The organism is Burkholderia sp. B21-005, assembly GCF_020843965.1.
Taxonomy (GTDB): Bacteria; Pseudomonadota; Gammaproteobacteria; order Burkholderiales; family Burkholderiaceae; genus Burkholderia; species Burkholderia ambifaria.
Genome location: NZ_CP086303.1, coordinates 113563 through 572514 on the forward strand (window position 1 = coordinate 113563; position 458952 = coordinate 572514).

General features: G+C 66.5%; 409 protein-coding genes and 19 pseudogenes (1 of these 428 only partly in view). 236 read left to right on the plus strand and 192 right to left on the minus strand.

Going from position 1 to position 458952, the window contains the following annotated elements:
- The first annotated feature begins 210 nt into the window (after positions 1-210).
- Positions 211-930, plus strand: a complete 720-nt coding sequence (locus LMA02_RS31060; protein WP_228910525.1) for a response regulator transcription factor — start codon at positions 211-213, stop codon at positions 928-930.
- Positions 930-2423 carry a sensor histidine kinase gene (locus LMA02_RS31065; RefSeq protein WP_228910877.1) on the plus strand — a complete coding sequence of 498 codons (1494 nt, stop codon included), beginning with the start codon at positions 930-932 and terminating at the stop codon, positions 2421-2423. The genes LMA02_RS31060 and LMA02_RS31065 overlap by 1 nt, the downstream gene beginning before the upstream one ends.
- A gap of 41 nt (positions 2424-2464) precedes the next feature.
- On the opposite strand, the gene LMA02_RS31070 is transcribed toward LMA02_RS31065, so the two are convergent.
- A complete protein-coding gene (locus tag LMA02_RS31070) occupies positions 2465-3565 on the minus strand; it encodes an AraC family transcriptional regulator (RefSeq protein WP_228910526.1) in 1101 nt (366 codons plus the stop codon).
- Positions 3566-3884: 319 nt separating this feature from the next.
- Here LMA02_RS31070 and LMA02_RS31075 point away from each other — a divergent pair, with 319 nt between their 5' ends.
- Positions 3885-5519 carry an AMP-binding protein gene (locus LMA02_RS31075; RefSeq protein WP_228910527.1) on the plus strand — a complete coding sequence of 545 codons (1635 nt, stop codon included), beginning with the start codon at positions 3885-3887 and terminating at the stop codon, positions 5517-5519.
- Complete coding sequence (locus LMA02_RS31080) at positions 5519-6682, plus strand: AraC family transcriptional regulator (RefSeq protein WP_168736142.1); 1164 nt, start codon at positions 5519-5521, stop codon at positions 6680-6682. Before LMA02_RS31075 ends, LMA02_RS31080 begins: the two co-directional genes overlap by 1 nt.
- Positions 6683-6865: 183 nt before the next feature.
- Here the strand turns inward: LMA02_RS31080 and LMA02_RS31085 are convergent, their stop codons facing one another.
- From LMA02_RS31085 to LMA02_RS31105, 5 genes are all read right to left on the minus strand, one after another.
- Positions 6866-7936 (minus strand): NAD-dependent epimerase/dehydratase family protein, encoded by a 1071-nt coding sequence (locus LMA02_RS31085; protein ID WP_324251333.1) that lies wholly within the window; start codon positions 7934-7936, stop codon positions 6866-6868.
- Between the two features lie 112 nt (positions 7937-8048).
- A complete protein-coding gene (pntB, locus tag LMA02_RS31090; RefSeq protein WP_012371937.1) occupies positions 8049-9461 on the minus strand; it encodes a Re/Si-specific NAD(P)(+) transhydrogenase subunit beta in 1413 nt (470 codons plus the stop codon).
- 13 nt (positions 9462-9474) lie between these two features.
- Positions 9475-11076: a Re/Si-specific NAD(P)(+) transhydrogenase subunit alpha gene (locus LMA02_RS31095; protein ID WP_228910529.1), complete on the minus strand. Its 1602-nt coding sequence runs from the start codon at positions 11074-11076 to the stop codon at positions 9475-9477.
- A 554-nt stretch (positions 11077-11630) separates the two neighbouring features.
- Positions 11631-12221 carry a dimethylsulfoniopropionate lyase gene (locus LMA02_RS31100; RefSeq protein WP_228910530.1) on the minus strand — a complete coding sequence of 197 codons (591 nt, stop codon included), beginning with the start codon at positions 12219-12221 and terminating at the stop codon, positions 11631-11633.
- Between the two features lie 380 nt (positions 12222-12601).
- Positions 12602-13543: a LysR family transcriptional regulator gene (locus tag LMA02_RS31105; protein ID WP_228910531.1), complete on the minus strand. Its 942-nt coding sequence runs from the start codon at positions 13541-13543 to the stop codon at positions 12602-12604.
- Between the two features lie 106 nt (positions 13544-13649).
- Here LMA02_RS31105 and LMA02_RS31110 point away from each other — a divergent pair, with 106 nt between their 5' ends.
- The 3 genes from LMA02_RS31110 to LMA02_RS31120 are packed head-to-tail and all read left to right on the plus strand — an operon-like array spanning position 13650 to position 15789.
- Entirely contained in the window at positions 13650-14384 is a 735-nt protein-coding gene (locus LMA02_RS31110; RefSeq protein ID WP_228910532.1) for an SDR family NAD(P)-dependent oxidoreductase, read from the plus strand.
- A 13-nt stretch (positions 14385-14397) separates the two neighbouring features.
- A complete protein-coding gene (locus tag LMA02_RS31115; protein ID WP_228910533.1) occupies positions 14398-15165 on the plus strand; it encodes an SDR family NAD(P)-dependent oxidoreductase in 768 nt (255 codons plus the stop codon).
- 27 nt (positions 15166-15192) lie between these two features.
- A complete protein-coding gene (locus LMA02_RS31120) occupies positions 15193-15789 on the plus strand; it encodes an NADPH-dependent F420 reductase (protein WP_228910534.1) in 597 nt (198 codons plus the stop codon).
- Positions 15790-15867: 78 nt separating this feature from the next.
- On the opposite strand, the gene LMA02_RS31125 is transcribed toward LMA02_RS31120, so the two are convergent.
- Both LMA02_RS31125 and LMA02_RS31130 read right to left on the minus strand, forming a co-directional pair.
- The gene (locus LMA02_RS31125) at positions 15868-16575 is read right to left on the minus strand and encodes a pirin family protein (RefSeq protein ID WP_228910535.1); all 708 of its coding nucleotides are present in this window, start codon (positions 16573-16575) and stop codon (positions 15868-15870) included.
- A gap of 74 nt (positions 16576-16649) precedes the next feature.
- A complete protein-coding gene (locus LMA02_RS31130) occupies positions 16650-17414 on the minus strand; it encodes an SDR family NAD(P)-dependent oxidoreductase (protein ID WP_175764041.1) in 765 nt (254 codons plus the stop codon).
- A 139-nt stretch (positions 17415-17553) separates the two neighbouring features.
- Between LMA02_RS31130 and LMA02_RS31135 the strand changes: the two genes are divergently transcribed.
- From LMA02_RS31135 to LMA02_RS31215, 16 genes are all read left to right on the plus strand, one after another.
- Positions 17554-18471, plus strand: coding sequence for a LysR family transcriptional regulator (locus LMA02_RS31135; RefSeq protein WP_228910536.1), 918 nt, complete (start codon positions 17554-17556; stop codon positions 18469-18471).
- Positions 18472-18945: 474 nt separating this feature from the next.
- Positions 18946-20736: an acyl-CoA dehydrogenase gene (locus tag LMA02_RS31140; protein ID WP_228910537.1), complete on the plus strand. Its 1791-nt coding sequence runs from the start codon at positions 18946-18948 to the stop codon at positions 20734-20736.
- 79 nt (positions 20737-20815) lie between these two features.
- The gene (locus LMA02_RS31145; protein WP_416378708.1) at positions 20816-22444 is read left to right on the plus strand and encodes an electron transfer flavoprotein-ubiquinone oxidoreductase; all 1629 of its coding nucleotides are present in this window, start codon (positions 20816-20818) and stop codon (positions 22442-22444) included.
- A gap of 48 nt (positions 22445-22492) precedes the next feature.
- Complete coding sequence (bktB, locus tag LMA02_RS31150; protein WP_228910539.1) at positions 22493-23686, plus strand: beta-ketothiolase BktB; 1194 nt, start codon at positions 22493-22495, stop codon at positions 23684-23686.
- A gap of 38 nt (positions 23687-23724) precedes the next feature.
- Positions 23725-24576, plus strand: coding sequence for a 3-hydroxybutyryl-CoA dehydrogenase (locus LMA02_RS31155; RefSeq protein WP_228910540.1), 852 nt, complete (start codon positions 23725-23727; stop codon positions 24574-24576).
- 475 nt (positions 24577-25051) lie between these two features.
- Positions 25052-25903 carry a hypothetical protein gene (locus LMA02_RS31160; protein WP_228910541.1) on the plus strand — a complete coding sequence of 284 codons (852 nt, stop codon included), beginning with the start codon at positions 25052-25054 and terminating at the stop codon, positions 25901-25903.
- Between the two features lie 750 nt (positions 25904-26653).
- Positions 26654-27943: a quaternary amine ABC transporter ATP-binding protein gene (locus LMA02_RS31170; RefSeq protein ID WP_228910542.1), complete on the plus strand. Its 1290-nt coding sequence runs from the start codon at positions 26654-26656 to the stop codon at positions 27941-27943.
- On the plus strand, positions 27940-28827 hold the full coding sequence (locus tag LMA02_RS31175) for an ABC transporter permease (protein ID WP_228910543.1): 888 nt from the start codon (positions 27940-27942) through the stop codon (positions 28825-28827). The genes LMA02_RS31170 and LMA02_RS31175 overlap by 4 nt, the downstream gene beginning before the upstream one ends.
- A 152-nt stretch (positions 28828-28979) precedes the next feature.
- Positions 28980-29858: a glycine betaine ABC transporter substrate-binding protein gene (locus LMA02_RS31180; RefSeq protein ID WP_228910544.1), complete on the plus strand. Its 879-nt coding sequence runs from the start codon at positions 28980-28982 to the stop codon at positions 29856-29858.
- Positions 29859-29995: 137 nt separating this feature from the next.
- Positions 29996-31291: a serine hydroxymethyltransferase gene (glyA, locus tag LMA02_RS31185; RefSeq protein WP_324251327.1), complete on the plus strand. Its 1296-nt coding sequence runs from the start codon at positions 29996-29998 to the stop codon at positions 31289-31291.
- 160 nt (positions 31292-31451) lie between these two features.
- Complete coding sequence (locus LMA02_RS31190) at positions 31452-32339, plus strand: dihydrodipicolinate synthase family protein (protein ID WP_228910545.1); 888 nt, start codon at positions 31452-31454, stop codon at positions 32337-32339.
- 6 nt (positions 32340-32345) lie between these two features.
- A complete protein-coding gene (locus LMA02_RS31195; protein WP_228910546.1) occupies positions 32346-33677 on the plus strand; it encodes an NAD(P)/FAD-dependent oxidoreductase in 1332 nt (443 codons plus the stop codon).
- A 16-nt stretch (positions 33678-33693) separates the two neighbouring features.
- Positions 33694-35187, plus strand: a complete 1494-nt coding sequence (locus tag LMA02_RS31200; RefSeq protein WP_228910547.1) for an aldehyde dehydrogenase — start codon at positions 33694-33696, stop codon at positions 35185-35187.
- A gap of 432 nt (positions 35188-35619) precedes the next feature.
- Positions 35620-36621: a LysR substrate-binding domain-containing protein gene (locus LMA02_RS31205; RefSeq protein ID WP_228910548.1), complete on the plus strand. Its 1002-nt coding sequence runs from the start codon at positions 35620-35622 to the stop codon at positions 36619-36621.
- Positions 36622-36957: 336 nt separating this feature from the next.
- The gene (locus tag LMA02_RS31210) at positions 36958-40479 is read left to right on the plus strand and encodes a pyruvate carboxylase (RefSeq protein WP_324251328.1); all 3522 of its coding nucleotides are present in this window, start codon (positions 36958-36960) and stop codon (positions 40477-40479) included.
- Positions 40480-40638: 159 nt separating this feature from the next.
- Positions 40639-41418 (plus strand): GNAT family N-acetyltransferase, encoded by a 780-nt coding sequence (locus tag LMA02_RS31215; protein ID WP_228910549.1) that lies wholly within the window; start codon positions 40639-40641, stop codon positions 41416-41418.
- Positions 41419-41516: 98 nt separating this feature from the next.
- Here LMA02_RS31215 and LMA02_RS31220 read toward each other — a convergent pair whose 3' ends face one another.
- From LMA02_RS31220 to LMA02_RS31235, 4 genes are read right to left on the minus strand one after another with little or no spacing between them, the layout of a single operon-like run.
- Entirely contained in the window at positions 41517-42794 is a 1278-nt protein-coding gene (locus LMA02_RS31220; protein ID WP_175669578.1) for an MFS transporter, read from the minus strand.
- A gap of 27 nt (positions 42795-42821) precedes the next feature.
- Positions 42822-45644, minus strand: coding sequence for a molybdopterin-dependent oxidoreductase (locus LMA02_RS31225; RefSeq protein ID WP_228910550.1), 2823 nt, complete (start codon positions 45642-45644; stop codon positions 42822-42824).
- Positions 45625-46479, minus strand: a complete 855-nt coding sequence (locus LMA02_RS31230) for an FAD binding domain-containing protein (protein WP_228910551.1) — start codon at positions 46477-46479, stop codon at positions 45625-45627. The genes LMA02_RS31225 and LMA02_RS31230 overlap by 20 nt, the downstream gene beginning before the upstream one ends.
- Before the next feature lie 57 nt (positions 46480-46536).
- Complete coding sequence (locus LMA02_RS31235) at positions 46537-47214, minus strand: TetR family transcriptional regulator (RefSeq protein ID WP_228910552.1); 678 nt, start codon at positions 47212-47214, stop codon at positions 46537-46539.
- A gap of 330 nt (positions 47215-47544) precedes the next feature.
- On the opposite strand from LMA02_RS31235, the gene LMA02_RS31240 reads away from it, so the two are divergent.
- The 3 genes from LMA02_RS31240 to LMA02_RS31250 all read left to right on the plus strand — a co-directional run bounded on the left by LMA02_RS31240 (position 47545) and on the right by LMA02_RS31250 (position 50170).
- A complete protein-coding gene (locus tag LMA02_RS31240; protein WP_228910553.1) occupies positions 47545-48966 on the plus strand; it encodes an ATP-binding protein in 1422 nt (473 codons plus the stop codon).
- A gap of 276 nt (positions 48967-49242) precedes the next feature.
- Positions 49243-49632 (plus strand): BON domain-containing protein, encoded by a 390-nt coding sequence (locus LMA02_RS31245; RefSeq protein ID WP_228910554.1) that lies wholly within the window; start codon positions 49243-49245, stop codon positions 49630-49632.
- 97 nt (positions 49633-49729) lie between these two features.
- Positions 49730-50170 carry a DUF3331 domain-containing protein gene (locus tag LMA02_RS31250; RefSeq protein WP_228910555.1) on the plus strand — a complete coding sequence of 147 codons (441 nt, stop codon included), beginning with the start codon at positions 49730-49732 and terminating at the stop codon, positions 50168-50170.
- Positions 50171-50244: 74 nt separating this feature from the next.
- On the opposite strand, the gene LMA02_RS31255 is transcribed toward LMA02_RS31250, so the two are convergent.
- From LMA02_RS31255 to LMA02_RS31265, 3 genes are all read right to left on the minus strand, one after another.
- The gene (locus LMA02_RS31255; protein ID WP_228910556.1) at positions 50245-50676 is read right to left on the minus strand and encodes a universal stress protein; all 432 of its coding nucleotides are present in this window, start codon (positions 50674-50676) and stop codon (positions 50245-50247) included.
- 273 nt (positions 50677-50949) lie between these two features.
- On the minus strand, positions 50950-51441 hold the full coding sequence (locus LMA02_RS31260) for an RNA polymerase sigma factor (RefSeq protein ID WP_228910557.1): 492 nt from the start codon (positions 51439-51441) through the stop codon (positions 50950-50952).
- A gap of 178 nt (positions 51442-51619) precedes the next feature.
- Entirely contained in the window at positions 51620-51856 is a 237-nt protein-coding gene (locus LMA02_RS31265) for a DUF4148 domain-containing protein (RefSeq protein WP_228910558.1), read from the minus strand.
- A 547-nt stretch (positions 51857-52403) separates the two neighbouring features.
- Between LMA02_RS31265 and LMA02_RS31270 the strand changes: the two genes are divergently transcribed.
- The 4 genes from LMA02_RS31270 to LMA02_RS31285 all read left to right on the plus strand — a co-directional run bounded on the left by LMA02_RS31270 (position 52404) and on the right by LMA02_RS31285 (position 60044).
- Positions 52404-57461, plus strand: coding sequence for a trifunctional serine/threonine-protein kinase/ATP-binding protein/sensor histidine kinase (locus tag LMA02_RS31270; protein WP_228910559.1), 5058 nt, complete (start codon positions 52404-52406; stop codon positions 57459-57461).
- Positions 57462-57581: 120 nt separating this feature from the next.
- Positions 57582-58226: a response regulator transcription factor gene (locus tag LMA02_RS31275; RefSeq protein ID WP_373422143.1), complete on the plus strand. Its 645-nt coding sequence runs from the start codon at positions 57582-57584 to the stop codon at positions 58224-58226.
- Between the two features lie 228 nt (positions 58227-58454).
- Positions 58455-58838, plus strand: coding sequence for a response regulator transcription factor (locus LMA02_RS31280; RefSeq protein WP_324251329.1), 384 nt, complete (start codon positions 58455-58457; stop codon positions 58836-58838).
- Positions 58839-58973: 135 nt separating this feature from the next.
- Complete coding sequence (locus LMA02_RS31285) at positions 58974-60044, plus strand: sensor histidine kinase (protein ID WP_228910561.1); 1071 nt, start codon at positions 58974-58976, stop codon at positions 60042-60044.
- 97 nt (positions 60045-60141) lie between these two features.
- On the opposite strand, the gene LMA02_RS31290 is transcribed toward LMA02_RS31285, so the two are convergent.
- Entirely contained in the window at positions 60142-60879 is a 738-nt protein-coding gene (locus tag LMA02_RS31290; protein WP_228910885.1) for a response regulator transcription factor, read from the minus strand.
- A gap of 387 nt (positions 60880-61266) precedes the next feature.
- Here LMA02_RS31290 and LMA02_RS31295 point away from each other — a divergent pair, with 387 nt between their 5' ends.
- Positions 61267-61485 carry a hypothetical protein gene (locus LMA02_RS31295; protein WP_228910562.1) on the plus strand — a complete coding sequence of 73 codons (219 nt, stop codon included), beginning with the start codon at positions 61267-61269 and terminating at the stop codon, positions 61483-61485.
- A 53-nt stretch (positions 61486-61538) separates the two neighbouring features.
- Here LMA02_RS31295 and LMA02_RS31300 read toward each other — a convergent pair whose 3' ends face one another.
- Complete coding sequence (locus tag LMA02_RS31300) at positions 61539-62327, minus strand: DUF3455 domain-containing protein (protein WP_228910563.1); 789 nt, start codon at positions 62325-62327, stop codon at positions 61539-61541.
- Positions 62328-62645: 318 nt separating this feature from the next.
- Between LMA02_RS31300 and LMA02_RS31305 the strand changes: the two are divergent.
- A pseudogene (locus LMA02_RS31305) lies at positions 62646-63086 on the plus strand (lytic transglycosylase domain-containing protein); the annotation flags it as partial.
- Positions 63087-63337: 251 nt separating this feature from the next.
- Here LMA02_RS31305 and LMA02_RS31310 read toward each other — a convergent pair.
- Entirely contained in the window at positions 63338-65203 is a 1866-nt protein-coding gene (locus tag LMA02_RS31310; protein ID WP_228910564.1) for a hypothetical protein, read from the minus strand.
- 740 nt (positions 65204-65943) lie between these two features.
- On the opposite strand from LMA02_RS31310, the gene LMA02_RS31315 reads away from it, so the two are divergent.
- From LMA02_RS31315 to LMA02_RS31325, 3 genes are all read left to right on the plus strand, one after another.
- The gene (locus LMA02_RS31315; RefSeq protein WP_228910565.1) at positions 65944-66792 is read left to right on the plus strand and encodes an SDR family NAD(P)-dependent oxidoreductase; all 849 of its coding nucleotides are present in this window, start codon (positions 65944-65946) and stop codon (positions 66790-66792) included.
- Between the two features lie 22 nt (positions 66793-66814).
- Entirely contained in the window at positions 66815-67237 is a 423-nt protein-coding gene (locus tag LMA02_RS31320; RefSeq protein WP_228910566.1) for a DUF3331 domain-containing protein, read from the plus strand.
- Between the two features lie 185 nt (positions 67238-67422).
- Positions 67423-68616 carry an MFS transporter gene (locus tag LMA02_RS31325; RefSeq protein ID WP_228910567.1) on the plus strand — a complete coding sequence of 398 codons (1194 nt, stop codon included), beginning with the start codon at positions 67423-67425 and terminating at the stop codon, positions 68614-68616.
- A gap of 92 nt (positions 68617-68708) precedes the next feature.
- Here LMA02_RS31325 and LMA02_RS31330 read toward each other — a convergent pair whose 3' ends face one another.
- Positions 68709-69851: a phthiocerol/phthiodiolone dimycocerosyl transferase family protein gene (locus LMA02_RS31330; protein WP_228910887.1), complete on the minus strand. Its 1143-nt coding sequence runs from the start codon at positions 69849-69851 to the stop codon at positions 68709-68711.
- Here LMA02_RS31330 and LMA02_RS31335 point away from each other — a divergent pair.
- The gene (locus LMA02_RS31335) at positions 69777-70082 is read left to right on the plus strand and encodes a hypothetical protein (RefSeq protein WP_228910971.1); all 306 of its coding nucleotides are present in this window, start codon (positions 69777-69779) and stop codon (positions 70080-70082) included. The genes LMA02_RS31330 and LMA02_RS31335 overlap by 75 nt on opposite strands.
- Here the strand turns inward: LMA02_RS31335 and LMA02_RS31340 are convergent.
- Positions 70055-70501, minus strand: a complete 447-nt coding sequence (locus LMA02_RS31340; protein WP_228910568.1) for a cupin domain-containing protein — start codon at positions 70499-70501, stop codon at positions 70055-70057. The two genes, LMA02_RS31335 and LMA02_RS31340, sit on opposite strands and share 28 nt — an antisense overlap.
- A gap of 325 nt (positions 70502-70826) precedes the next feature.
- On the opposite strand from LMA02_RS31340, the gene LMA02_RS31345 reads away from it, so the two are divergent.
- From LMA02_RS31345 to LMA02_RS31365, 5 genes are all read left to right on the plus strand, one after another.
- A complete protein-coding gene (locus LMA02_RS31345; RefSeq protein WP_228910569.1) occupies positions 70827-71072 on the plus strand; it encodes a DUF4148 domain-containing protein in 246 nt (81 codons plus the stop codon).
- Between the two features lie 45 nt (positions 71073-71117).
- Positions 71118-71534, plus strand: a complete 417-nt coding sequence (locus LMA02_RS31350) for an organic hydroperoxide resistance protein (RefSeq protein WP_228910570.1) — start codon at positions 71118-71120, stop codon at positions 71532-71534.
- A 57-nt stretch (positions 71535-71591) separates the two neighbouring features.
- Complete coding sequence (locus LMA02_RS31355) at positions 71592-72437, plus strand: CPBP family intramembrane glutamic endopeptidase (RefSeq protein WP_228910571.1); 846 nt, start codon at positions 71592-71594, stop codon at positions 72435-72437.
- A gap of 202 nt (positions 72438-72639) precedes the next feature.
- Positions 72640-73188, plus strand: a complete 549-nt coding sequence (locus tag LMA02_RS31360; protein WP_006751176.1) for an RNA polymerase sigma factor — start codon at positions 72640-72642, stop codon at positions 73186-73188.
- Complete coding sequence (locus LMA02_RS31365; RefSeq protein WP_228910572.1) at positions 73185-74096, plus strand: anti-sigma factor; 912 nt, start codon at positions 73185-73187, stop codon at positions 74094-74096. The genes LMA02_RS31360 and LMA02_RS31365 overlap by 4 nt, the downstream gene beginning before the upstream one ends.
- A gap of 46 nt (positions 74097-74142) precedes the next feature.
- On the opposite strand, the gene LMA02_RS31370 is transcribed toward LMA02_RS31365, so the two are convergent.
- Positions 74143-76362: a hypothetical protein gene (locus tag LMA02_RS31370; RefSeq protein WP_228910573.1), complete on the minus strand. Its 2220-nt coding sequence runs from the start codon at positions 76360-76362 to the stop codon at positions 74143-74145.
- A gap of 132 nt (positions 76363-76494) precedes the next feature.
- Here LMA02_RS31370 and LMA02_RS31375 point away from each other — a divergent pair, with 132 nt between their 5' ends.
- Positions 76495-78525, plus strand: a complete 2031-nt coding sequence (locus LMA02_RS31375) for a hypothetical protein (RefSeq protein WP_228910574.1) — start codon at positions 76495-76497, stop codon at positions 78523-78525.
- Positions 78526-78619: 94 nt separating this feature from the next.
- Here the strand turns inward: LMA02_RS31375 and LMA02_RS31380 are convergent, their stop codons facing one another.
- On the minus strand, positions 78620-79720 hold the full coding sequence (locus tag LMA02_RS31380; RefSeq protein ID WP_228910575.1) for a type IV pilus twitching motility protein PilT: 1101 nt from the start codon (positions 79718-79720) through the stop codon (positions 78620-78622).
- 153 nt (positions 79721-79873) lie between these two features.
- On the opposite strand from LMA02_RS31380, the gene LMA02_RS31385 reads away from it, so the two are divergent.
- From LMA02_RS31385 to LMA02_RS31445, 13 genes are all read left to right on the plus strand, one after another.
- Positions 79874-80356, plus strand: a complete 483-nt coding sequence (locus LMA02_RS31385; RefSeq protein WP_228910576.1) for a toxin co-regulated pilus biosynthesis Q family protein — start codon at positions 79874-79876, stop codon at positions 80354-80356.
- The gene (locus LMA02_RS31390; protein WP_228910577.1) at positions 80356-82059 is read left to right on the plus strand and encodes a PilN family type IVB pilus formation outer membrane protein; all 1704 of its coding nucleotides are present in this window, start codon (positions 80356-80358) and stop codon (positions 82057-82059) included. Before LMA02_RS31385 ends, LMA02_RS31390 begins: the two co-directional genes overlap by 1 nt.
- A gap of 27 nt (positions 82060-82086) precedes the next feature.
- Positions 82087-83385 carry a type 4b pilus protein PilO2 gene (gene pilO2, locus LMA02_RS31395; RefSeq protein WP_228910578.1) on the plus strand — a complete coding sequence of 433 codons (1299 nt, stop codon included), beginning with the start codon at positions 82087-82089 and terminating at the stop codon, positions 83383-83385.
- Between the two features lie 10 nt (positions 83386-83395).
- On the plus strand, positions 83396-83965 hold the full coding sequence (gene pilP, locus LMA02_RS31400; RefSeq protein WP_228910579.1) for a type IV pilus biogenesis protein PilP: 570 nt from the start codon (positions 83396-83398) through the stop codon (positions 83963-83965).
- A gap of 4 nt (positions 83966-83969) precedes the next feature.
- A complete protein-coding gene (locus tag LMA02_RS31405) occupies positions 83970-85568 on the plus strand; it encodes a GspE/PulE family protein (RefSeq protein ID WP_228910580.1) in 1599 nt (532 codons plus the stop codon).
- Positions 85558-86634: a type II secretion system F family protein gene (locus LMA02_RS31410; protein WP_228910581.1), complete on the plus strand. Its 1077-nt coding sequence runs from the start codon at positions 85558-85560 to the stop codon at positions 86632-86634. Before LMA02_RS31405 ends, LMA02_RS31410 begins: the two co-directional genes overlap by 11 nt.
- Before the next feature lie 29 nt (positions 86635-86663).
- Positions 86664-87227, plus strand: a complete 564-nt coding sequence (locus tag LMA02_RS31415) for a type 4 pilus major pilin (RefSeq protein WP_166724432.1) — start codon at positions 86664-86666, stop codon at positions 87225-87227.
- A gap of 125 nt (positions 87228-87352) precedes the next feature.
- Complete coding sequence (gene pilM, locus LMA02_RS31420; RefSeq protein WP_228910582.1) at positions 87353-87829, plus strand: type IV pilus biogenesis protein PilM; 477 nt, start codon at positions 87353-87355, stop codon at positions 87827-87829.
- A 2-nt stretch (positions 87830-87831) separates the two neighbouring features.
- Positions 87832-89457: a shufflon system plasmid conjugative transfer pilus tip adhesin PilV gene (pilV, locus tag LMA02_RS31425; protein ID WP_228910583.1), complete on the plus strand. Its 1626-nt coding sequence runs from the start codon at positions 87832-87834 to the stop codon at positions 89455-89457.
- Between the two features lie 151 nt (positions 89458-89608).
- Complete coding sequence (gene sctC, locus LMA02_RS31430; protein WP_228910584.1) at positions 89609-91390, plus strand: type III secretion system outer membrane ring subunit SctC; 1782 nt, start codon at positions 89609-89611, stop codon at positions 91388-91390.
- Positions 91391-91424: 34 nt separating this feature from the next.
- Positions 91425-92663, plus strand: a complete 1239-nt coding sequence (locus tag LMA02_RS31435) for a sensor histidine kinase (protein WP_228910585.1) — start codon at positions 91425-91427, stop codon at positions 92661-92663.
- A 1-nt stretch (position 92664) separates the two neighbouring features.
- A complete protein-coding gene (locus LMA02_RS31440) occupies positions 92665-94101 on the plus strand; it encodes a hypothetical protein (RefSeq protein ID WP_228910586.1) in 1437 nt (478 codons plus the stop codon).
- Positions 94102-94685: 584 nt separating this feature from the next.
- Positions 94686-95567 carry a hypothetical protein gene (locus tag LMA02_RS31445; protein WP_228910587.1) on the plus strand — a complete coding sequence of 294 codons (882 nt, stop codon included), beginning with the start codon at positions 94686-94688 and terminating at the stop codon, positions 95565-95567.
- A gap of 197 nt (positions 95568-95764) precedes the next feature.
- Here the strand turns inward: LMA02_RS31445 and LMA02_RS31450 are convergent, their stop codons facing one another.
- On the minus strand, positions 95765-97264 hold the full coding sequence (locus LMA02_RS31450; protein ID WP_228910588.1) for a hypothetical protein: 1500 nt from the start codon (positions 97262-97264) through the stop codon (positions 95765-95767).
- 339 nt (positions 97265-97603) lie between these two features.
- Here LMA02_RS31450 and LMA02_RS31455 point away from each other — a divergent pair, with 339 nt between their 5' ends.
- A complete protein-coding gene (locus tag LMA02_RS31455) occupies positions 97604-99067 on the plus strand; it encodes a catalase (protein ID WP_228910589.1) in 1464 nt (487 codons plus the stop codon).
- A gap of 9 nt (positions 99068-99076) precedes the next feature.
- On the opposite strand, the gene LMA02_RS31460 is transcribed toward LMA02_RS31455, so the two are convergent.
- The 13 genes from LMA02_RS31460 to sctU form a co-directional block, all read right to left on the minus strand.
- Positions 99077-100291, minus strand: a complete 1215-nt coding sequence (locus LMA02_RS31460; RefSeq protein ID WP_228910590.1) for a cytochrome P450 — start codon at positions 100289-100291, stop codon at positions 99077-99079.
- A gap of 23 nt (positions 100292-100314) precedes the next feature.
- On the minus strand, positions 100315-101310 hold the full coding sequence (locus LMA02_RS31465; RefSeq protein ID WP_228910591.1) for an alpha/beta hydrolase: 996 nt from the start codon (positions 101308-101310) through the stop codon (positions 100315-100317).
- A 92-nt stretch (positions 101311-101402) separates the two neighbouring features.
- Positions 101403-101858 carry a molecular chaperone Tir gene (locus LMA02_RS31470; protein ID WP_228910592.1) on the minus strand — a complete coding sequence of 152 codons (456 nt, stop codon included), beginning with the start codon at positions 101856-101858 and terminating at the stop codon, positions 101403-101405.
- A 96-nt stretch (positions 101859-101954) separates the two neighbouring features.
- A complete protein-coding gene (locus LMA02_RS31475; RefSeq protein ID WP_228910593.1) occupies positions 101955-102134 on the minus strand; it encodes a hypothetical protein in 180 nt (59 codons plus the stop codon).
- Between the two features lie 173 nt (positions 102135-102307).
- Positions 102308-102562, minus strand: coding sequence for a type III secretion system protein (locus LMA02_RS31480; protein ID WP_228910594.1), 255 nt, complete (start codon positions 102560-102562; stop codon positions 102308-102310).
- A 51-nt stretch (positions 102563-102613) separates the two neighbouring features.
- A complete protein-coding gene (hrpD5, locus tag LMA02_RS31485; RefSeq protein WP_228910595.1) occupies positions 102614-103678 on the minus strand; it encodes an HrpD5 family protein in 1065 nt (354 codons plus the stop codon).
- Between the two features lie 108 nt (positions 103679-103786).
- On the minus strand, positions 103787-104755 hold the full coding sequence (locus LMA02_RS31490; protein ID WP_228910596.1) for a hypothetical protein: 969 nt from the start codon (positions 104753-104755) through the stop codon (positions 103787-103789).
- Entirely contained in the window at positions 104752-105015 is a 264-nt protein-coding gene (sctS, locus tag LMA02_RS31495) for a type III secretion system export apparatus subunit SctS (RefSeq protein WP_043188506.1), read from the minus strand. The genes LMA02_RS31490 and sctS overlap by 4 nt, the downstream gene beginning before the upstream one ends.
- A gap of 10 nt (positions 105016-105025) precedes the next feature.
- Positions 105026-105676: a type III secretion system export apparatus subunit SctR gene (gene sctR, locus LMA02_RS31500; protein ID WP_228910597.1), complete on the minus strand. Its 651-nt coding sequence runs from the start codon at positions 105674-105676 to the stop codon at positions 105026-105028.
- Positions 105660-106763, minus strand: coding sequence for a type III secretion system cytoplasmic ring protein SctQ (gene sctQ / locus LMA02_RS31505; RefSeq protein ID WP_228910598.1), 1104 nt, complete (start codon positions 106761-106763; stop codon positions 105660-105662). The genes sctR and sctQ overlap by 17 nt, the downstream gene beginning before the upstream one ends.
- A gap of 77 nt (positions 106764-106840) precedes the next feature.
- Entirely contained in the window at positions 106841-107491 is a 651-nt protein-coding gene (sctP, locus tag LMA02_RS31510; protein WP_228910599.1) for a type III secretion system protein SctP, read from the minus strand.
- Between the two features lie 10 nt (positions 107492-107501).
- Positions 107502-109553 carry a type III secretion system export apparatus subunit SctV gene (sctV, locus tag LMA02_RS31515; RefSeq protein ID WP_228910600.1) on the minus strand — a complete coding sequence of 684 codons (2052 nt, stop codon included), beginning with the start codon at positions 109551-109553 and terminating at the stop codon, positions 107502-107504.
- Positions 109554-109573: 20 nt separating this feature from the next.
- Positions 109574-110662 (minus strand): type III secretion system export apparatus subunit SctU, encoded by a 1089-nt coding sequence (sctU, locus tag LMA02_RS31520; RefSeq protein WP_228910601.1) that lies wholly within the window; start codon positions 110660-110662, stop codon positions 109574-109576.
- Between the two features lie 312 nt (positions 110663-110974).
- On the opposite strand from sctU, the gene LMA02_RS31525 reads away from it, so the two are divergent.
- The 8 genes from LMA02_RS31525 to sctT are packed head-to-tail and all read left to right on the plus strand — an operon-like array spanning position 110975 to position 117187.
- Complete coding sequence (locus tag LMA02_RS31525) at positions 110975-111547, plus strand: HrpB1 family type III secretion system apparatus protein (RefSeq protein WP_228910602.1); 573 nt, start codon at positions 110975-110977, stop codon at positions 111545-111547.
- Between the two features lie 21 nt (positions 111548-111568).
- A complete protein-coding gene (locus LMA02_RS31530; RefSeq protein WP_228910603.1) occupies positions 111569-111973 on the plus strand; it encodes a hypothetical protein in 405 nt (134 codons plus the stop codon).
- Position 111974: 1 nt separating this feature from the next.
- Positions 111975-112847: a type III secretion system inner membrane ring lipoprotein SctJ gene (sctJ, locus tag LMA02_RS31535; protein ID WP_228910604.1), complete on the plus strand. Its 873-nt coding sequence runs from the start codon at positions 111975-111977 to the stop codon at positions 112845-112847.
- A 40-nt stretch (positions 112848-112887) separates the two neighbouring features.
- The gene (locus tag LMA02_RS31540; RefSeq protein ID WP_228910605.1) at positions 112888-113583 is read left to right on the plus strand and encodes a type III secretion protein HrpB4; all 696 of its coding nucleotides are present in this window, start codon (positions 112888-112890) and stop codon (positions 113581-113583) included.
- Positions 113568-114443 (plus strand): type III secretion system stator protein SctL, encoded by an 876-nt coding sequence (gene sctL / locus LMA02_RS31545; protein ID WP_228910606.1) that lies wholly within the window; start codon positions 113568-113570, stop codon positions 114441-114443. The genes LMA02_RS31540 and sctL overlap by 16 nt, the downstream gene beginning before the upstream one ends.
- Positions 114440-115807 (plus strand): type III secretion system ATPase SctN, encoded by a 1368-nt coding sequence (sctN, locus tag LMA02_RS31550; protein WP_228910607.1) that lies wholly within the window; start codon positions 114440-114442, stop codon positions 115805-115807. The genes sctL and sctN overlap by 4 nt, the downstream gene beginning before the upstream one ends.
- 37 nt (positions 115808-115844) lie before the next feature.
- The gene (locus LMA02_RS31555) at positions 115845-116375 is read left to right on the plus strand and encodes a hypothetical protein (protein WP_228910608.1); all 531 of its coding nucleotides are present in this window, start codon (positions 115845-115847) and stop codon (positions 116373-116375) included.
- Positions 116372-117187, plus strand: a complete 816-nt coding sequence (gene sctT, locus LMA02_RS31560) for a type III secretion system export apparatus subunit SctT (protein WP_228910609.1) — start codon at positions 116372-116374, stop codon at positions 117185-117187. The genes LMA02_RS31555 and sctT overlap by 4 nt, the downstream gene beginning before the upstream one ends.
- Positions 117188-117251: 64 nt before the next feature.
- Here the strand turns inward: sctT and LMA02_RS31565 are convergent, their stop codons facing one another.
- The 4 genes from LMA02_RS31565 to LMA02_RS31580 form a co-directional block, all read right to left on the minus strand.
- Positions 117252-120233, minus strand: coding sequence for a hypothetical protein (locus tag LMA02_RS31565; RefSeq protein ID WP_228910610.1), 2982 nt, complete (start codon positions 120231-120233; stop codon positions 117252-117254).
- A 63-nt stretch (positions 120234-120296) separates the two neighbouring features.
- Entirely contained in the window at positions 120297-120929 is a 633-nt protein-coding gene (locus LMA02_RS31570; protein WP_228910611.1) for a GNAT family N-acetyltransferase, read from the minus strand.
- Positions 120930-120943: 14 nt separating this feature from the next.
- Positions 120944-122383, minus strand: coding sequence for a helix-turn-helix transcriptional regulator (locus tag LMA02_RS31575; RefSeq protein WP_228910612.1), 1440 nt, complete (start codon positions 122381-122383; stop codon positions 120944-120946).
- A 249-nt stretch (positions 122384-122632) separates the two neighbouring features.
- Complete coding sequence (locus LMA02_RS31580) at positions 122633-122827, minus strand: hypothetical protein (protein WP_228910613.1); 195 nt, start codon at positions 122825-122827, stop codon at positions 122633-122635.
- 370 nt (positions 122828-123197) lie between these two features.
- Between LMA02_RS31580 and LMA02_RS31585 the strand changes: the two genes are divergently transcribed.
- The 3 genes from LMA02_RS31585 (at position 123198) to LMA02_RS31595 (ending at position 125491) form a co-directional block, all read left to right on the plus strand.
- On the plus strand, positions 123198-123392 hold the full coding sequence (locus LMA02_RS31585) for a hypothetical protein (protein WP_228910614.1): 195 nt from the start codon (positions 123198-123200) through the stop codon (positions 123390-123392).
- A gap of 492 nt (positions 123393-123884) precedes the next feature.
- Positions 123885-124385, plus strand: coding sequence for a lytic transglycosylase domain-containing protein (locus LMA02_RS31590; RefSeq protein ID WP_416378707.1), 501 nt, complete (start codon positions 123885-123887; stop codon positions 124383-124385).
- A gap of 65 nt (positions 124386-124450) precedes the next feature.
- The gene (locus LMA02_RS31595; RefSeq protein ID WP_228910615.1) at positions 124451-125491 is read left to right on the plus strand and encodes an aromatic ring-hydroxylating dioxygenase subunit alpha; all 1041 of its coding nucleotides are present in this window, start codon (positions 124451-124453) and stop codon (positions 125489-125491) included.
- Between the two features lie 120 nt (positions 125492-125611).
- On the opposite strand, the gene LMA02_RS31600 is transcribed toward LMA02_RS31595, so the two are convergent.
- A complete protein-coding gene (locus LMA02_RS31600) occupies positions 125612-126259 on the minus strand; it encodes a hypothetical protein (protein ID WP_228910616.1) in 648 nt (215 codons plus the stop codon).
- On the opposite strand from LMA02_RS31600, the gene LMA02_RS31605 reads away from it, so the two are divergent.
- From LMA02_RS31605 to LMA02_RS31615, 3 genes are all read left to right on the plus strand, one after another.
- Positions 126258-126692 carry a hypothetical protein gene (locus LMA02_RS31605; RefSeq protein WP_228910617.1) on the plus strand — a complete coding sequence of 145 codons (435 nt, stop codon included), beginning with the start codon at positions 126258-126260 and terminating at the stop codon, positions 126690-126692. The genes LMA02_RS31600 and LMA02_RS31605 overlap by 2 nt on opposite strands.
- A gap of 181 nt (positions 126693-126873) precedes the next feature.
- A complete protein-coding gene (locus LMA02_RS31610) occupies positions 126874-128652 on the plus strand; it encodes a hypothetical protein (RefSeq protein WP_228910618.1) in 1779 nt (592 codons plus the stop codon).
- A 190-nt stretch (positions 128653-128842) separates the two neighbouring features.
- The gene (locus LMA02_RS31615) at positions 128843-130393 is read left to right on the plus strand and encodes a hypothetical protein (RefSeq protein WP_228910619.1); all 1551 of its coding nucleotides are present in this window, start codon (positions 128843-128845) and stop codon (positions 130391-130393) included.
- 37 nt (positions 130394-130430) lie between these two features.
- On the opposite strand, the gene LMA02_RS31620 is transcribed toward LMA02_RS31615, so the two are convergent.
- Positions 130431-131336 carry a ketopantoate reductase family protein gene (locus tag LMA02_RS31620; RefSeq protein ID WP_228910620.1) on the minus strand — a complete coding sequence of 302 codons (906 nt, stop codon included), beginning with the start codon at positions 131334-131336 and terminating at the stop codon, positions 130431-130433.
- A gap of 243 nt (positions 131337-131579) precedes the next feature.
- Here LMA02_RS31620 and LMA02_RS31625 point away from each other — a divergent pair, with 243 nt between their 5' ends.
- The 3 genes and pseudogenes from LMA02_RS31625 to LMA02_RS31635 all read left to right on the plus strand — a co-directional run.
- On the plus strand, positions 131580-132863 hold the full coding sequence (locus LMA02_RS31625) for an MFS transporter (RefSeq protein WP_228910621.1): 1284 nt from the start codon (positions 131580-131582) through the stop codon (positions 132861-132863).
- Between the two features lie 312 nt (positions 132864-133175).
- A complete protein-coding gene (locus LMA02_RS31630) occupies positions 133176-134285 on the plus strand; it encodes a hypothetical protein (protein ID WP_228910622.1) in 1110 nt (369 codons plus the stop codon).
- Positions 134286-134485: 200 nt separating this feature from the next.
- Positions 134486-134644: pseudogene (locus tag LMA02_RS31635) on the plus strand (galactose-1-epimerase); the annotation flags it as partial.
- 30 nt (positions 134645-134674) lie between these two features.
- Here the strand turns inward: LMA02_RS31635 and LMA02_RS31640 are convergent.
- On the minus strand, positions 134675-135646 hold the full coding sequence (locus tag LMA02_RS31640; protein WP_228910623.1) for an AraC family transcriptional regulator: 972 nt from the start codon (positions 135644-135646) through the stop codon (positions 134675-134677).
- Positions 135647-135740: 94 nt separating this feature from the next.
- On the opposite strand from LMA02_RS31640, the gene LMA02_RS31645 reads away from it, so the two are divergent.
- On the plus strand, positions 135741-136574 hold the full coding sequence (locus LMA02_RS31645) for an oxidoreductase (protein ID WP_228910624.1): 834 nt from the start codon (positions 135741-135743) through the stop codon (positions 136572-136574).
- A gap of 80 nt (positions 136575-136654) precedes the next feature.
- On the opposite strand, the gene LMA02_RS31650 is transcribed toward LMA02_RS31645, so the two are convergent.
- A complete protein-coding gene (locus LMA02_RS31650) occupies positions 136655-137029 on the minus strand; it encodes a VOC family protein (protein WP_228910625.1) in 375 nt (124 codons plus the stop codon).
- 245 nt (positions 137030-137274) lie between these two features.
- Here LMA02_RS31650 and LMA02_RS31655 point away from each other — a divergent pair, with 245 nt between their 5' ends.
- Complete coding sequence (locus LMA02_RS31655; protein WP_228910626.1) at positions 137275-138111, plus strand: alpha/beta fold hydrolase; 837 nt, start codon at positions 137275-137277, stop codon at positions 138109-138111.
- Between the two features lie 95 nt (positions 138112-138206).
- Here LMA02_RS31655 and LMA02_RS31660 read toward each other — a convergent pair whose 3' ends face one another.
- Both LMA02_RS31660 and LMA02_RS31665 read right to left on the minus strand, forming a co-directional pair.
- Positions 138207-138914 carry a DUF3142 domain-containing protein gene (locus LMA02_RS31660; protein WP_228910627.1) on the minus strand — a complete coding sequence of 236 codons (708 nt, stop codon included), beginning with the start codon at positions 138912-138914 and terminating at the stop codon, positions 138207-138209.
- Between the two features lie 7 nt (positions 138915-138921).
- Positions 138922-141093, minus strand: coding sequence for a hypothetical protein (locus tag LMA02_RS31665; RefSeq protein WP_228910628.1), 2172 nt, complete (start codon positions 141091-141093; stop codon positions 138922-138924).
- 450 nt (positions 141094-141543) lie between these two features.
- On the opposite strand from LMA02_RS31665, the gene LMA02_RS31670 reads away from it, so the two are divergent.
- From LMA02_RS31670 to LMA02_RS31680, 3 genes are all read left to right on the plus strand, one after another.
- On the plus strand, positions 141544-143049 hold the full coding sequence (locus LMA02_RS31670; RefSeq protein ID WP_228910629.1) for a hypothetical protein: 1506 nt from the start codon (positions 141544-141546) through the stop codon (positions 143047-143049).
- A 32-nt stretch (positions 143050-143081) separates the two neighbouring features.
- A complete protein-coding gene (locus LMA02_RS31675; protein WP_228910630.1) occupies positions 143082-143408 on the plus strand; it encodes a hypothetical protein in 327 nt (108 codons plus the stop codon).
- A gap of 148 nt (positions 143409-143556) precedes the next feature.
- The gene (locus LMA02_RS31680) at positions 143557-144609 is read left to right on the plus strand and encodes an AraC family transcriptional regulator (RefSeq protein WP_228910631.1); all 1053 of its coding nucleotides are present in this window, start codon (positions 143557-143559) and stop codon (positions 144607-144609) included.
- A 42-nt stretch (positions 144610-144651) separates the two neighbouring features.
- Here LMA02_RS31680 and LMA02_RS31685 read toward each other — a convergent pair whose 3' ends face one another.
- Positions 144652-146064 (minus strand): 3-deoxy-D-arabino-heptulosonate 7-phosphate synthase, encoded by a 1413-nt coding sequence (locus tag LMA02_RS31685; protein ID WP_228910632.1) that lies wholly within the window; start codon positions 146062-146064, stop codon positions 144652-144654.
- 296 nt (positions 146065-146360) lie between these two features.
- Entirely contained in the window at positions 146361-147122 is a 762-nt protein-coding gene (locus LMA02_RS31690; RefSeq protein WP_166722952.1) for a 2-keto-4-pentenoate hydratase, read from the minus strand.
- Between the two features lie 374 nt (positions 147123-147496).
- Here LMA02_RS31690 and LMA02_RS31695 point away from each other — a divergent pair, with 374 nt between their 5' ends.
- Complete coding sequence (locus LMA02_RS31695) at positions 147497-147976, plus strand: universal stress protein (RefSeq protein ID WP_228910633.1); 480 nt, start codon at positions 147497-147499, stop codon at positions 147974-147976.
- Positions 147977-147991: 15 nt separating this feature from the next.
- On the plus strand, positions 147992-148183 hold the full coding sequence (locus LMA02_RS31700; RefSeq protein WP_228910634.1) for a DUF2964 family protein: 192 nt from the start codon (positions 147992-147994) through the stop codon (positions 148181-148183).
- Positions 148184-148288: 105 nt separating this feature from the next.
- On the opposite strand, the gene LMA02_RS31705 is transcribed toward LMA02_RS31700, so the two are convergent.
- Entirely contained in the window at positions 148289-149479 is a 1191-nt protein-coding gene (locus tag LMA02_RS31705) for a tetratricopeptide repeat protein (RefSeq protein ID WP_228910635.1), read from the minus strand.
- 327 nt (positions 149480-149806) lie between these two features.
- Between LMA02_RS31705 and LMA02_RS35640 the strand changes: the two are divergent.
- From LMA02_RS35640 to LMA02_RS31725, 5 genes and pseudogenes are all read left to right on the plus strand, one after another.
- A pseudogene (locus LMA02_RS35640) lies at positions 149807-150008 on the plus strand (hypothetical protein); the annotation flags it as partial.
- Positions 149991-150126 (plus strand): annotated as a pseudogene (locus LMA02_RS31710) (MFS transporter); the annotation flags it as partial. The pseudogenes LMA02_RS35640 and LMA02_RS31710, both read left to right, overlap by 18 nt.
- A 98-nt stretch (positions 150127-150224) precedes the next feature.
- Positions 150225-151961 carry a site-specific integrase gene (locus LMA02_RS31715; protein WP_228910636.1) on the plus strand — a complete coding sequence of 579 codons (1737 nt, stop codon included), beginning with the start codon at positions 150225-150227 and terminating at the stop codon, positions 151959-151961.
- A gap of 78 nt (positions 151962-152039) precedes the next feature.
- Entirely contained in the window at positions 152040-152363 is a 324-nt protein-coding gene (locus tag LMA02_RS31720) for a TfoX/Sxy family protein (protein ID WP_228910889.1), read from the plus strand.
- A 59-nt stretch (positions 152364-152422) separates the two neighbouring features.
- Entirely contained in the window at positions 152423-153334 is a 912-nt protein-coding gene (locus tag LMA02_RS31725; protein WP_228910637.1) for a hypothetical protein, read from the plus strand.
- A gap of 39 nt (positions 153335-153373) precedes the next feature.
- On the opposite strand, the gene LMA02_RS31730 is transcribed toward LMA02_RS31725, so the two are convergent.
- Complete coding sequence (locus tag LMA02_RS31730; RefSeq protein WP_228910638.1) at positions 153374-154525, minus strand: branched-chain amino acid ABC transporter substrate-binding protein; 1152 nt, start codon at positions 154523-154525, stop codon at positions 153374-153376.
- Positions 154526-154561: 36 nt separating this feature from the next.
- The gene (locus tag LMA02_RS31735) at positions 154562-155791 is read right to left on the minus strand and encodes an NAD(P)/FAD-dependent oxidoreductase (RefSeq protein ID WP_228910639.1); all 1230 of its coding nucleotides are present in this window, start codon (positions 155789-155791) and stop codon (positions 154562-154564) included.
- A gap of 231 nt (positions 155792-156022) precedes the next feature.
- Between LMA02_RS31735 and LMA02_RS31740 the strand changes: the two genes are divergently transcribed.
- Positions 156023-157435: a PLP-dependent aminotransferase family protein gene (locus LMA02_RS31740; RefSeq protein WP_228910640.1), complete on the plus strand. Its 1413-nt coding sequence runs from the start codon at positions 156023-156025 to the stop codon at positions 157433-157435.
- Positions 157436-157445: 10 nt separating this feature from the next.
- Here LMA02_RS31740 and LMA02_RS31745 read toward each other — a convergent pair whose 3' ends face one another.
- A complete protein-coding gene (locus LMA02_RS31745) occupies positions 157446-159620 on the minus strand; it encodes a DUF4132 domain-containing protein (protein ID WP_228910641.1) in 2175 nt (724 codons plus the stop codon).
- Between the two features lie 547 nt (positions 159621-160167).
- Between LMA02_RS31745 and LMA02_RS31750 the strand changes: the two genes are divergently transcribed.
- On the plus strand, positions 160168-161595 hold the full coding sequence (locus LMA02_RS31750; RefSeq protein WP_228910642.1) for a PLP-dependent aminotransferase family protein: 1428 nt from the start codon (positions 160168-160170) through the stop codon (positions 161593-161595).
- 58 nt (positions 161596-161653) lie between these two features.
- Here LMA02_RS31750 and LMA02_RS31755 read toward each other — a convergent pair whose 3' ends face one another.
- Entirely contained in the window at positions 161654-162778 is a 1125-nt protein-coding gene (locus tag LMA02_RS31755; protein WP_228910643.1) for an aminotransferase, read from the minus strand.
- Positions 162779-162858: 80 nt separating this feature from the next.
- Complete coding sequence (locus LMA02_RS31760) at positions 162859-163641, minus strand: ABC transporter substrate-binding protein (protein ID WP_228910644.1); 783 nt, start codon at positions 163639-163641, stop codon at positions 162859-162861.
- Between the two features lie 283 nt (positions 163642-163924).
- Between LMA02_RS31760 and LMA02_RS31765 the strand changes: the two genes are divergently transcribed.
- On the plus strand, positions 163925-165073 hold the full coding sequence (locus tag LMA02_RS31765) for a succinylglutamate desuccinylase/aspartoacylase family protein (RefSeq protein WP_228910645.1): 1149 nt from the start codon (positions 163925-163927) through the stop codon (positions 165071-165073).
- A 44-nt stretch (positions 165074-165117) separates the two neighbouring features.
- Complete coding sequence (locus LMA02_RS31770; RefSeq protein WP_228910646.1) at positions 165118-166254, plus strand: succinylglutamate desuccinylase/aspartoacylase family protein; 1137 nt, start codon at positions 165118-165120, stop codon at positions 166252-166254.
- A gap of 22 nt (positions 166255-166276) precedes the next feature.
- Here LMA02_RS31770 and LMA02_RS31775 read toward each other — a convergent pair whose 3' ends face one another.
- Positions 166277-166894 (minus strand): LysE family translocator, encoded by a 618-nt coding sequence (locus tag LMA02_RS31775; RefSeq protein WP_228910647.1) that lies wholly within the window; start codon positions 166892-166894, stop codon positions 166277-166279.
- 67 nt (positions 166895-166961) lie between these two features.
- On the opposite strand from LMA02_RS31775, the gene LMA02_RS31780 reads away from it, so the two are divergent.
- Positions 166962-167885: a LysR family transcriptional regulator gene (locus tag LMA02_RS31780; RefSeq protein ID WP_228910648.1), complete on the plus strand. Its 924-nt coding sequence runs from the start codon at positions 166962-166964 to the stop codon at positions 167883-167885.
- Positions 167886-168010: 125 nt separating this feature from the next.
- On the opposite strand, the gene acnB is transcribed toward LMA02_RS31780, so the two are convergent.
- From acnB to LMA02_RS31805, 5 genes are all read right to left on the minus strand, one after another.
- Entirely contained in the window at positions 168011-170596 is a 2586-nt protein-coding gene (gene acnB / locus LMA02_RS31785; protein WP_228910649.1) for a bifunctional aconitate hydratase 2/2-methylisocitrate dehydratase, read from the minus strand.
- 224 nt (positions 170597-170820) lie between these two features.
- Positions 170821-171279 (minus strand): MarR family winged helix-turn-helix transcriptional regulator, encoded by a 459-nt coding sequence (locus LMA02_RS31790; RefSeq protein ID WP_228910650.1) that lies wholly within the window; start codon positions 171277-171279, stop codon positions 170821-170823.
- A gap of 44 nt (positions 171280-171323) precedes the next feature.
- Positions 171324-172205: an NmrA family NAD(P)-binding protein gene (locus tag LMA02_RS31795; RefSeq protein ID WP_228910651.1), complete on the minus strand. Its 882-nt coding sequence runs from the start codon at positions 172203-172205 to the stop codon at positions 171324-171326.
- A gap of 152 nt (positions 172206-172357) precedes the next feature.
- A complete protein-coding gene (locus LMA02_RS31800) occupies positions 172358-172966 on the minus strand; it encodes a glutathione S-transferase family protein (protein ID WP_228910652.1) in 609 nt (202 codons plus the stop codon).
- A gap of 76 nt (positions 172967-173042) precedes the next feature.
- Entirely contained in the window at positions 173043-173531 is a 489-nt protein-coding gene (locus LMA02_RS31805) for a hypothetical protein (RefSeq protein ID WP_228910653.1), read from the minus strand.
- Here LMA02_RS31805 and LMA02_RS31810 point away from each other — a divergent pair.
- The gene (locus LMA02_RS31810) at positions 173521-174183 is read left to right on the plus strand and encodes a glutathione S-transferase family protein (RefSeq protein WP_228910654.1); all 663 of its coding nucleotides are present in this window, start codon (positions 173521-173523) and stop codon (positions 174181-174183) included. The two genes, LMA02_RS31805 and LMA02_RS31810, sit on opposite strands and share 11 nt — an antisense overlap.
- A 53-nt stretch (positions 174184-174236) precedes the next feature.
- Here the strand turns inward: LMA02_RS31810 and moaD are convergent, their stop codons facing one another.
- From moaD to fdhD, 5 genes are all read right to left on the minus strand, one after another.
- Positions 174237-174494, minus strand: coding sequence for a molybdopterin converting factor subunit 1 (moaD, locus tag LMA02_RS31815; RefSeq protein WP_228910891.1), 258 nt, complete (start codon positions 174492-174494; stop codon positions 174237-174239).
- Between the two features lie 61 nt (positions 174495-174555).
- Positions 174556-175119 (minus strand): molybdenum cofactor biosynthesis protein MoaE, encoded by a 564-nt coding sequence (locus tag LMA02_RS31820; RefSeq protein ID WP_228910655.1) that lies wholly within the window; start codon positions 175117-175119, stop codon positions 174556-174558.
- 47 nt (positions 175120-175166) lie between these two features.
- Positions 175167-176285 (minus strand): GTP 3',8-cyclase MoaA, encoded by a 1119-nt coding sequence (moaA, locus tag LMA02_RS31825; protein WP_228910656.1) that lies wholly within the window; start codon positions 176283-176285, stop codon positions 175167-175169.
- A gap of 190 nt (positions 176286-176475) precedes the next feature.
- The gene (glp, locus tag LMA02_RS31830) at positions 176476-177690 is read right to left on the minus strand and encodes a gephyrin-like molybdotransferase Glp (RefSeq protein ID WP_228910657.1); all 1215 of its coding nucleotides are present in this window, start codon (positions 177688-177690) and stop codon (positions 176476-176478) included.
- A complete protein-coding gene (fdhD, locus tag LMA02_RS31835; RefSeq protein ID WP_228910658.1) occupies positions 177687-178559 on the minus strand; it encodes a formate dehydrogenase accessory sulfurtransferase FdhD in 873 nt (290 codons plus the stop codon). The genes glp and fdhD overlap by 4 nt, the downstream gene beginning before the upstream one ends.
- 416 nt (positions 178560-178975) lie before the next feature.
- Between fdhD and LMA02_RS31840 the strand changes: the two genes are divergently transcribed.
- From LMA02_RS31840 to LMA02_RS31855, 4 genes are all read left to right on the plus strand, one after another.
- Entirely contained in the window at positions 178976-180376 is a 1401-nt protein-coding gene (locus LMA02_RS31840) for a cytochrome ubiquinol oxidase subunit I (protein WP_105785309.1), read from the plus strand.
- Between the two features lie 3 nt (positions 180377-180379).
- Positions 180380-181387, plus strand: coding sequence for a cytochrome d ubiquinol oxidase subunit II (gene cydB, locus LMA02_RS31845; protein ID WP_228910659.1), 1008 nt, complete (start codon positions 180380-180382; stop codon positions 181385-181387).
- A 106-nt stretch (positions 181388-181493) separates the two neighbouring features.
- Positions 181494-182414, plus strand: a complete 921-nt coding sequence (locus tag LMA02_RS31850; protein WP_175723608.1) for a bestrophin family protein — start codon at positions 181494-181496, stop codon at positions 182412-182414.
- Positions 182415-182462: 48 nt separating this feature from the next.
- Positions 182463-182849 carry a VOC family protein gene (locus LMA02_RS31855; protein WP_228910660.1) on the plus strand — a complete coding sequence of 129 codons (387 nt, stop codon included), beginning with the start codon at positions 182463-182465 and terminating at the stop codon, positions 182847-182849.
- Between the two features lie 289 nt (positions 182850-183138).
- On the opposite strand, the gene LMA02_RS31860 is transcribed toward LMA02_RS31855, so the two are convergent.
- The 4 genes from LMA02_RS31860 to LMA02_RS31875 all read right to left on the minus strand — a co-directional run bounded on the left by LMA02_RS31860 (position 183139) and on the right by LMA02_RS31875 (position 185642).
- A complete protein-coding gene (locus LMA02_RS31860; protein ID WP_138850560.1) occupies positions 183139-183489 on the minus strand; it encodes a DUF1493 family protein in 351 nt (116 codons plus the stop codon).
- Entirely contained in the window at positions 183489-183917 is a 429-nt protein-coding gene (locus LMA02_RS31865) for an STM2901 family protein (RefSeq protein WP_228910661.1), read from the minus strand. Before LMA02_RS31865 ends, LMA02_RS31860 begins: the two co-directional genes overlap by 1 nt.
- Before the next feature lie 348 nt (positions 183918-184265).
- On the minus strand, positions 184266-185279 hold the full coding sequence (gene trpS, locus LMA02_RS31870) for a tryptophan--tRNA ligase (protein ID WP_228910662.1): 1014 nt from the start codon (positions 185277-185279) through the stop codon (positions 184266-184268).
- Between the two features lie 207 nt (positions 185280-185486).
- Positions 185487-185642, minus strand: coding sequence for a hypothetical protein (locus tag LMA02_RS31875; protein ID WP_228910663.1), 156 nt, complete (start codon positions 185640-185642; stop codon positions 185487-185489).
- A 532-nt stretch (positions 185643-186174) separates the two neighbouring features.
- Here LMA02_RS31875 and LMA02_RS35455 point away from each other — a divergent pair.
- The 6 genes from LMA02_RS35455 (at position 186175) to LMA02_RS31900 (ending at position 193634) form a co-directional block, all read left to right on the plus strand.
- Positions 186175-187500 carry a type VI secretion system Vgr family protein gene (locus tag LMA02_RS35455; RefSeq protein ID WP_324251334.1) on the plus strand — a complete coding sequence of 442 codons (1326 nt, stop codon included), beginning with the start codon at positions 186175-186177 and terminating at the stop codon, positions 187498-187500.
- 144 nt (positions 187501-187644) lie between these two features.
- Positions 187645-189042 carry a type VI secretion system Vgr family protein gene (locus tag LMA02_RS35460; protein ID WP_416378700.1) on the plus strand — a complete coding sequence of 466 codons (1398 nt, stop codon included), beginning with the start codon at positions 187645-187647 and terminating at the stop codon, positions 189040-189042.
- 35 nt (positions 189043-189077) lie between these two features.
- A complete protein-coding gene (locus LMA02_RS31885; protein WP_228910664.1) occupies positions 189078-191153 on the plus strand; it encodes a phospholipase D-like domain-containing protein in 2076 nt (691 codons plus the stop codon).
- Between the two features lie 107 nt (positions 191154-191260).
- Positions 191261-192823: a tetratricopeptide repeat protein gene (locus LMA02_RS31890; protein WP_228910665.1), complete on the plus strand. Its 1563-nt coding sequence runs from the start codon at positions 191261-191263 to the stop codon at positions 192821-192823.
- Positions 192824-192834: 11 nt separating this feature from the next.
- Positions 192835-193134: a hypothetical protein gene (locus LMA02_RS31895; RefSeq protein ID WP_228910666.1), complete on the plus strand. Its 300-nt coding sequence runs from the start codon at positions 192835-192837 to the stop codon at positions 193132-193134.
- Entirely contained in the window at positions 193131-193634 is a 504-nt protein-coding gene (locus LMA02_RS31900) for a pentapeptide repeat-containing protein (RefSeq protein ID WP_228910667.1), read from the plus strand. Before LMA02_RS31895 ends, LMA02_RS31900 begins: the two co-directional genes overlap by 4 nt.
- Positions 193635-193871: 237 nt before the next feature.
- Here the strand turns inward: LMA02_RS31900 and LMA02_RS31905 are convergent, their stop codons facing one another.
- Positions 193872-194027, minus strand: a complete 156-nt coding sequence (locus tag LMA02_RS31905; protein ID WP_228910668.1) for a hypothetical protein — start codon at positions 194025-194027, stop codon at positions 193872-193874.
- 329 nt (positions 194028-194356) lie between these two features.
- Here LMA02_RS31905 and LMA02_RS31910 point away from each other — a divergent pair, with 329 nt between their 5' ends.
- From LMA02_RS31910 to argE, 6 genes are all read left to right on the plus strand, one after another.
- Positions 194357-194602: an AbrB/MazE/SpoVT family DNA-binding domain-containing protein gene (locus tag LMA02_RS31910; protein WP_006753129.1), complete on the plus strand. Its 246-nt coding sequence runs from the start codon at positions 194357-194359 to the stop codon at positions 194600-194602.
- On the plus strand, positions 194599-194997 hold the full coding sequence (locus LMA02_RS31915; RefSeq protein ID WP_228910669.1) for a PIN domain-containing protein: 399 nt from the start codon (positions 194599-194601) through the stop codon (positions 194995-194997). The genes LMA02_RS31910 and LMA02_RS31915 overlap by 4 nt, the downstream gene beginning before the upstream one ends.
- A 227-nt stretch (positions 194998-195224) precedes the next feature.
- Positions 195225-196571, plus strand: coding sequence for a flavin-containing monooxygenase (locus tag LMA02_RS31920; RefSeq protein WP_228910670.1), 1347 nt, complete (start codon positions 195225-195227; stop codon positions 196569-196571).
- 141 nt (positions 196572-196712) lie between these two features.
- Complete coding sequence (locus tag LMA02_RS31925; RefSeq protein WP_228910671.1) at positions 196713-197150, plus strand: RidA family protein; 438 nt, start codon at positions 196713-196715, stop codon at positions 197148-197150.
- Positions 197151-197158: 8 nt separating this feature from the next.
- Positions 197159-197836 carry a DUF1028 domain-containing protein gene (locus LMA02_RS31930; RefSeq protein WP_228910672.1) on the plus strand — a complete coding sequence of 226 codons (678 nt, stop codon included), beginning with the start codon at positions 197159-197161 and terminating at the stop codon, positions 197834-197836.
- Positions 197829-198992: an acetylornithine deacetylase gene (argE, locus tag LMA02_RS31935; RefSeq protein WP_228910673.1), complete on the plus strand. Its 1164-nt coding sequence runs from the start codon at positions 197829-197831 to the stop codon at positions 198990-198992. Before LMA02_RS31930 ends, argE begins: the two co-directional genes overlap by 8 nt.
- A 70-nt stretch (positions 198993-199062) precedes the next feature.
- Here the strand turns inward: argE and LMA02_RS31940 are convergent, their stop codons facing one another.
- Positions 199063-199986, minus strand: coding sequence for a LysR family transcriptional regulator (locus LMA02_RS31940; RefSeq protein WP_228910674.1), 924 nt, complete (start codon positions 199984-199986; stop codon positions 199063-199065).
- A gap of 352 nt (positions 199987-200338) precedes the next feature.
- Here LMA02_RS31940 and LMA02_RS31945 point away from each other — a divergent pair, with 352 nt between their 5' ends.
- Entirely contained in the window at positions 200339-201760 is a 1422-nt protein-coding gene (locus LMA02_RS31945) for a purine-cytosine permease family protein (RefSeq protein ID WP_228910675.1), read from the plus strand.
- A 139-nt stretch (positions 201761-201899) separates the two neighbouring features.
- On the opposite strand, the gene LMA02_RS31950 is transcribed toward LMA02_RS31945, so the two are convergent.
- The 5 genes from LMA02_RS31950 to LMA02_RS31970 all read right to left on the minus strand — a co-directional run bounded on the left by LMA02_RS31950 (position 201900) and on the right by LMA02_RS31970 (position 209979).
- Positions 201900-204179 (minus strand): FdhF/YdeP family oxidoreductase, encoded by a 2280-nt coding sequence (locus LMA02_RS31950; RefSeq protein WP_228910676.1) that lies wholly within the window; start codon positions 204177-204179, stop codon positions 201900-201902.
- Positions 204180-204279: 100 nt separating this feature from the next.
- Positions 204280-207120 (minus strand): ATP-dependent Clp protease ATP-binding subunit, encoded by a 2841-nt coding sequence (locus tag LMA02_RS31955; protein ID WP_228910677.1) that lies wholly within the window; start codon positions 207118-207120, stop codon positions 204280-204282.
- Positions 207121-207727: 607 nt separating this feature from the next.
- Positions 207728-207997, minus strand: a complete 270-nt coding sequence (locus LMA02_RS31960; protein ID WP_228910678.1) for a hypothetical protein — start codon at positions 207995-207997, stop codon at positions 207728-207730.
- Between the two features lie 100 nt (positions 207998-208097).
- Complete coding sequence (locus LMA02_RS31965; RefSeq protein WP_006755574.1) at positions 208098-208913, minus strand: family 1 encapsulin nanocompartment shell protein; 816 nt, start codon at positions 208911-208913, stop codon at positions 208098-208100.
- Positions 208906-209979 (minus strand): Dyp-type peroxidase, encoded by a 1074-nt coding sequence (locus LMA02_RS31970; protein ID WP_228910679.1) that lies wholly within the window; start codon positions 209977-209979, stop codon positions 208906-208908. The genes LMA02_RS31965 and LMA02_RS31970 overlap by 8 nt, the downstream gene beginning before the upstream one ends.
- 520 nt (positions 209980-210499) lie before the next feature.
- Here LMA02_RS31970 and LMA02_RS31975 point away from each other — a divergent pair.
- From LMA02_RS31975 to LMA02_RS32000, 6 genes are all read left to right on the plus strand, one after another.
- On the plus strand, positions 210500-210952 hold the full coding sequence (locus LMA02_RS31975) for a phosphate-starvation-inducible protein PsiE (protein ID WP_228910680.1): 453 nt from the start codon (positions 210500-210502) through the stop codon (positions 210950-210952).
- A 154-nt stretch (positions 210953-211106) separates the two neighbouring features.
- Positions 211107-211562, plus strand: a complete 456-nt coding sequence (locus LMA02_RS31980; protein WP_228910681.1) for a DUF1269 domain-containing protein — start codon at positions 211107-211109, stop codon at positions 211560-211562.
- A gap of 529 nt (positions 211563-212091) precedes the next feature.
- On the plus strand, positions 212092-213516 hold the full coding sequence (locus LMA02_RS31985; protein ID WP_228910682.1) for a PLP-dependent aminotransferase family protein: 1425 nt from the start codon (positions 212092-212094) through the stop codon (positions 213514-213516).
- 313 nt (positions 213517-213829) lie between these two features.
- Complete coding sequence (locus LMA02_RS31990) at positions 213830-215368, plus strand: FAD-dependent oxidoreductase (protein WP_228910683.1); 1539 nt, start codon at positions 213830-213832, stop codon at positions 215366-215368.
- Between the two features lie 248 nt (positions 215369-215616).
- On the plus strand, positions 215617-215808 hold the full coding sequence (locus LMA02_RS35465; RefSeq protein ID WP_324251338.1) for a hypothetical protein: 192 nt from the start codon (positions 215617-215619) through the stop codon (positions 215806-215808).
- A gap of 29 nt (positions 215809-215837) precedes the next feature.
- A complete protein-coding gene (locus LMA02_RS32000) occupies positions 215838-216170 on the plus strand; it encodes a four-helix bundle copper-binding protein (protein WP_228910684.1) in 333 nt (110 codons plus the stop codon).
- Between the two features lie 40 nt (positions 216171-216210).
- Here the strand turns inward: LMA02_RS32000 and LMA02_RS32005 are convergent, their stop codons facing one another.
- The gene (locus tag LMA02_RS32005; RefSeq protein ID WP_228910685.1) at positions 216211-217797 is read right to left on the minus strand and encodes an ATP-binding protein; all 1587 of its coding nucleotides are present in this window, start codon (positions 217795-217797) and stop codon (positions 216211-216213) included.
- Between the two features lie 293 nt (positions 217798-218090).
- Here LMA02_RS32005 and LMA02_RS32010 point away from each other — a divergent pair, with 293 nt between their 5' ends.
- The 11 genes and pseudogenes from LMA02_RS32010 (at position 218091) to LMA02_RS32060 (ending at position 227868) form a co-directional block, all read left to right on the plus strand.
- A complete protein-coding gene (locus tag LMA02_RS32010) occupies positions 218091-218465 on the plus strand; it encodes a chemotaxis protein (RefSeq protein WP_228910686.1) in 375 nt (124 codons plus the stop codon).
- 286 nt (positions 218466-218751) lie between these two features.
- Positions 218752-219570 carry a BON domain-containing protein gene (locus LMA02_RS32015; RefSeq protein WP_228910687.1) on the plus strand — a complete coding sequence of 273 codons (819 nt, stop codon included), beginning with the start codon at positions 218752-218754 and terminating at the stop codon, positions 219568-219570.
- Between the two features lie 78 nt (positions 219571-219648).
- Positions 219649-219901: pseudogene (locus LMA02_RS32020) on the plus strand (hypothetical protein); the annotation flags it as partial.
- Positions 219843-220376 (plus strand): annotated as a pseudogene (locus tag LMA02_RS32025) (hypothetical protein). The pseudogenes LMA02_RS32020 and LMA02_RS32025, both read left to right, overlap by 59 nt.
- A gap of 175 nt (positions 220377-220551) precedes the next feature.
- Positions 220552-221307 carry an SDR family oxidoreductase gene (locus tag LMA02_RS32030; protein ID WP_228910688.1) on the plus strand — a complete coding sequence of 252 codons (756 nt, stop codon included), beginning with the start codon at positions 220552-220554 and terminating at the stop codon, positions 221305-221307.
- Entirely contained in the window at positions 221298-221909 is a 612-nt protein-coding gene (locus LMA02_RS32035) for a D-glycero-alpha-D-manno-heptose-1,7-bisphosphate 7-phosphatase (protein ID WP_228910689.1), read from the plus strand. Before LMA02_RS32030 ends, LMA02_RS32035 begins: the two co-directional genes overlap by 10 nt.
- On the plus strand, positions 221906-223108 hold the full coding sequence (locus LMA02_RS32040) for a glycosyltransferase family 9 protein (RefSeq protein ID WP_228910690.1): 1203 nt from the start codon (positions 221906-221908) through the stop codon (positions 223106-223108). The genes LMA02_RS32035 and LMA02_RS32040 overlap by 4 nt, the downstream gene beginning before the upstream one ends.
- Before the next feature lie 3 nt (positions 223109-223111).
- Positions 223112-224857, plus strand: a complete 1746-nt coding sequence (locus LMA02_RS32045; RefSeq protein ID WP_228910691.1) for a carbamoyltransferase — start codon at positions 223112-223114, stop codon at positions 224855-224857.
- Complete coding sequence (locus LMA02_RS32050; RefSeq protein WP_228910692.1) at positions 224854-225855, plus strand: glycosyltransferase family 2 protein; 1002 nt, start codon at positions 224854-224856, stop codon at positions 225853-225855. Before LMA02_RS32045 ends, LMA02_RS32050 begins: the two co-directional genes overlap by 4 nt.
- Positions 225852-226928 carry a glycosyltransferase family 9 protein gene (locus LMA02_RS32055; RefSeq protein WP_228910693.1) on the plus strand — a complete coding sequence of 359 codons (1077 nt, stop codon included), beginning with the start codon at positions 225852-225854 and terminating at the stop codon, positions 226926-226928. The genes LMA02_RS32050 and LMA02_RS32055 overlap by 4 nt, the downstream gene beginning before the upstream one ends.
- A complete protein-coding gene (locus tag LMA02_RS32060) occupies positions 226918-227868 on the plus strand; it encodes a glycosyltransferase (RefSeq protein ID WP_228910694.1) in 951 nt (316 codons plus the stop codon). Before LMA02_RS32055 ends, LMA02_RS32060 begins: the two co-directional genes overlap by 11 nt.
- A gap of 43 nt (positions 227869-227911) precedes the next feature.
- On the opposite strand, the gene LMA02_RS32065 is transcribed toward LMA02_RS32060, so the two are convergent.
- Entirely contained in the window at positions 227912-228982 is a 1071-nt protein-coding gene (locus LMA02_RS32065) for a sigma-54 interaction domain-containing protein (RefSeq protein WP_228910893.1), read from the minus strand.
- Positions 228983-229331: 349 nt separating this feature from the next.
- Here LMA02_RS32065 and LMA02_RS32070 point away from each other — a divergent pair, with 349 nt between their 5' ends.
- Entirely contained in the window at positions 229332-230699 is a 1368-nt protein-coding gene (locus LMA02_RS32070; RefSeq protein ID WP_228910695.1) for a sigma-54-dependent transcriptional regulator, read from the plus strand.
- 17 nt (positions 230700-230716) lie between these two features.
- Here LMA02_RS32070 and LMA02_RS32075 read toward each other — a convergent pair.
- Positions 230717-231148, minus strand: a pseudogene (locus LMA02_RS32075) (glycosyltransferase family 2 protein); the annotation flags it as partial.
- Between the two features lie 80 nt (positions 231149-231228).
- Between LMA02_RS32075 and LMA02_RS32080 the strand changes: the two are divergent.
- On the plus strand, positions 231229-233535 hold the full coding sequence (locus LMA02_RS32080) for an ATP-binding protein (protein ID WP_228910696.1): 2307 nt from the start codon (positions 231229-231231) through the stop codon (positions 233533-233535).
- 68 nt (positions 233536-233603) lie between these two features.
- On the opposite strand, the gene LMA02_RS32085 is transcribed toward LMA02_RS32080, so the two are convergent.
- A complete protein-coding gene (locus LMA02_RS32085; protein ID WP_228910895.1) occupies positions 233604-234650 on the minus strand; it encodes a UDP-glucuronic acid decarboxylase family protein in 1047 nt (348 codons plus the stop codon).
- Positions 234650-235966 (minus strand): glycosyltransferase family 4 protein, encoded by a 1317-nt coding sequence (locus LMA02_RS32090; RefSeq protein WP_228910697.1) that lies wholly within the window; start codon positions 235964-235966, stop codon positions 234650-234652. The genes LMA02_RS32085 and LMA02_RS32090 overlap by 1 nt, the downstream gene beginning before the upstream one ends.
- Positions 235967-236209: 243 nt before the next feature.
- Between LMA02_RS32090 and LMA02_RS32095 the strand changes: the two genes are divergently transcribed.
- The 7 genes from LMA02_RS32095 (at position 236210) to LMA02_RS32125 (ending at position 240957) form a co-directional block, all read left to right on the plus strand.
- Entirely contained in the window at positions 236210-236617 is a 408-nt protein-coding gene (locus LMA02_RS32095) for a BON domain-containing protein (protein ID WP_228910698.1), read from the plus strand.
- Between the two features lie 26 nt (positions 236618-236643).
- Complete coding sequence (locus LMA02_RS32100) at positions 236644-237672, plus strand: SDR family oxidoreductase (RefSeq protein WP_228910699.1); 1029 nt, start codon at positions 236644-236646, stop codon at positions 237670-237672.
- Between the two features lie 39 nt (positions 237673-237711).
- Positions 237712-238011 carry a DUF2795 domain-containing protein gene (locus LMA02_RS32105; RefSeq protein WP_228910700.1) on the plus strand — a complete coding sequence of 100 codons (300 nt, stop codon included), beginning with the start codon at positions 237712-237714 and terminating at the stop codon, positions 238009-238011.
- Positions 238012-238093: 82 nt separating this feature from the next.
- A complete protein-coding gene (locus LMA02_RS32110) occupies positions 238094-238660 on the plus strand; it encodes a hypothetical protein (protein ID WP_228910701.1) in 567 nt (188 codons plus the stop codon).
- 128 nt (positions 238661-238788) lie between these two features.
- On the plus strand, positions 238789-239646 hold the full coding sequence (locus tag LMA02_RS32115; RefSeq protein ID WP_228910702.1) for an SDR family oxidoreductase: 858 nt from the start codon (positions 238789-238791) through the stop codon (positions 239644-239646).
- Between the two features lie 28 nt (positions 239647-239674).
- The gene (locus tag LMA02_RS32120) at positions 239675-240286 is read left to right on the plus strand and encodes a DUF4142 domain-containing protein (protein ID WP_228910703.1); all 612 of its coding nucleotides are present in this window, start codon (positions 239675-239677) and stop codon (positions 240284-240286) included.
- A gap of 59 nt (positions 240287-240345) precedes the next feature.
- Positions 240346-240957 (plus strand): DUF892 family protein, encoded by a 612-nt coding sequence (locus LMA02_RS32125; RefSeq protein ID WP_166726246.1) that lies wholly within the window; start codon positions 240346-240348, stop codon positions 240955-240957.
- 129 nt (positions 240958-241086) lie between these two features.
- Here the strand turns inward: LMA02_RS32125 and LMA02_RS32130 are convergent.
- Both LMA02_RS32130 and LMA02_RS32135 read right to left on the minus strand, forming a co-directional pair.
- Positions 241087-241323, minus strand: a pseudogene (locus LMA02_RS32130) (divalent metal cation transporter); the annotation flags it as partial.
- Positions 241320-241967, minus strand: a complete 648-nt coding sequence (locus tag LMA02_RS32135; RefSeq protein ID WP_228910704.1) for a UdgX family uracil-DNA binding protein — start codon at positions 241965-241967, stop codon at positions 241320-241322. The gene LMA02_RS32135 and the pseudogene LMA02_RS32130, both read right to left, overlap by 4 nt.
- 238 nt (positions 241968-242205) lie before the next feature.
- On the opposite strand from LMA02_RS32135, the pseudogene LMA02_RS32140 reads away from it, so the two are divergent.
- Positions 242206-242687: pseudogene (locus LMA02_RS32140) on the plus strand (response regulator).
- Positions 242688-242714: 27 nt separating this feature from the next.
- On the opposite strand, the gene LMA02_RS32145 reads toward LMA02_RS32140, so the two are convergent.
- Both LMA02_RS32145 and LMA02_RS32150 read right to left on the minus strand, forming a co-directional pair.
- The gene (locus LMA02_RS32145; protein WP_228910705.1) at positions 242715-243929 is read right to left on the minus strand and encodes an MFS transporter; all 1215 of its coding nucleotides are present in this window, start codon (positions 243927-243929) and stop codon (positions 242715-242717) included.
- 47 nt (positions 243930-243976) lie between these two features.
- Positions 243977-244240 carry a DUF4148 domain-containing protein gene (locus LMA02_RS32150; RefSeq protein ID WP_228910706.1) on the minus strand — a complete coding sequence of 88 codons (264 nt, stop codon included), beginning with the start codon at positions 244238-244240 and terminating at the stop codon, positions 243977-243979.
- A 222-nt stretch (positions 244241-244462) separates the two neighbouring features.
- Here LMA02_RS32150 and LMA02_RS32155 point away from each other — a divergent pair, with 222 nt between their 5' ends.
- The 3 genes from LMA02_RS32155 to dctA all read left to right on the plus strand — a co-directional run bounded on the left by LMA02_RS32155 (position 244463) and on the right by dctA (position 247766).
- Positions 244463-245356, plus strand: a complete 894-nt coding sequence (locus tag LMA02_RS32155) for a LysR family transcriptional regulator (RefSeq protein ID WP_228910707.1) — start codon at positions 244463-244465, stop codon at positions 245354-245356.
- A 96-nt stretch (positions 245357-245452) separates the two neighbouring features.
- Positions 245453-246382: a LysR family transcriptional regulator gene (locus LMA02_RS32160; RefSeq protein ID WP_175698862.1), complete on the plus strand. Its 930-nt coding sequence runs from the start codon at positions 245453-245455 to the stop codon at positions 246380-246382.
- A 52-nt stretch (positions 246383-246434) separates the two neighbouring features.
- Complete coding sequence (dctA, locus tag LMA02_RS32165; RefSeq protein WP_228910708.1) at positions 246435-247766, plus strand: C4-dicarboxylate transporter DctA; 1332 nt, start codon at positions 246435-246437, stop codon at positions 247764-247766.
- 24 nt (positions 247767-247790) lie between these two features.
- On the opposite strand, the gene LMA02_RS32170 is transcribed toward dctA, so the two are convergent.
- The 10 genes from LMA02_RS32170 to LMA02_RS32215 form a co-directional block, all read right to left on the minus strand.
- Positions 247791-248573, minus strand: a complete 783-nt coding sequence (locus LMA02_RS32170; protein ID WP_228910709.1) for a substrate-binding domain-containing protein — start codon at positions 248571-248573, stop codon at positions 247791-247793.
- Positions 248574-248636: 63 nt separating this feature from the next.
- The gene (locus tag LMA02_RS32175) at positions 248637-249932 is read right to left on the minus strand and encodes an MFS transporter (protein WP_228910710.1); all 1296 of its coding nucleotides are present in this window, start codon (positions 249930-249932) and stop codon (positions 248637-248639) included.
- A 321-nt stretch (positions 249933-250253) separates the two neighbouring features.
- Positions 250254-251267, minus strand: coding sequence for a hypothetical protein (locus LMA02_RS32180; RefSeq protein ID WP_228910711.1), 1014 nt, complete (start codon positions 251265-251267; stop codon positions 250254-250256).
- Entirely contained in the window at positions 251264-253087 is a 1824-nt protein-coding gene (locus LMA02_RS32185; RefSeq protein WP_228910712.1) for a tetratricopeptide repeat protein, read from the minus strand. Before LMA02_RS32185 ends, LMA02_RS32180 begins: the two co-directional genes overlap by 4 nt.
- Positions 253084-253875 carry a peptidyl-prolyl cis-trans isomerase gene (locus LMA02_RS32190; protein ID WP_228910713.1) on the minus strand — a complete coding sequence of 264 codons (792 nt, stop codon included), beginning with the start codon at positions 253873-253875 and terminating at the stop codon, positions 253084-253086. Before LMA02_RS32190 ends, LMA02_RS32185 begins: the two co-directional genes overlap by 4 nt.
- A gap of 74 nt (positions 253876-253949) precedes the next feature.
- Entirely contained in the window at positions 253950-255098 is a 1149-nt protein-coding gene (locus LMA02_RS32195) for a DUF2827 domain-containing protein (RefSeq protein WP_228910897.1), read from the minus strand.
- Between the two features lie 41 nt (positions 255099-255139).
- Positions 255140-256243: a DUF2827 domain-containing protein gene (locus LMA02_RS32200; protein WP_228910714.1), complete on the minus strand. Its 1104-nt coding sequence runs from the start codon at positions 256241-256243 to the stop codon at positions 255140-255142.
- Positions 256240-257400: a DUF2827 family protein gene (locus LMA02_RS32205; protein WP_228910715.1), complete on the minus strand. Its 1161-nt coding sequence runs from the start codon at positions 257398-257400 to the stop codon at positions 256240-256242. The genes LMA02_RS32200 and LMA02_RS32205 overlap by 4 nt, the downstream gene beginning before the upstream one ends.
- 147 nt (positions 257401-257547) lie before the next feature.
- Entirely contained in the window at positions 257548-258243 is a 696-nt protein-coding gene (locus tag LMA02_RS32210; protein WP_228910716.1) for an OmpA family protein, read from the minus strand.
- A 108-nt stretch (positions 258244-258351) separates the two neighbouring features.
- On the minus strand, positions 258352-259185 hold the full coding sequence (locus tag LMA02_RS32215) for a YadA family autotransporter adhesin (protein ID WP_228910717.1): 834 nt from the start codon (positions 259183-259185) through the stop codon (positions 258352-258354).
- Here LMA02_RS32215 and LMA02_RS32220 point away from each other — a divergent pair.
- Positions 259169-260464 carry a hypothetical protein gene (locus tag LMA02_RS32220; RefSeq protein ID WP_228910718.1) on the plus strand — a complete coding sequence of 432 codons (1296 nt, stop codon included), beginning with the start codon at positions 259169-259171 and terminating at the stop codon, positions 260462-260464. The two genes, LMA02_RS32215 and LMA02_RS32220, sit on opposite strands and share 17 nt — an antisense overlap.
- On the opposite strand, the pseudogene LMA02_RS35645 reads toward LMA02_RS32220, so the two are convergent.
- Positions 260413-266979: pseudogene (locus LMA02_RS35645) on the minus strand (ESPR-type extended signal peptide-containing protein); the annotation flags it as partial. The gene LMA02_RS32220 and the pseudogene LMA02_RS35645 overlap by 52 nt on opposite strands.
- A 429-nt stretch (positions 266980-267408) precedes the next feature.
- On the minus strand, positions 267409-267741 hold the full coding sequence (locus LMA02_RS32265; RefSeq protein ID WP_228910727.1) for a hypothetical protein: 333 nt from the start codon (positions 267739-267741) through the stop codon (positions 267409-267411).
- Between the two features lie 957 nt (positions 267742-268698).
- Here LMA02_RS32265 and LMA02_RS32270 point away from each other — a divergent pair.
- Together LMA02_RS32270 and LMA02_RS32275 are read left to right on the plus strand one after the other, a co-directional pair.
- On the plus strand, positions 268699-268965 hold the full coding sequence (locus LMA02_RS32270) for a hypothetical protein (RefSeq protein ID WP_012372664.1): 267 nt from the start codon (positions 268699-268701) through the stop codon (positions 268963-268965).
- 648 nt (positions 268966-269613) lie between these two features.
- Positions 269614-270009, plus strand: a complete 396-nt coding sequence (locus LMA02_RS32275) for a hypothetical protein (protein ID WP_138850518.1) — start codon at positions 269614-269616, stop codon at positions 270007-270009.
- Between the two features lie 279 nt (positions 270010-270288).
- Here the strand turns inward: LMA02_RS32275 and LMA02_RS32280 are convergent, their stop codons facing one another.
- The 3 genes from LMA02_RS32280 to LMA02_RS32290 all read right to left on the minus strand — a co-directional run bounded on the left by LMA02_RS32280 (position 270289) and on the right by LMA02_RS32290 (position 271632).
- Positions 270289-270771 (minus strand): PRC-barrel domain-containing protein, encoded by a 483-nt coding sequence (locus tag LMA02_RS32280; RefSeq protein ID WP_228910728.1) that lies wholly within the window; start codon positions 270769-270771, stop codon positions 270289-270291.
- A gap of 90 nt (positions 270772-270861) precedes the next feature.
- Positions 270862-271293 carry a CBS domain-containing protein gene (locus LMA02_RS32285; RefSeq protein WP_228910729.1) on the minus strand — a complete coding sequence of 144 codons (432 nt, stop codon included), beginning with the start codon at positions 271291-271293 and terminating at the stop codon, positions 270862-270864.
- Between the two features lie 87 nt (positions 271294-271380).
- Complete coding sequence (locus LMA02_RS32290) at positions 271381-271632, minus strand: hypothetical protein (protein WP_006753981.1); 252 nt, start codon at positions 271630-271632, stop codon at positions 271381-271383.
- Positions 271633-271789: 157 nt separating this feature from the next.
- Between LMA02_RS32290 and LMA02_RS32295 the strand changes: the two genes are divergently transcribed.
- The 11 genes from LMA02_RS32295 (at position 271790) to ligD (ending at position 282076) form a co-directional block, all read left to right on the plus strand.
- Positions 271790-272095 (plus strand): hypothetical protein, encoded by a 306-nt coding sequence (locus LMA02_RS32295; RefSeq protein ID WP_228910730.1) that lies wholly within the window; start codon positions 271790-271792, stop codon positions 272093-272095.
- A gap of 272 nt (positions 272096-272367) precedes the next feature.
- Positions 272368-272625: a hypothetical protein gene (locus tag LMA02_RS32300; protein WP_228910731.1), complete on the plus strand. Its 258-nt coding sequence runs from the start codon at positions 272368-272370 to the stop codon at positions 272623-272625.
- Positions 272622-272933: a hypothetical protein gene (locus LMA02_RS32305; RefSeq protein ID WP_228910732.1), complete on the plus strand. Its 312-nt coding sequence runs from the start codon at positions 272622-272624 to the stop codon at positions 272931-272933. The genes LMA02_RS32300 and LMA02_RS32305 overlap by 4 nt, the downstream gene beginning before the upstream one ends.
- Positions 272934-272982: 49 nt before the next feature.
- Entirely contained in the window at positions 272983-273294 is a 312-nt protein-coding gene (locus LMA02_RS32310) for a hypothetical protein (protein WP_228910733.1), read from the plus strand.
- 296 nt (positions 273295-273590) lie between these two features.
- Positions 273591-275030: an RNA polymerase factor sigma-54 gene (locus tag LMA02_RS32315; RefSeq protein WP_228910734.1), complete on the plus strand. Its 1440-nt coding sequence runs from the start codon at positions 273591-273593 to the stop codon at positions 275028-275030.
- Between the two features lie 68 nt (positions 275031-275098).
- Complete coding sequence (locus LMA02_RS32320; protein WP_006753987.1) at positions 275099-275281, plus strand: DUF3008 family protein; 183 nt, start codon at positions 275099-275101, stop codon at positions 275279-275281.
- 54 nt (positions 275282-275335) lie between these two features.
- Positions 275336-275497 (plus strand): DUF1328 family protein, encoded by a 162-nt coding sequence (locus LMA02_RS32325; RefSeq protein ID WP_006767422.1) that lies wholly within the window; start codon positions 275336-275338, stop codon positions 275495-275497.
- Positions 275494-275880 (plus strand): DUF3022 domain-containing protein, encoded by a 387-nt coding sequence (locus tag LMA02_RS32330; RefSeq protein ID WP_228910735.1) that lies wholly within the window; start codon positions 275494-275496, stop codon positions 275878-275880. Before LMA02_RS32325 ends, LMA02_RS32330 begins: the two co-directional genes overlap by 4 nt.
- Positions 275881-276040: 160 nt before the next feature.
- Entirely contained in the window at positions 276041-278149 is a 2109-nt protein-coding gene (gene katE, locus LMA02_RS32335; RefSeq protein WP_228910736.1) for a catalase HPII, read from the plus strand.
- 57 nt (positions 278150-278206) lie between these two features.
- Entirely contained in the window at positions 278207-279214 is a 1008-nt protein-coding gene (locus LMA02_RS32340; RefSeq protein ID WP_228910737.1) for a Ku protein, read from the plus strand.
- A gap of 24 nt (positions 279215-279238) precedes the next feature.
- Positions 279239-282076: a DNA ligase D gene (gene ligD, locus LMA02_RS32345; RefSeq protein WP_228910738.1), complete on the plus strand. Its 2838-nt coding sequence runs from the start codon at positions 279239-279241 to the stop codon at positions 282074-282076.
- Between the two features lie 11 nt (positions 282077-282087).
- On the opposite strand, the gene LMA02_RS32350 is transcribed toward ligD, so the two are convergent.
- Together LMA02_RS32350 and LMA02_RS32355 are read right to left on the minus strand one after the other, a co-directional pair.
- Positions 282088-283407, minus strand: coding sequence for a cation:proton antiporter (locus LMA02_RS32350; RefSeq protein ID WP_228910739.1), 1320 nt, complete (start codon positions 283405-283407; stop codon positions 282088-282090).
- A 42-nt stretch (positions 283408-283449) separates the two neighbouring features.
- The gene (locus LMA02_RS32355) at positions 283450-283806 is read right to left on the minus strand and encodes a DUF3175 domain-containing protein (protein ID WP_228910740.1); all 357 of its coding nucleotides are present in this window, start codon (positions 283804-283806) and stop codon (positions 283450-283452) included.
- A gap of 140 nt (positions 283807-283946) precedes the next feature.
- Between LMA02_RS32355 and LMA02_RS32360 the strand changes: the two genes are divergently transcribed.
- The 5 genes from LMA02_RS32360 to LMA02_RS32380 all read left to right on the plus strand — a co-directional run bounded on the left by LMA02_RS32360 (position 283947) and on the right by LMA02_RS32380 (position 286439).
- Complete coding sequence (locus LMA02_RS32360; RefSeq protein WP_228910741.1) at positions 283947-284318, plus strand: hypothetical protein; 372 nt, start codon at positions 283947-283949, stop codon at positions 284316-284318.
- A gap of 90 nt (positions 284319-284408) precedes the next feature.
- Positions 284409-284774 (plus strand): hypothetical protein, encoded by a 366-nt coding sequence (locus LMA02_RS32365; RefSeq protein WP_228910742.1) that lies wholly within the window; start codon positions 284409-284411, stop codon positions 284772-284774.
- A 279-nt stretch (positions 284775-285053) separates the two neighbouring features.
- Positions 285054-285602: a type 1 glutamine amidotransferase domain-containing protein gene (locus tag LMA02_RS32370; RefSeq protein ID WP_228910743.1), complete on the plus strand. Its 549-nt coding sequence runs from the start codon at positions 285054-285056 to the stop codon at positions 285600-285602.
- A 3-nt stretch (positions 285603-285605) separates the two neighbouring features.
- A complete protein-coding gene (locus LMA02_RS32375; protein WP_228910744.1) occupies positions 285606-285947 on the plus strand; it encodes a DUF1488 domain-containing protein in 342 nt (113 codons plus the stop codon).
- Positions 285948-286229: 282 nt separating this feature from the next.
- Positions 286230-286439, plus strand: coding sequence for a hypothetical protein (locus tag LMA02_RS32380; RefSeq protein ID WP_324251335.1), 210 nt, complete (start codon positions 286230-286232; stop codon positions 286437-286439).
- Positions 286440-286486: 47 nt separating this feature from the next.
- Here LMA02_RS32380 and LMA02_RS32385 read toward each other — a convergent pair whose 3' ends face one another.
- Entirely contained in the window at positions 286487-287737 is a 1251-nt protein-coding gene (locus tag LMA02_RS32385; RefSeq protein WP_228910746.1) for a phosphatidylserine decarboxylase family protein, read from the minus strand.
- A 128-nt stretch (positions 287738-287865) separates the two neighbouring features.
- On the opposite strand from LMA02_RS32385, the gene LMA02_RS32390 reads away from it, so the two are divergent.
- The 6 genes from LMA02_RS32390 to arsN2 all read left to right on the plus strand — a co-directional run bounded on the left by LMA02_RS32390 (position 287866) and on the right by arsN2 (position 291616).
- Positions 287866-288117: a hypothetical protein gene (locus LMA02_RS32390; RefSeq protein ID WP_228910747.1), complete on the plus strand. Its 252-nt coding sequence runs from the start codon at positions 287866-287868 to the stop codon at positions 288115-288117.
- Between the two features lie 300 nt (positions 288118-288417).
- A complete protein-coding gene (locus LMA02_RS32395; RefSeq protein WP_175757805.1) occupies positions 288418-288753 on the plus strand; it encodes an ArsR/SmtB family transcription factor in 336 nt (111 codons plus the stop codon).
- A 21-nt stretch (positions 288754-288774) separates the two neighbouring features.
- Positions 288775-289269 carry an arsenate reductase ArsC gene (locus LMA02_RS32400; protein WP_228910748.1) on the plus strand — a complete coding sequence of 165 codons (495 nt, stop codon included), beginning with the start codon at positions 288775-288777 and terminating at the stop codon, positions 289267-289269.
- 66 nt (positions 289270-289335) lie between these two features.
- Positions 289336-290406, plus strand: coding sequence for an ACR3 family arsenite efflux transporter (gene arsB, locus LMA02_RS32405; protein WP_228910749.1), 1071 nt, complete (start codon positions 289336-289338; stop codon positions 290404-290406).
- A 20-nt stretch (positions 290407-290426) separates the two neighbouring features.
- On the plus strand, positions 290427-291149 hold the full coding sequence (gene arsH / locus LMA02_RS32410) for an arsenical resistance protein ArsH (RefSeq protein WP_228910750.1): 723 nt from the start codon (positions 290427-290429) through the stop codon (positions 291147-291149).
- A 38-nt stretch (positions 291150-291187) separates the two neighbouring features.
- On the plus strand, positions 291188-291616 hold the full coding sequence (gene arsN2, locus LMA02_RS32415; RefSeq protein ID WP_228910751.1) for an arsenic resistance N-acetyltransferase ArsN2: 429 nt from the start codon (positions 291188-291190) through the stop codon (positions 291614-291616).
- Positions 291617-291680: 64 nt separating this feature from the next.
- Here the strand turns inward: arsN2 and treY are convergent, their stop codons facing one another.
- From treY to LMA02_RS32475, 12 genes are all read right to left on the minus strand, one after another.
- On the minus strand, positions 291681-294455 hold the full coding sequence (gene treY / locus LMA02_RS32420) for a malto-oligosyltrehalose synthase (protein ID WP_228910752.1): 2775 nt from the start codon (positions 294453-294455) through the stop codon (positions 291681-291683).
- A complete protein-coding gene (gene malQ / locus LMA02_RS32425) occupies positions 294452-296683 on the minus strand; it encodes a 4-alpha-glucanotransferase (RefSeq protein ID WP_228910753.1) in 2232 nt (743 codons plus the stop codon). The genes treY and malQ overlap by 4 nt, the downstream gene beginning before the upstream one ends.
- Entirely contained in the window at positions 296680-298563 is a 1884-nt protein-coding gene (gene treZ / locus LMA02_RS32430; RefSeq protein ID WP_228910754.1) for a malto-oligosyltrehalose trehalohydrolase, read from the minus strand. Before treZ ends, malQ begins: the two co-directional genes overlap by 4 nt.
- 9 nt (positions 298564-298572) lie before the next feature.
- Complete coding sequence (gene glgX / locus LMA02_RS32435) at positions 298573-300687, minus strand: glycogen debranching protein GlgX (protein WP_228910755.1); 2115 nt, start codon at positions 300685-300687, stop codon at positions 298573-298575.
- Positions 300688-300721: 34 nt separating this feature from the next.
- Positions 300722-302923, minus strand: coding sequence for a 1,4-alpha-glucan branching protein GlgB (glgB, locus tag LMA02_RS32440; protein WP_228910756.1), 2202 nt, complete (start codon positions 302921-302923; stop codon positions 300722-300724).
- Positions 302920-306330 (minus strand): maltose alpha-D-glucosyltransferase, encoded by a 3411-nt coding sequence (treS, locus tag LMA02_RS32445; protein ID WP_228910899.1) that lies wholly within the window; start codon positions 306328-306330, stop codon positions 302920-302922. The genes glgB and treS overlap by 4 nt, the downstream gene beginning before the upstream one ends.
- Positions 306330-309722: a maltotransferase domain-containing protein gene (locus tag LMA02_RS32450; protein ID WP_228910757.1), complete on the minus strand. Its 3393-nt coding sequence runs from the start codon at positions 309720-309722 to the stop codon at positions 306330-306332. Before LMA02_RS32450 ends, treS begins: the two co-directional genes overlap by 1 nt.
- 300 nt (positions 309723-310022) lie before the next feature.
- Positions 310023-310511 (minus strand): phage protein NinX family protein, encoded by a 489-nt coding sequence (locus tag LMA02_RS32455; protein WP_228910758.1) that lies wholly within the window; start codon positions 310509-310511, stop codon positions 310023-310025.
- A 12-nt stretch (positions 310512-310523) separates the two neighbouring features.
- The gene (locus LMA02_RS32460; RefSeq protein ID WP_228910759.1) at positions 310524-311333 is read right to left on the minus strand and encodes an endonuclease/exonuclease/phosphatase family protein; all 810 of its coding nucleotides are present in this window, start codon (positions 311331-311333) and stop codon (positions 310524-310526) included.
- Positions 311324-313549, minus strand: coding sequence for a VTT domain-containing protein (locus tag LMA02_RS32465; protein WP_228910760.1), 2226 nt, complete (start codon positions 313547-313549; stop codon positions 311324-311326). The genes LMA02_RS32460 and LMA02_RS32465 overlap by 10 nt, the downstream gene beginning before the upstream one ends.
- Positions 313546-313884 (minus strand): hypothetical protein, encoded by a 339-nt coding sequence (locus tag LMA02_RS32470; protein WP_228910761.1) that lies wholly within the window; start codon positions 313882-313884, stop codon positions 313546-313548. Before LMA02_RS32470 ends, LMA02_RS32465 begins: the two co-directional genes overlap by 4 nt.
- Positions 313881-314096, minus strand: coding sequence for a hypothetical protein (locus tag LMA02_RS32475; RefSeq protein WP_228910762.1), 216 nt, complete (start codon positions 314094-314096; stop codon positions 313881-313883). The genes LMA02_RS32470 and LMA02_RS32475 overlap by 4 nt, the downstream gene beginning before the upstream one ends.
- Positions 314097-314309: 213 nt before the next feature.
- On the opposite strand from LMA02_RS32475, the gene LMA02_RS32480 reads away from it, so the two are divergent.
- Positions 314310-314552 carry a DUF6566 family protein gene (locus LMA02_RS32480; RefSeq protein ID WP_228910763.1) on the plus strand — a complete coding sequence of 81 codons (243 nt, stop codon included), beginning with the start codon at positions 314310-314312 and terminating at the stop codon, positions 314550-314552.
- 118 nt (positions 314553-314670) lie between these two features.
- Here LMA02_RS32480 and LMA02_RS32485 read toward each other — a convergent pair whose 3' ends face one another.
- A complete protein-coding gene (locus LMA02_RS32485) occupies positions 314671-315345 on the minus strand; it encodes an HAD family hydrolase (protein WP_228910764.1) in 675 nt (224 codons plus the stop codon).
- Between the two features lie 193 nt (positions 315346-315538).
- Here LMA02_RS32485 and LMA02_RS32490 point away from each other — a divergent pair, with 193 nt between their 5' ends.
- On the plus strand, positions 315539-316723 hold the full coding sequence (locus LMA02_RS32490) for a sugar transporter (protein ID WP_126223715.1): 1185 nt from the start codon (positions 315539-315541) through the stop codon (positions 316721-316723).
- 53 nt (positions 316724-316776) lie between these two features.
- On the opposite strand, the gene LMA02_RS32495 is transcribed toward LMA02_RS32490, so the two are convergent.
- Positions 316777-317898 (minus strand): AraC family transcriptional regulator, encoded by a 1122-nt coding sequence (locus LMA02_RS32495; protein WP_228910765.1) that lies wholly within the window; start codon positions 317896-317898, stop codon positions 316777-316779.
- Between the two features lie 260 nt (positions 317899-318158).
- On the opposite strand from LMA02_RS32495, the gene LMA02_RS32500 reads away from it, so the two are divergent.
- The gene (locus LMA02_RS32500; RefSeq protein ID WP_228910766.1) at positions 318159-318881 is read left to right on the plus strand and encodes an OmpW/AlkL family protein; all 723 of its coding nucleotides are present in this window, start codon (positions 318159-318161) and stop codon (positions 318879-318881) included.
- A 129-nt stretch (positions 318882-319010) separates the two neighbouring features.
- Here LMA02_RS32500 and LMA02_RS32505 read toward each other — a convergent pair whose 3' ends face one another.
- The 3 genes from LMA02_RS32505 to LMA02_RS32515 are packed head-to-tail and all read right to left on the minus strand — an operon-like array spanning position 319011 to position 322975.
- Positions 319011-320321: a helix-turn-helix domain-containing protein gene (locus LMA02_RS32505; RefSeq protein WP_228910767.1), complete on the minus strand. Its 1311-nt coding sequence runs from the start codon at positions 320319-320321 to the stop codon at positions 319011-319013.
- A 27-nt stretch (positions 320322-320348) separates the two neighbouring features.
- Positions 320349-321476 (minus strand): NAD(P)-dependent alcohol dehydrogenase, encoded by a 1128-nt coding sequence (locus LMA02_RS32510; protein WP_228910768.1) that lies wholly within the window; start codon positions 321474-321476, stop codon positions 320349-320351.
- 14 nt (positions 321477-321490) lie between these two features.
- A complete protein-coding gene (locus tag LMA02_RS32515) occupies positions 321491-322975 on the minus strand; it encodes a benzaldehyde dehydrogenase (protein ID WP_228910769.1) in 1485 nt (494 codons plus the stop codon).
- Between the two features lie 1357 nt (positions 322976-324332).
- On the opposite strand from LMA02_RS32515, the gene LMA02_RS32520 reads away from it, so the two are divergent.
- The 9 genes from LMA02_RS32520 (at position 324333) to LMA02_RS32560 (ending at position 332626) form a co-directional block, all read left to right on the plus strand.
- Positions 324333-325325, plus strand: coding sequence for a hypothetical protein (locus LMA02_RS32520; protein WP_228910770.1), 993 nt, complete (start codon positions 324333-324335; stop codon positions 325323-325325).
- A 517-nt stretch (positions 325326-325842) separates the two neighbouring features.
- The gene (locus LMA02_RS32525; protein ID WP_212119717.1) at positions 325843-326979 is read left to right on the plus strand and encodes a muconate/chloromuconate family cycloisomerase; all 1137 of its coding nucleotides are present in this window, start codon (positions 325843-325845) and stop codon (positions 326977-326979) included.
- 34 nt (positions 326980-327013) lie between these two features.
- The gene (catC, locus tag LMA02_RS32530) at positions 327014-327304 is read left to right on the plus strand and encodes a muconolactone Delta-isomerase (protein ID WP_105830632.1); all 291 of its coding nucleotides are present in this window, start codon (positions 327014-327016) and stop codon (positions 327302-327304) included.
- Positions 327305-327378: 74 nt separating this feature from the next.
- Positions 327379-328323 carry a catechol 1,2-dioxygenase gene (catA, locus tag LMA02_RS32535; protein ID WP_228910771.1) on the plus strand — a complete coding sequence of 315 codons (945 nt, stop codon included), beginning with the start codon at positions 327379-327381 and terminating at the stop codon, positions 328321-328323.
- 116 nt (positions 328324-328439) lie between these two features.
- On the plus strand, positions 328440-329798 hold the full coding sequence (locus LMA02_RS32540) for a Rieske 2Fe-2S domain-containing protein (protein ID WP_228910772.1): 1359 nt from the start codon (positions 328440-328442) through the stop codon (positions 329796-329798).
- Positions 329795-330283: a benzoate 1,2-dioxygenase small subunit gene (benB, locus tag LMA02_RS32545; protein ID WP_105786849.1), complete on the plus strand. Its 489-nt coding sequence runs from the start codon at positions 329795-329797 to the stop codon at positions 330281-330283. The genes LMA02_RS32540 and benB overlap by 4 nt, the downstream gene beginning before the upstream one ends.
- Before the next feature lie 38 nt (positions 330284-330321).
- A complete protein-coding gene (gene benC, locus LMA02_RS32550; protein WP_228910773.1) occupies positions 330322-331344 on the plus strand; it encodes a benzoate 1,2-dioxygenase electron transfer component BenC in 1023 nt (340 codons plus the stop codon).
- Positions 331341-332117 carry a benzoate diol dehydrogenase BenD gene (gene benD, locus LMA02_RS32555; protein ID WP_166723857.1) on the plus strand — a complete coding sequence of 259 codons (777 nt, stop codon included), beginning with the start codon at positions 331341-331343 and terminating at the stop codon, positions 332115-332117. The genes benC and benD overlap by 4 nt, the downstream gene beginning before the upstream one ends.
- Before the next feature lie 116 nt (positions 332118-332233).
- A complete protein-coding gene (locus LMA02_RS32560) occupies positions 332234-332626 on the plus strand; it encodes a RidA family protein (protein WP_228910774.1) in 393 nt (130 codons plus the stop codon).
- Here the strand turns inward: LMA02_RS32560 and LMA02_RS32565 are convergent.
- The 4 genes and pseudogenes from LMA02_RS32565 to LMA02_RS32580 all read right to left on the minus strand — a co-directional run.
- Positions 332626-332724: pseudogene (locus LMA02_RS32565) on the minus strand (SDR family NAD(P)-dependent oxidoreductase); the annotation flags it as partial. The gene LMA02_RS32560 and the pseudogene LMA02_RS32565 overlap by 1 nt on opposite strands.
- Before the next feature lie 34 nt (positions 332725-332758).
- A complete protein-coding gene (locus LMA02_RS32570; RefSeq protein WP_228910775.1) occupies positions 332759-335896 on the minus strand; it encodes an efflux RND transporter permease subunit in 3138 nt (1045 codons plus the stop codon).
- Positions 335893-337002, minus strand: coding sequence for an efflux RND transporter periplasmic adaptor subunit (locus tag LMA02_RS32575; protein WP_228910776.1), 1110 nt, complete (start codon positions 337000-337002; stop codon positions 335893-335895). Before LMA02_RS32575 ends, LMA02_RS32570 begins: the two co-directional genes overlap by 4 nt.
- 82 nt (positions 337003-337084) lie before the next feature.
- A complete protein-coding gene (locus tag LMA02_RS32580) occupies positions 337085-337702 on the minus strand; it encodes a TetR/AcrR family transcriptional regulator (protein WP_228910777.1) in 618 nt (205 codons plus the stop codon).
- Between the two features lie 77 nt (positions 337703-337779).
- Here LMA02_RS32580 and LMA02_RS32585 point away from each other — a divergent pair, with 77 nt between their 5' ends.
- The gene (locus LMA02_RS32585) at positions 337780-339246 is read left to right on the plus strand and encodes an efflux transporter outer membrane subunit (protein WP_228910778.1); all 1467 of its coding nucleotides are present in this window, start codon (positions 337780-337782) and stop codon (positions 339244-339246) included.
- Positions 339247-339268: 22 nt separating this feature from the next.
- Positions 339269-339460: a hypothetical protein gene (locus LMA02_RS32590; RefSeq protein ID WP_228910779.1), complete on the plus strand. Its 192-nt coding sequence runs from the start codon at positions 339269-339271 to the stop codon at positions 339458-339460.
- A 104-nt stretch (positions 339461-339564) separates the two neighbouring features.
- Here the strand turns inward: LMA02_RS32590 and LMA02_RS32595 are convergent, their stop codons facing one another.
- The 4 genes from LMA02_RS32595 to coxB are packed head-to-tail and all read right to left on the minus strand — an operon-like array spanning position 339565 to position 345240.
- Positions 339565-341139: a c-type cytochrome gene (locus LMA02_RS32595; protein ID WP_228910780.1), complete on the minus strand. Its 1575-nt coding sequence runs from the start codon at positions 341137-341139 to the stop codon at positions 339565-339567.
- On the minus strand, positions 341130-341531 hold the full coding sequence (locus LMA02_RS32600) for a cytochrome C oxidase subunit I (RefSeq protein WP_228910781.1): 402 nt from the start codon (positions 341529-341531) through the stop codon (positions 341130-341132). The genes LMA02_RS32595 and LMA02_RS32600 overlap by 10 nt, the downstream gene beginning before the upstream one ends.
- Positions 341528-344170, minus strand: a complete 2643-nt coding sequence (ctaD, locus tag LMA02_RS32605) for a cytochrome c oxidase subunit I (RefSeq protein WP_228910782.1) — start codon at positions 344168-344170, stop codon at positions 341528-341530. Before ctaD ends, LMA02_RS32600 begins: the two co-directional genes overlap by 4 nt.
- Positions 344171-344184: 14 nt before the next feature.
- Entirely contained in the window at positions 344185-345240 is a 1056-nt protein-coding gene (gene coxB / locus LMA02_RS32610; protein ID WP_228910783.1) for a cytochrome c oxidase subunit II, read from the minus strand.
- Positions 345241-345523: 283 nt separating this feature from the next.
- Between coxB and LMA02_RS32615 the strand changes: the two are divergent.
- The 6 genes and pseudogenes from LMA02_RS32615 to LMA02_RS32640 all read left to right on the plus strand — a co-directional run.
- Positions 345524-345679: pseudogene (locus LMA02_RS32615) on the plus strand (SDR family NAD(P)-dependent oxidoreductase); the annotation flags it as partial.
- 116 nt (positions 345680-345795) lie between these two features.
- Positions 345796-347574, plus strand: a complete 1779-nt coding sequence (locus tag LMA02_RS32620) for a glycoside hydrolase family 15 protein (protein WP_228910784.1) — start codon at positions 345796-345798, stop codon at positions 347572-347574.
- A gap of 240 nt (positions 347575-347814) precedes the next feature.
- A pseudogene (locus LMA02_RS32625) lies at positions 347815-348000 on the plus strand (mandelate racemase); the annotation flags it as partial.
- Positions 348001-348167: 167 nt separating this feature from the next.
- Positions 348168-348560 (plus strand): DUF305 domain-containing protein, encoded by a 393-nt coding sequence (locus LMA02_RS32630; protein WP_228910785.1) that lies wholly within the window; start codon positions 348168-348170, stop codon positions 348558-348560.
- A gap of 587 nt (positions 348561-349147) precedes the next feature.
- Positions 349148-349630 carry a BON domain-containing protein gene (locus LMA02_RS32635; protein ID WP_324251336.1) on the plus strand — a complete coding sequence of 161 codons (483 nt, stop codon included), beginning with the start codon at positions 349148-349150 and terminating at the stop codon, positions 349628-349630.
- A gap of 113 nt (positions 349631-349743) precedes the next feature.
- Positions 349744-350229 carry a DUF1641 domain-containing protein gene (locus tag LMA02_RS32640; RefSeq protein WP_228910787.1) on the plus strand — a complete coding sequence of 162 codons (486 nt, stop codon included), beginning with the start codon at positions 349744-349746 and terminating at the stop codon, positions 350227-350229.
- A 194-nt stretch (positions 350230-350423) separates the two neighbouring features.
- On the opposite strand, the gene LMA02_RS32645 is transcribed toward LMA02_RS32640, so the two are convergent.
- From LMA02_RS32645 to LMA02_RS32655, 3 genes are all read right to left on the minus strand, one after another.
- Positions 350424-350978, minus strand: a complete 555-nt coding sequence (locus LMA02_RS32645) for a GNAT family N-acetyltransferase (RefSeq protein ID WP_228910788.1) — start codon at positions 350976-350978, stop codon at positions 350424-350426.
- Positions 350979-351326: 348 nt separating this feature from the next.
- Entirely contained in the window at positions 351327-351548 is a 222-nt protein-coding gene (locus LMA02_RS32650) for a hypothetical protein (RefSeq protein ID WP_228910789.1), read from the minus strand.
- A gap of 65 nt (positions 351549-351613) precedes the next feature.
- Entirely contained in the window at positions 351614-351877 is a 264-nt protein-coding gene (locus LMA02_RS32655) for an HPr family phosphocarrier protein (RefSeq protein WP_228910790.1), read from the minus strand.
- A gap of 353 nt (positions 351878-352230) precedes the next feature.
- Between LMA02_RS32655 and LMA02_RS32660 the strand changes: the two genes are divergently transcribed.
- Together LMA02_RS32660 and LMA02_RS32665 are read left to right on the plus strand one after the other, a co-directional pair.
- Positions 352231-352575, plus strand: a complete 345-nt coding sequence (locus LMA02_RS32660; protein WP_228910791.1) for a zinc ribbon domain-containing protein YjdM — start codon at positions 352231-352233, stop codon at positions 352573-352575.
- A 45-nt stretch (positions 352576-352620) separates the two neighbouring features.
- Positions 352621-353457: a spermidine synthase gene (locus LMA02_RS32665; RefSeq protein ID WP_228910792.1), complete on the plus strand. Its 837-nt coding sequence runs from the start codon at positions 352621-352623 to the stop codon at positions 353455-353457.
- Between the two features lie 24 nt (positions 353458-353481).
- Here the strand turns inward: LMA02_RS32665 and LMA02_RS32670 are convergent, their stop codons facing one another.
- Positions 353482-353667: a ribbon-helix-helix protein, CopG family gene (locus LMA02_RS32670; RefSeq protein WP_006752901.1), complete on the minus strand. Its 186-nt coding sequence runs from the start codon at positions 353665-353667 to the stop codon at positions 353482-353484.
- Positions 353668-353756: 89 nt separating this feature from the next.
- The gene (locus tag LMA02_RS32675; protein ID WP_228910793.1) at positions 353757-354515 is read right to left on the minus strand and encodes a YoaK family protein; all 759 of its coding nucleotides are present in this window, start codon (positions 354513-354515) and stop codon (positions 353757-353759) included.
- Positions 354516-354813: 298 nt separating this feature from the next.
- Between LMA02_RS32675 and LMA02_RS32680 the strand changes: the two genes are divergently transcribed.
- Positions 354814-355164, plus strand: coding sequence for a hypothetical protein (locus LMA02_RS32680; RefSeq protein ID WP_228910794.1), 351 nt, complete (start codon positions 354814-354816; stop codon positions 355162-355164).
- Positions 355161-355373, plus strand: coding sequence for a twin transmembrane helix small protein (locus tag LMA02_RS32685; RefSeq protein WP_006752898.1), 213 nt, complete (start codon positions 355161-355163; stop codon positions 355371-355373). Before LMA02_RS32680 ends, LMA02_RS32685 begins: the two co-directional genes overlap by 4 nt.
- 197 nt (positions 355374-355570) lie before the next feature.
- On the opposite strand, the gene LMA02_RS32690 is transcribed toward LMA02_RS32685, so the two are convergent.
- The 4 genes from LMA02_RS32690 to LMA02_RS32705 all read right to left on the minus strand — a co-directional run bounded on the left by LMA02_RS32690 (position 355571) and on the right by LMA02_RS32705 (position 360379).
- Positions 355571-356614 carry a helix-turn-helix domain-containing protein gene (locus LMA02_RS32690; RefSeq protein ID WP_228910795.1) on the minus strand — a complete coding sequence of 348 codons (1044 nt, stop codon included), beginning with the start codon at positions 356612-356614 and terminating at the stop codon, positions 355571-355573.
- A 133-nt stretch (positions 356615-356747) separates the two neighbouring features.
- The gene (locus tag LMA02_RS32695) at positions 356748-358274 is read right to left on the minus strand and encodes an amidase (protein WP_228910796.1); all 1527 of its coding nucleotides are present in this window, start codon (positions 358272-358274) and stop codon (positions 356748-356750) included.
- Between the two features lie 57 nt (positions 358275-358331).
- Positions 358332-359384, minus strand: a complete 1053-nt coding sequence (locus LMA02_RS32700) for a phenylacetaldoxime dehydratase family protein (RefSeq protein ID WP_228910797.1) — start codon at positions 359382-359384, stop codon at positions 358332-358334.
- Between the two features lie 98 nt (positions 359385-359482).
- Positions 359483-360379 carry a transporter gene (locus tag LMA02_RS32705; protein ID WP_324251331.1) on the minus strand — a complete coding sequence of 299 codons (897 nt, stop codon included), beginning with the start codon at positions 360377-360379 and terminating at the stop codon, positions 359483-359485.
- 424 nt (positions 360380-360803) lie between these two features.
- Between LMA02_RS32705 and nthA the strand changes: the two genes are divergently transcribed.
- Genes nthA through LMA02_RS32720 form a run of 3 tightly spaced genes read left to right on the plus strand, consistent with a single transcriptional unit; the run spans position 360804 to position 363351 of the window.
- The gene (gene nthA / locus LMA02_RS32710) at positions 360804-361403 is read left to right on the plus strand and encodes a nitrile hydratase subunit alpha (RefSeq protein WP_228910799.1); all 600 of its coding nucleotides are present in this window, start codon (positions 360804-360806) and stop codon (positions 361401-361403) included.
- Positions 361404-361447: 44 nt separating this feature from the next.
- Entirely contained in the window at positions 361448-362101 is a 654-nt protein-coding gene (gene nthB, locus LMA02_RS32715) for a nitrile hydratase subunit beta (protein WP_166722647.1), read from the plus strand.
- Positions 362098-363351: a GTP-binding protein gene (locus tag LMA02_RS32720; protein WP_228910800.1), complete on the plus strand. Its 1254-nt coding sequence runs from the start codon at positions 362098-362100 to the stop codon at positions 363349-363351. The genes nthB and LMA02_RS32720 overlap by 4 nt, the downstream gene beginning before the upstream one ends.
- 83 nt (positions 363352-363434) lie before the next feature.
- On the opposite strand, the gene LMA02_RS32725 is transcribed toward LMA02_RS32720, so the two are convergent.
- A complete protein-coding gene (locus LMA02_RS32725) occupies positions 363435-364739 on the minus strand; it encodes a HipA domain-containing protein (RefSeq protein ID WP_228910801.1) in 1305 nt (434 codons plus the stop codon).
- Positions 364729-365013 carry a helix-turn-helix domain-containing protein gene (locus LMA02_RS32730; RefSeq protein WP_006752887.1) on the minus strand — a complete coding sequence of 95 codons (285 nt, stop codon included), beginning with the start codon at positions 365011-365013 and terminating at the stop codon, positions 364729-364731. The genes LMA02_RS32725 and LMA02_RS32730 overlap by 11 nt, the downstream gene beginning before the upstream one ends.
- 308 nt (positions 365014-365321) lie before the next feature.
- On the opposite strand from LMA02_RS32730, the gene LMA02_RS32735 reads away from it, so the two are divergent.
- Positions 365322-366032 (plus strand): MgtC/SapB family protein, encoded by a 711-nt coding sequence (locus LMA02_RS32735; RefSeq protein WP_228910901.1) that lies wholly within the window; start codon positions 365322-365324, stop codon positions 366030-366032.
- 62 nt (positions 366033-366094) lie between these two features.
- Here LMA02_RS32735 and LMA02_RS32740 read toward each other — a convergent pair whose 3' ends face one another.
- Positions 366095-368329 (minus strand): ATP-binding protein, encoded by a 2235-nt coding sequence (locus LMA02_RS32740; RefSeq protein WP_228910802.1) that lies wholly within the window; start codon positions 368327-368329, stop codon positions 366095-366097.
- 411 nt (positions 368330-368740) lie between these two features.
- On the opposite strand from LMA02_RS32740, the gene LMA02_RS32745 reads away from it, so the two are divergent.
- The 4 genes from LMA02_RS32745 (at position 368741) to LMA02_RS32760 (ending at position 372720) form a co-directional block, all read left to right on the plus strand.
- The gene (locus LMA02_RS32745) at positions 368741-369667 is read left to right on the plus strand and encodes a TauD/TfdA dioxygenase family protein (protein ID WP_228910803.1); all 927 of its coding nucleotides are present in this window, start codon (positions 368741-368743) and stop codon (positions 369665-369667) included.
- Positions 369668-369714: 47 nt separating this feature from the next.
- Positions 369715-370770, plus strand: a complete 1056-nt coding sequence (locus LMA02_RS32750; RefSeq protein WP_228910804.1) for an ABC transporter substrate-binding protein — start codon at positions 369715-369717, stop codon at positions 370768-370770.
- 124 nt (positions 370771-370894) lie between these two features.
- A complete protein-coding gene (locus LMA02_RS32755; protein WP_416378699.1) occupies positions 370895-371836 on the plus strand; it encodes an ABC transporter ATP-binding protein in 942 nt (313 codons plus the stop codon).
- A complete protein-coding gene (locus LMA02_RS32760) occupies positions 371833-372720 on the plus strand; it encodes an ABC transporter permease (RefSeq protein ID WP_228910806.1) in 888 nt (295 codons plus the stop codon). The genes LMA02_RS32755 and LMA02_RS32760 overlap by 4 nt, the downstream gene beginning before the upstream one ends.
- A 48-nt stretch (positions 372721-372768) precedes the next feature.
- Here the strand turns inward: LMA02_RS32760 and aroE are convergent, their stop codons facing one another.
- From aroE to LMA02_RS32785, 5 genes are read right to left on the minus strand one after another with little or no spacing between them, the layout of a single operon-like run.
- Positions 372769-373602 carry a shikimate dehydrogenase gene (aroE, locus tag LMA02_RS32765; protein ID WP_228910807.1) on the minus strand — a complete coding sequence of 278 codons (834 nt, stop codon included), beginning with the start codon at positions 373600-373602 and terminating at the stop codon, positions 372769-372771.
- Positions 373599-374822, minus strand: a complete 1224-nt coding sequence (locus LMA02_RS32770; RefSeq protein ID WP_166722658.1) for a CaiB/BaiF CoA transferase family protein — start codon at positions 374820-374822, stop codon at positions 373599-373601. Before LMA02_RS32770 ends, aroE begins: the two co-directional genes overlap by 4 nt.
- Positions 374822-375280 (minus strand): MaoC family dehydratase, encoded by a 459-nt coding sequence (locus tag LMA02_RS32775; RefSeq protein ID WP_006752563.1) that lies wholly within the window; start codon positions 375278-375280, stop codon positions 374822-374824. The genes LMA02_RS32770 and LMA02_RS32775 overlap by 1 nt, the downstream gene beginning before the upstream one ends.
- Before the next feature lie 2 nt (positions 375281-375282).
- Entirely contained in the window at positions 375283-375675 is a 393-nt protein-coding gene (locus tag LMA02_RS32780; RefSeq protein ID WP_175698792.1) for a VOC family protein, read from the minus strand.
- Positions 375672-376622 carry a ketopantoate reductase family protein gene (locus LMA02_RS32785; RefSeq protein ID WP_228910808.1) on the minus strand — a complete coding sequence of 317 codons (951 nt, stop codon included), beginning with the start codon at positions 376620-376622 and terminating at the stop codon, positions 375672-375674. The genes LMA02_RS32780 and LMA02_RS32785 overlap by 4 nt, the downstream gene beginning before the upstream one ends.
- Before the next feature lie 95 nt (positions 376623-376717).
- On the opposite strand from LMA02_RS32785, the gene LMA02_RS32790 reads away from it, so the two are divergent.
- On the plus strand, positions 376718-377638 hold the full coding sequence (locus LMA02_RS32790; RefSeq protein ID WP_034177017.1) for a LysR family transcriptional regulator: 921 nt from the start codon (positions 376718-376720) through the stop codon (positions 377636-377638).
- 137 nt (positions 377639-377775) lie between these two features.
- On the opposite strand, the gene LMA02_RS32795 is transcribed toward LMA02_RS32790, so the two are convergent.
- Both LMA02_RS32795 and LMA02_RS32800 read right to left on the minus strand, forming a co-directional pair.
- Positions 377776-379179, minus strand: a complete 1404-nt coding sequence (locus LMA02_RS32795; protein WP_228910810.1) for an MBL fold metallo-hydrolase RNA specificity domain-containing protein — start codon at positions 379177-379179, stop codon at positions 377776-377778.
- Positions 379180-379264: 85 nt separating this feature from the next.
- A pseudogene (locus LMA02_RS32800) lies at positions 379265-379404 on the minus strand (IS256 family transposase); the annotation flags it as partial.
- Positions 379405-379698: 294 nt separating this feature from the next.
- On the opposite strand from LMA02_RS32800, the gene LMA02_RS32805 reads away from it, so the two are divergent.
- Entirely contained in the window at positions 379699-380961 is a 1263-nt protein-coding gene (locus LMA02_RS32805) for an MFS transporter (RefSeq protein WP_228910812.1), read from the plus strand.
- Between the two features lie 114 nt (positions 380962-381075).
- Here LMA02_RS32805 and LMA02_RS32810 read toward each other — a convergent pair whose 3' ends face one another.
- The 3 genes from LMA02_RS32810 to LMA02_RS32820 all read right to left on the minus strand — a co-directional run bounded on the left by LMA02_RS32810 (position 381076) and on the right by LMA02_RS32820 (position 383838).
- Entirely contained in the window at positions 381076-381999 is a 924-nt protein-coding gene (locus tag LMA02_RS32810; RefSeq protein ID WP_228910814.1) for a LysR family transcriptional regulator, read from the minus strand.
- Positions 382000-382186: 187 nt separating this feature from the next.
- Entirely contained in the window at positions 382187-383002 is an 816-nt protein-coding gene (locus tag LMA02_RS32815; protein ID WP_228910903.1) for a DUF817 domain-containing protein, read from the minus strand.
- A gap of 428 nt (positions 383003-383430) precedes the next feature.
- Positions 383431-383838 carry a transcriptional regulator gene (locus LMA02_RS32820; RefSeq protein WP_228910816.1) on the minus strand — a complete coding sequence of 136 codons (408 nt, stop codon included), beginning with the start codon at positions 383836-383838 and terminating at the stop codon, positions 383431-383433.
- Between the two features lie 437 nt (positions 383839-384275).
- Between LMA02_RS32820 and LMA02_RS32825 the strand changes: the two genes are divergently transcribed.
- The 8 genes from LMA02_RS32825 to LMA02_RS32860 all read left to right on the plus strand — a co-directional run bounded on the left by LMA02_RS32825 (position 384276) and on the right by LMA02_RS32860 (position 390835).
- The gene (locus LMA02_RS32825) at positions 384276-384623 is read left to right on the plus strand and encodes a hypothetical protein (RefSeq protein WP_209821029.1); all 348 of its coding nucleotides are present in this window, start codon (positions 384276-384278) and stop codon (positions 384621-384623) included.
- The gene (locus LMA02_RS32830; RefSeq protein ID WP_228910818.1) at positions 384620-384895 is read left to right on the plus strand and encodes a hypothetical protein; all 276 of its coding nucleotides are present in this window, start codon (positions 384620-384622) and stop codon (positions 384893-384895) included. Before LMA02_RS32825 ends, LMA02_RS32830 begins: the two co-directional genes overlap by 4 nt.
- A gap of 46 nt (positions 384896-384941) precedes the next feature.
- Complete coding sequence (locus tag LMA02_RS32835; RefSeq protein ID WP_228910820.1) at positions 384942-385184, plus strand: hypothetical protein; 243 nt, start codon at positions 384942-384944, stop codon at positions 385182-385184.
- A 165-nt stretch (positions 385185-385349) separates the two neighbouring features.
- Complete coding sequence (locus tag LMA02_RS32840) at positions 385350-386717, plus strand: hypothetical protein (RefSeq protein ID WP_228910822.1); 1368 nt, start codon at positions 385350-385352, stop codon at positions 386715-386717.
- Positions 386718-386727: 10 nt separating this feature from the next.
- Positions 386728-387021, plus strand: a complete 294-nt coding sequence (locus LMA02_RS32845) for a DUF2523 family protein (protein ID WP_228910824.1) — start codon at positions 386728-386730, stop codon at positions 387019-387021.
- Positions 387022-387025: 4 nt separating this feature from the next.
- Positions 387026-388096, plus strand: coding sequence for a zonular occludens toxin domain-containing protein (locus LMA02_RS32850; RefSeq protein WP_228910826.1), 1071 nt, complete (start codon positions 387026-387028; stop codon positions 388094-388096).
- On the plus strand, positions 388045-389436 hold the full coding sequence (locus LMA02_RS32855; RefSeq protein ID WP_228910828.1) for a type II secretion system protein GspD: 1392 nt from the start codon (positions 388045-388047) through the stop codon (positions 389434-389436). The genes LMA02_RS32850 and LMA02_RS32855 overlap by 52 nt, the downstream gene beginning before the upstream one ends.
- A gap of 505 nt (positions 389437-389941) precedes the next feature.
- Positions 389942-390835 carry a hypothetical protein gene (locus tag LMA02_RS32860; RefSeq protein ID WP_228910905.1) on the plus strand — a complete coding sequence of 298 codons (894 nt, stop codon included), beginning with the start codon at positions 389942-389944 and terminating at the stop codon, positions 390833-390835.
- A gap of 151 nt (positions 390836-390986) precedes the next feature.
- Here the strand turns inward: LMA02_RS32860 and LMA02_RS32865 are convergent, their stop codons facing one another.
- Positions 390987-391856 (minus strand): hypothetical protein, encoded by an 870-nt coding sequence (locus LMA02_RS32865; RefSeq protein WP_228910830.1) that lies wholly within the window; start codon positions 391854-391856, stop codon positions 390987-390989.
- 745 nt (positions 391857-392601) lie between these two features.
- Between LMA02_RS32865 and LMA02_RS32870 the strand changes: the two genes are divergently transcribed.
- Both LMA02_RS32870 and LMA02_RS32875 read left to right on the plus strand, forming a co-directional pair.
- Entirely contained in the window at positions 392602-394002 is a 1401-nt protein-coding gene (locus LMA02_RS32870; RefSeq protein ID WP_416378663.1) for an ISNCY family transposase, read from the plus strand.
- A 268-nt stretch (positions 394003-394270) separates the two neighbouring features.
- Positions 394271-395282 (plus strand): annotated as a pseudogene (locus tag LMA02_RS32875) (IS110 family transposase).
- Between the two features lie 118 nt (positions 395283-395400).
- Here LMA02_RS32875 and LMA02_RS32880 read toward each other — a convergent pair.
- Positions 395401-395841: a hypothetical protein gene (locus tag LMA02_RS32880; RefSeq protein WP_228910832.1), complete on the minus strand. Its 441-nt coding sequence runs from the start codon at positions 395839-395841 to the stop codon at positions 395401-395403.
- Between the two features lie 302 nt (positions 395842-396143).
- Here LMA02_RS32880 and LMA02_RS32885 point away from each other — a divergent pair, with 302 nt between their 5' ends.
- Complete coding sequence (locus tag LMA02_RS32885) at positions 396144-397514, plus strand: MFS transporter (RefSeq protein ID WP_228910834.1); 1371 nt, start codon at positions 396144-396146, stop codon at positions 397512-397514.
- Positions 397515-397670: 156 nt separating this feature from the next.
- Here LMA02_RS32885 and LMA02_RS32890 read toward each other — a convergent pair whose 3' ends face one another.
- The 4 genes and pseudogenes from LMA02_RS32890 to LMA02_RS32905 form a co-directional block, all read right to left on the minus strand.
- Entirely contained in the window at positions 397671-397859 is a 189-nt protein-coding gene (locus tag LMA02_RS32890) for a hypothetical protein (RefSeq protein WP_105786888.1), read from the minus strand.
- Between the two features lie 453 nt (positions 397860-398312).
- Positions 398313-398447: pseudogene (locus LMA02_RS32895) on the minus strand (GNAT family N-acetyltransferase); the annotation flags it as partial.
- Between the two features lie 93 nt (positions 398448-398540).
- Entirely contained in the window at positions 398541-399479 is a 939-nt protein-coding gene (locus tag LMA02_RS32900) for an ABC transporter substrate-binding protein (protein WP_228910836.1), read from the minus strand.
- A 104-nt stretch (positions 399480-399583) separates the two neighbouring features.
- Positions 399584-400702, minus strand: a complete 1119-nt coding sequence (locus tag LMA02_RS32905; RefSeq protein ID WP_228910838.1) for a TauD/TfdA family dioxygenase — start codon at positions 400700-400702, stop codon at positions 399584-399586.
- Between the two features lie 434 nt (positions 400703-401136).
- Here LMA02_RS32905 and LMA02_RS32910 point away from each other — a divergent pair, with 434 nt between their 5' ends.
- The gene (locus LMA02_RS32910; protein WP_228910840.1) at positions 401137-402570 is read left to right on the plus strand and encodes an MFS transporter; all 1434 of its coding nucleotides are present in this window, start codon (positions 401137-401139) and stop codon (positions 402568-402570) included.
- A gap of 52 nt (positions 402571-402622) precedes the next feature.
- Positions 402623-403891 carry an ATP-grasp domain-containing protein gene (locus LMA02_RS32915; protein ID WP_228910842.1) on the plus strand — a complete coding sequence of 423 codons (1269 nt, stop codon included), beginning with the start codon at positions 402623-402625 and terminating at the stop codon, positions 403889-403891.
- Positions 403892-403923: 32 nt separating this feature from the next.
- Here the strand turns inward: LMA02_RS32915 and LMA02_RS32920 are convergent, their stop codons facing one another.
- On the minus strand, positions 403924-404799 hold the full coding sequence (locus tag LMA02_RS32920; protein WP_228910844.1) for a LysR family transcriptional regulator: 876 nt from the start codon (positions 404797-404799) through the stop codon (positions 403924-403926).
- Positions 404800-404965: 166 nt separating this feature from the next.
- Here LMA02_RS32920 and LMA02_RS32925 point away from each other — a divergent pair, with 166 nt between their 5' ends.
- The 3 genes from LMA02_RS32925 to LMA02_RS32935 all read left to right on the plus strand — a co-directional run bounded on the left by LMA02_RS32925 (position 404966) and on the right by LMA02_RS32935 (position 408949).
- On the plus strand, positions 404966-405910 hold the full coding sequence (locus LMA02_RS32925) for a hypothetical protein (protein ID WP_228910846.1): 945 nt from the start codon (positions 404966-404968) through the stop codon (positions 405908-405910).
- 30 nt (positions 405911-405940) lie between these two features.
- Positions 405941-407158: an ATP-grasp domain-containing protein gene (locus tag LMA02_RS32930; protein WP_228910848.1), complete on the plus strand. Its 1218-nt coding sequence runs from the start codon at positions 405941-405943 to the stop codon at positions 407156-407158.
- A gap of 81 nt (positions 407159-407239) precedes the next feature.
- Positions 407240-408949 carry a hypothetical protein gene (locus LMA02_RS32935; RefSeq protein WP_228910850.1) on the plus strand — a complete coding sequence of 570 codons (1710 nt, stop codon included), beginning with the start codon at positions 407240-407242 and terminating at the stop codon, positions 408947-408949.
- Positions 408950-409200: 251 nt separating this feature from the next.
- Here LMA02_RS32935 and LMA02_RS32940 read toward each other — a convergent pair whose 3' ends face one another.
- Positions 409201-410199, minus strand: coding sequence for an ABC transporter substrate-binding protein (locus LMA02_RS32940; RefSeq protein ID WP_228910852.1), 999 nt, complete (start codon positions 410197-410199; stop codon positions 409201-409203).
- A gap of 64 nt (positions 410200-410263) precedes the next feature.
- Positions 410264-410608, minus strand: coding sequence for a DUF3088 domain-containing protein (locus LMA02_RS32945; protein WP_228910854.1), 345 nt, complete (start codon positions 410606-410608; stop codon positions 410264-410266).
- Positions 410609-411091: 483 nt separating this feature from the next.
- On the opposite strand from LMA02_RS32945, the gene LMA02_RS32950 reads away from it, so the two are divergent.
- From LMA02_RS32950 to LMA02_RS32965, 4 genes are all read left to right on the plus strand, one after another.
- Positions 411092-412276, plus strand: coding sequence for a porin (locus LMA02_RS32950; RefSeq protein WP_228910856.1), 1185 nt, complete (start codon positions 411092-411094; stop codon positions 412274-412276).
- A gap of 120 nt (positions 412277-412396) precedes the next feature.
- On the plus strand, positions 412397-413668 hold the full coding sequence (soxC, locus tag LMA02_RS32955) for a sulfite dehydrogenase (protein ID WP_416378698.1): 1272 nt from the start codon (positions 412397-412399) through the stop codon (positions 413666-413668).
- Positions 413661-414209 carry a c-type cytochrome gene (locus LMA02_RS32960; RefSeq protein ID WP_228910858.1) on the plus strand — a complete coding sequence of 183 codons (549 nt, stop codon included), beginning with the start codon at positions 413661-413663 and terminating at the stop codon, positions 414207-414209. The genes soxC and LMA02_RS32960 overlap by 8 nt, the downstream gene beginning before the upstream one ends.
- Before the next feature lie 107 nt (positions 414210-414316).
- Positions 414317-415516: an LLM class flavin-dependent oxidoreductase gene (locus LMA02_RS32965; protein ID WP_416378697.1), complete on the plus strand. Its 1200-nt coding sequence runs from the start codon at positions 414317-414319 to the stop codon at positions 415514-415516.
- 2 nt (positions 415517-415518) lie between these two features.
- Here the strand turns inward: LMA02_RS32965 and LMA02_RS32970 are convergent.
- The 8 genes and pseudogenes from LMA02_RS32970 to LMA02_RS33005 form a co-directional block, all read right to left on the minus strand.
- A pseudogene (locus tag LMA02_RS32970) lies at positions 415519-415830 on the minus strand (nitrilotriacetate monooxygenase); the annotation flags it as partial.
- 119 nt (positions 415831-415949) lie between these two features.
- Complete coding sequence (locus LMA02_RS32975) at positions 415950-417167, minus strand: acyl-CoA dehydrogenase family protein (protein WP_228910861.1); 1218 nt, start codon at positions 417165-417167, stop codon at positions 415950-415952.
- A gap of 160 nt (positions 417168-417327) precedes the next feature.
- Positions 417328-417421 (minus strand): annotated as a pseudogene (locus LMA02_RS32980) (TauD/TfdA family dioxygenase); the annotation flags it as partial.
- A gap of 273 nt (positions 417422-417694) precedes the next feature.
- Positions 417695-419077: an NtaA/DmoA family FMN-dependent monooxygenase gene (locus LMA02_RS32985; RefSeq protein ID WP_228910863.1), complete on the minus strand. Its 1383-nt coding sequence runs from the start codon at positions 419075-419077 to the stop codon at positions 417695-417697.
- A gap of 26 nt (positions 419078-419103) precedes the next feature.
- The gene (locus LMA02_RS32990) at positions 419104-419871 is read right to left on the minus strand and encodes an ABC transporter permease subunit (protein WP_228910099.1); all 768 of its coding nucleotides are present in this window, start codon (positions 419869-419871) and stop codon (positions 419104-419106) included.
- Positions 419868-420602 (minus strand): ABC transporter permease, encoded by a 735-nt coding sequence (locus tag LMA02_RS32995; protein WP_228910100.1) that lies wholly within the window; start codon positions 420600-420602, stop codon positions 419868-419870. Before LMA02_RS32995 ends, LMA02_RS32990 begins: the two co-directional genes overlap by 4 nt.
- A 4-nt stretch (positions 420603-420606) precedes the next feature.
- A complete protein-coding gene (locus LMA02_RS33000) occupies positions 420607-421410 on the minus strand; it encodes a transporter substrate-binding domain-containing protein (protein WP_324251321.1) in 804 nt (267 codons plus the stop codon).
- A gap of 199 nt (positions 421411-421609) precedes the next feature.
- Positions 421610-422023: an AEC family transporter gene (locus LMA02_RS33005; protein WP_228910909.1), complete on the minus strand. Its 414-nt coding sequence runs from the start codon at positions 422021-422023 to the stop codon at positions 421610-421612.
- A 104-nt stretch (positions 422024-422127) separates the two neighbouring features.
- On the opposite strand from LMA02_RS33005, the gene LMA02_RS33010 reads away from it, so the two are divergent.
- Both LMA02_RS33010 and LMA02_RS35650 read left to right on the plus strand, forming a co-directional pair.
- Complete coding sequence (locus tag LMA02_RS33010; RefSeq protein WP_416378715.1) at positions 422128-422337, plus strand: helix-turn-helix domain-containing protein; 210 nt, start codon at positions 422128-422130, stop codon at positions 422335-422337.
- 8 nt (positions 422338-422345) lie between these two features.
- Positions 422346-422567, plus strand: coding sequence for a zinc-ribbon domain-containing protein (locus LMA02_RS35650; protein WP_416378714.1), 222 nt, complete (start codon positions 422346-422348; stop codon positions 422565-422567).
- Positions 422568-422596: 29 nt separating this feature from the next.
- Here LMA02_RS35650 and LMA02_RS33015 read toward each other — a convergent pair whose 3' ends face one another.
- From LMA02_RS33015 to argH, 7 genes are all read right to left on the minus strand, one after another.
- Complete coding sequence (locus tag LMA02_RS33015; RefSeq protein WP_228910102.1) at positions 422597-423976, minus strand: MmgE/PrpD family protein; 1380 nt, start codon at positions 423974-423976, stop codon at positions 422597-422599.
- Positions 423973-424881 carry a polysaccharide deacetylase family protein gene (locus tag LMA02_RS33020; RefSeq protein ID WP_228910103.1) on the minus strand — a complete coding sequence of 303 codons (909 nt, stop codon included), beginning with the start codon at positions 424879-424881 and terminating at the stop codon, positions 423973-423975. The genes LMA02_RS33015 and LMA02_RS33020 overlap by 4 nt, the downstream gene beginning before the upstream one ends.
- Positions 424878-425750: a polysaccharide deacetylase family protein gene (locus LMA02_RS33025; protein ID WP_228910104.1), complete on the minus strand. Its 873-nt coding sequence runs from the start codon at positions 425748-425750 to the stop codon at positions 424878-424880. The genes LMA02_RS33020 and LMA02_RS33025 overlap by 4 nt, the downstream gene beginning before the upstream one ends.
- A 7-nt stretch (positions 425751-425757) precedes the next feature.
- Positions 425758-426591, minus strand: a complete 834-nt coding sequence (locus LMA02_RS33030; protein ID WP_228910105.1) for an ABC transporter substrate-binding protein — start codon at positions 426589-426591, stop codon at positions 425758-425760.
- Positions 426592-426685: 94 nt separating this feature from the next.
- On the minus strand, positions 426686-427489 hold the full coding sequence (locus LMA02_RS33035; RefSeq protein WP_279607122.1) for an amino acid ABC transporter ATP-binding protein: 804 nt from the start codon (positions 427487-427489) through the stop codon (positions 426686-426688).
- Positions 427486-428379, minus strand: coding sequence for an amino acid ABC transporter permease (locus tag LMA02_RS33040; RefSeq protein ID WP_228910106.1), 894 nt, complete (start codon positions 428377-428379; stop codon positions 427486-427488). Before LMA02_RS33040 ends, LMA02_RS33035 begins: the two co-directional genes overlap by 4 nt.
- On the minus strand, positions 428373-429806 hold the full coding sequence (gene argH, locus LMA02_RS33045) for an argininosuccinate lyase (protein ID WP_228910107.1): 1434 nt from the start codon (positions 429804-429806) through the stop codon (positions 428373-428375). The genes LMA02_RS33040 and argH overlap by 7 nt, the downstream gene beginning before the upstream one ends.
- A gap of 126 nt (positions 429807-429932) precedes the next feature.
- On the opposite strand from argH, the gene LMA02_RS33050 reads away from it, so the two are divergent.
- Complete coding sequence (locus LMA02_RS33050; RefSeq protein ID WP_006751123.1) at positions 429933-430811, plus strand: LysR substrate-binding domain-containing protein; 879 nt, start codon at positions 429933-429935, stop codon at positions 430809-430811.
- Between the two features lie 27 nt (positions 430812-430838).
- Here LMA02_RS33050 and LMA02_RS33055 read toward each other — a convergent pair whose 3' ends face one another.
- The gene (locus LMA02_RS33055) at positions 430839-431519 is read right to left on the minus strand and encodes a GNAT family N-acetyltransferase (RefSeq protein ID WP_228910108.1); all 681 of its coding nucleotides are present in this window, start codon (positions 431517-431519) and stop codon (positions 430839-430841) included.
- Between the two features lie 353 nt (positions 431520-431872).
- Here LMA02_RS33055 and LMA02_RS33060 point away from each other — a divergent pair, with 353 nt between their 5' ends.
- Positions 431873-432424, plus strand: coding sequence for a hypothetical protein (locus LMA02_RS33060; protein WP_228910109.1), 552 nt, complete (start codon positions 431873-431875; stop codon positions 432422-432424).
- 47 nt (positions 432425-432471) lie between these two features.
- Here the strand turns inward: LMA02_RS33060 and LMA02_RS33065 are convergent, their stop codons facing one another.
- Together LMA02_RS33065 and LMA02_RS33070 are read right to left on the minus strand one after the other, a co-directional pair.
- Positions 432472-433368, minus strand: coding sequence for an oxidoreductase (locus LMA02_RS33065; protein ID WP_228910110.1), 897 nt, complete (start codon positions 433366-433368; stop codon positions 432472-432474).
- On the minus strand, positions 433355-434584 hold the full coding sequence (locus LMA02_RS33070; protein ID WP_228910111.1) for an MFS transporter: 1230 nt from the start codon (positions 434582-434584) through the stop codon (positions 433355-433357). Before LMA02_RS33070 ends, LMA02_RS33065 begins: the two co-directional genes overlap by 14 nt.
- 137 nt (positions 434585-434721) lie before the next feature.
- Between LMA02_RS33070 and gcvA the strand changes: the two genes are divergently transcribed.
- On the plus strand, positions 434722-435654 hold the full coding sequence (gcvA, locus tag LMA02_RS33075) for a transcriptional regulator GcvA (RefSeq protein ID WP_228910112.1): 933 nt from the start codon (positions 434722-434724) through the stop codon (positions 435652-435654).
- 824 nt (positions 435655-436478) lie between these two features.
- Here gcvA and LMA02_RS35470 read toward each other — a convergent pair.
- Positions 436479-436577, minus strand: a pseudogene (locus tag LMA02_RS35470) (short-chain dehydrogenase); the annotation flags it as partial.
- Positions 436577-436903 (minus strand): nuclear transport factor 2 family protein, encoded by a 327-nt coding sequence (locus LMA02_RS33085; RefSeq protein ID WP_228910114.1) that lies wholly within the window; start codon positions 436901-436903, stop codon positions 436577-436579. The pseudogene LMA02_RS35470 and the gene LMA02_RS33085, both read right to left, overlap by 1 nt.
- Positions 436904-436994: 91 nt before the next feature.
- Here LMA02_RS33085 and LMA02_RS33090 point away from each other — a divergent pair, with 91 nt between their 5' ends.
- Together LMA02_RS33090 and LMA02_RS33095 are read left to right on the plus strand one after the other, a co-directional pair.
- A complete protein-coding gene (locus tag LMA02_RS33090) occupies positions 436995-437360 on the plus strand; it encodes a winged helix-turn-helix transcriptional regulator (protein WP_228910115.1) in 366 nt (121 codons plus the stop codon).
- Positions 437361-437761: 401 nt separating this feature from the next.
- Positions 437762-438076, plus strand: coding sequence for a hypothetical protein (locus tag LMA02_RS33095; RefSeq protein WP_011661271.1), 315 nt, complete (start codon positions 437762-437764; stop codon positions 438074-438076).
- Positions 438077-438334: 258 nt separating this feature from the next.
- On the opposite strand, the gene LMA02_RS33100 is transcribed toward LMA02_RS33095, so the two are convergent.
- Complete coding sequence (locus LMA02_RS33100; RefSeq protein WP_228910116.1) at positions 438335-439603, minus strand: hypothetical protein; 1269 nt, start codon at positions 439601-439603, stop codon at positions 438335-438337.
- A 332-nt stretch (positions 439604-439935) separates the two neighbouring features.
- On the opposite strand from LMA02_RS33100, the gene LMA02_RS35355 reads away from it, so the two are divergent.
- Entirely contained in the window at positions 439936-440061 is a 126-nt protein-coding gene (locus LMA02_RS35355; protein ID WP_267478999.1) for a hypothetical protein, read from the plus strand.
- Positions 440062-440786: 725 nt separating this feature from the next.
- Here the strand turns inward: LMA02_RS35355 and LMA02_RS35655 are convergent.
- Positions 440787-441011, minus strand: coding sequence for a hypothetical protein (locus tag LMA02_RS35655; RefSeq protein ID WP_228910117.1), 225 nt, complete (start codon positions 441009-441011; stop codon positions 440787-440789).
- A 24-nt stretch (positions 441012-441035) separates the two neighbouring features.
- Between LMA02_RS35655 and LMA02_RS33110 the strand changes: the two genes are divergently transcribed.
- Positions 441036-441347, plus strand: a complete 312-nt coding sequence (locus tag LMA02_RS33110; protein ID WP_228910118.1) for a hypothetical protein — start codon at positions 441036-441038, stop codon at positions 441345-441347.
- A gap of 49 nt (positions 441348-441396) precedes the next feature.
- Here LMA02_RS33110 and LMA02_RS33115 read toward each other — a convergent pair whose 3' ends face one another.
- From LMA02_RS33115 to LMA02_RS33135, 5 genes are all read right to left on the minus strand, one after another.
- Positions 441397-441612, minus strand: coding sequence for a hypothetical protein (locus LMA02_RS33115; protein ID WP_228910911.1), 216 nt, complete (start codon positions 441610-441612; stop codon positions 441397-441399).
- 185 nt (positions 441613-441797) lie between these two features.
- On the minus strand, positions 441798-442037 hold the full coding sequence (locus LMA02_RS33120; RefSeq protein WP_228910119.1) for a hypothetical protein: 240 nt from the start codon (positions 442035-442037) through the stop codon (positions 441798-441800).
- 211 nt (positions 442038-442248) lie between these two features.
- The gene (locus LMA02_RS33125; protein ID WP_228910120.1) at positions 442249-442491 is read right to left on the minus strand and encodes a hypothetical protein; all 243 of its coding nucleotides are present in this window, start codon (positions 442489-442491) and stop codon (positions 442249-442251) included.
- 208 nt (positions 442492-442699) lie between these two features.
- Entirely contained in the window at positions 442700-442936 is a 237-nt protein-coding gene (locus LMA02_RS33130) for a hypothetical protein (protein WP_166723120.1), read from the minus strand.
- A 189-nt stretch (positions 442937-443125) separates the two neighbouring features.
- The gene (locus tag LMA02_RS33135) at positions 443126-443347 is read right to left on the minus strand and encodes a hypothetical protein (protein WP_228910121.1); all 222 of its coding nucleotides are present in this window, start codon (positions 443345-443347) and stop codon (positions 443126-443128) included.
- 197 nt (positions 443348-443544) lie between these two features.
- Between LMA02_RS33135 and LMA02_RS33140 the strand changes: the two genes are divergently transcribed.
- The 3 genes from LMA02_RS33140 (at position 443545) to groL (ending at position 446373) form a co-directional block, all read left to right on the plus strand.
- Entirely contained in the window at positions 443545-444183 is a 639-nt protein-coding gene (locus LMA02_RS33140) for a diguanylate cyclase (RefSeq protein WP_228910122.1), read from the plus strand.
- A 172-nt stretch (positions 444184-444355) separates the two neighbouring features.
- Positions 444356-444673 (plus strand): co-chaperone GroES, encoded by a 318-nt coding sequence (locus LMA02_RS33145; RefSeq protein WP_228910123.1) that lies wholly within the window; start codon positions 444356-444358, stop codon positions 444671-444673.
- A gap of 77 nt (positions 444674-444750) precedes the next feature.
- The gene (gene groL, locus LMA02_RS33150) at positions 444751-446373 is read left to right on the plus strand and encodes a chaperonin GroEL (protein WP_228910124.1); all 1623 of its coding nucleotides are present in this window, start codon (positions 444751-444753) and stop codon (positions 446371-446373) included.
- Positions 446374-446495: 122 nt separating this feature from the next.
- On the opposite strand, the gene LMA02_RS33155 is transcribed toward groL, so the two are convergent.
- A complete protein-coding gene (locus LMA02_RS33155; RefSeq protein WP_228910125.1) occupies positions 446496-447548 on the minus strand; it encodes an RNA-guided endonuclease InsQ/TnpB family protein in 1053 nt (350 codons plus the stop codon).
- Positions 447549-447640: 92 nt separating this feature from the next.
- Here LMA02_RS33155 and LMA02_RS33160 point away from each other — a divergent pair, with 92 nt between their 5' ends.
- Complete coding sequence (locus tag LMA02_RS33160) at positions 447641-447895, plus strand: hypothetical protein (RefSeq protein ID WP_228910126.1); 255 nt, start codon at positions 447641-447643, stop codon at positions 447893-447895.
- Between the two features lie 36 nt (positions 447896-447931).
- On the opposite strand, the gene LMA02_RS33165 is transcribed toward LMA02_RS33160, so the two are convergent.
- The 3 genes from LMA02_RS33165 to LMA02_RS33175 all read right to left on the minus strand — a co-directional run bounded on the left by LMA02_RS33165 (position 447932) and on the right by LMA02_RS33175 (position 449494).
- Positions 447932-448495, minus strand: a complete 564-nt coding sequence (locus tag LMA02_RS33165; RefSeq protein ID WP_228910127.1) for an Hsp20/alpha crystallin family protein — start codon at positions 448493-448495, stop codon at positions 447932-447934.
- A 135-nt stretch (positions 448496-448630) separates the two neighbouring features.
- On the minus strand, positions 448631-449038 hold the full coding sequence (locus LMA02_RS33170) for an Hsp20/alpha crystallin family protein (protein WP_228910128.1): 408 nt from the start codon (positions 449036-449038) through the stop codon (positions 448631-448633).
- A gap of 15 nt (positions 449039-449053) precedes the next feature.
- Positions 449054-449494, minus strand: coding sequence for an Hsp20/alpha crystallin family protein (locus tag LMA02_RS33175; protein ID WP_228910129.1), 441 nt, complete (start codon positions 449492-449494; stop codon positions 449054-449056).
- Between the two features lie 479 nt (positions 449495-449973).
- Here LMA02_RS33175 and LMA02_RS35480 point away from each other — a divergent pair, with 479 nt between their 5' ends.
- Complete coding sequence (locus LMA02_RS35480; protein WP_324251322.1) at positions 449974-450489, plus strand: hypothetical protein; 516 nt, start codon at positions 449974-449976, stop codon at positions 450487-450489.
- A gap of 34 nt (positions 450490-450523) precedes the next feature.
- Here LMA02_RS35480 and LMA02_RS33185 read toward each other — a convergent pair whose 3' ends face one another.
- On the minus strand, positions 450524-450823 hold the full coding sequence (locus LMA02_RS33185; protein ID WP_166723131.1) for an H-NS family nucleoid-associated regulatory protein: 300 nt from the start codon (positions 450821-450823) through the stop codon (positions 450524-450526).
- Between the two features lie 616 nt (positions 450824-451439).
- Positions 451440-452402, minus strand: coding sequence for a 2-hydroxyacid dehydrogenase (locus LMA02_RS33190; protein ID WP_228910130.1), 963 nt, complete (start codon positions 452400-452402; stop codon positions 451440-451442).
- A 313-nt stretch (positions 452403-452715) separates the two neighbouring features.
- Between LMA02_RS33190 and LMA02_RS33195 the strand changes: the two genes are divergently transcribed.
- The 5 genes from LMA02_RS33195 to LMA02_RS33215 form a co-directional block, all read left to right on the plus strand.
- Positions 452716-453474 (plus strand): SDR family oxidoreductase, encoded by a 759-nt coding sequence (locus LMA02_RS33195; protein WP_228910915.1) that lies wholly within the window; start codon positions 452716-452718, stop codon positions 453472-453474.
- Positions 453475-453572: 98 nt separating this feature from the next.
- A complete protein-coding gene (locus tag LMA02_RS33200; protein WP_228910917.1) occupies positions 453573-454859 on the plus strand; it encodes an MFS transporter in 1287 nt (428 codons plus the stop codon).
- Positions 454860-454918: 59 nt separating this feature from the next.
- The gene (locus LMA02_RS33205) at positions 454919-455311 is read left to right on the plus strand and encodes a VOC family protein (RefSeq protein ID WP_228910131.1); all 393 of its coding nucleotides are present in this window, start codon (positions 454919-454921) and stop codon (positions 455309-455311) included.
- Between the two features lie 60 nt (positions 455312-455371).
- Positions 455372-456613, plus strand: coding sequence for a citrate synthase family protein (locus LMA02_RS33210; RefSeq protein WP_228910132.1), 1242 nt, complete (start codon positions 455372-455374; stop codon positions 456611-456613).
- Between the two features lie 618 nt (positions 456614-457231).
- Positions 457232-458952, plus strand: the 5' portion of a protein-coding gene (locus LMA02_RS33215) for a type I secretion system permease/ATPase (RefSeq protein WP_228910133.1). 481 nt of this gene lie beyond the right edge of the window; only the first 1721 of its 2202 coding nucleotides appear in the window; it begins with the start codon at positions 457232-457234; the stop codon falls past the right edge of the window.

The following is a 458952-nucleotide window of genomic DNA, read 5'->3' on the forward strand; positions in this document are numbered from 1 at the left end:
CGGGAAACCTGGCGGGCGTTGGCTCACGGCACGGGCGCGATTCAAACTTAAACGAATTGTGACCCCTGCCACCGGCAAAATTTTGCACAATGGCGACAGCGCGGCGTTGCGCCGCGATTCGCCCCGGGCAGGCCGGCTTTCCGGACCCTGGCCGGCCTGAACCGCCGTTCGAGACCGAAGACCGCCGCCGACGTGCCGCCGCCGACCGCCATGGACCACTCCAAACGCATCCTCATCGTCGAAGACGACGCCGACATCGCCGACGTGCTGAGCCTGCACCTGCGCGACGAGCGCTACGAAGTCGTGCACAGCGCGGACGGCACGGAAGGCCTGCGCCTGCTCGAGCAGGGCAACTGGGACGCGCTGATCCTCGACCTGATGCTGCCCGGCGTCGACGGCCTGGAAATCTGCCGGCGCGCCCGCGCGATGGCGCGCTACACGCCGATCATCATCACCAGCGCGCGCTCGAGCGAGGTTCACCGGATCCTCGGCCTCGAGCTCGGCGCCGACGACTATCTGGCGAAACCGTTCTCGGTGCTGGAGCTCGTTGCGCGGGTCAAGGCGCTGCTGCGGCGCGTCGACGCGCTCGCGCGCGATTCGCGGATCGACGCCGGTACGCTCGACGTGGCCGGGCTGTCGATCGACCCGATCGCGCGGGAAGCGAGCGTCGACGGCACGCGCATCGACCTCACGCCGCGCGAATTCGACCTGCTGTATTTCTTCGCGCGGCATCCGGGCAAGGTGTTCTCGCGAATGGACCTGCTGAACGCGGTGTGGGGCTACCAGCACGAAGGCTACGAACACACGGTCAACACCCACATCAACCGGCTGCGCGCGAAGGTCGAGGCCGATCCGGCCGAGCCCGTGCGGATCCTCACCGTGTGGGGACGCGGCTACAAGCTCGCCGCGCCGGACCAGCGGGACACATGATGAAACTCACCCTCACCCAGCGGCTGTCGTGCGTGTTCGCGGTGTTGCTGCTCGCGTGCTCGGGCGCGTCGGCCTGGCTGCAGATCCGTGCGAACGACATGCGCGAGAAGGAAGTCGTGCAGGGCTTGTCGCGCGATCTCGCCGCGCACATCGCGAGCAGCACGCCGCTGATGGACGCGAACGGGCTGCGCCCGGACGCCGTGCGCACGCTGTTCGGCCAGCTGATGGGCGTGAACCCGAGCGTCGAGGTGTACCTGCTCGACAACGCGGGGCGCATCGAGGGCGACGACGCGCCGCCGGGCCACGTGAAGCGCGACCGTGTCGATCTCGCGCCGGTGCAGCGCTTCATCGCGGGCGACCCGCTGCCGATCCTCGGCGACGATCCGCGCAGCCCCGACGCGCGCAAGGTGTTCAGCGCCGCGCCGCTACAGCGCCCGGGACAGCCGCCGTCCGGCTACATCTACGTGGTGCTGCTCGGTGAAGCGCACGACCGGCTGGCCGCGCGCGTCGACGCGGGCAACGTGCTGCGCACGACGCTGTGGTCGATGGCGGTCGTCGCGCTGCTCGGCCTGCTCGCGGGCCTCACCGCGTTCAGCTTCATCACGCGACCGCTGCGCCGGCTGACCGACGCGATGCGCCGCTTCGACGCGAACGGCGCGCCCGATACGCAGCCGCCGGTGCCGCACTCGCCGCCGGGGCGGCGCGGCGACGACATCGCGGTGCTCGAATCCGCGTTCGCGCAGATGGCCGACCGGATCGGCGACCAGTGGCGCGCGCTGACGCGCCAGGACCAGCAGCGGCGCGAACTGATCACGAACATCTCGCACGACCTGCGCACGCCGCTGACGTCGCTGCACGGCTATCTGGAGACGCTGTCGCTGAAGTCCGACACGCTCGCCGAGACCGAGCGCCGCCGCTACCTGTCGATCGCGCTCGCGCAGAGCACGAAGGTCGGCCGGCTCGCGCAGGCGCTGTTCGAACTCGCGCGGCTCGAATCGGGCGGCGTGCAGGCCGAGCGCGAGCCGTTCTCGCTCGTCGATCTCGTGCAGGACGTCTTCCAGAAATTCGAGCTGGCCGCGCAGTCGCGCGGCATCGCGCTGCATGCGCGGATCCCGCCGCGCGTGCCGGTCGTCTCGGCCGATCTCGGGATGATCGAGCGCGTGCTGACCAACCTGCTCGACAACGCATTGCGGCACACGCCGCAGCACGGCGAAGTCGAAGTGGCGCTGACGCCGCAGGACGATCGCGTGGTGGTGACCGTGTCGGATACCGGAGAAGGGATTCCGCAGGCGCGGCGCGAGGGCCTGTTCCAGCGGCCGCAGCGGCCGATGAGCGGCGGCGCGGCGACGAGCGGCGGGCTCGGGCTGCTGATCGTGCACCGGATGCTGGTGCTCAACGGCAGCGGGATCCGGCTCGTCGATCGGGATGGACGCGGCGCGGTGTTCGAGTTCGCGCTGCCGGTCGCGCATCCGGCGCCCGGTGAAACGCGTTGAACCCGCCGGTGCTGAAACCCGGCGGCGATCTGCCCGCGCGTTTACCGGCCGCGCTTGCGCCGCACGTCGCTCGGCGTCGTGCCGGTCCAGCGCTTGAACGCGTGACGGAACCCGACCGCATCGCTGAAGCCGAGCGTCAGCGCGATGTCCTCGGTGCTGAGCGTCGTGGTGCTCAGGTAGTCGATCGCGAGCGCCTTGCGCACGCTCGTCAGCAGCTCGCTGTACGACGTGCCCTCGGCGTCGAGCTTGCGGCGCAGCGTGCGCGACGTCATGCACAGCGTGTCGGCGATCGCGTCGATGTCCGGGAACTGCCCGGGCGTGCGCGTGAGTTCCTGGTACACGCGCCGCGTGACGCCGGCCTGGCTGCGCAGTTCGTCGAGCAGGCGCGCGCAGTGCGACGACACCTGCGCGGCGGTGATCGGGTTCGCGAGCTGCGGCGCGCGTGCGAGCCACGTGGCCGGGTAGCTCAACACATGGTGCGGCTGGTCGAACGCGATCGGGCATTCGAGCGCGTCGGCGAGCTGCGCGGCGTGCGCCGGCCGCGGCTGCGCGAACTGCGCGCGGGCCGGCACGCACCACGCACCCATCACGTCCTTGATGACCGTCACGTGCAGCGCGAACTGCATGTCGATCAGGAAGCGGTACAGCGGCAGGTCCGGCTCGGGCAGCGCGGCTTCGTGCGGATCCGGGAACAGCCACGACGCGGTGTCGCCCTGTTCGACCCAGCGGATCGCGAGCATCCCGTTCGCGAGCTGGTGATATTTGACGGCCGAATCGAACGCATGCGCGAGCGATTCCGAGCACAGCATCGCGTAGCCGTACATCCCGTAGCTCGACGCATGCAGCCGGCGGCCGACGCGCACGCCGAGATCGGTGCCGTCGTAGCGGCCGAGCGCATTGCGCGCGGCGGTCAGGAACTGCCGCGACGATGTGAGCGTGAACGGATCGGTGACGGCGTCCGGCGACAGGCCGGTGCCGTCCAGCACGGCGGCCGGATCGAGGCCGAGTTCCTGGGCGACGCCGACGAGCACGGCCAGCTTGGCCGGCGAGAAGCGCTTCTCGCGCGACGCCTGGGCGGGCGGGGCGTCCGGCAGCGAGGCGGGGCCGGTGGCTGTCGGTTTCAAGAGCGCGCTGCGCGGCATGGCGGGTTGTGCGTCCGATTCGATATCGTTCCGGTTCGCGATTCTGCGCCGGAACGCGCGCGGGTGCCATAGGGTTCACCCTGACGCGCAGGGGTATGCACCGACGGACACGGCATGACCGATGCACGGGCGCAAGCGGCGACAGGCGGGCCGCCGCGCGCCCGCGTGTCCGTTTCGATCATCTTTTCGACCGCCCGGATCATTTTCAAAGCCGTGTCGGCAGGCGATAGTCGCCGGTCAGGCGGCGGCTTTGGCCCATACGGTGCGCGGGCCGCTGTGCGAACGGCGCTGCCCGGCGCCGTCCCCCGAGGAGCAGAACATGACGAAGAGACACTGGATCGGCTCGTATGGCTCGATCCCCGCCGAGATCGATGCCGATCGCCATCCTTCCGTAACCGCGCTGCTGGACGACGCGATGCGCCGCTTCGCGGAGCGCCCCGCGTTCCGCGGGTTCGGCCGCACGCTCAGCTACGCCGACATCGACCGCCTGTCGACCGCGCTGGCCGCGTACCTGCAGCAGGTCGCGGGCGTACGCAAGGGCGACCGCGTGGCCGTGATGCTGCCCAACGTGCTCGCCTTTCCGGTGGTGTTCGTCGCGCTCGCGCGGATCGGCGCGATCCAGGTCAACGTGAATCCGCTCTACACCGCGCACGAGCTCGAACATCAGCTCAACGACGCGGGCGTCGAAGTGGCCGTGGTATGCGGCGGATCGATGGGCACGTTCGCCGACGTGGTCGGCAGGACGCGCATACGAACCGTGCTGAGCGTGGGCCGCGGCGATCTCGGCGTCGTCGATGCGCCGGCCGGCGCGTGCGACGCGCTGCCGCCCGGCTCGATCGCACTCGCGCATGCGCTTGCCGCGGGCGAATCGCTCGCGGTCGAGCCGGTCGCGCTTGGCGGCGACGATCTGCTGCTGCTGCAGTACACGGGCGGCACGACCGGGCTGTCGAAGGGCGCCGCGCTGTCGCATCGCAATCTGGTCGCGAACATCGAGCAGTTCGGCGCGATCGTGCCGGATTCGCGGCGGCCGGGCGAGGAGGTCATCGTCACGGCGATCCCGCTGTATCACATCTTCGCGCTGACGGTGAACTTCCTGTCCTACTTCGCGATCGGCGCGGAGAACTGGCTCGTCGCGAATCCGCGCGACATGGACGGCTTCATCGACGTGCTGAAGGCCGCGCGACCGTCGGTGTTCGTCGGCGTCAATACGCTGTATGCGGGGCTCGCCGGCCATCCGCGGCTGAACGAAGTCGACTGGTCGCGGCTGAAGCTGTCGGCCGGCGGCGGCGCGGCGGTGATCGACGTGATCTCCGCGCGCTGGAAGGCGGTCACAGGCAACTTCATTCGCGAAGGGTACGGGCTGTCGGAGACGTCGCCGGTGGTCACGTTCAACCCGCAGTCGATCGACGTGTTCACGGGCACGACGGGCCTGCCGCTGCCGTCGACCGACGTGAAGCTGCTGGACGACCAGGATCGCGAGGTGGCGATCGGCGAAGCGGGCGAGATCTGCGTGCAGGGGCCGCAGGTGATGGGCGGCTACTGGCAGAAGCCGGAGGCGAACGCGGCCGCGTTTACCGCGGACGGCTACTTCCGCACCGGCGACATTGGCGTGTTCGATGCGGCCGGCTTCCTGAAGATCGTCGACCGCAAGAAGGACATGATCATCGTGTCGGGCTTCAACGTGTACCCGAACGAGGTGGAAGCGGTGGCGACCGCGCTGGCGGGCGTCGCCGAATGCGCGTGCATCGGCGTGCCGGACGAGCGCACCGGCGAGGCCGTCAAGCTGTTCGTGGTGCCCGCGCCGGACGCGGCCTTGACCGACGCGCAGATCGTCGCGCATTGCCGCGCGAACCTCGCCGCCTACAAGGTGCCGAAGCTGATCCGCCTGGTCGACCGGCTGCCGAAGTCGACAGTCGGCAAGATCCTGCGCCGGGAACTCAGCCGCGCGGACTGATGGCGCCGACGCGCCGCGCGGCTGCCGACGTGCGGGCCGGCGTGCCGGCGAAAGCCCCGACAGTCCGGTCCGGGCCGCTCAAGTACAATGCGGGCGGTTCGACCGACGGGGACGCGATGACCGGTTCAGACTCACCTTCCGCCCAGCCCGGGCGTGCGCTGCCGTCGCCGAGCGCGACGGTGCCGATCTCGCTCGTCAACGGTTTTCTGGCGAGCGCGGGTGCGCAGCGCGACGTGGTCGAGCGCTACCTGCGCGGGGCCGGCATCCCGCTCGAGCTGCTCGGCGAGCCGCATGCGCGCGTGACGGAAGAGCAGTTCTCGACGCTGTACCGCACGCTCGCGATCGACCTCGACGACGAGATGCCGGGCATCTTCTCGCGCCCGTTGCGCGGCGGCACGCTGAAGTACCTGTGCCTGAGCCTGCTCGATGCGCGCAACCTCGAAACGGCGCTGCATCGTTTCGGCCAGTTCTTCCATATCCTGCTCGACGACTTCTTCGTCGAATCGAAGCGCGATGGCCTCGTCGCGCAGGTGCTGCTGCGGCCGAACCCGGCCGTCGGCCCGATCGGTGCGCTCGGCCAGGAGCTGATGCTCAAGCTCGTGCACGGCGTGTGTTCCTGGTTGATCGGGCAGAAGATCCCGCTGCTGCAGATCGAGCTCGCGTGTCCGCGGCCGCGCCATGCGGTCGAACACCTGTACTTCTTCTCCGGCTCCGTGCAGTTCGACTGCGAACGCACGCTGATGCGCTTCAGCGCCGACTACCTTGACGCGCCGATCCGGCAGAGCAAGCGCAACCTGCGCAAGTTCCTCGCGCGCGCGCCGGGCGACTGGATCTTCGAATCGTTCAGCGAACAGCTCGTGTGCCATCGCGTGCGGCAATACCTGTCGGCGGCGCTGCCCGACCTGCCGGTGATCGACGAGGCGGCCGAGCATCTGCATTGCTCGGTGCGCACGCTGAGCCGCCATCTGGCCGCCGAAGGCACGACGTTCCAGGCGCTCAAGGATGAACTGCGGCGCGACATCGCGATCCAGCGGCTCACCGACACGCTCGACACGATCGCGGCGATCGGCGCCGATATCGGCTTCGACGATCCGAGCGCGTTTCATCGCGCATTCCGGCACTGGACGGGGAGTACGCCGGGGACTTACCGGCGCCGCGCGTAGCGCGGTTTTTTCAAACCCGCTCCCATAACCGGCATCCTTCGTGCGATCCCATGGACGGCTCCCGTTGGCGCGCGAGTCTAGGTGCCTCCGGCGTGCGCCACATGCGGAAATACCCGGCGCGCGGCAGCCGTTCGTCGATGCGCACGCCAAGGCCGACCGGCATGACCTGTCGGCCCGGTGAAATCACGAAGCGCTTCCTCGCCGCAGCTGTCCTGTTTCGATCAGCTGCTGAAAGAAGTCGTTCATCGACTCGGCGAGCGGGCGGTAGTGGATCCCGAGTTCGTGGCGGCTGCGGGCATTGTCGGCGCGCCACGGCAGTCCGACGTTGCGGGCGACGACGCGGCGCGTCACGCCCTTGTTCACCAGCGGGCCGATCGACCACACGAGCCATTTGGGCAGGATGCGCCGCGGGATCGGGTAGTCGGCGCCATACCGTTCAAGCAGCGTCGCCGCCATCGCCGGCAGGCTCGTGTTGTGACCCGACACGATGTAGCGGCCGTTCGCGTCCGGCAGGAACGCGGCCCGCAGGTGCGCGTCGGCGACATCGCGGACGTCGACCGCGCCCATGCCGAGATCCGGCACGCCCATTTTCATCGTGCCGTCGCCCATCTGCCGGACGATCTCGAAGCTCTCCGACGTCGCGTACGGATTGATGCCCGGCCCGATGACGAGCGACGGATTGATGGTCACGAGACGCCAGCGCTGCTGCGCGCCGGCGATCTGCCACGCTTCGCGCTCGGCCACCGTCTTCGAATACGAATACGGCTGGTGCGTCAGCGACGAACTGGTATTCCAGTTCGCCTCGGTGAACACGCCGTTCGGCACCGCGTCGAGGTCGGCGTTGTCGCCGTAGATCGCGGCGCAGCTGCTGGTCAGCACGACGCGCTGGACCGACGGCGTGCGGTTCACCGTGTCGAGCACGTTGCGCGTGCCGAGCAGCGCCGGGTCGACCAGTTCTTTCTGAGGATCACGAACCGAGATGGTGAACGGCGACGCGGTATGGAACACGGTCCCGCAACCGGCCATCGCGTCCGCATACGAGCCCGGTTCGAGCAGGTCGGCGCGGAAATAGCGGATCGTGCCGGGCTGGCCGGCCGCGATGCGCTGCAGATACTTGAGCTTGTCGGGATCGTCGGGATTGCGAACGGCCGCATGCACCGTCACGCCGGCTTCGAGCAACCGTTGCACGAGCCAGCCCGCGACGTAGCCGGTTGCGCCGGTCACCATCACCGGCAGGTCGGTATCGATATTCATCATCTTGGGTTCCGTGACGGACGATGTCGAACATGATGCCGCCTTGTTGCCGCCTGGGGAGGCGGCGCGGCGCGGGAGCGGCTGGCTGCCCGCTCCGCGCGCGAGGCCGCACTCAGGCTTTCAGTGCGCCGAAGATTTCAGTGAGCATCGACTTCGCGTCCCCGAACAACATGCGGTTGTTGTCCTTGTAGAACAGCGGATTGTCGACGCCCGCATAGCCGGACGCCATGCTGCGCTTCATCACGATCGACGTCTTCGCCTTCCACACTTCCAGCACCGGCATGCCGGCGATCGGGCTCGACGGGTCGTCCTGCGCGGCGGGGTTCACGATGTCGTTCGCGCCGATCACCATCGACACGTCGGCCTCGGGGAAGTCGCCGTTGATCTCGTCCATTTCGAGCACGATGTCGTACGGCACCTTCGCTTCGGCCAGCAGCACGTTCATGTGTCCCGGCATGCGGCCCGCGACCGGATGAATCGCGAAACGCACGTCCACACCCTTTTCGCGCAGCAGCTTCGTCAGTTCGAACACCGTGTGCTGGGCTTGCGCGACAGCCATCCCGTAGCCCGGCACGATGATCACGCGCTTCGCTTCGCGCAGCAGCTCGGCCGTTTCCATCGCGCTCACCGCGACCGCCTCGCCGGCCGGCTGCGCGGCGCCGCCGGCGGCCGCCGGTGCGCCCGCGCCGCTGCCGAAGCCGCCCGCGATCACGCTGATGAAGTTGCGGTTCATCGCGCGGCACATGATGTACGACAGGATCGCACCGGACGAGCCGACCAGCGCGCCGATCACGATCAGCAGGTCGTTGCCGAGCATGAAGCCGGTGGCTGCCGCGGCCCACCCCGAGTAGCTGTTGAGCATCGACACCACGACCGGCATGTCCGCGCCGCCGATCGCCATCACCATGTGCACGCCGAACAGCAGCGAGAGCACCGTCATCACGAGGAGCGGCAGCATGCCGTCCTGGATGGTTTCCGCATGCAGGAACGCGCGGCCGTAGTAGATCACGATCAGCAGCGCGGCCAGGTTCAGCCAGTGCCGTGCCGGCAGCAGCAGTGGCTTGCCGCCGATCTTGCCGGACAGCTTGCCGAACGCGATGATCGAGCCCGCGAAGGTGACCGCGCCGATCAGGATGCCGACGTAGATCTCCACTTCATGGATCGCCTTCTCGGCGCCGGTGAGCTGCAGCGACGTATCGATATAGCTCGCGAAACCGACCAGGCAGGCCGCGAGACCGACCAGGCTGTGCATCAGCGCGACCAGTTCCGGCATCTGCGTCATCTGCACCTTCTTCGCGGCGTACAGGCCGACGGCACCGCCGACGACCAGCGCGGCGATCACGTACGGAATGCCCGCGGCCGACACGCGCGGGCCGGCCACGGTGGCCAGCACGGCGATCAGCATGCCGATCATGCCGAGCAGGTTGCCGCGCCGCGCGGTCTCGGGATTGGCCAGGCCGCCGAGGCTGAGGATGAACAGGATCGCGGCGCCGATATAGGAGACGGTAGTCAGGTTGGAAGTCATTGTTGTCGTCCCCTTATTTGCGGAACATCGCCAGCATGCGACGCGTCACCGCGAAGCCGCCGAACATGTTGACGGCCGTGAGCGTCAGCGCGCCCACCGCGAGACCCAGGATCAGCCCGGACGGACGGTCGCCGGCATTGGCCAGCTCGCCCAGCGGCGGCGCGACCTGCACGAGCGCGCCGATCGCGATGATCGATGAGATCGCGTTGGTCACGCTCATCAGCGGCGTGTGCAGCGACGGCGTGACGTTCCAGATCACCATGTAGCCGACGAAGCACGCGAGCACGAACACCGTGAAGTGCGACAGGAAGCTGGCCGGCGCGAACTGGCCGACCAGCAGGAACGCCAGTGCGCCGATCGCGAACACGATCGCGAGCGCCTTGGCCGACATCGGCTCGCCGCTGTGGCCGTGGCCCTTGGACTTCGCCGGTGCGGCCGCGGCAGGGGCGGCCGCCGGGGGCTTGGGTGCGACGACCGCCTGCTTGATCGGCGGCGGCGGCCAGGTGATGTTGCCTTCCTTGATGACGGTGAGGCCGCGGATCGCGTCGTCGTCGAAGTCGACGTTGATCGTGCCGTCCTTGGCCTTGCACAGCTCCTCGATCACGCGCAGCAGGTTGGTGCCGTACAGCGTGGACGCCTGCCGCGACAGGCGCGATGCGAGATCCGTATAGCCGACGATGGTCACGCCGTGGCGCACGACCGCCTCGCCGGGCACCGTGAGTTCGCAGTTGCCGCCCTGTTCGGCGGCCATGTCGACGATCACGCTGCCGGGCTTCATCGACTGCACCATCTCGGCGGTGATCAGCTTCGGCGCCGGCTTGCCGGGGATCAGCGCGGTCGTGATGATGATGTCGGCGTCCTTGGCCTGCTGCGCGTACATCGCGCGCTGCGCCTGCTGGAAGCCTTCGCTCATCACCTTCGCGTAACCGCCGCCGCCCGAGCCTTCCTCTTCATAGTCGACCTTGACGAACTCGCCGCCCAGCGACTTGACCTGATCGGCCACCTCGGCGCGCGTGTCGTTCGCGCGCACGATCGCGCCGAGACTCGCGGCCGTGCCGATCGCGGCGAGGCCCGCGACGCCGGCACCGGCGATGAAGACCTTGGCCGGCGGGACCTTGCCGGCCGCCGTGACCTGGCCGTTCAGGAAGCGGCCGAACGCATGCGCGGCCTCGATCACCGCGCGGTAGCCGCTGATGCCGGCCATCGACGTGAGCGCGTCCATCTTCTGCGCGCGCGACAGCGTGCGCGGCAGCGAATCGATCGCGAGCACCGTCGCGCGTTTCGCGGCCAGCTGCTGCATCAGTTCGGGATTCTGCGCCGGCCACACGAAGCCGATCAGCGTGCCGCCCTCGCGCATCAGCGCGACTTCGTCGGCACTCGGCGGGCGCACCTTGAACACGATGTCGCTGCCGGACCAGAGCTCGGCCGCCGAGGCGGCGATGCTCGCGCCGGCCGCGCGGTACGCATCGTCGTCAAAATTCGCGCCGGCGCCGGCGCCGCTTTGCACGGCCACCGAAAACCCCAGCTTGATCAGTTTCTCGACCACTTCGGGTACGGTCGCAACGCGCCGTTCGCCAGTGGCTGTCTCCAGAGGAATCCCAATCTGTAGTGTCATAGTGTGAAAGATGGGTGATGGCCATTGCATTGCGCGCGGGCCGGTGCGTCAAGGTAACAGAATCATGTGCTTGTTTAGTGGCGCGCGCGACGGCTTGCGTTTAAAAAAGAACGATCGTTCGCTGAGCGCGAATAGAGTATGCCTCATAACGACGGCGCGATCGAGGCGGAGCGCATCGAGCGCGCGTTCCGTTCTACTGTTGCGTTTTATCCACGCGCGAGCAATATCGCGTCGGCCGAACGGGTGTTGACGAGCCAGGCTCGCTGCCGCTTTCGCGGTGCGGCGTGGTGGCTCGAGCCGGCCTGTGTGCGGCGGCACCGGACGGGTTTTTCCCATAACCGGGTTCCTTTGCCGGTTCCCATGGCCGGCTCCCCTCGGCGGTCCTCGGCGTGGAATCGTTCACATGTTCGCCGGAGAAAATCTGGTCGACCCCGAAACGCATATGCGCCTTTCAATAGCGGCCTGAAGCGATCCCGACCGGCCGGTAGGCCAATGGCTGACCGCTGACCGCTGACCGCAGGCGGCGCCGTCGGCACATCGCGTCGCTCGTCAGATCAATTCAGCAGGCACCAGATCGCGAGGAACGGCGCGTCGCCGGAGCGCATCGCATGCAGCGCTCCCGGCGGGTTGTGGATGCCGCCGCCTATGCCGGGATCGAACCACGCGCCGTTTTGCTGCCGGAATTCGCCTGCGGTCATCAGCACGTACGCTTCCTCCGGCGCGTGACCATGATCCGGATATCTGACATTGGGCATCATCAACGAGAAGCCGAGCTGGATGTCGTCGCGGCTCTCCGCGCCGCCGGGCCCGCAGATCATCCCGTTCACGTGCCCGTCGATATAGTTCGGACTGCCGTCCTTTCCCGACGTGCGACGCGACCATCCGATCACGGGCTCGAGCGACTTGATCAGCTGCGCGACGGTGACGAACGTCGGGTCGACGCGCGCGACCGACTCGAGCGCTGGGTCGAGCCATTCGCATGCGGGGTATCGCACCGCGAGCCGTTTGCCGTCATCCGACGGCTGCTGCAACCGGGCGAATACTCGCGGCGCGAACGCGCGCGCGGCAGGGGGAAGCTTGTCCGACTGGAACAGTCCGGCGGCGATCCGGACGAAATCCGCGATGGGCTTCGGGCGTTCATTCATCTTCGTCGCTGCTCCCGGTCATGTGGCCTGATCAGATGAAAGTCTACGCAGAAACGCGCGGGCCCGGACGGCGAAAAAGGTCGACCGATTTGGCGCCGGCCGCCATGCAGTGGGTTCTTTGCGGATTTCCGTGGGGCGGCCCGGTGAACCATGTTGATGCCAATGGTCGCATTCCGGATTCAAGCAGCCCACTGCTCAGACCGCGATCATTGTGTCACCGCCTCTGTTCCTGAAACACGCGTCGAGATGCGATCGCGAGGAACCTGCGACGAATGGCAGCGTGGTTGATGCCGGTTTGCCAGGCAGTAGAAGCAGCCGCAACATGACGGATTCGGCCGGTGCACACGTCGCGGTTCGCGCAGCGTCGCCGGGCAAATCCGTCAGCGACCGCGCGTCACGCCGACCTTGGCCTTGCCACCCTTCGGGACGGGATGACGATGGCCAAGGAGTTCGACCAGCCGTGTCTCGCTTTCGGAAAACGAGTAGCCGCGCCGCTGGGAGATCATGAACGTGAGGGCGCGCATGTGCCACGCGCGCCGTTGGAGTTCGACAAGTAATCCCTTCGCGAGGTCTTCCTCGACCAGATGGCGCGGCATGTGCCCCCAGCACAAGCCTCCCCTGAGCAGATCGTGCTTCGCGCCGAGATCATTCACCCACCACTGGCGTTCACCGGCGACCCCCTGTTGGGTCTTTTCCGCATCGGGCTGATTGTCCGTCACGACGAGCTGGATGTGCCGGCCAAATTCCTCCCGCGGAATCGGCCCCATGATTGCGGCCAGCGGATGCGACGGCGCACAGACGGTCACCATTTGCGCGTCACATAAATGCTGCCGCTCGATGGAGCCTTGGCTCAGCTCGGGCACATCCGTGATCGTTACCGCCAATGCGCACGTGCCGTCGAGCACCAGGCGCTCGCCGCCCTGCATGGTCGTCATGCGCAGATTGATCGCGACCGTCGGAAAGTCCGCTTGCAGGGTGCGCAGGCATTCGATCAGGTGCGCACGCGGAAAATAGGTATCCACGGCGACCGAGACCTGCGGAACACCGGCTTCAGCAATCGCCACCGCGCGCATCTTCATTTCCTCGGTGCGCGCAATCACCCCCCGCGCATCCGGCAGGAGGCTGCGGCCTGCTGCCGTGAGCGTCGCTTTGCGCGTGTTTCGCTCGAACAGCATCACGTCAAAGGCATTCTCGAGCGCGTTGATCGCGTGACTGATCGCCGACTGCGCCCGCCTCAGTTCTCTTGCCGCCCCGGAAAAGCTTCCCTGGTCACACACGGCGACGAAGGCCCGAAGTTGATTGATGGTGACGTTGTCCAGCATATCTATCTAGAAAGTAGATGGTATTTATAGATATTCAGTCAATTGGCTTCATGAATCAAGAGCCCCAGAATCAAGTTTCTCGCTTTTGTTTCGAAGGGTGCATGACATGAACAGACTGAATGGAAAGACCGCCGTGATCACCGGTGGCGCTACCGGCATCGGCCGCGCCGCGGCACGACGCTTCATTGAAGAGGGCGCCTTCGTCTTCATCTTCGGCCGCCGGCAGGAAGCGCTCGACGCTGCGGTGGCCGAGCTTGGGCCCCATGCCCGCGCGGTGAAGGGCTCGGTGTGCGATCCGACCGACCTCGACCGACTCTACGCGGCGGTCAAGGCGGAGCGCGGAACCCTCGACGTCGTCTTCGCCAACGCCGGGGCGGGAAGCCCGCTGCCTCTCGGCCAGATCACCGCCGAGCACATTGACGACACCTTCGACACCAATGTGAAGGGGACGATCTTTACGGTCCAGAAGGCGCTGCCGCTGATGGGCGCGGGCGGTTCGATCATCCTGACCGGATCGAGCGCCGGCACCACGGGAGCGCCGGGGTTCACGGCCTACAGCGCGAGCAAGGCAGCAGTGCGCAACCTCGCGCGGACTTGGGCGGAGGACCTGAAGGGCACCGGCATCCGGGTAAACGTACTGTCGCCCGGGGCGACGGCGACCGAACTGGCCAAGGAAGCGCTGGGCGAAGAGGGGCAGAAGGCCTACGGGGCGATGACCCCGCTCCAGCGTATGGCCGATCCGGCCGAGATCGGCGCGGTGGCGGCCTTTCTTGCGTCGTCGGACAGCAGCTTCATGACCGCCAGCGAGGTCGCCGTTGACGGTGGCCTGGCACAACTCTGAGGAGAAGGATCAAATGACTCAATCCCTGAAGGGCAAAACAGCACTCGTGACCGGGGCATCGCGGGGCATTGGCCGCGCCATCGCCGAACGCCTTGCAAAGGACGGTGCGACCGTCGCGCTCACCTACAACGCCAGCAAATCCGGCGCGGACGAAGCAATTGCAGCCATCGAGAAAGCGGGAGGCACCGCGTTCGCGATCCACGCGGATCTCGTTGAGCCGGCGACCGTCCCGGCTTTGTTCGAGAGACTCGACGACGAGTTTACCCAGCGGAACGGCAGCCGAGCGCTCGACATTCTGGTCAACAACGCCGGCAATACCGGCTGGCTTGGCTTCAAGGACGCAACGCCGGAAAGCTGGGACACGCTGATGGCCGTCTACGCCCGCGCGCCGTTCTTCATCATTCAGGCCGCGCTGGATCGTCTCGCCGATGGTGCATGCATCATCAACATTTCTTCCGCTGCCGCCACGAAGCCCGTGACCGCAGCGCCCGTCTACTCAATGGCGAAAGCCGCCATCAATACGCTGACCCATACGCTCGCCATCGAGCTGGGGCCGCGTGGCATCACCGCGAACGCCGTTGCGCCGGGCTTCACGCGAACGGATGCGAACGCCGCCTTTCGGGAGAATCCCGAACTCGTCAAGGCGGCCGAGGCCCAAATCGCGTTGGGCCGCTTTGGCGAACCTTCGGAAATCGCCGCCGTCGTGGCGTTCCTGGCCTCCGATGATGGCCATTGGGTGACCGGCCAGACGATTGAAGCGAGCGGCGGTTACAAGCTCTGACTGCGCCGAGAAACGAAGGAGAAGCATATGCGTTACGCAATCATTGGCTTCGGCAAGATCGGCCACGCACTTGCCAGGGCGTTCGCCCGCAACGGCATCGAAGTGGCCGTTGCAACCACGCGCGACCCGGAACGCTTTGCGGCCGATGCGGCCGCGATCGGCCCCACGATCATTCCCAAAACCCTGGCGGAAGCCGTCAAGGCGGACATCATCTTTCTGGCTGTCCGTTTCGAGTCGCACCCGGAGGTCGCAAAAGCGCTGCCCGACTGGAAGGGGAAGACCGTGATCGACGCGATGAACACGCAGGCCCCGCTCGAGGAACTGCGCGGTCTTCCGTCCTCTGCTTTCGTCGCGAACGCGTTCAGCGGAGCCAGGCTGGTGAAAGGCTTCAATCATCTGGTTGCCGCCGTCCTCGGCCAGGACCCGGCCATACATGGGGGCAGGAGGGTCGTGTTCCTGGCGAGCGACGATGACGGCGCCGCAGCGGAGATTGGCGCGCTTGCGGAAAAACTCGGTTTCGCGCCGATCAAACTCGGTGGGCTTTCGGACGGTGGACTGCTTGTGCACGCGCGCGGAAATAACTGGGGACAACTGATCTTCAAGGACTTGATCACGTTCGACTGAGGACCAACCGTTTTCCGGATATTTCCGCCGGAAATGACACTGAACGCTGGCGCGGCGCGCGCTGATGAAGCACCTGTCCTAGCACAAGAGTTCGACAATCACGACATCCGTGTCGTCTTTCGCTCTCAACGTAACGCACGTTTCATCGCGTATGGTGATGCCGTCGCGTCGCGCCAGCGTGATGTGCCCCACGTCCACTCGCCCATGTTCCACAACCAGATAGGCAGAACCGGACAGCGGCAAAACGTGCTGCATCGCCGTGCCTGCGCGCAGCGTCGCGATACGCATCCGTGCGTCGGCGTGAATGGGTAATGCGCCGGCGCGGACATCCTCCGGATCGCCACTCGCCAGCGTAACGAATCGGCTCTCGCGACATCCGAGCGAACAGACGCGCGTCGCGCAGCGCGACGTACTGGCCTGTGTGCGCGGATGTAGCCGTATCTGGAATTGCCGCGCGGGTACATTTTCCTCGTTGCGCTCTGCGCAATGGATCGCCGCGCCGGCACTCATCACATGGACGGAATTGGCGACCAGGCGCGCGCGATTGCCCGCGTCGTCTTCGTGCGTGATTGCGCCGGAACGTACCCACGTGACGATCTCGACGTCGCGGTGAGCACGCAGACCGAAGCCCGAGTGCGGCGCGAACTCGACGTCGTTCCACACGAGGAGCGGGCCGAGCGGCGCTTCTCCGGCGTGCCCGGATTCGCTCACGCGGAAATGCTGGCGGACGTCGACACCGCCGCGCCGGATCGCGGCAAGCGCAAGAAAAGCGCGTCGTTCAATCATGACGGGACTCGGTACGCGTAGGCCGGGCGCGGCGTGCGATCGTCGAAGACGCGTCCACCGCACCCGAGCCACGCTCAGATCTGTTGCTGGCCGCCATCGACAAACAATTCGATGCCGTTCACGAAGCTCGCGTCGTCCGAGGCCAGGAACAGCGCCGCGCTCGCGATCTCGCCCGGCTCGCCAAGGCGCCCCATCGGGATCTGGGCAGCCAGGTAATCGGCAAGCCCCTGGCGCTGAGTCGCATCGTCACCGGCGAGATCGAGCAGGCCGGGCGTGCGCGTCGCGCCCGGGCTGATCGTGTTCACGCGGACATGGCGCTCCTTGAGGTCGAGAATCCAGCTGCGTGCAAAGGCACGCACTGCCGCCTTCGAAGCCGAATACACGCTGAACGCAGCGGTACCCGCGCTGCCCGCGGTCGAGCCGGTCAAAATCACCGAGGCGCCATCGGCGAGCAGCGGCAGTGCCTTCTGCACCGTGAACAGCACGCCCTTCACGTTGCGGTCGAAGGTTTCGTCGTAGTGCACCTCGGTAATGCTGCCAAGCGGGAGCATCGAACCGCCGCCGGCGTTCACGAACAGCACGTCCAGGCGCCCGTGCTCTTTCTTGATTTGCTCATACAGCGCGTCAAGCTCATCGAGCCGGGTGGAATCAGACCGTACGCCGGTCGCCTTTCCGCCAGCTTCGAGAATGCCCGTCACGGCGGCATCGAGTTCGACCTGGCGCCGGCCCGTGAGATAAACGTGCGCACCTTCGGCCGCGAAACGTTGGGCGGTGGCAAGACCGATGCCGCTGGTTGCGCCGGTGACGAGTGCGATCTTGTTGTCGAGTTTGCGTGCCATGGTATTGCTCCTTTCGTTAGGTCAGGGGTGTTCGCGACGCTGTTGCGTGCTGCGATGTGAGGAGAATATCGACGGCTCGATCATTTCGAAATAGAATTAATCGCAATCAAACGTTGCAGATATGCAAAGATGAGGAGAAATGGCGCAACTGCCTGATTTCGAGGGGCTCGCGATGTTCGCGAAGGTGGCCGAGCACGGGTCGTTTGCGGCTGCCGCGCGCGCGACCGGGGTGTCCGTCGCCACCGTTTCGCGCGGTGTGGCCCGTCTGGAGGACCGGCTAGGCGCGCGACTTTTCAATCGCACGTCGCGCCAGCTCTCTCTCACCGAGTTCGGTCGGACGATCAGCGAGCAAGCCGGCGAGATCTATCGCCAGGCCGAGGAGGCGGAAAGCTCGGCGCGCGAGATGTCGGTGCAGCCCCGTGGGCTGGTGCGTCTGGCTGTGCCGATGTCGTTCGGGCTGCGCTGGGTCGCGCCGTTGCTGCCGGGCTTCTTTCGCGCCTATCCGGAGGTGTCGATCGACCTGCATTTATCGGATGCGTCGGTCGATCTGATCGCCGATGGATTTGACGCCGCGTTGCGTATCGCCGCGCTGCCGGATTCGTCGCTGGTTGCGCGGCGGCTGTGCGCCGTCACGCAATTCGTGGTGGCGTCGCCGGAATATTTGCGGCGCGAAGGGCGGCCCACGCATCCGCGCGAGCTGGCGGATCGTCCTTGCCTCTCGTACGCGTATCGCGCGCGCAGCGCCGTATGGCGCTTCACGAACGACGTGGGCGACGAGGAGCCGATCATGCCGACGGGCCCGCTGCGGGTAACGAACGCCGATGCGCTGTTGCCCACGCTGCTCGATGGCCTGGCGATCGCCGAGCTGCCTGAGTTCATCGCGGGCGAATATCTGGCCGACGGCCGTCTGGAGGCGATCCTCACCGACTGGTCGCTGACGAAGGGCGGTCTTTATTTCGTTACGCCGTCGGCGCGGGCGCGCGCCGCGAAGGTGACGGCGCTGTCCGACTACTTCGCCGAACATCTGAGCGATCCAGTCTGGCGATGGCCGAAGTGACGTTGCGGCAGGCGGTCTGGTCAAGCGCTTCATTGCATTCATGCAACGATAGCGAAGCCGACACAATCGATCGCGCAACCGACAGTCGACAGCCGACTTCCGGTTCGCCGATCAGGTCGACCGGGGAGGGGGCTCCCTCCGCGCGAGTTCGCGTTTCTCCGGACGGTCGGTACCGAACGGAGCCGGAATCGGCCGGTTCGAGCACTCCGACCCCGCTAGCGCGCGCTGCGGCGGCACGCCAATTGGCCGCTATCTCTCCGAAAATCGACACCCGCCAAGCCGCTCCGGGCCGGCCGCTTCCGGCATCGCCCCGCGCATCCCGTGGCCGGTTTTGTCACCATGTGGGCCGGATATGACAATGGGAAACCGCCGGTGCGGCAGTACGATGGGTCACGACGTCGCCTGGCGCTGGCCGGTTTTGCCGCAGCCGCCCGGGCCGCGCGCCTCATTCAACGCCTGATTGGAACATCGACCATGAGCTATAACGCCCCTGTCAAGGACATGCTGTTCGTGCTGAAGGAACTCGCGGGCATCGACACCGTTGCGCAGTTGCCCGGCTTCGAGGAAGCCGGCTACGACACGGCGCAGGCCGTGCTCGAAGAATCCGCGAAATTCTGCGGCGAGGTGCTGGCGCCGCTGAACGTCGAGGGCGACCGCAACCCGAGCAGCTGGAAGGACGGCGTCGTGACGGCGACGCCCGGCTTCGGCGCGGCGTTCCGCCAGTTCGTCGAAGGCGGCTGGCAGGGCCTGCAGCATCCGACCGAATACGACGGCCAGGGGCTGCCGAAGCTGATCGCGACGCCGTGCATCGAGATGCTGAACGCATCGAACCTGTCGTTCGCGCTGTGTCCGCTGCTCACCGACGGCGCGATCGAGGCGCTGCTGACGGCCGGCACCGACGAACAGAAGCAGCGCTACGTGCCGAAGCTGATCTCGGGTGAATGGACGGGTACGATGAACCTGACCGAACCGCAGGCCGGTTCGGACCTGGCGCTGGTACGCTCGCGCGCGGAGCCGCAGGGCGACGGCACGTACAAGGTGTTCGGCACGAAGATCTTCATCACGTGGGGCGAGCACGACATGGCGGACAACATCGTCCACCTGGTGCTCGCGCGCACGCCGAACGCGCCGGAAGGCGTGAAGGGCATCTCGCTGTTCATCGTGCCGAAGTTCATGGTCAACGACGACGGTTCGCTGGGCGCACGCAACGACGTGCACTGCGTGTCGATCGAGCACAAGCTCGGGATCAAGGCGAGCCCGACGGCGGTGCTGCAATACGGCGACCACGGCGGCGCGATCGGCTACCTGGTCGGCGAGGAGAACCGCGGCCTCGAATACATGTTCATCATGATGAACGCCGCGCGCTTCGGCGTCGGGATGCAGGGGATCGGCGTGGCCGACCGCGCATACCAGAAGGCCGCGGAATTCGCGAAGGAGCGCGTGCAGAGCCGCCCGGTCGACGGCTCGGCGAAGCAGTCGGTGACGATCATCCATCACCCGGACGTGCGCCGGATGCTCGGCACGATGCGTGCGCTGACCGAAGGCGCTCGCGCGCTCGCGTATGTGGCTGCCGCGCACAGCGACATTGCCCACCGCCATTCGGACGAGGCGACGCGGGCGCGTCATCAGGCAATCTACGAATATCTGGTGCCGGTCGTGAAGGGCTGGAGCACCGAGATGGTGAACGACGTGGCGAGCCTGGGCGTGCAGGTGCACGGCGGGATGGGCTTCATCGAGGAAACCGGCGCGGCGCAGTACTACCGCGATGCGCGGATCCTGGCGATCTACGAAGGCACGACCGCGATCCAGGCGAACGACCTCGTCGGCCGCAAGACGCTGCGCGACGGCGGCGCGGTCGCGAAGGCGCTGATCGCGGAGATCGGCGACACTGTCGCGGCGCTCGGCAAGCTCGACGGCGCGGCGGCCGCGTCGATGAAGGCGCAGCTGGAGAAGGGCGCGCGCGCGCTGTCGTCGGTGGTGGACTACGTGGTCGCGAACGCGAAGCAGGACCCGAACGCGGTGTTCGCCGGCAGCGTGCCGTACCTGAAGCTGGCGGGCGTGGTGCTGTGCGGATGGCAGATGGCGCGCGCGCTGCTGGCGGCGCACGCGAACCGCGCGCACGACACGGCGTTCTACGATGCGAAGATCGCGATCGCACAATGCTATGCGGAACACGTCCTCGTGCAGGCCGGCGCGCTCGAAGCGTCGATCGTCGGCGCGAAGGGCAACGAGAGCGTGCTCGCGTTGACGGAAGACCAGTTCTGACCGTAACGGTCGGGGCGCAGGAGGAGACAGGATTTTGACCACACAGGACTTGCTCGCGCAGTACGGCCCGCGCGAATCGATGGAATACGACGTCGTGATCGTCGGCGGCGGCCCCGCCGGGCTGTCGGCGGCGATCCGGCTCAAGCAGCTGGCCGCCGAGAAAGGCACCGAGATCGGCGTGTGCGTGCTCGAGAAGGGTTCCGAGATCGGCGCGCACATCCTGTCGGGCGCGGTGATGGATCCGCGCGCGATCAACGAACTGTTCCCCGACTGGAAGGAACGCGGCGCACCGCTCGACGTCGAGGTGACGGAAGACCGCTTCCTGTTCCTGTCCGAGAACAGCGCGGTCACGACGCCGAACTGGGCGCTGCCCGCCAACTTCCAGAACCACGGCAACTACGTGATCTCGCTGGGCAACGTCACGCGCTGGCTGGGGGCACAGGCGGAAGCGCTGGGCGTCGAAATCTTCCCGGGCTTCCCGGCTGCCGAGATTCTCTACAACGAAGACGGCTCGGTGAAGGGCGTCGCCACCGGCAACATGGGCGTGGGCAAGGACGGCGAGCCGACCGAGAACTTCCAGCTCGGCATGGAGCTGCACGCGAAGTACACGCTGTTCGCCGAAGGCTGCCGCGGCCACCTGGGCCGCCAGCTGATCTCGAAGTTCAAGCTCGACGCGAACGCCGATCCGCAGGCCTACGGGATCGGCATCAAGGAGCTGTGGGAAATCGATCCGGCCAAGCACAAGCCGGGCCTCGTGATCCACACGGCCGGCTGGCCGCTGAAGTCCGATACGTACGGCGGCTCGTTCCTGTATCACATGGACAACAACCAGGTGGTGGTCGGCTTCGTGGTGGGCCTGGGCTATACGAACCCGTACCTGTCGCCGTTCGAGGAATTCCAGCGCTACAAGACGCACCCGTCGATCCGAGCGTTCCTGGAAGGCGGCAAGCGCGTGTCGTACGGCGCGCGTGCGATCACCGCGGGCGGCCTGCTGTCGCTGCCGAAGACGGTGTTCCCCGGCGGCGCGCTGATCGGCGACGACGCTGGCTTCCTGAACGCATCGCGGATCAAGGGCAGCCACGCGGCGATCAAGACCGGCATGCTGGCAGCGGACGCCGCGTTCGACGCGGTGCAGGCCGGCCGTCAGAGCGACGAACTCAACGCGTACCCGGACGCCTTCAAGCAGTCGTGGCTGTACACGGAGCTGTACCGCGCGCGCAACTTCAAGCAATGGATGGCCAAGGGGCTGTACCTCGGCACGCTGATGGTCGGGCTCGAGCAGAAGGTGATGGGCGGCAACGTGCCGTGGACGCTGCACCACAAGCATGCGGACCACGAGATGCTGAAGCCCGCGTCGCAATGCACGCCGATCGAGTATCCGAAGCCGGACGGCAAGCTGACGTTCGACCGGCTGTCGTCGGTGTTTATCTCGAACACGAATCACGAGGAAAACCAGCCGGCGCACCTGACGCTGAAGGATGCGAACGTGCCGGTGAACGTGAACCTGCGCACGTACGCGGGGCCGGAGGCCCGCTTCTGCCCGGCGGCGGTGTACGAGTTCATGAAGAACGATGACGGCGGCGATCGCCTCGTGATCAACGCGCAGAACTGCGTGCACTGCAAGACCTGCGACATCAAGGACCCGACGCAGAACATCGTGTGGGTCACGCCGGAAGGCGGTGGCGGGCCGAATTACCCGAACATGTAACGCAACGCATCCCCGCGCCCGCGGGCGCGAACGAACCGGAGTGAGACGATGAGCAATGCAGCGAAGGAAGTCGTGGTGGTGAGCGGTGTCCGTACCGCGATCGGCGATTTCGGCGGAAGCCTGAAGGATTTCTCGCCGACCGATCTCGGTGCCAATGTCGTGAGCGAAGTGCTGTCGCGCGCGAACGTGCCGGGCGACGCGGTCGGGCATGTCGTGTTCGGCCACGTCGTGAACACCGAGCCGAAGGACATGTATCTCGCGCGTGTCGCGGCGATCAACGGCGGCGTCGCGCAGCACACGCCGGCGCTGACCGTGAACCGTCTGTGCGGCTCGGGCCTGCAGGCGATCGTGTCGGCCGCGCAGACGATCATGCTCGGCGATGCCGACGTCGCGATCGGCGGCGGCTCGGAGAACATGAGCCGCGCACCGTATACCGTGCCGGCCGCGCGCTTCGGCCAGCGCATGGGCGACGCCAAGCTCGTCGACATGATGCTCGGCGCGCTGCACGACCCGTTCCAGACGATCCACATGGGCGTGACGGCCGAGAACGTCGCACGCAAGTACGGCATTTCGCGCGATGCGCAGGATGCGCTCGCGCTCGAATCGCATCGTCGCGCGGCGCGCGCGATCGCCGAAGGCCGCTTCAAGGATCAGATCCTGCCGATCTCGATCCGCACGAAGAAGGGCGAGGTCGCGTTCGACACCGACGAGCACGTGCGTCACGATGCGGGCCCGGACGATTTCTCGAAGCTGAAGCCGGTGTTCGTGAAGGAAGACGGCACGGTGACGGCCGGCAACGCGTCGGGGATCAACGATGCGGCCGCCGCGGTGCTGATGATGAGCGCGGATGCCGCGCGTGCGCAGGGCGTGAAGCCGCTCGCGCGTCTGGTCGCGTATGCGCATGCGGGCGTCGATCCGGCGTACATGGGCATCGGCCCCGTGCCGGCCACGCAGAAGGCGCTCGAGCGCGCGGGCCTGAAGATCAGCGATCTCGACGTGATCGAGGCGAACGAGGCGTTCGCGGCCCAGGCGTGCGCGGTCACGCAGGAGCTCGGTCTCGATCCGGCCAAGGTCAACCCGAACGGTTCGGGCATTTCGCTCGGCCACCCGATCGGCGCGACGGGCGCATTGATCACGGTCAAGGCGCTGTACGAGCTGAAGCGCATCGGCGGGCGTTATGCGCTCGTGACGATGTGTATCGGCGGCGGCCAGGGCATTGCGGCGATCTTCGAGAACATCTGATAATCGAACGCTCAGCACCCGAACATACAGGAATCGTCATGGCCATCGAAACCGTCGGCGTCGTGGGCGCCGGAACCATGGGCAACGGCATTGCGCAAACCGCCGCCGTTGCAGGACTCAACGTCGTGATGATCGACGTCAGCGATGCGGCGCTCGACAAGGGCGTCGCCGCGCTGAAGGGCAGCCTCGAGCGGCTCGTGTCGAAGGAGAAGCTCACCGCAGGCGCACGCGACGCGGCGCTCGCGCGCATCACGACGTCGACCGATTACGCGAAGCTCGCCGCGGTCGACATCGTGATCGAAGCCGCGACCGAAAACGTCGAGCTGAAGAGCCGCATCCTGAAGCAGATCGAGTCGGTCGCGCGGCCCGATGCGATCATCGCGACCAACACGTCGTCGATCTCGATCACCGCGCTCGCGGCACTACTGGCCGAGCCGTCGCGCTTCGTCGGCATGCACTTCTTCAATCCGGTGCCGCTGATGCCGCTCGTCGAGATCATCCGCGGGCTGCAGACGAGCGACGCGACCGCGTCGGCGGTGCGCGCGCTCACCGAGCGTTTCGACAAGTCGCCGATCGGCGTGCGCAACGCGCCGGGCTTCGTCGTGAACCGGATCCTCGTGCCGATGATCAACGAAGCGTTCTTCGTGCTGGCCGAAGGCATCGCGTCGGCCGAGGAGATCGACGCGGGGATGAAGCTCGGTGCGAACCATCCGATCGGGCCGCTCGCGCTGGCCGATCTCGTCGGGCTCGACGTGTGCCTCGCGGTGATGGACGTGTTCCTGAAGGACTTCGGCGACACGAAGTATCGTGCGTGCCCGCTGCTGCGCGAGATGGTGTCGGCCGGGCGGCTGGGGCGCAAGACGGGGCGTGGGGTGTACGACTACAGCTGACGTACTGCAAGGTAGGTCAGAGGATCAACGCGGATGACGAGCCGCGCCGGAGATTGTGTCCGGTGTCGGCGGGTCATCCGCGTTTTCTATTTGGAGCGTGGGGAACGCGTATGCGCGGTGTTGACGGAAAGGCACGCGCGGATGCGGCGACGCGCGTGAGTTATCCCGTTCGTCTCCCGTTCATGTCGAATTGAAGGATCGATAAAGCGGGACGATTGACGCCTTATCGTGGTTTGCCGGGCATGCCCTCTCTGCTATTTTTTCGCCCGCGGAAGGCCAATTGCATGCCGTGACAATTCTTGACCGTCTCACGGTTTCGTCCGTGCAATGATCTGCTGCAAATACCCGATAGAGATTTCAGTCCGGCCGTGCTTCTGACGGCGGTCTCTGCGTTGCGCCGCGATGCCATCGGCGATCACGCGGCGGCAGAGCGTTGTGGGCTTCAACATCGAATGAAGAACCGGTGAGTATTCAAATGAAAAAGAAAATTCAGGGGCGCTGTTCAGTTGCGATCATTGTGTCGAGCTTGATGCTCGGTGCATGTGCATCGAAACCTTTCGAACTCGACACGCAACAAATGTCGTCGATCAAGACCATTGCGGTCGATGTGTCGAGGCCAACCACGTATTTTGCTGTGTCGGCCGGGGGGCCGGTGATCGTTCCGCTTCCTGGGGTAGGTCTGTTGGCGGCCGCCATCGGCGGCGCGATCAGCGGGGCGACGGCGATGTCGGCTCGTACCAACAAGGATTTCAACAGTCTCGTCAAGAGCGAGCTTGGCGATACCGGGCTGAACCGCAAGTACACCGACGCGCTGGAAGGCGAACTCCGGGCGCAAGGCTACCAGGTGAAGGAAATCGATCTCGGTCAGGCCGGCATGCCCAAGCTTGCGGGCGACTGGCTGCATCCGACGCTGAAGGGCGACGCCTATACGGGAGCGGATGCCATACTCATTGCACCGGCCAATACGGGTTATGGCGCCAACGGACTGGGTTGGCCGTATGTCCGATCGGTCAATACCCAGATCCGGATTTTTTCGGCGAAGACGCTTGAACCTGTTTTTTCACAAAATATCTTCTATCCGATTCCCACTCATCTCAGCCCGACTTCGGGTGGTGGCGGCGTGAACAAAAATGCAGGCATCAGCTCCGCTCACGACGCAAAGGCGGATGGCCCTTATGTCTATCCGTTCTATACCGATCTGGTAAAGGATTTGCCCAACGCGATCAAGGGCATCGATGAGGCGCTCATGAGCTTCGTGCCCCAGTTCCGCAACGCGTTGCTGACCGGTCGGGGCGTCTCTCAATCGGCCAGTGCCAGCCAGAAGTAAGAAAACGCCGGAGTGGCTCGTGCAGAGCCGATGAAATCGAGCGGGTCGTGCGCGCGTCTTTCAATGCTGCCAATGAAGCGCGCACGATCGTCAACCGGTTCACGAGCAAAACGAAGCCGTCGCTGATTCGGGGCAATATCGTCAGCGTCCGCTTGAACATCGCAAGAATCTGTCGCGCCGCCTTCGGCGGTAACGTGATCACATGCGGCGAGGCCGCGGCGATCCGGATCATCATCAGCGCCGCGAATGCACTGCGCTGCGCACGCGTCGTGTCGGGCGCCAATTCTCCCGACGCATCCGCGAGCAGGCCGGCCAGGAACGCCCCGTCCGCCCGGTCGGGCGCCTGCCGCGCGCAATCAGCCTGCGTCGCGCGCCGCTTTTATCGGTAGTTTCCCTTACGCACCCCCCGTCGGGATTTTCCCCTAGCGCACCCTCCCCCGCACCGCGTGCACCACCGTGCCGCAGTCACCGCGAAACCCCGCGCAGCCGCGCCGGCATTGCCCGCCCGTGTCGTTCGCACCATTCCGCTCCATTCCCGCTTTTCCGCACGTTTTCGATGCATTACCAAAGGTATGGAAAAGCGCACAGAAAATGTATCGGGACCGATCTGGTTGGATTGATACGCTGCATTCACTGAATCAGCGCCGTCAACCAACGCAGGAGCGCATCGAGCCCACGCGGCAGGCGGGCAATCGAAGGCGACTCGTCTGAAGTTCGCGGTTTCCATCACCAGCTAGTCGGGATGACAGAATGGCCCCAAATCTGACGTTTGCGCCGGGCGACGTACTTCCCCCCGGAGCAATCCATACCGACGGTGCGCCGTCGATCGCCCGGTCGAGCATCGCGACCGGAACCGACATCCTGACCGTCAAGCACCTGTCGAAGATCTTCGGTCCGAAGCCCGAGCGGGCGATCGAGCTGCTCGAGCGCGGTGTCGGACGCAACGAGATCTTCGCGGAAACCGGCAACATGGTGGCGGTCAACGACGTGAGCCTGAGCGTCCGGGCCGGCGAGATCTTCGTGATCATGGGGCTGTCGGGCTCCGGTAAATCGACGCTGGTTCGACTGCTCAACCGACTGATCGAGCCGACGTCCGGGCAGGTCGTGCTCGAAGGCCGCGACATCGCACCGATGTCGACGCCGGAACTGCGCGACGTGCGGCGCCAGAAGATGGCGATGGTGTTCCAGTCGTTCGCACTGCTGCCGAACCGGACCGTGATCGACAACATCGCATACGGGCTCGAGGTCGCGGGGATCAAGAAGGCGCAGCGCTACGAGGTGGCGCGTGCCGCGCTGGAGCGCGTCGGCCTCGGGTCGTACGAGAAGCTGCTGCCGAGCGAGTTGTCCGGCGGCATGCAGCAGCGCGTGGGGCTGGCTCGCGCGCTGGCGGTGAATCCGTCGGTCCTGCTGATGGACGAGGCGTTCTCGGCGCTCGATCCGCTGATCCGCTTCGAAATGCAGAACGAGCTGTTGCGCCTGCAGAAGGAAGAGCAGCGCACGATCGTGTTCATTTCCCATGATATCGAGGAGGCGGTGAAGATCGGCGGCCGCATCGGCATCATGAAGGACGGCTGCCTGATCCAGGTCGGCACGCCGGCCGAACTGATCCAGACGCCGGCGGACGCATACGTGCAGGACTTCTTCCGCAATGTCGACGTGTCGCGCTTCCTGAAGGCATCCAGCCTGATGACGACGATCGAGCGCGGGCTGCTTCGGTGCGATGCGGGGACGCCGTCCGAGCGCTACCTGAACCAGTTGATCGACAGCGGCGCGGAATGCGGCTACGTGTGCGACGAGGCCGGCCATTACCTGGGCTGCGTCACGCCCGCCACGCTGCACCGCTCCGGTGCGCGACCGATACGCGAAGCCTTCCTGCACGACTTCAACGCGGTTTCGATCGATACGGATCTTCACCGGCTCGCGTCGATCGCGCTGACCCAGGAACACGACGTGCCGGTGACGGACGCGGCGGGACAACTGGCGGGCGTCGTGTCCTGCCGGACGATACTCAAGCAGATGATGCAACGGAGGGCAGCATGAATTCGTCGGTGATCGGGAAGTTTGCGGAAAATGTCGTCAACTTTCTGTTTCTGCATTTCCGCGTCGGCTTCGACACGTTCTCGGCGGGGCTCGGCGCGGTCGTGAAGCTGCTCGAGGACGGCCTGGCCGCGGTGCCGTTCATCGCGATGGTCGTGATCCTGGTCGGACTCGCGCTCTGGCGTCGCGGCATCGCGTTCTCGATTTTCGTCGGCCTCGCGCTGCTCGTCATTCATTACATGGGCCTGTGGGCGCAGACGGTCTCGACCCTCGCGCTCGTGACCGCGGCGACGTTCTTCAGCCTGGTGATCGGCGTGCCGCTCGGGATCTGGGGGGCGCGCAACAACCGGATCGGCATGATCCTGCGCTCGCTGCTCGACTTCATGCAGACGATGCCCGCGTTCGTGTACCTGATCCCGGCCGTGATCCTGTTCGGGCTCGGACGCGTGCCGGCGGTGATCGCGACGATCGTATTCGCGATGCCGCCCGTCGTGCGGCTGACGACGCTCGGCATCCGGCAGGTCCGCGAAGAACTGATCGAAGCCGGCCGCTCGTTCGGCAGCACCGACTGGCAGCTGCTGTGGAAGATCCAGCTGCCGAACGCGCTGCCGTCGATCATGGCCGGCGTGAACCAGACGATCATGATGGCGCTGTCGATGGTGGTGGTCGCGTCGATGATCGGCGCCGGTGGCCTTGGCGAATACGTGCTGAGCGGGATCCAGCGCCTCGACATCGGGATCGGCTTCGAAGGCGGGCTGGGCGTCGTGCTGCTCGCGATCGTGCTGGACCGGCTGACGGAGAGCTTCGGCGTGAAGGCGAAGAAAAAGAAGGCGCGACCGGCCGCGCGTGCAGGCAAGACCGGCCCGCAGGGCGCGGCTCGCACCTGAGCGAAACAGCAGTCGAAGGCAGTTGACGGACGATGAAGCGCCGCGGCCACGGTGCCGCGGCGGAACCGGTGTAGCAGTGCGTGGAGACCAGAAACGCCGATCGAGGCGTTCCTCATCCTTGAAAGACTCGCGTGATTAACAAGGAGTACTAGATGAATACCCATACGTTCAAATCGCTTCTGGCGAAACTTGCGTTGTCGACGGTGGTGGCCTGCAGCGCCGGTGTGGGCGTGGCGGCGGCCGAGCCGGTCAAGATCGCGGTGACCAACTGGGCCGACGTGCTCGCGGTGGCCAACGTCGCGAAGTACGTGCTGGAGACGAACCTCAAGCAGCCGGTGCAGTTCGTCCAGGCCGACATCGGCATCCAGTACCAGGGCGTCGCCCGCGGCGATCTCGACATCATGGTTGGCGGCTGGCTGCCGGTCACGCACGCGACGTACTACGCGAAGTACAAGAACGACCTGGATGACGTCGGCATCATCTACACCGGCGGCAGGAACGGCTGGGCGGTACCGACCTACATTCCGGAATCGCAGCTGTCGTCGATCGCCGACCTGAGCAAGCCCGAGGTCAAGAGCAAGCTGAACGGCACGATCCAGGGCATCGAGCCGGGCGGCGGCCTGATGCAGGCATCCGAGAAGACCATCAAGGCCTACAACCTGGACGGCTACAACCTGCAGGCGTCGAGCGAGGCCGGCATGCTGGCGAGCGTGTCGCGTGCGTACCAGTCGAAGCAGTGGATCGTCGCGACGGTCTGGAGCCCGCACTGGCTGTTCCAGAAGTGGCAGATGCGTTACCTGAAGGATCCGAAGGGCACGCTGGGCGGCGAAGAGCAGATCCACGCGTTCGCGTCGAAGAAGTTCGCAGGCAAGTTCCCGCGCGCCGACGTGTTCTTCAAGCACCTGAAGCTGACGCTGGCCGACGTCGAGGCGATCGAGTTCGAAGGGAACAGCACGAATGACTACGCGACGGCCGCGAAGAAGTTCGTCGAGGCCCATCCGGAGAAGCTGAAGGCCTGGCTGCAACAGTAAAGCCGCGCCGCCGGCGACGCACATCGCCCGATGCCGACGGCCGGGGCCGCAACGCGGACACCGGCCTTGCGGTGTGCGGTACACGCAGTTCATGCAGTCCATGCAGCACATCACGAATCGCGCCGCGGAGTCACCAAGTGAACGAGAACGCCCGCTTTTTTTCCGAAACGCTCCAGAGCCGGGATCCGGTGATCGCATCGGAGATCGCACTGGAGCTGCGTCGCCAGCAGAGCCAGATCGAACTGATCGCGTCCGAAAACATCGCGTCGGCGGCGGTGCTGGAAGCCCAGGGCACCGTGCTGACGAACAAGTACGCGGAAGGCTATCCGTCCCGGCGGTACTACGGCGGCTGCGACCATGTCGACCGGATCGAGTCGCTCGCGATCGACCGCGCGTGCGCACTGTTCGACGCCGCGCACGCGAACGTCCAGCCGCACTCGGGCGCGCAGGCCAACGGCGCGGTGATGCTCGCGCTCGTCAAACCCGGCGACACGGTGATGGGCATGTCGCTCGACGCGGGCGGCCATCTCACGCACGGCGCGCGACCCGCGCTGTCGGGGAAGTGGTTCAACGCGGTGCAATACGGCGTGAGCCCGGACACGCTGCGCATCGATTACGACGACGTGCGCCGGCTCGCCGAGCGGCATCGCCCGAAACTGATCATCGCCGGTTACTCCGCGTATCCGCGCGCGCTCGACTTCGCCGCGTTCCGCGCGATCGCGGACAGCGTCGATGCGAAGCTGATGGTCGACATCGCGCATTTCGCCGGCATCGTCGCGGCCGGCCGGCATCAGAACCCGGTGCCGTTCGCCGACGTCGTGACGTCCACCACGCACAAGACGCTGCGCGGCCCGCGCGGCGGCTTCATCCTGACGAACCATGCCGAGGTCGCGAAGCAGATCGATTCGGCGGTATTTCCGGGGCTGCAGGGCGGCCCGCTGATGCATGTCGTCGCCGGCAAGGCCGTGGCGTTCGCCGAGGCGCTGCGCCCGGAGTTCGCCCGCCATATCGACCGGGTGCTGCGCAACGCGCAGACGCTCGCCAGCGTGCTGACGACCGCTGGCCTCTCGCTCGTCACGGGCGGCACCGACAACCACCTGCTGCTGGTCGACCTGCGTTCGCAGCGCATGACCGGCGCGCAAGCCGAGAAGGCGCTGGAGCGCGCCGGTATCACCTGCAACAAGAACGGGATTCCGTTCGATACGGAAAACCCGATGGTCACGTCCGGCATCCGGCTCGGCACGCCGGCCGGCACCACGCGCGGCTTCGGTTCCGCGCAGTTCGAGCAGATCGGCGAAATGATCGTCGAGGTGCTGGCGGCGCTCAAGCGCGATCCGAGCGGCGATCAGGCGGTCGAGCGGTCGGTGCGGACCCGCGTGCGCGATCTGTGCAGCCAGTTCCCCATTTACGCGCAAGCGGAGGCGTTCGCCTGACACCGCATCGGTCCGGGCCCGCAACATCGTTCGGATCACGTAGCGAATCGGTCGGCGTGGCTGCACGAATGCCGCGACGCGCCGACGACGTTTTTGTCGAATTGCCGGTTTCCCGCTCGACGGCGGGAACCTGGCGCATCCACCTGAGTGAGGAATCGAAATGAGCTTTGAGGGCGTACACACACCGCTGGTCACCCCGTTCGACGCGGACGGCGAAATCGATCATCAATTGCTGGGCCGTCATGCGGCCGATCTTGCGGGCCGGGTGTCGGGCCTCGGTATCGGCGGGACGACCGGTGAATACTACGCATTGAGCTTCGACGAGCGCGCGCGCACGTTCGACACGGTCGCCGCTGCGGCCGGCGGCAAGACGTTCCTGACCGCGGGCATCAACGCGACGACGACGAAGGAAGTGCTGCGGCTCGGGCGCGAGGCGAAACGCGCGGGACTGAACGCGTTGCTGGTGGCCGCGCCGTACTACGCGCAGCCGACCCAGCAGGAATTGCTCGCGCACCTGCTCGCGGTCGACGACGCGCTCGACATGCCGATCATGCTGTACAACTTCCCGGCACGCACCGGCACCGAAATCGGCGACGACATTCTCGCGACGCTGCTCGAGCGCAAGAACTTCATCGCGATGAAGGAAAGCACCGGCGATATCGCGCATCTGCATCATCTGTCGACGCATTTCGGCGACCGGCTCGTGCTGAGCTGCGGGATGGACGATCAGGCGCTCGAGTTCTTCGCATGGGGCGCGCGCAGCTGGGTCGGCGGCGCGTCGAACTTCCTGCCGGAAGCGCACACCGACCTGTTCGACGCCTGCGTGAAGCGCGGCGATTTCGCGACCGGCCGCAAGCTGATGGCGCAACTGCTGCCGGTGCTCGAACTGCTCGAGCGCAGCGGCAAGTTCGTTCAGTACGTGCGTTACGGCTGCGAGCTGGCCGGCCTGCCGGTCGGTGTGGCCCGCGCACCGCTCGGCGCGCTGTCGAGCGATGAGCGTGACGCATTCGCGAAGCTCGTGAAGCCGCTGCTGCGCGACGGCCGGTAATCCATCATGGGCTCGAATCTGGAATTCGCGCGGTTTCCGGCGCCGGACGGGGTGAACGGATGGTGGGAGAGCCTGCCGCCCGCGCAGGACGCCCGCACCGTCACGTCCGACTGCCGGTTCGACTGGGTGGTGGTCGGCGGGGGCATCACCGGGCTTTGCGCGGCGCGCCGGCTCGCGGAGCTGGCGCCCGGTGCGTCCGTCGCGCTCGTGGAGGCCGACCGGATCGGCCGCACGACGGCCGGGCGCAATTCCGGATTCTTCGTCGACCTGCCGCACGACATCAGCAGCGAAAGCTACTCGCGCAGCATCGACGAGGATCGCGCCGATGTGCGGTTTCAGCGGCACGGGATCGACTATGTGCGCGAGATCGTGCGGCGCTTCGGCATCGATTGCGACTGGCGCGACGACGGTAAATTCCATGCGTCGGTCAACCCGAAGGGCGCGGCCGCGCTCGCGCATTTCGCCGATGGGCTGTCGCGCATCGGCGAAGCGTTCGAATGGCTCGACCAGGCCGGGATCCGGGCCGTGACCGGCACGAACTTCTACACGGGCGCGCTGTTCACGCCGGGTTGCAGCACGGCGCAGCCGGCCGCGCTGATGCGCGGCCTGGCGGCGACGCAACCGGACAACGTGACGGTGTTCGAGCTCAGCGCGGTGACGCGCATCGAGCATCGCGGCGACACGCGCGTGCTGCATTTCGCCGGCGGCAAGATCGTCGCGAAGCAGGTGATTCTGTGCACCAACGCGTACGCGGCGACCTTCGGCATGCATTCGAACGGCTTGCTGCCGGTCTATACGTTCGCATCGCTCACGCGCGCGATGAATCCTGACGAAGTGGCGAAACTCGGCGGCACGCGTTCGTGGTCGCTGATTCCGGCCGACCCGATGGGCACGACGGTGCGGCGCCTGGGCACCGATCGCATTTGCGTGCGCAACCATTTCGCGTTCCGGCCGGACGTGAAGGTGTCGCAGGCCGATCTCGCGAAGTCGCGGCATCTGCATCAGCGCTCGTTCGAGCGCCGCTTTCCGATGCTCGGCGGCGTCGAGCTGGAATATACGTGGGGCGGGCCGCTGTGCCTGTCCGCCAACAACGGCGCGCTGTTCGGCAAGCGCGACGACGGCCTCTACGAGGCGATCGGCTGCAACGGCCTCGGCCTGAGCCGTGGGTCGTCCGCCGGCAAGCTGATCGCCGAGTACGCGCTCGGCGAATCGAACAGTCTCGTGCAGCAGTTGCTGAAGCAGCCGCATCCGCGTCCGCTGCCGGTTCGACCGATCGTCGACCTGGCCGTGTCGGCGACGATCTGGGCCAAGGAGTTCTCGGCCGGTGCCGAGCTTTGATTATTGAGGAAACGACATGACGAACCATCAGGGCTGGAAACAGAAGGCGAGCGCGTTGTCGCTCGACGGTCGCGCGTTCATCGCGGGGCAACGCAGCGCGGCGGCGTCGGGCGAGACGTTTGCCACGCTCAATCCCGCATCGGGCAAGGTGCTCGCCGAGGTGGCGCGATGCAACGAGCGGGACGTCGACCGGGCGGTCGCGGCCGCGCGCGACGCGTTCGAATCGGGTGTCTGGTCGAAGGCCGCGCCCGCGCACCGCAAGGCGGTACTGCTGCGCGTCGCACAACTGATCGACGAGCATGCGGAGGAACTCGCGCTGCTGGAGGCGCTGGAAGCCGGCAAGCCGATCGGCGAATGCCTGGGCCTCGATATTCCCGAGTCGGCCGCGTGCATTCGCTGGCACGCGGAAGTGACCGACAAGCGCTACGACGCGTTGTCGCCGTCCGGCGCGGGCGTCGTGAGCATGATCACGCGCGAGCCGATCGGCGTCGTCGGCGCCGTGCTGCCGTGGAATTTCCCGGCGCTGATGCTCGCATGGAAAATCGGCCCCGCGCTGTCGGTCGGCAACAGCGTGGTCGTGAAGCCGGCCGAACAGACGTCGCTGTCGACGCTGCGGATCGCCGATCTCGCGCGGGAGGCCGGCGTGCCGCCGGGCGTGTTCAGCGTCGTCACCGGGTTCGGCAGCGAAGCCGGCGAGGCGATCGGCCGCCATCCGGACGTCGATCTCGTCGCGTTCACCGGCTCGACCGCGACCGGCAAGCGGTTCCTGCACTACTCGGCCGACACCAACCTGAAGCGCGTCGTGCTCGAGTGCGGCGGCAAGAATCCGCAGGTCATCCTGCCGGACGTCGCGAACCTCGATGCGGTGGCGGAACAGGCCGTCGCAGCCGCGTTCTGGAACATGGGCGAGAACTGCAGCGCCGGCTCGCGGATCCTCGTTGCGTCGAGCCGGAAGGCGGAACTGCTGGAGAAGGTCCAGGCCGTGCTCGCCGGGTGGAAGACCGGCGATCCGCTCGATCCGGATGTGAAGCTCGGCGCGCTGATCGAGCAGAAGCACTACGAGAAGGTGCTCGGCCATATCGAGAAGGCGAAGGCGGAAGGCGCACGCGTGGTATGCGGCGGACGCGCGATCCTCGCCGAGACGGGCGGCTGGTTCGTCGAACCGACGATCTTCGATCAGGTGACGCCGGAGATGAGCATCGCGCGCGACGAGGTGTTCGGGCCGGTCGTCTGCTTCATCGAATACGACGACGTCGACGATGCGGTGCGGATCGCGAACGATACGTGCTACGGGCTGGCCGCGTCGCTGTGGACCGACAACGTGAACAGCGCGCACAAGGTCGCCGCGCGGATTCGCGCGGGCACGGTCACGGTGAACTGCTTCGGCGAGGGCGACCTGTCGACGCCGTTCGGCGGCTTCAAGCAGTCGGGGTTCGGCGGGCGCGACAAGTCCGTCTACGCGCACGATCAATATTGCGAGCTGAAGACCACCTGGCTGAAGCTCGACTGAGCGCGCGCGCCGCGCCAGCGTGGCACGCCGGACCCGCGCGGCCCGGCCGGCGCAACACGCGCAAGCTGCGCGCGCCGACGAACGGCGGTACGCCCGGCGACCTGCCATGACGGGCCGGCCTGGCATGTGGTGCGCCGCGCAAATGCGCGGTGCGAGGGGGCGCCGCGGCCGACGGGGTATGCCGGTCCGCCGTTCGCCTTGCACTGCCCCTCATCGCTTCCGATAATGGCGATGCGGTGCACAATCGATCGACAATAGCGTCATCGTGACGCCGCTTCGGCGGTGTCATCGTTGCCAGCCGCCCGGCTGACTCGCAAGCTGCACTATTCTGATAATTGAAAGGTTTGCGATGACACGGCCCGCAGGCAACGCGGGCTGCGGACGACGGGTTCGTCGGCGCCGCGTCCGACCTCCGTTTTGAGAGTGAAAGCCATGTTGAAGAAGCAATTGTTTGCAGACCGACTCCTCGCGCAGATGCCGTCGCTTCGGGCGCTGCGGTGTTTCGTGACGGCGGCGCGCTACGAGAGCTTCACGCAGGCGGCCGAGGTGCTGTGCGTGACGCAGGCCGCGGTCAGCCGACAGATCAAGGAACTCGAGGATTCGCTCGACGTCGCGCTGTTCGAGCGGACCGGCCGGCATATCGCGCTGACGGATGCCGGGCGGATTCTCTACAACGCGTCGTACCTGTCGATCATGAACATCGCCGAGGCGGCGGAGGCGGTGCGCCGCACCGACAAGCACGCGCTGATGATCTGCGTGTCGCACACGTTCTCGGCGCTCTGGCTGTCGTCGCGGTTGCCGGCATTTCGCGAGCAGTTTCCGGATATCCGGCTGCACCTGATCGTCACCGAGCACTTCATGGAACTCGACGGGCTCATCGAGCCCGACGTGATCATCACGAAGAACCCGCCGCGCGAGCCCGAGTTCGAAGTCGAGCCGCTGTTTCACGACATCGTGTATCCGGTGTGCAGCCCCGCGTTTCACGAACGTCACTTTCATGGCCGGTCGCTGAAGCCGCTGGACCTGCTGTCGCGTCCGACCCTGAACCTGTCGATGCTCGGCCGCGCGCAGGTGTGCGAGCACGTCGACTGGCGCGTGTGGCGCAACTGGTTCCAGCAGAGCGACGGCACCGACACGCTGATCGAGAACAAGTATCTGGAAAGCAACGACTACCGGCTGCTCGTCGCGCAGGCCGAGGCCGGCGAGGGCACGCTGCTGGGCTGGCATCACCTCGTGCACCGGCAGATCGACCAGGGCATCCTGATGCGGCCGGTACAGGACGTGCTGGTGTTTCGCGATCGCCATCACTATCTGATCACGCACCGGAATGCGCAGCCGCGCCCGGAATATCAGCAGTTCCGGCAGTGGCTGAACGACGAGGTCGGCGTGATGATGCGCGGCTGGCTCGATGCCGGCGTCGAGATCGAGCAATAACCGACTGGCCCGTCGGGTATTCGATGTGGCGTGCTTTTTGCATCAACGAGCGACGTTCTCGATCGATGTCCATGAGTTGACCGGCCGTTCCGAGTGAAATGAACCGGCTGGACGACCGGCCCGCGAGCCGGTCCCTTATTTCCTGCTGGTCGGCTGGATGCTATTCGCCGTCGCGATGTCGATAGCGGCTGTCGCGCGATATGGCGAACATGTTGGCTGGCGAGAGCCGGGACGATGCCACCGCGAATGACCGATGCGAGGATCTGCAAGCCGCCCAGTGAGGCGAGCGCGTGGCGGACGGCACATCGGCAAGTTCAATTCAACCATTCACTATCCATGGCTGCCGTGATGCTTACCCCCATCCAGTCCATCCTGATCGCGAACCGCTCGGAAATCTCGATCCGCGTGATGCGTGCCGCCGCCGAGCTGAACATCCGCACGGTCGCGATCTATTCGAAGGAAGACCGCCTGGCGCTGCATCGCTTCAAGGCGGACGAGAGCTACCTGATCGGCGAGGGCAAGAAGCCGCTCGCCGCGTATCTCGACATCGACGACATCCTGCGCGTCGCGCGGCAGGCAAAGGTCGATGCGATCCACCCCGGCTACGGCTTCCTGTCCGAGAACCCCGATTTCGCGCAGGCCGTGATCGACGCCGGCATTCGCTGGATCGGCCCGTCGCCCGACGTGATGCGCACGCTCGGCAACAAGGTGGCCGCGCGCAATGCGGCGATCGCCGCCGGCGTGCCGGTGATGCCCGCGACCGCGCCGCTGCCGGACGATCTCGATGCGTGCAAGGCGCTGGCCGCGGAAGTCGGCTATCCGCTGATGCTGAAGGCGAGCTGGGGCGGCGGTGGACGCGGGATGCGCGTGCTCGAGAACGAACGCGACCTGGAGACGCTGCTGCCCGTGGCGCGCCGCGAGGCGCTGGCTGCGTTCGGCAATGACGAGGTGTACGTCGAGAAACTGGTGCGCAATGCGCGGCACGTCGAGGTGCAGGTGCTCGGCGATCTGCACGGCACGGTCGTGCATCTGTACGAGCGCGACTGCACGGTGCAGCGACGCAACCAGAAGGTCGTCGAACGCGCGCCGGCGCCGTATCTCGATCACGACGGCCGGCAGGCGCTGTGCGAATCGGCGCTGCGCCTGATGCGCGCGGTCGGCTATACGCATGCGGGCACCGTCGAATTCCTGATGGACGCCGACACGGGCCAGTTCTACTTCATCGAGGTGAACCCGCGCATCCAGGTCGAGCACACGGTGACCGAGATGGTCACCGGGATCGACATCGTGAAGGCGCAGATCCGCATCACCGAAGGCGGCCGGATCGGCCTGGCGGAGGACGCGACGGACGCCGACGGCGCGCTCGTCGCGCGCGCGGCCGGCGTGCCGGAACAGCAGGCGATTCCGCTGAACGGCAACGCACTGCAATGCCGGATCACGACCGAGGATCCGGAGAACGACTTCCTGCCCGACTACGGGCGGCTCACCGCCTATCGCAGCGCGGCGGGCTTCGGCGTGCGGCTCGATGCCGGCACGGCCTACGGCGGCGCGGTGATCACGCCGTACTACGACTCGCTGCTCGTGAAGGTCACGACGTGGGCGCCGACGGCCGCGGAATCGATTCACCGGATGGATCGCGCGCTGCGCGAGTTCCGGATTCGCGGCGTCACGTCGAACCTGCAGTTCCTCGAGAACGTGATCAACCATCCGGCCTTCATCGCGGGCGAAGTGACGACGCGCTTCATCGACAAGACGCCGGAGCTGCTCGCATTCGCGAAGCGCGGCGATCGCGCGACGAAGCTGCTGCGCTATCTCGGCGAGCTGAACGTGAACGGCAACGCCGAGATGAACGGTCGCGCGCTGCCGGCGCTGCCGTTGCCCAAACCGGTGCTGCCGAAGCTCGATACGGCCGTGGCGATTCCGGCCGGCACGCGCGATCGCCTGCGCGAGCTCGGCCCCGAGAAATTCGCACGCTGGATGCTCGACCAGAAGCAGGTGCTGCTGACCGACACGACGATGCGCGACGCGCACCAGTCGCTGTTCGCGACGCGCATGCGCACGGCCGACATGCTGCCGATCGCGCCGTTCTACGCGCGCGAGCTGTCGCAACTGTTCTCGCTCGAATGCTGGGGCGGCGCGACCTTCGACGTCGCGCTGCGGTTCCTGAAGGAAGACCCGTGGGAGCGCCTCGCGCTGCTGCGCGAGCGCGTGCCGAACATCCTGTTCCAGATGCTGCTGCGCGGCTCGAACGCGGTCGGCTACACGAACTACGCGGACAACGTCGTGCGCTTCTTCGTGCAGCAGGCCGCAAGCGCCGGCGTCGACGTGTTCCGCGTGTTCGACTCGCTGAACTGGGTGCGCAACATGCGCGTGGCGATCGACGCGGTTGGCGAAAGCGGGATGCTGTGCGAAGGCGCGATCTGCTACACCGGCGACCTGTTCGACACGTCGCGTTCGAAATACGACCTCAAGTATTACGTCGGCATCGCACGCGAGTTGCAGCAGGCCGGCGTGCACGTGCTCGGCATCAAGGACATGGCCGGCATCTGCCGCCCGAAGGCGGTCGCGACGCTCGTGAAGGCGCTCAAGGAGGAAACCGGGCTGCCCGTGCATTTCCATACGCACGACACGAGCGGGATCGCCGCGGCATCGGTGCTCGCGGCGGTCGAAGCAGGCTGCGACGCAGTGGACGGCGCGCTCGACGCGATGAGCGGCCTCACGTCGCAGCCGAACCTGTCGAGCATCGCGGCCGCGCTGGCCGGCAGCGAGCTCGATCCTGGGCTTGATGCCGATCGCCTGCACGAAGCGTCGATGTACTGGGAAGGTGTGCGCCGCTACTACGCGCCGTTCGAATCGGAGATCCGCGCGGGCACGGCCGACGTCTATCGTCACGAGATGCCCGGCGGCCAGTACACGAACCTGCGCGAGCAGGCGCGCTCGCTCGGCATCGATCATCGCTGGACCGAGGTGTCGCGCGCGTATGCGGACGTGAACCGCCTGTTCGGCGACATCGTGAAGGTCACGCCGACGTCGAAAGTGGTCGGCGACATGGCGCTGATGATGGTCGCGAACGACCTGAGCGTGGACGACGTGCGCAACCCGGACAAGGACCTCGCGTTCCCCGAGTCGGTCGTGTCGCTGTTCAAGGGCGAGCTCGGCTTCCCGCCCGACGGCTTCCCGGCGGAGCTGTCGCGCAAGGTGCTCAAGGGCGAGCCGCCGTCGCCGTATCGTCCCGGCGACCAGATTCCGCCGGTCGATCTCGACGCGGTACGCAAGCAGGCCGAGGCCGCCTGCGAGCAGCCGCTCGACGACCGGCAACTGGCGTCGTACCTGATGTACCCGAAGCAGACGGTCGACTACTACGCGCACGTTCGCGCGTACAGCGACACGTCGGTCGTGCCGACGCCGGCGTTCCTGTATGGGCTGCAGCCGCAGGAGGAAGTGGCGATCGACATCGAGCCGGGCAAGACGCTGCTTGTGTCGCTGCAGGGCCAGCACGCCGATGCGCAGGACGGCATCGTGAAGGTGCTGTTCGAGCTGAACGGCCAGTCGCGTTCCGCGCTGGTCGAGCAGAAGACGGTCGTGCAGGCGGGCAAGGAGCGCCATGGCTTGCAGCGCGCCGATCCGGGCAATCCGCTGCACATCGCCGCGCCGATGCCGGGTTCCGTGGTGACGGTCGCCGTGCAGCCGGGGCAGCGCGTGACGGCCGGCACGACGCTGCTCGCGCTCGAGGCGATGAAGATGGAAACGCATATCGCGGCGGAGCGTGACTGCGAGATCGCGGCGGTGCATGTGAAGCCGGGCGAACGGGTCGCGGCGAAGGATCTGCTGATCGAGTTGAAAGATCCGACGCAATGAGTGTTGCCGTGAGGCTGACCGTGCCGGGGATCGAGACGCCGGGCTCGCGGCACGTCTCGCACACGCGCAGTCGGTGGAATCCGCGCGCCGGCACGGAATGAATCGGTTTGCTCAAGTGTTGTCGATAGATATCCGCTACCGACCTTGTTCAGGACCGAAATGACCTCTCCGACCGAACTGCTGGATGCTTCCGTGGCCGCGTGGCACGAGTCGATCGACGCGTTTTGCCGCTTGCAGGATGTGGGCTTCGTGGAACGCGGCGCGCATGGAACGAAGGCGATCTACAGTGGCGCGCCCGTGTCCGTGCTGAACGCGGTCATCAGCATGACGCGTCATCCCGATGTCGACGAAATCCGGCTGCTTTCCGGCGCGTTCAGCACGTGCGAAGTGCCGTGGAGCATTCAGACCCGCGACGCGAGCACGCAGGCCGACGAGATCCGGCGGATCGCGGACGATCATGGCCTGACGCAGTGCGTCGCGTTGCCGTTCATGACGAAGCGGCTGGCGCGCGCCACCGCCCCGGCGAACAGCGACGGGCACGTGGTCGTGCGGCGCGTCACGGCAGCGGACAGCGAACGGTACAACGGCGCGCTTGCCGCGGGCTATGAGGCGCCGGAACGCGTCTTTCGAAGACTGAGCGCGCCGGCCGTGCTGGAAGCCGACGGCATGATGGGCTTTTGGGTGGAGGTCGACGGGATGCCGGTCGCGACTTCGTTCGGCGTCGTGCGCAACGCTCAGGTCGGCGTATTCAATGTGTCGACACTACCGGCCTATCGGCGACGAGGCTACGCGCGGGCCGCGACTCAGGCGGTACTGGATGCCGCGTTCGAGACCGGCGCGCATACCGCGTTTCTGCATTGCACGCCGGCAGGGCGTCACGTGTACGAGTCGATGGGCTTTACCACCGGCGAGGAGTGGCAGGTGTACGTCGGTCGCTGAGTGACGCGGGCGGGCGCACGCGGGAATCGCTTGCGTCGTCCGGGCGGCGCCCGGCGAATTCGCCGGGCGTTGAACGACGCTCATTCCATCGCCGACCGTCAAAGCGAGCGGGCTTTCGTCTCCGGCAACAGGAGCACCGCCAACAGCACCACGCCATAGGCCGCGCCCGAAAAGATCGCGATGGCCAGCGCCAGGCCGAGCGAATGGCTCAGCATCCCGACGAGGCTCGGGAACAGTGCGCCGATGCCGCGGCCGAAGTTGTACGTGAAGCTTTGCGCATTCGCGCGGAAGTTCGACGGATACAGTTCCGTCAGGTAGGCGCCGACCCCGCTGAAGATCCCGCATGAAGAAAAACCCAGCGGAAAGCCCAGCCACAGCATCTGCGCATTCGACAGTGGCAGCGTCAGGTACAGACACACCGACACGAGGGACAGCGCGGAGAACAGCATGAAGTTGCGCCGGCGTCCCCAGAAGTCGGAAAGGTACGCGCCGACGACATATCCGCAGAACGACCCCACGATGATCACGAACAGATAAGCGCTCGTGTTGAGCACGGACAAGTGTCGCTCGATCTTGAGGAAGGCCGGCAGCCAGGTGGACATCGCATAGAAGCCACCCTGGATGCCCGTGCACAGCAGCGCGGCCAGGACCGTGCGGCGCACCTGCGAACGCGAGAAGATGGCCCACACCGATGGCTGGCTCGCGCCTTGTTTCCGGGCGGCGTCCGCCTGCACGAACACGTCGGGCTCCGGCACGTGCTTGCGGATGTAGAGCACGAGCAGGGCGGGCACGATGCCAACCCAGAACAGGCTGCGCCACGCCAGCGACTCGGGCAGGACGGAAAACGCAATGCTGTAGAGAATCGCCGCGCAACCCCAGCCGATCGCCCAGCCGCTTTGTACCAGCCCGACCGCCTTGCCGCGATGTGCCGGCGCGACGATCTCGCCGATCAGCACGGCGCCCACGGCCCATTCGCCGCCGAAGCCGAGCCCTTGCAGCGCGCGAAGCACGAAGATCTGCTCGAAGTTCTGCGCGAAGCCGATCGCCAGCGTGCAGACCGAGAACCACAGGATGGTCCCTTGCAGTACCTTGACCCGTCCATATCGATCCGCCAGGATGCCGGCAATCCAGCCGCCCACCGACGAGAAAATCAGTGTCACGGTGCTCAGCAGGCCGGCCTTGCCGCGATCGAGGCCCCACAGGTCGATCAGCGAAGCCAGCACGAAGCTGAACACCATGAAGTCGAACGCATCGGTCGCCCAGCCGGCGAACGACGCCTTGAACGCCCGCTTGCCGGCGGGGTCGAGTTCCGCGTACCAGGACGAGCCGGATCCGGCTCGCAGTGAGACTTCCTCGGCATTTCTTGTTGGCGTCATCGTGTTGTTCACTGGGTGGGAACGGCGCTATCGAAGCGTGGAAGGCGCTTTACGGGCCGCGAGCGCGAGACGCACGACATCCGGCGTGGCCGGGGCTTCGCGGATGCGTACGCCGGTTGCGTGATGGATGGCATTCAGGATGGCCGCAGCCGTGGGGACCAGCGCCGGCTCGCCGATGCCTTTTGCCCCATACGGGCCGACGGCCGTCGGCGCTTCGATGAAAATCGACTGCACGTCGGGCATGTCATGCACCGTCGGAATCAGGTAGTCGTGCAGATTGTTGTATCGGCCGGGGTGGTACTTCTCCATCAGCGCCATGCCGATACCTTGCGCCACCGCGCCTTCGATCTGTCCTTCGAGCAGCGTCGGATTGACCATTCTGCCGACGTCGTGCGCGGCCACGACCTTGAGTACGCGGACGCGGCCGCTGTCGCAGTCCACCGCGACTTCGGCCATCTGCGCGCCGAACGCGTAGGTGGCGTAAGGCGAGCCTTGCCCCGACGCATCGAGCGACGTGGTGGGCGGATCGAAGCTCTCTTCGGCCGCGATCACGTAGCTGTGTGCATCGACTGGTAGCGTCCGGAGATCGAGTACCTCGCCATTGACGGCAACACCGCGCGCATCGGCCGAAATCCGCGCGTCGGGTGCCGCGTCGGCGAAGGCGAGCAGCCGGTGGCGCAGCGTCGTGCCGGCGAGGAACGCCGCTCGACCGGTAATGAACGTCTGGCGCGAAGCGGACGTGCGACCGCAATCCGGTGTCACCGACGTGTCCGGGCCGACGATGTGCAGCCGATCGACCGGTACACCCAGCGCATCGGCCGCGATTTGCGGAATCACGGTGTTCGCGCCCTGACCGGCGTCCACCGCACCCTGGTGCAGGACGATCGTGCCGTCGGGCCGGATGCCGAAGCGCACGGTCGACGGGTTCGGCAACGCGGTATTGCCGCACCCGTAGAAGAACGCCGCCATCCCGACGCCATGACGCAGGTGGCCCGGCGCCGCCGCATTCAGCGTGGCGATCCGGGCGTGTGCGTCACGCCACGCCGGTCGCAGCGCATCGAGGCAGGCGACGAGCCCCACGCTGTCGTCCAGGACTTGCCCGGTCGGCAGGGTGTCGCCCGGCCGCAGCGCGTTCATCGCCCGGAATTCGAGCGGATCGATGCCGGTGGTGAACGCCAGCTCGTCGATGAGCTGTTCCTGGGACATCGTCGTTTGCGGGACGCCAAAGCCCCGGAATGCGCCCGCGGCCGTGACGTGCGTATGAATTGCACGTGCCCGCGCCGCATAGTGAGGAATGACGTACGGGCCGCCGGCATGCACCGGTACGCGGTTGGCGACGGCCGTGCCCCACGACGCGAACGCGCCGGTATTGAAGTCGCCGTCGAACGTCACGGCATGCAGCCGGCCATCGGCATCGGCGGCCATGCTGGACGTCATTCGGCCGGGATGGCGCTTGGTCGACGTGGCCATCGATTCCTCGCGCGACAACACCATCGCGACGGGCTGGTCGAGATGCCAGGCCGCAATCGCGAGCAGCGGCTGGACCGTCATGTCGAGCTTGCCGCCGAAACCGCCGCCGACCGCGGTCGCCACGACGCGCACCTGCTCCGGCGCGACCGCAAGAATGCGGGCGAGATCGGCGCGATGCGGATGCGGCGCCTGCGTGGACGAATGGATTTCGACGGTGTCGCCCACGCGTCGCGCCCAGCCGGCCTCGGGCTCGAGGTATGCGTGCTCGACGAAACTGGATTCGAACGTTGCGCTCACGACGTGACGGGCGCCTTGCATCGCGCGCTCCGGGTCGCCGCGGCGCACGTGCCCCTCGATCAGCACGTTGCCGGGACGATCGGCGTGCAGCTGCGGACTGTCGTCCAGCACCGCATCGGCGATCGCGAGCACCGGCGTCAGCGGTTCCCAGCTCACCGGAAAGTGGTCGAGGTCGAGCGCCGCGATGGCGGCGCGCTCGCCGACCACCAGCGCCACCGCCTCGAGATGGTGGCGCGCCTCCGTCTCAGGGAGGACGGGCTGATCCATGTACGGTGTCGCGACACCGTGCAGATTCATGCCGGGCACATCGGCGTGGGTGAGGACGCGGTGCACGCCCGGATGGGCGCGGACGAATGCGTCGAGGTCGCCGAACGCGAAACGCGCGCGGTGATGCGGACTGCGGACCGCGCGCAGGAACAGGCTGTCGGCCGGATAGCCGTCGGCGCCGAAGCGCTGGCTTCCATCGACCTTTTCCGGGCCGTCGAGGCGCGTCAGCGGTACGCCGACGGACGGCCCTTCGGACGGAGGAGGCGTGACGCATCGCGCGGCGGCGCCGCATCCCGCCTCGGTCACCGCGTCGACGATCTTCTGGTAGCCGGTGCAGCGGCACAGCACGCCGTCGATGGCGGCCCGCGCACTGGCGCGGTCGCTCACCTCGCCGGCGTCGATTGCGGCCGCCGCTGCCGTCAGCATGCCGGGCGTGCAGAAGCCGCATTGCACCGCCTGATGGGCGAGAAACGCGTGCTGCAGGCGGCCGCCGCAGCGGGTGCCGTCGGCGAGGCCTTCGACGGTGACGACACGGCGCCCCGCGACCTGTCCGACCGGAATCAGGCACGCGTAGCGCGCGTCGCCATCGACGATCACCGTGCAGCTGCCGCAATCGCCCTGGCGGCAACCTTCCTTGGTGCCGAACTGGCGCAGGTCCGCGCGCAGATGGTCGATGAGCCGCTGCGAGTGGTCCGCCGGCAGGCTTTGCCGCGTGCCGTTGAGCTCGAACCAGTCCGGTTCCGGCGAAACCGGCGTGCTGCCACTCGCGATGGTTTCGCGAACCTCGGCTAGCTGATCAGGCAGTGGATGCGCCACGTGCGTTCTCCTCGATGCAGCATGTGAAAGCGCGCGTGACCGCCAGCCGCGCGAGATGAATGCGATGCGACGCGGTCGCCCGGCAGTCGTCGACCGGAGACAGCTCGGCAAGCGGCGCCGCCGCGATCACGCCGGCCAGTTCGTCGAGCCGCCGGCCTGCCAGTGCCGCCTCGAGCGTGGGCATCCGGCGCGCCACGTCGGATGCGCCGCCGATCGCAACGGCGACCGCGTCGACCGTGCCATCCGTGCCCACACGCAGCTGCGCGGCGGCCGAAACGACGGCGATCGCCGTGCCGTCGCGATTCGTGCATTTGATGAACGATGTCCGGTCGTGCGCGCGGGGTGGTGCAAACAGCACGGCGACCAGCAGTTCGTCCGCGTGCAGCGCGGTCCGGCCGTAGCCGAGCAGGAATTCGGCCAACGGCAAGCGGCGCACGCCCCGCAGGCTCGCCAGCTCGACGCGGGCGTCGAGCGCCAGCAGCGCGGGGATGCCGTCCGCCACCGGCGACGCGTGGCACACGTTTCCGCCGATCGTGCCCTGGACGCGAATCTGCCGGGGGCCGACGCAAGCGGCGGCCGCCGTCAGCGCCACGGGCAACCATGTCGTCCGGGCGATGGCTTCCCAGGTGCTCGCCGCGCCGATGCGGATCATGCCGTCGTGCTGCTCGATGGCGCGCAATGCGTCGACGCGGCTGATATCCACCCATGCCGAGCGGGCGGGCACGAGGCCGATATCGGCGAAGGCGTCGGTGGCCCCGCAAACGATGCGCGGCCGCGGCTGTGCCGCCAGCCGGCCGAGCACTTCGTCGATGGTGTTGGCGCGAAGATAGTTCATCGCAACGGGGCCTGCATCTTGATGGTCACGAGGGTCGACATGGGCGCCGGCACGCGCTCAATCATCGATCGACGCATCCTTGCGGACCACCCGCAGCACGCTGTCGATCACGAACGTCTCCCAATGGCGCACGGCATCCGGCGCGTTCAGCTCCTCTCCGAGGAACGCGGACAACGTGTACAGGTTCGACGTATAAAAATACGCGGTCGAGATGATCAGCAGGAAAACGTCGCGCGCCCTGAGCCCCTTGCGAAACAGGCCTTGTTCGACGCCGTTCTCGAGAATCTTCGCGATGATCTCTACCGCATGCGACGAGTACTCGCCCCGGCGCTCGAGCTTGGACAAGTGCTTGCCCTTGTGCAGGTTCTCCGTGTTGAGAAGCGTGATGAAATCCGGATTGCGCCAATAATAGTCCAGCTTGAAGCGAATCACGGATTTGAGCGCTTCCACGGGGTTCGAAGCATCGGGCGCCATTTTGAGTTCCGCCTCGTCCATCCGTCGATAGATGCCTTCGAGCACCGCAACGAACAGCCCCTCCTTGCTCCCGTAGTAGTAATAGATCATGCGGTCATACGACTTCGCCAGCCGCGAAATCCTTTCGACGCTGCCGCCTTCGTAGCCGTAGCGCGCGAAGACCTTGGTCGCCGCGTGCAGGATCTTGTCGCGGGTTTCCTGCGCCGCCGCCTCGCGGACACCGGTTCCACGCACAGTCTTGCCTTTTGCTGCTTGAGCCATACCGTTCCTATGGCGGCCGCCAACCCGGCCATGCCGCCTGAAAAAACTTGCACTAGCGCCGTTCTCTGACTTTCGTACAGGGAACGCTACATGAACTCCGGATTCTACGGAACTCTTCTCGCGTTCGCAACCCGACATAAATTTCTATAAGATTCAATGGCTTGCATCCATATTGCGCGGCCGATCCCGCAGCGTCGCGAACGAATATCGCTATCTTCACATTTTTATTTCGAGAAAGTGCTGCTAACATTCGTTTGTGGAGTACTCACTACATGAAACGTTAATTTCAGGTTGGCAGAGGCCGCAACCCGGTACGCAGGAGATAGACGAATGAACAACGAACTCGACGATTCCTGCAGCGCTTTCGCTGCGCGGACTACCTGGAAATCGCTCTCCGGCCCGAGCGGCCCTGAAATGACCCCGGTCATCGAGGAACTCATGTCTCAATCGCTTCTCGCACTGGACGTGCAGGTGTTGCGCCAGCTTTCCCACACGATGGCGGACGAGGTCGCGCCTGAGACGCGCGTCGGGACATTGCTCGAGGCTGCGATACACGGCACGGCGGCGACGTGGGGCGTGATTGCGGTCATGCGCGACGGCGCCTGGGAGGGGGCCGCCAGCGCGACAGCGGCGCCTGCGCCGCCTGCGCCGCACGGGGAGCGGCTGCCGGCCGACCGGTTGCCGGTGCCGATCATTGCCGCCGCCGTGCATCTGCGCGACGGGCTGGTGCTGCGCGACGCCTGCGCCGCCGACCATTGGCGGACCGACGACTATGTGCGCCGTCGCAAGCCCCGCTCGGTGATGTGCGTGCCGATACGCTGCAATGGCGCATTGATGGGTGCGCTTTATCTGGAACACGGGGATTTGCCGGGCATTTTCACGTTGGCGAAAGCCGCGTTGGTCGAGATCCTTGCGCTGCATGCCGGGTTCGTCCTGGACAACCAGCGTCTGCACGACGCGCTTGCCGCTCGGCAGGCACGCGCGGACAGCATCGCGGCAAGGATCGGCGACACGCCTTCCGACGCGGATTGTGCCGAGCGGCTGAAGGCCTACGGCGAGCTGGCGGCTTCGATCGTGCATGAAGTCGCGCAACCGATCACGGCAATCGATACTTCCGCGCGCGCGGGGCTGAAGTGGCTCGATCGCGGCACGCCGAACCTCGACGCCGCGCGCGCGATGTTCGCCCACATCTGCGCGTGCGCCGAGCGCGCGCGCACCATCATCCGCGCGCTGCGCGCCAACGCACGGCACGAAACTCCCGCCTTCGCGACGTTCGATCTCGCCGACGCGCTTTCCGAGGCGGCCGAGATCATGGCAAGCACGCTGGATGCGATGAAGGTGAGCTTGCGCGTCGACGGACTCGCGTCCCCGCTGCCGATGCGCGGCGAGCGCATTCAGCTGCAGCAGGCCGTCATCGGCCTGCTGATGAACGGCGCGGAATCGATGCTGTGCATCCCTGAGGAGCGCCGCGTCCTCGTACTGGCGTGTGAAGCCGCTCAGGATGGCTTGCGGATTCGGATCGACGACAACGGCGACGGCATCGATCCGCGATTGGCGCAACGTATCTTCGACCCGCTGTTCACCACCAAGCCGCATGGGATGGGCATGGGCCTTTCCATCTGCAAGTCGATCGTGGATGCGCACGATGGTCAATTGGTACTGACGCCGCGCGTGGAAGGCGGCACGCGCGCAATGATGACGCTCCCGCGTTTTCCGGTTAGCGGTACAGCGGCCGCACATCAGGCGGCGTGACGCGCAGCGACGCGTGCAGCCATGTCCGCAGCCTATACGAACGTATGCGGCCATCTATCCTGACGGGTTGTGCAGCTAGCTACAGATGCTATGGATGCCGTTGACGCAGCGCCTTATTCTGGTTCCACCGGTACACGAATCGCATCGGTGACGACTCGGGCGACAGGTGATCGAGTCGGCTTCGCGATGTGGCGATGATGCGATTCGCGTGCGTCGCGACGATGCACACGACCGGAACCTGCGTGCCATTCGATACAGCAACCCAAGGAACCCATCATGAAAATTCGACAAGTCATCCTGAATGGCGGCCTGGCGGCCGTCCTGCTCGCTGGCCTGCAACTGCAGGCATTTGCCGACGAAAGTGCCAATGCGGCGGGCACGGATGTCGCGGTGACGTCCACCCAGACATCCGCCCAGACGAAGAAGGCCACGCGTGCGGCCAATCGCGCGTTCTCGCGGTCGATTCAGAGGACGCTGTCGCGAACGAAGGGGCTGCAAGGGCAAGCGATCACGGTTTTCGGCAATGCCGCGACCGGACAGGTGACGCTGGCCGGCCAGGTGCAAACCGAACACGAAGACCATCTCGCGGTCGAGTCGGCCAGGAAGATCAACGGCGTCAAATCGGTGAAAAGCGAGCTGATGCTGCGTGAGAAAGGCGGCGCCTGAGCGAGGGCGCGCGCATACGCGGGGCCGAATGACGGGGTGTCGGTGATTCGTGCGTCCGCTTTCACATGATCGATCCGATTGATTGGGAGAAGAGGTGATGGGGATGCTGCATGAAGCGGACATCGTGGCTCGCACGTTGATCAATGTCCTGGATCCTTCGCAGGAACAGCGCAGCGTGTGCTTGCGAGCGCAGCGCACGCGATACAAGGCGCGACGCGTCGGGTCGCGTCAATGGAACGAGGACGATGCGCGTGCGCGCACCGAACCGCCTACCAGGATAGCCGTGATGGAACGCCTGTCGTTGTCCATGATCACCGTTTCGTGGAGCGACTCGTGTTCAGGACGGTATGCCGAGCAAATCTGGTGCAGGAGCCGCGCGCGTGTCTCGTCGATATGTGCGCTGACGGGGCGTGCGATACAACGCGGGGACCCGGTGTTTCGTCCGCGGGGAAGCGATGTCTGTCTGCCCGGGAACCAGCAGCGGATGATTCTTGCCGCGACCGTCCAGTCATGCATCGATGCGGCCGACGCGATTTAGGCGGGCGTCGAACGGCGGCGAACCGCGGACGAACGCGATGGCGCGTCGTCCGCGCGCGTCGATGCACGCCGGCGCTAGGTCGACGGGATCGTGACGACGACAAGCGCGGCGCCAGGAACACGCTCGGCCAGATCGAAGTGAACGGGAGGCTCGCGCCACCAGCGAGCGAACCCGGTGGGAGCGCGATATCCGACGACGATCATGTCCACGCAGGTTGTCGACGCATGCGCGGCGATAGCATCGGCCGCGCGTCCGAAGCGGAGATAGCCGCGCGCGGCGATGCCGTCGTCCGTCAGTGTGTCGACCGCCCGTTGAAGATCGTGATGGGCGGATTCCGCCAGACGCTGATGGGCGAGCTCGCTGAGCAGTCCGGCCGACCGTGCGTTGGCGGTGACATTGTCGACGATGGCGACGACGTCGACCGGGGCCGACAATGCGCGGGAAAGCGACGCACATCGTGCGAGTGCGGCGTTTGCTTCGTGGGATCCGTCATAGACGAGCAGCATTCTGGACAGCGATGACATCTTCGGCATGAGTGGCGGGGGAATAGGAACGCCCGTGACGGGCACCGGCACAAGCGGTCGGCGTTCGGTCACGTGCGCGGAAGCGGGCGCGACTGCTAACACTGAACACGCGATGGCGATCGTTTATTCCCGTGCGATCGCCCTGCGCCGGCGATCGTGTCGCGCCGGTTCGCATCGGCAGGCGCGCGACGTCGCGCGTCGACGTCAGCGCTGCGCGTCGATGCGATGTCCCGTCTCCATGCGTGATTCGCCGGATTAGTCGAACACCAACCGAATCGCTTTGCGCGCACGGGAGATCCGGCTCATGATGGTGCCGATGGGTATGTCGAGCGTATCGGCTGCCTGCTGATAGCTGAGCCCATCGACGCTGACGAGCAGCAATGCGGTGCGTTGCGATTCCGGCAGCCGCTCGACGGCGTCGATGATTTGGCGGATGGCCAGTCCGGTTTCAGGCGCGGAGCCGGGATCGGAGACCGTCTCCAGCAATGCGTCGCTCAGTTCGAGCACGAGGCCGTTGCGATGATTGCGTTGCCGCAAGTCATTGAGCCATATCGACTGGATGATCGAGAACATCCAGCTCAGCGGCGACGTATCGGAGCGCAACTGATGCGCCCGCTCGAGTGCGCGCATGCAGGCTCGCTGCACGAGTTCTTCGGCATCGTAGCGATTCCCGGAAATGCGCATCGCGAACGACCACAGACGCGGCAGGATATCGGGAAGCATCGTTGAAAGTTCGGTTCGCTCCATGACGACTCGAGTCCGGCATGGGATCCCCGCTGCACATCGACCGCACGTGCGGCCTCGAGGAATCCCGGCATCTTCGTGGCTTCGCCCGGACGCGGATGCGCGGCCGCCGATGAAGCGCGCGCACGAGCCGGCGAGCATTGCGCCTGCCCGTGCCGGACCTCCGGAAAACGTCGTTGCTTCAATGGCCGGAATAGAGTTTCCTGAGCGCGTCGAGCTCGCCGCTCTGGCGCGCGCGCGCGAGCTCCTGACGCACTTCGGTACGTGTCTTTCCCATCGGCATCGCGACGGCCGGCGCCCATTGGGTCGTGGCCACGGCATCTTGATTCCCTGTCAACGAGTCGACAGGGGCCGCTGCATGGGCGCAGGCTGCGGTAGCAAACGCGACGAGCGCGAAGGTGATCCTTGAGGTCTTCATGTCGGAATCCGGAAGGTGGGTCGATCGAACGGAATGCACGGTATCTGGCGAACGCGGGGGCCGGATGCGCCGGCCGCGTCGCGAATGTCGTCAGAATTCGTCACATCTGTATTGAGCGCCGCAAAGGTATCCCGCATGTGTCCGCGGCGCGGCATTTTGCAATGTCATGTATCGATGCGGACACGCGATACATCCGGATACGAAAGCGCCGATCACGACGCGACGCGAGTGCGCTTCGGCAATTCGCATGCATTGGCCGGCGCGCGTTGTTGCATTGACGATATCGTGCTGGAATAATCGGCGGGTTCGCGTGTTATCACGGGTACCTGGAAGAAGGGCGAGGCGGCCGGTGAGGTGCGACACCGCACGAGCGAAATCGAGTGCGCCCCGCGGCCTGCGTCACGACCGCGGGTTCGAACGAACGGATACAACCCGGCATCCCGCCGCAACACGTGGCCGGTGGCACGGGTGTCGCATGCCGTGCTCCACGTCGCCGTGCCAGCGGCGTTCGAGCTGATGAACGCCACCGTTTCCTTACTGCATTCGCATGATCGAACTTTCGACACGCCGCTTTATCGAATTGAGCCCCGGCCCGCCACGGCTGCACCGTGCGATCGACGACCATGCGCCGTCTGTTCTGGTCGCCGGGCGCGGCGTCGCGGCACCGTCCGCGGTCGCGGCGCTGCAACGCGAATATGTGTTGCGCTCGGCACTGCACGAACGCTGGTCCGCTGTGCCGCAAGCCATCGTGTCGCACGGTGGCGGCGCCGTGCTCATCCTGGCCGATCCGGGCGGGATGCCGCTCTCCGTTGAAGCTGTCCCGCAGCAGCGGTTGTCCGCATTTCTGCGGCGCGCGATTTCGCTCGCGACCGCGCTGGGCGAGATGCATGCGGCCGGTATCGTGCATCGCGCGCTTGCGCCGCATCGCTTCCTCGTGGATGACGATGATCGTGCGTTCCTGACGGGCTTCGGCTATGCGATCGGCCCCGATGCGACCGACCCGTTGCGCGATACCAGTCTCGAATGGGACGACACGGACTTCGTCTATACGGCGCCCGAACTCGGCACGCGCATGAACCTGCGTGTCGATGCGCGAGCCGATCTTTATTCGCTCGGTTGCATCCTCTATGAGCAGTTGACCGGCGTGCCGCCGTTCGATGCGACCGATGCCGCCGGGCTCGTGCACGCACACGCCACGCATTCGGCACGCGCCCCTCACGAACTCGTTCCCCATGTACCCGAGCAGATTTCGCAGATCGTCGTGAAGTTGCTCGAAAAGGCGCCGGAGCAGCGTTACGGCACGGCCGCGGGGCTCGTCGCCGACCTGCAGCGATGCGAGCAGTGCCTTCGCCGCGACGGTCGCATTCCGATGTTCGCGCTCGATGTTCACGCGGCGCTGCAGCGTCTGCAGCAAGCCGATCACGTGGTGGGCCGCGAACAGGAGATCGACGCGTTGCGCGCGCAGTACCGTGCCGTCGCCGCCGGTGGAGAGATGCGCGTCGCATGGGTTTCCGGCCACTCGGGCATCGGCAAGTCGACGCTGCTGCTGGAGGCCGTCGCGCGAATCAGGCACGACGGGGCGCTGCTCGTGGCTACCAGCAAGGGCGAGGAAGGGCGCCGCGGCACACCGTATGCGATGCTTGCCCAGGCGCTGGAGCCGCTGCTGCAGTTCGTGCTGGGTTGCGCGGACGACGAATTCGACATGTGGCGCGCGCGAATCGGAACGGCCGTGGCGCCTGTCGGACGCACGCTCGCGAGATTCCTGCCGGCGCTCTCGGCGGTGCTGGGCCCGCAGGCGGGGCCGCCGGAGCAATCCGAACTGGCGCCCGGGCTGGAGCGCGAGCGCGTGCTGCAAGCGATCGCCCGGCTGATCGCATGTTTCGCGGCACCGGAGCGCCCGCTCGCGCTGCTGCTCGACGATCTGCAATGGGCCGATGCGGGCACGATACAGGTGCTGGAGCGGCTGGTGCAGCAACACCGCGACACGGCATTGCTGCTCGTTGGCGCCTATCGCGGCAACGAGATCGATGCGGGTCACCCGTTGCGGGCCGGCCCGCTGGCCGACGTTCCCGATGCATTGACGGTGGAACTCGGGCCGCTGAACGAGCGCGCGACGACCGAGCTGATCGCCCACGCGCTGCATCAGGACACCGATGCGCTTCGCCCGTTGTCCGACCTGATCGGGCAGCGAACCGGCCGCAATCCGTTCTTCGTGCATCATCTGCTGCGCCTGCTGGCCGACGAAGGCATGCTCGACTACGATGCGGGCGCCGGCCTGTGGCGCTGGAACATGGCGCGCATCGCCGCGCATCGCGGCGGCGATGACGTCGCGATGATGCTGGCGCGGCAGTTCGAGCTGTTGCCGGACGCCGCACGATTCATGTTGCGCCTGCTGGCCTGCATCGGCCAGCGTGCGTCGACGCGCCTGCTGGCCACGGCGGCCGGCCTGAGCGAGCCCGATGCGATCGAGGGGCTGCAGGCGGCGCTCGATGCCGGCAGTCTCCAGCGCGACGGCGACGACTGGACGTTCTGGCACGATCGCATTCGCGAGGCGGCGTATGCGTCGATCCCGGAGGACGAGCGGGCGGCGCTGCATCATGCAATCGCCTGCCGTTTGCTGACGGCCGGCGAGGCCTGCGCCGACACCTTCGTGCTGGCCGCGCAGGCGAACCTCGCCGGCACGATGGTCGCGACACCCGCGCAGCGCCGCGCGTTCGCGCGCGTGAATCTGGAGGCCGGGCAGCAAGCCCGTGCTGCCACCGCGCATCATTCCGCGCTCGGCTTCTTTCGCGCAGCCGTCGATTTCCTCGGCGAACGGGACACCAGCGGCGACGGGCTCGAGGCACGCATGCTGTGCGGCGAGGCCGAGTTCATGACCGGTGCGCTCGAAGCCGCCGAAGCGCGCCTGGCCGAGCTGGAGCGGGTAGCCGGCGACGGCACGTTCGGCGCGGATCTGACGCGCCTGCGCGCGGCGTTGTACACGGCGCTGGGCCGTTTCGATCTGGCGCTCGGCGTCGGCCTTGCGTTCCTGAAGCGCGCCGGCATCGATATCCCACCCCATCCGGACAGCGCAGACGTGCATCGCGAATACCTTCGCCTGCGCGGCTGGCTGGACCGCAACGGGATCGACGCGCTGCGTGAGCTGCCGATCATCGCCGATCCGCTGCAGCGCGCGATTGTCGACATCTTTGCCGACCTGATCCCGCCGGCACTCTATTCCGACCAGGATCTGGTCGACATGATTCTGCTGCGCGCGGTGAATCTGGCGATCGAGCATGGCCATTCCGATGCATCGGCCGACGTCTATGTCTGCATGAACCAGATCTTCGGCGTACGTTACGGCGATTACGCCGCGTCGCTGGCATTTGGCGAACTCGCGCTGCATCTGGTCGACGAGCGCGGGCTCGATCGGTATCGCGGCCGCGTATACATGGCGCACGGCACGATCGTGGTGCCGTGGGTGTTGCCGGCGCGCTCGGCCCGCGCGTATATCTCGCGGGCATTCGAGATCACCGTCGAGTGCTGCGATCATACGTTCGCGCTCTATTGCAAGCGCAATGAGGCCACCGGCATGCTGTTCGCCGGCGAATTTCTCGGTGACGTGCGCGATACGGTGACGCACGGGCTTGCGATTGCGCGTGATGCGAATTTCCAGCTCGTGATTGATGCGCTGCTCGCGCAGCAGATGCTGCTGAGACGGCTACAGGAAGGCGAGAGCGACGATCGCGACCTGTTGGCGCCGCCGGAGGGCAGGCCGCCGACCCTGGTTGATCTCGCCTACTGGGTGTACAGGCTGCAGGCCGCACTGTTGTTCGGCGATCTTCCGGACGCGCTCGACGCGCGTCGGCACGCGGAAGCTTGCGAGCATGCGGCGCGTTCGTTTGCCGAGCGGGCCGATTTGCCGTTCTACGGCGCGCTCGCACTGCTTGCGCTGCCCGGCCGCGATGCGTCCGAGGAGGTTGCGCTGCAGCGCCATGTCGAGCAGCTCGACGTCTGGGCGCGCGCATGCCCGGAGAACTTCGTCGCGCGACGCGAGCTGGTGCGCGCCGAGCACGCGCGCGTGAACGGGCAGCCGCTGGATGCCGCGGAAGCCTATGCGCGCGCCGTGGTGCACGCGGGCAGGCATGGCTTCACGCAGGTCGAGGCGCTGGCGGCCGAGTATGCGGCGCGATTCCATGCGGGGCGCGACACGATTGCCGCGCACGCGTATTTGCGCCATGCGGTGAGCGCATGGCAGCGTTGGGGGGCGCTCGCGAAGGTGCGCCAGTTGCAGGCCGCGCATCCCGATGTATTCGATGCCGGCGCCGGCAATCCCGTCGGGAGCCGGATGCACGCGCTGGACGTGAACGCGGTGCTGCGCGTGTCGAACGCGCTGGCGAGCGACATCGTGCCGGCGCGTCTCGTGGAAACGCTGTTGCGCACGACGCTCGAAAGCGCCGGCGCCGAGCATGGCGCGCTCGCGGTGCTGCGCGAGGGCGTCTGGCATGTACCGGCGCGCGCGGACGTGATCGACGGCACGATCGTCGTGACGCAGGAGGCCGTGTCGTTGACGGCGAGCGTGCTGCCTGTCTCCGTCGTGCAGGCGGTCGCGCGGACGCAGGAGGGCGTGGTGATCGACGATGCATCGGAGTCGCCGGTTCATGGTCAGGATGCTTATGTTCGCCGTCGGCGCCCGCGTTCGGTGATGTGCGTGCCGCTGATGCGTTATGCGACGCTCGTCGGCGTGCTGTATATGGAAAACAATCTGGCGGCGCGGATGTTTACCGCGGCCAAGGCGGCGCTGGTGGAGGTGATCGCCTCGCAGGCCGCTTTCGCGCTCGAGAATGCGCGGCTCTATGAGGAGCTGGTCGAGCAGAACCGTCAGCGCGCGCATGCCGAGGAACAATTGCGTGCCGCACTGGCCGGCCTCGAGCGCGCCAGTCGGCTGACCGCGATGGGCGAGCTCGTCGCGTCCATCGTCCATGAGATCGGACAGCCGATCGCCGCCGTCGACACATCGGCAAGCGCCGCGTTGCGTTGGCTGAACCGGGAACCGCCGGACGTCGGCGAAGCGCGGGAGATGCTCGCGCACATCAACCGGAGCGCGGCGCGGGCCAAGAGCATCATCCAGGCGCTGCGCGCGAAGGCACGCAAGGCCGCGCCGCAGTTTGCGACGGTCGACCTCGCCGAGGCCGTGCGCGAGGCCGCGGCGCTCGTCGCGCGGCAGCTCGACACGCTGGACGTGGTGCTGGAGCTGCGCAGTCACGAGGGGCCCGTTTACGTATACGGCGACCGGATCCAGCTCCAGCAGGTCGTGATCAACCTGCTGACGAACGGTGCCGAATCGATGGCCGAGCTCGAGACGGCGCGTCGTCTTTCGCTTGCGTGCGAAGCGCACGGCGTTGACAGTGTGCGTGTGAGCGTGGAGGATTCGGGCAGCGGCATTGCACCCGATATCGCGGACCGGCTGCTCGAACCGCTTTTCACGACCAAGGAGAACGGGATGGGCATGGGCCTCGCCATCTCGCATTCGATCGTGGACGCTCACGGCGGAACGTTGACGCTGTTGCCGCGAGAAGGTGCCGGTACGCGAGCAACCGTGATGCTGCCGCGCGTCGATCCATGATGTGTGGTCCGTCGGCGGGCGACGCGCTGCGGGCCGACAGGTTCTTCGAGTTGTTGTGTTTGAGCCGCTGCGCGGCCACTCCTGAAAATTCATCAGCGAATATCGATGCCGGAAACCAGAATGCCCCACGCGACACCTGATCGGAACAGCCGCATCGTCTACGTCGTCGATGACGACGAATTCGTGCGTGCCGCGCTGATCAGCCTGTTGCGATCGATCGACCTGGAGGTTCGCGCCTTTGCGTCGACGGAAGAGTTTCTCGCGGCACCGAAGGGCGCGGGACCGTCGTGCCTCGTACTGGACGTCAGGCTGCGCGGGCAGAGCGGCATCGCGTTTCAGACGTCGCTGGCGGAGAGCGGCGGTCCGCAGATGCCGATCATCTTCATCACGGCGCACGGCGATATCGCGATGACGGTGAAGGCGATGAAAGCCGGCGCGATGGATTTCCTGACGAAGCCGTTCCGCGACCAGGACATGATCGATGCGGTGATCGCGGCGCTCGAGCGCGATGCGAAACGGCTGCAGGACGATCACTCGCTGCTCGATCTGCGCGCGTGTTGGGAGTCGCTCACGCCGCGCGAATGCGAGGTGCTGCAACACGTCGCGACGGGCCTGATGAACAAGCAGGTCGCGGGCAACATGGGCATCGCGGAGATCACGGCCAAGATTCATCGCAGCCAGGCGATGCGAAAAATGAAGTGCCGCTCGGTGGCCGAACTGGTGCGCAAGATGACTGCGCTCGGCATCAACGTGCCGTCGCGCTAGCGGCGGCCCGGGCGCGGAAAGCCATCGGCGGTGGTGCATCGCGCCCCCCGCTTCGGAAAGCGCGAGCGTCACTCGTTTACCCGGATCCTTCATCGACCGGCCCATGCACGCACGCCGAGCCTACCCATACGTAGGTATGATGACGATGCCGCGGCGTGACGGTATGCTGGCAACTTGGGTAACAGTGCTCGGGACGGCCCGGTCCGTCCCCCTCGTCATTAAGCAGGGATGCCTTTTTCACTCTCAGCCTCCGATCTCGTGTCCATTGTCGACGACGATCCCTTCGTGCGCGCCGCCGCGGGAAGTTTCGTGCGTTCGCTGGGCGGGGAGGCGCGCGAATTCGCGTCGGGGCCGGCATTCCTGGCGTCCGACGTGGTGTCGCGCACGGGTTGCCTGATCTGCGATCTCCAGATGCCCGAGATGGATGGCCTCGAAGTGCTGGCCCGGATGGAAGCACGCGGCCTGCGCATTCCGACCGTGCTGGTCACGGCGTTCGTCAGCGTCCGCACGTCCGAGCGAGTGCGGGCCAGCACGGCGCTGTGTCTCCTCGAGAAACCGATCGACGCACAGGAGCTCGAAGGCTGGCTCGCCCGTGCGCTCGGATACGGCTGATCGCCGGCCTGCGCCGCAACGGCAACCTAAACCTTCGTAGGGGGTAGATGGCCGCTTGTTTGATGGTGCGAACCCCCGCACGCATGTTTTCATCTTCCCTGTACCGTCCGCCGCGACGGCGACAGGAGAACGAAGATGGCCAACATTCCTACCTTATCGTCCGGAGCCTGGTTTGAGGCTCGGCTCACGCGCTCCATACGCAACTTCAGCCGCGCATGCCGCGAGCATGCACGCGGTCTCGTCGCGTGTCCGGCCCGGCTGTTCGTCGTGGCTGGCGTGCTGTTCGTCGCGGCGGCGCTGTACGACGCTCGCGACCTGCTCGCGAATGCATTGCTCCCCGCCGTCGACCGCGATCTTCTGATGGCGAGCGTGACGGGCGCGATGCTTGCGCTGGTGGCGGCGGTGCTGTGGCTGCGTGCGCTGCGACTGGACGCGGCAATCCGGCAACTCGCCGCGGCACTCGAGGACCATGGGCTGGAAGAGCTGCCCCGTTCGCTGGTCGAGCGCGGCACGCCGTCGATCGCGAGACTGGCCGCCGCGATCAACGACGCGCATCACCAGCATGCGGATCGCGTAACGGAACTGCTGCATGTGCTCGCGGCCTATGCGCATGATCTGCGCACGCCGCTGACGCGCGTGATGCTGCGTAGCGGCATGCTGGAAGATCGCGCGTTGCGCGATGCGATGGAGCGCGACCTGGCCGAGATGGGCGAGCTGATCAACGCGAGCCTTGCCTGCGCACGGCTTCAGTGCAGCGTGGCGGAGCCGCCGCGCAGCGTCGACGTGGACGCGTTGCTCGGCTCGCTGGTCGACAACTATCGCGACGCGGGGCTCGCCGTCGCGCTGGACGGGCGGTTGGACTGTCCGCTCGTGACGTTTCCGCATGCGCTGCGGCGCGTGCTCGTCAACCTGATCGACAACGCACTGCGTTACGGACGCGATGTCCGCCTGTGCGTTCGCGTCGATGCCCGGCGCGTGATGCTTGCGGTGGTGGATTCCGGGCCGGGCATCGTGCCGGCGGAGATGGAAGCGGTCTTCACGCCGTGGTACCGGGCGCCGCAGACAGCGGCGCGTGCGCCGGGATCCGGATTGGGGCTTGCGATCGCACGGCGGCTGACGCAAGCGATGCAGGGCGAGCTGCAGCTGAACAATCGCAGCACCGGCGGCCTCGAAGCGCGCGTGACGTTGCCGCTTGCTGTCGCATGACGGCGGGCAGGCGATGTCGGCGGCGCGGCGTACCGGTATTGCCTCGACTTCCGTTTTCCGACCCGTGCGTGCGGCCGATGCGTTCGGCCGCGCTTGCCTAGACGCTCTCGTCGGTGAGTTCGTCGGCGACATCCTGCCGGCATTCACTCACATGGAGCCGATAGCCTTTCGCGTAGACCGACTGGATCGACCATTCCATGCCGATCGATCGCAGGCTCGCACGCAGCCGGCTGACATACATGTCGACCGACCGGCTCGTGGCCCCGCCGTCCCAGCCCCACACCACCGAATGCAGATCCTGCCGTTGGACGACGGTTCCCAGATGCGATGCCAGATGCCACAGGAGTTCGAATTCCTTGGTGCCGAGCGGGTGCGCGATGCCGTCCGCGACGATGCTGAGGTTCGTGCGGTCGAGCAAATGGCGCCCGACGATCATCTGCCTGCTTTCATTGGCCGACGCGCGAGAACGGCGCAAGAGCGCGCGGATCCGCGCGAGCAGCACCCTTCGGTCGAACGGCTTGACGAGGAAATCGTCAGCGCCAGTGTCGAGAATCCGGACGATATCCTCTTCATTCGAATGGATCGTCTGGAAGATCACCGGCACCGACGGGCTCGCCCGTCCACGGACCCACGCCAACAGCCTGTCGCCGCCGATGCCGGGCAGATCCCAGTCGAAAATCATCAGGTCGGCCCAGTGATCCGACAAGTAGTTTCGCGCATCGAGACCGTTGCCGAAGGCGCTCACATGATAGCCCTCGGTCTTCAGCCACGACGCCAGCAACGATCGCTGGATCACGTCGTCTTCCACGAGAACGATTCGTACTTGCTTGCCCATCATGACTCTCTTTTGACCAGCACAGCCTCTGACGGCCGCGCTTGCTCCATTTCCGGCTGCGCGAAAGCAGCGTCGGCCGCGGTGAGGAGGCGCCTGCCAGCAATCGCCGCGCTCAAGTCCCATCGACTTGAAGTCGGCGCCTCGACACCCGTCTCGCCATCGCACAGAGGGAGAACAATCGTCCTGACGCAAAAATTCCATCGCGGCAGCGTCGCTCCGTGGCGGCTGCCGGACAGGCTGCCGCGTGCGAGCCGGCACGAGCCGGTCGTTGCGGACGCTACCTTTCCTGACGTACAGCGGTTGCCCGTTTGCCGCGAATTCCGTCGCATGCGCGATGCCGCCCGATGTGAGTGATGTCGTTGAGGCATCCTACAACAGGATCAGATCGTGAAAATTGCCCGACGGGCTTTCAATGTATCCAATCCTTTCCGTATCCGTCACGGATACAGAGCGATACAAAAAACCTGTCGATTCACAGGCTATCGTTCGCTTGTTTTGCGTATTACGTGGAAATGGCGTTGGTGCATGTATCGCCGTCGTGCGGCGAAATATTCACAAAAAATGCATGGCGAAATTATTTATATTTATTCAATTCGCATAGGCTGACCACTATGTGCTTTCCGCACGCAGCCGACATCGGTCGAGCACCCGCCCGCGATTCAGTGATCGGGCAGCGGCAGTGCGCCGTCGGGCAGTGCCGCGTTCCTGGGCAGCTTGACGAAATCGCCGGGCTGCGGATTCAGACTGCCCGGAATCACGGCGCGCTCGGGTGCGCCAGCCACGCTCGCTGACGGTAGCGGCATCGCAGGCGCCGGCACGGACGGCGACCGATACATCAAGTACGTGGCCGAATAGGGGACATTCAACACCGAGCCCGCGAGCACGCAGGGCCGGTCGGGCGGCAAGCCGCCTTTCGTCTGCACCCGCAGGATGAGCCCGGTTCGTGCGAACCGGGTCTCGAAAACCTTGTCTCCGCCGTTGAATCGGGCGACGAGACGGGCCCATGGCAAGCTGTCCGGACTCACCGTCGCCTCGGCGTCCGGACGACTCACGACATAGCTGCCGTCGTAACTCGAAAAGTAGCCGCCCGGCAACGCGGTGCCGACACTCTCCCCGGTTGAATCGACGAGCGTCGACTGAACACCGCGATACACCCAGTTCAAGCCATTGTCGCCACGATCGCACCGATACACGACCTCTCCGCCGGCCGTCAGGATGTCTTCCAGCACGTCGTCGGGCGGTACCCTCAGCGACTCGGGCAAGTCGCGATTCATCGGCGGAAGCGGCGGCGCGGCGCACGCGGCGAGCGTGACGATCCACGCCGACAGCATGCGCCATCTTAGTGCGCGCCACCTCACGCGGCCGGTGGCCGCGTCGCTATTCAGGAAAAGCGCGCGTAATTGCTGCATGACTGCCGTTTGCCGACTGGCCGCGATATTACGCACCATAACGAACGCCTCGCGATGAATTGGATGAGGAGCGCAAATCATATTCGACGGAAAAATCGCGGCACGGCCGAGCGCGCCAAATAACCGTGGACGGTTCGCTTGCCGGCAACGCGCTTCGGCTCCAATGTGAATTCGCCTCTGTCGATTTGCCGTGCCCGGTTTGCGGATTCGCCGGTCGATGCATTGCTTCGGGAAGCCGCGTCTCGTGTTGGCGCGCCGGACGTACGATGCGACTCCAGGGCGATCGCGACCGGCCGCGCACGGCTGCCGGATTCGTGGATCGCATCTCACTCGTCGATGGTTTTACGTTACTCGTCCATGAAAGTATCGAGCATCGGGCTGCGTTGCCTTGTATTGATTTGCAGTGCAGGTGCGGTGCAGTTCGCGCGCGCCGACTGCTTCGATCATGCCGCTGCGTATCAGCATGTCAATCCGCTCATCCTGCGCGCCATTGCCTGGCAGGAGTCGCACAACCGTGCCGATGCGATGCACGTCAACGCAAACGGGTCGGTCGACTATGGAATGATGCAGATCAATTCGATTCATCTTTCGCCGCTTTCGCGCTTCGGCGTCGGGCGAGAGGCACTCATGTCTCCGTGCAAGAGCGTGTACGTCGCGGCCTGGCTGTTGCGCCGTCAGGTCGACAAATATGGCAATACCTGGGCCGCCGTCGGCGCGTATCACTCGGCGACGCCGTCCCTGCGCGACGATTATGCGCGCCGGATAAGTGGCATTTTGCGGCGCTGGAAGATGCTTCCCGACGATCGGTCGGGCATCCGCACCGCGCAGCGGCCGGAGGCCCGTCCGATCGACGCTTCCACCACGGAACCGGAGCAGTCGACGGTCGTTGCCCGTCGCGTCAACGATCGGCATCGACCGGCCGTCGATGCCCGTTCGGAACTCGAACTGCTGGCGATGCAGGCCGATCTCGAGTTGGGGCAGTCGCGCAGATAGCGGCGGGGACGCGCCACGCCGCTGCATGTTGCTGTCGTGCGCGACCTGCCGATGCACTAGCCGTTGCCGGGCGAAAGCGCCGGGCCGCTGCGCGCCCCGGTACCGGCATACTCGATCGCAGTCGGTACGATTGCCCCGAGCGCGGCGATGCCGAGCCCCAGATAGTGATTCCAGTTCGCTTTCTCGCCAAGCGCCAACGCGGTGAAGGCGAGACTGAAGATGGCCCGAAAGGCCTCCTGCACGTTGCGGATCGTATAGGCGGACGGGGTGCCTTGCACGGGCGCCTGAGGCAACTTGCCCGCTTCTTTATTGGCCATTTCGGAAAACGTGGTGGAAAGCTGAAGCAAGGGGAATTCGCCCAGCAGAAACCTCACCGATCGCAGCCAGTTTTTGGTCCACGCCCGGTAGGGATTTTGATCGTTCTCCATGCCGATCTTCAGGAAACGTGCGAGGCGCCCGTCGCCCGGTTTGGCGCCGCCGAGAAATTGCCCGAGATTGGCGAACGCTTGCAATACCGAAGACGTCACGCCGAAGATCGCGGCGCGGTGGTTGATGTCCGAGAGCCACGCATTTTGAACGGAAGGGCCGATGGCGCCGAGCACGGACCCGACCGTGCTCAGGATCGCCATCGCAGCAAAGAACGCCGTTCTTCTCGGCGTGGCGCTGTCACGCAATTCCGCTATCGTGCGCTCCGCGTCCTGCGCATGCGCGAGTGCCGCGTCGATTCGGGTGAGGCGTTCGTCATCGTCGGGGAGATCGTTGCGGAACTGACGAACGGAGCTCTGTATCGCCGCGAGATTGCCACTGAACCGCTCGACGTGCGTTCCATAATCGGCTGTGGGCGACGCGGGAAGCATGTCGCCTGGAAGCACTTCATGTTCGCGAGGAAAGATGACCTCGTGCAATCGGGCGATGGAAGTACAGGCATTGTCCAGATCGGCCCTCATCTCGACGAAATCCTGGGCAGGGACGGTGTCGAGCCAGGTATTCAGAGACGATTCTGGAATCCGTATTCCCGCCTGCTCCGCCGATGCAGGATTCGCTCGCGAAGTGTGGGTGGGGAGGAATGACGATCGATCGTCGCCGTGCCGTGCCGATTTCTTCGACAGCGTGTCGAAAACGGGCCGAAGCATGCGAATGATCAAGCCGTTCAACGCACCGGTTTGAAACGCAGCGCCTGCGGCGCTCAGTGCAAATCCGGCAACCTGATAGCCAGGAGGGGGCGCCTGCCCGGTCGCCTTGTTGATGCCGAACAGGATCGCGAGCGCGAACGCCTGGTCGAGCGCCTGCGCAAATCCCTGCAACTGGTTTATCTGACCGCCGGCATCCTTGAATCGTCGTTGCCCGTCGGTCGCAAGTGGATATTCCGTTAGTGCAGCGAAGAGCAGCGCAAGTGCCGATCGGGATGTCACCAGCTTCGTCATTTCCCCGACGTTGTCGAAGCGCACATGGGTCGCCGGAATGAGTCCGGGCAGCGCGTACCATGCCGCGTTCTTGGCCGCGATCGCCCCGACTATTTCCGCGAGTGCAATGCCGCGCTGGGTTCTGCTGACCTTCGACGACGCACCGGAGTCGATCTCCGGCGATGCGGCGGCCAACTGTGATTCGAGGTCGCCAACCAGACGTTCGAGCAATGCCTTCACCGGCCCCGCAGCCGCGATGAAATTCTGCGCGTCATCGATCTTTCGACGGTTCTCCTCCGTCAGGCAATCGCGTTCCAGGCCGCGCAGTTCATTGGTGACCCTGCTGTGAAAATTGGCGGCTTTGGACAGCGAGGCGGTGAGCCGGTGCGTCACCTTTTCCAGTCCCTCGAGCATCGCCCGCGCGTCGCGCACGCCGATTGCCGCAGGCGGATGAGCCTCGACGGCCCGCAGCTCGACGGCATTCGGTTCAAGCGCGATCGCTTCGTGGGAGATGTGCATCGAGGACGCCGTCGATGCCGTGCTATTCGATGACGGTGCCCGACTTCTCCGGCGATTCTCCGGCGGTCTGGCTGCCGGGGAGTGGTCGCTCCGGCTTATCGCTTGAAGTGCGATCAGGCCAGGGGAGGCGGTCGTTCGAGATCGCGCCGTTTCCGTCGAGTTCGCCGGTGCACCCGCGTCGATCGGGTCGGCCGGGTCCGCCGAAGAGTCTGGCACGCCGGTATTACATAGGCTCGTGGTTCGCATGAGTATCTGCTTTCGTTGTCGATAACGCGCGGAAGCTCAATGATCGGCGGTACATCGTTCGATTGCTCGCGCAGCACGATGTGCGCATCGAAATTGCGAAAGCATTCGCGAGGTGAATGGCGAGCGGTCTAGCGTCGAAGGCATTGTCTGACCTTGGCCGATGATCGTGCGGATTTTGCGCGGCGTTTTTTTAGAGCGGATGGGGAATAGCCGAACGCCTCGGGTGTTATAGATAGCGGAAACCGTCGCTCCCGCGCGTGAAATCCTGTACTTATCCGGATGATCGATTCATTTTTGAAGGCCTCTCATCGACTGTGGAACGTCGCCAGATACATTCCGATACGCGACAGACATACGCGAGATACATGGCGGGCTCCCAATGACGCATGACGTCGAGTTCGGCGAGTCCGCGATCCCGCGGACGCACGGCAAACCCCCGTTTTCACGACGTGTGCGGAACCGGACGTCGATCGCAATTGACCGGGAGTACGACAATGCATGACAGCAAGGTTTGGTTCATCACGGGCTGCTCCGGCGGCCTGGGTCTTCAGCTTGCCGAGGCGGTGCTTTCCGCTGGCCACAAACTGGCGGCAACGGCGAGGGACGTGACGCGTCTGGCCAGCCTGACGGACGCCTATGGCGATCGGATTCTAGCGATCCCGCTGGACATCACCGATCCGGACGCGGCGCGCGGCGCCGTCAGCCTGGCGGTCGAGCAATTCGGTCGTCTCGACGTGCTGGTGAACAACGCGGGCTACGCCGATCTGGCGTCGATCGAAGACATCACCGACAGCGCGCTGCACGAGCAGATCGAGGTCAACTTCTTCGGCGTGTGCAATGTCACGCGTGCGGCACTGCCGTTCATGCGTCGGCAACGGGCCGGCCACATCATTCAGATCTCGTCGGTGGGCGGAAGAGTCGGCGGCCCCGGGCTCGCCGCCTATCAGGCAGCCAAATGGGCGGTGGGCGGGTTCTCGGAAGTGCTGGCGAAGGAGGTCCGCGATTTCGGCATCCAGGTCACGATCGTCGAGCCGGGATCGATGCGGACCCGTTGGGCCGGTTCGTCGATGACCATTCCGCCGATCAGCGACGCGTACAAGCCGATCATCGAGCCGGTAGCGGCACGCTTGCGCAGCATCGACGGCATGCAACCCGGCGATCCCGCGCGGATTGCCCGGGCGCTGCTCGGCATTGCCGGATCGCCGACCGCGCCTTTGCGATTGCTGATGGGCGGCGACGCGGTCGCGGTAGCCGGCGCGGCGGCAAGGTTCCGTGCGGAAGAGGACGCGCAATGGCGCGAATTGAGCGAATCGGTTTCGTTTCCGCCGGCGCAGCCCGAATGAAGCCGGCTGCCGGAGACCGCCGATGACCACGCCGTCCGAAGACAATATCGTCGCGCGGGTGCTGCTGAACGTGCTCGATCCGTCCGCCGAGCAGCTCCACGCGTGCACGAAGAAGTGGCGCGTCGGGTACCGGCCGCGCCGTGCAAGCACGGGTTCGCGCACGGCGAGGCGGCCCGTCAACGTCGTGATCGTCAGGCGGATTTCGGCCAGCGCGATCAGTGTCTCGTGGAGCGACGCGTGCCTGGGCAAGTCTACCGAGCAGATTTGGAGCAGAGGTTTCGCCGACGGCGCGGCGGTCTGTGCGCTGACCGGGCGTTGCATCGGCCGCGGCGATCCGGTGTTTCGCCCTCACGCCGGCGAGGCGCGCGTTCCGGTCAGTCGAGAACTCACGATCCTCGCCGCAACCGTCGCGCAGCGTCCCGATCTGCCGCTCGCCGATACCTGAGCGCGTCGCGCGCGCGTGCGGGGACGTGGGCGGTCGTCTGCGCCTATACGAACGTATGCGGCGCATCATCGGAACAGTTCATTTCCTCGATTGCGGATTGTGCGGATCATGTTGCGACGGCCCCGAGCGGCGACCTTTTCGCGCCGCCGCCCGAATCGACCGGAAACTTTGAAACAAGGGGAAGCATGATGGCCGATCCACGCACGATGTCGCCACGCGTCGCCTCGTTCGTGCTGCTCGGCGCGCTGCTGACGGCATGCGGCTACGGCGCGACATTTCTGCTGTCGATGCATTTCCGTGTAGCGGGCGGAAGCGACATCGACACGGGAGCCGCACTGGCCGAAGCGATGATCGGTGCGCTGATCGGCCTGCCGCTGGTCGCGTGGTGCGCGCACCGGATCGGCGCCGCGCGGGCGACCGCGCTGGCGGCGCTGGTCGTCGGCGCAGGCGTCGTCGGCTTCGCGCTGATCGGGCGCACCGGCTCGCTGAGCGTCGTGCCCGGCTTGCTGGTCGGCGTCGGTTGGGGCGGGTTCTGCCTCGCGGCGCCGATGATGATCGCGGAGCGAACGGCGGATATCGAACGTGAGCGCTGGTTCCTGCGGTTCGGGTCGTTTCAGATGGCAGGCGTCGGCGGTGGTCCGGCCGTTGCGGCACTTGCGATTCGCAATTGGCACTGGACGACGGGCGCGGTGTTCTGCACGGTCGGCGCGCTGTGCGCGACGGCTGCGGTGATGCTGGAATGTTTCGGCCGCCTCTCGCCTGCGTCGCACGCGGTTGCGCCGCCGAGGCGGGATCGGTGGGTACGCGAGATGGGCGCGATCGCCCGCACGCCTGCGATCTATCCGATCGCGATCATCGCGCTCGGCTCGAGCGTCTTCTCGGGGCTGATGACGTTCCAGATGTCGATGGCGCAGGGCCCGGGCGTGAAGGCCGGAACGTTTTTCGGTCTGTATTCGGCCACGGTAGTCGTCATCCGCGGGCTGCTCGGTGCGGTCGTGATTCAGATCCGCGTCAGCGCGACGACGCAGATCCTGCTCGGCTTCATGATCCTGAGCGTCGCCGTGACATTCGCCGTGCCGCACAACGCGCTGCTTCATTCGGCCAGCGCCGTGCTGCTCGGCACCGGGTATGGCCTCATCTATCCAATCGTGCAGGCGCAGGCCGTCAACAGTGCCGATGCGCGGCACCGGCACGCCGTGCTGACGTGGTTCGTGGCGTCGTATTTCGTCGGCGCATTCGGATTCCCCGCGCTCGGCAGCATGGTGCTGGTCAGCATGGGCAAGACGATGCTGTTGATACTGATCGCGGCATGCGGGCTGGCGGCGCTGCTTCTGTCGATCGTCGAGCACCGCAAGCGGGTATTGCCGGTGGCGTGCTGAACGCACGCGCCGGGGTTCCGGAATCCGTCTGCCGCTGCGACGCGCGACGATGGTCGGCGTCGAGCGCACACGAGGCGAGCAGCCTCCGACGGTCAGCTCACGGCTTCCTGGAGAATCGCGCGGACCTCTTCGAGCAGTCCGCGAATCGCGCCATGGCTCGTATGCGTGAGACGCAGCACGCCATCGATCGTGCACGCGCCGATGATCTGGTCGTCGGCGAAGCCCGACGTCACGATGGGGCCCCACAGCGCCTTGAGCGACACGCCCTCGTACTCGGAAGCAATCGGCTGATTGCCCAGATTCGACACCATGACGTCGAAGGCCAGCACGGCCGATAGAAACCCGGCCGCATGCTCGACGCTCGGCCGCGTGGACATCACGGCCTCCAGTGCCTTCAGTTCCGCCGCCACGCTCGCGCGCGCTTGCGACGGTGCAAGATCCTGTTTGATCTTGCGAGCGGCGGTCCATATATCCGTACCGCGCGGGTGATCGTCGACCGTGATGGTCTGCGTGATGTAGACGCCGGCGGCGGCACGCGCGTCGTCGGAAAGACCGCGCAGGTCGATCGGCGTGACGGTTCTCAATGCGCGTTCGGTCCACGCGCTGGACAGACGCCGGCCGGCTTCGTGAACGGCTGCGGCAATCGCGCCGTGCACGGTGGTTTGCTCGGCACGTGCGCGGACCACGAGCCGGCGGGTGTCGTCGGCGGAAAGCGCAATGGCGTCGACATGCGGCGCTTGCGCGGCGTCCGGACGAAATGGTTTGGGTGCGGGCGCCGGCGCGGGGGGCGGCAAGACGGCGGCGTGGCTCAGATCGGTATCAAGCATGGTCTCCAGCGACGGCACCAGCGGCAACGGCGCCAGTCGCTCGCCCGACAGGGTGCACAACAGATCGTCGATCAGCGATGCACTGCCCATGCCGTCGACCACGGAATGATGCGCAATCAGAATCAGCGTCGAGCTGCGTTCGCCTTGCAGCAAGGTCGCGCGCAGCAGCGGCGCCGCGGATCCGACGAAGCGCGTGGCGATTTCGTGGGCCGCTTCCGCCTGCCACGCAGTCGGGTCTTGCTCGAGCACGCGCAACGGCACCGCGGCGTCAGTCACGCGATAGAAGCCTGAATGCTGTTGCGCGTCGATGGCGATGCAGGTCGATAGCAGCGGATGCCTGTGCTGCAGCGCCTGAAACGCCGCATGCCATGCGTCCGGCGAAAAGCGCCGATCGATCTCCGCAACCATCGCGAAATGCGTCGGCCGATTCTGGTCGAGCAGCCAGAACAGATGTTCCGTGCTCCCGAGCGCCCGCACGAGCCGCTGATTGTCGTCGATTTCCTGCGATTGATTCCGCACCGCCTGACTCCCGAAGTGATGGTCTGCCTCAACAGAACAATCGAGGAGGGTGCGCTATTCCGCCGTGGCCGAATTGCTCGACATGTGCCGGACTATTTTTTCCTGTCGTCGGGGTTGTAGGTCACATAGAGCTTCGTATATCCGGGCGTGTCGAAATGTCCCGTCCATCCCTTCGGAAGCGTGACGGCTTCGCCGGTCTTCACGAGCATCACCGAACCGTCCGACGACGTGAGCTTCACGCTGCCCGCAAGAAAGTACAGGAACTCGTTGTACGGCAGCCCGTGCGGCCCCTTGATTTCCTCATGCGACGGCCCGGATCGATACACGCCGGTCTGGTACGCGTTGTCGGTCGACGTGAACGTCGCGACGTCCGCGCTCGTTTCGCCGCCTTCGTCTTTTTTCACGGCGTCGGCGCGATTGAATATCGCACCGGCAAGGTCGGACCTCGACGCCTTGATCGGCTTGATCGTTTCGGCGTGCGCGTCGACGGAGGTCATCACGCTGAACAACAGCAGCGCTCCGAGGGCGTATCTGGACATCGGCTATCTCTCCTTTGGTTTTTTCGTGGCAGCGACGTTAAGCGTGAACGCGCTGTCGTGGCGCCATTGTGTCGGAAAAACCCGCCTTCGTTTGGCGATCGACCGAAAACGAGACGGCAGTTTTGTTTCTCAATGTGTATGAAACCGGTCTGGATACATGGCCTTGCAAAAGCCATTTGTCGAGACACACGTCAGATACGTGGTCTGGATTTAATGCATCTCATCGATCGAATCCGATCAGGGCGCTCGAGACGGCATCGCGAGATCAGCGACCGGCGAGGGACCCGACAGATTCGCGACAGCCGAATTTATCCAGGAGAACGACATGAAAGTAAAGACGATCGCTTTGGTTTTCGCGGCGTGCGCCGCCGTTGCCGCCACCACTTCCGCTTTTGCGAGCAGCGCCGTCGACACGAGCATCAACGACCATGCCGTCGGGCAAGCGAGCCAATGGGCGCCGAGCGGCAAGGTGCCGAAGGGCAAGACGCGCGCCCAGGTTCGCGCGGAACTGGTGCAGGCGGAGAAGGACGGCCAGCTCGCGGCGCTCGAGCAGCTCTACCGCGGCAGTTGATCGCGGGCCTCGCTATTCATCCCCCCATTCAACACGACACCGACCATGAACCACGAAACGAAAATTCTGTACACCGGCGAAGTTCGCACCACCGGTGGGCGCGATGGCGCCGCGCACAGCGCGGATGGCCGCCTGGATGTGAAGCTCTCCGCGCCCGGCTCGGCCGCGCCCGGCACGAATCCCGAGCAGCTGCTGGCCGCGGGCTGGTCGGCATGCTTCATCGGCGCGATGGGCCTGGCCGCGCAAAAGCTGAAGGTTTCGCTGCCGCGCGACACGCATGTCGATGCGCAGATCGATCTGGCCACGAACGACGGCGCGTACTTCCTGCAGGCACGGCTGAACGTCAGCGTGCCGGGCGTCGACGCCGACGTCGCGCAGGCGCTGGTCGACGCGGCCCACCAGACGTGTCCGTATTCGAAGGCAACGCGCGGCAACATCGACGTGGTCGTCACGGTGATCTGATACGCGTGCGGCGCTCGACGCGATCGACGCGCCGTTGGCAACTCTCCGGAAGGTGCAATGACCGCATTGACGTGGTGTGCGATTTTTCTTGCCGCGCTGACGGCGATCTCGAGGATGCCGCGCGGGCTCACGCTGAGCCTGCTCGCCATCGGCTATGCGATCGCGTTCGCGTCGCGGCAGTTGCAGCCGATCGCGCTCGTGCCGATCGCGCTGCTGGTCAGCACCGGCGTGCTGTTGCAGCGGAATCTGCCGGTCGCCGGCAAGGTCGTGTGCAACGTCGTCTTCTGCGTCATTGCGGTCGGTCTGTTTCAGCATTGGCTGCCGGGTTTCGACAATCTCAGGGTGATTCATGCGGCACGCCTGACGCCGGATGCGGCGCCCTACACGATGTATCTGAACTTCGACAAGCCGCTGATCGCGTTCTGGCTGGTGCTGGCCTACCCGTGGGTTCTGCCGGAGAAGCCGCTGTCGATACGGGCGATCGCGGCGGTCGTCGCGTGCGCGGCGACCTCGGTGGTCTGCTTCTCGATTGCGTGGTGGGCCGGGGCGATTGCGTGGGCGCCGAAGTGGCCGAATTTCGCGTGGCTGTGGGTGCTCGACAACCTGCTGCTGGTCGCGTTCGCGGAAGAAGCGTTTTTCCGCGGCTATATCCAGGCGGGCGCGACACGGTTGATGCGTGCGCAACCGAATGCCGGCTGGCTGGCGCTGGTGGCAGGCGCCGTGTTGTTCGGCCTTGCTCATTATCAGGGCGGCGCGCTGCTGGCTCTGCTGGCCGGCCTGTCCGGCATCGGTTACGGGCTTGCCTGTCGCGTCGGCGGTCTGCAATCGGCCGTGCTCGCGCACTTCGGCGTCAACCTGGTGCAGTTCGGGTTGCTGACCTATCCATTCATCGCCCGGGCCTGAGCGAACGCACGCTCTGGTACGAGGACCTGTGATCCGGCAGTTCGGGTAATACGCGACGGCGGATGGAATATCTGCGCCGTCCAGCTGTTTACGTGGACTGCAGGGGTGTTGCCCGCTTAATTTCGCCTAAACCCATGGATACACGTCAGATACTGCAGTTCGTCGACGTCGGCTTGGTTGCACCGCGGGAGGATCGACGTAGATGACCGCAGCCGAACTGTCCGCCATGCTCCCCGCGATGCTGCCGCGTCTCTGGACCTTCGCGCTGCGAATCTCCGGTGACCGCCACGACGCCGAGGATCTCGTGCAGGGCGCGTGCGTTCGTGCGCTCGAACGAGCGCATCAGCTACGACCGGGAACCGCGCCGCTCAGCTGGATGTTCTCGATCGTGCAATCCACCTGGCTCAACGAACTCCGCGCACGCAGCGTGCGTCGGCGCTCGGGCATGGACTGGGACGACGACCTGCTCGAAACCATCGCCGATCCCACCGCGCCGACCCTCGAACAGCAGGCGCTGGATGCGCAGATCGTCAGGGCGGTGCAGCAGCTGCCCGAAGCGCAGCGCGTGGTCATGTTGCTGGTCGCCGTGGAGGGGCTCAGCTATGGCGAAGCGGCCGAGGCGCTCGGCGTACCCATCGGGACGATCATGAGCCGGCTTTCGCGTGCCCGCCAGACGATCGGCGCCCTGTTCAGCGATGGAAAGGAACGACCCATGAAAGGCGCAGCGAAGAGTGAGGATCAGGGGGCATGAAAATGGACGACATCCTGCTCATGGCATACGTGGATGGCGAACTCACGTCGCACGAGCGAGAGGAAGTCGACAGGGCGATCGACACGTCGGCCGATATCGCCAGGCGGGTTGCCCTGTTCGAAGCATCGGTGTTGCCCTATCAGTATGCGTTCCAGCGCCAGGAATGGCCGCCGCTGCCGCAGAGCCTGGTCAGCAAGGTCGCTGAAATCGCGCGGGCGTACACCGGGCCTTCGGCGCCGTCCGCGGTCGGCGGCGCGCGTCGCGCGGATGCGCCGGCGTCGCGGCCCGACGCGCGCGCGCCGTCGTCCGCGCCGGTTCGCTCGCGCGTTCGCACGATGGTGCCGTGGCTCGCGGTTGCCTTCGTCGCGGGCGCGTTCTGCTGCGGCGTCGTCCTGCACTTCGCGCCGCAGGATGCGCTGACGACCGCGCGGACGCAGATGTCCCCGTGGATCATGGCGGCCGTGAACTATCAGCGGCTCTATACGCGCGACACCGTTGCTTTCGATTCGTCGAATCTCGCTGCCGCGGCGCATATGGTTGAAAACATTCGCCGCGACGACGGGCTGCGGATCCGCATTCCGGACCTGCGCTCGGTCGGGCTGACATTCAAGCGCATACAGCGGCTGAATTTCAATCACAAGCCGCTGGTGCAGATCGTCTATCTCCCCGAAAAAGGCTTGCCCGTGGCGCTGTGCGTGATGAAGGACGAACGGCCCGACACGGCGCTCGCCCGACAACAGGTCGGCAGCATGGAGGTCGTGACGTGGCGCCGTGCCAGGATGACCTATGCGCTGATCGCCGCGCCCGGCGACACCGACCTCGGCGCGATCGGCAAGCGGATCGCCGACAACGGCATGGAAGAAATGCTCGGTCAGCTGCAGCGGGCCGGCCCGGCGATCGCGAGCTGAGGGTTCGCGGCGACACCGTGCGGGCGCCGCGACCGGTGCGGATACGTCACGGTTCGCGGGGGCCGTCAGCGGTCGGCGTGATCAGCCGGTTGATGCTGACGCCCATTTGCTGCGCCTGTGGCTGAAGTTCCGCGATGACCTGGCTGGCATCCGCGATCGCACGCCGGCTCGCGACGGAATTGCTGATCCATTCGATCGGCGCCCCCACGCCGCGTAGCGTCTGCTCGCCGAAACGCATTGCGCCCTCGTCCGGATTGGCCTCGCGTCGGCGATTCTTGATATTGGTCACCATCCCCTGGGTCGACGCCGCGATGAACCCGATCAGCGCGCTCGCAAGCGCAAGAACCAACTGAAGGTGGAGCGGGATATGGTCGCTGCCCTTCAGCGCCGCGGAGACGACGCGCCCGCCCGCCAGCGCGCCCGCGCTTCCCAGCACGCCGAGGGTGAAGGTCTGGCCGAGGCGCTGCGACACTTGCGACGTGAACTCGAGGGGTTTCGTGAGCTTGGCGACCGCTTCTTCCCAAGCGAACGCATGCGAGCCATTCAGCGCGTCGTCCAGGAGTGCGCGCGTGTCCTCGTGCAGGTTGTCCGTCACGATCAGGCGACGAAGATTGCCGACGTCCCGCTCGTAGGCGGCGATGGTGGCGTCGAGCTCGTGGGTGCGCGTGCTTCGCCCCTCCTCGAGTTCCTCGGGCGTGACCGGGCGCGTCTGCTGCATCTGCGGTTCGTTTCGACGTTCGTTCTTCAGCTTCGACAGTCTGGCGTCGAGGCGGTCGGCCACGCGCTGCACGATGTTCGCTTCCGCCGACACGACCATGTTCCGGCATTTCTCGATGCTGAGATCGGCCGCCGTGATGGTTCCGCGTCGATGGAGACTATCCGCCTTCCCCTCCTCGAAGAGATCGGCGTGCAGCATGTTGAGCTTGTGCTCGAGCTTCAGCCCGTTGACTTCGTCCTTCGCGGCAGCGAAGTGCTGGGCAATCAGCGCCGTCGCGGCGATGAACACCGACACGCCCGTCACGCCGTACCGTGAAGCCTTGTAAGGAAAGACCTTGCCGACCCAGGAGTCCGCCACGTCGGCAGCGGGCTTGCGGATGAACGGCGCGACGATGCCGCTGCCGGAGCGAACGGTGCGGGGAGCGATCTGCCAGTAGGTGGATTCGCGCTGACGTTCGTGCGCGCCGTCGAGCGCCTGCATTTGATCCGTCAGCGTACAGAGTGCGACGAGATGCGCGAGGTGCTCCTTGCACGTGTTCGAGAGCGCATCCTTTTCGGCATTCGACAGGCTGCACGCGTCGATTTTCGCCGGATCGATCGTCCCGTCCGCCGCGACCAGACCATGACGGGCGAAGAGGTCGGCCACGGTGGCTTCGCTCTCTCGCACGGCCCTTATGCCGGCATCGATCTTCTGCTTGATCTTCGCCTGGGTCGTGCTCGAGTTGACGGTGGTCTTGTCCAGCTTGATTTCGCCGTGGTTCAGCCGCCGGCGATAGTCGATCGATCCAATGACGAGCGATTGGACCGGAGCGGTAACGAGCGGCTGAAACGCGGCCAGCAAAAGACTGGCGATCACGGAATGCCACGGGTTGCGCGCCTGAGCGAACGCCAGCGGCGTCGCGATATAGCTGACGATGTTGAAGATCGTGCTGCTGGAAGGGATCTGCAATCCGGCCCGGAATGCGGCGCTTTCCATTCCACGAACCTGATCGGGCGTGACGGACAACGCGGTGTACCACTCCTGAAGCGTTTCATCGGAGATATGGCGGACGAGTTCCTTGTGACTGGATGGCGAGTTCGGGTCGCTTCGGTGAAGCGGGTTGAATCGAACCGTCTGCAGGACGCGCGCGAGCGCTTCCCGATCGACGTCGCGATTCTTCTGCCGGTCGAGCGCCAACTGCAACCGCGGCAGATCGACCGGCGTCGTCGCGCGAGCGGTCGCGGGGCTGTCGATCTCGTCGATGTCGTCGGCGTGCGTGCCGGGCATCGACACGCTTTCGCCCGACGCGCGGGTATGCACTGCATCGACATTGCCGGATGCGTGGGGCGCGTCGGAAGCCGGCGAAGCGGGCACGCTCGTTCGCCGGCTCGATTTCGCAGAGGGTGGCGGCGACGACGCGCGTCGCGACAACCCCGCGAGAGGCGTGGCGACACGCGAGCCGGTCGGCGAACTTTTGGCGGGCCCGGCGCCGTTATCGGTGTGCGTGTCTGTGGGCGAGGCGAGACGATCGAGCTCGATCGACGAATGGGCGGGCGATATGGCGGTCATGGTCGGGTTGGATCACTTCGATATGCGTAGCGAATGTGCGAACGATTCGAATCGATCGTATTGATCGAATGTGACGCCCGGAAAAAACGCGACGGAAGTTGCGTTCGACGATCCGAACTGTGATGGCCGCGATTGCACAGGTATCGACCAGACCGCGGGCGATCACGACGTCGACGCGCTTCGCCTGATGCCCGCGGGTTTCGCAATCCGGCGTATCTAATTCATCGCGATGCGCAACGATTCGGCTGGCGTTTCGCAGGACCTGCCACCGGCAAGCGGTCGGGGCATCGACCGATCGCCGTCTCGCCCCGCGATCCATTAGCCGCGCGAGCTGCCGTCGTGCGCCGGCTCGATGGAGCGGCTTCCATTTCCTCGCCTCGACCATTCGCCACGATGAACCCGATCCTTCCGACCCTCCCTCACGTTGACGCCGCGGATGCAGCAGACCACGCGGCACCTGCCGGATCGAAGAGCGTGCGGCCGCGAGCCCGTTCGCTTGCGACCGGTGCGGCAGCGTTCCGTGATCTTGCGTCGGCCAGGCGCTCGAAAAGCGAGCCGCCGCCCACGGTTCGACGGGCCATCGAGCCGGACCGGCAAGATCGTCCGGCCGCAGATGTCGTGCCGCGCGATGGTCGGGACGACGGCGCGTCGCTCAGGGACGCCAGCGCACCTATTCGACACAGCGCGATGGCGAATATCTGGCGGAAACTGGATTTTGCTTCGCTGTTGAAGCTGCCCGGCACGCACGACGACCAAGGCTTTCTCGACCGCGTACGCAATGCGGAAACGGGCGACGGAAGCATCCCGAAACTGCTGGGCAAGCTTGGCGCCATCGAGCAGATGATCGAAGGCGCCGGATTCCCGGCCGAATTGAGCCGCACGCTGAAGGCGCAAGTGAGGCTGACGAGACGATCGCTGCAGGAAATCGAAACCGACAAGCACCCGGCCAAACGCGCGGCGATGGCGCTCCTGCCGAGTCTGATCCTGGGCGCCGCGGCGCTGGCGGTCCCGTTGAAGTCGAATCCGCGCCAGCAACTGTTCGCGTCGGAGCTCGTCGCGCTCACGTTCAAGACGGTGCTCGAAGGGATCGGCATGGCGCTCACGCGGACGACTGGCGCCGGTCTCGTGAAAGAGCGCGTGATGGCGCGCAACTACGCGAACACGCTTCAGGCGCTGGAATTCGTGCTGCCGACCTTCGTCAAGCCGTCGGCGCATCTGAACCGGAAGACCTGGGTCGACCTGCTCGCGACGGTCGTGAGCACCACGGGGCTGTTCGCGGGATTCATGGGAACGGACATCAAGAATCAATTCGACAAGCGCTTCAGGAACGGCGTCGATCCCGCGTTGGCGAAGCTGGGCGCGGCGCTCCGCGGCGAACGACGCACCACGCTGGCCACCGTGGACGGCGAGGCGAAAGCGCTCCATCGCGCGGCGCTCGGCATGCGGGACGCGTCCATCGCGGGAGACACAAGCCAGGTGAGTCCGCACCTCGGCAAGCAGATACAGCTCGTGCTGCGCGCTTGCGGCAGGCTCGCGGAGATGACGTCGCATACGTTGGGCGAAGGCCGCGCAGCCGCCGGGAGCGGGGGCGAGCCGCCCGATGCGCGCGCGAATCCCGACCGGAATGCCAAGATCGCGCTCGCGCTGTTCACGGCCGCCGTCACGGCCAGCACCGCGCTGCTCACGTTCCCCGACACGATCGGGGTTGTCGATCTCGCGTCGGATGCGGTGTTTACCTCGATCCTGATGACGGTGCTGGCGAACAATCCCGACGTGAGCCGCCACGATGCACTCGAGGAATTCAAGACGTTCGCCGGACTGAGCGTGGTGCTGCTCGTCGTGCTGGCCGGGAACAAACTGGGACACGACTTCATCGATCGAGGCGATCGCGGTCTGGCCGTGGGTGCGTCGGTGCTCGCGTTGCTGAACGCGACCGTGCCGGGAATCGTCGGCGAGAAGGCGGCGAACGCCGTGGAGCGAGCGCTCGCCGGCGCATCATCGATGCGTGTCGCGGATCTCACCGAACCGCTGCGCGCGCTCGGCGATCTGCTGCATCGGTCCGTATTTGTCAACGGCCGCCGCACGCCGGCGGCGAGCGTCGTGGGTGCCAGCCCGGACGAAGCGGGCACCGACGCGCTCGAGCGTCACCGCGGGCGCGTCTAGCATCGCGGCCCGCGACGGCTGTCGGGCATCGCGCCAGAATGTAACAGATTGTCAAACAATAAAAATTCGGCGCGCGCGAAAGGCGAGAATCGCGTCACCGATTCATGGACGACTGAAGTTGTTCGTGCAGCTCCATACGCTGATAGGCGGCGCGTAGCGCGTCGCGAACCGAGATCGCATCTTTCGCGACGAGTTGCGCGAGATGATCGTTGAGCGAGCGCGACATGTTGTCTTCCTTGCGTCGGAGGAAGTCGGCGAGAAACGCCATCTTCGCCGGATCGACGAGCAATGCGCTGATCTGCTGGTTGTGATTGAACAGCAGCTCGCTCGCCAGCACGAACTGGCTGCCGTCTTCGCTCGGTATCAGGCATTGGCAGATCACGCCGATCAGCGAGCCGGCGAGCGATGCGGCATAACGCTCGCGTTGCTCCGGCGGGAAGAAGGACAGCAGGCGCGTCAGCGTATTGAGCGCGCTGCTGGTATGCATGGTGGCGAAGACGAGGTGCCCCGATTCACCGGCTTGCAGAACGGCTTCGGCCGTCTCGCTGTCGCGGATCTCGCCGACCATGATCACGTCGGGCCGCTGCCGCATCACTTCGCGCATGCCGGACGAGAAGCTCGGTGTGTCGGTCGGAACTTCGCGCTGCGAAATGATTGCCTGATTGCCTTCGAGTCCGTATTCGATCGGCTGTTCGATCGTGACGATATGGCAGTTGCGCGTGCGGTTCAGATGGTCGAGCAGCGACGCAATGGTCGTGGTCTTGCCCGAACCGGTGGGGCCCGTGATCAACACGATTCCCCGGGTGCTGTCGAGCATGGTGCGGATATAGGCCGGCAGGCCGAGCTTGTCGAGCGGCAGCGGTTCGAGCGGCAGGCGGCGGATCGAAATGACGGTCTTGCGTCCGGACGACGTGCGAAACACGTGGCAACGAAGCCGGCAGCGGGTCAGTACGAACGGCCGGTCGAGCGCGCCCTGTGCCAAGCGTGTGTCCCATTGTTCGTCGATCGACGCGAGCAGCGGCGCCATCTCGTCGATCAGCACCGGGCCGCCGGGCGCCTCTTCCCAGCCGCGCGGCGTCTTGATCATGATCGGACGATCCTGTTCGATGTGGAGGTCGGTGAATACCTGGTTCTCGTCCACGAGACGAAGAATTTCGCGAATCAGGTCGCGCAGCTCGTTGGGAAGCGATGTCATGGCAAGAGTCGGATCGGCAGGGTAACGAGGGTGTCATCGTGTCAGCCCGCCGGCCGGATGTCCAGTGTCATGCCGATGCGGGCGCAGGGCAGGCAAGCGGCGACGCATGCGAATGCGCATCGCCATCGTGATGAGGTCAGGAACGCAATGCGCATGGTCGTGGCTCGTATGGTGTTGCTGTCGGCGCTCGGCGCCGCGTGGTCGCTCTGCGCATGCGCGGCGCACGCCGCGCTGCCTGATGCAGGTGATGCACGTGACGCGCAAGGGACGCCCGCGCCCATGTCGGCCGTGACGGTTCCGGACGCACAGGCCGGCGCATCGCCGACGCTCGCGAGTGAGCCGGATGCGCCGCGCGCCGCGCAGCCGGAGCGGGACACGCGGCGGACGTGGCGGATCGAGCTGTCGGACCGCACGATGCGTTCCGCGCTCGCGCGATGGGCTCGCGCGGCCGGCTGGCAACTCGTCTGGGAAGCGCCCGGGGATTTCGGCATCGACGCGGAGGCGAGCGTGACGGGCACGTTCGACGATGCGTTGCGCTCGGTCGTCGGCGCGCTCGCGCACTCGAACGCGCCGATCCAGGCGATTCTCTATCGCGGCAACAAGGTTCTTCGGATCGTTTCAAAAGGAGCGGGTTGATGCGGGGTTCGGTGCTGGCATACGCGTTCGCAGCAGTCCTTCTGACCGGTTGTACGGGGCTATCGCAACATCTTGCGAGCGTGATCGATCGCGATCACGCCCGGACCCAACGCGTGCTCGCCGATACACGCGATGGCCATGCGCAGGTCGCGGAGTCGTCGGACGGCGTGATCGTCAGCGACGGGATCTGGCTGTCCGGCACGCCGATGCAACTGGAGCGCGAAGGCACCTTGCCGGCCGTGTTCTCGCAACCGGCGACCTTCGATCGGGAGGTCGGCTCGTTGCGCGAATTCGCGGAGCACGTGTCGCGTCTTTCGCATATCGCGACGCGAGTCGCACCCGACGCGGCGGCCGGCCCGCAGCTCGCGCCCGCAACCGCGCCGTCGGTGCCGGTGCCGGTGCTCGGGGCATCGCCGCCGCCGTTGCCGACCGTGCCGGGCCTGTCGGGAGATACCGGCGCGCACCCGTGGGGCGCATCGCAGCGCACGCGCATCGTGTATCGCGACGGCGATCTGCGCGGCTTGCTCGACACGGCGACGACGCGCTTCGGCGTGTCGTGGAAATACGCGGATGGCGCGATCGAATTTTTCGTGACCGATACGAGGACGTTCCAGGTCAGCGCGATTCCGGGCGATGCCACCGTGAATGCCAACGTGGTGAGCGGTGCAAGCAGCGACGGGTCGAGTGCGCAGGCAGGCGGCTACGGGCAGGCGGGAACGGCCGGGGCCGGCGCGGGTGCGGGTGGCGGCACGGGCAACGGGACGGCGACCGTCACGTCGAACAACACGGCGAACACCGTCGTGAACTCGCAGCTGTCCGTGTTCAACAGCCTGCGTGCGTCGATCCAGGCGATGCTGTCGCATTACGGTCACGTCGTGTCGTCGCCGGCGACGGGCTCGATCACCGTGACGGACACGCCGGACGTGCTGGATCGCGTCGCCGCGTTCATGCGCGCCCAGAATGCGTCGCTGTCGAAGCAGGTGCTGATCAACGTGACGGTGCTGTCCGTCGCGCAGTCCGCGCAGGACAGCTACGGAATCAACTGGACGGCGGTGTACCAAGCGCTCGGGACGGCCTTCACGATCACCAGCGTGTTTCCCACCACGGCCACCAATCCGGTGTCGCTCGCCGCGCAGGTGATCACGCCGAACAGCCGCGCGGCGGGCACGCAGGCGATCATCTCGGCGCTGTCGAGCCAGGGCAGGGTGCGGCGCAAGACGTCCGCGTCGATCACGACGCTGAACAACCAGCCCGTGCCATTGCAGGTCGCGACGCAGCAGGGTTATCTCGCATCGGTGTCGACGACCAACACCGCGAACGTCGGCTCGTCCACGGCGCTGGTGCCCGGCACCGTCACGACGGGCTTCAACATGACGCTGTTGCCGCACATCCTTGAAAACAGCACGGTGCTGCTCCAGTTCTACACGAACATTTCGTCGCTGATCCAGCTGCGGACGGTGCCGGCGGGCAACGGCCAGTCGATTCAGGTGCCGGAGGTGGACACGCGCAACTTCCTGCAACGCGTGTCGATGAAGTCGGGCGAGACACTGATCCTGAGCGGCTACGAGGGCGTCAACGACGATCTGGCGCAACGGGGCGTCGGTGCGCCGCAGAACTATCTGCTGGGCGGCGGCTTCGACGGTTCGCGGCAGCGCGAAGCCATCGTGATCCTGATCACGCCCGTCGCGATGAACGGCTCCTGAGCGGCGTCGCGCACACGGGAACCGGCAATGGCTACGCAAATCGTTCAGATCGGCCGGCAGCGCTTCGTATGCGGTCTGTTCTGGCAGTCGCTTTCGCGCCGCAGCGAACTGCGCAAGGAAGGCCACGAGCTCGCGAAGAAGCTCGACTTCGCGTTGATGGTGTTGCGCATCGACCGCGGCGTGGCGGCCGCCGGCTTTGCCAATCCGCACGAAGGGGTGCAGGCCGGCGTCGCGTCGCTCGGCGTGATCGTGTCGAGAACGATCGCGCTGCAGGGCGCGTTCTATGACGGGCGCCAGCAAAGCGCACCCAACTGGCTCGGCGCATTTCGCTTGCCGGATGACCGCTGGGCGTACTTCGCCGTGCGTGACGGTTCGTTTCTTCCGAACGGCGACTGGGTCGGCAGCCGCGACGAGGTGTTCGAGCGCCTGACGTCCGATTACTCGCTCGGCGGATGGAACGTCGTGATCGGCGACGATGAAATCGATGCGATGGGGTTTCACAACGTCTACCCGCGCCGCATCGAGGACCTGCTCGGCAAACGTCGCGGCGAGCGCGTTCATGTGCCCGGCTGGGCCCGCCTGCGGCCCGTCGCGCATCGCGTGTCGCCGCGCACGGTGGGTGTCGCGGCGGCCGTGCTGGCGTGCGCCGGCGCCGCCGCATACGGCTGGCTCGCGCATCGGCAACACATGCTCGAAGCCGAGCGCGCGCGTGCGTTTGCCGCCGAGCGTGCCAGGCTCGAGCGGGCCGGCGCGCAGGCGACCGACGCGGCTGCGCAGGCGCGTCCGTGGGCCGGCATGCCGGCGCCTTCGCAATTCGCGCGCACCTGCCTCGATCACTTCACCGAACTGGCGCCGGGCGGCTGGGACCTCGAGCGATTCGTTTGCCAGGCGGGCAGCGTCACCTATCTGTGGTCGCGCAACGGCTCGACGGTTGCGCTGCTGCTGGCCGGAGAACCGCAGGCCCGCATCGACGGCACGGGCGAACACGCGTCGCTCGTGCGGAACGTGCCGGTAGCGGCCGCGGCCGGCGACGATCCGCTGCTGACCCGCACGGATATCGATGCGCGGCTGATCGCCCGGTTTCAGCAATTCGACCTGCCGCTGTCGCTCGCGCCCCTTCCCGACGAACCGCCGGGCGCGCTTTCGACATTCTCCCGGCCCGACCGGCCGCGGCGTGCGTGGCATGCGTCGCGGCTGCAGGCGAACCTCGGCGTGATGCCGCCCGTCGTGCTCGCCGGCTATCTCGACGAACCGGGCGTGCGGCTCGACAAACTGACTTATCAGGCGGGCGCTTGGTCCGCGCAAGGAACCGTCTATGCCAGGTGACTTCAGGATCGTGCTCGGCGCCGCGGCGTTCGCCGGATGTCTCGTGCATGCCGCCGGCTGCCGCGCGGCCGCGGATGCGCCGCCATCGGCACCGCCGGTGCGCGAGGCGCCCGCATCCGATCGACGCACCGCCGACGAACTGATCCGTCTGCAGGAGCAAACCATGTTGCTGAAAGCCGAACTCAGGAAGCTCGACGTGCAGGCCCAGGTGGCCGAGCGTGCCGCGGCGTTGTCGCGCATCGGCAGCAACGGCCGTTTCCGGCCGGGGGACGATGGCGGCGCCGACGTGCCGCGCGTGATCGCGATCGAAGGGCTCGGACGGAATCTGTCGGCCACGCTGCAAGGCGCGGATGGCCAGCAGTTCGATGCCCGCGCCGGCGACATCCTGCCCGACGGGCTGCGGATCGTGTCCGTCAATGCCGGCGAGGTGATCGGCCGCAGGCGGGACCGGGTCGTGCATTTGCGGCCCGGCACGGCAGCGGGCATGTCGGCCGGCCCGTTGCCGCCGGCGAATGGTGGCCCGGGTGGCCCGGGCGTGCCGGGCCTGCCGCCCGGCAATCCGGCACTGGCGAGGGAGTGACGCGATGCAACCCACGAACATCGGAACCGCGGCCGGCCCGGGCGACGTGCCGGCCGGGCGCCACGTCCGCGCCGCCTGCCCGTTGTCCGACGTCGGGCCGTGGGCGGCGAGCGCCGAGGAGCGCAAGCTGCTGTGCCTGCTGGACGACGGCCGCCTGCTCGTCGCGGAGGGCCACGAGATGAGTCCGTTCGTGCTGTCGTACCGCGCGCGTCTCGACCGCCTGAACTTCGCGTATCGCGCTCACGCGGTCAGTCTCGACGAGGTGCGCCGGGCATACGAAGGCATGCGCCGAGACGGCACGGCTGAACGGCTGGACCATACCGCCATGCAGGTCGTCGCGAAGGACCTCATCGCGCAGGCCTGCCGGGAACGTGCGTCCGACATTCATATACGCGTGAAGCAGTTCAGCACCGAGATCCTGTTCCGGATCCACAACGAGCTGGTGCGGGTCAGCGAGCAGCCCCGCGAGCACGGCACGCGCCTGCTCGCCACGTTGTATTCGGCGATGGCGAGCGTGTCGGACAACACGTACAAGCCGAGCGAGCGACAGGACGCCAGCATCGGCGAGCGCGACAAGCTTCCGGAGCAGCTGTTCGGCGTGCGCATCGCCACCGCGCCGACCAGCACCGGCAGCATCATGGTGCTGCGCCTGCTGTACAACGATGCCGGCGAATCGGCTGACCTCGAGCGGCTCGGCTTCACCGCGCTGCAAGCCGGACAGATCCTGGCACTGAGCCGATTGCCGCACGGCCTGACGATCTTCAGCGGACCGACCGGATCCGGCAAATCGACGACGCTGCAGCGCGTGCTGGCCGGCCTGATCAGCGAGAACAACGGCAGCACGCACGTGATCACGGTGGAGGACCCGGTCGAGTATCCGATCAACGGCGCGGTCCAGACGCCGGTCGTCAATGCGCCGACCGAGGAGTCGCGCTCGCTCGCGTTCGCCGCCGCGATCGCCAACGCGATGCGGCTCGACCCGGACACGATCATGATCGGTGAGGTGCGCGATCGCGCGTCGGCGCAAGGCGTGCTGCGCGCGTCGATGACCGGCCACCAGGTATGGACCACGGTGCATGCGAGCGGGGTGCTCGCGATCGTCGATCGCCTCGTCGATCTCGGCCTGCCGCTGCGCATGGTGACCGACGAAACGCTGGTCACGGGGCTGGTGAGCCAGCGTCTCGTGAAGGTCACGTGTCCGCATTGCCGCGTGCGGTTTCGCGATAGCGCGGCCGCGCGCGATGCGGCGCTTGCCGCGCGCGTGCTGCGTGCGGTCGGGAGTGCGTATGACCAGGTCTGCGTGCAGGGCGGCGGTTGCGTGCAGTGCGCCGGGCGCGGCACCGTCGGCCGTACCGTGGTCGCCGAAGTGGTGTGCACGGACGCGCGCTTCTTCGCGCTCCTGCGCGAAGGCGACAAGTCCGGCGCAACCGATTACTGGCTCAGGGAGTTGGGCGGTCAAACGCTCGTCGACCACGCGCTGACCAAGGTCGCGGCCGGCCTGGTCGATCCGCGGGTGGCCGAGCGCGTGGTCGGTCCGCTCGTGCCGCGCGTCGAACCGGCACGGCTGCACGCGGCGACCGGCGGAGGGAACCATGCGCGTTGACTTGAATCGCCGTTGGGCGCGCTTGCAGGCAGGCCCCGACGCGCGCCTCAGGGTGTACCGGAAGATCGAGAAGATGCTGTCGAACGGGCTGCCGCTGCTGAAGGTCCTGGAGGAGCTCGAACTGCGCGCGGCGCATGAAGGGCGCAAGCCGAACGAGCCGGCCGCGATCATGCTCGGCGAATGGCGCAAGGCGGTGCAGAACGGCGGCACGCTCGCGGAAGGGATGGAAGGCTGGGTGCCGCAGGCGGAGCAACTGGTTGTGATGGCCGGCGAGCAGTCCGGCCGCGTGGAAGCCGCGCTGCGTTCGCTGGTCGCGATCGTGGTGTCGCAGCGCCGCATCCGCGCGGCGATCGTGGGCGGCATCGCCTATCCCGTCGCGCTGTTCGGCATCACGCTCGTTTATCTGTATCTGTTCGGCGCGCACGTGATTCCGCAATTCGCCGCGATCGTGCCGCCGCAGCGCTGGCACGGCCCGGCCCATCTGCTGTACCTGTTGTCGAGCTTCACCACGCAGTGGCTGGGCTATGGCGTCGCCGGCCTGCTGGCCGGCATCGCGCTGCTGATCCATTCGATGCCGCGCTGGTCGGGCCGGTTGCGCACCGCGCTCGATCGCTATCCGCCTTACTCCGTCTATCGGTTGATGGTCGGCATCAGTTTTCTCACGGCGTTCGCGTCGTTGCAGGCGGCCGGCCTCACGGTCGAGAAATCGTTGATGCGGCTCTCGTCGCTCGCGAAGCCGTGGCTGCGCGACCGGATCGACGACACGTTGTTCGGCGTCAAGTCAGGCCTGAATGTCGGCGAGGCGATGAAGCATACCGGCTATCGCTTTCCGTCCGCGGAGATCGTCGACGACCTCTGCGTCTATGCGGAGTACAAGGGCTTCGCCGAAGCGCTGAAGACGATGGCGGACGAATGGATGGAAGCCGGCGTGGAGCGGATCGCCGCGCAGATGCGCGTGCTGAACGGCGCGGCCATCGTCTTGCTGGCGCTGCTGCTGAGCGTACTGATCACCGGCTTTTTCGGCATTCAGCAGGAGATTGCTGCGATGACGAGATCGCTGCATTGAAGCTTGTTTCAACACGAGGCGAGGACGATATGAACCCATTCACGAACTCGAACACGACGGCCGCACCGAACGCGCGGGCCGGGCGCTCCCGCGCATCGCAGCGCGGCGCGTCGCTGCTGGAGGCGATTTCGTATCTCGGGGTCGCGGCGATCGTGGTGATCGGTGCGATCGCGCTGCTGAACGGCGCATTCAACAGCGCGAGCACCAATGCGGTGAATGAGCAGGTGAGCGCGATCCAGAGCGGCGTCAAGAAGCTCTACATGGGGCAACCCGGCGGATACGGAAATCTCGGCAACTCGGTGCTGGCGAGCGCGGGCGTGTTTCCGTCGACGCTCACGCCGTCCGGCGACCAGAACACCGTGACGAACACCTGGAACGGCGCCGTGGCCGTCGCCGGCGCCGGCAGCACCTTCACGATCACCTACGACAACGTGCCGCGCAGCGTGTGCGTGAATGCCGTCACCGCAGGCGGTAACTGGGTATCGATCGCCATCAACGGCAAGACGGAAACCGCGATGCCCGTGTCGCCGGATCTCGCGGCCACGGATTGCAGCTCGGATACGGCGAACACGATCGTATGGACGTCGACCTGACCGATGGCCTGCCCATGCTCGCGCGGCGCCGCTCGTGGCCGGCGGTCCTGGGTGGACCGCCCGGGCGCGGCTCGCCGTGGCTTCGCGCCGCTGAAGCTTGCGCGCGCAGGCGGAGGGGCGCGAACGTGATCGCGATCTGGGTCGCGCTTGTCTTCGGCGTGCTGGGCGGCATGTACGCGCTGATCGACGCCGATTACCAACCGGCGACGATGTCGGTATCCGGCTTCGCGCTGGCGCAGAGCATGAGCACGTACCGCGACGCGGTGGTGCGCTACGCGCTCGATCATCCGGAATTCGAAGGCAGCGTGACAGACGCGGCATTGCGACCGCTGCTGGCGCCGCAAACCCTCGATCCGTTGTGGCACAACTACGTGGCGCCGAACGCGGACGCGCCGGGCAGCCTCGTCGTGATCTACGCGACGTCGGCGAGCGCGACCGCCGCGGTCAGCGCGATCGAGCGATTGTCGCGCGGTTCCGCGCTGGCCGGCGTCGCGCTCGATGGCAGGGTGGTGTCGCGCGGCAACCCGGCCGTGCCGCTGCCTGTCGCGCTGTCCCGGGCCGTGCCCAATGGCATGCCGGTGTGGATGGCACAGGCGTGGTGATCTTGACCCGACACGACATGAAGCGCGCGGCGAATCGACAACGCGGGTTCACGATCATCGAATTGCTGGCGACGCTCGCGATCGTGTCGGCGGTGACCGCCGGCATCGTCGCGATGATCGGAACGTCGCTCGAGGATGCACGCGGCCAGCAGACGGCCCACTACCAGTCGCAGCTTGCGCAGGCCGCCGCGCAGCTCATCGAGCAGAATGCGGTCGCGCTGGCGGCTGCCGCGACGCCCGACAAGCCCGTGGTGATCAAGCTGCGCGGCGCACCCTATCAGCTGGCGAGCTTTCTGCCCGACGGGGTGGGAGAGCAGAACGCATACGGACAGACGCCGTGCCTGCTGGTCTATGCATCGGCCGGCGGACAGCTGCAAGGCTTGCTCGTCACCGAAGGCGGTACGCCGGTTCCCGATGCGCAACTGGGCTACATCGCCGCGAACGCGGGGGCCGGCGGCGGCTCCATTCCGGCTGCCAACAACGGCACGGGGGCGGCGATCGGCGCGTATGGGTCCTGGCGCATCGCCGTGCCGAATCCCGCCAACGCGGCGTGTTCGTCGACGAAGACGGGCACCGGTCACCTGGCCAGCGAAATCTTTCCCGATACCGGAAACGGGCAGACCGCGGACTTCCTCTATCGCGTCGGCGTGCCCGGCAATCCGGCGGCGAATGCGATGCAGGTGCCGATCGTGCTCGCGCAACAGATCGACTACGCGCCGTGCACGGCGGCGGCGGGGGCGATTGCCGCCGACGCGGGCAGCAACGTGGTGACCTGCCGTAACGGTCAATGGGTGCCCGTCGGCTCACGGCACTGGCGCGATCCCGTGGCGTCCGCGAGCGACCTCGGCGATACGTCGAAGGTGCCCGATCCGCGCATCGGCGACGTCGCGATGACGACCAACACCGGGCGCGCCTACACGTTCAACGGCACCGCGTGGCAGGCGCTGGCGGTCGACGAGCAAGGCAATCTCGCTCTCGGCAACCAGCAGGCGCAGGGCAATGCGTGCACGCCGGACACGGCGAACACGACACCCGTCACCACCGACGCCCAGGGCCGCGTGCTGTCCTGTCAGAACGGCATCTGGCAGACGCAGTCCGAAATCCTGCCGGGCACGACCATGACGGAATGCCAGATCATGATGGCGTCGCCCGGCGCGACCGACTACGCGAACTGCGCGGGCCCGCCGTCGGCCAACTATTACGCGCCGCCGTTCTCGTTCAATGGCACGAACGGCACGTTCACCTATTCGCGGCTCATTCCCGTTCGATTGACGAAACCCGGCATCGTTTCGGTTTCCTCATGGGCCCATCTGAACGACAGCCTGTGCGGCCCCGCGCGAGGCGCCCGCGCGCAGGTGTCGCAGGACGTCGACGTGCTCGATGCGTCGAATCGCTCCGTCGCGCATACCGAAGCGCAGGGGCCGACGCTGGTGGACGATTCGGGCGGCATCAGCACGACCCTGAATCACGCGTTGCCGGCCGGCGATTACCAGATTGCGATCCTGACCAACTGGGCAACCTACAACGCGCTGACGACCCCATGGACGAGTTCCTACTGCGGCGAACAGAATCAGACGATTCCGAACACGCCGGTCGTGGGTGGATGGAACGTGAACACGTATTACTGAGCGTGCGATGCGTGTCGATGCCAACCGCGTACCGCGAATTTCCCTCCACGGATCGGAACCTGCGCGGCGACGATGGCGATCGCGCGTTGACGCTGTGACGGCTGCCGCCAATCATGTGGTCAGAGTGATGCCACCCCTTACGACGCCGACCATGAAACGATTTCTCCATGTGATGCTGTTCGCCCTGTCGACACTGGCTTGCCTTGCGGCGTCGGCCGCGCCGGTGCGCTGGCAGACCGCGCAGATCGACTACTCCGCCGACGCCAAGGACATCAAGGAAGTCCTGCGCGACTTCTCCGCGAGCCAGAACATTCCCGCCGATATCTCGAAGGACATCACGGGCAGCGTGACCGGCAAGTTCCACATGTCGCCGCAGCGCTTCCTGGACACGCTGGCGTCATCGTTTGGCTTCGTCTGGTATTTCGACGGCCAGGTGCTCGACATCGTGTTGCCGGAGGAGATGAAGAGCACGCTCGTCAAGCTCGATCACGCGGGCACGGCCGAACTGCGCGACACGCTCGCGGCGATGCAGGTCGCGGATGCGCGCTTCAAGATCACCTACGACGACGCGCACGGCGCGGCGATCGTCAACGGTCCGCCGAACTACGTGAAGCTCGTGTCCGACGTCGCGGCACGGCTGGATTCGCGTACCTCGCATCGCGCCGGCACCGTCGTGCGCGTGTTCCGTCTCAAGCATGCGTGGTCGATGGACCGCTCGTTCAACGCGGACGGCGCGTCCTACACGTTGCCGGGCGTGTCGACGGTCCTGAACAACATCTATCACCCGAATCAGGGGGCGGTCACGTCTCCGGCCGACCCGACCCGCAACGCCACGAACGTGTCGAACGTGCAGCGCCCGAACGCGCTGAACGACGTATCGGGCGGCGGCGCGGGCCAGGCGTTGATGCCGCCGCTGCCGGCCGGCGGGCAGGGGGGCGCCTATAACGGCGGGGCCGGCGGCAACGCGGCGGGCTTGCTGGCGGGCCTGACCGGCCGGCCGTCCGCGCCGCTCGCCGGTGCGGCCGGCAAGGGCGGGTTGCCCGCGGTCGGCGGGATCGGACAGAAGGACGAGGATCTGCCGGTGATCCAGGCGGATCAGCGCACCAACTCCGTGTTGATCCGCGATACGCCCGATCGCATGTATCAGTATCCGGACCTGATCTCGCTGCTCGACGTGAAGCCGCGGCTGGTCGAGATCGAGGCGCACATCTTCGAGGTCGACGAAGGCGCGCTCGCGCAACTCGGCGTGAACTGGACCGCGCACAACAGCCATGTCGATCTGCAGACCGGTAGCGGGCTCGGCACGCAGAACACCTACAACGGCACGCTCGCGCCGAACTTCGGCAATACGACGCTGGCCGGCGGCGTGACGGCGGCGGCCGCGCCGGCGGGCGCGGTCCTGACCACCGTGATCGGCAACGCGGGCCGCTATCTGCTGGCCAACGTGTCGGCACTCGAGGCCGACAAGAAGGCCAGGATCGAGGCGAGCCCGAAGGTCGCGACGCTCGACAACATCGAGGCCGACATGAACAACGAAACGCAGTTCTTCGTGCGCGTGTCCGGATACACGTCGGCCAGCCTGTTCAGCGTGTCGACCGGCGTGTCGCTGCGCGTGCTGCCGATGGTGGTCGAAGAGAACGGCCGCCGGCAGATCAAGCTCGATGTCGCGATCCAGGACGGCCAGCTGAGCGGTCAGTCGGTCGACAACATCCCGGTGATCACCAGCAGCAACATCAACACGTCCGCATTCGTCAACGAAGGCGAGGCACTGCTCGTGGCCGGCTACAAGACCGACAGTCGCACGCACGGCCGGACCGGCGTGCCGCTGCTGTCGAAGATCCCGCTCATCGGCGGCCTGTTCCGCTATACCGATCGCGACGACAGCCACATGGAACGACTGTTCCTGCTGACGCCGCGGATCATCGACCTGTGACGCGGCCGCGGCGCATGAACCCGACGAGCACGACATGACGGCACCTTCGCATCCGCGCGCGGCGGCGGTGGACACGGACGCGCCCGGCATCGCCGGCGACGAGCTGGCGGCGCTGCTGGACAGCCAGCCGTGGGGAACGATCGCCGTCGATGGCGAGCGCCGCGTGCTGTTCGCGAGCACCGGCGCGGCGCGCCTGCTGCAACGGGAGATCGTGGTCGGCTCGTCGCTCGATGCGCTGCTGCGGGCCTGCGGGATCGCCGACGTCGCGGAGCCGGCGCAGACGGAGGACGCGAGCCCGTCGGAAGACGGGGGCGGCCAGGGTGTCGAATTCCAGGTCGGCGACACCTGGATCTGGCTGGCGCGCAATCAGGCCAGCGGCGGCGGACGGATTGCGACGACCTTCGTCCTGGTGGACGTCACCGGGATGCGCCGCACGCTCGACCAGCGCATGGAGTCGCTGCGCTTCATGTCGCACGATCTGCGTTCGCCGCAGAACTCGATTCTCGCGATGACCCAGCTCCACGAGACCGATCCCGCCGCGTTCGACGCGTGTGGCGGGATGGCGCGGATCGGCGAGCTGGCGCGCTACGCGTTGTCGCTCGGCGATCAATTCATCTTCACGTCGGTGGAAAGCGGATTGCAGCGTCGCGACCTCGCGCGCTTCGACTTGTGCGAAACCGTTCGCAGCGTGATCGCGCAACAGGATGTCGCGGCCGTCTATCGCGGCGTGCCGTTGCAGCTGTGGATGGTGGAAGACGCGCGTATCTGGATGACGGGCGTGCGCACCTTCGTCGCGCGCGCGCTGCAAAATCTCGTGGACAACGCGATCCGGGCTTCCACGCCGGGCAACGCCGTGACCGTGTCGGTGAATGCGGAGGACGGTTTCGCGGTCGTCACGATCAGCGACGCGGCGGGCGGCTTGCCGGGAATCGCCGCGCAGCGCGTGATGAGCGACTTCGAAGCGCTGGCGGATCGCTCGTCGTCGGGCTCGGGGCTGGGTCTGAAGCTGACCTCCAGGATCGTGAATCTGCATGGCGGCACGCTGCTGGCCCGCGCCAACCCGCGCGCCGGGACGGATTTCGTCATGCGGCTGCCGTGCCTGTCCGCACGACGCAATACCGGCCCGCTTCCCGGCGGGCTGTCGACCGGCAGCGGCCTGACCGCGCTCGAGCGCGCGGACGCGCTCGGATACGCCGCGGCGCAGGCCGGCTCGCGAGAGGACCGCCGCGCTCAGGAACCGCACGAGCGCCTCGAGCACGGCGATGGTGACTGACATGGCCCGCTTGCGGGAATGCGTGCGTCGATGGCGCGGCGATTTTCGACCGTCATGGGCTGCGTTCCTTCGGCGTGTCGCGCGAGCGACGGCGGTCACGGCGATCTTCGCGCTGCTCTGCGTGTCGCTGCCCGGCACGCCGGCCTACGCGGGAAGCGCGGCGGCCGCTCCGTCTCGATCGGTATGTGCACGCCAGGCGCGACCCTCATGGCATCTCGCCCGGTTTCACTACGAGACGCCGGGGGCGAGCGTCGCCGATGCGCTGAGCGCGCTGTCCGACGCGACCGGCGTACCGATTGTCGTCGACGGCCGCGTGTCGGGTCGCCTGGATGGACGTTTCGATGCGTCGCCGCAGGACTTCGTCGAACGGCTCGCGCGCAACCATGAACTGGACACGTACTTCGACGGCACTGTGCTTTACGTCAGCCCGCTGGGCGCGCGGCGCACGCTGACGCTGCGCCTGAACTTCGCGCGGCCCGCCGTGCTGCGCGCGTTGCTCGCGAAGAGCGGTGCGGCCAGCCCGTGCTTTCCGCTCGTCAATGGGGCGGGCGGCGCGATCGTGACGGTCAACGGGCCGCCCGCGTACCTCGAGCGCGTCGAGCACGCCGCGCGGCAGGTCGACGGCAGCGCGAGACGGCGCGTGACGACGGCGGTGCGTGCCGTCGCGCTGCGTGTCGGGACGGCCGCCGATCGCGTCACCGTGGTCGATGGCCGGCAAATCACGGTGGAGGGGGTGGCGGCACGCGCGCGATCGCAACTGGCGCCGGTCGATGCCGCCGCGCTGGGCGCGGTCGAATACGAGGCGCCGCTGCCCGTGGTGAGCGCCGATGCACGCACGAACACCGTGCTCGTGCGCGATCACCCCGAGCGGCTTGCCCGTGACCTGCGGGTGCTCGCCAGGCTGGATGTGCGACCGAAGCCGATCGTCATCGACACGCTGATGGCCGATGTCGCGGCGCTCGATCTGGCGCGTCTGCCGCTCGGGAAGTCGCTCAGTGCGATCGGCATCGCGTCGAACAGTGCGGCCATGCTCGTTGCCGACGGCGACGCGCTGCGGCGTGGCATTGGCCAGTTGAGCGCCGCGCAGCGCGCGCGCATCGAACTGGATCAGGCGCTTGCGACCTACGACGGCGCGGCCGTTGCGTTCCGGGAGCGCGCCGGTACGCCGTTCGTGGCGGCAAACGCGGTGCCCACGCACGATGATTCGTTGCGCGCCGCGCGAGCGGCGGCGGATCTGTCGCTCGTCGTCGTGCCGTCGTCGGGCGCGAATGCCGCGCGCCGTGAAACGACGCTCGCCGTCGAATGGCGGGTGCGCGACGACGTTCAGGCCGCCCGAATGACGCTGGCCCCCACGCAAGGCATCGTCATGCTCGAGCCGATGGACGCGCAGCGCACGCGGATCGTGTTGTTGGTGCCGCGGCAAGTCGATCAGCATTAGGCCGTCGACGACACTGATGGGGCGAACGGCAGATCGAGCATCCGGTGCGCCCAGGCTACCGACGCGCGGAGCATCGGTGGATCGGCTGTTCGGCGGTGGGTCGGGTTCAGCAGCATGGTCGCGTCCGCCACGTCCGTGTCACACGCTGTTTCGCGTATCGAGCCGCCACATCGCTTTGGACGTACCGCATGCGCGCCACATTGGCCATCGTTGCAATCGACTCGTCACCCACATCAAGTCGAGGAAAGCGTCAAATGAACACTCATCCGATACTTGCGGACGCAACCACGATCGCGCTGCGCAACAACCTGCCTATTGGACGCACGCTGCCGGCGACCGAATATCGGCATGACCCCGTCTGATTGTTCCGATACCCATTGGAAGCCGTTATGCCCATCACCCCATACGACGCCTCATCCATCAACGCTTCGCCGTCGCTTTCGACGCTCGAGCCACTGTTTCCAAGTCAATCCGCAGCCCATGCGGGGATATTGCAAGATTCGCGACGGCCAGGCGGCAACAGTCACGGCCCGCTGTCGGGACTGACCTCGCGTGGAAGCGCTTCGAGACTCGAGGAGGCGCGCTTGGCGCCCATTCTCGAGCAGATCGTCGCGCCTCAGCCGGGGATGTCCTTTCCGATCGTGCAGGCGGCAGGCAAGACGCCGTCGCGCAGGGCGGCCGAGCTTTTTCAAGAGAAATTTCAGGCAACGGTGCTCAGGCAGCCGGGAAGCGTCAAGGCGAGCCGCGATGACCTGGGTATTGCCGGGCATCAACTCGCGATGGTTGACATTGGCGGAGAAGGCCAGAAGACGGAACAAGGTGCGAAATTGATGAAGAGCGGCAACGTGCACGCGATCAACGTCAATGCGCAATCGGTTGCGTCGCCCGGCACATTTGTTTTGCAGACCGACCCATCGGCGGCGCCGGTGGCGCGAAGCCGCTACCCGATTCCGAATCTCGTCAGACCTGCGAATCGTTGGCCCGGACAGAACGACGCGGCTGACGGCTTTTTGCCATTCGAAGACGGTTTCTCCAATCTGACGATGACGGAAGGTGCGCCGGTATTCGATTACCACGTCAAGGAATTTGCGAGGGTAACCGCCCCGCACGGCTGGATGATATTAGCGGTCGACGATAGCTTCGCTGGCCGGCTCGATCGTCTGGCGCAAGCCCACAACGGAGGGACAGTATGGAAGTTTCCCCCCAGAGACGGTGAGATGAACCGTTACGTCATTCCGCCGCGCACGGCGCTTGATCACCGCGAAGTGGCGAGCCAGTACAAGGCAATGTGGCGGGACGCGAACGCGCACGATGTATTCGATGTGGCGCAGACTATCGCGTTGCATCGAGTGAACGGCCTCTCGCTCGACGAAGCCCGGAAGGCGGCCGCCGGCCTGCGCGACGTCAATGGCGTCATCGATCTATCGAGAGCGGCACAGCCCGTCCGGCAGCACGACGAGCTTTGAAGTGTTGCGCGTACTCGTGGGTCTGCGACCGAATGCATGACCGGACGCAGGATGATTGTAACGAGCGTGAATCCGCACGCGACCGACTGCCGGCCCGGGCCGGCCTATTTCTCCAAGCTCGACGAGCCGACTGGAAGGCTGCTGAAACCCCCATCGAAGCACGCCATTGGATGGCGTGATGTCGCAAGGGCGCCTGTTCAATTCGATGGCCGAGGGGGGTGATCGGCGCTGTTGGCAGCGAACGGTTCGTCGGTCACCGGTGTCGGCTCGGGCGTGCCCCCCGGGGCGCCATCAATCGGTTGCAGCCAACTGCGCGGCAGGGCGGAAGGGCGACGGCCTTCGCGAGGATATGAATCGGGAGCGTTGCCGTGCGCCGGGTTCTGAATTGAACCGTGCGGGACTGTAGGAAACGTAAACGTATGGTCGGGAAGAGGTGCGAGCGACGGGCGCCGAGACGTGGACGGATTGCCGCCGGCAGGCACAAGCGACGGGCGGCGAGACATGGACGGAATACTGCCGGTCGGTGCAAGCGACGAGCGGCGAGACATGGACGGACTGCCGGCAAGACTCGAAAGTGATGGACGTCGAGAGTCGCCGTCGGCCGAAGCCCAGTCGCTTTTAGGCGTAATACCCAGATATTTGTAAAACCTGGCCAGTTGGTCTTCGGAATCGATAATCTGCCACGTGCCCCGATCACACATCGCGACCGGAAGCGACGACGTTGCCACGCGTTCGTTGATTGGCTGGTCGCGCTCGTGGTTTTTCATGTGGGCCACATAGTTGTATTGTGAACCGTGCTGCACGACGTGTCGCGCCTGATCGTCATAAGGACGCTCGCGATCGATCGCCCCGATTGCACAGTTGAGCGCCTGTAGGGCTGACGTGTCTTGTCCCTCGCTATGGGGGGCCCGGCGGCCGCCCAGATTCAGCGAATCGTGGATATCGTAGTCGCCGGTGTATAGGGCTACCTCACATCCTTGTAGCCGAAAAAGCGGCTCGAGACTCTCCCTCAGTTTGTTGTCATCCAAGGGGAAGACCGTCCGCCCATTATCTAAAGACTGCAGACTCACGTCCGACGCACCCAGCCTCGACGGGTCCACGTAAAGACCGCTGAGCCGACGCGGCTCGGTCCCGTAATGGCCGACGAGTCCGGCTATGCCATGCGCCTGCATCTCGGAGAAACGGCGCTGGCCTTCCTCCTGGTCTCCATATACGTCGATCATCGACTGCACCTTGATGGTTTTTTCAAGGATGTCATGCGGCTTCGGGAGCGCGCCGGCTTTCAACCACTTCAACGTCTCGGGCCCCGCGGGCCTGAAACTGACGGCGATATTCATGATGCGTGCCGCCTCGGTGATCGCGCGCAGATGATCGGGAAGTACGTAAGTTTTCGTGATCTCCGTTTCCACGTCGGTCAGTTCACGGTCCTTTCTGGCTAGCACAGCCGTCTGGATCGTTTGCGCTTTCGATTCCGACAGTGCGAAGGACTGTCGTCGCTCGATCGATGTGGTCGACCCCCGCCGATTGGGTGTAACGGCCGAGTGGACGGCGCTTCCTTTCCGCGGGCGCAGGGCCGACAGAGGACCTGCCTGCAGGGGGCTGACCGCCGGGTTATCGCGATTCACCGGGTCGGGTGGAGCATTCACCGGGTCAAATGGGTTGGAAAAGGAAATGGGTTCGATATTCGTATTCGACATGGCGTGAAACGCGAACGTGAGTGAACAGGCTTCGATAATGAGTCGTCCGCCGTGTTGAAGATGACCAGCAAACTAAGGTTTCGCGCGAAATGCGAAGTGCGCTGGATTCGCGACGGCCGTCGTTGGCGAATATGCTCGACAGGCCGTGATGCGAGCGACAGGCTCCCCACCGATTCGATACAAACCGATACAAGCCAGACAAACCCCCGATACATCGTCACTTTCTAATTCCCCCTAGGACCGGCCGACGGCCGTCCGCACGACGTGCGATCCCCGAACCCGAGACGGGAGCGCGCGACCGACGAATTGAAGGTACACAAGGTGTGGGGGAAATCGGACATGTCAGAGAATTCGGTTCCGCGTGAAATTGCTCACGCGAACGGTGCACCGGTCAGCGACAACGTCAACATCCAGACGGCCGGCCCGCGCGGGCCCGCGCTGCTGCAGGACGTCTGGCTGCTTGAAAAGCTCGCGCATTTCGATCGCGAGGTCATCCCGGAGCGCCGCATGCACGCGAAGGGCGCCGGCGCATACGGCACCTTCACCGTGACGCACGACATCTCGCGCTACACGAAGGCGAAACTCTTCTCCGACATCGGCAAGCAGACGCCGATGTTCGTGCGCTTCTCGACGGTGGCCGGCGAGCGCGGCGCAGCCGATGCGGAGCGCGACATCCGCGGCTTCGCGTTGAAGTTCTACACCGAGGAAGGGAACTGGGATCTGGTCGGCAACAATACGCCGGTGTTCTTCTTCCGCGATCCGCTGCGCTTTCCCGATCTCAATCATGCCGTCAAGCGCGACCCGCGCACGGGGATGCGCAGCGCGGAAAACAACTGGGATTTCTGGTCGCTGCTGCCCGAGGCGCTGCACCAGGTGACGATCGTCATGAGCGAGCGCGGCATTCCGCGCTCGTACCGTCACATGCACGGCTTCGGCAGTCACACCTACAGCATGATCAACGCGGCGAACGAACGGACGTGGGTGAAGTTCCACTACCGCTCGCAGCAGGGCATCGAGAACCTGACCGACGCGCAGGCCGAAGCCCTGATCGCCACGGATCGCGAAACTCATCAGCGCGACCTGTTCGACAGCATCGAAGCCGGCAATTTCCCGCGCTGGACGCTGTATATCCAGGTGATGACCGACGCGCAGGCGAAGGCATTCCGGTTCAACCCGTTCGATCTGACCAAGGTATGGCCGAAGGCCGAGTTTCCGCTGATCGAGGTCGGCGAATTCGAGCTCGATCGCAATCCCGACAACTTCTTCGCCGAGACGGAGCAGGCCGCGTTCTCGCCCGCGAACGTCGTGCCGGGCATCGGCTATTCGCCGGACCGGATGTTGCAGGCGCGCCTGTTTTCCTATGGCGATGCGCAGCGATATCGACTCGGCGTCAACTTCGGTCACATTCCGGTGAATGCGCCGAAGTGCCCGTTCCACAGCTATCACCGCGACGGCGCGATGCGCACCGACGGCAATCTCGGCGGCGCGCCGTCGTACTGGCCCAACAGCAAGGGCGCATGGTCGGACCGGCCGCAGTACAACGAACCGCCGCTCGAACTCGACGGGGCGGCCGCGCATTGGGACCATCGCGCCGATGACGACCATTATCAGCAGCCGGGCGATCTGTTCCGGCTGATGGATGCCCGGCAGCGTCAGCGCCTGTTCGATACCACCGCGCGGCAGATCGCCGGCGTGTCGAAGGAGATCCGGCAGCGTCACATCGACAATTGCTCGCGGGCCGATCCGGCCTATGGTGCGGGCATTGTCGCGGCGCTCGCGCGGCTCGCCGCCGAACGGGCGTAGCACGCATCGTCAGCCGGCCGGGCGCTCGACGCCGAGTCGCGCATAGCCGTGGAACGCGCCCAGTTGAATGCGCCGCGCATCGTCCTTCGCTAGCTGGAGGTCGGGGATGTGCGTCAGCAGGCCGCGCAACACGGCTTCGAGCTGCATGCGCGAGAGCGCGACGCCGATGCAGCCGTGCGGCCCGGCACCGAAGGTCAGGCTGCGTCCGTCGGCGCGATGAAAGTCGACCGTGTTGGGCGCGGCGAACTCGGCCGGATCGCGATTGGCGGACCCGAGCAGCAGGATGAGCTGATCGCCGCGCCGGATCCGGCAGCCGCCGAGTTCGGCGTCGGCCTGCGCGTAACGGAACAGCGCCTGCGCCGCCGGATCGTAGCGCAGCAGTTCGCGAACCGCGCGCGGCACCAGGCCGACATCGTCGCGCAGCGCTTGCCATTGATCGGGGGCCTGGAGTGCCGCGGCGATACTGTTGCCGATCGACAGCAGTGTCGTGCCGTATCCGGCGATGAACAGCAGCAGAACGTTCATCGCGATCTCGCGGCGGCTGATTTCCCCACGCCGTTCGAGCGCGAGGAAATCGGCAAGCGGATGGGCAGGGTCGCCGCCGTCGCGGCAAGCGTCGATGCACGCGTCGATGTCGAGCAGGAAGCGTTCCGTGTCCGCGACGGCCTGTCGGTGTTCCGTGGCGTTCAGCCGCATGAAGCTGATCAGTTGCCACGCCCCCCGCGACGCGCGACGGTACGCATCGGCCGCGCTTTCCGGAAAGCCGAGCAGAAAGCAGACCGTTCGCACGGGCAACTCGCGGGCCAGTTCGGCGACCAGGTCGAAGCGCGACCGGCGATGCAGCGGCGCCAGCAGGGCGGCCACCTGCGCGTCGATGTAGTGCTGCACGGCGATCAGGCGTGTCTTCGAGAACATCGGCGCCAGCAATCGCTTCAGGCGTTCGTGGTCATTGCCGTCGCTGAACAGGATCGTGTCCTTGAACCCGAGCGGGTCGGCGGACGGGTTGTCGATCGCCGGCGGCAGGCAGGCGAAGGTGCGATCGCCCAGCACGTCGAGCACGTGCCGATGCGACGAGACGAGCCAGCTGCCGCTCGCATCGCGATAGACGGGTGCCGATCGCCGCAGCCGCGCATAGACCGAATAGGGATCGGCGTCGCCGTTGCCCAGAATCGAAGGCAGCAAGCTGGCCGCATCGCGATGCGCGTGATCGATCGGGTCGGTCATGGGCGTCGTGCCGGTGAAGCCGGTCATTCGTCGGACAACGCCGCGCGCAACGCGTCGGCGGCATCGCGATGCGCGTCGCAGGCTTCCGGCACCAGCGTTCCCATCGAGAAGAAGCCGTGGATCATGCCCGGATACACGCGCAGCGCCGCCGTATTGCCATGGGACGCGAGCCGGCGAACGTAAGCTTCATGCTCGTCGCGCAGCGGATCGAATTCGGCCGACACGATCCAGGCTGGTGCGAGGCCGCGCCAGTTGGTGGGCGCGTTGCGCTCGCCGTCCAGCGGCGCGAAACGCCAGTCGTTTCGGTCGTCGGGCGTGACGAGGTACTGCTCGCGTAGCCAGCGAATCAGGTCGAGCGACAGAAAATACCCGTCGCCGTAGCGTCGATGGGCGTCCGTGTCCAGCCCGGCCGCGAGCGCGGGATAGATCAGCAGTTGCTGCGCGAGCGTGATGCCCGCATCGCGGGCTTCGACCGCGCAAATCGCGGCCAGCGTGCCGCCGGCGCTTTCGCCGCCGATCGCGAGCCGCGCCGGATCGATCCCGAACGTGATCGCGGCGCGTTTCAGCCAGTGCAGCGCGTCGACCGCGTCCTCGACCGCGCACGGAAACTTGTGCTCGGGTGCGAGCCGATATCCGGCGGACACGACGGCGCACTGCGCGTCGGCGGCGAGCATGCGGCACACGGCGTCCGCCGTGTCCAGCCCGCCGACGACGTAGCCGCCCGAGTGGAAATAGAGCAGGGCGGGGAGGAGCGCGCCGAGGCTGGGCTCGGTTGGATAGTAGATGCGCGCCGGAAGCTGTCGGCCGCCGCGCGCGTCGAACCGGACGTCTTCGATGCGATGGACGGGGCGCGCCTGGATGTCGCCGAGCCGCGTGTAGTAATCGAACCACTGGCGTGCGCTGGGCACGTCGAAATCGCTGAGGCGCTTCGCGCCGGCGGCGCTCCGGCGCGCGAGAAACTGCCGGATGCTCGCGGGCGCGGATGCGAGGGCGGCGTCGTCAGGCTCGATGATGGTCATGAAAGAACCTCGCTAGGACTCGTCAGGATGGGTGGGGCGAAACGCCGTGTACTGAATGCCGTGTCGTCACGGCGCGGCCCGCGTGCGCGGCGTCACGCGCGCAGCCAGAAGTAGTCGCCGGCGACGATGCCTTCGAACATCTCGTCGGTGGATTCGATGATGTTGCTGCGCCAGTAGCGCCCGTGTTCCGCGTAATGCGACAACAGATCCGCGACGACCTGGCCGTCGACGTCGTGTTCCAGCGGCAGACGAACGATCAGGACGATGCCGCCCGTGTCGGTGTCGATGCCGAGCTGCGCCTGGTCCTGCGCGTAGATCACGAGGTTCGCTTCCAGCATCAGCCGGAACACGACGAGCGTGCGCCCCGCGCTGACGGTGCCGTAGTGGAAGTTGACGTACATCGCCTGCGGATCGTTCTCGAAGTGATCCAGCTGGACCTCGAATCCTTCGACCTCGATCGTGCGGGTGCTCAGCACGTGATCCGGGTCGGGCAGGCCGACGACGCTGCACACGTCGCGAACGACTTCCGCGTATAGCTCGATGCTCATGCCGGGTGTCGATGGAAGATCGATCTTGCGGACGGAAACGCGATGCCGAAGCAGCCGGCGCCGTGCACGCGGCACGGACGCCGGCCGCGTCGGCCGTCAGCCTTTCTTCGCCGCGTTTTCGACGTCATCCGCGGCAGTTTTGGCGAGGTTCAAGACCGACATGACGAGTGACATCGTCACTTGCATCATGGCCATCTGAATCATCGCCGGAATCATTGCGCTCGTGGCGCCCTCTGCCGCACCGGTTGCCGCGCCGGCCATCGGTCCAAAAGACATGGTAGTACTCCTCTATTTCAAGAAATGATCAAGATCGCGCGGACGGCGTGGATTCGCCAACCGCTTCGTTGCCGGCATGCACCGGCTGCTTCCTGCCTGCTGCCTTCCCTGCTTCCTGCTTGCTACATTCGTTGCCCGGCGCGTGCCGGACGATTGCAGTCACGCGACGCCGTTCAGTGGAACGACGCGTGACCTTCGGGCGGAAGCTCGCGCAGTTGCTGCACGATGCTGCGCGCGGCGACCATGCCCCGATAGATTTTCTGAAGGGCGGCGCGATCCTGCATGTCGGTGCAGGCGCTCGTCGCATCGCTGACGCGCTTCGCGCAGCTGTCGAATGCCTTCTCGATGCGCGCCGCGCCGTCGGTCGATTCGAGCGTGCGCTGCAACTGCTTGAGATCGTCGCGAACGGCTTCGAGGTCTTGGTACATGATCGGACTCCTGTGGGGTGACAAACGTGGACGAGCTGAGCGGGCGACGCGTCAGCGGCTCTGCGCACGGATCGGCGTGACCGATTCGCGCATGACAGTCGCGCCATCGCCGAGGTCGGGCGGCGCGCCCGGAAACAGATGCTTGACGCCATCCGGCGTCTGCACGTAACGGGTGTCGCCGACGGCCATCATCGACGTATAGACCAGCGACGGGATCGCGGACGGGGCTTCCGTCACGTCGACATCGATGCGTCTGACGTTGCCGTCGAGATCGGCGCGCAGGCGGTTCAAACCGTCACGGAACTGCGTGAGCGACGGAACCGCGCCATTGATCGAGAAGACGCCGCCGCCGGCGTACGACACGCGCAGCCCGTCGATGCCGAGCGAATCCTGGATGCTCGCGACATCCGACTGTGCGACGTCGTACGCACGCGCCACGTTGCCGCCGAGCCGCGCCAGCAGCGTGCGCACGGCGACGTCGTCGGCGGAAGTCGACACGATGCCGTCGACGACGACCGTGGCGCCGTGATCCTGCGCATGCAGGTCGGCCAGCTTCGCGTCGTGCAGCGCGGCGTTGATCTGTTGCGCGAGCGCGGCTGCGGTGCGCGGCCCGGTCGCGCCGGGCGACGGCCACAGGCGGGCATAGACGAGTGTTGCGCCCGCTGTCAGGAACGCGACGAGCATCGCGCCCGCGCCGATCACGCGCACCGTTCGGCGCGCCGAATTCGGCGCGACCTGGCCTGACGCTGTCGGTCGCGACGCGGCCGCGTCGCCGTTGTACATGCTCGCGAGCAGCTGGATGTCGGGCGGCCACGCGGCGTCTTCGTTGCCGAAGCACAGCACCGTCATGCCGAACGGAAACGGCACGAAGTCCGGAATCAGCACCACGACCGGGTTGGTGTCCGGCGCGTCGGCATCGTCCGGCGAAGCCGGCGCTTCCGGCGTGTGTTGCGCGCGAACGATACCGGCATCGTCGATGTCGACGACGATTTCGTCGTCGTCCCAGTCGGTAATGCAGATGTCGGTGTCGTCGTCCTTGCCGATCCGGTATCGGCCCGGCGTGAGCCGCGCCTGGATGCCTGCATGCGTGCCGGTCAGGATGCGCAGGATTTTCATGCCGATGGGGTCCGGGTTCGTTGAGCGTTGAGATCGAATCGCGTGGTGCCGAGCAAGCCTGACGTCAGTCTAGACATGCGCTCGGGCGCCGGCGGCGTGCGCGCGAAGTCATTGCGTGGGGTCCGAAGCGTTGCCGGGCGCGCGCGGCGCCGGCGTGCGCAGCAGCACCTGCACGTGACGCATCGAGCGCTCCGCGAGCGTGCCGCTGAGCGGGCGCCGGGCGCTCAGCACCATGAGCGGCAGCAACGCGTTGAAGCTCGCCTGCCGGTCGCCCGGTCGCGCGCCGGACCGGGCGCCGCCCAGGCGCGCCTGCGAGTCGATCAGGTCCTGACGCACGGCCGCGAGGTTGTCGTCGAACGACCCGGTGAGAAAATTCGCGTCGCGTCGCGCGTGCAACAGGTCGAGCGTGGTCGACAGCGCCTGCCGCGACGGGTGCGCGATGGTGCCCTGGCGCAGCGATTCGCCGATCGAGAAGAAGCGGTCTGCCGAGGCGGTCCGCAACGCATCGTCGCGCAACATCGGCAGGCCGAGCGCCGCCGTATCCGGTGCGTGCATGGCCGTATGCGTGGCGTCCGATACGGAATCGCCGCCGCCCGACGCAGGGGCGCCGCTCACGGCACTCCGGCGCCGGACGGCAAACGCGTCCGGCGCCTTCGCCGCGCGCGGTGGCGGGCCCGGTCGCCCGTCGCGCTGTCGCTGACGTCGCTGCTGCTGTTGCTGCTGCTGTTGTTCCCGGCCCTGCTGTTGCCGGCGCTCCTTGTCGCGGCCTTGCTGCTGCTTGCCTTGCTGGTGGGAGCCGCCGTCGCGTCCTCGCTTGCCGTCCGAATCGCGGTGCAACGCGGCGACCCGCCGGTGCGTGACGCCCGACGCGCTCATGCGCGCCAGCAGGTGCTGGGCCTTGCTGGCGCCGTGCAGGGTCTTCGAGCGCGTGCCGTGACGAAAGGTGCTGTGACGGTACTGCCGCGCCTTGCGGCGCGCGTGATGCGCATGCAGCACATGCTGCTGCGCGTCGTCGATGCGCGCCTGCTCGTCGAGCGCGGCCGGATTCGGCCGCGACGGGATCCGGGAGACGCTCACGACGGCACCGCGGTGGTCATCAGCTGCGTGGCGAAGCGCAGGATCGCGGCGCCGCCCCATGCACCGGTCAGCGCCAGCACGGCCAGCACCGCCACGAGCTTGAAGCAGTGGGAAATCGACTGATCCTGCAGCGACGTGATCGCCTGCACGAACGAGATCAGCAAGCCTGCCAGCGCCGACACGGCGATCGTCGGCAACGACACATAAAGGCAGAGCAACATGCCCTGGGTGGTCAGGCCAATCAGGTCGTCGGTATTCATCGGCGCCGCCTTATCGGTAGGTGAGGATCAAGCCGTGGATCAGCGTCGACCATCCGCTCATCGCGACGAACAGCAGCAGCTTGAACGGGATGGCGATGTTGGTCGGCTGAAGCTGGTTCATGCCCATCGCGAGCAGGATGTTGGCAATCACCAGATCGACCACGATGAACGCGATGTACAGCAGGAAGCCGATCTTGAAGGCGTCGGCCAGCTCGGACAGCGTGAACGCCGGTGCGAGCACGATCAGATCGTCCTCGTGCAGCTGGTTGGCCATCGCCTGCGGCCACACGACATGCGCGGAGCGCAGGAAGAACAGTTTCTCGCGCTCGCGCGCGTGCTGCTTGAGGAACGCGCGAAACGGCTCGCGCGCCGCGCCGAACGCCTGAATCATCGCCTGGGACGGTTCGGGCGCAACCTGCTCGTGACTGAGCGTCTGCATCGCGCTCATGCCGATCGGCGCCATCACGTAGAGCGACACCAGGATCGCGATGCCGTTCAAAACCATGTTGGGCGGCACCTGCTGCACGCCGAGCGCGTTGCGCAACAGGCCCAGCACCACGACGATCTTCGCGTACGAAGTCACGACCATCGCGATGAAGGGCACCAGGCTGATCGCCAGCACGGCGATCAGCAGGCCGGTGAAGTCACTGAACTGAATCATGACCGTTCGCCATGTGAACGATGCGCACGCCGAGGTGCTCGCCGACGGTCACGAGCTCGCCGGTGCCGATCACCTGGCCGTAGGCGAGCAGCCGCACGCGCGCGTCGCGCACCGTGCCGGGGAGTTCGAGCACGTAACCGGAGCGCAACGCCGACAATTGAACGAGCGGCAGCGTGATGGTCTCGATCTCGAAGCGAACGGGTAGCTCCAGATCGTCGATCGACGCGGCGACGGGGAGGTCGCCACCATCGAGCGTGGCGTCGGTGCGGGAATTTTCCTGGGTCATTTGAGGGTCCGTGTTGATGACAAGTCGTGAACCGTCGAGCGTCGCGCGAACGTGAAACCTGCGCGCGCCGGGGGCGCCGAGATACACGTCTACGTGGTCCGCCTGCTGCGGCATGTCGAGCAGCGTGCGCAGCGCCGCGGGCGCGACGCGCAGGACGACATCGCCGGGGCGCAGCCCGTTCAACGTCTGCACGCTCAGCGTCCGCTCGCCGATACCGAGCGACGCCGGTATTCCGATCCGGCTGATGCAGCTGGCGAACGGCACGCGTTGCGGCGCGATACGCCGTTCCATCGTGTCGATCCACGCGGGGGCAATCCGGTCGAGCACGCATTCGAAACGGTGGCCGTCGAGCGTGAAGCGCAGCGCGAGCGCCGCGCGGACGGCCGGGGCCGTGCGCAGCTCGGTCACGTGCGCATCGGCGAGGCCGACCGTCTTCAACGCGTCGAGCAACGGCTCGGAGATGATCGCGGCGACGGCATTCCTGAGTGACGCGGCGAGCGCGGCGTCCTCGGACATCGTCGAGCCGGTCGCGATACTCGCGAGCGCCGGGTAGCACGCGAGATCGATCGCGATCGCGGCGGCGGTGCCGTTGGACTGCAGCTCGAGCGAGCCGGGCATCTGCCAGTTCGCGGGCGCGGCTTCGGTGATGTCCCAATCCTGCAGGTCGAACTCATGCGCGAGCAGCGCGGCGATCCGGGCATCGCACAACAGCCGGCGCAGGCGGGCCGTGTGCGAATCGAACTGCGGCAACACGCCGACCGAATCGGCGAGGCTTTTGACCATTGCATCTGGCTGAGGCATTTTGTTTCCGGTTCTGTTGTGTCGCGGCGCGGGATGTCCGTTGCGATGCGTGTCGGTCTTCCGCGTCGCGCGGCGGATCATCGGGTTTCGATCGCGACTTCCCGCGGCATCCTCAAATGCGCGAGGAGCGATACGAGGCGCTGCTTCAAGGTGTCTTCGTGGCGGCAGATTAATGCCCGGACCGGCTCCGACGACGTTTCGAAACGAAGCACGAGGTCGAAATGCGAAAGCGTCAGATGCAACGCGCATTCCGGCAGCAGCGACGGATCGATGCGCAGGTGAATCGACCAGTTGCCGTGCGCGGCCACGGCCTCGTCGGTGCAGAAATCGGCGATCCTGTCGGCGAGGAAATGCATCAGGCCGGCGATGCGCGCCTCTTGCCGGGACAGCGCCGTGAGGAACGGCCTGGCCAATTCGTCGAGATGACGTTCGCGCAGTGCGTCGGCCTGTGCGTCGACCGGTGACGGCGCCGCGCGATCCTGCGGCGCGGCGTCGTCGACGTCGCGCGCCTGGCGTTCGGCCGGCGCTTCGCGGGCCGGATCCGGCAGCACGTCGTGCGGCATGCGGGCGCCGCGGCCCGCACGGTCGTCGCCGCGCAGCCGCGCGCGGCGCACCAGCGCGGCATAGTCGATACCGGGGCGCTGCCCGTTCGGCGCGGGCCGGCGCGCCGGCATCTCGTCGGCGTCGGGCGCCGGAATGATGCGCGGATTGACGATCGGAGGGGTCACCGCGCCTCCGTCACAGCGTGATCCGTCCGAGCGGACGCAGTTCGACGTGTTCGGCCAGCTCCTGATACGAGTAGACCGGCAGCCACGCGAGGCGGGTGGTGATCATGCGGCGCACGTAGCGGCGTATGTCCATCGACGTGACGAGCGCGATGCCGTCGCGCGGCAGCTCGCCCGCGTATTCGGCGATGCTCGTGCAGAGCTGCTGGATCTGGTCGGGCGACAGCGCGAGGAAATTGCCGGTCGGCGTCTGCTTGATCGACTGGCGAATGAACTGTTCGACGTCGTTGCCGAACAGCACCGCATCGAGCGCCGGCGCGCCGCGACTCGCCCGGTACGCGATGTAACGCGAGAGGTCGCCGCGGACGTATTCCACCAGCATCAGCGCGTCCTTTTCCTTCGGTCCCCACACGATCAGGCTTTCCATGATGCCGCGCGCGTTGCGGATCGACAGCTGCTCCTCGAGCAGGCGACGCAGGACGTCCGCGATGCGTTGCAGCGGCAGCGCCTTCTGGACTTCGGCGACGAGGCCCGGGTAGTCGGCGCCGAGCTGGTCGAGCACCCATTGGGTTTCCTGGATGCCGACGAAGAGATGCGCGTGCGTGCGCAGCAGCTCGACGGTCTCGTTGGCGACGATTTCCTCGGTGCGCCAGATCGTCGTGTTCGGCGGCACGTCGCGTTCTGCGAGCCAGTGGCTTTGTGCGTGCCCGCCGGCCGGCCCGGCCGTTTCGCAGCGCGACGCGAGCGCGGAATCCGCGGGCGCCTGCGCGAGCATCACCTTGCCGGCCGGCATCTGCACGCGCGCGTAGGGCACGTCCTGCAACAGGATTTCATACGTATGCGCGGCAAGCGCGTCGCTGGTCCACATCGTGATGCCGGGAAACGGCAGGCCGATTTCCTCCTGCAGGCGCGCGCGCCGCGCCTCGAACGCGAGGTTGAGGGCGGCGGGCGACAACCGGGCGACCAGGTCGGGCGCGAGCCGCACGCCGATCGCGCTCGCGAACTGGGGGGCGCGCGGCAGGATGCTCGGCGCATCGCCTTTCGCTCCCGCACGTTGCAGCGCGGCGACCTTCTCGCCTCTCTGCTCGTCGTGCGCGCCCTTGCGATGAATCCGGTATCCGGTGAACGCCAGGATTGCCGACAGCAGCAGGAACAGCGGCCACGGGAAGCCGGGCACGATCGCGAAGCCGAGCAGGAGCACGCTGGCGAACCACATCGCGTGGGCGTTGCCGGCCATCTGGCGAATCAGCTCGTCGCCGAGCGAGCGGCCGCCGCCCTCCGAGGTTTCGTCGGACACGCGCGTGATCATGATGCCGGCCGCGACCGAGATGAGCAGCGATGCGATCTGCGACACCATCGCATCGCCGACCGACAGAATCGAAAAGCGGTTGGCGGCGTCGGCGGCGCTCATCGAGTGATAGGCCACGCCCACCGCGATGCCGGCGACCATGTTGACGAGCGTGATGATGAGGCCCGCGATCGCGTCGCCCTTCACGAACTTCATCGCGCCGTCCATGCCGCCGTAGAGCTGGCTTTCGACCGCGAGCCGCGCGCGTTTGCGGCGCGCCTCCTCGGGCGTCAGGAGGTTCGCCCGCAGGTCCGCGTCGATGCTCATCTGCTTGCCGGGCAGCGCATCGAGCGTGAAGCGCGCGCCGACTTCGGCCACGCGTTCCGAGCCTTTCGCGATGACGATGAACTGAACCGTCGTGATGATCACGAACACGACCAGCCCGACGATCAGGTTGCCGCCCACCACCAGCTCGCCGAAGCTGTCGATGATGTGACCGGCGTCGGCATGCAGCAGGATCGACTTGGTCGACGCGATGTTGAGCGACAGCCGGAACAGCGTCGTGAACAGCAAGGCCGACGGAAACGACGACAGCGACGTGATGGTCGGCACGTACATCGTCACCATCAACAGCGTCACGCTCAGGCCGATGTTGATGGAGAGCAGCACGTCGATGATGTCGGGCGGCAGCGGCAGGATCATCAGCGAGATGATCGCGACGATCAGCGCGGCAATGCCGATTTCGCCGCTGGCGGGAAGTTTGAGCGATTTCAGCATGGAAGACCTCCGTGGCAGGATCAGGAACGGGAACGGGTGCCGGACGATGCGCCGTCATCCGGCGGGTGCGCGGCGCCCACGGAGCCGACCCAGCGCAGAACGGCCGCGACCACCTCGAACAGCTCCTCGGGAATCGCATGATTCACGCCGACGCGGTGCAGCGTGCGTGCGAGAGGCGGATTCGCGACGATCGGCACGCCGTACAGGCTGGCGAGCCGGCGCAGTTCGCCGGCGTCGGCATCGACGCCGCTCGCGACGATCACCGGCAACGGATGTTCGGCGGGCGCGTAACGCAGCGCGACCGCATAGTGGGTCGGGTTGACCACCATCACGTTCGCGCCCGCGACGGCCGCTGGTCGCGGATCGCCATTGATCATCCGCTTCGCGAGCTTGCGGCGCTCCTGCTTGATCTTCGGATCGCCGTCCTGGTTCTTGTGCTCGCGCTTGACCTCGTCCTTGGTCATGCGCTGCGAGAGCAGGAACAGCACGTGCTGAAGTTTCCAGTCGCCGATGCCGATCACGAGATACGTCACGCACGCGACCGACAGCACCGTCAGGAGCGCCGACCACAACACGGCCGACAGCCGGTAGAGCGGCTCGTAAAAGGCCGCGGCGGCGAGCGGCAGGATGCCGGCGATGGTTTTCCACAGCACCGCGCCGAGCACCACGGCCTTGAGCGTCATCTTCAGCAGGTCGATCAGCGAACGCTTCGAGAAGATCCGCTTGAGGCCGGCCGCCGGGCTGATCGCATCGAGCTTGGGCATCACCGGCTCCAGCGACACCTTCAGACCCACCTGCATCGCGGAAGCCAGCGCGGTGGCCAGCATGCCGAGGGCGGCAAGCGGGACGCAGATCGACACGCCGATGCCGAACAAGTGGAACAGCGCGGAGTCGAGCGCTTGCGGCGAGCGATCGGTCGCGGTGAAGTCGAGCGCCGCGTGAACGGCCTCGCGCAGCGAATCGAACAGCCAGAAGCCGGCGGTGTGGAATGCGACGAGCATGGCCAGCAGCGACGCGGCGCCGACCAGATCGGTGCTCTTCGACACCGAACCCTTGGCGCGTGCATCTTTCAGTCGCTTGGCTGTCGGTTTTTCCGTCTTGTTGCTCATCGTCGCTTCGATTCGTGCGGCCCATGCAGGCAATGGCACGCACGATAGTCGTCGCCGCTCGGCGAGCGAACCGCGAAAGCGAAGCCGCGCCGGCAGCCGCGAAGCGGCCCGCCGAATGCACGGCGCGGTGCGGCACGGGCCGCGCTTCATCCGCGCACGCGCCGCGGCGGCCGATCGATCTCGCCGCCGCCGCGCTTCGCATGCGTTCCGCTCGCTTCGCCTCCGGCACCGGGCAAACCCTGCCGCGTTTGCTACTTTTGTCTCCACCGGCCCAGGCCGCGATCCAGACCGCTCATTCACCGGAACGCCAACATGAACCAGATACATCAGTACCCGACATGCACGCACGAACTGTTCGGTGCACTCGTCGAGATCGTCAGGATGTCGGTCGTCGACCAGTTCCCGACCACGCGTATCGACGTCGACGACGTCGAGCATCTTCTCGAGGCGTTGCACGTGATGCGCCCGAATCTGCCGGAACTCCATCTGTTCGACGGCTTCGTGCACGTCGTGCGGGGCAACTGGCGGGAGGCGACCGCGATCTTCCGCGCGCTGGTCGACCAGTCGGTGGGCTTGCCCGGCAGCAAGGCGATGCTGATCTACTGCCTCAGTTCGAGCGGCGACGGCGACTGGCGCATCGTCGCGAACCAGCTGCTGGACGATGACGGCGTGACGCCGCAAGCGCGCATGCTCGTCCACGCGGTGATGGCCCGCAACGATGTCGAGCAGGCGGGCGAGTACGCGCTCGCCAGCGGCGAATTCGTCGAACCCGAATCGCTGAAGCAGTTGCGGGCAGAGTCGGTGTCGGGTGAAGCGGGAAACGGGGCATCGGGCTCGGCTGTGACCGAGCCGCCGATGTTCGACGGGCAGTATCTGCGCCTTTGATGGCCTGCACAGGAGAATGCGATGAATCAGGCTTTATCGTCGTTGACGCTCGACATGATGCGGATCCAGCCGACTTCGATCCCGCATCAGCCCGACGTCCACGTTGCGCCCGTGTCGGCGCATGTTGCCGACAGCTTCGAGGCGATGATGCAGCGGGGCGTGATGGGGCCGTCGTCGGGCACCGGCGACAGCGCGGGCACGATGATCTCGGAGATCGTGCGCGGCGAGGACGCGGCGTTCCAGACCGTGTCGAACGACATGCTGTACATGATCCACAACGTCGATGCGATGTCGCCCGGGGAACTGACGGCATCGGTGGTTCAGCTGCAGATCGAGGCCGCGAGCCTGCAGGTCGACATGCAGATGAAGATGAGTGTGGTCACGTCCTCGAAGGATGCGATCGAAACCCTGATGAAGAATCAATGACATGAACCTGGGTGCCGAACCGAAACGCCGGTCGATGCGTGGCGCCGCGCTGTGCGCGATGCTGGTCCTGTCGATGTCGCTTGCCGGATGCGAGAAGGAGCTGTACGGCAATCTTTCCGAACGCGATTGCAACGAGATCGTCGCGACGCTCATGCAGGCCGGAATCGGGGCGCACAAGGCGAGCGCCGACGGCGGCAAGACCTGGAGCGCGAAGGTGGAAGAGAGCGACATCGTGCACGCGATGGACGTGCTGCGCGAGCACGGTCTGCCGTCGCGACGTTACGACGATCTCGGCGCGCTGTTCAAGAAGGACGGCCTCGTGTCGACGCCGATCGAGGAGCGCGTGCGCTTCATTTACGGGGTGTCGCAGGAGCTGTCCGACACGCTGTCGCGGATCGACGGCGTCGTGATCGCGCGCGTGCATATCGTGCTGCCGGACAACGATCCGCTGTCGAACAAGGTCAAGCCGTCGTCCGCGTCGGTCTTCATCAAGTATCGGCCCGACGCCAACCTCGCGACGCTCACGCCGCAGATCAAGAACCTCGTCGTGCACAGCGTGGAGGGACTGTCGTACGAGCAGGTGAGCGTCACGTCGGTGCCGGCCGATCCGATGGAGACGGTGGCCGTCGACAAGACGTCGGGCAACCTGGCGATGATCGCGCTCGCCGCCGGCCTGTTCGTGACGGGCGGGGTGGTGCTCGTCGTGACGAAGCGGCGCCGCGGGTCGGCGGCCGAGGCCGGGCATGGCGCGACCGGCACGACCGGCACGACCGGCGCGACCGGCGCGAGCCGCGATGCGCCGTCGAAGGCGGGGCCGCTCTCCGCGATCGGCGGGCTGCTCAGGCAGGCCATGCCGGGCAGGACGTCGCGTTGACGCGGCGAGCGCCATGCCACTTTCCCCGCGAGATCAGACCATGCGCGACATCGAACGGTACGGCAGCGTCGCGACGACGCTCGCGGCGCGGCTGACGGGCTACGAGCGCAATCGCGGCGCGCTGTTCGCGTGGATGGACCCGGGCTGGCTGCCCGATGCGCTGGCGATGCTGGGCGACGCGCGCGGCGCATCGAGTCCGCACACGTCGCGGATCGCGCATGCGTGGCTCGCGGCGGCCGGTTGCCCGCCGCCGCCGCTCGATGCGTTTCGCTGCGAGAGCGCCGCGCTCGCCGCGTTGCCGATCGAGGACGCGCTGGGCGCACTATGCTTGCGAGCGCTGCATTTTCGCCGCGCGGAATTGCGCTACTGGGTCGATCGCGACAGCCGCGAGCAGATCGCCGGCTGGCTGGGGCGCCGCGGCTTCGCCGCATTGCGATGGTTGATCGAAGCCGGCAACCCGCCCGGCATCGACCGGCTGATGCGCGACCACGGCATGGCGCCGCTCGGTGAACTCGACATGCCGACCCTTGCGTGGGAAGGATTCTGCCTGTTCGCGCACGCCGGCTGGTGCGATGCGTCGTCGCCGCTTGCGTTGCTTCGCTTCGTATGGCACCGGGATGCGCAGCCGCCGGCGTGGCTGGGCGCAAGCGACGCGGCCGGCCACCGTGACGACGCGATGCAGGTCATTGCCCGTCTTCCGGACTTCTATCAGGAGCAGACATGGTCATCTGGTTGAGAAATGCGCATGACGAACGGGCTGCCGAGGCCGCGCCGCAGGCGATCGGCGTGGACGGCGACATCGTGCGGCGCGAGGCGTTCGCGCAGCTGGTCGATCTCGACGACGGCCATGCCAGGCTGCGCGAACGGCAGCGCGACGTGCTGGCGATCGCGCGTGACGAAGCCGCGCGGATCGTCGCGGCGGCGCGGGCCGAGGCGGACGCGATCCGCGCCCGCGCGCAGGACGAATTCGATACCGGCCAGCGGCGCGGTTACGAAGCCGGCCGTCAGGACGCGCTGGCGCAGTGGTATCGGGAGACGGCCGAATCGCTCGCGCGGCGCCGCGATCTCGAGATGTCGCTGCGCCGGCGCATGGCGGACATCGTCGTGCTGGCCGTCGAAAATATCGTCGCGAGCGAGCGGCCGGAGGCGCTGTTCGCGCGGGCGGCCGATTCCGTCGATCGCATCGTCGACGCGAGCTGCCATCTGCGCGTGCGCGTCCATCCGGACCAGCGCGAGCTCGCGGCCGCCGCGTTCGAACGGGCGGCGGCCGGATGGCACGAACGCGGCCGGCCGGTGCCGATCACCGTGCTGGCCGACCGCGCGCTCGAGCCCGGCGCGTGCGTGTGCGAAACCGACATCGGCCTGATCGACGCGAGTCTGGGCGCGCAGATCGATGCGGTGCGCCTCGCGGTCACGCGCGCGTTGCAGCGCACGGAAGACGCCGGCGCACCGGCGCACGAGGCCGCCGCCGTTCCCGAACCGCTGGAGGAGCGTACCGATGCCGGGTCCGACATAGAGGCCGACGACCCGATGCGCGACGATCCCTCGTACGGCGCGGGCGAACTGCAGCCGGACGCCGAACGGGAGTTCGCATGAAGCCGGACGGCGCGTACACGGCGTTCGGGCACGACGCTGACGAGTTCGCGCGGCTGCACACGTTCGCCGATTCGCTCGCGCAGGAGCTGGGCGAGGGCGCCGCGCGGCCGAGCGGCAAGGTGCTCGAGGCGATCGGCACGCTGATCCGGGTCGGCGGCATCGACGTGCGGCTCGGCGAGCTGTGCGAGTTGCAGACCCCGCGCGGCGCGTTGATGCAACTCGCCGAAGTGGTGGGCTTCTCACGCGATACGGCGCTGCTGTCGCCGTTCGGGCAGCTTGCGGACCTGTCGCGCGAGACGCGCGTCGTGGCGCTGCGTCGCCCGCTCGAGGTACCGGTGGGCGACGCGCTGCTCGGTCGCGTGATCGACAGCCTCGGGGCGCCGCTCGATCACCGCGGGCCGATCGATGCGAAGGCGTTCCGGCCGATCTACGCGCCCCCGCCCAATGCAATGAGCCGGCCGCTGATCGAGCGCGCGCTCGCCACCGGCGTGCGCGCGGTCGACGGCATGATGACGCTCGGGGAAGGGCAGCGCATGGGCATCTTCGCGCCGGCCGGCGTCGGCAAGAGCACGCTGATGGGCATGTTCGCGCGCGGCACCGACTGCGACGTGAACGTGATCGCGTTGATCGGCGAGCGCGGGCGCGAGGTGCGCGAGTTCGTCGAGCAGATTCTCGGCACGGCCGGCATGGCCCGTTCGATCGTCGTCTGCGCGACGTCGGACCGATCGTCGATCGAACGCGTCAAGGCCGCGTACGCGGCGACCGCGATAGCGGAGCATTTCCGCGACGCGGGCAAGCGCGTGCTGCTGATGATGGACTCGCTGACGCGGTTCGCGCGCGCGCAGCGCGAGATCGGCCTGGCCGCCGGCGAACCGCCGGCGCGTCGCGGCTTCCCGCCGTCGATCTTCGCCGAATTGCCGCGTCTGCTGGAGCGCGCGGGCCTGTCGGAGCGCGGCTCGATCACGGCGCTCTACACGGTGCTGGCCGAAGACGAATCCGCCAGCGATCCAATCGCCGAGGAGGTGCGCGGCATCCTGGACGGACATATGGTGCTGTCGCGGGACATCGCCGCGCGCAACCAGTATCCGGCGATCGACGTCGGCGCCAGCCTGTCGCGCGTCATGCCGCAGGTGACCGACCCGGCGCATCGCGAGGCGGCGGGCCACGTGCGCAAGCTGATGGCGAAATACCGGGACATCGAAACGCTGCTGCAGCTCGGCGAGTATCGCGAGGGCGGCGATCCGCTGGCCGACGAGGCCGTGCGCAAGCGCGACGCGATCCACGCGTTCCTGTGCCAGCGGACCGACGAGCCGAGCCGGCAGGCGGACACACTGGATGCGCTCCGTCAACTGTACATGGACTGACCCGGCCGACGGCCGGCCATCGAATGGAGCACTGACGATGCAGGATCGGAGCAGCAAGGCCTTTCGGATCGTGGTGGGGCGTCTCGAGCGCCTCGACGCAACCTTGCGCGAAACACTGCGCGCACGCATCGACCTGCTCGATGACGCGCAGGCGCGCCTCGACGAGCATCAGAACGCCATGGCGCGCGTGCGCGACGAACTGGCGCGTCAGGACGAGCGGATCGAGCGCCTGGTCGGCGGCGGCGGGCCCGTGCGCATCGACGAGTTGCTCGGCTGGCAGGCGCAGCGTTCGCGCGTCGCCGCAGAGCATGATTCGATGCGGGCGGCGCTGAACGCGTTGCACGACGAGATTGCACGCATCGAGGAAGAGGTCGCAGAGGCGCGTGCGGCGATCGTCCGCAACGACGCCCGCATCACGCTTTGCAAGCAGCGTCTTGCCGCGCTGCACGCGCAAGCCCAGCGGGACCTGGACGACATGCTGGACGAGGAAACCGAAGAGGGCGTGGTGGCACGCATGCTGTCGCGGCGGCGCGCGCGGCCCGATGCATTGACGCGGAGACAGGGATGAACGTATTCGAGAGCGGTATTCCGCAATTCGGCGGCGTGCTGCTGCAGTTCTTCACGCTGGTCGGGCTGTGCGGCGTGCGCCTGCTGGTCATCATGATCGTCTTTCCGCCGACGTCCGATCAGGTCCTGCAAGGGACGACGCGCAATGCGATCGTGATGCTCTGGGGCGCGTACATCGCGTTCGGCCAGCAGGCGCTGATGCCCGCGCTGAGCGGCTGGCATCTCGTGCTGCTCGGCGCGAAGGAGGCGCTGATCGGGCTCGTGATGGCGTTCGTCGCATCGCCCGTGTTCTGGGTCGCGGAATCGGTCGGCACCTACATCGACGACCTGACCGGTTACAACAACGTGCAGATGTCGAACCCGAGCCAGGGACAGCAAAGCTCGTTGATGGCGACGCTGATGAGCCAGTGCGCGTCCGTCGCGTTCTGGACGCTCGGCGGGATGACCTTGCTGCTCGGTGCGCTGTTCGAGTCGTATCGGCTGTGGCCGCTCGACAGCATGACGCCCGTGCCCGCCGCGATGGTGCAGATGTTCGTGATGCAGCAGACCGATTCGCTGATGGAAACGGTCGCGAAGGTCGCCGCGCCCGCGTTGCTGCTGTTGCTGCTCGTCGACGTGGGCATCAATCTCGTCAGCAAGACCGCGCAGAAGCTCGATCTCGTGTCGCTCGCGCAGCCGGTCAAGGGCGGGATTGCGGTGCTCACGATCGCGCTGCTGATCGGCACGTTCATCGGCGAGGTGCGCGATCAGGTGGCGCTCGTGCACATCGGCGAGCAGATTCGCGGGCTGGCGACGCCTCACGCGCGGCATTGACGGCAACGGGGCGCACCCGCCCCGAACGCGCCGCCGGGCATCGGATGCCCGGCGCGACGGTTCACTAGAATGCGCCCGCGACCCGTGCGGCGCCCAGGCCCGTTCCGACCAGAACCGACGCGATTCGCACGGCGGAGTCGATCTGATGCCGGATGATCGCCTTCTTCCGGCTGCGATCGTGTTCCAGCCTGTTGGCCAGGTCGATGTGGAGATCCGCCATCTCCTTGATGAACCTCGGCTTGCTGAGACGCCCCTGAACGAACAGGCGCACCTGTTCTTCCACCTTGCGTTCGAAATCCGGCACCACGTTCTGCATGTAACCGCTGTCCTTGCCGCTGTAGGGCAGCCGGGTCAGGGCCAGTTCGTCGTCGCGCGATTCGACCAGTTTGCGGATCTCGTCGAGTGCCGCGACCGTGGCGGCCGTCAGGTCGATCGACCGTTGCTCGAACGACTGCCATTTGCCGGTCACGCCGTTGTACGCGACGACGGCCTTGGCGCGCGCCGCGGTATCGTCGGCGGACGCGCCGTGCGGTTGGATGGTGACCTCGCCGTAGAGCTGGTTGGCATTGGCCGACCATTCGAAATTCGTCCAGTAGTTTCCTCGCTCCCCGGTCACCTCGATGATGTAGGTAGTGGTGTTCAATCCGGATTCCGAACGGAACCCCGAATCGCTGACCTGCCTGATCCTTGCGTGGTTCCACTCGTGGACCGGGTCGGCCTGGTGCGCACCGAGCGTCGACTCGACCGCCTCGTAGTGTGCCGGGAAGGTGGGCCGTGCGACAGCAGGCCCGGGTAGTGCCGGAGGCAAATCGATCACGCGATAGAGTGCATCGTTGCCGGCCGGCTGGGTCGACGGAAGCGGCCCGGGTTGCGTGACGGCGCTGCCCATCAGCAAGGCCGCCGTGTTGGCGTCGTTGCCGTGCTCGCCGAGAAAGGCGGCTGCGGCACTCGCCGCCAGCGTCCAGGCCGGCCGTGTGCCGGGGGCGGGGATGCCTGCGCTCGCCACTTGCGCGTAGGCGAGCTGCCGCGCCAGGGCAACGGCCGGTTCGCCGGATCCGGCACCCCAGCGGGCCGCCAACAGATGCGCGGCGACCAGCGAATCGTGATCCGTTGCGCCGCCCAGCGCGGCAAGGTGCGCGGTCGCGGCCGCGCGGCGAGCCATCGCCTGGTCGCCATCCGCGCCGAACGTTTCGCATGCCGCGCGCGCCGCGACCATTGCGGCGCCGTGCCGGTTCGGCGCGGCGGTGCGGGCATGGGTCAGTGCTTGCACGATGACGTCGCGACGCAGCCGTTGCTCGTCGTCATCGCCGACGAGCACGACCTGAGTCGCGGCGTTGTCGCGGCTTTTTCGGGCCTTTTCGTAAGCTTCCTGCACGTCCAGAAGCTGGATACGTTCGTGGATGAGACGCGCCTCGTACGCAACGCGCTCACGATCCTGCTGCTCCGCCGACATCGTGGGCGCGTGCCAGCCTGCCAGCGAAAGCGGCAGCCAGCTCGAGCGGGACACGGGCTGCTCCGGCGGCTGCTCGGCCACCACGGCTGCCACTCGTGCGTGCGCGTGAGCGAGCGCGGCTTCCGCTTGTCTGAGCGATGCCTCGGTCCGGCTCTTATCGGCTTGCAGCGTCTCGATCGCGCGTCGTGCTGCCGCATCCGCGGTCTGCGCGATGTTCGCGGCGGGCGTTTTCTCGATGAACAGTTCCCGGGCTGCCGTGTTGATCGCCGTGAGGTCTGGCCCCAGTGCGCGTCTGTCCATGGCCTTGACGGCTTCACGCATGCTCGCGAGACCCTGCGTTGCGTCGTCGTAAGCCTGCGCGATCGCGCCGAGTCGTCCGGTCGTCGCATGATCTGGACGGGGGGAATGCATCGATTCGGCGGTGCGCACGACTGCCTGCGCGACGCGCGCCGCCGTGGCCGGGTCGTACCCGGCTCGTCGCGTCAATCCGGCGCTTGCGCCGGCCGCGGCATAGCTGGCCGGGCCGTTCGCGCCGAGGTCGGTCCGCGCGTCCGACGCGAGCTGCTCGGCGAGCACGATCGCTTCTTGCGCGGGCATGCCGGCACGGAACGCGTGGATCGCGGCGGCCTTCATGGAATCGACGCGGTGCGAGCCGCCCCAGCGATGTTCGAGTTGCGCGACGATCGCCGTTTCGAACGGATCGGCGGAGATGGCATGGCCGGCAAGCTGAATCGTCCGGCCCGCGCTCAGATCGGCGCCCAACAGGCGATACCGATCCGCGGCCGCCTTCGTGCCGACGACCCGCTCGACCACGACCGGCGCGCACGGGCCGTCGATGGCGGGTACGGTCATCAGCCGGGCCTGGCAGAACTCGCGCGTCCCGATCCGTACGATCCCGGAGGAGCGGGCCGGTTGATTCAGCGCATCGAATGCGTCCGCGGCGAGCCAGTTGGCCGACGCCTTGGCGGGTTGCTGACCGAACACGGCCCATTCGCCGTTCGGCGTGCTGAAAAGCTCGATCGTCGTATCGGGCGTGAGATTCGCGGTGACGGGATGAAACCCGCTGAATGTGCCCGATTTTCCGGTTTCGGCGGCACGCTCGGCGATCACCCGAATACGATCCACTTTCCCGTCGGCGGACTGAAGCGCCATCGTCCGGACGAAAAAATGTCGCTTGCCGACGGTGATCGTCGTCGCGTCGTCATTCCCTCGACCGTTGCTGATTTTCGGTTGCAGCGTCGCGAAGTCGACGCAATCCCCGATGGCGCGCTTCACCGACGACACGCTGACCCGTTCGGCGATCCGGCTCGGCAATTCGGCGAGCTTCTGTGTCGCATTGGCGAATCGATTGATTCCTGCGGGCCGCGCGAATGCGGCAGCCGCGCTCGAGCGCGGTGCCGGCGCGGCATGCGCGTCGTCAGCCGGCGAAACAGGCGACGACGTCTCGCGTCGTTGTCGCTGAAGACCTCCGAGGTGTGGGGGGAAATCGGCGCGAGACGGCCGAGAAACGGATCGGGACGCGCGCTGCTCCGCGTCGGCGGCCGGTTCGCCGATCTCGGTCGTATCGGCTTGGGTGGGCGGGGATGTTCTCATGTGCGATGGGATAGGCGACGAACGAGCCGGTGAGCACGCCGCTTCGCCGACACGCGATGCCGCTCATGGTTCGGTGTGGTCCTGAACGGCCGGGAACGGCGCGTGCCGCGACGCCAGTCGCCGCGCGATGCGCGACGACGTGTCGTTGGCGCCACGGGTGATGGCGAACAGCAGCGCGTCGCCGGCGGCGAGGTTGCGATTCGGGCGCGGCTCCCAGTTGGTCAGCCTCGCCTCGAGGGTGAATCCGAGCCGCGACATCGTGCTGGCCGCGGGGCCTTCGGGCGCGCAATACGCGTGGATACGGTACAGCTGCGGCTGCGTGAGCAGCCAGTCGATCAGCATCAACAGCGCGGCCAGCCCCGCGCGTCGTCGCCGATGGCCTTCGCAGCGGCTCGTGACGACGCCGATCTCGGCGCGCGGCGGCGCGGGCGCGAGATCGATGGCCGCCACGAGGCGGCCGGTCTGCAAGTCCTCCATCGCCCAGGTGAAGCGCGTCTTGCTGGACCAGCCGAGCTGGCAATGGCGGATGAACGCGCGCGTTTGCGCGACGTTGCGATGCGTCGGGAACGGCAGCCATTCGGTGACGGCGGGGTCGCCGAGCAACGCGTGAAAGAGTGCGTCGGCATCGGCATCGACAAACGGGCGCAAGCGCAGCGCGTCGGTTTCGATGATCGTCGGCGGACAGAAGGTATTCATCGCTGTTCCCCGCGTCAGCGCGCCAAGGTTTCGGAAGGCGTTTCCTTGAACATCTTCCGATAGCCGTTCAGGAGCGTCGAACGATGCTGCACGCCCCAGCGGTTGGCGATTTGCAGCACGCTGGGGGCCAGCGTGTCGTCCGCCATCAGTTCGTCGCGAATGTGTTCCATCCGTTGGCGGCGGATCAGCTCGCTCGGCGTGATGCCGAGATGGGTCTTGAACGCGAGCTGCAGCGCGCGTTCGGTGATGCCGATATGCGTGGCGACTTCGCGCACGGACAGATCCGGGCGGTCGAGACATTCGGTCAGGTAGCGGTACGCGCGGCGATATTTTCCCGGCAACCGTGCGCTGATGTCGTCCGCGACGGGTTCGGCGCGCTCGGCGGATGCGGATGACAGCAGCGAGCCGTCCTCGCGCACGTGCTTGATCGAGAGCAGCGCATAGCGGCCATACAGCTGCGAATAGTCCTGCAGACGCCCCTGCTGTTGACGAACCTTCGACTGGCAATAGAGATACTCGAGATACCAGCGCGCATGCTGGTTGCCGGGCATCGACGTGTCGTTGAACATGCGCAGCATCGTTTCGGCGACCCGGGTCGCGTTGCCGGCCAGCGCGGCGAGCGCGACTTCCAGGCGCAGCGCGCGATGGTAGTCGTGCAGTCCGGCGCCGACGCTCCAGCGCAGATACACCTCGATGCGCTCCAGCACCGCCTCGCTGCCGCGCGCGAGCGATTGCAGCTGCTGAAGATAGTCGGCGCGCTGCGCGAGCACGGCGATCATCGGCGTTTGTTCGTCGGACAACGTGGACATGCCGCCGCCGACCTCGTTCGCCGCCGGTTCGAGGACGACCGGGTGCCCCGAGTGCCAGTAGATGTGGTCGGCGATCGGCTCGCAGGCGCGCAGGTGGTATTGCGCGAGCAGATCCCGGCGCAATGCATCCACCAGCCGGCGCCAACGCTTGTCCGGCGCGGCGACGGCCAGCTCCGACATCATGTCGAGGCGCGTGCGTGCGCCGTCGAGGCGGCCGAGATGGAACAGCACGAGCGTCGCGCCGACGAGGCTTTCGAGACGTTGCGTCGGCGACGCTTCATCGTCGTCGGCAATGCGCTTGAAGCACATCAGCGCGGTGCCGAACCGGTTGCGAAACAGTGCCTGCCAGGCTGCATTGCGGCTCAGTGCCGCCCGGATCGCGACGCGCTCGCCAGTCAGCGCCTTCTGCACGCGACGATACGTTTCTTCCGCGTCTTCATGGCGCCCCAGCACGAGCTGGACGTCCGCATACGCCTGCAATGCTTCGACGTCCGGCGCGCCCGCCGGTCGTTTCGTGTCGGCGCGATGGGCGGCGAGGTTCGCTGCGTCCAGGAACTGGCCCGCGAACATCTTGGTACAGAACGTCGACGACGTATCTGCCGACGACAAGGCCGATGCGATAGCGAAATAGAGGGTGGACAGCATGGCGTGCTCCTGTCGGAAAAGCGGTTGAGGTGCGAACGGGTGACAGTCATTTGTCGAGTACATCGTTGCACCCGGGGTCCGGGTGTTCTGCGATCTTTGACGTTCTGTTACCGTTGGCTGGCCGCTCCAATGCCGCTCCAATGCCGCTCCAATGCCGCTCCGATGCCGCTCCGATGCCGCGAACGAGCGCGGCGGGTGGCCGTGGCGCCGCGCGCCGCCCGTCATGCATCCGTGACGCGTCGCGCATGCTTACTTCCTTGAAAGTTCCTCAAGCTTGTGCGCGGCCTTCACCAGGATTTGCAGGAATGCGTTGAGCGTCGACAGGACGATGTCGGCGATCTGGCCTCCCATGTTCGCGAGTTGCGGTAACCGCCGCTCCAGCCAATGCGGTTCGGCCGGTTGCCCGTGGGGCATTACCTCGGGATGTTGCGGCATTTCCTGCATCAGCGGCTCGGGATGCGCGCCCGGATGATGTGCATGAAACCCGGGCGGCGGCCCGGGCGGTGGATCGTAGCGCTGAACGCCATCGGACTCGGGCTTCCACCCTGGCGGTGGACCGGGCGGCGGAGCGTAGCGCTGAACGCCATCGGACTCGGGCTTCCACCCCGGCGGTGGACCGGGCGGCGGGGCGTAGCGCTGAGCACCATCGGACTCGGGCTTCCACCCGGGCGGCGGCCCCGGCGGCGGAGCGTAGCGCGTCGCGGTTTCCCCGGCCGGGTGCGGCGAGGCCGGCGTGTAGGGTGGCGGCGGATCGGGCGCAATCGATGACGATTCCGCGTCCATCCTCGGAGGTGCCGACGCCGGTCGCAGACGCATGGGCGAAGGCGCACGCTGGCGCCCGAGGCCCTGCAAGGAAATCGCGTCGCTGGCCCTCACGGGGCGCGGCGCGAAGATCGAAGGTGCGTCGTTCGCCGGCGTCGATGGGCCGGTTGATCTTGCCCGGGCTGCCGGAAACGGGCTGACCGATATCCTGCCGCGCGAATGGAGGCTGTCCGCTCCTGCATGTTGAAGGTTCAGCAGCGCTGACGAGACGCTTTGCGATCGCGATCGTGGAGACAGCGATCCGCCGTCCGGATGATCGGCACTGCCCGGTCTGGAATGCTCTCCGATGGATTCGGCGTTACTGGGCGACGGCGATACGGTTCTGATGGATGCCACGTGATTCTCCCAGCACAGGAAAGGGGTGTCGCGGTTATAGCCCCGCGTGGCTGCTCGTCGTGTCGGCGGGACGAAGTCTCGTGGCGCCACCCGAACGGCGGGCCATCGAGTCGCGGCGAGCACCGCTCGCGGCTTCGGGTGCGCGAAGCGACACGTGCCGATCCGAACCGAACGGCACGTTGCGGCGGTGGCGCGATGGACGTCGATCACGGCCGTGGTTACTTTTCATCCGGCACGGCGACGGCGTACGGTGCGTGTTTTGTCCATGCGCGCCGACCGGACATGGACCGGACTGTGCGCGCGCCGTGCATCCATGCCGACCATTCGACCCATCGGATCCAACATGACTCGTCGATATTTCCGGCCGTCGCGGCCATGGACACGCGGCGGCCGTTACACCATTGCACGCGGCATGGCCGCCGTCGTGCTGTCCTGTTGCCTGACCCCGTGCGCGTTCGCGGATTGCTTCGACGCGGCGGCGAACTATCAGGGCGTCAGTGCTTACGTGTTGCGCGCGATCGCCTGGGTCGAATCGCGCGGCAACCCGGCGGCCGAGCATCGCAACGGCAACGGCTCGATCGATATCGGGGAACTGCAGATCAATTCGATTCATCTGCGCGAGCTGGCCGGCTTCGGCATCGATGCGCAGTCGCTGCGCGACGAGTGCGTGAACATCTACGTGGCCGCCTGGCAGCTGAAGAAGCAGATGCTGAAACACGGCAACACCTGGGAAGCCGTGGGCGCCTACCACTCCGAAACGCCGAAGCTGCGCGATGCCTATGTGCGCCGGATTCAGCAGACGTTGACGCGATGGGGTAGCGGACCGGCGCAGTTCGAACCGTGAGCCGGAAACGGCGCGCGGCGCTTGCGGCGGGACGCGCCGCGCTTCGCGACAAGAGGACCAAAATCATGACATTCATTCGAAATGCCTGGTATATCGCCGCATGGAGCCACGAGCTGTCGACGGAAAAAGGGCTCGGCCGCACGCTGCTGGGTGAACCCGTGATGCTGTTCCGCGACGCGCAACATGGTGCGCGCGCGCTGTCGGACCGTTGTCCGCACCGCTTCGCGCCGCTGCACAAGGGCGATGTCCGCGACGGGACGGTGGGCTGTCCCTATCATGGCCTGCGCTTCGACGGCACGGGCCGTTGCACGCACAATCCGCACGGCGACGGTCGCATTCCGGCTGCCGCGCACGTGCGCAGCTTTCCGGTGATCGAGCGTCATGGCGCGGTGTGGATCTGGATGGGCGACGCCGCGCTGGCCGACGCGGGCGCGTCCTTGCCGGACTTCTCGTTCGTCGATCCAGAGGATAACGAAGTGAGCACCGGTTATTTGCTGACGCGCGCGCATTATCAGTTGAGCGTGGACAACCTGCTCGACCTCAGCCATTTCCAGTATCTGCATCCGGACACGCTCGGCAGCGACGCGATCGCACGCGATCCCGGCCGCGTCGAGCAGGACGGCGACACGGTGCGCTCGTCGAGGCGAACGCAGGCGGAACGGTTGCCGGCGTTCGTGGCGCGTGCGTTCGGCGTGCCCGACGGCGTGCGCGCGGATCGCCATCTGGAAGTGCGCTGGGATCCGCCGTCGCTGCTCGCGATCGACGTCGCGGTGTGCCCGAGCGGCGCGACCCACGGGCGGGTATCGCGCTCGGCGCATCTGCTGACGCCCGAGACGGCCGCGAGCACGCACTATTTCTTCGCGTTCGGTTTGCCGAAGGCGCTTGGTCCCGCGGCGCGCGTGCTGGTCGATTACGCGGTCGCCGGGCTGATGGTGCCGTTCCGCGATGAAGATCTGCCGATGCTCGAGGCGCAACAAGCGGCGCTGGGCGCAACGGATTTCTGGGCGCAGCGGCCGGTGCTGCTCGCCAGCGACGCAGGCGCGATTCGCGCACGCCGGATCGTCGAGCGTCGGATAGCGGAAGAGGCGCGCTGCGCGAGCGCGTGAGATTCCGGTTCGTGCGGGCGCGTGAGCGGAATAGAGAGGGGCCGGCGTGGAGCATGCCGGCCCCTGTCGTGCGTTCGGGGAGGCGCGCTCGCGCGCACCGCGCGCGAGCGGCAGCCGGCGTCAGCCGAGTTGGCCCAGCCATTGCCCCCCGATGCTCATCGGACTGATCAACGGGCTCAAGATGTTCTGGGCCGAATGGCTCTCGGTCGGATCGAGCGCAATACTGAGCGGGTTCCGGATCGTGCCGCCGAGCGAGAAGACTTGCGACGCAATATATTCGCGGCCCGCCTTCTTCGGATCGGAGGAGTCTCCGTCCAGTGCACCGCCGGTTTCGTGCGCGATCGAGTAAGCGCCGGCGGACGTACCGTTGTGGCCTTTCGACGAGAAATCGTACTCGTGCGCCGCCGGTCCTTGCGTCAACAGTTTGGATGCCTGGTCTTTCGTGATCTCGCCCTTGTTGATCGCCATCTGCAGTTGATTGATCACCTGCTTCTTCTGCTTCGGATCGTTGGCGCTCTTGTCGAAGTTTTTGGCGGCGTCCGGATTCTTGCTGCTCCAGTCCTTCAGCGCCGACTGGTACTGCGGGTTGTTTTCACCCGGCGTCATCGCGTTCTTCATGTCATCGGTGAATTGCTTCGAGTATTTCTTGACATTGTCGTCAATGAACTTCCGAATATCGTCGCCGTACTTGTTGGCGTCGTTCGCGATGGATTTGTTCCAGTCATCGACGTTCGGAGTATTGGTGGTATTGGGCATTTCGACGGACATGGCATTCTCACTGGAGTTGGAAAGGTGCGAACCTGCCGTGTTTCAGGCGGATGTACGCACCGAGCAATCTAGCCAAGATCGCCGCGATTCGATAACCGCTTGCGAAGCGGGTGAGTTCCATGCGAACGAGATGCCGGCGAATGCCGGCAGCGCGCGCCACGCGCTGATCGGTCGTCGAACCGGGGTGGTGGCGGCATCGGCTGGATGCCTGCGCGCATGCCGCGTTCTGCCGATTCGCGTTGGCGAAGGTTCGCGCATCGATATCCCGCTTCGTCTGCTCGACGTGAAGCCGACGGCAGTGCACGTAGCATCCGCACCATCGATTCCGATCCTTCCATCAAGGTACATTCGCCATGCCATCGTCGATTCGCTCTGCCTCGACCCTTCCCGAGTTCGTACAAGACGATGGCGTATCGCACGCACCGTCGCATAAGCCTGATCCAAGGGGCTCCACGGACAAGAGCCCGGGGATTGCGTCGTCGCCGTTGTCGAAACTGTCGTCGCGAGGCCCGCAACTCGCCTCGTCGACCAACGCCGCCGGCCGCCGAAGCGCGTCGCCCGCCAGGCGTCGCTCGACGTCGCCGGGGCGGCCTGGCGCTGCCGATACCACGAGCGTGCCCGACGTCGAACCGCCCATCGAAATGAGCAGCCTCTCTCGCACGACCTCTGCCGCTCGTTCTCATTCGAGCACCGAATCGAGCGGCGACGAGATCACACTCAAGATGCCGCCGCCGTGCGGCGGCACGCTGAGCATCGGTGCGGACGAGCACTTGCGCTGCGATGACGACCAGGGCGTGCAGGCCATGCTTGAGCTCATCGCGCACCTGGATCCCGCTGCCGTCAAGATGTCGACGCTTCCGCCCGGGTCACGCATCCAGGTCGAATGGGACGAGAACCTGATGGGCAAGATGGGCATGTTCATGAAATTTGCGGGCGGCAACTTGCTGTTGGCCACGGATCTGTTGCGCGATGCCATTGCCAAGCCGGAGCACGCATTTACGCCCGGAGCCCGCGTGCCGGAGGCGAACCAGCGCCCGAGCGAATTCCTGCGCAATATCGGCCTGCGTATTCAAGTGACGCCGGATAGCACGCTGGGCGCCCGTCTGCAATCCGTGCTGACGGCGCCACCCGACGATCCGGAGCGGAACACGCGGTTAGCGAAATTCCGCCACGATTTCGGCGCGATGTCGCTGCTGTCGCTCGCGACCAACAAGGACTTCAACAAGGAATTGACGTATGGCCTGGGCGCCAGCCTGGTCGGCACCGGCGCGATCGGCGCGGCCTTCGACTACGGCATCTGGGGCAGCGTCAAGAAGGCCATAGGCCGCGAACCCGCGGCACGAGGGGGCCCCTACCTCGATTCGCTGACACCGCTGGTCGCCGAAACGTTCGATTCGATGGTCATCAAGCGGCTGATGGAGGTGATGAAGGGCGGCCGCTTCGTGCCGGAAGACTTGGCCACGGCGTTGGACGACCTGAAGGGCGCGGCCTATTCCGGCTCGATCGCGGCCCTCGGTTCGATTCCGAACAATCTCGTGCGCCAGGCGGCTATCGAGGCGAGAGACAGCGGCAATCATGGTCTTGCCGTCGCTCTGCTGGCGGTGAAACAAGGTACCAACCTGCTCGCGACATGGACGTCCGGCGCGATGGTCCCGCTGGAAATCAAGGAGGACCACGAGAAACTGGTCGAGGCCAAGATGGCCATGATCGCGGCCGGGACGATTCCGCCGCCGGCCGCGAACGATGTGCGCAAGCACGTCCAAGCCGAAGCGCTCAATACCTTGCGCGCGGCCCGGGGAACCGGATCGTCGATCCGTTCGATGGCCACCGGCGGCGAGATTGCCGCAACGCTCGGGTTGTTCCTGTCCGTGTTCGAACACCTGGGCTACATCCCGAACTCGGTCGAACAGCTCATTACGCTGATGTACTCGACGCCGACCGAGGTCATCAGCATGCTGTCCACGATGCTGACCGAAAGGTGGGTGGGCAGCGGGGCGAACCATGTGGACGCCAAAATTACCACCGACCGCGGCAAGCAAAGCAGCGTGCTGCGCCAGATTTCGCAATCGGAGAGCACGTCGCTCGCCGATCTCGACCGGATCGCCCGGCCCCCTGGCGAGATCAATGCCCAAATTGGTTATGCCGTCACGTTGGTGCTCGGCGGCGCGATGGGGCTGCTGGAATCGGGCGCCGGGCGCGGCGCGCAATATTTGCGCACGCTCGGACAGGCCGCGCAGGCATTGCCCGGCGCAGCACAGGCCCATGTGCTACAGCCGATCAGCGATGGCGTCGCGATGGCAGTCGACGTTGCTACACGTATACCTCGCGCCATCGCCGACGTTGCAGGCGGACAGCCGCGACGCGCGGTGCCGACCGGTGGCGACATGGTTTGACGGTTCCGGCGCCGATCGAGTGGTTCGTTGAATCGTATGACAACGCGGCAATTTTTGGGGCATTGCAATGAGATCTGGTGATGTGACGCAGTCGTTCCCGGCTTCTGTCGATGCACACCCGGACGAGGCGACCTCTCCGAGTCGGTCCGGCAAAAGTTCGGTGAGACGTGACAGTCGTGTCTCGTCCGCCTTGGCTGAACTGTCGCAAAGCCATCCGCAGATATCGAGCGCTGGCGGCGAGCGTGATCGAAGTACGCCTTTGGCGCCGAGGACCCTCGAACTTCACCCGAAACGCCTTGCGCAATTGCCGAACAACCCGGTCGCAGACCTGCGTAACCAGCGCAGGAAGTGGGGCAAGCGTGGGTCCGGTACGGCGGTACTGCAACCGGCCGGCTCGCCGGACCGGCGCGATCTTTCCGGCATCCCGGTCCCCATCGTGCCGGAATGGGCGAAAGCGGCGGGCGACCCGGCCGGGACGGTTGCTCCCCAACACGCTCCCGAGTCCGTGTCGGAACCGACGATCGCAGGATCACCGCCGGCCCAAGCGCACACCCCGCGGCCGTCATCGACCCGGCAGCTATCTTCGTCAACCGAGTCGGCGATGACGAGGTCCGAGGCTGCGCCGTCGCTGCCGCTGTCACCCGCGGAACATGCGCTGTCGGCAGCACGTCATCCGGCGCTTCGGCGCGTGGCCGCCAACATCGGCACCGCAATTGCGCGTGAAGGGGCCATTACCCTGGCTACGACCTATATCCGTGAAGTCTGCGGGCATGAGGTGGCGAGATGGCTGGAACATTCGCCTCAGTCCACCAGGATCGCGGTATCCGGCACGATTCTCGGCGCCACTGCGTTGCTTAACGCACTGGTGTTTTTGAAACAACGTAGAGACGGGCGGGCGAATACCTGGACGAAGTTTGGCCAGGCGAGCAACGTTCTGTGGCTATCGGGCGCCGGCGTCGCTGCCGCCACCACGGGCGGATTCGGCGACGCGGCCGCACTGTTGGCGAAGGCGACGGTGTATCCGATCACTCGCGATATGCTGAATGTGTTCGTCCGTCTCGGCGACAATCGGGACCCCGGAAAAACCGCGCCGAACAGAAACGCCGTGCTGGCGGACGCGGCCATCTATTGCATCAATCAGCTCGTGGTCAATACATTGCAGGGCGTGGGCACATCGCACTCCGGCACAAGCGCGGCGACGGCATCCGGATCGGTCGCGCACGCGACGCCTTCCGTGCTTGCCTTTTCGGGCGCCAACGCATTCGGCGAGACGATGGACGCGCTGTGCTATCCCGCGCTCACCGCATTTTTCGACAAGTTCGATGTCGCCCCGACGCTGATGAGCGGCGTGCGGGAGGGGATGCGGGCTATCGGGAACCTCGAGCTGACGGCCAGCCTGCACCTCCCCTTTGTCGCGAACGCCGGCGACCATCAACCGAACGGTCGCAGGATCGGCCGCGCGAGCCGGGAAGATTTCGCGGACAAGGCGATGGGGGCCATGCTCGGGCGCCAATCGCTTTTCGTCGCGTTGTTCGGTCTGATCGGCGCGATCAGCCAGGTCGGGCCGGCTGCGAAGCTCGGTCCGAAAGACGCCGCGCTGGTGACGAATGTGTTGGCCGCGCTGGCCATCGCGTTCATGCTGCCGGCTTTCGTCGGTGCGGCGAGCGCGTCGCCGTGGCGGCAGCGGCCGACCGACGATATCGAGGCCGGGGTCACGGATCGGGCGTCCGACGCGACCTGACTGCCTGCCCGGGTCGACCCCACGCGATCGTCACCCGTCACGAGCGCGCCGCGGCCTTGGCTTCCAGCATCTTCACGAGCAGATGGAGTGTCCGATTGACCGGCGTGCCGATGCGGGCGGCCAGACCGCGCCGAACGACCGCGCCGTTCAGATGGTCGATTTCGCCGGGTTTGCCGCGCGCCAGATCCTGCGCGGTCGACGAATACTGGCCCGGGGGAATCGTCGCCTCGATGTGCGCGACGATATCGGCCGGCTCGTCGTCGACATGCACGCCTTCGGCCGCGGCGACGGCGATGCATTCAGCGACGATCGCGCACATCGTTTCGCGCAATGCGTCGCGATGCGGCATCTCGCCCAGCGGCAGGTGCACGATCGCGGAAATCGCGTTGTATGCGCAGTTGAGCATGAACTTGCGCCAGAGTACCGCGCCCACGTCGTCGGCGATCCGGGTGGGAATGTCGGCTGCGCGCAGTACTTGCGCGAGCCGTTCGCTGGACGGCGACGCTTCGATCGCGAGATCGCCGCGGCCATGGTGGAGCAGATGCCCGGGGCCGGCCATCTCGCTCGCCACATAGACGGCCGCGCAAATGACCGGCTGCGCTATCTCCGCCCGCAACAGCGCCGCGTTGTCGACGCCATTTTGCAGGCTGACCACGATGGCGTCCGGCGCCAGGACATGACGCAACCCGCGCGCGGCCTCGGCGGTATCGCCCGCTTTCACGCAGACGAAGACCACATCGGCCGAGCCGGCCGCGGCGATGTCGGTCGACGCATGGGCGGACACGTGCGTGTCGAACGTGCGCGTCTGAATGCGCAAGCCGTGGTCGCGGATCGCGTCGACATGCAGCGGACGGCCAATGAACCCGACCTCGTGGCCGTGCAGCGCCAGCATGCCGCCGAAGTAGCAGCCGACCGCGCCGGCGCCGAGGACTGCAAACCGCATGATGTCTCCGAGGGAATCAATGAACATGTCATGCGCGACCAGGCCGCATGGCTGAAACAGGCACGTCGGCCCATCCATCCACATCAAACACGCGAGACCGTCGGTTTATTCCCGGCACCGCTGTGACGCCGATAAATCGATGCGCGACGGAATGACGCGAACGCGTCGCGTGTTCTCGGGAGGTGGCACGTCATCGGATCGGCATGCCGATCCGAAACCCAACCTCTTCCAGGAACGAATTCATTGAACGCGTCTCAGATTCCGCTTGCGCCGCCCCGTCCGCTGACAGGCAGCGACCACCGAACGCTGGTGCTCGCCGCGCTGGGCGGCGCACTAGAGTTTTACGACTTCGTGATTTACGTGTTTTTCGCGACGGTCATCGGTCAATTGTTCTTCCCGCAGTCGATTCCCGACTGGCTGCGCCAGGTGCAGACGTTCGGGGTTTTCGCGGCCGGCTATCTCGCGCGCCCCCTCGGCGGCGTGATCATGGCGCATTTCGGCGATCTCGTCGGCCGCAAGCGCATGTTCACGATGAGCGTGATGCTGATGGCACTACCGACGTTGATGATGGGGTTGCTGCCGACCTATGCATCGATCGGCGTCGCCGCGCCCGTGCTACTCCTGCTGTGCCGTGTATTGCAAGGCGCGGCGGTGGGCGGCGAGGTGCCCGGCGCGTGGGTGTTCGTGTCCGAGCACGTGCCGCCGCGCCATGTCGGCTATGCGTGCGGCCTGCTGACGGGCGGCCTCACGCTCGGCATCCTGCTCGGCTCGCTGATCGCGGCAGGGATCAACCAGCACTACTCGCATGCCGCCATCGGCGCGTATGCGTGGCGGATTCCGTTCGTGGTCGGCGGACTGTTCGGAATCCTGTCCGCATTTCTGCGACGCTGGCTCAATGAAACGCCCGTGTTCATCGACATGAAGCGAAGCCGGGCGCTGACCCGCGAAGTGCCGTTGAAGGCGGTGCTGCGCGATCACGGCAGGGCCGTGCTGGTTTCGATGATGCTCACATGGACACTGACCGCCGCGATCGTCGTCGTGATCCTGATGACGCCGACGCTCGTCGCCAAGCGTTTTCATATCGAGCCGGCGCTCGCGCTGCAGGCCAATTCGGCCGCGACGCTCTGCCTGACCATCGGATGTATCGTCGCCGGTACGGTGGCCGGACGCATCGGCACCGCCCGCACGATCTTCTGCGGCTGCCTGCTGCTCGGCGCGTCGTATTTTTTCATGCTCCGGCAGCTCGCCGTCGCCCCGTCATTGCTGCTGCCGCTGTACGCGGTATCCGGTTTCTTCGTCGGTGCGGTGGCGGCGATCCCGGTCGCCATGGTCAAGGCGTTTCCGCCAATCGTGCGTTTTTCGGGGATCTCGTTCTCGTATAACGTCGCGTATGCGCTGTTCGGCGGCCTGACGCCGGTGTTCGTGTCCGTGATGCTGAAATCGAACCCGCAGGCGCCGGAGATTTATGTGGGCGCGCTGTGCATCGTCGGCGCGCTGGCAGGCTTCGCGTTGCGCCCGGCGCGCTAGGCCGCGGCTGACAGGGATGGCGACCTGGCCGCGCGTCATGCGCATCGGCGGCCGGGCCGCACGTGTGTGCGAGCCGCACCGCCGGTGCCGGCATCCGCGCGGCGGGGTTCCGACCGAACGCGGTTCGGGGCGCTCACCGGGCACATGGCAATCTCGGCGAAGCAATGTTTTGGGTTGCGAAGCAAGCCGATCCGGCGTCGCGGTTTGCGTTGTATCGGCACGCGCTCTTGCTTACCTTTCGTATCGAGCGGCTCGATACTGTTTTGAAGACGGGAACCGGTCGGCCTGAAAATCTTGAGGTGGGGAGCGTCGATGGTCAACAGAATCACCAGTGCATTGGTGCCGGTCTTGGAGGCCATGCACGAGGCGCACGCCATTGCGCGTACCGTCCGTACGACGCACCGGCCGGCCGGCCCGCTTGCCGACCTCGCTGCGCTAGCGCCCCGCGCTGCCACCGATGCCGTTGCGCGGCAGCGCAGCGCGCTGTCCGCGCCAATGCTGCGTCCTGGGCGTCCGGGCGCCGCGACACCGGCGATTGACGCGGTTTCGATTCGACGCCCTCCAGCCGAAGCGACCGCCGCGAGTCGGATGTTTGCGGCCGCGGGCTCGGCGTCGCCATCTGCGCCGATGCCGCCAACCCGTGATTCGGTCCTCGCACAGCTGCACATCGACCGGCCCCGGCCGGCGGTCCACGTGCCGCGGCCAACTGCCACTGCGTCATCGCACGCAGCGCGGTCGCGAACCTTTACCGACTTGCGGCCGCCCGCCACGCTCGCGGAAGAACAGGCGCAGCTGCGCCTCGCGCTGGAGCAGAGCCGCACGGAAGCCTTTCTCAAGGACCTGCCTGCAATCGACGAGCATTTCGACGCCGGCGCGACGGCTCACGGCGGCCGCATCACCGATTGGGACGACTTGCCGGCCGACAAACGACAACTCTATTCGAGCAAGCTCGAGTACTTACAGGAAGCGGTCGCTGCGAACATGACCTCGCCTCGCATCGAACGGGCACTGACACAGGCAGGGATGCGCGCCGTACCGAATGACGGCATCACCCCCGGTGGCACCAACAACTGTTTCCTGATTTCGGTGCTCCAGCATGCGACCGGCAACTTCGATTCGTCGCATCCTGAGCTGGTCGATCAGTATCGCGAGATTCTCAAGAATGTTCCGGGCGAGCGTCTCCGCGACGGCGAAAAGCTCTCTGCCGATAGCGCACCCGCACGGAGGCTGGTCAATCTGATCAACGCCGATCCCGGCGTGCAGCCGAAATTGAAGGTCGAAGTCATATCGGAACTGAACGGCGTCGTCCACCGGGACAGTCTCGGGTCCACCGAGCCGGACGCGCGTAAGGTCGTCATCTGGGATCGAGGCGGCCATTTCGAAGCCGTGACCGGGCCGCGCGACGATCGGGACCTGCGTTGACGCGAAGCGGCGCGTGTCGACCGTCGTCGACGTTCGTGCGCGATGGCCGGCGGCGCTGCCTGAGCGCGTCGATCGGCATATCGCCGGGCGCCGCGCGGGCACGCGATTTGCGTCGCGAAGAAACCGGCTTCGGAGACATTCCATGAAACGACGTTGGCCGCTCCGCCCGCTACTCGCGATCTGTGCGTTCGCAACGTTCGGCGGGCAAGGGCGGAACGGCCTACCGGCAGACCGACGCGTTCGCGCTGGAAGCCGAGCACTTTCCCGATTCGCCGAACCATCCGTCGTTCCCGACGACCGTGCTCAAGCCGGGGCAGACGCTGCATGAGGTGACGGTATGGAAGGTGAGCGCGCGATGACCGCGTGCAGGCGCAGCGGGATGCGGTACGTCAATGCGACGACACATACACCGCATCGTCGAACGCCGCCGGAATCGCGAACTGCGCGCGCATGCGCTTCGTCTCCTGCGCGGGCGTGAGCCCGAACAGCCGCTTGAATTCCCGACTGAACTGCGACGGGCTCGTATAGCCGACTGCGTAACCGGCCGCCTCCGCCGTCAGGTCCTGGCGCACCATCAACAGGCGTGCCTGATGCAGTCGCGTCGACTTCAGGTACTGCATCGGCGACACCTGCGTGATCGCCTTGAAGTGGCTGTGGAAGCTCGGCACGCTCATCCCAGCCTCGCCGGCCAGTCGCGACACGTCGAGCGCCTGCGCGTAGTCGGCGTGGATCACGCGCAGCGAACGGCCGATCCGGCCGAACTGGCCTCGCATCGCCAGCGCGTTTCTCATCGCGCTGCCCTGCGCGCCGGTGAGCACGCGGAAATACAGTTCGCGCAGCAGCCCCGGGCCGAGCACAGCCGCTTCGAGCGGCCGATGCATCGCCTCGACGAAACGCAGCACGCTCGCCTGCATCGCTTCGTCCATCGGCGTCGACATCATGCTCCGCGGCGCCTGCACGGGCTCCGCGATCCCCGCGCGGTCGATCTGCGCGGCCAGTTCGGCGGCCATCGGGAAATCGAGGTGCAGATACAGCGCGAGCAGCGGGTGCGCCGCCGTCGCGTCGGTTTCCATGCTGAACGGCACGGGCACCGATACGGCCAGATAGTGATCCTCGTCGTACAGATAGCGTTCGCCGCCGAAATAGCCGCGCTTGCGACCCTGGCACACGATCACGATGCCCGGGTCGTACAGGACCGGCGTGCGCGACAGCGCGCGGTTCGAACGCAGGATGCGCACGCTCGGCAGCGCGGTCAGGTTGTAGCCTTCGTTGGGCGCCAACGCGTGCAGCAACGCGATCAGGCGTTGGCGGCCGCGCGCGGGCAGCGACGGCGATCGGGGCGAGGAGGGTGCGGCGCTCATAGTTTTATGCAAGAAAATCAGCAGAATCGGGCTTATTCGGCTTAGATCGTCAGACTAGTATGCATGCTTCGATCAACATTTGGGAGAAGCTCACATGGCATCCGGTAACGTCATGTTCATCACCGGCGTCAGCAGCGGTTTCGGCCGCGCGCTCGCGCAGGAGGCGCTGGCAGTGGGTCATACGGTGGTCGGCACCGTGAGAAGTGAAGCGGCAAGGCAGGCGTTCGAAGCGCTGTCCCCACAGGCGGCCATCGGGCGCGTGCTCGACGTGAGCGACTTCGAGCGCATCGACGGCGTCGTCGCGGACATCGAGGCCAGCGTCGGCCCCATCGACGTGCTGGTGAACAACGCCGGCTACGGGCACGAAGGCATCCTGGAGGAGTCGCCGCTGTCGGAGATGCGCCGACAGTTCGACGTGAACGTGTTCGGCGCCGTCGCGATGATGAAGGCCGTCGTGCCGTTCATGCGCGAACGCCGGCGCGGGCGCATTCTGAACATCACGTCGATGGGCGGCCACATCACGATGCCGGGCATCGCGTATTACTGCGGCAGCAAGTTCGCGCTGGAAGGGATTTCGGAAACGCTCGGCCAGGAGCTCGCGCCGTTCGGCATCGCGGTGACCGCCGTCGCGCCGGGCTCGTTCCGCACCGACTGGGCCGGCCGCTCGATGACACGCACGCCGCGCTCCATCGCCGATTACGACGCGATCTTCGATCCAATCCGCCAGGCGCGCGAGGAAAAAAGCGGCCGGCAACTGGGCGATCCCGCGAAGGCCGCGCGCGCGATGCTCGCGGTCATTGCGGCGGACCGTCCGCCGGCCCATCTGCTGCTCGGCAGCGATGCGCTGCGGCTCGTGCGCGCCAAATGGTCGGCGCTGGAAGACGAGATGCGCGCATGGGAGGCGGTGACCGTGTCGACGGACGGTTGACGCGCAATGGCTCGCGTGTGACGAATCCGCGGTTGGTTGCGTGACGCGCGGATGCAGTCAATCGTGGCCCGATCGAACGATCAGGCCTCGGCGCGCGAGCAAACGGCTTCGATGTTGTGCCCGTCCGGACCGATGACGAACGCCGCATAGTAGTTCGCGTGATACTGCGGGCGCAGGCCGGGTGCGCCGTTGTCCTTGCCGCCCGCAGCCAGCGCCGCACGGTGGAACGCGTCGACCTGAGCGCGCGTGTCGGCCGCGAATGCGAGGTGAAGATGGGCCGGCTTCTCGGCGGTCTGGAACAGGCACAGCGTCGGCTTGCCCGGCATGCCGAGTTCGACGCCGTAGGTTGGGACGCCTTCGTCGAGGACCGCTACGCCGAGCGGTTCGAGTGCGCCGAGGAAGAAGGCCTTGCTGGCTGCGTAGTCGCTGACACCGAATTTGACGTGATCGAACATGAGTGTCCCTGAAGTGAGTGGGGCTGCACGGCGGATCCGACGCGATATTGCCATACGGCGCGGCGGCCCGCCGGGCCTCGTTCATGCCGGATGCAATCCGCTTCATGACAGGGTCGCAGTTTTCCGCTACAACGTGAAAGTGCCGCGTCGATCGGCGCGGTGTGCCGCCGCGCCGCGATTCGTGCCGACACCCGCCCGGGTGCTCGGCCGGCACGCGTTCATCTACCCCAAAGGAGCCTGCAGCCATGCCTTACATCACCACGAAGGACAACGTCGAGATCTTCTACAAGGACTGGGGCGCGAAGGATGCACAGCCGATCGTGTTCCACCATGGCTGGCCGCTGTCGTCCGACGATTGGGATGCCCAGATGCTGTTCTTCGTCCAGAAAGGCTATCGCGTGATCGCGCACGATCGCCGCGGGCACGGCCGCTCGGCGCAGGTGTCCGACGGCCATGACATGGATCACTACGCGGCGGATGCGTTCGCGGTGGCCGAGGCGCTCGACCTGCGCAACGCGGTGCACATCGGTCACTCGACCGGCGGCGGCGAAGTCGCGCGCTACGTGGCCCGGCACGGCGAGCCGGCCGGCCGCGTCGCGAAGGCGGTGCTGGTCAGTGCGGTGCCGCCGCTGATGCTGAAGACGGACGCGAACCCGGAAGGCCTGCCGCTCGACGTGTTCGACGGCTTCCGCAAGGCGCTCGCCGACAATCGCGCGCAGTTCTTCGTGGATGTGCCGAGCGGCCCGTTCTACGGCTTCAACCGGCCCGGTGCGACGGTGCACCAGGGCGTGATCCAGAACTGGTGGCGCCAGGGCATGATCGGCAGCGCGAAGGCGCACTACGAAGGGATCAAGGCCTTTTCGGAAACGGACCAGACCGAGGACCTGAAGGCGATCACCGTGCCGACGCTCGTGCTGCACGGCGAGGACGACCAGATCGTGCCGATCGCGGATGCCGCGCTGAAGTCGATCAAGCTGCTGAAGAACGGCTCGCTGAAAACCTATCCGGGCTACTCGCACGGCATGCTGACGATCAACGCGGACGTCCTCAACGCCGACCTGCTTGCTTTCGTGCAGTCGTAACGGTGTAAACGGTGTAACGGGTAGCGACGCATGCCTGCTTCGGCGGGCTGCGTCGCCATTGTGCGGGCGGGATGCGGTCGCCGCGTTTGTGCCCGCTAGTCGTTGCGCAGGAATACGACGTAGCCGCGAAACCACGGATTCGCCGCGAGGTGCGGCGGGGCGTCCCACTCGCCGCCCTGGATCACGCCGATGCGAAACGGCAACTGCAGCCGTGCGACGCGCGGCAGGTAGGCCGCATGGTCGGGGATCGTGCTGCGCCCCTGGTAGGTCTGCACGACCACTTCATCGACGATCCCCCTGAGCTGGTTGACCTGGTCGGTATCGATGCGGCTGCTCCAGTCGAGCAGCCCCGTGATGCTCAGCCGGCAATCGGCGGGCAGCGTCTCGCGCAGCGTCCGCAGGAATTCGAGGTAATCCTGCAGGTGGCGCGTGCGTGCGTCGAAGTCGATCTGGATACCGGTGATCGTGCGGCCCGACGCGCGCCAGCGCTCGAGCTGCGCGAGCATGATCCGCGTCACGCGCGGCGTCCAGCGCAGCGTATGCGCACGATAGACGAGCCACACCCGGGCGTTCGGCGCGGGCGGCAGCGCGACGCCCTGCGCGATGACGCGTACCTGCGACTCGTCGCGTGGCGACGCTTCGATCTGCCCTTGCAGCACGTACAGGGTGCGCGCGCCGCTGACGACCGACTGCGGCTTCACACCGGCCCACAGCCAGAACGCGTCGTACCGCGCGGCATCGACGGTGCCGGCCAGCGCGATGCGGCCGGCGAGCAGCAGCGCGACACACGCGATGCGCATCACGCGGCGCTCACCAGTAGTAGCGGAGCTTCTGCGCCCACGGGGTGCCCGGATAGGCGGTTTTCAGCGTGTCGAACCAGCGCTTGCGCACGTTCTTCGGCACGTCCTTGCCGCCGCATTCGTTGGAGCCGCCCGGCGCATAGCACTTGATCGAGCGGTAGAGCGCGTACGCACGGTCGTTCGGGCTGGCCTGCGCATCGGCGATCACAGTCACGTAGCTCGACATCCGCTCGTACGGCTTGCCCGCGAACTGCGACGGCGCGCCGCCGAGCGTCGGCGGCACGCGCGTGGCGGCCGCCGCCGACGCATTGCGCATCCACGGCGGCACCGGGTCGCCTTCGAGGCCGGCCGCGGGCGGATGAAGGCGCACGAAATCGGCCAGGCAGTTCAGCCCTTTCGCATCGGCGGGATTCTGCTGCAGCGCCGCGGCGATCTCGCGCGCGGACGGGCACACGTAGCCGTCTTCATTCCGGGCGCCGGATGCGATGAACGGTTTCAACGGATCGGCGGGCGCGCCGGACACCAGCGCGGTATCGGCGATGAAATCGGCGTAGTGCGAGCGCGTGAGTTCCTTGTAGAGCAGCGTGTATAGCGCGGTGTCGCGCAGCGCGCCGCCGGCCGCGTGGTTCTGCGCCTGCGTGCGCAGCAGGTCCGCATTGGCCGAGCGCTGCAGCAGGACGGCCCGGATCGCGGCGTTTTGCACGAACGAATCGTCGGCGAACACGTCGTTGACGAGCCCGGCCTGCTCCAGGTTGATCGCGAGCGCGAGTTCCAGCGCCTCGCGCTGGAAGCGCAATTTCGCGAGCGGAATCAGGTCGCGCCACAGCTGGCGCGCCTTGTCACCCTGGCCGCTATCCTCCAGCGCGAACGCGCGCAGCGCCTGCTGGCTCAGGCCGAAGTAGTCGAGCGGCACGGCGGGCGTGGGCGGCAGCAACTCAAGCGCGGCATCGGGCTTGCGCCCGATCTGCACATACCAGGTGGCGAGCAGGTAGTCGTACAGCGCGGGCGCGTTCGCGAAGCGCGGTTTCTGCGCCTGCAGGTCGTCCAGTGTCAGCGGCTTGCCGCGGCTCGAATCGCTGCTGTCCGACGTACGCATGCGCAGCAGGTCGACGGTCGCGAGCACGGTCGGCGACTGGATCTGGCGCGCATCGAGTTCCGACCCGAACAGCAGCTTGCTGTCGAGTTCGTTCGCCAGCTGCATCAGCGGCACGTTCGACGTCGCCGGCGACCAGCGCGCGAGCGCGTGACCGTAGAGGTCGGCCTGCTGCACGACGTCCCCGCCGAGCCATGCGACGCGCCGCAGCAGCCCCGTCGCGGAGACCGCATAGCGCCCCTGCGGATACACCTTCAGGTAGGTGCGAAACACGGTGTTCGCGGCGTCGAGCGACACCTTCGTGACGCGCGCGCGTGACGGCGTCGGGCTGTCGTTGTCGAATGCGTTGGCCTGCGCGGCGTTCAGTTGCGCGCGCCCGGCCATATAGAGGCCGGTTTCCTTCAGCCACGGGTTCGCGCTGTGCGATGCGCTCGCGAAGGCCCGGGTCGCGGTGAGGAAGTCGGCGCGGTAGAACGCGTTCGTGCCGTCGAGGTACGCGGCGAACTGCTGGCCGAGCGGCGACTTGACCGGCGGCTTCGTCCACGCGGCGCTCGCGCCGCCCGCGGCACATGTTTTCTGCGCGATGTCGGCGCGCGCCGCGCGCAGGCGGGCGGCTTCGTCGGCGGGAAGGCCGCCGGCACCGCCCAGTGCGTCGTTGAACGCGTCCGCGCCCGATTCCATGCTGCGACAGATGCTGCCTTCGCCGTCGGCGTACCGGTTCGACGGCGCATCGGCGTCCGCTGCGCCGCCGGTCGGGTCGGACGCCTTCTGGCCGATATCGATCCACCCGGAAAAATCCATCGGGAACGGCACGATCATCTGGCTGATCCGGTCTTTCGGCGGAATGGTCTTCGGGTCCGGAAACACCCGCGCGACCTTGGCGCCGTCGACCATCATCAGCATCGCGTTGATGCGCGTGTCGTTCGCGGGGCTCAGCATCGGCACGTTGCCGCACGAGTACGTATTTTGCCGGAGCGTGGGCGGCACGTTGCAGCTGTCGTCCGAGCTGGCGTGGGCGGCGGGCAGGCAAAGGAGGCTGGCCGCCAGCGCGGCGAGCAGGTTTCGGTTCAGCGTCGGGTTTCTCGGCATTTTTCTTGTACTGGGTGGGGCCGCGAGGGCCGGGTCTCTCAGCGGGCATTTCGGCCCGGCGCGTATCGTACCTCACGCGCCGCTTCGGTCGCCCGCGTGTGCAGGGCGACCCGGCGCGCCGCTCGCCGGCCCGGCGAGATGGAAGTCCACTCACTGTAGACGCAACGCCACCTTGAATCCGGAGCGCATGAATTAAGATGCAGCCGGCAGTGACGGACATCCGACGATAGACGACATGCGGTCGTCTTCGCCGTCCGACGGGGGTGGTCTGCAGAAGGCGGCGTTCGGGGCGATCCGCGCGACGGAATCGATCCTGACGGGGACATGAAACGGCGCCGCCTTGCGTGCCTGTTCAATAGTATTGCTAACTGATCGGCCGACCGACGCGATGCGGCGTTTCGGCCAACGGCAGACGAGAGCATGCCGGAAAACGAAAACAAGAGGATTCCGATGAAACCCATTACATGGTTGGTCATGTCAGCCGTTCTCGCGCTGAGCGCATGCGGTGGCGACGACGTTGCCACGAACGGCGGCGCGTCGTCGGCGGCGCCGGGCAATCCCGGTTCGCCGTCCGGGACGACACCGCCCGGCGGCGGTTCGAGCGGCGGCCCGACGGGCGGCGGCACCGCGCAGCCGCAGGCCGGCTGGTCGACGGCCGTCGTGGTGGACGGCAAGGGACCGGAAGGCGACCCCAGCGTGACGATCGACGCGAGCGGCAATGCGCTCGCCACTTGGATGACCCTTGGCCCGGCCGGCGCGAACGGCGACGAAATGTGGGGTGCGCGCTATGTCCCGGGCTCGGGCTGGGCAAGCGCGACGCGGCTCGACACGAGCGACGGGTCGCATTCGATGAACGGGCTGACCGGGGTTCCGCCGCAACTGGTCGGCAACGCGAGCGGACAGGCGGTCGCGTTCTGGACGGAATGGATGCCGGGCCCCAACACGTACGCACTGTGGGCGCGCCCGTACAGCCCGGGTACCGGATGGGGCGTGCCGCTCGAGTTGGCGGCGGACATGGCCGGTTCGTCCTATACGGCCGGGATCGACAGCCAGGGCAACGCGCTCGTCGCCTGGACGCAATCGATCAGCCTGCTCGATACGCGCATCGCATGGACGCGCTATACGCAGGCGGGACAGTGGTCGCCGACGGCGCTGATCCAGATGCCGGTGCAGACCGGGCCCGGTGCGGTGACCGGCGATACCGACAACGTGAGGCCGATGATGTCGGTGCTGCCGTCCGGCCGCGCGGTGCTCGCGTGGCGGCAGACCAACCATACGCAGTCGGCGCTGTGGACGGCCACGTACGACGCGACCAACGGCTGGACCGACGTCAACCAGGCCGTATCGAACTCGAGCCTGTTCACGACCATCATCTCGCCGGTGGCCGGCATGGACGCGAAGGGCAACATCACGCTGCTCTGGGGGCAGCTCGACGTGACGGGCGGGCAGATCCTCACGGCGACGATGTCGCAACGCTACGTAGCCGGTACGGGTTGGCAGCCCTCGCAGCCCGTGGCGCCAGCGATCGCGGAGCCGACGGGGTTCATCGCGACGCCGATGCTGACCGTCAACGAAAACGGCGTGGCCGCCGCGATGTGGGCCGAAGGGGGCGCCGTCCTGCAGGCGAGCGTGTCCGATGCCAGCGGCAACTGGGGGCCGCTGCAGCGGCTGACGGAGCACCTGAACGGGGCGGCCCCCCAGTATCCGCCGCTGGTGATCGACGCGGGCGGCAACGTGACGGTTGCATGGCAGGACACGGGCTTGCCGGGCGCGTCGGCCGTCATCGCGGCCACCTACCGGAAAGGGGCGTGGAGCGCGTCGACGGTGGCGGCGCAGAGCGCATCGTGGCCGGCGCTGGCCGTCAACGGCACGGGGTCGATGGCGCTCATCTGGCAGTCGTATGTCGCGAGTATCGGCAGCCAGCTGCAGTCCAGTTTCTATACCCCGGGCACGTAAATCGCGTTGCGCGGGAAACCGAAGGAGAAGTGATGAAGAAAACCTTGCATTGCACCGTCCGGACCGCGCTGGGTGCCGCGGTCGCGGGCCTCGTGCTGTCCGCGTGCGGCACGACGCAGATGAACATGGTCGACGTGCAGACGTCGACCGCAAAGACGCTCGGGCTCGCGTCGTCCGACGAGATCACCATCGCCAACGTGCAGTACGGGAAGAAGGACGGGCTGGGCGGCCAGAAGGTGAGTTACGCCGCGACGACGGGCAAGGGGCGGCGTTTCGGCTGTACGGTGTTCATGATTCCGGGGCTCACGCCGATCGATCGGCCGACGTACAACAACTGGGAGTGCCATCCGCAACGCTGATGGCCGCGATCACGACGACGCCCGCCGCAGGGCGTCGGTCGACCGCTTGGGTGGACGATATGCCGCGCCGGCCTTGCGCCGGCGCAATTTGGTCCGATAATCAACGAACCGATTCATTCCTTCCCGTCGGCTCGATAAAAAAACCGTCATGGATCAAGCGGCATTCGTCCCTGTTTTCAAGTTTCGCACGACCGATTACCCCGAGCCGGACCGGTTCCACGTCTGGGTGAAGGACATGCTGTGCGACTACCGGCTGGATGACGCCGGCGGCCACGGCCCGTTCGACGCGCAAGCGAGCGGCGCCGCGCTCGGCCCGCTGATCCTGTCGGGCCGGCAATGGCGCTCGCGCGCGCCGACCTATACGGTTCACCGGACCACCCGGCGGATCCGGCTCGACGGGCAGGATTCGATCCGCTTCACGCTGCTGCTCGGCGGGCGGCTCGCGAGCCATACCGGCGGCCCCGCGCTGATCAAGCGCGCCGGCGACGTGTTCGTGTACGACGTCGCGCAGATCAACGACTGCCGGGTCGACGCCGGCGACGTGATCAGCCTGGTCGTGCCCAGATACCTGCTGCCGAGCCATGCGGCGCGGGCGCACGGGCAGACGCTGACGAGCGGCGTGGGCCGCCTGGTCGGCGACCAGATGCTGTCGCTGTTCCGCAACCTGCCGGACCTGCGCATGCACGAGGTGCCGAGCGTCGTGCAATCGTTGTTGCTGCTGCTGGCGGCGGCGGTGGCGCCGAGCGCACAGGCACTCGACGACGCGCGCGGCCCGATCGACAACGCGCTGGTCGAGCGCGTGCGGCGCTACATCGACATGCACCTGCTGGAACCCGACCTGACACCCGACCGGATCTGCCGGGACATCGGCGTGTCGCGGGCACGGCTCTATCAGCTGTTCAAGGAGGACGGCGGCGTGATGCGGCAGATCACGCGCAGGCGCTTGCGTCACGCATACCACGTGCTGGGCGATCCGCAGCGCCGGCATCGGCGCATCGCGGAAATCGCGTGGGCGCACGGTTTTCCCGACGAGAAGTATTTCCACCGGCTGTTCAAGGCCGAGTTCGGCCATACGCCGAAGGAAACGCTCGAGTGTGCGGCCGCGCCGGTGCTGCTGCCGTGCGATGCGGCCGACGATCGATGGGGCGACGGCGGCCGGCTGGCGGGATGGACGCTGCCGTTCGGCGTGCTCACCAACTGAGCGGGCCGCGCGGTGCCGTCGCGCGGCGACCCGCTTCGGGCATCACGCGCACGCGCTGCTCGCGACGCCGCCTTCGTCTGCGTCGTCGATCGCGGCGCGCAAGTCGTCGATTGCCACCATCAATTCGCGCACCTGCCGCAACGACGGGTATTGATGCAGCACCGCATGCCATTGCGGCTGCGACAGCAGCGCCTGCCAGATCACACCGAGGCCGGACGAATCGGCGTCGGGCTGCCGCGCGAGCGCGCTGGCGTATTCGAGGCTCGCCTGCGCCGACAGCAATTGCATCCGGCTCGCGGCGCCCAGCAAGCGCGGCGTCGCGTCCGCGGACGCATCGCAGCAATAGAGTACTTCCCGCTGCAGCGCCGCGTCGTCGGTCGTCAACGCGCGCAGCGACGCGCCGTGCACGCGCACCGTGCCCTGGTGCGTCTCGAACGAATAGATCGTGTCCGCGTCGGCCTGCGCGAGCAGGTTCAGGCCGCGCAGCAGTCGCGGCAAATCGGTCGTCGCGGCATCCGCCGACGCCTTCGCCTCGACGAGGAAGCGCACGTTCCACACGGGCGCCGCTTCGTCGCCGCGCGTGCGTTCGAGCAGGATCGCGTCCCATTCGGTCTTCGCGCGGTCGTGGCGGCCCGGTATCGCTGACGGCACGCGCATCGACGTGACCACGCGGTACGTGCGCCGCTCGTCCAGCGCGTCGAGCCGGCGGGCCAGTGCGTCGAGCGCCTGCGCGGCCAGCGCTTCGACGGCCGCGCCGCGCTGCTGGGACGCAACGCCCTGCGCGACCGCGACCGTGCTGCCTTCGAGCGGCCCTTGCCGGACCCACAGCGCGCGGTATCGACGGACGTGCTCGTCCGATGCCAGCGCGTCGAGACGCAGCAGGCGTTCGAGTGCGGCACCGTCCTTCAACTTCACGAAGTCCTGCTCGAAAGCGGTGTCGGTCGCCATGCCGGGCAGCGCGAGCAGCTGCTCCAGCGTGGCATGGAGCTCGCCCCACGAGGCGGACGTTGCGGCCGCATGCAACCGCGCGAGCCCGTCGCGTTGCCACGCCTGGGCGCTGCGCTCGAGCTTGGCCGGGTGCGCGATCGCGTTGACGGCCGAGTGCAGCGCGCGCCGGTCCTGCTCGGCGTGCGCGTGCAGCGATGCGTATTCGCGCACGCTCGGCGCGTCGTGCCGCAGGACCGACGCCTGAAACGCGTGATCGCCGGAATGCGCATCCATCGCAGCGCGGATCATGTGCGCAAGGGCATCGATGAAGCGCTGCCGCAGAGCCGTGCCGGGAGACCGGCCGTCGGTCAGCATCCGGCGTGCGTCCTCGATCACGCGTGCAAGGGTCGCCGCCGGGTGCGCGGCATCGGCTGGCGTCGACGCACCGTCGAACGGCGGCAGCCGGTAGCGGCGCGTGACGGTGAGCAGGATTTCGTCGAGCAGGGCGGGCAGCGGTGTCAGCGACATGGCGGGTATGGGCGTGAAAGCGGTTCGCGTGCCCGCGGTTCGAACCGCGGGCGACGATGTGCAACGTTATCACGCCGGACCGGACGAAACCGGCCAGCGGACCGCGAAACGCGAGCGGCCCGGCATGCAGCCAGCGATGGCTCGCCGCCAACCCGCCGTCGTGGATCTGCTTCAACGCGTGACGCCGTCGACGTCGTGCGGAGCGTGCTGCACGTTCATCAGGATCGCCGTCCGCATCGGCGTGGCCGCATCGACGCGGCCAGCCCGCCAGCCCGGGCAGCGTTGCCCGCGACCGGTTACGCCGTCAGCGTCACCGACAGGCTGCCGAGCTCGCCGAAGCGCACGGTCAGCGCGTCGCCGAGCGGCACGTCGATCGCGCCTGCATACGAGCCGGTCGTCACGATCTGGCCGGCGCGTGCGCCGTCACCGCGCGACGCCAGGAAATTCACCAGCCATACGAGCGGCTTGAGCGGATCGCCGTCCGGATGGCGGCCGTCGATCGTGCGATTCAGTGCGCCCTCGAACGACAGCGCGAGCGTCTCGAGCGGCACGTTCAGCCCGTCCGGCACGACCGGGCCCACGCACAGCCCCTGGTTGAACTGCCCGTCGGCGAGCAGTTCGAACTTCGACGCGCGCGCAGGCTCCGCATAGCGGCAGCCCAATACCTCCAGCACGATGCGCACTTCGCGGATCGCGCCGCGCACGTCGTTCTCGTCGTACGGCTGCGCGCGGGCGGGCAGGTCGCGCTCGAGCACGAACGCGATTTCCGGCTCGATCCGCACGATCGGGCCGCCGACGACGCGGTACGGCGCATCGGCTTCGCGAATCGTCGACGCGAAGATCGGCGCGACGATCACGCGGTCGGGCGGGGGCAATGCGCATTTCCATCCGCCGATCGTTTCGCCGAGCAGATCGGCGACGCGATGCTGGATCGCGAGCGCGGTGTCGACGTTCTCGGGGCGGAAGGCGTCGGGCAGCAGCGGGCCGGGCACGCCGGCATGGCGGGCGGCGACGAGATGCTGGGCGGCGCCGTCCACGCGTTCGGTAGTCGTTGTCATGTCGGTTGAGCGAGTTGAAAGTGAACCGGCAAAAAGGGGCCGGACGAAGATCGCAGCTCTGATGATAGCGCCTTCGGCGGCATGGCTGCTCGGTCGCGTGGCGCGGCTGAATGCATCCCCGCGGCAGGGAGGCGGGCGCGCCGGCAACGTCGCGGCGCATGTACTCAAAGCATCCCCCTCGTTGCGCCGGCCGGAAGCTGGTCCGCGCGGCCGTGGCCGCCATCGCTTGCATCACCGGAACCACGTGGCGCTTTGCCGCACGACCGGCGTCGGGCGGACCTTGATCGCCGTCAACCTTCGAGCCCGCCGTCGGCCGATGATGGGGACATGGCCGCGTGCCACCGCGCGCGGCAACTCACCCCAGCGAGGTTCGTATGTACAAGAAGATCATGGTGGCCATCGACGGCAGCGCTTCGTCGAAACAAGCGCTTGCCGAGGCCGTGAAGGTGGCGCTGGCGGGCGATACGCACGTCAGCGTCGTGTACGTGGTCGACAAGTCGGTGCTGTTTACGTACGCGGGCCGCTTCGATCCGCACGCGCTCGTCGAGGAAATCCGCGACGACGGGCGCAAGGTGCTGCGTGAAGCCGAACAGATCGTCGCGCTGGCCGGTGCGAAGGGCGAGGCCGAGCTCGTCGAGACCGAGAGCATCGGCGAGGACATCTCGGAACGCCTGCAGCGTTACGTGAAGGAGCATGGCATCGATCTCGCGGTGGTCGGCACGCACGGGCGGCGCGGCATCCGGCGCGTGCTGCTCGGGAGCGTCGCCGAGCGCTTCGTGCGCGGTGCGACGTGCCCGGTGCTGCTGGTTCGCGGCGACGACGGCGACGTGCCGGCGTCCGCCACGGCGGCCTGACGCGAGGGGCGCGCGATGATACGTCGCCAGTACCGGATCGTCGTCGCGGCGATCGCCGTGTTCGTGTCGCTCGCGGGGATGATGGCCGTCGTGACCGGGCTGCTGTTCGACGAAGCGATCGCGCTCCGCGGCGGTGCGATCGCGATGATCGTCGGCGTCGCCGGTTTCGTCGTGATGCTCAACCCGGGGCCCAAGGGCGAAGGGTGATGCGGGAAGGCGCCGGTCTTCCTGAAAGGGCGCGTGCCGGCGCCCGGCAGTGACCGGCGGTGTCCGACGATCACTGCCTGCCGCGTGTGGCGGGCCCGTGACGTGTCAGGTGCCGGTCGTACCGGACGCTGACGCACCGGCCTCGGCAGGCTTTTCCTGCACATTCAGCCGCTTCAACGTTTCCGCCAGCTCCGCGTTCTTCGGCTGAATCTTGCGCGCCTGCGCGAACGCATCGCGCGCTTCATCCTGGCGGCCCAGCTTCCACAGCACCTCGCCCTTGTGCGTCAGGCCGGTCGCCCAGGCTTCGTGTGTGTCGCTGTCCGCTTTACCATTCTTCTCGAAGATCGCGATCGAGCGGTCGAACCACGTGAGCGCTTCGTCGTTGCGGCCGAGCCGATACAGCGCCCAACCCTTGCTGTCGAGCGCATACGCATCGTCGGGCGCTTTCGCGAGATGCGCGTCGATCATCGCGAGCCCGCGATCGACTGCGACGCCCGCGTCGACGAGCCGATAGCCGGTGTCGTTCAGGCGGTCGTCGGGGATCTCGCCGAGGTCGAGCACGGCGGCCACGCGGCCGGCGTCGCGTTCTTCGGTCGCGAGCGACAGCAGCTTGATGACGATCTGTTGGCGCAACTCGCTGCCGATCCGGTCACCGTTGGCGACCAGGCTGCCGAGGTATTGCGTGTACAGGTCCGGCGCGCCCGGTTCGTTCGCGCTGTTCGCAATCGCCGCACCGGGGCCCGCGCACCAGTCGGTGTCGGCCGAATCACCCAGCATCCCGGTGTACAGATTGACGGTGCGCGGCGTGCGTGACTGCGCGTAGTACGTGTAGCCGTTCGCGTCCGAGTGGCCGCACGCCAGATATTCGTGCTCCACGTCCAGCAGGTAAGGGAAGCCGCCGAGCGGCGCGTCGCCGCCCGCATCGACCAGCCGGAACGATTCGCCCAGGTCGCCGTCGCCGATCACCGGGTTGAACACCCACTGCTTCTGCGGATGCGATTTCGGCAGCCGGATCCGCACGGTGCGGCCGGCGTCGTCGGTCGTGCCGAAGACCACGCTGTCGTGCTGGCCTGGCTTGACCGGCAGGCCCGCGATGACCTGGCCCGGCAGGAACAGCCGGTAGCGCGCATTCGGCAGCGGCTGGTGCGTGACCGGGTCGCGCAGCACGAACTGATGGACGTAAGCGCCTTTGCCGAGCGACGTCGTCGGCGCGATATAGGTGCGGGCGTGAGCGGCGGGCAGCGTGGCGCAGCCGATCACGGCGGCAATGCATGCGGTGAAAAAGCGTGATGTCATGAAAATGCGGTTCTTATAGGTAAAAGTGTTATTGACCGACGGCCGGTAAACCTTCGAATGCATTGCGCAGTCTTCTATAAACAGCGTGCTGCGGGCCGGCGATTACCCGACGGGAATCGCCGTTCATTCAATGCCATTCGAGGCGGATCGCGCCCGACCGATCCATGGGGAAACGGACGGGCAGGTGCAGCGGAGCACCCGCGCGCAGCATAACAGGTGGTACTGCTCAATCGGCGGCGATTGAAATCCGATGGTCCTTTACAACCGGTATTTCATTTCCTTGAATAATCAGGGTTTGCGAAAAGACCGGAAAAAAGCGGGCTTCTCGGCTTCTCGCGCAGTGCTTCGTACTCCTGCTATTTTTATAGCGCGAACCGTCTGAAGCATCCGATGGTGCGCAGCGCGCTGGTGAAGCTGTGGCGCGCACGCCGCCGCACGCTCGCACCGGTCGACGCCTTGCGCTCGATCGTCGAGGATGACCACGTGCGGCGTTCGTACCAAAGCCGGGCGCGGGCTCGGCGGCTTCCTGCTGCCGAGCCTGTTCGGCATGCTGCACGACCTGCTTCATGTTCCTGTCCGGGATCGTGCGGGTGTCGCTGATCCTCATCCACCTGTCGGAAGTGCGGCGCACGCCTGCGGCGGGCTGAGCGCTGTTGAGCGATACCGGCAGCGTCCGGCATCGCGCGGGGCGCGTACCGCGCTTCGGCCGTTTGCGACCGTGCGCAGTTCTGTCAAACTTGCGCCCATGACACCGCGCCTCACCCTGCCGCCTTCCTCCGATTCCGCGCCCGCGCTCGCGGGTTTTCCCGACGCCGACGAACTGGCCGCGCTACGTGCGTGGTACGCGGGCATGACCGTGCGCCAGGCCGTCGAGCGCTACCTGCCCGGTCGGCTCGGTGAAGGGCGCTCGGCGCGCGGCGTGATCGGCGCCATTCGGCGTCGCCTCGTGCGTGTCGCGCGGCAGGCCGGACGGCCCGATCTCGCCGAGCAGCTCGGTCATGCCGACAGCGAGCGCATGCAGATGGCGAAGGCCGCGGCCGATGCGATCGGCGTGCTGCGCCATGCGCGCGCGCCGGTGCCGCAGATTAGCGACGACGTCGGCCTGTGGCTGCCGGCGCGTGCGGTCGTCGCGCTGCGTGCGCACGGGATCGCGACGCTGGCCGACCTGACCGTGCGAATTCCGCGCCGACGTCAGTGGTGGCGCGCGATCGCGGGGCTCGGTGTGGCGAGCGCGCGGCATATCGAAGCGTTCTTTTCCGCGCATCCCGATCTGACCGAGCGGGCGCGCGCGCTGATCGCCGCGACGCCGCGCGGCAGCATCGTGCCGTGGGAGCAACTGAAGCTGCCGCACGAGGTCGACGGATCGGCCGGCACGTTCCGTGCGCCGCGCGCCACCAGCACGCTCGATGCGGACAACGATTACGCGGCCGTGCACGCGTGGCTGTCGCTGCACGAATCGGCCGCGACGCGGCGCGCGTACCGGAAGGAGGCCGAGCGGCTGATCCTGTGGGCGATCGTCGAGCGCGGCCGGGCGCTGTCGTCGCTGACGACCGAGGATGCGGTCGCGTATCGCGCGTTCATCCGGCGCCCGACGCCGCACGAACGCTGGGTCGGCCCCGTGCGGCCGCGCGGCGCGCCGGACTGGCGGCCGTTTTCGGGCGGGCTGTCCGCGCGCTCGGCCGCGTACACGCTGTCGGTCCTCGGCGCGCTGTTCCGCTGGCTGATCGAGCAGCGCTATCTGCTCGCGAATCCGTTCGCGGGCGTCAAGGTGCGCGACACGCGCGGCGCGAATGCGCTCGACACGTCGCATGCGTTCACCGAAGGCGAGTGGCTGCTCGTGCGCACGATCGCGGACGGGCTCGAGTTTCGCAAGGACAAGCCGTCGGGCGCGCCGGGATCCGGCTGGACGCCCGCCGCCGCGCAACGGCTGCGCTTCATCCTCGATTTCGGCTATGCGACCGGACTGCGCGCGAGCGAGCTGGTCGGCGCGACGCTCGGCGACATCGATACGGACGCGCACGGCGACGCGTGGCTGAAGGTGATCGGCAAAGGCAGCAAGGCCGCGCGCGTCGCGCTGCCGCCGCTCGCGCGCACGGCGCTCGATCGCTATCTGGTCGCGCGCCGGCTGCCGGTCACGCCGGTGCGCTGGCGGCCCGATACGCCGCTGATTCCGAGCCTCACGGAAGACGGCGCGGCCGCGATCACGAGCGTGCGGCTGTGGAAGGTGATGCAGCGGTTCTTCGCGCAGACGGCCGCGCTCGTCGATGCCGACAACCCGGCGCTCGCGCAGAAGCTGCGGCAGGCGAGCCCGCACTGGATGCGGCATACGCACGCGACGCACGCGCTCGCGCGGGGCGCAGAGTTGACGACGGTGCGCGACAATCTGCGGCATGCGTCGATCTCGACGACGTCGATCTATCTGCACGGAGATGACGTGAAGCGGGCGCGGCAGATGTCGAGTGCGTTTTCGGCTGACAAATAAGCGGGACGCGAACGGATTGAACGGAACGACACGGCATCGATGACGGTCAGAACGGTTATTCGGTCACGGAGCGGGTGGATGGCATCGAGTCAGGGAACCGTCGATTTCATCGTCGAGCAGATGGCCTTGGCCGGCACGGTGTCGGCCCGCAAGATGTTCGGCGAATACGGGATCTACTGTGACGGCAAGATGGTCGCGCTGGTGTGCGACGACCGGTTGTTCGTCAAGCCGACGTCCGACGGGCGTGCGTTTGTCGGTGCCTGCGACGAAGCTTCACCGTATCCGGCAGCGAAGCCGCATCTCGTCATTGACGGCGACCGCTGGGACGACCGCGAATGGCTGTCGACGCTGATCCGGATCACCGCCGCGCAATTGCCGGTCCCGGTGAAGCGAGGCCGATAGCGGTCAGCATCTTCCGTGAAACAGGCGTGCCAACCCGCACGCCGCACTGGAGCACAAGAATGGAGACAACCCGACACTCGCAAGCCCCGCGATATGCTCGCCGCGCATGGCACGCGCTCGTCGCGGCGCTATGCGTCGGCTGGAGTGCGCTGTCGTTCGGCGCGGATGGTGCGGCGGCGCTGCTCGACCGCTATCACAGCCTCGGCGAGCAACTGAAGAACAACCCGTTCCACCGCCCGCTGTACCTCGAATCGTCCGAGGCGTCGTCATCGCTGAAGGGCGACATCTACGCGGTCGTCGACTATCCGTTCGCCGTCGTGAACGGCAAGCTCAACGATTCCGCGCAGGGCCCCGCCAACTGGTGCGCGGTGCTGATCCTGCATCTGAACACGAAGTATTGCCATGCATCGACCGGCAGCAACGGCCCGGTGCTCGACGTGAACCTCGGCCGCAAGATCGAGCAGAAGCTGTCGGATACCTATCGCGTGCAGTTCCGCTACGGCGTGGCCGCCGCGACGCCCGACTACTTCCAGGTCGACCTGACCGCCGACAGCGGCCCGATGGGCACGAAGGACTACCGGATCGCGCTGGAGGCCGTGCCGATCGGCGCATCGCGCACGTTCCTGCACCTCACGTATTCGTACGGCTTCGGCACGGTCGGCCGCATGGCGATGAAGACCTACCTCGCGACGGCCGGCAGCGACAAGGTCGGGTTCACGGTCGCGAGCGGCGCATCGACGGCGCAGCCGCAATACATCGGCGGCGTGCGCGGATTGCTGGAGCGCAACACGATGCGCTACTACCTCGCGATCGACACGTATCTGGCGACGCTCGACAAACCGCTCGACCAGCGCCTCGCGCGCTGGTTCGACGCCACCGAGCAGTACCCGCAGCAGCTGCACGAAGTCGAGCGGGGCGCGTATCTGCAGATGAAAGCGCAGGAGGTGCAGCGGCAGCAGGCGGCGCGATGACGCCGCCTGCCGCCGGGCTGCCCGGTGTCGATCAGTCGATCAGTTCGACGCGCCGCCGACCGTGCGAATGCTGTGCCACTGTCCCTGTTCGACGCGGAACAGCGTGTACGGCGGCTTGATCAGGTCGCCGCGCTCGTCGAACGAGATCTTCCCGGTCACGCCGGTGACCGACACCCCCGGCAGGCTCGCGACGATCTTGGCGCGGTCGACCGAACCGGCCTTGTGGACCGCCGCGATCATCGCGAGCGCCGCGTCGTACGCGAACGGCGCATAGAGCTCGACGTCCTGGTTGAAGCGCGCCTTGTAGCGCTGCGCGAACGCGATCGCGGACGGCAGCTTGTCGAGCGCCGGCCCCGGTTCTAGATCCTGCGTGCCTTCGCCCGCGGTGCCGGCGATCTTCAGGAACGCATTGCTCTTGAGCGCGCCGGCGCCGAACAGCTGCGCGCGGATGCCGAGCGAGCGCATCTGCTTGACGAGCATCGCACCCTGTTCGTCGAGGCCGCCGAAGAACAGTAGGTCGACGTTGTTGCTCTTCATCGTCGTCAGGATGCCGCGGAAATCGACGGCCTTGTCGTTCGTGTATTCGCGACCGACGACGCTGCCGTGCGCGTCCTTCACGCCTTTCTCGAATGCGTCGGCGAGCCCCTGGCCGAACGCGGTGCGGTCGTCGATGATGCCGATCCGCTTCGCCTTCAGCTGTTCGACCGCGAAGCGGCCGGCCACCACGCCGCCTACACCGTCGTGCCCCATCGTGCGGAACACGTTCTTGAAGCCTTGCATCGTCAGCTGAGGATTGGTCGAGCCTGGCGTGATCATCGCGATGTTCGCCTGCTTGTAGACAGCCGACGCGGGAATGCTGCAGCCCGAGTTGTAGTGGCCGATCACGCCGACCACGCCGTCGTCGACGAGCTTCTGCCCGACCTGGATCGCGATGCGCGGGTCGGCCTGGTCGTCCTGCACGTCGAGCACGAAGCGCACGGGCTTGCCGCCGACGGTCGGATGTTTCGCGTTCTCCTCGTCGAGCGCGAGTTGCGCGCCGTATTGGAGATCCTTGCCGACGCGCGCGACCGGCCCCGTCAGCGGGCCGGCGAAGCCGATCTTGATGGGTTCCGGGTCCGCGGCATGCGCGGACGCAGCGACCGTGCCGATCGAGCAGACGGCCAGCCATGCCAGCCAGTTACGACGATTCATGATGCCTCCTTGCAGGGGTGAAGGTTGCGGCGCGCGTCAGAATCGCGCGGCCCGGTAAGGTGCGAGGTCCAGCGGTGGCGCGCGTTGCGCGACGAGATCGGCGACGATCCGCCCGGTGATGCCGGCGAGCGTGACGCCGAGATGCTGGTGGCCGAATGCGTGGATCACGCGCTCGCTGCGCCGCGCGCGGCCGATCACGGGTACGCCGTCCGGCAGCGTCGGCCGAAAGCCGAGCCAGCTGCGCGTCGGCGTGCCGAGCGACGGCAGCGCTTCGCGCGCCGAACGCGTGAGCAGCGCGACCAGCGAGCGGTTCATACGGGCATCGAAGCCGCCCAGTTCAACCGTGCCGGCCGCGCGCAACCCTTCGTCGAGCGGCGTCATGTAGAACCCGCGCTCGGCCCAGCCGACCGGCCGCGTGACGATCCGCTCATGCGCGGCGAACTGCACGTGGTAGCCGCGCTCGGTATCGAGCGGCACGGTGTCGCCGCACGCGGCGGCGAACGCGCGCGAGCGGGCGCCGGCGGCAATCACCACATGATCGAAGATGTCCGCCGTACCGCCCGCATGCACGGCCACGCCGTCGCCGACGGGCTCGATCCGTTCGACCTGCGCGCGTTCGAGCGTCGCGCCGCCGCTTGCGAGGTGCGCGAACAGCGCGTCGAGAAATCCGCACGGATCGGAGAAATGCCAGCTTCCATGGAACAACACGCCGCGCGTGAAGATCGGCGCGAGTGCGGGCTCGAGCCGACGGATCGCGTCCGCGTCGAGCGTATCGAACGGCACGCCGAGCCGGCGTCGCAGCGCCAGCGACGGCTGCGCGGCGTCGAACGACGCCTGCCGTGCGTACAGATACAGGCATTCGCGCGGCCGCACGAATGCCGCAAGTCGCGTGGAAGCGAGCAGCGGCGCATAGCCGTCGGCGGCGCGCGACAGCAGCGCGGCCAGCGCGCCGGCGCTGCGTGCGTGACGCGCGGGCGTCGACGCGGCGAGGAATCGCGCGAGCCACGGCGCGCCGCGCAGCAGGTACGGCCAGCGGATGCGCAACGGGCTGTCGGCGGCGAACAGGAAGTGCGGCATGTCGCGGAACACGGACGGGCCGTTGACGGGCACGCAGCCATACGGCGCGAACGTCGCGGCGTTGCCGAACGATGCGCCGTGGCCGACCCCGGCCGGATCGAACAGCGTGACGCGATGCCCGTCGCGCTGCAGCCATGCCGCCGCGCCGAGCCCGATGAAACCTGCACCCACGATGGCGATGTTCGCCATGACGCCTCTCCTCCGGCACACCTGGTTCACACAAAGATGGGATTAAGAATCACACAGTAATTTTTTGTGTGCAATCAAAAATCGATTGTGTGGCGCTAGCGTTTACCCGATTCCAACCCGCTGATTCAACGACCTTTTCGGCAGATGTTTGATCGGAAGGGGATGTCGGATACAATCGCCGGACCGGTTTAAACGGCAGACAAACGCTTTTTGTGTGGGCACGGGCGATACATGGCAGCAGACAAAATTTCCGGAGAGCGAGACGACGGCGCGCCGGCGCAGGCGAAGCGGCCGACCTATGTCGAGGTATCGAGCTCGATCGAGGCGGAAATCCGCAACGGCATGTACCCGCCGGGTAGCCGCCTGCCGCCGCAGCGCCAGCTCGCGACCGAGCTCGGCATCAACGTGTCGACCGTGTCGCGTGCGTACAAGGAGTTGCAGCTGCGTGGCCTCGTGATCGGCAGCAAGCGGCGCGGCTCGCTCGTCACCGGCGGCGCGATGCCGAGCATCGAGCCGGCCCGGGCGTCGCTCGCGGCGGGCAACGGCGTGATCGACCTGACGGTGAACCGTCCGGCGACGGGCGAGTTCCTCGCGAACCTCGCACGGACGTTCGGTGAGCTGCCGGACGATCCGCGTTTCGCGTCGCTGCAGGAATACCAGCCGCCGCAGGGGCCCGACTGGGCACGCGCGGCCGGCGCGCAGTGGCTCGCCGCACCGGGCTTCGCGCCGTCGCGCGACCAGGTGGTCGTCACGAGCGGCGCGCAGCACGGGCTCTATGCGGTGCTGAACAGCCTGATCGGCACCGAGGGCGTGATCGTCGCCGACCGCCTCACGTATTACGGCCTGAAGGCGCTCGCGCCGGTGTTCCAGTTCGAGATCGTCAGCGCGCCGGCCGACGACGACGGCCTGCTGCCCGACGAGATCGAACGGATCTGCCAGCGCATGCCCGTCAAGGCGATCTTCGTCGTGCCGAACCTGCAGAACCCGACCGTGACGACGATGAGCCTCGCGCGCCGGATGGCGCTCGTCGATATCGCGCGGCGCCATCACGTGACGATCATCGAAGACGACGTATACGGGCCGCTCGTGCGCGACCGGCTGCCGGCGATCGCGGGGCTGTGCCCCGAGCTGACGTTTCATATCGGCGCGACGTCGAAGATTCTCGCGCCGGGGCTGCGCCTCGGCTACCTGAGCTGCCCGCGCGACAGCGTCGCGCTGTGCGCGGAAGCGGTGCGCACCACCGCATGGATGCCGGCGCCCACGTCGATGCTGATCGCCACGGTGTGGATCGAGGACGGCACCGCCGAGCGGATCATGGCCGCGCAACTCGCGGAGATTCGCGCGCGCGTCGATCTCGCGCGGGAGTTGCTGCCGGCCGGGCAACTGAAGTCCGATCCCGCCTGCATGTTCGTGTGGCTGCGGCTGCCGCCGCCATGGCGGGCCGACGACTTCGCCGCGAACGCGAAGGCGCGCGGCGTGATCGTGATGCCGTCGTCGACGTTCGCGGTCGATCGCGCGGAACTCGAGCACGGCGTGCGCATCAACCTCGCGTGCCCGGCCACGCGCGACGAACTCGTCAACGGGCTGCGAATCCTGTCCGGCACGCTGAAGGACCGGCCGCGCGCGCTGTTCGGTTCGATCTGACGGCACCCACTCAGTCGAGCAACCCCGCGACGACGTCGACGATCCGCTGCAGCAGCGCTTCGTCGTAAGGCAGCCACGGCACCGCGCGCAGCGGCGCCGGCGGCGGCGCGATCGCGGGTTCGACGGGCTCGCCGTCGCGCGTCACGCGTCCGGTCGCGCAATGCACCGCCCACGCGCCGACGCGCACATGGCGTTCATCGATCGTGATCCTCCCTTGCGCAACCGGTTTGGCGAACACGAGCGACAGCACGTGCCTGCGATGGCGTGCCATCACGCCCAATGGAAGATCCGACAACCGGTTCAGGCGGTGCCGGCGTTCCGTGTCGAGCGCGTGTTGGCGGACCGGGTCTGTCGTGAGCGCCGCGGCGGCCGCGCGCGTTGCGTCGTCGTCGAGCGCGAACGCGGCCACGCTGATGAGCAGGTCGACCGCGCGCGCCATTTCGGAGAAGACGACGCGATCGATCTCGCCGATCGGCACGGGCGCCCAGCGCCGTTCGTGCCGGCGCTCGACGTACAGCCGGCGCGACGTGCCGTGGCTTTCCGAACCGGGATAGAGCCGCGCGTCGACGAGGAAGGTGGCGCGCACGTCGCCGAATTCGCGGACTAGCCCGTCGTCGTATGCGCGGATCGACCAGCCTTCGCGGCGCGCGACGCCGAGCAGCGGCCGGCTCGACAGCACGTGACCTTCGAACATCGCGCAATCGCTGGCCGACGCGTCGTCATCGGCCGGCACGTAATACTCGCGGAAGGCCTGCCGGACCGGTTGCCGCAGCGAGCGGCCGACGATCGCGCGCTGCCACGCGAGCCGCTCGTCCGCGTCGGCCAGCAGCGGGTGCCAGAGCCGGATGTCGCTGTCGGCCGCGATGTCGCAGGCGTGGCCGGCCGCGTCGCGCGGCACGACCTTGCCCTCAGCGATCTCAGGCATGAACGACTGCGTCGCGCCATCGCGGCCGCGTGCCTGCCAGATCATCCGCGCGGAGAACGCGGCGCCGGCCGGCGCATTGATGAGCCGCTCGCGCCATTCGGCGTGGCCGAGCGACATCGGCTGCCAGAAGCCGGCTTCCATGCACGCGGCGAGCATCGCGAGCTGCTTCTTGTCGGGCTTCGCGTCGAGCGTCATCCGCAGCGCGGTGTGCGGCCGCTCGCCAAGCGCGCGTTCGGCCGGTTTCAGGTTGCGCGCGAGCTTCTTCTGCACGCCCGCATGACGCACGGCGGCGAGCGCGTCGCGCAGCGCACGCACGCTCTCGGGCGTCGGGATCGTCTCGACCGCGTGGCCGAGTGCGATCGCGAGCGACTGCGACGGCGCGGTCTTCGCGGCAGTCGGTGCGACGCACACGCCCGTCAGCAGCGGCCCGATCAGCGGGCGCAGCCAGGCTTCATCGCGATAGGCGGCCACGCGCGCGGCGCGCGCGACGACCTGCGCGTCGTCGGTCGTGAACGCGCGGTCGGCTTCGTAGGGCACGGTGCCGGCATGAAGCGCCGCGACCTGTCGCGCGGCTTCGGTCAGCGTGTCGCGCGCGAATGCGACGTACGCGGCGTCTTCCGCGAGCGTGACGGCCGGATCGCTGAAGTCGATCCACAGCCGCTTCGGCGCGAAATAGCCGTCGTGCGTCGCGGCCAGCGCGAGCAGCGCGGCCGCGCCGAGCTCGGGCAGCACGTCGAGTTCGCGCACGCGAAACGGCGAGCCGGCCAGCGCTGGCGCATACGCATCGCGTCGCGCCGAGAAGTCGCGGCGGCCGGCGAACCAGTCGAGCGCATACGCGCCATACGCGGACGCCGCGCGCATCCCGCCTTCCTCCGGTTCGGCGGCGATGCGGGCGAGTTCGGCCTGCAGCGCGGGCGACGGCAGCGCGTCCAGGCAGGGCAGATCCTCCAGCGCACGCTTCCATCCGCCGGCCGGAACGTCGCGGAACAGCTCGAGTGCCGCATCGGCGTCGACGAGCGGCGCGAGGCCGAGCGCATCGATCTGCTGGCGCAGCCAGCGCGCGAATTCGGCGCGCGGGTCGTCGTACGCGTGGTCGCGCTGCAGGATCTCGTGCTCGACGCGACGCAATGCCGGCCAGACCGCGCCGAGCGCACGCGCATCGAGCGCCGACAGGTCGATCGGCGTGCCGGTGAAGCGCGGATGGTCGGCCGTGCCGGTCAGCCGTGCGACCAGCAGCGCAACGAGGGCGCGATCAGTCATGCGCTTTCCCTGTCGATTGAGCCGTTCTGGCGCCATTTCCGTACTTGCCGGGCGGCGGGGGCTGCGTGGCCCGACCCGACTGCCTATTCGATCTGTATTGCATGGTCTGACTCCGGCAATGAAAACCGTGCGGGCGCATAGTATTGCACCCCAATTGCGGTAGCCGACAAAGGCCCGCGCGGCGGGCGTGCCGGGTGATCCGGCCGCGCTGCGCAAGCCGTCCGGCCGTTCGGCCATTTCATAAGATGTACAGTTTCCCCGCCATGCGCGATGCGCGCCGAACTGTACTCTTGTTCGCGTGATCGATGTGTGTACCCGTCGCCAACTGTTCTTCTCTTAACATTCGTCCATCAAGTGCACAGTGCCGCGGATCCCGTTGTAACGGAATCCTCCCGGCGCATCTTCAAAAGCGAGCCACTGCGATGGAAAAGGCAAAACCGGAGGGAGCAATCAGGCAGAACGGCAGCCCGGTCGGCGGGCAGAACACGCGCGTATCGGACGCGCACGGGACGGCGGCGCGCATGCGCAGGCCGGCGGGGAGCGCGCGATGAAGCTCTACGAAAAACTCGCGGACGACATCGAGCGTCTGATTCGCCAGGGCGTGTACCGGCACGGCGACCGGATTCCGTCGGTGCGGCAGGCGAGCCAGCAGCACCGGATCAGCATCACGACCGTGCTGCACGCATATCTGCTGCTCGAAAGCCGCGGGCTGCTGGAAAGCCGGCCGCAGTCGGGTTACTTCGTGAACCTGCGCCGCGACGACAACCACGCGCCGGTGCGTGAGCTGCGGCCGTCGAAGCCGATCGCGATCTCGTCGTCCGTCGACATGAGCCGGCTCGTCCTGTCGACGCTGCGCTCGATCGGCACCGACGACGCGGTGCCGCTCGGCTCGCCGTATCCGGACCCGAGCCTGTTTCCGTTCGAGAAGCTGAACCGTTATGCGTATGCAGCCGGCCGCGACAAGTCTCTGTGGGGCGTGACGGACGGGCTGCCGCCGGGCCATCCGCGCCTGATCCGGCAGATCGCACGGCGCTATCTGGAAAACGGGATGTCGGTCGATCCGAACGAGATCATCGTGACGGTCGGCGCGACGGAGGCGATCAATCTGTGCCTGCAGGCAGTCGCGAAACCGGGTGACACGATTGCGGTGGAGTCGCCAACGTTCTACGCGATGCTGCACGCGATCGAGCGGATGGGGATGAAGGCGATCGAGGTCGCGACGCACCCGGAATACGGAATCGACATCGCGGCGCTGGCGGCGATCGCGAAGTCGCAGCCGATCGCCGCGTGCATGGTGATGCCGAATTTCCAGAACCCGCTCGGCTTCCAGATGCCCGACGAGCGCAAGCGCGAACTGGTTGAATACGCAACGAAAACCGACATGCCGATCATCGAGAACGGCGTGTACAACGAACTGTATTTCGGCGAGTCGCATCCGAGCGCGCTGAAGTCCTATGACCGCACCGGGATCGTGCTGCACTGCTCATCGTTCTCGAAGAGCCTGACGGCCGCCTACCGGATCGGCTGGGCGTTGCCGGGGCGCTATCGGGATCAGGTCGAGAAGCTGAAGTTTCTGAACACGCTGGCGACGCCGTCGCTGCCGCAGCTCGCGATCGCCGAGTTTCTCGAACGCGACGGCTACGAGCATCACCTGCGGCGGATTCGCAAGGCGTATGCGCAGCAGGCGAACCTGATGCGTGCGATGGTGTCGCGGTTCTTCCCGGAAGGCACGCGCATCTCGAGCCCGGCGGGCGGATACGTGCTGTGGGTCGAGTTGCCGGCACAGGTCGACGCGATGCGCCTGTACCAGCTCGCGCTGGAGCAGGGCATCACGATCGGACCCGGCTACATGTTCTCGATCACGGACAACTACCGGAACTTCATCCGGCTGAACTACAGCAGCCCGTGGTCGCCGGAGATCGAGCAGGCGGTGATCGCGGTCGGGAAGCTCGCGGCATCGTGCATGCAGTCGTGAAGCGAAGGCCGGTGCGCGTCGCACGCACCGGCCTGTCCGATGCCGGCGCGCGCCGCGCTCAGCCGGCCTTCGCACGCAAATACTCCGACACGCGCGCGAGCCCTTGTTCGAGCACCGTCCGGTTGTTGGCGTAACCGATCCGCACATAGCCTTCCATGTCGAGTGCGCTGCCCGGCGTGAACATCACGCCGGTTGCCTCGATCAGCTCCGTGCAGAACGCGCGCGACGGCATGTCGAACGCATACTTGAGCAGCGCCGTCGTGCCCGACTTCGGCTTGACCCAGGAAATCGCCGGCTCGCGTTCGACCCATGCTTCGAGAATCGCGAGGTTGGTGCGCGTGATGTCGTGACTGCGCTTCAGGATCACGTCGCGGTGCTCGAGCGCGAGCGTCGCGAGATAGTCGTCGATCATCCCGACGCTGATCGTGTTGTAGTCGCGATGGACGCTCACCGCGTGGATCAGCTCGACCGGCCCGGCGATCCAGCCGAGACGCAGCCCGGCGAGCGAGTACGTCTTCGACATGCTCGCCGTGCTGATCCCGCGTTCGTACAGGTCGGCAATCGATGCGCTGTAGCCGCTGCCGGCCTGGTCGGTGCCGCGATAGACCTCGTCGCACAGCACGTACGCGCCGCAGCGTTTCGCGATCTCGACGATCTTGCCGAGCAGCGCTTCGTCCATCAGCGAGCCGGTCGGGTTGTTCGGGTTGTTGATCGCGATCAGGCGCGTCTTGTCGTCGACGAGGGACGCGAGTGCGTCGAGATCGGGCAGGAACCCGTTTTCCTCGCGCAGCTTCAGCACTTTCACGTTCGCGCCGTAGCTTTCCGGAATCGAGTAGTGCTGCTGGTAGGTCGGCAACACCGACACGACCGTATCGCCCGGTTCGACCAGCGTTTCATAGATGAGCGCGTTGCCGCCGATCGCGCCGTGCGTGACGATCACGTTGGCGGCCGACTGGCGCGCGTAGGTCGACGCGATCGCTTCGCGCAGGCGCGGCGTGCCTTCGATCGCGCCATACGTGAGCTTCATCGGCCGCAGCTCGTCGAGCAGCGTGTCCTGCCTGCCGGTCATCGTCAGCAGCTGATCGACGGTCAGCGATTCGACGCACGTTTCCGCGAGGTTGTACGTACAGCGGTTCTCGTATAGATCCATCCAGCGTTCGACGCCGAATTCCTTGATCTTCATGGTCGTTCCTTTCTCGGTTGGGGTGGCGCGGCAGGCGGCCGCGTACAGATTGAAACGGGCAGGCTCGTCGCGATCGCGGGCTACCTGACGATGATGTCGCGCTTGAAATAGTGGACCGACAGGCGGCTCAGCGTACCGTCCTTCTTCAATGCGTCGAGTGCGGCGGACACCTTGCCGCGCAGTTCGGCGTCCTGCTTGCGGAACGCCATCCCGACACCTTCGCCGAGCGTCGCGGGGTCGCGGATCGGCTCGCCGAGGATCGCGAACGCGCGGCCTTCAGGCTTGTCGAGGAAACCTTCCTGCGCGGTTTGCGATTCCTGCACGGCGGCGTCGAGGCGCCCGGATGCGAGATCGGCGTAGACGAGATTCTGATCCGAATACGACGTGATCGTGACGCCGCGCGGCTCCCAGTTGTGCTTCAGAAAATCCTCCTGCGCGGATGCCTGCAGCACGCCGATGTGCTTGCCCTTCAGGCGCGCGGGATCCGGCAACAATCCGGAGTCCTTGCGGGCGACGAACACCATCGGCACCGCATAGACCGGCGACGTGAAGTCGACGATCTGCTTGCGCTTCTGCGTGATGTTCATCGCCGAATTGACCATGTCGAACTTGCGTGCGTGCAGCGCCGGCAACAGGCCGTCATAGACGTTCTCGACCCACACGCACCGGACCTTCATCTTCGCGCAAATGGCGTTGCCGATGTCGATGTCGAAGCCCTGGAGCTGCCCGGACGCGGTCTTGCTTTCGAACGGCGGATACGCGGCTTCGATGCCGATCCTGAGCGTTGCGGCGTTATCCGCGAACGCTAGTCCGGACAGGCCCGTGGACAACGCGACTGCGACGACCAGATGCTTGAGGTTCATGCGAACTCCAATAAGGGTGAAAGGAGGACCGTCGCCCGTGGCCGGCCGGGGGCCGTGAAATCTGCTGCGGCGCACCGTAAAGCGGGACAGGTCGTCCATGACGGACGGTGCTGCCAAGTATCTTCTTTCAGAAACATATTGTCCATAGTAGACTAAAAATCTAGGTAATTTGGACGGTGTGACGAGGGCATCGACGCGCATCAAGCCGGTCGGCGGCGAGCCGCGAAGCGCGCGTTCGGGCCTCTCGTGACTGCGCACCGGAATCCGTTCGAGGAGACAGCAGGTGACCTATCAACGTATCGAACTGCCTTTGCCGTCGCCGGCACCGGGTGTCGCGCTTCATCTGAGCGCACACCGTTTCGGCAATCCCGACGCCGGGCGCAACCTGTATCTGCAGGCCGGGTTGCACGCGGACGAACATCCGGGGCTGCTCGTGCTCCAGCACCTGCTCGACGCATTGCACGAGCTCGATCGCGCGGGACGCATCGCCGGGGCCGTCACGGTCGTGCCGTATGCGAACCCGATCGGGCTGTCGCAGCGCCTGTTCGGGCCGGTCGTCGGGCGCTTCAATTTCGAGAACGGCGAGAACTTCAATCGCAATTTCCCGTTGCTGGACCGCGCGGTCGCGCAGCGTCTCGACGCGCCGGAGGCACGCGACATGACGCGGCAGGACTGGAAGCGGTTGTTCCGCGAGCTGCTCGGCGCGCGCAGCGAACTGACGCCGGCGGCCGCGATGAAGCTCGCGTTGGCGAGACTGGCGGTCGATCACGACATCGTTCTCGACCTGCATTGCGACACCGACGCGATCGCGCACGTCTACGCATCGACGTTGCAGCGCACGCGGGCCGAGACGGTTGCACGGATGATCGGCGCGCCGGTGGTCATGCTGGAGCCGCACGGCACCGGCGGCGGCGCGTTTGACCAGACGCATTCGAGCGCGTGGGGCGCGCTGCAACAGGCCGGCATCTTCGACGAAGCGCAGGGCGGCTTCTCGGCGACGATCGAGCTGCGCGGCCAGACCGACGTCGACGATGCGCTGGCGCGGCGCGACGCGCGCAACCTGTTGCGCTTCGCGCACGCCGAAGGAATCCTGTCGCTGCCGGAAACCGGTGATGGCGAAGAGGGGCCGGACGTCGTGCCTGCCGTGTTGCCGCTGCAGGGTGCCGCCCATGTGCGGTGTCCGTGTGCGGGCGTGATCGCCTATCGGCGCGCACCGGGCGAGCGCATCGCCGCGGGCGAGACGTTCGCGGAAGTCGTGCGTCTCGACGGCGACGGGATCAACGCGCGCATGCCGGTGGTCAGCCCGATCGACGGTGTGATGGTCGTGCGGCAACTGCAGAAGCTGGTGCGGCCCGGGCAGCGCGCGGCGCTGATCGCCGGCGACACCGCGCTCGCGGAACGGGATCCCGGGCATCTGCTGCTCGATTTCTGAGATCGGCCACACGTATCGTATCGATCCGACGACAGGAGTGCCGGATGGAACAGCTGGAAATCCCGCTGCCGGGAACGGCGCCGGGCATGCGCATCGCGTTGCGCGAATACACGTTCGGCCCCGCGGGCGCCGCGCGCTCGCTCTACGTTCAGGCCGCGCTGCACGCCGGGGAGGTGCCGGGGCTGCTGGTCATCCAGCATCTGCTTGAACGGCTCGCTGCGCTCGAGCGTACCGGCATGCTGGGCGGGCGCGTGGCCGTCATGACGTGGGCCAATCCGATCGGCATGCAGCAGTGCATCGGCGGCGCGCTGACCGGGCGTTTCGATTGTGCGGGCAGCGGCAATTTCGATCGGCGCTTTCCGGACATGCGGGCCGCGGTCGCGCGGCGGATCGCGGCGGGCGACGTGCCGCGCAGCGTGCGGGACGCGAAGGCATGGCTGACGGCGTTATCGGCGCCGCCGGCTGACGCCGCTGATCCGGTCGCCTATCTGAAGGCGATGCTGCTGCATCGCGCATTCGCGCACGACATCGCGCTCGACCTGCATTGCGACAAGACGGCGGTGATGCACGTGTACGGCAACTGGGCGCACGAGGCGCGCGCGACGGCGTTGGCGCGCTGCCTGGATGCGCCGATACTGCTGCTCGAGGAACATGCGGGTGGCGGTACGTTCGACCAGGCGTTTCACGATGCGTGGGCGCAATTGCGCAAGCGCGGCGTGCCGGGTTGGCGCGACGATGAAGCGGGGCCGGGTTTTTCGGCGGTCGTCGAACTGCGCGGGCAGCGCGACGTATCCGATGCGCTCGCTCGCGGCGATGCGGACGGGTTGATCGAGTTCCTGCGAACCGAGGCGATCGTCGCCGATCGCAGTGCGACGCTTGCGCATGCCGCGCCGGCCGTGGCCGCGCTGGAGGCGGTTGATCACGTGAAGGCCGATCGTACCGGCATCGTGTGCTGGAAGGTGCCCGTGGGCGGGCACGTCGACGCCGATGCGGTGATCGCGGAAATCGTCGATGCGGCAGCGGACGGCGCGCAGCATCGCGTGGCGGTGCGCTCACGCACATCGGGGATGCTGGTGGCGAGGATGCATGTGCCCTTCGTGCTGGCCGGGCAGCGCATCGCTATGATTGCCGGCCGCGATGCGATACCGGGGCGGGTGAGCGGGGCGCTGTTGCCGGATTGACGTTGGGTCGGCAGCTCGCCGCTCAGCGACTGCCGCGCGCGACGGCCAGCATCACCCCGAAGCCGACGAGCAAGACACCGAAGGTGCGATCGATCCAGTGACGTAACGACAACAAGCGATCGCGGACGGCGTCGGCGGAGAAACAGACCGCGACCAGACTGAACCACCCTGCATGCGCCAGCGCGATGAACAGGCCATAGCCGATCTGCACGTGCAACGGCGTGTCCGGGCTGACGGCCTGCATGAACAGGCTGACGATGAACACGGTGGTTTTCGGATTCAATGCGTTGGTCAGAAAGCCGGTGCGCAGCGCCGCGAGATCGGACAGCGGTGCGACATGCATCGCGGGCCGGCCATCGGCTGGCCTGGCCGCGAGCATCTTCGCGCCGAGATAGATCAGGTAGATCGCGCCGACGAGCTTGACGGCATTGAAAAGCCACAGCGATTGACGGATCAGCAGGCCCACGCCGAGCAGCGTGTAGCTGACGTGAACCGTCACGCCGAGTCCGATCCCGCATGCCGTGAGCAAGCCCGATCGGCGCGACAGCATCAGGCTGTTGCGCGTGACCATCGCGAAATCCGGCCCCGGGCTGATGACGGCCAGCATAGTGATGGTGACTACGACTATCCATTCCGTCATTGCATCGTCCTTTCGGTTTTCTTCGTGATGCGCCAATATTACGAATCACGGTGCATCAGGAAAAACGATGATTTCTGACCACGATGGTGAGTATGACTCACATAGTTTTCGATCCAACCTGCCGTCGTTGATAGCCCTGCGCTGCTTCGAAGCGGCGGCGCGCCACGAGCATTTCAGCCGTGCGGCCGACGAACTGCACCTGACGCACGGCGCCGTCAGTCGCGCGGTGCGTCTGCTCGAGGACGATCTGGGCGTAGCGTTGTTCGAGCGGCGCAGTCGCCGCGTCTTTCTGACCGATGCGGGCCGCAAGCTGGCGCAGGCCGTCCATGACGGTCTGCACTTGATGAGGCAGGCTGCAAACGAGCTAAGGACCGACGCGGCCCGTGCGCAGCGTTGGGTGCTGTCGTGCGAGCCGACGCTGTTGATGCGCTGGCTGATGCCGCGCTGGCCGGATTTCCAGGCGGCATACCCGGGCGTCGAGATTCATCTCGCGGCGGCGGGCGGCCCGTTCTCGTTCGACAACGGCATCGACATGGCGATTCGGCGGGATGACTTTACGTGGCCCGCCGGCTATCACGCGGCGAGACTGTTCGCGGAGAAGGTCGGTCCGGTATGCCGGCCCGACAAGGTAGATCCGTGGTTTTCCGACAGTCGCGATGGCCACGCGTTGAAGCGGGGCGCGCCGCGACTGCATACGCGCACGCGGCCGGACGCATGGAAGGAATGGGCGGCGGCCGCGCATCAACCGGCGGGCAGCGGACGCGGGCAGATGTTCGACCATTTCTATTTCAGCCTTCAGGCGGCCGTCGCGGGGCTGGGTGTCGCGATCGGCCCGTGGCACCTCGTTCGCGACGACCTCGCAAGCGGGGTCCTGGTCGCGCCGATGGGTTTCGTCGAAGACGGCTCGCACTATTGCCTGCTGACGCCGGAGCCGGTAAAGGACGGAAGCGCGCAGTCGGCTCTGCTCGACTGGCTGAGGACGATGGCCTGACGCGTGCGCCGGGTCGCTGCGCGACGTCGGCGACATCCAAAAAAAATGGCGCCGCAGGCATTCAGCCCGCGGCGCCATTGCGTGTCGCTGCGGCGGGTGCGACCCGCCGCAGCTCGACCGCATGCTTAGATCTGCACGGTGTCGGCGACTTCCTTGAAGTCTTCGATCTGGTCGAAGTTCATGTACTTGTAGATCTTGTCGCCGTCCGCGGTGAGCACGCCCATGTCGGCCATGTACTCTTCCTTGGTCGGGATCCGGCCCAGACGCGAGCAGATCGCCGCCAGTTCCGCCGAGCCGAGGTACACGTTCGTGTTCTTGCCCAGGCGGTTCGGGAAGTTGCGGGTCGACGTCGACATCACCGTCGCGCCTTCGCGCACCTGTGCCTGGTTGCCCATGCACAGCGAGCAGCCCGGCATTTCGGTGCGGGCGCCGGCCGTGCCGAACACGCCGTAGTGACCTTCTTCCGTCAACTGCTTCTGGTCCATCTTGGTCGGCGGGGCGACCCACAGCTTGACCGGGATGTCGCGCTTGCCTTCCAGCAGCTTCGACGCGGCACGGAAGTGACCGATGTTGGTCATGCACGAGCCGATGAACACTTCGTCGATCGTGGCGCCGGCGACGTCGGACAGCGTCTTCACGTCGTCCGGGTCGTTCGGGCACGCAACGATCGGCTCGTGGATGTCGGCCAGGTCGATCTCGATGACGGCCGCGTATTCGGCGTCGGCATCCGGCGACAGCAGTTGCGGGTCGGCCAGCCACTGCTCCATCGCCGCGATACGGCGCTGCAGGCTGCGCGGATCCTGATAGCCCTGCGCGATCATCCACTTGAGCAGCGTGATGTTGCTGTTCAGGTACTCGATGATCGGTTCCTTGTTCAGGTGCACCGAGCAACCGGCGGCCGAACGCTCGGCCGACGCATCCGACAGCTCGAACGCTTGCTCGACCTTCAGGTCGGGCAGGCCTTCGATTTCGAGAATGCGGCCCGAGAAGATGTTCTTCTTGCCTTGCTTGGCGACCGTCAGCATGCCCTGCTTGATCGCGTACAGCGGAATCGCGTTGACCAGGTCACGCAGCGTGACGCCCGGCTGCATCTTGCCCTTGAAGCGGACCAGCACCGATTCCGGCATGTCCAGCGGCATCGTGCCGGTGGCGGCCGCGAACGCGACCAGGCCCGAGCCTGCCGGGAAGCTGATGCCGATCGGGAAGCGCGTGTGCGAGTCGCCGCCGGTGCCGACGGTGTCGGGCAGCAGCATGCGGTTCAGCCACGAGTGGATCACGCCGTCGCCCGGGCGCAGCGCGATGCCGCCACGCGTGCTGATGAAGTTCGGCAGCGTCTGGTGCGTCTTCACGTCCACCGGCTTCGGATAGGCGGCGGTGTGGCAGAACGACTGCATCACGAGGTCGGCCGAGAAGCCGAGGCACGCCAGATCCTTCAGTTCGTCGCGGGTCATCGGGCCCGTGGTGTCCTGCGAGCCGACCGAGGTCATCTTCGGTTCGCAGTACGTGCCCGGACGCACGCCCTGGCCTTCCGGCAGACCGCATGCGCGGCCGACCATCTTCTGCGCGAGCGAGAAGCCCTTGCCGCTGTCGGCCGGCTGGTGCGGCAGGCGGAACAGCGTCGACGGTGCGAGGCCCAGCGCTTCACGCGCCTTCGCGGTCAGGCCGCGGCCGATGATCAGCGGAATGCGGCCGCCGGCGCGCACTTCGTCGAACAGCACGTCGGACTTGACCTGGAATTCGGCGATCACGTTGCCGTCCTTCAGTGCCTTGCCTTCGTACGGGCGCAGTTCGACCACGTCGCCCATTTCCATCTGCGACACGTCGAGTTCGATCGGCAGCGCGCCGGCGTCTTCCATCGTGTTGTAGAAGATCGGGGCGATCTTGCCGCCGAGGCACACGCCGCCGAAGCGCTTGTTCGGGACGAACGGGATGTCTTCGCCGGTGAACCACAGCACCGAGTTGGTGGCCGACTTGCGCGAGGAGCCGGTGCCGACCACGTCGCCGACGTAGGCGACCAGGTGACCCTTTTCCTTCAGCGATTCGATGAACTTGACCGGGCCGCGCTTGCCGTCTTCTTCCGGCGTGATGCCGGGGCGGGCGTTCTTCAGCATCGCGAGCGCGTGCATCGGGATGTCCGGGCGGGTGGTGGCGTCCGGCGCCGGCGACAGGTCGTCGGTGTTGGTTTCGCCCGTGACCTTGAACACCGTGATGGTCAGGCTTTCCGGCACTTCCGGACGGCTCGTGAACCATTCGGCGTCGGCCCAGCTCTGCAGCACGGCCTTCGCGTGGGCGTTGCCCTTGTCGGCGAGTTCCTTCACGTCATGGAACTGGTCGAACATCAGCAGGGTTTTCTTCAGCGCGTCGGCCGCGACGGCCGCGACGGCGTCGTCCGACAGCAGCTCGATCAGCGGCTGGATGTTGTAGCCGCCGAGCATCGTGCCGAGCAGTTCGGTCGCGCGCTCGCGCGAGATCAGCGGGCAGGCCGTCTCGCCCTTCGCGACGGCGCCCAGGAAGCCGGCCTTCACGCGGGCGGCTTCGTCGACGCCGGCGGGGACGCGGTGGGTGATCAGGTCGACTAGCGTCTGCTCTTCGCCTGCGGGCGGGTTCGCCAGCAGTTCCACCAGCTCGGCGGTTTGCTGAGCCGTCAGCGGCAGGGGGGGAATACCGAGCGCGGCGCGGGCGGCCACGTGAGCACGAAAGTTTTCAAGCATGGGGGGACCTGCTGAGATTGCGTTTCAGGGGAAGGGCTTTCCAGGCACGCCGAGGCTGCTGTTCCGGACACTGCTTCACTGCTTTCGACCGGATTCTAATCGCAATCGGGTCAGGCGTCAAATGTCTTATGTCTTATATAAGAGTTGGATTTTAAGACTTCCCCCTTGCGGGCGCGGCGCGGCGGTTGAGCGGCAGCCGACCGCGTCGCGAACCGCGAAGGCATTCATTCCGGGGCGGACGCGGAATCGGTCCCCACTTGCATCTGCGTGAGACTGCGGCGCAATACTTCCACGTTTTGCGCGCCGTTCAGTGCACTGAACTGGTGCTGCGCTTCGCGCCACAGTGGTGTCGCGCGCTCGAAGAGCTTCGTGCCTTCCGGCGTGAGCTCGACGATGCGGATACGACCGTCCTCCGGCGACGGTCGCATCGTGACGAAGCCGTCCCGCTCCAGAACGCCCACCATTTTTCCCATCGCCGTGCGCTCGATGTCGAGGCGCTCGGCCAGCGCATTGACCGACGCGTTCTCGCGCTCGTTCAACGTGGCGAGGATCAGGAACTGCGTGATACGCAGGCCCGACGGCTGGAGATGCGCATCGTAGAGACGCGAGATCTGACGGGCGGCCTTCCTCACCGTAAAGCAGTTGCATTGATCCACCCCGACGGGTTGGTCGTTCGCCCGCATTTCTCTTCTCCTTGATGTTGGCAAATTGCCGGATTCACGCGATGTCACGCAAAAGCGCCGCGGTACTTCTCGATGAAGGCCGGCACCGACAGCGCCGGGGTGCCCGTGATTTTCTCGACCACATCGTTGGTACCCTGGAAGATGCCCTCACGATAATGCTGGGCGACTTCCACGAGGTGCTGCACGAGGAACGGAGGGAACTTGTACAGTTGCTCCATCTTTTGCTTGAACGCCTCGATCGAAGCCGGAGCATATTCGATCTTGATGTCGAGCACGTCGCTCATCAGCGCCGCGATCTCCGTGTGATTCAGTTCCACCGGGCCATGCAGCGTGTAGGTCTGGCCTCCGTGGCCGGCCGGCTTCGCCAGCAGATGCGCGATGACCCGACCCTGATCGTCCGTGCTGATCGGCGCGTGGCGGCCGTCCTCGAAAGGAAACTCGATCTTCTTCGTGGCCCGGATTTCCTTCGCGAAGTGCGGATAGACGAGCCAGTCCGCGAAGAAGGTGGGGCGCAGGTGCGTCGTCGGTACGCCCGACCAGTCGAACACGCGTTCGGAAACCCAGTGGTCCTGGGCCGCGTGGCTCGTCGATTCGCGTCGCGCCGAAATTTGCGACATGTTGACGATCGCGCCGACGCCGGCTTCCTTCGCGGCCTGCGCGAAATACGCCGCGGCCCCGACGATGCCCGGTGCGATCGGATGCAGGAAGTAGGCGGCGCTCACGCCTTCCATCGCGGCGCGGATCGTATCGATGCCGGTGAAATCGCCGACGGCGATGTCGACGCCGCGTGCGCGCAGCGCGGCGGCGCGCTCGTCGTCCGACCGCACGTAGGCGCGCACGCGCTTGCCCATCTGCAGCAGTTCGTCGATGGCGGCACCGCCGGTGCGGCCGGTCGCGCCGCTGACAAGAATCGATGTTTCGTTCATGACTGTATCCCTCCAGGAAAGTAAGAGCATATGCTCCTATGTGTCAATATAGGAGCATATGCTCTCATGTACAAGTCTTTAATTTGGGGCGGCAACGGCACGGCGATGGTCGAAACGTTTCGGGCCGCTGTGCAGCCCGGAGCGGTATGCCGCTAGAACGCCGCCATGCCCTGGACGACGCCGGGCCGCGCGCCGATCCGCGCGTACCACGCATGGAGCAGGGGCAAGGCGGACCAGTCGAGGTCCTGGGTCATGGCGAAGGCGCTCGTATAGGCGGCGATGTCCACGAGCGTGAACGTATCGCCGGCGAGATACGGGCTGTCGGCCAGGAATCGCTCGGCGTGAACGAGCGCGTCGAGCGAGCGCCCGGCCAGCCATCGGGCGCCCGGTTCGTCGCCTTGCTGCGCCAGCGCGAAAGCACTGCCGTTCGGTGCGATCACTTCGGTGATGAAATAGAACCAGCGATCGAGGAACAACGCAGCTTCCCGGCCTTGATCGGGCGCCAGGGGCTCGGGGGATCGGCTCGCCGCATGGAGCATGATCGCGTTCGACTGGGTGAGGACGAGGTCGGCGCCTGCATTGCCGTCCTCGACCATGACCGGCACGAGACCGCGCGGGTTGAGCGCGCGAAACGCGGCGGATTTGTGCGCGCCCGCCTTCAGGTCCACCTGGCTCACGGAATACGGAATACCGGCCTCCGCCAGCGCAATGGCGGCCCTGCGGCAGTTGCCTGTTCGTGCTCCATAAAGACGGATTGCCATGAGCGGGTCTCTGGTTGATGTCCACGGGAGGCCGTGGCGCCGAGCGAATCGCGCGAATGTCGAGCGGCGCGGGCCCTCATGCGACGGGCAGGAAAGGCCGCATCGCCGCGGCGGAGGTGTCCTGAGGCGTCAGTCGACGATTCGTCGTCGAGCCGCCGATGTAGCGCTCCGCGATTCGCCAGCCGCCGTCGGTCTGGCGAAGGCGGTCGAGCATCGGCGAATACATCCAGATCATCGGCAGGTCGCAGCTTTCGGTCAACTCGCCGTCACTCATCTTGGGCGCGTGTTCCGGCGCCGCGTAGCGCACGAGGAGGTTGTGATAACGTTCCGCTCGACCAGAGCGGCAGCCTGGACGGCAACCCGTAATCGTCGTCGGCGTGACTGTGCCGGACACCGCGAGCGTGAGTCCCACCGAATATGCACGGCGCTTCGGCAGGCGCGCCGAGACGAGTGTCTGAGCGGCGCGCGCCGGCCTCTCGCTGAATGAATGGCGCCGACCCGCAGGAAGCGTCACCGTGAACGTCACGACGTGAAAACCCATGGAGGAGCGACAGATGAAAATCATCACCGGTCCGCTGAGCATGTTCGGCGCGAAGGTCGAGATCGCGGCGCACGAGAAGGGCATCGCTTTCGAGCGCGTGCTGGCGCCGTTCAGCCAGCAGCGCGGCTACGACCCGAAGCATCCGGACGTCCTGCGCATCAACCCGAAGCGTCAGGTGCCGGTGCTGATCGACGGCGAACTGGAGATTTTCGATTCCACGCAGATCTTCGAATATCTCGAGGACGTGAAGCCCGATCCCGCGTTATGGCCGGCGCAGCCGAAGGCGCGCGCCGTTGCGCGTCAGCTCGAGCACTGCAGCGACGAGATCTATTTTCCGCACGTCGTCCGGCTGATGGGCCTCGAAGCGACGCCGGAGCATCCCGACGCGCAGGCCGCGCGCGACGCAGCGCGGCAATACTATCGACGCATGGAAGGCGTGCTGGCAGACCGGGAATATCTGGCGGAAACCTATTCCTACGCGGACATCGCGTTCTACATGGCGCAGTTGTTCGGCGCGCGCAAGGGCGCGCCGATGACGGCCGAGACGCCGAACCTGCTCGCGTGGCGTGAACGAATGACCGCGCGTCCTGCCGTGCGGAAAGTGGCCGGCGCGATGGCGGGCTATCTCGCGTCGATCGATCATCCGGTTCCGGACTTTCTTCGCGGGCTCGACTAGCCATCGGTTTCGCATCTCGCGGCGATCGCCGCTCGCCGCGAGATGCGAACGGATCACCCGCCCGTCACCGGCGGAAAGAACGCCACCTCGCTATCCTCGCGCACGACGAACCCGCCCGTCACCATCTCGAGATTCACGGCCGCCCGCACCGGCCGATCCATTCGCAGCGCTTCTGCGCTACGCGCGTCGCGTGCGGCGAGCGTGCCGCGCAGCGCGTCGACAGTGACCTCATCTGCATCGATCTCGACGACTTCCTCGTCGGTGTGCAGCTGTTCGCGAATGCTCGCAAAGTATTTGATCGTCAGTTTCATCGCGATGTCCCGGGCGAAATCGGAGGAAGCGGCGGAAGCGGAAAAGGCATGACCGGCACGTTCATCCCCATCGCCGCATCGCCTGGTCGTCATGTGCCTTCGGCTCGACCCAGCCGGACACGCCGTCGTGCCGGATCTCCTTCTTCCAGAACGGCGCGTGCGTCTTCACGAAGTCCATGATGAACTCGCACGCATCGAACGCCGATGCGCGATGCGCGGCGGCGACCACGACGATCACGACCGGCTGGCCGAGCGGAATCCGCCCGACGCGATGCACGATCCTGACCGCTTCGAGCTGCCAGCGCGCGCCGGCTTCCTCGACGATGCTCCAGAGCGCCTGCTCGGTCATCGTCGGATAGTGCTCGACTTCGAGCGCGATCACGTCGTCGACGTCGCCTTCGTTGCGCACGACGCCGAGGAAATTCACGACCGCGCCGACATTCGGATTGCGAACGATCGGCGCGATCTCGGCGCCGGCGTCGATCGCCGCGTATTGCACCCGCACCTCGAAGCCGGCGGCAATCGCCGGCGGCGGTTCGCTGTACAGGGCGGATGGCTCGGGATGGCTGCCGTCACGCGACGGATCGTCGGGTGGCGCGCCACGGGATTCGGTGAAACTCGTCATGACGGGGTTCTCCTGTAAGCGGTGCGCGCCGCTTCGCGCGGCAGCCGTCAGCCGCCGACGAGCGACATGCGCACGGTCGGATAGGTCTTGCCCGACGGCCGCGCCGCACGCGTCGCCCGCCGCTCGGAATAGCGGTCGTCGCGCTGCATCCAGCGCGCGCGCACGGCGTCGGCGAGCTGGCCGGTCGATGCGTTGTCGTCGAGCCACGGCCGCAGGTCGGTGCCCTGCGTGGCGAACAGGCACGTATAGAGCTGGCCGTCGGCCGACACGCGGGCGCGCGAGCACGTGCCGCAGAACGGATGCGACACGCTCGCGATGAAGCCGACTTCGCCCGCGCCGTCGATGTGCCGGCAGCGGATCGCGGTGGCGTCGTGCCCCGGTTCGCCGACGAGCACGAGCGGATAGCTTGCTTCGATCAACTCGCGCATCCGCGTGGCCGGCACGACCTTGTCGCCGGACCACGCGCTCGCGCCGCCGACGTCCATGTATTCGATGAAGCGCACGGCCACGCCGCTATGCCGGAAGTGACGCACGAGCGGCAGGATCTGGTCGTCGTTCGCGCCGCGCTCGATCACCGCGTTGACCTTCACGGGCGCGAGCCCGGCCGCCTGCGCGGCCTCGATGCCGGCCAGCACGCGCGCGACGGGCACATCGGCATCGCTCATCCGGCGGAACACGGCATCGTCGATCGCGTCGAGGCTCACCGTCACGCGCGACAGGCCCGCATCGCGCAGCGAGCGTGCCTTGGCGGCGAGCAGCGAACCGTTGGTCGTCAGCGCGATTTCGAGGGGCTTGCCGTCGACCGTCGTCAGGGTCGCGAGCCGTTCGATCAGCGCTTCGAGGTTGCGGCGCAACAGCGGTTCGCCGCCGGTGAGTCGGATCTTTTCGACGCCGAGCGAGATGAACGCGCGGGCGATCTTCTCGAGTTGCGCGAACGACAGCCGCTCGGATGACGGCATGAACGCATAGTCGGGCCCGAAGCTGTCGCGCGGCATGCAGTAGCCGCAGCGGAAATTGCACTGGTCGATGACGGACAGCCGCAGATCGCGCAGCGGCCGCGCGAGCGTGTCGAGCGGGCGGGAGAAGGCGCCGGGCGATGCGCCGCCGGAGGCGGCGGCGGCCGGCGCGGAAACGATGGCATTCACGATCGGTTCGTCGGCCTGCATGAAGTGAGCGGAACGGCGTCGCCGAGCGGCCGCGTATGCGCCGACGTATCGGCGCACAGGTCGTGACGAGCCTCATCGTGAGGATAGTCCGCCGGACTTTTCCGGCAGAGGCACAATCCCGCCCGAAATGCAGGAATACAGTTCGCGATCCTGCATGCTCGAAAGGCGGGCATCGCGCGCATGCGCATGCTCACGCGAGCCAATGCGCGAAATCGTAGTACGGCACCGCGTCGCCGCGTGCGATGCGTCGACCGGCCGGCAGCCGTGCGAGCCCGCTCGCCTGCACGAGCGATTGCAGCGTGCCGGCGCCTTGCTGCCGCAGCGTATCGAGTACGGGTGCGCCGTGGGCGTCGATGCTGCGGCGCACGCGCACGAAGCGTTCGCGCTGCGCATCCGGCTCGACGTCGATATCGATCGGCAGCGACGGCACGGCCGGCACGCAGTCGTCGCGCCCCTGCAGGCGGCGGATCAGCGGCGCGACGAACAGCGCGAACGCGGTCATCGCGGCGCCCGGATTGCCGGGCAGCAGCACGACGGGCCGTTCGTCGAGCCGCGCGAGCGCGACGGGCTTGCCGGGTTTCATCCGCACCCCGGAGACCACGAACGACGCGCCGAGCGCGGTTAGCGCGGGGCGCAGCAGGTCCTTGTCGCCGACCGATGCGCCGCCGACGCAGACGACCAGATCGCAGCGCGCGGCCATCGTGCGCAGCGCCTGATCGACGGCGGCCGCGGTGTCGGCGGCATGCTCGCTCGCGGCGACGATGGCACCGGTTCCCGCCACCAGCGCGGCGAGCATCGGCGCGTTGCTGTTGTAGATCTGCTGCGGCGCACGCGGCTGGCCGCACGGGACGAGCTCGTCGCCGGTCGTGAGGATGCCGACCCGCAGCGGCGGCCGCACATCGATGTGCGCGCAACCCTGCGCGGCGGCGACGCCGACGTGCATCGCGGCTAGCCGCACGCCGGCCGGCATCAGCAGGTCGCCCGCGCGCACTTCCTCGCCGCGGCGGCGGATATGCGATCCGGCGCGCTGCGGCGCGTCGAACGCGACCCAGCCGTCCTGCTCGTGCGCGTGCTCCTGCATCACGACGGTGTCGGCGCCGGCCGGAATCAGGCTGCCGGTGAAGATCCGCGCGGCCGTGCGTGGGGTCAGCGGCGACGGCGCGTCGCCCGCGTAGCAGCGCTGCGCGACGCGCAACGGCTCGCCGTGCGCGAGGTCCGCGTGCCGGACCGCGTAGCCGTCCATCGCGCTCTGGTCGGCGGGCGGCTGGTCGAGCACGGCGGCGAGCGGCGTGGCGAGCACCTGGCCGGCCGCTTGCGCGACCGGAATGGAGACGGCCGCAGGCGGCGGTGCGAACGCGCCGGCGAAATGCCGTTGGGCGGTATCGAAATCGGTCAGGGGTGTCATCGAGCAGTGAGCGCATGCGGTTGCGCACGCGTGGGTTCGGGTAACGGGAGCACGTCGGGCGACACGTATTCGACGAAGCCGTCGTTGCGGCAGAAGCCGAGCAGCCGCACGCCGGCTTCGCGGGCGACGTCGATCGCGAGCGACGTCGGCGCGGAGATCGTCGCGATCATCGGGATGCCGACGCGTGCCGCCTTGCGCACGAGCTCGTAGCTCGCGCGGCTCGACAGGAACACGAAGCCGGCGTGCAGGTCGGCGCGGCGCCGCGCGAGGCGGCCGATCAGCTTGTCGAGCGCATTGTGGCGGCCGACGTCCTCGAAGACTTCCAGCACGGTGCCGTCGCGCTCGCACCAGGCGGCCGCATGGATGCCGCCGGTCGCGCGCATCAGCGGCTGCCGCGCCGGCAACGCGCGGGCGGCGCGCGCGACGGCGTCGGCGCCGATGCCGGCCGCCGCACCCGCAGCGGCGATGCGGGGCGGGTGCAGGTCGAGCTGCGCGATGCTTTCGATTCCGCAGACGCCGCAGCCGGTGCGGCCGGCCAGCGCGCGCCGGTGCGCCTTCAGCGCCATGAACGCCTGCTGCGACACGGTGAGCCGCACTTCGGCGCTGCCGGGCCGGCATTCGGTTTCGATGTCGAAGACGTCGGACGCGCGCTCGACGATCCCTTCGCTCAGCGCGAAGCCGAGGCCGAACGCGTCGAGGTCGATCGGCGTCGCCATCATCACCGTGTGCGCGATGCCGTTGAACACGAGGGCAACCGGCGTCTCGTCGACGACGCGGTCGACGGCGCCCAGCGCGTCGCCGGCACGATGGCGCGTCACATGACACGCGCGGCTGCCGGCCGGATCGTCGGGGCGGTCGCTGGGCTCCATGCGGTTTTCTCCAGGGGGAATCGGGAATCGGCCGGCGCGGGCGCCGGGCGACGGAAACGGATGCTGCGAAGGGCGGTGCGCGGCGTCGCGCCGGCTCGCCACGGGCAGGCTTCCAGCCGATGGTACGGGCGTTTGGCCGGGTCGCGGATGCACAGCGTCGCGGTGCGGAAAGCAGTACAGCTGACGGCCTCCCGGGCCCGAAACGGGTTTTCCGTACACACATCTTCCGACCGGGGGAAAGCACAGTTTCAGCGCACGTTCGCGCGATTGCGAGTATCGTCCAAAACGCGATATCGTCATTCACGCTTCGTTGCCGTGCACCGCGATCCGTCCAGGTTGGCGCGTGCCGTCGCGAAGCCGTCGCGCGATTTCCTGCTTCGAGCTGACGTCCTCACAACCACGAGCAAATTACGGTCATGGAAATCTTCGATGCGTTCCATCTCGCACGATTGCAATTCGCGTTCACGGTGTCGTTCCACATCGTGTTTCCGGCGATCAGCATCGGCATGGCGAGCTTTCTGGCGGTGCTGGAATGGCGCTATCTCGTCACCGGCGACGCCGCCTATAAATCGATGTTCCAGTTCTGGTCGAAGATCTTCGCGATCGGCTTCGGGATGGGCGTCGTCTCCGGCGTCGTGATGGCCTACGAGTTCGGCACGAACTGGGCGGGCTTCTCGCGCGTCGCGGGCAACATCACCGGCCCGCTGCTCACTTACGAAGTCCTGACGGCCTTCTTCCTCGAAGCCGGCTTCCTCGGCGTGATGCTGTTCGGCTGGCAGCGCGTCAGCCCGCGTGCGCACTTCTTCGCGACGCTGATGGTCGCGGTCGGCACGCTGATCTCGACGTTCTGGATTCTCGCGTCGAACAGCTTCATGCAGACGCCGCAGGGCTACAAGATCGAGAACGGCCTCGTCGTGCCGGTCGACTGGTTCAAGATCATCTTCAACCCGTCGTTCCCGTATCGCCTCGTGCACATGACGATCGCGGCGTTCATCGTCGCGGGCTTCATCGTCGCCGCGTGCGGCGCGTGGCACCTGCTCAAGGGGCGTCGCGACGAGCCGGTGAAGCGCAGCTTCTCGATGGCGCTGTGGATGCTGCTGCTGCTCGCGCCGATCCAGATCGTGGTCGGCGATGCGCACGGGCTGAACACGCGCGAATACCAGCCGGCGAAGATCGCGGCGATCGAGGGGCTGTGGGAAACGGAGAAGGGCGGCACCGCGCTGAACCTCGTCGGACTGCCCGACATGCAGGCCGAAACGACGCGCTATGCGATCCAGGTGCCGCACCTCGGCAGCCTGATCCTCACGCACAGCTGGGACGGCGAGATTCGCGGGCTGAAGGAATTCCCGCCGCAGGACCGTCCGTATTCGCCAATCGTGTTCTGGACCTTCCGGATCATGGCCGGCCTCGGGATGCTGATGCTGCTCACCGCGGTGCTCGGCTTGCTGCTGCGCAAGGGCGGGCGCCTGTATGAAACGCGCTGGTTCCAGTGGTTCGTCGTGTGCATGGGGCCGTCGGGCATCGTCGCGCTGCTGGCCGGCTGGATCACGACCGAGGTCGGGCGGCAGCCGTGGACCGTGTACGGCGTGCTGCGCACCATCGATTCGGTCGCGCCGCTCAGCGCGCAGCAGGTCGGCGTGTCGCTGCTGATCTTCGTGGTCGTGTATTTCCTGGTGTTCGGAACGGGTATCTATTACATGTTGAACCTGATGAAGCGCGGGCCGGCCGCACACGCCGGGTATATCGAGCTGCACCGGCATCCGGGGCTGCGCAAGAGCGCGCTGTCCACGCCGCTGAACGTCACCGAAGCGGAGTAAGCCATGCAAATCGATCTTCCTGTCGTGTGGGCCGCGATCATCGGCCTCGGCGTGTTCATCTACGTGATGCTGGACGGCTTCGACCTCGGCATCGGCCTGCTGTTTCCGTTCTTCGACGCGAAGGCCGAGCGGCAGGTGATGCTCGACACCGTCGCGCCGGTGTGGGACGGCAACGAGACCTTTCTCGTGCTCGGCGGCGCGGGCCTGTACGGCGCCTTCCCGGTCGTCTACTCGACGCTGTTGCCGGCGAACTACCTGCCGCTAGTGCTGATGCTGGTCGGGCTGATCTTTCGCGGCGCCGCGTTCGAACTGCGCGCGAAGGCTACCCGCACACAACACCTGTGGGATCTCGCGTTCATCGGCGGCTCCGCGCTCGCGGCGTTCTGCCAGGGGATCGTGCTCGGTTCGCTGCTGCAGGGCATCAAGATCGAGAACCACCAGTTCGCGGGCGGGCCGTTCGACTGGCTGTCGCCGTTCAGCCTGCTGTGCGGGATCGGCGTGCTCGTCACGTATGCGACGCTCGGCTGCGGCTGGCTGATCCTGAAAGTCGACGGCGAACTGCAGCGCAAGATGCGCGTGCTGATGAAGCCGCTCGCGGGCGTGCTGCTCGCCGTGATGGGCGTGGTCAGCCTGTGGACCGTGATCGGGCTGCCGGCGGTCGCGCACCGCTGGTTCGGCAGCGGCAACCTCGGCTGGTTCCTGCCGGTGCCGATCCTCGTCGCCGCGTGCGTGTGGGGCATCTTCCACACGGTGAAGCGCCAGCATGAGGCGACGCCGTTCCTGCTGACGCTCGCGCTCGTGTTCCTCGGCTACACCGGGCTCGTGATCAGCATCTGGCCGAACATCGTGCCGCCGTCGCTGACGATCTGGGAGGCATCGTCGAGCCATTCGAGCCAGTTGTTCGCGCTCGTCGGCACGGTGATCGTGCTGCCGGTCATTCTCGTGTACAACGCGATGCAGTACCGCGTGTTCCGCGGCAAGGTGCGCGAGGGCGACATCGGCTATCACTGAGCGGTGCGCCCGGTATCGTTCCGACAGCGGCCCGCCACGTGCGGGCCGTCGCACATCGGGCGCCGGCGCAGGCATTACGTATTTCCTTGGCAGTCGAGACCACACCATGATCGTCAGACCACGACAAAACTGGCTCAGGATGCTGTTCGTATGGAACGGCTCCGTGCTGCAGTCGATCATTCCGCAACTTGTGTTCATGGCGATCGTCAGCACGCTGGCGGTCTTCACGAACGGGCGCATCTTCGGCGAGAAGATTCCGCTGAACACCGCGCCGTTCACGCTGTTCGGGCTCGCGCTCGCGATCTTCCTCGCATTTCGCAACAACGCGAGCTTCGAGCGCTTCAAGGAGGCGCGGCTTCTGTGGGGCAACCTGCTGATCGCGGCGCGCACCGTCACGTCGCAATTGCACCGCTACCTGCCCGACAGCGTCGGCGACGCGGAGCGCAATCGGCTCGCCGATCTGCTGATCGCGTTCACCTATGCGCTGAAACATCAGCTGCGTCATACCGATGCAACGCAAGACCTGCAACGCATCCTCGGCGCCGAGCGTGCCGCCGCGTTCGCGCACAAGTGCTACCAGCCTGTCGCGATTCTCGATGAACTGCGGGGCGGGATCGTCCGGGCGCTGGGCCGTGCGCCCGGCCACGACGCGACGTGCTGGATGTTCGATGCGCAACTGGTCGAGCTGGGCAGGGCGGTGGGCGGCTGCGAGCGGATCCTCACCACGCCGATTCCGTTTTCGTACAGCGTGCTGCTGCACCGCACCGTCTATGCTTATTGTGTGCTGCTGCCGTTCGGTCTCGTCGATTCGACGGAGTTCTTCACGCCGCTGATCTGCGTATTCATTTCGTACACGCTGATCGCGCTCGAAGCGATCGCGAACGAGGTGGCCGAGCCGTTCGGCCTCGCACCGAACGCGCTGGCGCTCGACGCGATGGCGCGCACGATCGAACGGTCGGTGCTGGAGCTTGGCGATCGCGCGATGCCGGAGGAATTCGTGCCGGCGTCGACGTACCAGATCACGTAAGCGCCACCGCGCGGCGCGCGGCGGCACGCACGATCAGGAGAACATCTCATGCGTATTTACGTGACGAGCATCTTTGTCGACGATCAGGACAAGGCACTCGCGTTTTACACCGACACCCTCGGCTTCCGGCTGAAGAACAACGTGCCGGTGGGCGAGTATCGCTGGCTTACGGTCGTGTCGAAGAACCAGCCCGACGGCACCGAGCTGATGCTCGAGCCGAGCCATCATCGCGCGGTCGCGCCTTACCGTCAGGCGCTTTACGAGGACGGCATTCCGGCGGCGTCGTTCCAGGTCGACGATCTCGACGCGGAGTTCGCGCGGCTCGACGCGCTCGGCGTGCGCTTCACGCTGGCGCCGATGGACGCGGGGCCCGTGCGGGTCGCGGTGCTCGACGATACGTGCGGGAACCTCGTTCAGCTCATGCAGATGAAGTGACACGCGGAAGGCGCGCGGTTCGACGCGTCTTTCAAAGCGCCGCGACCGGCGGTTGCCGACGGGGCCGCCGAATGCCGCATAGTCGAGCATCGGGTTGTCCGTGAAAGTCGCTCGAATTCGTTCCAGTCTCGCCGGTCGATCGTTTCCAGTGGCGTCATGATGGCGTGAGAATGCGTGGGTGACGCGGAAACGATAGCGGGCGGGTAGGTGGGCGACATCGGCGGATTGGACCAACGCGCGCGCACGAATCGAGATCGCTCGTGCATGTGTCGATGACGGTGCGGGCGGATCAGCTTTTGATCGCCGCCGAGTCCCACACGCCTAGCGATACCGCCTTGCACAGCATGCCGACGGTCAATGCGTCCCGTTTGAACGTATGGGGTTTCCTGAGGATGAACTTGCGGACCACGTGATACAGGAACCCCTCGCCTTCCATCAGGAAGTAACGCCCGAAATCGTAGTCGCCGCGTTCAACCTCGAAACGGGCGAAGAATCGCTCCATGAAGATGTCGGCGTCGTCTCCGGTTTGTCCGAGATCGTCGGTGAGCGACGTGTCCGCGGTAATCTGGCGTTTGCTCGATACCGCAGCTTCCTGGCGCACGAATGCTTCCAGCGCTTCCCAAATGTGGCGGTCGTCCATTACAGAATCCTGTCCTCCGGTTTCGCGATCTGGTTGTACTGGTAAACGGTGTTCCGGACAATATGGAAGGCGTCCTTGGCAAGCAACACCCAACCGACCCCGGGTATTGTCCGTCCCACAAACACTGCAAGTCGGTGTGTCAGAATTACCCGCAATCGCTTGATGCTCTTCAATGTGACGGTCGGTAATACCTTGCGCCTGAATTCATACCGAAATATCGACCGGGACATGACCGATGCAACGGATGTACCTTGAGTCGCGCCGAGCGGCTTGGCTCGGGTGGGGAGAATCGGTAGACCAGACAGAATCAGGATAATTGCTTCCAGGTCGTCTATGCCTGCTTGTTTGCTGGTTTCGTCTACGGCAATCAGGAAGAACAGTTCGATCGGACTCAGGTTGTGCCGGTCCTGGTAGCGATAGGTATTCACTTGGCGCCCTCGGAATGCCGGCGAAGCGAATCGCACGTGCTGTACGCCTCCGTTCGCCGTCGTTATCGATGGCCGCTCAAGTTAATGAAGTCCTCTTTGCGGGTCAATTTCGCAGGAACGCTCCCTGTGGCGTGGACGCCGGGACACGAGCCGCCCGAGAGCGACAGGATCGCTGTCGCGTGCTGCATGGTGGCGGGCGAACGGCACTGTGGTGCCAGCGAAATCGGCCATTCTCGTTGAAAGGACGGACAGCGCAAAATGTTTCCGATTGTCGCCGGTCGCGTCCCGTGCCGGCGCTCGTTTTGGAAGCGCATGTCGCACGACGGCGATGCTCTCCGCCCGCACCACTCAATCGAAATACGTGAGCCCCATCGCGCCTTTCACCTCCGCCAGCGTCGCGCCGGCCACCTCGCGCGCATGCAGCGTGCCGCGCTTCAGGATCGCCATCACCTCGGCCTTGTCCGCCTCGAATTCGCGGCGGCGCGCACGGATCGGCTCGATCAGCGCCTGCAGCCGCTCGTTCAGCACGCGCTTCACGACGCTGTCGCCGAGGCCGCCGCGGCGATAGTGCGCCTTCAGTTCGTCGACCTTCGGCACATCGGGTTCGAATGCGTCGAGGAACGTGAACACGACGTTGCCCTCGACCTGACCGGGATCGCTGACGCGCAGGTGGTTCGGGTCCGTGTACATGTCCTTGACGGCCTGCGTGATCTCGTCGGGCGTCGAGCCGAGCGTGATCGCGTTGCCGAGCGACTTGCTCATCTTCGCCTTGCCGTCGATGCCGGGCAGCCGCGTGACCGCCGACAACACGGCCTCGCATTCGACCAGCACCGGCTTGTCGACCGTCGCGTTGAAGCGGCGCACGAGTTCGTTGGTTTGCTCGATCATCGGCAACTGGTCGTCGCCGACGGGCACGTGCGTCGCCTTGAACGCGCTGATGTCGGCCGCCTGGCTGACGGGATAGGTCAGGAAGCCGGCCGGGATGTCGCGCTCGAATCCGCGCAGACGGATCTCTTCCTTGATGGTCGGGTTGCGCTCGAGGCGCGCGACCGTGACGAGGTTGAGCAGGTATTGGGACAGCTCGGCGAGCTCGGGCACCTGCGACTGGATGACGATCGTCGAGATCGCCGGGTCGATGCCGACGGCCAGGTAGTCCAGCGCGACCTCGATCACGTTCTCGGTGACGCGCTGGCGGCGGCCCATGTTGTCGGTCAACGCCTGCGTGTCGGCGAGCAGCAGGAACTGCGTCGCCTCGTGCTGCATCTGCACGCGCGCGCGCAGCGAGCCGATGTAGTGGCCGAGATGCAGCGGGCCGGTCGTGCGGTCGCCGGTGAGGATGGTCGGTCGAGTCGGGTGCGTCATGGTACGGGTTGGCTCCGGGTTATCGAAGCCACCAGCCATGACGTAGGCGCAGAAACGACAATGCCGCCATGGCTGGCGGCATCACGTTCGGGACATGCAAAAGGAAACGGGCCGCCTGGGTCAGGCGCGCCACCAGCGATGCACGTTCGGCGAGGCAGGTTTGATTTCCATGGCGCGAGTATAGCGCGGGGCGCGGTTGGCCGTGCGTCAGCGGATCACCGACTCCATCGCGAGGTAGGCGGTTTCGGCGGATGGCCACAGCAGGTACAGCAGGGCGGCCATCAACAGCAGCGCGCCTGCGCGTACCATCGGCGTACGGTCTTTCCCGCTCAGGGTCACGATGTGCTGCTTCAGTTTCTTCATGCTTGCAGGCGCGACATGCGCCACTCCAACGGTTGCTGCAACGGCGCCGGGTAGGACGGCGCCGAGATGCTACGGGGTTCAACGAGGGGCCGGGCCGGAGGCTCGGCGCGGCGAGAGGCGCGGCGGGGGATCGAAAAAGGGAACGATCAGGCGTCCTGTGGGCGCATCGCGTAGGACGAGACGACGCGCATCGTACCAGTTCGGGCGCGTGCGCACAGTCAAGAATTGTCGGATCCCAGGAAAGTGCTGGCACGGCGGGGCCGATTGCAATCGTGTGTTGGGAAATGTGAGAATTTAATAAAATCAACGACTTGAAGTGATTTTGTACCGAAATCCCTCGTGGACGATGCGTCGATTCAGGTGTATTCGGCGCGCCATCACGTCACTGCATCGCGATTATCATAACGAGATTGTTTTTGTGTGAACTTTGCATTTAAAATCAAAAGCTAAACAATTAAGATAAGCATGCAGGTGACGTGGCGATCTGAGAGCGCCGTTGCCGAATACCCCTCGACAAGTGAACGTGACCGAAATGCTGCGCGCCTTCGTTAGCGCGCTCGATCAGAACAATCGTGCGATCAGGTTTCACTGGGGCCGTCATCAAGACGCGCTCGCGCATGTCCTCGTGCCACAGAACATCGATTTGACGGAGGGCCTGTGCACCGGCATCGAAGGGCACTTAACCTGTCTGTCTTCACGTCCGGATCTTCCACTCGCTACTTTTTTGGGGCTACCGCTATCAGTTCAACTGATAACGGATAGAGGCGAGCCGTATCCGATCAACGGGATCATTACCGACGTACGCGCCGGCCAATCGGACGGCTCTCTCACATGTGTCCAGCTAACGTTGCGAGATGCGCTCAGCATCCTTGAGCAGCGCGTCAACAGCAGAACGTTCCGTTCGATGAGTGTCCCGGACATCCTGGAAACGCTGCTGCAGGAATGGCAGCAACGCAGTTCAGCGTTGGCGCAGGCGTTCGATTTCGAGCTCATCCTCGATCGCAAGCAATATCCGAAGCGCGAGCAGTCCCGCCAGGCGGATGAGTCGGATGCGGCCTTTATCCGCCGACTATGTCGGCGCGACGGCATTTTCTGGTACGCCCGGGCCGGCAAACATGATGGCGCGGCAACCGATACGCCGGTCCATACAATCGTGTTCTGTGACGATCCGACGAAATTGCCGCAGGCCCTCGCGGGCAGCGTTTCCTACCATCGAGGTGCGCAGTCGAGGGAGCGTGATTCGGTCTCGCTGTGGTCCACTGCTCGTGTGCTGACGCCTGGAAGCGTCCGACGCGCCAGTTGGGATTACAAGACCGGCAGGATGCTTCAGTCCGAGCAGGAGACGATCGTCGATCAGGGCGAGGCCGGAAACGATCTTGCGAAGTTGCTGGCCGATTCGGTCATCGACGTCCCGCATGTGGGCGATTCCGATGCCGATCAGGAGCGCTTGGCGAAGGCACGCATTCTCGCGCACGAACATCGCGCCGAATGCGTATATGCGTCCAGCGATGTCCGCGATGTGTCGCCAGGTTGCTGGTTCACGCTGCAGGGGCATCCAGAGGTCGACACACGGCCGGAGGAACAGCGCCAATTCGTCGTTACCAGCCTTCACCATCGGGCCACCAACAATTTCTCCAAGGCGCTGGACGAGCGGGCTCAGGCATTGTTCGCGGCGAGCCGCTGGAGCTTCGATGCGTTGCCGGCTCAGGACGGGGTCGGCGTCCGCTACGAGAATACGTTCATATGCGTTCGCCGCGGCGTGCCGCTGACGCCAGCCTACGATCCGCGTGTCGATCTGCCGCCCGTGCATCCATTTACCGCCAAGGTGGTCGGCCAGGACGGTGAAGAAGTCCATTGAGATGAACTCGGCCGCATCAAGGTGCAGATTCTTGGTTTGCGAGCCGATGACCATGCACATGCGCACGGTGCCGGCGCTAGCGGAACCGAGCGTGACAGCGCGTGGGTAAGATGGGTCAGTCCATGGGCGGGCCCGAACTACGGGATGGACATGTTGCCGCGCGCCGGCATGGAAGTGCTGGTCGACCATTTGCACGGCGATCCGGACAAGATGATCGTGACGGGCGTGCTGCACAGCGGTCCCAACATGCCGACCACCTTCAGCCACACGGGCTCGCTTCCGGGCAATCGATATCTGTCCGGCATCAAGACCAAGGAAGTCAAGGCGGATCGATATAACCAGTTGCGCTTCGACGATACGCCCGGCCAGATCAGCAGCCAGCTTGCCAGCGAGCACACCTATACGCAGTTGAACCTCGGCTACCTGACGGAGCCTCGCGATGGTGGTCAGGGCGCACCTCGCGGTGACGGCCTGGAGGCAAGAACCGACGCCCAGGCCGTCGTTCGTGCCGCGAAAGGCGTGTACGTGACGGCTCAACAGCAGGGGCGTGCCGAAGGCAAGATGCTCGAGCGTACGGCGTTGCAGACGTTGATCGAGCAATTGCAGGAGCTGGTTCAGAACCTTGGCGACGCGTCCGCCGCTCATGATGCAGACAATACCGACCTCGCGCGTATCGAGAAGATCGCGTCGCAGATCAAGAGTTGGGATGCAGGTAGCAACGTCAACCAGGGCGGTGGCACGGGTGGCGCACCAATGGTTGCCATCGAGGGGCCGGCCGGCGTGACCGTGGTCAGTCAGGACGCGATGGTGCTCGGTGCGCAGACGACCATCGATGCCGTGAGCTCGGGCAATACGCAGATCAGTGCGGGACGTCGGTTGCTGATACGGGTCGGGGACTGGATGAGCGCCTTCGCGGCCAAGGGCATGAAACTGGTCACGGCGGATGGCAAGCTTCGGATCGAGGCGCACAAGGAAGACGTCATCGTCAAAGCTGCCAAGCGCATCATTCTCGAGGCCGGTGAAGAGATCGTGTTCCGCTCGCCGAAAGTCAGTACGCAGGCGAGCGACGAAGCGTCGATCAATGGCGGATCCAGCTACAGCCAGTGGAACGGAAGCGGCGTGGTACATGGAACGAGCGGCGTTTGGCGCGAGCACGCGGCGTCGCATAGCCTCGTCGGGCCGGACAACAAGCCGGTGAAGGCGCCCGATCCCGTTTCGTTCAAGGAACTGGAGCAAAAGGAAAGTCTTGCCGTGGTCCTTCGTTCGCATCCCGATGGCGGTCGGCCGCTTGCCTATGAGCCGTATACCCTTTACAAAGGAACAGCCAAGATTGCGGACGGTGTAACGGACGAGCACGGTCAGTTGATCATTGCCAATCACCAGAAGGGCACGTCTTCGTATAGGGTCAAGCTTCACAACGGCCACGAAATCGATGTGCCGGTGATGGAGGGGGCGTTGACCGACGATGATCAATTGGCTGCCGAGGGATGGCGGGCCGTTGATGATGATCCTGAATCGCGCCAGCGCCACGCACAGGGCTGACGCCTGATTCTCCGCGGTTTTCGACGAGAAATTTGATGTCCGATACCAATACCCAAAACAAATCGAAGGCGCCGGTCGACGTTTCTACACGTCAATCGGTCGCCAGTGCGCAGTGGTTTCTGGAGAAGAATGAGACCTACTATGCACCGCCGTATGAGAAGAACAATCTCGACGTGTTCATTTGCGGCGAGGATGCGTTCAAACAGATCGCAGCCGATTTGAAGGCGGCCAAGCACAGCGTGGAAATCATCTGTTGGGGTTTCGATCCGGGCATGGAACTGATCCGGAATGGATCGGTGTGGCCGCGAGGAGATACCTGGGGCGGGTTGCTGCGCGATGTGGCCGCGGGAAAATTCAACAATGGCAAACCGGTTCAGGTTCGCTTGCTGTCGTGGTACGGGTTTATCGGAAGTCTTGGTTCGAACAACATGCCGGGACACAGCAGTGGTCGTTTGAACTACGAAGAAAAGATGGCCATGATGGTCGGTGCGGGCGGCGGCATCTATTTACAGACCGGCAAGCCACCTCAACCGCAGACACCGCAGGAGCGGCGCGAGGATTTCAATGCGCGCTGGTACGACGACGCGTTTGCGGGTCGGCTGGCCAATCTGTCGATTCGGACGCGGGATGGCAGCAGCAAGGCGGTTCATGACAGTCTCGCAGGCGAGCCTGGGAAGCGCGACTTCACCGAAGTGCTGGGGCTGGAGAAAGTGGCCACCGACCATCAGAAGACCATCCTGATCGACTACGAATACGAAGGTGGTGCGCACGCAGTCGGTTATGTGATGGGGCTGAACAGCGTGACGGACTACTGGGATACGCAGCAGCACCTCTTCAACGATCCACGCCGAGGAGAGTCATGGGAGGGTGCCAATGACGTGCAGCCTGGCCTGAAGCCATATCAGGATTACGCGAGCCGTATTCGAGGCGAAGCGCTGGTGGCGGTCAGCAAGAACTTCATCGATGCGTGGAACCGCGCCAAGGGCAAAGGTGCGAACGTATCGCGAACGCACGATTTCAAAAAGGTACCGCCGGGATTGACGCAAAATCTCGGCACACCGTGCCAGCGGGCGCAGGTCGTGCGCACTCAGCCCGAAGAAAAGGACAAATCCATCAAGGCCTTGTATGAGCAGGCCACGTCCTTTGCACGCAGCTATATCTACGTCGAGAACCAGTATTTCCAATATACCGAGTGGCCGAAGAAGCTGAAGGAATTGCGAACACAGTTTCTGTCGTGCAGTCAGGCAGCTGGCAAGAGTCCGAACGACATACCTAACTTGCACGTGATGGTTGTCATTCCCACGCCTGAGCGAACACAAATGGTGCCGCGTACGCACGACACGGTGAAGGTTCTGGGTCATGGCACGTCGATGCCCAATCAAGACAAGGCAGTAGAAGACGAACTCGCGCGCAACCGCCAGCAACAGGTGACCTGGGATGCCTATGTCAAGCGGCAGAAGGCGAGCGGTGCGAGCCTCGACTACGATCTTTATCCGGCACCGCTCTCACCGGCGGCGCAAAGTGCCAAGGATCTCGGCGACAAGGCGTCACTTGCGCAATCGCTGGACCAAATGGGTATCCGCGCGCTGGTAGGGAGCCTTTGGACCTTTGATCGCGACTGGCGCAATTCCAAGTTGAGCACCGAGACGGTGAAGCAGCAGGCTCGTTGGGACGAATATGTCAAAAAGCAGCAAGCAAAGGGCGAGTTGCCAGACCCGGATCTGGCGCCGATGCTGCCGTTGCCGACGCAAGCGATTGCAGCGCGGTACCGCGAGATTTACATCCACAGCAAACTGCTGCTGATCGACGATAGTTTCTTCACGCTGGGCAGTGCCAACCTGAATTTGCGAAGTATGGCGGTGGACGCGGAGATCAACGTAGGCAGCGATGATCGTGCCAAGAGCACCGATTTGCGGAAGCGAGTCTGGAAGCTGCATACCGGAGGCAAGCATGACGGTAGCGACGGCAGTCCTATCGCCATCAAGGAAACGTTCCTGAAGTGGCAAAAGCTCATGGATACCAACGCAATTCAGAGGAAGCGTGGTCTCGAACCGGTGGGCTTTCTAATGCCATTTCACGACGAACGCACATCAAGCGTTCGGCTGGCCTAGTGCGCTTTCAGATCATGCGAGTTCCGATGACTTCGACAATATCCAAACGTATGCGCCTGGCAGGTGTGTTTTCTCTCTTTCTGTTCTTTGCTTGTACCGCTTGCTCAATGAACGATTCCCTTCCGCGAAACATGTCGCTCGACGCTTTCAATCCGCATCGCGAGATGTTTGTTTGCGTGCATGAAGCATCCGTGGTTCCGGCAGTTGATCCAGAGGCGGACCGCTGGAATCAGCAGGCGCTGACGATGACAAGCGCATCGTTATGGCCGAACCAGCGTGACTACGCCGGTGCTGTTGCGCTGTGGAGCAAGGCCGCCGAACGCAAGCACTGGAAGGCAATGCTGAACCTCGCGAATGCCTATGCCCAGGGGTCGGGCGTGGATCGCAATACCGAGCGCGCCGTGCAAATCACCGAGCAAGCCATGAAGTTGGGCATCCCGGCTGCGTACGATTTGATGGGGACGTACTACATGAACGGGACTGGGGTAAAGCAGGATGCCAGTCGTGCGTACGCATTCTGGCAACTCGCGGCTGACAAGGGAAGCCCGAGCGCCATGGCTTATTTGGGCAGCAAGCTCGATGCGGTCTATGATGATCCGAAAGCCGGTTTTTGGGGCAACCGCAAGATTGCACTCAAAATGCTCGAGTGTGGATTTGCCCAAGGTAATGGCGATGCCGCATATGCACTCGGAACGACACTTGTTGGTTCCGACAAGTCGCTTGGCGAAGACAACGAGCGAGCCCTCAAAATCTTGCATGAAGGTGTGAAGTACGGCAGCGCCAAAAGTGCGGGTTATTTGTTCGGCGCGTTCGATGACGGCGATCCAGTAGCAGGCAATGCAAAGGATCGGGCGCGTGCCGAGCGTTACAGCGTTCTCGCCGACCGCCTCGAGCGCGATCCGGACCTTCGTCTGCCCAACCTGGACAAGGTGTTGCCGTTGCCACCGTCCAGATTGCCCAAGTGGGACGGCAACAAGGAAACGCTGATCAATGCGGCGAAGGCCGTGATGTCGGTGCCCGCGTCGCCTTCGAAACCCGCCATGCATCCGGTCTCGCTGCGTACCGGTCGTGCGCATGTGCCCGATGGCTACATGTTGCCGGAGAAGCCGCCCATCACCGTGCCTCCGCAGGCGGAAACCACCGCTGCTCCGGTCGGTGGCTACTGGCTTGCGCAGCTCAAGTATCCGACTGCCGAACGTCATTTCGCCTGGAATCTGGCGCAGGCGCCGATGCACTACAGCAAGGACGAACTATTCGATCGGAGCCGCCCCGGTCTTGTTCTGGAGGACGGCCGTATCTTCTTTCATTACATCGGCGACGCGATTCCGATGGCAGTACAACAAGCGGGATCGGAACCCCGCGTGACGCAGGGCATCGCGCGCGCCGCGGAATATCCCGATCCCGTGGTCCAGTGTCGGGGCACGCGCGCGTGCCCGGTGACGGGCATCTGGCAGGCCAGTGTGACAGAGAACCATCCTCGGGCCGCGACGTTCAATCAGTGGTACCGCCAGGCCTATGTCGCACAGGGTGATGCGTTCCCTGATCCGCGGGACATGCATCTGGATATATCGCCGACGGATGTCACCTGGACGTGGTGGAACGAAGCCAATCGCCTCGGATTCGCGAAACTGCCGGAAGTCAGTGTCGGCAACGCGTCCGGCAACGCCTGACGGAGAGAAGGATGCGCAAGTCGACAATGGCCATGATCGTAGTGGCGGGGGGCTTGATACTGGTTGCCTGGGCTGTCATCGCGTCCCTGGGGGCGGTGTCTCAGGTCAGCGGAGGCAGCTATGGTTCGCATGATGTCAGCGATTTTGCGATCGAGAATTTTCTGTTCCTCGGTTCGCTGATTGCATTGGGCGGCCTGGTCGCCTGGTACGCCAGCCGCGACTCCGCGGCGTCCGACGACGATGACGAGCAGGCGGAGGACAAGGGCGAAGGCGAATCGTCTGCTTCCGCGCATCGAGATGCAGACTCATGAGCAGTTCTGAAATCATCTACAAGCACGACCTGTGGCGCAAGGGTGCGGGCGGTATGCCGGCAGGACTGTCTGGTCAGACGGACAGTTCGGCCTATGCCGGCCTGGATCTCGGTCTTGCGCAATTCGCCGGCAGTCACTTCAGCGGCAGCAGTTTCACCGGCACTTCATTCCAGCAGGCCGGCTGGACCGGTTGTCGGTTCTCTGCCTGCACGTTTGCCAGTTGCGATTTTTCGGGGATTGCAATTTCCGGATGCACGTTTGTCAATTGCAGCTTCGACGAAGCTGCCTTTCAGGGCAGCACTTTCAATGGCGTGAAATTCCTCGGATGCAAGTGGAACGGCGTCCGGTTCGACGACAACACCTGGCATTCGGTGCAAGTGCTGGACTGTACGGGAAGCACGGTCGAAGCCCATGGACTCAAGGGGCTGGATGTGGATTTCACGGGCAGCTATTTCGAGCATCTGGCATTCGAGGATACGGAAATCAACGGCGGGCATTGAGTCGAGAGCCTGTCCGGTACCGGTGCGTCGCGGCACCCGTCAACGTGTGCGCGCCATCCAAAGCGTCGTGTGCTCATCCAGTGTTTGACGCGGACCCTGAGCCAGCAGGGATTGGGCGCGACGCACATCCGGCATGAACATGTCGTGCAACGCGACACACCGTGTGTCCACGGAATCGGACGATGCGGCCATTCCCGTGTCGCTTATCGGTCAACGCCTGCGTGTCGGCCGTGCGCGTCAGCGGATCACCGACTCCATCGCGAGGTAGGCGGTTTCGGTGGATGGCCACAGCAGGTACAGCAGGCCGGCCATCAACAGCAGCGCGCCTGCGCGTACCATCGGCGTACGGTCTTTCCCGCTCAGGGTCACGATGTGCTGCTTCAGTTTCTTCATGCTTGCAGGCGCGACGTGCGCCACTCCAACGGTTGCTGCAACGGCGCCGGATGGGGCGACGCCGAGATGCTACGGGGTTCAACGAGGGGCCGGGCCGGCGGCCCGGCGCGGCAAGAGGCTCGCGCGGGGGATCGAAAAAGGGAACGATCAGGCGTCTCTGTGCGCATCGCATAGGCGACGCGCATCGCCGACGGCCTGCGGCGTTGCGTCGCCAGCTTGTATCGAGCCGCAGGTTCAGGGCTGGCCAATGCCAGCGGTCGTTGCCGTGCGGTCCAACCTTGCTTTTCGGTTTGCCTTACCTTAAAGTAAGGAATATCGGAGGTATCACCATGACAGCAGCAACTATCACTTCCAAGGGCCAGGTCACGATCCCTGTGGACGTGCGCAATCAGCTTGGCCTTGCGTCGGGAGACCGGATTGAATTCAGTTTCAACGAGACGACCGGCCGGTATGAGATCTACCCGGCCACGCGTTCGCTCGCGTCGCTCAAGGGCATCGTGAAGAAGCCCGCCAAACCGGTGTCGATCGAAGACATGAATCGGGCCATCGCCGAGCAGGGAGCATCCGCACGATGATCGGACTGGATACGAACGTGCTGGTCCGCTACTTTGCCCAGGACGACGTCGTTCAGTCGAAGAAGGCGACGGTATTGATGGAGTCCCTGTCGGCCGAATCGCCGGGGTACGTTTCGCAGGTCGCAATGGTCGAGGTCGTGTGGGTACTCGGGCGCTGCTACGGCGTTGAGCGAGAGCAGATGAAGGACATCATCGACTCGATGATCGGCACCAAGGAATTGATGGTTGAAGGTGCTGATACGGTGCGAAAGGCACTTCGCGTTTTCGCTGCATCCGCAAAGGCGGATTTCGCGGACTGCCTGATCGAGCGTTCAGGGCATGTAGCCGGCAGCGAGTACACGGCTACTTTCGATGTGACAGCGTCGAAGGTCGCAGGGATGCAGTTGATCAAGTAATCATTCAGTTGCACAAGATCATAAAGGCGCGCGGCCGCTTCGGACACACGCGCCCCGGAGGCTGTTCGCTCGCAATTTCAACCCCGCCTCACCACCCCCAGCTTTTTTCTCGTCAACAACGACAAAAATGATCGTTTCGCCCTAGCCTGCCTGTCAGCAGAATGTCTCCATTCCCCCTCGCGCGACGACACGAGCATCGCCGCGAGCCGCACTTCAAGGAGACAGCCGTGGCAGTGGAAACAACCTCAATCGATACGCTGGTCGTCGGTGCCGGCCAGGCCGGCGTGGCCATGAGTGAGCATCTTGGCAAGCTCGGCGTGCCGCATCTCGTGCTGGAGCGCGACCGCATTGCCGAGCGCTGGCGCACCGGGCGCTGGGATTCGCTGGTCGCGAACGGCCCCGTGTGGCACGACCGCTTTCCGGGGCTCGAATTCGACGGCCTCCATCCCGATGCGTTCGCAACGAAAGACCAGGTCGCCGACTACTTCGAAGCCTACGCACGCAAGTTCGGCGCGCCGATCCGCACCGGCGTCGAAGTGAAACAGGTCGTGCGCAACGCAGGCAAGCCGGGCTTCATCGTCGAAACCTCGGACGGCACGATCGAGGCGAACCGCGTGGTCGTCGCGACGGGGCCGTTCCAGCGTCCGGTCATCCCGCCGATCGCGCCGGACGACGCCGGCTTCGTGCAGCTCCATTCCGCCGACTATCGCAACCCGGCGCAATTGTCGGACGGCGCGGTGCTGGTGGTCGGCGCGGGTTCGTCGGGCGTGCAGATCGCCGACGAACTGCAGCGCGCGGGCCGGCAGGTTTACCTGTCGGTCGGCCCGCACGATCGCCCGCCGCGCGCCTATCGCGGCCGCGACTTCTGCTGGTGGCTCGGCGTGCTCGGCGAATGGGACAAGGAAATCGCGACGCCGGGCCGCGAACACGTGACGATCGCTGTGAGCGGCGCGCGCGGCGGCCATACGGTCGATTTCCGCGCACTCGCGCACCAAGGCGTGACGCTCGTGGGGCTGACGAAGTCGTTCGACGGCGGCGTCGCGACGTTCGAAAGCGATCTCGCGAGCAATCTCGCTCGCGGCGACGAGAACTACCTGTCGCTGCTCGACGCGGCCGACGCCTATGCGGCGCGCAACGGCCTCGACCTGCCCGCGGAACCCGAAGCGCGCCGCATCCTGCCGAATCCGGACTGCGTCACGCAGCCGATCCTCGCGCTCGACCTGGCCGGCGCCGGTGTCACATCGATCGTCTGGGCGACGGGCTACGCGCTCGACTACAGCTGGCTGAACGTCGACGCGTTTGCCGCGAACGGCAAGCCGCAGCATCAGCGCGGCGTGTCGAAAGAGCCGGGCATCTATTTCCTCGGCCTGCCGTGGCTGTCGCGACGCGGCTCCAGCTTCATCTGGGGCGTGTGGCACGACGCGAAACACATCGCCGACCACATCGTCACGCAGCGCAAGTACCTCGACTATCACGACGCGTCGCAACGCCGCGCGCAAACGCGCACCGGGCACGGCGACACGGCACGCACGGCGCAGGCCGACGCGCGAGCGCTGATCGACGCGATCGGCTGATACGGATTCGGCATTCGCGTCGCGACCCGCACCCACGAGCACCCACGAGCACCCACCAGTACCCGCCGCACCGCGACCGCGACCGCGTCCGCGTCCGCGTCCGGCGCGACGGGTGCACACACCGACCTTCGAAGGACCTCGATGAGCCAGCCTACCCATACCCGTATCCGCATGTTCAACACGAAGGATACCTACCCGAACCAGACACTCGACAACGACCTGTGCCAGGCCGTGCGCGCCGGCAACACCGTCTACGTGCGCGGCCAGGTCGGCACCGATTTCGACGGCAAGCTGGTCGGCCTCGGCGATCCGCGCGCCCAGGCCGAGCAGGCGATGAAGAACGTGAAGCAGCTGCTCGAGGAAGCCGGCAGCGATATCACGCACATCGTGAAGACGACGACCTACCTTATCGACCCGCGCTATCGCGAGCCGGTGTACCAGGAAGTCGGCAAGTGGCTGAAGGGTGTCTATCCGATCTCGACGGGGCTCGTCGTCTCGGCGCTCGGCCAGCCGCAGTGGCTGATGGAGATCGATGTGATCGCGGTGATCCCGGACAACTGGCAGCCGAACCACGCCTAGGAGGCGACATGACTTTCTCCATCGTCGGGCGCTGCCCGGAAACGGGTCAGCTCGGGATCGCGATCAGCTCGTCGAGCATCGCGGTGGGCGCGCGCTGCCCGTGGGTGCGGGCGGGCGTCGGCGCGGTCGCGACGCAGAACATCACGCTGCCGGCGCTTGGCCAGCAGATCCTCGACCTGATCGAGCACCAGCAGCTCGCGCCGGCCGCCGCGCTCGACCGCGCGCTCAGCGCGAACGGCTGGAGCCAGTACCGGCAGGTCACGGTGATCGATGGGCAGGGACAGACGGCGTGCTTCACCGGCAAGGAGGCGCTCGGCACGCACCATGCGGTGCAGGGCGAGCAATGCGTGGCAGCCGGCAATCTGTTGGCCGCGCCGGCCGTGATCGATGCGATGGCGCGCGCGTTCGAGCAGGCGCCCGGGCTGCTGGCCGATCGCCTGCTGGCCGCGATGCACGCGGCGATGGCGGCGGGCGGCGAGGCGGGGCCGGTGCATTCGGCCGCGCTGAAGGTGGCCGGCGACGTGACCTGGCCGATCGTCGACCTGCGCGTCGACTGGGCCGATGCCGATCCGATCGGGCAGCTGGACGCGCTGTGGCAGGCCTATCGCCCGCAGATGCAGGATTACCAGACGCGCGCGCTGAACCCGACCGCCGCGCCGAGCTACGGAGTGCCGGGCGATGAGTGACACGTCGAGCCGCGCATTGCTCGCGCGGCTGATCGGCTTCGCGACGGTCAGCCGTGATTCGAACCTCGCGATGATCGACTTCATCCGCGACTATCTCGACGGCTTCGGCGTGTCGAGCGAGCTGTTCTACAACGCGGAGCGCACGAAGGCGAGCCTGTACGCGACGATCGGGCCGCGCGATCGCGGCGGCATCGCGCTGTCGGGCCATACCGACGTGGTGCCGGTCGACGGACAGGCGTGGACGGTCGAGCCGTTCCGGCTGACCGAGCGCGACGGCCGGCTGTACGGGCGCGGCACGGCCGACATGAAAGGCTTCATCGCGTCGGTGCTCGCGGCCGTGCCGGCATTCGTCTCACGGCCGTTGAGCCTGCCCGTGCACCTCGCGTTCTCGTACGACGAGGAAGTCGGCTGTCTCGGCGTGCGGCCGATGCTCGACGCACTGGCGACGCGCGAGCACCGGCCGCGCCTGTGCCTGATCGGCGAGCCGACCGAACTGAAGCCGGTGCTCGGTCACAAGGGCAAGCTCGCGATGCGCTGCCACGTGAAGGGCGCCGCGTGCCACTCGGCGTACGCGCCGCTCGGCGTCAACGCGATCGACTACGCGGCGAAGCTGATCGGCCGCCTCGGCGAGATCGGCGCGTCGCTCGCGCGGCCGGAGCATCACGACAGCCGCTTCGATCCGCCGTTCTCGACCGTGCAGACCGGATTGATCAAGGGCGGCCGCGCGCTGAACATCGTGCCGGCTGAATGCGAGTTCGATTTCGAGGTGCGGGCGCTGCCCGCGTTCGATGCGCACGACGTGCCGAGGAAGCTGCAGGATTATGCGGAATCCGAACTGTTGCCGACGATGCGCGCGGTGCAGCCCGATACCGACATCCGTCTGCAGCCGCTCGGCGCGTATCCGGGGCTCGCCACTTCGCCGGACAGCGAAGCCGCGCGCCTGCTCGCGATGCTGAGCGGTTCCGACGCGTTCGGCACCGTCGCATTCGGCACCGAGGGCGGGCTGTTCGGGCAGGCCGGCATTCCAACGGTGGTGTGCGGGCCGGGCAGCATGGACCAGGGGCACAAGCCCGACGAGTTCGTCACGCTCGAACAGCTGCACGGCTGCGACGCGATGCTCGGCCGTCTCGCGACGTATCTCGCTTCGGCCGGTTAATCCGGCTGATCCTGCCGTCCAACCGCATGCCGCACGCGGCCGTTCGGTGGCGCGTGCGGTTCGTTCATTGCTATCGCGCCGATTCCGCGACGATCTGCGCCAGCCGTTCGCGGCAGAACTCGACGAACGACTGCGCCTGCTTCGTGAGCTGTCCGCGCTTCAGCCGCGCGCTCACGAGCCCCGACGGGCTCACCGTTTCGCTCAGGCCGATCGTCACGACGCGCCGGCCGTCGTACGTGTATTCGGAATGCGGCCGCGTGACGAGCAGCGAGAAGCCGAACCCCTGGCCGACCATCCCGCGCACCATCTCGATCGACGGCGAAGCGAACACGATGTTCGGCGTGAGCCCGAGCGCGTGAAACAGGCTGACGAAATACGTGCGGCTCGGCAGCACGTCGAGCAGGATCATCGGCTCGACGCTGAGCTCGTGCAGCGATACGTGCGACTGGCCCGCGAACCGGTGGTTCTCCGGCAGCAGCACATACGGCTGCTGCGCCGGCATCAGCGGCTCGGTCTCGATCGTGCCGTCGAGGTCGTGGTCGTAGAGGAACGCCAGATCGAAGGTGCCGGCCGTCAGGCCTTGCACGAGCTCCTGCTGGTCGCCGTCGCGCAGCCGGATGTTGACGCCCGGATAGCGTTCGCGAAAACCCGCGATCAACTGCGGCAGATAGAGCGGCGCGACGGTCTCGAAGCAGCCGATGTCGATCTGCCCGGTGATCACGTCGTTGTCGGCGAGCGCGTTCTGCTCGAACTCGTGCGCGATGCGCAGCAGCTCCTGCGCCTTGCGGTAGAAACGCGTGCCGCTCGGCGTCAGCGACACGCCCTGCGCGTGGTGACGGATGAACAGCTTCACGCCGAAGCTTTCCTCGAGCCCCTTGATCGCGCTGGAGATCGACGGCTGCGCGATGAAGAGCTGGCGCGACGCCTCGGCGACGCTGCCGGATTCCACCGTCGTCACGAAATATTTCAGTTGCCGCAAAGTGTAGTGAGCCACGAGCACCTCTGATGCCGGCCCCGCGCGCGTGCCGCCGCGGGGCGCGTTCTGTCCGCCATTTTGCGTAGCACCTTACCCGAAGAAGCCCGGCGCCGGAATTTCCGCTGCAGAGCTTTTTCGTATGTCCCGAAAATATTTTTAGTATTTTCCGGTCGCCGCATGCGTGGCGCACCATCGTCTGCAATCCGGATCGCGACAAAAGCGCGCATGCGCCGGCGGGGCACGGCCTCCGCCTCCGCCCGCATGCGGCAATCCGTTGCCCGCGTATCCGGACCCGATTGCAGGCGCGCGCATCGTCGCGCGCCGGCGGAAACGGCACGCGCGCCTCGCCGCGCAGACAGGAGACTTAGCCATGACGACCGCGGATCGCAACGCGTCCCCCATGATAGAGAAACACACGATCGGCTACGTGCCGCCCGCAGACCGCCACGGCAAGGTGCGCGACCTGTTCACGCTCTGGTTCGGCGGCAACATCGCGCCGCTACCGATCGTGACCGGCGCGCTCGGCGTGCAGATCTTTCACCTGAACCTGATGTGGGGGATCGTCGCGATCGTCGTCGGCCAGGCGGTCGGCGGCGTGCTGATGGCGCTGCATTCGGCGCAGGGGCCGCAGATGGGCATCCCGCAGATGATCCAGAGTCGCGCGCAGTTCGGCTCGTGGGGCGCGCTGCTGGTCACGGTGATCGCGGCGGTGATGTACGTCGGCTTCTTCGCATCGAACATCGTGCTGGCCGGCAAGTCGGTGCACGGCATCGCGTCGTCGGTGCCGGTGCCGGTGGGCATCGTGATCGGCGCGGTGGGCTCGGGGCTGATCGGGATCGTCGGCTACCGGTTCATCCATATCCTGAACCGGATCGGCACGTGGGTGCTCGGCATCGGCATTCTCGTCGGCTTCTGGATGATCCTGTCGCACGTGAGCACCGCCGATTTCCTCACGCGCGGCGGTTTCGACTTCGCGGGCTGGCTCGCGACGGTATCGCTGTCCGCGCTGTGGCAGATCGCGTTCGCGCCGTACGTGTCGGACTATTCGCGCTACCTGCCGGAAGACGTCGGCGTCGCGTCGACGTTCTGGGCGACCTATCTCGGCTGCACGATCGGCTCGACGCTCGCGTTCACCTTCGGGGCGGTCGCGGTGCTCGCGGTGCCGGCCGGCGCGGACACGATGGACGCGGTCAAGCAGGCGACGGGCCCGCTCGGCCTGCTGATGCTGGTGCTGTTCCTGTTGAGCGTGATCAGCCACAACGCGCTGAACCTGTACGGCGCGGTGCTCGCGGTCATCACGTCGGTGCAGACCTTCGCCTACCGGTGGATTCCGACCGCGAAGACGCGCGCGGTGGTGTCGGTGGTGATCTTCGTCGCGTGCTGCTATGCGGCGATCGGCGCGTCGACCAACTTCGTCGGCAATCTCATCGATCTCGTGCTCGCGCTGCTGGTCGTGCTGGTGCCTTGGACGGCGATCAACCTGATCGACTTCTACGTGATCCACAAGGGCAAGTACGACATCCAGTCGATCTTCATGGCGGACGGCGGCGTGTACGGCCGTTTCAATCCGCAGGCGTTGCTCGCGTATGCGATCGGGATCGCCGTGCAGATTCCGTTCATGAACACGCCGATGTATGCGGGGCCGATTCCCGCGCATCTCGGCGGCGCCGACCTGTCGTGGCTCGTCGGGCTGGTGCTGACGTCGCCGCTGTACTACTGGCTCGCGACGCGCGACAGCGCGTACCGGCGCCGGCAGACGGGCGCGCAGCTGCCGTCGTCGGCGGCGCGATAAGCGGATGGTCGTTCGACGCGATCAAGGAAAGCGGCCGCCGCATCGGTAGCGATGCGGCGGCCGCGAGAGGGAACGCAGGAGGGATCAAGGCGCGGCGTATCGTGCCGTGCCTTGGGTCGCCAGCCTGCTTACCCGCGGATCAGACGACCGCCGAGCGCGCGACGCGCACCGGCACCGACTTGTACGACGGCGTGCCGCTTTCCTTGTCGATGTAGTCGAGCGGCACGAGCACGTTCGCTTCCGGGTAATACGCGCCGACCGATCCCGGCGCGATGTCGTACTCGATCGCGGTGATCTTCTCGAGGCGCAGCGTGCGGCCCGACGCGGTGGCCGTCTCGATGTCGACGAGGTCGCCGTGTTCGAGCCCGTACTTCGCGAGGTCCGCCGCGTTCATGAACAGCACGTCGCGTCGTCCGAACACGCCGCGATAGCGGTCGTCGAGCCCATAGATCGTCGTGTTGTACTGATCGTGGCTGCGCAGCGTGATCAGCCGCAGCACCTGCTCGGCGCCGAGCACGTCCGCATCTTCCTTCACGCCCTTGTAGATCGAGAACATCGCCTTGCCGGTGGCCGTGGGCCATACGCGCTCGGTGGGCGGCAGCGGCAGGCGGAAGCCGCCCGGCGTGCGGATGCGCTCGTTGAACGCCTCGAAGCCGGCCACCGTGCGGTCGATCAGGTCGCGGATGCGGTCGTAGTCGGCGATCAGGTCGAGCCACGCGACCTTGCTGGCCGGCAGCGTCGCGTGGGCGATTCCGGCGACGATCGCGGGCTCGGAGCGCAGCTGGTCGGACGCGGGCTTGAGCTTGCCGGCCGACGCATGGACCATCGACATCGAATCCTCGACGGTGATCGACTGCCGGCCGCTCGCCTGCATGTCGAGCTCGGTGCGACCGAGCACGGGCAGGATGTAGGTTTCCTTCGCGACGAGCAGGTGCGAGCGGTTCAGCTTCGTGCCCAGATGCACGCTGAGATCGAGCTTCGCCATCGCGGGGAACGACTGCTCGGGATCGGGCAGCGCGACCGCGAAGTTGCCGCCGAGGCACAGCAGCGCCTTGGCCTGGCCGTCGATCATCGCCTGCATCGCCTGCACGGCATCGTGCCCGTGCTGCGCGGGCGGCTTGAAGCCGCACACGTCCTCGATCTTCTGCAGGAACTCGGCCGACGGCTTCTCGGTGATGCCGACCGTGCGGTTGCCCTGCACGTTCGAGTGGCCGCGCAGCGGGCACACGCCGGCGCCGGGCTTGCCGATGTTGCCGCGCATCAGCAGCAGGTCGGCGATCAGGCGCACGGTGGCGGTGCCCTTGTTGTGCTGCGTGACGCCCATCCCGTACGTGATGATCGTCGCGTTCGACTTCGCATACGCGAGCGCGACCTGTTCGAGCTGCGCCTGGCTCAAGCCGCTCGCGCGCTCGATGTCGTCCCACGACGTGGCCTCCAGGTCGGCGCTGAACGCGTCGAAGCCGCTCGTGTGCTGCGCGATGAAATCCTTGTCGAGCACGTCGCCGCGCTCGGCCTCGAGCTGCAACAGCGCTTTCATGATGCCCTTCAGCGCGGCCGCGTCGCCGCCCGCGTCGAGCTGGTAGTACGTCGACGCGATGCGCGTCGAGCCGAACGACGCCATCTCGATCATGTCCTGCGGATCCGCGAAGCGTTCGAGCGCGCGCTCGCGCAGCGGATTGAACACGATGATCGGCACGTTGCGGCGCGAGCACTCGTGCAGCGTGCCCATCATCCGCGGATGGTTGGTACCGGGGTTGTGGCCGATCGAGATGATCAGCTCGCAGTGGTCGAAATCCTCGAGCGACACCGTGCCCTTGCCGATCCCGATCGACTGCGGCAGGCCGACGCTGGTCGGCTCGTGGCACATGTTCGAGCAGTCGGGGAAGTTGTTGGTGCCGAGCTCGCGCGCGAAGAGTTGATACAGGTAGGCGGCTTCGTTCGACGCGCGGCCCGACGTGTAGAACTCGACCTGCTCGGGCGGCAGCGCGCGCAGCACCTCGCCGATGCGCGCGAACGCATCGTCCCATTCGACCGCGCGAAACGTGTCGGTCGCGCGATCGTAGACGAGCGGATGCGTGAGCCGGCCCATGTTCTCCAGCTCGTAGTCGGACATCCGCAGCAGCGACGACACCGGGTTCGCCGCGAAGAACTCGGGCGTCACGCGCTTGGTGGTCGCTTCCCACGTGACGGCCTTCGCGCCGTTCTCGCAGAACTGGAACGTCGACTTGTGTTCCTTGTCGGGCCACGCGCAGCCGGGACAGTCGAAGCCGTCGGGCTGGTTGGTCCGCATCAGCACGATCGGCGCCTCGATGGTTTCCATCTGCGTGCGCACGGCCTCGGCTGTCGCGCGAAGCGCGCCCCAACCGCCGGCGGGCCCATCGTACTTCCTGATGCCTGGCACTTCGCGTCGATTTGTCATGTGAATCTCCATCAGCCGGGCCCGCTACGGGCCGGCTCGGGTTGCGCCGCGTCGCGGCGTTGGGGGGCATGCGGGCCCGTGCATCCGGGCCCGCCTGGTATTACTGCGCGTCCTTCTTCGCACCGGACGACTTCTTGCCGGATGGCTTGGCTGCCGGTGCAGGCGTCTCGGTCTTCGCTTCGTCGTCCTTTACATCGGACGCTGCCTTCGCCGCCTTGCCGTTCGGCTTTGCCTTGCCGTCGGCGGTCCTGGTCGCGTCCTTGGCGTCCTTGGCGTCGGGCCGCGCGAGCTTGTTGAACGTCACCGCGTCGCTCGCCTTGTCGTAATCGACTTCGACGTGATCGCCGGACTGCAGCTTGTCCGCGAGGATCTCCTTCGCGAGCTTCGTCTCGATGATCTGGCGAACCTGCCGCTTCAGCTCGCGCGCGCCGAATTCCGGTTGATAGCCGGCTTCGGTCAGGTGTTCGACGAGCGCGTCGCCCATCACGAGCGTGATGTCCTGCGCGGCGGCGGTGCGCACCACGCGGTCGAGCTGGATCTGCACGATCGAGCGGATGTTCTCCTTCGACAGCGCATGGAACACGATCACCTCGTCGATCCGGTTCAGGAACTCGGGGCGGAAATGGCCCTTCAGCACCTGCATCAGCTGCTCGCGGATCGCCTTGTCGGTCTTGCGCGCGGCTTCCGGCTGCGTGAGGTTGTCCATGATGATCGCGGCGCCGAGGTTGCTCGTCGCGATGATGATCGTGTTGCTGAAGTCGACCACGCGGCCCTTGCCGTCGGTCAGGCGGCCGTCGTCGAACACCTGCAGCAGCACGTTGTAGACGTCCGGATGCGCCTTCTCGATCTCGTCGAGCAGGATCACGCTGTACGGGCGGCGCCGCACGCGCTCGGTGAGCTGGCCGCCTTCGTCGTAGCCGACGTAGCCGGGCGGCGCGCCGATCAGCCGCGCGACCGCGTGCCGTTCCATATACTCGGACATGTCGATGCGGATGATCGACTGCTCGTCGCCGAACACGGTCTCGGCCAGCGCCTTCGCGAGCTCGGTCTTGCCGACGCCGGTCGGCCCGAGGAACAGGAACGTCGCGATCGGCCGGTGCGACTGGCCGAGCCCGGCGCGCGACAGCCGCACGGCGTCGCTGACGGCGACCACGGCATCGCTCTGGCCGATCACGCGCTCGCGCAGCTGCTCTTCCATCTTCAGCAGCTTCTGGCGCTCTTCCTGCGTGAGCTCGGACACCGGAATGCCCGTCAGCCGCGACACGACCTCGGCGACCGATTCGACGGTCACTTCCAGCGTCTCGGAACCGGTCTTGCGCTGCCACGCCTCCATCTTTTCGTCGAGCGACTTCTGCTTCGCGTTGATCTGCTCCTCGAACTGCTTCGCCTGGTCGAAGCGCTTGCGCGACGTTGCGTAGTCCTGCTCGCGCTTGAGCTGCACGATCTGCGCTTCGTCTTCCTGGATGTCGGCGGGGCGCGAGGTCGCGCCGATCCGTACGCGCGCGGCGGCCTGGTCGATCAGGTCGATCGCCTTGTCGGGCAGGAAGCGCGCGGTGATGTAGCGGTCGGCGAACTCGGCGGCCGCGACGAACGCGTCGTCGGCGAACGTGACCTGGTGGTGCGCCTCGAGGCTGTCGCGCAGCCCGCGCAGGATCACGATCGTCTGCTCGACGCTCGGCTCCGGCACGAACACCGGCTGGAAGCGCCGTTCGAGCGCCGCGTCCTTCTCGATGTGCTTCTGGTATTCGTTGAGCGTGGTCGCGCCGATCAGGCTCAGCTCGCCGCGCGCGAGCGCCGGCTTCAGCACGTTCGCGATGTCGAGCCCGCCTTCGCCGCCGCCCTGGCCCGCGCCGACGATCGTATGCAGCTCGTCGATGAAGAGGATCAACTCGTCATGCTTGGCCGTGACTTCGTCGATCAGCTGCTTCGCGCGTTCCTCGAATTCGCCGCGATACTTCGCGCCGGCCACCATCGAGTTGATGTTGACTTCGACGAGCCGCTTGCCGCGCAGCACTTCGGGCACGTCGCCGTTGACGATCCGCTGCGCGAGGCCTTCGACGATCGCGGTCTTGCCGACTCCGGGCTCGCCGATCAGCACCGGGTTGTTCTTCTTGCGGCGCGCGAGCACTTCGATCGTGCTCTCGATTTCCTGCGCGCGGCCGAGCACCGGGTCGAGCTTGCCCTGGCGCGCGATCGCGGTTAGGTCGCGGCCGAACTTGTCGAGATTCGGCGTGCCGGTCGGCGCGTCGACGCGGCCGTCTTCCGCGCCCTTGCCGACGACCTTCACGACCTTCTGGCGCAGCGCTTCCGGCGTTACGCCGTATTTCTTCAGCAGCGTGCCGGCGATGCTGTCCGGCACCGCCGCGAGACCGATCAGCAGGTGCTCGGGGCCGATGTACGAGTGGCCGAGATCGCGCGACGCCTGGAATGCGTACTGCACGGCCTTCTTCACGCGTGGCGAGATCGACAGCTTGTCGAGCGACGCGTCCGCGGCAGCCGTGCCGGTGTGCGCATGCTCGTCGATGTAGGACTTCAAGTCCTGCGGCGACAGCTTCAGTTCCTTCAGCAGCGCCGCGCACACGTCGGTATCGGCGAGCGCGTACAGCAGGTGTTCGGTGTCGAGTTCGCTGCGGCGCAGTTCGTGGGCCTTCTCGGCCGCGCGCTGCAGCAGTTCGAGCGTCTGCTCGCTGAACGCGTCGGTCGGGTCGACCGATTCGCGCGGAATCTCGGCGGCCAGCGGCGACGCGTCGCCGTCCTCGCCGAACAGCGAGGACCCACCGCCACCCAGCAGCGAATCGAACGGGTTCAGCATGCTCTGATGCCGCATCAGCTGACGGAAGTGGTAGTCGCAGATCGAGATCGTCTTGCGCTCGCCGTCCTGCATCACGGTGGCGCGCGCGACGGCGGGCCGGGCGTGACAGATATCGCAAAGTGCGGGCATGGTGGTCTGACTCCTGTCAATGAACGTGGATCGAAAGGGAAGTCCCGATGCGCGACGGCGCCGGGGTGTGCCCGCCGCACGACTCGACCGGCGGCGCGCGCGCCGCACCGGCGCCATCGCACGGCGCGCGCCGGCACGGCAGCCGGCCGCGATCGACACCGGCAACACCGGTGCGTCGCTCAGTCCGCGGCATCACTTCGACTGCGTTCAAAATAGCGAATTGGCCGAAGGCCTCCAAGACACAGTTCCGCACCGGCCCGGCCGGGAATTGCACCCTCACATGCACGCTTGCGCCCGGTGCAGGGAGTACAGACGAGCGCGCATGCGGGTGCGGCGTGCGGGATCCGGAAACAGCGCGGCGCGCAACGCGCGCGAAGCGCGGTGCGACATCGGCGCGCAGGGCGCCGGCAGGCGGCAAACGGGAAGGGCCGCGCGCGGTGAAGCGCGGCGCACGCGCGGCGGCGCGATCGCGCGGGGCGGTGAGGGTCGCGGGCGGGTTACGCCGGGCCGCGCACGCCCCGCAATCAGTGCGTGGCGTGGGGCCGAGGGCGAAGCGGGCGGGTTGCACGGTGCGGGCCGGATCAGGCGCAACCGTGGCGAACCGGCGTCAGTCGGAGAGTTTCATCGCGAGGCGCTGCCGGGCAATCTGCTTCACGTCGGTCGACAGTGCCGCATTTTGCAGACCATTGGCCCAGACGGTGAACGAATCCTCGATCAGGTTGCGGGTGTCGGGCGGCAGTTCAGCCAGCATCAGCGACACCACGGTGAACAGGACGGCGGTATCGCCGGTCTGGCGGCTCGCGTTCGCGTCGACGGCCTGCTTCAGGCTGTCGACCGACGCTTGCAGTGACTGCAATGCTTCATTCGAATCGCTCATGTCACGCTCCATGCAGGAGGGTTCAGCCGGCGACGAACGTGCGGCCGGCAACGCGGCCGGGGTGCGCGACGCCCGGCGGGCATCGCGCGCGGGCAGGCCGTCAGGCCGCCGTGCTGGCCTGCGGCGCCACGGCCACCGATGCCTCGCTCGTCAGCATCAGGAACGTGAACGTTTCGCGCAGGTACAGGCGGACGACCTTGTCAGTATGGCTCGTATAGCCGATCGACACGTCTTCGCCGAGGTGCAGCTCGTAGTCTCCGCCGCGGGTGGACAGCACGCAACCGCCGCTGATCGCCGGCGCCCAGATGATCTCGCCGCTGACGATGCGCTTGATGTGGCCGAGCACCGGGTAGCCCTGGTCGCGCGCTTCGCTGAGCGCCGTGTAGGCGTCCGAGCCGAGCACGACCGTGTACGGGCCGTCGACGCCGGCGAGTCGCAGCGCTTCCAGCGCGTCGCTGATCGCGTCCGGGTACGCGCTGACATCGGTCGGCAGCGTGAGCTTGCGGTTCGACGTGCCTTCGCGGATGCCGACGATGTCCGCGGCCAGATAGCCGTCGAAGATCGCGCCGTCTTCCGCGAATGCCAGGCGCTGCGCGGCGTCCTTCGCCGGCTGCCAGTCGGCATCGCGCGCGCCGCGCTCGACGCTGTCGATCGCGTCGCGGCTCAGCTCGAACGGCACCGTCAGCTCGACGACGTTGCGGACCTCGCGCAGCCGTGCGCTCACCTGCTCGCGCGGCGCGGTGACGTCGCGCAGATGCCCGGTGCCGACGGCCGACAGCTCGGGGCCGGCCGGCCCTTCGACGTCGACCACGCGGCGTCCGGCCACCGAGCGCTTGAAGGTGCGGGCGACTTCTTCCTCGATCTGCTCCCACGCGGACGAGGCAATCGGCGCGAGTTCGCGGTGCAGGTTATTCATAGGCTTTGGCTCCTTTCAGCGATCCGATATTCAGCGAGCCGTCACGACGCGACTCGGGCGATGAGGGGGCCGGCTGCGCGGCGGCGGCAGCGTCGGCCGGTGCGGCGCGATCGGCGAGCGCTTCGAGCAGGTCGGCCGACGGCACGAAGAACAGTGAGCCGGTGACCGCGCGGCTGTAGTCGAGCAGCCGGTCGTAGTTGCCGGGCGGGCGGCCGACGAACATGTTTTCGAGCATCTGTTCGATCGGCGCCGGCGAACGCGCGTAGCCGATGAAATAGGTGCCGAATTCGCCGGAACCGGGGCGCCCGAACGGCATGTTGTCGCGCAGGATCTTCACTTCCTGGCCGTTTTCGTCGAGCGTGGTCAGCGAGCTGTGCGAGCACGACGGCTTCACGTCCGGCGCGAGCTCGATGTCGGACAGCTTGGTGCGGCCGATGATGCGCTCCTGCGTCTCGACCGCGAGCGCGTTCCAGCCGGCCATGTCGTGCAGGTACTTCTGCACGAGCACGTAGCTGCCGCCCGCGAATTCGGCGTCCTCGTCGCCGATCACCGTGAAGTCGACCGCGTCGCGGCCTTCCGGGTTCTCGGTGCCGTCGACGAAGCCGATCATCGCGCGCTGGTCGAAGTTGCGGAAGCCGTGCACCTCGTCGACGACCGTGACCGCGTCGCCGAGCGCGGCGAGCAACTGGGTCGCGAGTTCGAAGCACAGGTCCATCGCGTCGGCGCGAATGTGCAGCAGGATGTCGCCCGGCGTCGCGACCGCGACGCGCTGGCCGGCGCCGAATTCGCGGAACGGATGCAGCGACGCGGGACGCGGATCGCCGAACAGCGCATCCCATGCGTCGGAGCCGAAGCCGCATACGCAGGACAGGTTGCCGCCCGGCACGCGCTTGCCGACCGAGCGCACGAGCGCGGCGATGTCGCCGCACCACGCGCGGATCGTGTCGGCACGCTCGGCGCCGGGGTTGACGGTTGCGACGAGGAAGATCGCGCTGCGCGTGATCGGGTTGTGAACGGCCTGGGAAAGCGGGGGACGGGTTTGCATCGCGGCCTGCCGGTCAGCCATGTCGGGACGGACGGGCCGCGGATGCCGCGGCGCGCGAAGACGAACGGGTGGACTGTGTCATGCGACTGTTCTCTTTGTGACATGCGGATGAAGGACGTTGCGCGGGCATCGCGCAACGGGCCGCAGCGGCGGCGGCCTGCCGTCCGGGCGCGAAAGGGAAGGCAGGCAGGATGGCCGCGCGTTCGCCCGGCGCGTGACCTCTCCGCACCGCGTAACGTCGTCGAGCCTGCAATCTAGCAGCTTCGGCGGGTCTTTGGAACACGTATCGACGATCTGTCATTCGAATGGGTTGATCAGGGTTCGATTTTGCGTCGCGTGCGTGCAGCTGTACTCCTGAAGCCCGCGGCGCTGTGCTCTTGAGCGGGCGCGACGCGTGCAGTAGATTGGGTTCGCTCCACCCGCCGACGAGGACCATCATGACGAACCTGCTGGAAGCGATGCGAATTTTTGTCGCGGGGGGCGAGCACGGCGTCGACGGAACGTCGAGCGCGGCATCGACTTCTTTGCACCGGTCATCGCCTTGAACACGTCCACTGCTTCCGCCGATACGGCCGCCGAGCGCATCCGCCGCCGCTTCGGCCACTTCCTCCATGCGGCCGAGCTGGCCGGCCTGGTCGTGATCGGTCTGGCGACCGCGTTCGCGATGGCGCAGGAAGCGTGGAAGGTCGTGCTCGCGGGCGAGGTGTCGCTCACCGACCTGCTGCTGATGTTCCTGTATCTGGAGGTGCTCGCGATGAACGTGCGCTATTTGCGGCTCGGCCGGCTGCCGGTGCGCTTTCCGTTATTCATCGCGATGACGTCGCTCGCGCGTGACCTGATCCTGCGCGGCGCGACCGACAGCCCCGAGCGGATGCTGATGACCACGTTCGGGATCGTGCTGCTCGCGGTGGGCGTGCTGATCCTGAGCTTCGGCCAGCATCGCTTTCCGGCGGAAGTCGACGATGTCGAGGAGGACGCGCATACGCGCCGGTGACGTGCGGCCCGCATCACTCGTGCTCGTGACGCAGCGGCAGGCGCGCGTATCGCACCCACGGATCCCGGCACGCAACGCGCGCCCGGTCCGACCCATCCGCGGATGACCGTCGACTGGCGGCGCTCGCGTGGCTCATCAACCGGAGAGGTGTCGCATGACCAAGCAACTGATCGTCGCCGTATTCGGCAGCGTCGAGACGGCCCGTCAGGCCGCGAACGATTTCGAGGCGCTGTCGGACAAGCATGAAGGATTCCACGTCGACAACGGCGTCGTCGTCGAAAAGGACGCGAACGGCAAGCTCGCCGTGCTCGACGTCGAGTCGCGGCCGTTCAAGGGCGGCCTGATCGGCGCGATCGCGGGCGGCCTGCTCGGGATGCTCGCCGGGCCGCTCGGCGCGATCACCGGCATGGCGGCCGGCGCGGGGGCCGGCATCGTCGCGGACGCAGCCGGCAATGCGCTGCTCGACGGCCAGTTCGTCGAATCGGTCGCGACACGGCTCGTGCCCGGCAGCGTCGCGGTCATCGTCGAGGCGCAGGAGGCGACGCCGTTCTCGGTCGACAACATCGTGACGGGATTCGGCGGCAAGATCGTGCGCCACATACTGGGCTAGGCCCGGCTTGCCGCGTTCGAGCCGGACGCAGGCCGGCGTTCGGCCCGGCGCGGATCGCGGCGACGACACGTGCGCATTCGTGCGACGCCGCGCATCGTGAAGCACGACCCGGCATTGCGCGTGCGCGGGACCTGGACAATCAGCTATACCGAGCGTCGGTACGCACGCCGTCACGCTCGAGCGTCGCCACGCGAATCGCGTCGTGCCGTTTCGCGTCACGACCGCATGCGCGCGGCGGTACGGATGACACGAGACGCGGCCGCGTGCCAGGGTCTTCCCATCTGTTCACCACACCCGCGCGATTTGACGTTTGGCCGCCAAACTGTCACTTACATTCGCCGAATTGACGCAGTAGGATGCCGATCCTCGTCATGATGGATTTCGCATTGCTATCCGCCTTCAATTTCGGTAACGGCCGACGCTCGCACCAGAACGCCCGCCAGCGGGCACGGCTATCCGGCTTCGCGCATCGGCGCGGCACGCGCGCACACGCGTCGCGGGCCGGTTCACCGCTGGCGGGGCGAGGCGGATGAAGCTCTACGAGAAATTCGCGAACGACATAGAGAGACTCATCCGGCAAAGCGTGTATCGACATGGCGATCGTGTGCCGTCGGTACGGCAGGCGAGCCAGCAGCACCGGATCAGCATTACGACCGTGCTGCATGCGTATCTGCTGCTCGAAAGCCGCGGGCTGCTGGAAAGCCGGCCGCAGTCGGGCTACTTCGTGAACCTGCGCCGCGACGACAACCGCGCGCCGGTGCGCGAGCTGCGGCCGTCGAAGCCGATCGCGATCTCGTCGTCGGTCGACGTGAGCCGGCTCGTGCTGTCGACGCTGCGCGCAATCGGCACCAATGACGCGGTGCCGCTCGGTTCGCCGTATCCGGACCCGAGCCTGTTTCCGTTCGAGAAGCTGAACCGCTATGCGTATGCAGCGGGCCGCGACAAGTCGCTGTGGGGCGTGACGGACGGGCTGCCGCCGGGCCATCCGCGCCTGATCCGGCAGATCGCACGGCGCTATCTGGAAAACGGGATGTCGGTCGATCCGAACGAGATCATCGTGACGGTCGGTGCGACGGAGGCAATCAATCTGTGCCTGCAGGCAGTCGCGAAACCGGGTGACACGATCGCGGTGGAGTCGCCGACGTTCTACGCGATGCTGCACGCGATCGAGCGGATGGGGATGAAGGCGATCGAGGTCGCGACGCACCCGGAATACGGAATCGACATCGCGGCGCTGGCGGCTATTGCGAAGTCGCAGCCGATCGCCGCGTGCATGGTGATGCCGAATTTCCAGAACCCGCTCGGCTTCCAGATGCCCGACGAGCGCAAGCGCGAACTGGTTGAATTCGCAACCAAAGCCGACATGCCGATCATCGAGAACGGCGTGTACAACGAACTGTATTTCGGCCATGCACACCCGAGTGCGCTGAAGGCGTTCGACCGCAACGGCATCGTGCTGCACTGCTCATCGTTCTCGAAGAGCCTGACGGCCGCCTACCGGATCGGTTGGGCATTGCCGGGCCGCTATCGCGAACAGGTCGAGAAGCTGAAGTTCCTGAACACGCTGGCGACGCCGTCGCTGCCGCAGCTCGCGATCGCCGAGTTTCTCGAACGCGACGGCTACGAGCATCACCTGCGGCGGATTCGCAAGGCGTATGCGCAGCAGGCGAACGTGATGCGCGCGATGGTGTCGCGGTTCTTCCCGGAAGGCACGCGCATCTCGAGCCCGGCAGGCGGTTACGTGCTGTGGGTCGAGCTGCCGGCCCAGGTTGACGCAATGCGCCTGTACCAGCTCGCGCTGGAGCAGGGCATCACGATCGGCCCCGGCTACATGTTCTCGATCGCGGACACCTACCGCAATTTCATCCGGCTGAACTACAGCAGCCCGTGGTCGCCGGAGATCGAGCGGGCGCTCGTCACGGTCGGCAAGCTCGCGGCGACCTGCATGGATTGAGGGTGCCGCGGCGCATCACGCGAAGTCACGTCGGGTCGCATCACACATCGCCGCCGGAGCCGGCGAGTTCGCCATCGCGTCGCTCCGCGTGTGACGCGATGAAGGCGGCGGCATGCCGATTGCGCCGGTCGTCGGACCCCGCATATGTTCATCCGGCGTGTTGCGCCGCAACGTGGATGACGTTGTACGCCGGTCGCGGATCGCATACGAGCCACGTTCCGCGTTTGCATGCGCCGCGGGGTCGTCTGTACCTGTTCTTTTCAGGAAGGACGCCGATAATGGGACCGTTACCCCACCTCCCGGGAGCCATGCCATGTCCGCAAGTGACGCCTCGTCTTCACGTCCCGATCTCGCGCAGGGCATCGCGCTCGACGACATCGCCGACGGCGCGATGATCGAAGGCCGGGTCGGCGATGCACCGGTGCTGCTGGTGCGCCGCGCCGACGAACTGTTTGCCGTGGGCGCGCAATGCCCGCACTACGGCGCACCGCTGGCCGACGGGCTGCTCGTCGGCGACACGATCCGCTGCCCGTGGCATCACGCGGCGTTCTGTTTGCGCACCGGCGCACTGCTGCGTGCGCCGGCGCTCGACGGCCTGACGTGCTGGCGCGTCGAGCGCCGCGATGGCCTCGCGGTCGTGCTCGATGCACGGCCCGCCGAGTCGCCGCCCGTCCTGAAAGCGGCCGGGCTGCCCGAATCGGTGGTGATCGTCGGCGGCGGCGCGGCCGCGATCGCGGCGGCCGTGACGCTGCGGCAGGAAGGCTATCCGCACGCGATCACGCTGCTGAGCGCGGACAGCGAGCCGCCGTACGACCGGCCGAACCTGTCGAAGGATTATCTGGCCGGCACGGCCGAAGCCGACTGGCTGCCGCTGCGCGGCGCGTCGTTCTATACCGAGCAGCGCATCGACGTGCGCTGCGGCACGCGCGTCGCGCGGATCGATCCTGCGGGGCACGCGGTCGAACTTGCGGACGGCAGCCGCGTCGGCTACGGCGCGCTGTTGCTCGCGACTGGCGCCGAGCCGAACCGGCTGACCGTGCCGGGCGCCGAGCTGCCGCACGTGCGTGTGCTGCGCTCGCGCGCCGATTGCGATGCGCTGATCGGCACGCTGAAGAATGCGCAGCGCTGCGTCGTGGTCGGCGCGAGCTTCATCGGCCTTGAGGCGGCCGCCGCGCTGCGCACGCGCGGGCTCGACGTGCAGGTGGTCGCGCCCGATGCGCAGCCGATGGCGCGCGTGCTCGGCGAGGCGCTCGGCGACACGATTCGCGCGCTGCACGAGTCGCACGGCGTGACGTTCCATCTCGGCGTGACGCCCGCGCAGATCACGCCGGACCGCGTGACGCTATCGAACGGCGACGTGCTGCCGGCCGACGTCGTGGTGGTCGGCATCGGCGTGCACCCGGACGTCGCGCTCGCGCAGGACGCGGGGCTGGCTGTCGATCGCGGCGTGACGGTCGACCGCTTCCTGCAGACGAGCGCACCGGACATCTACGCGGCCGGCGACATCGCGCGCTGGCCCGATCCGTTGACGGGCGAACGCATTCGCGTCGAGCACTGGGTCGTCGCGGAGCGGCAGGGCATCGCGGCGGCGCGCAACATGCTCGGCCAGCAGCGGCCATTCGACGCGGTGCCGTTCTTCTGGAGCCAGCATTACGATCTGACCGTCCGCTATGTGGGACATGCGGAGCAATGGGACCGCGTCGAGATCGACGGCGACCTGCGCGCGCACGACGGTTCGGTGACGTACTGGCGCGGCGACAAGCGGCTCGCGGTCGCGACGATTGGCCGTGATCTCGACTGCCTGCGGGCGGAAGAGGCGCTCGAGCAGCAGGGCGCAGCAAAGTCGTGCTGACGGCCGCGTTCGGGTGGCATTGACCGCGTCGCGCGGCGGTTGAACCCGCGACGCCGGGGCCGACCGACCGCGCACACGCACATGCACACGCACACACGCACGCGCACACGCGGCAAGCACGCCAAGCACGCCAAGCACGACAAGCACGACAAGCACGACATGCGTGGCACACCCCGACGGGCGCGCACCTTGCTAGCACAGCGCGACGGTACCTGCACCGGTGCCGCCTTCGACAAAGAGGGCCCGACATGAAAGCAGTGGTATTTCATGGCATCGGCGACATTCGCATCGATACGGTACCCGACCCGGAAGTCGCGCAAGCGACCGACGCGGTCGTGTCCGTGCTCACGTGCCGCGAGCCGCTGACGAACGCGATCGACGCGTACCGCGCGTTCGACGTGCGCGAGCCCGGCTGGAGGAAAGTGAAGCCGATGCCATGACGATCCGAACTGGAACGAGGAGCGCTGCGATGAGCGAAACGAATGCTTGCTATGACAACTGCATGGCCGCGTGCGACGCGTGCGCGCAGGCCTGCGACGCCTGCGCGGCCGGATGCCTGGCGGAGCCCGACGCACACAAACTGGCCGACTGCATTGCGCTGGACATCGAATGCGCGCAGCTGTGCCGCTTCGCGTCGGGCGTGATGGCGCGCCGCAGCGTGCTCGCGCCGCGTGTGTGTGCGCTGTGCGCGCAGGTATGCGAGCTGTGCGCGGTCGAATGCCTGCGCCATCTGCACGAACATTGCCGCCGCTGCGCACTGGCGTGCGACGCGTGCGCGGCAATGTGCCGCGCGATGGCTTGAGTGAGCACCTACGTGAGGGCTTGAGCGATAGCGTAAACGTTCATGGCGCGCCATGCACCGTGCGCGCGACACGCTGCAGCAGGGCGTCGAGCACCGCCATCTCGAGCGGTTTCACGAGGTGATCGTCGAAGCCTTCGCGCGCCGTGCGCGCGAGATCCGATGAGCTGGCATTACCGGACAGCGCGACACAGGTCATGCCGCCCACCGTGTCGATCGCGCGCAGTTCGTGCAGCAGCGTGTAGCCGTCGACGTCGGGCATCGACAGGTCGATGAGCATCAGATGCGGAACGGTATCGCGCACGAGCGCCAGCGCGTCGTTCGCGTTGTACGCGACGCGCGGCGCGTGCCCCTTCAGCTGCAGCAGCACGGCGAGCGTGTCGGCCGAGTCGCGGTTGTCGTCGACGACGATGATGTTCAGCGGCGCGGCGGCCGGCTTCCCGGCGCGCGGCGCGGGCGCTTCGACCCGTGCCGTTTGCGCATGGTGCTCGACGGGCAACCGTACCGTAAATGTCGCACCCTGGTCGGGACCCTCGCTTTCGGCGGAGATCCTGCCGCCATGCAGCTCGACGAACGACCGGCAGATCGCAAGGCCGAGCCCGAAGCCGTCGACCGGACGCCGGCCCGGCACGCCGTCCTGGTCGAACAGGTCGAAGATCGTTTCGAGCGAATCCGCCGCGATGCCGACGCCGTGATCGGTCACGCGGATCGCGACGGTGGAACCCTCGCGGTCGGCGGCGACGTCGATCCGCCCGCCGGGCGGCGAGAACTTGGACGCGTTGTCGAGCAGGTTGTGCAGCACCTGCACGAGCCGCGCGGCGTCGCCACGCACCACCACCGGTTCGGACGGCAGTTCGACGCGAAGATGCTGCTGGCGTGTGGCCAGCTTCGGCTGGATGCTCTCCACGCCGCGGCACACGACGTCGCGCACCGTCACCGGCGCGTTGTCGAGTTCGACCTTGCCGGCCGTGATACGCCCGACGTCGAGCAGATCGTCGACGAGCCGCGTCAGCTGTCCGACCTGACGGTGCACGGCGTCGCGGCATTGCGCGAGCATCGGCACCGGATCGGGCAGCGTTTGCAGCACGCTGACGGAGTGGCGCAGCGGCGCGAGATGGTTGCGCAGTTCGTGCGCGAGCATCGCGATGAATACGCTGAGCCGGTGCGTCGACATTTCCAGTTCGGCGAGCCGCTTGCGCTCGGTCATGTCGCGCGTGATCTTGATGAAGCCGGCCAGCTGGCCCCCATGATCGCGAACGGCCGTGATCGTCACGCTGGCCCAGAACAGCGAACCATCCTTGCGCACGCGCCAGCCTTCGTCCTCGAAGCGGCCGCGCACGGTCGCTTCGTGGAGCCCGAACGCGGGCCGGCCCGCGGCGATCGCGTCGGGCGGATAGAAGCGCGAGAAATGGTGGCCGATGATCTCGGCGGTGCGATAGCCCTTGATGCGCTCCGCGCCCGCGTTCCACGTCGCGACGTTGCCTTGCGGGTCGAGCATGAATACCGCGTAGTCGGTGATCGCCCCGACGACGGTTTCGAAGCGGAACTCGGCGAAGCGGTGCACCAGATCGCGTGCATCGTCGGGGCCAAGCGGCGGATGTAACTCGGATATGGCGTCGTCTGTCTTCATTGAACGGTAAGTCAAATGAGGGTAGCCTCAGGCCGCCCGGCCGCGCCTGGCGGAGCCGGTTGCGGCGATTCGAACCGGATTGAGTCGCTCGAAAGCATACGGGAACCCGATTCACCAGATCAATGGGTGCGCATTGTGCGTGCCGCGTGTCGCCTGATCCGGCCGATCGGGCTGCCGGCGGCCCGATCGCCGTCGGCGCGGCATGCCGATTGCGCTGTCGTCCGACCCGCGCTACACGGGCACATCGGGCACGCCAGCGGTCCTGCGGCCCCGCGGAACACGAGGACATCGATATGAACAGTACACTGAATCCCGACAACGAATCGGCCGGCCCGGACGACGAGAACGCGCGGCGCGGCCGCGACGGCCGCGCGCTGGGGCCGAGCGACTCGTCCGACAGCGGCAGCGACACGGCCGGCGCGCGGCGCTATCCGTTCGACGTCGATTCACCGCTCGACGAGCACGCGCTGGAACGCGGCGACGCGGCGCTCGACAGCGATACGGACCGCGCTGGCACCGGCGAGCGCGCGTCCGCGGACGGCGATGCGGGGCTCGAGGACGCCGCCGATATCGAGCCGGATCGCACCGAACGGCTCGACGAGGCCGGCCTCATTGACGACCCCGACGATCCGGACGAGCCGACCGGCTCGGGCATGGGCGGCGCATAGGGCCCGATACGGCGCCGTTCCGCGCAAAAACTGCAATCGCGTTGCAGATAGGGGCGGCGGCCGGCGCCGGCCACCGGTGCCGGCGACTGACGCTCGACAGGAGCTTCCCAAAGAGAACCAGGAAGGGGCGACAGCGCGAATCGATGAACCGCGCCGCGTCGCCCGCCCGTCTCGCGGTGTCGGCCCCGGCTGCGAACGCGGCACGCGATTTGCAACCGTCCGAACGACGCGCGCCGCGATGCGGCATGGAGCCGTGCGCGGCACTGGGGCGCGCAAGGAGGACACGATGCAACGACGATATCCGGGACGGCAAGCCGAACGCAGCGGGCCGCCCGACTGGCAGGAACGCGGCGAGCGCGCGTATCGGGGCGGCGAGCGCGACTTTCGCGGCGGCGAATCCGAGCGGCACGACGCCGACTATGAATCCGCATACCGGCGCTTCGCGAGCGAGAACGTCGGCCCGGAAGACTGGGGCAGCGAGTGGAGCGAACGCTCGGCGCGCACGTCGGCCGAGCAGCGTCCGGACTGGCGCGACGCGCCGGGCGGTTCGCGCGAACCGGACTGGGAAGCCGAGCGCGGTTACGGCAACCGCGGTCGTCGCGCGGAAGGCGGCGAGGGCCGTGAAGGCCGGTATGGCGGCGATCAGCCGGGATTCCGCGGTCATCACCGGATGGGCTGGTACGGCGGCGAGCGCGACTATGATCCACGCGATCCGCGCCGTACCGATGCGCAACGCGAGGCCATGCGCCAGCGCCGTGGCCCGAAAGGCTATACGCGCTCGGACGAGCGCATTCGCGAGGACGTCTGCGAGCGGCTCACGCATGCGCTCGACATCGACGTGAGCGACGTCACCGTGCAGGTGCGCGACGGCCGCGTCGAGCTGGACGGCACCGTGCCGTCGCGCTGGATGAAGCACGACATCGAGGACATCGCCGACGGCTGCATGTGCGTGCGCGACGTCGAGAACCGCGTGCGGGTGCGCCGCGACGACGAACACGAACCGGGCACGGTGCTGCATCCGTCCCAACGCACCGTCACGCCGACGCAGCCCGCCGTGCGCGACCCTGAACCGGGCAGCGGCACCGGCCGCGAATCGCATCATTGACGGCGCGATGCGCGGGATGACCCGACCACGGACCCAGGCATCGCGCGCATGACGGCCGGCACCGACGAGCTGGCGCGCGACGGCCGCGCGCCGCTCGACGCGCTCACGTTGTCCGGCCATACGCGCGAGCGCGACCGCGACCGCGAGCGCGACCGCGAGCGCGACCGCGAGCGCGCGCTCGAAGGATTTCCCTGCCTACCTGACCCAGCCCGCCCTAGCGGACGACCTGATCGCGGCGCTGCGCGCGCTCGCGTTTTCCTCCGGAGACCTCCATGCCGAACCTTCTGCATCCGACGCCACCCGCCACCCTGACCGAGCGTCGCGGCGGTAGCGCGTTCGCCGATCGCCAGGCCGCGGTCGCGGCCGTCGAGCTGCTGCTGCCGACGTTGTCGGCCGCGTTGCAGAGCGACTTCGTCGGCGACAGCGGCTGTCTGCACATCGTGATCATGGATCCGGCGCTCGGGCCGCGCGATGCCGCGTTCGAGGACGCCATTCTTTACGAGTTCTCGCTGCCCGACCCGAAGGACTGGGATGCCGACTAGCGCGCCTACGCACGCGCGAAGGCGCGGCTGTCGTGGGAAACCGGCCGCGACGGCCATGTCGTGCAGGCGCTGGAGCCGTACCGGCTGCGCGCGGGCGATACGAACCTGTGGGGCGGTGTCGCGCAGCACGGGATCATGGTCGGCGTATCGGGCGCGCAACCGTGGTTCGACGAGGCGTTCGCGGGCTGCATCGCACACTGCCTGCGCGCGCTCGCGAAGCACCGCGCGCAGGCGACGCCGGACGCGCTCGCGATCGGAACGTAGGCGAGCGGGCACGTTTTTACAGCCTGTTATAAAAAAGCCAGCGACCCCGAGCCGGCCCCCGGCACGGCGCGGGCGCGCGCAGACGGGCATGGTTCTCGCTGTACCCCTGTACCGACGCTTGTCGCGACAAGTGTCACGGCCACGAATCCGACGATTCTTCGGACGCATACAGGAGATGCAGGTGAACGCGACTCACGATCCCGCTGGCCCGTCGCTCGCCGGCCGCGCCGCGCTCGTGACGGGCGGCGGCCGCGGCCTTGGCGAAGCCATCTGCGAGGAGCTTGCACAACACGGCGCGAATGTGATCGTCGCCGATCTCGATGGCGATCGCGCGGCGGCCGTCGCGCGACGCCTCGAGCGGCATGGCGGCCACGCGGTCGGACGGCCGCTCGACGTGCGCGACGAAGCGTCGGTGCTGCAGGTCGTGCACGACGCGCGCGAGGCGCTCGGCGATCTCGACGTGATCGTCAATAACGCGGCGATCGACGTGACCGCGCCGATCGACGACGTCAGCGTCGCGGCGTGGCGGCAGGTGTTGATGACCAACTTGTTCGGCCCGTACCTGATGTGCCACGCGGCCGTGCCGATGATGAAGGCGCGCGGCAGCGGCCATATCGTCAACATCGCGTCGACGGCGTCCAAGCGCGCGTGGCCGAATGCCTCCGCGTATCACGCGACGAAGTGGGGGCTGCTCGGGCTGTCGCATGCGCTGCATGCGGAGTTGCGGCCGGCCGGCGTGAGCGTGTCGGCGATCGTCGCAGGCGGGATGCGCACGCCGTTCCTGCTCGACCGTTTCCCCGACATCGACGAGGACACGCTGCAGCCGCCGGAGCATGTCGCGGCCGCCGTGCGTTTCGTGCTGACGCAGCCGCCGGGCACCGTCGTGCCGGAGCTGATGGTGTTGCCGATGAAGGAGACGTCATGGCCCTGAAGCGCGAACGGCGGCTGCCCGGCGCCGTGCTGCTCGACAAGGACGGCACGCTGCTCGAGAACGTGCCGTACAACGTCGACCCCACGCGGATGAAACTCGCGCCGGGCGCGAAGCGCGCGTTGCGCACGCTCGGCGCGACAGGCATACCGATCGTGGTTGTGTCGAACCAGCCGGGCGTCGCGCTCGGCCGCTTTACCGAACCCGAGCTTGGCGCGGTCCGCCAGCGTCTCGCCGAACTGTTTGAAGCGAACGGCGCGGCGCTGGCGGGCTTTTTTTACTGCCCGCATCACCCGGCGGGCAGCGTGCCGCGCTATAGCTGCGACTGCATCTGCCGCAAGCCACGCCCCGGCATGCTACGCCGCGCGCTCGCTACGCTCGGCGCGGTCGCCGAATGGAGCTGGATGATCGGCGACATTCTCGATGATGTCGAGGCCGGCCGCGCCGCACGCTGCGGCACGATCCTCGTCGACCGCGGCAACGAGACCGAATGGCGGCTCGATGCCAGGCGCACGCCGCACCACGTGGTGCCCCGACTCGATCTCGCCGCCGACCTCCTCGTGCGCGACGCCGTGCGCCGTCACGGTTCGTGGGTGCGGCGATGAGCGCGGCATGGGATCGTGCACGCCGGATCCTGTGCGTGCGGCTCGACAGCCTCGGCGACGTGCTGATGACGACGCCCGCGCTGCGCGCGCTGAAGGAGAGCGGGCACGGCCGCCGGCTCATCCTGCTGACGTCGCGCAGTGGCGCCGCGCTGTCAAAGCATCTGCCGATGGTCGACGACGTGTGGGCGTATGACGCGCCATGGGTCAAGCATCCCGGCGCGCGCGGCGATCCGGTCGTCGATCTCGACATGATCGGCCGGCTGCTGGCCGGCCACTTCGACGCGGCCGTGATCTTCACCGTGTACAGCCAGAGTCCGCTGCCGGCCGCGATGATGTGCTGGCTCGCGGGCATCCCGCTGCGGCTCGCGCATTGTCGCGAGAATCCGTATGAACTATTGACCGACCGCGTGCCGGAACTCGAGCCGGAATCGTACGTGCGCCACGAGGTCGCGCGCCAGCTTGCGCTGGTGCGCTCGATCGGCGCGAAGACGTCCGACTGGCGGATGGCATTCGAGCCCGGCGACGTGGCGCGGCACGCGCTGCACGCACGGCTGCGTGCCGCGTTGCAGCGGATCGGCGGCCCGCGCCGGCCCGGGGCGGCGCGTGCGCGCTGGCTCGTCGTGCATCCGGGCGCGAGCGCGGCGTCGCGGCGCTGGCCGGCCGAGCGCTTCGGCGCCGCGGCCGCGCGGCTCGCGCCGCTGTTCGACGGGATCGCGGTGACGGGCAGCGCCGACGAGCGCGCGCTGGTCGAGGCGGTGTGTGAACACGCGGGGCCGCGCGCGGTGCCGCTCGCCGGTGTGCTGGCGCTCGGCGAACTCGGCGCGCTGATCGAGACGGCCGATCTGCTGCTGTCGAACAACAGCGGCCCCGTGCATCTCGCGGCCGCGCTCGGCACGCCGGTCGTCGACCTGTACGCACTGACCAATCCGCAGCACACGCCGTGGCGTGTGCCGCATCGCGCGTTGAACGTCGATGTGCCGTGTCGCAACTGCTATCGGAGCGTATGCAACCAGCCGGGGCATCCGTGCCTGCTCGGTGTGAGCGTCGACGACGTCGTCGCGGCGACGCACGCGCTGCTGCGCGGCAACGAGCGCGATGCGCAACGCGCGGCCGCGCGGGCCGCCGTGCGCGGCGTGGAGCCGGTCGCCGCGAACGCATCGAACGTGATTCCCTTCGCGCACGTCATCACCAGGAGCTGACGTATGCCCGACTCCACTTACACGCTCGGCATCAACGCCGCGTTCCACGACAGCGCCGCGTGCCTCGTGCGCGACGGTGTCGTGCTCGCCGCGGCCGAGGAGGAACGCTTCACGCACGTGAAGCACGCGAAGCGGCCGGTGCCGTTTTCGACCTGGGAGCTGCCGTATCACGCGATCGACTACTGTCTCGCGGAAGCGGACCTCGTGCTGGCGGAGGTCGACCATGTCGCGTATTCGTACGATCCGTGGCTCGAACTCGATCGGCACGGCAACGCGCCCGAGCTGACGCTGCCGCTGGCGCCGTCCGTGCACGCGCCGCGCGCCGGCAGCGCGTCGCCGTGGCATCCGCTGTTCCTGTCGTCGATCGTGAACGCGCCGCGCCAGCTCGCGGGCGGCGCGCCGCATCACCTGCAGCGGCGCTTTCGCGGCGTCGCGCACGACGGGCCGTTCCGCTGGCACTTCATCGAGCACCATCTCGCGCACGAGGCGAGCGCGTTTCTCGCGGCGCCGTTCGACCACTGCGCGGTGATGACGCTGGACGGGCACGGCGAACGCGCGACGACGAGCTACGGCGTGTTCGACGGCCAGACTTACCGGCGGCTCGGGCAGGTCAACCTGCCGCATTCGCTCGGCCTGCTGTACGAGCACGTGACGCACTACCTCGGCTTCCTGCATTCGTCCGACGAGTACAAGGTGATGGCGCTCGCGGCGTACGGCAAGCCGGGGCTCGCCGACGAGATGCGCAAGCTGGTGAGCTACAACGGCGAGGGCCGCTACGAGGTCGTCGAAGCCGATCTCGCCGCGCGGTTCGGCGCGCCGCGCGAGCGCGGCGGCCCGATCGAGCCGCATCACTGCGACATCGCGCATGCGCTGCAGGTGGTGCTCGAGGAAACGGTGTTGCAGGCAGTCGACTGGCTCGCTGCCGAGAGCGGCGAGAAGCAGCTCGCGATGGCGGGCGGCGTCGCGCTGAACTGCGTGATGAACGCGAAGATCCGCGATCGTGGGCCGTTCGACGATGTGTGGGTGCAGCCGGCCGCCGGCGACGCGGGCACCGCGCTCGGCGCCGCGTTGTGGACCGACTTCCGGATGCGCGGGATGCGCGGCGACTGGCGGATGGACCATGCGTATCTCGGGCCGTCGTACAGCGACGACGCGATCGAGGCGTTCCTGAAGGAGGCGCAGTTGCCGTACCGGCGGCTGGCCGACGTCGCCGCGCAGACGGCCGCGCTGCTCGCGGCGAACCGCGTGATCGGCTGGTTCCAGGGCCGCATGGAGTTCGGGCCGCGCGCGCTCGGCGCCCGCTCGATCCTCGCGTCGCCGATCGATCCGGACATGCAGCGCAAGCTGAACAGGATCAAGAATCGCGAGGACTTCCGGCCGGTCGCGCCGGTCGTGCTCGAAAGCCGCGCGCATCAGTGGTTCAACGGCGGCCGGCGCACACCGCTGCGCGCGCCGTTCATGCTGTTCGCGTACGACGTCGCGCCCGGTGCGGAAGCGAAGATTCCGGCGGTGCGCCACATCGACGGCACCGCGCGCGTGCAGACCGTCGACGAAGCGCAGCATCCGCTGCTGCATGCGCTGTTGTCCGAGTTCGACGCGCTCACCGGCGTGCCAGTGCTCGTCAATACGTCGTTCAACACGCGCGGCGAGCCGATCGTCTGTTCGCCGCGCGACGCGATCGAATGCTTCTGGACGTCGCCGCTCGACGCGCTCGTGATCGGGTCGTTCCTGCTGGAGAAGCCGAGATGAACATGCGCGCCACGCAACTGCCGCCGGTCGTGTCGGTCGTCGTGCCGACCTACCGGCGGCCCGACCTGCTCGAGCGCTGCCTCGACGCGCTGTGCGCGCAGGTGTTCGATCCGACGACCTACGAGATCGTCGTCGTCGACGACGACCCGGCCGGCAGCGCGTGGCCCGCCGTCGACGCGTGCCGTGCACGCATGGCCGACATACCGGTGATCCGCTACATGACCGCGCCCGATACCCAGGGGCCGGCCGGCGCGCGCAACGTCGGCTGGCGCAGCGCGCGCGGCGCGCTGATCGCGTTCACCGACGACGACACGATTCCCGATCCGACCTGGCTGCGCTACGGCGCGGCCGCGCTGCTGGCCGAACCGTCGGCAGCGGCGGCGGCCGGGCGCATCGACGTGCCGCTGCGGCCGCGCCCGACCGACTACGAACGCGACGTGGCCGGCCTTGCGCGGGCGGAGTTCGCGACTGCGAACTGCTTCGTGCGGCGCACGGCGCTCGAACGCGTCGGCGGTTTCGACGAACGCTTCACGCGCGCGTGGCGCGAGGACGCCGACCTGATGTTCGCGCTGCGCGAGCATGCGGGGCCGATCGTCGAGGTCGACGCCGCGCGGATCGTGCATCCGGTGCGCCCCGCGCGCTGGGGTGCGAGCATCGGCCAGCAATCGAAGGTGTATTTCGACGCGCTGCTGTACAAGAAGCATCGCGCGACCTACCGGCGTCATATCCGGCCGATGCCGCCGTGGAATTACTACGCGGCCGTGCTGTTCGCGCTCGGCGCGCTCGGTTGTTTCGCGGCCGGCTGGCGCGCGGCGGGCATCGCGTGCGCGCTCGCCTGGGCCGTGATCACCGCCGCGTTCTGCGCGAAGCGGCTGCGCGGCACGCGGCTCACGCCGTCGCATGTCGCCGAGATGATCGTCACGTCGATCGCGATTCCGCCCGTGTCGCTGTACTGGCGCATGCGCGGCGCGCTTCACTTCCGGGTGTTCTTCCTATGAGTTTCGATTCCGCTTCATCGTCCGGTCCGAGCCGCATCGCGGTATTTCGCGCGCTGCAGCTCGGCGACATGCTGTGCGCGGTGCCGGCGCTGCGCGCGCTGCGACGCGGCGAACCGGATGCGCGCATCACGCTGATCGGGCTGCCGTGGGCACGCGAATTCGCGTCGCGCTTTTCCGACTACATCGACAACTTCATCGCGTTTCCCGGCGCGCCGGGCCTCGGCGAGCAGCCGGACGCCGAGCCGTCCGCGCGCGAGGCGTTCGTCGCGGAATGCCGGGCGCGCGACTTCGATCTCGCGATCCAGCTGCACGGCAGCGGCGCGCAGACCAACGCGATCGTCGCGTCGCTCGGCGCGACGCGCACCGCCGGCTTCGTGCCGCCCGACGGCGGCACGACCGCGCTCGATTGTCAGGTCGCCTGGCGTGACGGCGAACCCGAGGTCACGCGCTGCCTGTCGCTCACGCGCACGCTCGGCTATCCGGACTGGGGCGACTACCTCGAATTCCCGCTCGGCGGCCTCGACTACGCGCTCTGGCATGTGCTGTGCGAAGAATACGCGCTCGATCCGGGCCGCTACGTGATCGTCCATCCGGGCGCGCGGATGGCATCGCGGCGCTGGCCGGTCGAGCGTTTCGCGAGCGCCGCGCGGCAGCTCGCGGCCGACGGCTGGCAGATCGTGCTGACCGGCACGCGCGCGGAAATCGCGCTGGCCGCCGCATTCGCCGAGCAGCTCGCGCGGCCGTGCGTGAACCTGTGCGGGCGCACGCCGCTCGGCGCGCTGGCCGCGCTGATCGGTCGCGCACGGCTGCTGCTGTGCAACGACACGGGCGTGTCGCATGTCGCGGCGGCGCTCGGTACGCCGAGCATCGTCATCGCCTGCGGCAGCGACACGGCCCGCTGGGCGCCGCTCGACGCCGAACGTCATCGCGTGATCGCGAACTACCCGGCGTGCCGGCCGTGCATGTTCGACACCTGCCCGTACGGGCACGAATGCGCGAGCGCGATCAGCGTCGACGACGTGATGGATCGGGCGGGCGAACTGCTCGCGGAGGAGAGGCGTCATGTCACGTAAGCGGTTGCGCGTGCTCACCTGGCACGTGCATGGCAACTATTTGTATTACCTGTCGCAGGCGCCGCACGATTTCTACCTCGTGACGAAGCCGCAGCATCCGCCCGGCTATGCGGGGCGGGTCGGGCATCTGCCCTGGGGTGACAACGTGCACGAGGTGAGCGTCGAATGCGTGCGCGACACCGAGTTCGATTGCGTGCTGTACCAGCATCACCGTCACTACGAGCAAGACCGGATGCGACTGCTGAGCGACGCGCAGCGTGCGTTGCCCGCGCTGTTCGTCGAGCACGATCCGCCGCGCGAGCATCCGACCGACACGCTGCATCCGGTGCAGGATCCGAACATGTTGCTGGTGCACGTGACGCCGTTCAACGCGCTGATGTGGGACAACGGCGTCACGCCGACGCGCGTGATCGAGCACGGTGTGCTGCTACCCGACGGCATCGAGTATCGCGGCACGCTGCCCAAGGGCGTGACGGTCGTGAACAACCTCGCGCGGCGCGGGCGGCGTCTCGGCGCGGACCTGTTCGAGGTGGTGCGCCACAGCGTGCCGCTCGATCTGGTCGGAATGGGCTCGGCCGAACTCGGCGGCATCGGTGAAGTGCCGAACCCGGCGCTGCCGCAGTTCCTGTCGCACTACCGGTTCTTCTTCAATCCGATCCGCTACACGAGCCTCGGGCTCGCGGTGATCGAGGCGATGATGATCGGGCTGCCGATCGTCGCGCTCGCGACGACCGAGATGGCGCAGCTCGTGAGGAGCGGTTACAACGGTGTCGCCGATACGCGGCCCGACGCGTTGATCGACGCGATGCGCATGCTGATTCGCGATCCGGAACGCGCGCGCGAGTGGGGCGCGGCGGCGAAGCGCGACGCGTGCGAGCGGTTCGGCATCGAGCGCTTCGCGCGCGACTGGGACAACGCATTGCGCGACGTTGCGTGCTAGCGTGAACGGGCCCTGATCGACGCGGCGCTTGAAGCGGGCGCGCTTACGCGCTCGGCGGGCTCGCCGGCGTGGGCGCGCTCGCGGCAGCGCCGGTGCTCGTGCTGCTGGTGCCATTGGCGCCACTGGTGCTCGACGTCGGCGCGGCGGCGCCGTTCATCGCGTTGCGCTCGTGTTCGGGCAGCAGCGCGAGGCGGTTGTAGAGTGTCTTCAGGCTGATGCCGAGCGCCTTCGCGGTGCGCGGCTTGTCGCCGTTGAAGTGGCGCAGCGACGCGACGATGAAGCGCTGCTGCGTATGCGCGAGCGTCGTGCCGATATGCAGCGTCATCGCGTTGTGACGCACTTCCTCGCGCGGCGGCAGGCGGCGCGGCAGCTGCAGTTCGATCTGCTCGTCCGCGAGGATGAACGCACGCTCCAGCGCGTTGCGCAACTCGCGCACGTTGCCGGGCCACGTGTAGGTGCGCAGCGCCTTCATCGCCTGCATCGACAGACGCTTGCGCGTGCGGTGCCGCGCGTTCAGCCGCTCGACGATCTGCAGCGCGATGTCGCCGACATCGTCCTCGCGCTGCCGCAGCGCGGGCACGTGCAGCGCGATCGTCGCGATCCGGTAGAACAGGTCTTCGCGCAGCCGGCCGCTGCGCACGGCCTCGACCGGATCGTGATGGGTGGCCGCGACGATCCGCACATCGAGCGGAATCGCTTCGTGGCCGCCGACCCGCACGATCGTGTTCGATTCGAGCGTGCGCAGCAGTTTCACCTGCAATTCCGCGGGCATTTCCGCGATTTCGTCGAGAAACAGCGTGCCGCCGCGCGCGGCTTCGAACATGCCCACATGTTGTGCAACGGCGCCGGTGAAGCTGCCTTTTTCATGTCCGAACAAATGGGACTCCGCGATGTCCTTCGGAATCGCACCGCAGTTGACGGGCACGAACGGGCCGCGCCGGCGCGGGCTCATGTCGTGGATGAGCCGCGCGACGATGTCCTTGCCGGCACCGCTTTCACCGACCACGAGCACACTCACGCGCGTTGCGGCCACGCGCGAAATTTTCAACATCAAGTCCTGGATTGTTCGCGAACGGCCGAACAGCCGCGTGCCGTCATCGTCGGATTTCGACATGAGTGATATCGCATTTGGGAAGTTTTGACCGAAGCCGTCGGGACAAGATGAAAAAATGACGTGGCATGCGCCGTTTTTCACGTAGAAAGCATACCTCTTATACCGAAGGCCGCAGATTGAATCTGGCAATGCCACCGTCGCGGGCGGATAGATTTATTCGATGAGCGGCGAATGCACAGCGCGCCTCTTCTATACTGCTAGACAGTCGTTTGTCATGGCAGGACTACTTGTCTGCTCGTTCGTATGTGGTGCGATCGTATTTGCCGGATGCCCGGCGTCGTACCCCGCATCGCATGCCCGCCGCGGTTTCGGCCGATGCTCCAGCCGGGCCGCATCACAAGGAGCTTCGATGCCTTACGTCCTGATCGTCGAAGACGATGCCGATACGCGAGCGATGCTCGCGGCACTCGCGCAGGCGCAGCAGCTTGCGTGCGACACGGCCGCGACGCTCGAAGAAGCGCGCACGCTCGTCTCGACGAATACCCCCGATCTCGTGCTGTGCGACCTCGTGCTGCCGGACGGCAACGGAATGGATCTGTTCGATGCATTGCCCAAGCGCGCGCATTGCGAAATGGTGCTGACCACCGGTCACGCGAGCCTTGAAACCGCGATCGACGCATTGCGGCGCGGCGCGACCGACTACCTGGTGAAGCCGCTCAACATGCAGCGGCTGAACAGCATCTTCGCGCGCGTGCCGCGCACCACCGCGCTGCACGAGGAAATCGCCGAGCTGCGCTCCGAACTGCAGCGCCTCGGCCGCTTCGGCCGGATGCTCGGCAGCTCGCCCGCGATGCAGGCCGTCTACGATGCGATCGGTCGCGTCGCGCGTACCGAAGCGTCGGTGCTGCTCACCGGCGAATCGGGCACCGGCAAGGAGCTCGCCGCGCAAACCGTGCACGACCTGAGCCTGCGCCGCCGTGGCCCATTCCTCGCGGTGAACTGCGGCGCGATTGCCGCGAACCTCGTCGAAAGCGAGATGTTCGGCCACGACCGCGGCAGCTTCACCGGCGCGGAGCGGCAGCACAAGGGCTTCTTCGAGCGCGCGGACGGCGGCACGCTGTTCCTCGACGAAATCACCGAGATGCCGGTCGAATCGCAGGTCAAGCTGCTGCGCGTGCTCGAAACCGGGCGGCTCACGCGGCTCGGCTCGACGCGCGAGATCGACGTCGACGTGCGCATCGTCGCCGCGACCAACCGCGATCCGGAAGCCGCGATGGCGGACGGCAAGCTGCGGCCCGACCTGTTTCATCGGATCAACGTGTTTCCGATCCCGCTGCCGTCGCTCAGGGAGCGTGGCGACGATATCCCGATGCTCGCCGACGCGTTCCTGCAACGCTACAACGAGGAAAGCGGCCGCAACCTGCGCTTCGCGCCGGCCGCGCGCGACGCACTGAAGACCTACGCATGGCCCGGCAACGTGCGCGAGCTGCGCAACTTCGTGCAGCGCGCGAGCATCTTCAGCGACACCGACGTGATCGACACGTTGCCGCCGCCGATCATGGACGAGTTGTCGAGCATGGTCGAGTCGCACGAAGATCGCGTGACGGTGCCGTTCGGCACGCCGCTCGAGGAGGTCGACCGCAAGCTGATCCTCGGCACGATCGCGCAATGCGGCGGCGTGAAGGCCCAGGCCGCCGAGGTGCTCGACGTCAGCCTGAAAACGATTTACAACCGGCTCGCCCAATTGGAAGACGAAACGGAAAAGCCGGACTCCTGATGCGCCGACCGCCGCGGTCATGCGCGCGCACGTATGCGCCGACGCGCAGCGTCGTCGACCCGGCGACGCAGGCGCTCGACCTTCGGCGGAATCGCATGCTCGCGCAGGATCCACGGCAGCCCGGCGAGCGCATGCGTGACGCCGCGTTCACACCACCGGCGCGGCAGCATGCGCAGCGTATGCGCGAGCGCGGCGCCGGCCGGCCATCCGAGGCATGCGGTCCACACCGCATTGCGGGTCGACACACTCACGCGCGTGTGCACGTCGCGCTGCATCGAAGGGTAATGATGAACCGTCAGGTGCGGTGCATACACGAGCCATGCGCCCGAGCGATACAGGTCGAGCGCGAGCAGCGCTGCCTCGCCGCCGAGGAAGTCGCGCGGGTAATAGCCGCCCGCTTTCACGAACACGTCGCGCCGGAATACCGTCGCGCCGGCGAGCAGCCCGAGGGCATGCGGGCAAGCATGCGGCATGCCTGTCCGTTCACCCGTTGCCGGCCGCCGCCGACCTTCCGGCAGGAGCGTGTCCGATGAGTGAACGTGCACGGCCGCAGGCCGGAAATTACGCAACCGCCGTGATGCTCGTCGCGACCGCGACCGTGCTGCAAACGCTGGCGATCCGGTTCGGCGGTGTGAACCTGCCGCTGATCCTGTACTACCCGCTGCTCGCCGGCGCCGCGTGGGCGACGTCGTTCCTGTTCGGAATCCTGTCGACCGTGATCAGCGGGCTCTTGGTCTGGACGCTGTTCCTGTCCGATGCGGCCGCGTATACCGGGCCGCTGCCCGACCGCCTCGTGCGGCTCGGCACCTTCATGCTGGTCGGCGTGCTGGTGTGCGCGGTCGCGGCGATGCTGCGGCATGCGCGGCTCACGAACGAGCGCGCGCACCGGCGCGAGGCCGCCGCGCGGCGGCAGCTCGACGCCGTGCTGCAGGCGTTGCCGCATGGCGTGATCGCGACCGATGCGAAAGGCCGCGTGACCTACGTGAACGCGGTGGCGGCCGCGCTGGCGGGCGGCGGCCTCGATGACGCGACGGGCCGTCCCGTGCGCGACGTGCTGCACGTGTTCGATCGCGACGACCAGCGCGTGCACACGACGCCGCTCGAGCGCGCGCTCGGCGGCGCGCATGCGCTGTCCGACCGGCACTGGCTGCACGGCGCCGATGGCAGCCCGCCGGTACCGATCGTCGAGGCGGCGTCGCCGATCGTCGACGCGCACGGCAACCTCGACGGCGCGGTGCTGTTGCTGCGTGATGCCGGCACGGAGCGCGCGTCGGCGGACGTGTCGCGCCTGCAGCGCGCGGTGGTCGATGCGTCGCCGGACGCGATCGTCGGGATCGACCGGCAGGGCCGTATCGTCAGCTGGAACCCGGCCGCGCAGCGGATCTTCGGGTATGACGAAGCCGACGCGCGCGGGCGTCCGCTCGAAACGCTGGTCGCGATGCGCTGGCTGCGGCGCAACCCGCTCGCCGATTCGTTTGACGCAATGCGCGAAGCGGTCGGCCCGCTCGAATTGCTGTGCGTGCGCCGCGATGGCCGGCGCTTTCGCGCAACGGTGTCCGCTGGCCCGGTGCGCGGCGATGCGCGCAGCTGCGTCGCGCTGTCGCTCACGCTGCGCGAGACGGGCGCGCAGCGCCGGCACGACCTGCGCACGCAGCGCTCGCTGCAGGGCGCGCGCGACGCGCGCGACCGGGCCGATACGTCGAATCGTCTGAAGGACGAATTGCTCGCGACCGTGTCGCACGAACTGCGCACCCCGCTGAACGTGATCTACGGCTGGATCGAGGTGTTGCGCAATACGCGCGACGACGCGCTGGAGCAGCAGGCGATCGATGCGATCGACCGCAGCGCGCGTTCGCTGACGCGTATGGTGGGCGACATCCTCGATGCGTCGTCGCTCGCGACCGGCAAGCTGCGGATCGACCCGATGCCGGTCGACGTGGTGCGGCTCTTCTCCGATGCGGTAGGCGCCTTCCAGACGGCTGCGTCGTCGGCCGGCATCGTGCTCGAATTCGAGTGCACGGCGAACGCATGCGTGGTGTCGGGCGACGCGGAACGCCTGCGGCAGATGCTGGCGAACCTCGTGTCGAACGCGCTGAAATTCACGCCGGGCGGCGGTGCGGTGACGGTCGCGCTGTCGCGCGACGACGCGCATGCGGTGCTGGTCGTGACGGACACCGGGCAAGGCATTCCGCCCGCGTTCATTCCCCATGTATTCGACATGTTCCGCCGCGCGGACGGTTCGCCCGCGTCGCCGCGGCGCGGGCTCGGGCTCGGCCTGTCGATCGTGCGCCACATCGCCGAGCTGCACGGCGGCCAGGTGCATGTCGAGAGCGCGGGCCGCAATCGCGGCGCGACCTTCACGGTGACGCTGCCGGCCGGCTGGCAGCCGACGGGCGTGATGGCATGGGGCATCGCGCAGGTCGATGGCCGGCGCGATCCGCTGATGCTCGATGCGCAGCGTATCCTGATCGTCGACGATGATGCGACCACGCGCGCGAGCCTGACGGCCGCGCTGACGACGCTCGGCGCGGCCGTCGCGATCGCCTCCTCGGGCCGCGAAGCGCTCGCGGTCATCGCCGACCTGCAGCCGACCGTCGTGCTGTCTGATCTCGCGATGCCCGACGGCGACGGCTTCTGGCTGCTCGACGCGTTGCGGCACGGCGGTGCGAACGGCGCGACGCCGCGCGACCTGCGCGTGCTGGCCGTGACGGCGCACGCGGGCCCCGCCGACGAGCGGCGCGCGCTCGAAGCGGGTTTCGACGCCTTTCTGTGCAAGCCGGTCGACGTGCGCGAGCTGGCGCACAAGATCGCGCACGCGACGCAGCGCGACGGCTGACGCGTGACGCGCATCGGCCGTCGCGGCAGCGCGGGCCGTGACGCCGGGTCAAGTCATCGCGTTCCTCCTCATGTCGCCGCCGCCGGCCGGTTCCGCGTGTTGATCTGCGCGAGCATGTGCGACGCGATCCGCGTGCTGCGCACCAGGTCGCCCGGCTCATGATGCACCGCCTGCCGATGGATGAAATACCGCGCGGTATGCGCGATCCCGGTCGAGAGCGGTGTCGTCGCGCGCCAGCCGAGGCGCCGGTGCGCGACGTCGAGATCGGGCCGCCGCTGGCGCGGATCGTCGGACGGCAGCGGGTGGAACTCGATCGCGACCGTCGCGCCGACGATCCTCACGACCTCGCGCGCGATATCGATCATCGCGATCTCGTCGTCGCTGCCGAGGTTCACCGGCTCGCACGCGTCGCCGGGTTCGTCCATCAGCCGGATCAGCGCGTCGACCATGTCGTCGACATAGCAGAACGAGCGCGTTTGCCGGCCGTCGCCGTAGACGGTCAGCGGCTCGCCGGCCAGCGCCTGCGTGATGAAGTTCGACACGACGCGCCCGTCGGCCGGATGCATGCGCGGTCCGTACGTATTGAAGATGCGCGCGATCCGCACGTCGACGCCGTACTGCCGGTGATAGTCCATGAACAGCGTTTCCGCGCAGCGCTTGCCTTCGTCGTAGCACGCGCGCAGGCCGATCGGGTTCACGCGGCCGCAGTAGTGCTCGTCCTGCGGGTGCACGTCGGGGTCGCCGTACACCTCGCTGGTCGACGCCTGCAGGATGCGCGCCTTCACGCGCTTCGCGAGGCCGAGCAGGTTGATCGCGCCGTGCACGCTGGTCTTGGTCGTCTGCACCGGGTCGCGCTGGTAATGCACCGGCGACGCGGGGCAAGCCAGGTTGTAGATCTCGTCGACCTCGACGTACAGCGGAAACGTCACGTCGTGCCGCATCAGCTCGAAGTTCGGCACGTCGAGCAGGTGAGCGATGTTGTCCTTCGTCCCCGTGTAGAAATTGTCGACGCACAGCACGTCGTGCCCGGCCGTCACGAGGCGTTCGCACAGATGCGAGCCGAGAAAGCCGGCGCCGCCGGTGACGAGGACGCGTTTGCGATCGCAGCCCTTCATCATGCATTCTCCTTGCGGTGCGCGAGGAGCCCCGGCGTGGCGGCGACGGGCGTGCGCCGGCCGCTGGCCGCCGTGCCGGCGCGCTGCGGATGCGCGACGTCGCGATAGATGTCGACGAGGCGGTCGGTCACGCCGCGCCACGTATAGAAGCGGTGCGCGCGCAGATAGCCGGCGCGGCCGAGCGCGTCGCACAGGTCGGGCCGCGCACGCAGCTGCATAAGCCGCCGGGCGAGCGCGGCCGGATCGCGCGGCGGCACCAGGTAGCCGGTGACGCCGTCGTCCACCGTGGTGCGGATGCCGCCGACGTCGCTGCCGATCACCGGCGTCGCGCATGCCATCGCCTCGACCGGCGTGATGCCGAACGGCTCGTACCACGGCGTCGTCACGAACACGTCGGCCGCGCTGTAGTACAGGTGCAGCACCTCGCGCTCGCGCCGGCCGACGAAGATCACGCGTTCCGCGATGCCGGTGTCGTGCGCGAGCGCGGCGAGCCGCGCGAGTTCCGGGTCGCGTGCCGGATCCGGCGTTGCCTGGCTGCCGCCGACGATGTAGAGCCGCGTCGGCCGCTGCGGGTCGCGCGGCATCCGCGCCAGTGCGTCGATCACGGTGTCGACTCCCTTGCGCGGCACGAGCCGCCCGAGCTGCAGCACGGCGAACGCATTCTGCGGCCAGCCGAGCTGCGCACGCGCGTCGGCACGCGGCACCGGCCGGAATTCGCGCGCATCGAACCCGCACGGCACGATCTCGATGCGCGCGGCGTCCGCGTGGTAGTGCGTGGTCAGGTCCAGCGCGTCCTGCGGGGATTCGGCGATCAACCGGTCGGAGCGGCGCGCGAGCGTGTCCTCGATCGCGAAGCGTTCATCGGGAAAGCCGTCGGCCGCGCCCTGATGCAGCCGCCGCACGCGCCCGAGCGCATGGAACGTCGTGACGAGCGGAATGCCGAGACGCTTCTTCACGCGCAGCGCGGCCTCGCCCGACATGAAGAAGTTCGCGTGCATCACGTCGACCGGATCGGGTTCGCGCCGCATGCGCGCGATCATGTGGTCCGCGAACGCACCCATGTACGGCAGCAGCCGCTCCTTCGGCACGTCGACGGGCGGGCCGGCCGGCACGTGGATCACGCGCATGCGCGAGCCGATCTCCACGACTTCGGGCAGGTGCGGATGGTCGCAACGCGTGTAGACGTCGACATCGAGGCCGCGCTCGGCCAGCTGCTTCGCGACGTTCGCGACGTAGACGTTCTGCCCGCCCGCATCCACGCCGCCGATCACCCCCAGCGGCGACGCATGTTCACTGATCAACGCAATTCTCTGCATGGTGTTGCTCCGGTGGTCGAGGCCCGCGCCGGCGGGTCCCGTTGCGCCCCGATTCGGCAATCGGCATGCCCGGGGTTTTGCGCGTGAAGCCGCCCGCCGGTGCGCCGAAAAAATTACAACGCGTTGGATGAAAGGGCGTCCGATCGGCGTGCCGCGCGCCCATGGGGCGTACTGCGCGCGGCACGCGATTTGCGCCATGCGGCTACCCGCCGGCCATGCCGGCCCCCACGAAAGGAGGTCACGATGAAGGTATTCCCGCTGCAAGCCCGCGCACCGCGCTTGCGCCGTCATCCCGCGACGCGCCTCGGCATGGCGGTCGCGATCGCCGCGGCTGCCGCCTGCACGGCCGTCGCGCCGAACGTGTTCGCCGCCGGCGACGACGGCGCGTCATCGTCATCCATGTCGTCGTCGACGCATACGAGCACCGGCGCGAAGATCCGCGACGCGACCATCACGACCAAGGCCAAGGCCGAGCTGGTCGGCACGAGCGGCCTGTCGGCCGGCGACATTCACGTGAAGACGCGTCGCGGCGTCGTGATGCTCACCGGCAGCGTGCCGGACGAACAGCAGCGCACGCAGGCGGTGAGTGTCGTCAGGCGGATCGAAGGCGTGCAGGACGTGCGCGACCAGCTGACCATCCGCCCGAAATAACCGCGTCCCGTGAAAGGAGTCCCCTGATGAAGTGCATGCTCAAACCGGTCGGCGAGCAGACGATCGTGATCACGGGCGCCACGAGCGGCATCGGCCTCGTCACCGCGCGCAAGGCGGCACGGCGCGGCGCGAAGCTGGTGCTGTTCGCGCGCAACGAGGCCGCGCTGAACACGCTGTGCGACGAAATTCGCCAGCATGGCGGCCTCGCGGTGCCGGTCGCCGGTGACGTCGGCAATGTCGAGGACCTGCAGCGCGCGGCCGCGAAGGCGGCCGATACCTATGGCGGCTTCGACACGTGGGTCAACAACGCGGGCGTGTCGATCTTCGGCACGGCGGCCGCGGTGCCGCTCGACGATCAGCGCCGGCTGTTCGACACCAACTACTGGGGCGTCGTGCATGGCTCGCTCGTCGCATCGGACCATTTCCGGCGCAAGAGCGATTTCCACGGCGGCGCGATCATCAACATGGGCAGCGAGGCGTCCGACGCACCGGTGCCGCTGCAAAGCGCGTACGCCGCATCGAAGCACGCGGTGAAGGGCTTCACCGATTCGCTGCGGCTCGAGCTGGAGTCGGATCACCTGCCGGTGTCCGTCACGCTGATCAAGCCGGCCGCGATCGACACGATGTTCGTGATGCACGCGAAGAACTACATGAACGTCGAGGCGAAGCTGGCGCCGCCGATCTACGACCCCGACCTCGTCGCGGACGCGATCCTGTTCGCGGCCGCGCATCCGCGCCGCACGCTGTTCGTCGGCGGCGCCGCGAAGTTCACGTCGGCCAGCGCGTACCACGCGCCGCGGCTGTTCGATCGCGTCGCGGCCACGCTGTTCTCGCGCGGCCAGCGCACGGTGCGCCCCGCGCGGCCGCGCGACGACAACGCGCTGTACGAGTCGCGTCACGCGTTGCACGAGCGCGAAGGGATGGAGGGGCACGTGCTGCGCGGGTGCGCGTACAACGCGGTGGTGCAGCGGCCGAAGGTCGCCGGTGCGATCGCGCTGGGCGCGGCCGCGCTGGCGGTCGCCGCATTCGCGCGCGCGCGCCGCGCGCCGACGTGATCGCGCGCCTTTCCGTTATTTCATTCGAAGGAGGTTTCCATGTCATCCCGACAACATACGGGCCATGAATACAGCCACTCGCGCGCGAACGAAGGCGAGCGGGTGCAGCAGGACCACGACAAGGGCGGCCACCAGACAGGGCACGGCAAGGCGCCCAGCCCCGTCGACGTGCAGAAGGCGCTGAAGGGGATGGACTATCCGGCCAGCAAGGCGGACATCGTCGAGTGCGCGGAACGCTCGCATGCGGATCCGGGTGTGCTCGATATGCTGCGGAAGATCCCCGATCGCGAATACGGCACGCCCGCATCGATATCGAAGGAACTCGGGCGGTTGATGTGAGCGCCGCCGCGTCGCGCCGTGCGTGCCGTCGCGTGCACGGCGCCTCATCATCACCGTCACCGTCACGAGGAGGAGCATGAGCATGGCGATGATCGTCGCAGGCCGCTTCACGACCTTCGATGAAGCGGAAGGTGGGGCGCGCCACCTTTACGAGCGCGCGTTCGGCCCGGACGACGTGTCGATCTTCTTCCTGAACCCGGGCGGTCAGCACGCGCGCTTTCCGATCGGCGGCGACGTGTATGCCGATACGGCCGCGAAGCCGGGCGGCCGCGGCGCGATGATCGGCGCACTGCGCGGGCTGCTGATCGGCGCGGTCGTCGGGATGATCGTCTATGCGGTCGGCGTGCGCTACTGGTTCGTGCCGGCCGCCGGCGCACTCGCCGGCGCGTATCTCGGCGCATTCGGCGGCGCGCTCGGCCGGATGCGCGGCCAGCAGGCCGAAGGCAAGGGCACGCTCGCGCACACCGAGACCGGCGTGATCCTGGCCGCGCGCGTGACGGCGACGACGGCGGCCGCCGCGGAAGACGTGCTGCGCGCGACCGGCGCGCAATCGATCGAGCGCGTCGAAGGCGACTGGCAGGACGGCCAGTGGCGCGACTTCGATCCCGTGCGCCGGCCGGACGGCACCACCCAGGGCAGCCCGCGTTGAGCGCGCCGTTTCTGCACACGCTTGCAATGCGGTGCGCGGCTCGGGCCGTATCACCCTGCGCGGGCCGGTGCGCCGTGCGCGGCACGCGGTTTGCGACGTGTCGCCGGCACCCGTTCAAGGAGGAACTCATGACCACGGCAAAGACCCCGCCGCCCCAGAAGCAGACGCAGCAGCCGGGCCGCGAGCGGGACATGCATCCGAAGCCGCGCGACGAGGCGGCCGATTACGTCGGCAGCGGCAAGCTCGCCGGCAAGGTCGCGCTCGTGACGGGCGGCGACAGCGGGATCGGCCGCGCGGTCGCGATCGGCTTCGCGAAGGAGGGTGCGGACGTCGCGATCGTCTACCTGAACGAATCGGACGATGCCGCGCATACGAAGCGCCTGATCGAACAGGCCGGCCGGCGCTGCGAGGCGATCGCGTGCGACATCGGCGAACGCCGCCAGGCGCGCGATGCCGTGGCGCGCACCGTCGACAAGCTCGGGCGGCTCGACGTGCTCGTGAACAACGCGGGCGAACAGCATCCGCAACCCGGCATCGAGGACGTGACCGAGGAACAGCTCGAGCGCACGTTCCGCACCAACGTGTACGGGATGATCTTCTGCACGCAGGCGGCGCTGCCGCACATGAAGCACGGCGGACGCATCGTCAACACCGCGTCGGTCACTGCGTATCACGGCAGCCCGAAGCTGCTCGATTACTCGGCGACCAAGGGGGCGATCGTCGCGTTCACGCGCTCGCTGTCGATCGAGCTGGCCGAGCGCGATATCCGCGTGAACGCCGTCGCCCCGGGGCCGATCTGGACGCCGCTGATCCCGTCGACCTTCAGCGCCGACGAGGTGGCGAAGTTCGGCTCGAACGTGCCGCTGAAGCGGCCGGGGCAGCCGGACGAGCTGATCGGCTGCTACGTGCTGCTCGCGTCGGAAGGCGCGAGCTACATGACGGGACAGACATTGCATCCGAACGGCGGCTCGATCGTCGGCGGCTGACGGCTCCCCCCACGCAAGGAGAAAGCGCATGAAGCAACCCAACTGGACGATCGCGGCGCTCGCCGCGGGCGTGCTCGCCGTGTCGGCACTCGCGCACGCCCAGATGCCGAGCGAGCCGCCCGCATCGAATTCGCATGTGCCGGGCGGCGTGATCAACCCGTCGTCGGGCGGCGCCATGGGCGACGCCGGCATCGCGAAGGCGCCGCAGGGCGGCGACGCGGAATTCATCGACAAGGCCGCGATGGCCGGCAAGGCCGAGGTGCAGGCGAGCCAGCTCGCATTGAAGCAGGCGCGCTCGCCGGACGTGCGCGCGTTCGCGAAACGCATGGTGGCCGATCACGGCAACGCGAATGCGAAGCTGACCGAGATCGCCGCGCGCAAGGGCATGAAGCCGCAGGTCGAGCAGATCACGGATCCGGATGTCGAGGCGCTGCGCGGCAAGAGCGGCCGCGACTTCGACACCGCGTATGTCGCGGCGGCCGGCCCTGACGCGCACCGCAAGGCGGTCGCGCTGTTCGAAGGCGAGGCGCGCGACGGCAAGGACCCGCAGCTGCGCGCGTTCGCTCAATCCACGCTGCCGACGCTCAAGCATCACCTGAGCATGGCGGAGACGCTCCAACGCAAGGTGGGCGCGCAGTAACGCGCGCCCGGTTCAACCCCAGGGCCGCGTGGGCGGCCCGCTTTTTCGGAGAAGCAGTCATGGCCCAACGGCAATCGAAGCACGAAGGCATCCTCGAACTGCTCTGCCAGGCATACGAGACCGAGCTTGGCGGGGCGAAGATCTATGAGGCCGCGATCAAGTGCGCGACCGACGCGGACCTGCACAAGGAATGGGAGAAGTACCACCGCGAGACGATGCATCACCAGGAGGTGCTGCGCAAGGTATTCAAAACGCTTGGTCTCGATCCGGACACGCAGTCACCGGGGCGTGCCGCGGTGGCGGCGACCGGCAAGTCGCTGGTGCAGGTGATCGAGCAGGCGAAGAAGCAGGCCGACCCGGCGGTCGCGCAGGTCGTCGCGGCCGAATGCGTGGTGCTCGCCGAAACCAAGGATCACCTGAACTGGGAGCTGATCGGCTATGCGGCCGACCAGTTGCGCGACAGCGACGCGGCGAAGGCGCTGAAGGCCGCGCACGATGAGGTCGAGGCCGACGAGGACCATCACCTGTATCACACCCGCGGCTGGGCGCGCGAGATGTGGATCGAGTCGATGGGCTTCAAGGCCGTGCTGCCGCCGCCGGAGGAAGTGAAGAAGGTCGAATCGGCGGCCGATGCGGCGCGTGCCGAACGTTCGCGCGGCAAGATGATGTAACCGCGCCGGGCCGGCAACCGGGACGTGCCGCATGCGCGGCCGCCCGGTCGGCCGGCTTTTCTATTCCGCGCTCTTGCTTTTCGCTTGAATGGTTGCGCATGCAACCGCATCGTCACGATGAGGTTGGGCGCGTCCGATGAACGCCGACGCGAGCTGCACGGCCACCATCATCGGCAGCGCGACGACGGGCATCCACAGCATGTGGAAGCCGAACTGGCTGCCGGCCCGCGCATAGACCGCGACGTTGCTCGGGTCGGCGTCCGACGCGCCCGCGAGCAGGCCGGGGCCGAGCCGTCGGTACCACGGCTTCGCGGCACCGGCGGCACCGGTGTCGCGCGACGCGTCGTCGCGGCGCAGGTCGCTCATTCGGCGTCGCCCCGTGCACCGTGCGTGCTGCCGCGCGCGAGGCGCGACGCGGTGCGCAGCGCGTCGACGAGCGTCCGGTACGCGTGCTCGCGCGAATCGGCGCCGCGTGTGCGCAGCACGTAGGACGGGTGATAGGTCGCGACGACGAGACAGCCGTCAGGCGAGCGCACGGGCTTGCGCGTGCGCTCCAGCGTCGCGTCGTTGTCCTGCAGCACGGCACGCAGCGCCGTCGCGCCGAGCGCGACGATCACGCGCGGGCCCAGCGCGGCGAGCTCGCGTTCGAGCCAGTAATGGCACGCGGCGACCTCGCGCTGCGCGGGCGTCTTGTGCAGCCGCCGCTTGCCGCGCGGTTCCCACTTGAAGTGCTTGACCGCGTTGGTCACGTAGACGCTCGCGCGCTCGATGCCGGCTTCGTCAAGCGCGCGGTCGAGCATGCGGCCCGCCGCGCCGACGAACGGGATGCCGGTGCGGTCTTCCTGATCGCCCGGCTGCTCGCCGACCAGCATGATGCGCGCGTCGGCGGGCCCCGCGCCGGGCACCGGCTGCGTCGCGTGTTCCCACAGCCCGCAGCGGCGGCAGGCGTCGAGCGTGGCCGGCGCGTCGTCGTCGGCCGTGGCGGGCTTCGCGGGCGCGTGGCGCGTCATGCGGGGCCTCCCGCGCAGGCTGGCGCCGCGCCTGTGTCACGGTGCGTTCGCCAGCGGGCTGCAGGCGAATCGAAGTCCTTGCCGGGTCGGAACATTGGCGGTGCGCGCATCGACGGCTCCCCTATCGAATCGACGATATCGACGACCTGCAGCAACCGGCATGCCGCATGCAGGCGATATCTGCGATATGGGCGCGCGGTTTGCGCCGCGGCCATCTCCGATTACAGGGAGAAACGCGATGCAAACCACTCCCGGCGACGATCCGGCGGCCGACGACGTGCTGCTATGGCGCACGCCCGATAGCGTGCCGCGACGGCCGTGCCGCGTGCTGGTCGTCGACGACTATCGCGACGCGGCCGATGCGCTGCGGTTGCTGCTCCGGGCGCGCGGCTTCGAATGCCGCGTCGCGGACGATCCGTTCGCCGTCTGCGATCTCGCGCGCGACTGGCAGCCGTTCGCGATCGTGCTGGACATCGCGATGCCGGGCCTCGACGGCCTGCAGCTCGCGACGCGGCTGCGCGGCGACCCGCGCACCGCACCGCCGACATGCTGCTTATCGCGTGCAGCGCATTCGCGTCGCAGAACGATCGCGACCGTGCGCGGCAAGCCGGCTTCGACGCGCACTGCGCGAAGCCGCTGACGCCGCACCGGCTGCTGCGTTATCTGGACGCCGCATTCGGCGGTGCGCGGCCGGGCGCGGGCGTTACACGGCGCGTGTAAAAAAACCGCGTCGGCGGGCGGGGCCCGTCACGCGCGCGCGGGGGCCTCGGCGCGTAATGCGGCTCGCGCCGCCAGCGCCGCCAACCCGCCGGCAACGACGAGCAGGCCCGCGCTCAGCCCGAACGTCGCGCGATAGCCGTACAGGTCGAACAGCACGCCGCCGCCTGTCGCGCCGAGCGCGATCGCGAGCTGCACGACCGCCACCATCAGACCGCCGCCGGCTTCCGCGTCACGCGGCAGCGCACGGGCCAGCCACGTCCACCAGCCGACCGGCGCCGCGGTGCCGAGCAGCCCCCAGACGGCAAGCAGCGCGGCGGTCGCGCCGATCGAGTGGCCGAACGCGATCAGCGCGACGGCGACCGCCGCCATCAGGCCGGGGATCACGATCAACGTCCGGTAGAGCCCGCGTTGCAGGAACGCGCCGATCAGGATCGTCCCCGCGAACCCCGCGACGCCGATCACGAGCAGCAGTACCGACAACCCGGCGGCCCCCGCGTGCGTCACGGCTTCGAGGAAGGGCCGCAAGTACGTGAACAGCGTGAACTGCCCCATGAAAAAGACGCTGACCGCCGTCATGCCGAGCGCGACCGGCGCGCTCGCCAGCAGTGCGAACGCGCGCCCGGGCGTGGCGCTGCCGTGCGCGGCGTGCATGCGCGGCAGGCTCGCGAGCTTCCAGCCGAACGCGATCGCGGCGACCGGCACGACGCAGAAGAACGCCCATCGCCAGCCGACGATGCCGCCGAGGAAACTGCCCAGCGGCGCGGCGACGACGGTGGCCAGCGCGTTGCCGCCGTTGACGATCGCCAGCGCGCGCGGAACCTGCCGGTCCGGCACGAGGCGCATCGCGGTGGCCGCCGACATCGACCAGAACCCGCCGATGGCGACGCCGATCAGCGCGCGCCCCGCGATGAACACCAGATAGTTCGGCGCAAATGCGACGACCGTGCCGGACACGATCATCAGCAGCGTGAGCGACAGCAGGACCCGCTTGCGGTCGCGCCGCCCGGCCAGCGACGAGATGAACAGGCTCGTCAGCAGCGCGAACGCGCCCGACACGGAGATCGCCTGGCCCGCCTGCCCTTCGCTGATCCGCAGATCGTGCGCGATCGGCGTCAGCAGGCTGACCGGCATGAATTCGGACGCGACGAGCGCGAACGCGCCGAGCGCCATCGCGAGGACGGCGCCCCATGCGGCGGTGTGAACGGGCGCGGGCCCGCGATCGGAAGGGGAAACGGCTTGCATCGTTGAATCGGGAAGAATGCGGAGCGGTGGCGTCGGGGATGGGCTCGTCAGTCGCAATGCGCGACGACGGCCGTGCCGCGATCGGCCAACGACGTGCGGCCGTCGGTATCGCGCGCCGCCGTCACGCGGGTGGACGCCACCCGCGCATCGTCGACCCACGTGCGCGGATTGGCGCGCGCCGGATTGAAGCCGGCGGCTTGGTAGCGAATCATGTCCTCGCGCACCTGCTCGCGCGTCAGGCCCTGCGCATGGACGAGCAACGGAGCGGAAACGGCAAGCGCGGCGACAAAAAGGCGAAGAAGGGATTTCACGAGACGGACTCCGGGAAGAATGCGTGGGCGGTTCCCGAGGCCGGCTGCGGGCGCACGGGAGCCTGAACGTTTCGCAGTCTATCGGCCCGCGCTCGATCGATTAAGTAGCGCGGCGCGCTTGGACTTATAAGCTGCACCGATTAATCGGCCGAGCGGGCGGCGGGCGGCACGGGGCGGTGTCGGTGCTAGGATGGGCGTCCGTTTCGACAGGAGCCGCCCGACATGCCGCGCGAAAACCTCAACGATCTGCTCGTGTTTCTGGCGGTGGCGCGCGACCGGAGCTTCACGCGCGCGGCGGCGCGGCTCGGCGTGTCGCAATCGGCGCTGAGCCAGACGGTCCGCGATCTCGAGACGCGCCTCGGCGTGCGACTGCTGACGCGCACGACGCGCAGCGTGTCGACGACCGAAGCGGGCGAGGAACTGTTTCAGGCCGTCGCGCCGCGCATCGACGAGATCGAGATGAAGCTCGCCGCGGTGGCCGATTTCCGGGACAAGCCGGCCGGCGTCGTGCGGATCACGGCCACCGAGCATCCGATCGACACGATCATCTGGCCGAAGCTCAGGCGGGTGCTGCCTGATTACCCCGACATTCGCGTCGAGCTGTCGGTCGACTACGGGCTGTCGAACATCGTCGAGGAGCGCTACGACATCGGTGTGCGCTACGGCGACCAGGTCGCGAAGGACATGATCGCCGTGCGCATCAGCCCGGACATCCGGATGGTGATGGTCGCGTCGCCGGCCTATCTCGACGGCCGCAAGCCGCCGAAGACACCTCAGGACCTGCTCGATCACGACTGCGTGACGCTGCGGCTCGCGACCGCGAAGGGCATCTATGCGTGGGAGCTGAAGAAGGGCAGGAACGAGATCCAGGCGCGCGTGAGCGGCCGGATCACCTGCAATACGCAACCGCATCTGGTGCAGGCGGCGCTCGACGGCTTCGGCATTGCGTTCGTCACCGAGGACATCGTGCTCGACCACGTGCGCAGCGGGCAACTGCGGATCGTGATGCCGGACTGGTGCCCGGCGTTTCCCGGCTATCACGCGTACTACCCTAGCCGCCGCCAGGCATCGCGCGCGTTCTCGATCGTGATCGACGCGTTGCGGCATCGGGCATAGCAGGACGGCGGGACGGCGGAGCCGGGCATCCCCCGGCTGGGTGGGCTTGCCCGGATCATGCACAATACGCGGCATCTGAGATGGGGAGACTGGCCCGTGGGAATCAACTTCGATTTGACCGACTTGCAGGCGTTTCGCGCGGTGGTGGAGCTGGGCAGCTTCCGGAAGGCCGCCGACGCGATCAGCATTTCGCAACCCGCGTTGAGTCGGCGGATCGACAAACTGGAGGAAGCGCTCGGCGTGCGTCTGTTCGAGCGCACCACGCGCAGCGTCACGCTGACCACCGTCGGGCGCGTATTCGCGCCGAGTGCCGAGCAACTGCTGGACGATCTCGACGTCGCGCTGCTCGGCATCCGCGACGTGTCATCGAGCCGTCTCGGTCATGTGACGATCGCGTGCGTGCCGTCGGTGGCCTACTACTTCTTGCCCAACGTGATCGCGAGCTATCATCGCCGCTTTCCGCGCATCCGGGTCAAGCTGCTGGATGCCGGCGCGAACGAGGTGCTGAGCGCCGTGATCAGCGGCGAGGCCGATTTCGGCGTGAGCTTCATGGGGAGCCAGGAACCCGAGATCGACTTCAAGCTGCTGCTGCAGGAGCGGTTCGTTGCCGCGTGCCGGCGCGACCATCCGCTCGCGCGCAAGAAGCGCGTGACCTGGAACGAGCTTTACGAGTACGAGTATGTGTCGGTGGACAAGACTTCCGGCAACCGCCTGTTGCTCGACCAGGCGCTGACGACCGTCGCGCCGCGTGCGCCGAGCGTGTGCGAGACGCGCCACGTGACGACCCTGCTGGGGTTGATCGAAGCCGGGCTCGGCGTCGCCGCGGTGCCGTCGATGGCGATGCCCGGACACGACCATCCGCTGCTCACGAGCGTGCCGCTCGTCGAACCGGTGGTCAAGCGCCGGGTAGGCATCGTGAAACGGCGCGGGCGCCCGCTGACGCCGGCCGCGGAGGAGTTTCACCGCGCCATCGTCGACGCCAAACGTGCCGGCACCGGCGCCGCACGCAGCGACGGATCGACGTGACGAATACAAAATATCCGGTGAATACGACCGGAACATCGAGGAAGACAGCATCGTGAGGTTGGCAAGGCCGCTTCGTTCGCTCTACGTGCAGGTTCTGCTGGCGATGGTGCTCGGCGTGAGCGTCGGGCACTTCTGGCCGTCGGCTGGCGCGATGCTCAAGCCGCTCAGCGATGCATTCGTCGGTCTCGTGCGGATGATGATCGCGCCGATCGTGTTCTGCACGATCGTCTCCGGCATCACGTCGCTGGCGAACGGCAAGGCCATCGGGCGCACGATCGTCCGCGCGCTGGTGCTGTTCTATCTGCTGACTGCCGTCGCGCTCGCGTTCGGCCTCGTCACCGCGTTCGTGCTGCGGCCCGGCGCCGGCATGCACGTCGACGTCCACCATCTCGACGCGAGCATCCTCGCGCAATATGCACCGCACGCGCAACCGCACGGGCTCGTCGAGTTCGCGTTGAGCGTGATCCCCGATACGATGCTCGGTGCATTTCAGAAGGGCGAGGTGCTGCCCGTGCTGCTGCTGTCCCTGCTGTTCGGTTTTTCGCTGAATGCGTATCCGCAGGCCGGTCGGCCCGTGCTGGCGCTGATCGACGGCGTCGCGCAGATCGTGTTTCGCGTGCTCGCGATGGTGATGCGGCTCGCGCCGCTCGGCGCATTCGGCGCGATGGCGTTCACGGTGGGACGCTTCGGCATCGGCTCGGTCGGCTCGCTCGCGCGGCTGATGGTGGCGTTCTACGTCGCCTGCGTGCTGTTCGTCGCGTTGGTGCTCGCGCCGCTCGCCCGGCTGCACGGCTTCGCGTTGTGGCGGCTGTTGCGCTACCTGCGCGAGGAACTGCTGATCGTGCTCGCGACGTCGTCGACGGAGCCGGTGTTGCCGCGGCTGATCGTCAAGCTGGAGTCGCTCGGTTGCGACAAGGGTGTGGTCGGCCTCGTGCTGCCGGCCGGCTACTCGTTCAACCTGGACGGCACCGCGATCTACCTGACGCTCGCGGCGTTGTTCATCGCGCAGGCGTGCGACGTACCGCTGTCCGCGCCGCAAATCGCGGCGATGCTGGCCGTGATGCTGTTGACGTCGAAGGGCGCGGCAGGCGTGTCCGGCAGCGGACTCGTCGCGCTCGTCGCCACGCTCGCCGTGATGCCCGATCTGCCGGTGGCCGGCGTCGCGCTGCTGGTCGGGATCGATCGCTTCATGTCGGAGGCGCGTGCGCTGACGAGCGTGGTCAGCAACGCGTGTGCGGTGATCTTCGTGTCGACGTGGGAAGGGGCGTGCGATCGCGCGCGTCTTGCGTGGATGCTGACCGCGGCCGGGCCCGTGGGCCCGAACGGCGCCGACGATGCCGACGATGCCGACGCCGACGCCGCGCGCGACGGGAAGGCGATCTGACGCACGCCTTCCCTCGGTGCTGGCTCAGTGTGCGGAGACGGGATCCAGTCCGGTCGATTTCACTTCCGATTGCACGTCGGGCGACGCGAGATAGTCGAGCAGCGCCTTCGCTTCCTTCGGATGTTGCGCGCCGACGGGGATGCCGGCGGCGAAACGCGTGACCGACTGCAGCGATTCGGGAATCTTGCCGACGAAGGTCGCGCCTTTAACGGGCAGCAGTTCGCTAACCTGCTGGAAGCCGATTTCGTAGTCGCCGTTTGCAACCACCGACGCCACCGGAATCCGCGGGACCATCTTCGCCTTCGATTTCACCTGGTCCTCGATGCCGAGCTTCTTGAACAATTCCCGCTCGATGTACACGCCGCTCGCGCTGTCCGAATAGGCGATCGACTTCGCGTGCAGCAGCACCTGCTTCAGCGCGTCGGGCGAGCTGATGTCGGGTTTCGCCGCGCCGTCGCGCACGACCATGCCAATGCGCGAATCGGCCAGCTCGACGCGCGATCCGGGGATCACCTTGCCTTGCTTGATCAGATCGTCGAGCGCGTAGCCGACCATGATCACCGCGTCGGCAGGCTCGCCGCGCGCGAGCCGGTTCGGAATCGCTTCGGGCGACTTGCCCATCGACGGGCCGAGCGCGGTGGCGAGCGTGTTGCCCGTGCTGGACGCGAACTGCGGGCCGAGCAGCTTGTAGGCGGCGGTAAAGCCGCCCGAGCTCATCACGTGCAGGTCGGCGGCCTGCACGTTCGCGCTGACCGCGCTGGTAGCGACGAGCGCGGTCGCGCACAGTTTCAGAAGCAGGTTTTTCATCGTCAGGGTCGTTGTCATGGTCCGGGTCGTGCGGAGTCGGGGCAGGTCGTTCGGCATCGCGCGTCAGTGCGCCGGCGTGAGCGTCGCCGGGTGGCGACGATAGAGCGCGAACGTCGCGAGCAGCGCGCACGCCGCGGCGAGGCTCATCCAGTAGCCCGGTGCGGCCTTGTCGCCGGTCATGTGAATGAGCGCGGTCGAGACGGCGGGCGTGAAGCCGCCGAACACGGCCGTCGCGAGGCTGTAGGCGAGCGAGAAGCCTGCGACACGCACCTCCACCGGCATCACTTCCGTGAGCGCGACGACCATCGCGCCGTTGTAGATCCCGTACATGAACGACAGCCACAGCAGCACGAGCAGCATGTTGACGAACGACGGCGCATGAGCGAGCAGCGACAGCGCGGGATAGGCGGTCGCGATCGCGAGCACCGTCATGCCGACGAGCAGCGGCCGGCGGCCGACACGATCGGACAGCGCGCCGCCGATCGGCAGCCAGACGAAGTTCGACAGGCCGACGCACAGCGTCACGAGCAGGCTGTCGGCGGTGCTCAGGTGCAGGACGGTCTTGCCGAAGGTCGGCGCATAGACGGTGATCAGGTAGAAGCTCGTCGTGGTCATCGCGACCAGCATCATGCCGGCGAGCACGACGCGCCAGTTATGCATCAGCGTGGTGAAGACTTCCTTCATGCTCGGACGATGCCGGCGTGCCTTGAACTCCTGCGTTTCCTCCAGGTTGCGGCGCAGCATGAAGATGAACGGCACGATCATGCAGCCGACGAAGAACGGCACGCGCCAGCCCCACGCGGCGATCGCCGATGCGCTGAGCCAGTGATTGAGCGCGAAGCCGAGGGCCGCCGCGACGACGATCGCGACCTGCTGGCTGGCGGACTGCCAGCTCGTGAAGAAGCCCTTGCGGCCGGGCGTGGCCATTTCGGCCAGATAGACCGACACGCCGCCCAGCTCGGCTCCCGCCGAAAAGCCCTGCAGCAGGCGCCCGAGCAGCACGAGCACCGGCGCGAGCAGGCCGATCGTCGCGTAGCCCGGCACGAACGCGATCAGGATGGTGCCGCTCGCCATGATCGCCAGCGTGACGATGAGGCCCTTGCGGCGGCCGACGTCGTCGATATACGCGCCCAGCACGATCGCACCGAGCGGCCGCATCAGGAAGCCGGCGCCGAACACGGCGAACGTCATCATCAGGGACGCGAACTCGCTCGCGGCGGGAAAGAACACGGCGGCGATCTGTGTTGCGTAGAAGCCGAACAGGAAGAAGTCGAACTGCTCGAGGAAGTTGCCGGCCGTCACGCGGAATACCGCGGCGGCCTTCGAACGTCCGGTCGGAAGGCTGGGCGAGGGGTGCATCTGGGTGTCTCCAGTAAATCGGGAAAATGCGCGGGGAGCGGTTGATTGTCGTTTTCGCCATGTTCGCCCGGAGACGGGGAAACGATAAGTGCGATTTTTGGAAGGATTGATGTTTTTTGGTTATCAATGCGTGTCGGGGATTTGATCCGACAAAAGCTTGGCTGCGCCCCAGGCAGGCAACGAACGCGCCCCGGACGATCAAAAAGAACCGGCGAGGCAGGGGAAGCCTCGCCGGCTGAAATGTCCCGGCTCAGGAGGGGGGTGCCGGGACATGAACGCACGACTCAATTGAGTGGGTACGGGCGACAAGACGTCCGGGAATTACTTCACGCTGGCAGTCTTCAGGTCGGGCGAAGAAATGGCACCCGATACCACGCTGATCGACTTGGCTGCTGGACGCGTCACCTGCGCAAGTGCCGACTGCATGTCCGGCCAGTGAAAGACCTTGCCCCATGCGAGAACCGCCACCAGGACGGTTGCCGTCGTCAGCGCGAACACTTTCCACGTGCGGCGGGATGTCGGCTTGCCACGCTTCGCCGCGGACCCCACCGGCCCCATTTGTGACGGCTGCATCGCGCTGGTGAAGCGGATGTCGTTGACGAACACCTTGCCGATTTCGTAGCGGTTGTGCGCCGGAATCGGCGGCTGCGGCTGCGACTGCGGCTGCGATCGCACGGGTGCATCGATCACTGTCGTCCCTTCGCCGATACGAGGTCGCACCGGTTCGAAATCGGCGGTGACTGACGTGAGCCGCGTGGACACCTGATCGAGGAACGCATTCACATCCGCGTGCAAATAACCCAGCACATCGATCGAATCGTCGTTCAGATGCTCGGCAATCGTCGCGAGTTGTCCGGCGAACAGTCCCGGCAAGTCGGACACGTCAGCTTGTTCGATGAGCATGTGATGCTTGATGAGCCCGCCGACGATGGCCGCGCACACGCAAGTGAGGGCGCATGTCGCCTGCGCCGGCACCGCAACCCGCGGGGCCACGTGATCGCTCAATTCCGTTGCATCGATGCCGGTTGCGTGTGCGACGAGCGTGAAGCCCGCATGCTCGAGCTCTTTCAATTTTCCGGTCGACTCGACCCATGTCGCGCACTCGTCGCGAATACGCGGATTGATCGTGCGCGACATGAGCGCGCCGAACACAGCGATCGTTTCATCGCGGCCTTCCGCTGCGCGGGCTGCCAATGCCGCAATCAGGATCGCCGCGGACGATGCAAACACCTGTTCGATGGCGTGCGGCGGCAATCCGACTTGTTGCGCGAGTTTCTGACGAACGACATCGTCGGCGCATGCGCGAAGCGCGGCTGAAAGATTGATCCGTTTCAATGGAGGCTCCCCGTTGGGTTCGTTGTGATGGGTTCGCGCGTGTCCCGCTTCGACGCGAGCACGGTCAGATCGCGCGCCAACGCTTCGAACACCGGCGCCCATTCCCCGTATGCGGGCTGCCGATAAAGGCGGGTGTTCGGATACCACGGACTGTCGGCCCGCTCGGTCATCCAGATCCAGTGCGGATTCACGTCGAGCAGTACCCAGGTTGGAACGCCGAGCCCGCCTGCCAGATGTGCGATCGACGTGCAGACGGTGATGACCAGATCGAGGCTCGCGACGAGCGCCGCCGTATCGTCGAACGACGACAGACCGGATGTCGGATCGAGCAGCGGCAGCCCCGCGTTTTGCAGACGCAGCACATCGCCATGCGCATCCATCTGCAAATTGACGAACGTCACGTCGCTCATGCCCGCGAGCGCATGGACGTAATCCATCGGATCCACCGAGCGAAGCGGATTGCGCTGATGGGTCTTGCTGCCGCTCCACGCAATGCCGACACGCAATTTCCGCTCGCCGGACAGGGCAGAACGCCAGTTGGCCACGTTCGCGCGATCGGCCTTCAGGTACGGTGTGCCGGGCAGGTCGGCCAGCCGCGCATCGAGCACGCAAGGCAGACTGCCGACCGGCAAATGAAAGTCGAACGGCGGCAGAGGGCGCTGATTGTGCGCGATGACCGTTTCGACCGCATCGCCAAGACTGCGTGCAAAAAGCGCATGCAGCGGTTCGAAACAGCAGTACACGAGCTTTCCGTGTTGCTGCCTGACGTATTGGGCAAATGCCGGGACGAAACGCATGAATTGCAATGCGTCGCCGTGGCCTTGTTCTCCCCATACAAAAATCGTTTTGCCGGCGAGCGGTTCACCGTTCCAAAGCGGAGCCGGGATGTTCGGTGAAATGTCGCGCAGTTCGGGCGATCCGGCCCACCGTGCTTCGTGATTGCGCCAGCCGTTCTCATAGTCGCCGCGCAGCAATTGCAGCATCGCGACGGTCCACACGATCGACGGGTTGTTCGGCTCGAGGCTCAGCGCACGCTGCGCGATGTCGAGCGCCGCGTCGAATCGGCCACATTCACGCAGCACGTAGGAATACGTCTGCAATGCCGTGACGTAGTTCGGCGCAAGGGCGCAAGCACGCTCCGCTGCCACGAGGCTATCGGCGATGTTGCCGGTTTTCAGCAGCACGGACGCGAGGTTCGTCCATGCCAACGCATGGTTGGGTTCTTCCTCGATCGTCGTTTCGAGCAGCTTGCGCGCCTCGTCATGCCGGCCCAATTCCAGGTAAGCCGCGCCCCAATTGTTGCGCAGCATCGGCAAGCGGGGATTCATGTCAGCCGCCTTCTCATAGGCGGCGAGTGCTTGCGCGTAGTGGCGCGCCGCGTGATTCGCGAGCCCGAGGCGGAACCAGTTGTGAGCGTCGGCAGCGAAATGCCGACACAGCACGAGCGCGATATGGGTGGCATCTTCGACGCGACTGCAACGCAGCGACGCATCGAACCAATCGATCAGCCAGCTATCACCGAGGTTTTCCTTTAACCCCACGCGATGAAACCACTCGCATGCGTCGACATCGTTTCCCATGCGAATGGAAAGGCGCCCGTGTTCGATCAGCGCGTCGACACTGTCCGGTTCGATGTGCAGCGCGCGATCGAGCATATCTTGCGCGTCATGAAGCCGGCCGCGCAGCAGCATCAACCGGCTGCAAGCAATGAAGGCGCGCGGGTTGCCCGACTCGATTGCACGATCGATATCGAGCAGGCGCGATGCGCCGATCAAATCGCTGCGCGTGATGCGGGTTTCTACGTCCGAGAGCCATTTCATTGCGATGCACTCCGCAGAATTTGAGCCGGCCGGATCTCGGCCTTTCGGGCAAGCTGGCCGATGAACGTGACGAAGGCGTCATCGTTGCGTTTGCTTTCCATCGCCTTGCGCATTGCGGCGCTGGCCTGCGTATACGACGGGATGACCGTATCGCGCCGCTCGTCGAGCCGCGCAACGATGAATCGGTCACCGACGTGCAATGGCGCGTTCGTGAACTGGCCGGGCTGCATCGTCGCGAGTGCCTGCGCGAGCGGCAACGGCAAACCGAGCGTCTGGCCTTCTTTCACCGGCTGCTTGAAGCTGATCCAAGCGGTTTGCGCGTCGCTTGCGTGGCTGCGCGTCGCGACATTCGCGAACGATTCCCCCTTTTCGAGCAACGCCAGCGCAAAGCGAGCGGTCGGTTCGTCGGCGAACGACATTTGACTGACCTTGTATTGGGTCGGTCCGAGCTGGCCGACGATTTCGTTGTAGCGCTGGCGAACTTCGTCGTCCGTAACCGGCTGCACCGGCAAATGCCGGGCGACGTACAGGCGATTTTCCGTATCGACTTTCGCTTTTTGCATGGCGGCGCGCACGGGTTGTGCGTTACCCAAACCGTCGCGCTCCGCTGCCTGACGAAGCAGCTCGCGCGCGACGAGCCCCTGCAACACTTCGCCGCGCGCCGATTCGGGGCGCCCGGTCATCGCTTCGTCCAGTTCGACGCGATGCAGCGCGACGCCGTTGACCGTCGCGACCACATCATCGGAAGCCGCCGACGCGGCGGGAGCGTGCAATGTCGCCGCCATCATTGCGAGTGCCGCCCAGCCTGGCACGCGCGGCGTTCGAATGCTTCGCATGGTTGTTTTCCTCCTGTGTTTTTTTGTCAGGCCGCAATCGATTCGAATCCGGGCTTCACGAGCTGACCGAGCAGTTCGTCGTAACGGGCAATGAGCGGTTGGTGGGTGGCAAGGAACGGCGCAATGGCGGCACGCTGACGCTCGCGGTATGCGTCGAAATCGTCGTCGTGATGCTTGATCGCGTGAATGAGCTGCTTCGCCCCCGCATCGATATCGCTTTCCGTGTAGTAGTACCCGACGTCCTTGCAAAGGTGCGCGTTGTGCACGAGCGCATAGCCGTTCCATGCCACATCGAAATAGAAGTAGTTGAGCGCCAGGCCCCACTGATGCGACACGACGATATCCGTGTGATCGGCGAGAAACTGCGGTGTATCGTGCCTGCCGACGAAGCTGACCTTGCTGTCGCGCACGAGGTCGAGGTAATGGGCGATACCGATGAATTCCGGGCACGAGCGCGCCAGATGCTCGGCATTGGTCACGTGGACGAACCCCATTCGCTCGCCGATTTCCCGGTAGGCGTGCTCCGCGATCAAGAGCGGGTTGAGGCAGAACTTCAGCACGTCGATATTGGGCTCCATGACGGAGACGCGCATCGCCGCTGCTCGTCCCGGTCGATACTCGCCTTTGAACGGCAACTGGTTCGTGCGCATGTCGAGGCACATCGGATCCCACACGAAAGGCACCGGCACCACCTCCTGGCGGCGAAGTACCCCCAGAAAACCGGCCGTCGTCTCCATCACCTGCGGGATGACCCAAACCTGGTCATAGTTCTGATTGATGAACACGTGATCGGTCAGGCGGCGGCCGAAGATCATCGCTTCGGTCATCTGTACGTACTCGGGCCCGCAGCAGTAGCTGACGATCTTCGTGTGCTGCGATTTCAGGTACGCGGTCTGCTCGTTGCTGATCTGGCCGCCCAGCTCGATCAGCACGTCGAGCGTGTCTTTTTCTTCTTCGAACGTGCACGTGGGAAACTGTTCGAGATCCCAGGGCAGGGCGGAAGTGATCGGCACGTCCGTGGTGTTGACGAGCACGACATCGTGACCCAGCGGCGAATGCTGAAAGAGCTTCGCGAGATACAGCGCGTTCTGCTTGATGCCGTTGACCCACAGGCTTTCGTTCGCATGGCGAAGCCCGATGGTGATGCCGATGCGTAATCCGCATGGAAACTTCATCATTACCCTCCGTCGTTTTCTCTGATGAACCAGCGAGTCACTCAACCACTTACCGCCGCCGCGATCGCGGCGCTGTACTGCTCGACATTCGCGGGCGCCAGCGGATCGAGCGTCGCGAGAAAGCGCCGCGCTTTCGCCTTGTAGTCGTTGAGACTCGCGTCGTGCACCGCGAACGCTTCGCGAAGCGCCAACGCACCGTCTTCGCAATCGAATCCTTCGTATCGATACCCGCAATCGCGCAACAAATCGGAGTTGTGGATCAGCGGGTAGCCGCCGTGCAGCGCTTCGTAATAGATGTAGTTCTGCGTGTTCTCCCACGTGTGCGACACGATCGCATCGGCTTCGCGCGTGAGAATTTCGTGGACGGGCAAACGCGGCTCGAACGTCGCGCGACCCTGCACAACCAGGTCGAGACTGCGTGCGAAGCCCACGAATTGCGCATCGCTTTTCAGTTGAATCGTGTTGAACACGCGCAGGTATTCGATGAGATCCGGCTGTTGACGGTGTGCGAGGTCGGCCACCAGCATCGGAATATGCGACGTCTTGACCATGCATATATTCGGTTCGAGCACGGCGATACGCCAGCGCGAGCGGCCTGCCTGATATCCGAATCCGCCGTCGGTCGCGCGCTCCACGAATGCCGGGCTCCACAGGTGCTGCATCGCCGTGACGGGCGCGCGCAAAGCCGTTTCGTAGTAGCTGGCGCACGTCTTCTCGAATGCCGGCAGCGTCCAGATTGCGCTGTACGGCGTGCCCGAGACGAGCATCCCGTGAGGCAGCGCGAACATCATTCGCTCGATATCGATCACGTAATCGTTCGCGACGCGCATACCGATGACGCGACCGCCTTTCTCACGGAAAGCACGTGCCCAGTCGGGATTGAGTTGCGCGCTCAGTTCGATAATCACGTCGAGCTTCTGTCGCGCGGTGTCGAGATCGATCACCGGGACCGGTGCAAACTCGAGAAATTGCGCGGCGGATGCGGGATCTCCGTCGCCGCCGTTCACGAGATGCACGGATTCGATGTTCGGCGCATGCTTGAGCAGCATCGCGAGGAAGTAGCAGTTCTGGAAGATGCCGTTTTCCCAGATCGATTGTTGCCCCTTGCGCAGGTAGATCGTCACACCGACGTTCAGCTTGTTCATGCGACGACTCCCGGTGCAACGCAATTCCGCGCATTTTTGCCGGTCAGCGCGAGCAGGCGGCGCGCGTACACGGAGCAGTTCGCGGTTGCGCGGGGCGCGAGCGACACGAGAAAGCTGCGCGCACGCTGTGTGTAGTATTTGTGCTCGGTGTCGTGGCGCTGAACGGCGCGCAGCAGTTGCACTGCGCCCGCCTCGATATCGGATTCCGGGTAAAAATAACCGAGGCTCGACAGCCACGGCGAGTTATGGATGAGCGGATAACCCCCGTACAGCGCGTCGAGATACAGGATGTTCTGATCGTTCTGCCATTGGTGCGCTATCAGAGCGTCCGCGTTCTGGCTCATGAACCCGGCGAAATCGTGACGGCCATCCAGCCGCACCCGCTCGGCGCGGCTCAAATCCATCGAATTCAGGAGAAACGAGAACGACGCGTGCTCGCGCATTTGGATGCTGTTGAGCACGTGTAACCCGCGAACCGCGTGCTGGTCTGCGCGAAACGCCGCCTCACCGATGAGCATCGGTATCACGCAGCATTTCACGACCGAAATATTGGGCTCGAAGACGGCGAAGCGCAGCCCACGCGGGCCGGTTTCGCCGCGAGTCGAGCGGGATTCGTATCCGAAGCGCAGTCCGGCCTGTTCGATGGCCTGAATGCGCTGTTCGATAAACGTGCTGTCCCATAGAAACGGCACTTCGTACACGGGGCAACGATGCAGGGTGCGCAGCATCGGCATCAGCGTGCGATCCTTGCCCAAAATCCAGATTTCATCGCAGCGATTCGCGCGCGAGAAATATCCGCTGCGTTGGAATACGCTTGGCTCGACAAGACCGACGTAAGGCTGACCACAGCAGAAGAAGACGACTTTCTTGCCTTGCGCTCGCGCATAGTCGAGCCACTCCACGTCGAGCCCGCCGCCCATTTCGAAGATCACGTCGGGCGGCTCCGGAAGATCGCGTGGCGCGACGAGCGGGATGTCGCCGGCGAGTGCGATGGCTTCCGGCGACAAGGATGGCTGGTCGCCGCAGTTCAGAAGCACGATATCCGCCACGAAAGGCAACTCGCGCAGCAGCTGCACAAAATAGAAGATGTTCTGACCTAGCCCGTTTTCCCATATGGATTGACCCGCGTGCGTGAGTACGGAAATTCCAATCTTCATGTTCTGGTTCTCAGGGTTTTCGTTGTGTTGAGTAACGACTCAACCAATCCGGTTATCGGCAGGGCGGAACGATGAAATACGGGAAATTTTCCGGGCCAAGTCAGATACTCAAAGCGTCGACTCATGCGTTACTCATTGACTCACGCATCACTCGAGCGTGATGTCCACGCGGCGATTCTTCGCACGTCCGGCCGGTGTTGCATTGCTCGCAACCGGGTTGTTCTCGCCGTAGCCGCGCACGTCGAATTTCTGTGCCGCCAGGCCGTGTTCACGCAGATATTGCGCAACGGATTGAGCGCGCCGCTGCGACAACTGTTGATTATGTTCGGCGGTGCCGGTCGAGTCGGTATAGCCGCTGATCGTCACGGTTTTGAATGGCGTACCGTGTGCCGCTTCGATCAGCGCATCGAGCTTGTCGCGAGCATCCGCCTTCAGCGTCGATTTGTCGGTGTCGAAGTTGGCGTCACTGTCGAGTGTGATGTGCTTCGCGGTAACAGGGGCAGCCGCGACGGGCGCCGGGACCGGCGCAGGTTTTACCGCGGCCGGCGGCGCGGGCTGAGCCGGCGTCGCGCACTGGAACGTCAGGATCCGCACGTCCCGCGGATTCTGCTCGTCACCCAGCGGTGCGACTGATTCGAGCGGCTGCACCTGCTTTTTGCCGCAGATTTCCACCGCTTCGGAATAGCACGCTTCCTGCCCTTCGAAAAGACCATGGCAATCGACGCGGTATGCCTGTTGCCCGTTCGGCATGCTGACGCGATACGCATTCCACGTCGGGCCTTGTGAAGCGCAAGCCGCCAGCAGCACGGTTACACCGATAACAAGAAGGGATTTCGCTGACATTTTTTGGTTTCCTTGTTTGATTTGCCTGATCGGTTGCGCGGAACGGACCTGAGAGAGCGTCCGTTCCGCGCGTCACAACGTCATCGCATTACGGCTTCGTTGGAATCCTTACCACTGGTAGGACGCGCCGACGCCGTAGGACTGACCGCCGCTGCTGATACCGACACCGCCGCGCACCTTCAGGTTGTTGGTAATGCGCGCGGTGAAGCCGATGGCCGTCGCGCCGTAACCCTGGAAGCTCGCACCGCCGATGCCGACCGAAATCGTCTTGCCTTGGTCGACATCGGGGATCATCGTCAACGCAGTCGCGGCAGCGACGCCGCCGTATGCCTTGCGGGCAACCGAATTGATGGAGTTGCTCAGGTCGTTCCGCACGTTCTGCAGTTGCGACATGTTCACGCCATCGGTCGGGTTGATGCCCCGCCCGACGTTGGTCAAACGGCGTTCGTTGCCGGCCGAGCCGATGGACACGGTGTTTTCCTCGTCCGCGACGGAATCCTTGCCCAGCGCAACGGAATTGCGTCCGCTCGCGATCGCACCGGCGCCCAACGCGGTCGCGTTGTCGCCCGATGCAGTCGAGTCGACGCCCATCGCGCTCGATTTCGCGCCGGTCGCGTTCGCGTTGTAGCCGATCGCCGTTGCAGCATTTCCAGCGGCGTTTGCCTTGTTGCCGAATGCGGAAGCATTGACGCCCCCGGCGGTCGCGTTCACGCCAACCGCGACAGCATCGGTACCCGTTGCGCCATCGTTGTTGTAGTTCCCGCCTTGCGTGCCGTTGTCGTTGATGCTGACGTAGTGCGGCTTGGCAGTGCCGATCGCGCCAATTGCAGTCGACAGCGACGTGATGCCGGTGCTCGTGCTCGTGCTGAGCGAATCAAGCCCGCTCGTGACGGTGGAAAGACCCGTCGAAAGCGAACTCATTCCGGTGGACAGCGACGACATACCGGTGCTCGTGGACGTGCTCAGGCTCGACACGGCAGTGCTGGTCGAAGTGGACAACGAGCTGACGCCCGTGCTCAGGCTCGATACCGAGGTCGACGTCGAAGTCGAAAGCGACGTGACCGAACTCGTCACGGTCGACAGACCCGTCGACAACGACGACACGCCGGTGCTCAGCGAAGAAATGCCGGTGCTGGCCGACGTGCTCAACGAAGACATCCCGGTGCTCAGGCTGGAAATTCCCGTCGAAGTCGACGTCGAAAGCGACGACAGGCCGGTACTCAAGCTCGAGACGCCCGTGCTCAGCGAAGATATGCCGGTGCTCGTCGACGTCGAGAGCGAATCGATTCCGCTCGTCACCGTCGAAAGTCCGGTCGAGAGCGAACTGACGCCGGTCGAAAGCGAGCTGATACCGGTGCTGGTCGAGGTCGACAGCGAGTCGACCGAACTCGTCACCGTGGAGAGGCCCGTGCTGAGCGACGAAACACCGGTGCTCAGGCTGGACACCGCCGTGCTCGTGCTCGTGGACAGCGACGACACGCCGGTGCTGAGCGAAGAGATACCCGTGGAAGTCGACGTCGACAGCGACGAAAGGCCGGTGCTCAGGCTGCTCACGCCCGTCGACAACGACGACACTCCCGTGCTCAGCGAAGAAACCGCCGTGCTCGTGGAAGTCGAGAGCGAATCGACACTGCTCGTCACCGTCGACAGGCCGGTGCTCAGGCTCGACACCGCGGTTGACGTGGACGTGGACAGCGACGAAACACCGGTGCTCAACGACGAAACCGCCGTGGAAGTCGACGTGCTCAACGACGAAACGCCCGTGCTCAGGCTGGAAACCGCCGTCGAAGTCGACGTGCTCAGCGAATCGACGCTGCTCGTCACGGTCGACAGGCCGGTCGACAGCGAGCTGATGCCCGTGCTCAGGCTGGAGATGCCGGTACTCGTGGAAGTCGAGAGCGACGACACGCCGGTAGACAGCGAGGAAATGCCCGTGCTGGTCGAGGTCGACAGCGAGCCGATCGCGGTGGACGTGGACGTGCTCAACGAATCCACGTTGCTCACGACCGTGGACAGCCCCGTGCTCAACGAAGAAATTCCCGTCGACGTCGAGGTCGAGAGCGACGAAACACCCGTGCTCAGGCTCGAAACGGCGGTCGAAGTCGAAGTCGACAGCGACGAGATTCCCGTGCTCGTGGACGTGCTGAGCGATTCGATCGACTGGTTGGTCGAATCCAGCTGCGAACCATTGATTGCGTCCGTGCTGTCCTTCGAAATCTGACCGGCCGCCACGTTCGTCACCTGGCGTTCCTGGCCCGGTGCGCCGACGCTCACCACGCCGACCGGATTCGCACCCGCGAACGAGTACGTCGTGCCGCCGATCACCGCACTCGGCGTCGGGTGTGCGACATCGGTGATCGAGCCTGCACCCAATGCGACCGAATTGTCGTTCTTCGCATTGGCGCCGTCGCCGATCGCGACCGCGCCCGCGCCGCTGGCGGTGGCGTTCGTCCCCGCCGCCAACGCATTCAGGCCGGTTGCACCGTCGTTGTTGTAGTTGCCTTCCTGCACGCCGTTGTCGTTGACGGAATAGTAGTGAGTCTTGCTTGCAGAAATAGCGGTGGACAACGAAGAAATGCCGGTGCTGGTCGAAGTCGACAGTGACGATACGCCGGTCGAAAGCGAATCGATCCCGCTCGTGACCGTCGAAAGGGCGGTGCTGGTGGACGTGCTCAAGCTGGAAATGCCGGTCGACGCACTCGTGCTGAGCGAAGAAACACCGGTGCTCAGCGAGCTTGCCACCGTCGACGTCGACGTGCTCAGTGACGAAATGCCCGTCGATGCCGAGGTCGACAACGACGAAATCCCGGTGCTGAGCGACGACACGCCGGTACTCAACGACGAAATGCCGCTGCTCGTGGACGTGCTGAGCGAATCAACGGCGCTCGTCACCGTGGACAGGCTTGCGCTGACGCTCGAGATCCCGGTCGAAGCAGATGTGGAAAGTGACGAAATGCCCGTGCTTGCCGACGTCGACAGCGAACCGATGCTGCTCGTGACGCCCGAAATGCCGGTGCTCAGGCTCGAAACTGCCGTGCTGGTCGACGTCGACAGCGAATTGATTCCGCTGGTGATCGTGGACAGGCCCGTCGAAGCCGACGTACTCAGCGAAGAAATGCCCGTGCTGAGTGAGTCAATGCCGCTCGTCACCGTCGACAAACCGGTGCTGGTCGACGTCGACAGCGACGACATGCCGGTCGACAGCGACGAAATGCCCGTGCTCGTGGACGTGGACAGGGTTTCGATCGCCGTGTTGGTCGCGTAAAGTTGCGAGCCGTTGATCGCGTCGGTGCTGTCCTGCGTGATCTGGCCCGCGGCCACGTTGGTGATCTGGCGTTCGGCATCCTTCGCGCCGACGCTCACGACGCTTTGCGGATTTGCCCCTGCGAACGTGTACGCATTTCCCCCGATCGTCGCACCCGCAGTCGGCGTTGCGGCGCCGGTAACGGAACCGGGACCGAGTGCTACGTCGCCGGCATTCGTGGCCGCTGCGCCCGAGCCAATCGCAACCGACGTTGCGCCGGTCGCGTTCGCGTTGTTGCCCACTGCGACGCTTGCCGCGCCGCCCGCCGTTGCACCGACACCTGCTGCCAGCGCGTTGATACCGGTTGCGCCGTCGTTGTCGTAGTTCGCGCCTTGTACGCCGTTGTCGTTCACGGAGTAGTAGTGCGTCTTGCTCGCTGAAATCGCGGTAGACAGCGAACTGGTCGCGCTCGACAAACCGGTCGACAGAGAACCAATCCCGCTCACGACGGTGGAAAGACCCGTCGATGTCGACGAAGAAACGGAGCTGATGCCGCTTGCGATCGTGGACAGGCTGGCCGACGTTGCCGTGCTGAGCGACGACATACCGGTCGACAGTGACGACACGCCCGTGCTCAACGATCCGATATTGCTGGAGACCGTGGACAAGGCGGTGCTGGTCGACGTGCTCAACGACGAAATGCCGGTCGAAGCCGAAGTCGACAGCGACGACAAACCGGTGCTCAGCGAGCTGACGCCCGTGCTCAGGGACGAAACGCCCGTCGAAAGCGAGGACACGCCCGTGCTGAGGCTGGAGACCGCCGTGGAAGTGGACGTGCTCAGGCTCGACACACCGGTGCTCAAGCTCGACATTCCGGTCGATGCGGATGTGCTCAACGACGAAATGCCGGTGCTGGCGGACGTGGACAGCGACGCGACGTTGCTGTCGGTGGTCGAAAGCCCGGTCGACAGCGAATTGACGCCGCTGGTGACGGTCGACAGGCCCGTACTGGTCGAGGCGCTCAGCGACGAGATCCCCGTCGAAGCCGACGTGCTGAGCGAAGACACGCCGGTGCTCAACGACGAAACACCGGTGCTGAGGCTCGACACCGCCGTGCTCGTGCTCGTGGACAGCGACGACACGCCCGTGCTCAGGCTGGAAACGGCCGTCGACGTGGAAGTCGAAAGCGTGTCGATTGCGGTATTGGTGGCGAAGAGTTGCGAGCCGTTGATCGCGTCCGTGCTGTCCTGCGTGACCTGTCCGGCGGCGACGTTCGTGATCTGACGTTCGCTGCCCGGCGCGCCAACGCTGACGACGCCCGCAGGCGCAGCGCCCGCGTATTGATACGTCGTGCCGCCGACCATGCCGCTCGCGGTCGGAACAGCCGCGGCGGTCACGGAACCGTTGCCCAGCGCAACCGAATTCGCGGTCGAGGCGCTGGCGCCCTGGCCGATCGCGACAGCGTTCGTCGCGGTGGCCTGTGCGCCGTCACCCACGGCCACGGCGCTTTGTCCGGCAGCATTCGCGGCATAGCCGACGGCCGCCGCATTGCTTCCGGCTGCGGTGGCGCCGACACCTGCCGCGATGGCATTGATGCCGGACGCCCCGTCGTTGTTGTAATTCCCGCCCTGGACGCCGTTGTCGTTGACGGAATAGTAGTGCGTCTTGCTGGCGGAAATGGCCGTCGAAAGCGAGCTTGCAATCGTGGAAGTCGACGTGCTCAACGAGGAAACGCCGGTGCTGAGGCTGCCGATACCGGTGCTCGCGCTCGTGGACAGCGACGAAATATTGCTGATCGCGCCGGACAGGCCGGTGGACAGCGAGCTGGCGGTCGTACTGGTGCTGGTGGACAGCGACGAAAGACCGGTACTCAGGCTGGAAATGCCCGTCGAAGCGGACGTGCTGAGCGAGCTGACGCCCGTGCTCAACGAGGATATGCCGGTCGAAGCCGACGTCGACAACGACGACAGGCCGGTGCTCAGGCTCGATACGCCGGTCGACAGCGAGGACACGCCCGTGCTCAGGCTGGATACGGCCGTCGATGTGGAAGTGGAAAGCGACGACACCGCCGTGCTTGCGGACGTGGACAGCGACGACAAACCGGTGGACAGCGAGCTCACACCCGTGCTGAGCGACGACACGCCCGTGCTCAAGCTGGAAATCCCCGTGCTCGCACTCGTGGACAGCGAATCGACCGCGAGGTTCGTTGCATTGAGTTGCGAACCGTTGACCGCGTCGGTGCTATCCGGGCTCAACTGACCGGCCGCTACATTCGTGATTTGTCGTTCCGAGCCTTTCGCGCCGACACTGACGACGCTTTGCGGGCTGGTGCCGGCAAACGCGTATTGCGTGCCGCCAATCGTCGCGTTCGGCGTCGGATTGGGCGTGCCGGTCACGGAGCCGCTGCCCAGCGCGACATCGTTCGCGTTCGTCGCCGTGGCGCCCGAACCGAATGCGATGCCACCGCTGGCCGCTGCGGCGGAAGCGTTACCCAATGCGATCGAACCGGTGCCCGTGGCGCTGTTCGAATTGCCCATCGCGAGTGCGCCCGTGCCGTTCGCCGTATTGTTCATACCGACCGCGATGGCCCCGTCGCCGATCGCCGAATTCGGATCGCCGATCGCAACCGCGCCGTTACCGCTTGCGGTCTGCTGGTTGCCGATCGCGACGGCGCTGCCGCTCAGCACGGCCGACTTCGAACCAATGGCCACCGAGCCGGGGCCGGCCGTTGCCGCGACGCTGTTACTGTCGCCCATGGCGACGCTGGAAGCAGCCAGTGCCTGCGAGTCGTAGCCCACCGCGGCGGCATTCGCGCCGCCCGCCGACGCCCCTACGCCTGCGGCAATTGCGTTGACGCCGGTTGCCCCCTTGTTATCGTAATTGGCGCCCTGTGTTCCACCGTCATTGACGCTGTAGTAGTGCGTTTTGTTCGCATCGACCGCGGTGCTGAGCGATGCGACGTTGCTGTTCGTCGTGGACAGGCCCGTGGACAGGCTGCCGATACCGGTCGATGCCGAAGTCGACAGCGAGTTGACCGCGCTGGTCACACCGGAAATGCCTGTGCTCAGCGACGAAATCCCGGTGGATGCGGAAGTCGACAACGATGAAAGCCCCGTACTCAACGACGAAACACCGGTGCTCAACGAGCTGGCGACCGTGGACAGCGACGACACGCCCGTGCTCAAGCTGGAAACAGCGGTCGATGTGGACGTGCTCAACGAATCGACGGCCTGGTTCGTTGCGTTGAGCTGCGAGCCGTTCACGGCATCGGTGCTGTCCGGCGTAAGCTGCCCGGCCGCGACGTTCGTGATTTGACGTTCTGCGTCTTTCGCGCCGACGCTCACCACGCTTGCCGGTTTCGCGCCTGCAAACGTGTACGCATTGCCACCGATCGTTGCACCCGCGGTCGGGTTTGCCGCTGCCGTTACCGAACCGGAGCCCAACGCCACATCACCGGCATTCGTCGTTGCTGCATTCTGGCCGATCGCGACGGAACCGGCCGCCGCGCCGGTTGCCGAATCGCCGAACGCCACGGCGCTCGTGCCGCCTGCGGTCGCGTTCGTGCCGACGGCAATCGCATTTACGCCGGTCGCGCCTTTGTTGTCGTAGTTTCCTTGCTGCGTGCCGTTGTCGTTGATGCTGACGTAATGCGTGCGCGTCGTGGAGACGACCGTGCTCAGCGACGACACGTTGCTGTTCGTCGTGGACAGTCCCGTCGAAAGGGAAGACACGCCCGTGCTCAGGCTCGATACACCGGTCGAAAGCGAGCTGACACCCGTGGACAGACTGGAAACCCCGGTCGACAGGGAGCTAACGGCTGTCGATGCGGAAGTGGACAGCGACGCGACGTTGCTGTTCGTCGTCGAAAGGCCGGTGCTGAGCGAACTGACGCCCGTGCTCAAGCTCGAGATTCCTGTCGATGTGGAGGTCGACAGCGAATCGAGGTTGCTGTCCGTGGTGGAAAGGCCGGTGCTCAGGCTCGAAATAGCCGTGGAAGTCGACGTCGACAGCGAGTCGATCGCGGTGTCGGTCGCGAAGAGCTGCGAACCGTTGATTGCGTCGGTGCTGGTGCCCGTGACACGACCCGCGGCGACGTTCGTGACTTGCCGTTCCGCGCCGACCTTGCCCACACTCACGACGCTCGATGGCGTGCCGCCGGCATACGTGTACGACTTGCCGCCGATGGTGCCGGTCGCCGTCGGATTGGCCGCAGCCGTCACCGAACCGGTTCCCAACGCGAGACTGTTCGCGTTGGCAGCGGTTGCGTCCTGACCGATCGCCATGGCGCCGGCGAGTGAAGCAGTCGCCCCCTGACCGATCGCGGTTGCGCCGGCGGCCGATGCAAGCGCCGCTCCGCCCAGCGCAAGCGAATTTCCACCGACAGCCGAAGCGGCATTGCCGAGCGCCACATCGTTGCTGGTCGACGCGGTGCCGGCCGCACCCGCAACTGCATTGGTGCCCGCCGCGAATGAATCGGTCCCGTTTGCCTTGCTTCCAGAGCCGATGGTAATGGCGCGAAGTCCTGACGCGACTGCCGATACACCGATCGCCGTGGCATTCGTATTCGATGATGTGGAATTGATACCGATGACCGTCGCGTTGACGCCGGACGACTCCGCGCCGTTACCGATCACGAGCGAATTCGTGTTGCTGCCGATCGCGGAACTGCCGATCGCCATCGAGCCCGTGCCGCTTGCGGTTGCCAACGAGCCGATGGCAGTGTTGTTCGTGCCCGTCGCGATTGCGCCGGCGCCTACCGCAGTCGAGTTTCCTCCGCTTGCGGTCGCTGTTGCGCCGAGCGCCATGCTTGCAATTCCGGAGGCTGACGCCGAATGTCCAAGCGTGACGGAGTCTGTTGCTGAAGCGATCGAAGCAGCGCCAAGGGAAAGGCCGTAGTCACCGGTTGCCTGCGATCCCGCACCGATCGCCGCGCTACTCGCTCCGACGGATTGCGCGGAAATCCCGATCGCCGCGCTTGCTTCTCCGCTGGCGCGTGAACCAGAGCCGAACGCAACTGCGTTCAGGCCGGTTGCGCGCGCCGAAGTACCGAAGGCGGCCGAACCTTGTGTCGAGGCGACCGCGAAGATCCCCATCGCCGTGGCGTTGATGCCCGTTGCTTGCGTGTCCGCACCTACCGCGGTCGTCCCTGATGCACCCGCCGTGGCGCCGCAACCCACGGCAACGCTTTTGAACGCCGCGGTGACCGTCGACTCCGAACATCCGGTCCCGGGGATATTGACGACCTGCGCATACGCTTCGTCGGGAGCGCTCAGCCCGGCAACCACCGCGACCGCTGCGACCGTCAGCACACTCAGTGCCGGCATCCCATCCAGGAAGCCATCCACGATGCCGACACCCATGGCGCCGATGCTCGAGCCCGGTGAGGTAGTGACGACACTGCTGGCGCTTTTGCCGCACGCCGAGTCCAGTTCGGACACAGCGACCCACGCGCCGAGAGCATCGTTCCATATGGATCGATAGTTCTTGTTCATTCTCTGATTCCTGTTGACGAAGGTTTGCGCGCCTACAGCAATGCGCCCCGTTCTCTCCCGCGACAGCCACCGCGTTCACGCACCGGGAGGTTCGTGCGTGTTAAATGCGCCATCCTTTATTACTCAAAAACTCTGCGGCGATCCTAACGTAAACAACACGAAAAAAGTATATGAGTGGATGAGTAAAGGAGTTAATCAGGAGTAGAATTGAGTTATTCAAAAACCCAATTGAATTAAGGTGTTACGGGCGTGCAATATTTTCCGAAGCCTTATGCTGCGGGGCGGGGCGGTGTGTTATTCCGCGAAGCCGGGCGTGAATCGAAGATATAAAAGAGCTGATTTAATGCGCGGCAAGTGGTGAAAGTTCCAAGCATGCAAAATACGGTCGTGTCTTTCTCGCTACACATGATTAAGAATATTTAAGGATTTTTAAAGTGTGGCGGCGACCTGTTCTCGATATCTATCCGGCAAATGCATCGGGCGGGTGATTTCCGTGCGCGTGATCGCGGTGCCGGCTGCAGTGCCGGCGGCTATGGCAGCAAGCGGCGCGTTGTGCGATTCCAGATACACGTGCGGCTGTTTTGCTGTCACTCGGTACGCCACGCCGCTGACCGGTACGCCCGACGTTGCCAGAGCAAACGGGTCCTCGTTGGTGTCGCCGCTTTCGTGTGCAGGCGTGGGTTCCGGTTCGATGCGCGTCGGCTGCCGTCGCGGTTGCGATAGGCGTAATCGCGACGCGCGACGCGCGATGCTTACGCCCAAGGCCCGAATCGCGGCGCCGATGCGCGCAAACGATCACGTCGAGCTGAATACGTTCGCCGAACGCGCAAAGGGAGGGTGATTAGAAACTGCTGCGACTCACTCGCGGCGCATCCGGCCTCACTATCAACTGTCAAGCATGGTTAAGTCAGGGGCATGCGATGCCGTGGAGCCGTGCGCACGAACACAAAACTCGATACACTCGCGCTCACTTATCAGTTGTCTGTTGACATCGTCGGCAAGCCGACAGTCGGGCGACAGCTCATCAAGCAAATTCAACAAGTGGCTGCCTCCGACAGGACGGTAGACTCAAGTACAACGAACGGGGAATTTTGCGGCTTATGGAATGCTCTACGAGGCGCAAACCGCTAACGCATATGTTCGGGGCGCGCCGTCTTTACGGCGGCGATCATCATCCTGGATTGCACGTGCGGTCCTTCCTGATTTCAGTGCGCGTGAACCTGCGATCGGCTGTCGCAATCACATTGTCCGCCGCTGAATCGCGTAACAACGAGAGTACGACTCCGCGCTCGTCGCGCTGGTTTTCTGCCAGTTCCACGCCATGTATTCGCGGGCGCGCGATGCGGCCGGAATTCAATCACGTTGTGACGTATTGCGGGTTCTGGGCCACGTTTGCATGCGAAATGCATGATCGCGCCCACGGGTTTGCTACAAGACAGAAAAATTATTCGCTACATTGTTGACGTTGTATCTATTAACCACGCATACTTAACTCAACGACTCAATGGCATATATTGATGCGTTGAGTTGAGTAATCGAAATTGGCGGGGAATATATGATTGTGCAAGGGGGCGATGAAAAGAGCTGCGTTGGAAAATCCAAGAGCGCCGTCAACCCTCGCGAGGTATCTGTCTAGCGGATCCGCACGCATCGCGGGTTAATTCTCCGCGAGCGCATGAGTTAATACACGGATGAGTGTTTGATTAAAACAGGAATGAAATGAACAAATTTCAGTTGAATCCGCGTTATGCGGCGGATGAGAGTGCGCCGAGCAAACCCATCGACCTCATCGCGGGCGCAACGTTCGTGCAGTCACAGGCGGCGAAGAGCCGCCCGGAGAAGCCGATCAGGCTCAACCTCGATATCGCTCCGGCGGTACACCGACTGCTCAAGCTGTACGCGCTCGAAAACGGGATGAGTGTGTCGGAAGTCGTCCGTTCGCTGATTGACGGGCTCGTGCGGCCCGAGCACCAGCAGCGACGCTAAGCAGGCAGAGCGGTGAAGGCCATTGCAGTGATCGGGAGATTCACACACCCGATCATTCGCGAACCGCAATGTTTTCGTTCGGCGATGTGCGCGGGGCACCTTGTCGACCGACGTAGCCACGTCCGTTTCGATCCGAAGGCAGGAAGATGCACCACACTCTTTCCCGGTGCGGAGCACGAGGATGGTTATATGCGGATCTTCCCGAGCGACGCAGCCCGCCTTCGCTATAGCATGGTTTTTGAGTGCTGCGACGGACATGCGCCGGCCGCCCCGGGGTGCGATGTGACGCCATATCGCAACCCGTGAGCGCGGCATAACGCGATCAGGGACTCCCGTCGAGCCGCCCACGAGGCGGCTTTTTTGTTTGTTATACGGGATATAGTTCGCGTGATAATGCCTGACGCAAAATCGTTGTAAGGCGCCATTGCGCCCGCACTGAGCGCCGCCCCGTAAACTCTTGAATTTCCGCACTAAAAAGTCGACCGATTATCAACCAGGAAGCGTTTTACTCGACTGTGTTGAAAGCATTACAGAAAAATCAGAATTACCAGATCGGCCAACGTTTGCGAGAAGGACTTTCCCCTGTGTCAGCTGGCGTGGGTTTTCGGTTACGATGCGAGCTTCGTGGAAATCAAGTGAGTAACGTAAATGAGTAAAGTAAAAACTCAAAAGCTCAGTGACACTCCGGCGCCGGCAAAGCGCGCGAAAGGTCCGGCATCGAAGACCGCCACGGCAAATCGGGATCTGTTCGGGGACGACAAAACGAGCGCAGCAGCCGCACCTGCCAAGCGCACGCGCGCCGGGTCCGCTGTCAAACGGCCCACGGCATCACGGCCCGCTACCACGCAGCCGACGGCGAAAGCCTCTCCCAAGAGGGCCGCGCCCGTGGGTTCCGTACGGATCAATTTCGACCTTGAAAGGGTGATTCACAAGCGGTTGAAGATGTTGGCAGTCGAGGCCGATTTGACCATCGCGGACTGGATGCGGGCCTTGATTCAAAAAGAACTCGAACATATCGAGAAGACGGCGCGGCGCGCGCGATAAACGCGTGAACCGTTGTTCAGATTGTGGGCAATTGCTTGTTGTTTCGCATATATGCTCGCCCGGCGAGTCGATGTTCGCATCGCCATCGTTCGCAATCAACGTTGCGCACTACCAACCAAGGCCGGGCCGGAGCGTCGCGTCATGGTGTTCCGGCTCGATGTCTTCGCAATACGTGTCCAACGCTGTCGACCGGGGCAGGCGCGGCGCTTGTCCGGAGACAAAAAAAGCCCCGCATCGAGCGGGGCCCGTCGGCTAACTCACCGGCAAATCGTAAGCGGTTTAATGCGGCCCGCGCGTACGCGGGTCGTTGAGGTCTTCGGTCGGATCGGTCAGCCCGAGCTCATCGCCCGCGCTCCAGTACGGCGTGCTGCCGTAGTACTCGTGCAGCGGCTCGGCCCATTGCGGGTCGGCCATCGCCGGCCAGTGATCCTTGTCGAAGCCCGGTGCGTTCTTGATCCGCTCTGACGATACCGACAGCAGGAAACATTTGCGTTCGGTATCGAGCGTCAGCGCGCTCCATGGAATCGCGAGCAGCTTGTCGCCGATGCCGAGCAGGCCGCCGCTCGAGAGCACCGCATACGCGATGCGGCCCGAGCGCACGTCGAGCATGATGTCCTTGATCTTGCCGACGTCGTCGCCATCGGTCGTATAGACCTTGTCGCCTTCCAGCGTGTCGGCCGCCATCACGTCGGGGCCGGGGCCCGCCGCCGTCGCGGCGCCCTTGCCGATGATGCGGGTCCGTCCTTGATCGGGAGTCTGCATGGTTGTCCTCCTGGCTGCATGGGGCGCGACCGTGCCCGGGATGGGCCCTCCGGGTCGCGCGGGTTATCGGGCGAGGCGAGGATCGCCCCGTCACGTCCGCTTCGGTTGCGACACGCCTTCAAGCGTGTTCGCGACTTCGTCACGTATCGGGCCGGCCGTGCGCGTCGCGATGTCCGCGAGCGACAGCATGCCGACCAGACGCTGGTCGTGATCCACGACCGGCAGGCGGCGCAACTGCGCGTCCGCCATGTAATGCTGGATCTCGTCCAGCGGATCGTCCTCGAAACACCATTCGATCGGGCCCGACGCAACTTCGTGAATCCGCGTTTCCGGCGGCTTGCCGGCCGAGATCGCGCGCACCGTGAGGTCGCGGTCCGTGACCATGCCGATCAGCCGGTTGTTGTCGCACACGGGCAGCGCGCCGATGTCGTAGCGCTCCATCAGTTGCGCGGCATGACGGATCGAGTCGGTCGGCGCGATATGCACGATGTCCTGCGACATGATTTCGTTCACGCGATGCATCAGGTTCTCCTTCCGGGTTGAAGCGGGGCCATTCGATTCAGCAAGCGGCGTGCCGCGACGCACGCGGCGGCCGCTCCGCGTCGGCCGTCATTTATCGCGACGTTTGGCCGGATCCTGCCACGGGCCGTCGTCGTGCGTGCCCGGCGGCGTGTCGGGCTCGATGCGCGTGACGCCGCCGGTCGCGGGCGGATCGCTCGCCGGGAACGTGTCCTCGAGCTGCTTGTCGATATGCCGCTCCGAGTGGCGCGTCTTCGTCTGATCCTGGTGCTTCAGCGGCGGCGACGTATCGGGTTGCTCGTGCGCCGGCGCGTCGCGGCCGGACCGGGTCGAATCCTTCATGGCAAGCCTCCGTGTCGGTGACGATGATGCGCTGAGCGCGCAACGGCCGTGCCCGCTGCGTGCGGGCGGCACGCGACTTGCCGCTTCGGCGGCCGACGACGACGTGCGGCGCAATCCGCCGCGCATGCACACACATGCACATCAACCAGGAGGCACGATGACGAGTCCCAAACAGCGGCCAGGGGTGCGCTATGAAGTCAACGTATGCGGCGGCGGGTTCGATTCGGTGAAGAGCCATTTCAGCACGTGGAAACACGAGCCGCTGATCTACCGGCCCGATCGCCGGATGTTCGAAGGCAAGGCCGACGTGCGGCCGCTCGGCGACGAGACGTTCGGCTCGACCGAGCCGGCGCGCTTGGCGCTGCAGCGCGCGTGCGAGCCGGCCGATCCGTATGCGCTCGCCGCGCGGGTGCGCGACGACGGCCGCGAGCTGTGGCTCGTGATGGCCGCCTACGAAGGGTAGCGCGGCGCACTTGAAAGAATTGCAGCGCGCGGTGTAGCGAAGGCACGACGCGCTGTCCGGCGGCATGCGCGGCCGTGCGGACGGCGCCGCATACGGACGGCATACGGACGGCACGCGGACGGCACGCGGACGGCACGCGGACGGCAAGCAGACGGCAAGCAGACGGCAAGCAGACGGCACGCGACGGCACGCGGCTTGCGGCGTGCGTAGACCCTCGAGCGGCGCGCGCACGCGCGCCACCGGGCCGATCCCTTGAGGAGCGACATGATCGAATGCCCATGAACCGAGACCCCGCCCAGTCGTTGCACCGGCCCGAGCCGCCGCCGCCCGGCATCACACCGGAGCCCGAGCCGCCCGAGCCGGACATCGTCCCGCCCGGCACGCCGCAACCGTTTCAGGATCCGGAAGGCGACCCGCCGGTGCACCCGCCGCCGGAACGCGAGCCGCCGACCCGGGAGCCGCCGATTCACGCGCTGCCGACGGGCATGCCGCCGGCGGCGTTCATCCCATCCACGGAGGGCCCACGATGAGCATCAGCGTGAAACCCGGCATGCTGCGCGACGTGGCCGAGACGCTCGGCCGCCATTTCGAGGCGCGCGCAATGCCGTTCCATGTCGAGGAGCAGCCGGCCGGCGCGCTGCATTTCGGCTTTCGCGTCGACGGCCATCAGGCGTCACTGACCATCACCTTCGACGCCGACGCATTCGCGGCGCTCGAACAGGCCGGTACCGAGCGGCAACGCGGCGCACTGACGCGCGTCGCGGCCGAATTCGACACGATGATGGCGCGCCGCGCGCCGACCGCGTTTGCGGGCGATTTTCATTTCAACCGGCTCTGAGCCGGGCCGCGATGGCCGGCCAGCGCCGCCGATTCCACGGAGGATTCCGATGAAGCCGATCCAGACGATACGCGTGGGCGCCTGTGCGTTTGCCGCCGCGTGCGCGCTGGGCGCATGCACGCAACCGCAGGGCACCTATGGCACGCGCGGCGCACCGCCGGCGCCGCCGGGCGCTCAGGGCGCGTCGCCGACCACGACCATGCCGGACGCGAATACGCGCTACGACACGCGTCCGTCGCCGCACAACACGATGCCCCCGGGCGCGACCGGCGGCGCGGCGGTCGACGTGCCGCAGCCGGGGCCGAACGGCGTGGCGGGCGACCGGCCGCTGCCGGGCACGCCGCCGCCGATGCAGTACTGACTCGACGGACTCGCCGCGGCTCGCATCGCCGGGTATGGACCGGTGGCGAACGGGAGGCTGGCGAGCGACGAAGCGGTGAAGGACGCGATGGCCGTCCATGCATTCCGGCCTGCGCGTGCCCGGCGCGAATTTCGTGCCCCCTAACTTCCCGGCGCTTGTAAAAAAGCGGCTTCGAGGCTCCCGGATCGAGGGGTGCGCAGCGACGAAAGCCGCGCCGGATGGCGGTTCTCCGTCCTGGCATGAAAGCTGCATGGATCCCTGCACGTGAATTTCGCACACAGTCAGGAGGGGCATCGATGTCCGTCACGCTTGCGCTCCAGATGCGACAGCATCTGGCACTCACCCCGAGGCTGCAGCAATCACTGCGTCTGCTGCAGCTGTCTTCGCTCGAATTCCAGCAGGAATTGCGGCAGGCGCTCGACTCGAATCCGTTTCTCGAAGATGGCCAGGGCGACGACGAAGCCGCCGCCGAGGCCGACGCGCCCGAACATCCGACCGAAGCCGCCGCACCCGAGCCCGTGCCCGAGGGCGATGACGTGCGTCCGCCCGACAGCGACGTGTCGTACACGGCCGCCCCGGCGCCGCGCACCACGAGCCGGCAGGGCGACGACGTGAGCGACCTGTCGCCCGGCGAATGGATGGCCGCCGAGCCGTCGCTGCACCAGCAGCTGCACGACGCGCTGCGTCTCTATCCGCTGAATCGGCGCGACCGCGAGGCCGCGCGCATCGTGATCGACGCGCTCGACGAGGACGGCTATCTGCGTCAGGAGCTGTCCGAGCTGCTGGTGGCGGCCGATCCCGCGCTGCTGCTGTCGGAACAGGATCTCGGGGTCGCGCTGCGGCTCGTGCAGATGCTCGACCGGCCGGGGATCGCCGCACGCTCGCTGTCCGAATGCCTGCTGCTGCAGCTCGACGCGATTCCCGCCGGCACGCCGGCGCTCGCGGAAGCGAAGGTGATCGCGCGCGAACATCTCGAACGGCTCGCCCGGCGCGAGACCGCCGAGATCCAGCGGCGCGTCGGCTGCAACCAGGCGACGATGCAGGCCGCGTGCGCACTGGTACGCGGGCTCGATCCGCGCCCGGGCAACCACTATGGCAGCACGCGCGGCGACTATGTGGTGCCCGACGTGATCGTGCGCCAGGTGCGCGACGAATGGATCGTGACGATCAACCCGGCCGTGCTGCCGCGCGCGCGGCTGCACGAACGCTATGCGACGCTGTTCGCGCAGTCGAGCGGCGAGCGCGATTCGCCGCTCGGCCAGCAGTTGCAGGAAGCCCGCTGGCTGATCCGCAACGTGCAGAAGCGCTTCGACACGATCCAGCGCGTCGGCGAATGCATCGTCGCGCGGCAGCGCGACTTCTTCCGCTACGGCGAGATCGCGATGAAGCCGCTCGTGCTGCGCGACATCGCGGAAGAGCTCGACCTGCACGAATCGACCGTGTCGCGCGCGACGGGCAACAAGTACATGGCCACGCCGCACGGCACGTTCGAGTTCAAGCACTTCTTCCCGCGCAAGCTGGAAGCGGCCGGCAAGGGCGTGTGCTCGGCGTCGGCCGCGAAGGTGCTGATTCGCGACATGATCGCGGCCGAGCGCCATACCGACCCGCTGTCCGATGTCGCGCTCGCGCAGAACCTCGCGGGCCGCGGCATCCTTCTTGCGCGTCGTACGGTGACCAAGTATCGCCAGGCCATGAAGATCCCGCCGGCCGAACTGCGTCGGCGCGACGCCGCCTGACGATACCGTCCGAACTGCACGCGGCCCGCGATGCGACCGCCGCGCGCGCCACCGAAAGGAGGAAAGCCATGCCAGCCAAGTCCCAAGCACAGCAGCGCGCGGCGGGGGCCGCCCTGTCGGCCAAGCGCGGTGACACGAAAATGAAGGACCTGAAGGCGCCGTCAAAGTCGATGGCCAAGTCGATGAGCGAGAAGGAGCTCGAAAAAATGGCGTCGACGCCGGTCCACGGCAAACCCAAGCACAAGCATTGATCGGCGACGACGCGCGCCGACGATCGTCGTTCTTCAGGACTCCAGGAGGAATTCATGCTGAGATATGCCATCATCTTCTTCATCATCGCGATCATCGCGGCCGTGTTCGGCTTCGGCGGCATCGCGGCCGGTGCGGCCGAGATCGCGAAGATCCTGTTCTACATCTTCGTCGTGATCTTCCTGGTCACGTTGTTGCTGGGTGTCGTACGCCGATGACGGCCACCCCCGACCGTTCGCAGCGCATCGCGGAACTCGAGAATGCGCTCGCGAACGGCTTTCCATCGGAGTCGACCCTCGTCGTGCATACGGACGACGCCTCGGGCCGACTGACGATTCAGGTGTCATGGGTGCGGCTGCCGGCCGATGAAAGCGCGCGTCAGTGGCGCTGCGTGGTCGACCTGCGCTTCGATCCGGACGTGCTCACGCGCTATGCGTCGCTCGGCGCGGATGACCGGTTGCGCGTGCGCACCCGGCTGTGCGACCTCGCGCGGCGCGCGGTGGACGAACAAAAGCCGCGTGTCGAGGACGCCGAGATCGAATGCAACGTCGAACTCGACTTGACGCGCGACGAACTCGATAGCGCGTTGCGCGCGCCCTGACGCAGGCGCCGCAGCCTGCAGTGACACCGCAGGCGGGCCGCCGCGGCATACGCCGCGCGGCTCGCCCGTTTTCCGTGCCGGCAGCCGTGTGCGCCGCTACGCGGTCGTGCACGTCGCCGCCCTTCATCGAACCGAACCGAACCGAGACGAGGACGCGCGCATGACGAATCCCCCGCAATCCGGCAATCCGACGCCCAACCCGCCGCAACCCGACAGCGCGAAGTCGCGCCAGCTCGACGAGAATCGGCTGCGGCCCGACGGCGAGGCGCTGCGCACCAACCAGGGCGTGCGCATCGCCGACAACCAGAACACGCTGCGCGCCGGTGCGCGCGGCCCGTCGCTGCTCGAAGACTTCATCATGCGCGAGAAGATCACGCACTTCGACCACGAACGGATTCCCGAACGGGTCGTGCACGCGCGCGGCTCGGCCGCGCACGGCGTGTTTCGCGTCTACGAGCCGATGGCCGACTACACGAAGGCCGCGTTCCTGCAGGATCCGGCCGCCGAAACGCCGGTGTACGTGCGCTTTTCCACCGTGCAGGGCCCGCGCGGCTCGGCCGACACGGTGCGCGACGTGCGCGGCTTCGCGGTGAAGTTCTATACCGAAGAAGGCAACTACGACCTGGTCGGCAACAACATGCCGGTGTTCTTCATCCAGGACGCGATCAAGTTTCCCGACTTCGTGCATGCGGTGAAGCCCGAGGCGCCGAACGAGATGCCGACCGGCGCGTCCGCGCACGACACGTTCTGGGACTTCGTGTCGCTCGTGCCCGAAACCACGCATACGGTGCTGTGGCTGATGTCCGATCGCGCGTTGCCCGCAAGCTTTCGTGCAATGGACGGCTTCGGCGTGCACACGTTCCGCTTCGTGAACGCGGCCGGCGCCGAGCATTTCGTGAAATTCCACTGGCGGCCGGTGAGCGGCGCATATTCGCTGCTGTGGGATGAAGCGCAGCGCATCGCCGGCCACGACCCCGACTTCAACCGGCGCGACCTGTGGATGGCGATCGAGCGCGGCGACTATCCGGAGTTCGAGCTCGGCGTGCAGCTGATCGATCCCGCCGACGCGCATACGTTCGGCTTCGACCTGCTCGACCCGACCAAGCTGGTGCCGGAGGAACTCGTGCCGGTGCGGCCGATCGGCCGGATGACGCTGAACCGCAACCCGGACAACTTCTTCGCGGAGACCGAACAGGTCGCGTTTCATCCGGGGCACGTGGTGCCCGGGATCGACTTCACGAACGATCCGCTGCTGCAGGGGCGCCTGTTCTCGTACACCGACACGCAGCTGAGCCGGCTCGGCGGCCCGAACTTTCACGAGATTCCGATCAACCGGCCGCTGTGCCCGTTCGCCAACAACCAGCGCGATGCGCTGCACCGGCAGACGATTGCGGTCGGGCAGGCGTCGTACGAGCCGAATTCGCTGAACGGCGGCTGGCCGCGCGAGACGCCGCCCGCGCCGTCCGGCGGCGGCTTCGAGACCGTGCACGAACCGCTCCAAGGCGACAAGGTGCGCGTGCGCAGCGAAACGTTCGCCGACCATTTCTCGCAGGCGGCGCTGTTCTACCAGAGCATGACCGAGATCGAGCAGCGGCATATCCGCGACGCGTACTGCTTCGAGCTCGGCAAGGTGACGAAGCCGGAGATTCGCGAACGCGTGGTCAACGAGATCATCGCGCGGTTCGACGCGGGGCTGGCCGCGCAGGTCGCCGAACGGCTCGGGCTGCCGGTCCCGCAAACGGCCACGACGCCGGTCGTCAAGCAGCGTGCGCCGTCGTTGAGCCTGATCGGCCGGTCGAAGCCCGATATCCGCTCGCGCAAGATCGCGCTGATCGCGACGCCCGGCGTGAGCCAGACGCTGGTCGAGCAGGTGCGCGGCGCGCTGACGGCCGCGGGTGCGGTGCCGACCATCGTCGCGCCGACCCTCGCGCCGATCGGCAGCGTCGTGCCGCAGGCGACGCTCGCCGGGATGCCGTCGGTGATGTTCGACGCGGTGTTCGTGTGCGGCGGTGACGGCGACGGTCGAAATCTCGCGCACAGTGCCGACGCGCGGCACTTCGTGCGCGAGGCGTTCAAGCACCTGAAGCCGATCGCGGCGGTCGGCTCCGGGCGACAGTTGCTGAGCGCCGCGCATCTGCCGGATCCGGCCGAAGGCGTGTGCGTCGCGCAAGCGGCCGATCTCGACGCGCTGCTGCGGACGTTTTCGGACGAGATCGGCCGGCATCGGGTCTGGTCGCGCGAGCAGCAGGCGGCCGAGCTGCCGGCATAGCGTCGCACGGCGCCTGCCCCTTCTGGGGCGGGCGCGGGTGCGGCAAGGAGGACAGGCATGGCACCGCGGATGATATGGAAAGGCGCGATCAGTTTCGGGCTGGTTCACGTGCCCGTGCAGCTGTTCCCGGCGACACGCACCGTGAAGCCGTCGTTCCGGCTGCTCGACAAGCGCTCGATGGATCCAGTCGGCTATCGGCAGATCAACAAGCGCACCGGCAAGGAGGTCACGCGCGAGGACATCGTGCGCGGCTACGAGTACGAGAAGGAGCGCTACGTTGTACTGACCGACGACGAGATTCGCGCGGCGAACCCCGAATCGACGCAAACGGTCGACATTCTGACGTTCGTCGACGCGGACGCGGTGTCGTTCCTGTATCTCGACACGCCGTACTACCTCGTGCCGGACCGCAAGGGCGAGAAGGTCTATGCGCTGCTGCGCGACGCGCTGAAGGACAGCGGCAAGATCGGCATCGCGCTCGTCGTGATGCGCGACCGCCAGCATCTCGGCGCGCTGATCCCGGTCGGGCCGCTGCTCGCGCTCGACACGTTGCGCTGGCAGGAGGAACTGCGCCCGCTCGACGAACTGTCGGTGCCGACGGACGACGCGAAGCACGCGGGCGTGACCGCGCGCGAGCTGGCGATGGCGAAGAAGCTGATCGACGACATGGCGGGCAAGTGGACGCCCGACGAGTATCACGACACGTTTCGCGACGACATCCTCGAACTGGTCGAGCGCAAGGTGCGCTCGGGCAAGATCGAGGAGATCGAGGAGCGGCCGCCACAGACGGGCCGCGCCGCGACCAACGTGGTCGACCTGACCGAGCTGCTCAAGCGCAGCCTGAAGGGAGGCGGCGGCGCGCGTGCGGCCGACCTGCGCGACGAACGCGAGGAACAGGAGGCCGAGACGTCGCCGCCGACGGGCGCACGTCGCAAGCCGGTGGCGAAAACCGCGTCGAAAGGCGCGACCGCGAAGACCGCGGCGAAGCGGCCGGCCGCGAAACGCGCCGCGACGGGCGAGCCTGCGGCGAAGAAATCCGCCGCGCGCCGCAAGCACGCCGCATGATGCCGCACGACGCGAGGTGATGCGATGGCCGGCAAGCTCGATCCGTATCGGCGCAAGCGCCACTTCGGCGCGACACCGGAACCCGAAGGCGCGCACGGGCGGCGGCGTGCGAAGGTGGACGCGAAGCCGGCCGCGCGCACGGCCGCGCGGCCCCGTCACCCGCTGCGCTTCGTGATCCAGGAGCACCACGCGCGGCGGCTGCACTACGACTTCCGGCTCGAACTCGACGGCACGCTGAAGTCGTGGGCCGTGCCGAAGGGGCCGAGCTTCGATCCGTCGGTGAAGCGCCTCGCCGTGCACGTCGAGGACCATCCGCTCGAATACGCATCCTTCGAAGGCGAGATTCCGGAGGGGCACTACGGTGCGGGCTCGGTCGTCGTCTGGGACGAAGGCACGTGGACGCCCGATGGCGGGCTCGCGCAGGCCCGCGACGGCTATCGCGCGGGCAAGCTGACGTTCCGGCTCGACGGTGAAAAGCTGCACGGCGGCTGGGCGCTCGTGCGCAGCGGGCGGCAGCAGGGGCGGCAGGAGCAGTGGCTGCTGATCAAGGAGCGCGACGACGACGCGCGCAGCATGGATGAATTCGACGTCGTCGGCGAGCGGCCGGGGAGTGTGCACGACGGCGCGGCTGCGGCGCGTGCGGCCGCGAAGGAGGGCTCGGCGCACGGGTCGCGGCGAGGGCAGCGCGAGAAGCCCGGCGCACGCGCCGCGCGGCATGACGACCGCGGCCACGATGATCACGCTGGCGCGCCTGTCGACCCGTCCCGGATCGAAGGCGCGGTGCGCGCGCCGCTGCCCGAGCACGTCGCGCCGCAACTCGCGACGCTGGTCGACGGTCCGCCGACGCAGGGCGACTGGTGCTATGAACTGAAGTTCGACGGCTACCGGATCCTTGCCCGCATTTCCGGCAAGGGCGCGCGCCGGCATGTGAAGCTGATGACGCGCGAAGGCCGCGACTGGACCGCGAAGCTGCGCGCGCAACGCGATGCGCTCGCGGCGCTCGACGTCGACGCCGCGTGGCTCGACGGCGAGGCCGTCGTGCTCGGCAAGAACGGCCTGCCCGATTTCCAGGCGCTGCAGAACGCGTTCGGCGGCGGGCATTCGGACGAGATCACGCTGTTCGTGTTCGACCTGCCTTATCTCGACGGTTACGACCTGCGCGACGCGCCGCTCACCGCGCGCCGCGCGTTGCTCGAACCCTTGTTCGCCGACAGCGACCCCACGCGGCTGCGCTTTTCTCCCGATCTCGGCGACGACGTCGCATCGCTGATCGCGAGCGCATGTGAGACCGGCCTCGAAGGGCTGATCGGCAAGCGCGCCGAGTCGCGCTATCGCGCCGGACGCTCGCCCGCGTGGATCAAGCTCAAGTGCCGGCGCCGGCAGGAGTTCGTGATCGGCGGCTATACCGAGCCGTCGGGCAGCCGGCAGGGGTTCGGCGCGCTGCTGCTCGGCGTGCACGAACCGGGCGCGGACGGCAAGCGGCGGCGCGGGCCGGGGCCGCTGCGCTATGTCGGGCGCGTCGGCACCGGCTTCGACACGCGGATGCTCGACCGGCTTACCCCCATCCTGCGCAAGCACGAGCGCGACACGATGCCGTTCGATCCGCCGCCGCGCGAACGCTCGCGCACGCCCGTGCACTGGATCGACCCGGTGCTCGTCGCCGAATGCGAATTCGCGGAATGGACCGGCGACGGCATCGTGCGGCAGGCCGCGTTCATCGCGCTGCGCGACGACAAGCCGGCGGCAAAGATCGTCCGCGAAGTGCCGAAGCATACGGAAACAGAGGTGCAGATGGATCAGCGTCAAACCACGCAGCACGAAAGGCACAAGCCTGGCCGCGCGTCGCACGACGGGCGCGACACGAATGACACCCGCGGCACGAGCGACACGAACGACACCCGCGACACGAGTGACAGCAAGCACCCCGCGCGCTCACGCGGCTCCCGTCGCGCCGAGGCCGACGATACCGGCCCCGACCAGCTCGGCCGCGTGCGCATCAGCCATCCGGAGCGCGTGATCGATTCGCACAGCGGCACGCGCAAGATCGATCTGGCGCGCTACTGGCAATGGGTCGCGCCGTGGCTGCTGCCGGACCTGAAGGGCCGGCCCGTATCGCTCGTGCGCGCACCGGGCGACATCTCGGGCGAGCTGTTCTTCCAGAAGCACGCGGAGCGCCGCGAGATTCCGTTCGTCACGCAGCACGACGGACTCGATCCGGGCCATGGCCCGCTGCTGTCGCTCGACAGCGTCGATGCGCTGCTCGGCGCCGCGCAGATGGGCACGATCGAGCTGCATACGTGGAATGCGCACGCGTCGAACATCGAGCGGCCCGACCGGATCGTGTTCGACCTCGATCCCGATCCGGCGCTGCCGTGGAGTGCGATGATCGAGGCCGCGCAGCTCGTGCGCGGGCTGCTCGACGAACTCGGCCTCATCTCGTTCTGCAAGACGAGCGGCGGCAAGGGGCTGCACGTCGTCGTGCCGATCACGCGGCACATGGGATGGGACGAGGTGAAGGATTTCTCGCGCGCGGTCGCGCAGCATGTCGCGGCTGCGTTGCCCGATCGCTTCACCGCGACGATGGGTCCGAAGCACCGGCGCGGCAAGATCTTCATCGACTATCTGCGCAACGGCCGCGGTGCGAGCACGATCGCCGCGTATTCGGTGCGCGCGCGGCCCGGCCTCGGCGTGTCGGTGCCGCTGCGCTGGGACGAGGTGCCCGACACGACGGGCGGCGCGCAATGGACGATCGACACGCTGCACGAACGCCTCGATCGACTGAAGCGCGATCCGTGGGACGGCTATGACGACACGCGCCAGCGGATCACCGCACAAATGCGCGCGCGGCTCGGCACGTCGTGACGCCGTCGGCGTCAGCGCCGGTGTTGCAGACGGTAGTACCAGTCCATCAGCGGCGTCGCGGAGATCCCGTGCGCGATCACCGACGCCACCACGACGGCGAGCACCGGCGCCGCGAGCGGCCGCACGGTGCTGGATGGCCCGTGTTCGAGCGCGAACAGCAGGTAGTAGAACGAACCGATTCCGCGGATCCCGAACCAGGCCATCAGCCGCCGCTGGGCCAGCGTCGCGTGTGAGCCGGTGAGCGTCAGCAGCACCGCGAACGGCCGCACGGCGACGAACAGCACGAGCGCCAGCGCAATCGCGCCCCACGTGACGAGCAGGGCCGACAGCGTGCCGAGCACGCTGCCGATCATCGTCATCACGAGCGCCTCGGCGATCCGCTCGAGCTCGATCGTGAAATCGAGCACCGATTCGGCCATGAACGCATGGACTTTCTCCGGATGTTTCTCGGTCGCGATCACGTCCTCCGAATCGATCTGGCCGATCACTTCGCGCGGCGGACGGTCGCCGCTCGCGCGGTGTTCGATGCGGCGCATCGCGACGCCCGCGGCGAACGTCGCGATGAAGCCGAACGTATGCGCGAACTGCGCGGCGCCGAACGACAGCACGATCAGCGCGAGCGCGAAGAAGCCTTCGAAGCCCAGGGCCTGCGCATAGCGGGTGCGCAGCCGGCCGATCGCCTTGGTCGTTGCCGCGCCGAGCAGTCCGCCGATCGCGGCGGCGCCCGCGATGCCCCACAGCACGGCCAGCGCGAACGTGCCGGACAACGGCGGCGGCCCATGCGGCGTATCGGGCACGCCGCACAGCGCAAGGCCCGCGAGCGCGAACGGTAGCGCGATCCCGTCGTTCATCCCGCCTTCGCCGGACAGCGCGAAGCGCACCAGATCGCGGTCGCCGGGATCGTGCACCTGCACGTCGTGCGCGAGCACCGGGTCGGTCGGCGCGAGAATCGCCGCGAGCAGCAGCGCGGGGCCCCAGCCGAGGCCGAGCGTCAGCACCGCGCAGCCCGCGAGCAGCGGCACGGTGACGAGCATCGCGAGCAGGCCGAGCCGGCACGGCACGAGCCACAGCTTGTCGGACAGCGGCACGCGCAGCCGCAGCCCGATCGCGAACAGCGACACCAGCAGCGCGGCCTCGACGATCTCGCGCAGCAGCCGCGCGTCGCGCGCGATGTCGAGGTGGAGAAGCCCGACGCCGGACGGACCGAGCGCGACCCCGAGCACGAGATAGATCATCGCGGTGCTGCACGGCAGACGGCGCAGCGCCGACGTCGCGACGCCCATGCCCATCAGCACCGCGCCGATGATCAGATACCACAGCGTTTCATGCATGCGAGAAAGCGGAACAGGTCGATACGAGGCAGGCGGGGGCCGTCACGGCTTGCGCCCGAACGCCTCGCGCAATTTGCGCTTCGCGCGTTCGAGCGTCGTGCGGCGCGTTTTCGGCAGCGTGCGGCCGGCGCGATTCACGTAGAAGTTCAGCATCGACATCGCCGACTGGAACGGCGTCGCTTTGCGACGGCGGCTATGTTCGGCCGAGCGCTTGAGCGAAGCGGCGATCTCGCCCGGATCGTCTGACTTGAAGATCTCGGGCTCGATGTCGAGCGCGTCGCTCTTTTGCATGACGTCCGCGGACCAGCGCTTGCGCGGATGCGCAGCGTGGCCGCGGGTGCGTCCCGGACGGCGGGTCGCGCGTTTGCCGTGCGGATGGGAAGCGGAAGCTGAAGGCATGGCGGGGCTCCGTACGGGTTCGGGATGACGGGTGACGGGGCCGCAAGCCGCGTGCCGCGCCCGCTGACCGGCACGGGCCTTGCTGAATCGGATGCATAGGACATTCCACGACCAGCGATTCCATTGACGGAGAACGCTCCATGAAACCAGCATCCGAATCGAAAGCCGCCGCGCGCCGGATCGCCGCCTGCGCGGCCGTCGCGCTCTTGGGCGTGGCGCCGGCCGCATGGGCACAGAATTCGCAGCGTCCGGGTGAGGGCACCGGCGCGCCCATCCTGTCGCCGCCGGACGACACGTCGGCCCAGGGAACGAGCGGCATGTCGAACGGCAATACCGCGGCGCCGGCGACCCGCATGCAGGCGCCGCGCGGCGCCTCGCCCGTCCACCCGCCCGTGCGGACCAAACCGGGCGGCCCGAGCGGGGCCGGGACCGGCGGCAGCGGCAGCACGGGCGGCGGCGGCACGGCTGGCGGCAGCGTAGGCAGCGGCGGCGCGGGTTCCAGCGGTTACTGACGATCACGGTGTCGCGCCGGCACGGCCGGCGCGGCGCGTGGCGGCCCGCGGGCACGCGGCCGTCACGCCGCCAACACGCAGGAGGACATCATGCAATCGAATTACCGAACTTCGTTCGACGCAAACGACCTCGACCCCGACGAGGCCGATACCGACGGTCTCGATACGGCGGTGAATCTCGACGTCGAGACCGGCAGGATCACGTTTCATGCGGCGTGGGCGCTCGCCCCCCATGCGCCGCAGGGCATCGTGCGGCACTCGGTCGTGCTCGCGCTCGACTGCGACACGATGGCGCGATACGCGGACCTCGACGACGGCGCCCGGATGCGCGTGCACGCGATGCTGCACGACAGCGTGCAGGCCGCGCTCGAGTCGCTGCCGGAGGACACCGAGGACCTGACGGTGACGGTCGAGCTGACCGACGCGATGCTCGACGCCGCGCGCCATCTGCAATGAGCGCGGCGCGTGCCGCCTCGCACGAAAACACCGGCGATCCCGCCCCACGCGGTCGCGTTACATGTTCCGTTGAAATCTTTGCAGACGCCGCGTCGCCCGACGTGCCGCGAACCGCGCGCACCACGCGGCGGCATACCCGCGCGGTGTCGTTTGCCGATACGGGGGTCGTGCCCTGCCGGAACCGGGCCGTCCGGTCTGCCCCCACAGGGGCGCGGCACGCCGCTTGCTCCGCGACGGGCATCGGCACGACCGGTGCCGCAACACAACAGGGAGCATTCCATGACCGGCAAGCTGGATCATTGCAAGGTAGCGATACTCGCGGTCGACGGCTTCGAGGAAGCCGAGCTCGTCGAACCGCAGCGCGCGCTGGAGGCGGAAGGCGCCCAGGTCGACGTGATCTCGCAGAAGCCCGGCGAGATCCAGGGGCTCAGGCACGTCGACAAGGGCGATCGCGTGAAGGTCGACCGCACGTTCGACGATGCGCGCATAGGCGATTACGACGCGGTCGTGCTGCCCGGCGGCGTCGTCAACGGCGACGCGATCCGGATGCTGCCGGCCGCGCGCGAATTCGTGACCGCGGCCGTCGGCGCGGGCAAGCCGATCGCGGCGATCTGCCATGGCGGCTGGCTGCTCGTGTCGTCCGGGCTGGTCGACGGCCGCACGATGACGAGCTGGCCGAGCCTGCAGGACGACATCCGCAACGCGGGCGGCAAGTGGGTCGACCAGGAGGTCGTGCGTGACGGCAACCTCATCACGAGCCGCAAGCCCGACGACCTGCCTGCATTCAACGGCGCGCTGGTGCAGTCCCTCGCGTCGCGAGGAGGGTGAACGATGCCGACCGAATCCGTGCACAGCGTGAAACTGACCGACGCGCCACCGGAGTTCGACGGCGCGGTGCTGCAGATGCGCTTCGTCGTCGAGGTCGACGGGAAGCCGCAAATCTGCGCCATCACGGTCGAAGCGCTCGAAGATCATTTTGGGGCCAGCTCTGCGCTCGAAGCCGACCTGCGCGACGCGTTCGAACGCGGCCGTGCGCGCATCGAAGCCGCGTGCGCGGACGTGCTCGCCGACGGCAAGGGCGGCGCCGAGCTGCACAGCGGGTACTTCCGCGTGCAAGACAAGGCGGCGGGCGTTACGGCCCGCGCCGGGCTGGCCCGCTCGCGGAAATCGTGAGCCGCACGGCGCACGTCGGGCGCGCCGTAGCGAGCGACCCGTCGCGCCGCCGTTGGCGCTCCCGCCGTTGCCGCTCCGTTACACGCGGTTGAAAACTTTGCAGCGGCCGTCACGCGGTTCGCGGGGACACATCGCGCCGCGTGCCGGCCGCGCGCGGGGCGGCTGCGTCCCACATACTGGCACGCTCCCTGCATGTAGCTTCTGTTGTGGGCGCCCGATGCGCGCCCGCGCAGACGCGATGCGCCGCCGCATCGCACGAAGCTGGACACGGGGGAGACGAACATGCTGACAGCCCATGAATTTGCCGCGCTGTTCCTGGTGCACCGCGCGCCGGAACAGATTCAGAGCGACCGCGACGACGTCGTCGCGCTGGTCGAACAACAATTGATCGAGATACGTCGCGACGCGTCGGGCGTGAGCCGTCCCGCGCTGACCGCCGACGGATTGTCGATCGTGCAGTGCATGCAACGGCACGGCGGCACCGATGTGTGATGCAATCGCGTAACGCGATCGCGCTGCGGCGCCGGCCGGCAGGCGGCTCAGCGCGTGATCGCGACCGACGCGTTGACCTGTACGACCGGCGTATCGTCATCGAACGGCGGCGCGTACAGGAAGTGGTCGATCACGCCGGGTTCGAACAGCAGGCAGTAGGTCGAGCCGCCGTACTGGAAATAGCCGATCTCGTCGCCCTTGTCGATGCGCTGCCCCGGCACGACCTCGATCACGCACGATGACACGTCGCCCATCCCGACGAACACGCCCACCACGGTGCCGATCCCCGGATCGTCGCAGTCGATCGCGATCACCGCGCGCGCGGCGACCGCCGTCATGTAGCCCTGCGAGTCGTTGAGCCCGGCCGGATCCGGGCCTTCGGCTTCCGCGACCGAATAGTAGGTGCCGTCGACCCGGTACGCATGCGTGACGGTGCCGCGCACCGGCGCGTGCCAGCGGTGATAGTTGTACGCGCTTAGATACGCCTGATAGAGGTCGCCGCCGACGAAGCGTTCGGCGAGCGGCAGCCGCGCCGGCGTGAAGATGTCGCGCAGCGAATACGGCTGCCCCTTGATCCAGAACGTGTCGCGGATCTTCAGGCTGGACGCGGTGTGATACGGCGCGGCCTCGCACGCGCTGACGATCACGTGCGGATCGCCCGGCGCCGCGACGGGCCGCGCATCCGCGCGAAACCGGCGCGTGAAGAAGTCGTTCCACGAAGCGAAGCCCCAGTGCGGCTGATCTTCCTGGTACTGGAACTGCGACAGGCCCAGCCGCTCGCGCGCTTCGTCGCAGAACCAGCCGTCGGGTGCCGACGTGTCGAGATGCGCGCACGAATGCGGGCCGCCGAGGAAGTCGCACCACACGTTCAATACCTGCTTGAGGTGCGCATTGACCGCCGCGTCGCGAAACACCGCGTGGCCCGACGGCATGCACATCGGCCAGTCGAGGAACGCGTTCAGCGGACACACGATCAGGCTCGATTCGCTGAACGGCGGCGTGTAGGTCATCAGGTGGTCGATCACGGTCATCAATTCGCCGATCGACGCGTACCCGAGCTTGCGACCCGATTCGAGCGCCTCGTCGATCGCGCGCGTGAGGCTCATGCGCAGCACGGCATTGTCGTCGAACAGTCGCGCGAGTTCCTGCACGGCAGGCGTGCGCAACCGTTCGCCGGCATGCGCGCGCGCTTCGCCCGCAATTTTTTCGCGATACGCGGCCATGTGCGCTTCCTCGCGGGTCATCCATCCGCCCAGGCGATGGCGTGTGGCCGGTGGCGTGCTGCGGTCTGTCGGCATGGTCAACTCCGGCGCGGGTTGGGGTATGAAACGGATAGCAACGAATAGCAAGGCGCTTGCCCGATGCGCGGCACCGAAATTGCGGCGCTCGGCCGACGGTTTCTTTCGATGCCAATAGGAGGGCAAACATGAGCGCGGATTCGAATGGACGACAGACCAACGACGCGGCTTCGACCGGCGAGCGCCGCGACGGCGAGCAGCGGACCGTGGCGCCGACCCGCACGCGGGCGCGGGTGCGCGCGGCGACGTCGCGTGACGTCAAGCGGCGCAGCGAGCGCGGCGGCGGAAACGGGCCGATAGCGACGAGCGGGAATGACGCGACGGCCAAGCCGCTTTGGGAAGACGACCGCGGAGAGATGCCGCCGGAAGAATGGTCGTGATGATGTAACGGGCGCCGGGCGGGCCGGCGCGGTGCCGCCCGATTCAACCGCTCGGTTCCGGCACGCCCCATGTTTTTTGCGATGCATGGGTGTGTGCCTTTCCCGCGCATGCAAGGAATCACGAGCGGTATGTCTTCGTCCCGACGCGCCCGACGCGCCCGACACGCCCGACACGCCCGACACGCCCGACACGCCCGACACGCCCGACACGCCCGACACGCCCGACACGCCCGACACGCCCGACGCGATTAGCCCTCGACGGAAGTTCCATCATTTCCATATTTCGAGTATTATCGAAACATGGAAACGAACCAGACCATCGCCGCGCTCTCGGCGCTCGCGCACGAATCCCGCCTCGCCATCTTCCGCGCGCTCGTGCAGGCCGGCCCGTCGGGCTTGGCGGCCGGACAAATCGCGACGCTGCTCGACGTGCCGCCGTCGTCGCTGTCGTTTCATCTGAAGGAACTCGCCCACGCGCAACTCGTCACGAGCCGCCAGGAAGGCCGCTTCGTGTTCTATTGCGCGAACTTCGCGACGATGAACGGCCTCGTCGGCTACCTCACCGAGAACTGCTGCGGCGGCAATCCGTGCTCGCCGGTTTCCGCCTGTTCGCCCGCCTGCCCCGACCCAACGTAAGCCCACCTTCACGCCCCGCCGATGACCACCAACGTCCTGATCCTCTGTACCCACAACTCCGCGCGCAGCGTGCTCGCGGAGGGCATGCTCAATCACTGGGCCGCGAAGCTCGGCCGCGACGTGCGCGCCTACAGCGCCGGCAGTGCGCCGAGCGGCCGCCTCAATCCGTTCGCGCTGGACGCGCTGACGGGCGCCGGCGTCGACGTCAGCGGATACCGGAGCAAGAGCTGGGACGAATTCGTCGGCGACGGCGCGCCGGAAATGCGCATCGTCGTCACGGTATGCGACAGCGCGGCCGCGGAGGCTTGCCCGTACTGGCCGGGCAGCCCCGTGAAAGTGCATTGGGGCTACGCCGATCCGTCGAACGCGGCGGGCGGCGATGCGGGCAAGCAGCTCGCGTTCGAACTGACGCGCGAGGCGCTCGGCTACCGGATGCTGCAACTGCTGGCGCTTCCGCTCGAACGCATGAGCAACGCCGAACTCCAGGCGGCATTGACCGCCATTGCGCAAAACTGAGCGGTCGTCCGGCGGCATGCGCGAACCTGCATGCCGCACGCCTTTCTCCATCCCGAGCCACGTCCGATGAACACGTCCAACGTCGTCCCGCCTCGCAATGCCGCCGTCAGGCCCGCGATCAACTTCTTCGAACGCTACCTGACGCTCTGGGTCGCGCTGTGCATCGTCGCCGGCATCGCGCTCGGCCAGCTGCTGCCGGGCCTGTTCCAGCGGATCGGCCGCATCGAATATGCGCAGGTCAACCTGCCGGTCGGGCTGCTGATCTGGGTGATGATCGTGCCGATGCTTGTGAAGGTGGACTTCGGCGCGCTGCATGAGGTGCGCCGGCATGTGAAGGGAATCGGCGTCACGCTCGCGGTGAACTGGCTCGTCAAGCCGTTCTCGATGGCTTTCCTCGGCTGGCTGTTCGTGCGGCAACTGTTCGCGCCGATGCTGCCGGCGGACCAGCTCGACAGCTACATCGCCGGCCTGATCCTGCTGGCCGCCGCGCCGTGCACGGCGATGGTGTTCGTGTGGAGCCGGCTCACGGGCGGCGATCCGCTGTTCACGCTGTCGCAGGTCGCGCTCAACGACAGCATCATGGTGATCGCGTTCGCGCCGCTGGTCGGGCTGCTGCTGGGGATGTCCGCGATTACCGTGCCGTGGGCGACGCTGCTCACGTCGGTGGTGCTCTATATCGTGATTCCGGTGATCCTCGCGCAGCTTTGGCGCAGGCGGCTGCTGAGGAACGGGCAGGCCGCGTTCGATGCCGCGATGGCGAGGATCGGCCCGTGGTCGATCGCCGCGCTGCTCGCGACGCTCGTGCTGCTGTTCGCGTTCCAGGGCGAAGCGATCCTCAAGCAGCCGCTGGTGATCGCGTTGCTCGCGGTGCCGATCCTGATCCAGGTGTTCTTCAATGCGGCGCTCGCGTACTGGCTCAACCGCGCGGTGGGCGAGAAGCACAACGTCGCGTGCCCGTCCGCGCTGATCGGCGCATCCAATTTCTTCGAGCTCGCCGTCGCGGCCGCGATCAGCCTGTTCGGTTTTCACTCCGGGGCGGCGCTCGCGACCGTCGTCGGCGTGTTGATCGAGGTGCCGGTCATGCTGCTGGTGGTGCGCATCGTGAACCGGTCGAAGGGCTGGTACGAGCGCGTTTGAGCCAACCCGGGAATCCATCCATGACCGACCGACTGACCGACCTGCCGCAACTCGATCCCGCTTTGTTCCAGGTACCGGACGCGAGCCGCTTGCGGCCGGCGTCGCCGTCCACCCATCCGCCGCGTTTCCTGCTGCTGTACGGTTCGCTGCGCGAGCGTTCGTTCAGCCGCCTGCTGGTCGAGGAAGCCGAGCGCCTGCTCACCGCGATGGGCGCGGAGGTGCGCGTGTTCAATCCGAGCGGCCTGCCGCTGCCCGACGATGCGCCGGAGAGCCATCCGAAAGTCGTCGAACTTCGCGAACTTGTGATGTGGTCGGAAGGGATGGTGTGGTGCTCGCCGGAACGACACGGCGCGATGACGGGCATCATGAAGTCGCAGATCGACTGGATTCCGCTGTCGATCGGCGCCGTGCGGCCGACGCAGGGCAAGACGCTCGCGGTGATGCAGGTCAGCGGCGGCTCGCAGTCGTTCAACGCGGTGAACCAGATGCGCGTGCTGGGGCGCTGGATGCGCATGCTGACGATCCCGAACCAGTCGTCGGTGGCCAAGGCGTTCATGGAATTCGACGAAGCGGGGCGGATGAAGCCGTCGGCCTATTACGATCGGGTCGTCGACGTGCTGGAGGAGCTGGTCAAGTTCACGCTGCTGACGCGCGACATCGGCCCGTATCTGGTCGACCGGTACAGCGAGCGGAAGGAAAGCGCGGAGGAATTGTCGAAGCGGGTGAATCAGCGCGGGATCTGAGCGGCAAGGTGCCGTCAATTCAATCGGGAGTCGATGTCATGCAACTTCGCTCGGCAGCGTTATCCGACCTGGCCTCGATCGAGGCATTGCTGCGCGCTTCGAACCTGCCGACTGCCGGTGTCGCGGAGCATCTGGGAAACTTCGTCGTGCTTGCCAATCCGCCCGACTTGATGGGATGCGGCGGTATTGAATACCACGAAGACTGCGCGTTGATCCGGTCGGTTGCCATCGTATCGCACGCGCACGGAAACGGCCTCGGTAGCGCGATCGTGGAGCGGCTGATCGCGGCGTGTCGAGCACGCTCCGTCCGGTCCATCGGACTGCTGACGACGACCGCGGAGGACTATTTCGCCGGCTTTGGTTTCGTGCCCGTTGCGCGTCAGGATGTACCGGGGCCGCTGCTGGCGTCCAGCCAGTTTCGCGGTGTGTGTCCGGACGCGGCCACGGCGATGTTGTTGGCGTGTTGAGCGGGTAGGTGGGGCGCCGTGTGAAGGTTGACCTCGGGCGCCGGCCGTCTTTGCACGGAACAGATTACGGCTCGCGGCGCTTCGTATCGACTGCCACCAGCACCGCAACCGGCAACGCCGCCAGACAGCGAGCGAGCCGCATCGTGCCGTCCGGCGCCTCGACTTCGCTTCCGTCATTCAGCCAGTCGATCCACCGCTCGCTGGCGCCGCGCGGCAGCACCACGACCGTCTCTCCCCATTCATGAGGGTCGACGCGCGGCAATTCCGGCGCTTCGCCCAGCCATCCGCACGCGAGTCGCGTGGCGATCACCACGATCGTCGCGCTTTCGTCGCATCGGGCGAACGCCACCGCATGCCGTCCGAGCCTGCCGCGCACGCGCAGCGGCACATAGGCGCCCTCCGCGAACGTCGCGGGCCAGCGCGTGCGCAGCGCGAGCATCCGCTCGACGAGCGCGCGCTTCACGCGCGCATCGGGCCAGTGCCGCAGATACGCGGCAACCGGTTCGTCGACCCGTTCGGCCGCGAGCGCGGCAAACGGCACGTCGCGCCGGTTGTCCGGATCGACGAGCGAGTGATCCCATGACTCGGTCCCCTGGTACAGATCGGGCACGCCCGGCGACGCCATTCGCAGCGCCGCCTGCGCGAGACTGTTGACGACGCCGGCCGGCGCGATCCGCGCGACGAACGCATGCAGCCGATGCACGAAATCGCCGGCGCCGTGCGGCGTCAGGATCGCGCGCACGAACTGCTCGCAATCGCGTTCGTAGTCGGCGTCCGGCGCGAGCCAGTCCGTATGCTGTTTCGCTTCGCGCAATGCCTTGGTCTGCCAGCGCACCACGCGTTCCGCCAGCGCGGCAAGCGCGGTCGCATCGACGGGCGCGAGCCCCGGCGGCCAGCAGCCGACGAGTGTCTGGTACAGCATCGCTTCCGCGGCCGGCCCTGGCGCCCACGCGAGATCGCGATGCGCGCCGCCGCGGTGCGGCTGGTTCAGCGCGGACCAGTCGAGCGACACCGCGCGCCAGGCGTCGGGCATTTCGCTGAGCACCGCGAGCCGCACACGCGCATCCTCACCGCGCTTGTGATCATGCGTCGCGGTCGCGACGAGCGTATGGGGGACGGTGCGCGCGCGACGCCGGTTGCGCGCATGGAACGCGCCGCGCGACAGGCTGAAGTCGCCCGCGTCGGCGCCGACCTCGTTGCGCGACAGCAATCGCCCGTACCGGTAGTTGGCCGTGTCCTCGACGCCCTTCGCGGCGAGCGGCGCGGTGAGCTGCGCGAACGCGACACGCGCCGCGTGCAGCAGCGCGGCATCCGCGCGCGGCACGCGCATGCCCGGCAGCCCGAGCCAGCCGGCGACGCGATCGAGCGCATAGCGGTCGGACGGATCGATCGCGGCGCACGCCGCGTCGTACGCGAGTGCCAGCACGCGACCATCGGCGCCGGCGGGCTCATCGCCTAGCGTCGGGTACATCCGGTATACGGGCAGGTGCACGACAAGTTCGCCCAGCACGCGATGGATCGCGATCCGGCTGACGTCGCGCGTCGCGGGCGCCGCGCGCGCGATGCGGTGCAAGGCTCGCGCGACGCGCGCGTGTTCGCCGGCGAGTTGCCGCTTCAGCACCCGCCGCTTGCCGGCCACCGCTTCCTGCGCGAACGACCGCGCGGACCCCGACACGGCTGCCCAGTGCGCGGCGAGCGGCGCGGCGCCGGCCGGATCGTGCAGCAGCGCGGCGACGTCGTTCATGAAGTCGTAGCCGGTCGTGCCGTCGACGCGCCAGTCTTCGCGCAGCGTCTCGCCCGGCGCGAGGATCTTCTCGACGACGACATACGGCCGCTCGTCGCGTTGCGCGGCGAGCCGCGCATGCAGGCGCCGGCAGTACGCGCGCGGATCGGCGAGGCCGTCGACGTGATCGACGCGCAGGCCGTCGATGTAGCCGGCCGCATGAAGCCCCAATGGCAGCGCGTGCACCGCGTCGAACACCGCGTCGTCCTCGACGCGCACGGCCGCGAGCGTCGCGATGTCGAAGAAGCGCCGCCAGTTCAATTCGTCGGCGGCCGTGCGCCACCACGCGAGCCGGTAGTGCTGGCGTTCGAGCAAGCGGTGCAGGCACGCGCGTGAGCGTGCGCGGCGCGGGTCGGCGCCGCGCAATATCGCGTCGAACGCATGCGGACCCTGTGCGGCGGCGTAGTCGCGCAGCGCCGTGTGCGCGGCCGCGACGTGCGGGCCGCCGCGCGCCGACGCGGCGGCGAAACGCTCGGCGAGCGCGTTCAGGTCCGCGCGGTTCGCGATGCGCAGGATCTCCGCGTAGGTCGCGATGGCGACCGGCAGCCGCCTGCCCGGGCAGGTGATGAAGAAGCGCCCGGCCGCTGGATCGGCACCGAGCGTGATGTCGCCGGACGCGAGCGCGTCGCCGTAGGGCGCGCCGAGGCAGGGCAGCAGCACCTTGCCGTCGAGCGCCGCATCGGGCGGGTGCCAGTCGATGTCGAAGTAGCGTGCGTACGGGCTCGCCTGGCCCCATTCGAGCACGTCGTTCCACCAGCCGTTCGACGCGCCGCCGACACCCATGTGGTTCGGCACGATGTCGACGATCACGCCGAGGCCGCGCGCACGCAGCGCATCGACGAGGCGCCGGAAGCCGGCTTCGCCGCCGAGTTCCGTGCTGATCGCGTGATGGTCGACGGTATCGTAGCCGTGCAGCGAACCGGGCTCGGCCGTCGTGATCGGCGACAGGTACAGGTGGCTCACGCCGAGGCGCGCGAAATAGTCGGCGTGCGCGGCCGCGTCGTCGAACGTGAAGCCCGCGTGCAACTGCAATCGCAGGGTCGCGCGCGGCGTCATGCGTCGTCCTCCGGGGCTTGGCGCGCGTGCTCGATCGCCGCGATGCGTGTGCGCACGTCGGCATCGAACAGCGCGTCGACCGCGCGCGGCAGCCGGCGCAGCCAGTTCGGATGGCCGCACGGCGGGCCGGGGAGATTCGGTTGCTCGTCCAGCGCGAGCAGATCCTCGAGCGGCATGATCGCGAGCGGCGACGGGCTGCGCGCGACGTACGCGAGGACTGCGCCGACGGGCGGCGTGTCGGCGGGCGGGATCGGATCGCCGGCCGGTGCGCAGCCGGCGTGCTGCAACGCGCACCACAGCGCCGCGCGGTCTGTGGTGCGTTCGTCCTGGGCGGCGCGGAGGTCGAAAGAAGCGGGGGGTGGCGCGTCGTGGCCGTCATCCGTGGCGGGAGTATCGTTGCGCAGGACCGGATCGATCCGTTCGTCGTGGTCCGTGTCGTGTGCGGCCGCGGCGAGGCCGACGTCGCCACCGGCATTGCGCGGCTTGGCCGGCGCCGCAGCGGCACCCGCCGCAACCCGCCGCCATTCGAGATCGACACCCCGCCACCAGCCGGCCACGGTCGGCAGGTCATGCGTCGACGTCATCGCGATCGTGTCGCGATCCCACGCGGACGGCGGCCGAAATGCGCGATCCGCGTCACGTTCGAACCACAGCACGCGCATCCCGGCGATGCCCTGCGCGCCGAGCCGCTCGCGAAAACCCGCCGGCACCGTGCCCAGATCCTCGCCGATCGCCACCGCCCGGTGCCGCGCGGCCTCCAGCGCGACGAGCCGCACCAGATCGTCGAGCGGATAACGCAGGTACGCGCCGTCGCGCGCCGAGCCGCCTTCCGGCACGATCCACATCCGCGCGAAGCCGAGCACATGATCGATGCGAATCCCGCCTGCATGGGCGAAGGCCGTGCGCAACAGGTCGATGAACGGCGTGAAGCCGTTCGCGCGCAGCGCGGCGGGCGTCCACGTCGTCACGCCCCACGCCTGGCCGTCCGCATTGAACAGGTCGGGCGGTGCGCCAACCGACACGCCGCGCAACAGCGTCGTGCCGTGCGCCCACGCGTCGCTGCCCGCGCGATCGGATCCGACCGCGAGATCGGCGATCAGCCCGACCACCATCTCGGCATCGCGCGCCGCCTGCTGCGCGTCGCCGAGCGCGCGCGACGCGCACCATTGCAGGAACGTGTGGAACGCAATCGCGTCGGCATGGGCGTGCGCGAATGCGTCGACCTCGGCCGTGGCCGGCATCCGCCACTGCGCGGGCCAATGCCGCCAGTCCGCGCCGATCCCGTGCTCGATGCAGAACGCCTGCAGCGCGTCGAAGCGCGCATGCGCGTCGAGTGCCGCCCCGCCCGCCGCGCGAAACTGCTCGAACGCGTCGCGCGAGGGCGCGCCGTTTGCACGCCACGCGTCGAAGCACGCGCGCAGACGTTGCAGTTTCAACGGCAGCACCTGCGGCCAGTCGATCAGCGGCGTATCTGGCGCGGGTGCGACGTCCGCCGCCGCGCCGTTCGTGCGCCGCACGACATCGGCACCCGGTACGGCATCGCAGTCGAGATACGCGACGTTGTGCCAGCGTCGCGACGACGGCGAATACGGGCTGTCGTGCTCGGGCAGCGCCGGATAGCCGGCATGCGTCGGGCTGATCGCAACCGCGTCGGCGCCGTGCCGTGCCGCCTGCGCGGCGAGGCCCGCCAGCGCGGTGTAGTCGCCCGCGCCGTCGTCGCCCGCACGCCGCAGGCCGTAAAGCTGGGCCGAGATGCCCCAGCGGCGCGGCGCTTCCGGCAGGCCGTCGCCGGCAGCGAACGGCCGCGCGCGCGGCGGCGCGATCGCGAGCCCGATGCGGTGCTCGCCGATGTCGAGCGCGTGATAGCCGGGCAGCTCGAGTGGCGGCAGCGTGCCGTATTCGCCCGCGCCGGCCACGCGCCCGTCGACGTGCTCGCCCGATTCGAGCGTGATTCGCAAGCGCGCGCCGGGCGGCGCGACGGTGCGCGGCAGCGTCAGCGGCACGCCCGCATCGCCCGTGACGACCGGCGGCGTGGCGTCGTGCGCGTCGGCGAGCGCGGCCGCGCTGTCGACCCGCTCGATCGGTGTGCCGCAGGGCCAGCCGAGCGCATCGACGAGCGCGACGAGCGAATCGTCGACCACCCGCCGCGCGACGCCACCCGCGTCGATCCAGTCGGGTTCGAGCCCGGCCGCGCGCGCGAGCTCGGCGATCGGTACGTCGGTCGTCATGGTCGCGTGTGCCCGTTCGCGCGGTGTTTCAGCGCATCGTGGTTGACCGCACCGTCGCGCCATGCGATGCAGCTGTGTGAGGGCAGCCGCTGGTCGGCGAGCCGGTCGCGCGCGCGCGGCGGCGTCTCGAACACGATCTTGCCGACCGGCAGCGCGGGCAGCACCGCGTCGTGCGAGCCGGGATTGAACGCGATCGTCAACGTGCTGCCGTCGCCGAGCCGCCAGCGCGCGACGAGCGCCTCCGCGTCGGGGTGGTCCTTTCCATTTCCGTGACCCGCCAGCAACTCGACGCCGAGCGCGCGCGCGCCGGGCAGGTGCGGCGTGACCAGCGCCGCGCGCACCGTCAGCGCGCTGCGGTAGAAGTGCCGCCATGCGTCGGCGTCGGGCCAAGCATCGTCGTCCGCGTGGGCCGGCGACGAGCGCACGAACGTGCCGACGTCGTTCGGATCGGGGATCGCATCGCGATGCGCGGCGTCGGCGAACGCGGAAAACGCGGCGAACTCGCGGCGACGGCCTTCGCGCACCGCATCGGCGAGTTCGCCGCGATAGTCGGTGAAGAACTGGAACGGCTGCGTGCTGCCGTCTTCCTCGCCCATGAACAGCAGCGGGATCTGCGGCGCGAGCAGCATCAACGCGGTCGCGGCGCGCACCGCGTCGTCGTTCGCGAGCGCGCGCAGCCGTTCGCCGAACGCGCGGTTGCCGATCTGGTCGTGGTTCTGCAGGAACGTGACGAACGCGGTGGGCGGCAGGTGCGCGCTCGACTCGCCGCGCGGTGCGCCGCCGTGCAGCGGCGACGGCTCGCCCTGATACGCGAAGCCTTCGCCGAGCGTGCGCGCGAGACGGCGCAGCGGCGCGTCGGCGTATGCGCGGTAGTAGCCTTCGTGCTCGCCGGTCAGCAGCACGTGTGCGCTGTTGTGGAAGTCGTCGTTCCACTGTGCATCGAAGCCGTCGGGCCCGAGCAGGCTCGCCGTATTGCGTTCGTTCTCGAGCACCAGATGCACGTGGCGCGCCTCGCCGAAATGGTTGCGCACGCGCCGTGCCAGCTCGCGCAGCCACGCGTCGTCGTCGATCGCATGCGCGGCGTCGATGCGCAGGCCGTCGAAACGGAATTCGTCGAGCCAGTACAGCGCGTTGTCGAGGAAGAACGCGCTCGTCTGCGCCCGCGAGAAATCGATCGCCGGGCCCCACGCGGTCTGTCGGTCCGCCCGGAAAAATTCGGGCGCATAGCGTGGCAGCAGGTTGCCGTCGGGGCCGAAGTGGTTGTACACGACGTCGAGAAACACTTGCAGTCCGAGCCCGTGCGCGGCGTCGACGAGCGCCTTCAGCTCCTCGGGCCGGCCATATGACGCATCGGGCGCGAACGGCAGCACCCCGTCGTAGCCCCAGTTGCGCGCACCGGGGAACGCGTTGACGGGCATCAGCTCGAGCGCGGTTACGCCGAGCGCGGCGATGTCGGGCAGGCGCCGCTCGACGCTCGCATAGCCGCCGCAGGCACCGACGTGCAGCTCGTACAGCACCGTCTCGTGCCACGGCCGGCCGCGCCACGCGTCGTTGCGCCAGCGGTACGCGGCCGGATCGACGACCTGGCTCGGGCCGTGCACGTCGGACGGCTGGAAGCGCGACGCGGGATCGGGCACCGCGAGACCGTCGTCGAGCAGGAAGCGGTACAGCGTGCCGGGGCCGCAGCGCGCGACGACCTCGAACCAGCCGTCGCCGGCGGCCCGCATCGCGATGCGCGCGTCGCCGTGCAGTTCGACCGCGGCCGTGCGGCTCGCGGGCGCCCATAACCGGAAGCGCGTGTGCTCCGCGTCGAGGCAGGCCGCGCCGAACGACGACGCGAACGCGTGCGTGCCGGGCGGATGAGCGGTACGTGACGACATGGCGGTTCCTCACGAAGGCAGGTCGGGTGGCACGGCCGCGACCGCGATCACGGCCGTGTGCGCGGCGACGTCGAGGCCGGCCTCCGGCCACGAGCGCGGGCCGGAGTCGGGCGTCGCGGTGTCGAGCAGCACGCGGTAGTCGAGCACCGGTGCGGGCGGCTTGAACTTGATGGTGCCGGCCGACGCGTTCAGCATCACGAGCAACGCCTCGGTGCGCCCGGTGCGGCCGGCGCCGACGCGCCGCATCGTCAGCGCGCGGCGCTCGCCGTCTTCCCACGCGGGCACGCTCAGCTCGAGGCCGTGTTCGTCGAACCAGCCGATCTCGCGCATGCCCGGCGCGCCGTCGCGGTCGCCCGACGGATAGCGCGGCGCGGACATCACCGGGTACATGCGCCGCAGCGCGGCGAGCCGCGACACGAAACGGATCATCTGGACGCCTGCCTCGCTGTGCGCGAGGTCCCAGTCGAGCCACGATATTTCGTTATCCTGGCAATACGCGTTGTTGTTGCCGTGCTGCGTGCGGCCGAATTCGTCGCCGGCGACGAGCATCGGCGTGCCGAGCGCGGTAAACAGCGTCGCGAGCATCGAGCGCGCGACACGCGCGCGCAGGTCGCGGATCGACGCATCGTCGGTGGCGCCTTCAGCGCCCCAGTTCGCGCTGCAGTTGTCGTCGCGGCCGTCGCGGTCGTCCTCGCCGTTCGCCTCGTTGTGCTTGTGCGCATACGACACCAGATCGGCGAGCGTGAAGCCGTCGTGCGCGGTCACGAAATTGATCGATGCCCAGGTTCGGCGCCTTTGATGGTTGAACAGGTCGGCCGAGCCCGCGAGCCGCGCGGCGAGTTCCGGGCGCTGGCCCGCATCGCCGCGCCAGAAGCGCCGCACCGTGTCGCGAAAGCGGTCGTTCCATTCGGCGAAGCCGGGCGGATGACGGCCCAGCTGATAGCCGCCGGGGCCGAGATCCCACGGTTCGGTGATCAGCTTGCGCTGCGCGAGCACCGGATCCTGCCGCAACGCGTCGAAAAACCCCGCGCCCGGCTCGAAGCCGTGATCCTCGCGGCCGAGCGTCACGCCGAGATCGAAACGAAAGCCGTCGATGTTGAACGCGGTGGCCCAGTAGCGCAGCGAATCCATCACCATCTGCACGACGCGCGGATGCGACAGGTTCAGCGTGTTGCCGCAGCCGGTCTCGTCGACGTGGTAACGCCGGTCGTCCTGCCGCAGCCGGTAGTAGCTCGCGTTGTCCAGGCCGCGCCACGACAGCGTCGGGCCGAGCTCGTTGCCTTCGCATGTGTGGTTGTAGACGACGTCGAGCACGACCTCGATGCCGGCCGCGTGTAGCTGCCGGATCGCGATGCGCATTTCGTCGAGCCGCCGCGTCGTCAGGTACGAGGGCTCCGGCGCGAAGAACGCGGCCGTATCGTAACCCCAGTAGTTGCGCAGCCCGCGGTTCACCAGCGCCCGCTGCTGCAGGAACGCATGCACCGGCAGCAGTTCGATCGTCGTCACGCCGATCGACAGCAGGTGATCGATGAACGCCGGATGCGAGAGCGACGCGAACGTGCCGCGTTCCGGCACGCGCAGGCCGGCGCGGCGCATCGACGCGCCGCGCACGTGCGTCTCGTAGATCACGGTGCTGCGCCATGGCACGTCCGGGCGCCGGTCGTTGCGCCAGTCGAACGCCTCGTCGACGACCACGGCCTTCGGCATCGCGGGCGCCGAGTCGCGGCGGTCCATCGACAAGTCCGCGCGGTTCGAATGCACGCGATAGCCGAACAGCGCGTCGGACCAGCGGAACTGGCCGACCAGCTTGCGCGCGTACGGGTCGAGCAGCAGCTTGGTCGGGTTGAAGCGATGACCGTGCTGCGGCTGGTACGGGCCATCCGCACGAAAGCCGTACACGGTGCCCGGATGCGCGTTCGGCAGGTAGCCGTGCCACACCTCGTCGGTGCATTCGGGCAGGTCGAGGCGCGCGAGTTCCTTGCGGCCGGTCGGGTCGAACACGCACAGCTGGATGCGCTGCGCATGCGCGGAAAACACCGCGAAGTTGGTGCCAAGGCCGTCCCACGTGGCGCCGAGCGGATAGCTGCGGCCGGGTTCGAGACGGGAAGGCAGGGCGGTCGGCATGGGGGGATTGTCTCCGTGTCGAGGGCGCCGGGCGTCAGGCCGGGCTCAGCCAGAGGGTCGCGAGCGGCGGCAGGCGCAAGGTGGCCGACCACGACTCGCCGTGCGAGGGCACCTCCTCCGTCCAGACGGCGCCGTCGTTGCCGGCATTCGTGCCGCCGTACACGGCGGCATCGGTGTTCATCAGTTCGCGCCAGTGCCCGGGCGCGGGCAGTCCGACGCGATAGCCGGGGCGCGGCACGGGCGTGAAGTTGCTGATCGCGACGACGAGGCGCCCGGTATCGTCGCGGCGCGCGAACGCGAACACGCTGTTGTCGCGATCGTCGCCGATCAGCCACGAGAAGCCGGCCGCGTGACAATCGAGCGCGTGCAGCGCCGGTTCGGCCGCATACGCGCGGTTCAGGTCGCGCACGAGCCGCTGCACGCCGCGATGCGCGGGGGCGTCGAGCAGGTCCCAGTGCGGCGTCGCATCGTGCGCGAACTCGGCCCATTGCGCGAACTCGCTGCCCATGAACAGCAGTTTCTTGCCCGGATGCGCCCACATGAAGCCGAAGTACGCGCGCAGCGTCGCGAGCCGCTGCCAGGCGTCGCCCGGCATCTTCACGGCCAGCGAGCCCTTGCCGTGCACGACCTCGTCGTGCGACAGCGGCAGCACGAAGCGTTCGGAGAACGCATAGACGAGCCCGAACGTCATCCGGTCGTGGTGATAGCGGCGATGGATCGGATCCTCGCGCACATACGCCAGCGTGTCGTGCATCCACCCCATGTTCCATTTGAAGTCGAAGCCGAGCCCGCCGTCGCCGGTCGGCGCCGTGACGCCCGGCCACGCGGTCGATTCCTCCGCGAAGGTGACGACGCCGGGCGGCGCGAGCGCACCGTGGAGCGTGTCGTTGAGCGTGCGCAGGAACGCGACGGATTCGAGGTTCTCGCGCCCGCCGTGGATGTTCGGCACCCATTCGCCTTCGTTGCGCGAATAGTCGCGGTACAGCATCGACGCGACCGCGTCGACGCGGATGCCGTCGACGTGAAAGCGCCGCGCCCACGCGAGCGCCGACGCGACGAGGAACGCACTGACCTCGTTGCGCCCGAGGTTGAACACGCAGGTGTTCCAGTCCGGGTGCATGCCTTCGCGCGGGTCGGCGTGCTCGTACAGCGCGCTGCCGTCGAATTGCGCGAGGCCGTGCGGATCGTTCGGGAAGTGCGCGGGCACCCAGTCGACGATCACGCCGATGCCGGCCGCATGCGCGCGGTCGACGAAGCGCGCGAAGCCGTCGACCGGCCCGAAGCGCGCGGAAGGCGCGAACTGCGCGAGCGGCTGGTAGCCCCACGAGCCGCCGAACGGGTATTCGGAAATCGGCATGAATTCGACGTGCGTGAAGCCCATGCCGCGCACGTACGGGATCAGCCGCTCGGCGAGTTCGTCCCAGGTCGCGCTGCGGTCCATCTCCTCGGGCACGCGTTGCCACGATTCCGGATGCACCTCGTAGATCGACCACGGCACGCGAAAGCGGCGCTCCGCGGGCGGGCGCGCGTGCAGCCAGCCGTCGTCGTGCCAGGCGAACGCGTCGAGCGCCGCGGTGTCGGCGACGACGGACGCGGTGCGCGGCGGCGCTTCGGTCGCGCGCGCGCAGGGGTCGGCCTTGTGCGGCAGCACGCGTCCGTCGGCCGCGCGCAGCTCGTACTTGTAGTGTTCGCCGGCGCCGATGCCCGGCACGAACAGCTCCCAGACGCCCCACGGCCGGCGCAGCCGCATCGGGTGCCGGCGGCCGTCCCAGGTGTTGAAGTTGCCGACGACCGATACGCGCTGCGCGTTCGGTGCCCACACCGCGAAGCGCACGCCGCCGACGCCGTCGACGCACGTGGGCGTCGCGCCCAGGCAATCGAGCACGGCGGCCGGGTCGCCGGCCGCGAAACGCGCGAGCGCCGCGTCGTCGAGCAGCGTGCCGAACGCGTACGCGTCCTCGGTGATCTGGCGCGTGTCCGGCCAGTCGATGGCCAGCCGGTAGCGGCCGTCGTGCGCGAGCGTCCCCGCGAAGCAGCCGGCGTCGTCGACGCACGCGAGCGCGCCGAGTTCGTCGCCGTCGGGCGTTACCGCGCGCACGCGCCGCGCGCCGGGCAGCAGGGCGCGCACGACGACCCGCCCGGCGTCCGCGTGCGGACCGAGGCACGCGAACGGGTCCGGATGGCGGCCGGCGAGCAGCGCGTCGATGTCGGAGCGGTCGAACAGCATGTCGGTCATCGGTTGCCTCCGTGGTCGGGCGCGCGGTCGGTATCGAGCAGGCGTTCGATCAGCGCGGCGAGGCCGCCAACCGGCACGCCGAGCCAGTCGGGGCGGTTCGCGGCTTCGTAGCACAGCTCGTACGACGCCTTGTCGATCAGGAACAGCGCGAGCAGGCGGTCCGCGTAACGCGGGTCGACGAAGCGCTCGAGAGCCTGATCGGCGGCCGCGCGATAGCATTCGACGAAGCGGTCGGCGGCGGCCTGCCCGAAGCGGTCGAACAGCGCACGCTTGCGGCCGGCCGTCTGCGGCGGCGCCTTCTCGATCGCAAACTGCGCGGTTGCGCTCACGTACGACAGCGAACGCAGCAGGCCGGCCACGTCGCGCAGCGGATGCGATTTCGCGCGGCGCCGGTCGAGCGGGCGCGCCGGTTCGCCTTCGAAGTCGATCAGCAGCGCGTCGCCTTGCACGTCGAGCACCTGGCCGAGATGGAAATCGCCGTGAATGCGCGTGCATTGCGCGTCGAGCGTGCGCGGCACGAGTTCGCCGATCGCCTGGACGGCCGCGTCGCGCGACGCGAGCAGCACGTCCGCCGCCGCGCGGTTGACCGGATCGAGCTTGTCGAGCTGCGTGCGCAGCACGTCGAGCGCGCGCTCGAACGATGCGATCGCATCCACGCACCAGCCGTCGACGTGCTCGGACGTCGCGGCTTCAGGCGCGAACGCGGGATCGTCGGACGGTTGCGCGAGCGCGACGTGCAACTGGCCGAGCCGTGTGCCGATGATGCCCGCGAACGCCGCGTAGCCGAGCAGCGCATCGGGTTCGTCGTCGACGTCGGTCGCGTCGCCGTCGCCCGCGGCCGGCAGCGCGAGTTCGTCGATCGCGCGCCGCAGGAAGTCGAACGAACGCGTCCACGCGTCGCCCTGGTTGTCGACGTAGCGCTGCAGGATCGCGACCGTATGCGGCGTGCCGTCCGGATCGACGTGCACGACTTCACCGGCGAGCGTCGCGGTGTTCGCATAGCCGATCCGCGTCAGGTGCCGGCTCATCTCCGCTTCCGGATGGATGCCGTGCGCGACCTTGCGCACGAGCTTCAGCACGATCGCGTCGCCGATCACGAGCGAGCTGTTGCTCTGCTCGGCCGCGAGCCAGCGCACCTCGGCCTCGTCGCCGGGATCGAGCCCGGCGAGCGCGTGCTCGGGCAGGAAGTCGAGGCGGCCGCCGTCGGACGTCGGCACCGTCGCGCCGTCGCGCAGCTTGCGCAGCATCCCGCGCGCGAACGCCGGCAGCGCGAACGCATCGGTCAGGTAGCCGACCGTATGGCCGCGCCGCACGCGGGCGAGCGCGAGCTGCGTGAACAGCGGATGCGAGGTCTCGCCGCCCCATGCGGTGGCGAGCGGCACGACATAGCGCTCGACGCCGCCGTCGCTCGCGGACACCCAGGCTTCCGCGTACTGGAACGGTTCGTCCGGCATCGGCGTGACGACGTTCAGCCACGCGTCGCCGATCTTGCGGTCCTTCGACGCGAACCAGCGCCGCCGCGTGAGCCACGACGCGAGCGCATCGTGCGCGAGCGTGTGCAGTTGGCCGACGTCGGGCCGCGCGTCGCCGCGCCGCATCACGATCGTCACGTATTCGGGCAGCGGCTCCGCGTGCGGCTGTCGCCACGACGGCTCACGGCCGTGCTCGGACAGCACGAACCACAGGAACCCGTACGGCGGAAAGGTGAGCAGGTACGTGAGCTGTCCGATCGGCGGAAACGGCGAGTCCGACGTCATCTCGATCGGCACGCGGCCCGCGAATTCGGACAGGTCGAGCTCGACCGCCTGCGACGCGCGCGACAGGTTCGCCACGCACAGCACCGTCTCGTGGCCTTCGAGCTCGCGCAGGTACGCGAGCACCTTGCGGTTCTCCGGACGCAGGAAGCGGATCGAGCCGCGGCCGAACGACTGCGTCGCGCGGCGCGTCGACAGGATCCGGCGGGTCCAGTTCAGCAGCGAATGCGGGTCGCGCGTCTGCGCCTCGACGTTGACCGCGTCATAGCCGTACAGCGAGCCCATCACGGGCGGCAACACCAGCAGTTCCGGGTCCGCGCGCGAGAAGCCGCCGTTGCGGTCGGACGACCATTGCATCGGCGTACGCACGCCGTCGCGGTCGCCGAGGTGGATGTTGTCGCCCATGCCGAGCTCGTCGCCGTAGTAGATCACCGGCGTGCCGGGCATCGACAGCAGCAGCGAGTTGATCAGCTCGATGCGGCGCCGGTCGCGCTCCATCAGCGGCGCGAGGCGGCGCCGGATCCCGAGGTTGATCCGCGCCCGGCGGTCGCTCGCATAGGTCTGCCACAGCAGGTCGCGCTCCGAGTCGGTCACCATCTCGAGCGTCAGCTCGTCGTGATTGCGCAGGAATACGGCCCACTGGTTGCTCGGCGCGAGCGCCGGCGTCTGCCGCATGATGTCGATGATCGGGAAGCGGTCCTCGCTCGCGATCGACATGTAGATGCGCGGCATCAGCGGGAAGTGGAACGCCATGTGGCATTCGTTTTCTTCGCCGAAATATTCCTGCACGTCCTCCGGCCACTGGTTCGCTTCCGCGAGCAGCATCCGGTTCGGATACTCGGCGTCGATCGTCGCGCGGATCCGCTTCAGGATCGCATGCGTTTCCGGCAGGTTCTCGTTGTTGGTGCCTTCGCGCTCGACCAGGTACGGCACCGCGTCGAGCCGCAGCCCGTCGATGCCGAGATCGAGCCAGAAGCGCATCACCTGGATCACCTCGCGCACGACGGCCGGGTTGTCGAAGTTCAGGTCCGGCTGGTGCGAGTAGAAGCGGTGCCAGTAGTACTGGCCGGCCACCGGGTCGTGCGTCCAGTTGGAGGTTTCGGTATCGAGGAAGATGATCCGCGTGCCCGCGTATTTCGTGTCGGTGTCGGACCACACGTAGTAGTCGCGATGCATCGAGCCGGGCTTCGCGCGCCGCGCGCGCTGGAACCACGGATGCTGGTCCGACGTGTGGTTGATCACGAGCTCGGTGATCACGCGGATGCCGCGCGCGTGCGCTTCGCGAATGAAGCGCCGCACGTCGGCGAGCGTGCCGTAGTCGGGATGCACGTCGCGGTAGTCGGCGATGTCGTAGCCGTCGTCGCGGCGCGGCGACGGGTAGAACGGCAGCAGCCAGATCGTGTCGACGCCGAGCTCGGCGATGTAGTCGAGCTTCATGATCAGGCCCGGGAAGTCGCCGATCCCGTCGTTGTTCGAGTCGTAGAACGACTTCACGTGCACCTGGTAGATGATCGCGTCCTTGTACCACAGCGGATCGTCCGCGCAGAGCGCGGGCGCGCGGCGCCGCGAACGGCGCCGGCGCGGCGTGCCGGCTGGTGCGAGGGACGGGAACTGCGCGCGGCGCACGTCGTCGAGGGGATCTTCGCGTTTCATCATCCGTGTGCTCCGGAATGGCCCCGGGCATCGGCCGGGTCGGGCGCCTCCGCTCGCGCGGCGCCGGGAGACGGTGCGAGCCGCCAGATCGCGTACGGCCGCACATGCGGGTCGAGCGATACGTACTGGCGATGCCCGCGCCAGGTTTCGGCATGCGCGGCGTCCTGTTCGAGCACGTCGAGCGGTTCGCCGTCGACGAGCCCGAAGCCGCGCCACAGCGCCGCATCGAGCGTGAAATTCGCGGCCTGCGGATGCCACGGGTCGAGGCTGATCGCGACCGCGACGACGCTGTCGTGCGCGGGCGTCGCCTTCACGAACACCAGCACCTGATCGTTGTCCGCATCGACGAAGGTGAGGCCGAGATGGGTCTGCAGCGCTGGATGATCGCGCCGCGCGCGGTTCAGCCGCGCGATTTCGGCGCCGATGTGCGCGGCCTTGCGCCAGTCGCGAACGCGCAGCTCGTATTTCTCCGCGTCCGCGTATTCCTCGCTGTCGGGCAGCGGCGCCGATTCGCCGATCTCGAAGCCCGAGTACAGGCCCCATGACCCGGCGAGCGTGGCCGCCAGCGCCGCGCGGATCACGAACTGCGAGCGCGGGGCGTTCTGCAGGTGGCGCGGATTGATGTCGGGCGTGTTCACGAAGAAGTTCGGCCGGAAGAACTCGCGCGCGGGGCCGGCCGTCAGCTCGGTCAGGTAGTCGATGAATTCCCGCTTCGTCTCGCGCCACGTGAAATACGTGTACGACTGCGAGAAGCCGATCTTCGCGAGCCGGTACATCATCCCCGGCCGCGTGAACGCCTCCGACAGGAACACGACGTCCGGATGCTTGCCGCGCACGTCGGCGATCATCCACGCCCAGAACGGCAGCGGCTTCGTGTGCGGATTGTCGACGCGGAAGATCCGTACGCCGGCGTCGACCCAGAACAGCACCGCGTCGCGCAGCGCGAGCCACAGGTCGGGCAGCGCATCCGGCGCGTAGAAATCGGGGTTCACGATGTCCTGGTAGCGCTTCGGCGGATTCTCCGCATAGCGCAGCGAGCCGTCGGGCCGCCACGCGAACCAGCCCGGATGCGCGGCGAGCCACGGATGATCGGGCGAGCACTGGATCGCGAAATCCAGCGCGATCTCGAGCCCTTGCGCATGCGCTGCATCGACCAGCGTGCGGAACGACGCGAGCGTGCCGAGCTGCGGATGCACGGCCGTGTGGCCGCCTTCGGACGAGCCGATCGCATACGGGCTGCCGACGTCGTCGGGGCCGGCCTTCAGGGTGTTGTTGCGGCCCTTGCGCGCGGTCGTGCCGATCGGATGGATCGGTGGGAAATACAGCACGTCGAAACCCATGTCGCGGATGCGCGGCAATTGCGCGATCACGTCGTCGAACGTGCCGTGCCGGTGCGGGTCGTTGCTCGCCGAGCGCGGGAACATCTCGTACCAGCTCGAGAAGCGCGCGGCGCGGCGTTCGACCTCGACCGGGTAGACAGCGTCGTCGTGCGTGACGAACGGCCGGTAGCGCAGCGCCGCGTATGCGTCGGCGAGCTCGGGGGCGTCGAGCAGCGCGAGGCGCGCGTCGGGCGACGCGTCCTTGAAGTCGGCGGTGAGCTGTTCCATCCGCTTGAGCGCGTGCCGATCGGCCGGATCGGCGTGCTTCAACGCGGTCGCGAGCAGCAGTTGCGCCTCGCGTACCTCCAGCGTCACGTCCTGGCCGGCCGCGCGCTTCTTCGCGATGTCGGTGACGAGCGACGCCCAATCGTCGCGCCATGCGATCACGCGGAACACGTGGCGGCCAATCCGGTCGAGCGCGACGCGCGCGTGCCAGCGATCGTTCGGCTCCGCGACGAACGGCACTTCGCGCCACGTGTCTTCGTCGTCCGCCCGCCATTGCAGCGCGGCCGCGAGATGCGCATGGCCGTCCGTGAAGATCGATGCGTGCACAACCAGTGTTTCGCCGATCACGCGCTTGATCGCGAAGCGGCCGCCGTCGACCGCGGGCTCGACGCGTTCGATCGCGATCCGGTCGGCCGCGAGCGCGGCCGACAGCGCGGTGCGCTCGCCCGCGGCATCGGCGCGAGCGAGCGCGGGCGGCGCGCGCCGCGCTTCGAGCAGCGCATAGCCGCCGGGCTCGAGCGTGAAGGCTTCCAGCGCGACCGGTGCGTGCGGGTGCGCGCCGTCCGGTGGCGAGACATGCGTGAAGCCGCCCGGCACGCCGGGCAGGATCGTCGCGGGATCGACGTGCGTCGGCGAATCCAGATCGGGATTCAGCGCGATCAGCAGCGCCGTGTCGTCGTATTCGAGCGACGGGCCCATGCCGCGCAGCAGCGCCGTCGCGCGCGCGCCCGGCGCGCTCAGTTGCGCGATTTCGCCGCGCTCGGCCGCGAGCGGTGTCGCGCGGCGCCATGCATTCGCGTCGGCGATCGCGCCGGACAGGTCGAAGCGCGCGTCGTCCAGCGCGGCGCGATAGCGGGCGGCGTCCGCGTCGCGCGCCATCAGCGGCAACGCGACGCCGCGCTCGAAGCCCATCGGCACGAGCCAGCCGGTGCCGACCGCGGCGGCGGTCCACAACGCGCGGTGGTACGCGCGGGCGACCGTCTCGTCCGGGGCTGTATTCCAGGTGTCGGCGAGGCGCGGGCCGTCGATTGCGTCGGGAAACGCGATCGGCGAGCCGATGCGCCGCAGCAGCCGGTGTTCGTCGACGAACCACGGCGCGTGCAGGTCCCACCAACGTACCGACGAGAACACCGCATCGAAGCCGGCCGCCTCGAGCTGGGCGAGCGCGTCGCGCGCATGGCCGGGCACGCCGGCCAGCACCGCGACGTCCGGGCGCGCGCGGCGCAGCGCCGCGCGCCAGCCGGGCCACCACGCGGCCGGCAGGCGATGCGGCGCGTCGATCAGGAAACCCGACGCACCGGCGTCCGCGAACGTGGCGAGGTGCGTGCACCACCACGCAGACAGCGCGTCGTGCGCGGCGTCTTCGCCGACCTGGGCATGCGCGATATCCATTTCATGGGCGGCGCTGCGCGGATCGATCAACGCGTCGTCGTGCGCCCGCTCGACGTACCAGTCCGGATGCTCGGTGCGCAGCGGGTTGTCGCGCGCGATGCGGTCCGGCACCACTTCGAGCAGCACGCGCAGCCCGTGGCCGTGCGCGAGCTGGGCGAGCCGCGAGAACGTCTCGAGCGCGCCGGCGCGCGTCGCGAACGTCGCGGCCGGACGGTGGAAATCGGCGACGTGGCGCGGGAAGCCCGCGACGCTGGCAGCCCAGAAGCCGCCGATCAGCACGTGGTCGAAGCCCATGCCGGCGATGTGCTGGAACGTGTCGGGCCATGCATCGAGCGGGCCGACGAGGCGGGCGTCGCAGAAGTAGATGTGAGGAGCGAAGGGCGGTGTGGGGTTCATGGGTAGCGTGTGCGGGCGGCGGCCGGATCGGCAACAGGTGTGCTCGCCGCAATGCGCGTTCCTGCCGGGATGGGTCCTGTGTGGCAAGCGCTGACGCGAGTCATGGCGGCTCGGGACGATCGTTGTTGCATCGCTGGTGCACGATCTCGGCACTTTTATGTGGATTCGCGTGGTCGAGGAGGGGGGCCGACTCGTGAAATTTTTGCCAATGACGTCGAGGTATCGGTGAAAAACTCGGCGCACGGGGTGGGCATCGTCGCGGCACCCCGCAAGCAGCCGATACCCCCCGCAACACACCCCTCACATCCGCGGAATCGACCGAATATCCGAACTGTCTCCCGTCGCCGAATCATCGTCCGCTTCCGGAATCGGCACGCCAGGGTCGTAGCGCACCGCCGCCCCGTGCTCGATCCGGTGCGCGAACGACGGCGGCGTGTCGACCTCGTCGCCGAAGCGCGCACGCACGAACGCGCGCAGCAGCGCGGTGCGCGCGTCCGGCGCGCGTGCCGCCCAGGTCGACGGGCCGTCGATAAAGCAGGCGTCGCATTCGACGCCGTCGTCGCACCGCGCGATCCGCAGCTCGCCCACGCGCTCGAGCACCGCACCGGCATCGGCCCACGACGCCGACGGCGCGAAATGCGCGTCGAGGCGGCGCAACGCGTCGCACGCACTGGTCAAAATCACCCGCGGGTCGACGGCCGTGAAGTACAGCGTGCCTTCGTCATTCGCGCACAATGCGCGCGCGCACCAGTAATCGAGGGCGGTTCCGGCGAGTTCGTCGGTTCGCATCGGCAAGCTCCGTCAGGTTTCATCAGGCAGGGGCGCCCGTCGCGCAAGCGGCGTGCCCGGCGTGGCACGCATGCGTGCGACGAGCGGGTAGTGATCGGATGCGCGCCGCGCGCGCATGCTGCGATGCACGTTCACGTCGACCAGCCACTCGCCGGGGTGGATCCAGATCCGGTCGAGCGAGAACACCGGGTAGAGCGTCGGGAACGTGCGCGGCGCCGGCGCGCGCCGGAACCGCGTGACGAGCGCCTGCAGCGCGCGGCCGCGCACGAACCATTCGTTGATGTCGCCCATCAGGATCACCGGCATCGCACCGGTGTCGAAGGCGGCGAGCAGCCGCTGCACCTGCGCGCTGCGCTCGCGCGCCGACAGCCCGAGATGGGTCGCGACCACGCGGATCGTGCCCGCGCCGCAGTCGATGTCGGCATCGAGCGCGCCGCGCGGCTCGCGCTGGTGAAACGACAGGTCCAGCGTGCGCGCCGCGCGAATCGGGCAGCGCGACAGCACCGCGTTGCCGTAGCGGCGCTCGGGCGTATCGATGGTCGGGCCGGCTACCGCATGCATGCCGGTGGCGTCGCGCAGGTGCGCGAGCACGTCGGGCGCGTGCGTGCCGCCGAGCGGCACTTCCTGCAGCGCGATCACGTCCGCGTCGAGTTCGTGGATCACCTGCGCGATCCAGTCGGCCGCGCGCGTGTGCCAAGCACCGTAGCCGCCGCGGATGTTGTACGTCGCGATCCGCAGGTCGCGCCCGCCCGGCGCGGCGGCGGGCGGGCCGTCCGACGTGACGATGTCCGGCGGCGGGGCCGGCTGCGCGCTCAGTGCCATCGTCGCAGCATCCTGACGAGCAGCACCGACACGCCGACCAGCACGGCGCCGATCGCCGCGAGCCACGCGAACGCGCCGGGCCCCGGATGGCTGAACGCGGCGGTCAACTGGTGCGCGAACGTGACGGTCAGCACGATACCGGGCAGCATCCCGATCGCGGTGCCGACCAGATAGTCGCGCAGGCCGATGTGCGATGCGCCGGCGACCAGGTTCACGATCGTGAACGGTGCGATCGGCAGCAGCCGCAGCACGGCCATCGCGACCACGCCGCGCCGGCCGATGTGTTCGCTGAGCCGGTTTGCGCGCGTGCCGGCGAGCCGGCGCACCGCGTCGTGCCCGAGCCAGCGTCCGATCCCGTAGGTCGCGGCGGCGGCCCCCATCGTGCCGAGCGCCGCATACGCGAAGCCCGGCCACGCGCCGAACACCAGGCCCGTCACCGTGATCAGCAGCGTGATCGGCACCGACAGCGTCGCTGCGACCACGTAGCCGGCCAGCAGCAGCGCGGGCGCACCGGGCAACTGCGCGGCGTGAGCGGCCGCTCGCGCGAGCGACGCAATGTTCAGTTCCTTGCCGAGCGGCGAGAAGCGCCACGCGAGCGCGAGCGCCGCGACCAGCAGCACGGCCGCGCCGAGCACGAAGAAGCGCGCGGTCAGCGAGCGGTGCTGCTCGTGCGGCACGAACTCGCGGACAAAGCGGTCCGGCTCGATCGGCTGCTCGGGGTCGAGTCGCGCGCTGACCGGCACCAGCGCGTCGAGTTGCGGCGTCACGGCCGGCTCGAGCGTGCGCAGCGTGCGGCCGGGCTTCTCGCGCAACCGGTCGAGCACGGTGTTCGGACGTTCGTCATGCGTGAACGCAGCGGCGACCGCGGCCGGCGTCGTGTCGAGATGTTCGGCCAGCAGGCGCTCGCGCAGGCCGGCAATCGAGGTGCGGATGCGCGGCTCGCCGGCCGCGACGAGCGCGATGCAGCATTCGGTGTCGAGCACCATCGACCGGTTGTTCAGGTTCGCGCTGCCGATCACGATGCATTCGTCGTCGACGATCGCGAGCTTGCTGTGCACGTTCACGCACGCGTCGCCGAGGCCGTCGACATGCGGATACAGCAACCGGTAGCGGTCGAAGCGGTCGGCGGCCTTGAGCGTGCCATGCAGCCGCGCGCGCAGCACGCCCATCGTCGCTTCCTGCAGCCAGCCGCTCTGCACGCGCGGCGCGACGACCGTCACGTCGGGCCCATCCGGATCGGCGAGCCGCTCGGACAGCGTTTCGCGCACCACCGCCGCGGTGAAATACTGGTTCTCGATGTACACGTGCCGGCGCGCGGCGCGGATCGTGTCCTCGACGAGCGCGCACACCTGTCGCACCGGCTCGCGGTCGCGGTGGCGCGGCGCCGTGTAGGCGATGCCGAGCCGCACGTCACGCAGGTCGACGCGCACGCCGGGCGGCCACGGATCGACGTCTTCCTCACGATCGAGATGCCGCTGCGCGCGGATCGCGATCGGACGCCCGCATGCATTGAACCAGCGCACGCGCGCCTGCTCGCCGATCGCGACGGCCGCGTCGCCGTCGAACATCGCCTGCACGTCGTGAAACGGCCCGTACGGCATCCCCTGCGCGTCGCGGCGGCGCGGATCGTCGGCCGCGTGCGCGGGTGTATCCCAGCGTGCGCGCGTCAGGTCGAGCCCGCCGACGAACGCGAGCCGGTCGTCGATCACGACGAGTTTCTGGTGATGCGATGCGCCGCGCGGATGCGTGTCGTCGAGCCGGAACCGGATGCCGCGATGCGCGCGCCACGCGGCGCGATAGACGGGCGGCCAGTCGCGCTCGAGCGCGTAGATCATCGCGAAGTCCCACGCGAGCACGTAGATGCGCAGGTTGTGTCGCGTGGATGCAAGTGCATGCAGAAATGCGGCGAGCGTGTCGGGCAGGCCGTCGCTGGCGTCGGCGTCGGCAGGCGGGAGGTGCATCCGGCTGTCGACGTCCCAGCCGACGATGAACACCGTATGACGCGCCCGCCGCAGCGCGGCACGCAGCGTCGCGAAATAGGCGTCGCCGTCCACCAGCATCGCGAAGCGGTCCGCATGGCGGATCGTGTCGCAGTTGCGCCCGCGTTCGAGCAGCCCGTGCCGCACCGGCTCGTCCAGGCGCGACGGGTCGGCTGTCGCGTCGTCCGCGCGCGCCGTCGCGACTGCGGCGCGGGTCATGCGTCCCGGCACGATCATCGGACGTTGACGTCCCGGTGGCCGTCGATGCGTTGCAGCAGCACGTCGCAACGTGCGCGCAGCGCCTGCAGTTGCGGCGAATCGGCGTCGAGCCGGATGCGTTCGCCGCTGTCCGGATCGCCGTACGCGCACGCGATCTCGTAGATGCCTTGCGCAATCGTCACGGACGCGTCCACGATCCTGATTCGGTCGAGCCAGCCGCATTCGGCGTGATGGCACTCGAGCCATGCACGCAGCGCGCCGACCGCCTGGCTGGTCGACAGCCAGGCGCGGCCGCGCATGCGCGCCGTCAGCTGGCTCGTCACGAGGTAGGAGAGCAAGTCGGTCTGGGTCACGCGAAACTCCTTGAAGAGGTATCCGGGAGACAGGTCCACATGCCGGTGACGCTTTGCAACGGTCCGCAGATCGCCGCAAATTCCGCGCCGCTCGTGCGTGAGAGCGACACCGGGATGTGACCCGTGTCCGAATCGTCGTTCAACTGCGGGACGATGAATCGCTTCACGCCCACGCGGCCGGTGCCGAGCGTGTCGTGCCGCGTGTCGATCATCGTGGCCTCCTTTTGTTTGGCGTACTAGAGTGGTTTGATACCGGGTTTGATATCCGGTTGGGTGTCCGGTTCGATGCTCAATAGGGACGCAAGGCCCGTGCCGGATCGGCCGATACCGGGCACGCCGCGTGCGCGCGGGGCCGACGCCGCGCGCGGCGATCATGCGGCGCGCATTTTTTGCATCTTCATCGCAGATAAGTACAGGGGGCCAGGATGCAACATCAACAGGACGCACAGGTTCGCGACCCATATCGGGGCCACGAGATTCGCGTATGGGCGCGACGCAACGCGCGCGGCGCGTGGGACGACGAGGTGCAGGTGTATGTCGATGGCGCGCGCATCGAGTTGTATGTACCCGAGCCGTCCGGCCCCGAATGGCTGACCGAGGACGAGGCGCTACGTGCGGGCGTCGAGCGCGGGCGCTATCTGGTCGACAAGCGCGTGGACGACGACTGACCACCCGTCCCGGGTTGGCACGCGCCTCCGGCATGGAGACGCGTGCCCGAGGGGACCGAAGCCGACGAAGGCGATCGCGGAGAGCCGGACGATGCGGGTCAGGCGGACGGTTCAGGCATTACGGCCGCGCCGCGATCTCGTCCAGATGCCACAGCAGATCCGCCGGATCGTCATACACGCGCAGCGCCCCCGCGCGTTCCAGCTCGTCGCTGCCGTAACCGCCCGACAGCAGCCCGACGCCGAGCGCCCGGCAGCGGCTCGCGGCGAGCATGTCCCAGATGCTGTCGCCGACCACGACCGTATGTTCGATCGGCACGTTCAGTTTCGCGGCGGCGGTCAGGAACAGGTCGGGATCGGGCTTCGCGTACTTGACCTGGTCGCGCGTGACGACGACGTTCTTCGCCGGATCGACGCCGAGCGCCTCGAGATTGATCGCGGCGGTTTCCATCCGCCCGCTGGTCGCGATCGCCCAGCGAATGCCGGCATTCGACAGCGCGGCCAGCAGCTCGCGTGCACCCGGCAGCGGCCGGACCTGCGCGCGCAGCCGCTGGTACGCGGCCGCATGCAGCCGCGAGAGCCGCTCGACGCGCTCGGCGTCGATGTCGCCGGCCGTTTCGCGCAGCAGCTGGTTCAGGAACAGGCCACCGCTCATCCCGATCTTGCGGTGGATGCGCCACACCGACAATTCGATGCCCTCGGCATCGAGCGCTTCCTTCCACGCGAGCACGTGCTGATAGACGCTGTCGACGAGCGTGCCGTCGAGATCGAACAGAAATGACGTTTCAATGCGCATGTAAATCTCCTGGCCCGATGGCGTTCGGGCGATTCGTTCGGGGAAAGCGGTTTCGACACATTATCGGGGCACGGCCGTGTCATCGTCGTGTTCGTGCACCGCGGCCGGCAGCGGCGTGTCAAGCGCCGCTGGTACAATCGCGCCGATGCGACGGGCCGGCTGCCCGCGCCGCCAACCTTCGTCGAATTCCCGTATGGCAACCCCGGACGCCGTCAGTTCCGAACAGTCGTGGTGGGGCGTTCTGGCCCTGGCACTCACTGCCTTCATCTTCAACACCACCGAATTCGTGCCCGTCGCGCTGCTGAGCGCGATCGGCGACAGCCTGCAGATGCAGCCGACCGCCGTCGGCCTGATGCTGACGATCTACGCGTGGGCCGTCGCCGTCGTGTCGCTGCCGCTGACGTTCGTCACGCGTCACGTCGAGCGCCGCAAGCTGCTGAGCTGCGCGCTGCTGGTGTTCATCGGCAGCCATGTCGTCACCGGCGTCGCGTGGAATTTCACGGTGCTGATGCTCGGCCGGCTCGGCATCGCGTGCGCGCATGCGGTGTTCTGGTCGATATCCGTCCCGCTGGCCGTGCGGCTCGCGCCGAGCGACCGGAAAAGCCGCGCGCTCGGCCTGCTCGCGATGGGCACGGCGACCGCGATGGTCGCCGGCATTCCGCTCGGGCGCGTGATCGGCGAGGCGCTCGGCTGGCGCGTCACGTTCCTCGTGATCGGCGGCGCGGCGGCCGTCGCGTTGCTGGCGCTGCGCATGACGCTGCCGACGCTACCCAGCCAGGGCGCCGGCTCGCTCGCGAGCATCGGCACGTTCCTGCGCAAGCCGGCGCTGGTGTCGCTGTACGCGATCACCGTGCTGGTGATCTCCGCGCACTTCACGTCGTATACGTACATCGAGCCGTTCGTGCAGAGCGTCAATCATGCGAGCAGCAGCCGGATTACCTACGTGCTGATCCTGTTCGGCGTCGCCGGCGTGCCGGCCGCGCTCTGCTTCAACCGCGTGTTCCCGGAGCGGCCGGCCGACTTCCTGCTCGCGTCGATCATCGCGTTGTCAGCCTGCCTGCTGATCCTGTTCCCGAGCGCGCTGAACATCGTCACGCTGTCCGTTCACACGCTGGTCTGGGGCGGCGCGATCGTCTGCTTCGGTCTCGCGATGCAGGCGTGGGTGCTGAAGCTGGCGCCCGAGGCGACCGATCTCGCCGTGTCGATCTTTTCCGGGCTGTACAACGTCGGGATCGGCGCCGGCGCGCTGCTCGGCAACCATATCGCCGGGGCGTTCGGGCTGCCGTGGATCGGCACGTTCGGCGGGGTGGTCGGGATCTTCTCGGCCGGGATCGCGTGGGCCGCGTTGCGGCTGCATGAGCGGCGGGCGGTGGCGTAGCGCGCCGATTCACTGTCGCGCCGACGATCGACGATCACGCCGCAATGGCGGCATCAACCTGTCATGCTCGACGATCGCGGCGCCGGGTCCGCGTTGCTGCGCACCTCGTTCGGCGTCATGCCGGTCCAGCGCTTGAACGCATGCCGGAAACTCGCGGCATCGCTGAATCCCAATACCAGCGCGATGTCTTCGGTGCTCAATGCGGTCGTGCCGAGATAGTCGATCGCCAGCGCCCTGCGCACGCCTGTCAGCAGTTCGTTGTACGACGTGCCCGCGGCGTCGAGCTTGCGGCGCAACGTCCTTGAAGTCATGTGCAGCGTCCCGGCGATCGCGTCGATGTCCGGGAATCTGCCGGGGATGCGCATCAGTTCGTCGTAGACGTGCAGCGTGATCCCGGAGCGATCCTGGAGTTCGTCGAGCAACTGCGCGCAGTGCCGCGAGACCTGGGCCGCCGTGATCGGGTGGGCAAGCTGCGGCGCCCGCGACATCCAGGCGGCGGGATAGCTCAATGCATGACAGTCCTGATCGAATTTGACCGGACAGTCGAGCGTTTCGGCAAGCAGCGCCGCATGGGCCGGTTGCCCGCATGCAAATCGTGCGTGGACTGGCACGCACCACGGTCCCATCACGTCCTTGACGAAGGTCGCGTGGAGCACGAACTGCATGTCGAGCAGGAAGCCATACAACCGCGCGTCGAGCTCGGGCAGCGCGACGTCTTCCCGGGCGGGGAAATACCAGGTCGCCAGATCGTCTTCCATGACCCAGCGAATGCCGAGCAAGCCGTTCGCGAGCCGGTGGAACCGGACCGCCGCATCGAACGCCTCCCCCAGCGTTTCGGCGCACAGCGTCGCGTACCCGTACATCCCGTAGCTCGATGCATGCAGCAACCTGCCGACCCGCACGCCCAGATCGGCGCCAGGATAGTGCCGGAGCGCGTTGCGCACGGCCGTCAGGAATTGTTGCGCCGACGTCAGCGTGAAGGGGTTCGCTACGTCGTTCGAGTCGAGATCGGTCCCGGCGAGCACCGTGGACGTTTCAAGCTCCAGATGCGCTGCGACTTCCATCAGCGCCGCGAGTTTCGACGGGGACGAGCGCTTTTCGGACAGGGTCGCCAGATCGACCGGCAACGACGGCAGGCCGGCGCCAGGGCCGGCTTGCGTCGGGTTCAATCGCATGTTGCTGCTGCTCATCTCTGAATCAGGTCGTCGGTTCTCGTCGCGGCCCGGAAGCGGGTCATCCGGTGCATCGATGTGCCGCGGGCTCGGTCCGCAGTGACCACGTTACGTCAATCAGCGGGTTCCGTGTGGTAGCGAACACGGACAATTTTCGCGTCCGTTTCAAACATTTCCAAAGCCCCGGTCGCCGGCCATAGTGGCGGCACGCCACGGCCGACCTGCGCGCTCGTGGCGAAAAATAAATATGGAGATTCCGTTCAATGAAATCGATGAAACTGGCGGCGGCTGCCGCCATGCTGGTCGCGAGCGCGGCAGCGCACGCGCAGTCCGCGGGAAACAACGTGGTCGGAACGGGCTGGTTGAGAATCGCCCCGCAAACCTCGAGCGATCCGCTCGAAATCAGCGGACACGCCGTGCCCGATACGGGCTCGAGCGTCGATCACGCCGACACACTCGGCATCACCTTCACGCACTTCCTGACCGACAACATCGCGGTGGAGACGGTCGCCGGCATTCCGCCGAAATTCAAGCTCTCGGGTACCGGTGTGCTGTCTTCCGCGGCGATCAATCCGCTCGGGGACGTCCGCCAGTGGAGTCCGGCGCTGCTGCTGAAATATTATTTCGGCCGCGCGGATGCCCGATGGAGACCCTATCTCGGCATCGGCGTCAGCTATATCTGGTTTACGAACGTGCATGTCGGTCCCGCGTTCCAGCAGGCGTTGAGCGCGCAATTGACGCACGGCGCGACGACGGGCCTGTCGACGAGCGCGGACGTCGACAGCGCATGGTCGCCAGTCTTCAATGGCGGGTTGAATTATCAGTTCGACAAACATTGGTCGGCCGGGCTTTCCGTTTCCTACCTGCCGTTCGGGACGAAAGCCAATTTGACCACCCGGCTGCCGAACGGTGCCGTGGTCAAGAGCGTCGCGAAGATCACGCTGGATCCGCTCGTCACGCTGGTGTCGGTCAATTACGCATTCTGACCGGGGGATGCGACGGCGGCGATCGGGTTCGCAACGAATCGGGCAGGGCGATGGCGTGGCCGCCATCGTTTCATGCCCATCGCCGCACGCCGCACGCCGCACGTTGCACGCCGCACGTTGCACGCCGCGTCAATGCAGCCCGTCAGTCCCGATCCCCGCAGCATCGAGCCGCCTGAGCTTCGCGTACAGCGTCGTGCGTGAAATGCCGAGTTGCCGGGCGGCCGCCGACACATTGCCGTCGTGTTCGTCGAGCGCGCGGCGGATTGCTTCGAGCGACTGTTCGTGCAGGCTTGCCTGCGGGCTGGCGGCCGGTGCTGCGGTGCACACATCGGCGGCGTCTTCGAGCCCATCGGCGTGGCGCGCCATCGTCGCCCGATCGAGCGGCGCGCGCAGCGTGCGCACCCATAGGTGGCTACCATCGTCGCGCGCGATCCGCTGCGGCGTGCGCGCTGGTGTCAGCAAACGACGCTGTTGCGCGGGCGTCGCACCGGGAAACAGTTGCCGGAGGTCGTACGGCGCGACCGGCCCTGTGGGCGCGAGATCGAGCATCTGCCTGGCAAGCCGGCTCACCGCGCGCACGCGGCCCGCTCCGTCGAGTGCAATGACGCCGGCGAGCGGCGTGCCGAGCCAGCGCGGATCGTGCTGGACCTGCAGCAGATGGCAGTCGCGCAACATCGCATACAGCCGCTGCTCGGCGGACAGCGCCGCGTGCCGGAACTGCTCGCGCAGCTGCACGACGTTGCGCCGGCCGATGCCCGTGATGTCGAGCGCGCCGATCACGTCGCCGTCGAGGCCGACCAGCGGCACCGCGAGGCAGAATACCCGCGAGAACTCGTCGAGATAGTGCTGGGCGCCCGCGACGACGGCCTCGGCGCCGTCGTGGATCACGCAGCTCGGCGCGGTCGTGCCGATGTTCGGTTCGACGATCCGGCGGCCGGCGACGATTGGCGTCAGCAGCGCGTCGTCGCATTGCGGGCTGCGCCGCGCATGCACGATCGTGCCGCGCGGATTGACGCAGAAGATCGTCCACTCGCGGCCGCCGAACGCGGCCCACAGCGGCTCGATCTCCTGCGCGACGCAACGGTAGAGCCGCCGGTCCGCGCGCGATTCGTCGAGCTCGCGCTGCATTTCATAGCGGGCGTTTTGCCATGGCCGCAGTCCGGCGTCGCGCGAACGCAGCCACGAGCGCGCGACGCTGGCCGGCAACGCCGTTTCGGGCAGCGGCTCGCCCGCCGCGAACCGGGCGCGGAGCCGGTCGAGGTCGACCGGCCGTGCAGGAGATTCAGGGACTGTGTTCACACATGCGCTCCATGTGGGGTCGAACGTCCGGGCCGGGCATGCCGGCCGGCGTGTCGCGCGAATGCGTAATATAGCCCGGTGCCCGAAGCGGGGTATCTTCATGCCGTGCAGGGGCGCACGCGGCGTGCCGCCGATTTGCATCGGGGGGCCGCCGGCGGCCCCCCACGCTCAATGCGGCAACCGCAGGATCGGTTTGAGCGTGATGCCGCTGCTGCTGTCCGCGGCGGCCTGGTTGATCTGCTCGAGCGGATAGAACTTCACCAGCCGGTCGAAGGGAAACCGGCCTTGCAGATGCAGCTGCACGAGTTGCGGAATGAAGGTCTGCGGCACGCTGTCGCCTTCGACGATGCCGCGGATCGTGTGGCCGCCGAGCAGCAGGCTGTTCACGTCGAATTCGGCCTTCGTGCCGAGCTTCGGCGCGCCGACCACGCCCATCGTGCCGCGCGAGCCGAGCGCGTCGATCCCTTGCGACAGCACGGCTGGCAGCCCGGTCGATTCGAGTGCGTAGTCGACGCCGCCGCCGGTGATCTCGCGGATCGCGTCGACGACGTCGACTTCCTTGCTGTTGATCGCGTGCGTCGCGCCGAGCTCCAGCGCCAGCGCGAGCCGCGACGGCACGATGTCGACGGCGATGATGGTGGTGGCGCCCGCGATACGCGCGGCCATCACGGCGCTCATACCGACCGCGCCGGCGCCGAAGCTCGCGAAGCTGCTGCCCGTGCGTACCGCGAGCGAATTGATCACCGCGCCCGCGCCGGTCTGGATGCCGCAGCCGAGCGGGCCGAGCAGTTCGAGCGGCGCTTCCTTTGGCACCTTGATCGCGTTGTTCTCGCGCGCGAGCGCGTAGCTCGCGAACGACGACTGCGCGAAGAAATGATCGTGCAGCGGTTGGCCGGCTGCGTCGCGGATGGCCGTCTGTCCGTCGGCATCGGCACCGCCGAAGTTCAGCGTGAAGAACTGCCGGCAATACGCGCCATGACCGCCGACGCACGACGCGCAGTGGCCGCACGCGCCATAGGTCAGCACGACGTGATCGCCGGCGGCGAGCGTCTTCACGTTCGGGCCGACGGCCTCGACCACGCCGGCGCCTTCGTGACCGAGCACGGCCGGCAGCGGCACCGGATAGTACTGGTCGCGCACGATCAGGTCGGTGTGGCACAGGCCCGTCGCGACGACGCGCACCAGCACCTCGTCGCCGCGCGGCGCGCGGATCCGGGCCGGTTCGATCGAGAAGGGCGCGCCGGCGGCGCGGGCGACGGCCGCGGTGACGGCGCGCGTATCGTTTTCTGTGTACATGGTCGGTCTCCTCGTCAAATCGGATACAGCGGCGCTTCGCCCTTGATCGTCAGCCACTGCCACTGCGTGAATTCTTCCCAGTTTGCCGCACCGCCGATGCTCGAGCCATTGCCCGATGCGCCGACGCCGCCGAACGGGTTGATCACTTCGTCGTTGACCGTCTGGTCGTTGATGTGCAGCAGCCCGGTATTCAGCCGCTCGCCGATCCTCAGCGCGCGGCCGACATCGGCGGACAGGATCGCCATCGACAGCCCGTATTCGGTGCGGTTTGCGAGCGCGATCGCGTCTTCGTCGGTATCGAACGGCACGACGATCGCGACCGGCCCGAAGATTTCCTCGTCGAACGCCGGATTGCCCGGCGCGACGCCGCTCAGCACGGTCGGCTCGAAGAACAGGTCGCGATGGCCACCGCCCGTCTCGACGCGTGCGCCGGCGCGACGAGCCGCGTCGACCACACTCGCCGCATGGTCGCGTTGCGTGGCGTTGATCAGCGGGCCGAGGCCGACGTCGCCGCTGGCCGGGTCGCCGACGCGCAGACTTTGCGCCTTCTCGACGAGCTTCGCGACGAAGCGGTCGTGAATCGCGCGCTGCACGAGCACGCGGCCGGTCGCCATGCAGATCTGGCCTTGATGCAGATACGCGCCCCATGCGGTGTTCGCGACCGCGCGGTCGAGATCGGCATCGTCGAGCACGATCAGCGAATTCTTGCCGCCGAGTTCGAGCGACACCTTCTTCAGATGGCGGCCGGCCGCTTCGCCGACCTTGCGCCCGGCCGCGGTGGAGCCGGTGAACTGGATCATTGCGACATGCGGATCGGCGACCAGCGCGGCACCGGCCGCGCCGTCGCCGGGCAGCACGTGTAGCACGCCTGCTGGCAAGCCGGCGAGCTCGAACACGCGGGCGATCGCGACGCCGCCGCACACGGCGGTGCGCGGATCGGGCTTCAGCACGACCGCGTTGCCGAGCGCGAGCGCCGGCGCGACCGCGCGCATCGCGAGGTACAGCGGGAAGTTGAACGGCGAGATCACACCGACCACGCCGCGCGGGCGGCGACGCGCGAGCGACAGCCGGCCGGCCGCCGACGGCAGCACCTCGCCGGCCGCGCGCGACGGCAGCCCGGCCGCTTCGTGCAGTGCCTTGATCGTGACCGAGGTTTCGAACGACGCCTTCGCGCGCGTCGAGCCGCTTTCGCGCACGAGCCAGTCGACGATCGCATCGAAGTGCGTTTCGGCGACGGCCGCCGCGCGACGCAGGACCGCCGCACGCTCGTCGTACGGCAGGCCGAACCATGCGGGCTGCGCGCGATGCGCGGCGGCCGACGCGTCGGCGATGGCCGCGCCGTCGGCGAGACCGATGCGGCCGAGCGTGTTGCCGGTCGCCGGTTCGATCACGTCGGCGGCGTGCGCGCTCGCGTGCCAGCGTCCGGTGAACGTCTTGCCGCGCCAGATGTCGGCGTTGAATAGTGCGGTGTTGGTGTTGCTGCTGGTGCTGCTATCCATTTACGCTCCTGGGGAAATTCGGATCGGCCGGATCGGGCGTTGCTTGGGGGCTTGGGTGTCGACCGGCATGCGCGCGAGGGTAGGCGGGCGCGGGGAGACGGAGCTATCCGGGTTTGTTCCCACCCGCTGGGCTCGCGCGGATCGTGGGGCGTTTGTGGTTATGTGTGCGGAAACTGAACAGTCGTTGCGTGGGTTGTTGCGGCATGCCGGCTGATGACGCGGTGGGGATTGATGGTGCAGCGGTACCTGGGTCGTGTCCGGAAGCGGCCACTTGGGCCAGTATTGCTTCATCGAGAACTTCCACGTGTCACATCCAACCGCCAACGAATGCCTCCGATATTAGTTGTCAGCTCTACGTCATTACGCCCGAAGCCACGCAAGCAGCAGGAAACGAATCACATTTGCAACACTTTGTGCAGATGTAAAAAAACGATCCGCACTTCTCCCCGTGTCCGCGCCATCGAACTCGGTGACTCTTTGACCGCTGCAGAGCCATTCCTGCAAACGTTCTCTGTCGGTCGAACATGATTCGATAGTGAAACCTTTCCTGCTCTTTCATCAGAGGCGAACAAGCGACGGCATTCATGTCACTTGGCGTACGCCGAATGGGGCGAAGTGGCCTGCAACTTGCTTGCCTTCCTACCTGTAAATCGGCCGAGCGAGTAGAGCTTATCCGGCATACGTCGAAAATCTAGGTGAAATTATTCGTGACTTTCTCTAGCACTCATTGGGGGATATAGTGAAAAAAACCATGATTATCGTGCGCGCTGTGTTATTGGCAACGTGCGCTGCGGGTTTTTCAGGTTGCGCATCGACGGTTATTGAATCGAAATCCTATAGGTCATACGCGGTAGGGGTGCAACAAACTGCCACAATCGGACAGTCGTTTCTTGTGAATCAGAACGGCTCGATCTCTACCGTTAGGCATTGGGTTGGGATATTGAATTCACCCGATGGATGGCGGGAATCCAAAGAATATTCACAAGATTACGTACGTCAAGAACTCGTCTACGGAGGGCGATCTGGAAATACCATCGACGTATCTTACAGAGAGTTCCGCGGAGGGTATGCCGCGCCAGCGTTCTACCAAAGCGTCAAATATGACCTCAGCTCATCATCGAGAATTCGGTTTCAAAATTTCTCAATCGACGTGTTGCAGGCCGACAATCAAACAATCGTGTATAAAATTGTTTCTGATAGGTGAATATAAACAGCATCGAGGCTAGCTAGAATCTTGCCCCGTCAAATGAGGCGTGATGCGCCAGAAACGGATTGAATTGACCTGCGAACACATTACTGTCGCGCGTAGCAAAAGGTCCGGAGCGCCCGTGGATTGAACGAATAAATCGGGGGGTATATGGTCAAAAGCAAAGAGGAGCAACTCGACAGTTGCATCGAGCAGGCGTTCCAATCGAACCGGGCGTTTACCAACTGGTTTCTCTCTCGGACAAAATTCGCCAATGACGGGGGCGTGTACCAATGGTCGCGCAGCGACAACCCTTGGGGTACTCATCCACATGTAACTATTGATCTGGCGAGTGGCAAGCCGGTCGTCAAATATGTACAGAGCGAAACCGACGTGTTGGTCGTGTTCTCGCGCCCGAATGGCGGGCCGTTTGCTTTGCATATCGAGAATAAGCTCAAAAATGGTTCATTTATGCCGGATCAGCCAGAACGATACCAGTCACGAGCAGCGCATTGGCTCAATAATCCGAAGTACGGGATGTATGTAGACTTTGAGACGGTCCTGATTGCGCCTCAAGTTTTCTTTGATCAACATCGCGTCGATGCCGAAGCGTTTGATCGATATATTTCGCATGAGGAAATCGCCAATTATCTTCCTGAATTTCTCGAGAATTATCAACAAATCAATGACGATCACATGGATGCGAGACTCGTCGCGCAAACCGTTTTGCGTGCTGGCATCTGGTTAATTCGAAATGGATACGGTCGACTGATGATCCTGCCGTATGTGGCGCCGTCTGGAATGCACTGGCGCTGTGCGTTTCATCCGCCAGGAAAATTCAATGACGAGATCTATCGATACACCGCCGGCAGTGAAGGAACAGTTCTTCCTGGTGAACCGGATATCGTTATGTCGTCGACCATGACCGCGCAGACGCTCGCTGAATTAATTGTCGCGCGAGCGCCTCGCGACGCGCTGGCTTTGTGTGAAGGTGAAGCGGGTCAAGCGGTACTCGATTGGCTTCGGCGATTTGAGAAGGCGCTTGATGCAGGTTACATTCCTGAAGCGTTCAATAATGATGATCCTGTCACTGATCGATGGGCATTGCTAGGCGATGGAGGCTCAAGCGACATGGATCCTCAGCCGGGCTACCGTGCCTCATAGCAGCGCATTTCTCATGGCGGCCGATTTGATGCTATTGCGCGTGCGTAACCGCCGATCGACCAGCGCGTCACGAGCAAAGGGGACCGGGTGCTTCTGGCCCCTAGCTACCATCAGCGTCTGACAGAAGGACCATCACCAACGAGCGTCGATATCCCCTCCCGTCATTCGCAGAAACCCACACCGAAGCCGAAGCCCGCCGGCCAACCCCACCGTTTCGCCCTCAGGAAAACCCTGATCGACTCAGGCAGGCCACCCGTTTCAGCCGGTTTTCCCCTGCCGAAAGTATCCGCATCGCACCTCCGCCCCAGCGACACCCGGCCCCCGCCCGACCAAGCTCCAGTAAGCCTCCCAGCCCACGTACCCAGCAAAAAAGGTATGGCGCAGCGCAATATTTCGCGTCTCAAACCTAATTTCAATACCCGGAAGGTATCAAAAACCACGCCCAAAAGTATTGGACGCTCCATTTCGCCGCCGCGTATAAATCCGTTCCATGAACTCCCCACACGCAGCGCACCCCATGTCCCCGATCACCATCGAACGCATTGAAACCCGCCTCGTCGACCTGCCGACGATCCGTCCGCACAAGCTGTCGGTCGCCACCATGCACGGCCAGACGCTGATGCTGGTGAAGGTGCTCTGCAGCGACGGTGTGACGGGCCTCGGCGAAGGCACGACGATCGCCGGGATGGCCTACGGCCCGGAAAGCCCGGAAGCGATGAAGCTCGCGATCGACGCATACCTCGCGCCGGCGATCATCGGCCGGGATGCGACGCGCATCCAGACGCTGATGGCGTTCCTCGGCAAGTTAGCGAAGGTCAATCACTTCGCGAAGAGCGCGCTCGAAACCGCGCTGCTCGACGCGCACGGCAAGCGTCTAGGCGTACCGGTCAGCGAACTGCTCGGCGGTCGCCGGCGTGATCGCTTGCCGGTCGCCTGGACACTCGCATCGGGCAACACGGCGACCGATATCGCCGAGGCCGAGCGGATGCTGGACCTGCGCCGCCACAACGTGTTCAAACTGAAGATCGGCGCGAAGGCGCTCGCCGATGACATCCGGCACGTGGCCGAGATCAAGCGGGCGCTCGGCGAGCGCGCATCGGTGCGCGTCGACGTGAACATGGCCTGGAGCGAAACGCAGGCGGCGCGCGCGATTCCGGCGCTGGCCGATGCCGGTTGCGAACTGGTCGAGCAGCCGGTGGCGTCGGCCGCGGCGCTCGCGCGGCTGATGCGCCGCTTCCCGGTCGCGCTGATGGCCGATGAAATCCTGCAGGGCCCGGACAGCGCGTTCGAGATCGCGAAGCATCACGGCGCGGACGTGTTCGCGATCAAGATCGAGCAGAGCGGCGGCCTCTTTGCCGCGCAGCGCGTCGCGGCGATCGCGGATGCGGCCGGCATCGAGCTGTATGGCGGCACGATGCTCGAAGGCGCGTTCAGCACGGTCGCGTCCGCGCATCTGTTCGCGAGCTTCGCGAACCTGCAGTGGGGCACCGAACTGTTCGGACCGCTACTGATCACCGAAGAAATTCTCACGACCCCGCTCGACTACAGCGATTTCGAATTGACCGTGCCGAGCGGCCCGGGCCTCGGCATCGAACTCGACGAAGCGAAGGTCGCGCGCTTCACCCGCGACGGGCTGACGAAAGTCTCCCGCTAACCCGCGCTAACCGATTACGTATCAGGACATCACGATGCTTTTCCACGTACGCATGGACGTCAACCTGCCGGCAGACCTGCCGGCCGGGGTCGCCGACGAGATCAAGGCCCGCGAGAAGGCGTACTCGCACGAGTTGCAGCGCAGCGGCAAGTGGCGCCACATCTGGCGCATCGCCGGCGAATACGCGAACTACAGCGTGTTCGACGTGTCGGGCAACGCCGAGCTGCACGACATCCTGACCGGCCTGCCGCTGTTCCCGTACATGAAGATTTCGGTGACGCCGTTGTGTCGCCACCCGTCGTCGATACACGACGACGACGTTTGAGCCACGGAGCCGCTCGTTCTCGACAGCGAGCACCCCGGGTCGCGATTCCCCCAAATACACGTGGAGACACCATCATGAGCGTCAAAGTTTTCGATACGAAGGAAGTGCAGGATCTGCTGAAGGCCGCGTCGAACGCGGGCGTGAACGGCCCGAACGCCGGCAACGCGCGCACGCAGCAGATCGTCCAGCGGCTGCTCGGCGACCTGTTCAAGGCGATCGACGATCTCGACATCACGCCCGACGAAGTGTGGGCCGGCGTGAACTACCTGAACAAGCTCGGCCAGGACGGCGAAGCGGCGCTGCTCGCGGCCGGCCTCGGCCTCGAGAAGTATCTCGACATCCGGATGGACGCCGAGGACGAGGCGATCGGCCTGGACGGCGGCACGCCGCGCACGATCGAAGGCCCGCTGTACGTCGCCGGCGCACCGGTGCGCGACGGCGTCGCGAAGATCGACCTCGACGCGGACGAAGGCGCGGGCCCGCTCGTGATCCACGGCACGGTCACGGGGCTCGACGGCAAGCCGGTGGCCGGCGCGCTGGTCGAGTGCTGGCACGCGAACTCGCACGGCTTCTATTCGCACTTCGACCCGACCGGCAAGCAGAGCGATTTCAACCTGCGCGGCGCGGTGAAGACGGGCGCGGACGGCAAGTACGAATTCCGCACGCTGATGCCGGTCGGCTACGGCTGCCCGCCGCAGGGCGCGACGCAGCAACTGCTGGATCGCCTCGGCCGTCACGGCAACCGCCCGGCGCACGTGCACTTCTTCGTGACCAGCGACGGCCACCGTAAGCTGACGACGCAGTTCAACATCGACGGCGATCCGCTGATCTGGGATGACTTCGCGTATGCGACGCGCGAGGAGCTGATTCCGCCCGTCACGACCAAGGCCGGCGGCGCCGCGCTCGGGCTGAAGGCCGACGCGTACCAGGACATCGAGTTCAACTTCGTCCTGACGCCGCGCGTCGAGGGCAAGGACAACCAGATCGTCGAACGCCTGCGCGCTTCCGCCACGGCATAACCGCCCGACGGCCCGGCGGCGCGCTTGCGCCGCCGCCGGCCGGGCTCCCGCGAGATTCAATCGATACCGATGCGAGCGTGCTTGCAGGACCCGGCACGCGCACAGGAGGAACCAACATGTCCGCCACGATCGACCCCACCACCGAACTGGACCACCTGCTCGCCACCGCCGTGCAGGACGACAAGGAAGCCGGCGTGTTCCGCTGCCGCCGCGACATCTTCACGAACGAGGCGCTGTACGAGCTCGAGATGAAGCATATCTTCGAGCGCAACTGGGTGTATCTGGCGCACGAGAGCCAGATCCCGAACAACAACGATTACTACACGACGTGGATCGGCCGCCAGCCGGTCGTCATCACGCGCGACAAGGCCGGCGAGCTGCACGCGGTGATCAATGCCTGCGCGCACAAGGGCGCGATGCTGTGCCGCCGCAAGCACGGCAACAAGGGCAGCTTCACGTGCCCGTTCCACGGCTGGACCTTCTCGAACACCGGCAAGCTGCTGAAGGTGAAGGACGAGAAGACGACCGAGTATCCGGTGCAGTTCAACACGCACGGCTCGCACGACCTGAAGAAGGTCGCGCGCTTCCAGAGCTATCGCGGCTTCCTGTTCGGCAGCCTCAGCGACGACGTGCTGCCGCTCGAGGACTACCTCGGCGAGGCGCGCGTGATCATCGACCAGATCGTCGACCAGGCGCCGAACGGGCTCGAAGTGCTGCGCGGCAACTCCTCCTACATCTACGAAGGCAACTGGAAGATGCAGATGGAGAACGGCTGCGACGGCTATCACGTGAGCACCGTGCACTGGAACTACGCGGCGACGATGGGCCGCCGCAAGGAAGACGGCACCAAGGCCGTCGATGCGAACAGCTGGAGCAAGTCGGTCGCGGGCGTGTACGGCTTCGACAACGGCCACATCCTGCTGTGGACCAAGACGATGAACCCGGAAGTGCGGCCCGTGTACCAGCACCGCGACGAGATCGAGGCGCGCGTGGGCGCAGTGCAGGCCGACTTCATCGTGAACCAGACGCGCAACCTGTGCGTGTACCCGAACGTGTTCCTGATGGACCAGTTCAGCACGCAGATCCGCGTGGTGCGTCCGCTCGGCGTCGACAAGACCGAAGTCAGCATCTTCTGCTTCGCGCCGAAGGGCGAGAGCGAAGCCGACCGCACGACGCGGATTCGCCAGTACGAGGATTTCTTCAACGTGACCGGGATGGGCACGGCCGACGATCTCGAGGAATTCCGCGCATGCCAGGCCGGCTACGCGGGCATCACGGCGATGTGGAACGACCTGTCGCGCGGCGCGCCGCTGTGGGTCCACGGGCCGGACGAGAACGCGAAAAAGATGGGGCTGAACCCGCGCATTTCGGGCGAGCGCAGCGAGGACGAAGGGCTGTTCGTGTGCCAGCACGAACACTGGGTGCACGTGATGCGCGATGCGCTGAAGAAGGAACGCGGGGAGGTGGCGGCATGAACATCGATTACCGGACCATTTGCGCGGCGCTGTATCGCGAAGCGCGCCTGCTCGACGATCGCGAGTGGGACGAGTGGCTGACCTGCTACACGGAGGACGTCACGTACTGGATGCCCGCGTGGGACGACGACGACCGGCCGACCGACGATCCGCAAAGCGAGATCTCGCTGATGTACTACGCGGATCGCGGCGGCCTCGAGGATCGCGTATTCCGGATCAAGACCGAGCGCAGCGGCGCGTCGACGCCCGAGCCGCGCACCAGCCACAACGTGACGAACGTCGAGGTGCTGGCCGAGCGCGACGGCGAGGTGGACGTGCGCTACAACTTCGACACGCTCAACCATCGCTACCGCGTGACCGATCACTACTTCGGCACGATGTTCGTCACGCTGCGCAAGGTGAACGACGCGCTGCTGATCTCGAACAAGAAGATCGTGCTGAAGAACGACTATATCCGGCAGGTGCTCGACGTGTATCACGTCTGACGCCGATTGTTTCGACAGTAACCGAGGGAGACGAGGTCATGTCCACCTACAAGATTGCACTGAACTTCGAGGACGGGGTCACCCGCTTCATCGACTGCAAGGCCGGCGAGAAGGTGCTCGACGCCGCGTTTCGCGCGAAGATCAACCTGCCGATGGACTGCTCCGACGGCGTGTGCGGCACCTGCAAGTGCCGCGCGGAAAGCGGCAGCTACGACCTCGGCGACGACTACATCGACGACGCGCTCACCGAGGACGAGAAGGACGGCGGCCTCGTGCTGACCTGCCAGATGGTGCCGCAAAGCGATTGCGTGATCGCGGTGCCGACCTCGTCGGTCGCGTGCAAGACCGGCCACAGCGTGTTTGCCGCGACCGTGACCCGGGTCGAGCCGCACAACGACGCGGCGATCGTGCTCGAGCTCGACGTCGATGCGGCCGCGCCGGTGTTCCTGCCGGGCCAGTACGTGAACATCGGCGTGCCGGGCAGCGGCCAGCACCGGTCGTACTCGTTCTCGTCCGCGCCGGGCGACACGAAGGTCGGATTCCTGATCAAGAAGATTCCCGGCGGCGTGATGAGCACGTGGCTCGAATCGGCGGCGCCCGGCGACACGCTCGAGCTGAACGGGCCGCTCGGCAGCTTCTACCTGCGTGACGTCGCGCGGCCGCTGCTGTTCCTCGCGGGCGGCACGGGCCTCGCGCCGTTCCTGTCGATGCTGGAGGCGCTCGCGCGCAGCGGCTCGCAGCAGAAGGTGCACCTGATCTACGGCGTGACGCGCGATCTCGACCTGGTGCTGGTCGACGCGATCGAAGCGTATGCGGCGAAGCTGCCGAACTTCAGCTTCGCGACCGTCGTCGCCGATGCGGCGTCGAGCCATGCGCGCAAGGGCTGGGTCACGCAGCACATTCCGGCCGATGCGCTGAACGACGGCGACGTGGACGTCTACCTGTGCGGGCCGCCGCCGATGGTCGATGCGGTTCGCCAGTACTTCGACGACCAGGGCGTGAAGCCCAACAGCTTCCACTACGAGAAGTTCACCCCGAACGTGACGGCAAAGGCGGCATGACCATGCAACGATTCTCCGGAAAGGTCGTGGTCGTCACCGGCGCGGCGCAGGGCATCGGCCGCGGCGTCGCGCTGCGCGCGGCGGCCGAGGGCGGCCGCGTGCTGTTCGTCGATCGCGCGGAATTCGTGGCCGAGGTGGCCGCCGAAGCGCCGGGTGGCAACACGGCCGGCTTCGTCGCCGATCTCGAGACCTACGACGGCGCGCACGCGGCGATGGCGTGCGCGGTCGCGACGTTCGGCCGGATCGACGTGCTGATCAACGGCGTCGGCGGCGCGATCCGGATGCGGCCGTTCGCCGAGTTCGAGCCCGCGCAGATCGACGCGGAAATCCGCCGCTCGCTGATGCCGACGCTCTACAGCTGCCACGCGGTGCTGCCGCATCTGCTGGCCGGGGGCGGCGGCACGATCGTCAACGTGTCGTCGAACGCGACGCGCGGAATTCGCCGCGTGCCGTACTCGGCCGCGAAGGGCGGCGTCAATGCGCTGACGGCGGCGCTCGCGATGGAATACGCGGAGCACGGCATCCGCGTGGTCGCGACCGCGCCCGGCGGCACCGCGGCGCCGCCGCGCCGCGTGCCGCGCAATGCGGCCGGCGACAGCGAGCAGGAACAGGCGTGGATGGCCGAAGCGGTGCGGCAGGTGACCGACTCGACGTTCTTCAAGCGCTACGGCAGCCTCGACGAACAGATCGCGCCGATCCTGTTCCTCGCGTCTGACGAGGCGAGTTACATCACCGGCACGGTGCTGCCGGTCGCGGGCGGCGATACGGGTTGAGCAACGGCCGCTTGCCGAACCGATGCTTCATGCGTGCACGTACCGCAGCCGCGCGGGCACGCTATCCGACACTCACATAATCGGCCGGCGCCGCGAGCCCGGCCACGGAGACACTCATGCGCGAACGCGAAGCGATCATTCCGGCCGGAATGGAAGCCGTGTACGAAAAAATCGGCTATGCACCGGCGATCAAGGTCGGCGATACCGTCTACGTGTCCGGCCAGATCGGCCGTGACGCCGCGATGCAACTGGTGGAAGACCGCGAAGGGCAGATCGTGCAGGCGTTCGAGAACCTGAAGCGCGTGCTGGAGGCGGGCGGCGCTTCGCTCGACGACGTGGTCGACCTGACGACCTTCCATACCGACATGCGCGACCTGCCGCTGTTCATGCAGGTGCGCGACCGCTATTTCCATGCCCATCCGCGGCCGGCGTGGACGGCTGTCGGCGCGCACATGCTGGGCGGTTCGCCAGGCTATATCGTCGAGATCAAGGCGGTGGCGGTGCTGTAACCGAACACGCGGCACCCGCGTTTCGCGAACTTCTCTGCGGCGGCGCGCCCGATGCCCGACGACACGCCGGTCACGACGACAACGGTGGGGTTCGACATGGTTGTTTCTCTCGATACGTGAACGGGGTGGGTATCAATCGCGCACGTCGAGCGCGGGTGCAAGCGTCGGTTCGGGAGGCGACGCCTCGTATCCGCCACGGCGCGAACCGGCGGCATGACCGGGCCGGATTCGATACCAGATCGCATACATCGCGGGCAGGAACACCAGCGTGAGGATCGTGCCGGCGAACGTGCCGCCGATCAGCGTGTACGCGAGCGTTCCCCAGAACACCGAATGGGTAAGCGGAATGAACGCGAGCACGGCCGCCATCGCAGTCAGGATGACCGGGCGGGCCCGCTGCACGGTGGCTTCGACGACTGCATGGAACGGATCCAGCCCCGCGAGTTCGTTCTGATGGATCTGCCCGATCAGGATCAGCGTGTTGCGCATCAGGATCCCCGACAGCGCAATGAGCCCGACCAGCGCGTTGATGCCGAACGGCTGCCCGAACAGGATCAGCGTCGGCACCACGCCGATCAACCCGAGCGGGCTCGTCAGGAACACCATCACCATCGCGGAGATCGAGCGCACCTGGAAGATGATGATGACGAGTGTGATCGCCAGCATGATCGGGAACAGCGGCAGCATCGCCGTCGTCGCCTTGCCCGACTCCTCGATGGAGCCGGCCTGCTCGATTCGATAACCGCTCGGCAGCTTGTCGACGATCGGTTGCAGCGCCTTCGTGATCGCGGCCGATACGTCAGGCGGCTGCAAACCATCGGCGATGTCGCCGCGCACGGTGACGGTCGGCACGCGATCGCGCCAGCGCATGATCGGCTCCTCCATTCGTACGTCGACCTTGCCGACCTGCGACAGCGGAATGTGCTGGCCGTTCGCGCCGACGAGCGTGAAGTCGTCGAGCCGCGCCGGATCGAGCCGCGTATCGCCGCCCGAACGAGCGATTACCTGCACGGTTCGGATATCCTCGCGCACCGCCGTGACGGGCACCCCCGTGAGCAGGAACTGCAGCTGCTGCGCGACCGCGCCCGACGTCAAGCCGACCGCCTGCAGGCGATCCTGCTGCAACGTGAAATGCATCGTCGGCGCGCGCGTGCCCCAGTCGGCATTGACCGTGCGCATCATCGGGCTGCCGGTCATCACGCGCTGCACGTCGGTCGCGATGCCGCGCAGCGTGTCCGGATCGGGGCCCGTGATCCGGTAGGCCACCGGGAACGGCGAATACGGACCGAACACGAGTTGCGTGACGCGCACGCGCGCTTCGGGCGCGAGGCCGTCGGCGATGACTTTTCGCAGTCGCGCCTTCAATGCCTCACGTTCCTCCTGGCTGTCCGTGCGCACCACGATCTTCGCGAACGACGGATCGGGCAGCTCCGGCCCCATCGCCAGATAGAAACGCGGCGCACCCTGGCCGACGTACGCGGTGACGATCCGCGCCTCCTTCTGTCCGGCGAGCCATGCCTCGACCTTCGACGTGGTGGTGCTGGTTTGCGAAATCGACGTGCCGTACGGCATCTGCACCTCGATCAGCACCTCGGGGCGATCGGAGATGGGGAAAAACTGCTTCTTGACGATCGCCATGCCGAGAATCGCGAGCACGAACAGGCCGACGACCGAACCGGCGACCAGCCATTTGCGGGCGATCACGCGCGTCAGCAGCTGGCGGAAGTGGTTGTAGCGGGGCGTGTCGTAGATCGCATCGTGACCGCCTTCGAACTTCTTGAAGTTCGGCAGCATCTTCACGCCGAGGTACGGCGTGAAGGCCACCGCGATGACCCACGACGCGATCAGCGCGATCCCGACGATCCAGAACATGTTGCTGGTGTATTCGCCCGCGGTGGAGCGCGCGAAGCCGTTCGGCATGAAGCCGACCGCCGTCACCAGCGTGCCGGCCAGCATCGGCGCGGCCGTATGGCTCCACGCGTAGGCCGACGCGGCCACGCGGTCGTAGCCTTCCTCCATCTTCACGACCATCATCTCGATCGCGATGATCGCGTCGTCGACCAGCAGGCCGAGCGCGAGGATCAGCGAGCCGAGCGTGATGCGGTCGAAGTTCTTGCCAGTCGCGGCCATCACGACGAACACCACGGCGAGCGTCAGCGGCACGGCCGCGGCGACGACGAGGCCCACGCGCCAGCCCATGCTGACGAAGCTCACCAGCATCACCACGAGCAGCGCGGCGAAGAACTTCACCATGAACTCGTCGACGGCGGAGCTGATGTTCACGGACTGGTCGGTCACCTTGGTCAGGCTCATGCCGAGCGGCAGCCCGCTATTGATCGCGCCGACCTCGTGGTCGAGCGCACGGCCGAGGTCGAGCCCGTTCCAGCCGTCGCGCATCACGATGCCCAGCAGCAGCGCGGGTTCGCCGTTGTTGCGGATCAGGAATGTCGACGGGTCTTCGTAACCGCGCTCGACGGTGGCGATGTCCGACAGTTTCAGCGTGCGACCCTGCGCGACGATCGGCGTGTCGCGAATCTTCTGCAGCTTGTCGAACGCGCCGTCCACGCGAATGAAGATCTCCGGGCCGCGCGTTTCCACGGAGCCGGCCGGCGTCAGCGCGTTCTGGCCGTTGAGCGCGGCGAACACGTCCTGCGGGCTCACGCCGAGCGTCGCGAGCCGGTCGTGCGACAGCTGGATATAGATGCGCTCCGCCTGCTCGCCGATGATGTCGACTTTCTTCACACCAGGCACATGCAGCAGCCGCTGGCGCAGCGTCTCCCCATCGCGCACCAGCAGGCGCTGCGGCTCGCCCTTGGCCTTCAGCGCGAAGAGGGCGAACGTGACGTCCGCATATTCGTCGTTGACCATCGGGCCGATCACGCCCGACGGAAGATCGTTCGCCACGTCGCCGATCTTCTTGCGCGCCTGATAAAACTGCTCCTGCACCTCGTACGGTGGCGTGCTGTCGAGCAACGTTAGCGTCGTGAAGGCCAGGCCGGGGCGCGTATAGGTTTCGGTGCGGTCGTACCAGCGCAGCTCCTGCATGCGCTTTTCGATCTTTTCGGCGACCTGGTCGTGCATTTCCTGCGCGGTCGCGCCGGGCCATGCGGTGACGATGGTCATCACCTTGACCGTGAAGGCCGGGTCTTCCGCGCGGCCCAGCTTGAAGAACGACACGAGCCCGGCGAGCGAAATCAGGCAGATCAGGAACAGCGTGACCGCGCGCTCGCGCACCGCGAGCGCCGACAGGTTGAATCGGCGCTCGCTCACGGTCGTGCTCCTTCGCTTGCGAGCGCGACGGCCTGCGGCGACACGCGGACCGTTTCGCCTTCGCGCAGCAAGTGGGCGCCGAGTGCGACGACGCGCTCGCCTTGCTTCAGCGTGCCGGACACGCGGGCGTTGTCGTCGTCCAGATGCTCGAGCTTGATCGGCCGCCACGCCACCTTGGCCGGATCGCCGGCGACGACCCACACGCCGGGCCCCTTGCCTGCGTCCAGCAGTGCGCCGATCGGCACCTGCAGGCCGGTTTGTTGCGCGCCGTCCGCGATCCGGATCGTTACGGTCGCACCCAGCGGGGCGCCGGCCAATGCACCCTGCAGCACATAGCGCGCTTCGAACGTGCGCGTTCTGGTATCCGCGGTATCGGAGAGCTGGCGCAGCGTCGCGGGGACGCTCACGTCCTGCTTGCCGAACAGCTCGGCCTGCGCGCTCGATCCGATCGCCGGGCGCAGGGTTTCAGGCAACTGGATCACGGCCTCGCGGCTGCCGGCGTGCGCGAGCCGTACCACCGGCTGGCCCGCGCTGACCACCTGACCGGGCTCGGCGAGGGTTTCCATCACGACGCCGTCGCCGTCCGCGACGAGTTCCGCATAGCCTGTCGCATTGCGCGACACGTTCGCGTCGGCCTCGGCGGCACTCAGTTGCGCCTTGGCGGCATCGGCCGCCGCCTTGATCTGGTCATAGGCCGATGCCGATATCGCTCCGGTGCCGCGCAGGTCGCGGTAGCGGGCTTCGTCTTCGGCGGTCTGCCGCGCGCGTGCCCGCGCGGCGGCCACGGCCTCATCGCGTGCGCGTGCCGCGAGCTTCAGGTCGACGGGGTCGAGCCGCATGAGCGGCTGGCCGCGCCGGACGGTTTGACCGGCGTCGACGAGCCGCTCCTGCACCTTGCCGGACACCCGGAACCCGAGGTCGCTCTGCACGCGGGCGGCGACGGTGCCGGTAAACGCGCGGGACGCGGGAACGGCCGCCTGCACGACGGCGGTGCGCACGAGCGGCGCTTCCGTGCGCGGATCGGAAGGCGCTTTTCCGGTGCACGCGGCTAGCGCGAGCGGCAGGGCGGAAGCGGCTGCGAAGAGAGCGAGGCGACGCCTGACCATGAAAGACCCAGTGACGAAGTGTTCGGGGCTTTCATTGTGGATCTAGTGACTAAAATAGTCAATGGTCACAAACGGTGACGCATCATGGGGCCAGGCTGCGCAGAACGAGGCTGGACAACTGGGCGGGCGCGGCGTCGGTCGTGTCGAGGTTGTATTGCAGCAGCAGCGGATTCAGGTACGGGCGCATCACCAGGTAGATCGCCATCGCGGTTTCGTCCAGCGGCGTCTTGCGCTCGAACTCGCCGTTTTGGCGGCCTGCCTGCAGCACGTCCTGCAGCAGTTTCTGCACGCGCGCTTCGTAGTCCTGCACCGACTGCCAGTTCCCGGTGGCGGCCGATGCGGCGATGTCGTAGAGCTTGCGGTCGCGGAAGAACAGCCGCAGGCTCGCTTCGGTAAAGACCTTGAACATGCGCCGCAGCTTTTCGGTGGGCAGTTCGGCCTCGGCGACGGCCGTGCGCACCTCGGTTTCGATCTCGTGCAGGCAGTTCGCGCAGATCATTTCGCCGATCGCCTGTTTCGATTCGAAGAACTTGTAGATATAGGCCTTCGAGAAGCCGATCGACTTCGCGAGATCGGAGACGGTCGTTTTCTCATAGCCGTACCGGCTGAAGTGCTCGGTGGCGGCAACGACGATCTGGTCCCGGACGTCGTGGTCGGCCGGCCCCCGCGCGGGGGCTGGGGAAGAAGCGGGTTTTTTCATGGGCTGCAGCCGACAGGATGGACAACGAGTGACTATTTGGTATTATAGTCACTATCGATTTCTTGCGAAAAACCGTCATGCTACCCAAACCCGTCGTTGCTGCGGTTCTTGTTGCCGTCCTGTTGGCGGGTTGCGCCGTCGGTCCCGACTACGTGCGCCCGGACGTCGCGATGCCGCAGCGGTTCCTGGGCCAGGCCGCCGTGGACCAGCGGCACGCGGCCGCCGATGCCGACCTCGCGACGTGGTGGACGGGTTTCGGCGATCCGCAACTGACGCGCTACGTCACGCTGGCCCTGGCGCAAAACCTCGATCTCGCGCAGGCCGCGGCACGCGTCGCGCAGGCGCGCGCGGGGCTGAGTGCAGCGAATGCGGCGCTGCTGCCTTCGGGCGAGGTGAGTGGTCAGGCGGCGCGCGTCTATCAGTCGGTCGAAACGCCGTTGGGGCGTGTGCTGAATTCGGCGCCGGGTTTCGACCGTCACGGCAGCGACTACGAGGCCGACTTCAACGCGAGCTGGGAACTGGACGTGTTCGGCGGGTTGCGCCGCGGCCGCGAAGCGGCGCTCGCCGACTACCAGGCGTCGGAAGCCGGCGCGGTGGCGACGCGCCTTGCCGTCGCCGCGCAAACCGCGGACATCTACATCACGATTCGGGGGTTGCAGGGCCGGCTGAAGGTCGCGCGGCACCAGGTGCAGACCGAGCAGGATCTGCTGTCGACCCTCAACCTGCTGTATGGCAAGGGTCTCGCGGCGGAGCTTCAGGTCAGGCAGGCCGAAGGCGCGCTCGCGCAGGTTCGCGCCACGGTGCCGGTGCTCGAAGCGGCGCTCGACACGGCGATGAATGCGCTCGACGTGATGCTTGGTTCGCAGCCCGGCACGCATCGGGCGGAATTGCTCGACGGCGGTGACGTGCCGGTTGCGCCGCGGATCGCGGCGACGGGAACGCCCGGTGAACTGCTCAGGCGGCGGCCCGACCTGATCGTGGCCGAGCGGCGCGTGGCGGCGGCGAACGCGCGCATCGGCGTGGCCATCGCCGAGTATTACCCGAAGTTCTCGCTGAGCGGGTTGATCGGCAGCGCGACGACGATGGGCGCGGGCAACCTGTTTACCGGCGGCGCCAACCAGGCCGCGGGCGTGCTCGGCCTGCGCTGGCGCCTGTTCGACTTCGGCCGGATCAATGCGCAGATCGCGCAGGTCAAAGGGCAGGATGCCGAAATGCTGGCCGCGTATCGGCTCGCGGCGCTGCACGCGACCGAGGACGTCGAAAACGCGTTCTCGGCGCTCGTCAAGCGCGAAGAGCAGGCAGCCGTTCTTGGCGGCGGCGTGGATTCGCTGGGTCGAGCGAGAGCCGCGTCGTTTGCGGCGTACCAGAAAGGCGTCGTCAGCCTGATCGAAGTGCTGCAGGCCGACGAAAACCTGCTGCGCGCGTCCGACCAACGCGTGCAGGCGCAAACCGAATCCGCACGTGCGGCGGTCGCTGCGTTCAAGGCTCTCGGCGGCGGGTGGCAGGCGCAGGAATCGGAAGCGGTGGCGGTGGCGGTGCGGTAGCGACTTCGTCGGAATGCGGCCAATGCCCGTCATCGCCGGAAAAGGGGTGGCGCGCCAGCGTCGTGGATATCGTCGCACACCGGGGCTGCACGCGATGAACGCGATGCGCAATGCGCCGTTCCGGCAACACCTGAATGCGCGATGCGACGAACGGCGCGATCCGACAGCGCGCGTCATCGAGCAGTGGCGCGAACGTGCGAACACGGCGGCGTGACGGACCCATGACGTGAATCGCACGTCGATGTGAATCGCGATCGGCGAATCGGATCGGTTCGGTCCGCGATGGCATCGCGCCGGGAGCGGCCCGCAAGCACGCCGTTACCGATGAATCGCCGCCCGCAACCGCGTCACCTCCTGCTCCGACACCGGCGCGGCGCGATTCCCCCACGCGCCGCGCACATAGCTGACCACGGCCGCGATTTCGCTGCTCGTCAGCGCGCCGCGCATCGCGGGCATCCGCTGCACGGGGCCGTTCGTGCCGGGCGCCGGCCGCGCGCCTTCGACGACGATCCGGATCGCGCTCGTCGGATCGGCCGCGAGCACGGCCGTATTGCCCGCGAGCGGCGGGCCGTGATCGCGCACGCCGGCGCCGTCCGCGCCGTGACAGCGCGCGCAGAACCCCGCATACACGCCGGCTCCCGGCGCCTGCTGACCACCTTCCGGCCGCGGCCCGGCGGCCGTCAGCCGCGGGACGCCGACGCCCAGCGGGTTCGTCGCGGCAGTCGGTTGCGCGGGCAACGATTTCAGGTAGACGGCGATCGCGTGACGATCGTCATCGCTGAGTAGCGCGGTGCTCTCTTCGACGACCGGCGCCATCGCGCCGAACACCGCGCCGCGCACCGCATGGCCGCTGCGCAGGAAGGCGGCGAGGTCGTCGGTCGTCCAGCGGCCGAGGCCGTCCGCGTCCGCGCCGGTCAGGTTCGGCGCGAACCAGTGATCGTTGATGCCGCCGGTCAGGAACGCCGGGCTGTGCTCGTCGTAGCCGCGCTCGTTGTAGGCCGGGCCGCGCGGCGTGTGGCACGCGCCGCAGTGGCCGAGCCCCTGCACGAGATACGCGCCGCGATTCCATTGCACCGATTGCGACGGTTGCGGCACGAACCGGTCGCGGTTCGCGAATGCGAGGCTCCATAGCCCGAGCGCCCAGCGCTGGTTGAACGGAAACGGCAGCCGCGTGAGCTTTGCCGCGTTCGCGGACGGCGCGACGCCGCGCATGAAATACGCATAGAGCGCGCGCACGTCGGCGTCGGTCATGCGCGCGAACGACGGGTAGGGCATCGCGGGATACAGCCAACTGCCGTCCGCGCGCACACCGCGCCGCAACGCGTCGTCGAACTGCCGCAGCGTGTAGTGGCCGATTCCGTGCGCCGGATCCGGCGTGATGTTCGGCGCATAGATCGGCCCGAACGGCGAATTCACCGGCTGGCCGCCCGCGTAGGGCGTGTGATCGGCCGCGTCGTGGCAGGCCGCGCAGTCGCCGGCAAGCGCGAGGTAGCGGCCGCGCGCGATCGTCGCGGCGTCGGTGTTCGCGGCAGCAGCGGCGACCATCGGGCGTCGGGCCGCCTTGGCGGATGCCGCATCCAATGGCGCGGCGGCCGATGGGCCCGCCCCCGACGACGACGCCGCGGCAGGCGGCCCGGAAAGCCGGCGATCCTCTTTCACGCGAGCCGACATCGACGCACCGGCGTCGGCCGCCGACGCACCAATGCGCACGAAACGCCAGCCCGACGCGGGTTCGGGTGCTTCCGCCGCCGACGCGGCGTCGGCCGTATCGCCGCCGGACACCGGATGGTCGTCCTGCTGCATGTCGCATGCGGCGAGCGCGACGCACACGGCGAGTACGGCGCTGACAGCGCGCCCAGGAAAGAGGAACGAAGCGAACGAGATCAGCGCCATGGACTGCACGGCCCCACGAAAGCCGACACGATGCCCGTGAACACGAGACCGATCACGAACCCGAGCGCGGCGAGCATCCCGCTGCGCGCGAGGAATCGCGTGCTGTCGTCGCGCGTCGCGGCCTGAACATTGGCGTCGTGCCTGCGTTGCCATGTGCGCAGGAGCCAGGTGGCGAACGCCGCCGCCAGCGCGAATGCGCACGCGGCGATCAGCGCGAGCCACGCGCCCACGTGCGCCCAGCGCGGCACGGCCTGCGCGACGCCGAGCGGATAGCACGCGGTCGACGCGAGCGTCTCGGACACGAGCATCTGCGCGAACCACAGCGCGGGCGCGCCGATCAGGCCGGCCGCGATCGCGAGCAACGGAGTCCACGAGCGGCGCGCGTCGTTCATCCCGACCTCCTGAGCCAGTACGGCGACACGTACAGCGCGGTGAAGATGAACAGCCACACGATGTCGACGAAGTGCCAGTAGAGCCCGCCGACCGTCAGCGCGACGCGCCGCTCGCCGCTGAAGAAGCCGGCGGCCGTCCAGGCGGCGAGCAGCGCGAGGATCACGAGCCCGGCCACCACGTGCGCGAGGTGTAAGCCGGTGATCGTGAAGTACAGGCTGCCGTACAGGTGCGCGGTCGGGCCGTACGGATGAGCGTGCCACTCGTGCAGCTGAACCAGCGCGAACGCGATGCCGAGCGCCAGCGCGACGGCGAGCGCGGCCACCGCGCGCGGCCGCTTGCCGGCCCGCACCGCGCGCTCGGCGAGCCACACGAACCCGCTGCTGGACAGCAGCACGACCGTGTTGCCGGCCGCGAGGCCGATCTTCGGCATCCCTTCGGGCGGCCACGGCGCGGACGATTGCGACTGCAGGTAGAAGTAGCAGAACAGCAGGTAGCCGAACAGTCCGGCCTCGGTCACGATCAGCGTGATGACGCCCCACCAGCCGCCCGCGCGTTCGCCGCAACTGCCGACCGGCAGCGGTTCGACGCATGCGGCCGGCGCGCCCGCCGGCACCGTGGCCGACGGCGGGGCATCCGGATGCGCTCCAGCCGACGGCGCCTGCGTGTCGTCGCGGGCCGGCAGGTGCGCGCGCTGCCCGAGCGTGCCGCGCGGCCACAGCCATACGGCGGTGACGATCGCGCAACCGGCGACGGCCGCGCAGACGAGCGTCGGCGAGCGCGCCAGCATCGCCGCGAACACCGCCGTGGCGAGCAGCGCCAGCACGAACGGCACACAGCTGTCCTCCGGCATCTTCAGGATCGCGCTCGGCGTCGCCGCGAGCGGCGTGACCGCGAGCGCCTCGCGGCCGTCGGCGAGCCGGTAGCCGACCCGCATGCTGGTGCGCGCCAGATCCGCGCGCGTTTCCCACAGCGGATGCCGCGACGCGACGAGCGGCAGCACCGCGAAGTTGTACACGGGCGTCGGCGACGCGACCGACCATTCGAGCCCGGCCGCGCCCCAAGGATTCTCGCCGGCACGCGCACCGCGCCGCGCGCTGACGAGCGCGTTGACGACGAACATCACGATGCCGATGCCGAAGATGAACGAGCCGATCGTGGTCAGCAGGTTCGACGTGTCCCAGCCCATCCCGGGCGGATAGGTATAGATGCGGCGCGGCATCCCGAGCAGCCCGGCAACGTGCATCGGGAAGAAGCCGAGGTTGAAGCCGACCAGCACGACCCAGAACGTCAGGCGGCCGAAGCGCTCGTTCATCATCCGCCCGGTGAACTTCGGGAACCAGTACGTGACGCCGCCGAGCACCGGGAACACGTTGATGCCGAGCAGCACGTAATGCAGGTGCGCGACGACGAAATACGTGTCGGTCAACTGCCAGTCGAGCGGCACCGCGGCCGTCATCACGCCGGACACGCCGCCGATCACGAACATCAGCACGAAGCCCGCGAAATACAGGAACGGCGTGCGGAACACCGGGCGGCCGGTCCAGATCGTCGCGAGCCACGCGAACACCGCGACCGCGCTCGGGATCGAGATCAGCATGCTCGCCGCGCCGAAGAACGCGAGCGCGAGCGGCGCGATGCCGGTCGCGAACATGTGGTGGACCCACACCTCGAAACCGATCAGCATCGTCGCCACCGTCGACACCGCGACGGCCTCGTACGCGACCAGCGGCCGCCGGCAGAAGGTCGGCAGCGCGTCCGACACGATGCCCATCGCGGGCAGCACGACCACGTAGACCCACGGATGCGCGAACATCCAGAACAGGTGCTGCCACAGCAGCGGCCGGCCGCCGTTCGCGACGTCGAAGAAGTGCGTGCCGGCATTGCGGTCGAGCCACAGCAGCAGGAACGCGAGGCTCACCGACGGCACCGCGACGAGGTTCGCGATCGATGCGGTCAGCGTGCCCCATACGATGATCGGCAGCCGGTCGATCGACATCCCGTGCGCGCGCATGCGCAGCAGCGTGACGACGAAGTTCGCCGCGCCGCCGGTCGTCGAAATGCCGAGCAGGATCATCCCGAGCGCATAGATGTCGATGTTCGCGCCGGCGCTGTAGTCGAGCGACGTGAGCGGCACGTAGTTGAACCAGCCGCCGTCGGGCACTGCGCCCAGTGGAAAGCTCGCATACAGGAACAGCCCGGCGAACAGGAATGCCCAGTACGAGAAGGCATTGAGCCGCGGGAACGCCATGTCGCGCGAGCCGAGCATCAGCGGCCACAGGTAGTTCGCGAAGCCGGACAGCACCGGTAGCGCGTACAGGAAGATCATCGTGACGCCGTGCATCGTGAACAGCGCGTCGTACTGCGCGGGCGTGAGAACCGTCGCGTTCGGCCGCGCGAGCTGGATGCGCATCACGAGCGCCTCGACGCCGCCGAGCAGCAGGAACGCGAAGGCGGTGACGATGTAGCGCAGCCCGATGCGCTTGTGGTCGACCGTGCCGAGCCAGCCGCGCCAGCCGGGTTCCGATTCCCACAGCGCGGCGAGCGCGCGTTCGTGCGCGGAGCCCGGCGGCGCGTCGCCGAGGTCGGGCACGCGGTTGAGCGGGGTGGGCGCGGTGGGCGTCTCGTGGGCAACGGCCATTCGTCATCCTCCGTTCAGTGCAGCGTCGCGAGATAGGCGGTGAGATCGTCGGCGTCGCGCGGCGCGAGCGCGAACGACGGCATCAACGTCTGCGGCTTGATCTGCTGCGCGTGCGCGATCCAGCGCCGCAGGTTGTCGGGCGTGTTGTCGAGCGCGCCGGCCGCGAGCAGCCGGCGCGACCCGAGATGCGACAGGTCGGGGCCCGCGTCGCCCGCCGCATCGGCGCCGCGCACCGCATGGCAGCCCGCGCAGCGCGTGGCGAACACGTGCCGGCCGCGCTGCTCGGCGCCGGCCGCGGGGGCGGGGGCCGGCTGCCGCTGCGCGGCGAGCCACGCGCGAAACGCGTCGGGTGACTCGGCCACGACCTCGAACGCCATGTGCGCGTGCTGCGCGCCGCAGTATTGCGAACACTGTCCGCGATAGACGCCGGGCCGGTCGGCTTGCAGCCATTGGTGGTTGGTCTGGCCGGGAATCGTCTGCGTTTTACCGGCCAGCTGCGGGACCCAGAATGCATGGATCACGTCCGCGCTTTTCAGTTCGATCGCGACGGGCTCGCCCACCGGGATGTGGATCTCGTTGGCGGTGACGAACGCGGCGCCGCCCGCGTCGTCCGGATAGCGGACGGCCCACCACCAGTCGTGCGCGGTCACGATGATCGTGAGCGCGGGCGGGCGCGGCGGCGCCGCGACCACGCCGAGTACGCGCAGCATGTACACGAGCGCGCCGAACAGCAGCACGATCGAGATCGCGGAGCCGACCGTCACGATCGCCAGCCCGCTGCGCTGGGCACCGCCTGCCGGCGCGCGGCGGCGAAATATCGCGATCAGCAGCAACACCGCGATTGCGATGCACACGAACGTGCACAGCGCGAGCAGTGCCCAGCCGAGCACGAACACTGGCCGCGCGGCCGGGCCGGCCGCATGCGCGACGTACGCGAGCGGCAGGGGGCCGGCGGGTCCGGCGGATTCACCGAATTCACCGGCCGCACGCGCGGCCGCCGGCGCGACGATGCTTGCGACGGAAGCGATGCACGCGATACGGCGCGCTTGGGCGAACGGCGTAACGAGCAACGCGACTCCTTGCCGGATTCGACGGCATGACGACAAACCGTTCGCGGCGGAGCAATTCCCGTGCGCGCTCCGCGCGTTTGGGCATGGTCCGGGGATTGCGTCGGCACAGTCCGGCGCGTTCCAGCCGGCTTGTAAATTTGGTGACCGTTCACCGTGCGTGCCGGAAACGCGAGGCCCGCACGGTGCGCGGCATGCCGCTTGCTACGCAGATCGTGTTCCGGCACGCAACACCGAGGCAGGCGTCGGCGTGCCGGCCACCCTGAAAAAGTGGGAGGAATCGACCGTGAAGACCGTCGCGATCACCGGTGCGAGCGCCGGCGTCGGCCGCGCGACCGCCCATGCCTTTGCGCGGCTCGGCGCGAACGTCGCGCTGCTGGCACGCGATCCGCGCGCGCTGGACGACACTGCATCCGAAGTGCGCGCGTTCACCGCCGAAGCGCGCCGCACCGGCGCCGAGGCGGGGCTCGGCGCGTCGCGCGCGCTTGCGTTCGCCGCGGTCGTCGCGGTGCTCGCGGCGGGTTTCGTCGCCGCGCGCAAGCTGGACCGGTGAGCGCGATGTTGATCGAGGACTACGCGCTGATCGGCGACGGCCGCAGTGCCGCGCTCGTCGCGCGCGACGGCAGCATCGACTGGCTGTGCTGGCCGGACTTCGACTCGCCGCCATGCTTCGCCGCGCTCGTCGGCACGCCCGACAACGGCCGTTTCCGCATTGCGCCGCGCGAGCCGGATGCACGTGCGGCGCGCCGCTATCTGCCCGGCACCGCGATTCTCGAGACGACTTTCGAAACGTCGTCGGGTTGCATCGTGATCCTCGACTGGATGAGCTGGAATACGGCCGATCCGTGCCTGGTCCGCAGCGTGCGCGGCGAGCGCGGCACGGTCGAGTTCGACGTCGATCTCGGCGTGCGCTTCGACTACGGCCACGCGCTGCCGTGGTGCCGCCCGTTCGGCCGGCGCTGGCGGATGATGACGGGCGGCGATGCGATGTGGCTCGATACCGAGATGCAGCTCGACGTGCAGGACGACCGGCTCGTCGGCACGCAGCGCATCACGGCGGGCGAGCGCGTGGATTTCGCGATCAGCTACGCGCGTTCGTACGACCGGCCGCCGGCCGTGCCGGACGCCTACGCATCGGTGCGCGACACGCAGTCGTTCTGGCGCGGCTGGGTGAATTGCAACACGGCGGAAGGTCCGTATCGCGACGCGGTCGAGCGCGCGCTGATCACGGTGAAGCTGCTGTCGAGCGTGCGCACCGGCGGCATCGTCGCGGCGCCGACCAGTTCGCTGCCCGAGCGTTTCGGCGGCCAGCGCAACTGGGATTACCGGTTCTGCTGGCTGCGCGACGCGAGTTTCACGCTCCGCGCGCTGGTGCGCTGCGGGTATCGCGAAGAGGCCGCGCGCTGGCGCGACTGGCTGGTGCGAGCGATCGCCGACCATCCGTCGCAATTGCAGGTGCTGTATGCGGCCGACGGCGGCCGGCGCGCGGCGGAATGGACTGCCGCTCATCTGGCCGGCTACGAAGGTGCGCAACCGGTGCGCTTCGGCAACGCGGCGGCCGAGCAGCTGCAGCTCGACGTGTACGGCGAGGTGCTGGGCGCGCTCTACCATGCGCGCCGGCACGGGTTGCCGCCCGACGACGACGCGTGGATGCTCGAGCGGCGGCTGATCGAGCATCTCGCGACGGTCTGGCGCGAACCCGACGAAGGGATCTGGGAAGTGCGCAGCGGCCGGCACCTGTTCACGTCGTCGAAGGTGATGATCTGGGCGGCGGTCGAAAGCGCGTACCGCTCGGCGCGCGCGTTCGGTTATCACGCGCCGCTCGACGTGTGGCGGCGCTGGGCCGATGCGATTCGCGCGGAAGTGCTCGCACGCGGTTACCACGAGAAACTCGGCCGCTTCGTCGAGCGCTACGACGGCGAAGGGCTCGACGTGAGCCTGCTGCTGATTCCGCTGACGGGCATGCTCGACGCGTCCGATCCCCGCGTGGCCGGCACGGTTGCCGCGATCGAACGGGAATTGCTGGAGGACGGGCTGCCGTTCCGCTACCGGCCGCAGCCTTTCAACGACGGCTGCGAAGGCGACGAAGGCGTGTTCGTCGCGGCCGGTTTCTGGCTCGCGCAGGTCTACCGGATGCAGGGCCGCGACGACGACGCGCGCGCGCTGTTCGAGCGGCTGCTGGGCCTGCGCAACGACGTCGGGCTGCTGGCCGAGGAATACGACGTGAAGGCGCAGCGCATGTGCGGAAATTTCCCGTTCACGCTCGCGCAGGTCGGGTTGATCAACGTGGCGCTCGCGCTGCAGGGCGACGGAAGCGACGACGTCGATATCGGCTGACGCGCTGACGCGCTGCCGCGCACGGGACGCGACGGGCGGCACCGCGAGCGCGCGGTGCCGTGCCCGTGCCGCCCGTCATCCGCTACGACGCTTTCTTGCCTGCCTTGGCGCCGCGCGCAGGCGATCGTCGTGCGCGGCGCTGCCCGGCGCTCACGCAAGGCGCGTGCCGCGCGGTCGCGTCGGGCACGGGCATTGCATGCTGGTGTTGCAAGCACAAGGCAAGCAATCCGGAGTGCCGCGATGGCACTTTCCGACGCACCGGCGATCGACGACATGCGCGCCCGCGCATACCGCGTGCCGACCGTCCGGCCCGAAGCCGACGGCACCTACGGATGGCGCGCGCCGACGATCGTCGTCGTCGAGGTCGACGCGGGGCCCGTGACGGGGCTCGGCTATACGTACACCGACGCGAGCGCCGCGCCGCTCGACGGCTGGCGCGGCGAACACATCCGCGCGTGCAAGATCAAGATCGGCGCACAGGATGCGCGCGATCCATCGCGCGTGCGACGCACATGCGCGCGCACGATGGCGGTAGGCGAGCTCGGTCCGCCGCGCGGCGTGCGTCTGCCGTTCAACCTTCGAGGAGTCACGACATGGATCTGTTCACTCGCCGCCCGATGCGCACGTCCCGGCACTGCGCGGCATGCGCGCTGCTGGTCGCGGCCATTGCCGCGCTGCCGGCGTGGGGCCAGTTGCGCCCGCCCACCCCCATGGCCGTGCCCGAAACACCGACTCAAGCGTACAAGCGCGCGGACCACAGGATGATGGAAGCGATGGAAACCGCACCGTACACCGGCGACGCCGATCGCGATTTCGTCGCGCACATGATGCCGCACCATCAGGGCGCGATCGACATGGCGCGGGCCGAGCTGAAATACGGCAAGGACCCGACGCTGCGCAAGCTCGCGAGCCGCATCATCGCCGCGCAGCGCGACGAGATCGCGCTGATGGAGCGCTGGCAGAGGGAGCACGCCGCGGCGCCGTGAGCGCCGGCTAGGGGGCGGTTGCGTGTCACCGGGGGGTACGTTGCAGCGTCCGCGCGGATCGCGCAGGCATGACCGATGATTGGCGCGGCGTTTCCGCTTTCCGGATCTAGACGGCACCTCCAAATCGCAACTAACGGTCAGCCACGTTATCGCCCTCGACTCGGATGCGCACGTATCGCCGTGACACGTGTTGCCTCGACGCGGATCCAAGAACCTGCTCCCACCCACGCCGGCAGCGCGGCAACGGCCGCGACCGGCAGTGCGCATGCCGCGCAGTGCCGGGACGTGCGCATCGGGCGGCGAGTGGGCGGTGGGCGGAACCCTCACGGTGCGATTAGCGCCCCGTCGCGCGCCGCGCACGCGGGCCGTCCTGCGCCGCACCATCCGTCCGTGCCGGCCGGCCGCCGGCCGCGGAATTTTCAAGCGCTTGTCATTTCGCTCGTCAATTCGATCGCGCGGTTGCCGGGCAAGGCGACCAGGATGCCGCCCAGGCGGACGCGCGGCAGCGGCGTACGGACGAGGAACGGCACATGCTGCTCGTGACCACGAAGCCCGGCGGTTCCGGGTATCTCGACTACGGTGCTCCCATGACTTCCAGAACGCGTTCGAACAATCCGTTGTTGAATCTTGCGGTGGCCGTTGCGTGCGGCGCGGCGGCGATGTACTTCTTCGATCCGGCGTCGGGCCGGCGGCGGCGCGCCTACGTGCGCGACAAGGCCGCGGCGAGCCGGCACGGTGTGCTCGACTATGCGAATACGCAGGCGAAGCGTGCGGCCGACCACGCGCGCGGCGCGATCGCGGGCCTGCGCGCCGACTGGCTCGCGGGTGACGCGGACGACGTGGTGGTCGCCGAACGCGTACGCGCCGCGCTGGGCCATCTGGTCGGGCGTACGCGCGACGTCGACGTGACCGTCGCGCACGGGCATGTGCGCTTGAGCGGGCAGGTGGAGGAAGCGGAACGGCATGCTATCGTCGACGGCGTGGCTGCGGTGCATGGCGTGAAGACCGTCGAGGACGCGATGGGCGCGCGCAGCGAATACAAGGCGCCGCCCGGCGGCCCGGTGCACTGACGGCGGCATCGGCCTCGCGCCGGCGGGCGCGGTGAACGAAGCACGACACGAATCCGGCGCATGCGCGGCTGCCGCAACGACGGCTGCGCGGCGCCCCATCCGGAGAACAGCTGATGACCGATCGCCCATCCCCCGGCACGCCGCCTCCCGCACCGGAACCCGACGCGCACCACGCGCTCGAAAGCCTGCTCGGCAGCCTGCACCGGCACGGCTTCCTGCGCTTCGCGAACGAGGTCGTCAGCGCGAATGCGCAGATGGCCGAGACGTTCGTCGGCGCGTTCGACAAGCCCGGCACGCAAATCGGTGTGCAGAACCTTGCGGCGCTCATGATGGCGCTGTCGCGCATTCCGCCCGAGCAGTTCGGTAAGGCCGTGTTCGCGGCCGCCGATGCGATGCATCACATCGGCGCGTGGAAGCCGGCCGAGCATGAACACGTCGCGCCCGGCGTGCGCGGCGCATACCGGCTGTTGCACGACGAAGCGCTGTGGGACGCGCTGACGCCACTGCTCGAAGGGTTGAAGGTGTTCGCGCAAGGCCTCGCGCGCGAACCGTACGATCCGGCGGGTCCGTCGGTCAGCGAGCGGCCGACCGACGCGTGACGGCGGCGCGTTCGCGCGGCGCGCTGTTCATGTGAGTCCGTTCCCTGTCGGAACAGGCACGGATACGCCCGCGTCGCGCATCAGACATGCGCCGGTCGACGCGGCCCGCGCAATAGCTGCATCGGCCGCATCGGCTCCATCGGCTCCATCGGCTCCATCGGCCGCACTGCGGCGGCCGGCGCGGGGCATCGCGATTACCGGCCCGCGCGCGAAAACAGCAGCGAATCGGCGTCGTTGAAGCGGATCCGTACCGGATCGGCATACCCGGCCTTCTCCGCGACGCGGATCGACGCGACGTTGGTCGGCGCGATCAGGCATACGCTGCGTTCGAACCGGTTCTGCGCATCGAGCCAGCCGAGCGCGTGCGACAGCGCTTCGGTCGCGTAGCCTTTGCCGTGCGCCCAGCTCGCGAGTGCCCAACCGGCTTCCGGCATGCCGCGAATCGACGGGTCGACCGCGCGGTGGAAGTCGGCGAAGCCGAGATCGCCGACGTAGCGGCCCGATGCCTTCTCGCGAATCGCCCAGTAGCCGTAGCCGAGCAGCGGCCACAGTCCGCGATACGCGAGCATCCGCATCCACGAGTCGCGCGGCGCGGACGGTTCGCCGTTGAAGATGTGCGCGACGACGGTCGGCTCGGCCCACATCGCGGCGAGCGCGTCGAAGTCGCCGAGCGGATGGCCTTCGAGTATCAGGCGGGGAGTGTCGAGAACCGGCGGAGACATGACGGGCGGCAGGGCGCTGAATGTCATTCGGGCATTCCATGTGGAAGGGGCAGGGAAGGCGGGGCCATGCGCCGCGCCAGGGTCCCGTACGATACCGCGGAAACCGCGGTGCGGCTGCCCATCCCTGCCTGCTTCGGGGAATGCGATCGCATCGAGCGGAGGCCGTCGCCGACGTCCGCGGCTGGCGGCACGGTCAGGTCGCACGACGAGATCGCGGCCTGACCGTGGCGCAGGGCGCTCGACGAATGCGCGTCGATCGCCGGCAGCGTGTTGCGAAACTCGGGCGCGGCGGGTTGTCGGCGGACGGCGTCACGGAGGACATCGACACGCCCGTGTGCTTCGCATGAAGCGGCATCGCGCCCGCGCCGGCCGTTCCTACTTGCGGCTCTTCAAGAAGCTGCGGCCGTGCGCGGTGATCGACGCACCGGAGCGGCTGTTCGTCGCATGGCTGACGAAGCCCGCGCCGACGAGTTCCTGTTCGACCGACCAGCCGAGCGCCGGCGCATCGCGTCCGTAGCGCACATCGGCGAGGCGCTCGAGCGCCCAGATTGCGGAGGCCGACAGGTTGGGGGTGTTGGACATGACGTTGTCGTTCATCGCTTCCTCGGAGAGTGGTGATTCAGGGTGAACGGCACGAGGCCGTGGGGTCGGGCGACGTGGTGTCAACCCGCCTGCAGCAAAGGCAGCAGCGCGTGGAGCGCCGCTTCCTCGTCGGGACCGGTGGCGAGCACCTGCGCGGACGTGCCGCCATGCATCTGCAGCGCCGCGATGGCCGTCGCGTCCTTCGCGCTGCCGCTGAGCCCGTTGGCGAGCAGCAGGATGTCGCTCTTGAAGCGGTGTGCCGCCGCGACGATCGCGTCGCGCGACGCAATTGCGCGGCCGCGGTTCCATGCGGGGCCGATTTCAACGTAGACGACGGTTGCCACGATGCGGATCAGTCCCGGAGAAGGTCGCTGGAACGGCGCGCAACGGCCGGCCGGCAGGCACGGGACATGGCTTCCCGATGGGGCGCCGGGCATTGCGCGCCCGACACCGGAGCATCATTCATCTCGAACATGTCGACATCCTCAGCGAAACCGCCATCAAGTCCGGCGAATGATCGAAAGTAGACGATTATAATACGACAACTGAATTATGTGTATTGCATTATAATGCCGTGTGCATAACGGCCGGCCCGTCGCTCTGTCGACGGGCCGTTGCGATGCGCGGTCCGGGCCACGCGCTGCGTGCCCGGCATTTTTTTTCGATTGACCCGAACTCCCACCGAATGGAAGCTGCAATGAACGCCGCCCCCGCCTGCCCGCAATGCGCGATGGAAAACACCTACCCGGACGGCACGCTGACCGTGTGCGCGGACTGCGGCCATGAATGGTCGGCCGGTGCCGGCGCCGACGCTGGCGACGAACCCGCGGGCGACATCGTCAAGGACGCGAACGGCAACGTGCTGTCGGACGGCGATTCGGTCGTACTGATCAAGGACTTGCGCGTGAAGGGCTCGTCGATCACGTTGAAGATGGGCACCAAGGTCAAGAGCATCCGGCTCGTCGGCGGCGATCACGAAGTCGATTGCAAGACCGACATGGGCGGCTTCATGCTGAAGGCCTGCTACCTGAAGAAGGTCTGACCGCGCGCGGTTCGACCGACTCTCCGATTACCCAGGCTGCCGAGCATGAGCGAGGATCGAATTTCCTATGACGCATTCCTGCGGTTTCTGGCGATGCCGTTGAACGACGGCCGTCCGTTCGTGCTCGAGACAAAGCACACGGTCTCGCTGCACTTCGACCACTTCGGCACGCAGAGCTTCATGTCGCTGAAGGATCCGGTCCGGCTCGAACTCGGCTATACGCGCGTGATGATGGGTTTCCTGCTGCTGCAGCCTGCGCCCGCGCGCATCTGCATGATCGGGCTCGGCGGCGGATCGCTGGCGAAGTACTGCTATCGCCACCTGCCCGATACGGCGATCGACGCGGTCGAGATCAACCCGGACGTGATCGCGCTGCGCGACGTGTTCAGGATTCCGCAAGACGACGCACGCTTTGCCGTGATCTGCGCGGATGGCGCGGACTACATCGACAGGCCGGACGTGCAGGCGGACGTGATCCTGCACGACGCGTTCGTCGCCGACGGCATGCCGGGCCGCTGCACGGGCACCGCCTTTTTCGACGCGTGCCGTGCGCGGCTGAGCGAAACGGGCGTGCTCGCGATCAACTTCATGGACGACGATCCGGCGTTGCCGCGGCATCTCGAGCAATTGCGCGAGGTGTTCGACGATTCGTATGCGCTGCTGCCGTGCGGCGACGACAACAACTTCATCGCGTTCGCGTGGAAGAACGGCAACCCGCTGCCGTCGCTGCGCACCCTGCTCGAACGCGCGCTGGGGTTCGCGTCGGCCGGCGAGCTCAAGCTGTCGCCCACTGCCCGGCGCATGAAGGAAGGGGAGTGCATCGCTCCCGAGCGGCTCGTCTGGCGCGCGCGTGAACATGCACGATGGGAAATCTGCACCTGAGCGCGGCGCGCCGGCTCGTGCGCGTTACTTCATCCGCTTGCCGAGCGCGCTCTTCGTCTTGTACGTGACGCCGTGCTTGTCGAGATACTCGCGGATCAACTGACGCACGACTTGCGACGGCGTGAGATCCTGCTCCGCGCAGAGCATTTCGAACGCTTCTTTCTTGGCGGGATCGATCAGGACGGTCAGGCGGGCGGTTTTCGTTTCCATCGTGCGGCAGGGGTCGATATGTTAATCAAATTATAATGCATCCGCTTTCGCGCCAGAGCCGAATGCGCCGTTGCAGCGTGCGCGCCGGCTCAACGCCGGCGTTCGAGCCACGCAAGCAGGTCGTCGATCAGCGGCATCGCCGCGAGCATCACGAGCAGGCAGGCGAGCGGCACGGTCGCCACGTAGCCGACATGCTTGAAGCCGATCGCGCCGGCGAGCCCGCCGACGAAGAACGACGCGAGCATCGTCGCGTGAATCCTCAGTTTCGAACGGTTGGCGATCACCGCGTGCGCGTCCACGTCGACGGCCGAGCGATTCCAGTAGAACAGCTTGCCGAGCTCGATGCCGAGGTCGGTCACGATGCCGGTCACGTGTGTCGTGCGGATTTCCGCGCCTGACAGCTTCGTGATCGTCGCGTTCTGCAGACCCATGATGAAGCACAGCAGCGTGACCGTGACCGGCACGAAGAACGTTTCCCACAGCGCGAGATGGCTGCCGAGCAGCCCGAACAGGAGCAGCAGCGCGGCTTCGACCAGCAGTGGCAGCACGAACTGGCTCTGCAGGCCGCGGCGGCGCCCCCAGTTGACGAGGATCGCCGAGCAGCTGGCGCCGATCAGGAACGACGCCAGCGAACTGATGCCGGCCAGCGCGAGCTGGATGTCGCCGAGCGCCGTCTGGTCGGCGATCGCCGACACGATGCCGCTCATGTGCGACGTGTATTGCTTGACCGCCAGGTAGCCGCCGGCGTTGGCCGCGCCTGCGACGAAGGCCAGCGAAAAGCCGAGCTGACGGTTCGCGGTCGCGCTGCGGTGTTTTCCGGTGAGGCTTCGAAAGTACTGCGCTGGCATAGGGTACGCTCAATCGCCCGGATGGCGGGCACGGACAGGACGACCGACACCGGTGCGAGGCGGCCGCGCGGGCCACCGGCAAAGGGGGCCGGGTTGCTCGAATCATCTGCAAGACATGATAATGACATTATCATACTCTGTTAGCTGAATTGGGCTTTAAGTACAATGTCGGCAGGACGCTGCCGGCCGCGGCTTGCCCGGGCGGCTGCCGGTTCCATACGGCCCGCGTGCGCCGTCCATGCGGCGTTGTTTCGCCGCTATTTCCCCGCTACTTCGCCGTTACGTCGATATCCGCCTCATGACCCCGATCAAGTTCGTTCTCCGCTATACGGCGATTCCTTTCGCTGCCATCGTGGCCGTCGTGGTGTGGGCCGTCGTGCCGTCGTCGAAGGAGATCGACGCGCGGCAATATGCGGCGCTGTCGCGCGGATACGCGAGCTTTCCGCTACCGTTTCGACATGAGATCTCGCAAGCGCTGGACCAGGGGCGCATCAGCGACCGGCGTTACCAGACGCTCGTGCGCGATTCGCTGAGCAATGGCGTGGCACTGGACTGGCCGGCGTCGGGTGTGGCCGACGTCGCTGCCGAGCGGCAAAGATTGACTGAACTGCTGAAGGCCGATTCGGGCCTGGAGGAGCATCAACGATGAAGATTGCGCTGGTTTCGGTGGCGTTCGCGCTGATTATCGGAAGCCTGATTTTCGCGCTGTATTTCATGAATCACGACCGCGGCAGGAGCAAGCGGATGGCGTGGTCGCTCGCGGCGCGTGTCGGATTGTCGATCACGCTGTTCCTGTCGCTGCTGATCGCGTACCGGCTCGGGTGGATTGAGCCGACGGGGCTGCCGATCGGCAGGTGAGGCTCGTGCGTGCCGGCCACATCTGACGTGGTTCGGTGCGCTTGAGTTTTGATCGATAATCGAGGCATTGTGATAAGAATACTTATCCTGATGGATCGAAACAAAAACACCTCGGCATCAACGAGCGGCGTCTCAGGCGCGGAGCGCTCTCCGTAGCGAATACCGACAATTGGATCGGCGGGAGAACCGCCACGCCGTCAACTCGCCGCCCCCGCATCACCTTGCCGGCGCCACGCCCGCGGCGCCATCGCGAACCGTTCGCGGAACGCTCGGCTGAAATGCGACATGTCGTTGAATCCCCAGCGCAACGCGATGTCGGACACACGCAGCACCCCGCATTGCGGATTCGCGAGATCTTCCGCGCACCGTTCGAGCCGCAGGTTCCAGATGTAGCGCATCAGCGAGGTGTTTTCCGCCTCGAACAGCTTGTTGATGTACCGCGACGATATCCCGGTCGCCTGCTCGACCATCGTGGGGTTCAATTTCGGGTCGCGCAGATGTTCGAGCAGGTGCCGTTTCACGCGCGTGAGCGTCAGCGCCTTCATCCGCGACTGCGCGACGTCGTTGCGCTGCAGGCTCCCGAGTGTCATCGCGATCAGCGAGATTGCGGTATCCGACAACTGCAGCATCTCGTCCTCGGACACGTGGCGGATCTGCGACGACATCTGTTCGAGAAACCCGCGCATCACGTAGCCGACGCCTTGCCCGGTCGGCATCGGGCAAGCGGTACGATGCTCCATCCCGACGACGAGCTGGTTGAGCGTCGTGCGCGGAATGCTGACGACGATTTCGCGCCACGACTGGCCGAACTGCAGGTGATGCGGCCTGGTCGCGTCGTACACCGCGAAATCGCCCGGACGCAGTGTGACGATCTTGCCGTCCTGTTCGACCGATTGGCTACCCTCGAGCATCAGTACCGCGAAATACTTGTCCTCGTACTCGCTACGCGCCTGACGAAAGCGCCGGGTCACCGCCTGCTCGCTGGCGTGGATATCCGAGATCCGCAGCTTGTCGCACTTGCGCTGCCGCACCCGGCCAAAGAAATCGTCTTTCTGGACAGCCGCGATCTGCACATCCGCAAACAGGCGCAGGATCATCTCGCGCCAGAATTCGATGCGCTGGCTGACAGAGCCGTCGGTCGCGACCTCGATTGACGAACGCGTCCATTCGAACGGCGCACCGCCTGACGCGAGGCTAAAGGCCTCGCTACCGGGGAAGGGAGGGATCGAAGGTGTTGTCATGATCGTGCCCCACATGGATGAGCAAACGGCAGCGAGTAGCGTGCCCGTTCAAAAACGCGTTGTCCAACCAGGTCGACAGCTTGCGCCGCGTTGCCCGCCGACGCGACACGGGTGCGCCGACGGGCCCGGCTCATTATGCGAACGTCGCCTGGCGCCAGTCGGACGACTGTTCATACGCATAGGCGCACCGGTAGATCGTTGCCTCGTCGAAGCGACGCCCGACCAGTTGCAGTCCGATCGGTAGATCTTCCGCGATCCCGCAGGGAAGCGACATTGCCGGATGTCCGGATACGTCGAACGGTGCCGTATTCGCGAGCATCTCGAACGCGCGCGTCAGCGATTCGGACATCGCGCAACCGGGCTCCGGCAGTTTCGACGCGCGTAACGGCACGGTCGGCATCAACAAAAGATCATACGATTGCAGGGCCGTGTCGTAATCCGCACGCAGCCGCCGTGCGAGGTTCTGGCACTTCGCGTAATAACGGCCGCGATACCGGCTCGTGAAATATTCTCCGAGCAGCATCGTCACCTTGACGGTATCCGGCAGCTCGTCGGCACGCTCGCGCCAGCCCGCGTGATGATCGATCATGCCAGTCACGTACAGACCGCCCCAGTTGAAGCCGTGGCTGTTGCCCTTCATCATCTGCTGAGTCGCGCCTTCGGCCGCGATCGGCAGCCAGATCGCCATTCCGGCCGCATGCAACGGCACCGATACCTCGTCGACGTTCGCGCCAAGCTGGCGCAACCGGTGCGCGGCGACGAGCACGGCCTCATCGACGACCGCCTCCGAATTCGCGAGTCCAAACCCTTCGCGCAGGATTCCGATCCGCAGGCCGGCTATGCCGTCCCGGATCGAACCGAGATAGTCGGCGCGCGGCGGCAGCGCCCGCTGGCGCGGATCAAGCCCGTCGTCACCGGCGATCACGTCGAGCAGCAGCGCGTTGTCGAGCACGTTGCTCGTCATCGGCCCGAGGTGGTCGACGGTCGCCTCGATTGGCATTGCGCCGGTATACGGGACCAGGCCGTGCGTCGGCTTCATTCCGTAGACACCACAATACGCGGACGGAATCCGCACCGAGCCGCCCTGGTCGCTGCCGAGCGCCATGTCGACTTCGCCGCTCGCGATCAGCGCACCGCTGCCGGACGACGAACCGCCGGCCGAATGTCCGGCCTTGCGCGGATTAAGCACGGGCCCGGACGCGCTTGTATGCGAGCCGCCGGAAAAGCAGTAGTACTCGCAGGTCGACTTGCCGGCAATCGTCGCGCCGGCGTCGAGCATCCGCGTGACGACAGTCGCGTCGACGTCGGGCACGTAACCCTCGAACGTGCTCGCGCCGTTGCGCATCGGCACGCCGCCGACGCAGATGTTGTCTTTCACGGCCACGGTCTTGCCGCGCAGCTTGCCGTCGGCGGCGCCGTGGATCGTGCTCTTGCGCGCCCACGCGCCATAACGGTTCTCGTCGCCTTCCGGGCGGTAGCCCGGCGTGCGCGGATACGCGATGGCCGGCAGATAGTCGGGCAGCGCGTCGATCGCGTCGTACGCGTCGAAATTCGCTTGCAGCGCGTCGTCGTAATCGGCGAGCTGCCGGGCATCGACATGAAAGCCGAAGCCGGCTGCGATGTCGGAAAGTTGTTCGCGGGTCGGGCGTTTGATGGCCATCGACATTCTCCAGTTCGGTAAGGCGGCGCCGCTTGAACTGCGCGGCGCCGGCACGATTCAGCGGGCGACGGCGTCGCGCATCATCCCGGTTTTCGGATGACAGTTCACGTATTCGTAGACCTGATGTTTCGCGTCGAATACGGACACCTCGTGATACAGCCGCAGCTTCGACAGCCCGGTGACGACGCGAAAGAACGTGACGAAGATCCGAAGATGCGTCGGATGCGACTCTGCCCATCGCTCGAGGCGGTCGAGCGAGCGCCAGTGGCCGATGTTGTAGCTCTCGTCGAGCAGATTGCCGTCGAGATCGATCGACCGCACGTAGCGGTTGCTATAGCAGCCGACGTCGACGCCGTTGTCGCGCAGGAACTCCATCCCGCTGCGAAGCGTCGGCTCGATCTCGTCGAGATACAGCCGGCGTTCGTCGTCTTCGGCCGCACGCCAGTCCTGCCCGGAACGGATCAGCGCGATGTTGTCGTGCGCCAGCACGACCACGCGGCCGCCGCGTGCCGGATCACCCGCGACGATCCGTAATTCGCCGTCCGCATTCATCCAGTCGGTTTGCGAGATCGGGAACCGGTCGCGCATCGATCCCCAGTAACCATGTTCCTCGATCTCGCCACTGACGCCGTCCATGATCGCTCCGACACCGGGAAAATCGTCCGTGAACGCGTACAGCGTCTCGAACTGCTCCGCGCGCGGCGCGACGATCTCGCGGAAGTAGCCGATGCCGTCTGCCAGTCGCGCGTCGGAGGCCCACCATTCAGCGACCGCCGGCGAGACGATCCAGCGCGCGTATGCGTCAGGGTCGCGCCAATAGCCGACGGCGATCAGATTCTCGTAGCCCTCGTTGTCGGTGTGCTGCGTCAGATCATGATTGCCCGGACCGTCCGGTGCATCGAAATCGGCGACGATCCGGCGCAGCGCGGCCAGTGCGGCGGAGCGCTGGTCGGCGCCGCGATACTGCACGCCGAAATAACCCATCACGACCTGGCTCAGGTCTTCGGACGCACGCGCGACGTACATCGGGAACGGCGGCTGGTAATCGTCGGCGACACGGCGTGACAGCGTGCGCGGGCAGACCAGGTGTTTATCGATTGCGGATTCCATGCATGGCCTCATTGGAAAGGGATTCGGGTGTCGACGAGTCAACCGTCGGTAAAGTGAATCCATATGCGCCGGAAGCTGAATCCGGCGCCGGCTCATCGTCAGAAAATGTGTGCGTAACGCAGGCCGACGAGCAGGCTGTTCTTCGGCCCGTTGCGCACGCTCAGGTCGGTGCCGAGCTGGATCTGTACCTGGTCGGCCTTCGTCACGAACTTCGACGCCGTCAGCCGCATCCGCGTCGTGCGCAGCGCGTCATGGCCATCGACACCGTCGACGCTCGTTTCGCCACCCCAAAATTGCGTGATCCCTAAGCCGAGCGATGTGCCTGGATCAGGCATGTAGCGAACCATCGCCTGCGCGCTGTAGCTCATCCGCTGATGCAGCGTCGCACCGCTTGCGCCATACGACGTGTTGTTGCCGTACCAGATCGCGTCGCCGACGAGATCGAGCGCCCACTGCGCCGAGAAATGCTTCACGTACGCAGCCTGGAAGTCGAGCGACCAGCGGTTCGCGCCGAGATTCAGGCCGCGGTTCTGGTCGTAGCTTCCGGTCGGCGCATACAGGTAGACGGTCGCGGCGATCACGTCCTTCGCTTCGTTCAGGCGGAATTTCAGCGGCGCGGTCAGAATCACGTCGCCGACGCCGGTCGTGCTGCCGAGCGCGCTCGCATTGCCGAAGCCGCTCACGTGGCCGAACGGCAGCAGCACCTGCGGATCGATCGTCAGCCGGTCGGTAAGCTGGAATACGTGCAGCAGGCGCGCGATGCCGATGTTCGACTGCAGGTCGAAATCCGGCGTCTTGCTGCCGTTCGCGTAGTACGCGTTCGTCGCCGAATAGTTGTAATACAGCACGCCGATCGTCGCGCCGGCCGGGTACTGCTCGTAGTCGCCCGGATCGACCTCGACCGCGCCCGCGTAATGCGACGCGACTACCAGCAGCGATGCGCCGATCCAGTGCGCGATTCGCTTCAGTTTCATTCTGTTGACGTTGTCCATCATGCCCCTTGCCTGGATGCGCAGATACCATCGCGTCCGATGTGCGACGAACGCGCGCCGTTGCCGGACGCCGGAGTCGTGGTGTGCTGCACGCTGTTATCCCTCGGCGCATCGGGTGCGCCGACGATTCGCGACACCGAACCGCCGTCGCTTGATGGTGAGAATAGGGAGGCAAAATCCGCGATTCTGTTTTCCGGCGGAACAAGAAATTGGCTGGGGCGGGCCTCTGCCGCCGATGCCATGCAGTCGCAACAAAGGCAGGTGTCGGATCCGTCTCAGCACAGTTTCCGATCCGTGCCGGCAAAGAACCGCGCTTTTTCTCTTCTTACCCTAGTCGTCGAGCGTGACCGATACGACGTGTCCGCGCCCCGCCAGGGAAGCAGCGGCGTGGCGGCGGTCAACCCGAACCACCACGAGGAGCCCCACGATGAGCGCGAACCACTCTGCAGAAACAGCATCGACGCCCGGCGAACGCGCCTGGGCGCTGTTTCGCGTGATGAAAGAGAAAAACCTGATCCCGGATGGCTATATCGAAGGCCTGACGGAACTGATGTCGACGGCCTGGGACCCGGCCAACGGCGCGCGGATCGTCGCGCGTGCATGGGCCGATCCGGAGTTTCGCGAGCTGCTGTTGAAGGACGGTACCGCCGCGTGTGCGCAGTTCGGCTACACCGGCCCGCAGGGCGAATACATCGTCGCGCTTGAAGATACGCCGACGCTGAAGAACGTGATCGTCTGCAGCCTGTGCTCGTGCACGAACTGGCCGGTGCTTGGGCTGCCGCCCGAGTGGTACAAGGGTTTCGAATACCGTGCGCGGCTCGTCCGCGAGGGGCGTACGGTGCTGCGCGAACTCGGTACCGACTTGCCCGACGACGTCGTCGTGAAGGTCTGGGACACGACGGCCGAAAGCCGCTACCTGGTGCTGCCCGTGCGGCCCGTCGGCACCGAGCACATGACCGAGGAACAACTGCGAACGCTTGTCACGAAGGACGTGCTGATCGGCGTCGCGCTGCCGCGCGCGAGCTGATCCGCGCCGCATTCCCTTATCGACCTTCATTTCGGAGATCACAGATGGACGGCTTTCACGACCTCGGCGGATTCCAGGGCTTCGGCCGGGTGCCGCACACGATCAACAGCCTCGGCTACAAGCCGGTCTTCAAGGAAGACTGGGAACATCTCGCATACAGCTTGATGTTCGTCGGTGTCGATCAATTGAAAAAGTTCAGCGTCGACGAAGTGCGTCACGCGGTCGAACGGATCGACGTGCGCCAGCATGTCGGCACGCGCTACTACGAGCGCTACGTGATCGCGACCGCGACGCTGCTCGTCGAAACCGGCGTGCTGACGCAGGACGAACTCGACCGCGCGCTCGGTTCGCACTTCCGGCTCGCGAACCCGGCGCACTCCGTCGGCCGAGCGGCGCCTGTCGGCCCGATGCGGTTCGAGGTCGGCGATCGCGTGGTCGTGCGCGACGAATACGTGAGCGGACACATCCGGGCACCGGGCTACGTGCGAGGAAAGGCAGGCGTCGTGCTGCACCGGACGACCGAATCGTGGCCGTTCCCGGACGCGATCGGCCACGGCGACACCGGCGCCGCGCATCAGCCGACCTATCACGTCGAATTCCGCGTGAGGGATCTGTGGGGTGACGCCGCCGACGACGGTTATGTCGTGGCCGACCTGTTCGAAGGCTACCTGGATCGCGCGCCGGAGACGCGCGCATGAATGCGTTGGCGAATCAACCCGCGCTGGCCGGCCCGCCGGCGCGGATTCCGGTGACGGTACTGTCCGGCTTCCTCGGCGCCGGGAAGACGACGCTGCTGAATTACATCCTGCGCAATCGCGCCGGCCTGAAGGTGGCCGTGATCGTCAACGACATGAGCGACGTGAACGTCGACGCCGACGATGTGCGACGCAACGTCGAGCTGCATCGCGGCGTGGACGAGCTGGTCGAGATGAGCAACGGCTGCATCTGTTGCACGCTGCGCGCCGATCTGCTCGATCAGGTCAGCACGCTCGCGCGACAGCAGCGCTTCGATTACCTGCTGATCGAGTCGACTGGAATCTCGGAGCCTATGCCGGTCGCGGAAACGTTCGCGTTCCTCGATCGCGACGGCTTCAGCCTCAGCGAACTCGCGCGGCTCGATACGCTCGTCACGGTAGTCAACGGCGAGACGTTCGAGGACATGATCACGTCGCAAGAACTGGCCTCGAACGGAAGTGAAACCGGGCAGCCACGCAAGCTGTCGGACCTGCTGATCGAACAGGTCGAGTATGCGAACGTCGTCCTCGTCAGCCGATTCGATCGGATCGGCGATGCGGGTTTCGACAGGCTGCGCGCGGTGCTCGCGTCGTTGAATCCATCCGCGCGGATTCTGCCGATGCGTGACGGTGAAATCGATCCGTCGGACGTGCTCGATACCCGGCGCTTTGATTTGCCGGCGCTCGTCGAATCCCCGGGATGGATGCGCCACATGCAGGTCGACGAACGACCGTCGGAATCCGACACATACGGAATCGGATCGTGGGTCTATCGCGAACGTGCGCCGTTTCATCCGGCGCGCCTGCTCGCATGGCTGCGGCGGCCGTGGACCAACGGTCGGCTACTTCGCTGCAAAGGCTATGCGTGGGCTGCGCACCGCCATGAGGAGATCGGCATGCTCGTGCAGACGGGGGGGCGGTTCCAGTGGGGCTACGTGGGCCGCTGGTGGCGATTCGTGCCGCAGTCGGACTGGCCACGCGACGACTATCGCCGCGCCGGCGTGCTGGAAAAATGGGTGGAGCCGGTCGGCGATTGCCGGCAGGAAATCGTGTTCATCGGGCAGTCAATCGATCACGGACGGTTGCGCCGCGAACTCGATGCGTGCCTGTTGACGGTGGAAGAAATCGAGGCGGGACCGGAATCGTGGGCGGAGTTTCCGCAAGCCGACGCGTTCGACGCGCTCGCGGCGATCGAACATCCTCCGCTGCGCTGACGGGAGTCGGCGCCTTCGCGGTGCGCCGCTGAGCGGGTGTTCCGGCGCGGCGCCAGCCGGCGCGGTTTTCCACCCATCCCGGTTCAATCGCGCTTCGGCCGAAGCGCGCGCCCCATCTCAGCGATCGGCATCGCGACGATCGAATTCAGCAACCGCATCTCCCCGGCGTCCGGCCGCGCGATCTCCCGCACTTCGTCGAGCGTCTGCGCGACGTGGCGATCGAGCGGCTCGAGAAAGCGCTGCAGCTCGCTGGCCGCCGCCTTGTCCCTGAGCCCGAGCGCCTGGCCGAATGCGATCAAGGCATCCACATCGATATCGGCAAACCGCGTCGCGTTGCCGAGCGGCATCGTCAGTTCGCAGTGCGGCCAATGATCGCCACGATAGTCGGGCCGGTGCGTCGGCGTGTGATACACGACCGTGCTGACGATGTCGTAGAACGGCGCGAGCCGGTAGCCGCGCGCGTCGACGAAGAACGACAGGTTCTTCAGATGCGCGTCGGCATTGCCGACCACCACGTTGAACACGGTCCAGCGGAACACCGACAGGCGCGCCAGCGCGCGCGTGCTGGTGCGGTCGATCGCGCGGGCGAGCTCCTGCGCATTCGCCCGCTGGTACTTGAAGCCGCGGTCGTAGTTGAGCAGCTGCATCGCGTCGATCGTATGCACGCGCCCGGCCGGCGCCGACGCGACGTCGCGGTCGAAGCGGTCGATCACGTAGCACGCGGACGGCGCGCGCAGGAAGTGCACGTCGGGCACGTCGAGCCCCATCTTCCTCGCGAGCTTCATGCAGAAGAATTCGTTGATCGCCGAGTGCGGGTAGCCGGCCGCGCGCATGTCCGGTTTGAGCAGGTGCATCGACGGCTCGCTGCCGACCGGCTCGTACAGCGTGTAGTCGGGCGCGTCGCCGCGCAGCACCAGCAGTAGCTTCTGTTGCGCGCCGGCCGCCGACATGCGTTTGGGCGCGGTGGCCGTCAGCGCGCGCTCGGGCATCGCCTGGATCCGGCGCTCGAGTTCGTCGAGCGCCAGCGGTTGCAGGCTGCCGGGCGCTTCCCGCTCGCCGTCGGCGAGCAGCGTCAACGCGCCGGCCGATTCGCGCCCGAAGTACGCGAGCAGGCCCCACGCGTCGGCGGCATCGACCTTCGCCTCGCGGGCGAGCGACGTGCGCATGCCTTCCTCGGGCAGCAGGTTGTCGAAGAACCACTGGACGGGGCGATCGGTGGACGTGTCGGTGAAGGTGTCCGCGCGCAGCGCGAACGCCGGCGACAGCGGATACGCGGCCGCGGACGCGAGCCATTGCGGGTCGTACGCGAACGACCAGACACCTTTGTCGTCGGTCAGCGTGCCCATGCGCACGCCGTTGGCGGAGGCGATCAGCGTTCTAGCCGCCATGGCTGCTCCTGCGGCGTTGCGCGGCCTTCAGCGCGGTGGCTTCCGAAATCTCGACCGACGACTCCGCGTACAGGCGCACGCCGAGTTCGCCGAGCAGCAGCATGACCTTGCCGATTTGCGCGGTCGGCTTCCCGGCTTCCACCTGGCTGATGAATTTCGGCGACAGCCCGGTCGCGTTCGCGAGTTCGTCGCGCGTGAACCCCTGCTGGAGCCGCGTCGCGCGGATGAGGTGGGCGAGCGCGCCGATCGTGTCGACGGACTGGGACTCCGACATGACGTTCTCCGTGCTTCGTATCTGATCGGGAACAGTATTGCACAACTCGCCGGCCCGGGCATCATTTCGTATCCGTTCAGGAACGAAGATGCGTTTACGGCAATCGGCACGTCATTTCGTACCCGATCGGGAACTGCGGGGCGTGCAATCGTCGCGTGAGGCTATGTTCGTATCCGATCGGATACGCAGAGAATGTGATTCGGCGTCGCGCACCGCACGCGCGAACGGGCGCGAACCTTGCGCCCCGCCAGCGTCGTCCGCGGTCGTATCGCGACGCATCTCGCATGACGATGTGCATGGAGGCGCGCATGGAGCCGATGCCGGTCGTACTTCACTGGAACGAGGTCCTCGTCAGGATCGCGCTGGCGCTCGTCGCGGGCGGGCTGGTCGGCCTCGATCGCAGCGAATCCGGCAAGACGGCCGGGCTGCGCACGACGATCCTCGTCTGCCTCGCCGCGTGCCTGTCGATGCTGCAGGTGAATGCGCTGCTGCTGCAGGCCGGCAAGCCGGACGGCGCGTTTGCGACGATCGACCCGATGCGGCTGCCGCTCGGCATCCTGACCGGCATGGGTTTCATCGGCGGCGGCGCCATCCTGCATCGCGACGGTCTCGTATCCGGCGTGACCACGGCAGCGACGCTGTGGTTCGTCACGGTCATCGGACTGTGCATCGGCGGCGGCCAGCTGTCGCTCGGCGCGCTCGGGCTGGTGCTCGCACTCCTGGTCGTGTGGCCACTGCGGCTGGTCGAGCAGCGCCTGCGCAGCGTCAGGACTGCGCGGGTCACGGTCGAATACGAACTCGGCTCGACGGCGCACGATCGGCTGACGAGCGGGCTGCACGCCGCGGGATTCACGTGCCGCACGCGCGGCTTTCACGAAACGGTCGCGCGTGCGCTGCGCGAGGAGGAACTGCTCGTGCAGTGGCGCGAACCGACCAACACCGATGTGATGCTGCCGCAATTGATCCGGACGCTGGAGTCGGCCGGCCTGACATCGGTCCGCTGTTCATCGGAGAACTGAGCCGCGCGCCGCCGCGCGATCGGCGACGGGGCGCGTTTGCCGCACCGTGCCGCGTTCAGCGTTCAGCGTCCGGCTTCCGCGCCCGTCCCCGTCCCCGTCCCCGTCCCCGTGCCCGTCGCCGTCCCCGTGCCGCCGTGCGCATCGCCGCTCGCTCGGGGCAGGCTGATCGCGAGATGCAGCGCGGCCGGATCGACCGGCTTCACGAAATGCTGCAGGAACCCGGTGGCGAGACAGCGTTCGCGATCCGCGTTGCGGCCATAACCGGTCAGCGCGAGGAAGATGCACGTCGTGACTTCGTTGATCGCCTTCAGCCGTCGCAGCAGCTCGTAGCCGTCCATCACCGGCAGCCCGATATCGAGGATCGCGACGTCGGGACGGTACGCGCGGTAGGCGGCCAGCGCGGTCACCGGGTCGTGCACGACGGCGACTTCGTGGCCGGCGTCGCGCAGCCACTGCGCGAGCGTCGACGCGGCATCCTCGTTGTCGTCGACCAGCATCACGCGCCGGCCGGTGGTGCCCGGCGCCATCTCGCGGATGCCCGGCGGCGGCTGCGGCGCGACCACCGCCACGGCTTTCGGCCGGTATTCGGGCAGCGCGATCGTAAACGTGCTGCCGCAGCCGGGGCCGGCGCTGTCCGCGCGCACCGTGCCGCCATGCAGGTTCACGAGGCTGCGCACGAGCGCGAGGCCGATGCCCAGCCCGCCGTGCGCCTGCTTGGTTTCGCCGTCGAGCCGGTAGAACGGCTCGAAGATGCTGTCGAGGCGGTCGGGCGGAATGCCGGCGCCGTTGTCGCAGACCTCGATGATCGCGGCACCGTCCGCGCCGTGCGTGGCGCGCACGGTGATGTCGCCGCCCGGCATCGTGTATTTCGCCGCGTTGGTCAGCAGGTTCGCGACCACCTGCGACAGCCGTACCGGGTCGCCGTGGCAGCGCGCGTCGGGATCGGCGTCGACATGCAGGCGGTGACGGCGCTGCTCGAGCAGCGGGCTGGCGACCTCGACCGCGCGGTCGACGATGTCCGCGAGCCGCAAGGCTTCCTTCTTCAGCGTGATCTTGCCGCGCGTGATGCGCGACACGTCGAGCAGGTCGTCGATCAGCCGGACCATGTGATCGAGCTGCCGCTGGATGATCGCGATCTCGTTCGGCGTCGCCTGGCCGTCGCGGTTGCGGATCAGCTCGAGCGCGAGCGAGATCGGCGTCAGCGGATTGCGCAGCTCGTGGCCGAGCACCGCGAGAAACTGGTCCTTCGCCTGGTTCGCGTCGCGCAGTTCGCCCAGCAGCCGATCGCGCTCGGCGTTCGCGGCGACGAGCTTCTCGCGGGCGGCGACGTGCTCGGTCACCTCGACCGCGCTGACGATCACGCCGAGCCCGTCCGCGAGCGGCTGCGGATTGAAATGCAGCCGGTACACGCGGGCGCCGCCGTCCGGTTCGGGGCGATCGTGGTGCTCGCCGATCGTCGTCGAGCAGCCTTGCTCGCGGGCGGTTTCAAGCGCCTGCACGATCGCGGGGGTATCGCCGCCGGGCAGCACCGACGTCAGCGGCTGGTCGACGATGTCGGTCCGGCCGCACAGCTCGGAGAAGCGGTGATTCGCGAGCACGATCCGGTGCGCCGGGCCCGACAGCAGTGCGATCGGCAACGGCGCATGCATCAGGACGCCGTTGCGTTGCTGTTCGGCGTCCTCGCGGCGGCGGATCTCGTCGCTCAGCGCGCGCGAGCGTTGCTGGGACAGCGCCAGCGTCAGGTGCAGCTCGTTTTCGTCGTTGCGCAGCGACGCGGCGGGCAGGATGCGGCGGTGCAGCGAGCACACGTGGCGAAACATCTCCGACTGCTCGGCGCTCGGAAACGCGTCATGCGAATAGCCGCAATAAAGCGAGAAGCGGTACCGCGCGATCAGTTCGTCCCATAGCGCTTCCAGTCGGAGAGCCCCGACGTACCGGTCCTGCGCGCACAGCAGCGAGACCATTTCTCCGAACGCATGCACGGGCCGGCCGGCGCGGATCGCGGCTTCGACGATCGTGCCGATCGAGCGGCGAAAGCGCGCCGGGTCGGGCAGGTCGCCGTCCATGAAGCTGTCGAGCAGCGCCTGCGCGCTCGACATGAAGAGCCGGTCGCGAGCCGCGTCGCCGATTGCCGTGCCGAGCGCATCCAGGTGTTCGTGCACCGCGGCGAGCCGGTCGGCCCGCGCGATCACGATCGCGCTGCCGCCGTCGCGCAGCGCGTCGGCCGCGAACGACGCGACCTCCGACACGAGCTGCTCGTCGGATTCGTAGAACTGGACGAAATGATCGGCCCGCATCAGGGCCGATTCCAGCAGGGGAGAGTCAGGTGTCATAGCTCACGACCAGGCGATGCCGGTTGCGGCCGGCGTCCCACCGCCGTCGCCGTTGCCATATTCGGGCGGATGTGAGCAAGCTGCGTGCCGCGTATCCAACACAGGCCCGGCGGCCTTGCGGCACGGGCCAGGGTTGCCCGCAGATGGTGCCGGACGATGCCGCTTTTGTAAATTCTGCAGAAACGACGCGTGCAAGATTGCATCGGCGCAACCGCGGTCGGACCGAGGTACGCGATCCGGCCGGCGGCCCCGCCGCCCCGCCGCTCGAGCACCGATCCTTATCGCCGCAGCAGATAAACGTATCGGAATCGCTTCGTTGACGCCATCCGGCACGCGCTCGTAGATTCGCATTTTTACCGAATCAGGGGCTGTATCGTGACGATTCCCGCCATCCGCACCGCATCGACGTCCGCCGGCCATCGGGCCGCCTTGCCGCCGGACGCCGGCACGCAGCGATTCGACATCGTCCCGTTCGATGCGCCGCTCGGCGCCGAAGTCGTCGGCATCGACCTGTCGCAACCGCTCGGCGCCGCCGATTTCGCGCGCGTCCATCGCGCGCATCTCGACCATCACGTGCTGGTGTTTCGCGACCAGCGCATCACGCCGGACGAACATGTCGCGTTCAGTCGCCGCTTCGGCCCGCTGCAGATCCATGTGCTGCACCAGTTTGCGCTGGCCGGGCATCCGGAAGTGCTGATCGTGTCGAACATCGTCGAAAACGGCAGGCCGATCGGGCTCGGCGACGCCGGCCATTTCTGGCACTCCGACCTGTCGTACAAGGAAAAACCGAGCCTCGGCTCGCTGCTGCATGCGCAGGAGTTGCCGGCCGAGGGCGGCGACACGCTGTTCGCAAACATGCATCTCGCGTGGGATACGCTGCCGGCGCACCTGCGTCGCGCGGTCGAAGGACGGCGTGCCGAGCATACGTATCTGGCGCGCTATGCCGAGTTGCAGGCGCGCAGCCCGTGGCGGCCGAACCTGTCGGCCGAGCAGATCGCGCAAGTCGAGGCGGTGGTGCATCCGGTCGTGCGCACACATCCGGAAACGGGCCGCAAGGCGTTGTTCGTCAGCGAGCATTTCACGACGCGCATCGTCGATCTGCCCGAAGACGAAAGCCGCGCGCTGCTCGACGAACTGTTCGCGCATAGCGTGCGTGCCGAGCATCTGTACCGGCACCACTGGCGCGCGCACGACCTCGTGTTCTGGGACAACCGCTCGCTGATGCATCTCGCGGCCGGCACGCCCGACCATCTGCGCCGCAAGCTGTACCGCACGACGATCGAAGGCGACGCACCGTTCTGAGCGTCGCGCGTCGTCGTCCCGCTGTCCCCATCCTGACTGGAGTTCCGATGTCGTTTCTGCTTTCGCCGGCACTGCGCCGCACGACCCTGTCCGCGCGCCGCGCGCTGGCCGCCACGCTCATCGCCGCGCTGGCATGCGCCGCCGCCGGCACGCCGCAAGCCGCGCACGCGGAAGGCCAAATCCGCATCGCCGAGCAGTTCGGCGTGGTCTACCTGATGCTGAACGTCGCGCGCGACCAGCAACTGATCGAGAAGGAAGGGCGCAAGGCCGGCATCGACATCAAGGTCGACTGGGTGCGGCTGTCGGGCGGGGCGGCCGTCAACGACGCGCTGCTGTCGGGCGCGGTCGATATCGCCGGCGCGGGCGTCGGGCCGCTCCTGACCGTGTGGGATCGCACGCGCGGCCGGCAGAACGTGAAGGGCGTCGCGTCGCTCGGCAATTTTCCGTATTACCTCGTCAGCAGCAACCCGAACGTGAAGACGATCGCCGACCTGGGCGCGAAGGACCGCATCGCGGTGCCGGCCGTCGGCGTGTCGGTGCAGTCGCGCGTGCTGCAGTATGCGGCCGCGAAGCAGTGGGGCGACAAGCAGTTCGACAAGCTCGATTCGCTGACCCAGGCGATCCCGCATCCCGATGCGACGGCCGCGATCCTCGCGAACAGCAACGTGATCACCGGCCACTTCGGCAATCCGCCGTTCCAGGAGCAGGAACTCGCGGGCAATCCGAACGCGCACATCGTGCTGAATTCCTACGACGTGCTCGGCGGCCCGAGTTCCGCGACGGTGCTGTACGCGACCGGCAAATTCCGCGACGACAACCCGAAGACGTACCACGCCTTCGTCGCCGCGCTCGCCGACGCGGCCCGCCAGATCGCCGCCGATCCCGAGCGCGCGGCCGACACCTATATCCGCGTGAACGGGTCGAAGATCGATCGCGGATTGCTGCTGAAGATCCTGCGCAATCCGCAGGTGCAGTTCAAGACGGCCCCGCAGAACACGCTGAAGCTCGCGCAGTTCATGTATCGCACCGGTGCGATCCGCAACGAGCCGAAGTCGTGGCGCGACTACTTCTTCGACGATCCGGCGACGGCCGGCGGCAGTTGAGCGATGGCGTTGCGACGTCGCGATCGACGCTTATGCGTCGACGCGGTTTCGATATGCGCAATCGTTGGTTGGGTCGCGCGCCGCGCCGCCGTATGTTGATGCTTTCCCGCCAAGAGTTTCGATCGTGAACGCCACTTCCCCCCGAATCGGCTTGCCGCCGTATGCGGCGCGCGGCGCGGCCGCGCCGGCCGCCCATCCCGCCACCGACGCACGCGCCGCAAGCCGGTCCGCGCCGCAGGCCGCACCGGCACGCGCGCACAGCGAGCGCCTGCTGGCGATCGATCGCGTGAGCCTCGAATACCGGAGCGGTGCGCGGATCGTCCGCGCGACCCATCAGGTCAGCTTCGACGTATACGGCAGCGACCGTTTCGTGCTGCTGGGCCCGTCGGGGTGCGGCAAGTCCACGTTGCTGAAGGCGATCGCAGGCTTCATCGAACCCGTGTCGGGTTCGATCGCGCTCGATGGCCGGCCCGTGCACGGGCCGGGCCCCGACCGCATCGTCGTGTTCCAGGAGTTCGATCAGTTGCCGCCGTGGAAGACGGTCGTCGAGAACGTCGCGTTTCCGTTGCGCGCGGCCGCGAAGCTGTCGCGCGCCGAAGCACGCGAGCGTGCGCTGCACTATCTCGACAAGGTCGGGCTCGGCGCGTTCGCCGATGCGTATCCGCATACGCTGTCCGGCGGGATGAAGCAGCGCGTGGCGATCGCGCGTGCGCTGGCGATGCAGCCGCGCGTGCTGCTGATGGACGAACCGTTCGCCGCGCTCGACGCGCTCACGCGCCGCAAGATGCAGGAAGAACTGCTGCGCCTGTGGGACGAATTCCGCTTCACGCTGCTGTTCGTCACGCATTCGATCGAGGAGGCGCTCGTCGTCGGCAACCGGATCCTGCTGCTGTCGCCGCATCCGGGCCGCGTGCGCGCGGAGCTCAACAGCCACGACTATTCGATCGACTGCGTCGGCAGCGGCGATTTCCGCGACAGCGTCGCGCGGATTCATCATCTGCTGTTCGATACCGACGTGGCGAAGGGAACGCATTCCGCATCGACCACGGAGGCCACGGCATTATGAGCACGATCGATCCGGCGCTGCCGCCGCTGCCGCCCGTTCGCGCCGAATACGTGCGCACGCTCGACACGCCGCCCGACGCCGAACGTGCGGCACCCGCGCCGCTGGTGCGCCGCATCGTCGGGGCGAGCGCGTTTCGGCGCGTCGTCGTCGCGCTCGTGCTGATCGCCGTGTGGGAAATCATCGCGCGCATCGTCGCGAACGATCTGCTCGTGCCGACCGTCGGCGCGACGCTGGCCGCGTTCGTGCAGGGCATCGCGTCGGGCGAACTGCTCGTGAAGACGGGTATCTCGATGTCGGTGCTGCTGCGCGGCTATGCGCTCGGCGTGGTGTTCGCGTTCGTGCTGACGTCGCTCGCGGTGTCCACGCGCATCGGCCGTGACGTGCTGACGATGCTCACGGCGATGTTCAATCCGCTGCCGTCGATCGCGTTGCTGCCGATCGCGCTGCTGTGGTTCGGGCTCGGCACCGGCAGCCTGCTGTTCGTGCTCGTGCACGCGGTGCTGTGGCCGCTCGCGCTCAGCATGTACACGGGTTTCGCCGGCGTGCCGGCCACGCTGAAGATGGCCGGGCGCAACTACGGCCTCACCGGCCCGCGGCAGATCGCGCTGATCCTGGTGCCTGCCGCGCTGCCGTCGATCCTGTCGGGGCTGCGCGTCGGCTGGGCATTCGCGTGGCGCACGCTGATCGCGGCGGAACTCGTGTTCGGCGCGAGCGCCGGGCAGGGCGGGCTCGGCTGGTACATCTTCCAGAACCGCAACGAGCTGTACACCGACCGCGTGTTCGCGGGCCTCGCGGCCGTCATCGTGATCGGGCTGCTGGTCGAGCACCTCGTGTTCGATACGCTCGAGCGCGTGACGGTGCGCCGCTGGGGCATTCAGCACTGACCGCGTCGATCGGAACGCGTGTGCGCGCGCTGCGCTCGCGCAACGCATTCAGTCGAGCGGGACCGTGAGTCGTTCGATCACGGTGGCCGTCTCGGGGCGCACGCCGCGCCACCACGCGAACGCTTCCGCTGCCTGCTCGACCAGCATGCCGACGCCGTCCGCGACGCGGCGCACGCCGGCATTGCGTGCGAGCCGGAGAAAGGGCGTCAGCCGCTTGCCGTAAGCAAGCTCGTACGCAGCCCCGGTCGGACTGAACACGCCCGGCGGGACGGGCGGCAGATCGCCGGCGAGGCTCGCCGACGTGGCGTTCACCACCAGATCGAAACGTCCCATCGTGACGAGATCGGCATAACCGCACGCCGCTAGCGGCCCGCGTCCGGCGACCTGCCCGGCCAGTGCGCGCGCCTTGTCGACGTCGCGATTCGCGATCACCATCTCGGCCGGCCCGGCCGCGAGGAAGGGCAGCAGGGCGCCGCGCGCCGCGCCCCCTGCGCCGAGCATCAGCACGCGTTTGCCGGCCATCGGCAGGCCGAGATTGATCTCGATATCGCGCACGAGCCCGATCCCGTCGAAGTTGTCGGCCAGGATGCGTCCGCCTTCGAACTTGAGCGCATTGGCCGCGCCGGCGAGCGAGGCGCGCTCGCTGCGTTCGTCCGACATCGCGAACGCCTGGAGCTTGAACGGGGCGGTGATGTTGATGCCTTTGCCGCCGCTCGCGGCGAATGCCCGCACCACATCGACGAACGCGCCTTCCGGCTCGAGCGGCCCTTCGATGGCCGAGTAGTGCATGTCCTGCCGCGACGCTTGCGCGAAGATGCCGTGGATCAGCGGAGATTTCGTGTGTCCGATCGGGTTGCCGATCACCGCGTACTGGTCAGTCATCGTTGGCTCGCTTTTGAATAGAGAACACCATCGGCCTGCATTGCCTCGATTTCCGCAGGCTCGAACCCGAGCGAACGGGCGACGTCGGCGTTGTGCTGCCCGAGATCGGGCGCGACGTCGCGAATCGTCGTATCGCAATCCGAGAACCGGAACGGCAGATTCGGCAGGCGCAGCGTGCCGTAGCGCGGGTGCTCCTGCTCGACGACCATGCCGCGGGCCTGGATCTGCGGATCCGCCAGTACCTCGTCGATGCGTTGTACCTTCGCGCACGGCACGTCGATGCGATCGAGCAGGTCGAGCACCGACGCGACGGACTGGGCGGCCACCCACGGCTCGACGACCGACAGGATCTCGACGCGGTGCGCGTTGCGTCCGACACTGTCGTGAAATCGCGTGTCGGCGCCGAAGCCGGCCGGTCCGCCATGCGCTTCGATCAGCGCGGCGAAGCGCTTCCATGCGTCGTCGACCTGCGCGGCGATCACGAGATCGCCGTCCGCCGCGCGAAACACGCCGTAGAGCGTCGAAGTCGGCATGTCGTGCCCGGTCTGCTCGGGCAGCACGCCTTGCAGCGTGTAGCACTGGACCGCGTATTCGTGCATGGATACCAGCGTGTCGTACAGCGCCATGTCGATGTGCTGCCCGCGGCCGCTCTTCACGCGACCCAACAGCGCGGCGTTGATGGCCGCGACCGCGTGAATGCCGGTGTACATGTCGCCGAGCGATATCCGCAGCAGCGGCGGCCGCTCGCCCGGTGTGCCGACCATCTGCATGATGCCGCTCTTCGCCTCGGCGATCAGCCCGAAGCCCGCGCGATGCGCATCGGGACCGGTATGTCCGTATGCCGAGATCGAGCAATAGACGAGCGCCGGATTGCGGGCCGACAACTCCGCGTAACCGAGCCCCAGCTTGTCCAGCGCGCCTGGCCGGTAGTTTTCGATGAACACGTCCGCCGAGTCGCACAGCCGCTGCATGAATGCCTTGCCGCGCGCGTCCTTCATGTTCACGCTGACACCGCGCTTGCCCATGTTGAGCTGCAGGAAATAGCCGCTTTGCTGGTCGTCGAGTACCGTCGCATGCTGGCGGCCGGCGTCGCCGGTGCCGGGGCGTTCGACCTTGATCACTTCGGCGCCGAGCGCCGCGAGGCAGCGTCCGACATAGGGGCCGGCCAGGAAATGGCTGTAGTCGACGACGCGAATACCTTCGAGAGGGCGGGCCTGCATCAGAACGCTCCCGGCCGGCGCGGCACCATCAGCCGATGCTCGCCGCGCTGGACGACCTGGCCGTCCTGGTTGATCAACTCCGACGGCAGCACGACGATGCCCCAGCCCGGGCGGCTCTTGCTCGCCCGCATCGAGCCGACGCGGAACGTCACGTGCAGCACGTCGTTCACCTTGATCGGCAGCAGGAAGTCCCAGGTCCAGCCGAGCGACATGCCCGGCAGGAAACGGTAGTCGCTCTGCGTCTTGAGGCCGTCGGCGATCGACAGCCCGAACAGGCCGTGCGCGACGAGGCAGCCGAAGTGGCTCGCGTTCGCGTACGCCTCGTCGACGTGCACCGGCGTGTGGTCGCCGGTGAGGTCGGCGTAAGCGAGGATGCGCGCTTGGGTGACCGTGTAGCTCGGACTCGTGCACGCGTCGCCCTCGCGGGCATCGTCCCAGTATTTTTCGACGATCGTCATGGTCATGCCTCCGTCCGAGGGTTGATCGCCAGCGCCTGCGCGACACAGGAGGCGGGCATTGCCTGGATGAGCTCGACGACCAGGCCGTCCGGCAAGCGCAGCCAGTTCCGCCCCTGCGGCATGTCGGTCACGCCGTACGCTTGCGCCGCGGCCAGCGCGGCTTCCAGGTCCTCGCACATCACGCCCAGATGACCGAGCCGGCCCTCCGGGCCGTCCCAGCCCGGCGCATGGATGAACTGCAGGCCGCCGAGCGTCCAGTACTGCCGCGGCGCGTCGACGGTGCCGTCCACCTCGCGCATCGTCATGCCGAGCACGTCCTCGAAGAAGCGGATGTGCCAATGGATGTCCTTCACCCAGATGGCGACGTGTTCCAGATAAGCTTTCGTGGCGCTCATGCGACCACCTCCTTCGCTTGGCGATCGGTCATCGCGCGCTCGATTCCCTTGATGCACGCAACCAGCGTCGTGTTGACCGGAGTCGGCACGCCGTATCGCTGTCCCCAGCGCACGACCGATCCGTTGATGAAGTCGATTTCGGTCATCGCCCCTCTCTCCAGGCTCTGCAGCATCGATGTCTTGAACGTGGCGGACAGGCCCTCCGCGGCCAGCGTCCAAGCCTGCTCGGGGTCCGTCATCGACAGCCTGACGCCGGCCGCTTGCGCGACCCCGATCGCCTCGGCGACGGCCGCGAGCGACGTGGCCTTCAGCAGCGGCTCGCCGTAGAGCTGCCCGTAGGTCAGGCCGGTGATGCCGGTGAGCGCGCCCGTGGCGACGTTGACGAGCAGCTTGTCCCACATCGTGCCGACGATGTTGTCGCTGACGGTCGTTGCGAGGCCCGCGGCGTTGAATGCGTCGGCGATCGCCTGGAGGCGGGGTGTGATGCGGCCGTCGAGTTCGCCGATGAAGGTGAGCTTGCCTGCGACGCCCGATTCGATGTGCGCGTCGCCGCGCCGCACGCCGCCGACGTAGGTTTTGCCCGCGAGCACGCGCTCGCGGCCGACGACGTCGGCGAGGATGTCCTCGTGCCCGAGGCCGTTCTGCAGCGACAGCACGAGCGTATCGGGCCCGATCAGCCCCTGCGCGCCGCGCATGGCCGCGTCGGTGTGGAATGACTTGACCAGCACGATCACCAGATCCGCTACGCCGACGTCGTCCGCCTGCGTCGTCGCACGGACGCGGACGCGCCGGGATCCGCTCGTATCGTCGACCTGGAGGCCGTCGCGGCACATCGCGCCGACGTGCGACGGCGAGCGGGCGATCAGCCAGGTCTCGTGGCCGCCTTCGGTCAGGGCGGCGCCAATCGCGCAGCCCAGCGCGCCGGCGCCCAGCATTGCAATCTTCATGGGTTTCTCCGATGTCATGCAGGGTTGACGTATCGCTGCACGATAGAAGTTGCCCGTCATGCTGACAATGCAATGACTACAATGACGTTATTGCGATGGACAATAATGCGATGATTCCGACCGATCTTCCCGATCTGAAGCTGCTGCAGCTTTTCGATCTGCTGTACGACGCGCGCAGCGTCACCCGTGTGGCCGAGCAACTCGGACAAAGCCAGCCGACCGTCAGCATCTGGCTCGGGCGCTTGCGGGAACACCTTCACGATCCGCTGTTCATTCGAACGCCCGGCGGCATGGCGCCGACGCCGCAGGCCGACGCGCTCATCGGCCCGTGCCGGGAAATCCTCGAATCGTTGCGGCGCTTCGCGGCCTGGGAGATCGCGTTCGACCCGGCGACTGCCCAGCGCCGGTTTCGCATCTGCATGACCGATGCGAGCCATGTCACGCTGCTGCCGCGGCTTCTCGCACACGTTCGCGCGCAGGCGCCGGGCGTCCGGCTGGAGGCGGCGAGGATCGACGGCAATACGGAACGGGCGCTCGAGTCGGGCGAAGCCGATCTCGCGATCGGCTATGTGCCGTGGCTCGGCGGTGGCATCTACCAGCAGAAACTATACGACCAGGACTGGGTGTGCCTGGCCAATCGCCATCACCCGAGGATTCGCGGTCGCCTCGGCGTGAAACAGTATCGGTCGGAGGGCCATGTGGCCATTACGGCTGGAACGGGCGCGCAGCTTCTCGATCAGGCGCTGATGCGGGAGCGTATCGAACGTCAGGTCGTGCTGGGGCTGCCGGGGTTTCTGGGTTTGGGCGCGATCATCCAGAGCACGGACCTGATCACGACGCTGCCGCGCCATATCGGCGAGACGCTGGCTCAGGCCAATGACCTGACGGTGCATGCCTGTCCGATCGAGGTCGAGGGCTTCGCGGTCCGACAGCACTGGCACTCGCGATATCACCACGAAGCAGGCAATCGCTGGCTGCGCGGCGTCGTGGTTCAGTTGTTCGCGAACGCGCGTTGAGGGGGGGACGCGCCCCGGTTGCCGTCGGTCGTGGCGCGGATGACGCGCTCGACGCGCCCCGCGTGACGGGATCCGGCGCGAGGGTCTGCTTCCCGTCACGCGCATTCGGCGATTCGCCGGCATCACCCTCAGATCAGTCAGGACGCTATCGCGGCGGATTCCTGCTCGCCACCGGTTGCGACCTCGTCCAGATCGACGCATTGCTCGTAAGCGGGCACCTCGCACGGCCACTGCAGGCGCTCCGTAATACGCCGCCGCAACGCATCTGCGGCAGCCGGTTCGCCATGCGTGATGAAGGTGCGGACGGGGGCGCACTGCATCGTGCCGAGCCACGTGAGGATCTCTTCATAGTCGGCATGGGCCGAGAGCGCCGTGATCGACTCGACCTGCGCACGCACACGGACGTACTCGCCGTGAATCTTCAGCGTTGGCTCGTGCGCGGCCAACGCCGCGCCGCGCGTGCCGGCGGCCTGGTAGCCGACCAGCGCGATCGTATTGCGCGCATCGGGCGCATAGCGGCTCAGGTGATGCAGCACGCGTCCTCCTGTCGCCATCCCGCTGCCAGCAATGATGACCATCGGGCCATGGTGTTCGGCGATCGCCTTCGACTGGTCGATCGAGCGGACCATCGTCGCCGCGTGGCCCAGCGTATTCGCCTCGGAAACGGTCAGGCGATGTTCGAGGATATGGTGGCGATAGATCTCCGTCACGTCCGTCGCCATCGGGCTGTCGAGGAAGACCGGGACGCGCGCCATGCGCCCGGACGCCTTCAGCCGCGCGATGTAGTGCAGGATTTCCTGCGCGCGGCCGACGGTGAAGCAGGGCATCACGACAACGCCACCGCGTGCGAAGGTCTTGTCGAACATGGCGGCCAGCTCGTTCTCGGGATCCGACGCGGGGTGCAGCCGGTCGCCGTACGTCGATTCGACGACGACGTAGTCCGCATGGGCGGGCGGCCGCGGCGGCTGCATGATCGGATCGTGATACCGGCCGAGGTCGCCGGAGAAGGCGAGCACCTTGTGATCCCAGTGCATCACGACGCTCGCCGCGCCAAGGATGTGCCCGGCCGGCAGCAGACGGAACGCCAGGTCGCCGCCCAGCGCGGTGCATTCGTCGTACGCAACGGGCTTGAGCAGGCGCAGCGCGCGCTGCGCGTCGTCCAGCGTGTAAAGCGGCTGCGCCGGATGATGCTTCGAATAACCGTGCCGGTTCGCGAAGTCGGCTTCCTCTTCCTGCAGCCGCGCGCTGTCGCGCAGCATGACCTCGCAGAGTTCGGCCGTGGCCGCCGTGCAGTACACCGGGCCGCGATAACCTTCGCGCACCAGCACCGGAAGATAGCCGGAGTGATCGAGATGCGCGTGGGTGAGCACGGCCGCGTCCAGCGTGTCGGGCGCGACCGGCAGGGGCCGCCAGTTGCGCAGCCGCAGGTTCTTCGTACCCTGGAACAGGCCGCAATCGACCAGCACGCGCCGGCTGCCGTGCTCGATCAGGTACTTCGACCCGGTCACGGTTTCGGTCGCGCCGAGAAAAGTCAGTTTCATGGATCGCCTCATCGGAGTCGACGGGACAGTAATTCGATTACAGCCCGAACGTGCGAGAAACGGTTGACCGAAATCAGGAATTGGGGGATTTGCCGCTGGCGCCGTTGCGCTCGGCGGCCTGACCGGCGGCTTGGGCTGGCACGGTGGGGAGGGCAGATGCGGATTCATCTCAGCGCCCTTCGCAGGCTCGATGACCGCCTTGTTGAACGCCAGCATCAGGGCCTGTGCTAGTTCGAAGGCTGCAAAGAACAAGCGCGGCATCAACGAAGAGACGTTCATGCGACAGAACCCCGGAAAGTCTTCGTCGAGCTGTCCGTCTATTACGTCCTCCTTTTAAATTCCCATCCGTGCACCCATGCCCAGGCGGACCGCGAACCCGTTGCCATCAGCCTTTCCCTGCGTTTCTGAAAGGAAATCATTGGTTATCGGTAACTACGATAATTTCTATCGCAGATACGTCTCTACTCGCAAAACCGGCCCTCGACTACCGTAGCCGTCACGTTACTACCGAGGCCATTCATGTCCAAACTCAATATCAAACGACTGGGTCCATGCCTGCTCGCCATTGCGATCGACGCGATGGGGTTCGGGCTCGTGTACCCGATCATGGCGGCGATCTTCTCCGACCCCCAATCCGGCATCATCGTGGCCGATACGAGTCCGCAACTCCGCAATTTCTACCTGGGGCTCGGGTACGGCGTCTATCCGTTCTGCATGTTCTTCGGCTCCTCGCTGATGGGTGAGCTGTCCGACGGCTACGGCCGGCGGAAGATCATGCTGCTGTGCGTGTTCGGCCTGGCGCTCAGCTACTTCCTGATGGCGGTCGGCGCGCTGCTGCCGAGTATCGTGCTGTTGCTGATCGGACGCGGCCTGAGCGGCCTGATGGCCGGTTGCCAGGGGATCGCGCAGGCCGCGATCACGGACATGAGCACGCCGGAAACCAAGGCGTACAACATGAGCATCATGTCGATCGCGTTCAGCGCGGGCGTCATCGTCGGCCCCGTGCTCGGCGGCGTCACGTCGGATCGCACGATCGCACCGTTCTTCAACTACGGCACGCCGTTACTGCTGGTCGCCGCGCTGTCGGTCGTCTGCGGGCTCTGGACGTTCTGGTCATATCGCAACGCGGTCGCGCCGACCGGCAACACGCGTGTGGACCTGCTGATGCCGCTGCGGATCATCTACCAGGCCGGCACGCACCGCCGCATCGCGTTCCTGTCGATCGTGTTCTTCCTGATGCAGGTCGGCTACGGGCTGTATCTGCAGACGATCATGCTGGTGCTGCAGGCGAAATTCCATTACACCAGCTCGCAGCTCGGTCTGTTCAGCGGCCTGATCGGCATGTCCTTCGTGTTTGGGCTGATGGTGATCGTGCGGCTGATGCTGAAAATCTGGAGCGTGGTCGACATCGCGAAGACGGGCCTGCTGATCGCGGGCATCGGACAAGTGCTGTCGGCGCTGTTTCCGCACGAAAACACGCTCTGGGTGCTTGGCATGGTGGTCGGCTGCTTCGACATGGTTGCATACACCACCATGTACACCGCGTATTCGGACGCGGTGACCGAGGATCGCCAGGGCTGGGCGCTCGGCGTCGCCGGCTCCGTGATGGCGATCGCCTGGGTCGTGACGGGCTTCCTCACGAACCTGTTGCCCGTGCTCGGCGAGCTCGGCCTGCTGATGGTCGGCGGCCTGAGTTTCGTCCTCAGCTTCGTGATGATGCTGGCGTATGGCCGAAAGTGGTCCGTGCCGATCGTGTCCGTCGGCTCGCGCGCCTACGACTGATGTGTCTTCTCCCGGGGCGCGCATCGGTGTCGCGATGCGGCCCGGGCGCGACCTTCGCAGGCTTGGACGGCCTGTCCGGGTCATCGGCGCCGCGCTGCTTGCTGGCGCTGTGCGCTACATGTCGAGCGCGCCGTCCGCAGCCCGCGCCATCACCTTTGGCAGATACTCCTCGATGATCTTCATGACGACCTGTGTCTTCGAAGGGACGGGCCGCGTGACCGGCAGCAGCGCATGCAGGTCGAATCCCGGTACCGTGTAATCCGGGAGCAGCCTGACGAGCCGGCCGGATTCCAGGGCGTCGATGCAGACGGGTTCCTGAAGGACGCCGATACCCGCGCCGTTCAGCAGTAGCTCGTAGACCGGCCGCCAGTGGCTGGTGCTGATGACGACGTTGATCGGCGTCGGCCGCACCGATTTCGACGGGCTCATCAGGCGGAGCTGGCCGTCGTTGAAGCGCCCCGTGACGCGAATGAATGGGTGCCCGACGATGTCGGTCGGTTCCTCTGGCAGCCCATGCTTTTCGATATAAAGCGGCGACGCGACCAGGACGCGTCGTACGTAACCCAATCGACGCGCGACGAAATTGCCATCGCTGATCTGGCCGAGCCGCAATGAAATATCGACGCCCTCGGTGACGGGGTCGGTGATTTCGTCATTCAGGACGAGATCGATATGGAGCTGCGGATTATGTTCGCGGATTACCGCGAGGATTTCCGGCAGCACGACTTCGCCGAACCCATGCGGGGCGGCAATGCGAATGCGCCCACGCACGATGTTGTTGCCGAGCGTGACGACGGCCCGCGCCTCGTCGGCCGCGTCGAGCACGATCTTGCTTCGTTGATAGAACAGAATGCCTTCGTCGGTGCACGACACCGCACGCGTGTTCCGGAGCAGCAATTTGACGCCGAGAAACCGTTCGAGCCGATCGACGCGGTCGCTAACGGTAGGTTGGCCCAGGCCGAGATCTTTCGCGGCCCTCGATAAATTGCCACGCTCGACAACCCGCACGAATATCCGCATGGCCGCCAGCAAATCCATAGTCCCCTCGATAATCGGAAGAATTTGGTTATTCTGGAAGACGATAAAACAGGTTCGCCCGTTGTTTTCCGGCCGGTGGTGTTGAGATGTCGCAACCAGCGGACGCGTGAACACTATCGTCGAAAGGAATGCCACCCATCGCCGCCGCCGCGACCCGCGTCACCAGGATCGGTCATTGACGATTACCTCAGCGCGGCACGTGGATGCGCTGCTTGATATGCTTGAGATTGGCCACGATAGTGAAGGTCATGATGACCAACATGGACCATGAACTCCATTTTCCCACGTGCACGGCCGACCATGCTCCGATCTGGTTCGGATAGCGCCATACGCCCGCAAAGGTGCTGATGTTTTCGGCCAGCCAGATAAAACCGCCAATGAGCACGAAGGCCAGCAGTAACGGCATCTGGTAGTTTCGATCCAGTGGACGAAACACCACCGTGGTCCGAGCATACAGGCCCAGAGCGCAGGCTGCCAGATACCAGCGGTAGTCGCCAATATAGTGGTGGGTAAAAAAATTGACATAGATAAGCGCTGCGATCAGCGCCGCCATCCAGTGCGGGGGATGATGACGTATGTGCAGATCGAATAGCCGCCAGGCCTGGATGATGTAGCTGCCCACGGCGGCATACATAAAGCCGGAGAACAAGGGCACGCCCCATAGTTTTGTGTAGGCAGGGTCGGGATAAGCCCAGGACTGGATGCTGCCCGAGGTTTTGAACACCTCCAGCGCAAAACCCACGCAATGAAACAGCGAGATGACCTTGAGTTCGTCCAGCGTCTCCAGGTGCGTGCAAACCATGGCCACCTGAATAAGCAGTGCAGCGATTAGTAGTACATCATAACGCGGCACGCCCCAGAGCCCGGCGAGCGGCGTGGCGAACACCGCCAGGAAGAACAAACCGGCGAACAGACAACTACGCGCTTCCTTCAGGCCGAAGAAGAAAAACTCCCGAACAAAGCGCCTGAATCCATCCAGCCTGCCGGGTAACGGCGGCGCCATGAGCCAGTCATCCAAGGCGTTCAGACGAGGGCGGGATGCGCGCGGCGGGCATTGAATCGAGTTGGAACGGGGCATAGATGGGGGAAAGGCACTGAAGACAGGTTGAGTGTGAGCTGTTCATCGATGCCCACAAAGTACCTAGCATTAAATTCGCTCTGGATAACGAGGTAGCCAGTATGATAGTCGCTCCACGCTTTCCAATCCGGCTATCCCGGCCTCGTGCCCGCTAACGCCTCAGAAACTACCCACCGTTGAGGCGCTTTCCTGGTACAAGAACTCCGCTTTCCAAGCTTCGTGTCTATCGTTGACGTGACCGATCATTCGCGTCCTTCACCGGAGAATATGGTATTCGTCATCGAATGGTCCGATGACGGTAGCGGTGAACCTCGACACCGCTGACGTCATGGATCGGCAAAACTAATTACATTTTACATAATAAGTAAAGTTTTGCCCCCATTTTTCATATTTGGTGCGGCGTCGGCGGGTGAGGGTGTCACAAAATTTGTGACAGCGGCAGATGCGTTTCTAGGGGTTATCGAATAGATCGAGAGTCCAAGGATCACTGTCGCGGCTACTCCGGCCGCGCGGAGGTTTCCCAGGGCGCGCGCCCACACAGAAGCATTTTTGGCGTCCAGTTCCTGTTCGATCTGGGCGAGCGTTTCGAATGGCGGGAGGCCTGCCATTTCGGCGAGCAGCATGACTTGTGCTGCGTCGGGTTTCAGTAGGCCGGCGCGCCACTTCGAGAGGCGGGATTGCTCGATATCCATCTGCTTGGCGACCGATCCAAGCGATCCCTGTTTTCGTTTCGCAGCATCTAACAGTTCACCAATTTTCATATCTTTTCCCTTGACTTTTTTCCTGATCATCTAAATAATGGGCTGAAATTTAGATAACTAGGAAAATTTTTTCATGCCTGTCTTAGCGGCAAGTCTAGCAGCTTCGGCGGAAAGGTAAACCGGCGCCTGTCCGCTGGTGACAGAGAGACGGAACCCCCATGGCTAAGTGTCCTCGTGATTTTGTGACGGCTGATCTGTTCGATGGCCGTGTAAGCCGTCCAGTGCGGTCGATGGCGTCGGAGATTCGTCGGACGGATTTCACCAACGTCCCGGTTGAGGTAGTTGAGGAGTTGTGCGCATGGTGTGGTGTTGACCGTGCGGGCGGTTGCGGTGCCTGTAGTGATCTGAAGTATCTGGAGCGTTAAATCTGTCGGGTTGCCCGACGACCAACTAAGCGAATCGACTACACGTAGTAGTCCTAATCTGGAGCAAACGAGATGGCTAGCGAAAAAATCCGTGTGTTGAAGATCGACAACGAAAAGATCACGAGCAAGAAAACCGGGCAGGTGCGTGACATGCGTGTTTTGCATTGCTTTGTCGAGTCGAGCTATGAGGATCCGGAGTCGGGCGAACTGATCGATGGATCGTTCGTTGCCAAAACAACCTTGTTCGATGACAAGGTTCAAGTGGTGGCGGGTGAGGAATACCTAGTTTCGTACCGGCTCGGTGAGGGGTACGGGCAGGATGCGGGCCGGATGGTGCCGCGCATCGTGTCGTGGATGCCCGCGAACAAGCCCAAACCGGTAGCTAAGCCGGGGGCGGGCGTTGCGGCACCTGCGCCGTGAGTACCGGTATCGACGTGGCGGCATGCGTGCGCGGAGCGTCTGCCGTTTCCGTGTCGTTGGGTGGTCAAGCGGTGGCATGTACGGCGAGCGATGGAACTGCCGGTACGGTGTCGGTGCTGCATCTGGCGCTTGTCGATAGCTCGGGCGATGTGACGCCTTTCGATTACACGCAGGCGTTCGGCTTCTGGAGTTTGGCTTTTACATCGGTGCTGGTGCTGTATTTCGCGAGTCAAGGGATTGGGACGGTCGTCAACGCGATTCGGCGGCTGTGACATGCGTGCCGGGCGCTTCCCGGTTTTCGAAGCTAAGGGGTGAGTGATGTTGAAAGGTCTCAAGGTGGGTGTGCGTCGTTGCGCGGTTGCGGTGGTGGGCGTGTCGGCGGCAGTTGCTGCGCCGATGACGTTTGCAGCCGGGACGGGTCCGGATTACACGGCTCTGACGGGCGGTATCGACTACACGTCGACGATCGCTGCGGTGATGGCGATTGCGGCGCTGTCCGGCGGTCTGTGGCTGGCAGTTCGTGGCGCAAAGATCGTCCTGAGCATGGTGCGGGGAGCCTGAGTCCCGGTCGTGTCTCGGTGATTAAGGCGAGCTAACGCTCGCCTTTTTTGTTGTTCGTTGCGGGGGTCGTCAACGTGATCGATACAAATAACGCGTGGTATCTGGTGATGTTCGCTTGGGGCCTGTTGTGTGCGTGGGCTGTTATCCAAGGAATGAGGGGGTGATATGTCGCTGCGTCATGTCCTGATCCTGTGTACGTTGCTGATTGGTCGCGCCGCGTATTCGCAACAGCTTCCGCCTGCGACGGCGTCGCTGAACAAGGTGATCGCGGCTACTGTCGAGAGGAAGGCCGCGCAAATGGGCTATACATCGCTTAGTCAAGTCGTGCAGGCGACGGAGGACGCGATGGGTAAGATGGCTGCACGCGCTGCGGCGACGGAGGGCGCTGCGGCTTCGTGGCTTGCTATTCCTGCTGCGTTGGCGGCGGTGGCTGCTGCGACCATGGTATTTCCGACCGCGCTGTCGGATCAGGCGGTCGATCAGTGGCAATACAATAAAGACGGGACGATCAGCATTACGGGCAATCCGAAAGTTTCGGGCGGTACGATCACTCCTCAGTTTCCTGCACTGAATAACGGTACGCCGCTCTGGGGCGGTTCCGTTGGTGGACCAATCGGTTACGGTGGGAGTGCCAATGCTGCGGCTCAAGCGGCGGCGCAAGCGTGGACGACTCAGTCTCAGTCTGGTACGAAGTACACGATGGCCGTCAAGTCGTGTACGTCTGTTAGTTCAACGTCGGCTAACTGCACGTACATCGAGAAAGATGCTTCCGGTAACCTTATCGGTAATCCGACTGGTGGCGTGCAGCAGAGTGGGACGTTCAGTCACGGATCCTGTGCGTCGGGTCTGTACTACAACAATGCATGCCAATCGTATGTTCCGCCTCCGGGTTCGCCTCCTGTTGTGCAACCGCAGACTGTTTCGCCGTCTGACGCGATCGCGCAGATTCCGTCGTCGGATTTACCATTGCCGCTCGCGCCTGATTTCATTGCGGATATCAGCGACGTGCTGTGGCAATCAGCGTCGCAAGAGCCGGGGTATAACGGCATTCCGTATCCGGTCGATAACCCGATTACGGCGGGCGATGCAGGCGCTGTCGAGTCGTCGTCTCCTTCGTCGTGGCCGACTATAGGCGGGGCTACGTCGTCCGTTTCGTCGCCTTCTGGTGCGCCGGCCGGGAATAATCCTTACGCGATCCCGAACGGTTCGACGTCGTCGGGTTCGTCGGGTGCTGCCAATCCGCCGACTGTCGTTGATCTTGGTCCTAACCCAGGCGTTGCAGCTCCTACGCTTGAAACGATTCCTACGGCCGCACAGATTCTTGCGCCGATCCTCGGCTTGCTGCCGGACCTGAAGTCGTTCGGTGTCCCGGCTCATACAAGTCAGTGTCCGCAGCCGAGCATTACGCTGTTTGGGCAGACGTATACCGTTACGTCGCATTGCACGCTTGCCGAGCAGCTACGGCCGCAGATTTATACGACGTTCGTGCTCGCGTTTTCGCTTGCTGCGTTGTTCATCGTTCTGACGGCATAAGGGGAGCGTGATGTTTGGCATCCTGATTAGTGCGTTCAATGTCGTTCTTGCGTTCGTGGTCCGATCGATCATCGGCCGCTTCTTCGCTTACTTCGTGCTGTATTTCATTACGACCGAATTTATCGCGGTACTCCAGAGTGCCGGCATTTTGCCGACTGCTGCTGCACTTGCTGGAGCGTTCGGCGGCATTACGTCAGGTGTGTGGTACTTCATGGATTTGTTCGCGTTCAGCTACGGTGTGCCGCTGGTGGTTTCCGCCTTTGCGACGCGATTTATCATCCGCCGTATTCCGGTTATCGGGTAGCGCCATGGCGATTAATGCGTATTGCGGCGTCATGGGGTCAGGCAAGTCGTATGAGGTCGTATCCGGTCCGCTCCTCGAGGCTGTTGCACGCGGGCGTCGGGTGGTGACGAATATCGACGGCGTGAGCGAGGCGGCCATTCATAGCTATCTGCATGAGAGGCGCGGGCTGGCTGTGAGCGGACTGGGGGCGATCGTGCATGTACGCACGGACGACATTCTCCGGGACGGTTTTTTTCCGGTTGAGGTTGAAGGGGCGGGTGGCGCGACAGTTACGCCGGGGTTCGTGAAGCCGGGCGATCTGCTTGTTGTTGATGAGGCATGGAAACTGTGGGCGGTCGGCAAGAAGATCAGCGGTGAACATATGTCGTTCTTTCGCATGCATCGTCATTTCGTGCATGAGGAAACGGGCGTTGCTTGCGACGTAGTGCTGATGATTCAGAGCATTGCGGACCTTCATCGGTCGATCAAGGCGGTGGTGGAATTGTCGTTCCGGATGGTCAAGCTGAAGAGCTTGGGCATGTCGGGCGGTTATCGGGTTGAGATGTACGAGACTTCGAGACAGACGAAAGCCACGCAGACCGGGACATTCATTCGTAAGTACAAGGCTGAGATTTTTCCGCTGTACAAGAGCTACGCCGGTGCGGGTGGCACTGAAAGCACGGTAGATAAGCGTCAAAACGTGTTGGCTCGCAAGTCACTGTGGCTGCTCGTTGCGGGAGTCGTGGTAATGATGGGGTGCGCCGGTTTCTTTGCATGGCGGTTCTTTCATCCGACGTTGAAAAAAGCGCCCGTGGTACCTGCGCCGACGGGCGGTGTTGTTGGTCAATCGGTGGCGTCGGCGTCGGCGTCGGCGGGGCCGTCTGTGTCTGAGGCGTGGCGGGTGGCGGGTGGCTATCGCGTCGATGGTGTCGCGTGGGTGGTGTTGGCTGACGCTGCGAACCGGCTGCGTGTTGTTTCTCCGGGTGGGTTCATGGGGCGCGGACTGGCGACGGCGGGCGTGGTCGATGGCGACCGGGTGACGACATGGACGGGGCCGAAACTGAATGCGCCGTCGGTGCTTGGAGTGACCAAATGAGGCGGTTATTGGCTGCGTTGTTGCTCGCTTCCAGTGTCGTGCGGGCGGCTCATGCTGACGGCGTGCCGGCCGTTCCGGTGCTGCCTCCGTTGCCTGCAGGTATGCCGGTGGCAGCAACGCTTGGCCCTACAGTTTCGGCGCCGTCGATGTCAGCGCTGCCGCATATGGGCGGTGCGCGGATTGATCTGCGTTTCGTGCCGGTCGCGCAAGTGGTTGACCTGATTTACGCCGAGCTACTTCAAGCGCCGTACGTGCTTGATCCGGTTGTCTTGGCGGATAACCGCCCGGTGTCGTTTCGGTTTGATAAGGCCCAAGGCGATGTGCGGACGTTCTTGGTGTCTTTCCTTGATTCGCTCGGCTACGCCGTTACGCGGCGCGATGGGGTCGATTACGTTGCAAAGGCAACGATTTCTAGGGACGAGGCGGACCAACAGACGTTCGTATATGCGCCGAAGTATCGCAACGCGGACTATCTTTCGCGCATTGTGCAACCGATGTTTGGTGGCCGCTTCCTGCAAAACCGCTCCGTCGCCGTGCCTGAGGGTGCCAAGGCTGCGAGTGATTCTCCGCCTACCTCGGCCGCGGGGCTGATTGACCAATCGGCCGATGTGTTGGCGTTCGTTGGTTCAACGCGCGAGGTGACGACGCTTCAAAAGCTGTTGCCTCAACTCGATACGCCGGTGAGTAATGTCTCGATTCGGGCGTGGGTTTATGAGGTGACAGAGACGACCGGCAATAACTCGGCGTTTCAACTCGCGTTGAGCCTGCTTGGTGGCCGTGTAGGGGCTGCGTTGAACGTCGGTAGTATCAGCGACACCGATAACGCGATCCGTCTTAGTGTGGGCGGTTTTAGCGCGGCGCTTGCAGCGTTAAACGCGGATTCCCGGTTCAAAGTGCTGACGTCGCCGAATTTGCGCGTGCGCTCGGGTGAAACGGCGAGCCTGAACGTTGGGGAGTCGGTGCCGGTGATTGGCTCTGTGTCGTATCCGAGTGCGACGGCCGCGCCGGTTCAGAGCGTGCAATACCAGGATGCGGGCGTGATTTTTCGTGTGAAGCCTACGGTCAAGCGCGATACGGTTGATTTGCAGCTCGTTGAGGAGATCAGCGATTTCGTCAACACGACGACCGGTGTCAACAACTCGCCGACTAAGAACACGCGCAAGGTTGAGAGTGCGTTCAACGTGGCCGATGGCGACGTGCTGTTGATAGGCGGTCTGACGCAAGACAAGAGTACGCGGGTGAATTCAGGGCTGTCGTTCTTGCCGCGATGGATGGCGGGGCATACGGCGTCGACGGGCAAGACTGAGATTCTGTTGCTGTTGCAGGTCCAGAAGATTTAGGCGGGGTTGGGGTGAGGGTGGCTAGCGTCGGGAGTGTCCGGCGCGTGATCGGGGCGACGTAGGGCGGCGGCGGTGCTGCGGAGTCGTGGCGGTTGTCGCGCGGCTCAGCGCGGCCGGCCGGACCGAGCAGCGGGTATTCGCGATTTGGCTGAACGTAGGCGGGCGCGGTGCAAGTGGCCGCCTCACTGCAAAGCTGCCTTTCTTGGGCGGTGAGTGGTCTGCGGGCGCTGGAACGGGCGTGATGCGACGCGACCCGCCTGCCCGCAGCGGCAGCGAGGACAGCCGGGGCGCGCGCAGCGCGCCCCTAAACTTGTACCTCTAACACTTAACGGAAACGACCCGCGCGAAGGTCTAAAACAAGCACTGGAAAAAGAAAACCCGGCGATCGTTCGCAGCGATCCCGGGCGGTGATCAACATCGGATATACGAGGTATCCAACGTGGATGCACGCATTGTAGAGCAGGAATCACGTTCATTCCAAAGTCTCGTGAACGAGGCCGGGTCGATGCAAGCGCTGAACCGGGTGCGCTGTAACGGAGCGGTCGGAACTGAGACGGCCGATTACTCGCCGTTCAGCGATGAATACATCGTGCGCACGCAGCGTTTCGATGACGGTCAGCAAGAGGTCGTGGCTTTCAGCGTGGCGGTGCAACGGCGCTTAAACGAGCTTCGGCTGCGGCCGCGTGCGGCGCGTGGAAAGCGGGTAGTGAGTGAGGGTGAGGACGACGTTACGGCGAAGGCTGACAAGTCGCTTCGTACGTCGATTGAGCGGTCGAAGCGGATGATTCGCAAGCGCTGCAAGCAAATCCGTGCTGACCGGATGCTGACGCTTTCCACTAGGTCGAATGAGATGCGCATAGAGGTGTGGGCGCGCTGGTGGGATGCGTTCCGGCGTCGGCTGAACAAGCTGCAGGACTTCCATTACGTGGCGGTGCTGGAGCGGCAAGAGCGTGGCGCGTGGCATATCCATGTTGCCGTTCATGGGCGTCAGAACTGGAAACTGCTGCGCTCGATCTGGCTGTCGGTGATTTCGAAAGACGGGACGGACGGCACGGTGAACGACAGTATCGGCCGCACGGGGTGCCTGTTTCGGAAGGTCGGCGGCAAGGGCCGGGCAATGCGTCATCGGATCGCGACGTACATCGCCAAATACGTCGGCAAGGGTGTGCACGATGCGGGGTTCAACAAGAAGCGGTATTGGACAAGCAAAGGCATCGTGCTGCCGGAAGTGACGACGTATGCCCACCTTGGGGCCGATTCGTCACGCGGTGAGGCTGTTGCGGCGGCGTACGCGTGTGTCGATGCCAATGGCGCGGATTTCGACAGCGCTCAGTTGTTTTGGAACCGTGGCATTGGGGTGTTCTGGATGGCAACCGGTAACACGGAAGGTGGGAGTTGAAACAGGGTCAACGTTCGGCCCTGTTTCACGGGGATATCCTCTAAGTCAGCTTGACACCAGGTGTGTCACCTAATTTATGTAGGGATAGTTGCCTTTAGTATTGCGGCCAGTTCTTGAAAATCGCGCGGGTCGTGGGGCCTTCCCAAGTGATTCACGGGCGCAGGCGGAACTGGAACGCTCGGTTGATAGCGGTCCGTGTGTCCTTGTTAAGGCCGTATTCCTTCATGCCAGCGGTGACCATCTCTTCAAGGGCGGTGGGACGCGGATTGGTGTTTCCGGGCGGTACCAGTTGCGACCACGTCAGCCCCAGCCGTTCAAGGTGGCACAGGAATCGATTGATACATGAGCGGTACGTTTGGAGTAAATCCTGAGGCAGCGCGGCCATCATAGCGGTGTGTTCTGGCATAAAGGGAGCAAGGCGCATTCTTCCCGATTCTGCTTCCAGAACGAACCCGAAGGCCATGTTGAGTGCGCTCCTGGTGGTGTTGTGAAGGCCATCCTCGTGGACGGCCCGACTGACCGCCTGTTCGAGAGCTGCGGGGCGTAATGCGGTGTTTCCGGGAGGTACCAGTTGCGACCATGTAAGACGCTTTTGTTCCAGATGGCACAGGAATCGGTTGATATATGAGCGGTAGTTTCTGGGCAAATCCTTAGACAGCGTCTCCATCAGAGCAATGTGCTCGCGCACCTTGGGCTTTACGTGAGAGCCGAACGGCAGCCCGGCTTCGGCCGGCGGTGTCGCTCCCATGCGGAGGGGCGGGCCGGCTTCAGCCGGCGGTGTCGCTCCGATGCGGAGGTCTGTGACATTCCAGTTGTAAGCGGCGTTCGCGTTGTAACTCGACGTCGGGTTCGTGGCGGGCTCCCGGGGACCACGGTTCAACGGTTGTAGTCGTTGAAGATGGGGCGCCGCATTATGATTGGCGCCGGATGCTCTGTGTGTCGATGTCGTCGCTCCGTTGCTAAGGTCAGTAAAGTTCCAGTCGTAAGCGGCGTTTGCGTTGTAGTTTCTATTGACGTCCATCTCTATTCCTAGCACTAGGGTTAAGTGAAGATCCACACGTCCCCGAACAGTCTCGGCAGAGGAAATTTGCTCTTGGGACGTTCAAAGACATGTCGAGACCGGCGGCAGCGTAATCGAACGGTGCATCCTGGCGGTGCGATTTCGCGAATGACTGATGGGAATTGCGATGCAGTCGGCGTGCGGGAGATGCTTTGCGGGTGTCGGACGTTCGAATGCGAATGAAAGGTACGTAACAAAATGTTGCAAAACGCGCTGCCACCATTTCGTGTTTGCTACTTTTCTTCGCTTTAACGCCATGATTCAGCTTGAACTATGGGAACGAGCGGTTTTGACGCCGGATGAGTTAGCGCGGATCACCGGTGAGATTCGGAATCTGTATTGGGGCGTGAGGAATTTCCGCCAAGGTGTCTACCATGCGCGACGGCGGAAGATCTATCGGAAGGTAGCGGTACATAAAAAACGCCTGCTCGAGGCAGGCGTAACGAAGCGGGAAATACTTGACCTTCTAGCTTGTTGCCGGTCGAAGCAGTGCCGTGGAAATGGTTGCCTTGATTGCCCGGAGCGATCGGCGCAGCATCGTCACTGTATTTGACATAATACGTATGATCGACGTTTTTGCTGTAAGAGCAAAGTTGTAATGTCGCATCTGGGCAAAGTTGAAATGTCGTAGCCCGAGGGTTTCGGCGCATGCTGGCGGCGGGTCGAACTGCCGGAGCGCATCGTGGGCCAACCTGGACTGATCACCATGAGCATGCGGGAGCTGGATCGTCTGAAGGTCGTGGAAGCCGTGATCGAGCAGCGTCTGATGCCTTGGCGAGCCGCGGAGCGGCTCGGGATCAGTCGACGGCAGATCGAACGGCTGGTCGCCCGGTATCGGGCTGCTGGCCCCTGCGGGTTGCTTTCGCAGCGCCGTGGCCACGCGAGCAACCATCAACTGCCCGAGGATTTGGCACATCGTGCCTTGAGCCTGATTCGTGAGCGCTACGCCGATTTTGGGCCGACGCTGGCCTGCGAGAAGCTTTGGGAATGCCATGGGCTGCAGTTGTCGAAGGAAACGGTCAGAAGGCTGATGACAGACGCTGGGCTCTGGATTCCGCGCCGGCAACGACCGCCGAAGATCTACCAGCCACGAGCACGCCGTGCCTGCCTGGGCGAACTGATCCAGATCGACGGCAGCGATCATCGATGGTTCGAGGAACGGGCGCCGGCCTGCACGCTGCTGGTGTACGTCGACGACGCGACGAGCCGGCTGCAGCATCTGCACTTTACGGCGACCGAATCGACCTTCAGCTACTTCGAGGCGACGCGGGCGTATCTGGAGCGCCATGGCAAGCCGGTGGCGCTTTACAGCGATAAGTACAGCGTGTTCCGCAGTCCTAAGGCCGGCAAGACCGGCCGCAGCGTGACGCAGTTTGGCCGGGCCATGTATGAGCTGAACATCGACACGTTCTGCGCAAACAGCAGCTCGGCCAAGGGGCGTGTCGAGCGTGCGCATCTGACGTTGCAGGATCGATTGGTCAAGGAGATGCGATTGCGCGGGATCAACACGGTGGCCGACGCCAACGCTTATGCGCCCTCCTTCATCGCCATGTATAACGCGCGCTTCGCGAAGCCGCCGCGCAGCGACTTCAATGCGCATCGGCCGCTACGGGACGACGAGAATCTGGACCGGTTGATGACTTGGCGCGAAACGCGTCGGGTCTCGAAGTCGCTGACGGTGCTGTACGACCGTGTGCTGTATCTGCTGGACGATACGCTCGAGAATCGGAAGCTGATTCATCGCTATATCGACGTCTGGGAGTACCCGGATGGCCGGATTGAAATCCGGGCCGATGGCGAGATATTGCGATGCCGCCTTTACGACAAGCTGGCGGAGGTCGATCAAGGCGCGATCATCGAACACAAGCGCCTGAGTCACGCGCTGCAGGTGGCTGAAGCGATCCAGGCGCAGCGTGACAACCGGCGGATCTCGGGTTCGCCGTCGCGCGCCAATCGAGGGCTACCGGTGCGGGCGAAGGGATCGTTGCCAGGTGCCAAGAAGCAGCGCGCCTTCACGGAAGCCGACATCGAAGCAGCCATCTTGCAGGTCGCGTCACAGACACATCAAGCGGAATCGAATCGGCGGTCTGCCAAGGCCCGGGGGTGAGCGTCAGCGCCCTGCTGCTTCAAGCTCGGCGCTTCAACGCTGAAGGACGGAACGACCGATGAAACATGCGACATCTGTATTTAGCTGGCGCTACGACATCTGAATCCGGGTATGACAAAATCTTGTAATGGCTAGATTGAAATGTCCGCTTTTGGCTACATAGATGGAATGGTCGCCTCCCGCCTTAACGGGTCGTCCGGCGCCGCAATCTCGCGTCCAGAGCATGCGACATTGCTGGTTCGGCAACCCAGCCGCCAAGGAGAACCAGATGGAACCCACGACCATTGCCATCGATCTGGCCAAGCGCGTTTTCCAGATTCATTATGTCGAGCCTGAAACCGGCGCGATTCGCAGCAAGGTACTCAAACGTGCCCAGCTCGCGCCGTTCTTCGCCAACCGGCCGGCGAGCCGCGTCGTTATGGAGGCCTGTGGCAGCGCTCATCATTGGGCCCGGGTCCTGGCGCGGCTCGGCCACGACGTGCGGCTCATCGCAGGCTCAGTTCGTGCGGCCGTTCGTGAAGTCGAACAAGAATGATGCAGCTGACGCCGCGGCGATCTGGGAAGCTGCCCAGCGTCCCGGCATGCGGTTCGTGGCCGTTAAGACCGAAGACCAGCAGGCCATGCTGGCGATGCACCGGATACGCCAGCAACTGGTCCGGATTCGCGTCATGCAGGTCAACCAACTTCGCGGATTGCTCTACGAGTTCGGCGTCGTGTTGCCTCAAGGCCGTCGTGCATCGATTGACGCCGCCAAAGCCGCGCTGGCGTCACTGGCCGACGAGTTGCCGGCTATGCTGCTGGACAGCCTGCAGGATCAGCTTTCGCGACTCCGTGCACTCGATGAGCAGATTGCTCGGATCGAGCAACGCATTCTCAATTGGCGGCGCAATGACGATGCATGCCTGCGCATCTCGGAGATTCCGGGCGTGGGCGTGCTCACGGCAACTGCCGCGGTTTCGGTCATTGGACAGGCAAGAACGTTTCGCTCGGGGCGGGAGTTTGCCGCCTATCTCGGTCTCGTGCCGCGGCAGAACGGCTCGGGAGGCAAGATCAAGCTCGGTGGGATCAGCAAACGCGGTGACGTTTATCTGCGGACGCTACTGATCCACGGCGCGCGATCGGTCATCTCGAGCTCAAAGCACTTGCCGGATCGTTTGCGTCAGATGCTGTCCCGACGACCAACGAACGTCGTGGCTGTTGCACTCGCAAACAAGATGGCGCGAACAATCTGGGCGCTGCTGGCGTATGGCCGAACGTACGAGGCGGCACCGTCGCAGTAGTCAAGCTTCAATCCCTTTAACCGATCCACGGTTGCACAGGCGATGCTGAAAGATGGCAAGACAGGTTGGACCGCGCAAGGGCAAGCCTGAGACATTTCTCGGACCTCGAGTCCGCTATTTAGATTAGGAACCTTGCGGCGAAATCCATCGGGGCCGGCAGGCACGTCCTGCGATCGAGTCCGGATATAAGTCCGCAACCACCCTCCTCGCCACGATCAAAAATCACCTTGCAAATGGGAGGCGACCATATAAGAAATGTCCGCTTTCGTGCCGCGTAAGCTGACCGGCCGCGGGCAATCCAGCGCCGGAAGCTGCGATGGCTGCAACGGAACGGATCACGATGACGATGCACTAGCTGGACCGATTCAAGGTCATTCAGGACGTAGCCGACGACAACCTCAAGCCATGGCGTGCGGCGGAACGGCTGGAACTGACGAAGCGGCAAGTTCGCCGTCACGTCGCCAGGTTTGCTTTTTGCGTCCGGTGAAGCCGGCTCTGGCAGGACACCTTTCGCGGCCGCGATCGGCGTAGCGAGCAGCCCGAGCATCGTGTTGCGCATGCAGATTAGCCGGTTCGATATCGAGCGCCGACGGTCGCGCAGCGCGCCCCGTAACGGCATCAGGTGCTCTCGTCGCACGTTCCTCGAAATTCCAGTTCGGCATTTGCGCGCGTTGAGTTCGAATATCACGCCAACCCATCGTTACCGCGGCGAATGTCAATTCAATATCATATTATGATATATAAGGATAGTTGAATAAATGACCCGGATGCTGTGGCAGACATCCGCAGCTCGCGCTTGCCGGAACCTGTCGCGGGGCGTATGGTTTATTTCTCTATCGCCCTTTTCCGGGGGATATCAAAATGGCTGCCATGCAATCCGCGGCCACGCCCCTCTCCGACGAGGAAGCCCGGCGCCAGTTGCACCGCGCCGTCATCGCCAGCACGATTGGCACCACGATCGAATGGTATGACTTCTTCCTCTACAGCACGGTCACCGGCCTGGTCTTCGCAAAGCTGTATTTCCCGCAATCCCATCCACTCGTCGGCACGCTGCAGGCGTTCCTGATCTATGCCGTCGGCTTTGTCGCACGGCCGGTCGGCGCGGCGATCTTCGGCCATTACGGCGATCGCATCGGACGCAAGGCCACCCTGATCGTGACCTTGTTGCTGATGGGGCTCGCCACGTTCGCCGTGGCCTTTGTTCCGACCTATGCCGCGATCGGCATCTGGGGCGCCGTTATCCTCACGGTACTGCGCTTCATCCAGGGCGTCGGCGTGGGCGGCGAATGGGGCGGCTCGGTCCTGATGTCCATGGAGTGGGCGCGCACCAATACGCATCGCGGTTTCGTCGCGTCGTGGCCGCAATTCGGCGTGCCTGCGGGATTGTTCCTCGCCAACCTTGCCGTGCTGGCCATGAGCTGGTTTTCCGGCAGCGCTTTCCTCGCGTGGGGCTGGCGCGTGCCGTTTTTCCTCAGCATCGTGCTGGTCGCGATCGGGCTCTATATCCGGCTGAATATTCTCGAGACGCCGATCTTCGCGAAGCTGCTGGCCGAGCGTCGGATCGAGAAGACGCCGATGCTCGAAGTGCTGCGCAAGCAGCCGAGGGATATCGTGCTGTCGGCGTTTTCGCGGATGGCCGAGCAGGCGCCGTTCTATATCTATACGGCGTTCGTGTTCACTTACGGGATCACGGCGCTGGGCGTCACGCGCGAACTGCTGCTGGCGGCGGTGCTGGTCGCATCCGTGGTCGAGTTCTTCACCATTCCGCTGTTCGGGCACGTGTCGGATCTGATCGGGCGGCGGAGGATGTACATGATCGGTGCGGCTGCCGCCGGCGTGTTCGGATTCGTCTACTTCGCGATGGTCGATAGCCGGAATCCGGTGTGGATCTTCGTGGCCATCGTATTGTCGTTGGTTCCGCATTCGATGATGTATGGACCGCAGGCTGCATTGATTGCCGAGTCATTCACAGGGCGGTTGCGGTATAGCGGCGCGTCGATGGGTTATCAGCTCGCTTCCGTCATTGCCGGTGGCCCGGCACCGCTGATCGCAACGGCGCTGTTTGCCTACTACCACTCGGGGTATGCGATCGCGGTGTACGTGCTGGTGTGTGCGGTGCTGAGCGTGGTCGCCGCATCGAAGCTCGGGGACTATACAAACAAGGATATTTCGCGGGAATACGACGACGCCCAGGCGGTGGGGGATCATGGGCACGCGCCGCCGGTGACTTGACGAATTCGCCGGTTCAGGCACGCGATGACGATGGCGGCCGCGATCCCATGGCGTCACGGACGCATCGCGGCTTCTTTGGTGGGTCGACCCGCTGGGCCGCACCGCGAGACGGCGCCGGGCGACGCCGGGCGACGCAGAACACCGAGCGTAACCGGGTTATCGCTCGCTGACCTTCACGCGCGGCAGCCATTCAGCCTGGGCGCCCTGCGTACCTTTCAGATGAGCAGGAGTCGCGTCGTGCGCGTGCGCGCCGAAACGGCGTGCCGCCTCGGTGTCGAGATGCCGGCCATCGAACGTCGACTGGCGACGGGTAATCATGTTGATGCGAAGGCGTTTTGCCGCCATGGTCGGTATTCCTTGAGAAAACGGTACCCCGCCGACAGGCGAAGTGCCATAGATTTACGCGAGAAAAATGTCGCTGCGATGACGCGGCGCGCGACGCGAATCTCCACCCTCACCTCTCTCCTCCGGCAATCCCTCCTCAACCATCCGTCCAGGATGACCCAGAACAAACAGATCAGGCATAGCCTGAGGGGGGCCCTGGTATCGGCGCTTGTCTTGTAGCTGAAGAACGAGCATGCCTTGCAGGCGCAGATGTAGAAATACACTTGGCAGACATTTGTTCGTCTCGACTTTCAACAAGAACGTAATGCCGCGAATAAGAATTAGCGGACTTGACGACGCACCCCAAAAAACCGGCTACGGCCAGGTTACCGTCGTCTCATGAGGTGACTCCGCCGCCTACTTCACTGTCGCCAACGGATCGTGCGTGAGGGACTGGAAGCCGAAGTGTCCCTAGAACGCCGCGGCGCCCTCGTCCTTCGCGTCGACGGTCAAGGCGACGGCCGGAATCTCGGAGCGGGCAGCTCGTCGCAGTGCATTGACCAGCAAGGTCGCACCCAGCCCCCTGCCCCGGTACCGGCGATCAACGGCCTCGTGTTCGGCATCGTGGTCGCGACGACGTTTCCTGACCGGTCAGACGCAATCCATGCGGCCCGCCCGGCACCGCGCACGCGCGTTACGCGTTCACGTCCTCGGCAATCCCGGCGGATTGGTCTGCGACCTGTCGATCGCCTCGGCATCGAGACTCCAGCGGCCGAGCACCTTCCGGTAACTGCCATTCGCGATCAATGCATTGATCGCGAGCGTCAGCGGATCGGCGAGTCCGCTGCCCTTGCGCGTCGTGATCGCGATATCCGCGGTGCGCGGCCAGCCGCCGCTCACGGTGCCGATCAGCTTCGCATCGCCGCGCAGCGACGCCTGGTACGCGAGCATCGAATTCACGCTAAAGATCGTGTCGACGCGGCCCGACTGCAATGCGACCCAGCGTTCCGCAGCATCGGCGTAATACTGGATCGCGACGGGCGCGAGGCCGCGTTCGACGTTCTGGCGGTTCCATTCGAGCAGGATCTTTTCCTGGTTCGTGCCGGAGTCGGTGACGACGCGCAGCCCGGCGACGTCCTTCGGTTCGCGGATCGCCGCGATCCGGTTGCCGGACTTCACATAGAAGCCGAGCTGATCCTTGCGATACGTCGAGAAGTCGAACTTCTCCTTGCGCTGCTCGGTAACCGTCACATTCGAGATCACCGCGTCGACCTTGCCCGACTGCAGCGCGAGCGGCCAGTCGGCCCACGAGAGCGGTACGATCTTCAGCTTGCGCCCGATACTGTCCGCAACGAGTTGCGCGAGATCTGGATCGAACCCGACTACCGTGCGCGCGTCGGTCGCATACGTGCTCAGCGGCGGCAAGTTCGGCGCGATGCCGATCGTCAGCGTGTTCGCTTCGGCAAACCTGAAGCCGACCGGCACGGCCTGCTCCACCGCCGGGTTCACAGTGCCGCGCTGCCGGCCCCGCTGCTCGGGGCTAAGGTCGAATGTCGCGGCCTGGGCGGCGACGCCAGCGCCGATTAGCGCAACGGCCAGCACGCGAACGAGGTGCGCAATCTGGAATGCAGTTCGTCTCATATCCTACTCACCCCTTTCCGTCCTTCTAATAAAAAAGCAACGAACGCGGACGGGAGCCGAACGATTTTGACCACACATCGCCCCGCCCCACGTTCCGGTCCGTGTCAAGCCGGCGTTGCCTCGAGATCGGTCGCAGTTTCACGACGGACCGCCGGCCGCGCAGCCGGCGCGAGGCGCTGCACCGGCGAGTCGCCCGCATACAACGCCTTCGGGTCGAATACGCGCGCCTGCAGCGGCGTAAATGCGCGGAAGTTCCACAGGCTGCGCGCGACGAACACACGCTGTACCCAGCGAAACGCGCGATCGTTCTCGTCGTATTGCGGATCGAACTTGTCGCGCGAATGCAGCGTGAAGTGGTTGTTGATCAGCACCAGCTTGCCCGGCGACACCTGGACGCCGAACGACACCTCGCGTACCGCGCGATACAGGTTGGCCAATGCTTCCTGAGCGCGCGTATTGACCGGCAGCACCATGTCCGGATAGAACGCAACGGTCACGCGCGGCGCGTCGAGCGGCCCCGACAGCACGGCGCTCAGGTCGGTGTTGTCGCGCGGCGTCGGGGTCGCGCCGCGCCAGCGGTATGGCACCCGGATGATGTAATGCTCGCCGTACAGTTGCGCGATATCGTCCGGCGACAGGAGCTGCAGCGCGCGGCGCGCGTCGGCGAGCCGTGTGTACGGGCCGCCGCCGGCTTCGCTGCGGATGCCGAGCAGCAACAATGCGAACGGTGATGTGTCGCCCTCGGGCATGTGGGCCTGCGCGGCGTTTTCGATATGGAAATCGAGTTCGACCTCGGAACCGAGGCCCGTGTAATCGCGCGCGGTCGTCTTGTGCGGCGTCAGGTTGTTCACCAGCTCGCGCCCTTCATGCGCGATCGAATACGGTTCGCCGGCCAGCGTGCTCAATGCAACGAGCACGTTTTCGCTCAGCACGCCGGCCTTGAACGAGCGGCCGGTTTCCTCGAAGCGCGGGCTGCCGTTCACGTCGCCGTCGATCGGCAGGTTGTCGATCTCGATGGAGCCGTGCGCGTCGGCGGTCGGCGCCTTCGCGCGATCGAACGCGTCGACGATCCGGTCGGGAAACGCGTTGTAGGCGAGCTTGCGGACAGCGCTGATGTAGCCGGCGCCGCCGGCTGGGTCGTATTTTAGCGCGCCGAGCGTCTTCCGGATGTGGCCGGACTCCGCTGCCGTCAAAACGATACGTTCATCTGCGAGATAGGTCATAGGTCTCTCGTATTAATTTCCTGGATCGAAGAGCGGTGTGCCACCACCGCCGCGCGTTGCCGTCCTCGGTGCGAAGCGCTCGACAAGACTAGGGGACCGGCATTCCATTTAGAAATGATATAAATTCGATTGCAAACAAAAATTATCGATATAAGTTCAGCAGCGCAATCGGCGCGCGGCCGCGCCGGCCGATTCCGCCCTTAACACGAATAGTTGTTAAAAAATCGCTGGTTATTATTTGTATTGGCTAGCGGGCCGATGCTAGTTTCTGTCGGACTCCACGACGCGGCCGGCCGTCGATCGACGGTCGGCGCCCTTCATCCGCCACACGGGAACCCGCAGATGAACCGATACCGCCTGTCATGCCGTGCCCACGGCCACGAGACATCGCTGCCGACGCACGGCGTCATCCGCCACGCGGCCCGGGAGCTGCGATGAGCGAGCGAGTTCCCGCACTCGACAGCGTACTGGCCGCCGCCGCGCCGCAGCACCGCACGTCACTGCGCGCGATCTTCCCGACGGTTGCGGCCGCGAGCCTCGGCTTCGCGATCGTCCAGCTCGACGTGACCGTCGTCAACGTCGCGATTCCGAGCCTCGGCCATTCATTCGGATCGAGCGTTCACGGCCTGCAATGGATCGTCGATGCCTATACGCTGTCGTTCGCCGCGCTGCTGCTGACGTCTGGCACGCTGGCCGATCGCTTCGGCAGCCGGAAACTGTTCGCATACGGCCTCGCGCTGTTCCTGCTCGCGTCGCTCGGTTGCGCGCTCGCGCCGTCGCTCGCCGCGCTGATCGCCGCGCGGGTCGCACAGGGCGTCGGCGCCGCGATGATTCTGCCGACGTCGCTCGCGCTCATCACGCATGCGTGCGCGAACGACGCCACCGCGCGCGTGAAAGCCGTCGCGTGGTGGAGCGCGACAGGCGGCGCGATCAGCGCGGCCGGGCCGACGCTCGGCGGCCTGCTGATCGACTCGCTGGGCTGGCGCGCGATCTTCTTCATCAACCTGCCGATCTGTGCGATCGGGTTATGGCTCACGCTGCGCCACGTGCAGGATTCGGCCGCCGCGCGCACGCGGCTGTTCGATCCGGCCGGTCAGATCGTCGCGGTGCTGGTGCTCGGGCTGCTGACGGGCGGGATCATCCGGGCCGGCGCCCAGGGCATCGGCGACCCTTACGCGGTCGGCGCGCTGGCCGCGTCGGTCGTGCTCGGTGCGCTGTTCGTCGCGATCGAGCGACGCGTCGCCGCGCCGATGCTGCAACTGGCGTTCTTCCGGATCGCGCGCGTGCCGGGCGTGCTCGCGATCGGTGCGATCACGAACGCCGCGTTCTACGGGCTGATCTTCTCGTTGAGCCTGTATTTCCAGAACGCGCGCGGCTTCACCGCGACCGAATCGGGGCTGGCGCTCGCGCCGCTCACGATCATCATGCTCGCCAACATCGCGAGCGCGCGGCTGGCCGTCCGGTACGGATTCCGCGTGACCGTCGTCATCGGCCTCGCCGTATCGCTCGTGGGCTATCTGTGGCTGTGGCAGACGCTTGCCGCCCATACGCCGTACCTGCTGCTCGCGCCCGGGCTCGCGGCGATGGCGGTCGGCGGCGGCATCGCGATTCCGGCACTGACGTCGACGCTGCTCGGCAGCGTCGAGACCAGCCGCTCGGCCACGGCGTCCGCGATCCTCAATACCGCACGCCAGGTAGGGGCCGCAATCGGCGTCGCGGCGCTCGGTGCGCTGGTCGCCGGCCAGGGCGCGGCGATCGTGACCGGCGCGGCGCGCGCGTTCGCGATCGCCGCCGCGCTCGTCGCCGTCTGCATCGTGCTGGCCGCGCGCTGGCGCGGCGACGCACCGCCTGCCGGCACGCGGCCCTGATCGCGTGCGGTCCGTCATCCTTCAACCGATTCCCCAGCCGAGCGAGGACTCCATGCAGCATCGCTTCATCGATACCGTCCTGATCGTCGACGGCGCGTCGACGGCCGCCTATCTGGCGCCCGCGTTTCGCGCGTACGGCATCCGTTGCGCGCACGTGATCAGCGCCCCCGATCTGCCGGCCATCTACCGGAACCAGTTCAATCCGTCCGACTACGTCCGCCAGGTCGAGCATCGCGGCGACCTCGACGCAACCCTAGCGCAGTTGAGCGACCTGCGGATCGGGGCCGTGCTGCACGGCCTCGACGCGGCGCTGGAGCTGGCCGACACGCTGGCCGAGCGGCTCGACGTGCCGTATCGCAACCCGCTCGCGACATCGGCCGCGCGACGCGACAAGTTCGCGATGAACGAACGCATTCGCCAGGCCGGCCTGCGCGCACCGGCGCACTTCCACAGTACGTCGGTCGATGAAGCGCTCGAATGGGCACGCGCGCAGGCCACGCTGCCGCTCGTGGTGAAGCCGGCGCGCAGCGCGGGCGTGGCCGGTGTGAAGATCTGCCGGACCCTCGCGCAGGTCGACGCGGCCGCGCGCGACGTGCTCGCCACCCGTTCGCTGTACAACCAGCCGAACGACGACATCGTGATCCAGAGTTATTCCGAGGGGCAGGAATACATCGTCGATTCGGTGTCGTTCGAAGGCCGCCATCGCGTGGTCAGCCTATGGGAAGTGCACCGCGACCGCACGCATGCGCCGCGGCTCGACAAGATGCTGGTGCTGAACCATGCCGACCCGCGCTACGCGCCGCTGCTCGATTACGCGGCCAGCGTGCTCGACGCACTCGACGTGCGCTTCGGACCGACCCACCTCGAACTGTTCGATACGGCCGACGGCCCGACGATCGTCGAACTGAACGCGCGGCTGCACGGCAGCCTCGACCCGCGGCTGACCAGCGCGGTGAGCGGCGAGAACCACGTATCCGCCACCGTCGAAGCCGTGCTGCATCCGGAACGACTGTTCGGCGACGTCACCGCGCCGACGGATTTTCGCGGCTACTGCGGCCACGTGCTGCTGCTGTCGTCACGCAACGGCGTGCTCCGGCAGGACTTCACGTGGCAGGCGATCCAGGCGCTGCCGTCGTTCGTCGGTCTCAAGCAATGGATCAAGGTCGGCGACACGCTGCGCGTGACCACCGACCTGCAGACGGCGCTCGGCACGGTCGGCCTCTACAGCCCGACGTTCGAGCGGCTGCTCGAGGATTGCCGGCGCATCCGCGATATCGAGGCCGATTTCTTCGCCGACGAACGCGCGGTTGCTCCGGCCTAGCGCGGCCGCCGCCGCGCGCCGCGGCGCCCGGGTCAGCGTGCGAGCAGCGCGCCCGCCTGGCGGCCCAGCACCGCACGCAACGCATCGAGTTCGGGCAGCACGGGCGCGTCGTCGGGCGTGACGAGGTAGGTCGTCACGCTGCCGAGATCGTCGAACGCATACGCGCGCAGCTCCTTGCGCGCGACATGCTCGGTCGTGATCCGCTTCGGCAGGATTGCGACGCCCATGCCGGCCGCCACGCAGCCGAGGATCGCGCCGAACGTGCCGAACGACGACACCGATTCGATCGCGAAGCCGCGCGCCTTCAGCCAGTGCTCCGCGATCGAGCGATACGGACAGCCTTCGTGAAACGCGAGCAGCCGCACGGTGTTGTCGGCCAGCAACTGCCGGCGCGTGAGCGCAGCCGCGCTCACCAGCACCATGTCCTCGGCGAACGCGGGCTCGTAACGCAGCCCGGGCCGCACGAGCGCACGCGCGGTCAGCGCGGCGTCGATCCGGCCGCGCAGCAGGGCGTCAGCCAGCTCCGGCTCGCTGCCGATCTGTACCACGAGACCGAGCGCCGGATCGCGCTTCTTCAACGCGGCCGCGAGCGCCGGCAAGCGCGTGGCCGCCGTGCTTTCCATCGAACCGAGCCGGAAGCTGCGTGCGATCGGTGTCTCCCGGACGACCTGCGTCGCTTCGTCGACGAGGCGCAGGATGCGGTCGCAATACGGGATCAGCCTGCGACCGGCGTCGTTGAGCACCAGCCGCTTGCCGTGCCGGTCAAACAGCGGCGCGTCGAGCGACTCCTCGAGCTGGCGAAGTCGCGCGGTCACGTTCGACTGCGTGCAGCCGAGCCGCTCGGCCGCGCGCAGCGCGCTGCCCTCCTGAACGACGGCCCGGAAGGTTTCGAGCAAAGGTATGTTCATATCACTTTCTCTTGTTACTGATTCAGTTTATATCATTTTACTTCGCCCATCATCCGGATTAGCCTAGCGGACATTCGGTGCCGGCCGGCCCCTTCCGAGGACTCCGCATGCCATCCGCTATCTGCTCAGGTTTCACCGTCGTCCGCCGCGGGTCCGCGGTTCACCGATGCGCGCGCTGATCGCCGCGCTGGTACGGCAGGGGCCGACCGTGCTCGCGTGCGGCGTCGGCCTCGGGCTGCTGGTCCCGCCGCTCGCCGAACTCGCGCGGCCGCTGATGCCCGTCACCGTGTTCCTGTTCGTGCTCGGCACGCTGCTGCGCGTCGAGCCCAGCGCCGTGCGCGCGGTCGCGCGACGCCCGTCCGTGTCGCTGCTGCTGCCGGCCGCGACGATGATCGCGTGCCCGGTCGCGCTCGGCATCGCCGCGCGGCTCGCCGGCATGCCGTACGACTGGGTCGTCGCACTCGTGGTCGCCTACTGCGCGCCACCGTCGAGCGGCACGTCGACGATCGCGCGGATGCTGTCGCTCGACGCGAGCGTCGCGCTCGTCGCAACCCTTGCGTCGATGGTGTTCGTACCGGTCACTGCGCCGCTGCTGACGGCCTGGTTCAGCCACGACGCGGCCGTGTCGATCTCGCCCGTCAATCTCGCGCTGAGGCTCGCGCTGCTGATCGGCAGCGCCGAAGGCGTCGCGCTGGTCGTGCGGCGCTTCGCCGGATCGCGGCTCGACCGTTATGCAACGCCCATCGATGCAATCGTCGTCATCGCGCTGCTGGTGTTCGCGCTCGGCACGATGGCCGGCATGCAGCAGTCGATCATCGACGCGCCGCACCGCGCGCTGACGGCGATCGCACTGGCCTTCGCCGTCAACGCCGGCTTCCAGCTCGTCGCGTACGGGATCACGCCCGGCGACGTCCGCACGCGCCTGAACGTCGCGCTGATCGTCGCCAACCGCAACGTCGGGCTGATGTGGGCGGCGCTCGGGCTCGCGGCCACGCCGACCATGGCGCTCGTGTTCGCGTGCGCGCAGTTGCCGATCTATACGCTGCCGCGCGTGGTGCAGCACCTGCTGCCGCGCCTCGAAGCACAGCGTCTGCGCAGGCGCACGCGCTAGCCCCACTCCCGTTGTCGACAAGGATCCAGCATGAAGCGACTCATCGTGATCGGCGCACGCGCCACCGGCAGCAGCGTCGCACTGGTGCGCGCCGCGCTCGCGCGCCAGGTGGCCGTGACCGTCATCACCGCGCCCGGCCATCGTCTCGACGGCGCGTTCCCCGACGGTGTCGAAACGGTCAACCTCGCCCCCGACGCCGCGCAACTGGCCGCCTGGCTGCGCGCCCGCTTCCCGAACGAACTCGACACGTTGCGCGTGACCACCGCGCACGACACCTATGCGCGCACCGCCGCGTGGGTCGCCGACGCGCTGGGCCTGCCCGGCCCCGATGCACGGCATGTCGCACACGCGGTATCGAAGTCGAACCAGAAGGCGTTGCTCGCCGAGCACGGGATCCCGGCCGCGCAGTTCGTCGCGGGCACGCTGGCCGCGCCCGCGGCGCTCGCCGCCGCGGCCGAACCACTGCGCTTTCCGGTCGTCGTCAAGCCGTCGGAGGGATCGGCGAGCGACGGCGTCCGGCGCTGCGAGGACATCGCCGAAGTGCGCGCGCAGCTCGACGCACTCGCCGCCGCGCAGGCCGATGCGGCATCGCGCGCTACCGAGCGCGTCGTCATCGAGGAATTCCTGAGCGGCAGCGAATACTGCGTCGAGTATTTCGACGGCCGCTATGTCGGCGCGCTGCGCAAGCTGAAGCGGCACGGCGCCGGTTTTCTCGAACGCGGCTATACGTCCGAACTCGATCTCGACGCCGATACGCTGCGCGCGCTGATCGACGTCGGCACACGCGCGACCGCGGCCGCGGGGCTCACCTGGGGCCCCGTGCATCTCGACTGCATCGTGCGCGACGGCGTCCCGCACGTGATCGAGCTGAATCCGCGCATCGCGGGCAGCTTCATCTGCGACATCGTGCGCGACGGCTACGGGTTCAACGTGGTCGACGCGTTGCTCGACAAACTCGACGGACGCCCGGTCGCGATCCCCGAGCTGTTCGAGCCGCACGCCTATGCGCGCGCCGAATTCCTGCTCGACAGCGATCCCGGCGCGTGGCGTTTCGCACAGGCCGGCGAGTTGCACGACGGCGCCGTCACGATCAGCTACGGCCCGCAGGTACTGCCCGACCGCGAACGGCGGGCGTTTCTCTATGTGCGCGTCGCGCTGCCCGCCGCGCATCCCGAGCATGCGGCGTCCGGGCCTGCCGCCACGGCGGCCGTGGGCGGTCCCGTCGCGCAGCCCTCGATATCCGGCTAGCGCGGAATCGCCGCCGAGCGAAGACTCGACACAACCGGCGCGGACGCGCGCCGAACGACTACCCGACTCATCCCCCTCGCCATGACGACGCTATTCTCCGCCGCCTATCCGCGCACGCTGCACACCTTGACCGACCGCTTCACTGCCGGTACCGCGACCCGCATCGAAGCCTGGCTCTTCGAAGACGATGCGGCGCGCCGCGACGCCGAACGCACGCTGGCCGCGCGCGGCATCGACGCGGTGCTGCGCAGCGCGTACAAGCCGCTGCTGCATTTCTTCGTCGAGGAATTCACGCCACCGCGCGCCGGCCGCATCGTGATCCGCACGCCCGCGGGCGCATACCAGCGCTTCCGGCTCGAAACGTATCCGCTCGCCGGCTGGCTCGCGCCGCTCGAATTCGCGTTCAAACCGGGGGACGATCCCGCGCACTACGTCGTCGAAGCCCACGGCGACACGCATCGCGTCTTCGCGCCGAACGACGCGACCGCGTCGCCGTGCGGCTGGCTGCGCGCGTGGAACGGCGACATGCTGATCGAGGATGGGCCGCTCGTCACCGAATTCGAGGCCGCCGCCACCGCGACGCTCGACGCACTGCGCGCGCATCCGTGGCCGGACCGCGCACCGTTCTTCGACACGCTGCGGATCGCGATCGCCACGTCGGGCATCGAATGGACGCTGCCGTACGGCGAGGAGCTCGTCAGCACGCTCGAAGCGTGGACCGAGGACGCCTATTACGGCGCGGCCGAATTCTTCCACGCCCACGCGGGCCGCGACGCGTCCGACCGCACGCTGCAATCCGGGCAGATCGTGCCCGAGATCACGCGCACGCAAGGCGATACGACGGTTCACATCACGCTTGAAACGCATATCCGCGCGGATGCGGATGCGGCCGACACCCGCGCGACGCCGGACGACCCGCTCGCATCGCCGGCCGCACTCGCGGCACTCGCCAAGCCGCTCGCACCGCCCGCCGTCGCCCGTGCGCTCGCGGCACTGCCCGGCGAGCGTTTCGCCTATACGTCCCACCAGGGCCGCAGCGTGAACGGCATTTACGTACGCGGTACCTTGCCGGGGCTCGTCATCACCGGCGGCCAGCACGCCAACGAAACGTCGGGCGTGGTCGGTGCGCTGCGCGCGGCCCATGCGCTGAACGCGCGCCCCGGCGCGCACTACGCGCTTGTACCGCTCGAGAACCCGGACGGCGCCGCGCTGCATCACCACCTGCGCGCCACTTATCCGACGCACCTGTCGCATGCGGCCCGCTTCACCGCGCTCGGCGACGACCTCGAAGCCCGCACGCAGCCGCCGTTCGGCGAGAAGGCCGCCCGGCTCGACGCGGTCGAACGCACCGGCGCGCGGCTGCACCTGAGCCTGCACGGCTACCCCGCGCACGAATGGACGCGCCCGCGCAGCGGCTACGTCCCACGCGGCAGCGAACTGTGGTCGATTCCGAAGGGCTTCTTCCTGATCCTGCGCCACCATGCAGGCCACGACGGACGGCCGTTCCTCGATGCGCTGACCCGCGCGCTGTCGCAGTGGGACGAGCTCGTCGCGTTCAACGAGCGGCAGATCCACGCGTGGCATGCGCATGCGGGCGACTTGCCGTTTCCGCGCATCAACGGCATTCCGTGCCACGTACTCGAGGATCACCGCTCGACCGTGCCGTTCACGCTCGTCACCGAGTTTCCCGACGAGACCATCGAAGGCGACGCGTTTCGGCTCGCCCATACGACGCAAACGCGCGCGGTCGAGCTGGCCGCCGAACTGTATTGGGACGGGCTGCTCGGCTGACCGGCCCCCCGCCTCCTTCACCGCCCTGGAGACCCGGCATGGAACAGCGGCATCGGCACACCAATCTGCAGAAGGTCGTCGCGCGCGCACAGGCCGACGGGTCGGGCTGGACCGTCGATCGCGTGATCGACTGGGCCGGCCTCGGCGGACTCGGCCCCGTGCTGTCGGGCAGCCCGCGCACGGTCGCCGATGCGCTCGAACACGGGTTCGACACGACCGGCATCGACGGGCTCAACGTCCCGTGTCTGGCGTCACGCCGATGCCACCAGCGCATTGAACGACGTATCCCAGAACGGCGCGACGTTGGCCGGACCATCCAGCACGCCGATTCGCGCGAACACGTCCGCGACCTGTTGATGCTGCGCGACCACGTCGGGCGTGACGGGCAGCAGTGCGTAGTCGTCGCTGCGCTGCGCGAACATCGCCGCCAGATCGGCAACCGGCACGCGCGTCTCCCCGTTCTGCACGCGCGCATAGGCGTCGAAATGCCCGTTCGCCCACGCGTACGCGCGCTGGAACCGCAGCAGCAGATCGCCGGTCGCCGCGCGCCGGCGCGGATCGTCGAGCGTGCGCGGGTTCGCATAGATCGGGAAATTGCCGGACAGGTAGCCCTTGCCCGTCTTGAGCACGCGTGCACCGTACCGGTTGCGCGCGAGCTGGCCGTTGTAGCCGTAGATCGCCCATGCGTCGAGATCGCCGCGATCGTAGGCAGACAGCCCGTCGGTCGGAGACAGGTTGATCGGGTGGATGTCGTCGAAACCGAGACCGGCCTCCGCGAGCTGCCGGTACAGGAAATAGTGCGACGTCGTCGCGCGCACGTACCCGACGCGCTTGCCCTTCAGGTCCGCGATGCTGCGAATCGGCGTGTCCTTGCGTGCGAGCGTGACCTGGTTGTTCAGGTCTTCCCGCGTACGCGAGATGAACCGGACACTCGCCTTCTGGCGCGCGGCGAACACGGCGGGAATCTCGCTGCCCGAGCCAATGTCGAGCGCATCCGCGTTCAACGCCTCGATGTGCAGCACGCCGTTGTTGAACTCGCGCCACTCGATCCGGTACGGCGTGTCGCTCAGGCCAGCCGCCTGCAGCAGCGCACGCCAGCCGCCCTTGTAGGTCGCGACGCGCAGTGTGGTACCGGCGAGATCGGCGTTGACGCTCGGCGCGGCAAGCGCGACCCGCGCGACCACGGGGGTCGCCGCGAGCGCGGCGCCGGCGAGCAGCAGGCGGCGGCGTGCCGCCGAAGTTGACGCCATCGGATGCTCCTGTCGATTGAATGAAAAGAAAAGGGAAACCGCCGCGCGCGACGGTCGACGCGCGTCAATGCACCGCCGGAAAGCCGTGGCGCTCAGCCAGCAAGTCGAGGATCCGGCGCGGGTCGGTGATGAAACGCACCGCGCCGAGCGTTTGCGCATCGTCCGGCGCCGGTTGCGCGCTACCGAACACGAGCACCGGCAGGCCCTGATGCGCGTCGTCGAGCGCGTCGATCACCGTGTGTCGCGGCCGTTCGAAACCGACGCGGCGCACGTCGAGGCGGTCGCTCCTGTCGGGCGCGCTCGCGAGCAGTCCTTCGATCGCCAGTCCGTGCGGACAGACGAAGTGTCGGCCCGGATGCTTCGGATCGGCAAAGCCCGGTTCCAGCAGAAACAGTACATCCCGACTCATTTCACTCGGCTCCCATGTTGGTAGTTTCACCAGGACACACGCACGCAGCATGCGGTGCGCCGGCGCTGGCCGGCTCGCGGCCGGATGCCCGACTCTACCGCCGCGCATCGTGCGGCCCTACCAACGTTTTGCGGAATCGATATGCCGACGTGCATACCGCATCGGCCGTGCGTGTCACAGCACCGCGTTGCATAAAAACATCGGCAGTGGAACGAACTTCGGCGCGGCATCGAACGATTTCATCGATCGATATGGGCGCGTTCGCACGTTGTCGTCGCCCGGCGTTTGTCATCGATGCCAATGCGTTCGCCGCAGCAAGCGAGCCGGACGCGATCGCGGCGCGTGCGCCGGGCGGGCATCGACGCGCATTGCAATTCGGTCGCGCAGCGAATTGCAAACCACGGATCGAGTATTCGCCGACCATGCCGAATTCAATAGCATCGTGATCCTCGCAGAGGTACCCATAAAAAACAGAGGATAGTCATGATCAAGAAGTCGGTAGTCCTGGGTTTGGTTTCGATCGGTTCCATCGGTGCGCATGCGCAGAGTTCCGTCACGCTGTACGGCGTCGTCGACGCCGGCCTCGCCTATACGAACAACCAGGGCGGCGCGAGCAACATCCAGCAGACGAGCGGCAAGCTGAGCGGCAGCCGTTGGGGCCTGAAAGGCGTCGAGGATCTCGGCGGCGGCCTGCAGGCGGTGTTCACGCTCGAAGGCGGGTTCCGGCCGAGCGACGGCGGGCTCGGCCAGGGCGGCCGCCTGTTCGGCCGCTCCGCGTACGTCGGCCTGAACAAGACCGGTCTCGGCACGCTGACGTTCGGCCGCCAGTACGAGCCGATCACCGACCTCGTCGCGCCGTACTCGGGATCCGGCTTCTGGTCGCCGGCAACCCACATCGGCGACAACGACAACCTGAACCAGAGCTTCCGCATCAACAATGCGGTGAAATTCCGCAGCGCGACGATCGCCGGCTTCACGGCCGACGTGCTCTATGCATTCAGCAACCAGGCGAATGGCGGCGCAGGCACCGGTTTCTCGAACAACAACGCGTGGGGCGTGGCGGCGAACTACGTGAACGGTCCGTTCTCGGCGGGTGCGGGCTACGTGCGGCTGAATCACCCGAACGCGACGTCGAACACGAGCGGCGCGGTGGGCGGCGCGACCACGACGACCGGCAACGACTACAGCGGCGCGTTCTTTTACGGGCTGAACGGCGGCGTGCGCAAACAGCAGATCGGTGTCGCCGGGGCGAACTACGCGCTCGGCCGCGCGACGCTCGGCTTCGCGTGGAGCCATACGCAACTCGACTACGTCGACGGTTCGTCGCGCAAATTCAACAACTACGACGTGAACGGGCGCTACCAGATCACGCCGGCGGCCACGCTGATCGGCGTCTACACGTTCACAGACGGACGCGCGAGCGGCTTGCCGGGTACCGGAGGCCAGACGCTGAAGCCGCGCTGGCACCAGTTCACGCTCGGGTTCGACTATGCGCTGTCGAAGCGCACCGACATCTATCTGTCCGGCATCTACCAGCTCGCCGCAGGCGACGCGAGCACCGCGTCGTCGGGCGGCTATCGCAAGATCGCGGCGATCGCGAACATCGGCAGCGCGTCGTCGACGAACCGTCAGGTCGCGTTCGTCAGCGGGCTGCGCGTGAAGTTCTGAACGTGCGCGCAACGTGACACGGGCGCGGCGCGATAAGCAAAGCGGGAATCGTTGTTTGTCGCGCCGCGCGCGGTTGCCGACAATGTCCGTTTTTCCGGATGCTGCCGCGTCGCGCGCGACATGGCTTCGCTGATGACCGATACCTCTTCCCGTCCACGCCGCACCAGCCGCCGCGCGGCATTGCGACAGCTCGCCGGCGGCTGGGCCGCCGCGCTGCTGCCAACAGGCGGCGCGCTGGCGGGCCAGACGCTCGCGCCACTCGACGTACCGCCGTGGACGCGCACGCCGGGCGCACCGTTGCTGTCGCCGCCGTACGGCGTGCCGGGCGGGCACGAACGCGACGTGATCCGCCGCAGCACGCGCGCGCCGGCGCTGCCCGGCTCCGGCTCGTCGATGACGCCGCTCGCCGACCTGTTCGGCGACATCACGCCGAACGGCCTCGTGTACGAACGCCATCACGCGGGCGTGCCCGATATCGATGCGCAGCGTCATCGCGTGGTCGTCCACGGGCTCGTGCGCGAGCCGCGCGTCTTCACGCTCGACGACCTGCTGCGCTTTCCGTCCGAGTCGCGAATCCATTTCCTCGAATGCTCGGGCAACACCGGCAGCGAATGGAACGGCCCGAGCGGGTTGCCCGTCCAGTTCACGCACGGGCTGCTGTCGTGCTGCGAATGGACCGGCGTGCGGCTGTCGACGCTGCTCGACGAAACCGGCATCGACCCGGCCGCGCAATGGCTGCTCGCGGAAGGCGCGGACGGCGCGGCGATGACGCGCAGCCTGCCGCTCGATCGCATTCTCGAGCGCGCGCTCGTCGTCTATGCGCAGAACGGCGAGCGGCTGCGCCCCGAGAACGGCTATCCGGTGCGGCTCGTCGTGCCGGGCTTCGAAGGCAACACGAACATCAAGTGGCTGCGGCGGCTGAAGCTGGTACGCGCGCCGGAGATGACCCGCGAGGAAACGTCGAAATACACGAGCCTGCTGCCGAACGGATGCGCCCGCCAGTTCGTGTTCGAGATGGATGCGAAATCGGTAATCACGCGCCCGTCGGCCGGCCACCGGCTCGCGTCGCGCGGCTACTACCCGATCAGCGGTTATGCGTGGTCGGGACGCGGCCGGATTCGCGCGGTCGAGGTGTCGACGGACGGCGGCCGCACCTGGCGCGCCGCGCGGCTCGCCGGCGACGTGCGCGATCGCGCGCTGACGCGCTTCGAAGCCGACTGGGTCTGGAACGGCGAGCCGGCCGACCTGCAAAGCCGAGCGACCGACGAAACGGGCTACGTGCAGCCGACCCGCGACGCGCTCGTCGCCGCGCGCGGCGTCAATTCGCAATACCACTACAACGGCATCCAGAACTGGCGCGTCGGCGCGGACGGCGAGGTGCGCAATGCGTAGGCCGACTGTCCGTCTGCTCGTGTCGCTCGCCGTCTTGTCGGGATCGATCGGCACGATCGCGTTGCCGGCCTTCGGCGCCGGCTTCGGTCTCGGTCAGCCGGTCGACCGCGCGGCTATCGCGGCGTGGGACATCGACGTCGCGCCCGACGGCAGCGGCCTGCCGCGCGGTGCCGGCACGGTCGCGCGCGGCGCGCACGTGTTCGCGGACAAATGCGCGATGTGTCACGGCGCCGGCGGCCAGGGCGGCGTCGGCGATCCGCTCGTCGGCGGCAGCGGCTCGCTCGCCGGCGCCAGGCCGAAAAAGACGGTCGGGAGCTACTGGCCGTATGCGACGACGCTGTTCGATTACATCCGCCGCGCGATGCCGTACAACGCGCCGCAATCGCTGAGCGCGGACGAACTCTATGCGGTCACCGCGTACGTGCTGCACCTGAACGGCATCGTGCCCGACGACGCGACGCTCGACGCCCGCACGCTGCCGCGCATCCGGATGCCGAACCGCGACGGCTTCGTGCCCGACCCGCGGCCGGGACGCCTGTGATGCGATACGACGCGCTTGCCGGCATGCCGGAAACCAACGCGCGTCGACTGCGGGCACGGCACGCACGATTTTCGCTCGACGCCGGCGCGCGTCGCATGGAGCCCATCTTGACCGACACTTCCGCCGCCGCCCAGGCCGATGTCCCGTTCACGCCGTCGCCGTTCGTCGACGTCGGTTCACCGGCCGATTTTCCCGACAGCCCCGCGTCGCGCGTGCTCGCGCAACCGCTGATGCTCGGCCTGTTCCTGCCGATCCAGGCCGGCGGCTGGAGCGCATCGACGCTGCCGCGCTCGACCGACTGGACGTTCGACTATAACGCCGATCTCGTCGCGCGCGCCGAAGCGCTGGGCTTCGATCTCGTGTTCGCGCTGTCGCAGTGGCTGCCGAAAGGCGGCTACGGCGGCGTGTTCGACGGCCACGCGCTCGACTCGTTCATGACGCTGGCCGCGCTCACCGCGCGCACCGAGCGGATCATCCTCGTCGCGACGAGCCACGTGCTGTACGGTCCGTGGCATCCGCTGCATTTCGCGAAGTTCACGGCGACGCTCGACCACATCTCGCGCGGACGCTGGGGCATCAACGTCGTGACCGGCCACCGCGCGATCGAACACGAGATGTTCGGCTGGAACCGGATCGAGCACGACCGGCGCTACGAGATGGCCGCCGAATTCGTCGACGCGGTCAGCCAGTTGTGGGCGCAACCGGACAACTTCAGCTACGCGCCCGCGCTGTCGAGCTGGCGGCTCTCCGGCGCGTTCGTCACGCCGAAGCCGCAATACGGCCGCCCGCTGCTGATCAACGCGACGGGCTCCGACGCGGGCATCGATTTCGCGGCCCGCTATTCGGACATCGTGTTCGTCACGAGCCCCGCCGGCCCGGACGTCGAGCTCGCGCTGGACACGCTACCCGCGCACACGGCCCGCGTGAAGGCGGCCGCAGCCGCGCGCGGCCGGACGATCCGCACGCTGCTCAATCCGCTCGTGATCTGCCGCGAAACGGCGGCCGAAGCGCGCGCGTACCGCGATGCGATCGTCGCGCACGCGGACGAAGGCAGCTTTCATCGCTTCGACAGCGACGCCCATGCGTGGCGCGGCGGCTTCGATCAGCGGACGCAGGCGGCCGCGCGCGCGATTGGCGGCAACATCTCGATCACCGGCTCGCCCGACGAAATCGCCGATTACATCGTGCGGCTGCATCGGGCCGGCATCGACGGCATCCAGCTGAGCTTCTACGACTTCAAGCCGGATCTCGACTTCTTCGGCGCGCGCGTGCTGCCGCTGCTGCGCGACGCGGGCCTGCGGCGCTGAGTTCAGGCGAACGCGGCCGTCGAACCCGCAGACGTCGCCGGCGCCGAGGAGACGGCGAACGCGCGCCGCGCGGGCCGTCGCAACCCGAGATGATCGCGCAGCGCGCGGCCTGCGTAGTCGCTGCGAAACAGCCTGCGGCGGCGCGGCTCGGGCAGCACGCGTTCGATGAAATCGTCGAGGCCGACGGGCAACGTCGGCGCCATCACGTTGTAACCGTCCGCGCCGTACTGCACGAACCGCTCCTCGAGCCCATCGACGATCTGCTCCGGCGTGCCAACGAGCTGCCAGTGACCGCGCGCGCGAGCCGCATGTAGTGACGAAAATCGATGCCGCCGTCCGCCTGCGAATCCGAATGGCGCCATGCGGCGACGTGATGGCCGGTGCGGATCGTCATCGTGAGGTTTCCGGAAAGTGGGCTGCGGATGCAGCGGAATCAGAACACGCGTCCTTCGGTCAGGTGCGTGGTCACGCCGTTCAGGTCGTAGTCGCCGATCACGCGCGCCTTGTGCAGCAGCGGGTTGTGGCTGAAGATCGTGCGCAGGTTGCGCCAGTGGCGGTCGAGGTTGTGCACGCGCGCGGTCGCCGATGCGCCGCCCACTTCGAACAGCCGCTCCGCCGCATACAGCGCAAGCTTGCCGACGATCAGCTGCGTGCGTGCGGTCGCTAGCGCGCTGTCGAGCACGCGTTCGTGCGCATCCGCGTCGCCGGCTTCGATCGCATCGGCCGAGCGGTCGAGTGCCGCCGCGTTGTCGCGCACGAGCGCATCGATCGCGTGACTGTGCGCGGACAGTTCGCCGACGATCTGCTGGATGAAGTGATCGTCGCGCGCGCTCGGCGCCGGGCTGTGCAGCACCGGCCGGCCGTGCGTCAGCACGTAGCGGCGCGCGTCGGCCACCACGTTGCGCACGATGCCCGCGGCCGTCGCGACGAGATGCAGCTGCCGCAGCGCGCCGCAGTGGCGGCCGACGAGCGTCGAGCCGTCGCGCTCCGCGACTTCGTCTGCAGACACCTGCACGTCGTGCAGCAGCAGGCTGCCGCTCGCGGTCATGCGCTGGCCCATGCCGTCCCAGTCGTCGAGCACCCGCACGCCGTCGCGCGCGACCGGGATGATCACGGCGAGCGCGTCGCCCTGTTCGTTCTCGACGTTGATGCGCGCGAAATCGGCAAACGCGGTGCCCGTCGAATAGTATTTGCGGCCGGTCACGCGATGATGGTCGCCATCGCGGCGCAGCACGGTCGTGTTCTCGCCCGGCCGCGACGTGCCGCGCTCGGTCGATGCGCCGCCGAAGATCGCGCCGGCCAGCGCGCGCTCGAGTTGCACGTCGTTGAACGGCGTGCGCGGCGACAGCCGCAGCGTCTCGGTCAGGTCGTAGTGGATGCGCAGCGCGTGCGCGAGGTTCGAATCGGCGGCAGCGAGCGTCGCGATCGTGTCGAACAGATCGACCAGCGTGCCGCCGATGCCGCCGCGTTCGACCGGAATCCGCAGCACGCCGAGCGACGAGCGGCGAAACAGCGCAAAGCCTTCGAACGGCAGTTCGCGGCGCGCCTCGCGTTGCGCGGCGTCGCGCCCGATCTCGGCTACGAGTTCAGGCAGTGCAGCGAGCGCGGTACGCAGCGCGTCGCGCGCTTCGGCGCCATGACGGGCATTCATTCGGCAGTCCCTCTTCCAGGAAAACGACGGCCACACGCACGATTGCGTGAGCCGTCGACGCAGCCCGCAGGCGGCACCGAAAAGTATAGGGACGCATCCGCCGCGCGTGAAAAACCGATTTCAGCTTTGGTTATGCGTGCGTCGGGAATGCGCATGCGTGCTCGGTACGACAGGCCGGAGTGCCAGAAATGGCCGGCGTCGCCGAGTTCGATCGGCCTGCCGTTTTCGACGATGTTCGACACGATCAGCACTTCATGGATATTGCTCGGGCTGACAAACCATCGCAACGCCCGAGGCACTGAGAATCCGGTCGATCCGGGCCACCACACCAGCGTGCCGCCATCCAGTTCTTGAATGCCGTTCCGAACCTCGATGAACGTGCACTTGGCCGCGCCGTTCGCACCCGTTATCAGGACGACTTCGTCCGCGTCGAACCACTGAGACAACACCGGCGGCGCGACTGTCGCGCCGAAGCGCGTGGTGCTACCGACGGCGCTCGGAACGACCGTGCCGTATCGACCCGCACGTCAGAGTCCGTCAGATCCGGATTGCCTGAAAGACGCTCCATGCGCGCTGTCCGGAAGGCGATCGCGTCCGCTCAGCCGCGAACGGAAGGTGCCGGTAGGCGCCGTCGTCCGGTACAGGCCGCGCTTCTTCAATTCCGGCACGATCAGTTCCGCGAAGTCGTCCAGCGTGCCCGGGCTGACCAGCGGATTGAGCATGTAGCCGCTCGTCGTCGACTGCCGCGCATGCTCGGCGAGCTGGTCCGCGACTTCGTCCGGCGCGCCGACGAGGATCAGGTCGGTGCCGCGCGTGACGCTCGCGAACTTGCGCCGCACGTCGCCCGCGGTCAGCGGCTTGCCGCTGCCGTCCGGCCGCACCACATAAGATGTCAGCCCTTCCGTTTGCGTCGTCAGCGGCTCGTCGTCCGCATAGCGGTCGATGTCGATACCGGTGTCGCCCGCATAGCTGACGAGTTGAGCCTGCAGGTGATAGTGCTGCTGCAGCGCGTGGTATTTCTCCTTCGCGTCGGCCGACGAACGCGCAGTCACGAGGCGCAGCACCGTGAGCGCCTTCACATCCTCCGCTGCCCGGCCGCTCTCGATCGCCAGCCGCCGGATTTCATCGAGGCCGGTGCGGATCTCGTGTGGATTCGACTTCGCGACGAACACCACTTCGGCGTGCTTTGCCGCGAATTCGCGCCCTCGCCCGGACCAGCCAGCCTGGATCAGCACTGGTGAACGCTGCGGCGACGGCGCACAGACGTGCGGGCCGTGCACGCGATAATGGGTGCCCACGTGCTCGATCGGCCGCACACGATCGCCGCGCGCGTAGCGCGGCTCAAGCTTGTCGGCGACGACCGCGTCGTCCGCCCAGCTCCCCTCCCACAGCTTGTACACGACCTCGAGAAATTCCTCCGCGCGCGCGTAGCGTTCGTCGTGACCGATCATCCGGTCGAGCCCGAAATTGCGCGCCGCGCTCGTCAGGTAGGACGTCACGATGTTCCAGCCGATCCGCCCGCTGCTCAGGTGATCGAGCGTGCTGAAACGCCGCGCGAGCGCGAATGGATGTTCATACGTCGTGCTCGCGGTTACGCCGAATGCGAGCCGCTCGGTCTGCGCGACGAGCGCCGGGATCAGCATCATCGGATCGTTCGCGGGCGACTCCACCGCCCACTTCAGCGCCGCGTCGGCCGACCCGCCATAAACGTCATACAGACCGAGCACGTCCGCGAAGAACAGCATGTCGAGGTCGGCCTGCTCGGCCTTGCGCGCGAGATCCGACCAGTACGCGAGCGTATTCGCGCGCAGCCGTTCGTCGGCGGGATGGGTCCAGAGGCTCGGCGCGCCGCCGCAGCCGACGCTGGCCTGTTCATAAAGGGAAAACAGCAAGGGGCGAGGATCGGACATCGTCGTGTTCAGCTCAAAAGCAGGAATCAGTTGGGTGCCGCCCACGCGCCGGCCGATGCGCCGCGGCGCCGTGCGGGCACGCGATCGTCGGGCTCACGCGTCAGGTAGCGGTTGAGGTGTTTCTCGAGACGGGCGGCGGGAATCGTCAGCAGCGCGACGAGCACGACATAGACGAGCGCCGCGCCGGCAAGCGGTTCGTATACGCGCAACGTCTCGAAGCGCAGCGTATTGGCCGTCCCCATCACGTCGAACACCGTGACGGTCGACGCGAGGACGGTCGATTTCAGCAGCAGGATCGCTTCGCCGGTGAGCGCGGGCAGCGCGAGTCGCCACGCACGCGGACCGACGATCCGGCGCAGTACGCCCGCCCGCGTCATTCCGTATGCATAGCCGGCCTCGATCTCGCCGGCCGGCACGCCGGCAATCGCGCCGCGCAGGATCGTCGCGACGTAGGCACCCTCGTTCACGCTCAACGCGACGACGGCGTACCAGAACGCGTCCCGCAACAGAGGCGACGCCCAGCTGTCGCGCATCCATTCGCGCGGGACGATCTGGCCGAAGCCGTAATACAGCAGATAGAGCTGCACCAGCAGCGGCGTGCCGCGAATCAGCATGATCCAGCCGCGTGCGGACCAGCGGTACGGTACGTGACGCGAGCTTGCCGCAAGCGCGAGCGGAATGCCGATCACCATGCTGGCGATGCCGGACAACAGCAACAGCGCCAGGGTTGTCGGCACCGCCGCGAGCAGCTTCGGCATCACCGTGTCGAGCAGAAACGTCGGCGAGAAGCTCATGCGGAGGCGCGCCTCGTGCCGCGATTCGCATACCGCTCGAGCATGGCGAACAAGCCCGTCGACATGATGCTCAACAACAGGAACAGCGCCGCAGTGACCAGATAAAAGAACACGTAATGCCGCGTCGCGCCGGCGGCGAGCTGGCTCGCCTTCAGCAGATCCGTGAAAGACCCGAGCACGCTGATGAAGGACGCATCCTTGGTCGCGTTCAGCCACACGTTGCCGACGCCCGGCAGCGCGAGCCGCGCCGCGATCGGCAGCCGGATGCGTGTCAAGGTTTGCCACGGGCGCATTCCGTACGCGTGCGCGGCCTCGATCTGCCCGACTGGTACGTTGATGAGCGCCGCGCGGAAGATGTCGGTCAGATAAGCACCCTGGATGAAGCCGAGCGACAACGCGGCCACGATGAACGGATCGAATGCGAAACCGTCGGACACGACATCGATGCGATGCAGAACGGCCTCGAGCGCCGGTGCGACCGCGTAGAACGCGAGCAGCAGGCACAACAGTTCGGGCAGCGCGCGCACGAGTGTCGTGTAAATCCGTGCGAGCCACGCGAGCGACGCGTGCCGTGACAGCTTGCCGAGCGCGCCGGCGATGCCGAGCAGCGTCCCGGCGCCAAACGACGCCGCGGCGACGCCAAGCGTCAGCGCGAACGCGCTCGCAAAGATGCGGCCGTAACCGCCGTTACCGAACGCGAGCAATGCCAGCAGCGAATCATCCGCGGCCATCGGCTCACCGGCCCTTCTCGATCGTGCCCTTCAGGTTCGGATAGCGCGCGGTGATCGCGTCCCACGTGCCGTCCTGCTGAAGTTGCGCGATCACGGTCGACAACCGGCCGCGCAGTGCATCGCCTTGCCGCACGCCCGCACCGATGCCGAGACCCAGCACCGGGTTGTCCCCGCAGGTAGCCTTGACCTCGAAATCCTTCCCGTCGCGCGACGACAAGAACGCGGTGAACAGGCCCTTCGCTTCCTGCACGTAGTCGACCCGTCCGGAGACCAGGTCCGCAAGGGCGTTGTCGAATTTGTCGAACGCCTTGATCTGCGCATCGCGCTTGAAGCGTGCATCGAGGAACGCCGAGAAGTTCGTGCCAGCCTCCACGCCGATCACGCGATCCTTGAAGGTTGCAGGCACCGCGCAATCGACGCGGCGCCGATCGCTTTTCGCGCCGACGAATACCGTCGGCGATTCATAATAGGCACGACTGAAGTCGATCGCCTTCTGCCGTTCGCCGGTGATCGTCATCGACGACCAGATCACGTCGATCTTCCGGTTTTGCAGTGCCGGGATCAGCCCGTCCCACGCGATGTCGGTGAGTTCGCAACGCACGTTCAGCTTGCCGCACGCCGCATCGAGCACATCGATTTCCCACCCTTTCCACTTGCCGGTCGCATCCTTCGAGAAGAACGGCGGGTACGACTCGGCGTCGATGCCGACGCGCAGCGTCGGCTGCGCCGCGTGGGCGGCGGACGCCACGCCAAGCATGAACAACGCGGCCGCGGCGCCGCGGACCCGGGAGGACATCGATCGATTCATCTGGCAGGCTTCCGAAATAGTGTCGAAATCGCCGGCGTCGCAACCGGCAGCAGGATGCGAGACTTTAGTGCCTGCCGGTGCGTGTACCAAATGGTTATTTTTTCGATCCATATCTGATCCGGCGATATGCGGCGAGCCAGCCGAGTGCGATCGCGAAACGCGCCGCCGCACGAGAAAAGCGACGCGGGCGCGAACCGGTTCAACCGTGGAACACGAGCAGCACCAGCGGCATCGTGACGGCCGCGAGCGCCGTCTGAACCGTAATGATGCCGGCAGACAGACGATGATCGCCGCCGAGCAGCTTCGCCATGATGTAGGCGGACGGCGTGCACGGCAACGAGTTGAACAGCACGATCGTCGTCAGCGCCGGGCCGCGGATGCCGAGGCTGAAACCGATCCAGAAGGTCAGCAGCGGCACGAGCAGCAACTTGATCACCGACGACTGGAACACCGGGCCGCGCGCCGCCTTCGCGGCCTTCACGTCGAGGCCCGCGCCCACCGCGAGCAGGCCGAGCGGCAGCGACGCCGCGCCGAGAATCGACAGCACGCTTGCCGCCATGCCCGGCAAACGCAGCCCGCCGAGATTGAACGCGGCGCCGAGCACGACCGACATGATGACCGGGTTCCTCAGCAGCGCGCCGCCGATCTGCCGCGCCGACGGCGTGCCACCACGGCCTGTATCGCATATTCGAGCATGAAGGTGGCCTGGCCGCCTATATCCGCAACCGCAGGCTAAGAATGGCGGCCGATGAGCTGGTGCGCTTTCCTCATATGGAGGTACAGGACGTAGCCTCGGGGTTAGGTTTCAATGATGCGTCGAGCTTTACGCGCGCATTTCGTCGCGCCTTCGACATCGCGCCACGAGAATTGCACGAGTACGCACCGTTGCTCCAGCGCGGAAGTACAAAACGGGTGCGCTTCACATAGCGGCGGTGGTGAACCGGTTGAATCGGGGGCTGCGATCGGGGCCATCTGACTATACGATCGGGTCAGACTGCAAGGTCTGGTGGCGCTGCAGGACAAACCCAATGCATTTCTGGAAAGCGTCGCCTTCGAACCGTTACTATGGGGAGACCGGCGCCGGCGTTCGCTTGCACGCTTGCATCGAAGGCGAACTGGACCGGCCAGAGTTTCATGGCCACTCACGAGCCGTTTAGCGCGTAGCACCGCTCAAACGCTATGACGATCAGCGTTCCGCATCCCCCGCGAGTAGCGCGTTCAGCACCCGCGCGTCCGCCGCCCGCTCCAGCGACAGGCACGCGTCGCTCAACGCATCGACCTGCGCATGCTCGAGCGCCATGCCCGCCAGCGCACGATACTTCGCCAGCAGCGCCGCGTCGGACAGCGGTTTGCGAGGATCGCCGAGCGCGATCGGCACGTGACGCGATTCCCGCCGCCCGTCCGCGCGATGCAGGCTCACCGTCGGCTCATCGAGATCGCTCAGCGCTGGATCGACCTCGATCGCGATACGTGCGAGCAACGCCGTGACGCGCGAATCCGTACGCCTGTCGTCGCGATAAACGCCGATCCCCGTGTCGCCGTACGCGAGTGCCGCCGCTACCGCGTACGGCAGGCTCATCTGCGCCGACGACAGCGTCGACAGGTCGCGGCCGCCGCACATCCGGGCCACGAACGCGCTCGCCCGCACGACCACCCGCTCGATCTCGACGGCCTCGAACGTGTGACCGTCCGCAAGCTGCAGCGCCGCGTCGATTGCCGCATGCGCGCTGCGGCACGACGCGTGCGGCTTGATCGAGCAGCGCATCAGTTTCCAGTGCGCGCCGAGGCCGTCGGTCAGCGCGTCGGGTGCCTGCGATTGCGCGGCGAACGTGTTGAAGAAGCCACCCCACACGTCATCGAACACCCTGGCCGGGCCACTCACACCTTCCCGTGCCAGCAGCGCCGCGAGCACGCCGCCTTCCGCGGCCCGGCCGGCATGCAGCCGCTTCGTCTGTGAGCCGTCGTGGATGAAGCCCCACAGACCACCGGAGAAACTTGCCGCATGGCCGAGCGCGTCGCGCGTGCGCGCAGCGTCGAGCCCGAGCACGCGTGCGCTCGCGGCCGCCGCGCCGAACACACCGCAACTGAGTGTCGAGTGCCAGCCGGCACCGTTGTGAGCCGAGTAGCCGCCGGCTGCTTCCAGCACGCGCCGGCCGACGTCGTAGCCGAGCACGATTGCGGTCACGCATTCCCGGCCGGTCACGGGGCGGCCTGCGCACGACAACGCGGCGAGCACAGCCGGCAGCACGACGGCACCCGAATGATCGCAGCCGCCGGCATCGTCGAGCTCAAGCGCGTGTGCGGCGATCCCGTTGACGAACGCGGCGTCGCGCGCGCTTGCGCTGCACTGCGTGCCCCACAGCGACGCGCCGTCGCGCGCGACAGCGCCGGTGAGCGCACGTGCACTGCGCGTCTCGACAGCCGAGGTTCCAGCCAGTGCGGCACCGAACGTATCGAGCACATGACGCGTGGCCTTTGCGACGACATCGTCAGGCACGGCGGCGGCAGGCGTTTGCGCGACAAACGTCGCGAGCCGCGTGGCGCGCGTTTCGGTATCCATCGTCATCGCGCCGACGCCTCTGCCACGCAGCGTGCAAACACGTCGACCGGATGGTCCGGCTCGTTGTCGCGAACCTGCCCGCGCCACCAGCGCGCAACGTCACGCCCGGTCGCAAACCAGACGTCGCCCGCGTCGCGCAGGTGCGCGAGCAACGCACGCAACAGGTCGATCCGCCCTGCCGTGCCGATGATCTCGGGATGCAGGCGCAGCACGCAGCACAGCCCGAAGCGCCGAAACCCGTCGACATCGCGCCGCCAGTTGTCGAGCACGTCACGGTACGCGGCGATGCGCGGCTGACCGGCCGGCACCGGCGGCGACAGGTTGAACTCGAAGTACGGCTCGTCCTCGAGTTCGTAGTGCAGCGGCAGTTCGACGAGCCGCAGGTCGGCCGCGCCTGCGTCGGCGCGCGGATGCCGGTACGGCAAATCGTCGCCGCGCCACGACGACGACCACGTGAAGCCTTCCGCCACGAGAAAGTCCGCAAAGCCGTCGGCCCAGTTGCCGGTGAACGAGCGAAAGGCTTCCGCGCAGCGTCCGGTCGCGTCCGCGAGCGCCGCCCGCCCGGCGCGGCACGCGTCGATCTGCGCGGCAAGCGGCAGTGCGTCGAAATCCTCGCAGCGAAAGCCGCTCACGCCGAGCTCGTGCCCGGCGGCGGCGATCGCCCGCACGGCGCCGCCATGCGTCTGCGCGACGCGGCCCGGCACGAACCAGCTCGTCGGTACGCTGAATTCGTCGAACGCGGCGAGTAGCCGGTCGACGCCGCGCGTCGCGCCGTAGCGCCACACCGACAGCGATTTTTCCCGGCCGACGATACGCGGCTCGCGTGTCTGGATGCCATGAATGTCGTTGAAGTCGACCGTGATCGCGACCGCGCATCGCGCGCCGCCCGGCCACGCACAAGGTGTCTTCACATGTTGCTCCGGTGCGTGGATTGCACGCCTTGCGCGTGCTGCGCGAGCCACCAGTCGGCCACGTCGCGGCAGCGCGCGAACCAGACGCCATCCTGCGCGCACATGTGGCCGAGCCAGGCCTCCAGCAGCGCGATGCGCCCCGGCTTGCCGCAGACTTTCGGATGAAGCAGCGTCGTCAGGCACAGCCCTTCGCGGTATATCCCGTCGAATTCGCGCGTCCAGTTGTCGAGCGTCGCCGCGTAGCCGGCGATCCGGTCGAGCCCCGCCGGATAGTCGGGGTTGCGGTGATACGCAAGCGACGCATAATCGTCGGTCTCCCAGCGGCCGGGAATCTCGACGAGCGGCGGCTCGCCGTCCGCACCGGGCAGCAGATACGGACGGTCGTCGCCACGCATCGAGCTCGAATAGCGCACGCCCGCTTCGCGCAGCACCGCGACCGTCGCGTCGCTCCAGTCACCCGACGGTGTGCGGAACCCGACCGGCCGCACGCCGAGCGTGCGCGCGAAGATGTCGGCCGACTGCGCCATGATCTCGCGCTGCCGCCCGGGCTCGAGCGTCCAGAACGCTTCGTGCCGGTAACCGTGATATCCGATCTCGTGGCCGCGCTCGACGATTGCCGCGCATTGCGCGGGCCACGTCTGCGCGACCCACGCGGGCACGAAGAACGTCGCGGGCAGGCCGAACGATGCAAGCATGTCGAGCAGCCGGCCGAGCGCCCGCCACGGCCCGTAGCTGCCCAGCGTGAAATACGCGGGGTTGCGCCAGATCGACCCGTTCAGCATCGCGTCGCCGGTCGGGCCGTCGAGATCGAACGCGAGCGCGACGCACGCGCGCTTCGCGTCCGGCCAGCGGGGAGCCAGGTCCGTCATCGCGCGCTCAGTGCGTGCCGTTGACCATCGCCTTCGTCACCGCGTGCTCCTGCAGCCCCCACTTCGCGAGCAGCTTCTGGTACGAGCCGTCCGCGATCAGCTGGTTGAGCGCCGTCGTCAGTGCGCCGCTCAGCGCGGTATTGCTCTTCGCGACGCCGATGCCCGTGTATTGCGACAGGAACGGCTTGCCGACCGGCGCATACGCGTTCTGCTCGAGGCTGTTCTGGTACGGCAGCGTCTCGCCGCCCTGCACGGCCGCGTCGATGCGGTTCTGGCGCAACTGCATCCGCGCGTCCGACGAGCCGTCGGTACCGACGACGATGATCGCCGGCTTGCCGGCCTTCACGCAGTTCTCGGCGCTCCACGCGGTGGTGTTGTCGGGGAACGACGTGCGTCGGCTCGAGCCGACGCGCTTGCCGCACAGCGCGCCCATCTGCGCAAATTCGCCGGCGCGCGCCTTGAGCGTATAGAACTGCGGGCCGGTCTCGATGTAGTCGACGAACGTCACCGCATCGCGGCGCGTCGGCAGGTCGGTCATGCCGGACAGGATCATGTCGACGCGCTGCGTCGCGACGGCGCTCATCATCTGGTCGAAGCTCGTTTCGACCCAGTTCAGCTTCGCGCCCATCTTCGCGGCGAGCGCCTCGCCGAGATCGACGTCGAAGCCCGCCAGCTTGTCGGTCGCCGGATCCTTGTATTCGAACGGCGGATAGTTCGGCACGATCGCGACGTTCAGCGTGCGTTTAGCGCTTGCGGATTGCGCGACGGCGAACGATGCATGAAGCGCGAGTGCGCCGAATGCGACGGCGGCCAGCGTGCGGGTCAGGACGGATGCTTTCATGGGTGTCGCCTTGTCATGTAGAGGAATGGGGACGATGCCGCGCTCGTCGACGGCTCGATCGTTGGGACGCTGCAAAACGGGGCGCCCGCCCCGGTCATGCAATCACGGCGGAGATGAACTCGCGCGTGCGCGCGTGCGTCGGCGCGGACAGCACCTGGTCGGGCGGCCCGCTCTCGACGATCCGGCCGCCGTCCATGAACACCACGCGGTCGGCCACCTCGCGCGCGAACCCGAGCTCGTGCGTGACGACGATCATCGTCATCCCGCTCTTCGCGAGGTCGCGCATCACGGCCAGCACTTCACCGACCAGTTCGGGGTCGAGCGCCGACGTCGGTTCGTCGAACAGGATCAGTTGCGGATGCATCGCGAGCGCCCGCGCGATCGCGACGCGCTGCTGCTGTCCGCCGGACAGCTCGACCGGAAACGCATCGCACTTGTGCGCGAGCCCGACGCGCGCGAGCAGCGCACGCGCTTCCTCCTCCGCTTGCGCGCGGCGGCGCTTGAGCACCTGCACCGGGCCTTCGATCACGTTCTCGAGCGCGGTCTTGTGCGGAAACAGGTTGAAGCGCTGGAACACCATGCTCGTCGCCAGCCGCTGGCGCGCGACCTGACGCTCCGACAGTTCGTGGAGCCGGTCGCCGGCGCGCCGGTAGCCGGCCAGTTCGCCGTTGACCCACAGCGCGCCGGCGCTGATCGTCTCGAGCTGGTTGATGCAGCGCAGGAACGTGCTCTTGCCCGAGCCCGACGGCCCGATGATGCACAGCACTTCGCCCGGCTCGACGTCGAGCGTGATGCCGTGCAGCGCCTGGAAATCGCCGTACGACTTGCGTACGTCGACCGCGCGAACGACCGCGTTCGTCATGACGTTCTCCCGAGGATTGAGGGTCGTGTCGTTCATTTGCGGCCCGCCGCCCTGCCCGCGCCGCGTGCGAAACGCCGCTCGACGCGGGCCTGCGCGAGCGACAGCACGGTGACGACCGCGAGATACCAGATGCCCGCGACGATCAGCAACTCGATCACGCGGGCATTCGCGTAGTAGATGTTCTGCGCGTTGTGCAGCATCTCCGCGTACTGCACGATGCTCGCCAGCGACGTCAGCTTGACCATGCCGATCAGCTCGTTGCCGATCGGCGGCACGATCACGCGCATCGCCTGCGGCAGGATGATCCGGCGCAGCGCCTGCAGGCGCGGCATGCCGATCGATTTCGCAGCCTCGTACTGGCCCGTGTCGACCGACAGCAGCCCCGCCCGCACGACTTCCGACGTATAGGCTCCCTGATTGATGCCGAGCCCGAGCACCGCCGCGAGGAACGGCGTCATCACGTCGACGGTCCGGTATTCGGCGATACCCGGGATGCCGAGCGTCGGAAACACCAGCGCCAGGTTGAACCACAGCAGCAGTTGCAGGATCACCGGCGTGCCGCGAAACAGCCAGATGTAGCCCTGCGCGATCGCCCCGAGCACCGGGTTCGACGACAGCCGCATCACCGCTGTGACGACGCCCAGCACGACGCCGAGCGTCATCGCGAGGACGGTCATCACGATCGTGTTGCCGAGCCCCGTCAGGATCGAGCGTGCGGTCAGGAACTGGCCGACGACGCGCCACTCGATCTGTCCGCGCGCGAACGCGACCGCCACATACGCAAGCGCGGCAATGATCGCGATCGACGCGACATAGCGGCCCCAGTAGCGCCGGCGCACGCGCACGAACCCGGCGATATCGTCCGCGGCGCGGGCGGCCGGCTCCGGTGTGTCATCGAGACGGCCCGATTCGGATGCGCTCAGCATGACGGCCCCCGGTAGTCGGCCGCCCATGCGGACTGGCGTTCGATCGCGTCGCTCAGGCGGCCGATCTGCTCGCGCACGCGCGCGGGTGACGTGCCGCCCGCCCCGCCGCGCGCGGCGACGGCCGCGTCGAGCGTCAGATGCGCGCGCACCGCGGGCGCGAGGCGCGTGTCGACGGCCTGCAACTGTTCCGCGCTCGCGTCGGCCAGTTCGATGCCGTCCCGCTCGCACGCGCGCACGAGCGTGCCGGTGATCTCGTGCGCCTCGCTGAACGGCACGCCCGTCAGCGCGAGCCAGTCCGCCACCTCGGTCGCGAGCGTGAAGCCGAGCGGCGCCTGGCGACGCATCTCGTCGACGTTGACGCGCATCGTATGGATCATCCCCGCCATCGCGGGCAGCACGAGTTCGAGCGTGTCGATCGAATCGAACGCCGCGATCTTGTCTTCCGCGAGATCGCGGTTGTACGCGAGCGGCAGCGACTTCAGCGTCGCGAGCAGGCCCGTCAGGTTGCCGATCAGGCGCCCCGCCTTGCCGCGCGCGAGTTCCGCGATGTCCGGGTTCTTCTTCTGCGGCATGATCGAGCTGCCGGTCGCATAGGCATCGTCGAGTTCCACCCAGCGGAATTGCCGTGAGGTCCACAGGATCACTTCTTCCGACAGCCGGGACAGGTTCACGGCCAGCATGCTCGTGACGAATACGAATTCGGCGACGTGATCGCGCGCGGCCACCGCGTCGATCGAGTTCTCGCACGGCGCGTCGTAACCGAGTTCCTGCGCGGACAGCTCCGGCCGCACGCAGATCGCCGAGCCCGCGAGCGCGGCCGCGCCGAGCGGCGAACGTGCGGTACGGCGGTCCCAGTCGACGAGGCGGTCGACGTCGCGATACAGCGACTGCGCGTGCGCGAGCAACTGATGACCGAACACGATCGGCTGTGCGGGCTGCAGGTGGGTGAATCCGGCGGTTACCGTGTCGACGTGCCGGCTCGCCTGGCCGATCAACGCATCCTGCAGGTCGAGCACGCCGCGCACGAGCTGGCGGGCCTTGTCGCGCAGGTACAGGCGCAGGTCGTTCGCCGCCTGGTCGTTGCGCGAGCGCCCGGCGCGCAGCTTGCCGCCCAGCGCCGGCAGCCGCTGCGTGAGCACGCGCTCGAGGAAGGTGTGCACGTCCTCGTCGACGAGCGACGGCGCGATCGCACCGGCCGCGTGGTCGCGCGCGATGCCGTCCATGGCGGCCAGCAGTTGCGCGAGTTCGTCGTCGTTCACGATGCCGGCGCGATTCAACTCGCGCGCATGCGCGCAGGAGCCCGCGAGGTCGTACGGCACGAGACGGAAGTAACTCGGATCGGAGCGCGACAGGTTCTGCAGCGCGTCGGACGGTTTCGACTGGAAGCGGCCGCCCCACAGGCGCTCGATCGGTTCGGTAAGGCTCATTGCGGTCGACCTCGACTCGGTTGGATTGCCCCCACTGTAGGCATTCAATTTTTTTTGTTGTAGCGAGAAATTGAATCCGCTTTAATGAAATTTTTCTCAGCACCGTCGCCTGCGACGCGCCCACCGATGCGCAACCGCCTGCCCCCGCTGAACCCGCTTCGCGCGTTCGAGGCTGCCGCCCGGTGCGGCACCGTGTCGGCCGCCGCCGACGAACTGCACGTAACCGCGAGCGCGGTCAGCCATCAGATCCGGATTCTCGAGAGCACGCTCGGCGTCGCACTATTCGTCAGATCAAAAGCCCGCGTAAAGCTCACGCCCGAAGGCGAGGCGTTGCTGGAACCGGTCGGCGCGGCGTTCGACATGATCGCGAACGCCACCGTCAGGCTCGATTCGCCGGCAGCCGCCGGCGATCTCGTCGTGTCGACGCCGCTGTCGCTGACGTCGCGCTGGCTCGCCCGGCACATCGGCGATTTTCTCGAGCGCTATCCGGGGATCCACCTGAAAGTGATTCCGTCGAACGACGATCGCGAGACCTACTCGCCCGACGTCGACGTATGCATTCGCTACGGGGAAGGCAACTGGCGAAACCGGCGCGTCGAGCTGCTCGCGCATCCGGCGCTGTTCCCGGTCGTAAGCCCGGCGTTGATGAACGGGCCCGATGCGATCCGCAAGGTGCAGGATCTCGCGGGACGCACGCTGTTCTGCGAGCACGCGGGCTCCTGGACGCGCTGGCTGGCGGAAGCGAACGCGGACAAGCTGCCGGGCATCCGCATTCTGGAAATCGGCAACGCGCACATCGGCGTCGAAGCCGCGGTGCACGGGCAAGGCGTCGCGCTCGGCGACAGCCTCTCCGTGCGCGACGACCTGCTCGACGGCACGCTCGTGCGGCCGTTCAGCGCGGCCGTGCCGTCGCGTCATGCCTACTATCTGGTCACGCGTCACGAGCTGGCCGATTCGCCGCTCGTGACCGCGTTCACGACGTGGTTGCGCGCCTGCCTGGCGTGACGCGCGAGCGCGCGGCAGGGGGCGGACTCAGGTAGCGAGACTCGCCAGGTCGTCCCATACCATCACGATGTTGTGCGATCGCCAGATCGGCCCCGGATCGACATACTCGCCCGCCAACCGGCCGTTCAGCGACGCGTAAAAGGCGATCGCGGCATCGTTTCCCTTGACGACACTCAACGCCGCGCCCCGATACCGCACCTTCTGCAAATGCGTGGCGAGCCGGGCGAGCAGCGTGCGGCCGATGCCGCGACGCTTGAACCCGGGGTCGACATACAGGAACTTGATCTCGCCACGGCCGCCGAAAATCGGCTCCGACGGCGCGCCGGCCGCGCCGATTCCGACGATCGTGTCGTCGATTTCCGCCACGAGCACCAGTTGGTCGCCATCGTTCGACGCCAGCTTCTCCCGCCATTTCCTGCCGCGATAGTGCGCGTCGAGGACGGCATGTGCTTGCGCCGGCGCGAGATCGCGATAGGTATGCCGCCAGACCTTGACGTGAAAATCGGCGATCGCCTGCGCATCGGCGAGGCTGGCGGATCGGATGGATATTCCGGACATGGAGGCGTCTCTCGGGCGGCTTGGCGCGCGCGGGTGCGGCGCACACGCCGGATTGTCGATGATCCGGGCGACGATGTCAGCACCTCGCAGACATGGCGGATCAGCGCGCCAGCGCTTTCGTATTGCGGACGCGGTGCAGGAACCGCGCAACCGTCACGGTGAGCACACCGCTGGTCGAGATCTCCTGCAACCGCTCCAAACCCAGCGTCAGCCGGTCGCCGCGCCGTACTCTCCGCCAAGCGCCAAGCCCTGGAGCATTCGAAGATTGTGCATCTTTGTCTCCTCCTTTCCTTGTCGCGCCGACAGGAACACCGACGACCAGCCGGCTTCGACACGTAGACTCGTGTCTGGAGGCCTGCAGACCTCAACGATAGGTCTGCAGCGTTTATTTTCGAAATGGATATGTTGATCTAACTATTCACGGCACAAATAAAATACGGTTCATCGCGGCTTTCCGGGGGAACGCCGGGGACGCCGGCATTCTGCCAGGAGCGGCCAATCGATTGATCGCATCGAAAGCAGACTTTCAGGCGCTAGAATACGACACGACGCTATCCAGATGGCGACCATGGTTGGCAGAATCGATGAGCCTTGAAGGGGTATTCAGGGAAGAACGATGCGCAGATGCAGTAGGCATTCTGGTCTGGCGGGCATTTTTGCCACGCTCTTTCGAAATAGAAAAACGAGCAATGACAAAACTGATTCGATTCCGGGTTCGGCCCGTATATCACAGTAGCGATCTTCTGGTCGAGATACTTGAAGACCATCGCACTGTCGACTTTCCAAACGTCGCTGCGATCCTACAAGATGCTCTCCATTCTGTCCCAGTGCCGCATCCAGACGGCCTTGATGATCCACGAATCGCATTATCTCAGGATCGCTATTTCAGCTATTGGAAATATGCTCGCGGATACTATGAAATAGACGACGATATCTGGGGACTATTCGTCACCGCCTCAATCAACAACTCGTCCATAGTCGCAGACATCGAACGAGCACTCCTGTTGACAGGGAAGCTCGTCAAGGAAGAAGTAGATTTCGGCAAGTTCGAGTGACCGGTGACGGCTTACGCTAGTCGGGTTGGATACCGGTTTCTTTGCAACTAGCCGGGACCATCGCTGGCGGCCGCGAGAAGCGGCACGACCAGATCGCTGATCGGCGTCGGAATTCCGTGAGATCGTCCGCATCGCTGCACAACGCCATTCCGGCAGTCCCATTCGAGGGGGCGGTTACCCTGCCGGTCGGCAAGAATGGACGTCCCCAAATCGGGCGGGCAGCGATGGAATCCGTCGACGATCTCCCGCGGCACTTCATCGCCCAGCTTCGCGCCCTCCGCACGGGCGACTTCGAGACATTCCCGCAGGTAGGCGAGCGACAGTTCAGTGATGTCGCTTCGCGAGAACATGCCGGCGCGGCGGCCAGTCAGCACCATGAGTCCCGCCACCGCGTTCTGCAAAAGCTTTCGCCACGCGAGCGAGACGAAATCGGCCGCCACCTCGACCGGGCATCGCGTGCCGTGCAACGCCGAGACCACCACGTTGCTTGCCGGCGTATCGGGCACAGTGAGCCGAGGTTTGCCGCGCAGCCACACCGACGCATCCGATTCGCGTTGCGCCGGAAACCAGACGACCGATGGCACGATCGCCGCGCCGGCTGCATATGGCGCGAAGGCGGCTGTTTGCTCGACGCCATTTTGCAGCACGCAGACAACCGTCTTCGCATCGCATAGCGCTGGGATCCAGGGTGCCGCACTCGCCACTTGCGTCGACTTGACCGCAACGAACACGAGATCGAACCTTTCCTTGACCGCTTGCGGATCGGTCAGCACGGGCCCGGGCACGACGATCTCGCCGCCATCGAAGCGCAGCGTCAGCCGCTCGTGCGCCGAGCGGCCGCAGATCACCGGCGTGCGGCCAGCCTCATGGAGGGCCGCGGCAACGGTCGTTCCGATTGCGCCCGGACCGACAACGGCGACGGTCGGGTAGTCAGACTTCGTCATGGTGTTCATCCTCCGAGTGATCTCCGAGATGCGGGCGCAGTGCGAGCGCGAGCGGAAAAATTGCCAGAGCGGTGAACGCGGTGGCATACGTGGCGGCCTGCACACCGATCCTGTCGCCGAGGAAACCGTAGAGGACGGGCGATATCGCGCCCGATGCGATCGTTCCCGTGTAGAAAATCGCAAATGCGCGCTCCGTGCGCTCGGGCGGGGACATCTCCGGAACGGTTCCGTACAGCACGGACGACGTGCCGTTGAGCATCATGCCCAGAATCGGCAGCAGCACCATGGTAAGCGCCAACGGGAGATACATCACGCCGATGATGCACGCGGCCGTACCGCCTTCCGTAAGCAGCACCGTACTCACCACACCCATGCGAACGCCAAGCCAGCCACAGAAGAATTTGCCGGCCGCCCCGCCAATGAAAACAAGCGCAAGGGCCGTCCCCAACAGTTGAGGCGAGATGCCTTTTGCGTTGAGCAGGAAAGGCAGAAAAGTAAGCAGTCCCATGCGTACGGCCGTATCGAGCACGCCAATGGAAAACAGCGCGGTGAATCCGCGCCCCCCGGTGCCCCTGCGTTGAGCGGACGCTTGCTCTTTTGCGGCCGTCTTTCCGGCGTCACGTGGCACGGCGGGAAACCAGAACGCGATGCCGGCGGCAACGACGCAGCCCAATCCGGCGACGACCCATAGCGCGTGACGCCACGGCATCATGATCACGAGCAGCGAAATGGCTGCCGGCAGCGCGGATTTCCCCAGATCGCCGGAAAAGTTGTAGAGGCTCAGTGGGCCTCTCGCGTCACGCCCATAGGTGCGCGAGATGGCGCCCGATGCGATCGGATGTTGCGTGCTGGATCCACCGCCCGATATCGCCAGCGCCACGCACAAACCGAGCAGGCCACCCGACATGCCGGCGATTGCATAGCCCAGCGCGGCGAGCAGCGTGCCGATCGCAAGGACTGCGCGACTGCCCAGGCGTTGCGCGAGACGCCCGGCCGGCAATTGCAGCACCGCCATCGTGCCGGCATAGAGGCCGCGCAGCATAGCCAGGGCCGCGAAGTCGAGTCCGAACTCCGCCTGCCATACGGGCAGCAGCGCGTAGATCATGTCCGTATAGCCATCGTGGACCGCGTGTGCAATGCAGGATAGCCATAGCACGCGCGGCCGTGATGGCACAGCGTCCCGCATGACGGGAGGAGAAAAAACCGGCAAGCGCATCGACGTTCTCTCTGTACGAGCGGCTGATGGAAGCGGCTCTTGGTTTGGTTTTCGGCTCGATGCGCCAATTTTATGGCGGAGGTATCAGCCATTTCAATTGAGCTAAAATCGCGTCAATGGAGAGAAAAAGTCACGTCATGAGCGAAAGCCACGGTGCTGCGAAAATTCGGGACGAGTTGCCGCCGCTCAATGCGCTGCGCGCTTTCGATGCGGTCGCGCGGCACGGCAGCTTCGCGGGCGCGGCGGCGGAACTGCATGTCACCCATTGGGCCGTCGGAAAACAGATCCGGCTGCTGGAGGACTGGTTCGGCCTGCCGTTGTTTGACCGTCGTCCGCGCGGCGTCGTGCTGACCGACGAAGGGGTCGTATTGCTGAACGACGTCAGCCACGCGTTCGAACACCTCGGTACCGCGGTGGTGCGGCTGCGCCACAATACCTTCACACACCGGATATCAGGCGTCGTGCGGGTGAATGTGCCGATGAGCTTCGCGTTTTGCTGGCTGCTGCCACGGCTTGCCGATTTCCATTCGCGGTATCCCGACATCGACGTCAGGGTGTCGACGACATCACGCAAGCTGCGCTATGTCGCCGACGCTTTCGATATCGGTGTTCGCTCCGGTCCGGAACAGGGTGCGGGCGTCGTGTCGCGCCCGTTGATGCCCGACCTGCGCGTGCCGGCCTGCAACCCCGCGTTGCTGCGCCAGCATCCGATACAGAGCGTGGCCGACCTGCGCCATCACACGCTGCTGCATTCGGCCACGACGCGCTCAGCCTGGTCGCACTGGTTGCGGGAAGCGGGCGCCGCCGATCTGCGGGCAGCGCGCCATGTCGAATTCGATCATGTGAATCTTCAGCTTGGCGCGGCCATCGAGGGGCTGGGCGTGGCGCTGGCGTCGCTGCCGCTGATCGGGCGCGATCTCGCCGAAGGACGCCTCGTGTGTCCCATCGCATCGCCTGTATGGCGCGCCGACGACTACACGCTGGTGACGAACGCCGATCGCGCCGACGATGCCGCGGTGTCCGCGTTCGAGCAATGGATGGAAGGCATGGCGAGCCAAGAGGCTGGATAGGCTCGCAGATCAGAACAGGCGGCACACCTTCCGTGCCTGCACGCTGACGCTACGCGTCGGGCGCTAGTCACCCGATACGGCAATACCTCGAAATGTTTTCACCTCTTTTGCGGAAAAAATGGGTTCATCGCAACCGGACCGTCAGAGCGAGGCGCAGGTACTGGCGATCAGGCTCCGCATCCATTTGTGCGGCAGCCTTCACCGCCGCATCGACATCCTCCGCGGTGCTATCCGGGATCTCACGCCATGTCTCGTTACGATATGGGTCAAGACTCGACAACCACTTCTCGGACACTGACGGAACGCGCCTTCCGTCCATGAAGTTCTCAAATCTCTGCATGATTCGCCATTCCTCTTAGCTTGCTGTTCCGTACAGTCAGATAGCAATATCACGACAGGGTGCGTTCCATGTCATTTCGTTTTGATATCGGACCATTGATGCCGGCAATACTACCGTTGGGGCGATGAACGTAGCTTCCAGCGGACAGACGACTATCGCCTTCAGGCTCTGTTGCTAAATTAATTCGATATCCTTATCGCATAATTTTATTTGAGTTCTTTCTCTTTAATGCGCCCCACCATCCCTATCGAGTTTCAGCGCTTGGCTCAGACGCCGCCGACCACCCGCGTCAGCCAGTCGTGTGTATCCGGCGCCGTGCCGTGCTGGATCGCCAGAAGCCTATCTCTAAGATTCGCTGCGACGGGACCGGATGCGCCACCGTTCACTACGATATCTTCCCCAGTGGACGATTTTGCGCGCCCGACTGGTACAAGAACTGACGCCGTTCCGCATGCGAATACTTCTGTAATTTCCCCTGAACGACACCGAGTTCGTGGAACAGGCCGACGACGGCCTTTCCAATCCCCTTGGTGCCTGCCGTCACCAGGACGCGCTTGCCTTGCAATTCCAGGTTCATGGTCATCAACCGATCTCCAATGACTTGATCTTGTCGCCTTCCAGGCTGAACACATGGTCGAGCTGGACAGGGCTACCCGGGAAATTGCCCACAACATTGGCCGTGACCGTCAGCCGACCGCCTTCCTGGGAAGCGCTGACAGGCTCCACGGTGTACTCGAATTTCTTCCGTACCTCCCGTCGCCAGGACTCGATGGCGCCATGGCCCTGGTGCGTCTGGCCGTCGTCAACGACGACCGCATCCTGCGAGAAGACACGCACGATGTGCCCGACGTCCTCGCCATTGGTGATCTTGAAGTAGGCAGAGACTGGATCTGGTAGTGAAAGGGACATGGTTGCGTTCTCGCAATAGTTTGCTGTACTAGTATTTTCGCCATAGACTATTTATTCATCAAGAACGCACCGAAAAGTAAGTTACTGCGCTATGGGAAAGATATACACGCCCGCCACCGCCGCACTGGGGGTAGAGGAAGTTCTTCGACTGCTGGAAGGTCGATGGAAACTGATCATCCTTTTCCATTTGTTCGATGGAAAAGTACAACGCTATTCGGATTTCGAGAAGTTGATCCCCGGGATTTCTCAGAAGATGCTGGCCCAACAACTCCGGCAACTGGAATCCGATGGAATCGTGTCGCGAAAGCTGTATCCGCAAGTCCCGCCGAAAGTCGAGTACCGTCTAACGGATTGGGGGCAGGCTTTGTGTCCTGCTTTGGATGCGATGCTGAAATGGGCGGAAAAACGCGAAACGCTGGTTGCGACGCCCGCTCCGGACGAGAACACTGACGACTGATGATTTGGTTGGCCGACAACCATCCGTGCCGCCCGATCTCCCATGCCCCGCAGCAAACGGGGTGACGTTTATCTACGCACCCTGCTGATTCAGGCGCACGAGCCGTGATCTCGAGTTCGAAGCACGTACCGGCACATAGGAGGAATCTGCTGGCACGTCGGGCCTAAAAATGTCGGAACCCGGCCGTCGCGGCATAGCATTGCAAGTTCGGGTTGGATGACGCGAACGCGGGCTCACGGTCGTGTGCAAGGCAACGCTTTCGGCGCGGCGGCGGCCCGCCTCGTCAGAAATTGCCCCTGGTAGACTGCCTCGCAGCGACCGCGGCCATCGCACAACATGGTCGATTTTCGGTGGATCCTCGCGCGGCGTTAGAATAGCGCCCCTGCTCATGGGAGACGAAAATGTCCTGGTTCATTTACGAAGTGCCCGAATACCACGAAGACGCTGCGCGCATCGAGCCCTTTAGCGACCTGCGTAGCCGTGTGCTGAAAGTCAGTGGCCCGGCCATGGCCGACGAACTGGAAAGCGTTCGCGAGAACGCCGCGGCGACAGCGGACACACCCGAGCGCCCCCTGCGTACTCCGGAAAATCCGCATGTCTTTCCGATTCCTTACGCCGACTCCATGATCCTGGTCGGGTTCATCTTCGATCTGAAACGCGAATTCCGGCAACTGGTCGTGTCACCCGTGGAAATGCCCTGGCTGAAAGACGCGTAAAAGGTGGTCGGAACGGAAGCCGACGGGCGCGTTGCTCCTGTTCTGGAGCCGGGTCCGAATATTCAGCGCACGCGTTCGGTACACACGCCTCGAGTTGGTACCGCGCGTCGGACTGAATCGAGCTGCTCAGTTATTAAAACTGAGGTAGCTGCCGCCGATCGCGAGTGGGTACCGAGACGCGTTCAACATCTTTTCCGACACGTTGCATCCAGGCCACCACAGGGAACGTGCGCCGCATCAACCATTCTCGCCCCTAAGCTACGCCTGCCGTACGACGACATCCCAAGCGGTATGACACACTTGCCCCGGTAGGGTGAGCGCGCGCAGCACCACACGGTCGCCGCGCGTCACCGACAGTTTGCCGTTGCATGGCACCTGCAACGATCGCACTTCACCGTTTTGCTCCAGCTGTGCCCGCGGAGCCGATGGTTGGCCGCTCAGATGCGACAGCGAGATATCGATCACGGCTCGTTCGTGCAGCACTTCGAATTCGAGCTTGTGCGCCGCCCAGGCATTGAACGCAACGCCTTGCGGGTGTCGAAACGAACTGCCGGCAGCGAGGCGCGGGACATTGGGCAGCATGTCCTCATGCGCCGCGACGAAGGCCAGACCGCTGGCGGAGAATCGTTCTAAGCACTGCGAATCGAGTTCGGCGGGTTGTTCTCGAACTGCGGATTCGGGAGCGAGCGCAAACGCCTGCCCGAGTGCGATTGCATGGTCCGCTTCGCGAGCCAGATATCGCCAGCGATTCAGGTAGCGCACATCGCCAGTCATGTGCAAACCGCGGATCGGTTTGCCCTGATATTCGAGCAGGATCCGAGCCGTATCGAAATCATGTCGCTCGTGAAGGCCCCATTTCGTGACGAAATTCTGCTCGCAGCCGACGAGTCGAACCTGCCCGAGGCCGCCCCAAAGATGCAGGAACGTCGTATCCAGTCCATAGATCGCCTGGAAATCCTGCCCGATTCGTCCGGCCTGTGCCCGAACGTGTTGCGCGAACTGCGCCCAGGCGATGCGCCCGCCGACAACAAGCCCGGCCTGTAGCGGATGTCCCAATCGGTCGAGCACGTCCTGTGCGCACTGGTGCGTCAGCGCGTCTCTCCGCTCTCCTATGATCGGTGACATGACGAATGCGCAGAAATGCGCGTCGGGCGCGACGTGGAGATGATCATCGTCGGGTACGACATCGAAGATGTCGAAGCTCGGGCCCGGGAACCAGATATCGGCATCGTAGAGGGCAAGCGTCTTGAGTTCCGGATCGGCGTCGAAGATTGCCGCCGCCGATATGTAGCGATCCCATGGCAGGTCGCCGGTGCCCACACTGGTGTAGACCTCGATGCCGTTCGCCACCAACAATGCTTGCTTTTTCGCGGACAGGCCGTAACCGATGACGCCAATGCGACCGCGATAGTCCGTCGCACGCAGCGATACGATGAAGGGAATGACCATCTCGTACCAGGCCTGCGTGTTGTCGTCGATCGCGAAGGCGACGAGATGGTGGCGGCTGGTCTCGTTGTTGTCGGGCATGTTCGTGTGTGTGGTGATGGACGGGTAGTTTCGTGTTTCGAATAGGTCCGGTCCGGCTGGCGTTTTTATGCGTTACGTTAATTATTCTGCAGTAGTCGCATATGCATGCCCACCATTCGATAATGAGGAGAGTCAATTCAATGACGCTGTTGGCATTTTCGTTCGTAGAGTAAACGATGCTCGATTGCAATTGAAGGCGTTCGTGTAGATGCGCTGTTTGGTGCGTACGTCATGTCGGTGCCATTTCAAGGGGAGCGCATTTTTGAACAACACGAGATTGATGCTGCAAATGAGTCCGACGACGGCACTGCGGCCGGCGCCGGCATTCGGCAATGGCCACCGTCACGGTCGACAAACATCGCGCTATTGCCAACGGCTGGCTGCGTCGCGCGGTCGACGAAATCCGCGTGATGCACCTCTATGACGACGAACGCCGGCGCATCGCGACGATCTTCTGAGGTTCGAGCGCAGGTACGACAACGCCCGCTTTCGCGGTATGTATCGAGCGAAACATCAATCCAGCTTTCACGCGAGAGCACCCATTCAAGCGCTCGGCGTCTCTCGGTCACTACCCGTGTTCGAGACTGCAGCGTGATGAATAGCCTGCAGCGACGACGCCCCATGCCGCATCCAGCGCACCCCCTGTCACACTACCCGACAGCGTGGCCATGCCCGGATTGCCAAGCCCGTCGCCCGCCTGTCACGCCGCACCTGCCGTGTACACCGCCGCGACAACGGCCGCCACGATCGCAATGATCGATACGAACCCGCCGACAGTCACACACCCGGATTCCACTCAAGCACGTCGGGCGTCACCCCGACACCCGTTGAGCCCAAATTCCCTACCGAACGACGCTTCACAACGCCAAAAATAAGACCCGCACGCGAGGTTGGATGCGCGTATGATGAATTTGCCCGAGTGCACGTAAGCGGCTTGACTGCTCACCCCGCCCCCGCCCCTCTCTCGCACGTGTCGTTGCCCCTTTCGCGTCACCCGCCACGCCTTGGCGATCCGGGAAGAATGGGCTCATCCTCACGGTTCGTCGCCACGAGCACCAGCAGGTCGTGACGAGTTTTCGCAGCTCAGCGAACAAAAATTTCAAATCCTAAATGGAAGGTGGCAATCATGAGCTGGTACTGCGATGTAGAGCACGAGTTGGCCAATATCAGGCGATCGATCGGACTACTTGAGAAGACGCAACACGCCTTCGTCAACCGATCGTCCGTCAACGATCCAGCGTATTGGCGAGTCAAGCTCAACAAACTCCGCACGCGATTCGAGCGAAACAAGGTTCTCGAACTCCAGATGGATGAGCTTTTTGCCCGCCTCCAGCGAATCCAGGATTCGAGCTTCCGCAAATAGAAGTTTGCCGCGCGCGTGCGGGCCGTCGACAGTCGCGGCACCCACCCTGTATGACCCGGGAGCAACATCATGATTGACGCCAACCCGAACAGCACCTTTCGGCACCTGCCGCTCACACTCGAACAAGACGCAGAAATTCGTCACTACATCAAGCGGAAAAGTCAAAAAGGCGAGCCATGGGACACGCCGGAGCTGGCGACGATGCTTCGGGACATGCTCGATCCCCCTCCGAACGACGACGAGGAGCCGGAGGCCGATATTGAAGAAACGAAATTGGCCTGCGAATATGCGTTGGCTTCGGTCGACGAAGCAATGGAACCCGTTTCCGCAAGCGAAGAACGACATGCGGCAATGGAAAGCGAAGAGATGAAGCGCCCGTGACAGTAGCGCGCCGCGATGGCCGAAGAAGCGGCGCTACCGTTATTCACGTTCAGCCAGATTGAGCGGCCAGCCATTCCTCCGCCCACTTCGTCGCATACGCAACTGCGTCATCACGCACATCGAAGCCAGCCAGGTCGCCGCTGGAGTGCACTTCTCTCTCATCGCCGTCCTCCAGAATCGTGACGATCCTCACATGCGCGATGAATTCTCCATCAGCCCTGCGCGGCGTCGGATCGATTCGGAGCCGCGTCGAATTGAAGAGCATTTGCCCCTCCGTGACCAGTTGCCGCGAGCCGTGCTGCCGCAGCAGCAGCGCAGGAACGCGCGTCAGACCTTGAGCATTGCACCGCATTGCGGCATGAACGGGGAGCACGTCGCCGACGATCGTTTGCATTCACCGCGAACGCTAGCCTCGTACAGGTTGATCAACGTCAACGGACAAGCAGAAGTTCAGTGCGCCCATCGACGACCATGACGTTCGATCGCCGCCACGACGACATTGAGCACATGGCGAGCAACACCCTCGTCAGTCATGCCCGCGTCGAGGTACTGGCGAACCTTCATGCTCTGCGATTGACGGGAGCCGTTCTCATTGTCCATCACGAAAATATTGGCACTCCCGGCATCAGCCATCAATACAACGTGAATCGTCTTGCCGCACGCAATCGCTTGCATATTCAGGGTCACCATGGACGAGCCTGGTTGAGTCATTCGGATCTCAAGTATGCTCGCCAACATCCAGTCGTATTCGCCTATAAACCCCTCCTTTCCAGTCGTTTCATCGGCGATTCGTACCCAGTGAGCACTTTCGGCTTATACGCACGACTGCATCGGCTCGATGTTGTTGTTCGTACGGATCTCCATGCGTAGAACGTGTGGTGGCCCCTTTCCGACCGGCACGCTAGGTCCGTCGAACATACCGCTCCGACACGACTGAGCGCTGCTGGATCCATGCGACGGCAAGCTCCAGCGCTTCATTGCGTGCCTCCTGCGCATTGGCGAAGTCCCCATCGACGCCGAGCGTGCGTGTTTCCCCGGCCCGGTCGGTGACGATGGCCGATGCTGCGTAGCGGCCACGTTCGGTGACGGTTACCACTGGCCGGACCTCGCAGCCGTGATACTCCATGACATTGTCCGTTTGCATATGACACCTCCTGCAGTGCATTGCGCATGGCTTGGGCGCGGGACACCGATAATGCGCGAGGGCGTCACCACGTCGGCTGTCACCGCCGCGAGTCCCCGCGCGCGACGAACAGCTTGTCGTCGAGATCGCGCAGCCATTCAGCCTGCGCGTCCAGGCAACACGAGAACGTCGTCCGGCTACTCGGCACGAAACGCGCCTCCATGCTTCCTCACCCGCCGTTGCCAGCGGTCTGCCGGCTGCGGCGTGGTGTGTCGCTCGGGTGCAGCGCATCGAGGAACGTTTTGCCCTTCTCGGTCAGGTATGCGCGGCGTGCACCTGCGGCGCAATGTTCCAGCATGACCAGTTGGCGTTCAAACAGTGCGTCGAGCTCGGCGCGATTCATATCGATCTGGTCCGGCGCCTGGCGAACCAGCATCAAGGTCGCAAATTCGTGTGGGCTGAGCATTTCCGTCTCCCATAAGACATCGTCCCAATGCAGGGGCACGGTGCAGAAAACGACGCGTCGTGCAGGCCGTATATAGAAAGGCGGCGCTGCCATGCGCCGCGGCGCGCTCACGCAAGGAAGCGCGCCACCGAGCCCGTGTCATCGAGACAGCCGGCGCGTACTTTGGCCGTTTGCACACGTCGCTGATCGTCAGCACCCCCTCGTCAAGCGATCCATCGGTCGCTGCCGGGTCGAGCCCCGACAGCGATCGCGGTGATCTCGACGCTGTCGTCGATACGGCCGATGTGGAGAAAAGAGTTCGCTGCGCATCGCGCGCAGGCTTGCGGAAAAGCCCGCAAGGACGCTGGTCATCTGCCGGTACAGGCGGTCGAATTCGCCCAGCAGATTTGTGCTGAAGAAAAGATCGCTCATGACTGGCTCCTCGAAACCGGGGCCTCTCACGAAGAACGAACCGGACCACGCGCTCCAGTTCGCCCGTCCGTGGAAAAGCTCCGCCGACAAACAAATCGAAACACGCAGCGCTTATCGCGACTGCCTGAGCGATGCATAAAATAGCGCAAGCAACGGAAATTTCAAGGGGCCCTGCAACATGTCATCCGGGAGGCTTCATGGTCCTTTTCGATACGCTTCGGGAACAGATGGACAGCGTGCGCATGCCGCTCTTTGCCGTCACGGTCACGGCGGCCGCACAGGTGAATACCCCGCTCTTCGCGATACTCCACTGGCATGGATTCCGGCGCGCGACACCGCTCGTGCTGCCCGGCGTCGAGATTCCACCGCGGCCGGTTCCGGGCTCGGCTCTCCAGATCGATACACCTTGGCACAGCGTCGAGATCGTGGACGCCATGCTGCTCGATGCCGCCTGGCAATCAGGCGCATGGGATGTCGAGCGCGTCGAGCGGCGCGGCTGCAACGTGATCGGCGCCAGCGCTGCCGAGGCGCTCGCTTGCCGTCAGGCGTTCGGCGACTATGGCGAGAACGCGGCCCACTCCCCGCAGCTTCTCGCTGACGAGACCGATCGCGACGAGCTGATCCAGCTTGCCGCGCGCCGAGGCTACGTGCGCTGGCTGTTCCGGCCCGTCAAGGGAGGCCTGTGGCGCACGCTCGATGAGCCGGACGACACCCTGGACGCCGATGGCGGACGCCAGCCGCCCTGCCCTGTACTGCCTGAGCCCCGCCGCCCGGATGGACGCGGCCGCACGGTTTATCGCCTCGGCACGGTCCATCGCATCCTGCTGCCACGCTGAAACAATTTGTTACAAAGAGCCTTTTTTACGCCCCTTGAAGGGCGCGATGGGCGCCTCTATTTCGCATTCCGCCAGACAGTGGTGCGGCTGCCCGGCGGCGACTCTTAGTCAGTCAGGACGCCCGGCAACCGGATTCCTTTTTCGTGAACCTTTAATCGCTCAGGAGATGAGAATGCGGATTCGTCCCCTCTACGACCGGGTAATCGTCAAGCGAATCGAGACGCAGCGGACGACGGCCTCGGGCATCGTGATTCCCGACTCGGCCGCGGAAAAGCCCGAGCAGGGTGAAGTCGTCGCGGTCGGCAGCGGCCGGCTGCTGCAGGATGGAACGCTGCGCGCGCTCCAGGTGAAAGTCGGTGACCAGGTTCTCTTCGGAAAATACGCAGGCCAGACCGTCAAGGTCGATGGCGACGAACTCCTCGTCATGCGTGAGGAAGACGTCATGGGCGTCCTCGAGTCCGATACCGGCGCGTCCCGCAAGGCCGCCTGACATCCTGAGCCGGTCGCGAACACCCGACGGGTTGTTCGCGCCGCGTTGAGTCAACGACTACTATCCGGAGCAACAACATGAGTGCAAAAGACGTCAAATTCCATGACAGCGCCCGCGCCCGCATCGTCAAGGGCGTGAACGTCCTCGCCGATGCCGTGAAGGTGACGCTCGGGCCGAAAGGCCGCAACGTGCTGATCGAGCGCAGCTTCGGCGCACCCACCATCACGAAGGATGGCGTATCTGTCGCGAAGGAAATCGAGCTGAAGGACCGCTTCGAAAACATGGGCGCGCAGATCGTCAAGCAGGTCGCATCGAAGACCGCGGATGTGGCCGGCGACGGCACGACCACGGCCACCGTGCTCGCGCAGGCGATCGTGCAGGAAGGCATGAAGCACGTCGCCGCCGGCATGAATCCGATGGACCTCAAGCGCGGCATCGACAAGGCCGTGGCCGCCGTGCTCGACGAGCTGCGCAAACTGTCGAAGCCGATTTCCACGAACCGGGAGATCGCGCAGGTGGGCTCGATCTCGGCGAACTCGGACGACGCGATCGGCAAGATCATCGCCGACGCCATGGAGAAGGTCGGCAAGGAAGGCGTCATCACGGTCGAGGATGGCAAGTCGCTCGAGAACGAGCTGGATGTGGTTGAAGGGATGCAGTTCGACCGCGGCTACGTCAGCCCCTACTTCATCAACGATCCGGAAAAGCAGGCCGCGTATCTGGACGACGCGCTGATCCTGTTGCACGACAAGAAGATTTCGAACATCCGGGATCTGCTGCCGGTTCTCGAGGCGACCTCCAAGGCGGGCAAGCCGCTGCTGATCGTGGCGGAAGACATCGACGGCGAAGCGCTGGCCACGCTCGTGGTCAACGCGATGCGGGGCATCCTGAAGGTCGCGGCCGTCAAGGCGCCCGGTTTCGGCGACCGGCGCAAGGCCATGCTGGAGGACATCGCGATCCTCACTGGCGCGACCGTCATCTCGGAAGAAACCGGCAAGCAACTGCAGAAGGCCTCGCTCGACGATCTCGGCCGCGCGAAGCGCGTCGAGGTCCGCAAGGACGACACGATCATCATCGACGGCGCGGGCGACGAGCAGCACATCGAGGCGCGCGTGAAGTCGATCCGTACGCAGATCGAGGAAGCCACGAGCGACTACGATCGCGAGAAGCTGCAGGAACGCGTGGCGAAGCTCGCCGGGGGTGTAGCCGTCATCAAGGTCGGCGCGGCCACCGAAGTCGAAATGAAGGAGAAAAAGGACCGCGTCGACGATGCGCTGCACGCCACACGCGCGGCGGTCGAGGAAGGTATCGTGCCGGGTGGTGGCGTGGCGCTTCTGCGTGCGCGTTCGACGGCGACGAGCCTGAAAGGCGCCAACAGTGATCAGGACGCCGGCATCCAGATCGTGCTGCGCGCGCTCGAAGCACCGCTGCGCGTGATCGCGTCGAATGCCGGGGACGAGCCGTCCGTCGTCATCGCGAAGGTGCTCGAAGGCACGGGCAACTTCGGCTACAACGCGGCCACCGGCGAGTATGGCGATCTGGTCGAGGCCGGTGTGGTCGATCCGACCAAGGTCACGCGCACGGCACTGCAAAACGCCGCATCGATTGCCGGGCTGATCCTGACGACGGATGCAACGGTTGCCGATGCGCCGAAGGATGAAAAGCCTGCGCAGGCCGCCGCACCGGAGCTCGAGTACTGACCTGCGGGTCTTGCATGCGCCGGCTAGCAGTCGCGGCCGGCGCAACGCGTTCGGCGCCGCACGCTATTCCTGTCATGCGGCGCCGCTTTTTGTGGTGGAGCGGCCTTGACGTCCTCACCCGCCTAAAGGCGGAGGATTCCCACACCTGGCGATGCACGTCCGCATCGGAGAATGTTCAGCGCAGCGTTGATATCACGATCATGCACGACACCACAGCCACTGCAGGCCCACTCTCTTATTCGCAGTCCCGCGATACCTTTCGGCCGCGTCGTGCTGTCTTTCGACCCGCACGACGAACAGGACTGGGTAGAACCGCTTTCGTCGACTTCCTCGAACGTGGCCCCGTGCGCCATCGCCTTGTAACGGAGCTTGTTTCGGAAGGACGACCAGGATGCGTCGTAGACGCTCTTCGCCATCCTGGTTCTGGCGAGCTTCGCGGCCGACACGTTGCCGACCGCGAGGTAATCGAAACGCCGCACCAGATCGAGCGCGAGCTTGTGCTGGAAATCGGCACGGGCATTCGCCACTTTGGCGTGCAGCTTCGCGATATGTCGCTTGTGCTTGCGCGCCCGTTGAGCTTTCGCCAGTTTCTCCGCCGCGCGTCGGCCGAATCGGTCATTGGGCAGCTTCTCGCCGGTCGAAAGTGTGGCGAAGTCTTTCAGGCCGAGATCGATGCCAACACCGGAACGGACCGGGCGGGCCTGCACATCGGGCATCTCGATCACGATGTTGAGAAACCAGTTGCCACGCGCATCCTGCGCAAAGTTGGTCCCGTCCTTGATCTTGCCTTCTGGAAGCAGTCGGCTGTTGAACACGCGGAAGGCATTGCCGGCGAAACGGAACGCATCACCTTCGCGCTTCAGGTCACGCCCCTTCAGCGGCACCCAGCCAAGCGACTTCCTGCCACGATAGCGCAGGTAGGGGCGTCGGTGCTGACTGCGCGACTTCGCATATTGCTCGCACGTCGCGTTGATCGTGCCGGAGTGGATGCCGAGCGCCTTGCTGCTCCCCGTCGTCAGCACGTTCAGATCGAATCCCGTCGGCCACTTCTTGCTCCACTTGAGCGCATGCTTCTGCGTGTCATTGCAGAAGTTCCAGACGTAGTTCACCGCACGGCTCTGCTTGTTGAGCAGTCCGTTGAGCGACTTCACGCGGTAGCGGTAGACAAGAATCATGCCGGTGATCCTAACCCGTGGAAGAAGCTGCCTGTCAACAGCACTCCTTTCCTTCCCGCCATCGATGGCGGGGTTTCTCGGAGCAAATTCTGATGAAACTGAAGCTGAACATCGATTCGAAACCGCTGGACGTCGATATCGACGACGTCGTGGCTGGACTGCTGGCGGTCCGCTTGGATCTGCCTGCAACCGCTGATCACCAGGACGCCCTCACCCGCTATCTCAGCGAGAAGGGCGCGCCCTGGATACTCGACGAGGAACATATGCGTCGACGCATCCTTCGCCGGCTGATTCTGGATATCGCCGATCCGGCACTCGTGATTCGTCATCTCATGGCGGACGAGTGAGCCGGACGGGTCGATTCCGAAGCGCGGGGAGTGATATCAGCCGATATCGATCGTGCGACTCGTGAACCTGGCCGGTTCCGATTTCGGCACGGTCAACGTGAGGACACCGTTGTCGAACTTTGCCAACGTGCGCTCGGGGTCGGCGTTGTCCGGCATCGGGATCGTGCGCGTGAAGCTTCCATGCGCGCGCTCCAGCCGGTAGCAGCCGTTTTCCTCACTGTGCACATCCTGCTTTTTCTCGCCGCGCAGCACGATTGCCCCATCCTCGACGCTCACCTTCAGATCTTCGCGCTCCATTCCGGGCAGTTCGGCGGTGACGCGCAGCACCGGCCCTTCATCGACGACGTCGATGCGCGGCTGGAAACGCGATGAACTGAAGTCGCCAAACCAGCGTTCGAGCGCGCCGCGGCCAGCAAACGGGTCATGAAAGAATTCCTCCATTGCACCCCATGATTCGCGCGAGAACAGGCGCGAAATGTCAGGCCACGCGGCGCGCCATGGCTCGCCTGCCGATGCGTTTTCCGGATCTCCCGCATCAGACTTGCGGGCAGCGCCGCGAAGAAACTTGAAGGGGTTCCACTTTTTCGGATCGGTGTTCATAGCGTCCTCCGATTCAGCTTCAATCTGGTTTGAGCCGCGGTCAGCCCATCGGGTAGCAAGCACGCGCCGCGCTTTGCCCTGTTCCCTGTTACGCGACGGCGGAGGCACCCGTGCTGCACCGCGGCGGCTGGCGCCTCAGTTGGTCTTGATTTCGATGCGTCGTGGACGCGCTTCGTCGCGGCGTGGGATCGTCAGCTTCAGCACCCCATCCTGGAGGCTCGCCTCGATCCTGGACGTATCGAAGTCCGCCGACAGCGTAAATGTGCGAGCGAAATGCGGCTGACGGACCTCGGCATGCTTCAGCCGCAGGTTTTGCGGCGTCGGCACCATTGCCTCGGCTTCGATCAGGAGGCTGCTGTCGTGAACCTTGACGTCGAGCTTGTCCTTCGTGACGCCGGGCAAATCGGCCCACAGCGTCACACCCTGGCTGTCCTCGTAGACGTCGACGGCCGGCACGAGTGTCACCCGGCGCGCGGGCTGTTCGGTTCCGCGACGTGCGACGGCAGACGAGTCTCGTTCCGTCAGTTGGGTCGTGTCTTTCATGATGGGCTCCTCGTATTACTGGACAGTGATGGCGCGCGGCTTGGACGATTCACGCTTGCCGACGCTGATCAACAGACAGCCGTTTTCGTAGCGCGCCTGAACCTTGTCGGGATCCGCGGTTTCGGGCAGCTCGATGACGCGCCGGAACATGCCGATAAAGCGCTCCTGCGCATAGGTGCGCCGCTCGCTGTCGGTATCGGGTTGGGGCGATTTGCGTTCACCGCTGATGGTCAGCAGCCCCTTGTCGATCGACACATCGAGCGTGCCGGCATCGACACCAGGCGCGAACGCGACGATCTCGATCGAATCGTCTGTCGCGCCGATATTGACCTGGGGGAAAGTGCCGAAGCGGCTCGCGCGGATGCTGGACGGGAAACCGCCGAAGAGCTGCGCCATCTGCTGCTGCAGGCGGTCGAACTCGCTGAAGAGGTCGGTTCCGAAGTAGAGATCGCTCATGATCACATCCTCCTCGATTGCAGCATGGAGGCGAACGGGCCTACGCGCTCCAGTTCGCCTGCCACACTGCTGGCAAACAAATCGAAACACGCAGCGCGCGGAGTGAAGCGGCCCGCGCGTCTGCCTGAGCGAAACTTAAGATAGGAATTCTGCGGAAAATTTCAAGGGGGTGGTGGCGGTTTTTTGCACTTGAAATCGTTCGCCGGCGCCTATAAGCCGGGGGGCGGCCCCCTTTCGTCTGACTATTATCCCGGCCAGATCTCAGCGGCATTCTCGGTACTCAACTGCCCACGCCAGGCATGAAGAAAAACCGGCGTCGGTTAGCGGCCCGAACGAGTATTCAGTCGCAGCGATGAGGCCGCCATTTCGTCCGGATGAGCCCGTGGCGTGACCGGAGAAACCTCACCCCTAACTCGAATTCAACATGCCCGGTCGTTAAAGCAGAGGCACTGGCGCTCGGTCGGGCCCGGCACGCACTCGTGGACGAAACAGGCACCCATGTCGGGCACCGGCTCGGAAGGAAATATGGCGGCAATGTGAAGGCCGACAGTCGCAGGATGCCCGTCATCCTGCAGTTCTCTCTACAACAACGACAATTGGCCCGACAGGCTCGCACGAGCGCCGTGTTCGCTTTCCTGCTCCGATGGGCCCGGTCGGTCTGCGGACTGAATGTTCCCATTCCGCGCCGCATTCCCGCCGTCCGGCCGATATTTGCGCGCCCACGCGGTGCCAAGCACATCGGAGGAGAACACAACACCCGGCGCAATCTGAACAAGCTCGCTCATCTGCGGCTCTTCCTAGGCGGACTGAACGTCGAAGTGCGCAGCAGCGTAGCGCGCACTGCAATTCCACACTTCAGCGGCATTCCGGATGAAGGTGGCCCATCCATTCTCCACGATCAATTCGGCGTCCGGAAATACGTCGCCGTGTCCCATCGCCCTGGCAGCAAAGATCGTCCGCTCACGACACGTCGCCCGGTATTTCCCATCGGGTAGCGTTGACGGCATCGGACTCAACCGTCGACTCCTTTCACTGCTCGATCAAAAACCGGTCACGGTTCTTCGCGCCTGCAATCCAATGCGGCGGCTTGCCGCGCCCGCTCCACGTCGCGCCCGTTTTCGGATCGCGATACTTCGGTGCGACCGGCGCGCGGGTGGCGCTCGACGGAGCGGCACGGCGTCGCCCGAAAAGTTGTTCGGGCGTGATGCCATATTCGGCAATCTGCTCACGCATCGTCGTGATAAGGCTTTCCAGTTCGGCGAGCCGCGCTGCTTCCGCTTTCTGTGCCAGCGCTTCTGCCTGTGCTTTAAGTTCGAGGTAGGTAGCCATGGATATGAAAGGATTCCTTGAAATTTGGAAAGTGGTCCAACAGCCCCTCTATGTCGAGGCAAAAGGCCGTCGACATTATATTCGCGGCAGTGGTGACAATCGATAGCGATCGATTTCCGCAGTATGCCCTATCGGGTTTATATAAATCAAACTGAATCCGGAAGCGGTGTAGTCGCTTTATAAGAATATCCGCCTTTTCGCCGCGTAAGCGATCCGGTCGCCGGGTGTCCGGCGTCGGAGGCTGCGATGGCTGCAACGGAACGGATCATGATGGCGACGCGACAGGCTCGTCGGTTGGTCGCTGGAATGCGGACCTCAAGATCCCATGTCGAGACGGTGTGCAAATCCCGTGACTGCCCCAAGCCGAGAAGCCGGTTATGCGCGCGATCGTGCGTTCGTCGCGCATGTCCCTCACGTCGCGCGCCGCGGCCCCGCGCGATCGCCACCGGCATGTGCTGGACATCGGTAGGCGCGCCATTACATCAACGGAAAATGATTCTGACGTGTAACGCCGTGCGAACGGCCGGGGCCTCCGGTCACCGGAAGCCCCCGGCGCGACGCCGACATCGGATTCGCAGCCCGTCGCGGGCTGCGCGTCACACTCTGGCGTTGCCCGTCAAAGCGCGTTCGGCGCCGCCCTTCCGTCAAGCACCGCGGCGACGTTATCGAGCGCGGTAAAACCCATCTGGTCGCGTGTCTCGATCGTCGCGCTGGCCATGTGCGGCGACAGAAACACATTGTCGAGCGCGGCGAAACGCGGATCGATATCGGGCTCGTTCCGATAGACGTCAAGCCCCGCGCCGAACAACCGATGCGACGTCAACGCCTCGTGGAGCGCATCCTCGTCGACGAGACTCCCGCGCGCCGCGTTGACGAACACCGCACCGTCACGCATCAGGCCGAACGCGCGGCGCGTCATCAACGGCGTGCCGCCGCCCGGCACGTGCAGCGTGAGGATGTCGCACTGCGGCAGCAGCGTGTCGAGATCCGCGCAATAGCGGGCGCCCGCCTCGACCTCGGGCGGCGCCGGCCGCCTGTCGGTATAGACGATCTTCATTCCGAAGCCGCGTGCGCGCTGCGCGACCGCGCGGCCGATCCGGCCGAAGCCGACGATCCCGAGCGTCTTGCCGTTCACGCGCGTGCCGAGCATGTCGGTCATGCCGAACGACTTGCCCCACCCCGCGCGCACGATGCGCTCGTACTCCGATGCACGCCGGCACGCGGCCAGAATCAGCAGCATCGTGAAATCGGCCGTGCAATCGGTCAGCGCGTCGGGCGCGTTGCTGACCACGATCCCGCGCTCGCGCGCGGCGGCCACATCCAGGTGGTCGTAGCCGGCGCTCGCGTTCGCGATGATCTTCACGCTCGGCGGCAATGCCGCGATGTGCTCGGCCTGCAGCCCCGATTTCTTGCCGATCAGCACCGCCGGCGTCGCGCAGCGGTTGCAGAACTCGACGACGGACGGTGCATCCATGTCGGCGTCCGTCACGTATGCATGGAATTCGGCTTCGGCACGGGCGGCCACGGCCGCGGGAACCCGTCGCGCAACCAGCAGGCGGGGGCGATTGTTGTCAGGCATGGTCTCGTCCTTGGGTCGGAAAACGAAGCACAGCCTACGAAGCGCGCTCGGCGCGGGTCAATATTGATTGATCCAATCAATGTGTCCGCGCGGCATCGAGCTGCCGGCTTCCCGGGCCGGTTCCGGTTGCATCGCCTGCTGCGCATCCCCCGCGCAGGCCCGTGAACGACGTGCCCGCGAACTCAGGAAAACCCTGACGCCGCCCCGTCGCGACGGGGCGGTTGATATTGATTGAAAGAATCAAGATTGCTGGGGAATCGCCGCCGCGCAATGCTTTTTGCATGTTCAACGGACGGAAGACAAGGTCGTGAAAATGCAGGCACGGAAAAAAATCGCGGCAGTGACGGGCGCCGGCACGGGGATCGGCCAGGCAGCGGCCGTCGCGCTGGCGCGAGCCGGATTCGGCGTGGCATTGCTCGGCAGGCGCATCGAGCCGCTGCTGGCGACGAAGGAGATCATCGAGCAAGCCGGCGGGGTGGCCGCGGCGATTCCGACCGACGTCGCTGACGAGGCGTCGGTGGACGCAAGCTTCGCGCGGATCGAACGCGAGTTCGGGCATCTCGACGTGCTGTTCAACAACGCCGGCCGCAATGCCGGCGCCGTGCCGCTCGACGACTACTCGCTCGAATTCTGGAACGACGTGGTCGCGACCAACCTGACCGGCGTCTTCCTGTGCGCACGTGCCGCGTGGCGCCAGATGAAGCGCCAGACTCCGCAAGGCGGCCGCATCATCAACAACGGTTCGATCTCGGCGCACTCGCCGCGCCCGAACACAATCGCGTACACGGCCACCAAGCATGCCGTCCTCGGCATCACCCGTTCGCTCGCGCTCGACGGCCGGCCGTTCAACATCGCGTGCGGCCAGATCGACATCGGCAACGCCGCCACGTCGCTGACCGAACGCATGAACAGCGGCGTGCTGCAGGCCGACGGCCGCGTCGCGCCCGAGCCGCGCGTCGACGTCGCGCACGTCGCGGACGCCATCGTGCAGATGGCGAGCCTTCCGCTCGAAGCCAACATTCTGAACATGACGATCATGGCGAGCGCGATGCCGTACGTCGGGCGCGGCTGACCCGACGATCGCCGGCGCTCGTGACGACAACGCGCCGGCCCCCCCCCATCAGGAGACAGGAGACAACATTGAAAACCGCAGAAGAACAGGTTTCGGCCATGCGCGAGTTCAGCGCGCACGCGGACGTCGCCAGAAGGTCGCGAGTGCGCTACGGCGTGCTGTCGATGCTGCTGGTGGCGACCATCCTCAACTACGTCGACCGCTCGGCGCTCGGCATCGTCGCACCGGCGCTGTCGAAGGATCTCGCCCTCACCCGCGTCCAGATGGGCGAACTGTTCGCCGTGTTCGGCCTCGCCTACTCGATCGCGCTGGTGCCGGCGGGCGTGCTCGCCGACCTGCTCGGCTCGCGCGTCGCCTATGCGCTGTCGCTGGTCGGCTGGTCGCTGGCGACGCTGACGCAGGGGCTCGCGCACGGCTATCACATGCTGCTCGGCTCGCGGCTGGCGATGGGTGCGCTGGAGGCGCCGGCCTTTCCGTCGAACGCCCGCGCGGTGACGATGTGGTTCCCGGTCCAGGAGCGCGGCTTCGCGACCAGCGTCTATGTGATGGGTCAGTACATCGGCACGCCGCTCTTCACCGGGCTGCTGCTGTGGATCTCGTCGGCGTTCGGCTGGCGCGCCGTGTTCTTCGCGACGGGCGGCTTCGGCATCCTGTTCAGCCTCGTCTGGTACCGGCTCTATCGCGATCCGTCGCGGCATCGCAGCGTCAACGCGGCCGAGCTGCAGTACATCACCGAAGGGCGCCCTGTCGTGACCGCACGCGAGCGCTTCGACTGGCGCATGGCGCTGCGCCTGCTCGGCTACCGGCAGATCCTCGCGATCTGTCTCGGCAAGTTCTGCAACAACACGCTGCTGGTGTTCTTCACGACCTGGTTCATGACCTACCTGGTCGAGGAACGGCACATGTCGATGATCAAGGTCGGCTTGTTCCAGGCGATGCCGTTCGTCGGCGCGACGCTGGGGATCCTGATCGCCGGCTACTTGTCCGATCTTTGCATCCGGCGCGGCGTGTCGATGTCGTCGTCCCGCAAGGCGCCGCTCGTGATCGGCACCTTCCTCGGCGCGTCGATCGTGCTGGTCAACTTCGTGCACTCGAACGCGCTGGTGATCGCGATCCTGACCGTCGCGTTCTTCGCGCAGGGGATCGGCTCGATGTCGTGGGCCGCCGTATCCGAAATCGCGCCGAGACGCTATGTCGGGCTCACCAGCAGCATCACGAGCCTCGCGGCCAATATCGCGGCCGTCACCACTCCGCTGATGATCGGCTACGTGACCCAGCACACCGGCAACTTCGTCTGGGCGCTGAACCTGATGGGTGCGATCTGCCTCGTCGGCACGCTGTCGTACTCCGTGCTGCTCGGCAAGCTGTCGCGCATCGAGCTCTGAGCGCGTTCGAATCCCTTGACCGGCCGCCGCGGCGGCTCAACCCCATCCGGCCCACGATCATGATCGAATTCAAATGGGATCACCTGCAACTCTGCTCGGCTGACGCCGAGGCCACCGCGGCGTGGTTCGCGCGCTGCCTGAACGCCGAAATCGTGCGGCGCCCCGGCCGCGTCGACCTGCGGATCGGCACCATCAACCTGTTCATCACGGCCCTGCCCGACGCGCGACCGGCCGCCGTGCCCGACGGCGCACGCGCGCAAGGCATCGATCACTTCGGTGTGCTGGTCGAGGATCTCGATGCCGCGTACGCACACCTGGTCGAGCACGGCGCCGAGATCGTCCAGCCTGTGACGCGGATCCGCGCCGGCGTGCGCGGCTGTTTCGTGCGCGCGCCGGGCGAGATCCTCGTCGAGGTGCTCGAGCGGCGCCCGGCCGAGATGACATCGAGCTGAACGCGGTCTATAGTCGGCGCAAGCGGCCGGGCACCGGCCGCGTCCTCATCACGACTCCCCATGCACAACTGGATCACCCTGACGGAAGCCGCGCGGCGGCTCGGCGTGCGGGCGCAGACCGTCTACGCGTATGCGAGCCGCGGCAGCATCGCCGTGATGCAGGATCCCGACGATCCGCGCAAGAGCCTGTATCGCGCCGAGGACGTGATCGCGCTGTGCCGCAAGAAACAGGTCGGCCGCAAGCGTGCGGCGCTGGCGGCGAGCACGATCTTCGGCGCCGAGCCGTGCATCCCCAGCGGCATCACCACCTTCTCCAAGGGCCGTGCGTGGTATCGCGGCCGCGACAGCATTCAACTGTCGGACACCGCCACGCTCGAGGAAACGGCCGCGCTGCTCTGGCAAGCCACCACGCCCGTGACGTTCGACGCGCCCGCGGTTGCATTGCCGGCCGGCGAACGTGATCGCCAGTGCGCGTTCACGATGCTTGCCACGTTGGCGGCGCACGGCCACTCGACGCTCGGTCGGCTCGACAGCGCGCTGCACGCCGAGGCCGGCCAGCTCGTCGCGATCGTCGCGCGCGCGTTCGGCGCGCACGACGATGGAGGCCTGCCGTGGACCCACCAGCGGCTCGCGGCGGGCTGGAGCCTGGACGATCGCGGCGCGGACCTGCTGCGCCGCGCGATGGTGCTCGTCGCCGATCACGAGATCACGAGTTCGGCGTTCGCCGCGCGCATCACCGCATCGACCGGCGCGTCGCTCGCGGGCTGCCTGCTGACCGGGCTCGCGACGCTGTCGGGCCCGCTGCACGGCGACGCGTCAGGACGCGTGCGCGCGGTGTTCGACGACGTGGAACGGCTCGGCGCCGCGCACGTGGTCGATCATCACCTGAAGTCCGCGATCCCGATTCCCGGCTTCGGTCATCATCTCTACCCCGACGGCGACCCGCGCGCGGCCGCGTTGCTCGCGCGGCTCGATCCGCCGGCGGAACTGGCGCGCTTCATCGACAAGGTGACGACACTCACCGGCCAGCGGCCGACCATCGATGTCGCGCTCGCGATGCTGTCGGTGCAGCTTCGGTTGCCGCCCGATGCGGCTTTCGGGCTGTTCGCGATCGCGCGCAGCGTCGGGCTGCTGGCCCACTGCATCGAACAGCTGCGCGTGGGCAAGGTGATCCGGCCGCGCAGCCGCTATACAGGACCGGCGCTCGACGAGCGGCATCTGCTTCCCAAGGCCGAAGACGACGGCAAACTGCCGAAAGCCGGCGTGATCGAGAAGAACCGGGTGTTCAAGATCGTGGATTGACCGCGGCTGCGATGGAGATGGACCGCGCAGCATCGATGCGGCCTTTTCGATTCGTCCTGGTTCCGATCGAAGGCTGGCACCCGGCGTCGCGACCCGACGCGTAGGCGCATGAAGTGCCGGCGGCCGACGGCGCGTTGAACCGACGGACGGGTCATGGGTCCGCTGCGTACACCGGCGATACGCCCCTATAACCGACGCGTTTCACGGCTGAAACATTTTCGATACCGGATCCGGCCCCGTGCCGCCCGCGATTCCGAATCTGCAGTAGCGTGAGCGCCTTCTGCAGTGCGCCATTGCTGGCACGTCGGCACGGAATCGCACGACCCTCGCGCAGCCGCAACGTATCAGACCTGAAACCAAACCGGCATTCGGATACCGCCGTCGGCCGGCGCATGCCTGCCTCCGCCCCACCAGGCGCGCCAGTCGCCGCATCTGGCCCGCTCCTTGCTGTTGCTCCGACGCAAACACAAGCAGTCACAAGCAGTCGCACAAGCGACCAACAGCACATAAACAATCGGGGTGAGGCATGAACAAGACGGAGCGCTTGACGGCGGCAATATGCGCGCGCGGCGGGCTGCCGCACCGGTCGGACCGTCACCAGGCCGGCGGCGTGCTGTAATGCAGGCCGCCGCTACGCAAGCCGCTGCCGCGGCCGGGGAGCCGTGCGCCACGCACGGCTGGAATCTGCCGCACGGATCGGGTGTCGAAGACGATCCGTTGCTGGGCTGCCTGCTCGTGCTGACGCGGCTGTTCGACCGGCCGGTGGGCGTCGACACGCTCGTGGCCGGCCTGCCGCTCGCCGGCCGGCGCCTCACCCCGGCCCTGTTCGTGCGGGCCGCGGCGCGCGCCGGCCTGTCGGCCAAACAGGCCCGACGCGCGTTGCCCGACATCCCGGATGCGGTCCTGCCCGCGGTGCTGCTGCTCAATGACGGCCAAGCCTGCGTGCTGGTTCGCCGCAACGCGGACGGCACCCTGCAGGTGATCCTTCCTGAAACCGGCATCGGCGAGGAAGCCGTCGACGCGGCCGAACTCGCGCAACGCCACGCCGGCCACGTGCTGTTCGCGCGCCCGGCCCACCGATTCGATGCACGCGACACGGAAAGCGTCGTGCCGCGCCCGCGCCACTGGTTCTGGGGCGTGGTCGCGCAATCGTGGCCGATCTATGCGGAAGTGATGCTCGCGTCGACGCTGGTCAATCTTTTCGCGCTGGCGATGCCGCTGTTCACGATGAACGTCTACGACCGCGTCGTGCCGAACCGCGCGCTAGAGACGCTGTGGGCGCTGGCGGCCGGCATCGCGCTCGTGATCGTGTTCGACGTCGTGATGCGCACGTTGCGCGGCTATTTCATCGACGTGGCCGGCAAGAAGATCGACGTGATCCTGTCGGCAAACCTGTACGAGAAAGTACTCGGCATCCGGATGGCGGCGCGGCCGCCGTCCGTCGGCGGGTTCGCTTCGCAGATCCAGGAATTCGAAGCCGTGCGGGAATTCCTCACGTCGGCGACCGCGGCGGCGCTGATCGACCTGCCGTTTTCGATCGTGTTCGTCGTGGCGATGTTCTGGGTCGGCGGCGGGCTCGGCTGGCTGCCGCTGCTGGCATTGCCGCTCGTGATCGGCGCGGGCGTGGCCGTGCAGGGGCCGCTCGCGCGGGCCGTGCAAGCCAGCCAGCGCCACGCGAGCCAGCGCCAGGCCCTGCTGATCGAAACGCTGGTCGGCCTCGAGACGATCAAGGTCAACGGCGCGGAAGGACCGATGCAGGCGCGCTGGGAACAGATGCTCGGCGAGATTGCACGGCTCGGGCTCAAGTCGCGCCTGCTGTCGGGTTGCGCGGTCAATTTCGCGATGTTCGCGCAGCAGGCCGCCTATCTCGCGGTGGTCCTGTGCGGCGTATACATGATCGGCGACGACCGGCTCACGACCGGTGGTCTGATCGCCTGCACGATCTTCACCGGCCGCGCGCTCGCGCCGATGGGTCAGGTCGCGTCGCTGCTGACTCGCTACCACCAGTCGCGCAGCGCGCTGGCGTCGATCGACGGCGTGATGAACCTGCCCGGCGAGCGTCCGGCCGAGCAGCGCTTCGTCCATCGGCCGGCACTCAGCGGCGAGATCGAATTCCGCAACGTCGGCTTCGCGTACCCCGGCCAGAGCGGCGTCTCGCTCGAAGGCGTGTCGTTCCGCATCGCCGCGGGCGAGCGCGTCGGCATCATCGGGCGCGTCGGCTCGGGCAAGACCACGATCGAAAAACTCGTCCTCGGTCTCTACCCGCCTTCATCCGGCAACGTGCTGATCGACGGCGTCGAACTGCGTCAGTACGATCCTGCCGCGCTGCGGCGCGGGAT

Bases quoted from the DNA above. Each gene is read 5' to 3' on its own strand.
- LMA02_RS31060 (WP_228910525.1), top strand. From the start codon at position 211: ATGGACCACTCCAAACGCATCCTCATCGTCGAAGACGACGCCGACATC.
- LMA02_RS31065 (WP_228910877.1), top strand. From the start codon at position 930: ATGAAACTCACCCTCACCCAGCGGCTGTCGTGCGTGTTCGCGGTGTTG.
- LMA02_RS31070 (WP_228910526.1), bottom strand. From the start codon at position 3,565: ATGCCGCGCAGCGCGCTCTTGAAACCGACAGCCACCGGCCCCGCCTCG.
- LMA02_RS31075 (WP_228910527.1), top strand. From the start codon at position 3,885: ATGACGAAGAGACACTGGATCGGCTCGTATGGCTCGATCCCCGCCGAG.
- LMA02_RS31080 (WP_168736142.1), top strand. From the start codon at position 5,519: ATGGCGCCGACGCGCCGCGCGGCTGCCGACGTGCGGGCCGGCGTGCCG.
- LMA02_RS31085 (WP_324251333.1), bottom strand. From the start codon at position 7,936: ATGAATATCGATACCGACCTGCCGGTGATGGTGACCGGCGCAACCGGC.
- pntB (WP_012371937.1), bottom strand. From the start codon at position 9,461: ATGACTTCCAACCTGACTACCGTCTCCTATATCGGCGCCGCGATCCTG.
- LMA02_RS31095 (WP_228910529.1), bottom strand. From the start codon at position 11,076: ATGACACTACAGATTGGGATTCCTCTGGAGACAGCCACTGGCGAACGG.
- LMA02_RS31100 (WP_228910530.1), bottom strand. From the start codon at position 12,221: ATGAATGAACGCCCGAAGCCCATCGCGGATTTCGTCCGGATCGCCGCC.
- LMA02_RS31105 (WP_228910531.1), bottom strand. From the start codon at position 13,543: ATGCTGGACAACGTCACCATCAATCAACTTCGGGCCTTCGTCGCCGTG.
- LMA02_RS31110 (WP_228910532.1), top strand. From the start codon at position 13,650: ATGAACAGACTGAATGGAAAGACCGCCGTGATCACCGGTGGCGCTACC.
- LMA02_RS31115 (WP_228910533.1), top strand. From the start codon at position 14,398: ATGACTCAATCCCTGAAGGGCAAAACAGCACTCGTGACCGGGGCATCG.
- LMA02_RS31120 (WP_228910534.1), top strand. From the start codon at position 15,193: ATGCGTTACGCAATCATTGGCTTCGGCAAGATCGGCCACGCACTTGCC.
- LMA02_RS31125 (WP_228910535.1), bottom strand. From the start codon at position 16,575: ATGATTGAACGACGCGCTTTTCTTGCGCTTGCCGCGATCCGGCGCGGC.
- LMA02_RS31130 (WP_175764041.1), bottom strand. From the start codon at position 17,414: ATGGCACGCAAACTCGACAACAAGATCGCACTCGTCACCGGCGCAACC.
- LMA02_RS31135 (WP_228910536.1), top strand. From the start codon at position 17,554: ATGGCGCAACTGCCTGATTTCGAGGGGCTCGCGATGTTCGCGAAGGTG.
- LMA02_RS31140 (WP_228910537.1), top strand. From the start codon at position 18,946: ATGAGCTATAACGCCCCTGTCAAGGACATGCTGTTCGTGCTGAAGGAA.
- LMA02_RS31145 (WP_416378708.1), top strand. From the start codon at position 20,816: ATGGAATACGACGTCGTGATCGTCGGCGGCGGCCCCGCCGGGCTGTCG.
- bktB (WP_228910539.1), top strand. From the start codon at position 22,493: ATGAGCAATGCAGCGAAGGAAGTCGTGGTGGTGAGCGGTGTCCGTACC.
- LMA02_RS31155 (WP_228910540.1), top strand. From the start codon at position 23,725: ATGGCCATCGAAACCGTCGGCGTCGTGGGCGCCGGAACCATGGGCAAC.
- LMA02_RS31160 (WP_228910541.1), top strand. From the start codon at position 25,052: ATGAAAAAGAAAATTCAGGGGCGCTGTTCAGTTGCGATCATTGTGTCG.
- LMA02_RS31170 (WP_228910542.1), top strand. From the start codon at position 26,654: ATGGCCCCAAATCTGACGTTTGCGCCGGGCGACGTACTTCCCCCCGGA.
- LMA02_RS31175 (WP_228910543.1), top strand. From the start codon at position 27,940: ATGAATTCGTCGGTGATCGGGAAGTTTGCGGAAAATGTCGTCAACTTT.
- LMA02_RS31180 (WP_228910544.1), top strand. From the start codon at position 28,980: ATGAATACCCATACGTTCAAATCGCTTCTGGCGAAACTTGCGTTGTCG.
- LMA02_RS31190 (WP_228910545.1), top strand. From the start codon at position 31,452: ATGAGCTTTGAGGGCGTACACACACCGCTGGTCACCCCGTTCGACGCG.
- LMA02_RS31195 (WP_228910546.1), top strand. From the start codon at position 32,346: ATGGGCTCGAATCTGGAATTCGCGCGGTTTCCGGCGCCGGACGGGGTG.
- LMA02_RS31200 (WP_228910547.1), top strand. From the start codon at position 33,694: ATGACGAACCATCAGGGCTGGAAACAGAAGGCGAGCGCGTTGTCGCTC.
- LMA02_RS31205 (WP_228910548.1), top strand. From the start codon at position 35,620: ATGTTGAAGAAGCAATTGTTTGCAGACCGACTCCTCGCGCAGATGCCG.
- LMA02_RS31210 (WP_324251328.1), top strand. From the start codon at position 36,958: ATGGCTGCCGTGATGCTTACCCCCATCCAGTCCATCCTGATCGCGAAC.
- LMA02_RS31215 (WP_228910549.1), top strand. From the start codon at position 40,639: ATGACCTCTCCGACCGAACTGCTGGATGCTTCCGTGGCCGCGTGGCAC.
- LMA02_RS31220 (WP_175669578.1), bottom strand. From the start codon at position 42,794: ATGACGCCAACAAGAAATGCCGAGGAAGTCTCACTGCGAGCCGGATCC.
- LMA02_RS31230 (WP_228910551.1), bottom strand. From the start codon at position 46,479: ATGAACTATCTTCGCGCCAACACCATCGACGAAGTGCTCGGCCGGCTG.
- LMA02_RS31235 (WP_228910552.1), bottom strand. From the start codon at position 47,214: ATGGCTCAAGCAGCAAAAGGCAAGACTGTGCGTGGAACCGGTGTCCGC.
- LMA02_RS31240 (WP_228910553.1), top strand. From the start codon at position 47,545: ATGAACAACGAACTCGACGATTCCTGCAGCGCTTTCGCTGCGCGGACT.
- LMA02_RS31245 (WP_228910554.1), top strand. From the start codon at position 49,243: ATGAAAATTCGACAAGTCATCCTGAATGGCGGCCTGGCGGCCGTCCTG.
- LMA02_RS31250 (WP_228910555.1), top strand. From the start codon at position 49,730: ATGGGGATGCTGCATGAAGCGGACATCGTGGCTCGCACGTTGATCAAT.
- LMA02_RS31255 (WP_228910556.1), bottom strand. From the start codon at position 50,676: ATGCTGCTCGTCTATGACGGATCCCACGAAGCAAACGCCGCACTCGCA.
- LMA02_RS31260 (WP_228910557.1), bottom strand. From the start codon at position 51,441: ATGGAGCGAACCGAACTTTCAACGATGCTTCCCGATATCCTGCCGCGT.
- LMA02_RS31265 (WP_228910558.1), bottom strand. From the start codon at position 51,856: ATGAAGACCTCAAGGATCACCTTCGCGCTCGTCGCGTTTGCTACCGCA.
- LMA02_RS31270 (WP_228910559.1), top strand. From the start codon at position 52,404: ATGATCGAACTTTCGACACGCCGCTTTATCGAATTGAGCCCCGGCCCG.
- LMA02_RS31275 (WP_373422143.1), top strand. From the start codon at position 57,582: ATGCCCCACGCGACACCTGATCGGAACAGCCGCATCGTCTACGTCGTC.
- LMA02_RS31280 (WP_324251329.1), top strand. From the start codon at position 58,455: ATGCCTTTTTCACTCTCAGCCTCCGATCTCGTGTCCATTGTCGACGAC.
- LMA02_RS31285 (WP_228910561.1), top strand. From the start codon at position 58,974: ATGGCCAACATTCCTACCTTATCGTCCGGAGCCTGGTTTGAGGCTCGG.
- LMA02_RS31290 (WP_228910885.1), bottom strand. From the start codon at position 60,879: ATGGGCAAGCAAGTACGAATCGTTCTCGTGGAAGACGACGTGATCCAG.
- LMA02_RS31300 (WP_228910563.1), bottom strand. From the start codon at position 62,327: ATGGTGCGTAATATCGCGGCCAGTCGGCAAACGGCAGTCATGCAGCAA.
- LMA02_RS31310 (WP_228910564.1), bottom strand. From the start codon at position 65,203: ATGCACATCTCCCACGAAGCGATCGCGCTTGAACCGAATGCCGTCGAG.
- LMA02_RS31315 (WP_228910565.1), top strand. From the start codon at position 65,944: ATGCATGACAGCAAGGTTTGGTTCATCACGGGCTGCTCCGGCGGCCTG.
- LMA02_RS31320 (WP_228910566.1), top strand. From the start codon at position 66,815: ATGACCACGCCGTCCGAAGACAATATCGTCGCGCGGGTGCTGCTGAAC.
- LMA02_RS31325 (WP_228910567.1), top strand. From the start codon at position 67,423: ATGATGGCCGATCCACGCACGATGTCGCCACGCGTCGCCTCGTTCGTG.
- LMA02_RS31335 (WP_228910971.1), top strand. From the start codon at position 69,777: ATGCCTGTGCTGCAGCGCCTGAAACGCCGCATGCCATGCGTCCGGCGA.
- LMA02_RS31330 (WP_228910887.1), bottom strand. From the start codon at position 69,851: ATGGTTGCGGAGATCGATCGGCGCTTTTCGCCGGACGCATGGCATGCG.
- LMA02_RS31340 (WP_228910568.1), bottom strand. From the start codon at position 70,501: ATGTCCAGATACGCCCTCGGAGCGCTGCTGTTGTTCAGCGTGATGACC.
- LMA02_RS31345 (WP_228910569.1), top strand. From the start codon at position 70,827: ATGAAAGTAAAGACGATCGCTTTGGTTTTCGCGGCGTGCGCCGCCGTT.
- LMA02_RS31350 (WP_228910570.1), top strand. From the start codon at position 71,118: ATGAACCACGAAACGAAAATTCTGTACACCGGCGAAGTTCGCACCACC.
- LMA02_RS31355 (WP_228910571.1), top strand. From the start codon at position 71,592: ATGACCGCATTGACGTGGTGTGCGATTTTTCTTGCCGCGCTGACGGCG.
- LMA02_RS31360 (WP_006751176.1), top strand. From the start codon at position 72,640: ATGACCGCAGCCGAACTGTCCGCCATGCTCCCCGCGATGCTGCCGCGT.
- LMA02_RS31365 (WP_228910572.1), top strand. From the start codon at position 73,185: ATGAAAATGGACGACATCCTGCTCATGGCATACGTGGATGGCGAACTC.
- LMA02_RS31370 (WP_228910573.1), bottom strand. From the start codon at position 76,362: ATGACCGCCATATCGCCCGCCCATTCGTCGATCGAGCTCGATCGTCTC.
- LMA02_RS31380 (WP_228910575.1), bottom strand. From the start codon at position 79,720: ATGACATCGCTTCCCAACGAGCTGCGCGACCTGATTCGCGAAATTCTT.
- LMA02_RS31385 (WP_228910576.1), top strand. From the start codon at position 79,874: ATGGTCGTGGCTCGTATGGTGTTGCTGTCGGCGCTCGGCGCCGCGTGG.
- LMA02_RS31390 (WP_228910577.1), top strand. From the start codon at position 80,356: ATGCGGGGTTCGGTGCTGGCATACGCGTTCGCAGCAGTCCTTCTGACC.
- pilO2 (WP_228910578.1), top strand. From the start codon at position 82,087: ATGGCTACGCAAATCGTTCAGATCGGCCGGCAGCGCTTCGTATGCGGT.
- LMA02_RS31405 (WP_228910580.1), top strand. From the start codon at position 83,970: ATGCAACCCACGAACATCGGAACCGCGGCCGGCCCGGGCGACGTGCCG.
- LMA02_RS31410 (WP_228910581.1), top strand. From the start codon at position 85,558: ATGCGCGTTGACTTGAATCGCCGTTGGGCGCGCTTGCAGGCAGGCCCC.
- LMA02_RS31415 (WP_166724432.1), top strand. From the start codon at position 86,664: ATGAACCCATTCACGAACTCGAACACGACGGCCGCACCGAACGCGCGG.
- sctC (WP_228910584.1), top strand. From the start codon at position 89,609: ATGAAACGATTTCTCCATGTGATGCTGTTCGCCCTGTCGACACTGGCT.
- LMA02_RS31435 (WP_228910585.1), top strand. From the start codon at position 91,425: ATGACGGCACCTTCGCATCCGCGCGCGGCGGCGGTGGACACGGACGCG.
- LMA02_RS31440 (WP_228910586.1), top strand. From the start codon at position 92,665: ATGGCCCGCTTGCGGGAATGCGTGCGTCGATGGCGCGGCGATTTTCGA.
- LMA02_RS31450 (WP_228910588.1), bottom strand. From the start codon at position 97,264: ATGTCGAATACGAATATCGAACCCATTTCCTTTTCCAACCCATTTGAC.
- LMA02_RS31455 (WP_228910589.1), top strand. From the start codon at position 97,604: ATGTCAGAGAATTCGGTTCCGCGTGAAATTGCTCACGCGAACGGTGCA.
- LMA02_RS31460 (WP_228910590.1), bottom strand. From the start codon at position 100,291: ATGACCGACCCGATCGATCACGCGCATCGCGATGCGGCCAGCTTGCTG.
- LMA02_RS31465 (WP_228910591.1), bottom strand. From the start codon at position 101,310: ATGACCATCATCGAGCCTGACGACGCCGCCCTCGCATCCGCGCCCGCG.
- LMA02_RS31470 (WP_228910592.1), bottom strand. From the start codon at position 101,858: ATGAGCATCGAGCTATACGCGGAAGTCGTTCGCGACGTGTGCAGCGTC.
- LMA02_RS31475 (WP_228910593.1), bottom strand. From the start codon at position 102,134: ATGTCTTTTGGACCGATGGCCGGCGCGGCAACCGGTGCGGCAGAGGGC.
- LMA02_RS31480 (WP_228910594.1), bottom strand. From the start codon at position 102,562: ATGTACCAAGACCTCGAAGCCGTTCGCGACGATCTCAAGCAGTTGCAG.
- hrpD5 (WP_228910595.1), bottom strand. From the start codon at position 103,678: ATGAAAATCCTGCGCATCCTGACCGGCACGCATGCAGGCATCCAGGCG.
- sctS (WP_043188506.1), bottom strand. From the start codon at position 105,015: ATGAATACCGACGACCTGATTGGCCTGACCACCCAGGGCATGTTGCTC.
- sctR (WP_228910597.1), bottom strand. From the start codon at position 105,676: ATGATTCAGTTCAGTGACTTCACCGGCCTGCTGATCGCCGTGCTGGCG.
- sctQ (WP_228910598.1), bottom strand. From the start codon at position 106,763: ATGCCTCAGCCAGATGCAATGGTCAAAAGCCTCGCCGATTCGGTCGGC.
- sctV (WP_228910600.1), bottom strand. From the start codon at position 109,553: ATGCTGAAATCGCTCAAACTTCCCGCCAGCGGCGAAATCGGCATTGCC.
- sctU (WP_228910601.1), bottom strand. From the start codon at position 110,662: ATGAGCAACAAGACGGAAAAACCGACAGCCAAGCGACTGAAAGATGCA.
- LMA02_RS31525 (WP_228910602.1), top strand. From the start codon at position 110,975: ATGAACCAGATACATCAGTACCCGACATGCACGCACGAACTGTTCGGT.
- LMA02_RS31530 (WP_228910603.1), top strand. From the start codon at position 111,569: ATGAATCAGGCTTTATCGTCGTTGACGCTCGACATGATGCGGATCCAG.
- sctJ (WP_228910604.1), top strand. From the start codon at position 111,975: ATGAACCTGGGTGCCGAACCGAAACGCCGGTCGATGCGTGGCGCCGCG.
- LMA02_RS31540 (WP_228910605.1), top strand. From the start codon at position 112,888: ATGCGCGACATCGAACGGTACGGCAGCGTCGCGACGACGCTCGCGGCG.
- sctL (WP_228910606.1), top strand. From the start codon at position 113,568: ATGGTCATCTGGTTGAGAAATGCGCATGACGAACGGGCTGCCGAGGCC.
- sctN (WP_228910607.1), top strand. From the start codon at position 114,440: ATGAAGCCGGACGGCGCGTACACGGCGTTCGGGCACGACGCTGACGAG.
- LMA02_RS31555 (WP_228910608.1), top strand. From the start codon at position 115,845: ATGCAGGATCGGAGCAGCAAGGCCTTTCGGATCGTGGTGGGGCGTCTC.
- sctT (WP_228910609.1), top strand. From the start codon at position 116,372: ATGAACGTATTCGAGAGCGGTATTCCGCAATTCGGCGGCGTGCTGCTG.
- LMA02_RS31565 (WP_228910610.1), bottom strand. From the start codon at position 120,233: ATGAGAACATCCCCGCCCACCCAAGCCGATACGACCGAGATCGGCGAA.
- LMA02_RS31570 (WP_228910611.1), bottom strand. From the start codon at position 120,929: ATGAATACCTTCTGTCCGCCGACGATCATCGAAACCGACGCGCTGCGC.
- LMA02_RS31575 (WP_228910612.1), bottom strand. From the start codon at position 122,383: ATGCTGTCCACCCTCTATTTCGCTATCGCATCGGCCTTGTCGTCGGCA.
- LMA02_RS31580 (WP_228910613.1), bottom strand. From the start codon at position 122,827: ATGCAGGAAATGCCGCAACATCCCGAGGTAATGCCCCACGGGCAACCG.
- LMA02_RS31585 (WP_228910614.1), top strand. From the start codon at position 123,198: ATGGGCGAAGGCGCACGCTGGCGCCCGAGGCCCTGCAAGGAAATCGCG.
- LMA02_RS31590 (WP_416378707.1), top strand. From the start codon at position 123,885: ATGACTCGTCGATATTTCCGGCCGTCGCGGCCATGGACACGCGGCGGC.
- LMA02_RS31595 (WP_228910615.1), top strand. From the start codon at position 124,451: ATGACATTCATTCGAAATGCCTGGTATATCGCCGCATGGAGCCACGAG.
- LMA02_RS31605 (WP_228910617.1), top strand. From the start codon at position 126,258: ATGGCATTCTCACTGGAGTTGGAAAGGTGCGAACCTGCCGTGTTTCAG.
- LMA02_RS31600 (WP_228910616.1), bottom strand. From the start codon at position 126,259: ATGTCCGTCGAAATGCCCAATACCACCAATACTCCGAACGTCGATGAC.
- LMA02_RS31620 (WP_228910620.1), bottom strand. From the start codon at position 131,336: ATGCGGTTTGCAGTCCTCGGCGCCGGCGCGGTCGGCTGCTACTTCGGC.
- LMA02_RS31630 (WP_228910622.1), top strand. From the start codon at position 133,176: ATGGTCAACAGAATCACCAGTGCATTGGTGCCGGTCTTGGAGGCCATG.
- LMA02_RS31640 (WP_228910623.1), bottom strand. From the start codon at position 135,646: ATGAGCGCCGCACCCTCCTCGCCCCGATCGCCGTCGCTGCCCGCGCGC.
- LMA02_RS31645 (WP_228910624.1), top strand. From the start codon at position 135,741: ATGGCATCCGGTAACGTCATGTTCATCACCGGCGTCAGCAGCGGTTTC.
- LMA02_RS31650 (WP_228910625.1), bottom strand. From the start codon at position 137,029: ATGTTCGATCACGTCAAATTCGGTGTCAGCGACTACGCAGCCAGCAAG.
- LMA02_RS31655 (WP_228910626.1), top strand. From the start codon at position 137,275: ATGCCTTACATCACCACGAAGGACAACGTCGAGATCTTCTACAAGGAC.
- LMA02_RS31665 (WP_228910628.1), bottom strand. From the start codon at position 141,093: ATGCCGAGAAACCCGACGCTGAACCGAAACCTGCTCGCCGCGCTGGCG.
- LMA02_RS31670 (WP_228910629.1), top strand. From the start codon at position 141,544: ATGAAACCCATTACATGGTTGGTCATGTCAGCCGTTCTCGCGCTGAGC.
- LMA02_RS31675 (WP_228910630.1), top strand. From the start codon at position 143,082: ATGAAGAAAACCTTGCATTGCACCGTCCGGACCGCGCTGGGTGCCGCG.
- LMA02_RS31680 (WP_228910631.1), top strand. From the start codon at position 143,557: ATGGATCAAGCGGCATTCGTCCCTGTTTTCAAGTTTCGCACGACCGAT.
- LMA02_RS31685 (WP_228910632.1), bottom strand. From the start codon at position 146,064: ATGTCGCTGACACCGCTGCCCGCCCTGCTCGACGAAATCCTGCTCACC.
- LMA02_RS31690 (WP_166722952.1), bottom strand. From the start codon at position 147,122: ATGACAACGACTACCGAACGCGTGGACGGCGCCGCCCAGCATCTCGTC.
- LMA02_RS31695 (WP_228910633.1), top strand. From the start codon at position 147,497: ATGTACAAGAAGATCATGGTGGCCATCGACGGCAGCGCTTCGTCGAAA.
- LMA02_RS31700 (WP_228910634.1), top strand. From the start codon at position 147,992: ATGATACGTCGCCAGTACCGGATCGTCGTCGCGGCGATCGCCGTGTTC.
- LMA02_RS31705 (WP_228910635.1), bottom strand. From the start codon at position 149,479: ATGACATCACGCTTTTTCACCGCATGCATTGCCGCCGTGATCGGCTGC.
- LMA02_RS31715 (WP_228910636.1), top strand. From the start codon at position 150,225: ATGACACCGCGCCTCACCCTGCCGCCTTCCTCCGATTCCGCGCCCGCG.
- LMA02_RS31720 (WP_228910889.1), top strand. From the start codon at position 152,040: ATGGCATCGAGTCAGGGAACCGTCGATTTCATCGTCGAGCAGATGGCC.
- LMA02_RS31725 (WP_228910637.1), top strand. From the start codon at position 152,423: ATGGAGACAACCCGACACTCGCAAGCCCCGCGATATGCTCGCCGCGCA.
- LMA02_RS31730 (WP_228910638.1), bottom strand. From the start codon at position 154,525: ATGAATCGTCGTAACTGGCTGGCATGGCTGGCCGTCTGCTCGATCGGC.
- LMA02_RS31735 (WP_228910639.1), bottom strand. From the start codon at position 155,791: ATGGCGAACATCGCCATCGTGGGTGCAGGTTTCATCGGGCTCGGCGCG.
- LMA02_RS31740 (WP_228910640.1), top strand. From the start codon at position 156,023: ATGGCAGCAGACAAAATTTCCGGAGAGCGAGACGACGGCGCGCCGGCG.
- LMA02_RS31745 (WP_228910641.1), bottom strand. From the start codon at position 159,620: ATGACTGATCGCGCCCTCGTTGCGCTGCTGGTCGCACGGCTGACCGGC.
- LMA02_RS31750 (WP_228910642.1), top strand. From the start codon at position 160,168: ATGAAGCTCTACGAAAAACTCGCGGACGACATCGAGCGTCTGATTCGC.
- LMA02_RS31755 (WP_228910643.1), bottom strand. From the start codon at position 162,778: ATGAAGATCAAGGAATTCGGCGTCGAACGCTGGATGGATCTATACGAG.
- LMA02_RS31760 (WP_228910644.1), bottom strand. From the start codon at position 163,641: ATGAACCTCAAGCATCTGGTCGTCGCAGTCGCGTTGTCCACGGGCCTG.
- LMA02_RS31770 (WP_228910646.1), top strand. From the start codon at position 165,118: ATGGAACAGCTGGAAATCCCGCTGCCGGGAACGGCGCCGGGCATGCGC.
- LMA02_RS31775 (WP_228910647.1), bottom strand. From the start codon at position 166,894: ATGACGGAATGGATAGTCGTAGTCACCATCACTATGCTGGCCGTCATC.
- LMA02_RS31780 (WP_228910648.1), top strand. From the start codon at position 166,962: ATGATTTCTGACCACGATGGTGAGTATGACTCACATAGTTTTCGATCC.
- acnB (WP_228910649.1), bottom strand. From the start codon at position 170,596: ATGCTTGAAAACTTTCGTGCTCACGTGGCCGCCCGCGCCGCGCTCGGT.
- LMA02_RS31790 (WP_228910650.1), bottom strand. From the start codon at position 171,279: ATGCGGGCGAACGACCAACCCGTCGGGGTGGATCAATGCAACTGCTTT.
- LMA02_RS31795 (WP_228910651.1), bottom strand. From the start codon at position 172,205: ATGAACGAAACATCGATTCTTGTCAGCGGCGCGACCGGCCGCACCGGC.
- LMA02_RS31800 (WP_228910652.1), bottom strand. From the start codon at position 172,966: ATGGCAATCCGTCTTTATGGAGCACGAACAGGCAACTGCCGCAGGGCC.
- LMA02_RS31810 (WP_228910654.1), top strand. From the start codon at position 173,521: ATGAAAATCATCACCGGTCCGCTGAGCATGTTCGGCGCGAAGGTCGAG.
- LMA02_RS31805 (WP_228910653.1), bottom strand. From the start codon at position 173,531: ATGATTTTCATCTGTCGCTCCTCCATGGGTTTTCACGTCGTGACGTTC.
- moaD (WP_228910891.1), bottom strand. From the start codon at position 174,494: ATGAAACTGACGATCAAATACTTTGCGAGCATTCGCGAACAGCTGCAC.
- LMA02_RS31820 (WP_228910655.1), bottom strand. From the start codon at position 175,119: ATGACGAGTTTCACCGAATCCCGTGGCGCGCCACCCGACGATCCGTCG.
- moaA (WP_228910656.1), bottom strand. From the start codon at position 176,285: ATGCAGGCCGACGAACCGATCGTGAATGCCATCGTTTCCGCGCCGGCC.
- glp (WP_228910657.1), bottom strand. From the start codon at position 177,690: ATGACACCCCTGACCGATTTCGATACCGCCCAACGGCATTTCGCCGGC.
- fdhD (WP_228910658.1), bottom strand. From the start codon at position 178,559: ATGGAGCCCAGCGACCGCCCCGACGATCCGGCCGGCAGCCGCGCGTGT.
- LMA02_RS31840 (WP_105785309.1), top strand. From the start codon at position 178,976: ATGGAAATCTTCGATGCGTTCCATCTCGCACGATTGCAATTCGCGTTC.
- cydB (WP_228910659.1), top strand. From the start codon at position 180,380: ATGCAAATCGATCTTCCTGTCGTGTGGGCCGCGATCATCGGCCTCGGC.
- LMA02_RS31850 (WP_175723608.1), top strand. From the start codon at position 181,494: ATGATCGTCAGACCACGACAAAACTGGCTCAGGATGCTGTTCGTATGG.
- LMA02_RS31855 (WP_228910660.1), top strand. From the start codon at position 182,463: ATGCGTATTTACGTGACGAGCATCTTTGTCGACGATCAGGACAAGGCA.
- LMA02_RS31860 (WP_138850560.1), bottom strand. From the start codon at position 183,489: ATGGACGACCGCCACATTTGGGAAGCGCTGGAAGCATTCGTGCGCCAG.
- trpS (WP_228910662.1), bottom strand. From the start codon at position 185,279: ATGACGCACCCGACTCGACCGACCATCCTCACCGGCGACCGCACGACC.
- LMA02_RS31875 (WP_228910663.1), bottom strand. From the start codon at position 185,642: ATGAAGAAACTGAAGCAGCACATCGTGACCCTGAGCGGGAAAGACCGT.
- LMA02_RS35455 (WP_324251334.1), top strand. From the start codon at position 186,175: ATGCTGCGCGCCTTCGTTAGCGCGCTCGATCAGAACAATCGTGCGATC.
- LMA02_RS35460 (WP_416378700.1), top strand. From the start codon at position 187,645: ATGGACATGTTGCCGCGCGCCGGCATGGAAGTGCTGGTCGACCATTTG.
- LMA02_RS31885 (WP_228910664.1), top strand. From the start codon at position 189,078: ATGTCCGATACCAATACCCAAAACAAATCGAAGGCGCCGGTCGACGTT.
- LMA02_RS31890 (WP_228910665.1), top strand. From the start codon at position 191,261: ATGAACGATTCCCTTCCGCGAAACATGTCGCTCGACGCTTTCAATCCG.
- LMA02_RS31895 (WP_228910666.1), top strand. From the start codon at position 192,835: ATGCGCAAGTCGACAATGGCCATGATCGTAGTGGCGGGGGGCTTGATA.
- LMA02_RS31900 (WP_228910667.1), top strand. From the start codon at position 193,131: ATGAGCAGTTCTGAAATCATCTACAAGCACGACCTGTGGCGCAAGGGT.
- LMA02_RS31905 (WP_228910668.1), bottom strand. From the start codon at position 194,027: ATGAAGAAACTGAAGCAGCACATCGTGACCCTGAGCGGGAAAGACCGT.
- LMA02_RS31910 (WP_006753129.1), top strand. From the start codon at position 194,357: ATGACAGCAGCAACTATCACTTCCAAGGGCCAGGTCACGATCCCTGTG.
- LMA02_RS31915 (WP_228910669.1), top strand. From the start codon at position 194,599: ATGATCGGACTGGATACGAACGTGCTGGTCCGCTACTTTGCCCAGGAC.
- LMA02_RS31925 (WP_228910671.1), top strand. From the start codon at position 196,713: ATGAGCCAGCCTACCCATACCCGTATCCGCATGTTCAACACGAAGGAT.
- LMA02_RS31930 (WP_228910672.1), top strand. From the start codon at position 197,159: ATGACTTTCTCCATCGTCGGGCGCTGCCCGGAAACGGGTCAGCTCGGG.
- argE (WP_228910673.1), top strand. From the start codon at position 197,829: ATGAGTGACACGTCGAGCCGCGCATTGCTCGCGCGGCTGATCGGCTTC.
- LMA02_RS31945 (WP_228910675.1), top strand. From the start codon at position 200,339: ATGACGACCGCGGATCGCAACGCGTCCCCCATGATAGAGAAACACACG.
- LMA02_RS31950 (WP_228910676.1), bottom strand. From the start codon at position 204,179: ATGACAAATCGACGCGAAGTGCCAGGCATCAGGAAGTACGATGGGCCC.
- LMA02_RS31955 (WP_228910677.1), bottom strand. From the start codon at position 207,120: ATGCCCGCACTTTGCGATATCTGTCACGCCCGGCCCGCCGTCGCGCGC.
- LMA02_RS31960 (WP_228910678.1), bottom strand. From the start codon at position 207,997: ATGAGCGATTCGAATGAAGCATTGCAGTCACTGCAAGCGTCGGTCGAC.
- LMA02_RS31965 (WP_006755574.1), bottom strand. From the start codon at position 208,913: ATGAATAACCTGCACCGCGAACTCGCGCCGATTGCCTCGTCCGCGTGG.
- LMA02_RS31970 (WP_228910679.1), bottom strand. From the start codon at position 209,979: ATGGCTGACCGGCAGGCCGCGATGCAAACCCGTCCCCCGCTTTCCCAG.
- LMA02_RS31980 (WP_228910681.1), top strand. From the start codon at position 211,107: ATGACCAAGCAACTGATCGTCGCCGTATTCGGCAGCGTCGAGACGGCC.
- LMA02_RS31985 (WP_228910682.1), top strand. From the start codon at position 212,092: ATGAAGCTCTACGAGAAATTCGCGAACGACATAGAGAGACTCATCCGG.
- LMA02_RS31990 (WP_228910683.1), top strand. From the start codon at position 213,830: ATGTCCGCAAGTGACGCCTCGTCTTCACGTCCCGATCTCGCGCAGGGC.
- LMA02_RS35465 (WP_324251338.1), top strand. From the start codon at position 215,617: ATGAAAGCAGTGGTATTTCATGGCATCGGCGACATTCGCATCGATACG.
- LMA02_RS32000 (WP_228910684.1), top strand. From the start codon at position 215,838: ATGAGCGAAACGAATGCTTGCTATGACAACTGCATGGCCGCGTGCGAC.
- LMA02_RS32005 (WP_228910685.1), bottom strand. From the start codon at position 217,797: ATGAAGACAGACGACGCCATATCCGAGTTACATCCGCCGCTTGGCCCC.
- LMA02_RS32010 (WP_228910686.1), top strand. From the start codon at position 218,091: ATGAACAGTACACTGAATCCCGACAACGAATCGGCCGGCCCGGACGAC.
- LMA02_RS32015 (WP_228910687.1), top strand. From the start codon at position 218,752: ATGCAACGACGATATCCGGGACGGCAAGCCGAACGCAGCGGGCCGCCC.
- LMA02_RS32030 (WP_228910688.1), top strand. From the start codon at position 220,552: ATGCAGGTGAACGCGACTCACGATCCCGCTGGCCCGTCGCTCGCCGGC.
- LMA02_RS32035 (WP_228910689.1), top strand. From the start codon at position 221,298: ATGGCCCTGAAGCGCGAACGGCGGCTGCCCGGCGCCGTGCTGCTCGAC.
- LMA02_RS32040 (WP_228910690.1), top strand. From the start codon at position 221,906: ATGAGCGCGGCATGGGATCGTGCACGCCGGATCCTGTGCGTGCGGCTC.
- LMA02_RS32045 (WP_228910691.1), top strand. From the start codon at position 223,112: ATGCCCGACTCCACTTACACGCTCGGCATCAACGCCGCGTTCCACGAC.
- LMA02_RS32050 (WP_228910692.1), top strand. From the start codon at position 224,854: ATGAACATGCGCGCCACGCAACTGCCGCCGGTCGTGTCGGTCGTCGTG.
- LMA02_RS32055 (WP_228910693.1), top strand. From the start codon at position 225,852: ATGAGTTTCGATTCCGCTTCATCGTCCGGTCCGAGCCGCATCGCGGTA.
- LMA02_RS32060 (WP_228910694.1), top strand. From the start codon at position 226,918: ATGTCACGTAAGCGGTTGCGCGTGCTCACCTGGCACGTGCATGGCAAC.
- LMA02_RS32065 (WP_228910893.1), bottom strand. From the start codon at position 228,982: ATGTCGAAATCCGACGATGACGGCACGCGGCTGTTCGGCCGTTCGCGA.
- LMA02_RS32070 (WP_228910695.1), top strand. From the start codon at position 229,332: ATGCCTTACGTCCTGATCGTCGAAGACGATGCCGATACGCGAGCGATG.
- LMA02_RS32080 (WP_228910696.1), top strand. From the start codon at position 231,229: ATGAGTGAACGTGCACGGCCGCAGGCCGGAAATTACGCAACCGCCGTG.
- LMA02_RS32085 (WP_228910895.1), bottom strand. From the start codon at position 234,650: ATGAAGGGCTGCGATCGCAAACGCGTCCTCGTCACCGGCGGCGCCGGC.
- LMA02_RS32090 (WP_228910697.1), bottom strand. From the start codon at position 235,966: ATGCAGAGAATTGCGTTGATCAGTGAACATGCGTCGCCGCTGGGGGTG.
- LMA02_RS32095 (WP_228910698.1), top strand. From the start codon at position 236,210: ATGAAGGTATTCCCGCTGCAAGCCCGCGCACCGCGCTTGCGCCGTCAT.
- LMA02_RS32100 (WP_228910699.1), top strand. From the start codon at position 236,644: ATGAAGTGCATGCTCAAACCGGTCGGCGAGCAGACGATCGTGATCACG.
- LMA02_RS32105 (WP_228910700.1), top strand. From the start codon at position 237,712: ATGTCATCCCGACAACATACGGGCCATGAATACAGCCACTCGCGCGCG.
- LMA02_RS32110 (WP_228910701.1), top strand. From the start codon at position 238,094: ATGGCGATGATCGTCGCAGGCCGCTTCACGACCTTCGATGAAGCGGAA.
- LMA02_RS32115 (WP_228910702.1), top strand. From the start codon at position 238,789: ATGACCACGGCAAAGACCCCGCCGCCCCAGAAGCAGACGCAGCAGCCG.
- LMA02_RS32120 (WP_228910703.1), top strand. From the start codon at position 239,675: ATGAAGCAACCCAACTGGACGATCGCGGCGCTCGCCGCGGGCGTGCTC.
- LMA02_RS32125 (WP_166726246.1), top strand. From the start codon at position 240,346: ATGGCCCAACGGCAATCGAAGCACGAAGGCATCCTCGAACTGCTCTGC.
- LMA02_RS32135 (WP_228910704.1), bottom strand. From the start codon at position 241,967: ATGACGCGCCACGCGCCCGCGAAGCCCGCCACGGCCGACGACGACGCG.
- LMA02_RS32145 (WP_228910705.1), bottom strand. From the start codon at position 243,929: ATGCAAGCCGTTTCCCCTTCCGATCGCGGGCCCGCGCCCGTTCACACC.
- LMA02_RS32155 (WP_228910707.1), top strand. From the start codon at position 244,463: ATGCCGCGCGAAAACCTCAACGATCTGCTCGTGTTTCTGGCGGTGGCG.
- LMA02_RS32170 (WP_228910709.1), bottom strand. From the start codon at position 248,573: ATGAAAAACCTGCTTCTGAAACTGTGCGCGACCGCGCTCGTCGCTACC.
- LMA02_RS32175 (WP_228910710.1), bottom strand. From the start codon at position 249,932: ATGCACCCCTCGCCCAGCCTTCCGACCGGACGTTCGAAGGCCGCCGCG.
- LMA02_RS32185 (WP_228910712.1), bottom strand. From the start codon at position 253,087: ATGAAATGGCTCTCGGACGTAGAAACCCGCATCACGCGCAGCGATTTG.
- LMA02_RS32190 (WP_228910713.1), bottom strand. From the start codon at position 253,875: ATGATGGCGGCGACATTGCACGCTCCCGCCGCGTCGGCGGCTTCCGAT.
- LMA02_RS32195 (WP_228910897.1), bottom strand. From the start codon at position 255,098: ATGAAGTTTCCATGCGGATTACGCATCGGCATCACCATCGGGCTTCGC.
- LMA02_RS32200 (WP_228910714.1), bottom strand. From the start codon at position 256,243: ATGAACAAGCTGAACGTCGGTGTGACGATCTACCTGCGCAAGGGGCAA.
- LMA02_RS32205 (WP_228910715.1), bottom strand. From the start codon at position 257,400: ATGAAGATTGGAATTTCCGTACTCACGCACGCGGGTCAATCCATATGG.
- LMA02_RS32210 (WP_228910716.1), bottom strand. From the start codon at position 258,243: ATGTCAGCGAAATCCCTTCTTGTTATCGGTGTAACCGTGCTGCTGGCG.
- LMA02_RS32215 (WP_228910717.1), bottom strand. From the start codon at position 259,185: ATGTCGTCGCTGTCCACCGGAATGAGTTCGCTTTCGACGGGTCTTTCC.
- LMA02_RS32270 (WP_012372664.1), top strand. From the start codon at position 268,699: ATGAACAAATTTCAGTTGAATCCGCGTTATGCGGCGGATGAGAGTGCG.
- LMA02_RS32275 (WP_138850518.1), top strand. From the start codon at position 269,614: ATGAGTAAAGTAAAAACTCAAAAGCTCAGTGACACTCCGGCGCCGGCA.
- LMA02_RS32280 (WP_228910728.1), bottom strand. From the start codon at position 270,771: ATGCAGACTCCCGATCAAGGACGGACCCGCATCATCGGCAAGGGCGCC.
- LMA02_RS32285 (WP_228910729.1), bottom strand. From the start codon at position 271,293: ATGCATCGCGTGAACGAAATCATGTCGCAGGACATCGTGCATATCGCG.
- LMA02_RS32290 (WP_006753981.1), bottom strand. From the start codon at position 271,632: ATGAAGGATTCGACCCGGTCCGGCCGCGACGCGCCGGCGCACGAGCAA.
- LMA02_RS32295 (WP_228910730.1), top strand. From the start codon at position 271,790: ATGACGAGTCCCAAACAGCGGCCAGGGGTGCGCTATGAAGTCAACGTA.
- LMA02_RS32300 (WP_228910731.1), top strand. From the start codon at position 272,368: ATGCCCATGAACCGAGACCCCGCCCAGTCGTTGCACCGGCCCGAGCCG.
- LMA02_RS32305 (WP_228910732.1), top strand. From the start codon at position 272,622: ATGAGCATCAGCGTGAAACCCGGCATGCTGCGCGACGTGGCCGAGACG.
- LMA02_RS32310 (WP_228910733.1), top strand. From the start codon at position 272,983: ATGAAGCCGATCCAGACGATACGCGTGGGCGCCTGTGCGTTTGCCGCC.
- LMA02_RS32315 (WP_228910734.1), top strand. From the start codon at position 273,591: ATGTCCGTCACGCTTGCGCTCCAGATGCGACAGCATCTGGCACTCACC.
- LMA02_RS32320 (WP_006753987.1), top strand. From the start codon at position 275,099: ATGCCAGCCAAGTCCCAAGCACAGCAGCGCGCGGCGGGGGCCGCCCTG.
- LMA02_RS32325 (WP_006767422.1), top strand. From the start codon at position 275,336: ATGCTGAGATATGCCATCATCTTCTTCATCATCGCGATCATCGCGGCC.
- LMA02_RS32330 (WP_228910735.1), top strand. From the start codon at position 275,494: ATGACGGCCACCCCCGACCGTTCGCAGCGCATCGCGGAACTCGAGAAT.
- katE (WP_228910736.1), top strand. From the start codon at position 276,041: ATGACGAATCCCCCGCAATCCGGCAATCCGACGCCCAACCCGCCGCAA.
- LMA02_RS32340 (WP_228910737.1), top strand. From the start codon at position 278,207: ATGGCACCGCGGATGATATGGAAAGGCGCGATCAGTTTCGGGCTGGTT.
- ligD (WP_228910738.1), top strand. From the start codon at position 279,239: ATGGCCGGCAAGCTCGATCCGTATCGGCGCAAGCGCCACTTCGGCGCG.
- LMA02_RS32350 (WP_228910739.1), bottom strand. From the start codon at position 283,407: ATGCATGAAACGCTGTGGTATCTGATCATCGGCGCGGTGCTGATGGGC.
- LMA02_RS32355 (WP_228910740.1), bottom strand. From the start codon at position 283,806: ATGCCTTCAGCTTCCGCTTCCCATCCGCACGGCAAACGCGCGACCCGC.
- LMA02_RS32360 (WP_228910741.1), top strand. From the start codon at position 283,947: ATGAAACCAGCATCCGAATCGAAAGCCGCCGCGCGCCGGATCGCCGCC.
- LMA02_RS32365 (WP_228910742.1), top strand. From the start codon at position 284,409: ATGCAATCGAATTACCGAACTTCGTTCGACGCAAACGACCTCGACCCC.
- LMA02_RS32370 (WP_228910743.1), top strand. From the start codon at position 285,054: ATGACCGGCAAGCTGGATCATTGCAAGGTAGCGATACTCGCGGTCGAC.
- LMA02_RS32375 (WP_228910744.1), top strand. From the start codon at position 285,606: ATGCCGACCGAATCCGTGCACAGCGTGAAACTGACCGACGCGCCACCG.
- LMA02_RS32380 (WP_324251335.1), top strand. From the start codon at position 286,230: ATGCTGACAGCCCATGAATTTGCCGCGCTGTTCCTGGTGCACCGCGCG.
- LMA02_RS32385 (WP_228910746.1), bottom strand. From the start codon at position 287,737: ATGCCGACAGACCGCAGCACGCCACCGGCCACACGCCATCGCCTGGGC.
- LMA02_RS32390 (WP_228910747.1), top strand. From the start codon at position 287,866: ATGAGCGCGGATTCGAATGGACGACAGACCAACGACGCGGCTTCGACC.
- LMA02_RS32395 (WP_175757805.1), top strand. From the start codon at position 288,418: ATGGAAACGAACCAGACCATCGCCGCGCTCTCGGCGCTCGCGCACGAA.
- LMA02_RS32400 (WP_228910748.1), top strand. From the start codon at position 288,775: ATGACCACCAACGTCCTGATCCTCTGTACCCACAACTCCGCGCGCAGC.
- arsB (WP_228910749.1), top strand. From the start codon at position 289,336: ATGAACACGTCCAACGTCGTCCCGCCTCGCAATGCCGCCGTCAGGCCC.
- arsH (WP_228910750.1), top strand. From the start codon at position 290,427: ATGACCGACCGACTGACCGACCTGCCGCAACTCGATCCCGCTTTGTTC.
- arsN2 (WP_228910751.1), top strand. From the start codon at position 291,188: ATGCAACTTCGCTCGGCAGCGTTATCCGACCTGGCCTCGATCGAGGCA.
- treY (WP_228910752.1), bottom strand. From the start codon at position 294,455: ATGACGCCGCGCGCGACCCTGCGATTGCAGTTGCACGCGGGCTTCACG.
- malQ (WP_228910753.1), bottom strand. From the start codon at position 296,683: ATGACGACCGACGTACCGATCGCCGAGCTCGCGCGCGCGGCCGGGCTC.
- treZ (WP_228910754.1), bottom strand. From the start codon at position 298,563: ATGTCGTCACGTACCGCTCATCCGCCCGGCACGCACGCGTTCGCGTCG.
- glgX (WP_228910755.1), bottom strand. From the start codon at position 300,687: ATGCCGACCGCCCTGCCTTCCCGTCTCGAACCCGGCCGCAGCTATCCG.
- glgB (WP_228910756.1), bottom strand. From the start codon at position 302,923: ATGACCGACATGCTGTTCGACCGCTCCGACATCGACGCGCTGCTCGCC.
- treS (WP_228910899.1), bottom strand. From the start codon at position 306,330: ATGAAACGCGAAGATCCCCTCGACGACGTGCGCCGCGCGCAGTTCCCG.
- LMA02_RS32450 (WP_228910757.1), bottom strand. From the start codon at position 309,722: ATGAACCCCACACCGCCCTTCGCTCCTCACATCTACTTCTGCGACGCC.
- LMA02_RS32455 (WP_228910758.1), bottom strand. From the start codon at position 310,511: ATGCGAACCGACGAACTCGCCGGAACCGCCCTCGATTACTGGTGCGCG.
- LMA02_RS32460 (WP_228910759.1), bottom strand. From the start codon at position 311,333: ATGGCACTGAGCGCGCAGCCGGCCCCGCCGCCGGACATCGTCACGTCG.
- LMA02_RS32465 (WP_228910760.1), bottom strand. From the start codon at position 313,549: ATGATCGTGCCGGGACGCATGACCCGCGCCGCAGTCGCGACGGCGCGC.
- LMA02_RS32475 (WP_228910762.1), bottom strand. From the start codon at position 314,096: ATGATCGACACGCGGCACGACACGCTCGGCACCGGCCGCGTGGGCGTG.
- LMA02_RS32480 (WP_228910763.1), top strand. From the start codon at position 314,310: ATGCAACATCAACAGGACGCACAGGTTCGCGACCCATATCGGGGCCAC.
- LMA02_RS32485 (WP_228910764.1), bottom strand. From the start codon at position 315,345: ATGCGCATTGAAACGTCATTTCTGTTCGATCTCGACGGCACGCTCGTC.
- LMA02_RS32490 (WP_126223715.1), top strand. From the start codon at position 315,539: ATGGCAACCCCGGACGCCGTCAGTTCCGAACAGTCGTGGTGGGGCGTT.
- LMA02_RS32495 (WP_228910765.1), bottom strand. From the start codon at position 317,898: ATGCGATTGAACCCGACGCAAGCCGGCCCTGGCGCCGGCCTGCCGTCG.
- LMA02_RS32500 (WP_228910766.1), top strand. From the start codon at position 318,159: ATGAAATCGATGAAACTGGCGGCGGCTGCCGCCATGCTGGTCGCGAGC.
- LMA02_RS32505 (WP_228910767.1), bottom strand. From the start codon at position 320,321: ATGCAAATCGGCGGCACGCCGCGTGCGCCCCTGCACGGCATGAAGATA.
- LMA02_RS32510 (WP_228910768.1), bottom strand. From the start codon at position 321,476: ATGTACACAGAAAACGATACGCGCGCCGTCACCGCGGCCGTCGCCCGC.
- LMA02_RS32515 (WP_228910769.1), bottom strand. From the start codon at position 322,975: ATGGATAGCAGCACCAGCAGCAACACCAACACCGCACTATTCAACGCC.
- LMA02_RS32520 (WP_228910770.1), top strand. From the start codon at position 324,333: ATGGTCAAAAGCAAAGAGGAGCAACTCGACAGTTGCATCGAGCAGGCG.
- LMA02_RS32525 (WP_212119717.1), top strand. From the start codon at position 325,843: ATGTCCCCGATCACCATCGAACGCATTGAAACCCGCCTCGTCGACCTG.
- catC (WP_105830632.1), top strand. From the start codon at position 327,014: ATGCTTTTCCACGTACGCATGGACGTCAACCTGCCGGCAGACCTGCCG.
- catA (WP_228910771.1), top strand. From the start codon at position 327,379: ATGAGCGTCAAAGTTTTCGATACGAAGGAAGTGCAGGATCTGCTGAAG.
- LMA02_RS32540 (WP_228910772.1), top strand. From the start codon at position 328,440: ATGTCCGCCACGATCGACCCCACCACCGAACTGGACCACCTGCTCGCC.
- benB (WP_105786849.1), top strand. From the start codon at position 329,795: ATGAACATCGATTACCGGACCATTTGCGCGGCGCTGTATCGCGAAGCG.
- benC (WP_228910773.1), top strand. From the start codon at position 330,322: ATGTCCACCTACAAGATTGCACTGAACTTCGAGGACGGGGTCACCCGC.
- benD (WP_166723857.1), top strand. From the start codon at position 331,341: ATGACCATGCAACGATTCTCCGGAAAGGTCGTGGTCGTCACCGGCGCG.
- LMA02_RS32560 (WP_228910774.1), top strand. From the start codon at position 332,234: ATGCGCGAACGCGAAGCGATCATTCCGGCCGGAATGGAAGCCGTGTAC.
- LMA02_RS32575 (WP_228910776.1), bottom strand. From the start codon at position 337,002: ATGGTCAGGCGTCGCCTCGCTCTCTTCGCAGCCGCTTCCGCCCTGCCG.
- LMA02_RS32580 (WP_228910777.1), bottom strand. From the start codon at position 337,702: ATGAAAAAACCCGCTTCTTCCCCAGCCCCCGCGCGGGGGCCGGCCGAC.
- LMA02_RS32585 (WP_228910778.1), top strand. From the start codon at position 337,780: ATGCTACCCAAACCCGTCGTTGCTGCGGTTCTTGTTGCCGTCCTGTTG.
- LMA02_RS32590 (WP_228910779.1), top strand. From the start codon at position 339,269: ATGCCCGTCATCGCCGGAAAAGGGGTGGCGCGCCAGCGTCGTGGATAT.
- LMA02_RS32595 (WP_228910780.1), bottom strand. From the start codon at position 341,139: ATGGCGCTGATCTCGTTCGCTTCGTTCCTCTTTCCTGGGCGCGCTGTC.
- LMA02_RS32600 (WP_228910781.1), bottom strand. From the start codon at position 341,531: ATGAACGACGCGCGCCGCTCGTGGACTCCGTTGCTCGCGATCGCGGCC.
- ctaD (WP_228910782.1), bottom strand. From the start codon at position 344,170: ATGGCCGTTGCCCACGAGACGCCCACCGCGCCCACCCCGCTCAACCGC.
- LMA02_RS32620 (WP_228910784.1), top strand. From the start codon at position 345,796: ATGTTGATCGAGGACTACGCGCTGATCGGCGACGGCCGCAGTGCCGCG.
- LMA02_RS32630 (WP_228910785.1), top strand. From the start codon at position 348,168: ATGGATCTGTTCACTCGCCGCCCGATGCGCACGTCCCGGCACTGCGCG.
- LMA02_RS32635 (WP_324251336.1), top strand. From the start codon at position 349,148: ATGACTTCCAGAACGCGTTCGAACAATCCGTTGTTGAATCTTGCGGTG.
- LMA02_RS32640 (WP_228910787.1), top strand. From the start codon at position 349,744: ATGACCGATCGCCCATCCCCCGGCACGCCGCCTCCCGCACCGGAACCC.
- LMA02_RS32645 (WP_228910788.1), bottom strand. From the start codon at position 350,978: ATGACATTCAGCGCCCTGCCGCCCGTCATGTCTCCGCCGGTTCTCGAC.
- LMA02_RS32650 (WP_228910789.1), bottom strand. From the start codon at position 351,548: ATGAACGACAACGTCATGTCCAACACCCCCAACCTGTCGGCCTCCGCA.
- LMA02_RS32660 (WP_228910791.1), top strand. From the start codon at position 352,231: ATGAACGCCGCCCCCGCCTGCCCGCAATGCGCGATGGAAAACACCTAC.
- LMA02_RS32665 (WP_228910792.1), top strand. From the start codon at position 352,621: ATGAGCGAGGATCGAATTTCCTATGACGCATTCCTGCGGTTTCTGGCG.
- LMA02_RS32670 (WP_006752901.1), bottom strand. From the start codon at position 353,667: ATGGAAACGAAAACCGCCCGCCTGACCGTCCTGATCGATCCCGCCAAG.
- LMA02_RS32675 (WP_228910793.1), bottom strand. From the start codon at position 354,515: ATGCCAGCGCAGTACTTTCGAAGCCTCACCGGAAAACACCGCAGCGCG.
- LMA02_RS32680 (WP_228910794.1), top strand. From the start codon at position 354,814: ATGACCCCGATCAAGTTCGTTCTCCGCTATACGGCGATTCCTTTCGCT.
- LMA02_RS32685 (WP_006752898.1), top strand. From the start codon at position 355,161: ATGAAGATTGCGCTGGTTTCGGTGGCGTTCGCGCTGATTATCGGAAGC.
- LMA02_RS32690 (WP_228910795.1), bottom strand. From the start codon at position 356,614: ATGACAACACCTTCGATCCCTCCCTTCCCCGGTAGCGAGGCCTTTAGC.
- LMA02_RS32695 (WP_228910796.1), bottom strand. From the start codon at position 358,274: ATGGCCATCAAACGCCCGACCCGCGAACAACTTTCCGACATCGCAGCC.
- LMA02_RS32700 (WP_228910797.1), bottom strand. From the start codon at position 359,384: ATGGAATCCGCAATCGATAAACACCTGGTCTGCCCGCGCACGCTGTCA.
- LMA02_RS32705 (WP_324251331.1), bottom strand. From the start codon at position 360,379: ATGATGGACAACGTCAACAGAATGAAACTGAAGCGAATCGCGCACTGG.
- nthA (WP_228910799.1), top strand. From the start codon at position 360,804: ATGAGCGCGAACCACTCTGCAGAAACAGCATCGACGCCCGGCGAACGC.
- nthB (WP_166722647.1), top strand. From the start codon at position 361,448: ATGGACGGCTTTCACGACCTCGGCGGATTCCAGGGCTTCGGCCGGGTG.
- LMA02_RS32720 (WP_228910800.1), top strand. From the start codon at position 362,098: ATGAATGCGTTGGCGAATCAACCCGCGCTGGCCGGCCCGCCGGCGCGG.
- LMA02_RS32725 (WP_228910801.1), bottom strand. From the start codon at position 364,739: ATGGCGGCTAGAACGCTGATCGCCTCCGCCAACGGCGTGCGCATGGGC.
- LMA02_RS32730 (WP_006752887.1), bottom strand. From the start codon at position 365,013: ATGTCGGAGTCCCAGTCCGTCGACACGATCGGCGCGCTCGCCCACCTC.
- LMA02_RS32735 (WP_228910901.1), top strand. From the start codon at position 365,322: ATGGAGCCGATGCCGGTCGTACTTCACTGGAACGAGGTCCTCGTCAGG.
- LMA02_RS32740 (WP_228910802.1), bottom strand. From the start codon at position 368,329: ATGCGGGCCGATCATTTCGTCCAGTTCTACGAATCCGACGAGCAGCTC.
- LMA02_RS32750 (WP_228910804.1), top strand. From the start codon at position 369,715: ATGTCGTTTCTGCTTTCGCCGGCACTGCGCCGCACGACCCTGTCCGCG.
- LMA02_RS32760 (WP_228910806.1), top strand. From the start codon at position 371,833: ATGAGCACGATCGATCCGGCGCTGCCGCCGCTGCCGCCCGTTCGCGCC.
- aroE (WP_228910807.1), bottom strand. From the start codon at position 373,602: ATGACTGACCAGTACGCGGTGATCGGCAACCCGATCGGACACACGAAA.
- LMA02_RS32770 (WP_166722658.1), bottom strand. From the start codon at position 374,822: ATGCAGGCCCGCCCTCTCGAAGGTATTCGCGTCGTCGACTACAGCCAT.
- LMA02_RS32775 (WP_006752563.1), bottom strand. From the start codon at position 375,280: ATGACGATCGTCGAAAAATACTGGGACGATGCCCGCGAGGGCGACGCG.
- LMA02_RS32780 (WP_175698792.1), bottom strand. From the start codon at position 375,675: ATGAGCGCCACGAAAGCTTATCTGGAACACGTCGCCATCTGGGTGAAG.
- LMA02_RS32785 (WP_228910808.1), bottom strand. From the start codon at position 376,622: ATGAAGATTGCAATGCTGGGCGCCGGCGCGCTGGGCTGCGCGATTGGC.
- LMA02_RS32790 (WP_034177017.1), top strand. From the start codon at position 376,718: ATGGACAATAATGCGATGATTCCGACCGATCTTCCCGATCTGAAGCTG.
- LMA02_RS32795 (WP_228910810.1), bottom strand. From the start codon at position 379,179: ATGAAACTGACTTTTCTCGGCGCGACCGAAACCGTGACCGGGTCGAAG.
- LMA02_RS32805 (WP_228910812.1), top strand. From the start codon at position 379,699: ATGTCCAAACTCAATATCAAACGACTGGGTCCATGCCTGCTCGCCATT.
- LMA02_RS32810 (WP_228910814.1), bottom strand. From the start codon at position 381,999: ATGGATTTGCTGGCGGCCATGCGGATATTCGTGCGGGTTGTCGAGCGT.
- LMA02_RS32815 (WP_228910903.1), bottom strand. From the start codon at position 383,002: ATGGCGCCGCCGTTACCCGGCAGGCTGGATGGATTCAGGCGCTTTGTT.
- LMA02_RS32820 (WP_228910816.1), bottom strand. From the start codon at position 383,838: ATGAAAATTGGTGAACTGTTAGATGCTGCGAAACGAAAACAGGGATCG.
- LMA02_RS32825 (WP_209821029.1), top strand. From the start codon at position 384,276: ATGGCTAGCGAAAAAATCCGTGTGTTGAAGATCGACAACGAAAAGATC.
- LMA02_RS32835 (WP_228910820.1), top strand. From the start codon at position 384,942: ATGTTGAAAGGTCTCAAGGTGGGTGTGCGTCGTTGCGCGGTTGCGGTG.
- LMA02_RS32840 (WP_228910822.1), top strand. From the start codon at position 385,350: ATGTCGCTGCGTCATGTCCTGATCCTGTGTACGTTGCTGATTGGTCGC.
- LMA02_RS32845 (WP_228910824.1), top strand. From the start codon at position 386,728: ATGTTTGGCATCCTGATTAGTGCGTTCAATGTCGTTCTTGCGTTCGTG.
- LMA02_RS32850 (WP_228910826.1), top strand. From the start codon at position 387,026: ATGGCGATTAATGCGTATTGCGGCGTCATGGGGTCAGGCAAGTCGTAT.
- LMA02_RS32855 (WP_228910828.1), top strand. From the start codon at position 388,045: ATGGACGGGGCCGAAACTGAATGCGCCGTCGGTGCTTGGAGTGACCAA.
- LMA02_RS32860 (WP_228910905.1), top strand. From the start codon at position 389,942: ATGCAAGCGCTGAACCGGGTGCGCTGTAACGGAGCGGTCGGAACTGAG.
- LMA02_RS32865 (WP_228910830.1), bottom strand. From the start codon at position 391,856: ATGGACGTCAATAGAAACTACAACGCAAACGCCGCTTACGACTGGAAC.
- LMA02_RS32870 (WP_416378663.1), top strand. From the start codon at position 392,602: ATGAGCATGCGGGAGCTGGATCGTCTGAAGGTCGTGGAAGCCGTGATC.
- LMA02_RS32880 (WP_228910832.1), bottom strand. From the start codon at position 395,841: ATGCGCAACACGATGCTCGGGCTGCTCGCTACGCCGATCGCGGCCGCG.
- LMA02_RS32885 (WP_228910834.1), top strand. From the start codon at position 396,144: ATGGCTGCCATGCAATCCGCGGCCACGCCCCTCTCCGACGAGGAAGCC.
- LMA02_RS32890 (WP_105786888.1), bottom strand. From the start codon at position 397,859: ATGGCGGCAAAACGCCTTCGCATCAACATGATTACCCGTCGCCAGTCG.
- LMA02_RS32900 (WP_228910836.1), bottom strand. From the start codon at position 399,479: ATGAGACGAACTGCATTCCAGATTGCGCACCTCGTTCGCGTGCTGGCC.
- LMA02_RS32905 (WP_228910838.1), bottom strand. From the start codon at position 400,702: ATGACCTATCTCGCAGATGAACGTATCGTTTTGACGGCAGCGGAGTCC.
- LMA02_RS32910 (WP_228910840.1), top strand. From the start codon at position 401,137: ATGAGCGAGCGAGTTCCCGCACTCGACAGCGTACTGGCCGCCGCCGCG.
- LMA02_RS32915 (WP_228910842.1), top strand. From the start codon at position 402,623: ATGCAGCATCGCTTCATCGATACCGTCCTGATCGTCGACGGCGCGTCG.
- LMA02_RS32920 (WP_228910844.1), bottom strand. From the start codon at position 404,799: ATGAACATACCTTTGCTCGAAACCTTCCGGGCCGTCGTTCAGGAGGGC.
- LMA02_RS32925 (WP_228910846.1), top strand. From the start codon at position 404,966: ATGCGCGCGCTGATCGCCGCGCTGGTACGGCAGGGGCCGACCGTGCTC.
- LMA02_RS32930 (WP_228910848.1), top strand. From the start codon at position 405,941: ATGAAGCGACTCATCGTGATCGGCGCACGCGCCACCGGCAGCAGCGTC.
- LMA02_RS32935 (WP_228910850.1), top strand. From the start codon at position 407,240: ATGACGACGCTATTCTCCGCCGCCTATCCGCGCACGCTGCACACCTTG.
- LMA02_RS32940 (WP_228910852.1), bottom strand. From the start codon at position 410,199: ATGGCGTCAACTTCGGCGGCACGCCGCCGCCTGCTGCTCGCCGGCGCC.
- LMA02_RS32945 (WP_228910854.1), bottom strand. From the start codon at position 410,608: ATGAGTCGGGATGTACTGTTTCTGCTGGAACCGGGCTTTGCCGATCCG.
- LMA02_RS32950 (WP_228910856.1), top strand. From the start codon at position 411,092: ATGATCAAGAAGTCGGTAGTCCTGGGTTTGGTTTCGATCGGTTCCATC.
- soxC (WP_416378698.1), top strand. From the start codon at position 412,397: ATGGCTTCGCTGATGACCGATACCTCTTCCCGTCCACGCCGCACCAGC.
- LMA02_RS32960 (WP_228910858.1), top strand. From the start codon at position 413,661: ATGCGTAGGCCGACTGTCCGTCTGCTCGTGTCGCTCGCCGTCTTGTCG.
- LMA02_RS32975 (WP_228910861.1), bottom strand. From the start codon at position 417,167: ATGAATGCCCGTCATGGCGCCGAAGCGCGCGACGCGCTGCGTACCGCG.
- LMA02_RS32985 (WP_228910863.1), bottom strand. From the start codon at position 419,077: ATGTCCGATCCTCGCCCCTTGCTGTTTTCCCTTTATGAACAGGCCAGC.
- LMA02_RS32990 (WP_228910099.1), bottom strand. From the start codon at position 419,871: ATGAGCTTCTCGCCGACGTTTCTGCTCGACACGGTGATGCCGAAGCTG.
- LMA02_RS32995 (WP_228910100.1), bottom strand. From the start codon at position 420,602: ATGGCCGCGGATGATTCGCTGCTGGCATTGCTCGCGTTCGGTAACGGC.
- LMA02_RS33000 (WP_324251321.1), bottom strand. From the start codon at position 421,410: ATGAATCGATCGATGTCCTCCCGGGTCCGCGGCGCCGCGGCCGCGTTG.
- LMA02_RS33005 (WP_228910909.1), bottom strand. From the start codon at position 422,023: ATGTCGGTCGTGCTCGGCGCCGCGTTCAATCTCGGCGGGCTGCGTTTG.
- LMA02_RS33015 (WP_228910102.1), bottom strand. From the start codon at position 423,976: ATGACGATGGATACCGAAACGCGCGCCACGCGGCTCGCGACGTTTGTC.
- LMA02_RS33025 (WP_228910104.1), bottom strand. From the start codon at position 425,750: ATGACGGACCTGGCTCCCCGCTGGCCGGACGCGAAGCGCGCGTGCGTC.
- LMA02_RS33030 (WP_228910105.1), bottom strand. From the start codon at position 426,591: ATGAAAGCATCCGTCCTGACCCGCACGCTGGCCGCCGTCGCATTCGGC.
- LMA02_RS33035 (WP_279607122.1), bottom strand. From the start codon at position 427,489: ATGAACGACACGACCCTCAATCCTCGGGAGAACGTCATGACGAACGCG.
- LMA02_RS33040 (WP_228910106.1), bottom strand. From the start codon at position 428,379: ATGCTGAGCGCATCCGAATCGGGCCGTCTCGATGACACACCGGAGCCG.
- argH (WP_228910107.1), bottom strand. From the start codon at position 429,806: ATGAGCCTTACCGAACCGATCGAGCGCCTGTGGGGCGGCCGCTTCCAG.
- LMA02_RS33050 (WP_006751123.1), top strand. From the start codon at position 429,933: ATGCGCAACCGCCTGCCCCCGCTGAACCCGCTTCGCGCGTTCGAGGCT.
- LMA02_RS33065 (WP_228910110.1), bottom strand. From the start codon at position 433,368: ATGACGAAGTCTGACTACCCGACCGTCGCCGTTGTCGGTCCGGGCGCA.
- LMA02_RS33070 (WP_228910111.1), bottom strand. From the start codon at position 434,584: ATGCGCTTGCCGGTTTTTTCTCCTCCCGTCATGCGGGACGCTGTGCCA.
- gcvA (WP_228910112.1), top strand. From the start codon at position 434,722: ATGAGCGAAAGCCACGGTGCTGCGAAAATTCGGGACGAGTTGCCGCCG.
- LMA02_RS33085 (WP_228910114.1), bottom strand. From the start codon at position 436,903: ATGTCCCTTTCACTACCAGATCCAGTCTCTGCCTACTTCAAGATCACC.
- LMA02_RS33090 (WP_228910115.1), top strand. From the start codon at position 436,995: ATGGGAAAGATATACACGCCCGCCACCGCCGCACTGGGGGTAGAGGAA.
- LMA02_RS33095 (WP_011661271.1), top strand. From the start codon at position 437,762: ATGTCCTGGTTCATTTACGAAGTGCCCGAATACCACGAAGACGCTGCG.
- LMA02_RS33100 (WP_228910116.1), bottom strand. From the start codon at position 439,603: ATGCCCGACAACAACGAGACCAGCCGCCACCATCTCGTCGCCTTCGCG.
- LMA02_RS35355 (WP_267478999.1), top strand. From the start codon at position 439,936: ATGGCCACCGTCACGGTCGACAAACATCGCGCTATTGCCAACGGCTGG.
- LMA02_RS33110 (WP_228910118.1), top strand. From the start codon at position 441,036: ATGATTGACGCCAACCCGAACAGCACCTTTCGGCACCTGCCGCTCACA.
- LMA02_RS33115 (WP_228910911.1), bottom strand. From the start codon at position 441,612: ATGCTCTTCAATTCGACGCGGCTCCGAATCGATCCGACGCCGCGCAGG.
- LMA02_RS33120 (WP_228910119.1), bottom strand. From the start codon at position 442,037: ATGGTGACCCTGAATATGCAAGCGATTGCGTGCGGCAAGACGATTCAC.
- LMA02_RS33125 (WP_228910120.1), bottom strand. From the start codon at position 442,491: ATGCAAACGGACAATGTCATGGAGTATCACGGCTGCGAGGTCCGGCCA.
- LMA02_RS33130 (WP_166723120.1), bottom strand. From the start codon at position 442,936: ATGCTCAGCCCACACGAATTTGCGACCTTGATGCTGGTTCGCCAGGCG.
- LMA02_RS33135 (WP_228910121.1), bottom strand. From the start codon at position 443,347: ATGAGCGATCTTTTCTTCAGCACAAATCTGCTGGGCGAATTCGACCGC.
- LMA02_RS33140 (WP_228910122.1), top strand. From the start codon at position 443,545: ATGGTCCTTTTCGATACGCTTCGGGAACAGATGGACAGCGTGCGCATG.
- LMA02_RS33145 (WP_228910123.1), top strand. From the start codon at position 444,356: ATGCGGATTCGTCCCCTCTACGACCGGGTAATCGTCAAGCGAATCGAG.
- groL (WP_228910124.1), top strand. From the start codon at position 444,751: ATGAGTGCAAAAGACGTCAAATTCCATGACAGCGCCCGCGCCCGCATC.
- LMA02_RS33155 (WP_228910125.1), bottom strand. From the start codon at position 447,548: ATGATTCTTGTCTACCGCTACCGCGTGAAGTCGCTCAACGGACTGCTC.
- LMA02_RS33160 (WP_228910126.1), top strand. From the start codon at position 447,641: ATGAAACTGAAGCTGAACATCGATTCGAAACCGCTGGACGTCGATATC.
- LMA02_RS33165 (WP_228910127.1), bottom strand. From the start codon at position 448,495: ATGAACACCGATCCGAAAAAGTGGAACCCCTTCAAGTTTCTTCGCGGC.
- LMA02_RS33170 (WP_228910128.1), bottom strand. From the start codon at position 449,038: ATGAAAGACACGACCCAACTGACGGAACGAGACTCGTCTGCCGTCGCA.
- LMA02_RS33175 (WP_228910129.1), bottom strand. From the start codon at position 449,494: ATGAGCGATCTCTACTTCGGAACCGACCTCTTCAGCGAGTTCGACCGC.
- LMA02_RS33185 (WP_166723131.1), bottom strand. From the start codon at position 450,823: ATGGCTACCTACCTCGAACTTAAAGCACAGGCAGAAGCGCTGGCACAG.
- LMA02_RS33190 (WP_228910130.1), bottom strand. From the start codon at position 452,402: ATGCCTGACAACAATCGCCCCCGCCTGCTGGTTGCGCGACGGGTTCCC.
- LMA02_RS33195 (WP_228910915.1), top strand. From the start codon at position 452,716: ATGCAGGCACGGAAAAAAATCGCGGCAGTGACGGGCGCCGGCACGGGG.
- LMA02_RS33200 (WP_228910917.1), top strand. From the start codon at position 453,573: ATGCGCGAGTTCAGCGCGCACGCGGACGTCGCCAGAAGGTCGCGAGTG.
- LMA02_RS33205 (WP_228910131.1), top strand. From the start codon at position 454,919: ATGATCGAATTCAAATGGGATCACCTGCAACTCTGCTCGGCTGACGCC.
- LMA02_RS33210 (WP_228910132.1), top strand. From the start codon at position 455,372: ATGCACAACTGGATCACCCTGACGGAAGCCGCGCGGCGGCTCGGCGTG.